Raw genomic sequence first — 461,373 nt, 5'->3', positions numbered from 1 at the left:
CATCAGGGGTGTAACTCAACCGATGATGAAGCCACCATGCGTTATGTGTTGCCGGGTGAAACCTGGCGTAGCAGCGAGCTGAAAACTAAAAACCGAAAGTTTATCGTAGCGTTGCAGAAATACATTCCAGTGGGTCAGGGGTGCTTCAAACTCAATCAATAGTAAGTATTGAGTCTGATCCGATATGTCATGGTTAGATATCGAACCTATACTGTAACTATCTTTATACAATGCAGTAATCAGCTTGGCACAGATGAAACTTTGGTCATTTGTACTCCATGTCACGGTATTTAAGAGTCAGGTAGTATGAAAAGTATAATTAATGATCAGGTTGAGTACGATTCCACCAGAAAAAGCCTGAAACATCGCGATACTACAATAATCCTTTCGGCATCTACAGCGAGACTACTTGAGCTATTCATTGCCTATAAAAATCAACAACTCCACCGTGAGTTTATCATAGAAGAAGTATGGAAGAAGCATGGCATGGCCCCATCGGGTCATAGCCTTAATAAAAGTATCAGTATATTGCGAAAAGCATTTAGTGAGTTGGGGGCCGAAAACCCCATTGAAACGTTGCCCCGGCAGGGATTTTTGTTCCATGCTTCGGTCAATGATGAACAGTCATCTTTCAGTAGGGATGTACCTGTTCGTTCGGTAACAGAAACGGTGAATTTACCCGCAACACCGAAACGCAAAAATATTCTTCTGTTCATTTTGTTGTTCGCTTTTCTTGGGAGCGCGGTTTTGATATTGCCAGTTCTTAACTCAGGTACCACGAATTTTATCTATATCAGGGCAATAGGTGATTGTGAACTTTATACTGCCGATGACAATAATGCTGATAAAACGAAGGCATTTTTATCTTCTGATATGTGGCGAAAAGTAAATACAATTTGTCATAATGGCAAGAAAACAATTGTTTTTTATGATGATAATAATTTATCGGCAGGTAATAATCTTAAAGAGAATTTTTTGGGGATCTGTACGCTGGATAAAGGAGGGGTTGCCCGTGAATGCGAAAATTATCTTTATTAGCGGGGGGATCTTTCTTGCTGTGATAACAGCATACTTTTTTTATCGCCATCAAGAACCTGAGACGTTGACCTGCTCTGCCAAGAATTACCTTCATTTGCAGGCGCAAACTCAGGGGGTAAAAATTGAAGGTGAAGTTCTGTTGGTTTTTCGTATTTCTTCCACTACCGAAGGGCGGGTATCCCAGGTAGGGAGCCTTAATATTCAAGGTAAGCACTATGCTGTAGATCGTAATGTTGTTCTGAATTTTATTGGCAAAGACCGCGACGGATATTTGCAAACTCGTCGCCAGGCTATCGTCAAAAACAAAAATGATAATGTTCCCGATGAAATTACCGAACTGCTTATGTCTCAACAGGATATTTTCTATTATAAGGTCATCCGTATCGCCGGAAATGTCTATGCGATAAGAGATCTGCGACGTACGCTCATGGTTTGTCGGGCAGCATGAATCGATGTAATATGTTAGTATTTTGATTTTTGTGGTTGTATGTTTTGTTGTTTCTTGTGTTTGCAGTCTTTTATTTTGCCTTGTGGTGAAAATGAGTAAAAGGATTTGTACTGGTGAAAATTAGGAATTTTCCTTTTTCGATATTTAAAATGGATTTACCATTTAATGGGAATACGCATATGGATAATTGTGATTATAAAATCTGAAACTACGTGATATGACTTATGGATAAAGTTAGTTCACGAACCGCCTTATAATTGCTGGAGGCTGAAGGTGTTGTATATTCTCTCGTGTATATAACGAGGGACCTGCTATGCCATAAATTTAAGTTGGTGGTAACTATGAATATGAAAAAGGTTTTTCTGCTCAGTTATGATATTTTTCTTTTCTCAGGGATAAAAGCATGGCTGCCAAATCTGGTACTGGTTGATGCGCGAACATTTATGTCTGGTACGCAGTCAGTTATTCCACGACACCCGTCCTGTTTGCTGGTGATCGATAACCGGTTACCATTGCTCCTGGTCAGGAAATGGTTTCAGAGAAATAGCACGCAGTTTATCAACATAAACTGTATTGTTCTTCGGATGAATGAAACTCGTTCTGTTAATCGAGGATACGAGGAGTATGCTTTCATTAATGGACGAGAATTAACTGATCAATTGATTTCTCAGCTAAGAGCCAATTTAATGGCACCCAATGAGGTTGTGGAGGTCACTAAAGGTTCGACGATGTTTACTTTTCATTTGACTGAATTTGAAGAGGAAATGTTGTATGCATCATTCACAAAAGAAAAGTTGCACGATTTTTGTATTGCTAACTCACTAACAACTAAGTCAGTGTATCGATATCGGGAACGGATAACCGCTCGCCTGGGATTTTCTCATTTTAATGAAACCATCATTTTTTTAACCAGGAATAATTTATTGCATGAAGGTTACCCGACAAACAATTATTCTGGTGAGAATGCAATTTACGGCGAAGCATATGATGTCTCAGATTCTGGTCGACTGAGTATGGCAATAAGGAATGAAGAAATCATTCCTTATTTTCAGCCCATCGTAAATATCAATGGGGACGTCTGTGGCGTTGAGGTTTTGGCTCGATGGCCACAGGGCCATAATTATGCGATTTCTCAGCGTGAGTTTATACCTCTGGCTGAAAAAAGTGGCTTAATGAATGAGTTAACGAGCTATTTAATGACCACCGTTGCGCGTAATCTGGTCGACGGAAGCGAGGGGATAAATAAAACGCTATTCGTCTCCTTTAATGTTAGTCCATCAGGTTTAAGTAATCCCGTTTTTTATTGGGAATGCCTTAATTTTATGGAGATAACGCAAAGGCTACCGATAAAATTAATGATTGAAATAACCGAAAATCAGACTCTCACTATCACTCCAGCCATCAAAGAGCTGATACGATCGTTGCGAAACAGAGGAGTTCTGTTTGCTTTAGATGATTTTGGGACGGGATACGCTAACCTCTGCTATCTCAATGAGTTAGACCTGGATGTAATCAAAATTGATAAAACGTTCATCAAGGCTATTAAAGAAGCTGAGCAACATATCCCTATGCTCGAGTCAATCATTCATCTTTCCGGGCTCCTGGGATTACGCATGGTGGCGGAAGGCGTTGAATATGGCTATCAGCAGCAATGGTTGGGGAAAAATAATGTGGATTACCTGCAGGGCTATCAATTTTTACCGCCAGTGATGTTTGATGATTTTATGCGTTTTTACAAGCAGTCTGTAGGGCTGTTTGAATCAGCGTCGGATTCAACTTTTTCAGCGTAAACCTGTCGGGAACATCAGGGGCGGATGCCTCTGATGCCGGTATTTTTGCAGAGGTTAGTGCTACAGATCCTGCCTGTCTGGTGAAGGCGAAAGCCTGTAGTGAATGAAGCATCGTTTGTTTATGTGTCTTTTACAGGGTATTTATAGCGGTATCAGCGTTAATCAAACCGCTTCCGAGGTTAGTCCATAGCCATGCGTCATTTCCTGCAAAAATTAAGAGCCTGGTTTCCGCCGCCACTCATCTTAGTACTTTTCCTCGTTGCCGATGCGTTGACGGCGAGCTCACGTTTCACATTTGGCGCGGTAAATATCGTGATAAGCGCATTACTGGCCAGTGTCAGTCTGTGGATGATACTGCATACCGCATGGCAAATGTGGATGAAACGTACGACCCTGAATCCGCTTCATGCAAATAAATCGACCACGCTTGTTACCGGCGGATGTTACGCCTGGAGTCGCAACCCGATCTACCTTGGTATGAGCGGACTCCAGCTAGCCTTTGCTCTGTTCATCGGCAGTCCGGCTGGCGTAGTGGCTGTACCGCTGTTTATGCTGGCGGTTGCCAGATTGCATATTGATTTTGAAGAGGAACAATTGCGAAAACATTTCGGGCTGGAATGGGATCGCTTTGAGCGACAGGTTCGCCGCTGGCTATAGTCATACCCGACCGGGTACAAGCATTCCTGTCACGACACGATTCGTGCGTAATTGAAACCGGATGATGCAAAATTAGGCGTTTGATTCACAAGGCCATTGACGCATCGCCCGGTTAGTTTTAACCTTCTACCCCGTGCTCGCATTCGTGGGCATGTCCTTATCAGGGCCGATATAGCTCAGTTGGTAGAGCAGCGCATTCGTAATGCGAAGGTCGTAGGTTCGACTCCTATTATCGGCACCATCCCTTAGTATTTCCAAGTCATCTCAAATCAACAAAAACCTTTAAAAACATAGATATTACGCGATTCTTCGTCATTTGACGTCAACCCCTATCTCTTGAAATCAACATACAATTGGGGGCACAATCGGGGGCATGTTCTGTTCGGTCTAGGAAATGTGCCCCCAATGATGCTGAATGCCCGCAAGGTTGAAGCCGCTAAAGGAAAAGAGAAGAGCTATAAGCTATCTGATGGAGGTGGCCTGTACCTTCAGGTTGAACCTATTGCTCTAATGTGGAGTGCGGTCACTCGTTTGTGATGAATGTTGCTTTCTCCCATTCCGTTAGTCCAAGCGCGCTGAACGGGCAAGGGAGGGTTAAAGAGCTAATTGATGCAATTCCACCCGAGGAACGGGAAAAGGCTTTAAAGTTGCTGCTGGCTGCGCAAAAGAATGGGTAAAGTATGCGTCGGGAATGGCCGATCCATTCCCGGAACCTGAACACAGGATTTCAGTTTATACGGATATAAAATTATTATTTTTCAACTGGTTATGTTTTTCATGTTTCACAAATCTTCATAAAATCACACACCTAAAATAAATTATCCATTTAATATCATAGTGTTGCGTATTCAGGCCACAAATGCGACGGACATTAAAACTGAAAAAAGCTGAATTTCTTTTCATTCTTTTCAGTTTCTTCTTCGCAGTGCATCCCCAGCACGGACGCGGGCTGGCAGTATCGTTTGTAAAAAATCACAACTGAAAAATTTTAGTGATATGAAAACCGCAGGTGGGTGCGGTGTAGTGCGATTTTGGTCATCCTAAAAAAATTTTAGTTAGAAGCCACATGTTTTCTATCGAACAGGCTCATATAATACTAAGCAGCATAGGCTTAGCTTGTAGAGGGTTGAATAGATATCAATTATGTGGTTTTGAAAATGAGAAATATCAATGATCTCATAAATGCAGGATCATTTGATTCTGCCTATAACCTTGTGACGGAATTACTGAAAGGTTTAGATAATTTAAATACTATCAATAAAAATAGAATAATAATATTATCTAACCTAGCTGGAAATCTTATTGATATTGGAAGCTTTAGTAATAAGAAAAGCATAGCGGAAGAAGGATTGAACATTTTTATAAATAATAAGGAAGATATCTTAACCATATCAACAGAATCTTCGTATTATTATAACTTGGCAAACGGTATGAGCGCAGTTGTTAACTTTAACTCTCGTGACGATGCAAATATTGATACTTTCATTAAATTGAATGAGGTAAAAAATAATTACTGGAAATCATATATATTCTCTAGGCAAGAAGGTGATGTTCATCCTGAGTTAATGGTTAATTTAGGTAATGCATTAAAAAGACAGTATCGTATATCTGAATCAATGGATTATTATGATCAAGCTATAGCTATTGATGATTCAATTCCGCAGGCGTGGGTCAACAGGTCTGAAACTTTAGAGTTACTTAATGACTTATCTACCACATATACATTAAAAATGTTAAGGGAAGTTATTCGAGGTTATCAGTGTGCAATAAATACAGGAAAGTGTATCCCTGAATGGATTGCAACCTATCAAAGAAAAATAAAGTACAACGAAGATCTATTAGCGGACTCATGTATAGATGACGTTGAGGATGTAGGAACAGATGAACGACTCACTCGTGAGGAATACGAGGCTTTATCACACTATCAGAAATTTTGCATAGATAATAATTTAATGTTGTCTGAACATTCTCTATATTGCAATTGTTACGCATCATCTAAAGATAATATAACTATTGCAACTGCCGAGAAGGGAGTTTTTGGGGACTTTATTGTACCAATGGAAATGGTGTTGAACAGACTTAAAGCTGAATACTCGCTTGCGAGAAAGATGTTTTTTGAATATAAATTTGGTAGTGAGTTTTTTGATGCGGATTCTGAGGTTTGTTATTCGGAGTTATATAATGGCGAGATTCTATATGAAAATGTCGAGAAGTTGAGAATATCATTTAGATCGTGTTTTGGAATCTTAGATAAAATAGCAGTTGCTTTATGTAAATTATTTGATTTAAAACCAGATAGAGGTCACATTTATTTTCACAATTTCTGGCAGATTCGTGATGAAAAAAGAAAGGATAAAATAAACAAAATAAATAATAAAGGATTGTTTGGCTTGTTTAGTATTGCAATGGATTTGAATGATAAAAATGGTGAACTTGCTTTTTTCAGAGAGTGGAGGAATGATTTAGAACATAAGTTATTAGTAATTCACGAAAAGGGAATGCTTATAGATTTATATGATTCATATAAATTCTTTGATGACGTAAAATTTATTGAGAAAGAAGAATTTGAACAGCATCTATTACAACTCATGAAAATTGTTAAGTCAGCGATTATTTTGTTTATGCTCACAGTACGTATCGAGGGAAAACGAAATATCCCTGATGATGTTTTGACCATCTCAAACACCATTGAGAGAAAGGTTTTTTAGTGTGCTCCTTCAGTGTCTATTAGTATTTCTCTGTATCCCACAAATGCAGGTGGTGATGATGGGGGCATATGTGGGGGCATTTTTTATTTTTGCTTATATTTTTATTAGTAAAAACAAATGGTTATCTTTGTTATCTGCTCCTATTATCGGCACCATTTCTCTATTTCCTCGGACTGATTTTTCCCATTTCCTGTACCAGGCCCAGGCCGTTTGATGTCATCATCATCTCATTGTACTCAAATAAATCTTCTGTATTACCGCTATCCTTCCTCCAGAAAAGGGAGCAGCGACAGCCGCTCCCTTCTGGCATCAGGATTTTGGGAACACCCAAACATGTTTTTCGGGTAACGCCAGGTGGCAGTGCTGAGGATCGCGTACTTCGTTGCCGTAGGCGCGGATGACAAAATCATCAGCCACGGTGCGGAACAGGTACTCCCAGCGGTCACCGAGATACATGCTGGTGAGCAACGGGAGAGCCAACTGGTTTTCGCCTGGCCCGTCGGCCAGCGCCACACGTTCAACGCGGATCACCGCGGTGCCCTCATGGCCAACCTGAACGCCGTCGCCCGCCTGACCCCACAGGACCCAGTCGCGTCCTTCAATACGTGCTTTGCCGTCACGCACGTCAGTGACTTTGCCATGCAGACGGTTGTTGCTGCCCATAAACTCAGCGGTGAACAGCGTTTTTGGGGAACCATACATCTCTTGCGGCGTACCCTGCTGTTCAATTTTGCCGTTGTTGAGTAACAAAATGCGGTCAGAAATCGACATCGCTTCTCCCTGGTCATGCGTCACCATTAGCGCGGACAACCCGAGATTAATAATCAGCTCACGCAGGAATACGCGCGCTTCTTCCCGCAGTTTTGCATCAAGGTTGGATAATGGCTCATCGAGCAGGATCACGGGTGGGTTATAAACCAGCGCCCGGCCAATCGCTACGCGCTGTTGCTGGCCGCCAGAAAGTTGATGCGGATGGCGCTTACCCAGATGTCCCAGGCCCAGTTGATCCAACACACCCTGTACCCGCTGGTTGATCTCTGCGGTGGAGACTTTGCGCAACTTCAGCGGGTAGGCCACATTCTCAAATACGGTTTTATGCGGCCACAAGGCATAGGACTGGAATACCAGCCCCAGATTACGCTCTTCGGCGGGGATTTCGCTGCGCGGGGTGCCGTCGTAGACCTTGTTGTTGCCGATGGTAATTGACCCTTGTGTCGGTTTTTCCAGCCCGGCTACCGCGCGCAGAAGGGTGGTTTTACCGCTCCCGGACGGCCCGAGTAACGAAACCACTTCGCCCCGTTTGAGGTCCATGGTCACGCCCTTTAGCACCGGATTATCACCGTAGGTTAAGTGCAGGTTCTCGACCGATAATTCAATCATGTAATTTCACTCCAAAACGTAGGGCAATACCCAGGCCCACCACCACCAACAGAATATTGATAAACGAGAGTGCTGCGACGATGTCGATAGCACCTGCCGCCCACAGAGATACCAGCATCGAGCCGATGGTTTCCGTACCCGGCGACAGCAGATAGACGCCCGTGGAATACTCACGCTCAAAGATCAGGAACATCAGCAGCCATGAGCCAATCAGCCCATAACGCGAAAGCGGAATGGTAACGTGGCGGGTAATCTGGCCACGCGTCGCACCGGTGCTGCGTGCCGCTTCCTCCAGCTCTGGCCCCACTTGTAGCAACGTTGAGGAGATGAGGCGCAGGCCGTAGGCCATCCACACCACCGTATACGCCAGCCAGACGCTGAAAATGGTGCTACGCAGCGAGCGCAGCCAGACAATCAGCGTGTCTCGCAACCACTGCGACCACGGCATGCCGGATAACCAGCCGGATTTCAGCGCGTTATCGAGCCACATCGGTAAGAACAGAAACACCCACAAAAACGCCAGACCCGCGAGCAGGCCCGGCACCGCACGGGGCACCAGCACGCTGTAGTCGAGAAAACGCGTGGTGTTATCCGGCTTGCGGTGCATCGCGATACCAATAAACAGATAGCAACCTACCGCCAGTGCGCCGCCTATTACGCCAATCGCCATGGAGTTGACGATGGCCCGCAACAGGTTCGGCTGTTCCCAGATGGTGCGAAAGGTGCTAAGCGACAGCTCATCCCACAGCGAAACGCCTACGCCCCAGTTGGAGATAAACGCACGCAGTACCACGCCCATTAGCGGCACGCCAATGGTGATGGTTAGCCAGAACGCCACCACAGCCCCCGCTATCCAGCGCCATTTACCCAGCGGCAGCGCGCGGGCCTGCGAGGCTTTACCCTTCATGGTGACGAAGCGGTTAGCGGTACGCATCAGGCGACGTTGTAGCATGACCAGTGGGATGGTCAGACAAATCAGCACCACCGCGACCGCCGCCATCAGGTGATACGACGGCGTACCCAGTTTATTGGTCAGTTGGTACAGGTAGGTCGCCAGCACCATGTTGCCTTCCGGATCGCCCAGCACCAGCATCAGACCAAAGACTTCCAGACCGAGGAAAAACAGCAGCACAACGGCGTACAGAATCGAGGGGCGAACCATCGGCAGGCTGACCGAGGTCATCACCTGTAGCGGGGAAGCGCCGGAGATACGCGCGGCTTCCTCCACGTCTGAGCTCACACTGCGCAGCGCTGACGAGATATACAGATAAGCGTGCGGTACGTGTGTCAGGCCAGCAATGACCACGATGCTCGACATGTCGTAGATATTCCACGGCACGAAGCCAATCAGCGATTGTGCCCACAGTGACAGGAAGCCTACCGGCCCTGCGGCCACCACATAGCCAAAACCCAGCACCATCGGTGAAACAAAAATAGGTACAAGGATCAATGGCTCAATTAACCGTCTGCCGGGCAGGTCGGTACGCACCATCAGGAAGGCCAGAATGCCGCCCAGCGGAATGGCGATAATGACCAGACCGAATGCGAGAATAAAGCCGCTTTTCAGCGCTTTATAGAAGTCAGGGTCGGTAAAAATAAAGCCAAAGGATTCAAGGCTCCAGTCCTTTGCCGGCGAGAAAAACGGCGCGGACAAAAAGCTTTGTATCACGATGAACGACAATGGCGTGTAGATAACCAGCGCGGTTAACAGCACGACGATGCCGCGCGGCAAGCTTTGCCACTTTCTGCGTAATGCATTCATAAGCGGAGATCCGGTAACACGAATTCAGGAAGCGAGTACCAGGCGCACCAGTGAACCGTACGCCTGGTTCTGGCTCTTATTTGGCCGCGGCTTCACGCCACTGTTTGATGTAGTCCAGACGTTTTTTCGGTTGCAGGTATTCAAGTAATGACTCATCAACCGGGATCGGCTTCAGCGCGCTACCCAGCATTTGGGTCATTCCGTCGATGTCATTTTTACCTTCGATGTCGTTACGGATAGAGGGAATATCAGCCTGGTTGGCGAGGATGTTTTGCCCTTTTTCAGACAGCACATAGTCCAGCCACAGTTTGGCGGCATTGCTATGTTCAGCCTGCTGGCTGATGAAAGAAACTCGTGACAGCACCAGGGTGTAGTCCTTCGGATAGGAGATGCCCAGTGACGGGTCGTTTTTGGCACGCGCTTCGGCGTAAGAGCCGAGGATATTATAACCAATCAGGTTTTCACCCGATGAAACCCTCTCCATCATCGTACCAGTGGACGATTGCACGGCTAACCCGCCTTTCGCCACGTCGGCCAATGTTTTGAAGTAGTTCGGATCGGCCTTATAATCCAGCACCGATAGCATGAAGCCAACCCCGGATTTTTCGATATCGTAGGTGGTGACTTTGCTTTTGAATTTATCCACCTGGCCTGCAATCAGCTTTGCCAGCGCGGCGTGAGAATCCGGAACCTCGTTCGCCGGGATGAGGCGCTTGTTGTAAATAAACACCACTGGCTCGTAGGTGGTGCCGTAGGCTTTGTTGTGCCAGACCGCCCATTTCGGTAGCTGGTTCTGCTCTGCTGAAACATACTCCATCGCATAATCGGTCGCGAGCTTCATCGCGGTATCCATGGAGGAGCTCCAGATGACGTCACCGCTGCCGCCGCCAGCAGCCTGTTCGCTGATATAACGGTTATACAGCTCGGTGCTGTTCATATCGTTATATTCAACTTTGATGCCCGGATAGGTGGCTTCAAAGCCCTGAATCAGCGGCCCCGCCGCTTTGGTATCCGTTGTGGAGTAAACCACGACTTTGCCTTCTTTGGTGGCGGCATCAACCACCTTTTGGTAGTCAGCCGGATACCCCTGCGGTAGCGCGGACAGGGCAGAAAACGACATGAAAACAGCAGCAGAGATCAGAGAGATGCGGAATGTGTTTGTCATTATTATTAACCTTCTAGTTACACTTTGGGAACTAAAAGTCAACATAGCGGATGGGAGAGGAGAGACAAGAGGGGAGAGAGAGCCGGCTGGTGGAAATGTGATTGTTGGCGTTGTTTCGGTAATTAACACCATAGAAACCGTGAGCGCGGGGATTTGAGAGAATGGAATGCTCACCGTTGTAGGCCGGATAAGCGAAGCGCCATCCGGCACTATACGGAACACTGCCGGATGGCGCTTCGCTTATCCGGCCTACGGAGTTGTCAGTCAGCCCCCTTCCGATACAACCGCCGCGGATGCCCAATACTCCCATACTGAATCTCAATCACAACAAACCCAATCTCCACGCAGTACTCCAGATACCGACGCCCCGTCGTTTTACTGATCCCCGCCTCCTCGACCACCTGCTCAACCGACCAACTCACCGCCGGATGATCGCTAAAAATCCGCTGCACCCGCGCCAGCGTCGCAGGCTCAATCCCCTTGGTCGACGGCTGCCCCGCAGCCTCCCCGGCAGGCAAATTGAACAGCTTATCCAGCGCGTGCTGATCCACCACTTTCACCTGCCGCAGCGTGTGCTCCAGCAGCATAAAGCGCTCCAGCGAGGCCCGCAGACGGTGGGAAAATACGGGTTTTAGCAGGTAGTCAAACGCGCCGCTGCGCATAGCATGGCTGCAGGTTTGCATATCGCTGGCGGCGGTGATGAATATCACCGAGCACTCAAACTGTTTGAGCAGCGGGCTATCAATAAGCTCAACGCCCTGACCGTCCGGCAAATAGTTGTCCAGCAGCAGCAGACGTGGCTGATGAAGGAGGATCAGTTCGCGGGCCTGTTCCAGCGATCCCGCGATTCCCACGATGCGCAGATGGAAGTTTTGCTCAATAAACTCCCGATGCAACTGTGCGAGATGTGGCTCATCCTCAACAATAACAACCTCAAGAGGGCGGATATCAGTCATGGGAAGGTCCTGTCGAAAGAGAAATCTGGAACGGGATGAAAACCGAAAATACGGTACCCTGCGGGATATTATCGCTTATTTCGATGCTGCCACCGGCCCGACGAACGTAGCTCGCGACCAGGTACAGGCCAATACCATGTTCTGAACCGGTGAGTTCACTGCTGTCAGTGGGTTTACTGGTAAAGCCTTGCTCAAAAATATGCGGCTTCATGGCCTCATCAACGCCACAGCCCCGGTCAGCCACTTCAATCACCAGTTCGTGGTTGCGATCCGATATATACACTTCCACCGGCGCGGTACGTGCTGGCGTTTTCAACGTGGCATCGACAGCGTTGTCCACCAGATTACCAATTACTGACATCAGCTCCGTTTCGCTCAGCCCTTCCGGTAGGCGCGAGAGCTGACAGGCGGGGTCGAAAACCAGCTCAACACCTTTCTCGCGGGCACCGACATATTTCCCCAGCAGCAGGCCGCACAGCGCCGGAGAGACAAACTGCCTGGAGAGGAAATCCAGCACCTGCTGGGCCCCCTCTGACTGTACCTGAATATAACGCAGCGCATCGTCATAGCGCTGCATCTGCAGCAGACCGACGAGCGTCGCCGTCCAGTTGAGCTGCTCGTGGCGCATGATGCGCAGGTTATCGGCATAGCGGGTCACCTGGCTGAGTTGACTGCTGAGCGTATTGATATCGTTCTTATCGCGGAAGCTGAATACCCAACCGCTTTGGGTGCCCGGCTCGACTTCAATAGCCACGCGGTTGACGATGGTTTCCCGTTGATTCAGGACGGTAATATGATCGTGATGGCGGCTGTCATAAGCGGTATTGCCAGGCGCGAAAAATGACGGCGGCAGTTGAATCACCTCATCCAATGGCTTGCCGAGCAGCGCTTGTTCACTCTGGCGAATATTGAGCATCTCCCGGGCGGCACGATTGATGAGGATGAGCTGTTTATCGGCATTGACCGCAAAGACTCCTTCGTACATCGCCTCCAGCAGCGCTTTTTGCTGCAGCACCAACTGGGCGATATCTTTGGGTTCCAGGCCGAACATCTGTTTTTTCAGCGTGCGGGTCAGTAACCAGGAAAAAATAAACAGCAGCAGCAGCAGGGCAAGGCCGTACATTCCGGTGCGCCACAGCAGGCGGGCGTTGATATTGGCGATGTAGGAGGTGAGGTAACCGACGGAGACAATGCCGATTACCTGATGATGGCTATCGAAAATAGGTGCTTTACTGCGTAACGAGACACCGATCCCACCTTTACGCACAGTGATAATGGTTTTGCCCTTCAGTACATCAGCATTGTCGCCGCCGATCATCGGCAGGTTAAGGCGCTCCGGGGATTCTGAGTGGTAAAGATGCTGTTCACGCGCATCACCAATCACAATATAGCTGGCGTCGCTTTCGGCGCGCAGCGGCTGAATCAGTTGTGCGATACCAGGAATATCCCGCTGCTGTACTTTTTCTGCCAGACCGGGAATCAGGGCAATTTCGCTGGCCTGTACTCGCGCGCGTTGGCCCAAATCGTGGTGCAACTGACGGTCGATAAAGTGAAACAGCAATACGCCAAGCAGCGCCAGCAGAAGGCAGGAAAAAGCCACCAGCGAGAGGAACAGCTTTACCTGAAAGGACAATCTGAGTTTCATGTAGTCCGCAGCGGCCAGAGCAGAAAGGGTCATCTGAAAAGCCTATCATGCGAAAATACGAACCGTAATCGAGGGACGACAGAGTTGTGAACTGCCTACATTCTCCGCGAATTTCTGAGGCAATAAACGGTATGTCGACGATGCGATCCAACGGCTGTATCCATTGAAAATGCGCATCGTTGACGGTGATTTTTTTGGATCTTCCGGTCTATGACTCTGGGTGTCCGTCGATCGCGGCTTTCAGATCGCGATACTCTTCGCATTGGGTGCCGCAGATATTCTTAATGGTTGCCAGCTCCGCTTTCGCCAGGTCGGGGCGGCCTTTAACCATCCATGCTTCCCCAAGATATTCGCGCACTTTCGCATAGTGCGGATCAAGGGCAATCGATCGTTGGTAGTAACTTATCCCTTCATCCGTACGCCCTAGCTTGCGTGTCGCGTAGCCTCGATAGTTCCAGGCTTCACGCGTATTGGGCTGCTGTAAGGTATCGAGTAAATTGATGGCATCCTGATAATGGCCGGTTTTCGCCAGGTGATACGCATACTGCGTTTTATCCTGATCGTCGATCATGCTGCTTTTTTCGGGCAAACATTTTTGGGTTTTGTTGTCGTAAACCTGACCCTTCGGGCATGTTGGGGTGGTGGTATCGTCATTTCCCATGGCGCTGGCTGCAGCGGAGTAGAGCAACCTGCCTGAGATCAGGCAAATCAACGGCAGTATTTTCGTCATGGCGTGCATCTTCATGGTCCTGTCCTCTCGGTATGAGTGAAGGTTCTTGCATGCTGTAAACCGCGCAGCCCATGCTTTATTCATTATCGATGCCTATAAATTGACCTGCCGTTTATTTTTAATACACCGCTTTATTAGCAAAGAAGGAGTAGCCGCTAACGCGGCTGTTGCTGGGTCGCACAGTGAATACCGCCGCCACCGGCCGCGATACCGTCGATATTCAATTGAATAATCTCACGCCCGGTAAATTGCTCCTGCAAAATATCGCGCGTGTTACGGTCCGTGCGTTTATCGCCAAACTCCGGCGCAATGACCGCATCATTACACAGATAGAAATTGATATAACCGGCGGCAAAATCACTGTTCGCATAGCTCTGGCGAATAGTTGATGGTCCTTCCAGCGTGATCACGTTCAGGTGCCGTCCTTTTGCATCTGTGGCTGTGCGTAAGATTTCCAGATGTCGCCGGGTTACAGCGTAGTCAAACGATGTAGGGTCCTGCTCAAGACCCGCTACCACCGTACCCGGATGTGTGAATCTGGCGTAAAAGTCCGTATGGCCGTCGGTAATATCCTTTCCGGCAATACCTGGTAGCCAGATGATCTTATCCAGTCCCAGCAGGCGCTTTAATTCGGCTTCACATTCAACTTTACTGACGCCCGGGTTGCGGTTGGGATTGAGAACACAACTTTCGGTAATAATGGCTGTCCCTTCGCCGTCTACCTCTATCCCGCCACCTTCAAGGATCAAGGTTGAGCGGATAAATTCAGCTTTAGCATAATCTGTGACAAATTCAGCCACTTCGGCATCGCGATCGTGTTCCTGCTTCTCGCCCCAGCCGTTGAAGTTAAATCCAACGCCACCGGGCATGCCGTGGGGGCTTTTCACAAATACTGGTCCGGTATCGCGGATCCACAGATCGTCAATTGGATGAACCAGCAGGTTAACTGATGGCCCACATAGTTTTGCCGCGAGCGCGTGGTCTTCTTCGCGCACCAGCATATTCACGGGTTCAAAGGCGGCAATGGTGTTCGCGACCAGCGCCAGATTTTTCCGTACCACGGGAAGCAGGTGAGGTTCCCAGATAGCCACACTGGCACCAAACGCCATCCAGGTGGCAGCATGAGGTGCTCCTTCATCCGGCATCTGCCAGCGGCGGCTCTCTGCTGCGCGGGCAACCTGGATTAAACTGATACCCGTCATGCTGGCGAGTAGCATACTCGTTGACGTCACCAGGCTCTGCCTGACAAATGAACGTCTTGTTATCATGGGATTAACCTTTGCGTATATTTATCTGATATTGGATGAATAAAATAATAATAGATAATTAATGTTCTGCGTATTTTAAATATTGAATAATAAATAAATTGATTGCGGGTAAGTTTCATGCGGAATATAGCACGGGAGATATTCGTTGCAATCTCTTAGTTTTATATTATGAGTGAAATTGACTACTATTAAAATTTCTCAACTATATATTTATATATAATTTATATTTATCAGCATGAACATGTGTCACGCCGTTGGCTCTGAAGCCTCGTCTGACGGGCCTTGTCGCGGATTGTGATCTGGCCGGTTGTTCTGTTGTATTTATTAATGCCATGAACCGTGTGGACTATAGTAAAGATGGCCGTTATTTCTCATCATTAATAACCGTGAGTGGGGGATGTGCATGAAGAAGATACTGATGCTGGTCGGAGATTATGTCGAAGATTATGAAACGATGGTGCCTTTTCAGGCTTTGCAAATGCTTGGGCATTGTGTGGATGCCGTCTGTCCGGATAAAAGTCAGGGTGACTACGTTCAGACCGCCATTCACGATTTTGATGGGGCGCAGACCTACAGTGAGAAACCCGGGCATCGCTTCACCTTGAATGCGAATTTCTCTGATGCGCGCGAGGCGGATTATGATGCCTTGTTGATCCCTGGCGGGCGGGCGCCGGAGTATTTACGTCTGAATCCGGAAGTCATTCAACTGGTACAAGACTTTAACTCTGCGGGTAAACCTATCGCCGCGGTGTGTCATGGCCCGCAACTGCTGGCGGCAGCCGGAGTGTTAGAAAACCGGACCTGCAGCGCGTATCCAGCGTGTGCGCCAGAAGTTCGGTTGAGCGGTGGGCATTATGCCGATATCGGGATTGACCAGGCGCACGTCGACGGTAATCTGATTACCGCGCCGGCATGGCCTGCTCATCCTGCCTGGTTGGCTAAATTTGTTGAAGTATTAATGAAGTAACGGGTACCGGCTTTGCAGGTCGGTATAACCCATCCGGCTATACCGACTGCAAAAAATTACCGTTGCATGAGTGCGAATACTCCCCAGCCGAGATATTCCCGGGTGAAGGTGACATGGCGTCCCGGTGACGTCCTCAGTTGCTCTCTGACTTCCTGCGCAAAGTCATCATTTGGGTTCGCCTCCAGCCATCGACGCATCGTCAACCACTTAGCGGCTTCGTATCGATCCCAGCCTTCCTGGTCTGCCAGCACCATTTCAACCAGGTCGTAGCCCAGTTTGTCGAAAAACGAAACGAGGTCGGCAAGGGAAAGAAAATCGGCCACCGAGCCGGCTCCGCATGCCTGGGCAATATCTTCTGCGGCGGGCATTTGACGCCAGTACGGTTCACCGATCACGATGATTCCGCCAGGTTTGAGGCTCTTTGCCAGCAGCGTGATTGTCCCGGCGACACCGCCTGCAATCCACGTTGCGCCGACGCAGGCAGCGATATCGCATTTTTCATCCGCGACATAACCTGCAGCATCGTTATGGATAAAGCTCACGCGATCGGTGACGCCCAACTGTTCCGCGCGTTGTCTGGCTTGTGCGCTAAACAGTTGGCTCATATCAATACCGATCCCCGTAATGCCATGGTCGCGTGCCCAGGTGCAGAGCATCTCACCGGAACCACTGCCCAGATCCAGAACACGGGTTCCTGGCGTCATACGCAGCGCCTGACCTAATGTGGCATATTTTTGCGCGGTGAACGGATTATGAATGCGATGAGCGCTTTCGCTGATCGTAAAAATCTTGGGAATATCCATCACTCTCTCCTTAGCGATTATCTAACTGGGCGCGAACATTGTTTAATCCGGTGGTGTTGATGCGGTAGGGCTGACCATTGACGGATTTGATCAACTTTTTGGTTCTGAGCTTTTTAAACACCTCAAGCGTGCAGTCGCAGAGCAGCAATCCTTCACGGCTATAACATTCAACGGATGTGACGCGGCCAGCGCTGTCGCGGACGTGCGCAATGCGGCCACCTTTGGCGAGAACGTGTAAGGTACGTTGTTCCTGACGGGATAAATTCATACTGGGAAACCTGTTTAATCATCATGTGCAAAACGTGCAAACACACAGCGGTGTCCGCATTCGATTTCAGCGCATTGATAACCAGTCCGGCCTGATAAGGTCGGCAAACTGATTATCTGATGATGACATTCTCCAGCATCAAAGCCTCGGGTTGAGTTGAAAGGTATTTACACGGTGTATGATAGCAGTGGAATGTTGGATGGGAATCTTGCGCCAGTAAAAGTGTGACCTGCAACGGAAAAATGGCCTGGAAGGACATCCCGTCGCATCGAATAGCTTTAAATTGTTGTAATGTTATTAACATATTAAATCATTAAAATATTTTATAGTTAAATGGCTTTAGAAAATATGAATTTGAGTTATTCTGCACTCTTCGTTCTTATATTACACGCTAATATATTAGCCTGATTTAAGCGTGTCGGGATTGATTGTTTTATTTATGATAAGCAGTATTTATTATAGCTATCGCAGGATGATGTTCTGTAAATTATTTCTGTTTAAGAATTCTCTCTATGGTGAGGAATGTGTATACTTGTTTCTGCAAGAGACTCTTCTGTTATCATTAAAATTATAAATATGTCCTTTACACCCGTATTTCCTCTACTCTGTATCTCTTCTCAGGGTAGAGGTTTTTTTTACCTGTAATTCATCGGGTAGTACCTATTAATAATAATTTAACACCGTGCCAGGTGTTATTATGGCTACTATGACTAATGATGCCGGATATCATGGTTTTATAATAGTACCGCGGCGTTTCTATTCCGTAATGAATTGTTCAGCTATCCCTCTGTTTACCAGGGTATAGTATAGTGGCGCTTATAATTGTCTGTTTTTCAGCGTGATATGTTTTTCTTGTCGTTGGGATAAATGTGACCTTGCTCATGGATTTTAATGCACTAAATGGCTATTTCTAGAGAAGTGCAAACGGTTGCACGTAGCTGTAATGGTATTCGTTCATTAAAAAAATATAGCGATGGTTTGCCTTGTGTCTTTATAGGATATGGAGACTTAAATGATTTCCATTATCTCTTGGGTAGACGGAAACTGTTATGGCTTCTGTTAGCTTAACACCATGTAAAATATTCGTAAAAACAAGCAGGGAATATGATGTGATCATCAAAAAGGCGATTTTTGATTACAAACATAACGATCGGTTTTTTATCTTCCTTAATATAAATCGTTGTCAGAACACTCATGAGATCAGTGGTCTGGGATGAGCGCTGATTTTATTTGACACTTCAGATGTATCCCTCTCTCGCTGCATGCAGGTATCTCCTCGCAGTACCCCATGAATGAAACATTAAAGGATGTCCCACAATGGATATTGTTGAACGCTTTATTAACTACACCAAAATCAATACCACAACCTCACGGGAAAATGGCGCAAATGGCATCATGCCGTCTTCCCCAGGCCAAATGGTGCTGGCAAAACTGCTCGCAGCAGAGCTTGAAGTATTAGGGATGCAAAACATTGAAGTCAGGGATACGGCGATTGTAACGGCAACATTACCTGGAAATACTGACGATAATATTCCTGTCGTTTCCTTTTTTGGACATCTGGATACCAGTGCCGAACAGACTGCAGACACGCATGTGCAACGCCTTCACTATAGCGGTGGCGATTTATGCCTGAACAAAGAACATAATATCTATCTGCGCGAAAGTGAATTTCCAGAACTGAAAAACTATATCGGTGATGACCTGCTCGTGACGGATGGAACCAGCCTGTTAGGTGCTGATGATAAAGCTGCCATCGCTGCCATCATGAATGCCATACAGTATCTGGTTGCACATCCGGAGATTAAACATGGACCGGTGAAGGTCGGTTTTGTTCCTGATGAAGAGCAGGGGCTACGGGGTGCCAAAGCTTTTGATGTTGCCGCGTTTGGCGCAAATTTTGGCTATACCCTGGATTGCTGCGGCATAGGTGAGTTTGTCTATGAAAACTGGAATGCAGGCGATGCGGAAATTATCTTCACCGGTCAATCTGCGCACCCAATGTCAGCTAAAGGTAAACTGAAGAATTCTCTGCTGATGGCGCATAAGTTTATTGCGATGCTGCCGGGCGGAGAAGCACCTGAATATACGGAAGGTCGTGAAGGATATTACTGGGTAAAACAGCTGCAGGGTAACAGTGCCCGTACCGTACTGAAACTGGATATTCGCGACTTTAGTGAAGAAGGTTATAAGTCCCGTATGGCATTTATTCGCCAGCTTGCAGTAAGTGCCTGTGCACTATGGGGCGAAAATAGTGTGGTCTGCCATTTAACCGACCGCTATGCGAATGTGTTTAATAGCCTGCAGGGCGATTCGCATTATCCTATTGATATTGCTATACGTGCTTATCAGAAATGCGGAATCACTCCGCAACCTGTCGCCATGCGTGGCGGGTATGATGGCGCGGTTCTGTCGCAGAAAGGGTTACCGTGTCCGAATATTTTTACCGGTGCGCATAATTTCCATTCAATTTATGAATACTTGCCGGTGCGATCGCTACGGGCAGCCAGTGATGTTGTAGTCGCAGTTATTGAAGAAACCTACGCTGAGTTCGCCGAAGGGAGAACTCAGTCATGATTCAGGTAATAATTGCCCTTCTGGTTATCGTTGTGGTCGCTCGTCTGATCCTGAAGGGGTACCGGGCCGAACCCGTGTTATTTATCGCGGGTCTGGTGCTAATGATTTGTACCGGATTAACCGGATGGGGCTCCGTATTGCCGAAGGGGGTTGCCAGTACCGGGATTGCTTTTCTCGATCCATTTGAAGTTATGCGCGATCTGTTCAGCACACGTGCAGCCGATCTCGGTCTGATGATCATGGCGTTGATGGGATTTGCTCACTACATGGATCATATCGGGGCAAATGAAGCTGTGGTGCGCGTGGTGACGAAACCGTTACGGGCACTGCGATCTCCTTATATTCTGCTGTTTTTTTCCTACCTGCTTGCCAGTCTCCTGCAACTGGCCATCCCTTCAGCGACCGGGCTTGCCGTGTTACTGATGGGGACAATGTTCCCGATTATGCTGGGCCTGGGGCTCTCTGCGGCTTCGGCCGCCGGGGTCATCGCCACCTCGCTGGGGGTGGCATACACCCCAACAGCGATTGATGCCATCAGGGGAGCGAAAGCAGTCAATATGGATGTGGTGGAATACGTTGTTTACCACCAGGGGCCAGCAGCGCTTGCAACCGTACTGGTTGTCGGCGTTTGCCATTTTTTCTGGCAACGTCATTGCGATCGCAACGCGGGGACGTTACCTCGGGAAATCGGGAGCGCTGAGATTGTCGATTCAGGAAAGGCGCCGGCTTTTTATGCTGTGCTTCCCATGCTGCCTATACTGATGGCGGTAGGATCATCCGCGATGTTTGTCAGTGGAATTAATCTAAACATAATCACCATCGTGCTTATCGCAATGGCTATTTGTATGCTGATTGAATGGATACGAGCGCGTGATTTAAAGTCGGTGTGTGAAGGGTTCAGCCATTTTCTGAAAGGAATGGGCGCGGCGTTTACCGGTGTTGTAGGCCTGCTGGTCGCAGCCGGAGTTTTCGCGCATGGCATCAAAGTCATTGGTGCCATTGATCAGTTAATTTTGATGGCAGAACATGTCGGATTACCACCCTTTGCGATGGCCGTCGTCTTTGCGCTGGTGACGCTTGCGGCAGCAATTATTATGGGCTCGGGGAATGCGCCATTCCTGGCATTTGTTGAGTTAATCCCACAAATTGCCGCGAGCATGGGCGCTAACGCGGTTGCTATGATCCTACCTATGCAGCAGGCATCACATATGGGGCGGGCTATTTCGCCGGTATCCGGTGTTGTTATTGCGGTTTCAAGTGGGGCAAAAATTACACCTTTCGATGTAGTTAAACGTACTGCTGTGCCGCTTATTGTGGGCTTTGTCACCCATACTTTGATTATCGGTATTTTCTATTAGTCGTAACTGCTGCAAGCAAACCTCCGGGGCGCGGAGGTTTGCTTGATAATGTTATTTATAATCTCAAATAAAACTGGTTGTCATGAGTTATTATTTGTTTTCATCTTTATCGCATTATTCTTATTGTGCTACCACGGTGTCTTATATAGATGAATGATTAAGGAAGGTAATGTGTTAATCTGGCGTTTTTTATACGTGAGAATTAATTAATCTGGATCATATTATGCTGGTTTTAATTGTAGTAGTTTTTTAAATGAAGTGATGCCAAGTCCAAATGTGATAACGATTTATCTGGGTGGGTTTTAAGTGGTCAGTGATTTAGGAAAGATCAGCGCATCGAGGCACAATTACCAGGATGAACTTGAAACGTTTACCTGGAGTGCGTTAGTTGCCGTGGGTATCGCAATACAGGACCAGAAGGTTTACTCTAAAATATCAGAACATCTCTTCATTATGAACTGGCTGGCGATTGCGAAAAAAAGGAAGATATTTTCAAAAACTATCGCCAACGAACTTCAGTGGTTAATAGAAGAGGGGAAAAGGAAAAGCATTAATGCCCAACTTAAATTTAAGATAGAGTATTTATATGCTACATCAAGTGGTGATGTCACAATGCAGAGTTACTATTTTAAATTTACTCATGTTATTGAAAATCTAAGGAATAATGGCTGGGAGAGTTTTCTTCTCACACCCGGGAAATGGCGTGATTTGAGTGAAGATGTTAAGGTTCGCAAAGGCAATTTTATTTTTATGGATGACACCCGACTTCAGGAGTGCTTTGGTACTCAGGGCGAGATATTAAAACCTTTCTGTCTTCGGGTTTATGGTGATGTCGAATTTGCAAAGTCGCTGTTCATCAAAAATAATCTTCCGGTTGAGTTTGTAAAGCATACTTCAAATGAGTTTTACTACTTTTATTTTAATCTGGATGGGTGATGAACACTGGCGATACATAAATAAAATTTGCCAGTCATAATACGTTGTTGTAGCCAGATTTTACATTCTGAGATATAAATCGCGATAGAGGGATCGGGGATGTTTACGCGAAAGTTAACGATCACGACTGAATGGATAAAGTTATCTGATGTTCCTGACCGTGTGTTCATCGCTTTTCGAGGGGTAATCGAAATATGCGAAAGTTCATCTGTTCCTGACGACAAGACTCCCCTGCTAAGGTTGGAAAATGAAATGGCGATTATCACGGTTGACGCATTATCCTGGGTCAGAGTTCCGGCAGAAAGTCGGGGAAATATTACGGTATATATTCTCTGATGTGCTGAATATTAACACCGATAAATTACATCAGACATCGGTAAAATCATCATGACCTGATTATGCGGGCTACAACATTCGTATTGCATTGGTGTTATAGATAATGCCAAACACCGCTACCGCCAGCAGGAACAGGGATGAGATAAAAACGCTGTATCTGACAAACCGCGTGGGCATCCAGCGTTTGAAAATCACGATATAAAATGACAGAACGGCAACGTCAAAAATGATCCATACCAGCGTGAGTATCAGCATGCTGGTGGCGAAATTATGTGTAATGGTGATGAACTGTGGAAAGAATGAAACGAAAAACAGAATATCTTTCGGGTTTGATACGCCAATCAGAAAACCGTTGATAAATCCCCCATGAGACGGCTGGCGAGAGTCTTCGCAGGCGGCTTGATTTCTTGCCCACAGACTGCAAAACGCGCTATAGCCGATATACAGCGATCCGGCGAGACCCAACACACACAGCAGCAGAGGAGAGAGTGATACCACCCCCGCCAGCATCAGCGCAGCGAGCGCAAGCAAGAGCAATGAAGCACCGTTAGTTCCGCATAGCGTCATAAAGGCCTGGCGATAGCCGTACTGTGCCGCCGTCGCGGTAATCAGTGCCACAACAGGACCAGGCGTTAGCAACAGTGTTAGCACCGAGAGGCTGTATACAGCCAGTAAAGCGAGATTCATATCTGATGATCCTGACGTTATTTTTCATCAGTATTCCGCTTGCGTGTCACATTGAAAAACGAATAAAACTGCGCTCTACTGTGAGTAAAACTCAACATAGAAGCCGATGATGACGTTACCCCCGCTGTATGCCCTGAGAGCTTTCGAAGCTGCTGCCCGTCTGGGGTCCTTTAGTAAAGCGGCTATTCAACTGAACGTCACGCCTGGTGCGGTAAGCCGTCATATTCGCACACTGGAAGCCTGGTTTGGCTGCGAACTGTTTGTTCGTAGCGGCCCCCGTATTGAGATAACGCCTTCAGGGCAGGGGTTAGCGCAACAGCTGACGGCCGGGTTTCAGAGTTTAGAACATGCCTGCCATGCTTTTCGTAGCAGCAGTCATGAGCTGCGGTTGAAAGCCCCCTCAACGTTGACCATGCGCTGGCTGCTGGATGTGCTGCGGCATTTCCGGGAAGCCCATCCAACGCCGGTGATTGAAATCTCCAGCGTGTGGATGGACACCGATTCCGTCGCATTCAGTCGCGAACCGTATGACTGTGCAATCCTGTTGGGGAATGGTTATTTTGGCGAGGACACGGACAGTCGTTTGCTGTTTCAGGAGTGGCTAATCCCGGTCTGTGCGCCTGCGTTGCAGGCTCAGGTGCAAAGTGATATCGCCGCCTGTGAATTGATTCATCCTTCCGCCGATCGCCGCGACTGGCGTCGCTGGCTGCAGCGTACCGGGGCGTTTCCTGCGTTGAACCTGGCACGTGGCAACGTGTTCGACACCCTGGAGCAGGGGAGTCTTGCGGCAATGAGCGGGCATGGGGTAGCGGTCGCCGATCTGCTATTAAGCCTGACGGCTATTGAGAGTGGGATGCTGGCGTTACCGTTTAAACAGGTGGTCGCGACAGGGGACGGTTATTATCTCGTCTGGCCAAAAGCGTCAACCCGGCTTCGAAATATTGAGTTGCTGTATCGCTGGTTAAAAGAATCTGCGCCTGAGGCTGACATAGCAGAACTGCTCTGGCTGGAGTAACCCGCAGAGCACCATATTGATAACAATTCTCATTATTATTGTTGTGTTGTGCGGGTAATGGTAATGTTGCCACCCATCGTACGTTGCAAATTCCATTTCTTGTGCAGAAGACAGCATGAACAACACCACCATCCAGAATACATCCGGACGTTTTACCCGCACCTTCTCCGTCAGTGAGTTTAGGGACTTTGGTGAGCGTTACGGGATCGATTACCGTTTTCCGTTGCTGGCGCAAAAAACGGGTCTTCCGTGTTCCAGTGCTGTATTGCAAGGGGAAGTAGAGGAGATGATGCTCCCTTGCGGGATGTGCGTCACACACTCTGATGTACAGGTGCTGCAACCGTATGAAACTACCTCCCGGCACAGTAGCCCCTTGTATATGCTGGTGGTGCTGGAAGGTTGCGTGATACTGACGCTCAACGGGCAGGAACATGTGGTACGTTCCGGCATGGCGTTTAGTTCGCGTCTGAGTGAACGCCAGGCAATGAGCGCCCGTCACCCTGCCGACTGCAAGCTACGGACGCTATCACTCGGGTTGTATCCTGACGGAGCATGGCGCAAAGGATTACTTGAATCCCTCATGCGTGAGTGGGAAAACTGTCAGACGCCAACGCTTATTTGGCAGGTGCCGGGGTTTTTACTCAGCGGATTACAGTATGCGCAGCAGGGCTCACTTAGCCATGTTTCCCGCCAGTTGATGCTGGAAGGACTGATTTTACAATTATTTGGTCACGGTCTCAGCGTTTGTCAGGTGGAAAGCGGCAAATGCCTCGCCGCCAGTGGCGAACAGCAGCGGCTGGAAAGGGTGCGCCGTCTGTTGGAGCAATCCCCTGAAAATGACTACACGCTTAACGAGCTGGCGCAGCGCACAGCGATGAGCCCCAGCAGTTTGCGCAGCAAGTTCCGTGCGGCATATGGCTGTTCCGTCTTTGACTACCTGCGCGACTGCCGTCTGGAACGTGCGCGCGGCTATTTACTGGAAGGATACAGCGTACAGCAGGCGGCCTGGATGTCGGGTTATCAGCACGCAACTAACTTCTCTACCGCTTTTCGTCGTCGCTATGGCTTCCCGCCTGGTGATGTTCTCAAACTTTGCTAATCCATTTTCCCGTTTTATGCGCGAAGCTGATTCATAATTTGGCGCTGCGCATACGCAACCTGGCATTCGGCATAGCGACTCCTGATACAAAAATGGCAATAATTCTCATTTACAGATAGATATGCCTTGGGAGATGTTCATGTTCGCGAAGACTCGGTTGGCGCTGCTGATAGGATGGGTGACCGGCAGTGTGGCTTTTCCTCTGCTGGCGCAGGAAACAACAAAAAACGATACGGTGGTTGTCACTTCGCAAATGCAGAGTGGGGCGACCAAGCTTGCCACACCGGATATCGAAACACCGCAGTCGGTATCGATCGTTACCCGTGAACAGTTTGAAGAGCAGGGCGCAACCAGCGTGCGGCAGGCTGTTAGCTACACACCTGGGGTGTACAGCAATCAGATTGGTGCCTCCAACCGCTTTGACTACATTGTGCTGCGCGGTTTCTCCGATGGTAGTCTGGACAACGTCTATCTCGACGGCCTGAAAATGATGGGCGACACTAACTCGCACAGTTCGCTGGTGGTCGATCCGTGGTTTCTCGACAATATTGAAGTGGTGCGCGGCCCGGCTTCCGTGCTGTACGGCCGTTCCTCTCCGGGCGGGATCGTGGCGCTGACATCGCGTAAACCGTCGTTTGATGCGGGCGGAGAAGTGAAGCTGTTTGCTGGCAACAATAACCAGCGCGGCGCGGCGTTTGACGTCACCGGGGCGCTGGATGATAACGATCGCGTCGCCGCACGACTGAGTGGAATGACGCGTTATGCGGACTCGCAGTTTGGTCCCTTGAAGGAAGAACGTTACGCGCTGATGCCGAGCCTGACCTGGCGTATCACCGACCAGACGCGTCTGGATCTGATGGCCTATCTGCACCGTGACCCGGAAGGCGGTAGCCACTCCGGTCTGCCGTATGACGGCACTGTGGTTCCCCATTACGGGCAAAAGATCTCCAACACCTTTTACGAAGGCGAGGATGATTACGATAAATACGATCGTCGTGAAAACATGGTGGGCTACAACATTGAGCACCTGTTTGATAACGGCTGGTCGGTGCGGCAAAAGTTACGCTATTTGCATACCGACGTTGAGCTGAACCAGGTGTATGCGGCAGGCTGGTTGAATGAAACCGAGCTTAATCGCGGTTACTCCGGCTCAGACGAAAACATGTCGGCGATAACGCTGGATAATCAACTGGATGGTAGCTTTGATACCTGGCAGGTTAACCACCGTCTGCTGGTGGGCATCGATTATCAGGATCGCAGCAACAATACCACCGGCTACTACGGGGCGTTCCCGCCGATTGACGCCTTTAACCCGGTGTACGGCGCGAAGCCGGATTACATCAATATGTATGCGCGCGAGAAACACAAGTTGCGCCAGACGGGCTACTATTTGCAGGATCAGATGTCATGGGATCGCTTCCGTATAACGCTCGGTGGCCGCTACGATCAGGTGAGCATATCTAATATTGATAAGCAAAACGGCACTCGCAGCGATCTGGACAAAAATAACTTCAGCAGTCGCGCTGCTCTGCTTTATTTGTTCGATAACGGCGTTGCGCCGTACATCAGCTATTCCACCGCCTTTACGCCAACCAGTTTTGCTGATGAGAACGGTAACCTGTTGGAACCGATGAAAGGCAAGCAGTGGGAAGCCGGGCTGAAATATGAACCGGAAGGGTTGAATAGCCAGTTTAGCGCGTCGGTGTTCCGCATTAATCAGACCAATATTGCCACCAAAGAAGAGCCGACCGATCCGTACCGTTCGATTGGCGAAATTGAATCTGAAGGGGTGGAGCTGGAAGCTATTAGCCAACTGACGGACAGTTTCCGTTTGCAGGCGGCGTATACCTATACCGACATTCGCTATAAGAAAAGCAGCCCGGAAGAGCAGGGCAAGCGTGCCGTTTATGCGCCGCGCAATCAGGCCAGCACCTGGTTAAGCTACGATGTGAAAAATGGCCCACTGGCGGGGCTAACGTTGGGCTCAGGCGTGCGTTACGTCAACGGTATTACCAGCGATCGCCAGAATACTCACACCCTGCCATCGTATACGCTGGTGGATCTGGCGATTGGCTACGACTTAACGAATATTGGTATTAAAGGTTTGAGCACGCAGTTGAACGTCAACAATCTGACCGACAAGCGTTACGTTGCAGCCTGTAATTCGCTCTCATACTGTTATTTCGGTGCCGAGCGCAGCATTGTTGGCAGCGTTTCGTGGAAGTTCTGATGCTTAAGCCGGATGCGGCGCTGGCGCCTTATCCGGCATACGGCAGCGTGCAAATTGTAGGCCTGATAAGCGCAGCGCATCAGGCATAGTGGATTGCGGCTATTTGGTAAAACCGTTTTGCATACAAATCTGTGCGCTGGTTCTCAGGGTGAAGGCTAACTTGTCAGGATACTGGCGGTAATAGTTATGTTCTTCTTCCAGCCCTTTTGCCTGCGCCAGACGTACCGTTTCCAGCGAACAGGTTCGGTAGATCAAATCTTTATTCATATTGCTCTGCTTCTCGCGCTGTTTATCTGCGGACAGCGCCAGCCAGCCCTCGGACAGCGTATAATCGTAGACCACCCGATTCCCTTTCGCCTGCACGTTCTCAATGGTAATGAATTCGTCGATCTTCAGTCTTGGCTGACCACGCATTTTTTTCTTATCTTCTGCGGCGGCATATTGTGCCAGTGCATTAATATCCATCCCGGCTATTTTCTGCTTATAGATATCGACATAGGCGGCGGGTTGCTGATAATGCTGAGCATAAGCATTTCTTAATTCTCCGTCACTCATTGAACAGCCAGCTAAAAATAAAGGTAATAGCAGCGTCAGTTTTGTTTTAGTCATGATGTTATCCCATTCATTATTGTGGTCCCCAGTCGCCCATAACAAAATAAAAGTCATCAAATTACAGGTGATCTTTAGGGTTGTATAAACGGGGCGACGACAGCACAAGTGCAATTATCTTAAAATGGCGGAATAAGCGGGAAACCCTGCCAGAATTGGCAGGGTTAATGGATGAAGAGGATCAGAATTCCATTTTCACCGTGAACTGCACTTCTCGTGGGTCGCCGATCTGATTACCCAGATTATTGGTGGCAATGGATGAGGTGTAATAGGTCTTATCAAACAGGTTTTTCACATTGAGCTGCAATGTGACCGGATATTGCAGCTTCATCTTATAAGCGGCAAAGGCATCGGCGACAAAATAGCCTGGCAGATAATAGTCTGCGCCATTGGTTGCGGAACGGCGACTCACCCCATGACCCCCACCGCCAATCGTCAGGGTATTGCCCATAAAGGCATTCTGAATATCGTAGGTGAGGAATAATGAGCCGGTATGCTTCGGTACATTAGGCAGCGGCTTACCTTTGTAATCAGGATCTTCCGTCACTTTCGCGGCGGTATAACCGTAGCTGGCGATAATATTGGTGTTGGTGGTCAACGAACCGGCGACATCCACTTCCACGCCTTGTGAACGCACGCGACCCGCCGTTTTCGCCACGGTTTCGCCATTGATCATTTCGTTGTACAGCACATTGCGTTTATCAATATCAAACAGGGCAATATTGGCGGTGATACCGTCAAAGATATCGAATTTTGCCCCCACTTCATAAGCCGTTGAGGTTTCAGGTGGCAGTTCGCCAATATAACTGGCGATAGAATATTGCGGCATGAAGGATCGCGAGACGTTACCGAACAGCGATACCGACGGCGTCAGTTTGTAAACCATACCGAATTTGGGCACCCACTGTTGGTCGGTACTGTCGGTGTTGACGTTGAACGGACGCCCTTTGCCAGCGTATTCGGTGTAGTACTGATAACGCATCCCGGCGACGGCGATCCATTTATCGGTCAGGTACAGCGCGTCCTGCACATACGCAGAATAGCTCTCTTGTTGAATGGTCTGATCGCTATCAGCGGCAGAAACGTTAGTACATTTATCCAACGTACCGTAGACAGGATTATAAATATTGAACCCTTTTACGTTCTTGCAGCGGATCATGTCGGTGCGTAGCAGATCGTAGTTCTCATAAGAGACGCCGGTGAGGATCTCGTTATAAAAGCCAGCGATATCGACGTTGCCCTGTAAATCGGCACGTGTGGCGTGCATGCGCTGGGTGGAGCCTTGAGTGGCATCGACACGGCGGGTCAGATTTCCGGTTGCAGAATCATACGCCATTACGCGAGCCTGATTATCGCTGTATTTATCCTGGCTAAAGCTGTAGTCGAATTTCGCTGTCCATTCGCTGTTGAAGCGGTATTCGGCATTCAACTGTGCCAGATCCGATTTGCCGTCGGTGATATTAAACGGCTCATCAAAGCGGGTTTTGCGATCCACATTCACCGCGTGTTTGGTGTTGAGATCGAAAATGGTGCCGCGATCGAACGGCGCTTTGTAGTCGCGGTGTGAATAGAGCACGCTGACGGTGGCGTTGTCGCCAAACCAGGTCAGAGAAGGGGAGATAAAGCTGCTCTGATTGGTGCCAAAGTTGCGCCAGTAATCCTCGTGTTGGTACTCGCCAATCAGACGATACGCCAACGGCGTACCTTCAATCGGCCCTGTCACGTCAAACTGCCCCGTACCGCCGCCAAAACTGCTGGAGGTTGCTGAAATCGACCCGCCAAACTGCGTTTCCGGACGTTTGGTGACGACGTTAATCAGGCCGCCGGGATCGAGAATCCCGTACAGGGTTGAGGCCGGGCCTTTCAGCACTTCCACGCGTGAGGTTGCGGCGTTAAAGCTGCGCGGCAACACGGTTTTCAGACCGTTGGTCATCACCGAGCCGTCACGGTTTGCGCCGAAGCCACGGCGAACAAACGCATCCTGTGTGCCACCTAATGTGTTGGTTTGCACAACGTTACTGACGTTATACAGCGCTTCGTCCAGCGTCGTGACATGCTGATCTTCCAGCACTTTATCGCTAACAGTGTTCACCACTTGTGGGATATCCAACAATGGCATGGATGTCAGCGTCGCGGTGGACGAGCTCAGCGGTTGATAACCCGATGTTACGGCCTGATCGGCAGACGACGCATCTGCCCGAACGGTGATGGTATCTTCCCCTTTAGGCGGAGTCGTCTCTTTCTCCGCTGCAAATACAGTAGGTGTTGTTGTTATGCCCAGAAAGAGAGCAGAGCACAATGCCCGCCCTTTCATCCCCGAAAAGTAAGTCGTTAACTCAGCCATTATTTTATTTATTCCGCAAAAGACCCTGCCAAAAATGGGCAGGGAAACAGGTTGATTCAATTCATTGCCCGGCTTGCCAGCCCTGCATTTATCCATCTGTAAGCCGGCGTTACTGGCATCAGATGTGTAATTGAGAATCATTCAATCATGGGCGTTTGTAGTAGTAAACGTAAAAATGAAAAAGAAACTACAGGCGATTCGACGCAACTTAACCGTCGTTTTTTTAAGGGTATTTAATTTACAATGCATTGAAAAAGAATGATTTTTATTGATTTTACAGCATTTTTTATTTGTGCTTTGGTTGTTGGCAACAGGTGATGTAACTACAGGGTGTAATTTCTTGACTACTACAGCGCAAGCCAGCAAGATCACAAAGAGAATGAGTTTTATTTTTATTTAGAGAATTACGCATGCAGGCTTTGCCATGCGGCGGCGCAGGAGTGAACATGCCACAGCATGTGGAAAATACCGCCCACAGAACGGGCATTGAACTACAACAGCTTTCTGCGGGTTATCGCCATAACACTATTGTCCACGATATCTGTCTCACTATTCCGCAAGGCAAAATGACGGTGCTGGTGGGGGCGAACGGCTCGGGTAAATCAACGTTGTTAAGCACCATGGCTCGGATGTTGAAACCGCACGGCGGCAGCGTATTGCTGGATGGCAAAGCCATTCATCAACAGCCCACCAAAGCGGTTTCGCGCCAGCTTGGCATCCTGCCGCAATCCCCATTGGTGCCAGAAGGACTTACCGTTTTCGAACTGGTATCGCGTGGGCGTTTTCCCTGGCAGAACATGCTTTCGCAATGGACGGACGATGACGAACGTGCCGTGGAGCAGGCGCTCCAGTTAACCGGAACTGCTGATTTTGCGCATTTGCCGGTGGAGAGCCTTTCCGGTGGGCAACGTCAGCGCTGCTGGATTGCGATGGCGCTGGCACAGCAAACGCCGGTCATCTTGTTGGATGAGCCGACTACGTTTCTCGATCTGCGCTATCAGGTGGAGATCCTTGAACTGTTGCATTCACTGACTCGCCATCATGGTCGTACAGTGATCGTGGTCCTGCATGACCTGAATTTTGCGGTCAATTACGGGGACATGCTGGTGTTCCTCAAACAGGGGACGTTGCAGGGCGTCGTGCATGATGGCGAAAACTGCACGCCCGAGTTGATTAAGCACGTGTTTGACGTCGACGTGCAGATGTCGGTGAATCCTCTCACCGGCAAACCGTTCTTTATGCCGTTCCGCGCGCCAGGCGGGCAAGAGCAATGACGGTCATGACAAGCACACTGGCTCGTCGCCGTGGCCGGTTTATGCTGGCACTCCCCGTGTTAACGCTGCTGTTGTGTGTTCTGGCGGTGGTGCATCTGGGTGTTGGCGCACGCACTATCAGCCCGCAGACCGTCGTGCAGGCGCTGTTCCACTTTGACGCGAAAGATTTCGACCACCGGATTATTGTCTCCTTACGTCTGCTGCGCATGACGGCGGCGATGCTGGTCGGCGCAGCGTTAGGTGTGGCGGGTGTGCTGTTGCAGGCGTTGATTCGTAATCCGCTGGGAGAGCCGCATATTCTGGGGCTGAATGCCGGTGCGGCGTTTGTCGTTGTGTTGTGCACCGCGCTTGGCGTGACGGGGGTAAGCCAGCCATTGCTGGCGGCAGGCGGTGCTGCGGCACTCTTTTCGTTGGTGATGGCGCTTGCATCTGCCGGACGGGGGGGGTTAACGCCGCTGAAGGTTACGCTGTGCGGCGTGGCGCTGTCGGCCATTGTGTCATCGCTTACTGCGGCCATCCTGATTCTGGATGAACAAACCCTGTTGGCAATGCGCACTTGGCTGGTGGGCGATCTTTCTGGTCTGCACTGGGAAGCAGTCAAAAGCGCTGTTCCTCCGTCGCTAGCTGGTATGGTTTTGGCGCTCGCTATCGCGCCGGGCCTGAATATTCTGGCTCTCGGCGACCGTATGGCCTGTGGGTTAGGGGTGAACATTCTGCGCATACGCTTGCTGGCGATGGTAGCCATTGCGCTGTTGTGCGGTGCGGCAGTCTCTGTCGTGGGGCCACTGGGGTTTATCGGTCTGTTAGTGCCTAACGTTACCCGCCGTCTGGTAACAGAAGATATTCGTCAGATGCTACCGACGTCGGCATTGCTGGGTGCGGCGCTGCTGCTACTGGCGGATATTGCCGCCCGCACGGTGCTGGCTCCGCAGGAGCTGGCTACAGGGATCATGACCGCCCTGGTGGGCGCGCCGGCGTTTATTTTCATTGCGTCGAGGTTTTTGAAATGAACGATATGCTGCAGCGTGCAGGGCTTCGTGCATGGCGGGTGGGGGGATTTTCTCGTGTCATTCGTCCCAAAACCGTGCTGTACAGCCTCAGCCTGACGGTGCTGGCAATCGCATTACTGCTGTTCGGCGTGATGCAGGGTTCGCTCCCGGTTCCGGCTTCCGCTATCGGAAGGGCGGTGTTTGACCCTCAGGCGTTGACGGCTCAGCAACAGTATGTCGTTTGGGATGTACGACTGCCGCGACTGCTGATGGCGCTTCTGTGCGGGGCGATGCTCGGATTGGCTGGGGCGGCGATGCAATCTATCACCCGCAACGGGTTGGCCGATCCCGGGCTTATCGGTGTCAAAGAAGGGAGTTGCGTGGTGGTGCTGGCCCTGGTGCTATTTTTCCCGTCCGCAAGTCTGGTCTGGCGGCCCCTGGCGGGAATGGCCGGTGGCGCACTGGTCGCGGCACTGGTGATGCTGCTGGCCCGTGATTTCTCCCGGCCTCGCTTCGTGTTGATAGGCATTGGCGTGTCGTGGTTCTTTGCCGCGGGAATGGGCGTATTTATGACCACCGCGGATGTCCGTGACGTTCAGACTGCACTGGTCTGGCTGGCGGGCAGCCTTCATGCCGCCACCTGGCCGCTACTGCTGGTGGCACTGGCCTGGACGTTGCCTGCGGCCATCATCTTATTTGCCACGGCGAGAGCTTCAGATGTGGCGCTACTTGGCAATGCGACGGCAACGGGGCTGGGTGTACGTTTACCCCGACTGGCGTTGTTGCGTTTTCTCGCGCCGGTTGTACTCACCGCCGCCAGTGTTGCCTGCGTGGGCAGCCTCGGTTTTGTCGGGTTAATGGCGCCACACATGGCACGATTCTGGCTGCGTGGCGGACAAATAGCGCTGCTGTGGGGAAGTGCGTTGATCGGTGCATTGCTGGTGCTGGTCACCGATACCGTGGGGCGTCTGGCGTTTGCCCCACTGCAAATCCCCGCCGGGATCGTCATTGCCCTGGTCGGTGGACCGTTCTTTTTACTGTTGCTCTGGCGTCGCCGGGATCGTTTGTAATTGTTAAGAGGGTATATGCGTTTAATCTTTTCATTGCTGCTGCTGGTCGGCTGCACCGCCCAGGCGGCGGTGCCTGTTCAGTCATTTACTGACGATCTCGGGCGAGTGGTGAACGTGCCGCTACATCCGCAGCGCATTGTGTCATTGCACGATCTCGACATCACTATTCCGCTGATCGAGCTGGGCGTGCCTCCGGTGGCCAGTCACGGCCGAACACGCCCGGATGGCAGCCATTTTCTGCGCTCAGGTGCGCTGTTGACAGGGGTTGATTTTGATAACTCGTCGATTGCGTATATCGGCACGGCGGATATTGATATTGAAGCCATTGTCGCCGCGAAACCGGATTTAATCATCACCGAACCCAGCCGTAACACGCCGATTGAGCAACTGGAAAAAATAGCGCCGACGGTCAGCATCGATCATCTTGATGGCGGTGCGCCGGAAATCTACCGCAAGCTGGCGCAGCTTACAGGTACGCAGAACCGGCTGGCATTGCTGGAACGGCGCTACCGTGAAGAAATTGCCCAGCTCAAGCGGACAGTAGATACGCAGCACATCTCTGTGGCGGTAATACAGGCCAATCAGGGAAAAATCAACGCGTTACACACCTATCACTCCCTGGGGCGAGTTTTACGCGATGCTGGCTTCACCTTCCCGAAGCTTATCGACAGCATTCCGCCGGGTGGGCGCATTGATGTCAGTGCGGAACGTCTGCCTGAACTGGATGCCGATTTTGTCTTCGCGACCTGGCGTGGCGATACGGGCGGTAAACCGCAGGATGAAATCGCGGCGATGGATGCGGTGATGCCTGGCTGGTGTGAGTTCCTGACCGCCTGCCAGCGCGGACATTACGTTTTACTCTCCCGTGAAGAGGCGATATCCAATTCCTATGCCTCGCTCAGTCTGATGGTGGCGCAGGTGCAAACGCATATCGCCGGACGATGGCTACCGGAGGCTAAATAACCATGCTGACGGCGAAAAAAGCCAAAAACCGTATTGATGTCTATGGTGACCGTTTTCGCGCCCGGGCGCATTTACTCTCGCCACGCATGCAGGCCGTGGCGCGTTATATCAACGAAAATCGCGAAGTGGTGCTGGAGTTTACGGCGATAGAAATCGCTGCCGCCACGCAAACCTCTGACGCGACGGTGGTCAGGGCAATTCAGGCGCTGGGGTTTGCCGGGTTGCGCGATTTAAAGCAGACCATTGAGCACTGGTTTGGTCCTGGCGTGACCTCAGAAGAGAAGATGACCACCACGGTGAATACGCTTTCTTGCGATGTGAACTCAAGCATTGACTTCGTCCTGCAGGGGCATCAGCGTACCTGTGAAGCTCTTTCTACACCGCAAAACCGCTATGCGATTGCCCAGGCGGTGGCGTTATTGGTAGAAGCCCGTCAGGTGGGGATTTTTGGTATTGGCGCATCCGGCGTATTGGCGGATTATACCACTCGTCTGCTCAGCCGTATTGGCCTGCCTGCGGTAGCATTTAATCGCACCGGGATTAACCTCGCAGAGCAACTGATCGCATTGCAGCGGGGAGATGTGCTGATCATGATGGCGCAGAAATCACCGCATCGGGAAGGGCTGACGACCATTCGCGAGGCCAGGCGGTTGGGTGTCCCGGTTATTTTACTGACGAACGCGCTGGATTCCCGTTTTAGTAAAGAAGCGGATGTGGTGATTAACGTGCCACGCGGCGGCGAGAATGGGAAAATGCCGCTTCACGGTACGGTGCTGGTGTGTCTGGAAATGATCGTCCTGTCCGTTGCTTCGACTGCGCCGCAACGTTCAATTAAGTCCGTGAAACGGATTAACGAACTGTATCGGGGCATTGGTAAATCCGGGGCGAAGAAATAAACCGGTTATACCCGATGTGTAGGCCGGGTAGTGGGGCGTCGCCACCCGGCATAAAGGCAGACAGATCAAACCATTAATGGCCGATCATTCTGGCCTTCGGGATCAGCTGGAAATACATATGATCCGGCACCGGCGTCTGCCAGACGTTGGCGTACACCGCATAACCTACGGCGGCAAACAGAATACCGAGCAGCAGTAGCGTCATTGTCCACCCTGATAACCTACCTTGTCGCCACCATGGTGTCGGCGCTGCGCTATGCCCTGATTGTGCGCCAGGCGGTGTCTTCAGTGACATAGTCAGCGTCGAGGCTACCGGACAGGATTCCACACAGGTCATACATCCTGTGCACTCAACGGTGCGTACCTGAATTAAGCGATCGACCGGAATATTCGACGGGCAGTTCTTTGTGCATTTGCCGCAATCGATGCAACTGTCGGCATTACGGCGGATCTTAAACGGCGACAGCAAAGAGAACAGGCCAAGCAGTGCGCCATAAGGGCACAGATAACGGCACCACGCATTGCGAATAAACAGGCTCATGATGCTGATAACCGCCACTACGATGAGCGTCGTCGAGCCGATATTACGAAAGAAATCGAGCATCTTAACGTCGATAATCATGCCGTAGGCTGACATCAGAAAATACTGAATCCCCTGTGCTGGCATCGACAGGGCGATATATAGAAAGAAACTCAGCAGCAGATATTTCAGGCTCAGCAAAGGGAGGTCCAGCCAGCGCGGCAGGGTGAAGTTGCGACCCGTTATTTTTTTGCCCAGATTCCCTATCAGCTCAGACAGCGTACCCACCGGGCACAACCACGAGCAGAACGCTTTTTTTAACAGCAGACTCATCAGGATAAAGGCAACAAGCAGCAGCATGGAAGCGGCGTGAATAGGGGGAAGAAAGCCGGTTTCCAGTGTGTATCTGATATTCATCAGACCGGCAATGGGAAGCCATCCCTCAATACCGCCGGGTCTTGATATATAAACGCTGGTACCGGCTGTTTCGAAATAGCGAACCCAATACCAGAACGTCACGCCAATATAGATATTGATAGCCAACAGGAGAAACTGGGTGGCTTTTCTCCAGCTACTGGCATTGCGCCAGTCATTCCACGGCAGTTTTCCTCCGACGGTACCAGGGCGGCGCTGCCAGCGCGTTTTCTTCTTCCCGTTCATGATCTTTTATTATCCCTCATATTTCCCCCTGCATTCAGGAAGACTCATCACCGGGATATGCTACCGCTATAAAGATATAGTGTATTTGATTTGCATCTTATTAATCGGCTGCCATTTTTATCACGCTAATGGGCATGTATAAAAATAACAGCACGATATTTATCACAGGTCAGATAAATACCCTGAACGGGGTATTTATTTATCTGTGGGGGACGACAGTCATTCCCGGTACGTTTCTACGCGGTTACGGCCATGGCTTTTCGCCAGATAGAGCGCGCGATCGGCTTTATCAACCAGTTGTTTGTAGTCGGGGTGATAGTCATATTCGGCAACGCCGATACTGACGGTAATAGAGAAGGATTCAGTCATGGAAGCGGCGATACGCAGCTCGGCAATTTTCTTGCGCAGTGTTTCCAGAATAATAGAGGCTTGCGATTCGTCTGATTCGACGAGCAGAATCATAAACTCTTCACCACCATAACGGAATACGTAATCGCTACTGCGGATGTGCTCATAAATAACGGCCGCGACGTTTTTCAGCGTCATATCGCCAGTGTTATGTCCGTAGCTGTCGTTGATCTGCTTAAAATAATCAATGTCCAGCATTGCCAGGGTAAAGGGCCTTCGTGAATGTAACGCCAGCGAGATTTCACGGCGCATAATCGTCGGAATAAAGCGGCGATTAAGCAGCTGGGTCAGCGAGTCTTTGCCATTTTCCTGTTTGACCAGCGCTTCAAACATTGAGGCGAGGAGAAAATGGATTTTGGCCGAGAGCTGTCGGATATCCTGCAATAAGCTCATCCGTTCGGTTTCGCCAGGTTGTTGCTGATTCGAGAATGCCTGTGTCAGACGGTTATCGATTTCAGCGATCACGGATTCCATTTCTGCCAGCAGATTACCGCTGCCAAGAATGTGTTTTCCTTTATGGGAGAACCACATACCAAAATCTGAGTCCGCCAGGAACACCAGATCACCGGACGGTAAGCCGGTCGCAATGTTGTAGATAAACTGATTTTCCCAATCGGTAAACGAACGGATTTGCCGTTCGCGCTCGACGTTGACGTCGTCGTAAATGGTCTGCAGCCGATACTGCTCCTGCGTGTGCAGCGAGTTTTGATAGCTTGGAGAGTAGGAAACGGTCATGGCCTCCAGCGCGGTGTCCATCGCCAGACTGCTGAAACAGATAGCATCGCTCAACAGGCTGACAGAGTAGTCGGCCTTACTTTTCAGCAACTGATACAGCTCTTCTTTTAGCTTACGTGCACCGCGGTTAACCAGATCGATAGGCAGGCCGATACGGGCGTGTACCACACCAATTTCACGCTGTTTTGCCAGCAAGAGCGGGAGGTCTTCATATGCGCTGCCGAGCACGCTGCGCAACCAGTCAAACATACTGCCGCTCAGTCGCGTACTGACCTGCTCCGTATTCAGAAACAACGCGCTCTCCGCATGAGAGAGCATGTAGTCATAAAAAACGGTCACTAAATGGCGGATCTCATCGTCGCTTAACCCTGTGAGGATCGTATGAACGTCAGGGGATGTCTGGCGTATTAGCGCCCGCCATTCTGTAAGGAGTAATGTGTCGTTTACGGGATCAACCTGTTCCATCTCACAGCCACTCAAAATGTGATTGAAAAATTCAGGCGGTATTACGGACAATTACGTCACGATGGTCAAGTGAAACTCTCTTTACGCATTAACGATGGCGAATACCTTCATAAATCAGCCTTAAGGCGAAGACGCCGATAATGGCGCCAATTACCCGGCTGGCAACGCGCTGAATGCGACCATATGCACGGCGTACTGCAGGAAGAGAAAACGCCTGGCTGAGAAAAATACGCCAGATAACAGAAGAAAGCACAATGCCTGCCCATGCCATCAGCCTGGCCCAGGTCGGGGTTTCTGCGCTTAAGGTGACCGAGAAAATACTAATAAAAAACAATACGGTTTGCGGATTCGATAAATCCGTTAACAGCCCGCGACGAAAGAATACATACCAGGGGGCGGATATCGGCTGCTGTAACGTGGGCATTTGCGGTGTCGCCTGATGGCGAATGCTGTTCCAGGCAAACCACAGCAGATAGGTTCCGCCAACAATCTTAATCAACGAAAATATCTCTTCACACTGGGTAATAAGCGTTGCCATACCAAACAGGCCAAGGCCGGAGTAAAACGCGTCGCCCAGGGCCACGCCCAGACCGGTCATCACCCCCGCGCGCCGTCCTGATGCCAGGCTGGTTTGCACCACCACAAACAGGTTCGCCCCGGGGTTGAAAAAGGTTAAAACAAACAGGCTGACGGTGAGTACGACGGCGTGTAGCGGTTCCATAGACAACCATTCCTCAAATATTCATAAAGTTAACACTATAATTTCAACGAGCTGGCTGTTCTGAGGATTAACTCACACTGGCTATTGAAACTTTGAACCGGTTGAAATGCGGATACGCGATGGCTGGTTTTTTCTGTGCCGCAAAATTTCTATATATTTCTGCTGAGTGTGGATTTTTTATCCAGGCTGGACTAGTTATTAATCATCCTTGAATCGCGTTATCTCATGTTCAGGGATCGATGATGGCGTCATAACAAAACCTGGAGCTGGTCTATGAAAACTGGAATTAAAGTACTTATTGGTGCATTAGCTTTTGTCGTGACCAACGCATATGCTGCGGAATTTATGACAAAACTTGAGTTTGAAAAGGTTGAGTCGCAGTACACAAAAATCGGTGATATCTCAACGAGTAATGAAGTTTCTGTCGCAGATGCTAAAGAAGAGCTGCTGAAGAAAGCCGAAGAGAAAGGCGCCGATGTTGTGGTATTAACTTCCGGTCAAACGGATAATAAAATCCATGGCACAGCCAATATCTACAAGAAAAAATAATACGCTGCATTGAAAGATAAAATACCCGCCAGCCTCTGTACTGGCGGGTTATTCTTTTAACCTGCGCCAAAACGTGGTTCGGCTGATACCGAGATATCGTGCCGCCGCTGTTTTATCACCATTGAATTGTGCCAGCACCTGTTGTGGCGTCAGTGATGATGATATCTGGGGTATTTCGGCGACAATCGCCAGTTCTGGCAATAATTGCTGCAAGAAATGGACGTTAAGTTCTGGTTGTGGCTCGACGCTTAAAAATAATGCCAGACGCTCCATCATATTGCGCAGCTCACGAATATTCCCCGGCCAGCCGTAATTCAGCAGCATATGTTGGCTGAGCCCTAGTCCTTTGCGCACAGGCTCAGAAAACGGCACATCTAATTCCGCCAGTGACTGTTTTAAAAAGCCTTCCGCCAGCGGCAGGATATCGGGCAACCGCTCGCGTAGCGGCGGCAGCTTGAGGCGCAGAATGCTCAGGCGATAAAACAAATCGGTACGAAACTCGCCTTGTTTCATCTCCTGCTCCAGATTGCAGTGGGTGGCGCTAATCACCCGCACATCGACCGGAATCGGCTGGTGCCCACCGACCCGGGTAACCTCTTTTTCCTCCAGCACGCGTAGCAGTCGGGTTTGTAACGGCAGCGGCATTTCGCCTATCTCATCAAGAAACAGTGTTCCGCCGTGGGCGATTTCAAACAGACCCGCGCGTCCGCCCCGCCGTGAGCCGGTAAAAGCGCCATCTTCATAGCCAAACAACTCCGCTTCCAGTAAGGATTCGGTGATTGCCCCGCAGTTGACGGCGACAAACGGTGGTGAGGGTTTACCGCGTCGATTCTCCTGACGGGTGAAATATTCACGATGAATGGCCTGCGCCGCCAGCTCTTTACCCGTGCCCGTTTCGCCCTGAATCAACACCGGTGCGCGAGAACGGGCGTAGAGCATTATGGTGTGCCGTACCTGTTCCATCTGCGCAGAGTGACCGCGCATATCACCGAGCGCGTAGCGGGTGCGCATCGTATCGCCAGAAGCGTATTGACCGTTTCGCCGTAGCGTCAGGCGCGTCATATCCAGCGCATCGACAAAGGCCTGGCGCACGGTAGCCGCTGAATAGATAAAGATGCCGGTCATACCCGCTTCTTCCGCCAGGTCGGTAATCAGCCCCGCGCCGACTACCGCTTGTGTACCGCTGGCCTTCAGTTCGTTGATTTGCCCACGAGCATCTTCTTCAGTGATATAGCTGCGCTGCTCAAGCTGCAAATTGAAGGTCTTTTGAAAGGCGAGAAGCGCAGGAATGGTTTCCTGATAGGTAATGACGCCAATCGATGATGTGAGTTTTCCCGCTTTCGCCAATGCCTGTAGCACATCGAAGCCGCTGGGTTTAATCAGAATAACCGGAATTGATAAGCGGCTTTTCAGATAGGCACCGTTGGAGCCCGCCGCAATGATCGCATCACAACGCTCGCTCGCCAGCTTCTTGCGGATATACGTCACCGCTTTTTCAAAACCCAACTGAATAGGGGTGATGGTCGCCAGGTGGTCGAACTCCAGGCTGATGTCGCGAAACAGTTCGAACAGGCGGGTGACCGAAACGGTCCAGATAACCGGTTTGTCGTCGTTCACCCGCGGCGGAAGATACGTATCAGCCATAGCCAACCCAAAAAGTAAGGAACCGAGTATTAGGGTTTAGTTGTGTTTCATAAATGTTGCAATGAAACGTTAAGGCCAGTTTCATGAAACGATAGCTGACACGCTTTTGTACAACAAAGATACAGGAATTGATTTTAATGCATTGTTTTTAAAGGTGAATATATAAATTGATGAAAAATTAAGGTCTTTGGCATACCCCTTGCTTTAGGTAAATCAACTAATGCTAACAAGTTGATAACAAGAGGACGGGATATGTCTCTACACTCCCCAGGGCTGGCGTTTCGCGCCGCGCTCAGCAAAGAAAATCCATTACAAATCGTTGGCACCATCAACGCCAATCACGCTCTGCTGGCCCAACGCGCCGGGTATCAGGCGATTTATCTCTCCGGCGGCGGCGTGGCGGCAGGGTCTCTGGGTCTGCCGGATCTTGGTATTTCTACCCTGGATGATGTGCTGACCGATATTCGTCGCATTACTGATGTTTGCCCGCTGCCCTTGCTGGTGGATGCGGATATCGGGTTTGGATCGTCAGCGTTCAACGTGGCGCGTACCGTGAAGTCGATTTCCAAAGCTGGGGCTGCCGCGCTGCATATTGAAGATCAGATCGGCGCCAAGCGCTGCGGTCATCGTCCGAACAAAGCGATCGTCTCTAAAGAAGAGATGGTCGACAGGATCCGCGCGGCGGTGGATGCACGTACCGATCCCAATTTTGTCATTATGGCGCGAACCGATGCGTTGGCGGTGGAAGGGTTAGAGGCTGCCATCGATCGCGCCCAGGCGTACGTCGAAGCGGGCGCTGACATGCTGTTCCCGGAAGCCATTACCGAGCTTGCGATGTACCGCCAGTTTGCCGACGCGGTGCAGGTGCCGATCCTCGCCAACATTACTGAATTTGGCGCTACGCCGCTGTTCACCACCGATGAACTGCGCAGCGCAAACGTCGCGATGGCGCTGTATCCGCTGTCGGCTTTCCGCGCCATGAACCGCGCAGCGGAAAAGGTTTACAACGTGCTGCGTCAGGAAGGAACGCAAAAGAGCGTGATCGACATTATGCAGACGCGTAACGAACTGTACGAAAGCATCAATTACTACCAGTTCGAAGAGAAACTCGACGCGTTGTATAGCAAAAAGTAACCGTCGTAGGCCGGATAAGGCACAGCCGCCATCCGGCAATAAATTTGTACCCTACATATTATAAAAATGACGAGGACAACATGAGCGACACAACGATCCTGCAAAATAGTACCCATGTCATTAAACCTAAAAAATCGGTTGCGCTGTCAGGCGTTACCGCCGGAAATACCGCGCTGTGTACCGTCGGTAAAAGCGGTAACGATTTACACTATCGTGGCTACGATATTCTCGACCTGGCGCAGCAGTGCGAATTTGAAGAAGTCGCGCATCTGCTGATCCACGGGAAATTACCCACCCGCGATGAACTCACCGCCTATAAAAGCAAACTAAAAGCGCTGCGCGGACTGCCCGCTAATGTGCGCACCGTGCTGGAAGCGCTGCCTGCCGCCTCGCATCCGATGGACGTGATGCGCACCGGCGTCTCCGCGCTGGGCTGTACGCTGCCGGAAAAAGAAGGTCATACCGTCTCCGGCGCGCGCGATATTGCCGACAAGCTACTGGCTTCGCTCAGTTCAATCCTTTTGTACTGGTATCACTACAGCCATAACGGCGAGCGTATTCAGCCGGAAACTGACGATGATTCCATTGGCGGTCACTTCCTGCACCTGCTGCATGGCGAAAAGCCTTCGCGAAGCTGGGAAAAAGCGATGCATATTTCGCTGGTGTTGTACGCCGAGCACGAATTTAACGCCTCCACCTTTACCAGCCGCGTGATTGCCGGGACCGGCTCCGATATGTATTCCGCGATTATCGGCGCGATTGGCGCACTGCGTGGACCGAAACACGGCGGGGCGAATGAAGTGTCGCTGGAGATCCAACAGCGCTACGAAACGCCGGACGAAGCTGAAGCGGATATCCGTAAACGCGTGGAAAACAAAGAAGTGGTGATTGGCTTTGGTCATCCGGTTTACACCATCGCCGACCCGCGCCATCAGGTGATCAAACGCGTGGCAAAACAGCTTTCCCAGGAAGGTGGTTCGCTGAAAATGTACAACATTGCCGACCGTCTGGAAGACGTAATGTGGGAAACGAAAAAGATGTTCCCCAACCTCGACTGGTTCTCAGCGGTCTCCTACAACATGATGGGCGTCCCGACCGAAATGTTCACCCCGCTGTTTGTTATCGCCCGCGTCACCGGCTGGGCGGCGCACATCATCGAACAGCGCCAGGACAATAAAATTATCCGTCCTTCCGCCAATTACACCGGCCCGGAAGATCGCGAATTTGTCCCGATTGAAAAACGTTGCTAATTCAAAAACCTCTAAAGATAAAAAACAGGAAATGTACCCTATGTCCGCACATATTTCGAACGTCCGCCCGGAATTTGACCGTGAAATCGTTGATATCGTTGATTACGTCATGAACTACGAGGTCACCTCGAAGGTGGCGTATGACACCGCGCATTATTGCCTGCTTGATACCTTAGGCTGTGGCCTGGAAGCGCTGGAATATCCGGCCTGTAAAAAACTGCTGGGGCCGGTCGTCCCAGGTACAGTGGTACCGAACGGCGTGCGCGTACCTGGCACCCAGTTCCAGCTCGACCCGGTGCAGGCGGCGTTTAACATCGGTGCGATGATCCGCTGGCTGGACTTCAACGATACCTGGCTTGCCGCTGAGTGGGGTCATCCTTCTGATAACCTCGGCGGTATTCTGGCCACGGCTGACTGGCTGTCACGCAATGCGGTAGCGGCGGGAAAAGCACCGTTGACCATGAAAAAAGTGCTGACCGGCATGATTAAAGCTCATGAGATTCAGGGCTGTATCGCGCTGGAAAACTCGTTTAACCGTGTTGGTCTCGATCACGTTCTGCTGGTAAAAGTGGCCTCCACGGCGGTGGTCGCTGAGATGCTTGGCCTGAACCGGGATGAAATTCTCAACGCCGTGTCGCTGGCGTGGGTCGACGGACAGTCGCTGCGTACTTATCGCCATGCGCCGAATACCGGCACGCGTAAATCCTGGGCCGCAGGCGATGCGACCTCGCGCGCGGTACGCCTGGCGCTGATGGCGAAAACCGGTGAGATGGGGTATCCGTCTGCGCTGACGGCGAAAACCTGGGGCTTCTATGACGTCTCTTTCAAAGGCGAATCGTTCCGCTTCCAGCGCCCGTACGGCTCATACGTGATGGAAAACGTGCTGTTTAAAATCTCCTTCCCGGCCGAGTTCCACTCGCAGACCGCGGTAGAAGCGGCCATGACGCTGTACGAGCAGTTGCAGGCCGCGGGTAAAACGGTAGCGGATATCGAAAAAGTCACCATTCGCACGCACGAAGCCTGTATCCGCATCATCGATAAAAAAGGCCCGCTGAATAACCCGGCGGACAGGGATCACTGTATCCAGTATATGGTGGCCATTCCGCTGCTGTTCGGGCGCTTAACGGCGGCAGATTACGAAGACGGCGTGGCGCAGGACAAACGCATTGATGCACTGCGTGAGAAGATCAACTGCTTCGAAGATCCGGCCTTTACCGCCGATTACCACGACCCTGAAAAACGCGCCATCGCCAACGCCATCACTCTGGAATTCACCGACGGCTCACGCTTTGAAGAAGTGGTAGTGGAATACCCAATCGGCCACGCGCGTCGTCGTACTGATGGCATGCCGAAGCTGGTCGAGAAGTTCAAAATCAACCTGGCGCGTCAGTTCCCGACCCGTCAGCAGCAGCGCATCCTGGATGTCTCCCTGGACAGAACTCGCCTGGAGCAGATGCCGGTCAATGAGTATATGGATCTCTTCATTATTTAAACCAGCGTGCAGCAAGGCGTAAGTTCAACAGGAGAGCATTATGTCTTATAGCGAGTTTTATCAACGTTCTATAACGCAACCGGAGTCGTTCTGGGCCGAGCAGGCCCAGCGTATTGACTGGCAGCAGCCGTATACGCAGGTACTGGACCACAGCAACCCGCCGTTTGCCCGCTGGTTTTGCGACGGCACGACCAATCTGTGCCATAACGCCATCGACCGCTGGCTGGAGAAACAGCCTGACGCGCTGGCGCTAATTGCGGTGTCATCCGAAACCGAAGAAGAACGCACGTTTACCTTTCGTCAGCTGTATGACGAAGTGAACGTCGTGGCGGCGATGCTATTGTCGCTGGGCGTACAGCGTGGCGATCGGGTGCTGGTGTATATGCCGATGATCGCCGAGGCGCACATTACGCTACTGGCCTGCGCACGCATTGGAGCAATTCATTCGGTGGTGTTCGGTGGTTTCGCCTCGCACAGCGTGGCGGCGCGTATCGACGACGCCCGACCGGTGGTTATCGTTTCGGCGGATGCCGGGGCGCGCGGGGGCAAGATCCTGCCGTATAAAAAGCTGCTCGATGATGCGATCGACCAGGCGCAGCACCGACCGCGTCATGTGGTGCTGGTGGATCGCGGTCTGGCGAAAATGGCGCGGGTCGAGGGACGTGACCTCGACTTTGCCGCGCTGCGCCAACAGCATCTCGGCGCGCGGGTGCCAGTTGTCTGGCTGGAATCAAACGAAACGTCCTGCATTCTCTACACCTCCGGGACAACCGGGAAACCGAAAGGCGTGCAACGCGATGTTGGCGGTTACGCGGTGGCGCTGGCGACCTCGATGGACACCATTTTCGGCGGTAAAGCGGGCGGCGTGTTTTTCTGCGCGTCGGATATCGGCTGGGTAGTTGGGCATTCGTATATCGTGTATGCCCCGCTGCTGGCGGGGATGGCGACGGTAGTTTACGAAGGTCTGCCAACGTATCCGGACTGCGGCGTGTGGTGGAAAATTGTTGAGAAGTATCAGGTCTGCCGGATGTTCTCCGCCCCGACCGCCATCCGCGTGCTGAAGAAATTCCCGACCGCGCAAATCCGTAATCACGATCTCTCTTCGCTGGAGGTGCTGTATCTGGCGGGGGAACCGCTGGACGAACCAACCGCCAGTTGGGTAACCCAAACGCTGGGCGTCCCGGTTATCGACAACTACTGGCAGACTGAATCCGGCTGGCCGATTATGGCGATTGCCCGCGGGCTAGACGACAGGCCATCGCGTCTGGGCAGTCCCGGCGTGCCGATGTACGGCTACAACGTACAACTGCTCAATGAGGTGACCGGTGAACCTTGTGCGGCAAACGAGAAGGGCATGCTGGTGATCGAAGGGCCGCTGCCGCCGGGCTGTATTCAGACCATCTGGGGCGATGACGAACGCTTTGTGAATACCTACTGGTCGCTGTTTTCTCGCCCGGTGTACGCCACCTTTGACTGGGGCATTCGCGACGCCGATGGCTATTACTTCATCCTGGGGCGTACGGATGACGTGATCAACGTCGCCGGACACCGACTCGGTACGCGAGAGATCGAGGAGAGTATTTCCAGCTATCCGAACGTTGCGGAAGTGGCGGTGGTCGGCGTGAAGGATGCGCTGAAAGGGCAGGTGGCCGTCGCGTTTGTCATTCCAAAGCAGAGCGACAGCCTTGAAGACCGCGACATCGCCCATTCGGAAGAAAAGGCGATTATGGCACTGGTGGACAGCCAGATTGGCAACTTTGGCCGTCCGGCACATGTCTGGTTCGTGTCACAACTGCCGAAAACACGTTCCGGTAAAATGCTCAGACGGACGATCCAGGCGATCTGCGAAGGCCGCGATCCTGGCGATCTGACCACCATTGACGATCCAACATCGTTACAGCAAATCCGCCAGGCGATCGAGGAGTAGGGCGTTGCCGGGTGGCGGCTTCGCCTTATCCGGCCTACGAAACCGCGCACCGTAGGCCAGATAAGGCGAAGCGGCGCCATCCGGCAAAAGCAACATGATTAGCGCCAGCTCAGCTGATAATGATAACGCCCTGCGCTCAACTGAAATTCTGGTGACACTGAAGGGCTCCACGAATCATCCCCGCCGACGCCCATATGGAAACCATCAATGTTGAGCCATGTTCCGGCTTCAGGCTGCAGCAGATGGCGATGGCTGGTTGCCATCAGTTGCTTCTGGCTGTAACGGCTGATGTTGAACTGGAAGTCACCACGCCACAGATGATCCCCGTAGCGTAATTCGCGTGTCCCGCAGCGCAGGCCGTTTTCACTTGGGAAAACATACGGGGTGTACATTTCATCGAGCGATAAATCCCAACGGTCGAAACAAGCGGCGTTCAGCCTGTCCGGGTAGTTCTCATGCGGCCCAAGGCCTAACCAGTTTACCCGTTCAGCCACCTGCGCCAGCTGGCAGCTCAGGCCGATACGGGCCGGATGCGGTGTACTGCTGGCGACGTCGACATCTACCGTTATCTGCATTTCACCCTTGCCGTCAATACGGTAGCTTTTTCGGCTGATGAACAGCGTTTCGCCCCGATACTGCCAGGCATGTTCGGTGGTAATCAGGACCGCATTGCTTAGCGTGTCGGCTGCACAGTGCAATAACATTGCTTCAGCCTGATAGTGACCGGCGGCCTTCCAGCGTTCGACCCAGGCATTAGGATCGATGCGCGTTACTTCGCTGATGCCGATGTCGTTATCCAGCGGCGCGCGGGTAAACTGATCGATTAACGGTGCAAACAGCTGTGCTTCTTCGGCCAGCCAGTATTGCGTCAGTAAACCTGTCCGGCGGCAGAATTCCCAGCGTTTATCGCTGACGATTACCGTAAACGTGTCATCGCGGATCGTCAGCTGTGGCGCTGTGCTGGCGCGAGGTTTAAGCGCCAGACTGAGTTTCTCTTCCAGCTTCCATTGCTGCCAGGCGCTGATATGTCCGGCGTCTGACCACGCAGTAGCCTGGGGTTGTTCCACGCGAACCGTCAGCCATAGCTGGCCTGCGGTTTCCGGCATCGGGATAGCCGGCAGGGTGATCCGCTGGCGACCCTGTGGGGCGATATCCAGAACGATTTTTCCGGCGGCTAGCGGGTTGCCGTCCTGGGCAATAGACCAGTGCAGAACTTCGTTATCGCTGCGGCGGAACAGATATTCACTGGTCACTTCAATCTGGCGTTCAGCGCCCGGCAGTAACGTGAACTGGAAAAACTGCTGTTCATGTTTGGCCTCATATAACGCCGGGTGTGGGGTACGATCGGCGAACACCAGTCCGTTCATGCAAAACTGACGGTCGTTTGGTGTGTCACCAAAATCCCCGCCGTAGGCTGACCACGGATTACCGTTGTCGTCATATTTAATCAGCGACTGATCGACCCAGTCCCAGACGAATCCTCCTTGCAGACGCGGATACTGGCGGAATGCCTGCCAATATTTGGCATAGCCGCCGAGGCTGTTACCCATCGCGTGAGCATATTCGCAGAGGATCAACGGGCGCTGCTCGCCGGGCATCGACAGCCACTTTTTAATCGACCATTTGGGTACGGCGGGGAAGGGCTGATCCTGATCGACGCGGGCGTACATCGGGCAAATAATATCGGTGGCTACGGTATCCGCGCCGCCACCTTCGTACTGCACCGGGCGAGAGGGATCTTCCGATTTCAGCCAACGATACAGCGCGTCGTGGTTCGTGCCGTGACCGGATTCATTGCCCAACGACCAGATGATGATACTTGGGTGATTGCGGTCACGCTGTACCATGCGCGTGACGCGCTGGCTCATGGCGGGAAGCCATGTTGGGTCATCGCTCAGGCGATTCATGGGCACCATACCGTGGGTTTCGATATTGGCCTCATCCACCACATACAGGCCGTAGCGGTCGCACAGGGTGTACCATAGCGGGTGATTTGGGTAATGCGAACAACGCACGGCGTTAAAGTTGTTCTGCTTCATCAGCAGAATATCCTGCACCATCGTTGCCTCGTCCATCACCTGACCGTTGACCGGATGGTGCTCATGACGGTTGGTACCGCGAATCAACAGCGGCTTACCATTGAGTAACAGCAGTCCGTTTTCAATGCAAACCTGACGAAAGCCGACGTCACAGGCCTCGGCTTCAATCAGCGTACCGTCAGCGGTATGTAGCTGCACAACGGCGCGGTACAGATTAGGCGTTTCGGCACTCCACAACGCCGGGTGTTCAACGTTGAGGCGCAGCGTAGTACGGTCGTGATAAGCGCCGCGTTCATCAACAATCTCACTGCCGGGCGGTGAGGTGAGCTCGCCAACCAACGTTTCGCCGTTCCACAATTGCAGGGTCACGCGTACATCTTCACACTCGTCGCCTGCTATCCGGACTTCCGCTTCCAGCACCGCGCGGCTGAAATCATCATTAAAGCGCGTGTTGATGCGTAGGTCACGGATCTGTGTTGTGGGTTTATGCAGTAAAGAAACATCGCGAAAGATGCCGCTCATGCGCCACATATCCTGATCTTCCAGATAGCTGCCATCGCTCCAGCGCAGCACCATGACGGCCAGGCGGTTTGCGCCGCGCAGCAGATAATCGCGAAGATCAAATTCAGACGGCAGGCGGCTGTCCTGACCGTAGCCGACCCAACGACCGTTGCACCACAGATGAAACGCGGAGTTCACGCCGTCAAAAATAATCCGCGTCTGACCCTCATCTAACCATGCATCTTCAACACTAAATGTGAGCGAGTAACATCCGGTAGGGTTCTGCGTCGGAACAGAAGGCGGATTGACCGGGAATGGATAGGTGATATTGGAGTAGATTGGCGCATCATAACCGCTCATCTGCCAGTTAGACGGCACGCAGAGGGCAACGGCCTGCGGTAAATCATGCTCAAGCCAACTTTCTGGCACTGCCTCTGGTGTGGCAAACCAGGCGAACTGCCACTCGCCGTTTAACGAAATTCGTTGGGATGAAGGCCGGTGGTTACGGGCATCATCCACGCAGCGCCAGCTACAAAACGGCGGATGTGCCTCCAGACGGTTTATCTGTGTGACGCCGGGGTTTTCCCAGTCACGGCGCGCCAGTACGGCGGCGAGTGAGTCCGAGCTCAGAGTCATAGCGGTATCTCATGTTTGTTATTCGCTCACAATTTAATAAACATAAGGCCTGCGGTGAGACGCTGTAAAGCCGGGCGGGTTTAATGGGTGAACTGACTCACAGTAATTAGCGCTCGCCGGATGGTAGCAGAGAGACCTGACGCGCCAGTTGCATCAACGACTCCGCCAGCACCTGAGGCGTGGCGGTTTGTGCGTCAGGCGGCAGTACGGTTTTCCGTTCGACCAGCGTGACCGGCAGCAGCAGATTGCCGGGGGCGGACATACCCTGCGTAAGCTGCAACAGCCTGTCAACGCTGGTCTGTCCGAGAGTGGGGAAATCCTGCCTGATGGTGGTCAGCGGCGGGATGTAGCAGGCGCTGTCTTCGGTGTCGTCGTAGCCGATCACGGAGATGTCCGCTGCAACTCGCAGACCGAACTCGCTGATTGCGCGCATCGCGCCCAGCGCCATTTGATCGTTAGCCACCAGCATAGCGGTTGGAATGATACCGTCGTTAAGCATGTGCATGGTTTGATGAAAGCCGGACATGGCGCTCCAGTCACCTTCACGTTCTACAATGGGACGTAGCTGGTAGTGCGCCAGATATTTATGCCAGCCCGCACGGCGAAGCCTTGCCGAAACCGAAGTGTGCGGCCCGCTCAGCAGGGCGATTCGCTGATGACCATGCTGTACAAGATGTTCAACGCCGAGTCGCGCACCGTCATCATGGGAGAAAATCACGCTGTTAATCGGCGTCTGGTCAGAGACATCGAGAAACAGTACCGGCACTGTACCGCAGGCGGCGGCCATGGCAATGGCGTCTTCTTCATCCAGCGGATAGTTGATGATAAGCCCGGTTACGCGCTGAGAAAGCAGGTTGTGGACCGCGGTTTTACACGCCTCAACGCCGCTGCGCTCGACCATGGCGATCACCACGCTGGCGCCGGACTGGTCGGCGCGGGATTTTATGGCGGCAACGATTTGTGAGGGGGCATGCAGGGCAAGGTTCGCCGTCACGACGCCAATCAGCGGCGTCTGTTTGCCTGCCAGTTGCTGTGCGACGCGGTTGGGGATGTAATTGAGTTCCGCCATCGCGGCCTCAACTTTCTGTCGGGTTTTTGCGGAAACGTGGCTGGCCTGATTCACGACGCGCGAGACGGTCTGGTAAGAGACGCCTGCATGGTCTGCGACATCGTATAGCGTTACCGGTTTCACGTTTATCACCCCTGTCATGATGTTATCTGCGCGCTATGATGCCACAGCGGGACGATTTTGGGGGATTTACGCATAGGTTCTGCGAGGCGCATTCCAGGGTTGCGGATCGTGTGCGGGAGGATTTATCGTCGTTAAACTTATCAGATTAAAAAGTGAGGACATCGTGAGCGACTCTGCGGCAAATAATATCCTGTCCATTTACCGACGCCATGCGGAGGCTTTTGCCCGCCAGCGCTCACGCGCCTTGTTTGAGAAAAGCTGGCTGGACAAGTTCATCAACGTGATGGGCGGGCAGGGCCATATTGTGGATATTGGCTGCGGAAACGGTCAGCCGATTGCGGGTTATTTTATCCAGCAAGGTTTTCAGCTGACGGGGGTTGATGGTTCCTCGGAAATGCTGGCGCGGGCGCGGCACTCTTTTCCCGCACAGCGCTGGCTGGAGCAGGATATGCGTGAGCTGGCGCTTAACGAGACATTCGACGGTTTGATCGCCTGGGACAGCTTTTTCCATTTAACTCAGCAGGACCAGCAAAAGATATTCCCGATTTTTGACCGCCTCAGCCATCCCGGCAGTGCGCTGATGTTTACCAGCGGTACGGACAACGGCATCGCGATGGGGCAATTTGAGGGTGAGCCGCTGTTTCACGCCAGCCTCGCGCCGGACGAATACCGCGCATTGCTGTCAGCGCATGGCTTTGCGGTGGTCGAGATGGTGATGGAAGATCCGCACTGCGCCGGGCACACCGTCTGGCTGGCGCAAAAAAGAGGTTAATCGCCGCGAAAGGTTTTACGCCATTCAGCCGGGCTGACGCCGAAGCGGGATTTAAAATGCTGCCGCCAGGTGACGGGGGAGAGAAAACCAACCTGTTCTGCAATGCGTTCAACGGGTAACTGACTGGACTCCAGCAGGATCTGGCTGCGGTGTAGGCGCTCGGTAATCAGCCATTCAGCCACGCTTGACCCGGTGGCCTTCATAAAATGACGGGTTAGAGTGCGACGACTCATCATCACCCGCTGTGCCAGCTCGTCGAGATTATGCGGTTCGTGGAGATGCTGGCGCAAATAGTCGAGCAGGGCGTTAATGCGCTGATCCTGGGTATTTTTCGCTACCGGTTGTTCGATAAACTGCGCCTGGCCGCCCTCACGATGCGGTGGCACAATCATCCGTCGGGCAATCTGATTCGCCACCGTGCTGCCAAAACGCTGGCGAATTACGTACAAACAGCAATCCAGCGCGGCGGCGGTACCTGCTGAGGTAATAATACCGTCGTCATCCACGTACAGTGCGTTGATATCCAACTGGGCCGCCGGGAAGCGCGCCTGAAAATCCTGCTCGAACTCCCAGTGCGTAGCCGCTCGTTTACCGTCCAGTAACCCCGCATAGCCGAGGACAAACGCGCCCAGACACAGCCCGACAATCTGCGCGCCGTTTTGTCGCGCGCGGTTGAGCGCACCAAGCAGGCTTTGTGGTGGACGATGCGCGGTGGTGCCCCACCAGGGGATCACCACGATGTCGGCAGCCTCCACCGCTTCATAGCCGTGGGTTGCGGTAATGGAGAAACCATCCTGCGAGGAGATGATGCCCGGTTTTTCGCCGCACATCTGCACCTCAAAGCGCTTTTTCACCGCCATTTTGTCACTGAAAATGATACACGGCACCGAGAAGTGAAATGGGCTGAAATCTTCCACGGCAACAATGGCGACGTTAAGCGGCTGCATACGATTCCTTTGTAGAGATTAAAATGCCAGGGTTTCACCATCTTCCGGCACGTTGACATATTGCGCAATCTGGTTGTCGCGGGCGTACTCTTTCAGGGCCGCGCGGGTCAACAGACAATGGTTAATCGCCTCCATATGGGTCGCCACAATGTGTGCTTCGGGTAAGGTGAAGTGGGTTTTCAGCACATCTTCCGCACCCATGATAATTGGGCCAAAACCGATGACGTGGGCAAAACCCGCATTCAGAACCACCACGCCTGGCTGGAAGGTATGCATGTTGGCTTCTACCTCGTCGCGCCAGAGGGTGTCCCCGACCAGATACAGCGTTTTTTCCGCCGGATGCATAAAGATAACGCCACAGGCATCACCCAGGCGTTCTGCCATTTGTGGAATGGCATAGGCGCGATCTGAGCCGTGCTGGCCACCGGTTTTACGCAGAGTGATAGCGCCGACCACGGTATTTTGCGTCAGCACGGTGAGTTGTGTGAAACCCTGCCCCCGCAGTACGTGTGCATCATGGTCATTTTGCACATAGATTGGTTTGTCTTTCGGCACGACACGAGCGGCAACCTCGTCCCAGTGATCTTCATGCAGATGGGTGACGATCAGCGCATCGACGTTGAGCAGGGTGTCGATATCGACGGGTAGATCGACGGTCGGATTGCGGATCTCGGCGCGAGCCGTTCCGGTAAAACCCGGATAAGTACCTTTTGCCGCCAGCATAGGATCGATCAGAAAGCTTTTGCCACCAAAGGTGATGTGCTGCGTGGCGTTACGGATTTGCGTGATGTTCATGGTGTGCGCTCTGCGTGTTGGGTCAGTGGTATCATCGTAGAGTGTTGTCCAGAAGATGAATGTGGGCAAATGGGCGACTAACGATGGGATTGGGCCAATCGCATCCAGCCTGCAGAGAACGTTATTTATGGCGTTTAATCGCCGTCTCATTATCTAAATTAATAAACGTATACTTTCCTTTTTTCTGCATTATTTACTCTGCGGCTATTATACCGAGCTAAATAAAGAAACAGTCATTTTAATTCAGGAGAATTAATTAAATGCGAAGTGGCTCCAGACAATATTGTTGATTTATGCAACACATTACAGCCAGGAAACAGATCGCGAACCATGAAATAACAATGCTATCATTCGCTCCAGACGCGGCAGGCAACTGCTGGCACACGCATTTACCCCGGAGCACCTGATGAACAACGACATTCCGCTAAAATATTATGATATCGCTGATGAGTACGCGACTGAGGCTGCAAAGCCGGTGAACGATGCCGAACGCGATGCGCTGGCGCACTACTTCCAGCAGCTGATCACCCGTTTGATGAACAACGAAGAAATCAGCGAAGACGCGCAGCAGGAGATGGCAACTGTCGCCGGCGTCGACGCACAGCGTATTGATGACATTGCGGAGTTCCTCAATCGCTGGGGTAACGAGTAGCCAAAGACGGGGCCTGTGTTTTACACTGCGCGCAAATTGAGTAGGTATACTCTACGAGTATTCGGTTTAATCAGGCGGAAACAGCAATGAACGGAACAATCACAACGTGGTTTAAAGATAAAGGCTTTGGATTTATCAAAGATGAAAACGGCGACAACCGCTATTTTCATGTGATTAAGGTTGCTAATCCTGAGCTGATCAAGAAAGACGCGGCGGTGACTTTTGAACCCACTACCAACAACAAGGGCTTGTCTGCCTACGCGGTGAAAGTCATACCCGACAGCAAGTACATCTATATCGCGGGCGAGCGCCTGAAGCTCACTGCGATCAAGTCATACCTGGTGTACAGCGAAGAAGTGCCGGTTGAAACCCGTATCGACAAAGAAAACGCGGTGCTGTCTGTCGGCGTGCTGATGAACAGCATACGACCGAAATCAGACGTGAAGCCTGGCGAAATGCGCACACTGAAAAAGCTGGCGATCACTACCTTCCAGGGCACGACGCTGATCTTCTCGGAAGATGAAATCGACATCGACGAGACGGTGAAGCTGCTGAAAGTCTGACGTCCTTCAGAGTGAATGAATGCCGAAACGCTGCTCTTTTCAAAAGCAGGGTTTCGGTTTTTTTTTGCATTCAGTCAGATCGGGTAGGTATATGGGGGCAAAAGCTTCTTTGTGTCAGAAGCAGATGTGAACGTTTTATATAAGAAGTGAAAGTGGTACTTTGCCGGGGTTATTACTTTTGATTCTCTTGTCTTATCTATTATTGCTGCTGCGCCAGTGTTAAAAATAAAAATAGAAAAATCAGCAGAAAGTTATGTAGTAACTTATCCATAATGTTAATTATTGATGAAATTAAAGTAACACTCCGTAAGGTTTGGATGTTTTTATTTCTCATAGACGAGAATTTACATATAGTGATATAATATGGCGGGAAAAACAGGCAGCTTATTAAGCTGCCTGTCATGTAAATAAATTTTCGAGGAGACTATTCCAGTGGGACGTAAATGGGCCAATATTGTTGGTAAAAAAACGGCTAAAGACGGTGCAACGTCTAAAGTATATTCCAAATTCGGTGTGGAAATCTATGCTGCGGCTAAACAAGGTGAACCAGACCCAGAATTAAACACAGCTTTAAAATTCGTTATTGAACGTGCGAAACAAGCCCAGGTTCCAAAGCACGTTATTGATAAAGCTATTGATAAAGCCAAAGGTGGCAGCGACGAAACGTTCATGCAAGGGCGTTATGAAGGCTTTGGTCCAAGTGGTTCCATGATTATCGCTGAAACCCTGACTTCAAACGTTAACCGCACGATTGCTAATATTCGCTCAATCTTCAATAAAAAAGGCGGGAATATTGGCGCGGCGGGTGCTGTCAGCTATATGTTTGACAATACTGGCGTGATTGTATTTGCGGGAACAGACCCTGACCGTATTTTTGAAATTTTACTTGATGCTGAAGTGGATGTACGTGATGTTACCGAAGAAGAAGGCAACATCATTATTTATACTGAATCTACAGATCTTCATAAAGGAATTGCAGCCCTCAAAGCAGCTGGGATTACTGAATTCTCAACCACAGAATTAGAAATGATTGCTCAATCAGAAGTTGAACTTTCACCAGAAGATTTAGAAATCTTTGAAGGACTCGTTGATGCCCTTGAAGATGATGATGATGTTCAAAAAGTATATCATAACGTTGCAAATCTCTGATTATAAATTAAAGAAATCTGTCATTATGGCAGATTTTATAAATTGTAAGTTTGTTATGATCAACATGTCTGATAAGATGTGTTGATTATAACGAATAGATAAAAATACTATCGCTAAAAGAAACGCATCAATTGAAATTCCTGGCCTAAACTATCTGATAATAAATGGCAAAGGCGCTCCTGCAAGTTCAGGTCTTCAATACTGAAGCGTATTATCTTGAGTAAGGACAGTGCTGATATGAATATTATTGAAAGTGGTATTCGTGACGTAAAACAAGGTGAAAATGTCACAATAGTCATGCCTGTGAATCTTTATGAATGCGAGTTGGGCCATGATGTGTTTGTCGGGCCATTTGTTGAGATACAAAAGGGATGCGTCATAGGCGACAGAACTAAAGTGCAGTCCCATACTTTCATCTGTGAAAACGTTACCTTAGGCGAGGACTGCTTTATAGGGCATGGCGTGACCTTTGCTAACGATCTTTTCAAGAGCGGAAGTCCTGACGCTTCTGCAAAAAGCTGGATTAATATTGTATTAGGTAACGCAGTAACGGTGGGCAGTGGAGCCACAATTTTAACAACGGAAATTTGCAGTGGTGCGGTGATTGGTGCCGGTAGTGTGGTGATAAAGCCCGTGCTGGTAAAAGGCGTGTATGCTGGCAATCCGGCCAGACTTTTGCGAAAGCTTTAATTATTACCCTTGCCATTGCGAACCCAAATTTATGTTCTTCCCAGACCGTTCATGTCGACCCCTCTTGTTTGCGGACATGGCGACTATTCTTGCTGCTCACGCCATATAAAGAAACGTCTGCTGCATCAGACGTTGCGTTCCTCTGAATGGTGCCGTAGATCATGACTCATTTCCTGTAGTTCATTGATTAATCGTGCTAAATGGAAGCCATCGCACACGGAGTGATGTACCTGAACGGCGAGAGGTAACACTACTTTCCCATCTTGTTCATAGTATTTCCCAAGTGTGAACATGGGGGCAAAAAAGTTCTGCATGTTCGCAATGTTGATATTAAAACTGGTAAAACTTACCCAAGGGATAGCCGATACAAAAAATACATTTTCCGGAGACTCTCCCTTCGGCCAATAAGAAAGATTATTACAATAGCGTGCAACGTCTTCTGAATAAGTGTTTTGGAAGTGATGAATATTGCCATCGTAGCGGCTCCATAATGATGAAAAAGTCTCAGTTTCATTATGGAAAATGGTATAGCTTGGATGAATTTCATTCCATATGACAAGCTCATTGTTCTTTATAGCCATACGGAATTCAGTATGCTTGTTGACAACTTTAGCAAGGAGGGAAATCATAGTAGGGTAAAATTTCCAGCCAATCTCTTTTATATGTTTTAGTACTGCGGTAATGTCTAACAGAACAGTTTGGTTAATTGTACTTTGAGCAAAAGACTGAAATACCTCAAAATGCTCTTTCCTTGGCCAACGAGACAAGTCAACAGCCGTATATTCTGGAGTTGTTTTTTTCACTTTTTATCCTTTGATTTGCAATCAAATATCATATTTTAGCCTAAGTCTTTCCATGACGTAATCAGGCTGCATGTCCCGAAGCATGTTACCAGCGAACGCATTTGCGAGAGTAGCGTATCCTTATACAGGAAGAAGGATTAAAGCCTCTTCACAAGAGACTTTGCGCCCCTGGATTTACGATGTCATTCATCAGTGTGTAACGTGCTTCTTTGCGCGTGTATTGATCGATTAACGGCACAAGTCGCCGGAAATGCTCACTGGCACAATGTTCATCGAGAGCCGCGTGGTCTGGCCATTCTTCGATGAAAATAAAATGGCCCGGATCTTTTTCATCAATATAGAGGTCATAAGCAATGCAGCGCGGTTCTTTCCTGGTGGCCGATATTAGCTCACGATACAACGGGAGAACGGTTTCAATATACTCAGGTTTGATGAAATCCTCGGCAATGACCTTTAACATACAGCCTCCTGGCAAAAATGAATGCACACTCTGCAATGAAGATATCATTAAAGCAAGATGACACCGCGTGATATCGGCTGATGAGTGAGTCATCCCAACTATCAATCAGATGATGCGCATAACTGTGATCCACTTCACCTCCCGGCAACCAAAATCTCCTGCGACTCGACGCCGTCCTCAATCTGTTTCGCCACCCTTTGTAAGGCCGGAAGATGCTTTTCCGCGGCCTGTTCGATGGTCATGGCGCTAGCCATATACACCAGATTCAGGCAGCCGATCACCCGCTGTTCGCTGCGGATGGGGACGGCGATAGAAGCGATTTTCTCCTCCTGATCCCAGCCGCGATAGTTCTGACCAAAACCGTCTTTACGCGCCCGGGTCAAAATGGCGTCGAGCTTTAAGGGTTCGCGCGCCAGCTGGAACTCTTCTCCTGGCCGGGAGGCCAGCATTTCAATCAGTTCCTGACGTTCATTCTCCGGGCTAAATGCCAGCCAGGTCAGGCCGGATGCGGTTTTCAGCAATGGCAAACGACGCCCGACCATCGCCCGGTGAAACGACAGGCGGCTGAAGCGGTGGGTTGTTTCACGTACCACCATCGCGTCCACATCCAGCGTGGAAACGTCGGTCGGCCAGATGACCTCGCGCAGCAAATCCCCCAACAGCGGGGCGGCGAGTGCGGAAATCCACTGCTCGTCACGAAATCCCTCGCTGAGCTGGCGGACTTTAATGGTTAAGCGAAAGCTGTCATCGGACAGGCTGCGCCGAACGTAACCCTCATCCTGCAGGGTTTCCAGCAGCCGTCTGACCGTGGTGCGATGCAGGCCGCTCAGCTCAGCCAGCAGGCCAACGCTGGCTCCACCATCGAGCCGGTTTAACATATTTAATAACATTAATCCGCGCGTTAATCCGCGTACGGTTTTGTATTCAGTACCGTCATCATTTTTCATATTTATTGACAAATCTACAGGTAAAACAACGTTGTGCACTTAGTGCACATCCAGGCATGTTTTGATTGTAGCGCAAAAACTCACTCCTATACTGACCGCACAATAAAAAATAATTTACATCTTTTTAACAAAATGAATTGCGCCTCGCCAGGGTCTGCAATTGCGTTTTGTCCGAGTCGTGAGGTTCTGAAATGACAACAATAAACCCTGATATCCAACCCGCTGTGCAGCACACCGTACAGGTCGCGATTGCCGGAGCCGGTCCGGTTGGGCTGATGATGGCCAACTATCTGGGCCAGATGGGCATTGAAGTGCTGGTGGTGGAGAAGCTCGACACGCTGATCGACTATCCCCGCGCTATCGGGATTGACGATGAAGCGCTGCGCACCATGCAGTCCGTTGGTCTGGTCGAAAACGTGCTGCCGCATACTACGCCGTGGCACGCGATGCGCTTTCTCACCCCGAAAGGCCGCTGCTTTGCTGATATCCAGCCGATGACCGACGAATTTGGCTGGTCGCGCCGCAACGCGTTTATTCAGCCGCAGGTGGATGCGGTGATGCTGGAAGGGCTGTCGCGTTTTCCCAGCGTGCGCTGCCTGTTTTCCCGCGAACTGGAAGCCTTCAGCCAACAGAACGGTGAAGTAACGCTGAATCTGAAAGCGCCGGACGGCCAGCGCGAAACGGTGAAGGCCCAGTGGCTGGTGGCCTGCGACGGTGGGGCCAGCAACGTCAGACGGTCGCTGAATGTGCCATTTGAAGGCAAAACCGCGCCAAATCAGTGGATTGTGGTGGATATCGCCAACGATCCGCTCAGCACGCCGCATGTGTATCTGTGCTGCGATCCGGTGCGCCCGTATGTCTCCGCTGCGCTGCCACATGCGGTGCGCCGCTTTGAATTTATGGTGATGCCGGGAGAAACCGAAGCGCAGCTCAGTGAGCCGCAAAATATGCGCCAGTTGCTGAGCAAAGTGCTGCCGAACCCGGATAACGTCGAACTGATCCGCCAACGTGTGTATACCCATAACGCCCGTCTGGCCGAACGTTTTCGCATTGACCGCGTGCTGCTGGCCGGCGATGCGGCGCACATTATGCCGGTCTGGCAGGGGCAGGGGTACAACAGCGGCATGCGCGATGCCTTCAACCTGGCGTGGAAACTGGCGCTGGTCATTAAGGGCAAAGCTGGTGATGCGCTGCTGGATACCTACCAGCAGGAACGCCGCGACCACGCCAAAGCAATGATCGATCTCTCGGTGACCGCAGGCAACGTACTGGCACCGCCAAAACGCTGGCACGGTGCGGTACGCGACGGGGTTTCCTGGCTGCTGAACTACATTCCGCCGGTCAAACGCTACTTCCTTGAAATGCGCTTTAAGCCGATGCCGCAGTACCACTCCGGGGCGCTGGTGCGTGAAGGCGATGCGAAAACGTCTCCGGTCGGCAAGATGTTTATCCAGCCGAAGGTGACGCTGGAATCGGGTGAAGTGACGCTGCTCGACAATGTCATCGGGCCGAATTTTGCGGTGATTGGCTGGGGTTGTAACCCGCAGTGGGGCATGAGCGAGGCGCAGATCCAACAGTGGCAGGCGTTGGGCACGCGGTTTATCCAGGTGGTGCCGGATACGCAGATTCATACCGAGCAGGATAACTATGACGGCGTTATCCGCATTGGCGATACGCAAAACCGCCTGCGCACGTGGTTTGCCCAGTACAACGCTTCGCTGGTGGTGATGCGGCCGGACCGCTTTGTGGCCGCCATCACTATTCCGCAAACTCTGGGCAGTACCCTGAATAAACTGGCGTCGGTGATGACGCTTACCCGCGCTACTGCCGATATTCCTGTTGAAAAGGTGGCCTGATATGCACGCTTATCTTCACTGTCTTTCCCACTCGCCGCTGGTGGGCTATGTCGACCCAGCACAGGCTGTGCTTGATGAGGTTAACGGCGTGATCGCCAGCGCCCGGGCGCGTATTGCGGCGTTCGACCCGGAACTTGTAGTTCTGTTTGCCCCCGATCACTACAACGGTTTTTTCTACGACGTGATGCCGCCGTTCTGTTTAGGCGTGGGAGCTACGGCGATCGGCGATTTCGGCAGCGCAGCGGGAGAACTGCCAGTGCCGACAGATCTCGCTGAAGCCTGCGCCCACGCGGTGATGAAAAGCGGCATCGATCTCGCCGTGTCCTACAACATGCAGGTCGATCATGGTTTCGCCCAGCCGCTGGAGTTCTTGCTTGGTGGGCTGGATAAGGTGCCTGTGCTGCCGGTGTTTATTAACGGTGTCGCCACGCCGCTGCCAGGCTTTCAGCGTACCCGCATGCTCGGGGAAGCGATTGGCCGTTTCGCCAGCTCATTGAATAAACGCGTACTGTTTTTAGGCTCCGGCGGGCTGTCGCATCAGCCGCCGGTACCGGAGCTGGCGAAGGCCGATGCTCATATGCGCGACCGTCTGCTTGGCAGCGGTAAACAACTGCCCGAAAACGAGCGCGAGCTGCGCCAGCAGCGGGTGATCAGCGCCGCCGAGAAGTTCGTGGCCGATCAAAACTCGCTGCATCCGCTGAACCCTGTCTGGGATAACCGCTTTATGAGCCTGCTTGAGCAGGGGCGTTTGCAGGAGCTGGACGCGGTCAGTAACGAAGAGTTGTCCGCGATGGCGGGCAAATCAACGCACGAAGTAAAAACCTGGGTTGCCGCCTTCGCTGCCATTTCTGCCTTTGGCAACTGGCGCAGCGAAGGCCGTTATTACCGCCCGATCCCAGAGTGGATCGCCGGATTCGGCTCCCTGAGCGCCACCACACAGAACTGAAACAGAACTGAATATGCAGGAGAAAACCATGACTTATCAACCGCAAACCGAAGCCGCGACCAGTCGTTTTCTGGAGGTGCAGGAAGCAGGCGAAACACTACGCGTGCATTTCAATGACTGTGGACAGGGCGAAGAGACCGTCGTGCTGCTGCACGGCTCCGGTCCTGGCGCGACGGGCTGGGCAAACTTCAGCCGCAATATTGATCCGCTGGTACAGGCCGGATACCGGGTGATCCTGCTGGATTGTCCTGGCTGGGGTAAAAGCGATGGGATCGTTAACCGCGGTTCGCGATCCGATCTCAACGCCCGCATCCTGAAAAGCGTAGTCGATCAACTGGATATTCAGAAAATCCACCTGCTGGGCAACTCGATGGGCGGCCACAGTTCCGTGGCGTTCACCCTGAGCTGGCCGGAGCGCGTGGGCAAGCTGGTGCTGATGGGCGGCGGGACGGGCGGCATGAGTCTGTTTACCCCGATGCCGACCGAAGGTATTAAGCGGCTGAATCAGCTGTACCGCGCGCCAACTATCGAGAACCTGAAGCTGATGATGGATATCTTTGTCTTCGATACCAGCGATCTCACTGAGGCGCTGTTTGAAGCGCGTCTGAACAATATGCTGTCGCGCCGCGATCACCTGGACAACTTTGTGAAAAGCCTCGAAGCCAACCCGAAACAGTTCCCGGACTTCGGCCCGCGCCTGGGGGAAATTAAAGCCCAAACTCTGATTGTCTGGGGACGCAATGACCGCTTCGTGCCGATGGATGCTGGTCTGCGCCTGCTCTCCGGGATTGCCGGTTCTGAGCTGCACATCTACCGCGACTGCGGACACTGGGCGCAGTGGGAACATGCGGATGCCTTTAATCAGCTGGTGTTGAATTTCCTCGCACGCCCTTAAGGAACGGACATGACCAATCTTAATCTTGAGCAGTTAGCCGCCGATTTACGTCTGGCGGAGGAAAAAGGGGAAGCTATTGCCCCGTTGCGTGAACTGATCGGCGTGGACAACGGCGAAGCGGCCTACGCCATTCAACGTATCAATGTGCAGTACGAGGTGACGCGTGGGCGGCGCGTGGTCGGGCGCAAAGTAGGGCTGACACACCCGAAAGTGCAGCAGCAGCTGGGCGTCGATCAGCCGGACTTCGGCACGTTGTTTGCCGACATGTGCTACGGCGATAACGACACCATTGCGTTTGAGCGCGTACTGCAACCGCGTATTGAAGCGGAAATCGCGCTGGTGCTGAACCGCGATCTGCCCAATGCCGACACTACTTTTGACGAGCTGTATAACGCCATCGAGTGGGTGCTGCCCGCGCTGGAAGTGGTCGGCAGCCGTATCCGTGACTGGTCAATCAAGTTTGTTGATACCGTGGCGGATAACGCCTCCTGTGGCGTGTATGTGGTCGGCGGTCCGGCACAGCGTCCGGCAGGATTAGATCTGAAAAACTGCGCGATGAAAATGACGCGCAACAACGAAGAGGTTTCCAGCGGGCGCGGCAGCGAATGTCTGGGACATCCGATCAACGCCGCCGTCTGGCTGGCGCGCAAAATGGCCAGCCTCGGCGAGCCGCTACGGGCCGGAGACATCATTCTCACCGGAGCGTTAGGCCCGATGGTGGCGGTGAATGCGGGCGATCGTTTTGAAGCCCATATCGAGGGTATTGGTTCAGTCGCCGCCACCTTTTCAGCGGCGGTTACAAAAGGAAGTCAGTCATGAGTAAGCGTAAGGTGGCCATTATCGGCTCCGGCAATATCGGCACCGATTTGATGATCAAAATTCTGCGTCACGGGAAGCATCTGGAAATGGCGGTGATGGTCGGTATCGACCCGCAATCCGATGGGCTGGCGCGCGCCAGTCGTATGGGCGTCGCCACTACCCATGAAGGGGTGATGGGGCTTATTGCGATGCCGGAGTTTGCCGATATCGATATCGTATTTGACGCCACCAGCGCGGGCGCGCATGTGAAAAACGACGCCGCGCTGCGTGCTGCTAAACCGGGGATCCGCCTGATCGACCTGACGCCTGCGGCGATCGGTCCGTACTGCGTCCCGGTGGTGAATCTGGACGCTAACGTTGACCAACAGAACGTCAATATGGTGACCTGCGGCGGGCAAGCGACTATCCCGATGGTGGCGGCGGTTTCTCGCGTGGCAAAAGTCCATTACGCCGAAATTATCGCCTCGATCGCCAGTAAATCTGCGGGTCCAGGCACGCGCGCTAATATCGATGAGTTTACCGAAACCACCTCGAAGGCGATTGAAGTGGTTGGCGGCGCGGCAAAAGGTAAAGCGATTATCGTCCTTAACCCGGCCGAGCCGCCGCTGATGATGCGCGACACGGTGTATGTGCTGAGCGAAGCGGCCTCTGAGGTTGAAGTTGAAGCATCGATTAATGAGATGGCGGCGGCGGTACAGGCGTACGTACCGGGCTATCGCCTTAAGCAGCGCGTGCAGTTTGAAGTCATCCCGCAGGATAAACCGGTCAATCTGCCGGGCATCGGTCAGTTCTCCGGGCTGAAAACAGCCGTCTATCTGGAAGTGGAAGGCGCGGCGCACTATCTGCCAGCCTACGCGGGCAATCTCGATATTATGACCTCCAGTGCGCTGGCGACCGCTGAGAAGATGGCGCAGTCACTCACTCGTCAGGCAGGAGAAGCAGCATGAACGGTAAAAAACTCTATATCTCTGACGTGACCCTGCGCGACGGCATGCACGCCATTCGTCATCAATATTCGCTGGAAAACGTGCGCCAGATTGCCAAAGCGCTGGACGACGCACGGGTCGATTCCATTGAGGTGGCGCACGGCGACGGTCTGCAGGGTTCCAGTTTTAACTATGGCTTTGGCGCGCACAGCGACCTGGAGTGGATTGAAGCGGCGGCGGATGTGGTCAAGCACGCCAGGATCGCCACGCTGCTGTTGCCGGGCATCGGCACGATTCATGACCTGAAAAATGCGTATCAGGCTGGGGCGCGAGTCGTGCGCGTGGCGACCCACTGTACCGAAGCGGACGTGTCGGCCCAGCATATTCAGTATGCGCGCGAGTTAGGTATGGACACCGTCGGCTTTCTGATGATGAGCCATATGACCACGCCGGAAAACCTCGCACAGCAGGCGAAGCAGATGGAAAACTACGGCGCGACCTGTATCTATGTGGTCGATTCCGGCGGGGCGATGAACATGTCTGATATCCGTGACCGCTTCCGCGCCCTGAAAGCGGTGCTGAAGCCGGAAACAGAAACCGGGATGCATGCGCACCACAACCTGAGCCTCGGCGTGGCGAACTCGATTGCTGCGGTAGAAGAGGGTTGTGATCGTATCGATGCCAGTCTGGCCGGTATGGGCGCAGGCGCAGGCAACGCGCCGCTGGAGGTATTTATCGCCGCGGCGGATAAGCTTGGCTGGCAGCACGGCACCGATCTGTATGCGCTGATGGACGCCGCCGACGATCTGGTGCGTCCGCTGCAGGACCGCCCGGTGCGGGTGGACCGCGAAACGCTGGCGCTGGGCTATGCTGGGGTGTACTCCAGCTTCCTGCGCCACTGCGAAGTGGCGGCGGCGCGTTATGGCCTGAGCGCGGTAGATATTCTGGTTGAACTGGGCAAACGCCGGATGGTGGGCGGCCAGGAAGATATGATCGTCGACGTGGCGTTGGATCTGCGCAACAGAAAATAAAAATGATTACGCGGCTGGCAACGTATCAGCCGCGATTCACCTGCATCGTGACCTCAGAGGTACATCTTATGACTACCCGTACCCCCACATCCTCATCCCGCCTGACGTTGACCGTCGGGCTGTGTTTTTTAGTCGCCCTGATGGAAGGGCTGGATTTACAGGCTGCCGGGATCGCTGCCGTCGGTATCGCTCACGCGTTTGCGCTGGATAAAATGCAGATGGGCTGGATCTTCAGCGCGGGCATTCTCGGGCTGCTGCCCGGCGCGCTGGTGGGCGGCATGCTGGCCGATCGCTATGGCCGCAAACGCATTCTTATTGCCTCTGTGGCGCTGTTCGGTCTGTTCTCGCTGGCAACGGCGATATCCTGGGATTTCTCATCGCTGGTGTTTGCTCGTCTGATGACCGGCGTCGGGCTGGGCGCGGCGTTGCCGAACCTGATCGCGCTGACCTCCGAGGCGGCGGGCCCGCGTTTTCGTGGTACGGCGGTGAGCCTGATGTATTGCGGTGTGCCGATTGGCGCGGCGCTCGCGGCAGCGCTCGGGTTTAGCGGTCTGGCCTCCGCCTGGCAAACGGTGTTCTGGGTTGGCGGGGTGATCCCGCTGCTGCTGGTACCGCTGTTGATGCGCTGGTTGCCGGAATCGCAGGTTTACGCCCAACAAACGCAGGTGGCTGCCGCGCCGCTGCGCGCGCTGTTTGCGCCAACTACCGCGACAGCCACGCTGCTGCTGTGGCTGTGCTATTTCTTCACCCTGCTGGTGGTGTATATGCTGATCAACTGGCTGCCGATGCTGCTGGTCGAGCAGGGCTTTCAGCCCTCGCAGGCAGCAGGAGTGATGTTTGCTCTGCAAATCGGCGCGGCCAGCGGGACGTTAATTCTCGGGGCGTTGATGGACAAACTGCGTCCGGTGGTGATGTCACTTTTGATCTACACCGGGATGCTGGCATCACTGCTGGCGCTGGGCACGGTATCGTCATTGAGCGGCATGCTGATGGCGGGATTTGTGGCGGGGATGTTTGCCACCGGTGGGCAAAGCGTGTTGTATGCGCTGGCACCGTTGTTTTACAGCACGCAGATCCGCGCCACCGGCGTGGGAACCGCCGTCGCCGTCGGTCGTCTGGGCGCGATGAGTGGTCCGTTGCTGGCAGGAAAAATGTTAGCGCTCGGCACCGGAACGGTAGGGGTGATGGCGGCTTCTGCGCCGGGGATATTGCTGGCAGGGCTGGCGGTATTTATTCTGATGAACCGCAAATCGCAGATGCCGGTCCCGGCCAGCGGTGCTTAAGCGCTCATTCGGTGGTATGAGTGGGGGAGATACGGTTCCCACTTCCGGGTGAACGCCAGTCGGTGAGGACGTTGCCAGAGTTTACATAAAGCCTGGCAACGGAGGCGTTATGAGCTGGCGACCCTTTTTGTATCTGATTATTAATCCCCACCCGACATTAAGCGCCCGGCGCGGGCATCTGCGCCTGGTGCAGGGTTGACTTTGCATTCTGTTAACAAACGCGGTATAACAAACCTTCTTTGGATGTTTAGATGTCCATACGTTCAGAAGGTTATATGCAAACAACACAACAAAATGCGCCACTGAAGCGCACAATGAAAACGCGTCACCTGATTATGCTCTCCTTAGGTGGCGTGATTGGCACAGGGTTATTCTTCAATACCGGGTACATCATCTCCACCACCGGGGCGGCGGGAACGCTGCTGGCCTATCTGATTGGCGCGCTGGTAGTCTGGTTGGTTATGCAGTGTCTGGGCGAGCTGTCGGTCGCGATGCCGGAGACCGGGGCGTTTCACGTCTATGCTGCGCGTTATCTTGGCCCTGCAACGGGATATACCGTGGCCTGGCTCTACTGGCTGACCTGGACTGTGGCGCTGGGTTCGAGTTTTACCGCCGCCGGATTCTGTATGCAGTACTGGTTTCCGCAGGTACCGGTATGGGTCTGGTGCGTGGTGTTTTGCGCGATTATTTTTGCCCTCAACGTCATCTCCACGCGCTTTTTTGCCGAAGGGGAGTTCTGGTTCTCGCTGGTAAAAGTGGTCACTATCATCGCCTTTATCATCCTCGGCGGGGCGGCGATTTTTGGTTTTATCCCGATGCAGGATGGCTCGCCCGCGCCGGGACTGAGTAATATCACGGCGGAAGGCTGGTTCCCACACGGTGGCTTACCGATCCTGATGACGATGGTGGCGGTGAATTTTGCTTTTTCGGGAACCGAGCTTATCGGTATTGCCGCCGGAGAAACAGAAAACCCGCGCAAGGTTATTCCGGTGGCGATTCGTACCACTATCGCGCGACTGATTATTTTCTTTATCGGTACCGTGTTTGTGCTGGCGGCGCTGATCCCGATGCAGCAGGCGGGCGTGGAGAAAAGCCCGTTTGTATTGGTGTTTGAGAAGGTGGGGATTCCGTACGCCGCCGATATTTTTAACTTCGTGATCCTGACGGCTATTCTATCCGCGGCAAATTCCGGGTTGTATGCCTCCGGGCGCATGCTGTGGTCGCTGTCAAATGAACGTACGCTACCGGCCTGTTTTGCGCGAGTAACGAAAAACGGCGTGCCGCTGACGGCGCTGTCGGTCAGTATGCTCGGTGGTGTACTGGCGCTGTTTTCCAGCGTGGTGGCCCCGGACACGGTATTTGTCGCGCTGTCGGCAATCTCCGGGTTTGCGGTGGTGGCGGTGTGGCTGAGCATTTGCGCTTCGCACTTTGTCTTTCGCCGCCGTCATCTGCAGCAGGGTAAGGCATTGAGTGAATTGCATTATCGCGCGCCGTGGTATCCGCTGGTGCCGGTACTGGGATTTGTGCTGTGCCTGGTGGCTTGTGTCGGGCTGGCATTCGATCCAGCGCAGAGAATTGCGCTGTGGTGCGGGTTACCGTTTGTGGCAGTGTGTTATGGTGCTTATTTCCTTACTCAACCGCGTAAAGCCAAACAGGAGCCCGAACATGTCGCAGAATAATCCGTTAAGCGCCATCCTTGATAAACAGGATTTCCTGCTGCTCGATGGTGCGATGGCGACGGAACTGGAAGCGCGTGGCTGTAACTTAGCCGACAGCCTGTGGTCAGCCAAAGTGCTGGTCGAAAATCCGGAGCTTATCCGCGAAGTCCATCTCGATTACTACCGGGCGGGGGCGCAGTGTGCGATTACCGCCAGCTACCAGGCGACACCGGCGGGGTTTGCCGCCCGTGGCCTGGATGAAGCGCAGTCGAAAGCGCTAATTGGTAAAAGCGTGGAGCTGGCGCGTAAAGCCCGTGAAGCGTATCTGGCCGAGAACCCGCAGGCGGGCACGCTGCTGGTAGCAGGGTCCGTCGGGCCTTACGGCGCGTATCTGGCGGATGGTTCTGAATACCGTGGTGATTACCAACGTAGCGCTGAAGAGTTTCAGGCGTTTCACCGCCCGCGCGTGGAAGCCTTGCTGGATGCCGGGGCCGATCTGCTGGCCTGTGAAACCTTGCCAAATTTTGCCGAAATTAGCGCGCTGGCTGAGTTGTTGACCGCATTTCCGCGTGCACGGGCGTGGTTCTCATTTACCCTGCGCGACAGCGAGCACCTGAGCGACGGTACACCGCTGCGTGACGTGGTCGCGCTGCTGTCGGGTTATCCGCAGGTGGTGGCGTTAGGTATTAACTGCATTGCGCTGGAAAACACCACCGCTGCGTTGCAGCATTTACACGGTTTAACGGCACTGCCGCTAGTGGTGTATCCGAACTCGGGTGAGCAGTACGATGCCGCGAGCAAAACCTGGCATCATCACGGTGAGCATTGTGCGCATCTGGCGGATTATCTGCCGCAGTGGCAGGCCGCTGGCGCCCGGTTGATTGGCGGGTGCTGTCGCACCACGCCTGCGGATATTGCCGCGCTAAAAGCGCGAAGCTGAGAGTTTATCCGGCCTACATCGTTCACTGTAGGCCTGATAAGCGTAGCGCATCTGGCATTGACGGATGGCGGCGCAAGCGCCTTATCCGGCCTACAATGCCACAAAACGTTATGCCGCATCCGCCAGAACAAACATGCCGTACGGATGGATTTCGAGATAATACTGCTCGCCGACGTCCGGCTGTAAACGCGTAGCGTTGACCTGCAATAAGATCTCCTGCCCGTGCCATTCCACCGTGACTTCATACTGGGGTCCCATATACGCCACGTGGCGGATCACGCAGCGCTGACTCTCTTCGCCGCGATCGCTGAGCGTGATCGCCTCCGGGCGCACGCCGACCATACCTTCGCCTTGCGTACCAAAGTGCAGCGGGCGCGGCAGATGATAGCCGTAGATATCAACGTATTGGTCACTGAAGGTGGCCGGGAACAGGTTGGCATCACCCATAAAGCTTGCCATAAAGCGCGAGGCGGGCTGGCGATAGAGATCCTGCGGTGAACCGATCTGCATGATGTGCCCCTTGTTCATCACCAGCACGGTATCGGAAACCGCAAAGGCTTCGCTCTGATCGTGGGTAACGTACAGCGAGGTGATATCAAACTGCTTTTGCAGTTCGCGGATCTTGTCGCGCATGCTGCGACGCAGGTTGGCGTCGAGGTTACTTAACGGCTCATCAAACAGCAGCACTTTCGGCTTGAGGATCAATGCGCGCGCCAGCGCCACGCGCTGTTGCTGACCGCCGGAGATCTGATCGACATAGCGCTCTTCGAAGCCTTCCAGATCCACCATCGCCAGTGCCTCTTTGACACGGGCTTTCACCTCAGCGCGGGACACGCCGAGCATCTTCAGACCGTAACCCACGTTCTCTCCCAGCGACATATGCGGGAACAGGGCATAGGACTGAAACACCATACAGATATCACGCTGCTGAATTGAGCGATGGGTGACGTCTTCGCCATCAATGAAAATCTGCCCTTCGCTCGGTTTTTCCAGCCCGGCGACCAGGCGCAAAATGGTGGTTTTACCACAACCGGATGGGCCGAGCAGCGTCACCATTTGCCCCTGCGGGATGGTGAGGTTGATATTGTCGATAACCGTGTTGCTGCCAAATCGTTTGGTGACGTTGCGCAGTTCAACGAAATTTTTCTGAGTCATAGTGCGCTCCATTACGCCTGGTTTTTGGCTTTTGAACGGGAGGTACGTGATTCACCGATCAGCCAGTCAAATATGAAAATAATCGCCAGCATCACCACGATCAGAATGGAACCGTAGGCAATCGCCACACCGTATTCGCCATCTTCCACGCGGTTCAGGATGTAGGCCGTCGCTACACGGGTATCCGGCGTGACGAGGAACACAATGGCGCTGACGGTGGTAATGGCGCGCACAAAGCTGTAAATCAGCGCCGAAAGGATCGCCGGGCGCAGCAACGGCAGCAGGATATGCGTAATGGTACGCAGCGAACCGGCGCGCAGGCTGAGCGAGGCTTCATCCAGTGATTTATCGATCTGGCCTAAGCCCGCGATACCCGCGCGAATGCCGACCGGGACGTTACGCATTACCATCGAGATAATGACAATCGCCGCCGTACCAGTGAGGTAAACCGGGGCGCTGTTAAAGGCCAGAATGTACGATACGCCCGCGACGGTGCCTGGAACGGCAAAGCACAGCATAGTGGTGAACTCGATGGTCTTCTTGCCCTTAAACTGCTGGCGCACGACTACCCAGGCGATCAGCAGGCCGAAGATGGCGGTGATTGGCGCGGCAATCCCGGCGTAGAGCAGAGTGTCGAGCAGTGAAGGCCACGCGCCGTCGCTCATTCCCTGGCCGAACAGTTTGCTAAAGTTCGCCAGCGTCAGGGTGTAGTCCACGCCCCAGTTAACGGTGAAACTGCCGTAGAAAATGCTGCCGTACAACAGAGCGTTAAAGGCAATCCACACCGCCAGCAGCGCGACCACGCTCCACACCAGCGTCACCGGCAGCGGTTGCACGTCGCCCCGGTAGGATTTACCGGAAACGGTGACGTACGAGCGTTTACCAATCCACATGTACTGCACGCAGAACACCAGCAGTGAGAACAGCAGCAGGAACGCCCCCAGCGTACTGGCAGCCTGGTAGTCGAGCTGCGAACCGGTGATGTAGAAGTAGATTTGCGTCGCCAGCACGTCGAAGTTACCGCCGAGCACCAGCGGGTTACTAAAGTCGGCCAGCGATTGCACCACCACAATCAAAAAGGCGTTGGCCAGCGCGGGTTTTAGCAGTGGGACAAACACGCCGTTAAAAGTCTGCCAGCGGCTGGCACGCAGGGTGTATGACGCTTCTTCCAGTGACGGATGAATAGTTTTGATTGCGCCGTCGAGGATCATAAACGCCATCGGTGTGAAGGCCAGCACCTGCGCCAGCCAGATGCCGGTAAACCCGTACAGCCAGTTGGTGTTGGTTAAGCCAAACCATTCGACCATAAATTCGGTGATATAGCCGGAGCGTCCCATCATCAGCGTGACGCCAAGACCTACGACAAACGGCGGGGTGACGATCGGCAGTATCGAGAAAATTCGTCCGATGATGGCGCTGCGTTTGGCGATGCGGGTGGTGTAGATCGCCAGCACCAGGCCAAAAAAGGTGCAGCCGACGCCGACGGCAATCGACAGCATAATCGAGTTGAGGATCACCTGAATGATGTGCGCCTGCGACAGCACATTCATAAACGCCAACGGGGCAAATTCCCCGGCGTCGTTGGTGAACATCGGAATAAAAATCGCGATACTCGGCCAGACGATAAAAATACCGATCAGGGCGACAATCGCGGTGAGCGAGCCGATGACGAAACGGTCGCCGCCCAGCCATTCCAGACGGGTGAGCGCCAGGGTCATGATCGCGCCAAGTGCGATAAATAGCACGATGGTGGCATAGCCTAAGCCGCGCCCTTCAAGGGTCGCGCTGGTGACGATAAACGCCATACAGAAAAATGCCCAGCCCGCGTCAAGATAATGGCGGCCGCGCTGTTCGCGTTTAGCTTCATGGAACGGGCGAACCAGCAGCAGGCTTGGCAGCAGATACCACAGCCAACTGATATTCAACTGTGACCAGCCGTAGGCGGCGAGTATTTCCTCGCGCGTCGACTCCAGCAGACCGTAGTCCAGGCTCCAGCCTGGCAACAGGGCAAACGCCAGCCAGCCAAGCAAAACCCAAAGAAATATCGCATCCCGTTTTTTCACGGGATGGAGTGCAAGTGTGTGTGACATAGCGGTTCCGGTATTCCAGGCCGGATGCGGTATTTACGCCGCACCCGGCAAATGATCGCCGATGTAGGTTTATTTACCCATCTTCACTTCGCTGACCCACTTATTGATCAACGCTTTACGCACGTCGGTCGAGCCGTACTTATCCATGTCGTAATTGATAAGCTTCAGATCGTCGAGTTTCAGCGAGTTAGGCGACGTCTCGGCGGTGGTGTTGGTCAGGATCTGATAGGACTTGCCTTTCTTCCACGCCAGCTCCTGAGCATCTTTTGACAGTACCCAGTCAACGAACAGTTTGGCGTTGTCGAGGTTGCGCGCGCCTTTCAGAATGCTGACGCCGCCGATCTCATAGCCAGTACCTTCGCACGGTGAAATTAGCTCCAGCGGTGCGCCCTGTTCTTTTTCCAGCGAGTAGTCGTGCAGGAAGCCAATGCCAATAGCCGTTTCGCCACGGGCGGCGTTACGCGCCGGAGCAATGCCGGATTTGGTGTATTGGGAGACGTTGGCGTTGAGCTGTTTCAGGTAGTCAAAGGCCTGATCTTCACCCCACAGCTGGGCAAAAGTCGCCAGCGCGGTATAGGCGGTACCGGAGCTTTGCGGGTCAGCAATCTGGATTTCACCTTTGTATTCCGGTTTGGTCAGATCCTTCCAGCATTTTGGCACCGGCAGGTTTTTCTCTTTCAGGCGCTGGGTATTGACGCCAAAGCCCAGAATACCGACGTAAACCGCCGAGGAGAGATTGCCTTTCACCTTCGCGGGATCGCGGAATTTCTCCATGATCTGTTCGAGATTGGGTGATTTATACGGCTGCAGCAGGCCCATTTCACCGGCCTGGGACTGCGGATCCAGCGTACCGCCGTACCAGACGTCCGCCTGCGGGTTTTTCTTCTCGGCATCGACTTTCGCCAGCGTACTGCCCGAGCCGTTGCGAATGAATGAGGTTTTCACATCATATTTTTCACCGAAGGCTTTGGTTTCGGTTTCGCACATCTCGTTAGTGGCGCTGCAATACACCACCAGACGGCCCTGAGCCTGGGCTGCATTGCTGAAGGCCGCCAGCGTCAGCGCGGAAGCAATCAGGGTAGAGGTAAGCGTCAGTTTCATTGTTTTATCCTTTGACTGAGAGAAGGGGTAATGCCCGCAATGAGCAGCGGCATCAGCAATAAACCCATAAAGACAGCGGCGACCGAGAGCAAACTGAACATTCCCGACCAGCCGTAGTGTTCTATGACCAGCGACAGCGGCCAACCCGCCAGCGCGGCCCCCAGATAGGCGAACAACCCGAGAAAACCGGTAATTGAACCTGCCGCTGCTTTGTGTCCGCACTCCACCGCTGCGAGGCCAATCAGCATCTGCGGGCCAAACACAAAAAAGCCCACGGTAAAGAAACAGACAGCCAGTAGCGCGTAGTGGTGCACCGGCGCCAGCCATAGCGCGGCGACGGAGACCATCAGCCCCAGCGTGAACAGCAAAATCATCGGCGCACGCTGACCGCTGAACAGCAGATCCGATCCCCATCCGGCAAACAGCGCACCGAGCAAGCCGCCGACCTCAAACAGCATCACCGTGGCATTGGCGCTGAGCAAATTCACGCCGTGGCTTTCTGTCAGCCAGATATTGCCCCAGTCGTTGAGCGCAATGCGGATTAAATAAACCAGTACATACGACACGCCAAGCAGCCAGATCATCGGGTTCTTCAGCATGGTTATGCGCAACATTTGCCACAGTCCCATCGGCGGGCTTTGCTGCTCCTGACGCAGCTCCAGCGGATCATGCCGCCATTCCCCAACCGTCGGTAATCCCTCTTCCCGGGGCGTGCCTTTCAGTTGCAGGGTGAGCCAGATACCTAACGCCATGCTGATAATCCCCGGTGCCAGCATCGCTGCCTGCCAGCCCCACCAGTGGGCGGCAAAGGCGCTAATCAGTGGGATAACGGCGCCACCGATATTGATCGACATATTCCAGCAGCCCCACCAGAATCCACGTTCGTTGCGCGAGTACCAGTGGGTCAGCAGGCGAGCGCAGGGCGGCCAGCCCCAGCCCTGGAAAAAACCGTTTAGCGTCCAGACCGCCAGCAGTAGCGTCAGCGATTCACCAAACGCGAACACCACGTTCAGGATGCCGGTAGCGAACAGGCCAATGCCCATAAATGCGCGCTGCCCGTGGCTGTCGTGCCAGAGTCCCGCGGTAAATTTCGACAGACCATAGGTCAGGTAAAACAGCGATCCCAACAGACCGATATCACTTTTATCCAGTCCCAGATCCATTTGCAGTGCCGGGAGCACGTAGTTAACGCTTTTGCGCGTCAGGTAAAACGCCGCGTACCCGATGACCATGCACATCAGCAGCTGTGGACGCAGCGTCCGGTATTGTTGGTTGATGTCGGTACGCATAGCCGTCTCCGTTTTGCTGACTATAAGAAAGTGAAATCGAAAGGGGATGAGAGAAAGTCCAGAGTGACTAAGACTTTTTCCTGGTTAGCGGCTGATTTGTTGCAAATTTGTGGGCAGGTTAACAATTACCCGCGTGCCGTTGTTTGATTCGAGCGTGAGTTCGCCACCAAGGGCGCTGACCCGCTCACGCATCCCCTGGATACCGAAACCGGGAATTTTTTCCGGCAGAATACCCACGCCGTTGTCAGCGACGTCCAGAAACAAGCGCTGTTCCTGCTGGCGCAGCGTAATCGATACTTCGCTGGCGTCGGCATGTTTACAGACGTTATTGAGCAACTCCTGCAGTAGCCGATACAGTGTGAAGCGCACCGTTTCATTTTCTGGCGTATTTTCAAGCTGATAGTCAAACCAACAGCGAATGCCTCGTTCGGCAAAGGCAAATTCATTCACCAGGTGATGCAGGGCATCTTTAAAGGCCAGTTCATCGAGCGCGGGCGGGCGCAACTGGCGCAGCAGTTGGCGGGTGGAGTGGTGAATACGCCGGGCAAGATCGTTGATCTGATTTGCCGCCACCAGCGTTTGCTCGCGACCCGGTGCGCGTTTGACCAGTTGTGATTGAATTTGAATGGCGGTGATGTTCTGACCAATTTCGTCGTGCAGTTCCCGCGCCAGGCTTTTGCGCGTGTTTTCTTCGGTGCGGATCAGCTGTTCGGTCAGCGCGCGACGCGTCGCCAGTTCGCTTTCCAGACGCTGGCGATAATGGTGCAGGTTTTGCGCCAGATGCTGCTGGCGGCTGATGGCGATCCCCAGCCCTATACCCAGCAGCGCCTGGGTGGCGAGGAAAATCTCCAGCTCCACTAAGTTGCTGAACCCGACGCCGATTTGCCGGGCGATGGTGATCATCATACTGCCGAGCAATCCGGACAACACGCCGCCCTGCCAGCCAAATTTCCACGCCATCACCACGTTCGGTAAGAACACCACGATCAGCAGCAGGCGCTCGATCTCCGGCGACAACACCATCTGGGTGCCGATGCCAATAATAAAAAACAGGCTGCACCAGATGATAAGCGAGGTGCGCAGCGGGGGATTGGTGGTATCCAGCCCGAGCAAATGATAGCGGTGCTGCTGGCGCAAAAATTCATAGATCAGATAGACAAACGGGGTGAGCAGCACACCGCCGGTAAACGATGCCAGCCCAATCAACATCGCCGGGCTTTGGATAAACGGTGAAAGCAGGGCGGTATTGAGCAATGAAGTGATCGTCACCGCGGCCAGCAGCAGCGTTAAGCGCTGCCAGTAAAGCGGGAAGCGGTGCCAGTATGACTGACCGATACTGGCCGGTATCAGGCTTATCAGCGGTGCGGCCAGCAGAAGATAACCGTTGAGTAACTGTTCGTTGTGCAGCCAGAACAGGATCAATACCGGCGGCAATACCAGCGCGGGCCAGTAGCGGCGAGACAGCAGGATGAGCAGCGCGAGATACACGCCATGCGGCAGAAATAATGCCGCCTGCTGACCATTGTGGGTCAGGTAAAAACCTAACGTCCACAGCATTAGCCAGCCCGAACCCCAGGCCAGCAGAATAAACAGAGAAATAACCCAATGACGAAGGTTACGCGACATTAATGCCCCGTCAGCAACTGGTGGTCGAGGGCAAAATGCACCAGATCGATGGTGCTGTGGCATTGCAGCTTGCCCAGTACATTCGCGCGATGAACGTGCACCGTCTTGTGGCTGAGGTCGAGCTTGAAGGCGATCTCTTTTACGCTGTCGCCTTTGACCAACAGCTCAAACACTTCGCGCTCGCGTGGGGTCAGTACTTCCAGTACCTGTGCGGGCTGTTCGCCGCCGCGTAACGCCCGCAGCGCATCGGCGCACAGGTAATGCCCGCCCATACCGACCGATCGTACCGCCTGCACCAGTTCCTCTGGTCCGCAGCGTTTGGTCAGGTAGCCACTGGCCCCGGCATCCAGCGCGCTTTGTACAAACGTCGGCGCGTCATAAATACTGAGAATAATGGCGCGAAAGCCGGGTTTTTGCGCCCGCAGCCGTTTTAGCAGACTCAGACCATTTTCATCCGGCATGGCGATATCCATGACCGCAACATTGACGTCCTCGCGCAGTAATGCCGGCCAGGCCTCTGCCGCGCTGCTGTACTGGCCGATAACGGCGAGATCCTCTTCGAGACCGAGTAATTGCGCAAAACCGGAACGCACCACCACATGGTCGTCCACCAGCACAACATGAATCATGATATTGCTCTTTTGCCTGACAAGAATATCTATGATGCCTGCCAGCGCCACGCTGGCAATCATCCAGACGCAGTTATGTAACGAATGTAACAAAATCGCAATAATTTACAGCGAGTGTAGGCCTGATAAGGCGCTTGCGCCGCCATCCGGCAACAGTGCCTGATGGCGCTGCGCTTATCAGGCCTACGTTCTGTAATGAGCGAAATTGCTAACCATTGCCGCTTTTTTTCTAAAAACGCTTTGTTCTTAGCCAGAATTTTTAATTCCTTTATCAAATTGTGCCGCAACGAAATACTGCCTCCATAACAAGACAGGGGAGCAGACAATCATGGCTATTTCATCGCGTAACGCACTTCTCGGTGCACTGGCATTCATCGCATTTCAGGCGCAGGCGGTGAACGTCACCGTCGCCTATCAGACCTCCGCTGAACCCGCCAAAGTGGCGCAGGCGGATAACACCTTTGCTAAAGAGAGCGGAGCCACCGTTGACTGGCGCAAATTCGACAGCGGCGCGAGCATCGTGCGGGCGCTGGCTTCCGGCGACGTGCAGATCGGTAATCTTGGCTCCAGCCCGCTGGCGGTCGCTGCCAGTCAGCAGGTGCCGATTGAGGTTTTCCTGCTGGCATCAAAACTTGGCAATTCTGAAGCGCTGGTGGTGAAGAAAAATATCAGTAAACCGCAAGATTTAGTGGGCAAACGCATTGCCGTGCCGTTTATTTCCACCACCCACTACAGCCTGCTGGCGGCGTTAAAACACTGGGGTATCAAACCCGGTCAGGTGGAGATTGTGAACCTGCAGCCGCCGGCAATTATTGCCGCCTGGCAGCGTGGGGATATTGACGGCGCGTACGTCTGGGCGCCGGCGGTCAATGCGCTGGAAAAAGACGGCAAGGTATTAACCGATTCTGAAAAGGTTGGCGAGTGGGGCGCACCGACGCTGGACGTGTGGGTGGTGCGCAAAGATTTTGCCGAGAAGCATCCTGAGGTGGTGAAAGCCTTTGCCAAAAGCGCGATTGATGCGCAGCAACCTTATATCGCTAATCCCGATGAGTGGCTGAAGCAGCCGGAGAATATCAGCAAATTGTCGCGTTTAAGCGGCGTGCCGGAAGCGGATGTGCCGGGACTGGTGAAAGGTAACACTTACCTGACGCCGCAACAGCAGACTGCCGAACTGACCGGACCGGTGAACAAAGCGATTATCGACACCGCGCAGTTCCTCAAAGAGCAGGGCAAAGTCCCCGCCGTCGCGACAGATTACAGCCAGTACGTTACCGATCGCTTCGTGCAATAAAAGGAGGCGCTGATGCTGCAAATCTCTCACCTCGCAGCCAGCTACGGTGGAAAACCGGTGCTGGATGATATCAACCTGACGCTTGATAGCGGCGAACTGCTGGTGGTACTCGGGCCTTCCGGCTGCGGCAAAACCACGCTGCTAAATCTGATTGCCGGGTTTGTGCCGTATCAGCACGGCAGCATTACGCTGTCAGGTAAGAAGGTGGAAGGTCCGGGCGCGGAACGCGGGGTGGTATTCCAGAACGAAGGTCTGCTGCCCTGGCGTAACGTGCAGGATAATGTGGCCTTTGGTCTGCAACTGGCAGGGGTAGAGAAAGTGCAGCGTCAGCGTATCGCCCAGGAGATGTTGCAGAAAGTAGGGTTGGACGGTGCGGGAAAACGTTTTATCTGGCAGCTTTCTGGCGGCCAGCGCCAGCGTGTTGGTATTGCCCGGGCGCTGGCGGCCAATCCACAGCTCCTGCTGCTCGATGAACCGTTTGGTGCGCTCGACGCGTTTACCCGCGAGCAGATGCAAACCCTGCTGCTGAAGCTCTGGCATGAGACCGGCAAACAGGTGCTATTGATTACCCACGATATTGAAGAAGCGGTATTTATGGCCACCGAGCTGGTGCTGCTCTCATCCGGCCCTGGTCGGGTGATGGAGCGTCTGCCGCTTAATTTTGCCCGACGCTTTGTGGCCGGGGAAGCGAGCCGCAGTATTAAGTCCGATCCGCAGTTTATTGCCATGCGCGAGTACGTGTTAAGCCGCGTCTTTGCGCAACGGGAGGCGTTCTCATGAGCGTAGTTATTAATGATAAACCGCGACAGCGCACGCTGAACTGGCGCTGGCCGTTTTCACGTCAGATAACGTTAAGCCTTGGTACGCTGGCCGTCATTCTGGCGGTGTGGTGGACGGTGGCAGCGCTGCAATTAATCAGCCCGCTGTTTTTGCCGCCGCCAGGGCAGGTTTTGCAAAAACTGCTCGTTATTGCCGGGCCACAGGGATTTATGGATGCCACGCTGTGGCAACATTTGGCAGCGAGCCTGGCGCGAATTGTTATCGCCCTGCTGGCCGCCGTGCTGCTGGGCGTCCCGGTTGGGGTCGCGATGGGCCTGAGCCCGACGATGCGCGGCATTCTCGATCCGATCATTGAATTATACCGTCCGGTTCCGCCACTGGCCTATTTACCGCTGATGGTGATCTGGTTTGGTATTGGTGAAACCTCCAAGATCTTGCTGATCTATCTGGCGATTTTCGCGCCTGTTGCGATGTCGGCGCTGGCCGGTGTCCGCAGCGCGCAGCAGGTAAGAGTACGCGCCGCACAATCACTAGGGGCCAGCCGTGCGCAGGTGTTGTGGTTTGTTATTTTACCCGGTGCATTGCCGGAAATACTCACCGGGCTGCGCATCGGGCTGGGTGTCGGCTGGTCAACGCTGGTGGCCGCAGAGCTGATTGCCGCCACGCGAGGTTTGGGTTTTATGGTCCAGTCCGCCGGTGAATTTCTGGCAACGGATGTGGTGCTGGCGGGGATCGCGGTAATTGCCGTTATCGCCTTTATTTTAGAACTGGGTCTGCGCGCGCTTCAACGTCGTCTGACGCCCTGGCATGGAGAAGTACAATGAGTGAACGTCTGAGCATTACCCCGCTGGGGCCGTATATTGGCGCACAAATCACCGGTGCGGATTTGGCGCGCCCGCTGAGCGATAACCAGTTTGAGCAGCTTTATCACGCCGTACTGCGTCACCAGGTGGTATTTCTGCGTGAGCAGGTGATTACGCCGCAGCAGCAGCGTGCGCTGGCGCTACGTTTTGGCGATCTGCATATTCATCCGGTCTACCCGCACGCCGAGGACGTGGAGGAGATTATCGTGCTGGATACTCACAACGATAATCCGCCAGATAACGATAACTGGCACACCGATGTAACCTTTATTGACACGCCGCCTGCCGGGGCGATTTTAGCGGCGAAAGAGCTGCCATCAACCGGGGGCGACACCCTGTGGACCAGCGGGATTGCCGCTTTTGAAGCGCTCTCTGAACCGTTTCGTCAGTTGCTGAGCGGCCTGCGGGCAGAGCATGATTTCCGCAAATCGTTCCAGGAGTACAAATACCGTAAGACGGAAGAAGAGCACCAGCGCTGGCTGGACGCGGTGGCCAAACATCCCCCGTTACTGCATCCGGTGGTGCGCACGCATCCGGTAAGCGGTAAACAGGCGCTGTTTGTGAACGAGGGATTTACCACGCGGATTGTGGATGTCACGGAGAAAGAGAGCGAAGCGCTACTCGGGTTCCTGTTTGCGCATGTCACTAAACCAGAGTTTCAGGTGCGCTGGCGCTGGCAGCCTGACGATGTGGCGATTTGGGATAACCGTGTGACGCAACATTACGCCAATGCGGATTATCTGCCGCAGCGGCGTATTATGCATCGGGCCACGATTTTAGGGGATAAGCCGTTCTATCGTGCGTCGTGAGTTCCTGACCGGTGCCGATTGTGGGCCGGATAAGCGTAGCGCCATCCGGCACCGTGCCGGATGGCGGCGTAAACGCCTTATCCGGTCTACAAACCTAAATGCGGTCCGATATACCGCTGGTAGCGATTTGCCTTCAGATACGTTAAATCCACCAGTACCAGACCATCCACGCAGTTGTTAAAGTCCGGGTCGCTGCCAAAGTCGATAAACTGTACGCCACCTGGCTCACACACTTCGGAATATTGCTTGTAGAGTGGTGGAATACCACAACCAAGGTTGCCGAGCAGCGACTTCAGCCGCGTCAGGTCTTCACTGTAATTTTCCCCGCCAAACTGCGCCAGTGCGTCGGGTAACGAGGCCGGGTACGGTCGGCGTGACTCCGCCAGCGGATGTGTTGCCGGAAACCACAGGCGATAAAAGGCAACCAGCAAATCGCGGGCCGAGGGCGGTAGCCCACCAGAAATAGAAACCGGGCCAAACAGGTAGCGATAGTGTGGATGGCGCGCCAGATACGCGCCGATACCGGACCACAGATAGTCCAGGCCGCGGCGTCCCCAGTAGCGTGGCTGAATAAAGCTGCGCCCCAGCTCAATGCCGTGCTGGAGGATATCGTCCATCCGTTCGTCGTAATGAAACAGGCTATAGCTGTAAATGCCGTCCAGCCCGCGCTTTTCCATCTGTAGGGCGGTCGGCATAAAGCGGTAGGCACCGACGATCTCCAAATCGTCTTCATCCCACAGGATCAGATGCAGGTAGTCATCGTCGTAACTGTCGATGTCGCGGCGTTTGCCGCTACCTTCGCCTACCGCGCGGAAGGCGATTTCCCGCAGACGGCCCAGCTCACGTAGCAACGGAACCTCTTCCTGACCATTACGCTGCCATAGATAGATAACCTTACCGTCTGCTGTATGCCCCAGGCACTCGGCCTGGTGTAGCTCGCGCTTGAGCAGGGCACGGGGTTCCGGGCGAGCGATCGCGCTTTCGGTTTTAAAGACGCCCGGCCGTCCTTTTCCCAGTAGCTGAACGTGTCGGTAGCACTTGTCTGTCATTTCTCGCGGCGTAGTTTGTGGGTTGCACCATGTTGTCCACGCAATTTGCTCGCCAATGGTCACCGGCAGGTTGCTGTTCCGGCGGCGAAACATCTGCTGCATTAACAACAGCATCGGCAGGTTTTGCGATACCAGTGCGCTGGCATAAAACAGCGTGCTATTGCGTGCCTCAATCCACGCAGGTAAGAGCGGTGCGCGGTATTTGGCGGCGAGCTTAATAAAGCCGGAGTGCCATTTTTTATCGTGAATGCCGCGCCGGGTTATGCGCGAAACTTCACCGGCCGGGAAGAAGATCAGCACACCGCCGTTTTGCAACTGTCGATCCATCAGCTGTAGCGCCGCTTTAGCGGTGCGGCCATTGATATTATCCACCGGAATAAACAGCGAACTGAGCGGTTCGAGATGAGTGAGCATGCGGTTGGTGACGACTTTAACATCGCGGCGAACGCGAGAAACGGCGTACAGCAGGGCCAGGCCGTCGAGTGTGCCGGTAGGGTGGTTGGCGATGATAACCAGCGGCCCTTGTTCGGGAATTTGTTCCAGACTACGGACCGGAATTTGACAGTGAATGTTGAGATGCTCCAGCACCTGTTCGACGGTATCTAACCCTTTCAGATGGCGGTGACGAGCGGCAAACTGTTGGAATTCCTCTTCATGTAACAGTTTTCTCAGCACTTTTTTTTGCCACGGGGCGGGTCTCGCCTCTGGCCACAGGTCGTCGATGACATTGTCGAGACTAAACATAGCGGCTCCTCCTCTGTCCTTTTGTGACAGTAGAAGGGCGATGTGTCGGTTAGATGGCGGTTTGGTGACGTTTTATGATAAAACGCCCCGCAGTGCGGGGCGTTGAAAGGAATTAACGCAGGATTTTTTTCTCAGCCAGATCGAGTGCGAAGTAGCTGAAAATCAGATCCGCGCCAGCGCGCTTGATCGAGCCTAAGCTTTCCAGCACCACTTTCTCTTCATCTATAGCACCCGCCAGCGCCGCGAATTTGATCATCGCGTATTCACCGCTGACTTGATAAGCGCCAATCGGCAGCTCGGTGCGCTCGCGGATATCGCGCAGAATATCGAGGTATGCGCCAGCCGGTTTGACCATCAGGCAGTCTGCGCCCTGGGCTTCATCCAGCAGCGATTCGCGGATCGCTTCCCGACGGTTCATCGGGTTCATCTGATAGGTTTTACGATCGCCTTTCAGCGCGGTGCCTGCGGCTTCACGGAACGGGCCGTAGAAAGAAGAAGCAAATTTGGTGGAGTAGGACATGATCGCCGTATCGGTGAAGCCCGCGGCGTCCAGCGCCTGGCGAATCGCCTGCACCTGGCCGTCCATCGCGGCGGAAGGCGCGATGAAGTCAGCACCCGCTGCGGCAGCAACCACCGCCTGCTTGCCAAGATTGGCCAGGGTTAAATCGTTATCCACGCCGTGCTCGCATAATACGCCGCAGTGACCGTGCGAGGTGTATTCACAGAAGCAGGTATCGGACATGACAATCATTTCCGGCACGGTCTGCTTACAGATACGCGACATGCGCGCCACCAGACCGTCTTCTTTCCATGCATCGCTGCCGGTGTCATCGGTGTGGTGGGAAATACCGAAGGTCATGACTGAGCGGATGCCTGCATTAGCAATGCGTTCAATTTCGCGTGCCAGATGCTTCTCTGGAATGCGCATCACGCCTGGCATGGCCTCGATGGCTTTGTAATCGTCGAGTTCTTCTTCAACAAAGATCGGCAACACCAGGTCATTTAAGCTCAGTGTTGTCTCTTCAAACATAGCGCGCAGCGCAGGTGATTTGCGCAGGCGGCGAGGGCGTTGGATTAGGTCTGTCATGGTATGCCTGATGTTTGTGAAATCGAAGGCCGTAGTATACCCGAACCTGAGGGCGGGTGGTTTACGAAAGTTGGCTTTATATTTGGATTTCCCGTGGCGAAAGGCTGAATCATTAGAACAATTTATTTATATTCATTATTTTGTTTGTTTTTGTTTTTATTATTTTAAATGTTGATGGATTTATTTGTTTATCACGTAACATAACTCTCGCCTATTTATTTTTTATTTGTTTGAGTATTGGGTGGATTATTTGATAATTATATGCGTTAGATGTTGTGTGTTTTATATCTTGTTGAAAATATTTGTATTTTTGTTTTATTGTTAAGACCTGGTTAATTCATGATGTTGTCCGATTTCGGACAGTGAGCAAAGAATAATTGAACCTTTCCGTTGTGAAACAGCATAATCGGCCCTGCGAAACATAAAATGTTTTCTTTGCATTGATAATTGATGGATCAACTATATTACGTCCCTGAGGAGGGATGACAAATGCACATCTGGAAAAAGAAACTTGTAGTCTCACAATTAGCATTAGCCTGCACTTTGGCAATCACTTCTCAGGCGAATGCTTCAACCGATATTTCTGGAACCACGTACACAACGTTCACCCATTATAATGACGCATCTTATGCCGATGGTGTTTACTACGATGGGTATGTCGGTTGGAACAATTACGAAGCTGATAGTATTTATAACGGTGATATTTATCCAGTAATCAATAACGCTACTGTTAACGGCGTTATTTCTACTTATTATCTGGATGATGGACTATTTACTAACAGCAATAACAACAGCCTGACGATTAAAAATAGTACCATTCACGGTATGGTGACTTCCGAGTGTATGACCACGGATTGTACTAACCGTACGGGTACCGACTATTACTACGATCGTTTGGCGATGAACGTCATCAACTCAACTATCGATGACAACTACGAACATTATACCTACAACGGTACCTATAACGATGCGGCTGATACGCACGTTGTCGACGTTTATAACCTGGGTACGGCTATCACGCTGGATCAAGAAGTTGATCTGTCTATCTCCAACAACTCTCACGTTGCGGGTATTACGCTGACTCAGGGTTATGAGTGGGAAGACATTGACGATAACACCGTCAGCACTGGTGTAAACAGCGGCGAAGTATTTAATAATACTATTGCTGTTAGCGATTCTACCCTGACCTCTGGTTCATGGTCTGATGAAGGCACTTCCGGCTGGTTTGGTAATACCAGCAATGCAAGCGATTACAGCGGTTCTTATACTGCTGATGATGTTGCATTGGCTGTTATTGCACATCCAGATGCCGATAACGCGATGCAGACGACTGCCACGTTTAATAATTCCACGTTGATGGGTGATGTTCTGTTCTCCAGCAACTTCGATGAGAACTTCTTCCCGAACGGCGCTGATACTTATCGTGATACTGATGCCGACCTGGATACCAACGGTTGGGATGGTACTGACCGTCTGGATCTGACCCTGAACAACGGCAGTAAGTGGGTGGGTGCGGCAATGTCCGTACATCAGGTTGATGCTGATGGCGACGGTGTTTACGACAGCTATGCAGCAGGCACAGAAGCTACCGCGACGCTGATTGATATTGCAGCCAATAGTCTGTGGCCTGATTCAACCTACGGTATTGATAGCGACACGACCTCTTATGACGAAAATGGTCATGTGGTTGGCAACTCTGTTTACCAGAGCGGTCTGTTCAACGTCACGCTGAACGGCGCATCACAGTGGGATACCACCAAAACCTCTCTGATTGACACACTGAGCATTAACAGCGGTTCCGTCGTGAATGTGGGTGATTCTACCCTGATTTCTGACACCATCTCTCTGACCGGTGCTTCTGCCCTGAACATCAACGAAGATGGCCATGTTGCGACCGATACCCTGTCTATTGACAACAGTACCGTCACGATTGCTGATGATGTTGCTGCTGGCTGGAGTGTAGGTAGTGCTGCACTGTATGCCAACAACATCAACGTTACCAACAACGGTATTTTGGATGTGGGTAACAGCACAGGTGATGCACTGCAGGTTGATACGCTGAACCTGACCAGCTACACCGATGCTTACAACCATGTTAATGCGGGTGTTTTCGACATCAACAGCACTAACTATGTGTTGAATGCTGACCTGACCAACGATCGTACTAACGACAAAACTCAGGCTAACTACGGTTATGGCGTAATCGCAATGAACTCTGATGGTCATCTGACTATCAACGGTAACGGCGATTCCGACACCTCCTACGATCAATCTGAAGTTGATAACTATGGTGACCACGTAGCGGCAGCAACCGGTAACTATAAAGTGCGTATCGATAACGCGACTGGCGCTGGTTCTGTTGCTGATTACAAAGGTAACGAGCTGATCTACGTTAACGACACCAACAGCACCGCAACCTTCTCTGCAGCTAACAAAGCTGACCTCGGCGCTTACACCTATCAGGCGCAGCAGCAGGGTAACACCGTTGTTCTGCAGCAGATGGAGCTGACCGACTACGCAAATATGGCTCTGAGCATCCCGTCTGCTAACACCAATATCTGGAACCTGGAACAAGACACCGTTGGTACTCGTCTGACTAACGCACGTCATGGTCTGGTTGATAACGGTGGCGCATGGGTAAGCTACTTCGGTGGTAGCTTCGATGCGGATAACGGCACCATCAACTACGATCAGGATGTTAACGGCATCATGGTCGGTGTTGATTCCAAAATTGATGGTAACAACGCCAAGTGGATTGTCGGTGCAGCAGCAGGCTTCGCGAAAGGTGATATGAGCGATCGTACCGGTCAGGTGGATCAGGACAGCCAGACTGCCTATATCTACTCTTCTGCTCACTTTGCCAACAACATCTTTGTTGACGGTAACTTAAGCTACTCCCACTTCAATAACGATCTGTCTGCTAACATGAGCAACGGTCAGTATGTTGACGGCAGCACCTCTGCTGATGCCTGGGGCTTTGGCTTGAAACTGGGTTATGACCTGAAACTGAGTGACGCAGGGTACGTAACGCCTTACGGTAGCGTATCCGGTCTGTTCCAGTCTGGTGATGACTATAAACTGAGTAACGACATGAAAGTTGATGGTCAGTCTTATGACAGCATGCGTTATGAACTGGGTGTAGATGCAGGTTATACCTTCGCCTACAGCGACGACCAGGCGCTGACCCCGTACTTCAAACTGGCCTACGTTTACGACGATTCTAATAACGATGCTGACGTAAACGGTGACTCTATCGACAACGGCGTAGAAGGTTCTGCGGTACGTGTTGGACTGGGTACTCAGTTCAGCTTTACCAAAAATTTCAGTGCGTACACCGATGCTAACTACCTCGGCGGAGGTGATGTCGATCAAGACTGGTCTGCAAATGTAGGTGTTAAATATACCTGGTAAGAGCCTTTTTGCAGAGAAAATAAGGTAACTTACTCGTAATAATGCCCGTCACGGATTTGACGGGCATTTACTGCAAGGAGTGCGCACATGCTATCTACAAATAAACCGCTGGTGGAATTTGGGATGTTGGATAAATGTTTGTCTAAGTATGGCGAACATTTCGAATGTGATAGTAAAAAACAAATTATATATTCCCATGATATAGATGGTGATGACACTTTTATCATTTTAAGTGGTGTTGTTTCCCTGCGTAGAGGGGAAAACGTGCTGGTCGGGATTGCACAGGCGCCTTTTATTATGGGCCTTTCTGATGGCGTGATGAAAACAGATGTACAATACAGATTAATGACCGAAAGTAATTGTACGGGATATCATCTTCCTGCCTCACAAACAATTAATATCATTGAACAATACCAGCTTTGGCGGGAAGCTTTTTGCTGGCTGGCATGGCAAAACGCCATGCTCGAATTGCGCGATCTGCAGTTGATCGGTAACAACTCCTACGATCAGATTCGCGCCACGTTGATCTCCATGACGAAATGGGACGAGGTTCTGCGTTCGCGTATCGGCGTCATGAACTATATTCACCAACGTACACGAATTTCACGCTCAGTTGTCGCTGAGGTTCTCGCAGCATTGCGTAAAGGTGGATATATTGAAATGAATAAAGGCAAACTGGTGAGTATTAACCGTTTGCCTTTTGAGTATTGAATCAGGAGGCGGGGATCACTTGCGGTTTGTTGCCGCTCAGTTCGCTCACCAGATTGTTGATCCCGTCGCTCATATTGGTAAAGCGGGTCAGCGGGGAGCGGGTTACCACGACAAAGGCCCCGACGTTTTGCTGTGGGATCATCGCCATATAAGTAATGAAGCCACCGCCGCCACCGGTTTTTTGAATAATTCCTGGACGCCCATTCTTCGGCGCCATATAGACCCAGCCCAAACCTAGCGCATCGGCTCTGCCCGGAACATCCATCCCTATCACTTTGGTTAACTGCGTACGCTGATAAATCAGCGTCTGCATCCGGTCGGCCTGCTGGCTACGATGATAAAAATCAGAGGAGAGATACTGTTGCATCCAGCGCATCATATCGCCGGGCGTAGAATAGACGCCGCCGCTGCCCATGGCCGCCAGCGTATTGTTACACGGGCTGGCGCCTTTTTCCGCGACCATCAGGCGTGCGCACTGATCGGGGGACGGGGTAAAGGTGGTGTCTTTCATCCCGAGCGGTCGGGTGATTTTCTCTTCAAACAACTGCGGATAAGGTTTGCCGGATGCGGTTCCCAGCGCATCGGCCAGCAGGTCAAACGCTAGGTTCGAATAGGAAGCCTGCGAGCCAGGTGCGGCTTTTAGCGTTGCGGTAGAGAGATAGCTCCAGCGCTGTTCGCGAGTCGGCCAGACAAAGACCGGGCGTTTTGCCGCGCCGCCAGGCTGCTCGCGTGGCAGTGCGCTGGTGTGCGTCGCCAGATTCACCAGCGTGATAGGCGTTCCCTGATATGTCGGAACGCGTGCGCCTGGTGGGGCATATTTACTCAATGGATCGTTGAGTTTTACTGTGCCCTGATCGAGTAATTTCACTAACATTTCGCTGGTCATTAATTTGGTCAACGACGCGATGCGAATAACGGAATCCAACTGCGGGTGAACATTATTGCCGGGGCGCGTTTCACCAAAGCTACGAAACACGCGCTGATTACCATCAATCACCACAAGCGCCATCCCCGTAGCGCCGCTGCCGTAGAAAATATGATCGGCATACCGGTCGACAATGTCAGAGGCAAAGACGGGATCGGTTATAGGCTGTGCCGCCTGGACAGATGTCAATGACGCCGCACACAGCGCGGCAGAAAAAAGCAGACTACGTTTCAACGGTGGTGTCCATGAGTTAGAGGAAATAAAAGATGACGTGCGTATGCGTATTTATACTACTCGTTGGCATATTGCAAAGCGCTTATCAGCCAATGATAGTGGGAAAAACGTAACGATGAGTAAACGTGGGCTTTTCCCGGAGAGTGGATGTTCGCTTTTGTGATCTCACGCTGTAATAATCTGAACATGCCGGAACGCTGTCGGCGTGAAAACCGCAGAAACAATTCTACAAAACCAGATAGCGAACTAAGTGCGCCGGTTCTGGTCACAATTGTCGGTTTCAGCTTGTGTTTATTGGGCGTAAGCCGTCTTGCCGCGGTAAACCACCGTGGCAAATGCACAGCAGTCGTCATAACGATAAGAAGTTAGCAGGAGAGCACTATGTTTAAGTCTTTTTTCCCAAAGCCGGGGCCGTTCTTTATTTCGGCATTTATTTGGGCACTGGTCGCTGTTGTATTTTGGCAGGCTGGCGGGGGAGCCTGGGTTGCACAGATTACCGGCGCATCGGGGGATGTACCGATTAGCGCGGCGCGATTCTGGTCACTGGATTATCTGATTTTTTATGCGTACTACATTCTGTGCGTTGGCGTGTTTGCGCTGTTCTGGTTTATCTACAGTCCGCACCGCTGGCAGTACTGGTCGATACTCGGTACCTCGCTGATTATCTTCGTCACCTGGTTTCTGGTTGAAGTCGGCGTCGCCGTCAACGCGTGGTATGCCCCGTTCTACGACCTGATTCAAACCGCACTCAGCACACCGCATAAGGTGAAAATTGAGCAGTTCTATCAGGAAGTGGGGATCTTTCTCGGGATTGCGCTGATAGCCGTCGTCATTGGCGTGATGAACAACTTCTTCGTCAGTCATTACGTCTTCCGCTGGCGTACCGCGATGAACGAACATTATATGGCGCACTGGCAGCATCTGCGTCATATCGAAGGTGCGGCGCAGCGTGTGCAGGAAGACACCATGCGTTTCGCTTCCACGCTGGAAGACATGGGCGTGAGTTTTATTAACGCGATTATGACGCTGATTGCCTTCTTGCCGGTACTGGTTACGCTTTCTGCGCATGTCCCGGATCTGCCGATTGTTGGACATATTCCTTACGGTCTGGTGATTGCTGCGATTGTCTGGTCGTTGATGGGGACCGGGCTGCTGGCCGTGGTGGGGATCAAACTGCCTGGGCTGGAGTTCAAAAATCAGCGGGTGGAAGCGGCGTACCGTAAAGAGCTGGTGTACGGTGAAGATGATGGTAATCGCGCGACGCCGCCGACGGTTCGCGAGCTGTTCCACGCGGTGCGTCAAAACTACTTTCGCCTCTATTTTCACTATATGTACTTCAATATCGCCCGTATCCTTTACCTGCAGGTTGATAACGTTTTCGGCTTGTTCCTGCTGTTTCCATCGATTGTTGCCGGTACGATTACGCTCGGTCTGATGACGCAAATCACCAACGTGTTTGGTCAGGTACGCGGCTCGTTCCAGTATTTGATTAATTCGTGGACAACGCTGGTTGAGCTGATGTCTATCTATAAGCGTCTGCGCAGCTTCGAACGTGAACTGGATGGTCAGGAAATTCAGGCTGTTACCCATACGCTTAGCTAACAAAAGGAGATGTTATGCCGACGGTTTCCCGTCTTTACCCCTGGTCTGGTCTGGCGGCGTTGGTGCTGGTGGGGTGTAGTAGCCAACCCGCGCAGCCATTAAAGAAAGGGGAGAAAGCTGTCGATGTGGCGAGCGTGGTGCGGCAAAAAATGCCTGCCAGTGTGAAAGACCGGGACGCGTGGGCGCAGGACCTGGCGAAAACGTTTGAAAGCCAGAAGCTGGCGCCGACGGTTGAAAATATCTGTTCGGTGCTGGCCGTGGCGCAGCAGGAGTCCAACTATCAGGCCGATCCGGTTGTCCCGAATTTAAGCAAAATAGCCTGGAAAGAGATTGACCGTCGCGCCGAGCGTATGCATATCCCGGTGTTTTTGGTTCATACCGCACTGAAGATTAACTCGCCAAATGGGAAAAGCTACAGCGAGCGTCTGGATTCAGTGAAGACGGAAAAGCAGCTTAGCGCCATTTTTGATGATTTCATCAATATGGTGCCGATGGGACAGACGTTGTTTGGTTCGCTCAACCCGGTGCATACCGGGGGGCCGATGCAGGTTAGCATTGCGTTTGCCGAACAGCATACTTCCGGGTATCCGTGGAAAATGGAAGGAACGGTACGTCAGGAAGTCTTTACCCTGCGCGGCGGACTCTGGTTCGGCACGTATCACTTGCTGAATTACCCGGCGAACTATAGCGCGCCTGTCTTCCGTTTCGCGGATTTTAATGCGGGATGGTATGCCAGCCGTAATGCGGCGTTTCAGAATGCCGTCAGCAAAGCCAGTGGTGTGAAGCTGGCGCTGGATGGGGATTTGATTCTCTACAACAGCAAAGAACCGGGTAAAACGGAGTTGGCGGTACGCAAGCTTGCCGGGAAGCTGGGGATGAGTGAGAGCGATATCCATCGTCAGTTGCAAAAAGGCGACAGCCTGGCCTTCGAGGAGACTGCGCTGTACGAGAAGATGTATAAGCTGGCGGAAGCGAAGGCTGGAAAAACGTTACCACGGGAAATGCTGCCAGGTATTCAACTGGAAAGCCCGAAGATTACGCGTAATTTGACCACGGCATGGTTTGCTAAACGCGTGGACGATCGTCGGGCGAAGTGTATGGGTCAGTCATCGTTGTGATGACGATGGCGCCAGCGCGCCAGCGCCGCGATGACGCCAAGGATAAGGCAGCCTGTGAGGAAGGGAATCAGTCCAAACAGGGTGCCGACGCCTAAGCCAATTTCAACGCGTGGGCGTCCGGTCTCTTGCATCTGTAGCTGCATCAGTTCTTCATAGATACCGGGCGCATGGGCTAACAGATTTAAAACCTGAGCCCCGGCCCAGAAGCAAAACAGCACAAAAACGGCATACGCAATGTTTCCGGGCAGAGAGGAGGTATCTCGATGCTTGCCCTTAAACAGGGATTTTGAGAGCGTAAAATCAGCCATAGGGACCTCCAGAGATATCCTGCGTTGTCGATGCCATACCAGTAACTGACAGTGAGTCTGACAGGTGATCGGGATTGTCAATATCAGAATGATGGTAATTTCAGGTAGAGATTATTCCTGGATTTTGGTTTTTTGTTGAACGTCACAAATATGTAACCTTAAGTTAAATTGATTCACATTTAAGAATTTCCGCACAGGACACAGACGCCCGCAGGGAAATGTGCGAGGATGCTGTTCAACGCTGAACTTCCACCGGAGCTGTTATGAACCTGCCTGTAAAAATTCGCCGCGACTGGCATTATTACGCGTTTGCCATTGGGCTGATCTTTATTCTGAATGGCGTGGTGGGATTATTGGGTTTTGAAGCGAAAGGATGGCAAACCTATGCGGTGGGGCTGGTTACGTGGGTGATTAGCTTTTGGCTAGCGGGACTTATTATTCGCCGCCGCGCCGATGAGGATGAAGATGTCAAGGATGCCCAATAGTTATCGGGCATCCTGTCTGCTTTTACATGCTGGTTTTCAGCGCGCTATCGGCAGCGTGGCGCTCCAGCGCCAGCTCGATCAGACGTGTGATCAGATCGGTATAGCTTAAGCCGCTGGCCTGCCACAGTTTGGGATACATACTGATGTTGGTAAAGCCCGGCAGCGTGTTGATCTCGTTGATCACCACGTCATTCTCTGCGGTGAGGAACACATCCACCCGCGCCATCCCGGCGCAACCCAGCGTCTGGTAAGCCTGAATAGCGATCTCACGGATCTTGTCGTTAATTTCTGGGGCAATCGCCGCCGGAACCACGACTTTGGCCCCGTTATCGTCAATATATTTGGTATCGTACGCGTAAAAATCACTGTTCAGCACGATCTCGCCACAGGTACTGGCCTGCGGATGATCGTTGCCCAGCACCGCGCATTCTATTTCGCGACCTTTGATCCCTTGCTCGACCACAACTTTATGATCGAATTCAAATGCCAGCGCGATGGCCTGGTTGTACTGTGCTTCACTGGTCACTTTACTGACGCCAACGGACGACCCCTGGTTGGCCGGTTTCACAAACAGCGGCAGGCCCAGGCGGGACTCGACCTCGGCAAAGCTGATGCTGTTGCGATTGGCGCGAGTTAGCGTAATAAATGGCGCGATGTTTAATCCGGCATCGCGCAGCAGACGTTTGGTGACGTCTTTATCCATGCAGGCTGCAGAGCCCAGCACATCTGAACCGACGAACGGTAAATTCGCCACGCGCAGCATGCCTTGCAGTGAACCATCTTCACCCAGCGTGCCGTGCACAATTGGGAAAATAACATCGACCGTTGGCAGCGGCTGACCATTTTGCGCATCGATCAACTGATGTTCTTGTTTACCCGGCACCTGCGCCAGACTGGTCGCGGAGGGACGCAGTGCAATATGCGCCGGATCGTTTGAATTGAGCAGATAGTTACTGGCATCGCTCACGTGCCACTGCCCTTGTTTATCAATACCTAACAGCACAACGTCAAAGCGAGTCTTGTCGATGGCATCGACAATATTTTTTGCCGATTGCAATGACACTTCATGTTCCGCTGATTTACCACCAAATACGATTCCTACCCGCAACTTTGCCATCTTAAAAACCCATTCCTTGAATGCAAAGCACATACATTACCACGACAAAACGCAGGATTCCTCGGCTTCTGGCAGATTGTTTTAGTGGATTCCCCGGGAATGAATACGCACAAACCCACAGGGCATGTTAGAAGCATAATTCCCTGTATTTAATGTGGATTTGATGTGATGAATATCACAAATATGATGAGCGGGGAGATAAAATACTAAACTGTGAAACATCGCACCTCTGGACCCTCGTTTGAAGGCGTAATTTGTTAAGCTGCTCGCAGTTTTCAGCTACTTACCGTTATGAGTCCTTATGGAATCCTGGAGAGTTAACCTTATTTCCGTGTGGTTCGGTTGCTTTTTCACCGGACTGGCGATCAGCCAAATCCTGCCTTTTCTACCGCTCTATATCTCCCAACTGGGAGTAACCTCGCACGAAGCGCTCTCAATGTGGTCCGGGTTAACGTTTAGCGTCACGTTTCTTATTTCTGCCATTGTTTCACCGATGTGGGGCAGTTTAGCTGACCGTAAAGGGCGTAAGCTGATGCTGTTACGGGCCTCACTGGGTATGGCAATTGCCATTTTGCTGCAGGCATTTGCCACTAACGTCTGGCAGCTTTTTCTGCTGCGCGGGGTGATGGGGTTAACGTCGGGATACATTCCTAATGCGATGGCATTGGTGGCGTCGCAAGTCCCGCGCGAACGCAGTGGTTGGGCGTTGAGCACGCTCTCAACGGCGCAAATTAGTGGAGTGATTGGCGGGCCGCTGATGGGCGGTTTTATTGCCGACCATGTTGGTTTACGTGCGGTATTTTGTATTACCGCCGCGCTGTTGGTGGTGAGTTTTTTGGTCACACTGTTCTTAATTAAAGAGGGTGTCCGACCAGTGATTAAAAAAAGCGAGCGTTTAAGCGGGAAAGCTGTTTTTGCTTCGTTACCGTATCCCGCGCTGGTCATTAGCCTGTTTTTTACCACCATGGTGATTCAACTGTGTAACGGCTCAATTGGCCCCATTCTGGCGCTGTTTATCAAATCGATGGTGCCAGATAGCTCAAATATTGCCTTTCTCAGCGGCCTGATTGCCTCGGTTCCCGGCATATCCGCTTTGATTTCAGCGCCACGTCTTGGAAAGTTGGGCGACAGAATTGGTACTGAACGGATTCTAATGGCAACGCTCATCTTCGCCGTGGTGCTGTTTTTCGCTATGTCGTGGGTTACCACGCCGTTGCAGTTGGGAGTTCTACGTTTTCTGCTTGGCTTTGCCGATGGTGCAATGCTGCCTGCGGTGCAAACGCTATTAGTGAAATACTCCAGCGAGCAGATTACCGGGCGCATCTTTGGGTATAACCAGTCGTTTATGTATCTTGGCAACGTCGCTGGACCCTTGATGGGGGCAACCGTATCGGCCATGGCGGGTTTCCGCTGGGTCTTTATCGCTACCGCGAGCATTGTGCTTATTAATATCTGGCAACTGGCTATCGCGTTGCGACGCCGGCGTCTCGCTCGCTGAATGGCGGATTAACAGCGCGGGTTGCCAGCGTTGTTAATCCATAATTGAAGATTATATATATGGGTGACTATTAATCTCCTTACCCTTTTATATTGAATTATTCTGCAGAAAGCGTTATTCCCCCTTATTTTGTGTTGTGATTGTTTTCGCAAAATGTTTTATTTCTGCAATAAATACAACTTTCATCCTCTAGGAAGTTGTGAGTCTTAGTGATAACGTGGCCTTTATTTGGTTAAGGGAATACGAAAATGAAAAATCTCATCACTGAGTTGTTACTTAAGCTCGCCCAAAAAGAAGAAGAGTCGCAAGACCTGGCCGCGCAAGTCGCAACGTTAGAGCGGGTCATCATGGAAATGCTGCGCAACATGGCAACAAATGAGCAGCAAACACTGATTCGTCAAATAGAAGACGCGCTGGCAGGGGTAAGTCAAATGCCTGCATTTCTGACGACCATGCACAGTGCTGGCGAGAACGTACCTAAAACGTGTTGAGATATCTGCAGATACTTATCCACGAATTATCATAAAAGTGTCACATCAAATACTTATAGTCGCTTTGTTTTAATTTTACCGTATTTGTACATGGAGAAAATAAAGTGAAACAAAGCGCACTCGCTATTGCCCTGTTACCCTTGCTGTTTACCCCGGTTATTCATGCAGAAACATCTACCGTAGCGGCTATGGATAATCGTGCCGCACAGGGAGATATCACCACACCGGGTGGCGCGCGTCGATTAACGACTGATCAAACGGCAGCACTACGAGATTCTTTGAACGATAAACCGGCCAAAAATATTATTTTATTGATCGGTGATGGTATGGGGGACTCGGAAATTACCGCTGCGCGAAATTATGCAGAAGGCGCCGGTGGTTTTTTTAAAGGTATTGATGCGTTACCCCTGACCGGACAATACACGCACTACGCGTTGGATAAAAAAACGGGTAAACCTGACTATGTGACCGATTCCGCAGCCTCTGCGACGGCATGGACGACCGGTGTTAAAACATATAACGGTGCGCTGGGCGTTGATATTCACGAAAAAGATCACGCCACTATTCTGGAAATGGCTAAAGCTGCCGGTCTGGCGACAGGCAACGTATCCACTGCTGAATTGCAGGATGCCACCCCCGCCGCGCTGGTTGCGCATGTGACGTCGCGTAAATGTTACGGACCGAGCGTCACCGCTGAGAAATGCCCGACGAATGCGCTGGAAAAAGGCGGTAAAGGGTCAATCACCGAACAATTATTGAATGCCCGCGCTGACGTTACGCTGGGCGGCGGGGCAAAAACCTTTGCTGAGACCGCTGCTGCGGGCGAGTGGCAGGGGAAAACGCTGCGCGAACAGGCTCAGGCCCGTGGTTATCAGATGGTCAGTGATACCGCGACGCTGGCAGCCATTACCGAAGCGAATCAGGATAAACCGCTGTTAGGTTTGTTCTCTGACGGCAACATGCCGGTACGCTGGGAAGGGCCAAAAGCGTCTTACCACGGTAACCTTGATAAGCCAGTCGTGACCTGTACGCCAAATCCAAAACGTAACGACACGGTGCCAACGCTTGCCCAGATGACGGATAAAGCGATTGAGCTGTTAAGTAAGAATGAAAAAGGCTTTTTCCTGCAGGTAGAAGGCGCGTCCATCGATAAGCAGGATCACGCCGCAAACCCGTGCGGTCAGATTGGTGAAACGGTCGATCTGGACGAAGCTGTACAGCGCGCGCTGGCCTTCGCGAAGAAAGACGGCAACACGCTGGTTGTCGTGACCGCTGACCACGCGCATGCCAGCCAGATTGTTGCGCCAGACACCAAAGCCCCTGGCCTGACTCAGGCGCTGAATACCAAAGATGGTGCGGTGATGGTTATCAGCTATGGCAACTCGGAAGAGGAATCTCAGGAGCATACCGGCAGCCAGCTGCGCATTGCTGCCTATGGTCCGCATGCGGCGAATGTGGTAGGCCTGACCGATCAGACTGACCTGTTTTACACCATGAAAGCGGCGTTAGGTCTGAAGTAACCTGCTATTTGGCCACTTAATTTTAATAATGAGGTGGCTATTTCTGCGTCAGCAACCAGACTTACTACACGTCATCCTTCAGGCAGCCAACATCGAAGTTGCTTGAAAGGTGACGTGTAGAGTGAATACTCACAACAGGATGGTGCTATGAAAATAACATTGCTCGTTACCCTATTATTTGGCCTGGTTTTCTTAACTACCGTCGGCGCTGCCGAGAAGACGTTAACCCCGCAACAACAGCGTATGACCACCTGCAACCAGCAGGCGACGGCGCAGACCTTAAAAGGGGATGCCCGGAAGACATATATGAGTGATTGCCTGAAAAACAGTAAGTCTGCGCCTGATGAAAAGAGTCTGACGCCGCAGCAGCAGAAAATGCGTGAATGCAACGTTCAGGCAACAGAGCAGTCGCTGAAAGGCGACGATCGTAAAAAATTTATGAGCGCTTGCCTGAAAAAAGCTGCGTAATACATACGGGTGAGCGGATAAAATCGCTCACCCGAAATATCATACTTCCGCCGCCAGACCCCTTTCTATAATTTGGGAAATTTGTTTCAGAATATTCCCAAATACGATGAATGATGAAAACTTTTATCAAAAGAAGGCCGTACCGAATGAAGCATTTATATCGCTTCATCAAAACGACCACCAACGTTCCGGTCTGCGATTTGCCCGACGGATAAGACTGCCTCGCGCAGTCGGGCTGGGGGGAATGTTTTTCCCCATTGCGTCGGTATTAGTCTCGCAACCCATAACCGGAGGTTGGTGGCTGTTACTGGTGGGATGGGCGTTTGTCTGGCCGCACCTGGCGTGGCAGTTGGCGAGCAAAGCGGAAGATCCGCTGTACAGTGAATTTACGAATATTAAAACCGATGCGATCCTCGCTGGCATGTGGGTGGGGATCATGGGGGCAAACCTGCTGCCATCCACGGCGCTACTGATGATTATCTGCATTAACCTGATGGGCGCAGGTGGGGTGCGATTATTCATCGCTGGCGTCGTGTTGATGGTGGTTTCATGTCTGGTGACGCTACAGTTAACGGATATTCCGGTCGTGTTTAGCAGTACGCAACTGAGCGTGCTGTTGTCGCTGCCGGTACTGGTGATTTACCCGCTGCTGTTTGCCTGGGTTAGCTACCAGACGGTGATCAAATTGGCGGAGCATAAACGCCGTCTGCAGGTAATGAGTACGCGGGATGGAATGACCGGCGTTTATAATCGGCGCCATTGGGAGCTACTGCTGCGCAATGAATTTGATAATTGCCGTCGTCAGCAACGTGATGCCACGCTGCTTATTATCGATATCGACCATTTTAAGAGCATCAATGATACCTGGGGTCATGATGTTGGGGATCAGGCGATTGTTGCGCTGACGCGTCAGTTGCAAATGACGCTGCGCGGCAGTGATGTGATTGGGCGTTTTGGTGGTGATGAGTTTGCGGTAATTATGTGCGGAACACCTGCAGCCAGCGCCATCGCAGCGATGTCGCGCGTCCATGAACGACTTAGCCAGTTACGCTTGTCCTGTGCTCCGCAAGTAGCCCTGCGGATTAGCGTCGGTGTTGCTCCGCTGACTTCTGAAACAGAGCACTACCGGGAGTGGTTGAAGTCAGCGGATATGGCGCTTTACAAAGCAAAGAATGCCGGACGTAACCGTACTGAAGCGGCGGCCTGACGTCCGACTTGCACTCAGGATTTGCTGAGTTTCTCTGATTGTTCCATGCACTTAACCATCGCTTCGATGACTGATGAACGGAAGCCGCGTTCTTCGAGGACGCGCACTGCCTCAATGGTGGTTCCGCCAGGCGAGCACACCATATCTTTTAGTTCTCCAGGATGTTTACCCGTTTCCAGTACCATCTTCGCCGAGCCCATGACCGCCTGTGCCGCGAATTTATATGCTTGCGCGCGTGGCATGCCGCCCTGAACGGCGGCATCCGCCATGGCTTCGATAAACATAAACACATAGGCCGGGGCTGAACCACTGACGCCAACGACCGGGTGAATCATCGATTCTGCGATGACTTCGGCTTCGCCAAAGCAGCGGAAAATATTCAACACGTCAGCAGTATCTTCCGGTGTTACCAGCGCATTTGGGGTGACGGACGTCATTCCTGCATTGACCAGTGACGGCGTGTTAGGCATTGCGCGGATAATTTTACGGTCATGACCCAGTGCGCGGGCGAGTTGATCGAGGGTGACGCCCGCCGCAATGGATACCACCAGGGAATCTTTGTTCAGGCTGGAGGTGATTTCACTCAGCACTTTAATCATGATGCCTGGCTTCACGGCACCAAAGACAATATCTGCAATCTGCGCGACTTCTTGCGCAGATTGCGCCGCATTTATGCCGTACTGATCGTGCAGTGCTGCGACTTTATCGGGAGAGGGGGTATAGACCCAGATTTGTCCGGGGAGTACCTGGCCGCTGGCGATCAGGCCGCCAAGAATCGCTTTACCCATATTTCCGCAGCCGATAAAACCAATTTTCTTGTCCATCTTGTCACTCCCTATGCGTGATATTCATTGTTTATACCCATAATCCTTCAAGTAACTTGAATTATTTAGGGTAAATCTGGGAAAGCTAAGCTTAGCGCGGAATGAAGGCGTTCAGAAGAAGAAACAGCGCTTTGCCTGAAAGTAAAAGCACGAGACAATGTGCAATTGCACATGTGTCTGGAGGTGTTATGACGATTTGGGTGGATGCGGATGCGTGTCCGAATGTGATTAAAGAAATTTTATATCGGGCCTCCGAGCGGATGCAGATGCCGCTCATTTTGGTCGCCAATCAGAGTTTGCGCGTTCCGCCTTCGCGTTTTATCCGCACCTTACGTGTTCCGGCCGGGTTTGATGTCGCCGATAACGAAATTGTGCGCCAGTGCAGCGCTGGAGACCTGGTTGTCACGGCGGATATCCCGCTGGCCTCTGAAGTCATTGAAAAAGGCGCTGCGGCGCTCAACCCGCGCGGTGAGCGCTATACCGAGGCAACGATCCGTGAACGTCTGACGATGCGTGATTTTATGGATACGCTGCGTGCCAGCGGGATCCAGACCGGGGGACCTGACAGCCTTTCGCCGCGTGACAGGCAACATTTTGCGGCGGAACTGGACAAGTGGTGGCTGGAAGTTCAACGTAGAAAATAATAATTGTAATTTATTTTTTACACTTTCTTCGTTGTGAATTCTTGTTATAGTAGGGTTTAATCAATTTTATCGCCTTATTGGAATATATTCTTTACACTTTGGCGATGTACTAGTTTGATGGTATGATTATAACTTTAACAGCATCAGATCCCGCTTACCTGCGGTTCTCTGGGGAACTTCTGTGATGACACAACCGCTTTATCTTGTTGGCCCCCGGGGGTGTGGTAAGACGACAACCGGTATGGCGCTGGCGAAAGCCATCGACTTTCAGTTTGTTGATACCGATCGCTGGTTGCAATCACATCTGCAGATGACGGTGGCTGAAATTGTTGAAAGAGAAGGATGGGAAGGTTTTCGCGCCCAGGAAACGACCGCCCTGCAGGCCGTTACGGCCCCCTCAACAGTCGTAGCGACCGGCGGCGGTATTATTCTTACTGAATATAATCGTCACTACATGCGTAGTCACGGCATGGTCATCTATTTAAACGCACCAGTATCGGTACTGGTAAACCGCCTGGAAGAGGCGCCTGAGGAAGGATTGCGCCCGACGTTAACTGGCAAGCCATTAACCGAAGAAGTGCAGGAAGTGCTTGAGCAGCGCGATGCGCTGTATCGTGAAGCGGCGCATTATATTGTTGATGCGACGAATGAACCTTCGCAGGTTGTGGCTGATATTCTTGTGATACTGTCGCAAGCCCGGTCACGGCTACAGGGCGGAGCTTATTGTTAAGGGCTTCCCGATATAGACCGACCTTTCCACTCCATCCCGGGCGTGCAGACATATTATCTGTCCTCTGCCGGAGCGTGCCTGTATCACAATTTTCGAACCTCCTGCTATACCGCGGAAAGTGAAAATTAAGCGATAACAATCTAGTACTGGAATGATTAGGAATCTTTACACTATGCATCGCCGATCTGCTGCTACGCTTTTGAGCATTTGTAGCGCAGGTCAGTACCCGGCATTTGTCCGGGAATTCACGGCAAAGTAAGAAGACGGTGGAGCAACAAATGAGTACGTCGTTGGCTATCCTCACGATTGGTGTTGTGCCGATGTGTGAGGTGTTACCGCTCCTGACGGAATATATAGATGAACAACACATTACTCACCACAGCCTGCTGGGACAGATGCGGCGAGAAGATGTGATGGCCGAGTATGCGGTCTCGCCCGGCGACGAGTCGTTATTGACGCTGCTGAGCGACCATCAACTGGCTCATGTCTCGCGCCAGAAAGTCGAGCGCGATTTGCAAAGTATTGTTGAAGTGCTGGATAACCAGGGTTTTGACGTTATTTTGCTGATGAGCACGGCCTCAATTACCCGCCTGACGGCCCGCAATAGTATCCTGCTGGAGCCTTTACGAATTATTCCTCCCCTGGTGGCCTCAATTGTGGAAGGGCACCAGGTTGGGGTGATTGTGCCGGTCGCCGAGTTGCTCCAGGCCCAGGAACAAAAATGGCAGGTGCTACAGACGTCCCCCGTCTATGCCGTGGCAAACCCGATTCACGGTTCTGAACAACAGCTGATTGATGCCGGAAAAGATCTGCTTGAGCAGGGCGCGGATGTGATCATGCTGGATTGTTTGGGTTTTAACCAACGCCATCGTGATTTACTGCAAAAGTCTCTGGATGTCCCGGTTCTTCTGTCTAACGTACTGATTGCCCGACTGGCATCCGAGTTGCTCGCTTAATTTTGCGTGACAGGTACAACGCCAGGCCCCTATATTGGTTATCAACTTAATCACGAGATAGGGCCAGTTGTATGCTTCAAAGTAATGAATACTTTTCCGGCAAAGTAAAATCGATCGGTTTTACCAGCAGCAGTACTGGCCGCGCCAGCGTTGGCGTTATGGCTGAAGGTGAATATACCTTTGGTACTGCGGCGCCTGAAGAGATGACGGTCGTCAGCGGCGCACTGAACGTGCTGCTGCCGGGGGAAACCGAGTGGAAAGTGTATGCCGCAGGGGACGTGTTTAACGTACCGGGCAACAGTGAGTTTCATCTGCAGGTGGCAGAGCCAACATCCTATCTTTGCCGCTATCTGTAAGCGTAAAAATAGCGAATGGCGACACTGAGCCGCCATTCGGTAAACACGGCTTAGCGCTGCGCTTCGCCGCCTAATCCTTCCACCAGGCTTTTAATCAGCGCCGCCAGTTCACCCGTCATCAGGATGAAATCGGCATCAAAACGCTGAGCATAATCTTCGCGGTCGATATCTTCGTTCTGATCGCGCAGCTCGTCGCTAAACTTCAGACGCTTAATGGAGCCGTCGTCACACATAACGAACTGAATGCGCTGCTGCCAGTCGAGGGCCAGTTTGGTGACCAGTTTGCCTGCTTCGATGTGTACGGCAATTTCATCGCAAACCAGATCCTGTTTCTTCGCGCGGATCACGCCGCCGTCTTCCAGCATCGCTTTCAGTTCGGCTTCGTCCAGTAACTGGAATCCCTGTGCCGTTGTGCCGGAGCGAACCCATTCGGTCAGCGTTAGCTCAATAGGGTTTTCCATCGTCAACGGGACAACCGGCAGTGAACCGAGGCTTTTACGCAGCAGCGCCAGCGTATCTTCCGCTTTCTTCGCGCTTGCACAGTCGACAATGATCAGATCGTTGACGGTGTCGATCCACATCATTGTCTGGCTGAAGCGGCTAAAGGCGCGCGGCAGCAATGAGTGCAACACTTCATCTTTCAGCGAGTCTTTTTCGGTTTTTTTGAGCTTGCGACCCTGCTCAGCTTCCAGTTTGATTATTTTTGCTTCCAGCGCCTGTTTGATAACCGGCGACGGCAGAATTTTTTCTTCTTTGCGGGCGCAGATAATAATTTGGCCATTGGCGGTATGCGTTAATGCATCGCTGTGCGATCCCATCGGCGGAACCCAGCCCATTTTTGCCATATCCTGGCTACCGCAAGGGGTGAACGTCATTGATGCCAGCTGTTTTTCCATCTCTTCGGCACGCAAAGAAACATCGCGGCTAAGACGGTAAACCATTAAATTTTTGAACCACAGCATGATAATTTCCACGGCCTTGTCGTTAAATCCAGCGGGCATGATAGCGAATTGTCGCTATGCTTGCATTGTTAATCGGGAAGAGGAGCAAACAGTGCGTATAGGTATCGATTTAGGCGGTACAAAAACGGAAGTTATCGCGCTTGGCGATGCAGGCGAACAGCTTTTTCGCCATCGCCTGCCTACGCCGCGTGATGATTATCGGCAAACGATAGAAACCATCGCCGCGCTGGTGGAGATGGCGGAAAAAACCACCGGACAGATGGGAACCGTGGGGATGGGCATTCCCGGTTCAATATCGCCCTACACTGGGGTGGTGAAAAATGCCAACTCGACCTGGCTCAATGGACAACCCTTTGACAAAGACCTGAGTACCCGACTGAACCGCGAAGTCCGCCTGGCAAACGATGCCAACTGCCTGGCGGTGTCTGAAGCGGTGGATGGCGCGGCGGCGGGGGCGCAAACCGTGTTTGCGGTGATAATTGGTACCGGCTGTGGTTCCGGCGTGGCGCTAAATGGCCGGGTGCATACCGGTGGGAATGGCACGGCGGGCGAGTGGGGGCATAATCCGCTGCCGTGGATGGACGAAGATGAGCTGCGCTATCGGCAGGAAGTACCCTGTTATTGCGGTAAACAAGGCTGCATTGAAACCTTCATTTCCGGGACCGGTTTTGCCACTGATTATCATCGCCTGAGCGGAAATCCGCTAAAAGGCAGTGAAATTATCCGTCTGGTAAACGAACAGGATGCGCTGGCGGAACAGGCGCTGAGCCGATATGAATTACGCCTGGCGAAATCATTAGCGCATGTGGTAAATATTCTCGATCCGGATGTCATTGTACTGGGCGGGGGAATGAGCAATGTCGACAGGCTGTATCAACACGTCCCGACGTTGATGAAGCAGTTTGTTTTTGGCGGTGAGTGTGAAACGCCTCTGCGCAAGGCGTTACACGGTGACTCCAGTGGCGTGCGCGGCGCGGCCTGGCTGTGGCCGCAGGCATAAACGTTTATGTCGCGGGTGCAACCTGTTGTTGCACGCCGCGCTTCAGGCGACCATAGATCAGCAGTGATGACATCGCGGTAAAAGACAGTAGAGCCGCAGGGATCGTGACGTAGTTGTAGGCAAAACCCAACGTCAACATTAAGCCGCCGAAGTAAGCGCCAATTGCGCTACCCAGATTAAAGGCCATTTGCCCACCGGCCGCCCCCAGCAGTTCACCGCCCTTCGCGTTTTGTAGCAGTAAAATTTGTAGCGGTGCTGATAGCGCAAACAGACCCGCGCAGCAAATAAAGGCGAACGTCAGCGAGGCGGTTTTGATGCCGCCGAATGCAAACAGCAGCAGCAGGGCCAGTACAATCACAAAATCAGTTACTACCGCAATGCGTAGCGGCGTGTAGCGACCAGACAGTCGACCGCTCAGCAGGTTGCCCAACACCATCCCCAGCCCAACCAGCATCATGATGAAAGTCATCAGCGTTTCGGAGAAACCAGAGATGTACATCATGTAGGGTTTTACGTAGCTGAACCAGGCAAAAACACCGGCGTTCCCAAACATGGTGGCGGAGAAAATGAGCCACGGTGCGGGACTTTTCAGAAAGTGAAATTGCTCGCGTAGCCTGCCTTTTGCTTCGTCGCGGAGGTTGGGTACCCAAAACATAACCGACAGAATAACGGCGATGTTAAACACGGCAATCAGCAGAAACGTGTAGCGCCAGCTAAACGTCTGACTCAGCCAGGTGCCAATGGGAATGCCAATCAGATTGGCGACGGTCATGCCGGAAATCATACCCGCCACGGCGGCGGTAACTTTACCAGGGCGCGCCAGCTTTGACAGGATAATCGCGCCGACGCCAAAAAATGCTCCGTGTGGAAACCCGGAGACCAGTCGGCCTACCGCCAGCATAAAATAGCTGGAAGAGAGGGTGAAGATGGCATTACCGACGACACAGAGTGTGACCAGAAACAGCAGAATATGCTTAAGCGAAAAACGATTGGAAAACACGGCAATAATGGGTGCGCCGATGACAACGCCAAAGGCGTAAAACGAAATCATATGGCCAGCATCGGGGATGGAAATGCCCACGTTACGCGCCAGTTCGGTTAATACGCCCATAATGCCAAACTCGGCCATGCCCAGCCCAAACGTCCCGAGGGCTAAAGAGAAAATGACTTTTTTCATACTACCTGCCAACAATAAAGACGCAGGATGTGCGCCACAGCGCTGAATGCTCGCCGCCAATAAAGGGATAGCTTGCGGATAAGAAAAAGAGATTGCCATTTCATATCCGTCTTTGTGTATTCACGATCGTGCTATGTATTATGCCGGATGGTGCTTACGCTTATCCGGCCTGTGAAACCACACCCACAGGGTGATTACTCTACCGCAAACATCTTGTCGAGTTTGCTGTAACCTAATCCATTGATTTTTTTAACCTTGATTTGCACGGGAATACGTTCTTTCATCGCTTCAACGTGGCTGATCACGCCAATGGTCTTGCCAGTGGCGTTCAGGGCATCCAGCGCGTCGAGGGCGGTATCCAGCGTTTCACTGTCCAGCGTGCCGAAACCTTCGTCGAGGAACAGGGAGTCAATACGTGTTTTGTGACTGACCAGGTCGGACAGCGCCAGCGCCAGCGCCAGGCTCACGAGGAAGCTCTCGCCGCCGGAGAGCGTGCGGGTATCACGCACGGCATCGGCTTGCCAGGTATCCACCACTTCAAGTTCCAGCGCCTCACTGGCCTTGCGTTGCAACAGATAGCGACCATGCAGACGGGTTAACTGGTTGTTGGCCAACCAGACCAGGTTATCCAGCGTCAGTCCCTGGGCAAATTTGCGGAATTTATCACCTTCTTTCGAGCCGATCAGCGCATTCAGGTAACCCCAGTCTTCGACCAGCAGTGAGGCCTTTTCAATCTCTTGCATCAGGGTCTGCTGCTGCTGGCGGTTTTCGGCATCCTGCCTGAGCTGCTGGCGAATTTCGCCCTGGCGTGTGGTGTTATCCCGCAGTTGTTGCGTGAGCTGCGCCAGTGCATCGCGAAGATAGTCCACGGTGAGTGTGAGATCCGCGCCGGCAGGCGGTTGCTGCTGATGCGTTGCCAGTGCCTGCTGGGCCTGATTAACCAGCGTTTGCGCCTGCTGTCGCTGGCCTTCCAGTGATTGCTTCAACTGCTCCAGGCGATTAAAGGTCTCTTCGTCCAGCAGGGCGGCAATAAAGGCGTCGCGATCGGCAAAGATGCTGGCCTGCAATGCGGCATCAAACTGCGCCTGGATTTCCGCGGCGCGCTGAACGTCCTGCGCCTCCTGCTGTTGCAAGGTTTGCCACTGTCCCTGTAAAGAGAGGCAATCGTCGTGCACCTGCCGCCAGTTTTCCAGCGACAAATCCTCAATGTTTTCAGAAAGCGCCTCGGTTTCAGGCAGCGTTTCCAGCAATGGCGCAAGCTGTGCCATTTTCGCCTGGAGCTCGGTCAGTTCATTTTGGCGACGCTGCCACATCTGCGCTTCGCCCACACGTGCGTTAAGCCAGGCGGTGATATCGTCATCGGCAGGAAGCGACAGACCGTAGCGGGCTAATTCAGCGAGAAGCGTAGTCTGCCGCTGTTCAATATGCAGTTGAAGCTGGGTTATCTGTTCGGAATGTGCAGTAATTTGTGCCTGCAGGGCATGACGCAGGCTCAACTGGTGAAGCTGTTGTTCGTGTTCTTCCTGGGCTGCAAGCCAGGGGGCGATATCATCCTGCGGTTGCAACGTTATGTTCAGACTGGTAGTCAGCGTCTGCCACTCTTTAGTAAGTGCTTGCTCCTCCTGAGAAAGCGTCTGTACCTCGCGTTCATCGCGCTGTAGCTGTTGGGTTATCGCGTCGAGCTGCCCGCGTAGCGTTGACCCCTCATCGGCCAGCGTTTTGACCTCTTTTTCTAATGCCTCACGCCGCGCCTGATTGACGCTGAGTTCGAGGGTCTGATAGTGCTCAATGGCCGGATGTGTCGTGGAGCCACAAAGCGGACAAGGCTGTCCGGACTGCAGTAAAGCACGCTGGCTTTCCAGATCTTTAATCCGTGCTTCCTGTTCGCAGAGCGTTTTCACATCGGTCAGATGCTGATTTTTATCTTTATAGCGCTGACGTTTTTCTGCCAGGGCCGCGTTGCGTTGTGCTTGCTCCTGCTGGCGCTGCTGAATTGTGGTGCGTAGCTGTACCAGTTGTTTTTGTTTCGGCGCAATTTGTCCATGCAGATTGCTCAGTTGCTGGCGTAATGGACGCAACTGTGAGTGCTGCGCCAGCGCTACCGTGACCTCTTGCGCGCTAAGGGCCAACGAGGGAAGCGGCAGTGCATCCAGCTTGCGCACGTCGCTGTCGCGTAGTTTTTGCCACTGACGTAGCTGCTCGTTAGCGTCAGATTGCTGTGCCAATAGCGCTTTCCATCCTGCCAGTTCGCTGCTCCATAAGCGGAAACGGTCATGTTCGTTCAGCCAGTCGGTTAGAGCCTGCTGTTCGGTGAGCAGGGTCGCCGACTGTTTTTGTGCCTGCTGACGGATGCGCCCGCGCAGCGCTAAGCTGCTTTGTAAGCGAGTATTCACTTCCTGAATATTCTGTCGTGTTCGGCGGAGCGTGGCGGATTGTTCCTGAATTCGCTCCCAGTACGGACGCAATGCTCTGGCGGGATGTGCCAGGCTGAGTGTCGCCAGCTGCGGTTGTGCTTTATCTTGCGCCTCTTTTGCGGTCTGTAATGCTTGCTGGTGGCGGCTTACTTCTGCCTGTAGCTCATTTTGTCGGATGAGCCAATTAAGATGCTGTTGCTGGATTTGCTGACGGGTAAGATGCTGTTTTTCTTCGTCAGTAAGTACCTGCAAACTTTCTGTCAGAGACTGTACCTGCTCTGGTGCTAACAGCGCCACGCCGCTGGCCTGGGCCTGCAGTTTTTCCAGCTCCGTACGCGCTGTTTTGTGCTTTTCAAACACCATGGCGGAGATTTGGCCGTAAATCTCTGTGCCGGTCAGCTCTTCCAGCAGTTCGGCGCGCTCTTTCGGTTTGGCATTGAGAAATGCGGCAAACTGGCCCTGAGACAGCAGCATCGAGCGGGTAAAACGGCCGTAATCCAGCCCGGTAAGCTCGGCGGTCATTTCCAGCTTGTCTTTAACTTTATCGGCGAGAATTTTGCCATCGGCGCAACGAGCCAGTTCGACACGCGGAACCTGCAGGTTACCTTCTGGTTGATTGCGCGCGCGGTTCTGGCTCCAGAATGCGCGATAGGCTTCGCCTCTGACTTCGAATTCAACTTCGGCCAGACATTCCGCCGTATCGCGAGTCATCAGGTCGTTTTGCGACTGCGATACGGTATTGAGTCGTGGTGTTTCGTGGTACAGCGCGAGGCAAATGGCGTCCAGCAGGGTGGTCTTCCCGGCACCGGTTGGACCGGTGATGGCGAACAGCCCGTTGCTGGCAAAAGGCTCTGCCGTGAAATCAACTTTCCATTCCCCTTTCAGAGAGTTGAGGTTTTTCAGACGCAGGCTGAGAATTTTCATGCTTCGGTCTCCCCGGCGAGCGTGTGTAAGGTTGTGCTAAACAGCTGATTCAGGCGCTCACGCTGTGGATCGTCGAGTTCTTCCAGTGCCAGACGGCGGTCAAACACCTCCGTCACGCTTAATTCACTCAACGTTTCACGTCGTTCATTGGCCATGATGCGCTCGCGTTGTTCACGACTACGACGCACCAATAAGACTTCTACCGGTAAGTCTTCGGTCAGAGTCTGGATTTTGCGCTGCATATCATGCAGATAGTCATCGGTCGCGATTTCTATATCTAACCACACCGGCGGTTCCTGTTGCGTGCCACGCCATTGTTCCAGCTGTGCGCTAATTGTCGCTAAATCGCCTTTCAATACGGCAAGTTGTTGGGTTACTGGTACGATGAGGTTTTCAACGGCGCTCAGCTTACCGTTTTCAAAGCTCACCAGGTGGACGCATTTGCTTTTGCCGCACTCGTCAAAACTCAGTGCAATCGGGGAGCCGCAATAGCGAATATGTTCCGTACCGCCGATGACCTGTGCCCGGTGAATATGTCCCAGCGCGATGTAATCCGCCGGTGGGAAATTTTGTGCCGGAAAAGCATCCAGCGTCCCAATATAAATATCGCGTACGGCGTCACTTTTACTGGCGCCGACGGTGGTCAGATGCCCTGTCGCAATAATTGGCAGATTCTGGTCGGCACGCAGCGCGCAGGCGTCCTGATATTGCTGTTGGTAATAGTCGGTGATCGCCCCCAGCAGATGCTGCTGTTTTTCTTGCCCGGTCAACCCAGCCTGGCTGGTAATGATGTCGCGCGGACGTAAGAAAGGAACCGGACACAGGATAGCCCCCGGCGTGCCGTCGCGTTGCGGCAGTACCTGCGGCGCATGGCCGGCGCTGGCAACGACCGTGGTGTTGAGGAACGCCAGAATATCGCGGGATTCATTGAGTGTGGCAACGGAGTCATGGTTTCCTGCCAGCACGACCAGATGACAGCCGGTTTGCTGCAGATTAACGACAAAACGGTTATACAACTCGCGGGCGTAGCTTGGCGGTGAACCGGTATCAAAAATATCACCTGCCACAATAATGGCATCCACCTGATGGGATTGTGCCGTTTCCAGCAGCCAGTCGAGAAAGGCCTGGTGTTCAGCGGCGCGGCTCTTGCTGTAGAAATTTTGGCCCAGATGCCAGTCAGACGTGTGAAGGATGCGCATAAGAGTTCCATGACAAAAAAACGATGGCGGAGATTATAACCTTGCAAGGACGGTAATATCTTGTTTCCGGGCTGTCATAATTCGCCTGGCTGCGTTAAACCTGGACTATCTTTTCATAAATCTGTCATAAAAGTGACGCATAATGCCACGGTATTGATGGCAAACGATTTAATTATAAACAGGGCAAATCATGGCGAGACGTATTCTGGTCGTAGAAGATGAAGCTCCAATTCGTGAAATGGTCTGCTTCGTGCTCGAGCAAAACGGTTTTCAACCCGTAGAAGCCGAAGACTATGACAGTGCTGTGAACCAACTTAATGAACCCTGGCCGGATCTCGTCCTGCTTGACTGGATGCTTCCCGGCGGCTCGGGTCTACAGTTTATTAAACACCTCAAACGGGAAGCGATGACGCGGGATATCCCCGTGATGATGCTGACGGCGCGCGGTGAAGAAGAAGACCGTGTGCGGGGTCTGGAAACCGGCGCGGATGACTATATTACTAAGCCGTTCTCTCCGAAGGAGCTGGTGGCGCGTATTAAAGCCGTTTTACGACGTATTTCCCCCATGGCGGTGGAAGAAGTTATCGAGATGCAAGGGCTGAGTCTTGACCCTACCTCGCACCGTGTGATGACCGGCGAGGATCCACTGGATATGGGACCCACCGAATTCAAATTGCTCCATTTCTTTATGACCCATCCTGAGCGTGTCTACAGCCGCGAGCAATTACTCAATCATGTGTGGGGGACCAACGTATATGTAGAGGACCGGACGGTCGATGTGCATATTCGCCGGTTGCGTAAAGCGCTGGAGCATAGCGGACACGATCGTATGGTGCAGACGGTACGCGGGACGGGATATCGCTTTTCGACCCGCTTCTGACTGCAAGTAATAAGGGCCTGAGGGATTAGGCTGTAAATGGAGTAAGACGTTTGCTTGAACGATTGTCATGGAAAAGGCTGGTGCTGGAGCTGATCCTCTGCTGCATACCGGCTTTTATCCTTAGCGCTTTTTTTGGTTATCTACCCTGGTTTTTACTGGCGTCGGTAACGGGCCTGCTTATCTGGCATTTCTGGAATCTATTACGTTTGTCCTGGTGGCTATGGGTCGACAGAAGTATGACGCCCCCGCCGGGGCGCGGCAGTTGGGAGCCGCTGCTGTACGGCCTGCATCAAATGCAATTGCGTAACAAAAAGCGCCGTCGCGAATTGGGTAACCTCATTAAACGCTTTCGCAGCGGCGCCGAATCACTGCCCGACGCAGTGGTGCTAACCACCGAAGAAGGCGGGATTTTCTGGTGTAACGGACTGGCACAGCAGGTTTTAGGGTTACGCTGGCCGGACGATAGCGGGCAAAATATCCTTAATCTGCTGCGCTACCCGGAATTTACGCTGTATCTGAAAACACGCGACTTTAGTCGGCCAATTAATCTGGTACTCAACACCGGACGGCATCTGGAAATTCGCGTGATGCCCTACACCGATAAGCAACTGCTGATGGTGGCGCGTGATGTTACGCAGATGCATCAACTGGAAGGTTCCCGACGTAACTTTTTCGCCAACGCCAGTCATGAGCTGCGCACGCCGCTGACGGTGCTGCAAGGCTATCTGGAAATGATGCAGGAGCATCCGTTGGAAGGGACAACGCGCGAAAAAGCGCTGCATACCATGCGTGAACAAACGTACCGTATGGAAGGGTTAGTGAAGCAACTGCTAACGCTGTCAAAAATTGAGGCTGCGCCGACGCTGCAACTGAATGAGAAGGTCGATGTGCCCATGATGCTGCGCGTGGTTGAGCACGAAGCGCAAACGCTGAGCCAGCATAAACATACGTTTACTTTTGATGTTGATAACAGCCTGAACGTGCGGGGTAACGAGGAGCAGTTGCGTAGCGCTATCTCGAATCTCGTCTATAACGCGGTGAACCACACCCCTGCGGGAACGCACATTACCGTACGCTGGCAGCATGTGGCCTCGGGGGCGGAATTTTGTGTGGAAGACAACGGTCCAGGTATTGCCGCCGAGCATATTCCACGCCTGACCGAGCGTTTTTATCGCGTAGATAAAGCGCGATCGCGGCAAACGGGCGGTAGCGGACTCGGGCTGGCCATCGTTAAGCATGCCCTGCATCATCACGACAGCCGTTTGAATATCGACAGCGAACCAGGCCAGGGAACGCGATTTAGTTTCGTGATCCCGGAACGTTTAATTGCCAAAAATAGCGGTTAAAACGTATTCGTAAGTTTATCTTTCCAAAAGCCAGCGCGAGCTGGCTTTTTTTGTTGTAGTCAATAAATAGCTCCTGAATTTTACGACGGTTGATTGTTTTTTGTTCGCATGATTACCCATGTCTTTTTCCAGGGAATGGTGTTTTGTGCTGGTTCAATTTTTCATATCACTATATTGTTCTGGTTTTTAGATCCCACCTTGCTTTAAAACGTTATAAGCGTTTAAATTGCGCATCAAATGCTGTCATACCGACTGCATTTACGCGGTAAATCGAAAAACTATTCTTCGCCGCGCCAGGCCGGGAGAATTTCCCGCTGGAATTGCTTAAAAATGCCGCTGTATCATCCCGCAGGGAAAGGCAGAAAATTAAACGTTTTCAACACCACATCCACAGGCAGTAAGACTTTATGACCCATCAGTTAAAATCGCGCGATATTATCGCACTGGGATTTATGACATTTGCACTGTTCGTTGGTGCAGGTAACATTATTTTCCCCCCAATGGTTGGTTTGCAGGCAGGCGAGCACGTCTGGACCGCGGCCTTTGGCTTCCTGATTACCGCCGTAGGCCTTCCGGTACTTACCGTGGTCGCATTGGCGAAAGTGGGCGGCGGTGTGGACAGCCTGAGCACGCCTATCGGTAAAGTTGCCGGTCTGCTGCTGGCTACCGTCTGCTATCTGGCCGTGGGGCCATTATTCGCCACGCCGCGTACCGCAACGGTTTCGTTCGAAGTTGGGATTGCACCGCTGACCGGTGATTCTGCGCTGCCGCTGTTCATCTACAGCGTGGTGTACTTCGCGATTGTGATTCTGGTGTCACTGTATCCCGGCAAACTGCTGGATACCGTGGGCAACTTCCTTGCTCCATTGAAAATTCTGGCACTGGTTGTGCTTTCCGTGGCGGCGATTGTCTGGCCAGCGGGCCCGATCAGCAATGCGATGGAAGCCTATCAAAACGCGGCATTCTCGAATGGCTTTGTGAACGGCTATCTGACGATGGATACGCTGGGCGCGATGGTATTTGGTATTGTTATTGTTAACGCCGCCCGCTCGCGTGGCGTTACCGAAGCGCGTTTGTTGACCCGTTACACCGTCTGGGCTGGCCTGATGGCGGGCGTGGGTTTAACGCTGCTGTACCTCGCGTTGTTCCGTCTGGGTTCAGACAGTGCGACGTTGGTCGATCAATCTGCTAACGGTGCGGCAATTCTGCATGCGTATGTTCAGCACACCTTCGGTGGTGCAGGCAGCTTCCTGCTGGCGGCGTTGATTTTCATCGCTTGCCTGGTGACTGCGGTTGGCCTGACCTGTGCGTGCGCTGAATTCTTCGCGCAGTATGTTCCGCTGTCTTATCGTACGCTAGTGTTTATCCTTGGCGGCTTCTCGATGGTGGTTTCTAACCTGGGCCTGAGCCATCTGATTCAGATCTCTATTCCGGTGCTGACGGCTATCTATCCGCCATGTATCGCACTGGTTGTATTAAGCTTTACCCGCTCATGGTGGCATAATTCTTCCCGCGTCATTGCACCTGCGATGTTTATCAGCCTGATTTTTGGTATCCTTGATGGCATTAAAGCTTCTGCAATTGGCGATGTCTTACCAGCCTGGACCCAGCGTTTACCGCTGGCGGAGCAGGGGCTGGCGTGGTTGATGCCAACAGTCGTGATGGTGGTCCTGGCCGTTATCTGGGATCGCGCAGCGGGTCGACAAGTGACCTCCAGCGCACACTAATATCACTGACAATAAGTTTTAACCACGGGGCTATTAATATGGCCCCGTGGTTTTTTTATTGTGTTAACAGGTTAGGAATCGATGGAAAGTAATAACAAGCTAAAGCGTGGGCTGAGCACCCGGCACATTCGCTTTATGGCATTAGGTTCAGCAATTGGTACCGGGCTGTTCTATGGTTCAGCCGATGCCATCAAAATGGCGGGGCCGAGCGTGTTGCTGGCCTATATTATCGGCGGCGTGGCGGCGTATATTATTATGCGTGCGCTGGGCGAAATGTCTGTTCATAACCCGGCTGCCAGCTCTTTCTCGCGCTATGCGCAGGAAAACCTCGGACCGTTGGCTGGTTACATTACCGGCTGGACCTACTGTTTTGAAATCCTGATTGTCGCCATTGCCGACGTGACTGCCTTTGGTATTTACATGGGCGTCTGGTTCCCGGCCGTACCGCACTGGATTTGGGTACTCAGCGTAGTGCTGATTATCTGCGCCATCAACTTGATGAGCGTGAAGGTGTTTGGTGAGCTGGAGTTCTGGTTCTCATTCTTCAAAGTTGCCACCATCATCATCATGATTGTTGCCGGTTTCGGTATCATCATTTGGGGGATTGGCAACGGCGGGCAACCGACCGGCATCCATAATCTGTGGAGCAACGGCGGCTTCTTCAGCAACGGCTGGCTCGGCATGGTGATGTCGCTGCAAATGGTGATGTTCGCTTACGGCGGGATTGAGATTATCGGGATTACCGCAGGCGAAGCCAAAGACCCGGAAAAATCTATTCCGCGCGCTATCAATTCCGTACCAATGCGTATCCTGGTGTTTTATGTGGGGACGTTGTTCGTCATTATGTCTATCTACCCGTGGAACCAGGTCGGTACCGACGGTAGCCCGTTCGTTATGACATTCCAGCATATGGGCATTACCTTTGCAGCCGGGATCCTCAACTTTGTCGTCCTGACTGCGTCGCTGTCGGCCATCAACTCTGACGTCTTCGGTGTGGGGCGTATGCTGCACGGTATGGCAGAGCAGGGCAGTGCTCCGAAAATGTTCGCCAAAACGTCGCGTCGTGGCGTGCCGTGGGTAACAGTGATGGTGATGACCATCGCGCTGTTGTTTGCGGTGTATCTTAACTACATTATGCCGGAAAACGTCTTCCTGGTGATCGCTTCGCTAGCAACGTTCGCCACGGTTTGGGTGTGGATTATGATCCTGCTGTCGCAGATCGCCTTCCGTCGTCGTCTGCCGCCGGAAGAGGTCAAAGCGCTGAAGTTTAAAGTACCGGGTGGGGTAACGACGACCGTTGTTGGCCTGATTTTCCTGGTCTTTATCATCGCTCTGATTGGCTATCATCCGGATACCCGCATTTCGCTGTACGTCGGTTTTGCGTGGATTCTCCTGCTGCTTGCAGGCTGGGTATTCAAACGCCGTCGCGAGCGCCAACTGGCTGAAGTGCAGTAATTTTTTTACTGGGTGGTAATGTTGGTTCGTAGTTGAATTTGGCAATTGCTCTTTATTTAAAAAACGAAGTTGAATAATCAACTTCGTTTTTTATTTGTATAAACATGGTAAATGTTTAGTGTTTAATAATGAAAGATAATAATCATTTTCTTTGTTTGCCATCAAACTATTATGAGCGTTTTTTGAAAGTTTGATGAGGGTTTTTATGTTATTTTTCTGCTGATTTATGGTTTTTATATGCCTTCTTGTAAAGTATAACTATTATTTATTATTAATGAGATTAAATGAGGATCTTTATGGGTATAAATGATATTCCAGCAGACTGCTCTACAAAGAGTAGAACTCATAATAACCCTGGAGTTAGGGGTAATAGTATATGTGAGGTTTCTGTCTTTAACTCTAAAACTAACAAATTAGTTGGAGTGGCAAATAGTGGACAAACACCCACAAATATTAGTGGTTTAATATCACAAGGACCACGGCCATTACCACAGGCCGCTATAAAGAAGGCCAGTATAGCGATTTGTGTGCCGAAACCTTCACCAGGAGCGGTACGCGCGCAGGCGTCGGTGCAGACTCGCCCGCAAGTGCCGCCCCGTACAGATGTGCATAAGCAGGCGTCGGTGCAGACCCGCCCGCAGGTGCCGCTCCGTACAGATGTGCACAAGCAGGTGTCGGTGCAGACCCCTCCGCAGGTGCCGCTCCGTACAGATGTGCATAAGCAGGCGTCGGTGCAGACCCGCCCGCAGGTGCCGCTCCGTACAGATGTGCACAAGCAGGTGTCGGTGCAGACCCCTCCGCAGGTGCCGCTCCGTACAGATGTGCATAAGCAGGCGTCGGTGCAGAATACCCCACGGCCTGCACCCCCTGGAGCAGAAGACTTGCGGAGGTCGGAGTTAAAACGTGAAGTTCTTCTACAGCCAGAAACAAAGGTAATGAGTAATCCAAAGAACCATGTAGCGAAAAATGCAACTATTCAAGCGGAGAATGTCGCTAAGGTAAAAAACGACGTTGTAAAGAAAAATAGTGTTCCAGAAAAAAAATCACTTAAGAATAAAATCCTGCAATTTTTTAGTATTCACCACAGCAAGGATGCCTTGCTAAATCTGGAACAGAGAAAAGCTTTAGCTTATGAAAATAGGGACTTAATTAATAAAGGTGTTAGGAATATTCTTGCTCTCGATGTATCTCAAAGTAATGGCTCAACACGTCTTGAAGCATTTGGGGTTTTTAGGGGGGCGCATCTCGAAGCCAATAACACTAAAACATATTTTCAAGAAACCATAAATAAAATGGCTGAAGGTAATGGAGAGCTGTTTAATGGTGGTGACGATGTAGTTGCTTTCTTTAATATATTCAAATATGCCATCAATCAGGCATACACTGAAATGAAAAGTGGTCAAGACAAGGAGACAGCCAGGGATGCTTTCAACGAAATGGTGTCATTGCTCGGTTCAATGCAACAGCATTTTGCCAATGCCGATAAAAATACCTATAACTTTAATAATGTAGCGCAAGTTATGTTCAGTGGTATGCCTGAAGCGCTCTCCCATCTAAATTTGGAAAAGCCTACTTTCAATTTGCCTGATGGCCAATAAGTATTCATTGTTTACCGGGTAGTCTGACGTTACCCGGTAATTTTCTCCTCCCCCGCACTCCTCCCCCAATAAACGTTAAGATGATGAGTGATCCTGTACTTCGCTATGGCAAGGTGTCGTCATTATCATCAAAGGGGATACGTGATGTTGAACGCCTGGCACCTTCCGGTTGCCCCATTTGTGAAGCAAAACAAAGATCAACTGACGATTACGTTATGGCTGGCAGGGGAAAATCCTCCTCAGCGGGTGACGCTACGCGCGGAAAACGATAACGAAGAAATTTCTCTGAGCATGCACAAACTGCGTAGCCAACCGCAGCCGGGCGTGAACGCGTGGCGAGCGGCGATCGATCTTACCAGCGGGCAGCCCCGCCGACGCTATAGCTTTAAATTACTCTGGCGCGATCGCCAGTTGTGGTTCACCCCGCAGGGATTCAACCGCTTTCCGCCTGCACGTCTGGAGCAGTTTGCTGTTGATGTACCGGATAACGGTCCGCAGTGGGTTGCCGATCAGATTTTTTATCAGATTTTCCCGGATCGCTTTGCCCGCAGCCAGTCGCGTGAAGCGACTCAGGATAACGTCTATTACCACCACGCGGCCGGACACGACATCGTGCGGCGCGAATGGGATGAACCGCTTACGGCTCAGGCCGGTGGTTCGACGTTTTATGGCGGAGATTTGGACGGCATCAGCGAGAAACTGCCGTATCTGAAGACGTTAGGGGTAACGGCGCTGTATCTGAATCCGGTGTTTATCGCGCCGAGCGTACATAAATATGATACTGAAGATTACCGCCATGTTGATCCGCAGTTTGGCGGCGACAGGGCGCTGCTGCGCCTGCGTCACAACACGCAACAGCAGGGCATACGGCTGATTCTGGACGGTGTCTTTAACCATAGCGGCGATTCGCATGCCTGGTTTGACCGACATCATCGCGGGACGGACGGGGCGTGCCATAACCCACACTCCCCCTGGCGCGACTGGTACCATTTCTCTGATGATGGGGTTGCGCTGGACTGGTTGGGGTACTCAAGCCTACCCAAACTGGACTTTTCCTCTGAAAGCCTGGTAAATGAAATTTATCGTGGCGAAGACAGCATTGTTCGCCACTGGCTAAAAGCACCGTGGAGTATGGACGGCTGGCGTCTGGATGTCGTGCATATGCTGGGAGAGGCCGGTGGCGCACGTAATAACTTGCAGCATGTCGCCGGAATTACGCAGGCGGCGAAAGAAACCCAGCCAGAGGCGTATGTGGTGGGTGAACATTTTGGCGATGCGCATCAGTGGTTGCAGGCCGATGCGGAAGATGCCGCCATGAACTATCGCGGTTTTACTTTCCCCCTCTGGGGATTCCTCGCCAATACCGATATTTCATACGACCCACAATCTATTGACGCTCAGACCTGTATGGCGTGGATGGATAACTACCGCGCGGGGTTGTCGCATCAGCAGCAGTTGCGGATGTTTAATCAGCTCGACAGCCACGATACCGCCCGTTTTAAATCTCTGCTTGGTAAAGACGTTGCACGGTTACCGCTGGCGGTGGTGTGGCTGTTTACCTGGCCTGGCGTGCCCTGTATTTACTACGGCGACGAAGTGGGGCTGGATGGAAATAACGATCCTTTTTGTCGCAAACCGTTCCCGTGGCAGCCTGAAAAACAGGACGCTGACCTGCTGGCGTTGTATCAGCGTCTGGCCAAATTACGTCACCAGATCCAGGCGCTACGCCACGGTGGGTGCCAGGTGATTTACGCCGAGGATAACGTGGTGGTGTTTGCACGCGTGCTAAACCGCCAGCGCGTGTTGGTGGCGATAAACCGCGGCCACGCTTGTGAAGTCGTGCTGCCAGCCTCACCGTTGCTCAATGTCAGTCAATGGCAGCACAAAGAGGGCAAAGGCCAACTCGTCGATGATATCCTGACGCTGCCCGCAATATCGGCTTCAGTCTGGATGAGTCATTGATACAAGCGCGCAATTTCCCCACTGGCCAGCAGCGCGTCTCGCCACCAGCGCTGCGCCAGTCCTTCGCTACTATTGCGCCATGCCATATAGGCGACATCTTTTTGACGAAATGAGATAACCTTCTTTTCCACCAGTTCACCGCTGGCAATCCATGGGCTGGCAATGTGGCGGGGGAGAAATCCGCAGCCCATTCCCGCCCGCAGCAGCATCACCTTACTGTGGAAATCATCGACGCGAATTTGCGCCTGTTCATCCATCAGGTTGGTCTGTAATGGGTGGCAAAAGCGAGCGCTGTCGCTGATAACAATCGCCCGGTGCAGACACAATTGCTCATTCGTCAGGTCATCAGGCGCGCTCGCCAGCGGGTGTCCTGGGGCGACGACAAAGACATTGTCCAGCGTGCCGAGCATTTTGTAGGACCAGGCCGCTGACGTTGGTGGTTCATTAATCGCCCCCAGAATGATATCTGCTCCATTATGGGTCAGCTCCTCCCATGAACCCGCCAGCGTATGGTGGGTGAAGTTGAGACGGGTCTGTTTATTAAGTGCATGAAATTCATCAATAATAGGTAGCAGCGCGGCAAAGGGAAAAGAATCATCGAGCGCTATTGCCAGCTCCTTTTCCCAGCCGGAACTTAGCTGTATTGCCTGCTTTTCGAGATCTTTTGCCGCACTCAGCAGTAGACGCCCTTTTTCCAGCATCATCCGTCCGGTGTCGGTGAATTTTGCCCGGTGTCCGGAACGGTCAAGCAATTCGATGTTCAGATCGCTTTCCAGCTTCTGAATCATATAGCTGAGTGCCGCAGGGGTTTTAAACAGCGATTCGGCCGCCGCAGCAAATGACCCCTGTTTGTCGAGTGCGTCGAGGATCAGCAGAACATCCAGATTGAGGCGCATAAGCAGAAAATATCCTGAAAATTAAACCTCTCTGTTTTACCGAATGGAGAAAAACAATGCCAGTGAATAAATTAGATGAGTCATGCGCATTTTTTTGATGTTGTTTAGGATATATCGCAACACAGAACGAATAGTTTCACAGGACGGTAAGTTTTCTTTAATAACTCGTTAGAAATTTCCCGCTATACTCAACAAGCTTTCTGATTCAGGATCCTGCTGCTGACGGCAGATACAGACCGTTACCTTTTAACTTATTGATTAAGAAGGTGTGCTATGTCTATTCGGGAACTGATTGACCCTCAAAACTCTACGCTAATTTTTATTGACCATCAGCCGCAAATGTCATTTGGTGTGGCGAATATTGATCGCCAGACATTGAAAAATAATACCGTGGCATTAGCCAAAACCGGGAAAATATTCAATGTTCCAGTAATTTATACTTCAGTAGAAACGAAAAGTTTTAGCGGATATATCTGGCCGGAATTGTTAGCTGTTCATCCTGATGTGAAACCGATTGAACGCACCTCGATGAACTCCTGGGAAGATGCAGCCTTTGTTAAGGCGGTAGAAGCGACCGGGCGTAAAAAACTGATTATTTCCGCGTTGTGGACCGAAGTGTGCCTGACCTTCCCGGCGCTGATGGCGCTGGAAGCGGGCTACGAAGTGTATGTGGTAACAGACACTTCAGGCGGCACGTCCGTGGATGCCCATGAGCGTTCTATCGACCGCATGGTACAGGCAGGTGCCGTACCTGTAACCTGGCAACAGGTTCTTCTTGAGTACCAGCGCGACTGGTCCCGCAAAGAAACCTACGACGCCGTTATGGATCTGGTACGTGAGCACAGCGGTGCCTACGGTATGGGCGTGGATTATGCCTATACCATGGTGCATGGCGCGCCGGAACGTAAAGCCTGAATACACGCCATCTTTCATGTTGCCTCTTTGTTGGCTTAGTTTGCGTACCCCGGTCACTGACTTATGTAAGTGACTGGGGCTACACAATCTTGCCGCCTCGATGTTTCACGAATAATTGTGTATTGCTTTCATGGCTTAAGCAGGTCAATTTCCCTTTAGCAAGGAACCTTTCATGGCGCAGAACAAACATGTGACGTTGGTAATTACTCACACCCTGCGGCCTGACCAGGCGCAGCGTTATGAGCAGTGGTTGGGGAAAATCATGCCGCTGGCCGCCGAGTTTCCCGGACATCTTGGGGCGAATGTCATTCGACCCACAGATGGACAAAACCTGTGGAACATCATCATTCGCTTCGACACCCTTGAGCATCTGTATAACTGGACTCAATCTGATACGCGCCGGGAGCTGGTTGAGGAAATTGCGCCGCTGCTGGCCGAAGGCGATAAAACAGAAGTGCGCACCGAAGCGGCCTTCTGGTTTACGCCACCAGCCCCCCATGTACGTCAGCCCAAACGTTGGAAGCAGTTTTTGATAACGCTGCTGGTGATTTTCCCCAGTACCAACCTGGTGCCGTGGCTGACCGGTATTCTGCTGCCTTCAATGAAAGGCTCGTTACTCCTGCATCTGATTAATGATGCCTGTGTGGTTGCGCTGGTGGTCTGGTTGTGGATGCCCATCGTAACCCGTCTGTTTGCCGGATGGCTGAAAAAAGCCTGACCGGTTTCTCAGGAGATTGTTATGTCTCAAACTGCCACACTGATTCTGACTCACGGAAAAATTCATACTCTCGAAAAGCAAAGCCCGCAGGTAGAGGCGGTGGCGATCGCTAACGGGAAGATCCTCGCGACGGGTAGTCACGATCGGGTAATGAGCTTTGCGACCGACGGTACGCAGATTGTCGATCTGCAGGGACACACCGTGATCCCGGGTTTAAATGATTCGCACCTGCACCTCATTCGCGGTGGGTTGAACTACAACCTGGAGCTGCGCTGGGAAGGTGTCCCATCGCTCGCAGATGCGCTGCGCATGCTCAAAGAGCAAGCCGATCGGACGCCGTCTCCGCAATGGGTGCGGGTGGTCGGCGGCTGGAGCGAGTTTCAGTTTGCCGAACGGCGCATGCCAACCCTGGAAGAACTGAATGAAGCTGCTCCGGATACCCCGGTTTTTGTTCTGCATCTCTACGACCGGGCTTTGCTGAACCGCGCTGCGTTGAAAGCCGTCGGCTACACCAAAGCGACGCCGGATCCGGCGGGCGGTGAGATTGTGCGTGACAGCAACGGCAATCCAACCGGAATGTTGATAGCCAAACCGAACGCCATGATCCTCTATTCGACGCTGGCGAAAGGGCCAAAACTGCCGTTAGAGATGCAGGTTAACTCGACCCGCCAGTTTATGCGTGAACTGAACCGACTGGGGCTGACCAGCGCCATCGATGCCGGCGGCGGCTTCCAGAACTACCCGGAAGATTACGAGATCATCGAGCAACTGCACGCGAACCAGCAGATGACGGTGCGTATTGCCTACAACCTGTTTACCCAGCGTCCGAAGCAGGAAGTGGAAGACTTTGAGCGCTGGACGGATATGCTCAAACCCGGGCAGGGAACCGATTTCTATCGTGCTAACGGGGCAGGGGAAATGTTGGTCTTCTCGGCGGCTGACTTCGAAGATTTCCTGCAGCCACGCCCGGATTTACCGGAAGGGATGGAAGAGGAACTGGAGCGCGTGGTGCGCCACCTGGTGGAACATCGTTGGCCGTTCCGCCTGCATGCCACCTACGATGAATCCATCAGCCGCATGCTCGACGTGTTTGAGAAGGTGAACCGTGACATCCCGTTCAATGGCCTGCACTGGTTCTTCGATCACGCCGAAACGATTACTGAACGCAACATCGAGCGGGTAAAAGCGCTGGGCGGTGGCATTGCAGTTCAGCACCGTATGGCATTCCAGGGCGAGTATTTTATCGATCGCTATGGCAAAGAGGCGGTTAAACATACGCCGCCGGTGGCGAAAATGCTGGCGGCTGATGTGCCGGTTGGCCTGGGTACCGATGCTACGCGCGTGGCAAGTTACAACCCGTGGACAGCGTTGTACTGGCTGGTATCAGGACGCACCGTTGGCGGTATGGCGATGTATGATGATAACAACCGTCTGGCGCGCGATGTGGCGCTGGAACTGTGGACAGCAGGCAGTGCCTGGTTCTCCAGCGAGCAGGGTAAGAAAGGGCGTATTGAAAAGGATCAACTGGCAGATCTGGTGGTGCTGTCAAAAGACTATTTCAGCGTGCCGGAAGAAGAGATCAAAGGCATTGAGTCGGTGATGACGATTGTCGACGGCAAGGTTGTTTATGCCGCCGGACATTTCACCCCGCTGGCACCGCCGGCCATCCCGGTTGTACCTGACTGGTCGCCGGTAGTGAAGGTGCCGGGGCACTATCGCTCAGCGCCGCCGGTTGCCGCGAAGGTTGGGGCAATGGTGCAGATGCATCAGTGCTGTGGCAGCTGCGGCGTACACGGTCATCAGCATGATATAGCGCGTAAATCGGGTATTCCTGTGTCAGATGACCGGGCCTTCTGGGGTGCGCTCGGTTGTTCCTGCTTCGCGTTTTAACGGACGGGTCAGTGCCAATAAAAAAGGCCCGCACTAGCGGGCCTTTTTTCGATTCATGCCAATTACAGGCTGGAAACGTTTTCAGTCAGGTATTTTGCTACGCCGTCCGGAGAGGCGTTCATACCTTCTTTACCTTTTTCCCACTGTGCCGGGCAAACGTCGCCGTGTTCTTCGTGGAACTGCAGCGCGTCAACCATACGCAGCATTTCGTCGATGTTACGACCCAGCGGCAGGTCGTTAACCACCTGGTGACGAACAACGCCGTTAGCGTCGATCAGGAAAGAACCACGCAGAGCAACGCCCGCTTCCGGGTGCTCGATGCCGTAGGCTTTCTGGATTTCGCGTTTGATGTCAGCAACCATTGCGTATTTCACTGCACCGATGCCGCCTTTGTCGACAGGGGTGTTACGCCATGCGTTGTGGACAAATTCAGAGTCAAAAGAAACGCCAACCACTTCAACGCCACGTTTCTGGAATTCTTCGTAACGCTTGTCGAATGCGATCAGTTCAGACGGGCAAACGAAGGTGAAGTCCATCGGCCAGAAGAACAGAACGGTGGTTTTACCGTTGGTATGCTGTTTGAAGTTGAAGTTATCAACAATCTCACCGCTACCCAGTACCGCAGCTGCTGTGAAATCCGGAGCCTGACGAGTTACCAGTACCATATAATTCTCCTGCAAAGTTAAGGGGTTTTTGGAACGCAACGCGGGCCAGTATAGAGAGTGTTCGGGAATAAGACAAAGAGGCGCTGGCAATCAATGAGACAGGTTTTGTCTATCAATCTTTTGCCGGATGACGGCTACTGCTTATCCGGCGCGTCATGCGGGCTACAATCAAAGGGTTTTACGCCGCGCCTGGTCCATCATTTGCGGATAAAACTGCCAGAATCGTTCTTCTAACGCATCGTAATGCGTATTGAGGTCATACCATGAGTCGCGCAGGGCACCGAGACGTGGACGGCGGCTGGCCATGCCGTTCAGGACGTTCTGGATAAAATCCATGTCCCGGTAGCGCTCAAGCCATTTCTCTGACCATATATAGTTGTTCAGATTAATAAAGCGCGGCGGTGATTCTGGCAGAATAGTGGCAACCTGGGTGTGCGCGTAGCGCACAAAATCCGTCAGCGGGAAATCGGGAGAGATTTCCGACCAGTGGCGCGACAGAAAATGATCCCACATGACGTCCAGTGTAATCGGTGCGACGCGACGCGTTTCGCTACGAAACCACTCCTTGGCTTCACGCACCTGTGGCAGGTTATCGGTCATTACGTCGATGCGACGGTGCATGAAGATGCCTTCCACCACGTCGGGCGAATAGTGCGTTTGGGGATTACCCCGGACAAAATCGGCCAGCAGATTGCCGGAAAGCGAGCTATCGGCAAGGTGGGCCAGATGCAAATGTGCAAGAAAATTCATATCCACTTCATCCTTCAAACTGCCTCTTTGTTAGCTGCCTTCACTCACCCCAGTCACTTACTTGAGTAAGCTCCGGGGACTCATTCAGTTGCCGCCTCGATGCATCTTGAATGATTTTGTGTATAGATTATGTCTCTTAACTTGAGGGGTAAAGGTTGCAGGGAGAACGCCCCGGCACTAGACTACCCGCCTCTTATTTTAGTCTGAGTCAGTGTCATGCGCGTTACCGATTTCACCTTTGAATTACCCGAATCCCTGATTGCCCACTATCCGCAAGCTGAGCGCAGCAGTTGCCGCTTGCTGTCACTGGATGGGCCGACGGGCGCGCTGACGCACGGTACTTTCACTGATTTGCTCGATAAGCTCAACCCTGGAGATCTGCTGGTCTTTAATAATACCCGCGTGATCCCGGCTCGTCTGTTTGGCCGTAAAGCCAGTGGCGGCAAGATTGAAGTGCTGGTCGAGCGTATGCTGGATGACAAACGTATTCTGGCGCATATTCGTGCTTCAAAAGCGCCGAAGCCGGGTGCCGAGCTGCTGCTGGGCGATGACGAAAGCATTAAAGCAACGATGGTGGCGCGCCATGACGCGCTGTTTGAAGTTGAGTTTAACGACGAACGCAGCGTGCTGGATATTCTGAACGCGATTGGCCATATGCCGTTGCCGCCATATATCGACCGTCCGGATGAAGACGCCGACCGCGAGCTGTACCAGACCGTGTACAGCGAAAAACCGGGCGCGGTCGCCGCGCCGACCGCCGGTCTGCACTTTGACGAACCACTGTTGGCAAAACTGCGTGATAAAGGCATTGAGATGGCGTTCGTTACGCTACACGTCGGCGCGGGTACTTTCCAGCCGGTGCGCGTAGACACTATTGAAGATCACATCATGCACTCCGAATATGCGGAAGTGCCGCAGGATGTGGTAGACGCGGTGCTGGCGGCGAAAGCGCGCGGTAACCGCGTGATTGCGGTGGGCACCACCTCCGTACGTTCGCTGGAAAGTGCGGCGCAGGCAGCCAAAAACGACCTTATTGAACCGTTCTTCGGCGATACGCAGATCTTCATCTATCCAGGCTATCAATACAAAGTGATAGACGCGTTGGTGACCAACTTCCATCTGCCGGAATCGACGCTGATCATGCTGGTTTCCGCATTTGCTGGTTATAAAAACACCATGCGTGCCTATCATGAAGCGGTAAAAGCGGAATATCGCTTTTTTAGTTACGGGGATGCCATGTTTATCACGTACAATCCGCAGGCTATTTCTGAGCGTGTCGGGGAATAAGTTTCCGGCATGAGTGTTTAAAACGTCGGACTGTTTTTCTGACGCAGGAGTGAAGATGAAATTTGAACTGGATACCACAGACGGTCGCGCTCGCCGCGGCCGCCTGGTTTTTGATCGTGGCGTAGTGGAAACGCCTGCTTTTATGCCGGTCGGTACTTACGGCACAGTAAAAGGTATGACGCCGGAAGAAGTTGAAGCGACCGGCGCACAGATCATCCTGGGCAACACTTTCCACCTGTGGCTGCGCCCGGGTCAGGAAATCATGAAGCTGCACGGCGATCTGCACGATTTCATGCAGTGGAAAGGCCCAATCCTCACCGATTCTGGTGGCTTCCAGGTATTCAGTCTGGGCGACATCCGTAAGATAACCGAACAAGGCGTGCATTTCCGTAACCCGATCAACGGCGATCCAATTTTCCTCGATCCCGAGAAGTCGATGGAGATTCAATACGATCTCGGTTCCGATATCGTGATGATCTTCGACGAATGTACACCGTATCCTGCCGACTGGGACTATGCTAAACGCTCGATGGAGATGTCTCTGCGTTGGGCGAAGCGTAGTCGCGACCGTTTTGATAGCCTCGGCAACAAAAATGCGCTTTTTGGCATCATTCAGGGCAGTGTTTACGAAGATTTACGTGATATCTCCGTCAAAGGTCTGGTAGATATCGGCTTTGATGGCTACGCTGTCGGCGGTTTGGCTGTTGGTGAGCCGAAGGAAGATATGCACCGCATTCTGGAGCATGTTTGCCCGCAGATTCCGGCTGATAAACCGCGTTACCTGATGGGCGTCGGTAAACCAGAAGATCTGGTTGAAGGCGTGCGTCGCGGTATCGATATGTTTGACTGCGTGATGCCAACGCGAAATGCCCGTAATGGTCATTTGTTTGTGACTGACGGCGTGGTAAAAATTCGTAACGCGAAACATAAAAGCGACACCAGTCCGCTCGATGCTGAGTGTGATTGCTACACCTGTCGCAATTATTCGCGCGCTTACTTGCATCATCTTGACCGTTGCAACGAAATATTGGGCGCGCGACTCAACACGATTCATAACCTTCGCTACTACCAGCGTTTGATGGCGGGTTTACGCAAGGCTATTGAAGAGGGTAAATTAGAGAGCTTCGTGACCGATTTTTACCAACGTCAGGGTAGACCAGTTCCACCTGTGAACGTTGATTAATTTTAATAATGAGGGAATTTGAATGAGCTTTTTTATTTCTGATGCGGTAGCGGCAACAGGTGCTCCGGCGCAGGGCAGCCCGATGTCTCTGATTCTGATGCTGGTGGTGTTTGGTCTGATTTTCTACTTCATGATCCTGCGCCCGCAGCAAAAGCGTACCAAAGAACACAAAAACCTGATGAACTCCATTGCGAAAGGCGATGAAGTGCTGACCAACGGTGGTCTGGTGGGTCGCGTGACCAAAGTAGCAGAATCCGGCTACATCGCTATCGCGCTGAACGACACCACTGAAGTGGTTATTAAACGTGATTTCGTAGCTGCCGTTCTGCCGAAAGGCACCATGAAGGCGCTGTAATTTATTGTTTTCCCAAAGGGAACTGCCGTGTTAAACCGTTATCCTTTGTGGAAGTATGTCATGCTGATCGTCGTTATTGTCGTCGGTCTGCTCTATGCGCTTCCCAACCTGTATGGTGAGGATCCGGCTGTTCAAATCACTGGCGTGCGCGGTGCCGCCGCCAGTGAGCAAACGCTGATCCAGGTCCAGAAAACGTTACAAGAAGATAAAATCACACCTAAGTCTGTGGCTCTGGAAGAGGGTGCTATTCTCGCGCGCTTCGACTCCACTGATACCCAACTGCGCGCACGTGAAGTGTTAATGGGCGTGCTGGGTGATCAATACGTCGTGGCGCTTAACCTTGCTCCGGCAACCCCGCGCTGGCTGGCAGCCATTCACGCAGAACCGATGAAACTCGGTCTTGACCTGCGTGGTGGCGTTCACTTCCTGATGGAAGTGGATATGGACACCGCGTTGAGTAAGTTGCAGGAACAAAATATCGATAGCCTGCGCAGCGATCTGCGTGAAAAAGGCATTCCTTATACTACCGTTCGCAAAGAAGATAACTACGGTCTGAGCATCACCTTCCGTGATAGCAGCGCCCGTGATGAAGCTATCTCTTACCTGAGCAAGCGTCACCAGGATTTGGTTATTTCCAGCCAGGGCAGCAATGCACTGCGTGCTGTAATGACCGATGCGCGTCTGAGCGAAGCCCGTGAATACGCGGTACAGCAGAACATCAACATTCTGCGTAACCGTGTTAACCAACTGGGTGTTGCTGAGCCGGTGGTACAACGTCAGGGTGCTGACCGCATCGTGGTCGAACTGCCGGGTATTCAGGATACCGCGCGTGCGAAAGAAATTCTGGGCGCAACCGCGACGCTGGAGTTCCGTCTGGTAAACACCAACGTTGACCAGTCCGCTGCGGCATCGGGTCGTGTTCCGGGTGATTCGGAAGTGAAACAGTCTCGTGAAGGTCAGCCTGTTGTGCTGTACAAGCGCGTGATCCTGACCGGTGACCATATCACCGACTCCACTTCCAGCCAGGACGAATACAATCAGCCGCAGGTTAACATCTCGCTGGATAGCGCGGGTGGTAACATTATGTCCAACTTCACCAAGGACAACATCGGTAAGCCGATGGCGACCCTGTTTGTGGAGTACAAAGACAGCGGTAAGAAAGATGCTAACGGTCGCGCCGTGCTGGTGAAACAGGAAGAGGTGATTAACATCGCCAACATCCAGTCTCGCCTGGGTAATAGCTTCCGTATCACCGGTATCAACAACCCGAACGAAGCGCGTCAGCTTTCTCTGCTGTTACGTGCCGGTGCGTTGATTGCGCCGATTCAGATTGTTGAAGAACGTACCATCGGCCCAACTCTGGGTATGCAGAACATTAAACAGGGTCTGGAAGCGTGTCTGGCCGGTCTGGTGGTGTCTATCCTGTTCATGATCTTCTTCTATAAGAAGTTCGGTCTGATCGCGACCAGTGCGCTGATTGCTAACCTGGTGCTGATTGTCGGTATTATGTCGCTGCTGCCGGGCGCTACGCTGAGTATGCCGGGGATTGCGGGGATCGTCTTAACCCTTGCCGTCGCGGTCGATGCGAACGTACTGATCAACGAACGTATCAAAGAAGAGTTGAGTAACGGGCGTTCGGTGCAGCAGGCCATCAACGAAGGTTATGCGGGCGCATTTAGCTCCATCTTTGATGCGAACATTACGACGCTGATCAAGGTCATCATCCTGTACGCAGTTGGCACCGGGGCAATTAAAGGGTTCGCGATTACTACCGGTATTGGTGTGGCGACGTCGATGTTTACCGCGATTGTCGGTACACGTGCCATCGTAAACCTGTTGTATGGCGGCAAGCGCGTCAAAAAGCTGTCAATCTGAGGAGTGCGAAGTGGCACAGGAATATACTGTTGAACAATTAAACCACGGCCGTAAAGTCTGGGACTTTATGCGCTGGGACTACTGGGCTTTCGGCATTTCAGGTTTCCTGCTGATTGCGGCCATCGTGGTGATGGGCGTACGCGGGTTTAACTGGGGTCTCGATTTCACCGGTGGTACGGTTATTGAAATCACGCTGGAAAAACCGGCCGATATGGACGTGATGCGCGATGCGCTGGAGAAAGCGGGCTTTGTTGATCCGCTTCTGCAGAACTTCGGCAGCAGCCACGACATTATGGTACGTATGCCGCCAACTGAAGGTGCAGACGGCGGTCAGGTGCTGGGCAGCAAAGTGTTGAGTGTGATTAACGAATCCACCAACCAAAACGCCGCGGTGAAGCGAATTGAATTCGTGGGTCCGAGCGTGGGTGCTGATCTGGCGCAAACCGGTGCGATGGCGCTGATGGCGGCGCTGATCTCCATCCTGGTGTACGTCGGTTTCCGCTTTGAGTGGCGACTGGCGGCGGGGGTGGTTATCGCTCTGGCGCACGACGTGATTATCACACTTGGGATCCTGTCGTTGTTCCATATCGAGATTGACCTGACTATCGTCGCATCACTGATGTCGGTAATCGGTTACTCGCTGAACGATAGTATCGTTGTATCTGACCGTATTCGTGAAAACTTCCGCAAAATTCGTCGCGGTACGCCTTACGAAATCTTTAACGTGTCACTGACTCAAACGCTGCACCGTACGTTGATTACGTCCGGTACAACGTTGATGGTTATTCTGATGCTGTTCCTGTTCGGTGGTCCGGTACTGGAAGGCTTCTCGCTGACGATGCTGATCGGTGTTTCCATCGGTACCGCATCTTCTATCTACGTGGCATCGGCGCTGGCGCTGAAGCTGGGTATGAAGCGTGAGCACATGCTGCAGCAGAAGGTCGAGAAAGAAGGGGCGGATCAACCGTCGATTCTTCCTTAACCATTAAGAGTGAAGATACTGGAATCCCGATCGTAAGGTCGGGGTTTTTTTTGCCTGTGAATTAGCGACAGGCAATTATCTTTTCCTGTCGCCACACTACTGACAGTATGCTGTCAGTAGCCCTGTCTTATAGTCCTTCTGAGATTACCCACACAGGCAGGAGGAAGTATGAGCAACGTAATTAATTGGTTTGAAATCCCTGTAGCACAAATGGATCGCGCCATCGCTTTTTATGAACCAGTGATGCAGGTTTCTTTGCGTCGGGAGAACATGGACTGCGCGGAGCTGGCCGTATTTCCGCATCAGGATCCCGCTCCTGGCGGTGCACTGGCTAAATTTGACGGTATTACGCCTTCAGCGCAGGGCGCTATTATTTACCTGCATACGGACGATTTGGCTGCAACGCTTGAACGCGTCGCCACCGCTGGTGGCCAGTGCGTGTTTGGCCCGCTTGAACTGGGGCAAGACATTGGCACGATTGCGCTGTTTACTGACAGCGAAGGCAATCGCGTTGGTTTACATCAACCCGCGTAATTTTTTCAGGACTGACGATTAATATGACCAGACGCGCCGACCGCTTGTTTCAGATTGTACAAATCCTGCGTGGCAGGCGAGTGACAACGGCGGCGCTGCTGGCAGAACGTCTTGAAGTTTCTGAACGGACGATTTATCGCGATATCCGCGATCTCTCTTTATCCGGCGTGCCCATTGAAGGCGAAGTGGGCAGTGGATACCGCTTAATGGCGGGGTTTGATCTGCCGCCGTTGATGCTAACCCAGCACGAATCAGAAGCGTTGATGGTAGCGATTCGGTTGCTGAAAACATGGGGCGGGGATTCACTCTCACAGGCGCTGGAATCAGCACAGGAGAAAGTGTTGGTGATATTGCCGCCAGAGAGTCGGCGCAGAGCCGAGCAAACGCGGATTTTCGCACCTGATTTTGGTAATCAGCCGCATTCACGCAGTGCGTTCGATCTCATTCATCGCGCGGTTTCGGCGCAGCAGGCGCTGGCGCTGCATTATCGCGATGAGTCCGGGAATCTCTCCTGGCGCGACGTTCAGCCGCTGGGATTATTTTTCTGGGGCGAGCACTGGCTGCTCGTTGCCTGGTGTGAAAAACGTGACGATTATCGCTGTTTTCGCGTTGATCGTTGTCTGAAGATCACGCCGCTTAACAGGTATTTTCGCGAATCAGCGGATCGATCGCTAAGTGACTTTTTACGTAAAGTACGCTGTGAAGACCGGCCATAAAAAAGCCAGCGGTTAAGCTGGCTTGTCTGCGATAGATTGGCTGGATTAGAAGTTGTAACCAACAACCAGGTAACCACCCCAACCGGTAGATTTCGCGCTGAAATCGCCTTCGCCCCAGTTCAGAGTGTCGCCACCTTTCCACTGGCCGCCGTTGTGGAAGTAACGCGCCACTACGGAGTAGTGCCAGTGATCGTAGTTCAGCGCCAGAACGTGGCTGGAAGCGATAGAGTTGCTGGTGCGGTTCGGGTCATCACCCAAATCTGAGCCCCAGTCGAAGTTGGTGAAGCCGATGTAGGTCAGCTGGCCGCCCCAAACCTGGGTGATCGGCACAAAGTATTTCACTTTGAAACGGTAGCCATCCCACTCGTTTTCGTTGGATGCGCCATAGTTCTGCCACTGGTATTTAGCATAGACGTTCAGGGACAGACCCATCGGCAGACCGGTATCGATATCGGTACCCAGACCCATATACCAGGTGCTCTGGCGGCTGGCTTTGTTATCACCCATATCGTAGATGTAGTTGTTGGCGAAATACCATTCTTTGAACGGACCGAAGCTCAGGTCAGCGCCGGTCAGCTTGTCGATGGAGAAACGCGGTTCGATTTCCATAAACAGCGGGGAACCGTCAGACCAGATACCTTTATCGTTGCCGTTACCCCAGTCGAAGGTTTTAGGAATATCGATGTAGCCATAGAAGTCAAACCAGTCTTTTTTGGCAAACGCTTCATATTCCAGATACACGTCGTTGTTCAGTTTCGGGGAGAAACGGGTGTGGTAGCTACCCACCACGTTGACGCTCTGGTGCCACCAGTCGGACAGATATTGCGGTTTGTCATTTTCTGCCGCGTTGGCAGTAAAAGACGAGGAGAGCGCCAGCACTGCACCGGCTGCAAGTAATGTTTTTTTCATATGTATGCCACTGTTTGAAATCCCTTTCGGGATAGAAAAATGCGCAATTTGCGTTTCTATACACTTCATCCTTCAAGCCGCCTCTTTGTTGGCTGCCTTTGCTCACCCCTGTCACTTACTGATGTAAGCTCCAGGGATTCACGCAGTTGCCGCCTTGATACGTCTTGCATGATTTTGTGTAGAAATATTTCGTGTTTCTTCGGTGCCTATTATAAAAATCATTGTTCACAAAAATATGTTTTGTTTCACAGTTCTATCATTTGCGTAATCGATTGCGTTCACGTTTGCGTACTTTAGGCGGCGAATTGTACTGGCTCCGGTGAATGTTGCCAAGTTTTACCGGAAATATCGCTTATGTCAGAGGAGTAACAAAATTGGCGGGAGTGATGTTGCGGAACGCACAAAAACGTTCCGCAAAAAGTTTATTGACTAACAGGTTGGATGTCGTGGATGCGAACAAAACCTAACTGATCTGGAGACAGTCCGTTTAACTGCAATGGAATGTCTACATCACTGGGGGCAAGAATACTTGCCGGGGCGTTGACCAATTGGTTGTGAACGTTCACTTCCTGATAGTTGTCCGTGGTGCCCTGAATTTGCCCGTATTCGACGGTGGCGCTAAAGGCGGGTAAAGGCGTGTTGGATTCACCCTGAATCCGCAGCGTCAGGCGCGTACCGTCGGCGTTCGGCGCAATATTTATCAGCGACATACGTAACGTGCCTATCTGGCTGTCCAGTCGGGCAGGGGTTTTGGAACCTGGCAGCAGATAGACGCCGCTGGTTGATTTTGCGTTCAACATATTTTGTTGAGTAATTTTTACCGTTTCCTGATTTAGCTGCGTCATCTCTTTATTCAACGTGCTAACACTTTGATGCATCTGGCGTACTTCGCTTTGCTGTGCGCAGGCGCTTAGGCTAAAGAGACTTCCCACCAGGAGAATTCTTAGGTAACGTCTTGTCATTGTGATTACTTCCTTTATTGTCGCGATAGCATAATGGTAGTGCGCACTGAGCGCGAAGGCATCGATCCTTTGTCTCAAAAGCGTTGCGCCTTTGTTGTCACGCCAGTTCAGGGTAAAATAGATTCCGGTCAACCACTGAGGTACAGGACGCCGTATGCATTGCCCATTCTGTTTCGCCGTAGACACTAAGGTAATTGACTCTCGTCTTGTCGGCGAGGGCTCCTCAGTACGCCGCCGTCGGCAGTGTCTGGTCTGTAACGAACGTTTCACCACTTTTGAAGTGGCTGAACTAGTTATGCCGCGCGTTGTGAAAAGCAACGATGTGCGTGAACCCTTTAATGAAGATAAGCTGCGCAGCGGCATGCTCAGAGCGCTTGAGAAACGTCCGGTCAGCTCTGATGACGTCGAAATGGCGTTGAACCATATCAAATCACAACTGCGTGCGACTGGCGAGCGTGAGGTGCCGAGCAAGATGATTGGCAACCTGGTGATGGAGCAGTTGAAAAAACTCGATAAAGTCGCCTACATCCGCTTTGCTTCGGTTTACCGGAGTTTCGAAGATATCAAAGAATTTGGCGAGGAGATTGCTCGCCTACAGGACTAAGCCATGCAGGATGAATTATACATGGCGCGCGCGCTGAAGCTTGCTGCGCGCGGACGTTTTACCACTCACCCCAACCCCAACGTGGGCTGCGTGATTGTGAAAGATGGGGAGATCGTCGGTGAAGGATATCATCACCGTGCGGGCGAACCGCATGCCGAAGTTCATGCTCTGCGGATGGCTGGAGAAAAAGCGCAAGGGGCAACGGCCTATGTGACGCTTGAACCCTGTAGTCATCATGGTCGCACGCCGCCGTGCTGCGATGCGTTGATTGCGGCGGGTGTATCGCGTGTGGTTGCGGCGATGCAGGATCCTAATCCGCAGGTCGCAGGACGTGGGCTCTACCGTTTGCAGCAGGCGGGCATCGACGTCAGCCACGGGCTGATGATGAGCGAAGTTGAGCAATTGAATAAAGGCTTTCTCAAGCGCATGCGTACGGGATTCCCGTATCTGCAGCTTAAGCTTGGCGCGTCGCTTGATGGCCGTACAGCGATGGCCAGCGGTGAAAGCCAGTGGATTACCTCACCACAGGCGCGCCGCGATGTGCAACGCTTGCGCGCGCAAAGCCATGCCATTTTAACCAGCAGTGCTACGGTGCTGGCAGACGACCCTCAGCTTACCGTGCGTTGGTCGGAGCTTGGGGAATCAACTCAGGCGAGTTACCCGCAGGAAGAGCTGCGCCAGCCAATCCGCATTGTTCTGGATAGCCAGAATCAGGTCACGCCGGAGCACCGTATTGTGCAACAGCCTGGAGAAACCTGGATTGTCCGGACTGAAGACGACCCTCGTAGCTGGCCGGAGACGGTTCGTAGCCTGAAGGTGCCGGAACATAACGGGCATCTGGATCTGGTGGTGCTGATGATGCAACTGGGCAAACAGCAAATTAACAGTATTTGGGTTGAAGCAGGCCCAACGCTCGCGGGAGCATTATTACAGGCCGGTTTGGTCGATGAGCTAATCGTGTATGTTGCGCCTAAACTGTTAGGCAGCGATGCGCGAGGATTATGTGTGCTTCCAGGCCTTGAGAAACTGGTTGACGCCCCCCATTTCAAATTCAATGAGATACGCCAGGTGGGCCCGGACGTTTGCCTGCATTTAACGACTGCGTGAGGCTTTCTGATTTAGAGGAAGCAGCGCACAGAATATTATGATAAAATCCGCCCCCCTTACGGGGCTATAAATCGAACCCGAAGGAAGAATATGAACATTATTGAAGCTAACGTTGCTACCCCGGACGCTCACGTCGCCATCACCATTGCGCGTTTCAACAACTTTATCAATGACAGCCTGCTGGAAGGTGCGATCGACGCCCTGAAACGTATTGGTCAGGTTAAAGATGAAAACATTACCGTTGTTTGGGTTCCAGGTGCCTATGAGCTGCCGCTGGCGGCTGACGCTCTGGCGAAAACCGGTAAATACGACGCGGTGATTGCGCTCGGTACGGTGATCCGTGGCGGTACCGCGCACTTCGAATATGTGGCTGGCGGTGCAAGCAATGGCCTGGCGCATGTCGCTCAGGACAGCGGCATTCCGGTAGCCTTCGGTGTTCTGACCACCGAAAGTATTGAACAAGCCATCGAACGTGCTGGCACTAAAGCCGGCAACAAAGGCGCAGAAGCTGCACTGACTGCGCTTGAAATGATTAATGTATTGAAAGCCATCAAGGCCTGATTTTTGTAAGGGGAAATCCGTGAAACCTGCTGCTCGTCGCCGCGCCCGTGAGTGTGCCGTCCAGGCGCTCTACTCCTGGCAGTTGTCCCAGAACGACATCGCTGATGTTGAATACCAGTTCCTGGCGGAACAGGACGTAAAAGATGTCGACGTTCTGTATTTCCGTGAACTGCTGTCCGGGGTGGCGACTAACAGCGCGTACCTGGATGGCTTAATGAAGCCTTACCTGTCTCGCCTGTTGGAAGAGCTGGGTCAGGTAGAAAAAGCCGTGCTGCGTATTGCGCTGTTTGAACTGTCTAAACGTAGCGATGTGCCATACAAAGTGGCCATCAACGAAGCGATTGAACTGGCGAAAACCTTCGGCGCTGAAGACAGCCACAAATTCGTCAACGGCGTACTGGATAAAGCAGCACCTGTGATTCGCCCCAACAAAAAGTAATTCCGAGGCCGGTCGGATGGTGGAACATGTTTCCGCTATCCCCGGCTTTTTCTTTTTTTTCTGCTGAGGCATAACGTATGGCATGCGGCGAATTTTCCCTGATTGCCCGTTATTTTGACCGCGTAAGAACCTCTCGTCTTGATGTCGAAACCGGTATTGGTGACGATTGCGCACTTCTGAACATCCCTGAAAAACAGACGCTGGCGATCAGTACCGATACGCTGGTAGCTGGTAACCACTTCCTCCCTGACATTGATCCGACCGATCTCGCCTGGAAAGCGCTGGCGGTGAATTTGAGCGATCTGGCGGCGATGGGGGCGGACCCAGCATGGCTGACGTTAGCGCTCACGTTACCTGACGTCGATGAAGCCTGGCTTGAAGCCTTCAGCGATGGCCTGTTTGAACTGCTGAATTACTATGATATGCAACTGATTGGCGGCGACACCACGCGTGGGCCACTGTCGATGACGTTGGGTATCCATGGCTACGTCCCTGTAGGACGGGCCTTAAAACGCTCCGGAGCGAAACCGGGAGACTGGATTTATGTTACCGGTACGCCGGGAGACAGCGCGGCGGGGCTGGCGATTTTACAGAATCGGTTGCAGGTTGGAGATGCAAAAGACGCAGACTATCTGCTTAAACGTCATCTGCGGCCAACGCCGCGCATCCTGCAGGGACAAGCCCTGCGCGATCTGGCCAGTGCGGCTATCGATATTTCCGACGGCCTGATCTCCGATCTGGGGCATATCGTTAATGCCAGCGGCTGCGGCGCGCGGGTTAACGTTGATGCGCTGCCTTACTCTCCGGCATTTGCCCAACACGTGGAATCGGAACAGGCGCTGCGCTGGGCGCTCTCGGGGGGGGAAGATTATGAGTTATGCTTTACCGTACCGGAAATTAACCGTGGCGCGCTGGACGTGGCGCTGGGGAATCTCGGCGCAGCGTTTACCTGTATCGGGCAGATGAGCGCGGATGTGGAAGGCATTCACTTTACGCGCGACGGAAAACCCGTCACGTTCGACTGGAAAGGATATGACCATTTTGCCGCGCCTTAAAAAAGATGTCGCCAAAAGCCGCCTGAGTATGCGCAACCCGTGGCACCTGTTAGCCACCGGTTTTGGCAGCGGGCTGAGCCCAATTGTTCCTGGCACCATGGGATCGCTGGCGGCGATCCCATTTTGGTATTTAATGACGTTTCTGCCGTGGCAGTTGTATTCGCTGGTGGTCATGTTGTCTATCTGTATTGGCGTTTATCTGTGCCATCAAACGGCGAAAGATATGGGCGTGCACGATCACGGCAGCATTGTCTGGGACGAGTTTGTCGGGATGTGGATAACCCTGATGGCGCTACCAACCAACGACTGGCAGTGGGTTGCCGCGGGTTTTGTGATTTTCCGTATCCTGGATATGTGGAAGCCGTGGCCGATCCGCTGGTTTGATCGCAACGTGCATGGCGGGACGGGGATCATGATCGATGATATTGTCGCCGGGATACTTTCTGCCGGGATCCTCTATTTTATCGGCCATCACTGGCCGGTAGGGATTATTTAACCCTTTTGGGGGCTGTTGTAGGCCCGATAAGCGTCGCGCCATCGGGCAATCAGTGCCGGATGCGCTATGCTTATCCGGCCTACAATTAGCAATCGCCAATGCTTATTTAAATCCCACCACCGGATGCTGTTTGTACGGCGTTTCCAGCTCGGCTACCTGCTCTGGTTTCAGCGTTAAATCCACCGCATTAAGCAACTCATCCAGCTGTTCCTCACGCGACGTACCGATAATCGGCGCGGCCACACCGGGTTTACTCAGTAGCCAGGCCAGCGCAACCTGTGCACGCGTGACGCCTAATTCTTCACTGATACCGGCCAGCCGTGCGGCAATTTGCGCATCGTTTTCATCGCTCTCGTTGTACAAATTTTTACCGACTTCATCAGAAACCAGACGTGCCGTCGTTTCTCCCCACGGGCGCGTCAGGCGACCACGCGCCAGCGGACTCCATGGGATCACCGCCACACCTTCCTGATAGCACAGTGGCAGCATTTCGCGTTCTTCTTCGCGGTATATCAGATTGTAGTGATCCTGCATGCTAACGAACTGTGCCCAGCCGTGTTGTTTCTGCAGGGCCAGTGCCTGAGCAAACTGCGAAGCGTGCATGGATGAGGCGCCGATATAGCGCGCTTTACCGGCTTTAACGACGTCGTTCAGCGCTTCCAGCGTTTCTTCGATTGGCGTGTTGTAATCCCAGCGATGAATTTGCAGGATGTCGACATAGTCCATACCCAGACGTCTGAGGCTGTCGTCGATTGAGCGCAGGATTTGTGCGCGGGATAATCCTTCCGGCAGGTCGTCAACCTGATGAAAAACCTTGGTGGCGACCACGACATCTTCGCGGCGGGCGAAATCACGCAGCGCGCGACCGACAATCTCTTCGCTGCTGCCAGCGGAGTAGCTGTTGGCGGTATCAAAAAAGTTAATACCGCCCTCAAGGGCATGTTTGATTATCGGACGGCTACTTTCTTCCGGTAGCGTCCAGGCATGATTGCCGCGATTGGGTTCGCCAAACGTCATGCAGCCCAGGCAAAGGCGGGAGACCCGAAGGTCTGTTTTTCCTAAGGTGTTGTATTGCATAAATTCGCTCCTGCTTAGCGTGTTATTCCTTAAGCATAGCAGGAGCGAGGGGGGGATTATGCCAGCCAGGCCTTGATTTTGGCCTCAATTCCGGTGGCATTCAGACCCAGATCGGCGCGAGCCTCGTCCTGAGTTCCCTGCGGGATGAAGAAATCAGGCAGGCCAATGTTCAGTACCGGAACGGGCTTGCGATGGGCCATCAGTACTTCGTTTACGCCGCTGCCAGCACCGCCCATAATGGCGTTCTCTTCAATGGTGACCAGCACGTCGTGTTGGGCAGCCATTTCCAGGATCAGCGTTTCATCCAGCGGTTTCACAAAGCGCATATCGACCAGCGTGGCGTTCATCGACTCTGCGACCTGAGCGGCTTCCGGCATCAGGGTACCGAAGTTGAGAATTGCCAGTTTCTCACCGTGACGCTTGACGATACCTTTACCGATAGGCAGCTGTTCCAGCGGCGCCAACTCAACGCCCACCGCGTTACCGCGCGGGTAGCGCACGACCGTTGGACCGTCGTTGTAGTGATAGCCGGTGAACAGCATCTGGCGGCATTCGTTTTCATCACTCGGGGTCATGATGACCATTTCCGGGATGCAGCGCAGGAAGGAGAGATCAAACGCCCCTTGATGAGTTTGTCCATCTGCGCCCACAATACCCGCCCGGTCGACAGCGAACAGGACCGGCAGTTTCTGAATGGCGACATCATGCAGCACCTGATCGTACGCGCGTTGCAGAAAAGTAGAGTAAATCGCCACGACCGGCTTATAGCCGCCAATCGCCAGACCGGCAGCAAACGTCACCGCGTGCTGCTCGGCAATCGCCACATCGAAGTAGCGGTCCGGGAATTTACGGGAAAACTCCACCATGCCGGAGCCTTCGCGCATCGCCGGGGTGATCGCCATCAGCTTATTGTCTTTCGCCGCAGTCTCACACAGCCAGTCACCGAAGATTTTTGAATAGCTCGGCAGGCCGCCGCTGCTTTTCGGCAGGCATCCGCTGGACGGATCGAATTTTGGTACTGCGTGGAAGGTGATTGGATCTTTTTCTGCCGGCTCGTAACCACGACCTTTTTTGGTCATGATGTGCAGGAACTGCGGGCCTTTCAGATCGCGCATGTTCTTCAGTGTGGTGATAAGCCCCAGCACGTCGTGACCATCCACCGGACCGATATAGTTAAAGCCCAGCTCTTCAAACAGCGTACCCGGAACAACCATGCCTTTGATGTGTTCTTCGGTACGTTTGAGCAGCTCTTTAATCGGCGGTACGCCGGAGAACACTTTCTTCCCGCCTTCGCGCAGCGAGGAGTAAAGTTTGCCGGAGAGCAATTGCGCCAGGTGGTTGTTCAGCGCACCGACATTTTCTGAGATCGACATTTCGTTGTCGTTCAGAATAACCAACATGTCGGGTTTAATATCACCCGCGTGGTTCATCGCTTCAAACGCCATGCCAGCGGTGATGGCGCCATCGCCAATCACGCAGACGGTACGACGTTCTTTGCCTTCTTTCTCAGCGGCAACCGCAATACCGATGCCAGCGCTGATGGAGGTTGATGAGTGGCCAACGCTCAGTACGTCATATTCGCTCTCACCGCGCCACGGGAACGGATGCAAACCGCCTTTCTGGCGAATCGTGCCGATTTTATCGCGGCGGCCGGTCAGGATTTTGTGCGGATAAGCCTGATGTCCCACATCCCAGATTAACTGGTCAAACGGGGTGTTGTAGACATAGTGCAGCGCGACGGTGAGTTCCACCGTGCCCAGACCAGAGGCGAAGTGCCCGCTGGAACGGCTCACGCTGTCGAGCAAATAGCGGCGCAGTTCGTCGCAAAGCTTTGGCAGGCTCTCTTTCGGCAGCAGGCGTAACTCCTGGGTGGAGTCGACCAGCGCCAGGGTCGGGTATTTGGCTATATCAAAACTCATCGCAAGCTCATGGGATATGTTGGTTTATTTATCACGCTGGATTATGTAGTCCGCTAGCGCTTCCAGTGCCGAGGTATCGAGTGACTGTGCGGCCAGCAGATTCAGCGACTGGCGGGCATCTTCGATTAAATCCCGGGCTTTATTCCGGGCTTGCTCAAGACCCAGAAGTGCAGGATAGGTACTTTTGCCAAGCTGCTGGTCAGCACCCTGACGTTTACCCAATGTTGCAGTATCGCCTACCACATCCAGTATGTCATCCTGAACCTGGAAGGCCAGACCGATGCTTTCTGCGTATTTGTCGAGTATTGCCAGGCATTCTCGCCCTTTATCGCCTGCGCTCAATGCACCCAGACGTACGGCGGCGCGAATCAATGCCCCGGTTTTGTGGCGGTGAATACGCTCCAGCGCATCCAGCTCAACCTGATGGCCTTCGGCTGCCAGATCCAGCGCCTGGCCGCCGCACATACCGGCGATACCGCTGGCCTGAGCCAGTTCAGAGATCATCGCGATGCGGTCACGGTCAGACACTTCCGGCATCGGGGCGTCGCTGATAATAGAGAATGCCAGCGTTTGCAGCGCATCACCGGCCAGAATCGCATTCGCTTCGCCAAACTTGACGTGGCAGGTCGGCAGACCGCGACGCAGATCATCGTCGTCCATCGCGGGTAAATCGTCGTGCATCAGTGAATAGGCATGGATGCACTCGACGGCTGCAGCGGGAGCATCAAGCGTACTCAGGCTGACGCCAAACATCTGGCCGGTCGCGTACACCAGGAACGGGCGCAGACGTTTACCGCCTAATAATGCGCCATATTGCATGGTTTCGACCACGGGAGTGTTCTGAAAGGGCAGTGGCGCGATAAAACGGCTCAGTGCCTGGTTGGCCTGCTCAACGCAAGCCTGTAGCTGCTGCGTAAAATCCATTTACTCATTATCCGGTGTAAAAGGCGTAAGGGCGGCGTCTTCAGTATCTGACAGCAGGATTTGCACGCGCTGTTCAGCCTGTTGCAATTTAACCTGTCCCTGACGCGCCAACTGTACGCCGCGTTCGAATTCGTTCAGCGCTTCTTCCAGCGGCAGGTCGCCGCCTTCCAGGCGGGTAACAATCTGTTCCAGCTCGCTCAGCGCTGTTTCAAAACTGGCTGGCGCTTCATTTTTCTTCGGCATAATGAATGTCTGACTCTCTGTATTGGCAGCACAAGACTATGGTAACGGACTCGCACTGATAAGCAAATAACGCGCAATGGTAAGGCGATGTGCACAGGATGACCATGATGGTGGTATACTTGCGCGCCTGGATGCAGCCGCAGGGTATGGGCTGCTGTATTTTTTCCCATTACAAGTCATTCAGACTTGCCAAAGAACCATTGCCGCCATGAAGTTTATCATTAAATTGTTCCCAGAAATCACCATCAAAAGCCAATCTGTGCGTTTGCGCTTTATAAAAATTCTGACAGGGAACATTCGTAACGTTTTAAAGCACTATGATGAAGACCTTGCCGTTGTCCGCCACTGGGATCACGTTGAGGTTCGCGCGAAAGATGAAAGCCAGCGCCTGGACATTCGCGACGCGCTGACCCGTATTCCGGGGATCCACCACATTCTCGAAGTAGAAGACGTGCCGTTTACCGATATGCACGATATTTTCGAGAAAGCACTGGTGCAGTATCGCGACCAACTGGAAGGTAAAACCTTCTGCGTACGCGTTAAACGTCGTGGTAAGCATGAGTTTAGCTCCATTGAGGTGGAACGTTATGTTGGCGGTGGACTGAACCAGCATATTGAATCCGCGCGCGTGAAGCTGACGAAGCCGGACGTGACGGTTAATCTTGAAATCGAAAACGACCGTCTGTTGCTGGTTAAAGGCCGCTATGAAGGTATTGGCGGTTTCCCTATTGGTACGCAGGAAGACGTACTGTCGCTGATCTCCGGTGGTTTCGACTCCGGCGTGTCCAGCTACATGCTGATGCGTCGTGGCTGCCGCGTGCACTACTGCTTCTTTAACCTCGGCGGCGCAGCGCATGAAATCGGTGTTCGTCAGGTGGCGCATTATCTGTGGAACCGCTTCGGTAGTTCGCATCGCGTGCGTTTTGTTGCTATCAACTTTGAACCGGTGGTCGGTGAGATCCTGGAGAAAGTTGATGACGGCCAGATGGGCGTGGTTCTCAAGCGTATGATGGTTCGCGCGGCGTCGAAAGTCGCTGAGCGCTACGGCGTACAGGCGCTGGTCACCGGTGAAGCACTGGGCCAGGTGTCCAGCCAGACGCTGACCAACCTGCGTTTGATCGATAACGTATCAGACACCCTGATCCTGCGCCCACTTATCTCCCATGATAAAGAGCACATCATCAATCTGGCGCGTGAAATTGGCACCGAGGATTTTGCTCGTACCATGCCGGAATACTGCGGTGTAATTTCAAAAAGCCCGACGGTGAAAGCGGTTAAAGCGAAGATTGAGGCCGAAGAAGAAAACTTCGATTTCTCTATCCTCGATAAAGTGGTTGAAGAAGCGAACAATATTGATATTCGCGATATCGCCCAGCAGACGCAGCAAACCGTGGTAGAAGTGGAAACCGTGAGCGGTTTCGGCCCGAACGATGTGATCCTGGATATCCGTTCTGTGGATGAACAGGATGATAAACCGCTGAAGGTTGACGGCGTGGACGTCGTTTCTCTGCCGTTCTACAAGCTGAGCACTAAATTCGGCGATTTGGACCAGAGTAAAACCTGGCTGCTGTGGTGTGAACGCGGGGTGATGAGCCGTCTGCAGGCGCTTTATCTGCGCGAGCAGGGCTTTGAAAACGTGAAGGTGTATCGCCCGTAATTGCAACTTGCCCCGGCTTTCTGTGCCGGGGCTGCGTTAGCCTTGTGGGTGAAGCGATGCGACACTGCTTAGCAATTGGCTGGCAATCTGCGGGATCGCTTCTTTTGTGAAAAAGCCCATCGTTACCGCAATCGCAATCAGTTCTCCTTTGCTATTTCGCAACGGACAGGCGATAGATTGCGCGCCGGGGATCCCCTTGGTTGGGTTGTAACGCACTGCATACCCTTGCGATTTTATCTGCTCAATCAATTCATTCTGCGCTTGATTCTGCGCTTTATAACCGGAAAAACTCATAAAGACTTGCCCTGCTGCACTGGCATGAAGTGGAACCAGCGTGTTGGGCAGATAATCGATATCGACGTTACGAAAGCTACGATTGTAGTGTTTGAGCATTAATCCATTATCAGAAACCACGACGACACCGGTGGAGTGGTTAAAGTTATCGCGAAACGTCACCAGCACGGAATTAAGCTCGTTAATCGCATTGCGTTCGCCAGTGTGGCTTTCTGCCAGTTGCAGCGCTGTTGCCCCTACGCTGTAAAGCCCTTTTTCGTTTTGGCGCAACATGCCCGTTCGACATAGCGAAACCAGGTATTTATGTAAACGGCTTTTTGACAGACCGCATCCCGTGGCGATATCGATTGCCCTTGCCTGTCCATTTTGACTGGCGACAAATGTCAAAATGCTAACGGCTATATCAACCGAATTTACCCCTTGCGATGTTTCAGTCATATACGCTCTCTTATTTAGATCTTTCGCGATTATACCATCGCGCCAGAAAGCCGCACTGCCTTCGCATTTTAAAAGATCTCTACCTCTAAGTAATTAGATCGTGATTTATCTCAAGTTAATTATTGGTGAACATTGATTCACTAATGGTGAACTTTTTGGAGGGAAATTCATGGATGCTTTGAGCAATATACGTTTAAAAAGAAGAACCCTGCTAAAGGGGTTAGGTGTGGTGGGGTTAGCCTCATTAGGACCAACGTTTCTGGGATTGCGTCAGGCCAACGGTACGCCGTTGCCTCGGTTTCGTCTTAAGCAGTCGGATTATCAGACATTTCGTTCGACCTGCGCTATGGAGTGTTTGCACTGCAACCTGACGGCTTATGTCTGGAAAGATCGCTTAATGAAAATTGAAGCGACGAAAGGCTTTAACGTGAAGTGTTGTTTACGGGGAATTAGCCGCACGAAATGGGTCTACCACCCGTTACGTTTGACGCAGCCGTTACTGCGTACAGGAGAAAAAGGCGAAGGGAAGTTTAAGCCAATTTCCTGGGATACCGCGCTGGATCTGATTGAACAAAAAATCAGGGAAACGATCGCAAGCGATGGTAATAAAGGCCTGTTGCTAACCGCCGCGTCAGGGAACATGGACTCTATCAAGAATGATATGGGCAAGGCATTTTTTGATTATCTTGGCGGGTCGACAAAGCATACAGGATCGTTATGCTGCGCCGCCGTCACCGCAGCCATGATGCCGATGGTGGGGTTACGGTATGCGGATACCCGCGACACGATACCTGACAGTCGCTATATCCTGTGCTGGGGGAATAATCCAGCCGTTACGATGCATGCTTACTTTAAGGATTATTCGCATGCGCAACGTAACGGAGCGCGGCTGGTGGTCATCGATCCCCGATTTAATGAAACGGCTGCGAAAGCGGATGAGTGGGTGCCTATTGTGCCGGGGACGGATATCGCGCTGGCGCTGGGGATGATCAATATCATTATGCAGGAAAAACGCTATGACGCGGATTTTCTGCGGGCGCATACCGGCGCGGTTTATTTGGTGGATGCGCAACAGAAATTAATGCGAGCCGACGCGCAGGATGCTGACAGTTATCTGGTGTTTGACACTGTGACGCAAAGCATGAAGCGACATGATGCGCCTGGCGTTGTTCCCGCATTGTTGAGCAATGAACTTCCTGACGGGAGTCATTTTACTACCGTATTAGATAACGTTTGGGCGCAGGCAAAACCCTGGACGGTGCAAAAAGTAGAGGAGGAAACCGATGTTCCAGCGCACACCATTTTACGTTTGGCGCGGGACTATTCTTCAACGCAACCGGCAATGATTATCCAGAATATGTCCGGCGCGCAGAGAACAGAGTTTGGTACTTATGTTGCGGCCAGCCAGTTTTATCTGGCGTTAATAACCGGCAATATCGGCAAACGTGGCTCCGGAGTCTGCGATGCGGGCGGGGTCAGGCAAATGGCGAAATTCTCGCCCATCATCCCCCCCGCGCCAAATGCAGCCAAAATCCCGCCGATCCCTATTTCCAAAATTGGCGACTGGATCGTTAACGAAAAACCACATCCTATTAAGTTTTGGTGGAACATGACGCTGGGCGCGATGACGCAATTGCCGAATACGAACCAGGTCAGAGAAGCCTTTAAAAAAGTGCCGTTCGTGGTGGTTGCCGATAATCTGATGAGTTCATCTGCGTTGTACGCCGATCTGGTGCTTCCTGTGACGACCATTTTTGAAGATGTCAGTTTAATGGCGGGTGTACGTAGCCACTATGTACAACTGATGGAAAAAGCGGTGGAACCCCCTGGAGAGGCTAAACCCGATTACTGGATTTTTGCGCGTCTGGCCGAGCGTTTTGGCTATGGCGAAGTCTTCAATCAGCCCATTGAGCATTATATAGATGCGTGTCTGAAAGGTTCAGAAATCACTCGTGAGATGCTGAAAAAAGGGCCGGTGTGTCCCGTCGACGGAGACTGGATCCCCTTCAAAGATGGGCAGTTCCGTACTTCAACCGGAAAAGCGCATTTTTATATTGAGGAGTGGGCCAAAAAAGACTTCCTACCAGTCGTGACCTGGAAACAGGTGAAAGAGTCGGTGAAAGGTTCGCCTGAACTGGCAAGCCAGTATCCGTTAATGGCGGTACAGCGCAAACTGGCGCGTAGCGTACATTCCAGCCATGGCATGAATGAATGGATCCTTGAGGTTCAGCGCAATCGTCCGAACGTTATGATTCACCCGGAAGATGCCAAGAATCGCCAAATTCAGGCCGGAGAATGGGTTGTCGTCTTCAACCATCGTGGAGAGCACCGGGCAATTGCTGATGTGACAACGCATATAAAACGGGGCGTTGTGAGCCTGGATAATGGCTGGTGGGAACAGCAGGGGGGAAGCAGCAGTCATGTCACCAACGATCAGGTGGAAGTTCTGGGGAATGGCCACTGTTGTAACAGTACGCTGGTTGACGTGAGAAGGGAGGCATAATCATGACGAAACAGTATGGATTTCTTATCGATATGCAGAACTGCTATGGCTGCAAGACCTGTAGCATGGCCTGCAAATCGGAAAATATGACGCCGCTTGGCGTGCTATGGCGTCGGGTTCGCGAGCGCTGTACGGATGAACCTAATACTCAATCCTTTATCAGTATGTCATGCAATCATTGCGACGATCCGCAGTGTATGAAAGTGTGCCCAGCCGGAACGTATACCAAGCGCGCCGACGGTATTGTTGTTCAGGATCACGATCGTTGTATTGGTTGCCGAATGTGCATTATGGCTTGCCCCTGGAACGCACCGGTTTACGATGCGCAAGAAGGGAAAACCAGTAAATGTAATCTGTGTGCGGAACGCCTGGATGAAGGGTTGCAACCTCGCTGTGTGGAGTCTTGTCCTGCCGGGGTATTACGCTTTGGCGATATAGAAGAATTACGCAAAGAGCATACCACCCAATGGACGGTGCTGGAGAAGCGTTACAACCTGCCTGACCACAACATCAGCAAACCCAATATTGTCATTATTGCGCCACGGGACTGAGGAGAGAAAAATGGAACACTATGAACTGCCATTGGTCTTTTTTACCGTCTTCGCGCAATGGGGGATTGGCGGTGTGCTGGCGCTGACGCTATGTCAGAATATCAGCACGCTGAAATTTAATGCAAAACAGTATCGCATGTTGGCATTGTTATTCTGGGTAATCACGGTGCTTGGCTCTTTGGCATCTCTCGTGCACCTGGGAACACCTACTGGCGCATACCGTTCACTGGCAGGGTTCGGAACATCCTGGCTTAGCAGGGAAGTGGTGGCGTTTATTGTATTAAATGCAGCGATTTTTTGCTGGTTAGCGCTATGCTGGCTCAAGCCTGGACATCCTGGTATTAATCTATTGGGAGGCGTGACGGCGCTTGTTGGCCTGGCCTCTATTTTTGTGACGTCTCAGGTTTATTACCAGATGGCTCTGCACCCGCTTTGGCACACTATTGCGACACCGGTTGGTTTTTTGGCTACGTCGGTATTGCTGGGTTTTATGAGTGTGGCGGTGGCGTTTGGTTATTGGTATAAATCCTCTTTAAAGGTATGCAATGCGGGGATTGTAATTGGAATCGTGTTGGCCATGAGTGGTTTGTGGTTCCGCTATCATATCCCTGGCGCTGATGCGTCAAGTCCTCTGCTTTGGTGGCAGTTATTTGCCAGTATCTGCGTTGCTATATGGGGGATATCGCGCCTGAACTACGGTACACAGAGCTGGGCGTGGGTAGCATTAATAGCGACGGGAGAGTTGGCGGGAAGAATGCTGTTTTACAGTAATGTCATGAGTGGGGCACCCTGGTTCTAAATCCTTTGCCGGATGTCAGTAACCATCCGGCAATCTCGTTTACTCGTAATAATTATAAATTCCCGCAGCCATCACCAGTTGTGATGCAACTTCGTAAGCCTTTTCACGACTGACCAGAAGATCAATGATTTTCAAACCGAAATCGATTGAGGTTCCCGGTCCCTGGCTGGTTAACAGGTTAACGCGCGGATCCCACACGACGCGCTTGTCCTGCCATTGATCAGCGGGGATTTGGTCTTTCAGCGCCGGGAAACCGGTCATGTTGCCGATGGGAAAAATGTCGTGCGGGACGAGGACGGTCGCGGCAGCGGCGCAGATTGCCGCGACAATGCGCCCGGAGCGATGAAACTGCTTCACGGTTTCGACCAGCAGAGGGCTGTCGCGAAAACACTCGGCGCCTTTAATACCGCCTGGCAGTACGATAATGTCGAAATCGCCGTCGGCAACTTCGACTAATGGCGCATCCGCCAGCAGTTTCACACCGCGCGAGCACACGATCGTCAGGTTGCCATCGCTGGCGACGCTGGCGGTTGTGACCTTAATTCCGCCGCGAACCAGTAGATCGATAGTAGTAACCGCTTCGGTTTCTTCACTACCAGGGGCGAGACATACCAGTGCTTGAGCGCTCATACTCACTTTCCTTTCTTTTAACCATTTCAAACAGGCGGGCATTTTCCGGAACGGCGATGCCGTGTGCGCGTGCGCGTTTTAACAAATACCCGGTAATGTAGTCGATCTCAGTATGACGCATGGCGCGAATGTCCTGCAGCATAGATGAGATATTTTCCGCCGTACTGTCAATCACTTGCTCGACATAATAGCGTAAATCATCCGCTGATGTGTGGTGGCCTTCGCGTTCGATCACCGCTGCCACTTCCTCGCAGATGAGCGCTATTTTTTCCGGATGATGGCGTAACTCACCGTTTGGGCAATCCCATAATGCGGTCAGCGGGTTAATGACGCAGTTGACGGCCAGCTTGCGCCACAGCTCGGCGCGAATGGTGTTATGCCAGGCGACGTCCGGCAGCACCTCTTGCAGGGTTTCAGCCAGATAGCTGAAATCGCCGTCTTGCTCACGCGCCGGCCCAATACGCGTTGTTCCCTGAGCGACATGAATGATGACGTTCCCGTCACGGCGTGCCGCGTGAGTGGTGGTGCCCATCAGCAAGGGTTGTTTAATGTTATGTAACTCTTCAATCGTCCCCATGCCGTTGTGAATAAGCAGAATGGGCGTGGTTTCAGGCAGAATTGCAGACAGGCCTTTTACCGCATCAGAAACCTGCCAGGCCTTCAGGGTGACCAGCAGCAGGTCGCTTTTTGCCAAAAAGTCGGGGTCATTTGCCGTCAGGGATTCATTAAAAACTGAGCCATCCGTGTCGATCAGGTTTACACTGCAGTAGGGTTGCGGTACGCGCAGCCACCCTTGCACCTCATGTCCATGTTTGCACAGCGCTGTAAGCCATAGCTGCCCTAACGCTCCACATCCCAGTACGGTAATTTTCATTCTTCCTCCTCACCTGCAACAGCACCAGGTGTTAATCCATATCGACCGCACCCCATTATTGTTCGCAGATGTCACTACCACGTACAATGAAAGGATACAGCCTAGTATAGCGCTGTCTGTTGAGTAACTTTGCAGGTATTATGCTTCGCATCAAAAATGAAGGGAGAGGAAAAGATGCCATCTTTCGATATTGTCTCTGAAGTTGATCTTCAGGAAGCCCGTAACGCGGTGGATAACGCCAGCCGTGAAGTCGAGTCACGCTTTGATTTTCGTGGCGTTGAAGCCACTTTTGAGCTGAATGAGTCAAATAAGACGATTAAGGTGCTGAGCGAGTCTGATTTTCAGGTCAATCAGTTGCTGGATATTCTGCGTGCCAAGCTGCTCAAACGCGGTATTGAAGGCACCTCGCTGGACGTACCGGAAACCTTCGTGCACAGCGGTAAAACCTGGTTTGTTGAAGCTAAGCTTAAACAAGGCATTGAAAGCGCAGTGCAAAAGAAAATCGTTAAGCTGATCAAAGACAGCAAACTGAAGGTACAGGCGCAGATTCAGGGCGAAGAAATCCGTGTAACCGGCAAGGCGCGTGACGACCTGCAATCCGTCATGGCGCTGGTTCGCGGTGGCGATCTCGGCCAGCCGTTCCAGTTTAAAAACTTCCGCGATTAAGTCGTAATGCCTGATCCGGCCTACAGGTCGCACACGCTATTTGTAGGCCGGATAAGACGTTAGTCGCCATCCGGCACTCTTCACGCCTGGCTTATCGCTTGCTCAACCTCGAATCGATTGGTCACTTTGCTGTCGATTTTCACGTAGGCCGAATGCTCTTTCGCCACAATTAACACTTCGCTTATCCCTTCTTTTGCCAGCAGACGCTGCTTTAACGTGTCATCCGCAGCAATTTCAGGTGGGATTTCCACGCGCAGGCTGCTGACATACGGTGGCTCTTTCATTGTGCTTGCCACAATCAACCAAACTGCTGCCAGCAACGCGCCAGCCAGGAATACCGCCTGGCCATCAAACATTTCGACCACCCAACCGCCGAGCGAACCGCCAATCGCCACGCCAAGAAACTGGCTGGTGGAGTAAACGCCCATCGCCGTGCCTTTATAGCCAGCCGGAGACTCTTTGCTGATAAGTGAGGGGAGGAGGGCTTCCATCAGGTTAAAGGCGAGGAAGAATATTTGCACGCCCGCAATCAGACCCCAGAAACGCACGTTAGCGCTCCACAATACAATCTCTGCAATAAGGATCAGTAACACGCAGGCGAGGAATACGCGTTTCATCTTGCGCTTTACTTCGGCGTAAATGATGAACGGCACCACGGAAACAAAGGACAGCAGCATCGTCACCAGATAAATTTTCCAGTGTTCTGCGGCGGGGAAACCGGCTTTCGCCAGTTGTCCTGGTAACGCGACGAAAGTGGACATCAGCAAAATGTGCAGACACATGATGCCGAAATTGAGCTTCAGCAGTTTGGGCTCCGCCAGCACTTTGCTGAAGCTATCCTTTACCATGCCCGATTCACGGTTTAGTACGTGGCTGGTGCTATTGGGAACGACCCAAATGGTCAGCACGATACCCGTGGTAGCAAGGGCGGCGATCATCCAGAACAGCGCGTGTAACCCCAGCGCATGGGTAACGATTGGCCCCAGCACCATCGCAATGGCAAAGGTGATACCAAAGCTGACGCCGATAAACGCCATCGCTTTGGTGCGGTTTTGCTCGCGGGTTAAGTCGGAAAGCAGCGCCATCACGGCGGCGGCAATCGCCCCGGAACCTTGCAAAGCCCGGCCTAGAATAATTCCCCAGATTGAATCGGAAAGGGCGGCAATCACGCTGCCGAGAACGAATACCGCTAGCCCACCGACGATAAGCGGCTTACGGCCGATGCGGTCAGAGAGCAGACCAAAGGGGATCTGGAAGACGGCTTGCGCCAGGCCATAAATGCCGATGGCAAGGCCTATCAGCGCTTCGCTGGCGCCCTGTAGCGCCATGCCGTATGTGGTCAGAACTGGCAGAACCATAAACATGCCAAGCATGCGCAACGAGAATACGGTCCCTAAACCCCAGGTGGCGCGCAACTCACCGGGCGTCATTTTGTAATCGTTCATTCCCACCTCTGTATTAATTTCGCGCCTAGTGTAAAGCGGGGAAGGAATGGGGTAAACCTCTACGATATGTGGAATTGTGTAGCACGGAAACTTAAATAGTTACAGTCGCAACTAATTTACTTGCGATAATTACAAGTGTAGTCTTTTTGTGGTTATTTCTAATGGAAAGAGGGAAAAGGAAAATGGCGATTCCAGGCAATATGTGGATTTATGACGATGGTGGCGCGCTGATTAAGGGCGGGTGTGACGTAAAGGGAAGAGAATACAGTATTGAATTTAAAGGTTTTCATCACAATCTCTCTATTCCCACCGATAATGCAACGGGTAAACCAACAGGCACACGTCAACATTCACCGATGATGATCGTCAAAGAGTTTGACTACTCGAGTCCCTATTTATACAAAGCTGTTGCTTCTGGTCAGAATCTTAAGTCTGCAGAGATTCGTTGGTACAAAATCAATGATGCGGGTCAGGAAGTGGAGTATTTCAACATGCTGCTCGAGGGCGTGCGGATTGTCTCGGTCTCTCCGACGATGGCTGGGCCAGAAGACAAGAACAATAATCACCTTGAAACCATAGAATTACGCTACGAAAAAATCACATGGAAGCATTGCGACGGGAACATTATCTATACCGACGCATGGAATGATCGGCAGACGGCATAATGGGTGATTGAATGGACACAACTGAAGAAGCGAATGGAACCTATTGGTATCATGGTCACGCTAACGTAACGTCGGGTGAACTGTTTGATTTGATATTCATCGAGCAGTTGGCCGATTCATTAGGTATCACCACGGAAGCTGTTACGCTGGTTTTGATCGGCCAACCATTTATTCCAGTCAAAGGAAAACTATCAGCAGCCACAAACACCCCAGGCACTAGTATTGCATCAATTCTATGTAGAAAACTTCTGAAAGGGGCTCGGTTCCCGTTTGGTTTAAGACTACACGCTCCTATGGGGAAGTTTTCCAAATTAAAGATGGTTCCAACAAACCAAATAGCAACTTACTTAGGTCGTTGGGTTCCTTTTATCGGGCATGCTCAGTTAATCGTGCTTTTGTTCGCGGTGACAAAACATACCCGCGATAAATACAACCTCATCGCGCGACCCAAAGATCGCATACAGTGGACATCTTTCTGATGAGAAATTATGAAGCTGAAGTTATTGAGTACATCATGAAGAATTACCCAATCAGGGAACGCTGGTTTAGACCTGGTCTTAGGCAGGTTACTAAAGAATGGACTCTGGAGGATGATTTTCAGTTTGTTCCGGAAGATGCATATGATTTTTTAGCTGATTTATTTGAACATTTTGATATTGAATATTCGAATTTTGATGGGAGGAATTATATTGAACAAGAATACCCTTTCTGGAAAAAAGAGCCTCCCGAAATTGAGTTAAAACCTCTGACAGTTGGGATGATTATTGAGTCAGCAAAGGCCGGGAAATGGCTATATGATTGAATAGCTTTCTTGCCAATAAAAAGGGTGCCAAAGCACCCTTTCCGTATCCGCAGATTTTACCAGACGTAAGTCAGCAGGTTCTGCGAGTTTGGCACCATAAAGTCGACGGACATCATCACGGAAAGCGCGGTGATGGCGATGATGGAGAAACCGAACAGCTTGCGCGCCCAGACTTTGTCATCTTCCACTTTATAACCGCGCAGCGCCATGCCCAACCACCAGACGCTCACCGCCGCAGCAACAATCAGGTATTTATAACCTGCATAGCCGCCCAGGGTTAGCATCAGCGTGGCGATAGCAAATGCGATGATATACAGCGTGATATGGTTTTTTGCGACTGAAATGCCTTTCACCACCGGCAGTACCGGGATGTTGGCAGCCTGATAATCCTTAAAGCGGAAAATCGCAATCGCGTAAGAGTGCGGCATCTGCCACAGGCTGAAAATAGCCAGCAGAATCAGCGCACCGCTATCGAACTCACCGGTTACGGCGCAGTAGCCAATCACCGGCGGCGCAGCGCCGGAGAGTGAGCCAATCAGCGTGCCATAAACGGAATGGCGCTTCATGTACAGGCTATAGACGCCCACATAGACCACGAAGCCCATTACCCCCAGCCAGCAGGCCAGAGGGTTCGCGCCAAACCACAGCAGCATAAAGCCAGCAATACCCAGCAGGGTGGCGTATACCAGTGAGACCGCAGGGGAAATCAGACCTTTAACCAGCACGCGGTTTTTGGTCCTCTCCATCTTCCTGTCGATATCCCTGTCGATGTAGTTGTTAAATACACAACCCGACGCCACAACCAGTGACACCCCAACCAGCGTGTAGATAAACAGGGGATAATCAATGCTGCCTTTCGAGGCCAGCAGGAACCCCCCAATCACCGAGATCAGGTTGCCAAAGATGATGCCTGGTTTCGTTACTTGCAGGTATTGCTTAAACATCATAATCGCCGCTCTTAGTGCATCATCATGTTGTAGTTAAGGTTCCACATAATCCAGATGGAGCCCACAACCAGGATGGCGATGATTAGCACAGTAAAGACAAAGGCCGTCATGTTCCAACCTTCATCAGATTTGCTATTCATGTGCAGGAAGCACACCAGGTGCACCAGAATCTGTACCACTGCCATTGCCAGAATAGTTCCCAGAATGACGGCCGGAGAGGCAGAACCTGTCATCACCATCCAGAACGGAATAACCGTCAGGATGATCGACAGGATAAAACCTGTCATGTAGGTTTTTACGCTGCCATGGGATGCGCCGCCGCTCTCGTTAGCATGACTCATTACATCGCCCCCATCAGATAAACAACAGTGAACACACAGATCCATACCACATCCAGGAAGTGCCAGAACAGGCTCAGGCACATGATGCGGGTACGGTTAGTACTGGTCAGGCCGCGACGAGCGACTTGCACCATCAGCACTGCCATCCAGATAAGACCGGAGGTGACGTGCAGACCGTGCGTGCCGACCAGCGCGAAGAACGCAGACAGGAAACCGCTGCGATCCGGGCCCATGCCGTTAACAATCAGGTGATGGAATTCATAGAGTTCCATCCCGATGAATCCGGCACCGAACAAGAAGGTCAATGCCAGCCAGGAGATAACCTGGCTCTTGTTGTTCTTGTACATGGCAATCGCTGCCATGCCGTAAGTAATGGAGCTGAATAACAACAGGAATGTTTCAACCAGAACGAACGGCAGTTCAAAAATGTCCTTACCTGTCGGGCCACCTGCGGTGCCGTTCACCAGAACGGCATAGGTTGCAAACAGAATAGAGAACAGAATGCAGTCGCTCATCAGGTAGATCCAGAATCCGAAGATCTTGGTCTGGCCTGCATCGTGGTGCCCGTGTTCGTGCGCGTGGGCAGTCGCGTGCGTTAAAGTATCAGTTGCCATTTTTCAGCCCTGCCTTAGTAATCTCATCGAAATGCTGGTTTTCCAGTTTTTCGACTTCCGGGACCGGCACGTAGTAATCCACGTCTTCATCAAAGCTTTTCACAATCCAGCTGATGATCATGCCTGCGAAGCTTGCAATCGCCAGCCACCAGATATGCCAGATCATGGCGAAACCAAACAGTGTTGCGAAGGCGGTAATGACGATACCGGCACCGCTGTTCTTCGGCATATGAATTTCTTCATAGTGCGCAGGCTGCTTGTACGCTTCACCTTTTTCTTTCATTTCCCAGAAGGCATCACGCTCGTGAACGTGCGGCACAACGGCAAAGTTATAGAACGGAGGCGGGGAAGAGGTTGCCCACTCCAGCGTACGACCACCCCATGGGTCACCGGTCAGGTCACGGTTCTGCTCGCGGTCGCGAATAGAAACGTAGATCTGAATCAGCTGGCACAGGATACCCAGTGCAATCAGCGCGGCGCCGCAGGCGGCAACGACCAGCATTGGATGGAACTGCGGGTCAATCTGCTGGCTGAGACGACGGGTCATACCCATGAAGCCCAGCACGTACAGCGGCATAAATGCCACGAAGAAGCCGATGATCCAGAACCAGAATGCGCGTTTACCCCAGGTTTCGTTCAGCGTGAAGCCAAACGCTTTTGGCCACCAGTAGGTCATACCAGCGAAGCAGCCAAATACGACGCCGCCGATGATAACGTTATGGAAGTGCGCAATCAGGAACAGACTGTTGTGCAGTACGAAGTCTGCACCCGGAACCGCCAACAGTACGCCGGTCATGCCGCCGACTGAGAAGGTCACGATAAAGCCAATCGTCCACAGCATCGCTGAGTGGAATACGATACGCCCCTGATACATGGTGAACAGCCAGTTGAAGATCTTCACCCCGGTCGGGATGGCGATAATCATGGTGGTAATACCGAAGAAGGCGTTTACGTTAGCGCCTGCACCCATGGTGAAGAAGTGGTGCAGCCAAACAACGAACGACAGAACGGTGATACACACGGTTGCCCACACCAGCGAGGTGTAACCAAACAGACGTTTACGTGAGAAGGTTGCCGCGATTTCGGAGAACACCCCGAAGACCGGCAGAACCAGAATGTACACTTCCGGATGGCCCCAGGCCCAAATCAGGTTGATGTACATCATCATGTTGCCGCCCATATCGTTGGTAAAGAAATGGGTACCCAGATAGCGATCCAGGGTCAGCAACGCGACGGTAACCGTCAGGATTGGGAAAGAAGCGATAATCAGGATGTTCGCGCACAGAGACGCCCAGCTGAATACCGGCATCTTGAACATGGTCATTCCTGGCGCACGCATCTTAATGATGGTCACAAAGAAGTTGATACCGGTCAGGGTTGTACCAATACCGGACAACTGGACTGCCCATATCCAATAATCGACCCCGACGCTTGGACTGTACTCTATTCCCGAAAGTGGTGGATACGCCAGCCAACCGGTCTGCGCGAATTCACCCACGCCCAGAGACAGGTTAACCAGGATTACGCCGACAACGGTGAACCAGAAGCTCAGGTTGTTCAGGAACGGGAATGCAACGTCACGTGCACCGATCTGCAGTGGAACCACCAGGTTCATCAGACCGATAACAAATGGCATTGCCACGAAGAAGATCATAATCACGCCGTGAGCCGTGAAGATCTGATCGTAGTGGTGAGGTGGCAAGAAGCCCGCTTCACCCGCAGAAGCCAGCGCTTGCTGACTACGCATCATGATGGCGTCGGCAAAGCCACGAATCAACATGACGATTGCGACGATGACATACATGATGCCAAGGCGTTTGTGGTCAACCGAAGTCAGCCACTCTTTCCACAGGTAGGTCCACTTACCGAAGTAAGTGATTAGGCCCAGTAAGGCCGCACCACCGATGATAATGGCAGCGATCGTAACCATGACAATGGGTTCATGGAACGGCACTGCATCCAGCGTCAATTTTCCGAACATCGTATTCTTCCTCAACCCCTTGAGTTGGCGGATTCCGCGTGGCTCATGTCCATGCCTTCCATACCTTCGTGTGCGCTGTGCTCACCTTCGGGTTGGGTCATGTCCATGCTCTTACCGTGAGCCATAAATTTGTTAATAACGTCTTTAAACAAATCGGGTTTCACGTTGGAGAAGTATTCCACCTGGTTGTATTCACTTGGCACAGCCACTTTCTCGAACGCAGCCATGTCGCTCATGGTGTTCGTGGACTGTTTAGCTTTAGCAACCCATTGGTCGAATTCGGCGCGGTCCTTTGTTGCGATAGCCTTGAACTTCATACCGGAGAAGCCTGGTCCGCTATAGCTTGCGGAGATACCATCATAAGTACCGACTTCGTTGGCGATCAGATGCAGTCGAGTCTGCATACCGGCCATGGCATAAATCTGGCTACCCAGACGCGGGATAAAGAAGGAGTTCATCACGGAGTTAGATGTCACTTTGAACTCAACCGGAGTATTCGCCGGGAAGGCGATTTCATTCACGGTAGCGATACCCTGTTCCGGATAGATGAAGAACCATTTCCAGTCCATGGAAACCACTTCGATGGTAATGGGCTTCTCGTCATGCGCCAGCGGTTTGCTTGGCTCAAGAGCGTGAGTGGTTTTCCAGGTCAGTACGGCAAGGAAAATGATGATTAAGATAGGCACCGTCCAGACCACAGCTTCCACTTTATTGGAGTGTGACCAGTTCGGGCTGTACTTCGCATCTTTATTGCTTGCACGGTACTTCCAGGCAAAACCAACAGCCATCAAGATGGCAGGAATAACGACAATCAACATCAGGCCAAATGCCGTCAGTATCAGTGAACGTTGTTCCAGTCCAATCTGTCCTTTAGGGTCAAGCAGCGCAGAATTACAGCCACTGAGTAACGCAGTGCCTGCAATTAATGACAACCATCCCAAACTTTTATTGTATTTCCTGAGTCTCATTTAACGACCTCAATTCCACGGGACCGGGTGGCGTTTAAAGTGTGAGGGCATTTTACGGGAAGGTTACATTACTGTAAACATCCTTGGATCTGTGTTACCGGGTTCTGCCGTGCATGTCACATATGTTGCAATATATGTCGTCTCGGCTTTAAGAACCTGTTGCAACATCACGTTATAACGAAAGCGGGCGAGCAGGGGAGGTGTTGAGGGCAATTGGTATAACCAATACGGAAATAAAACAATTGTTTAACAATTGATTATCAATAAAAAGACAAATGATGAACAAAAAATAAATCTGATTTGGCTGAATCGAGTAAGGAAAATAGAATTTATAAAAGGAGTCAATAATTTCCAAATTCTATGGCGCACAAAACAACAAATATTATTTTTATCAATTGTTGTTTATTTAGCCGTTATAATTACGCAGGGTGATTACAACGGCCAAATTAATGTGAAAAATTACATCAGACGTGTTTTTCGTAGTGCAAGATAGTCCAGTAACCCACCCAATACGACGCCACAGATGGCGACCGCGACTGAGACTTCAAGCAGCCCTGTCAGGAAAGAGAAGCTGGTGTAATCCAGCGCGTTCATGGTGAGCAGCAACAGCCAAACAGCCAGCAAACAGCAGCCCGTTACTAGTGTCATCAAAGCCAGATTGTACGCCCCACGGAACTCTGTGCGTGGAATAAAACTCTCATTTTGCCAGCTATGTTCCAGCGTCTGGCGGCACACCAGCAGCAGCAGGAGTCCAGGGATCGCGGCAAACACGGAAAACAGATAAAACGTTGGCCACCCGTGCGCTTCGACAAACCAACCTGCTACCGGGCCAACGTAAACGCGACCGACCGCTGAAAGCGCGGAGAGCAGGGCGAACTGGGTTGCGGAGAACGATTTATTACACAGCGTCATTAATAAGGCGACAAACGCCGCAGTACCCATCCCACCGCACAGGTTTTCAAAGAAGACGGCAGTCGCCATACTGAACATGTGCTTGTCGGTTATAGAAAGCAGCCAGTATCCGGCGTTCGATACGCCCTGCAGAATGCCGAAAATGAGTAACGCGCGAAACAGCGAAAGACGCTGCATCAGGATCCCACCGTATAGCGCACCGACTATTGTCGCCAGCAGCCCCAGCGTTTTATTGACGACGCCGACTTCACCGGCATCAAATCCGACACCGCGGATCAAAAAGGTGGTGGTCAGGCTCATGGCGAAGGCATCACCGAGCTTATACAGCACAATGAGCAGCAGGATAAGCCAGGCGTTGTTACGACCAAAGAAGTCGCGCAGCGGAGCCGCAACCGCCTGTTCCAGCGTTTTAGGTACCGGAATGGTGTCAGTCGGTTCAGGTGCTAATAGGGTGGCAATGATACAAGGAATCAACAGCGCTGCCATCAGCCAGTACATCCCTTGCCAGCCCAGCCAGCGGTCGGCCATCCACAGGGCCAGCCCACCGGAAACCAGCATCCCTAATCGATATCCCAGCACGCTGATAGCCGCGCCGGTGCCGCGTTCTTCGGCGGGTAACACGTCGGTTTTCCAGGCATCAAAGACGATATCCTGCGATGCTGAACAAAACGCGATCACCACCGCAAGCGCGGCCATCCAGCGCAGCTGTGTGCCAGGCTCCAGAAAACCCATCGCGGCGATAGAAATGAGTAACAGCACCTGAGTTGCCAACAACCAACCGCGACGTCGACCTAAAAATGGCGGCGTGTAGCGATCCATAAGCGGGGACCAGAGGAACTTAAACACGTAGGCCTGGCCGACCAGAGAAAAGAAACCGATGGTTTTAAGATCGATATTCTCGACCGTCATCCATGCCTGGAGCGTACCCGAGGTCAGTGCGAGCGGTAAACCGGAGGCGAACCCCAGCATGAGCAGGATAGCCGAACGTGGTTGCTGAAAAATACGTAAGTAATGACTGGACATGGGCTTCTATAGGCCCGACGAACGCCGGGCCATATGGGCAGAAATTAACGCGCGTTCTGCTTGATGAAATCGTGAACGCTGGTGTCCTGAGACATATCAGCGATGGTGTCGGTCAGCACGCTGTTAACGGCGTCAGCGATATTTTTGTTAGAGGCCTGCAGTGCGCCTTCAACAGAATAGCTTGCGCGGTAGTTTTTGGTCATCTTGTTGCCGTTAGCAGCGGTCGCAATGATGGCGATGTCTGCTTTGGTGGCGATGTTATAGCGCACGCTACCCTGAGACACGTCAGCGTACAGCTGGCTAACAATGATTTGCAGGTTTACAGCACCGTTTGGTCCAATCATATAACCGCGTGCGGTCATCTGTTTTTCCAGCACTTCTTGTAGCAGGAAGCGCAGATCGCGTGACGCAGTCAGCGTAACCAGTTGGTTGTCGCGGGTGACTTTTGCCAGCGCTTGATCCTGACGCTGGTCGGCACCGTTGATGCTAACGGTCACGCCCATCAGGCTTGGGTCCTGCTGCGGCAGAGTAATTTTCGGGGAGACTTCAATAGTGGTCGGCGGCGTTGCGCATCCAGCTAACATGAACAGCGCGACAAACGGGACGAGGATTTTTTTAAACATGCCAGGGCTCTCAGCGAATCTAAATTGTATGGTTGGAGAAATTTCCCGCCATCATAACATCGCCAACGATGAGGGGAAGTAGGTAACGCATGTAAATTCATTGTGTTGTTCGTTTTATGATTTTGTGGAGACCATAAACGGACTTTTTGCAATAAATCGAAGTGAGGAATTAGTGAACTTCATCCATTTGGCTGAGAAAATCAGACAAGCGCTAATTTTTTGTTGCTAAGGTGTAATGAAAACGGTAAAAGCGGCTAGTATTTAAAGGGATGGGTGACATCTCAGCGTTGTCGGAGGAAAATTTCATGATGATTCGTGAGCAAATAGAAGAAAAATTAAGGGCAGCGTTCCAACCCGTGTTCCTCGAAGTTGTGGATGAAAGCTATCGTCACAATGTCCCGGCTGGTTCTGAAAGCCACTTTAAGGTTGTGCTGGTCAGCGATCGCTTTACAGGTGAACGTTTTCTTAATCGTCATCGGATGATTTACAGCACGTTAACGGCAGAGCTTTCCACAACCGTTCATGCCCTTGCCCTACATACCTACACCATTAAGGAGTGGGAAGCGTTGCAGGATACGATTTTTGCATCGCCTCCGTGTCGTGGGGCGGGAAGCATCGCGTAAAACGGATTTGCAACAACCGACGCTTTTCCAGTATGTTGCTACAGATTATGTGAAAACGGCCTGCGGGCCGTTTTGTTTTGTCTGAATTCTGGGGCAGTCGTACAGTATTCAGACAAAAATTAGCCGGGAATTGTGAAAAAAGCCGCAGCAACGCGCGATAACCGTTCTCGACTCATAAAAGTGATGCCGCTATAATGCGCGTCTTATTTTTCGGAATGTCTTCGGGATGATTCTGACGACAGGGAATGTGATTGATTATGAGAACATCCCAGTTCCGCGAAGCCAACAACCTGTGCTTGCGGAGAAGAGTTGACCGAGCACTGTGATTTTTTGAGGTAACAAGATGCAAGTTTCAGTTGAAACCACTCAAGGCCTTGGCCGCCGTGTAACGATTACTATCGCTGCTGACAGCATCGAGACCGCTGTGAAAAGCGAGCTGGTCAACGTAGCGAAGAAAGTGCGTATTGACGGTTTCCGCAAAGGAAAAGTACCGATGAATGTTGTTGCTCAGCGTTATGGCGCGTCTGTTCGCCAGGACGTTCTGGGCGACCTGATGAGCCGCAACTTCGTTGACGCGATCATCAAAGAAAAAATCAATCCGGCTGGCGCACCGAACTACGTTCCGGGCGAATACAAACTGGGTGAAGATTTTACTTACGCGGTAGAGTTCGAAGTTTACCCGGAAGTTGAGCTGACTGGTCTGGAAGCAATCGAAGTTGAAAAACCGGTTGTTGAAGTCACCGACGCTGACGTTGACGTGATGCTGGATACCCTGCGTAAGCAGCAGGCTACCTGGAAAGACAAAGACGGCGCTGCTGATGCAGAAGACCGTGTAACCATCGACTTCACCGGTTCTGTAGACGGCGAAGAGTTCGAAGGCGGCAAAGCGTCTGACTTCGTACTGGCGATGGGCCAGGGTCGTATGATCCCAGGCTTTGAAGAAGGCGTTAAAGGCCACAAAGCTGGCGAAGAGTTCACTATCGACGTGACTTTCCCGGAAGAGTACCACGCTGAAAACCTGAAAGGTAAAGCCGCTAAGTTCGTTATCAACCTGAAGAAAGTTGAAGAACGCGAACTGCCGGAACTGACTGAAGAATTCATCAAACGTTTCGGCGTTGAAGATGGTTCCGTAGCAGGTCTGCGCGCTGAAGTACGCAAAAACATGGAACGCGAGCTGAAAGGCGCAGTGCGTAACCGCGTTAAGTCTCAGGCGATCGAAGGTCTGGTAAAAGCTAACGACATCGACGTTCCGGCTGCGCTGATCGACAGCGAAATCGACGTTCTGCGTCGTCAGGCTGCACAGCGTTTCGGCGGCAACGAGAAACAAGCTCTGGAACTGCCGCGTGAACTGTTCGAAGAACAGGCTAAGCGTCGCGTAGTTGTTGGTCTGCTGCTGGGCGAAGTGATTCGCACCAATGAACTGAAAGCTGACGAAGATCGCGTTAAAGGCCTGATCGAAGAGATGGCTTCTGCTTACGAAGATCCGAAAGAAGTGGTTGAGTTCTACAGCAAAAATAAAGAGCTGATGGACAACATGCGTAACGTCGCTCTGGAAGAGCAGGCTGTTGAAGCCGTTCTGGCGAAAGCGAAAGTGACTGAAAAAGCCACTTCCTTCAACGAACTGATGAACCAGCAGGCGTAATTCGTCGCTTTTTTAGCACGAATTTCATACGCAAGCCCGTCACCTTTTGGTGGCGGGTTTTTTTTTGTCACGCATTTTGCATGGGAAGAGTGCGAAAACAGCGTTTCAGTGTTAGCGTTACAACAAAAGATTGTTATGCTTGAATTATGGCGATGTCGTACCCATTACTGAGGGACTAGCTGATAATCCGTCCATAAGGTTACAATCAGCACAGCAGGTTTTTTCAAATTTTATCCAGGAGACGGAAATGTCATACAGCGGCGAACGAGATAACTTTGCACCCCATATGGCGCTGGTGCCGATGGTCATTGAACAGACCTCACGTGGTGAGCGCTCATTTGATATCTATTCTCGTCTACTTAAGGAACGCGTCATTTTTCTGACCGGCCAGGTCGAAGACCATATGGCTAACCTGATCGTGGCGCAGATGCTGTTCCTGGAAGCAGAAAACCCGGAAAAAGATATCTACCTGTATATTAACTCCCCTGGTGGGGTGATCACTGCCGGGATGTCTATCTATGACACCATGCAGTTTATTAAGCCAGACGTCAGCACCATTTGTATGGGCCAGGCGGCCTCAATGGGCGCGTTCCTGCTGACCGCCGGGGCGAAAGGTAAACGTTTTTGCCTGCCTAACTCTCGCGTCATGATCCACCAGCCTCTGGGCGGTTACCAGGGTCAGGCAACGGATATTGAAATTCATGCCCGTGAAATCCTGAAGGTAAAAGGGCGCATGAACGAACTTATGGCGCATCATACGGGTCAATCTCTTGAGCAGATTGAACGTGATACCGAGCGCGATCGCTTCCTCTCCGCTTCTGAAGCGGTGGAGTACGGTCTGGTCGACTCGATTTTGACCCATCGTAATTAATGCCCAGCGCGCAGGTGTGCCGCTATAATTACCTGGAGCGGCACAACGCTGACTAGCGTCTTGCGCCTGAGAATGGCATTTGCGTCGTCGTGTGCGGCACAAAGAACAAAGAAGAGGTTTTGACCCATGACAGATAAACGCAAAGATGGCTCGGGCAAATTGTTGTACTGCTCTTTTTGCGGCAAAAGCCAGCATGAAGTGCGTAAGCTGATTGCCGGACCATCCGTGTATATCTGCGACGAATGTGTTGATTTATGTAACGACATCATTCGCGAAGAGATTAAGGAAGTAGCACCGCACCGTGAACGCAGTGCGCTGCCGACGCCACATGAAATTCGCAACCACCTGGACGATTATGTTATTGGCCAGGAACAGGCGAAGAAAGTGCTGGCGGTCGCGGTATACAACCATTACAAACGTCTGCGCAACGGCGACACCAGCAATGGCGTCGAGTTGGGCAAAAGTAACATCCTGCTGATTGGCCCGACGGGTTCCGGTAAAACGCTGCTGGCTGAAACGCTGGCGCGCCTGCTGGACGTTCCGTTCACTATGGCCGACGCCACCACGCTGACCGAAGCCGGTTATGTGGGTGAAGATGTTGAAAATATTATTCAGAAGCTGCTGCAGAAGTGCGATTACGACGTGCAGAAAGCGCAGCGCGGTATTGTCTATATCGATGAGATCGACAAGATTTCGCGTAAATCAGACAATCCGTCCATTACTCGTGACGTTTCTGGCGAAGGCGTACAGCAGGCGCTGTTGAAACTGATCGAAGGTACGGTTGCCGCCGTTCCGCCACAGGGTGGACGCAAACATCCGCAGCAGGAGTTCTTGCAGGTTGATACCTCCAAGATTCTGTTTATCTGCGGTGGTGCATTTGCCGGTCTGGATAAGGTGATTGCTAACCGTGTTGAAACCGGCTCCGGCATTGGTTTTGGCGCAACGGTAAAAGCACAGTCTGATAAAGCCAGCGAAGGTGAACTGCTGTCGCAGGTAGAACCGGAAGATCTGATTAAATTTGGTCTGATCCCTGAGTTCATCGGTCGTCTGCCGGTTGTGGCAACCCTGAGCGAACTGAGCGAAGAAGCGCTTATTCAGATCCTGAAAGAGCCGAAAAATGCCCTGACCAAGCAGTACCAGGCGTTGTTCAATCTTGAAGGTGTTGATCTGGAATTCCGCGAGGAAGCGCTGGATGCTATCGCCAGGAAAGCGATGATTCGTAAAACCGGTGCGCGTGGTCTGCGTTCTATCGTCGAAGCCGCGTTACTCGACACCATGTACGATCTTCCTTCTATGGAAGACGTTGAAAAAGTGGTGATCGACGAGTCGGTGATTGGCGGACAGAGCAAGCCGTTGCTGATTTACGGTAAGCCGGAAGCACAGCAGGCATCTGGCGAATAATTCATCAATTCATACAGACGTTTAACCAAAAAGGGGGGATTTTATCTCCCCTTTTATTTTTCCGTAAACATGGCGTTGAATGTGTGGGAATCATCCCCATATACTGACATACATGTTAAAGGTGGTGTGAAGCACAGTCGTACCACCTGATTACCTGGCGGAAACTAAACTAAGAGAGAGCTCTATGAATCCTGAGCGTTCTGAACGCATTGAAATCCCCGTATTGCCGTTGCGCGATGTGGTGGTTTATCCGCACATGGTCATACCCTTATTTGTAGGGCGGGAAAAATCTATCCGTTGTCTTGAAGCGGCTATGGACCATGATAAAAAAATCATGCTGGTCGCGCAGAAAGAAGCGTCAACGGATGAGCCGGGTGTAAACGATCTTTTCACCGTCGGGACCGTGGCCTCTATTTTGCAGATGCTGAAACTGCCTGACGGCACCGTAAAAGTGCTGGTCGAGGGGTTACAGCGCGCGCGTATTTCTGCGTTGTCAGACAACGGCGAGCATTTCTCTGCGAAAGCGGAGTACCTTGATTCGCCTGCTATTGATGAGCGTGAACAGGAAGTGCTGGTACGTACAGCTATCAGCCAGTTCGAAGGCTATATCAAGCTAAACAAAAAAATCCCACCAGAAGTGCTGACGTCGCTTAACAGCATTGACGATCCTGCACGTCTGGCGGACACCATCGCAGCGCACATGCCGCTGAAGCTGGCTGACAAACAGTCCGTGCTGGAGATGTCCGACGTGAATGAACGTCTGGAATATCTGATGGCGATGATGGAGTCAGAAATCGATCTGCTGCAGGTTGAGAAACGCATTCGCAACCGCGTGAAAAAGCAGATGGAGAAGTCCCAGCGTGAGTACTATCTGAACGAGCAGATGAAAGCTATTCAGAAAGAGCTCGGCGAGATGGACGATGCGCCGGATGAAAACGAAGCGCTGAAACGTAAGATCGACGCGGCGAAAATGCCGAAAGAGGCAAAAGAGAAAGCGGAAGCAGAGCTGCAGAAGCTGAAAATGATGTCTCCGATGTCGGCAGAAGCGACGGTCGTGCGTGGCTACATCGACTGGATGGTACAGGTGCCGTGGAATGCGCGTAGCAAGGTCAAAAAAGACCTGCGTCAGGCGCAGGAAATCCTCGATACCGACCATTACGGTCTGGAACGCGTCAAAGACCGTATCCTTGAGTATCTTGCGGTCCAAAGCCGTGTGAACAAAATCAAGGGGCCGATCCTGTGTCTGGTTGGGCCGCCGGGGGTAGGTAAAACCTCTCTGGGTCAGTCCATCGCCAAGGCGACAGGGCGTAAATACATCCGTATGGCGCTTGGCGGCGTGCGTGATGAGGCTGAAATTCGTGGTCACCGCCGGACCTATATTGGTTCGATGCCGGGCAAACTGATCCAGAAAATGGCCAAAGTGGGCGTTAAAAACCCGCTGTTCCTGCTTGATGAGATCGACAAAATGTCTTCTGACATGCGTGGCGATCCGGCTTCCGCACTGCTTGAGGTGCTGGATCCAGAGCAGAACGTGGCGTTCAGCGATCACTACCTGGAAGTGGACTACGATCTCAGCGACGTGATGTTTGTTGCGACGTCGAACTCCATGAACATTCCGGCACCGTTGCTGGATCGTATGGAAGTGATTCGTCTGTCTGGTTATACCGAAGACGAGAAGCTGAACATTGCGAAACGTCACCTGTTGCCAAAACAGATTGAGCGTAACGCGCTGAAAAAAGGTGAGCTGACGGTCGACGATAGCGCCATTGTAGGCATTATTCGTTACTACACCCGTGAAGCGGGCGTGCGTAGTCTGGAGCGCGAAATCTCCAAACTGTGCCGCAAAGCAGTTAAGCAGTTGTTGCTTGATAAATCACTGAAACACATCGAGATCAATGGCGATAACCTGCACGACTACCTGGGCGTACAGCGCTTTGACTATGGCCGTGCGGATAACGAAAACCGCGTGGGTCAGGTGACTGGTCTGGCGTGGACGGAAGTGGGCGGCGATCTGCTGACCATCGAAACCGCCTGCGTACCGGGTAAAGGTAAGCTGACCTACACCGGTTCTCTGGGTGAAGTCATGCAGGAATCCATTCAGGCAGCGCTGACCGTGGTGCGTGCGCGTGCGGAAAAACTGGGTATTAATCCGGACTTTTACGAAAAACGCGACATCCACGTTCACGTACCTGAAGGCGCGACGCCAAAAGATGGTCCAAGTGCGGGTATTGCCATGTGCACCGCGCTGGTCTCATGTCTGACCGGTAACCCGGTTCGTGCCGATGTGGCGATGACTGGCGAGATCACCCTGCGTGGTCAGGTTCTGCCTATTGGTGGTTTGAAAGAGAAACTGCTGGCGGCGCACCGCGGCGGCATTAAAACGGTCTTAATTCCAGACGAAAACAAACGTGACCTGGAAGAGATTCCGGACAACGTCATTGCCGATCTTAATATTCACCCGGTGAAACGTATTGAGGAAGTTCTGACTCTTGCGTTGCAAAATGAACCCTCTGGAATGCAGGTTGTGACGGCAAAATAGTGACCTCGCGCAAAGAGCATTAATAAAAACAGGGCTGGCAGGCCATTTCGGGCTTGCCAGCCTTTTTTTGTATAGCTAATTTAGATAACGGATTGGGCTTGCCATCATTATCGGGTGTTGTAAGGGCATGGCAGGCCTGATATAACTGCTGCGCGGTCGCACTTTGAAGGATTCTGGTGCGATATATATTATAAAGAGGAAGAGAAGAGTGAATAAATCTCAACTGATCGACAAAATTGCTGCAGGGGCTGATATCTCTAAAGCTGCGGCTGGACGTGCGTTAGATGCAATTATTGCTTCTGTTACCGAATCCCTGAAAGAAGGTGATGACGTAGCACTGGTAGGTTTTGGTACTTTTGCCGTTAAAGAGCGTGCTGCCCGTACTGGTCGCAACCCGCAAACAGGTAAAGAGATCACCATCGCCGCGGCTAAAGTACCGGGATTCCGTGCAGGTAAAGCACTGAAAGACGCGGTAAACTAAGTGATTTCCCCTTTGGGGATGTGACTAAGTACAAGGGCGCATCAACCGATGTGCCTTTTTTATTTCTGATTCCGGTACTTTCTATGCGTTGTGGGCTGACAATTGCCCCTGTTTCTTGTCACAATAGGCCTTTGTGCGCAGCGTTCAGGAAACGCTATGCTGCGTGAAGCATATATACTCAAAATCCTTGCCGCCGTTGTTGTGTCAACGCGCAGACGGCCTGAAGGATAACGCGTATAGTCATCTACAGCGGAGTGTGGTTACACCATGATGGACAGCTTACGCACGGCTGCTAACAGTCTCGTGCTCAAGATTATTTTCGGTATCATTATCGTGTCGTTCATTTTGACCGGCGTGAGTGGTTACCTGATTGGCGGGGGCAATAACTACGCCGCTAAAGTGAATGGCCAGGAGATCAGCCGCGGGCAGTTCGAGAATGCGTTCAACAGCGAACGTAACCGCATGCAGCAACAGCTGGGCGATCAATATTCTGAGCTGGCGGCGAACGAAGGTTATATGAAAACGCTGCGTCAGCAGGTGCTGAATCGTCTTGTGGACGAAGCGCTGCTGGATCAGTACTCCCGTGAGCTTAAGCTCAACATTAGCGACGATCAGATTAAGCAGGCTATTTTCGCCACACCGGCTTTCCAGGTTGACGGCAAATTTGATAACAACCGCTACAACGCGATTGTGAATCAGATGGGCATGACCGCAGACCAGTACGCGCAGGCATTGCGTAACCAGCTCACCACGCAACAGTTGATCAACGGCGTTGCCGGGACCGACTTTATGCTGAAGGGTGAAACGGACGAATTGGCTGCACTGGTTGCACAGCAACGTATCGTGCGTGAAGCGACGATTGACGTTAACGCACTGGCCGCGAAGCAATCTGTTACCGAGCAGGAAGTTGCCAGCTACTACGAGCAGAATAAAAACAACTTTATGACGCCGGAACAGTTCCGTGTGAGCTATATCAAGCTGGACGCTGCAGCAATGCAGGAAACCGCCAGCGATGCTGATATTCAGTCTTATTATGACCAGCATCAGGATCAGTTCACTCAGCCGCAGCGTAACCGCTATAGCATCATCCAGACCAAAACGGAAGATGAAGCCAAAGCGGTGCTTGGTGCGCTGAACAAAGGCGGTGATTTTGCGACTCTGGCGAAAGAAAAATCTGCCGATATCATCTCTGCCCGTAACGGCGGTGATATGGGTTGGCTGGAAGACTCTACCACCCCAGATGAGCTGAAAAATGCCGGTCTGAAAGAAAAAGGCCAACTGTCTGGCGTAATTAAGTCTTCCGTTGGTTTCCTCGTGGCGCGTCTTGATGACGTACAGCCTGCACAGGTTAAACCGCTGAGCGAAGCCCGCGACGACATTGCGGCGAAAGTGAAGCAGGAAAAAGCGCTGGATGCCTACTATGCGCTGCAACAGAAAGTCAGCGATGCGGCCAGCAACGATAACGAATCTCTGGCGGGTGCAGAGCAGGCAGCAGGTATGAAAGCGGTTGAAACGGGCTGGTTTAGCCGTGACAGCCTGCCGAAAGAACTGAATTTCAAACCAGTCGCTGACATCATTTTCAATGGTGGTCTGGTTGGCGAGAACGGAACGCCTGGCAGTAACTCCGATATCATCACCGTGGATGGCGATCGCGCGTTCGTGCTGCGTATTAGCGAACACAAAGCAGAAGCCGTGAAGCCACTGGCTGAAGTGAAAGAGCAGGTAACTGCGCTCGTTAAGCACAATAAAGCAGAGCAGCAGGCGAAGCTTGATGCCGATAAACTGCTGGCGGATCTGAAAGCCGGTAAAGGCGATGAAGCGCTGAAAGCGGCGGGTCTGAGCTTTGGCGAGGCGAAAACGCTGAGCCGTACGGGTCAGGATCCGTTGAGTCAGGCTGCCTTTGGTCTGAGCCTGCCGGCGAAAGACAAGCCGAGCTACGGTGTTGCGAACGATATGCAGGGTAACGTTGTACTGTTGGCGCTGGACGAGGTGAAAGCCGGTTCTATGCCTGAAGCGCAGAAGAAAGCGATGGTTCAGGGGATCACTCAGAACAACGCGCAGATTGTCTTCGAAGCGCTGATGAGTAACCTGCGTAAAGCGGCAAAAATTAAAGTCGGTGATGCGCTGGAACAGCAGCAATAACCGAGTCCGCTCGCAAAAAATTGCAAAAGTTTGTATCTACAAAAGGCCGCTTTCGCGGCCTTTTCCATTTTTGATATTTGCCGTTTGTCTGCTGTTCTGCACCTCGCTATCGTGATTCCACTGTTAACAAACAAGGAGAAAACAGTATGAAACATGGAATCAAAGCCCTGCTTATCACTCTTTCATTGACCTGCGCTGGTATGGCCCAAACTGCATTGGCGGCTGAGGCTGTCGCCAAAAGCCAGGCGACTCAAACCAAAGCGGAAAACTCAGGGGCGGCACAAAGCAAAGCCACACAGCCCGCTAAAGCAAGCGACGATGAAGGCACCAGGGTAAGCATCAACAGCGCTTCCGCGGAGGATTTAGCGCGAGTCATGAATGGCGTCGGTCTGAAGAAAGCGCAGGCGATTGTGAGCTATCGTGAGGAGTACGGACCGTTTAAAACGGTGGAGGACTTAAAGCAGGTACCGGGTATGGGCAGTTCGCTGGTGGAGCGTAACCTGGCAGTTTTAACACTTTAATAACTTGCACAGCGCTGAAAATTTGCCAGACTGTAGAGGTCATACCAGTTATGACCTCTTTACCCTAAAGTCTGTTCCTATAAAAACAACGTAAGGCCCCTGCGCTATGCAAACACAAATCAAAGTCCGTGGTTTTCATCTTGATGTCTATCAGCACGTCAACAACGCCCGCTATCTCGAGTTTCTGGAAGAAGCCCGTTGGGATGGTCTGGAAAACAGCGACAGCTTTCAATGGATGACCGCACACAACATCGCTTTTGTGGTCGTGAATATAAATATTAACTACCGCCGTCCAGCGGTGCTAAGCGACCTGCTGACCATCACCAGTCAGGTGCAACAGCTAAATGGCAAAAGCGGGGTGTTAAACCAGACAATTACCCTGGAGCCGGAAGGGCAGGTGGTGGCTGACGCGTTGATTACCTTCGTCTGTATTGATTTGAAAACGCAAAAAGCGCTGCCGCTGGAAGGGGAGTTACGCGAAAAACTGGAGCAGATGGTGCAGTAGCTCAACGTTGCCTGATGGCGCTTCGCTTATCAGGCCTACGGGCGACATTGCGTACGATGAACGCTGTCGGTAGGCCGGATAAGGCGTTTACGCCGCCATCCGGCACTATTCGCTCTATTATTTCAGGCCGGTTTTCTGCTTCATTGCCGCCATCACTGCCGGTTTATCCGCCAGATAATGGTTCAGGCCGTTGGCACGCAGATTACACGCCGCACAGTGACCGCAACCGTCACCTTTGATGCCGTTATAGCAGGTTAGTGTTTCTTCGCGTACCAGGTCCAGCTTGCCCCAGTAATCAGCCAGCGCCCAGGTTTCGGCTTTATCGATCCACATCAGTGGGGTTTCAAAGCGAATATCTTTCGCCATCCCCAGGCTTACGGCATGGTTCAGCGCTTTGACGAACTCGTCACGACAGTCCGGATAACCAGAGAAATCGGTCTCGCAAACGCCGGTAATGACGGCCTCTGCCTGCACCTGGTACGCGTAAATTGCTGCCAGCGTTAAGAACAGAATATTGCGTCCTGGCACAAAGGTATTGGGAATGCCGTTCGCATCCGGTTCGTAATCGGGTACCGGAATATTATCGCGGGTCAGGCTGCTGACAGCCAGTTCACTGAGCAGCGTGACATCAAGCACTTTGTGCGCGCGTGCGCCAAGTTTTAAGGCCAGGTCACGTGCGACATCAATCTCAGCGCGATGGCGCTGACCATAATCAAAGGTCACGCAGTGCACTTCATCATACTGATGCAGCGCTTGCGCCAGACAAGTCGTGGAGTCCTGACCTCCACTGAATACAACAACGGCACGTTTCATGGCTTTTCCTGACAAAATAACGAAGCCCTTATGGTAGCGCCTGGGCGTGTCGCCGACCAGCTTCTTCACGATGAAGGGGGCGGTAACCAGGCCTCGGTGAACTCAAACCAGCCACGCGGATTCAAGCGTACGCCGTTCACGCCCGGCGGCGCGCTGATGCGATAGTGATAATTGAACAGCGGCGTCAGGGTTGCGTCATGCATCAGCGTGGCGAAAACCTGCTGTAAAGCTGCATGACGATCGTCCTCATCGGCCTGAATTTGCAAGGCATCCAGCGTGGTCTGCAGATGAGTATATGCGGGTGCATTCAGAACGTGTGACCATAGCTGATCGCAACGTAACCACTGTTCGAGGGTATACTCGGGGGCTTCGCCAATCAGCCTGTCGCCCATCATCAGATCGGCCTGGGCTAAAGGATGGTCGCCATCCCAGTTTTTAGCATTATGAAAAATAAGCGTTAATTCACAGCCCAGTTTTGCCAGGGCCTGGCGAAGCTGTTCAGCCATGGCGTGCAGTTCTACCGGCAGGTGGTAAGCCAACGTCAGTTTTTCTGGTAGCGCTACTTCGTTCAGTTCATCCCATTGTGGGATCGTCCATCCTGGCAGCAGGGCATTGCTGGGAGTAATGAGGTTTTCATCCACCTCAAGCGTCTGTAGCAGCGAAGAGCGGTGGATAATATTGACCAGTCGACGGGCCTGTTGCGTATTCAGCCGCGCGCTTTTTCTGAGTGTGAGATAGCAAAAACCAAGGCTGATCCCGCTGCTTACCTGGCTTAGCATTGGTAACTCTTCAGGTTTACCAATCGCAATTTGCACCGGATGGCGACAGCTGGTGCCCAAATCCTGGGAGAAAAGCTGTGGGGTTATCCAGTATTCAATGGCTTTCAATAGCGGATGACTCAGATGGTAGTGGTCGTGACTCTCGATACGCACCAGCTCAGGAGTAAACAGCGTCAACCGGAACGGGCCAGTACCCACAAACGGGTGCTCAGGATGCGCCAGGTGACTGCTGTAGCTCGCCAGACGGTGCGCCAGCCAGAAGTCGGGACGATGCAGAATAAAGGTCAGACACTGGGGATGCGTCACCTCAATGCGCTTTACGCTGATAAACAGCTTATTCAGCGCAGGTAACTCTAACAGCTTCAGCAACTGTTGATGTAGCTGCGTGCTGCTTACCGTATCGCCGTTATGCCAATGCAGGGTGGAACGAATATAGAAATCCCAGCGCAGGCCGTCAGCGGAGATATTCCAGTGGTGGGCTAAGTCTCCACAGGGACGTTGAGTGTGACTGTCAAAACGTGTCAGGCCAGAGAATACCTGTCCGGCAAGGTGCTGCTCCGCACGACCGGGGAGAAATCCAGGATGCAAAGGTTCGAGCTGGCGATAATAGGGGATACGCAGGGTTGGCGTATCATTTTGCCATTGCCCGCCCATAAACGGCTGCAGCAGGGTTCTTAATTCCCCGGGGGCCAGTTGAGCCAGTTCCAGTACGCTGAGCTGTTCACCCTTTTGCAGTGCCTGCTCCATCATCGTGTTGCGCAGCGAGTCTGGGGTGACCAAAAAACGTAATGCTCCGCGTTTCCCGCGTCCGGACCGAGCGTGCCACTCCAGCCAGCCTGCATCCTGCGCTTGCTTTAGCAGGGTTCGCACGTGGCGCTCGCTGCAAAAACAGCGTTCAGCCAGTTCCCCGACGGTCACCGACTGCGGTTCTCCGTTCGAAGGCAGCCACAGGCGTTGGTACTGGTTCAGGCGATTCAACAATCTCATATAAACCCGGAACAATTCATTTTATCTATTCACTATTACTTCCGTATATCTCAGGTGATACTGAATCACAAGTTAACCGCGTCACAGTGTGGAGAAAGAAATGGCTCGTCTGGCTGCATTTGATATGGATGGCACCCTTTTGATGCCGAATCACCATTTAGGTGACGAAACGCTTTCGACGCTGGCACGTCTGCGTGAACGCGATATCACCCTGACATTTGCCACCGGCCGCCATGTGCTGGAGATGCGCCATATTTTGGGTTCTATCTCGCTGGACGCCTTTTTAATCACCGGTAACGGGACGCGAATTCACTCGCTGGAAGGCGATGTATTGCATCGTCAGGATCTGGATCCCTCGGTCGCCGATATCGTATTGCACCAGCGGTGGGAAACGCAGGCCAGCATGCATGTCTTTAATGACAACGGTTGGTTCACCGGACAAGAGATCCCCTCGCTGCTACAGGCGCATGTGTATAGCGGATTTCGCTACCAGATCGTCGATGTGAAACGTATTCCGGCTCATCAGGTAACGAAGATCTGTTTCTGCGGCGATCATGAGTCTCTGATCCAGTTGCGCATTCAACTGAATGAAGCGCTGGGAGAACAGGCGAATCTCTGTTTTTCTGCGGTTGATTGCCTCGAAGTGCTGCCGCTGGGCTGTAACAAAGGCTCTGCGCTGGCGGTACTAAGCGAGCACTTGGGTTATTCCATGGCTGACTGCATGGCATTTGGCGATGCCATGAACGATCGCGAAATGTTAGGTAGCGTTGGGCGCGGCCTGATTATGGGTAACGCAATGCCGCAACTGATGGCTGAACTGCCGCATTTATCGGTGATTGGGCATTGCCGCAATCAGGCTGTATCTCACTTTTTGACGCATTGGCTGGACAATCCGCATCTACCTTATTCCCCCGAATGAGAGATCCCTTCCAGCAAGCCAGACTTCGCGTCTGGCTTTTTTTTTGTCTGCTCAGTGTGTATTCAGCAACTGGGCAAGTTCCGCTTTCCACGGCGTTAAATCGCCTATGTGCGCGTCAACCCATTGCGGGTTGTAGTAGGTTTCCAGATAGCGTTCGCCGCTGTCGCACAGCAGCGTCACCAGCGACCCCGTTTCTCCGGCGTCGCGCATACGGGCGGCAAGTTGTAACGTCCCCCACATGTTGGTTCCGGTTGAGGCGCCCACTTTACGACCCAACTGCGTTTCCAGCCAGTGCGCGGTGGCAACGCTTGCGGCATCCGGCACACGCAGCATTTCATCAACTACGTCAGGAATGAAGGACGGTTCGACACGCGGACGGCCGATGCCTTCAATTTTGCTGCCGACCGGGCTGCGCAATGTCGCATCGCGATCCTGCCAGAAGGGCAGAAAAACCGAATTCTCCGGATCCACTACCATCAGACGAGTGTCGTAGCCCTGACAGCGAATATAGCGACCAATGGTTGCGGAGGTGCCGCCGGTTCCGGCGCTCATCACGATATGGCGAGGCACGGGGTTGGGTTCACACTGCATCTGGCGGAAGATACTGTCGGCAATATTGTTGTTACCACGCCAGTCGGTGGCGCGTTCAGCATAGGTGAACTGGTCCATATAATGCCCGTTCAGTTCACGTGCCAGCTGCTCAGAAGCCGCATAAATTTCGCAGGCGCTTTCCACGAAGTGGCAGCGGCCGCCATAAAATTCAATTTGTTCAATTTTGCGTTTTGCCGTACAGGAAGGCATGACAGCAATAAACGGCAGCCCTAACAGTCGAGCGAAATAAGCCTCAGATACCGCCGTTGAACCGGACGATGATTCAATGATGGTGGTGCCTTCTTTGATCCAGCCATTACACAGTCCGTAGAGAAACAGTGAACGTGCCAGGCGATGTTTCAGGCTACCGGTTGGATGCGTGCTCTCATCTTTCAAATAGAGCTGAATACCCGGAAACGCCGGAAGCGACAGGCGAATAAGATGCGTATCGGCAGAACGCTGGTAATCCGCATTAATTTCATTGATGGCGTTTTTAACCCAGGAGCTATTCATCATTAATATCCATTTGTCATTTTGTGCCCAGAATAGCGAAAAGCACGGAAAAAATTGTTGCCATTTAGCCTTTAAAATAGAATGTAAGGAGAAAATTCTTCTCTGTGGAGTGGATATGTTAGACAAAATTGACCGTAAGCTGCTTGGCCTACTGCAACAAGACTGCACCCTTTCTTTGCAGGCGTTAGCCGATGCCGTTAATCTGACGACCACCCCCTGCTGGAAACGGCTCAAGCGGCTTGAGGATGACGGCATTCTGCTGGGCAAGGTTGCTCTGCTGGATCCGGAAAAACTGGGGCTGGGTTTAACCGCGTTTGTGCTGATTAAAACCCAGCATCATAGCAGCGAGTGGTACTGCCGCTTTGTCACCGAAGTGACCGGGATGCCGGAGGTGCTGGGTTTCTGGCGAATGGCTGGGGAGTACGACTACCTGATGCGGGTGCAGGTTGCTGATATGAAACGCTATGATGATTTCTATAAGCGTCTGGTGAATAGCGTACCGGGCCTGTCTGATGTTACCTCCAGTTTTGCGATGGAACAGATTAAATACACGACTGCTCTACCTATTGAATAACTCTCCCGGTGATCATTGCCGGAAATCTTGTCAGGACATAACGCGTGCGATTATTTGCTCAATTAAGCTGGTACTTCCGCCGGGAGTGGCGTCGCTACCTCGGGGCGGTGGCCTTGCTTATCATCATCGCTATTCTTCAGCTTATCCCGCCAAAAGTGGTCGGTATCATCGTGGACGGCGTGACGACACAGCGGTTCACCACCGAGAGACTGCTGATGTGGGTTGGCACGATTGCCCTGATTGCGGTGGTTGTCTATTTGTTGCGCTATGTCTGGCGCGTACTTTTGTTCGGCGCATCCTACCAACTGGCAGTTGAACTACGCGAAGACTATTACCGCCAGTTGAGCCGCCAGCATCCTGAATTTTATCTGCGTCATCGCACCGGCGATCTGATGGCGCGTGCAACTAACGATGTTGATCGGGTGGTGTTTGCGGCTGGCGAAGGTGTATTGACGCTGGTGGACTCGCTGGTCATGGGGTGCGCGGTGTTGATCGTGATGTCTACTCAAATCAGTTGGGAGCTCACGCTTATCGCGCTACTCCCAATGCCGGTGATGGCGATAATGATCAAACGTTACGGTGATCGACTCCATAACCGTTTTAAGGTTGCGCAAGCAGCGTTCTCCAGCCTTAACGATCGTACTCAGGAAAGCCTGACCAGTATCCGTATGATTAAGGCTTTTGGTCTGGAAGACCGACAGTCGGCGCTATTTGCCGCAGATGCTAAAGATACCGGCAAGAAAAACTTACGGGTCGCCCGCATTGACGCCCGTTTTGACCCCACGATTTATATCGCCATTGGTATGGCTAACCTGCTGGCTATCGCCGGGGGAAGCTGGATGGTGGTTCATGGCTCTCTGACCCTTGGTCAGTTAACCAGTTTTATGATGTATCTCGGGCTGATGATTTGGCCGATGCTGGCGCTGGCATGGATGTTTAACATTGTTGAGCGAGGCAGCGCCGCGTATAGCCGTATTCGCGCCATGCTGGCTGAAGCGCCGGTAGTGGATGACGGCACAGAACCCGTGCCGGAAGGACGCGGCGAGCTGGCGGTGGCAATTCGCGAATTTCGCTACCCGCAAACGGCTCATCCGGTGCTGGAGAATGTGAATTTCCAGCTTAAGCCAGGGCAGATGCTGGGTATTTGTGGCCCGACCGGCGCGGGTAAAAGTACGGTGTTGTCGCTGATCCAGCGTCATTTTGATATCACTGAGGGCGATGTACGCTTTCATGATATCCCGTTAACTCGCTTGCAACTTGATAGCTGGCGTAGCCGTCTGGCAGTGGTCAGCCAGACACCTTTCTTGTTCTCGGATACGGTCGCCAACAACATAGCGCTTGGACGCCCACAGGCCACACAGGAAGAGATCGAACATGTTGCACGTCTGGCCAGCGTGCATGAGGATATTTTACGTCTTCCGCAAGGCTATGACACCGAAGTGGGTGAACGCGGGGTGATGCTGTCCGGTGGACAAAAACAGCGTATTTCTATCGCTCGTGCGCTGCTGCTGAATGCTGAAATCCTGATTCTTGACGATGCGTTATCGGCGGTGGATGGTCGTACTGAACATCAAATCCTGCATAACCTGCGCCAGTGGGGAGAAGGCAGAACCGTGATAATCAGCGCTCACCGTTTATCTGCGCTGACAGAAGCCAATGAAATTATCGTGATGCAGCACGGACATATTGCTCAGCGTGGCGAACACGATGCGCTGGTGCAGCAACCCGGCTGGTATCGTGATATGTACCGTTATCAGCAACTGGAAGCGGCGCTGTCTGATGCGCCAGAAGTAAACGAGGAGGCGGCTAATGCGTAGTTTTGGGCAGCTATGGCCGACCCTGAAAAGGCTACTGGCGTACGGCTCTCCGTGGCGAAAACAGCTGGCAATTGCGGTGGTCATGCTATGGGTGGCGGCAGCGGCGGAGGTGAGTGGTCCGCTGCTCATCAGCTATTTTATCGACAACATGGTGGCGAAAAACAATCTGCCGCTGGCGATGGTGGCTGGGCTGGTGGCGGCATATGTCGGTCTGCAACTGTTGGCGGCGGGCCTGCATTACGCGCAGTCGTTGTTGTTTAACCAGGCGGCGGTTGGCGTGGTGCAGCAGTTACGTACCGATGTGATGGATGCCGCGCTACGCCAGCCGCTCAGTGCTTTCGATACTCAGCCCGTCGGGCAGCTTATCTCACGTGTGACCAATGACACCGAAGTTATTCGCGACCTGTACGTGACGGTGGTCGCAACGGTCCTGCGCAGCGCGGCCTTAATCGGTGCCATGCTGGTGGCGATGTTCAGCCTCGAGTGGCGGATGGCGCTGGTGGCGATGGCCATATTCCCGGCAGTGCTGGTGGTGATGGTCATTTATCAGCGCTACAGCACCCCCATTGTGCGCCGGGTGCGCGCTTATCTGGCGGATATTAACGATGGCTTTAACGAAGTCATCAACGGCATGAGCGTTATCCAGCAGTTCCGCCAGCAGGCGCGATTTGGCGAGAGAATGGGGGAGGCCAGCCGCTCGCACTATATGGCGCGTATGCAAACCCTGCGACTGGATGGCTTTTTGCTGCGCCCGCTGCTGAGCCTTTTCTCGGCGCTGATCCTCTGCGGTTTGCTGATGCTGTTTAGCTTTACCTCTGGCAGCTCCATTGAGGTTGGCGTGCTGTACGCGTTTATCAGCTACCTCGGCCGTTTGAACGAGCCGCTGATCGAGCTGACGACCCAGCAATCAATGCTGCAGCAGGCGGTTGTCGCCGGCGAGCGAGTGTTCGAACTGATGGACGGGCCTCGTCAGCGCTATGGTGAAGATGATCGACCGCTGAAGAGCGGGGACATTGAGGTGGATAACGTTTCATTTGCCTATCGTGACGACAATCTGGTGCTGCAAAACATCAGTCTGTCCGTGCCTTCGCGCAGCTTTGTAGCGTTGGTCGGGCATACCGGTAGCGGCAAAAGTACGCTGGCCAGTCTGCTGATGGGTTACTACCCGTTGACGCAGGGCGAAATCCGCCTTGACGGACGTCCGCTGTCTTCTCTGAGCCACAGTGCGTTACGTCAGGGCATCGCGATGGTGCAGCAGGATCCGGTGGTGATGGCGGATACCTTCCTGGCAAACGTCACGCTGGGTCGTGATATCTCAGAAGAACGGGTGTGGCAGGCGCTGGAAACCGTACAGCTGGCCGAGCTGGCGCGGGGTCTGAGCGAGGGTATTCATACCCGGCTGGGCGAGCAGGGCAATAATCTATCAGTCGGGCAGAAACAGCTGCTGGCGCTGGCGCGCGTGCTGGTCGAAACGCCGCAGGTGCTGATTTTGGACGAAGCGACGGCCAGCATTGACTCCGGTACTGAACAGGCTATTCAGCAGGCGTTGGCAGCGGTGCGTGAGCACACCACGCTGGTGGTGATTGCGCATCGGTTATCCACTATTGTCGATGCTGACACTATTCTGGTACTGCACCGGGGACAGGCCGTTGAACGCGGCACGCACCAGCAACTGCTTGCCGCACAGGGCCGCTACTGGCAAATGTATCAACTGCAACTGGCGGGTGAAGAGCTGGCGGCCAGCGCACATGAGGATTCGATTATCGCTTGATGGCGCTGCGTTTATCAGGCCTACAGCCAGTGTGGTTTTGTAGGCCTGAGAAAGCGTTTTCGCCGCCATCCGGCAATCAACAATCTGGTGCAAAAATGTAACGCACTATGCACCGTTATAGTGCATTTTTTCTTTTTCTCTCCTGGCCGTACCCCGTGCGGCTGAATCATCCCGCGTTTTTCATTCCTGGCACATCCCTTGCAATATTCATTTGGTGTATCTGCAGCCACTACTGAATTCTGACTGGAGGGGATCTATGAAGCTGGTTACCGTGGTAATCAAACCGTTCAAACTGGAAGACGTCCGTGAAGCATTGTCGTCTATTGGTATTCAGGGGCTGACCGTCACCGAAGTGAAGGGCTTTGGCCGACAAAAAGGTCATGCCGAGTTGTACCGGGGAGCTGAATACAGCGTCAACTTCTTACCCAAAGTGAAGATTGATGTGGCAATTGCTGATGACCAACTGGATGGCGTAATTGATGTCATCAGTAAGGCCGCCTACACCGGAAAAATTGGCGACGGCAAAATTTTCGTCGCCGAGCTGCAACGTGTGATTCGTATTCGTACCGGCGAAGCCGACGAAGCTGCACTGTAACGTCTGGCACACAGTGATAGGAAACCAAAAAATGAAGATAGCGACGATGAAAACAGGTATTGCTTCACTGGCGCTGCTGCCGGGTCTGGCGATGGCGGCACCGGCGGTTGCGGATAAAGCGGATAACGCTTTTATGATGATCTGTACCGCGCTGGTGCTGTTTATGACCATCCCAGGCATTGCGCTGTTCTATGGCGGTTTGATTCGCGGTAAGAACGTGTTGTCGATGCTGACCCAGGTGACGGTGACATTTGCTCTGGTTTGTATTTTATGGGTGGTTTATGGCTACTCACTGGCCTTTGGCGAAGGAAATAATTTCTTCGGTAACTTCAACTGGGTCATGCTGAAGAATATTGCACTGACGGCGGTCACGGGGAGCTTCTACCAGTACATTCACGTTGCTTTTCAGGGGTCTTTCGCTTGCATTACCGTTGGGCTTATTGTCGGTGCACTGGCTGAGCGCATTCGGTTCTCTGCGGTGCTGATTTTTGTGGTGGTGTGGCTGACGCTGTCCTACATCCCTATTGCACACATGGTCTGGGGCGGCGGTTTGCTGGCTACTCACGGTGCGCTGGATTTTGCGGGCGGAACGGTGGTGCACATCAACGCTGCGATTGCCGGCCTGGTTGGGGCTTATCTGATTGGTAAACGCGTCGGTTTTGGCAAAGAAGCGTTTAAGCCACATAACCTGCCAATGGTCTTTACCGGCACGGCTATTCTCTATATCGGTTGGTTTGGCTTTAACGCTGGCTCCGCGGGTATGGCGAATGAAATTGCTGCGCTGGCCTTCGTCAATACCGTTGTTGCAACCGCGGCCGCCATTCTCGGCTGGATCTTCGGTGAATGGGCGCTGCGTGGCAAACCGTCCCTGCTGGGCGCGTGTTCTGGCGCCATTGCCGGTCTGGTAGGCGTGACACCTGCCTGTGGCTATATCGGTGTCGGCGGCGCGCTGATTATCGGTGTCGCTGCGGGGCTGGCTGGCCTGTGGGGCGTAACCATGCTGAAGCGCTTTCTGCGCGTTGATGACCCGTGTGATGTCTTCGGTGTTCACGGTGTGTGCGGCATTGTCGGCTGCATCCTGACCGGCGTTTTCGCGGCCAGCTCTCTGGGCGGCGTAGGCTTTGCCGAAGGCGTTACCATGGGGCATCAGTTGCTGGTACAACTGGAAAGCGTGGCGATCACCATCGTCTGGTCCGGCGTGGTGGCCTTCATTGGCTATAAGCTGGCGGATATGACGGTGGGGCTGCGTGTACCAGAAGAGCAGGAACGCGAAGGTCTGGATGTGAACAGCCACGGCGAGAACGCTTACAACGCTTGATGTTTCAATCTGCCGGATGGCAACGCTTTTGCGTCACCATCCGGTAATTCTCAATTACGATTACGCATTACCCCTTCCTGCACGGTAGAAGCAACCAGCACGCCGTCCTGCGTATAAAACTCCCCGCGAACAAAGCCCCGTGCGCCGGAGGCCGAAGTACTCTCGACGTTATACAGCAGCCACTCATTGATATTAAAAGGACGATGGAACCACATAGAATGGTCGATCGTAGCGATCTGAATCCCTTTTTCCAGAAAACCAATGCCATACGGTTGTAAAGCAACGGGCAGGAAGTTCAGGTCTGAAGCATAACCCAGCAGATACTGATGGACGCGTAGATCGTCCTGCAGCGTGCCGTTAGCGCGGATCCACACCTGGCGAGTCGGGTTGGCAACGTGACCTTTTAACGGATTATGAAATTCCACCGGACGTACTTCCAGCGGGCGGTCGTTGATAAATTTTTCTTTCAACAGCGGCGGCAGCAGGTGAGCGACCGAACGGGCGATCTCAGTTTCTGATTTAAGCTCTTCAGGGCCAGGCGCTGCCGGCATCTCTTTTTGATGCTCAAACCCATCTTCTGGTGCCTGGAAAGAGGCAGTCATATAAAAAATGGGTTTCCCATTCTGGATCGCGGCAACGCGGCGGGCGCTGAAGCTGTTACCATCACGCAGCACTTCGACATCATAGATGATGGGCTTTTGGCTATCGCCCGGACGTAAAAAGTAGCTGTGAAAGGAGTGCACCAGGCGCTCTTCCGGTACGGTTTCTTTTGCGGCATACAGCGCCTGACCGACAACCTGCCCCCCAAAAACCTGACGTAACCCTAAGTCTTCACTTTGGCCCCGAAAGAGTCCTTCTTCAATTTTTTCCAGATTTAACAATGTCAGCAAATTTTTCAGTGCCAGACTCATACGTGCTCTCCAGGTAATAGCGTTCTCGCAGCGAGGTAGGCAGAGTATAACGCAATTTTGAAAGTGGTCCGATGGGTGCAATTGTCTGAATTACTGGCCGATTACAGGCAAAACCAGCTGTCTTGTGCCACACTTAGTCACGTTATGTTTTTGTTAACCACTCTTCTGGCGAGGAAAGTTCTCGCTGGTGCATAGATGATAAGGAGAATTTAATGAAACTCGTGCACATGGTAAGTGGTTTAGCGGTTGCGGTCGCTCTGGCGGCCTGTGCTGATAAAAGCGCGGATATTCAGACACCTGCGCCAAGCCCTAATACGTCAATTGCTGACACACAGTCAAAAATTCAACAGCCGAATGTGTCTGGTACGGTATGGATCCGCCAGAAAGTTGCCTTACCGCCGGATGCGGTGCTGACCGTAACACTGTCAGATGCATCGCTTGCCGATGCACCGTCAAAAGTGCTGTCGCAAAAAGTTGTACGTACCGAGGGTAAACAAGCACCATTCAGCTTCGTACTCCCGTTTAACCCGGCAGATATTCAGCCGAACGCCCGTATTCTGCTGAGTGCGGCGATTACGGTGAATGATAAACTGGTCTTTATTACTGATACCGTCCAGACGGTGATCAATCAGGGGGGGACTAAAGCCGACCTGACCCTGGTCCCGGTCCAGCAGACGGCTGTTCCAGTACAGGCGAGTGGTGGTGCCGCGACAACGGTACCGTCAACGTCACCCACACAGGTGAATCCGTCTTCCGCCGTTCCTGCCCCGACACAGTACTAAGGGCATTCTAACCCTCTCCATCCGGAGGGGGTTAGTACACCCAGCGATAGCGCTGTAAATCGATTTGTCCACTCCCTGAAACCACAATACCTTCCGCCAGCAACGCCTGACGCTGTCGTTGTAGGTCTGGACCTGTAAGCGAAATGGCACCATGACGATTAACCACCCGATGCCAGGGCAAAGTGCTGCCTTCGGGGAGACGCTTAAGCACGCCGCCTACCTGGCGAGCAGCACGCGGCGAACCGGCAAGCCTGGCAACATCGCCATAGGTGGTGACGAATCCTTCGGGGATTGAGGCAACGATTTGCCAGACGCGTTGAGGGAAAGAGTCTTGTATATCCATCGTTTTTTCCTGCGCTAATCCTCCAGCATAATCCCGAATGACGAGGTAGTGAAGCTTCATTGCACAAGAAAACAGCATCCGGTGCTGGATGGGTTGCAATTACCGGGTGCAGCAGTGATAATGCGCCTGCGCGTTGGTTGACAACGCTCTCAATGGGGGCTCTGTTGGTTCTCCCGCAACGCTACTCTGTTCACTAGGTCAGGTCCGGAAGGAAGCAGCCAGGGCAGATGACGTGTGTGCCGGGATGTAGCTGGCAGGGCCCCCACCCAATTCTGCCGTCCGGCAATCTCAATTCTTCTCATCTTCTTTTCTTTGTCATCGTATTGTCATTTTATTGTCATCAAATGCTGTCAATGTGTTTCGGGGATGTTATTTGATGCTTTTGCCGCTGCCATCGCGCTGTAACGACATGGTCTTACATCCGGTGTGTTTTGGCTGACCACAAGGATTTTCTACGATGTCGACCGCTGTATTGAATGTCAAAATTGATGAGGCGCTAAAAGAAAAGCTGCGTCACTACGCTGAAGTGAATAATGAGAACCTAAGTATCTCGACGGAAAAATTGCTACTTATCGCGTTTTCCGCCATTGAAGAGGCGGGAGTCTCCGCTGATGATATTGATAGCCAGCATACGGAAGAATCCGTGGTTGAAGCACTGACTCCTAAAGAAATCAAAGCATTGCGCAGATTACTGAAGAAGAAAAAATGAAACAACAACCGCTCTCAACCGCCTGTAATTATGGCGAAGCCTGTGAATTGCTACGTTCCGGTTATGTGAAACATGTTCGTTTGAGCTGGAATGTCGGTAGCGATGAGTTTTTCCGTATTGCTTCTGACTGGTGCGATGCCGGGGCGAAAATTAAGAAAGACGGCGAGAATTTTGTGATTTCCCTGAAGGGGTTCCCGGTTCCTCCTCAGCGGTAATAATGCCCAGACATCCTCGTCCATCACGGTATTCCAGGACGAGTCTTTTGACTCGTCGCTTAGATTATTTTGCGCATTTTCCCGTGACTTGCCTGTAAACGCAGATTATCCCAAATGGGTTGCAACGTCCGGAAAGCCGAGCGCATTGTGTCATCGGGCAGAGCAAAGGGCATACGCAAAAAGCGATCGAATGCGCCATCCAGGCCGAAGCGCGTCCCGGTACCCAACTGAATACCTGCACTTTCGGCACGGGTGGCAAAGAGTGTTGCCAGCGTATCGGGTAATTCAACCCAGAAAGAGAGTCCCCCCTGTGGTTGAGTAAACTGCCACTCCGGGAAATGTGTCTTCATCAGGTCATGGCACAGATCGCGCCGGGTGGTGAGCAATTGCCGTCTGTCGGGAAGAAAATCGGCCGCATTGTCCAGCAACCAACCCGTGGCAAGCTGTTCAAGCACTGGTGATCCTAAATCAAATGTGTCGCGAGTCTGTACCAGCGCGGCAATAGTACGTGACGAGGCCCGAATCCATCCCAGACGCAGACCTCCCCAGAAGCTTTTCCCTGCCGATCCCAGCAGGATCACCGGCGCACCGCGATTGAATGCAGCAAGTGGAGGCGGAGGCGGGGCGTCATACCACAGGTTCACCATGGTCTCATCGACCACCAGCGTGGTGCAGGTTCTTTCCGCAATATCCGCCACAACCTGGCGAGTTTCGGCGTCCATACAGCGTCCGGTCGGGTTGTGAAAGTCCGGCATCAGATAGGCCATTCTCGGGGCTGTTTGCGCGAGGGTGGCAACCAGACCCGCTGTATCCCAACCGTGCTCAGGCAGCGAAACGCCGACGGGGCGACATGATGCCCCTTGTATTGCTGCAATCGCCAGCGGATACGTGGGGTGATCGACCACTACGCGATCGCCGGGACCGGTGAGTAAACGCAGGATCAACGCCAGGCCGCTGACCGCGCCGTTCACGACCATTATTTCATCCGACTGTGTGGGTAATCCACGTTCGCAATAATGCCGGGCGATGGATTCACGCAAAACCGCCAGTCCCTGCGGCAGATACCCGGAGCTCAGCAAATGCTGCGGCATCGCAAATAACGCTTGTTGGTAAGCCTGATGAATTTCTGGCCCGGCGCTGAGGGCCGCTGTGGACAAATCCAACGCTGTGCCGGTACTGGTTCGCGTAGGCACATGACGAATGTGTTCCGGCAGGATCACCCGTGAGCCGCTCCCATGACGGCTTTCCAGATATCCCTCTTCACGCAGTTGCGCCATGGCGCTGGCGACGGTGGTTCGGCTCACTTCCAGAACGGCAGCGAGCTCGCGTTCGCCGGGCAAGCGACTATCCAGTGCCAGTCGACCATCCAGGATCAGCAGACGTAACGCTTCCGCCAGTTGTCGCCAGATAGGCGTTCGCGAGGGGCTTTCCTGCCAGTGCCCTAGCAGGCGCTGCAAAGATTGACTTCCGTAACGGCGAGATGACATAGCAGTCCACTTTTTGAAAACTGGACATTAATCATAGTGCCAATTGCGGTGAAGATGAAAGCTATCTGAGAGGCGAGGAGAAAATTATGCTGCGTCGTTTACTTCAGCTGTATGTTGGACTGGCGCTGTACGGCGTTTCGACGGCGATGTTTGTCCGTGCAGATTTAGGGGCTGATCCGTGGAACGTATTTCATCTGGGCGTGGCAAATCTATTATCGATGAATATCGGCCTGGTGATCATCGCCGTGGGTGTACTGGTCCTGCTGGCATGGATACCGCTACGCCAGCGCCCCGGATTTGGCACTCTCAGCAATGTCATTATGATTGGTTTGGCGGCAGATGCCGCGCTGGTGGTGATCCCAGGATTCGAATCGCTACTGACGCGCAGTGGACTGCTGGTTGCGGCGGTGATCCTGAACGCGTTAGCCACCAGTCTGTACATTGGCGCCGGTTTTGGTGCGGGCCCACGTGACGGCTTGATGACCGGCATTCATGCGCGTACTGGTTGGTCTGTACGGACTATCCGGACCGCAATCGAGGTGTCGGTTTTGCTCAGCGGTTGGCTTCTTGGCGGAACCGTGGGTGTTGGAACGGTACTGTATGCGTTAGCTATTGGACCGTTAATTCAGATTTGCCTGCCGTGGTTTCGTCATCTGCCGCAGTCACGTATTTGTGTTCGGAATGAGCCTACGGCGTGATTGCCTGCTGACGACTAAACTTAACCTCGACTGACGCGGCTGGAATCGGCTTGCCGCGCAGTACACTTCGGAGGTTTATCTGATGAAGTATGTTGATGGTTTTGTTGTTGCCGTTCCTGCCGAAAACAAGGAGGCATATATCGCGATGGCGGCAAAGGCTGCGCCGCTTTTCAAGGAATTCGGTGCACTGCGCGTTGTGGAGTGTTGGGCTGATGATGTTCCCGACGGTAAGTTGACCGATTTTCGTATGGCGGTGAAAGCGCAGGATCATGAAGAAGTGGTATTCAGCTGGATTGAATACCCTTCCAAAGAAGTCCGCGATGCGGCGAACCAGAAGATGATGTCCGATCCCCGTATGAAGGAGTTTGGTGAATCTATGCCATTTGATGGCAAGCGAATGATCTACGGTGGATTCTCGCCCATTATGGAAGAGTGACATGACTGGCTGTGCGGCGTGCCGCCAGCCATCTCAATACACGCCAGTGCCATGCTAAAGTCGTTTTTCCGCCCACAGAATAAATTCCGCCTTTGGCAGTGCTTTGCTGTACAACCAGCCCTGACCATACTGCACGCCATGTTGATGTAGCCAGCTTTCCTGGTTCTCGGTCTCGATGCCTTCTGCCACCATTTCCAGCTTCAGCGTTTTGGCTATCTCGATAATATGTGGCGTGACGTTATTGTATTCCAGCGCATCGACGAACGATTTGTCTATCTTCAGGATGTCTACATCCAGATCCTGCAAATAGCTCAGACTGGAATAACCGGTACCAAAGTCATCAATATAGATTGAGTGACCCGCCTGACGGTATTTAGCAATAAACGGCGCGCTGTTTTTCGGGTCGGCAAATTCGCGTTCAGTCAGTTCCAGGGCAATTTGTGCGGGCTTTAGTTGCCAGTGGTTAATCATGCGGCTTAGCAGCGCCGGAAGCGTTTCGGACTTCAAATCGGCCGACTCAAGGTTGAGTGATATATGCTGTTGAGGATGTTGATGCAGCCATTTACCTAGATCCTCGAAGACGTTTTCAATAATCAAACGTGTGAGTGGTTCTGTCAGGCCGGTTTCTTCGGCCAGCGGGATAAAAATATCGGGTGAGAGATAGCTACCGTCAGCTTGTCGCCAGCGGGCCAGTGCTTCCGCACCCACGACCTTTCCTGTTTTGAGCGAAATAATGGGCTGGTAATGGACCTTGATAGCCCGGTTCTGAATGGCATCTTGCAATTGGTGATGGGGAGACTGCAAGCGGCGCAAAATACGCAGAATAAAGAGGGCGGTGAGCAGGCCAATAATGAGCCCTGCCGGGAGCCAGATCAGCGCCTGTCGGTGCCAGGATTTTTGCAAAGGTAATGTCGACGCCCAGCTTACGATAGTGATGCCCAGTTCGGGGAAAGGGCGAGAATTATAAATACTGCCCTCTTTTTGAAAATGGCTGATAGAACGGTCTTTTTGCAGATGATGTAACACGTCTGAAGGGAGATCGGCACTACTGGCCACCACGACGTTGCTTACTGTACCCACAATGGCGACTTCGATAGGCCATGAACCAAATGGAATGACATCAATGAACGATCCCGGATCGATCATCACGACATAATGTTCGCTGCCGAGCGCCGCCATAAAACGTTGTATTCCGAGGTCGTTTTGCGAAGTTAACCAGGCGCGATAGCCATCAGGTGTCATTTTCATTGGTGGCGGAAACGCAGCAGCCAGGCTCCTTTTCTCAAGGGAGGAACATTGTGGAACATTGCCTTTGAGGTACATCACTTCCTGAATATAACGGTAGCTGTATGACAACCGGCGCATTTCCAGCAAATGTTCCTCTGAGCAGGGCACACCCTGGAAGGCTTCTATTTTGCGTAGCGCTTTTTTGGCCTGCTCGCCGACGCGTTCTGTACGCAAAGCGACGCGGGTAGAGAATGAATCAAGTTCATCGATAAATTTCGTTTCGACCTGACGATGTGCCAGCCACAGGCTTAAACACACCGGTACGAGGATGGACAGAACCAGTATTCCCGTCACCAGGCCAATCAGATGTCGTGTTGTCACGGTGATATCCTTATTTACACAGCATAGGGAAAGTATATCTGAAAGCCGAAAAAGCTATTCGATTGGCATCATATATTTACGGCCACTGATCATCCCGTTTAGTAACCCACAACGTAAATCGGGTTGTGATTCGTACAAGAGTGGTGTATTTTGTTGGGTATGTTATAACGTAACAAATTGAGGTTGCCATGAAACCGGATATCCACCCTTTTTATCGCCCAGTGGTGTTTCACGATACCAGTGCCAATGAATACTTTAAGGTCGGTTCGACGATTAAAACCGAACGAGAGATTGAGTTCGAGGGCCAAATGTACCCGTACGTAACGCTTGATATCTCGTCTAAGTCACATCCGTACTATACCGGTAAACAGAAAACCTTCGATAATGAAGGCAGCGCGGCTCGTTTCCAGAAACGTTTCGGCCACTTCATTGGCGCTAAGCGAGGTTAAGATGCAGGTACTCAATTCACTTCGCAGCGCAAAGCAGCGGCACCCTGACTGCCAGATAGTCAAACGCAAAGGGCGTTTGTACGTCATCTGCAAAACGAATCCGCGGTTTAAAGCGGTACAGGGCCGTAAAAAAAGACGTTAGTCACTTCGCCAGCATTACAGGGACTGAAGTGCGTTCCCCTCGTGGGACGCACTTTTTTTGTTTGTGACAGGGCGTGATTACTGACTAGCCTGCGCGCGGGTTAGTGTGAAGACATCATAAAATGACAGTTCGCCTTTCCGCGTTATCATTTTTTGCAGTTGGGCCTTATGCTCACTGTCGACTTGGGGAGAGTGCAGAATAGTGTCGATCAGCGAGGGTGGCACAAAGCGTGTGTTGTACCATTCACCGTTATAGCAGACTCTGAAATCCAGTACGTCAATGTCTTCAAAACGGTAACGTGGCGCAACGTCAAAAAAGAAAAAGGCGTTGAGTAAGGCGAACAGTACAACCAACAGCCATACCGAATCGACCAGCGTTTCTGATTGCAGCATAACCGCCAGTGTGGCAAAAAACGCAACATACATGCCGATAAATAGCCCTGGATGTTTACGAATAAAGCTGATGCTAAAGCGCGGTTTGTTGTCGCGCTTTTCGCGAATATTTAAGTCATCGATGGTTTCGGTAAGCAGGCGTTGTATTTCTGTCATCTCTTGCCTTCGTGAAGTCTGCAATAGTCAGGAGGGATCAGCCCATTTTAAAAGGGGATACTGTCTGAGAAAAGTAACAGATTAACCACAATTTAGCATAACAGTTACATATCAGATCACAGTGTTTTGATGATCCGTGCCGGATTGCCTCCGACGACGGTGTTTGCCGGAACGCTTTTCGTCACCACTGCGCCTGACGCCACAACCACATTGTCGCCCAGTGTTACACCCGGATTTATGACTGCGCGACCACCGATCCAGACATTATTCCCGATGGTTACAGGTTTCCCTAGTTCAACCCCGCTATTGCGTTCGTTAGCGTCCAGTGGATGAGTTGCCGTATAGATATGGACTCCCGGTGCCAACATACAGTTATCACCGATGTGGATTGGGCAGACATCAAGCATGACGCAGTCGAAGTTGGCGTAAAACGCGTTGCCGAGATAAATGTTATACCCGTAGTCGCAACGAAAAGAGGGCTCAATGTAAGCGCCTTCGCTTTGCCCCAACAGATCGCGCAGGATAGCCTGACGTTCACTCTGCGCATCGGGTGCGGTGGCATTGTATCGGTGGATGAGTAGGCGTGCGCGGAGACGGTCGTTGCGCAACGTTTCATCTGCCGGGCGATACAATTCGCCGGCGATCATTTTTTTCTTATCTTCACTCATTACGAACTTTCCCGTTTGCTGATAGGCAGTCACAGTACAGTAAAACGCAATGCAGGGAAGGGGAACGTTCCCGTTTTCTCACTGTGATCGCAATCACGTGATTTGAATTAAATAATGATAGTTGGTGCGGGAAATGGTCAGCCAGACAAACAAATGTTTCGCGATACCTGACTTAACCTCATGAGCAATTAACGAATAAATTTCCAAACAGATGTTGGGATCTTGTCGTAGAGCTTATTCATTGTCAATTCAGCAAGACGATGATCGGCGGCTGAGTAAAATACAGCCAGTTCATTGTCAGACAATTCATATTTATTTTTCTCAATAACACGTTCAAGCGTGTCAATTGTTTGACAGCGTCGCAGGCGCATCAAATAATCTGTTTTAGTTAATGGTTTATCGGACATAACTCTTACCTATGATTGTAATAATTTTTAACAAGACAAACTGACAGGATTAGCCCTGGTGGCATTGACAAAACAGCGAAACAGTCGATTACCTGACTTCCGCCATTTCTGTAGATCCTGCGTATTAATACCATAACTACTGAACAACATAAAAGTGTCATCCAGGTATTCATCAATCTGCGCGATCAGCTTATTGTCCTCATTGTACTTAATTTTATAATTAAGTGCGAAGGTTGCAATATGCTCTATCAGTTCATTGAGCTGCAAGCTGGTTGCAGAGGTAGGGTCATTTACCCAACCATGATTGCTTTGTTCAAGGTTTGCAAGACAGTCATGATACAGGGTTTCGCAGAGAAATTTAAGCTGCGCGATATCATGTCTTTTCGGTGAGTATTCATCCATAACGCATCCCCTTCTTAGTGGTTTAGACTAACCGAACACCTTTCGGGATGGATACAACAAACGACCTGGAACTTGCCCGTGACTCCTGATGATTTAACTATAATCTACTCTAAAAAAGATTTCATCGTCATATCACGAAAAATTACAATTATGCAAAATTATGATGCAGTCCCATTTTTACATTTTAACAGATAAATGCCGGTATTCGAAATGGAACAACTTCTTTATTCTCGGCCAATCATCACGTTATCTTGTTTAGGTTTAGCAACGAAAGGCGACAACCGACTCTGTGAACGAAAACTAGGAATAGTCTTAATATTTATTTAAGTAAATAAGGGTTCATGACGTTTTTTAAGAATAGCCTTTAGACTCACAAGGATTATATCGCTTATTTAAACAAGAGAAAATAAACGAAATCGCAATAAGCGCTTTTTATGATTTTTTTCCAGAAAAAAGGCCGCTTGCGCGGCCTTATCTTTAGGAATGTATCAATGATGCTCAACTGAGTGGCTATGTTCAACATCTTCGTTCTTGCGGCTAAAGCGGCGGCGGACCACCACAAAGAACACCGGAACAAAGAAGATAGCCAATACGGTTGCTGTGACCATCCCGCCCATTACGCCAGTACCGACGGCGTTCTGCGCGCCACTCCCCGCACCGGAGCTGATAACCAGTGGCATTACGCCGAGGATAAAGGCTAACGATGTCATCAGAATCGGACGTAAACGCATACGAACTGCGTCCAGCGTCGCTTCTACCAGGCCTTTACCTTCTTTATCCATCAAGTCTTTGGCGAATTCGACGATCAATATCGCGTTCTTCGCCGACAACCCAATGGTTGTGAGCAGGCCCACCTGGAAGTAAACGTCGTTGGTCAAACCACGGAATGTTGCCGCCAGCAGCGCACCGATAACCCCCAGTGGAACGACCAGCATAACGGAGAACGGAATTGACCAGCTCTCGTACAATGCCGCCAGACACAGGAAGACGACGATCAGTGAAATCGCATACAGGGCAGGTGCCTGGTTACCGGACAGCCGTTCCTGGTAGGACATGCCCGTCCAGTCATAGCCGATACCGGATGGCAGTTTGCTGGCCAGTTGCTCCATCATTGCCATCGCTTCACCGGTACTTTTACCCGGTGCGGCCTGGCCCAGGATTTCCATGGAAGGCAGACCGTTATAGCGTTCCAGACGCGGAGAACCATATTCCCAACGCGAGGAAGAGAACGCAGAGAACGGCACCATTTGTCCATCGCTACCGCGGACATACCAGTTTCCAATATCTTCCGGCAACATACGGTATTTGGCTTCAGACATGACGTAAACTTTCTTCACACGACCACGGTCGATGAAGTCGTTCACGTAGCTTCCGCCCCATGCAGCGCCCAGCGTTGTATTAATGTCACTAATGGAAACACCCAGAGCCTGCGCTTTTTCCTGATCGATATCGATCTTGAATTGCGGAGTATCTTCCAGACCGTTAGGACGTACGCCTACCAACAGATCTGGATGTTTCGCGACTTCACCAAACAGTTGGTTACGCGCCTGAGTCAATTTTTCATGGCCCAGACCAGCCTGGTCAATCAACTGGAAGTCGAAACCCGTCGCGGTGCCAAGTTCTACGATTGCTGGCAGGTTAAAGGCGAATACCATGGCGTCTTTAATCTGCGAGAATGCACCCATCGCACGTTGAGTAATGGCCTCAACTTTGTTCTCTTCGCCCGGACGTTCACTCCAGTCTTTCAACGAGACGAACGCGATACCGGTGTTCTGACCACGACCCGCAAAGCCGAAGCCGTTAACGGCAAACACCGATTCAACGTTCGCTTTTTCTTTAGTCAGATAGTAATCCGTCATTTCGTCCAGCACCTTCTGGGTACGCTCTTGCGTTGCACCCGCTGGCAGCTGAGCCATTGACAGGAATACCCCCTGGTCTTCATCCGGCAAGAACGAACTTGGCAGACGAACGAACAGATAGGCCATGCCCACGACGATGATCAGATACAGCGCCAGATAACGACCGGTGCTGCGCAGAATACCGCCTACGCTGTCGGTATAGTGGTGCGTGCTCTTATCGAACATGCGGTTGAACCAACCGAAGAAGCCCGTTTTGCCTTCACCGTGATCGCCTTTAGCAATCGGTTTAAGCATTGTTGCACACAGGGCAGGGGTCAGAATCAACGCGACCAGTACAGACAACGCCATTGCGGAAACAATGGTGATGGAGAACTGACGGTAAATCGCACCGGTAGAACCCCCGAAGAAGGCCATTGGGATAAATACCGCTGACAGTACCATCGCGATACCCACCAATGCGCCCTGAATCTGGCCCATTGATTTACGCGTTGCTTCTTTCGGTGGTAGCCCTTCTTCGGCCATGACACGTTCAACGTTCTCGACCACAACGATGGCGTCATCCACCAACAGGCCGATGGCGAGCACCATCCCGAACATCGTCAACGTGTTTATCGAGAAGCCGAAAATCGCAAGGACGGCAAACGTACCCAATAGCACCACCGGCACGGCGATAGTCGGAATCAACGTCGCGCGGAAGTTCTGCAGGAACAGATACATGACCAGGAACACGAGGATGATTGCTTCCGCCAGCGTTTTCACTACTTCGTGAATAGAGATTTTCACGAATGGCGTAGTGTCATACGGGTAAACGATCTTCAGGCCTGACGGGAAGAAGGGTTCCATCTTCTTCAGCTCTTCGCGGATAGCGTTCGCGGTGTCGAGGGCGTTAGCGCCTGTCGCCAGCTTGATACCCAGACCAGACGCAGGTTTGCCGTTGAACTTCGCAATGATGTCGTAGTTCTCGCCACCCAGTTCGACTTTCGCGACGTCACGCAGACGTACCTGAGAGCCATCCTGGTTCACTTTCAGCAGAATTTTGCCGAACTCATCTGCGGAGGTCAGACGGGTTTGCGCGATGATCGACGCGTTAAGCTGCTGGCCTTTCACTGGCGGCGTACCGCCTAACTGACCGGCTGCAACCTGGGCGTTCTGCGCTTTAATGGCGCTGATCACATCAACTGGCGTCAGTTGGAAGTTGTTCAGTTTATTCGGATCCATCCAGATACGCATCGCGTACTGGGAACCGAACAGCTGCACGTCGCCCACACCTGAAGTACGGCTGATCGCATCCTTCATGTTGGCGCCAACGTAGTCGGAAATATCCTCCTGCGTCATGGTGCCGTTGGTGTTGATGACGCCGACAACCATCAGGAAGCTACTGGACGATTTCTCGACGCTCACGCCCTGTTGTTGTACTTCCTGCGGCAGCAGCGGCATTGCCAGCTGCAGTTTGTTCTGCACCTGAACCTGCGCAATGTCAGCATCAGTACCTGACTGGAAAGTCAGGGTGATCTGAACCGTACCCGTGGAGTCACTGTTTGAGGACATGTACATCAGGTTATCGATACCGTTCATATTCTGTTCGATAACCTGCGTAACAGTATCCTGTACTGTTTTGGCATCAGCGCCAGGGTAGGTCGCGGAGATCGTCACTGCCGGAGGTGCAATAGTAGGATATTGCGCTACCGGCAATTTGAGGATCGCGAGCCCCCCTGCCAACATGATGATAATGGCGATCACCCACGCAAATATGGGGCGATCGATAAAGAAATTAGGCATGTCTTAACGGCTCCTGTTTAAGTTAAGACTTGGACTGTTCAGGCTGGCTACCGCTTGCGGCTGGCTGGTTATTATCCGCGGTGACTTCCTGCGCTTTAACCTGAGCGCCAGGACGAACTTTCTGCAGCCCACTTACAATCACACGGTCGCCTGGCTTAAGTCCTTCAGTGACTAACCATTTGTCGCCAATCGCTTGTGCGGCGACAATTTGACGCGTTTCAACTTTGTCATCAGCACCGATAACTAATGCACTGGCATCGCCACGCGGTGTGCGGGTAACGCCTTGCTGTGGAACCAGTAACGCCGTTGGGTTTGTCCCTTCTTCCAGACGCGCACGGACGAACATGCCCGGCAGTAGGGTGTGATCCGGGTTCGGGAAGATTGCGCGTAACGTAATCGACCCAGTGGTTTGATCTACCGTCACATCAGAAAATTCCAGCGTACCGGACTGCGGGTATTTAATGCCGTCATTGGTCACCAGTTCGACTTTCGCTTTACCGTTCTCTTGCTTCAGCGTGCCGTTGGCCAGCTCTTGTTTCAGGCGCAGGAAGTCGTTGCTTGACTGCGTCACGTCTACATAGATGGGATCCAACTGCTGAACGGTCGCCAGTGCGGTCGCCTGACCGTTTTGCACCAGTGCGCCTTCAGTAACAGATGACTTACCAATGCGGCCGCTGATTGGCGACGTGACTTTGGTATAGGCCAGGTTGATACGTGCGGTTTCTACTGCGGCTTTCGCAGCGACAACAGCAGCGTTCGCCTGTTGTGCATCTGCCTGCGCGCTATCGTAGTCCTGTTGACTGATGTACTTCGTACCTAACAGTTTCTGATAACGTTTAACCGTCAGCTGAGCGATATTTGCCGCTGCTTGTGCTTTGGCCAGATCGCCTTTCGCACTTTCGTACGCGGCCTGGTAAGTAGCAGGATCAATCTGATAGAGAGACACACCTGCTTCAATGTCGCCGCCTTCGGTAAAGTTACGCTTCAGGATAATACCGCTGACCTGAGGGCGAACTTCCGCAATGCGAAACGCACTGGTGCGACCTGGGAGTTCAGTTGTGATCTGTAGAGGTTCAGTTTTGAGCGTCACAACTCCAACTTCTGGCATCTGCTGGCCCCCTTGTTGGGCCTGTTTGTCGTCACATCCTGTTAGCGCTAAGCTGCCTGAGAGCATCAGAACGACTGCCAGAGGCGTTAACCCTCTGTTTTTGTTCATATGTAAACCTCGAGTGTCCGATTTCAAATTGATCAATGGCTTAAAGCCCATAAACCCATTGCTGCGTTTATATTATCGTCGTGCTATGGTACATACATTCACAAATGTATGTAAATCTAACGCCTGTAAATTCACTGACATATGGCACGAAAAACCAAACAACAAGCACAGGAAACACGGCAGCACATTCTGGATGTTGCTCTGCGTTTGTTTTCGCAGCAAGGGGTATCATCCACCTCGCTTGCGGAGATCGCAAAAGCCGCTGGTGTAACGCGCGGTGCTATCTATTGGCATTTCAAAAATAAGTCGGATTTATTCAGTGAAATCTGGGAGCTAGCAAAACCTAACATTGATGAGTTAGAAACTGAGTATCAGGCAAAATTCCCCGACGATCCACTATCAGTATTAAGAGAAATTTTAATTTACGTTCTTGAAACTACCGTGACAGAAGAACGTCGACGTTTATTGATGGAGATTATATTCCACAAATGCGAATTTGTCGGGGAAATAGCATCAGTTCAGTTAGTCGAACGTAGCCTGTGCCTGGAAAACTATGACCGTATAGAAAAAACGTTACGCCACTGTATGGATGTCAACATGCTGCCGGAAAACCTGAACACACGTCGTGTTGCGGTGTTAATGCGTAGCTATATTTCCGGAATCATGGAGAACTGGTTATTTGCCCCCGAATCATTTGATCTGAAAAATGAGGCTCGCCACTACGTGGCGGTGTTGCTGGAGATGTGCCTGCTTTGTCCAACCTTGCGCCTGCAGACAGGGGAGACACGCTAACTTACCATTTCTGCACCAGGAATTCTCCTGGTCATTTTGCCTCCTGCTATTCTGCTGGTCACAGCCGTGATATTCTTGCCGCTTGACTATTTCCGGTCACTTTCCCGGTTCAGAAACATTCATTCTCATGACTATGTTGCAGCTCTATAAACGTTCACAGCATGTAATTGCTATTAGCATTCTTTTCTTCATTCTATTGCTATCCTGCCAGTCATCTGCATTTGCGCGGGCGCAACAGAGTGGTGAACTGCCGACGAAAGCGGATATCCAGAGCCAGTTAGACACGCTGAGTAAACAAAAAGATCTCTCCGCGCAGGATAAGCTGGTCCAACAGGATCTCATCGATACCATCGCCACGCTGGATAAAATCGATCGCGTGAAAGATGAGACCGTACAGCTTCGCCAGAAAGTGGCCCAGGCGCCGGAGAAAATGCGCCAGGCAACGGATGCGCTAAATTCGCTCAGCGATGTCGATAATGATGACGAAACGCGGAAAACGCTGAGTACGCTCTCTCTGCGCCAGCTTGAATCTCGTGTCGCCCAGGTGCTGGACGATCTGCAAAGCGCGCAAAACGACCTTGCAGCCTACAACAGTCAGTTGGTCTCGCTGCAAACTCAGCCAGAGCGCGTGCAAAATGCGATGTACACCGCATCACAGCAAATGCAGCAAATCCGTAATCGCCTGGATGGAACTAATGTGGGTGAGGCGGCATTACGCCCCAGCCAACAGGTGTTGCTGCAGGCGCAGCAAGCGTTGCTGAGCGCGCAGATCGATCAACAGCGTAAAAGTCTGGAAGGCAACACTGTTTTGCAGGATACCTTGCAGAAACAGCGTGATTATGTAACGGCGAATACGAATCGTCTCGAACACCAGCTTCAGTTGCTGCAGGAAGCGGTGAACAGCAAACGTCTGACGCTAACCGAAAAGACGGCGCAGGAAGCGGTAACGCCAGACGAAGCGGCCCGTATCCAGACCAACCCGCTAGTTAAGCAAGAACTTGATATTAACCATCAGCTCAGCCAGCGTCTGATTGCCGCGACCGAAAACGGCAACAGCCTGATGCAGCAAAATATTAAAGTCAAAAACTGGCTTGACCGCGCGCTGCAATCCGAACGCAACATTAAAGAGCAGATTGCCGTTCTGAAAGGCAGTCTGCTGCTGTCGCGTATTCTGTATCAGCAACAACAAACGCTGCCGTCGGCGGATGAACTTGCCGATATGACCAACCGGATCGCCGACTTGCGTCTGGAGCAGTTCGAAGTCAACCAGCAGCGTGACGCGCTGTTCCAGAATGATGCGTTTGTCGCCAAACTGGAAGAAGGGCACAGCAACGAAGTTAACGGCGAAGTCCATGATGCCTTACTGCAGGTTGTGGATATGCGCCGTGAACTGTTGGATCAGCTCAATAAGCAACTGGGCAACCAGCTGATGATGGCGATTAATCTGCAAATTAATCAGCAGCAATTAATGAGCGTGTCGAAAAACCTGAAAGGGATCCTCACGCAGCAGATTTTCTGGGTTAACAGTAACCGTCCGATGGACTGGGACTGGATCAAAGCTTTCCCGCAAACGCTTAAAGACCAGTTTAAGTCGATGAAAATCACGGTGAACTGGGAAAAAGCGTGGCCCGCAGTGTTTATTGCGTTTCTGGCGGGATTGCCGTTGCTGCTTATTGCCGGGCTCATCCGCTGGCGTCTGAAATGGTTGAAAGAGTACCAGGCGAAATTAGCCGCCGCGGTAGGTAACCTGCGTAATGACAGTCAGCTCAACACGCCAAAAGCGATTCTGATCGATCTCATCAGAGCCTTGCCGGCGTGCCTGATTATCCTCGCGGTAGGTCTGATTCTGTTGACTATGCAGTTGAATATCAGCGACCTGCTGTGGGCGTTCAGCAAGAAGATGACCGTCTTCTGGCTGGTGTTTGGTCTGTGCTGGAAGGTGCTGGAAAAAGATGGCGTGGCGATTCGTCATTTTGGTATGCCTGCGAAACAGACCAGCCACTGGCGTCGCCAGATTGTGCGCATCAGCCTCGCGCTGTTGCCGTTAAACTTCTGGTCGGTTATTGCTGAGCTGTCGCCGCTCAATCTGATGGACGATGTGCTGGGTCAGGTGGTCATTTTCCTCAACCTGCTGCTGATCGCCTTCCTGGTATGGCCAATGTGCCGCGAAAGCTGGCGCGATAAAGAGTCGCATGGTCTGCGTCTGGTGACGATTACCGTGCTGTCGATTATCCCGATAGCATTAATGGTGCTGACGGCAACCGGCTATTTCTACACCACGCTGCGCCTGGCGGGACGCTGGATTGAAACGGTTTATCTGGTCATTCTCTGGAACCTGCTGTACCAGACCGTGCTGCGTGGATTAAGCGTCGCGGCGCGTCGTATCGCCTGGCGTCGTGCGCTGGCGCGTCGTCAGAACCTGGTGAAAGAAGGGGCGGAGGGCGCAGAGCCGCAGGAAGAGCCGACCATCGCGCTGGAGCAGGTTAACCAGCAAACGCTGCGTATCACCATGCTGGTGATGGTGGCTCTGTTTGGTGTTCTGTTCTGGGCCATTTGGTCTGATCTGATCACCGTGTTCAGCTATCTCGACAGCATTACGCTCTGGCATTACAACGGCACCGAAGCGGGTGCGGCAGTGGTGAAAGACGTCACCATGGGTAGCCTGTTGTTTGCCATTATTGCCTCGATGGTGGCGTGGGCGTTGATCCGCAACTTACCCGGCCTGCTGGAAGTGCTGGTACTGTCGCGACTCAAAATGCGCCAGGGGGCATCTTACGCGATCACCACGATCCTCAACTACGCGATCATCGCCATCGGCGCAATGACGGTCTTCGGATCGCTCGGTGTTTCGTGGGATAAGCTACAGTGGCTGGCCGCCGCTCTGTCGGTTGGTCTGGGTTTTGGCTTGCAGGAAATTTTCGGTAATTTTGTTTCCGGTCTGATTATTCTGTTTGAACGCCCGGTGCGTATCGGCGATACGGTTACCATTGGTACGTTCTCAGGAACGGTCAGCAAGATCCGTATCCGTGCCACCACCATTACCGATTTCGATCGCAAAGAGGTGATCATCCCGAACAAAGCATTCGTGACGGAGCGTTTGATCAACTGGTCGCTCTCCGATACCACCACGCGTCTGGTGATCCGCATTGGCGTGGCCTATGGTTCGGATCTGGACAAAGTGAAGAAAGTGCTGCTGCAGGCGGCGATGGAGCACCCGAAAGTAATGCACGATCCGGAGCCTGCGGTGTTCTTTACCGCCTTCGGCGCCAGCACGCTGGATCATGAGCTGCGTTTATACGTGCGCGAACTGCGCGATCGCAGCCATACGGTTGATGAACTTAACCGTGCGGTCGATCGTTTGTGCCGTGAAAACGACATTGATATTGCCTTTAACCAGCTCGAAGTGCACCTGCACAACGCGAAGGGCGACAGCGTAACCGAGGTTAAGCGTGACATCATTAAAGGTGACGATCCGACGCCTTCGGTAGGTTAGTAGAAAAAATCATCAGGCCTGCGAGCTTCGATTCATTCGTAGGCCTGATAATTGAAACGCCACCAGGTTTTCAGTTACAGCTCTTTTTTAGATAAAGAGAGCAGTTTCTTTTCGTAATCCCGTTTAATAATCTCCAGCGCCTTCAGTACGGTTTCAGGTGCAACCTGGTTTTCCTCAAGTAAAACAATCAAATCGACGGCCAGTTTGACCTCGTCCGGGGCGTTCTCTAATGACATAAATTCTCCGGGGATTAACGGGTTAAACGCGCCAGCACGTTTTCTATTCTTGCCAGAGCATGGCGGCAGCGAGCCAGTCGCGCCTCGAATGCTTCTACTTCACGATGCAGTTTTTGCTGTTCTTCAAAACCCGTTGCCTGAGCCAGACGCTCTTTGCGTTCACGCGTCATTTCCACCAGTCGGCGTTCAAACTCCTGGTGTTGAACCCGCTTGCGCTGCCAGCGCGCCAGGGCTGGAGATGCGCTGTCCCACTCGCGGAGCGACCAACTGGCGGTTTCACGCGAAATCGCCTCTAACTGTGAGGCAAGGTGTTCCGCCAGCCAGCTAATTTGTGGTAGTTGTTGCTGTTCGACTGCACGGCGCAAGGCGGCGAGATTATCTTCAGCTTCATCCAGACAGGCCTGCAGCAACGTGCTGCGAGTGTGAAACAGATGCCTGTCAAAGCGGGCGCTCAGCGTGGCGTGATGCGCCAACGGAGCACACTGCTGTCGCAGGCGGTTAAGCTGGTTTTCAAGCGTCTGTAGCAGCATGACGGTTTTCACGACAACACTCCGATGAAAATGAGAACTGTTATGCTAAAGTAGCGATTCTCTGTGTTAAGTACTGATATTATGCAACGCATTATTCTAATCATCATTGGCTGGATAGCGGTAGTGTTAGGCACGCTGGGCGTTGTATTGCCGTTGCTGCCCACGACGCCATTTATCCTGCTGGCCGCCTGGTGTTTTGCCCGCTCATCGCCGCGCTTTCACGACTGGCTGCTGTATCGTTCGTGGTTCGGCGGGTATCTGCGTCACTGGCAAAAACACCGCGCAATGCCGCCTGGGGCGAAGCCGCGCGCGATTTTGTTGATCCTGGTGACGTTTTCTATTTCCCTCTGGCTGGTCAATATGATGTGGGTACGCGGCCTGCTGCTGGTTATTCTCGCCTGTTTACTGATTTTTATGTGGCGGATCCCGGTGATTGATGAAAAACAACAAAAGCAGTAAAGCGCAATAATCGCTGTTGCAATTGTCTCTCGCAGCCAGTAAATTCGACCGTTTTCGAGCACAGGCGCAGATGGTCAAAGGTTAACCAAGTGTAACCCTGGCCCTAATATAGACACAAAATCATTCAAGATACGTCGAGGATGAAGTGTATAGTGCGCCGTGAAGTAATACTGTATCAATCAGGCACAAACTTATGACCGCGACTGCACAGCAGCTTGAGTTTCTCAAAAATAGCATCAAAAGCATCCACGATTACCCAAAACCGGGCATTCTTTTCCGTGATGTCACCAGTTTACTGGAAGATCCGAAAGCCTACGCCCTTAGCATTGAATTGCTGGTTGAACGCTATAAAGATGCGGGTATCACTAAAGTGGTTGGCACCGAAGCGCGTGGCTTCCTGTTTGGCGCGCCGGTAGCGTTGGGTCTGGGCGTCGGCTTTGTTCCGGTACGTAAACCGCGTAAGCTTCCGCGTGAAGTGATTGCTGAGAGCTATGAGCTGGAATACGGCACCGATCAGCTGGAAATTCACGTTGATGCCATCAAACCGGGCGATAAAGTCCTGGTTGTGGACGACCTGCTGGCAACCGGCGGTACGATTGAAGCGACCGTGAAGCTGATCCGCCGTCTGGGTGGCGAAGTAACCGATGCTGCCTTTATCATTAACCTGTTTGATCTGGGCGGCGAACAGCGCCTGGAAAAACAGGGGCTGACCTGTTATAGCCTGGTGCCTTTTCCAGGGCACTAATCAGTTAAGCAGTACCTGACGACTCAACCTCGCCGTCGCTGCGAGGTTGTGTTAGCATTACCCTCCTGTGAATCCACCCTCCAGCCTTTCAGAGCCTGCCAATGAGTTATCAGGTCTTAGCCCGAAAATGGCGCCCACAAACCTTTGCTGACGTCGTCGGCCAGGAACATGTGCTGACGGCACTGGCGAACGGCTTGTCGTTAGGGCGTATTCATCATGCTTATTTGTTTTCCGGCACCCGTGGCGTCGGAAAAACCTCTATCGCCCGCTTGCTGGCGAAGGGATTAAACTGTGAAACTGGCATCACCGCTACGCCGTGCGGCGTGTGCGATAACTGTCGGGAAATTGAGCAGGGGCGTTTTGTCGATTTGATTGAAATCGATGCCGCCTCACGCACCAAAGTCGAAGACACACGCGATCTGCTGGATAACGTCCAGTACGCGCCTGCGCGCGGCCGTTTTAAGGTCTATTTGATCGACGAAGTGCACATGCTGTCGCGGCACAGTTTTAACGCCCTGCTGAAAACGCTCGAAGAGCCGCCCGCGCACGTCAAGTTCCTGCTGGCGACCACCGATCCGCAGAAGCTGCCGGTGACCATTCTGTCGCGCTGTCTGCAATTCCACCTTAAAGCGCTGGATGTCGAACAGATTCGCCATCAGCTTGAGCATATTCTCAAAGAAGAGCATATCGCTCATGAACCACGCGCGCTGCAACTGCTGGCCCGCGCCGCGGACGGCAGCCTGCGCGATGCGCTGAGTTTGACCGATCAGGCGATCGCCAGCGGTGATGGCCAGGTCTCGACCGACGCGGTCAGCACCATGCTCGGCACGCTGGACGACGACCAGGCGCTCTCGCTTGTTGAAGCGGTTGTGGCCGCCGACGGCGAACGCGTGATGACATTGGTGAACGACGCCGCCGCGCGCGGTATTGAATGGGAAGCGCTGCTGGTTGAGATGTCGGCTTTGCTGCATCGTATAGCCATGGTTCAGCTTTCACCTGCCGCGCTCGGCAGCGATATGGCCGCCATTGAACAGCGTATGCGTGAACTGGCGCGAATCGTCCCGCCAACCGATGTGCAGCTTTACTACCAGACCCTGTTAATCGGGCGCAAAGAACTGCCGTATGCGCCGGACAGGCGAATGGGCGTCGAAATGACGCTGCTGCGTGCGCTGGCTTTTCATCCGCGCATGCCGCTCCCGGAACCTGAAGTCCCGCGCCAGTCGTTTGCCCCGGTCGCACCCACAGCGGTGATGACCCCGACGCAGGTGCCACAGCAGCAGCCTGCGCCAGCGCAACAAAATGTGCCGCTCTCCGACGCCACCAGCCAGGTGCTGGCGGCACGCAGCCAGTTGCAACGCGCTCAGGGAGCAACCAAACCAAAAAAGAGTGAACCGGCAGCCGCTTCCCGCGCGCGGCCGGTGAATAATGCTGCGCTGGAAAGACTGGCTTCGGTGTCGGAACGTGTTCAGGCGCGTCCGGTGGTCTCTGCGTTGGAAAAGGCTCCGACGAAGAAAGAAGCGTATCGCTGGAAAGCGACCAATCCTGTTGCAGAAGTCAAAGAAGTCGTTGCCACGCCGAAAGCGCTGAAAAAAGCGCTTGAGCATGAAAAAACGCCGGAACTGGCGGCAAAGCTTGCGGCTGAAGCGATTGAACGCGACCCGTGGGCCGCCCAGGTGAGCCAGCTCTCGTTACCTAAACTGGTGGAGCAGGTGGCGCTAAATGCCTGGAAAGAAGAGAATGGCAACGTGGTGTGCCTGCACCTGCGTTCCTCGCAGCGGCACCTTAATTCCAGCGGCGCGCAGCAAAAACTGGCCGAAGCATTGAGTACCTTAACGGGGTCAACGGTTGAATTGACCATCGTTGAAGATGATAATCCCGCGGTGCGCACGCCGCTGGAGTGGCGTCAGGCCATTTATGAAGAGAAGCTCGCGCAGGCGCGTGAGTCGATTATTGCGGATAATAACATCCAGACGCTGCGTCGTTTTTTCGATGCGGAGCTGGACGAAGAGAGTATTCGCCCCATTTGATCGTCAGCCTAATGGTTTGATGGTCGTCATCCCTTAACGTGATTGAGAGAGAAGCCTATGTTTGGTAAAGGCGGTCTGGGTAACCTGATGAAACAGGCCCAGCAGATGCAAGAAAAAATGCAGCAGATGCAGGAAGAAGTCGCCAAGCTGGAAGTGACCGGCGAATCTGGCGCGGGTCTGGTAAAAGTGACCATCAACGGCGCGCATAACTGCCGTCGCGTGGAGATCGATCCAAGCCTGCTGGAAGACGACAAAGAGATGCTGGAAGACCTGGTTGCTGCGGCATTCAACGACGCGGCGCGTCGCATTGAAGAGACGCAGAAAGAGAAGATGGCCTCTGTTTCTTCCGGAATGCAGCTGCCGCCTGGCTTTAAGATGCCGTTCTGATGCAAACCAGCCCGCTGTTAACTCAGCTTATGGAAGCACTGCGCTGTCTGCCGGGCGTTGGCCCGAAGTCTGCGCAGCGCATGGCGTTCACGCTGCTTCAGCGCGATCGCAGCGGCGGGATGCGTCTGGCACAGGCGTTAACGAAGGCAATGTCGGAAATCGGCCACTGTGCCGATTGCCGCACTTTCACCGAGCAGGACGTCTGCAACATCTGCTCGAACCCGCGTCGCCAGGAAAACGGTCAGATTTGCGTGGTGGAGAGTCCGGCGGACATCTACGCCATTGAGCAAACCGGGCAATTTTCCGGACGTTACTTCGTGCTGATGGGACACCTGTCGCCGCTGGACGGTATCGGGCCTGATGACATTGGGCTGGATCGTCTCGAACAGCGACTGGCGTCTGAGCAAATTAACGAACTGATCCTCGCGACCAATCCCACGGTCGAAGGAGAGGCGACCGCCAACTATATTGCTGAGCTTTGCATGCAATATGGCGTTGAAGCCAGCCGTATCGCCCATGGCGTTCCGGTAGGCGGCGAGCTGGAAATGGTCGATGGCACCACGCTATCGCACTCTCTGGCAGGACGACACAAGATTAAATTCTGAACAAACGGAGGCCGCGACGGCGGCTTCCGCTTGAAATCCTTCCCGCTTGTCCCCATTTCACCCTCAACGTGTTTTTACCATTGAAAATGGCATTGTTGAGGTAGATCTACATGAAAGGACAAGAAACTCGTGGTTTTCAGTCAGAAGTAAAACAGCTTCTGCACCTGATGATCCATTCTCTGTATTCCAATAAAGAAATCTTCCTGCGTGAGCTTATCTCTAACGCCTCGGATGCGGCAGACAAGCTGCGTTTCCGCGCACTGTCTAACCCGGACCTGTATGAAGGTGACGGTGAGCTGCGTGTGCGTGTTTCCTTCGATAAAGATAAGCGTACGTTGACTATTGCCGATAACGGCGTGGGGATGAACCGTGATGACGTTATCGATCATCTGGGGACCATTGCGAAATCCGGCACCAAATCTTTCCTCGAATCCATGGGCTCCGATCAGGCGAAAGACAGCCAGTTGATCGGCCAGTTCGGGGTTGGCTTCTACTCAGCCTTCATCGTGGCGGACAAAGTCACCGTGCGTACCCGTGCTGCGGGTGATAAACCGGAAAACGGCGTGTTCTGGGAGTCTGCGGGCGAGGGTGAGTACACCGTAGCCGACATCACCAAAGAAGACCGCGGTACCGAAATTACTCTGCATCTGCGCGAAGGCGAAGACGAGTTCCTCGATGACTGGCGCGTACGTTCCATCATCAGCAAATATTCCGACCATATTGCGCTGCCGGTCGAGATCGAAAAATCCGAAGAGAAAGACGGCGAGACCGTGGTTTCCTGGGAAAAGATCAACAAGGCGCAGGCGCTGTGGACGCGCAACAAGTCGGAAATCAAAGACGACGAGTACAACGAATTCTATAAGCATATCGCCCACGATTTCACCGATCCGCTGACCTGGAGCCACAACCGTGTGGAAGGTAAGCAGGAGTACACCAGCCTGCTGTATATCCCGTCGCAGGCGCCGTGGGATATGTGGAACCGCGATCACAAGCATGGTCTGAAACTTTACGTCCAGCGTGTATTCATCATGGATGACGCCGAGCAGTTCATGCCGAACTACCTGCGCTTTGTGCGCGGTCTGATAGATTCCAACGATCTGCCGCTGAACGTCTCCCGTGAGATCCTGCAGGACAGCACCGTCACCCGTAACCTGCGCAGCGCGCTGACCAAACGCGTACTGCAGATGCTGGAAAAACTGGCGAAAGACGACGCGGAAAAATACCAGACCTTCTGGAAACAGTTCGGTCTGGTGCTGAAAGAAGGCCCGGCGGAAGACCATGCCAACCAGGAAACCATCGCCAAACTGATGCGCTTCGCGTCTACGCACACTGACTCTTCCGCACAGACCGTATCTCTGGAAGACTACGTTGCGCGGATGAAAGAAGGGCAGGAGAAAATCTACTACATCACTGCAGACAGCTATGCGGCGGCGAAGAGCAGCCCGCACCTGGAACTGCTGCGTAAGAAAGGCATCGAAGTGTTGCTGCTTTCTGACCGCATCGATGAGTGGATGATGAACTACCTGACCGAGTTCGATGGCAAACCGTTCCAGTCTGTGGCGAAAGCCGACGAGTCTATCGACAAACTGGCAGATGAAGTTGACGAATCGGCAAAAGAAGCGGAAAAAGCGCTGACGCCGTTCGTTGAGCGCGTGAAAACCTTGCTGGGCGATCGCGTAAAAGAAGTGCGTCTGACTCACCGTCTGACCGACACGCCAGCCATCGTTACCACCGATGCGGATGAAATGAGCACCCAGATGGCGAAACTGTTTGCCGCTGCGGGCCAGGCCGTACCGGAAGTGAAATATATCTTTGAACTGAACCCGGACCACGTGCTGGTAAAACGCACGGCGGATACCCAGGATGAAGCGCAGTTCAAAGAGTGGGTTGAACTGCTGCTGGATCAGGCGCTGTTCGCTGAGCGCGGCACGCTGGAAGATCCGAACCAGTTCATCCGTCGCATGAACCAGTTGCTGGTGTCCTGATACCCGTAATAGTAGGCCGGATACGGTGTTTACACCGCCATCCGGCTTTTTTTCGCCTTCTGAACTCAATTTTCCATCATTAACCGTTTCAGCGCGGGTGGCTTCCTTGAGCCAATTGCGTGATGGTGGTATCGTTTAGCGCTTTTTAAAAAATATCGACAACCTTTAAGGGGATTTTCGTAATGCGTATCATTCTGCTTGGCGCTCCGGGCGCGGGTAAAGGAACTCAGGCTCAGTTCATCATGGAGAAGTATGGTATTCCGCAAATCTCCACCGGTGATATGCTGCGTGCCGCCGTGAAATCTGGCTCCGAGCTGGGCAAACAAGCGAAAGACATCATGGACGCCGGTAAGCTGGTGACTGATGAGCTGGTGATCGCGCTGGTAAAAGAGCGTATTGCTCAGGAAGACTGCCGTAATGGTTTCCTGCTCGATGGCTTCCCGCGTACTATTCCGCAGGCAGATGCCATGAAAGAAGCGGGTATCAACGTGGACTACGTTCTGGAATTCGACGTTCCGGACGAGCTGATCGTTGACCGTATTGTAGGTCGTCGCGTACACGCTGCTTCTGGCCGCGTTTACCACATCAAATTCAACCCGCCTAAGGTTGAAGGCAAAGACGACGTGACCGGCGAAGAGCTGACCACCCGTAAAGACGATCAGGAAGAGACCGTACGCAAGCGCCTGGTGGAATACCATCAGATGACCGCACCGCTGATCGGCTACTACTCTAAAGAAGCGCAGGCGGGTAACACCAAATACGCGAAAGTTGACGGCACTCAGGCCGTGGCTGACGTTCGCGCAGCGCTGGAAAAAATCCTCGGTTAATTTTTAACGCGGTTAATGCCAGATGGCGGTGGATACACCTTATCCGGCCTACGATTTTTTGTAGGCCTGATAAGCGCAGCGCCATCAGGCAAATTCTCGTCTTACCTCTCACAGCAATTAGTTCTTCTTTACCGCTTTTCCGCTACAATTATCAACAATTTGAATCGATAAGAGGCGGTAATGCGTCAGACGAAAACCGGTATCCTGCTGGCAAACCTCGGCACTCCCGATGCCCCAACCCCCGAAGCCGTTAAGCGCTACCTGCGCCAGTTTTTAAGCGATCCACGCGTCGTCGATACGTCCCCCGCACTGTGGTGGCCGTTGCTGCGTGGTGTGATTTTGCCGCTGCGCGCGCCGCGTGTGGCAAAGCTGTACCAATCAATCTGGATGGAAGACGGTTCCCCGCTGATGGTCTACAGCAAGGCGCAACAGCAGGCGCTGACACAACGTCTGCCTGATACGCCTGTTGCACTGGGGATGAGCTACGGTTCGCCGTCGCTCGAAAGCGCGGTCGATGAACTGCTGGCAAGCGGAGTAGAACACATGGTGGTGTTACCGCTGTACCCGCAATATTCCTGTTCGACAGTGGCGGCAGTCTGGGACGAGCTGGCGCGCATTTTAGCGCGTAAACGCGGTATTCCTGGCGTCTCATTTATTCGCGATTACGCTGATGACAGCAGCTACATTGATGCGCTGGCCAAGAGTGCCCGGGATTCATTCGCTCAACATGGCGAACCTGATTTACTGCTGCTCTCCTATCACGGCATTCCGCAGCGCTACGCCGATGAAGGCGATGACTACCCGCAGCGCTGTCGCGATACGACGCGTGAGCTGGTTTCAGCGCTTGGCCTGCCGCCGGAAAAAGTCATGATGACCTTCCAGTCTCGCTTTGGCCGCGAACCATGGCTGACACCGTATACCGACGAAACGCTAAAAATGCTGGCGGAGAAAGGAACCCGACATATCCAGGTTATGTGTCCGGGCTTCGCGGCTGATTGCCTCGAAACGCTGGAAGAGATAGCGGTGCAAAACCGGGAGATTTTCCTTGAAGCGGGTGGTAAGCAATATGAATATATTCCGGCGCTGAATGCCGCGCCGGAGCATATTGAAATGATGGTGAAACTGACCGAAGCCTACCGCTAAAGCTGTTGCTTAAAGAAATGCGCGCCGTCCTGCAGAGCTTCATCGGCGGTTTTCATCATCCGCGAATAGTGCAGGAAGGCGTGCAGCGTACCGGGATACATTTTGTACTGGCAGGGCTGCTGATGCGCCTGTAACGTCTGGAATAATAAGCGGCTATCGTCGATCAGCGGATCGAACTCCGCACCGGCGATAAAACACGGCGGTAGGTCGCGCGTCAGATCGTTATTAAACAGGCAATAGTACGGTGACTCACGATCGTCAGCGCTACGTAGGTACGCGTTTTCGTACATCTGCAGATCCTCGCGGGTTAAACCATCCCACGCTCCGCCCATCAGCCGTCGGCTTAGTGAATCCTGCAGGCCGTAAAGGCCATACCACAACAGCACGCCAGCGACTTTGCCGCAGGCAATGTTTTTATCTCGCAGCCACAACGCACTGGCGAGCGCCAGCATCGCTCCGGCGGAATCGCCGGCAAAACCTATCGTATTGATATTGAGGGAATAGTCGCCAGCATGTTGATGATAGTACTGGCAAACGGCGACGATCTCTTCGATGGCTTGTGGGTAGCGCGCTTCCGGCGACAGCGAATAGTCGATGCCGATCACCGTGCACTGGGTGTAATGCGCAAGTAAACGCATAATACGGTCATGGGTATCCAGATTACCGAGAATAAAACCGCCGCCGTGCAGGTAATACAGCGTCGCCTGGCTTTGGGGCTGCGGAGCGTAGATGCGTGTGGCAACGGGGCCGCACGCGGTAGAAATCACGCATTCTCGGGTATGCATCTGCGGGGCATCGGCATTCCACAGTCGCCGCTCATGAATGTAGTGTTGGCGCTGGGCCACAAAGTCATCGGCAGCGGGCCACGGTGGCAAATCGTCGCGATGAAAATTCACCACGCTTTTCATTTCATCCGAAATTTTGTCGAGTACGGGGATTTTGTTTTCCGGCTTCATAAAACGCTCCTTGTGAAGGTGAGTTATTGTAGAAATTAATCCCGGATAAACTGCGATCTCACCGTCCGATATTGAAACTCAGCGCCGCATCGCATGCGCAGCAGGGAATGTGCTACCATGCATCGCTCAGTTAACCACCCGTAAAATCGACCATGAAATTTCCCGGTAAACGTAAATCCAAACACTATTTCCCCGTCAGCGCGCGCGATCCGTTGCTGCAACAAATTCAGCCAGAAAATGAAACCAGCGCAGCCTGGGTTGTCGGTATCGACCAGACGCTGGTAGATATTGAAGCCAAAGTGGATGATGATTTTGTAAAACGTTATGGATTAAGCGCCGGGCACTCTCTGGTGATTGAAGATGATGTTGCGGAAGCGCTCTACCAGGAGCTGGTACGCGAAAACCTGATCACCCATCAGTTTGCAGGTGGCACCATCGGTAACACTATGCATAACTACTCCGTGCTGGCAGATGACCGTTCGGTACTGTTGGGGGTGATGTGCAGTAATATCGAAATTGGTAGCTATGCGTATCGCTATTTATGCAACACCTCCAGCCGCACCGATTTGAACTATCTACAGGGTGTAGGTGGCCCTATTGGCCGCTGCTTTACGCTGATTGGTGAATCCGGAGAGCGTACATTTGCCATCAGCCCTGGTCACATGAACCAACTGCGCGCGGATAGCATCCCTGAATCAGTCATTGCCGGGGCTTCCGCGCTGGTGCTGACCTCCTATCTGGTGCGCTGTAAGCCGGGCGAACCGATGCCGGAAGCGACCATGAAGGCGATTGAATTTGCCAAAAAGCACAACGTGCCGGTGGTACTGACGCTGGGGACCAAATTCGTTATTGCGGATAACCCGCAGTGGTGGCAGACATTCCTGAAAGAGAATGTCTCTATTCTGGCGATGAACGAAGAAGAAGCCGAAGCGTTGACCGGCGAGAACGATCCGCTGCTGGCGTCTGACAAGGCGCTGGACTGGGTGGATCTGGTGCTGTGTACTGCGGGTCCGGCAGGTCTGTATATGGCCGGCTTTACTGAAGAAGAGGCGAAACGCAAAACTCAGCATCCACTGCTGCCAGGGGCGATTGCCGAATTCAACCAGTACGAGTTTAGTCGCGCCATGCGCCATAAAGACTGTACTCATCCGCTGCGTGTGTATTCGCACATCGCACCGTATATGGGCGGGCCAGAAAAGATCATGAATACCAACGGTGCTGGCGACGGCGCACTGGCGGCATTGCTGCATGATATTACCGCTAACAGCTACCACCGCAGTAACGTGCCTAACTCCAGCAAGCACAAGTTCACCTGGCTGACCTATTCGTCATTAGCCCAGGTATGTAAATATGCTAATCGCGTGAGTTATCAGGTGCTGAACCAGCATTCCCCGCGTCTGACGCGGGGTTTGCCGGAACGTGAAGACAGCCTCGAAGAGTCGTACTGGGATCGCTGAGTTCTTGCCCGATGGCGCTACGCTTATCGGGCCTACGCGTAGCAATATGTGGGCCGGATAAGGCGTTTTACGCCGCCATCCGGCACGTAACATTAACTGGCAGTAGCAACTTCACCGGCAGGCGGCGTTTCAATCAGCTCCAGCATGGTGCGGGCGATTTCACGCTCACCCATGACCACCTGATTGGCACCGCGCTCGGTAATATATTCCACCTCATCGTCATAATGCGCGCGGGCGATAATCTCAATCGACGGGCACTTCTCACGCGCGGAAGCGACAATTTCACCCGCTTCATAGCCATTCGGAATGGTCAGCAGCAGCCAGCGTGCGCAATCCAGATGCGCCAGATTCATAATCTCTTCGTTGGCGGCGTTGCCCAGCACAGCGCGGATCCCACGCTCGCGCAGTTCATCCACCCGGGTACGTGAGGTTTCGATAACCACCAACGGGATCCCCGCAGCCATCAATTTCTCACCCAGCAGGCTGCCGACGCGACCAAAACCGACCAGCAGGGCGTGATTGCAGATATCCACCGGAATTTGCTTCTCTTCTTCGATGGCTTCTTCCAGCGTCTGCTCTTCCAGCGTTTCGGTTTTGGCGAGATATTTTTCTAACACCGCGAACAGCACCGGGTTGAGCATGATGGACAGGATTGCCCCTGCCAGCACCAGATTCTGTCCGGCCTGCGGCAGCAGGTTTAAAGCCATTCCCAGACCCGCCAGGATAAAGGCAAATTCACCAATCTGCGCCAGGCTGGTGGCAATGGTGAGCGCCGTGCGTTGGGAGTGACCAAACATGCGCACCAGGAAATAGGCGGCAAGGGATTTACCAAAGATGATAATCGCCAGCGTACCCAGCACTGCCAGCGGCTGTTGGATCAGGACTAACGGATCGAACAGCATCCCGACGGAAACGAAGAACAGTACAGCGAACGCATCGCGCAGCGGCAGGGTGTCATGCGCCGCACGGTGGCTCAGTTCCGATTCATTCAACACCATACCAGCGAAGAATGCGCCCAGCGCAAAGGAGACATCGAACAGCTCCACTGCGCCAAAGGCGATACCTAAGGCGAGGGCGAGGACTGACAGGGTAAACAGCTCGCGTGACCCGGTTGCGGCGCTGCGGGCCATAATCCACGGTACCAGGCGACGACCCACCAGCATCATAATCGCGATAAACGCCACCACCTTACCGATGGTAATGCCCATATCGACGGCCAGCGAAGCGAAGCCGACATCTTCTTTTTCCAGCATTCCGGCGACGGCTGGCAGGAGAACCAGCGTCAGCACCATCATCAGATCTTCGACAATCAGCCAGCCAATGGCGATTTGCCCGCGCTGGCTGTCAATGAGCTGCCGTTCTTCAAGCGCGCGCAGTAGCACCACGGTGCTGGCGGTTGAAAGACACAGACCGAAGACGATACCGACCATCAGCGACCAGCCTAATACGGCTGAAAGCGCCATACCCAGCAGCGTTGCCACCGCTATCTGGGCAATCGCGCCGGGAATGGCGATAGACTTTACCGCCATCAAATCCTTCAGGGAAAAGTGCAGCCCGACGCCGAACATCAACAGGATCACTCCAAGCTCGGCCAGCTCAGGCGCAAGCTTAGTATCAGCAACAAAACCAGGTGTAAATGGACCGGCCAGAACGCCCGCTAACAGATATCCCACCAGAGGAGAAATACGTAGTTTATTGGCAATCATGCCTAATATAAAAGCGAGCACAAGGCCGCCGACAATGGTGGTGATAAGCGGGGTGGCGTGATGCATTCCGTCTCCTTTGGTTGCTGTGTTGATCCTGAAAACCCAAATTCCGAGTAATAGTTTATGACAATTTTGATGTTTATGTTGATGAATAATTATTGAATTTTGATGAAAACAGGATTTTAAAGGAAAAAAAGCACGGATCGGAAAACTACGGGGGGATGTTTGAGGCAAACGCTGATGGCCGCTGTAAGTGATGACGACCAAAGTTTACCTTTGGCCGTCAGAAAATCAGGCTTTGTGTCGGTTATCAGGTAAGAATATGGTCAGTATCCCCAGAAGTGGCAGGAAAGCACATATTTTGTAGACCAAATCGATGCTGGTATGGTCGGCAATCAGCCCTAACACCGCGGCTCCCAGGCCACCCATGCCGAAGGCAAAACCGAAAAATAGCCCAGAAACCATGCCGATACGCCCAGGAAGCAGCTCCTGTGCGTAGACCAGAATGGCAGAAAACGCCGATGCGAGGATAAAACCAATGATCACGGTTAAAATCCCGGTCCATTCCAGCGTTGCGTAGGGTAAAACAAGGGTAAATGGCGCAACGCCGAGGATAGACCCCCAAATAACATATTTTCTGCCAATTTTATCGCCTAATGGTCCGCCAATCACCGTCCCGGCCGCGACGGCAAACAGGAAGGCAAACAGGTGAAACTGGGCATTTTGTACCGATAATCCGAATTTTTGCATCAGATAAAAGGTGTAATAGCTGCTAATGCTCGCCATATAGAAGTATTTGGAGAAAATCAGCACCAGCAGAATGCTTACCGCCAGCACCACTTTATTACGCGGCAACGGATTAACGATAGCGACCTTCGGCTTTCCTTTACTCATCCGATGCTGCGCGGCATACCAACGGCTGATTTGTGCCAGGACGACAATCGCTAATAACGCAGCCAGCACAAACCAGGCCACATTACCCTTACCATATGGCGCGATGATGACAGCCGCCAGCAACGGCCCCAGAGAGCTACCGAAGTTGCCGCCAACCTGGAAAATCGACTGGGCGAGGCCGTGGCGACCACCGGAGGCCATACGCGCCACGCGGGACGATTCCGGGTGAAATACCGATGAACCGGTACCAACCAGCGCCGCGGCGAGCAGCACCATATGGAAGCTGCCGGCCATGGCCAGCAAAACAAGCCCGCTCAGCGTGAAGCACATCCCAATGGGCAGCGACCACGGCATCGGGTATTTGTCAGTCCAGTAACCCACCACCGGTTGCAGCAGCGAGGAAGCGAGCTGGAAGGTTAGGGTAATCATCCCTATCTGCATAAACGTCAGCGAGAACTCTGACTGCAAAAGTGGATAAATCGCCAGAATCAGCGACTGGATCATATCGTTGAGCAGATGGGAGAGGCTGATTGCCCCTAAAATGCCAAATGAGGTGCGTGCTTTAGCAACCGACGCTGACGCGCCAGCCACTGGCTGGGTTGGTTCACTTATTGCCATAGAAAGTCACTTCTGTTTGGTTGCGATTATGAGGGTAATCTAATTCGTTATTATTACTTGCCTAACATACCTGCGGAAGGTGTTTGAAGGAAGTCTCATTTCTGAAAACATTTTCGACTATTATTTTATATCATTGTAATTTCAGTCGTTGATTTTGGCTCAGGGAGAGAAATATGACGTTTTTGAAACGGGGCGTGGCGCTGGCGCTATTCGCCGCATTTACGCTGGCAGGTCAGCCTGCACAGGCGTACGAAAAAGATAAAACCTATAAAATTACCATTCTACATACCAACGATCATCATGGTCACTTCTGGCGTAGTGAATACGGGGAATATGGGCTGGCGGCGCAAAAAACGCTGGTGGACGGTATTCGTAAAGAGGTGGCTGAGGAAGGGGGCAGCGTACTGCTGCTTTCCGGTGGTGACATTAATACCGGCGTACCGGAGTCCGATCTGCAGGATGCGGAACCTGATTTCCGCGGTATGAACCTGATTGGCTATGACGCGATGGCGGTCGGAAACCACGAGTTTGATAATCCGCTGACCGTCTTGCGCCAGCAGGAAAAATGGTCCAAATTCCCGTTTCTCTCGGCCAATATTTATCAGAAAAGCACCGGCGAGCGTTTATTTAAGCCGTGGGCCATCTTTAAGCGCCAGGATTTAAAAATTGCCGTACTCGGTTTAACCACTGACGATACGGCGAAAATTGGCAACCCAGAGTTCTTCACCGATATTGAGTTTCGCAAACCTGCGGAAGAAGCAAAGCTGGTTATCCAGGAACTCAATATGAATGAAAAGCCAGACATCATTATCGCGGCCACCCATATGGGGCATTATGACAACGGCAATCATGGCTCGAACGCCCCTGGCGATGTCGAAATGGCGCGTAGCCTGCCCACCGGGGCGCTGGCGATGATTGTGGGTGGTCACTCACAGGATCCGGTGTGTATGGCTGCGGAAAACAAGAAGCAGGTTGATTACGTACCGGGTACGCCGTGTGCGCCAGATAAGCAAAATGGGATCTGGATTGTACAGGCACACGAGTGGGGGAAATACGTGGGCCGGGCGGACTTTGAGTTCCGTAACGGCGAAATGAAAATGGTTAACTACCAGCTCATTCCAGTCAACCTGAAGAAAAAAGTGACCTGGGACAACGGTAAAAGTGAGCGCGTACTCTACACCCCGGAGATTGTTGAAAATCAGCAAATGCTTTCGCTGCTGACGCCGTTCCAGAATAAAGGTAAAGCGCAGCTCGACGTGAAAATCGGCAGCGTCAATGCACGCCTCGAAGGCGATCGAAGCAAAGTCCGTTTCGTGCAGACCAACATGGGACATCTGCTGCTGGCTGCGCAAATGGCGCGAACCAGCGCTGATTTTGGCGTGATGAGCGGCGGCGGTATCCGTGACTCCATCGAAGGCGGCGATATCACCTATAAGAGCGTGCTGAAGGTACAGCCGTTTGGCAACATCGTGGTGTATGCCGATATGAGCGGGAAAGAGGTGATTGACTATCTGACCGCAGTGGCGCAAATGAAGCCGGACTCCGGGGCCTATCCGCAGTTTGCCAACGTCAGCTTTGTGGCGAAAGACGGCAAGCTTAACGATTTGAAAATCAAAGGCGAGCCCGTTGACCCAGCCAAAACCTATCGTATGGCAACGCTGAGCTTCAACGCCACCGGCGGTGATGGCTATCCGCGTATTGATAACAAACCAGGCTATGTGAATACCGGATTTATTGATGCGGAAGTGCTGAAGGAGTACGTGCAGAAGAACTCACCGCTGGATGTCGGTGCGTATGAGCCGAAGGGCGAAGTTACCTGGCAGTAACAGGGCGGAGTGCCGGATGGCGGTGCTGGCACCTTCTCCGGCCTACAGATACTTAATCCCGGCGGGCGATATCGGCGAATTTCGCATCCAGAATTTTCGCCAGATCGCTCGCTGCCAGTTCGATATCCAGCCCGCGTTTGCCGCCGGAAACATAAATGGTGTCAAACGTTTGGGCTGGCGCGTCGATAAGCGTCGGCAATCTTTTTTTCTGCCCCAACGGGCTGATACCGCCTACCAGATAGCCGGTAGTGCGTTGCGCGACCATGGGGTCGGCCATATCGACCTTTTTGGCGCCCAAAGCTTTGGCAACCTTTTTGAGATCCAGTTGACCGGCTACCGGTGTGACGGCAACCGCCAGATGTTTCATATCGCCATTCACGGCAACCAGCAGCGTTTTGTAGACCTGATCCGCATTCAGTCCTAATTTACGGACCACTTCGTCGCCAAAGTTCGTCTCGGACGGATCGTGATCGTAGGTGTGGATCTGAAAAGAAATTTTGTTTTTTTCGAGTAGTTTAACGGCGGGTGTCATAGCAATTTTTCCTGGCCCAGACAAAATACGCCATAAGCATACGCCTGATGGCGGTGGAAAAAATAGTACCATCTTGCGCAATAGTATTGGCAGGATGATGACTTTGAGCGACAATCGACCTACACCGATGCTTTAAGCGTCGGCATAATAATAATGATGAAATTCCTCTTTGACGGGCCAATAGAAATATTGGCCATTTTTTTATCGCATCATCTCCGGTAAATTTCCCTCTCCATACAGATGCAGTGCGCCCACTGCGACCACATAGTGGCCTGCAGGCATTGCCTTGAGTTTGTCCCGCCAGGCCTCATTACGCTGGTGCATTAATACGTCATATAATGACTGGCTGAATGTGTTGGGTAACGTGAGTGCGCTATTTTGTGGTGGTGATTCAAGCCACCAGCCCATCATTTGTTGCAGCAACCTGGCGTTGGTGTGCCAGTGCGTCAGGGTATCGTCAAGCAAAGCCAAACCGTTATCAGGCAATTGACATAACAGGTCGATTTGGCTGGAGGCGCCTTCCAGTTCAATAATGGCTTTTTGCGCCTGTTTAGCCGCTTTGAGCAGTTGGTAGTCAATGCCATATTCCGCCCGTAATCCCAGCTGTTGCGCCTGTGTGGCTTGTAAGATCATGGCTATTTGCCACAGGGGTTGAGTCGAAAACAGGGAAGGGGAAATACCAAGATCGGCAGAAACTTTTTGCAGATTGCGCAATTGCTCTTCGCTGATGCGTTCTTCCAGCGTGGCAAAAGCCGGAAGATTGGCAAACGGAGTATCGTCACCGGAGACATCGGCTTCGACAATCAGTGCGTCAGCGTGGCTGAGTTTTTTCAGTAACCTGGCAGGCAGAGGGGCCATACCCCGGCTACCCATATGAATACTGCCAATCAGATGAAAATGGCGGTTGCCAGGCAAAGAGATATCGATGGCCGGCCAGGTATAATGGTTACCGCGCAGTGCAGACCATAATGCTTTTACCCGGTATAACAAATCCATACGACCTCCCTAAGTGGAGAACCATGCTAGCGCGTGGCCGGAAAAGTCGCAATGTGTGAATTGTCGGATGGCGCAGTTGATAGCGCCATCCGGCAAAGGGTTACTCTTTCGGTTTGAAACGCAGCAGTCGGTTCGCGTTGCTCACCACGGTAATGGAAGAAAGCGCCATCGCCGCCCCGGCAACGACCGGGTTGAGCAGCGTGCCGGTGAACGGCCACAAGATCCCGGCGGCAACGGGGATACCGATGCTGTTATAGATAAACGCACCGAGCAGGTTCTGTTTCATATTACGCAGCGTTGCCCGCGAGATAGACAGCGCATCTGCAACGCCCATCAGGCTATGACGCATCAGCGTGATCGCAGCGGTTTCAATCGCCACATCGCTGCCACCGCCCATGGCAATCCCTACATCGGCCTGCGCCAGCGCAGGTGCATCGTTGATACCGTCACCGACCATGGCGACCTGACGCCCCTGGCTCTGCAGACGCTTGATCGCCTCGGCCTTACCGTCCGGCAGAACGCCCGCAATCACCTCATCAATACCCGCCTCTTTGGCAATGGCGTTGGCGGTCGTTGGGTTGTCGCCGGTCAGCATCACCAGACGATACCCGGCGCGGTGCAGGCGCTGGAGCGCTGCCACGCTGTCGCTACGCAGTGGATCACGTACCGCTAACAGCGCCGCCGCTTTACCATCAATCGCCAACAGCACCGGAGTTGAACCCTGGGAAGCCTGAGCGGTGATTTCAGCCTCCATTTCAGTGGTATCTACCTGCTGTTCATTGAGCAGTGCCTGATTTCCCAGCAGCAGAGTATGACCTTCCGTTTCGCCACTAACGCCTAACCCGCGCAGTGTACGGAAACCGTTGACCTGCGGCAGCGAGACATCGCCCGCGTTGTCCAGAATCGCCCTGGCCAGCGGGTGGCTGGAACCCTGTTCAAGGGCTGCAGCCAGACGAATTGCCCGCGCTTCATCGGTGTTGCCAAACGTTTTGATGGCGACAACCTGCGGTTTACCTTCGGTCAGCGTCCCGGTCTTGTCAAAGACGACGGTATCAAGCGTGCTGGCGCGTTGCAGCGCATCGGCATCGCGTACCAGTACCCCAAACTCAGCGGCACGCCCCACGCCGGAAATAATCGACATCGGCGTTGCCAGACCCAGCGCACAAGGGCAGGCGATAATCAGAACGGTGGTGGCGATGACCAGCGTATAAACAATTTGTGGCGCCGGGCCAAAGAAATACCAGATAGCGGCACTCACCAGCGCGATCACCACCACCACCGGAACGAACACCGAGGAAATACGGTCGGCCAGCTTACCAATCTCGGGCTTACTGCTTTGCGCCTGACGCACCATACGAATAATGCGTGACAGCGTGGTGTGGCTGCCAACGGCGCTGGCGCGGAACAGTACGCTGCCGTCCTGGACGACCGTACCGGCGTGGACGCTATCGCCTTCGCCTTTTTGTTGCGGAATCGGCTCACCGGTCAGCATCGCTTCATCCAGCCAGGCTTCGCCTTGCGTAATTTCGCCATCGACCGGAACGCGGTCGCCGGTGGTCAGGCGCAACAACATTCCCGCCTGAACGTCTGCCAGCGGTACGTTCTTTTCACCTTCGTCAGTAACGACGCGTGCGGTCGGCGGCGTCAGATCGAGCAGTTTTTCCAGCGCTTTGGACGAGCGCTGGCGAGCCCGCGCTTCCAGCATGTGTCCGAGGTTAATCAGACCGATAATCATCGCACTGGCTTCATAATAGAGGTGTCGCGCTTCCATCGGGAACCACTGCGGCCAAAGGTTGACGCTCATGGAATAGAGCCATGCCACCCCTGTACCCAGCGCAACCAGCGTATCCATGGTTGCGGTGCCGTTCATCAGGCTTTTCCACGCGCTGCGGTAGAAGTGACCGCCTGCGAAGACCATCACGGCGAGTGTTGCCAGACCAATTACCAGCCACAGGCTACGGTTGTCGGCACTCACCATCATGTTATCGCCAATCATTCCCCATACCATGACCGGGATACCCAGCAGCAGCGCGACGGCTGCCTGCCAGCGAAAACGCTTCATGGTTGCCACGGCGGTTTCTTGCTGGCGTTCGCGACGCTTAGCGTCGTCTTCGATCGCTTCCGCGCCATAGCCAGCTTTTTCCACCGCCTGCACTAAATCTGCGGCGGAGGCACTGCCCATTACCAGCGCAGTGCGTTCCGCCAGGTTTACCCGTGCCTGGGTGACGCCCGGTACGCTTTGCAATGCATTTTGTACACGGGTCACACAACTGGCGCAGCTCATGCCGTTTAACAGCAACTGTTGGCTGTCATCATCAGCCGTAGCTGCCGGAAGCTCGGAAGGGACCGCTGCCAGTGCTTCCGACGGGATTGATGACTCCGTCAGCGGTTTAGCCTTTGGGTGGCTTAACTCCGCCCCGTAACCGGCTTGTTTGATAGTTTCAATCAGCGCTTCTGCGCTGGCGCTCCCGGTAACATGGGCCTCTGTCACGGTGACATCCGCTTGCTCAACATCCGGACGTTGTTCCAGACTTTCTTTAACGCGTTTTACGCAGTGACCACAGGACAAACCGTCCAGGGTTAGATCGATTGTTTGAGACATAACCAACTCCTTCATTGCAGGATTAACTGACTGTGATAAAGGTTAAACCTTCCAGCAAGGGGAAGGTCAAGGGTGTTTTTAGAAAAGATGAAAAAAGGGGCGAAGGGGAAAAACGGGAACGTCACCTCAGGGCGTTCCCGGTCTGTTATTGATTGAGGACGATAAGCGGCGTTCGATGCTCCGGTTCATTTATGACCGTGAGATCGGCACCGTACAGCGCGTTCAGCGCCCGTTGCTTCAGGACATCCTGCGGATACCCGTTATCAACAATCCTGCCGCGTTCCATCAATACCACGCGGTCGGCATAACGCGCTGCGAGGTTGAGATCGTGCAGGACGCAGCAGACGCTAAACTGCCGTTCACGCACCAGACGACGCAGCAGACGAAAAAGGTGCTGCTGGTGGTGAATATCCAGAGCGGAGGTGGGTTCATCGAGAAACAACCATTTTGGCACAGGTTCGGGCTCCCAAAGCTGAACCAGCAGACGTGCCAACTGTACCCGCTGTTGTTCTCCTCCCGACAGATGCCGATAATCGCGCGCGGCCAGCGCCTGGCAGTCGCACAACGTCATGATGTGTTCCGTTTCATCGCCCGTATTGCGCGTGCGATACGGATGCCTGCCCATGCGAATGACCTCCTGAACGCTAAACGGGAAGGCCATATGACTGTTCTGGCGCATCACGGCACGGGTTTTTGCCAGCTCGGTGATTGACCACTCGTCTAGTGGCTTGTCGAATAAGCTACAGCGCCCACTGTGAGGTTGCAGATAACCCGTGAGCTGGCGTAGCAGCGTCGATTTCCCGGCGCCATTCGGGCCAAGGATCGCGACGATCTCTCCTTGGGGTAGCGTCAGGGAAACATCGTCGGTCAATCGTCTGCCCTGAATGTTGTAGATCAGATTTTCTGCGACGATCATGACACCCTCCGGCTACGCAGGATTAACCACAGAAAATACGGTCCTCCGATCAGGCTGGTTAACAGACCAACGGGCATTTCGGCAGGCTGCACCAGAGTGCGGGCCAGCGTATCGGCAATCAGGAGTAGACAGGCGCCCGCCAGCGTAGAGCAGGGAATCAACCAGCGATGATCGGCGCCGGTAGTCATTCTAATCAGATGCGGGATCACCAGGCCTATAAAGCCAATTACGCCGCTGACGGAAACGGCAGCACCAACCAGTAGCGAGCTGAGCAACAGTAACTGCTGGCGCTTACGTTTGACGTTCACGCCGAGGTAATGCGCCTCTTCATCACCCAATTGCAGCAAATTAAGCGTGCCCGCCATACAGACGGTGACAGCAATGGCTGGAAGAACAAAGGTACTGGCAACCAGCAGCGTTGGCCACTGGGCCTGGCCGAGATTGCCCATCATCCACAGCGTAAGTTGACGTAGCTGCTGCTCATCGCCCACATAGCTCAGCACGCCAATAGCTGAACCGCACAGAGCATTGATAGCGATACCGGCTAACAGCAGTTGCATCATTCCGCCGTGGCTATGACGCTGGCTTATCAGGAAAATAATCGTGCAGACCACCATGCTGCCCGCGACGGCAAAAATCATCTGCTCATACAGCACCAACACCACGGGAAACGAAAAGGGGATAACTATCGCGATACCGACCATCAGCGCGGAGCCGCTACTGACGCCAAGCAGGCCAGGATCGGCCATAGGATTGCGAAAAAGCCCCTGCATAATGACCCCTGCCGTTGCCAGCGCTGCGCCTACCAGAACGGCCAGCAACACGCGGGGCAGGCGGATGTTCAACCAGATGTCACGGTATTCGTCGTTGAACAGCGCGCTGAAGCTAATGTTCAGCGCCCCCTGGCTGGCTCCGAAGAGCATCAGAGCGACCAACAACAGAGAAAGACCCGTCAGAATGCTGACGGAAGAAAGCGAGTCCTTAAGCACGCAACGCTCCATAACGTCTTTGCGGCGCGAAGTTCCCGCGCCGCGAGGGGTTTACGCGGGTTTCAGTCCTGGCTCAACCAAACTGTAAATCTGGTTATTGAGTGACGGGGCTGTAGCCAGTTCGTGAATGTGCCTGGCAACATCTGCACGCATCACAAAACCATGGCACTCCTCGGCCTGTATCCGTTGCGCCTGACCTGTGGCTGCACCGTTCAGTAAACCGCCGGGGCGGAGAATGGCATAGTCCAGTTGACTGGTTTGTAGCCAGCTTTCAGCCAACGATTTTTCCCGTACAGCCTGACCAAATGCGGCCCTGGCGCGTGGGGATAAAAAGGGCCAACTGTCGCCACAGCCAAGCGAAGTCACCAGAATCATGCGTTTGATCTCCGCTTTTTCTGCTTCATCAATGACGGTTCTGTGCGCCAGATAATCCTCGGCACCGCCCATGGAGGAGATCACCGTGGCATGTTGACCCGCTGCGCGACAGGCACAGGCGGCGACCTGGCTGTCGCAGGCGTCGCCAATGAAGACCTGCACTCCTTTTTCCTGCAACCCGGCAGCGACCTGCGCGTTGCGAACGACGGCAATCACCGGACGTTGTTCCGCCAGTGCGAGTGCCAGCGTTTTCGCGCCGACGCCGCTACCACCCGCACCAAAAATGAGCCATGGAGCCATCAGGCATGTTCCTTTAAGGATGAAGACAGCGCGTGAAAGGCGCTGACCTGGTCGGCCAGTAGCTGACGATGCTCATCCCGACCGAGGAAAATTTTGAACATAGCGCTACCCGCCTGGTTAAAGAAGAGAATGGACGCGGTGTCCATGCCCATAAATTTGCGTTCAATCAGGGCGATGTGCGTGCAGTTTTCTGCCTTGATATGACCGGTCATGCCTTTTTTTCCGCGCAGATTGAAGTAACCGTGGCGGTGGAATCCGGAAGGTAATTCACCCGTGAATTCCAGTATGACATCAGCAGTATGGACCAGGGTGGTGACTTTGCCCCATTCGCTGACGGTTTCCCAGACGGTATCAAATTGACTGCCGGAAACCAGCGTCGGGGAGGGGAGGTTTTTCACCACCTCCAGCAGCGTGGTGTTGTACTGGGCTGCGATAGCTTCCAGCGTACCGTCCGGCTCAGTTTTCAAAAAATCCTGTAAAGAGACATGGCTCATACTTCACTCCTTTTATGGTTGCTCTACCGCAATACGCGGCGCGTTAAGTGTTTGAATCAGTTCATCAAGAGACTGCAAAATATTGCTCGCCCAAAAACGCCCTTCATTGGTCAGGCGCAAACAGGTACTGGCATCTCGCGTCAGTCCTGCGTGATGCCACTGGGTCAGTAGCGGGGCCAGTTTTTGTGCATGAGGCGTCAGTTCATCCAGCGGGACGCGGGCCGTTTCGATACCGGCCTGGAGGGTGTGTCGCCACTGGAAACCACGCTCGGCGGTGCGCATCATCATCATTAGCGGTTTTTTTCCGGCGGCGATGGATTCATGCCATGTGGTCAGGTTGCGCTCGACCATCCAGGAATAGCCATTGACTGACCCTCCTGCGCCAGAGCCGAATGCCAGACAGTCTGCTCCCTGTTTAATCAGCAGGTTGTACAGATTGCGTTCCCGCGTCGTTCTCGCCCAGTGGCTGTTACTGATGCAGCGCCAGCCCGCGCTGTCCATAAAATCGCAGCCCTGAAGATAGAGATCGCGGCGTTCGGCAGGAGAGGGAACGGTTGTGCGCCCGGTTTCAACCGCTTTGCCAAGCGGTGTATTAGGGATCAGGTTCAGCGCATAAAGATCTACACCGTCGAGGCCGATGTCGCGAGCAATCGCCAGATCCTCGCCCCACACCTTTGCGTCCTGTCCTGGCAGACCAAACAGCAGATCGCACACCACGGCGGCTCGATCCCGTTTTACCAGCCCCTGCATAAAGGCCGTCGCGGTCGGGCCGTCCGAAGTGCGCGCCATTTTCTTGCGGATCCGGCTGTTAAAAGACTGAATACCGATCGAAAATCGATTGGCGCCAGCGTCAAGGCAGGCATCTATTCGCGCATCGTCAAAATTGAGTACCCGCCCCTCAATAGTGATTTCGCAGTCCGGCGCCAGAGGTAGCTTGTCACGCAGTGCGGTGATGATTCTGGCCAGATCCCGTGCCGACAGCGCAGACGGTGTACCGCCGCCAAAATAGACGGCGTGAATCGGGGCCGACTGATGCAATGGGCTATCGGCTTCCATCTCTATTTCGCGCAGCAGCGCGTTGGTATAGCGGGCGCAGTGATCCTCTTCAAACCGGTTTTGATAAAACCCACAGAAAGTACAATGGGTTGCACAAAAAGGGATATGCAAGTACACCAGCCGTTTACGCGGCGGGGTGGGTTGGCTGATGACATCCTGCCAGGTTTGTGACAATAGCTCTTTGGCAACCGGGATCGCCCCACGCCAGGGCATTGTGGCGCGGCGATCCTTAAAGGGCTGACTTCCCTCGAGCGCAAAATGCGCAGTGAGATCCAGCGAGTGTTCAGTTTTCATTGTTCTTTATAAATCCAGTTAGTGAGGCCAGAATTGCTGGTGCAGGGCTTCAACCGCATCGGCGACGCGCGGCCCCATACCCAGAATCAGCGCCTGGTCAATCGCCACAATGCGCTGGTTTTTCCAGGCCGCAGTGTGGGTAATCCCGGCAATCGCGCTCAGACGAGCCAGACCGCCATCCACCATTTGCGACGTCACCACGATCACCTCTGGGTTGGCGGCGATCAGCGATTCCGCGCTGTAGCTTTTATACTGCGCATGGGTGGCGACATTTTGTGCGCCTGCGAGGGTCATAATGGCATCGGCTACGCTGCCTTTTCCGGCGACCTGTGGCGCGCTTCCGCCAGCGGAGAGAATGAACATGGCTTTGACCGGCGCGTTTTTCGCTGCCACGTTGTGCTGAACGCGATCCAGACGTTGACGTATGCGATCGATCAACGTCTCACCTTGTTCGCGAATGCGCAGGGTTTGAGCCAGTTCCCGAATGTTGGCGTACATCTGTTCGACGGTGGCCGGTACGCGCGGCAACGTCACGACGTTAACTTTTTGCGCCCGCAACTGATCCAACACGATTTGAGGGCCAGCATCCTGCCAGGTGATAAAGCTGTCCGGATGCAGCGATAAAATGCCCTCGCTGCTTAACTGCTTCCAGTAGCCGATATGCGGGAGTGCGGCAGTTTCGGGTGGATACGAGGTGGTTTCATCAACGCCGACCACCCGGTTGCCGATGCCCATGGCGTATATCAGTTCGCTAAGAGAGCCGCCCGCCACCACCAGGCGGTCGGCGGACTGGGCACTGAAAACGCAGGCGAGGCTCAGTAAGCCAATCAAGAGTTTTTTCATCGTCAGAAATTCCACGCAAAGCCAACGGCGGCATTGAAACCAGCGTCTGGAATAGATTCATGCGCGGTTCTGTAACGCTTGTCGGTCAGGTTGTTGAGCGCGAGGTTGACCTGATACTGATCCTGCGGACCGAACTCGGTGTTGAATGCAAGGTTAAGCGTGGCCCAGCCTGGGTAGTTGATTTCCGTGGTGCCGGTATTATCTTTGGCGCTGGACGCCGCGCGGATAAAGACATCGGACGTCAGGTTAGCGGCGTTCATCAACCAGGTATGTTTCAGGCCGACGCGCCCGGTCAGCGTAGGTTCGCCGGTATCCCAGGTTTTAAGGGTATTGCCTTCGTACTGACGGCGAATGAGATTACCACTCAGGTAAGGTGAAACCGCCCAGCCGTTGTATTCTGCGGTGAGTTCCATGCCCCAGGTTTTGGCCCGATCGATGTTGTCGTAGTAGTAATAGCCGCCCCGTGAAGAGGTGGTATTACCGCTGCATACGGGTTGACCTGAACAAGCCAGACTGGCGATATAGTCTTTAGCTTCGGAGTAATAAATGGCACCGTCTATCAGCCACATATTCCCTTTATACCGCGCGCCCAGCTCATAGTTATTCGAGTGTTCCGCCTTCAGATTTGGGTTGCCGTAGGTCACGCTGCCACCTGCGGACGTCTGTGTGAACAACTGAGTCAGCGTAGGGAAGACATAGCCCTGGGCATATGCAGCCCGGAGTTCAAGATCTTTAAAACCGGAATAGCGTAGGCTGGTTGAGGTCACCAGTTCATCATCGTGAACGGAATTTCCCCCGGTGGATTGCCAGGTGCTGCCGCTGCTTTGGATAGTTTGCGTATCGTTACGATTGAGCTTCGAAGACAGCCAGTACTGGCGGGCGCCCACGGTCCACGTCCAGTCATCGGCAAAGCGCCAGTCGTTTTGCGCGAATAACGAGGTGTTACTTTGCTCCGCTTCGTTGTATGACAGGGTACGGGTTTGCGTATCGAAGAAGCCGGTAGCCGCGGTCTGGCGCGTGCTGCCGTCCGTGTCCTGTTTTATTTTGTCATGCTGGTACTGAGCGCCAATCACCAGCTCGTTGTTAGCAGGCAGGGAGAAGTTGCTCTGTAGCGTTACCCCCTGGGTATACTGTTTGTCGTTGGTATTGGTCTGATTGCTGACCGTCAGCGCTTTAATCATCGGGCTGGGGATAACCTGGGTCGTTTTGACCCGGTTTTCAAATTTGCGCTCTATTGTCTGGGTGTATGCGTCAACATGGATGTTCTTCAGGTAATCCCCATCGGCCGCGTAGTCGTAGAAAAGACCGATTTTCTCGCGTTCCAGCTTAGGAATTTTGACGCTAAAGTCGTCGAACTGGCCTTCCGGATCGTCAAACCAGGTTTGGGTGGACAGTTTGTAACGATCGAGGGAGAGTCCGATTTTGTGGCGATCGAAGTTGTAACCAAGCCACACGCCCTGGCCGTTATTACGGAAATTGGTGTCGGGCAATCTTCCGTCAGGTGTGTCGCGGTCGCCCTGGTCGGAATAGCTGCCATTGATGCGGTAGTCAAAGTTTCCGATGCTGCCCCAGGCTGCCGCTGATTCTTCCCATCCTGCCGTTGCGGAGTTATAAACAGCCTTAACGCTGCCACCGAGAGGCTTATCGCCGCCTTTTTTGGTAATAAAGTTCACGACGCCGCCAATCGCCTGCGAACCGTAGAGGACAGAATAAGGGCCTTTGACCACTTCAATCCGTTCCAGCGCGGATTCGTCAATCAGCAAACCGGCTCCGTAGTTTTGTCCGGCACGTTGGTAACTGACGACCTGGCCGTCGATCAAAATCAGCACCCGCGAAGACGCTTCGCCACGGATGCGAATTTGTTTCCGCCCTGCGAGGGCGTTATCGGTGACTTCGACGCCGGGAATATCTTGTAAATCATCAGCAATAGAAACGCTGGTGGAATTTTGCAGCGTCTGGCGATCGATAACCTGGATGGTTGCCGGGCTATCCCAAAGACTACTTTCTGTGCGATTAGCCGTGACGATAACCGTGTCTTCGTCGGACGTAGAAGCGTGTGCTGGAGAGGTAGCTGCAAAAGCGGCGCCGGACATGCATAATGTCAGGGCTGAAAGAATAAATGGCCTTTGGTTATTCCGTGGCAACATAAGAGAACCTTTATTGAATGTAAATGATCATCATTATCATTCGCGTTTATATATAAAATTGTTTCCCTTTGTTCAAGATGAAAGATGTAGAACCAATATATCTTTTGATTTGAGTCAATTTCGTGCAGTCATTAAATGCATAAATGTGATCTGAATCGGATATAACAATGTGAATTAAAAGGATTTGTGCATCGCGGTGATGGTGGGAAATGTGCAGGGTTCTCGGGTAAATCATTACGACAATCTGGGCTATAATGGGGCTCAGTACCAACAAGATCCGCGGGGGAAATGTGAATATTAGCGATGTTGCGAAAAGAACCGGTTTGACCAGCAAAGCGATACGCTTTTATGAAGAAAAAGGCTTAGTGACGCCGCCGCTGCGTAGCGAAAATGGTTATCGCACATACAACCAACAGCATCTGAATGAACTGACGCTGCTACGCCAGGCACGCCAGGTGGGTTTTAATCTCGAAGAGTGCGGCGAACTGGTGAATCTGTTTAACGATCCGGCGCGCCATAGCGCAGATGTGAAAAAGCGTACCTTAGAAAAGGTCGCGGATATTGAGCGGCATATCAGCGAGCTGCAGGCCATGCGCTTGCATTTGCTGGCACTGGCGGAGAGTTGCCCTGGCGATGACAGCGCCGAATGCCCGATAATCGATAACCTCTCCGGCTGCTGCCACCATAAAGCAAAGGCTTAACGGCGAGGGGGATTAAGCATAAATACCACCGTGCCGCGGTACCACGGGGATTTCTCAAGCTGCGCTTCAGCCTGCGGGTCCCGGCTACCGTTTTGCACCAGCCCCAGCTTAAACGGAATGCGCAGACGACTGAGTGCAGGCAGATACGCCTGATAATTCGTTACCGTATGACGGCCCTGATAGCTCTGGACCACCAGTTCATCGACCGCCAGCGCATTCAGCGTGGCGACGTCGCCCGTTTTTGCCCAATCCAGAAGTCCAGTCACGCCAAGCGCGAACTCGGCCGGTAGCTGTTGACGTAATTGCTGCAGAAAGCGGGCGTAATCGGCAAGCTGATGAGTCGCCGCGTCAAAATCAACCTGCAGGCCGACCACGTGATTCCCGGCGGTCTGCCAGCGTTGCATCAATCTGATGATGCGAGCCGGGATCGCCTCCGGTACATCGAGCGTGGTAAAGCGCACGGTCAGCCAGATTGAGGGAAAAGACAGGCGGCTGACCGGCAGCCCGAGACGCTGGAAAACCACGTTACCCGAACGAACCAGCACCTCACCCTGATGCAGATAGACCGTTTGTGCGTCTTTAAGCTCGTCACTGGCCTTCACGCCGGACCACAGCCAGAAGGCCGGATGCTCACGGGCGGCGACGATATCCGCCGCCTGTGCCTGTCCGACCAGCAGCGCGGTTACCAGTAGTATTTGAGTTTTTGCGCCCACGGACTTCCCGGATACTGCGTTTTCAGTTGGGTGAACCAGCCTTTACGCTGCAGTTTATCCACTTCCTCACCGCCGCACTCGTTAGAACCTGACGGCGCATAGCACATGATGGCGCGATACAGCGCGAAGCTCTTGTCTTCAACCTCTGCTTTTGGCGAAGTGATTACCTGCTGATAGTAGCTTTGCCTGTCGAACTGGCCGAACGGCTCCTTGCGCGATATTGCTGATTCAAGTACGTCGTTGCCAGCACTGTTTTTCCACAAATCGACGTGGGTTTGCGTGGTGCGGAAGAATTCGCCTAAGCAGTTCAGCGCGTGGGCATCATCCGCTTTTTTGCTCAATACCGTTACCGTTTCATTGAGACTGCGACAGGTGTAACCGGCTTGAGCGGCATCGCCATTCCAGTCGAAAATACTCAGATTAACGTCAGCAAACGCGTCGCCAATAACCGGTGGGGTAATGGCGCTGGCCAGCTTTCTGTCATTCAACCAGTCGCCAAAGCGGTTTTCGGTAAGATCGCGTACCAGCAGCGTATGCAGGGCGATGGTACGCTCTTCATTGTTAGGTCCATGGACGGCCTGCTGGCGCAAAAGTTCAGGCGAGGCCTGTGTTTTCAGTATCTGCGAGCGAAAACGCAGGTTGGTTACTGCGCTTTCTGGGGCAAAAACCGCCGCCACGTCGCCGCTATAAACCAGCGTTGCGGCGAGCTTAGCCTGTACATACTGCTGCTGTTCGTTGTCCTGGCTGAGTTTTAGCAACTGCTGCCAGAAATCACGCGCCGCGCGCCAGTTCTTCTGGCCCATCAGCGCTTCGCCGTACAGTACCTGTTCACTGAAGGCGAGCGTATCGTGAGCGGCAAGTTTCTGCGCTGGCGTAACGGCCTGAATAATCGCCGCGTAGTTCTCCGTCGCCAGCCACAGATTCAGTTGCAGATCGCGCCATAGCGGCAATTTTTGGCTCTGCTCAAACACCGGTTTGCTGGCATCGAGCTGCGCCTGGGTTAGCGTGGGTTTACTGTTGTTATCCAGACGCAGCGCGCGCAGCAGTTCGATATAGCTGACATGCGGCGCATCGGGGAATGCTTCTACCACGGACTGTTCGTAGAACGCCATACCGTAGACATTATCGTATTCGATGACAATTTCACGCAGTTGCCGAGCGTCAGCCGACTGCTGGAGCGTCTGCTCATACAACCCGGCCAGCTGCGGCCACGCCTGTAAATACCAGTTGATGCGACGCAGCATACCGCGCGCGGAGTCGGCATACAGGCCTTGCGGGTAACGTTGCAGATAGGCTTGCGCCTGCGTCTGAGCCTGAGTCGCGTCCTCGCGGTTAATTTTTGCAATATCAAAATCGCCGTACTCGCCCACGCTGTTCTGGCTGCTCTTGTTCAGGGCCGCACGCATCAGCATGTATTGCGCGGTCTCTGCCAGCCACGGACGCTCACTTTTGGCAAGCTGAGTGAAATCCCGTTCGGCGCTGGCATAATCACCGGCATAGAAACTGGCGGCTGCGGCCAGATAATTTTTATAGGACTGAGCGGGTGAATCCGCCGGGAGGGGGGCAAGCGAAGACTCAATTTGCTCGCGGGTTGCCCCGGATAGCAGCCCCGTACGTGCCTGGGCTAAGGCCTGGCGCTGTTCCGTCGTTAACGTCGAGTCGGCCAGCAGTGCGGCAAAAAACGCGCTGACGCTCCCGGTGTTATTCGAAACATGACGGTTCTCAAGCTCAGCGTCGTTGACGTTTATTTCGTCTGCGCTAATGTTCAGTTCGGCCATCTGTCGGGAGAGTGGGCTGTTTTCGCCGGATGCCGGAGCAGCGGTTGGCTGCGGGGAAGCCTCATCCCACTGCGGGTGATAGGCAAAATAGAAATCCCGGGAGCGGGTGATGTCCGCTGGCATTGATTGCACCGGCAGAGCAAATGATTTTTCCTGGCTCAGCAGCCGCAGCAGGTTGTCGCGGCTGTCGTTTTCCGGATTAAAGGTCGGCGTGCCTTTCAGCAGGCAGCTGTCGTCGCTCCATTTGCAGTCTTCCATATCGAAAGAGGCGAATGCCTGCGGGGCGGCGGTCAGTAATGTGCAAAGGGCAAAGGCAAGGGGTGTCTTCCTGACCATAGTCTTATTTCCTGTCTTTTTAGTGTGATACCGCTTTAATAATCAGGGTTATCCCTTCAACGGCTATGACTTCAACCTGCGTTCCGGCGCTCAAATCGTCGCGGGCGCTGACGGGCCATGAGCTATCGCCGACGCGCATATGTCCACGGCCATTGACCAGGCCAGTGTCCAGAATAAATCGACGGCCAACCAGCTGCTGCCCGCGTTGGTTAAGATGGCTGTCGGCGGGTTTCTGCTCCTGAACGCGCCTTGCCAGCCATTTCCACCACAGCCACGCCGCCAGCAGGGTGAGGGCGGCGAACATAGCCCCCTGCCACGCCCAGTCAAGCGGGACCAGCCACACCACCAGGCCGGTAATTACCGCCGCTACGCCGCTCCACAGCAGATAGCCGTTACCGCCCAGCATCTCGGCGGCGAGTAGCAAACCGCCGAGGCTGAGCCAGAAGATGTGCGGATGCACCAGAATCATCGCTATCATGATTTTTTCCGCTCGCTGGCGCTGTCCTTAACCAGTTCGGCAATCCCGGCAATGGAGCCCATCAGGCTGCTGGCATCCAGCGGCATCATCACCACTTTGCTGTTATTTGACGAACCGATGTGTTGCAGCGCTTCGGTGTATTTCTGCGCCACGAAGTAGTTCACGGCCTGAATATCCCCGGCGGCAATAGCCTCAGAAACCATCTGCGTTGCGCGAGCTTCGGCTTCTGCGGAACGTTCACGCGCTTCAGCCTGTAAAAATGCGGACTGGCGTTCACCTTCCGCTTTAAGGATCTTCGACTGCTTCTCACCTTCGGCCTTGACGATTTCTGCCTGACGGATCCCTTCGGCCTCAAGAATGTAGGCGCGCTTGGTACGTTCGGCTTTCATCTGCGCGTTCATCGCGTCGATAAGTTCTGCCGGAGGACGCACGTCGCGGATCTCGATACGGGTGATTTTGATGCCCCAGGGATTCGTGGCTTCATCAACAATATGCAGCAGGCGCGTGTTGATGTTGTCGCGCTGGGAGAGCATTTCATCGAGTTCCATCGAACCGAGAACGGTACGAATGTTGGTCATGGTCAGGTTGATAATCGCCAGTTCCAGGTTGCTAACTTCATAGGCCGCTTTCGGCGCGTCGATCACCTGAATAAAGCACACGGCATCAATGGCGACGTTGGCGTTATCTTTGGAGATGACTTCCTGAGAAGGGATATCAAGCACCTGTTCCATCATGTTGATCTTACGACCAATGCGGTCCATGAACGGCACAACAAGGCTTAAACCCGGTTGCAGGGTTTTGGTGTAACGGCCAAAACGCTCTACCGTCCACTGATATCCCTGCGGGACGATTTTGACGCCAGCGCCGACGATGACCAGCGCGACAAAAATAAGAATAGGAATAAAAATGAGCATTGATGAAACCTCCTGTTGTGCTGTCCTTTACTGCCTCATTAATCAAATTATACCCGATTAATCAAGGGGGGTTCCCTTATAATAAATTACAGGCATATACCCTTCATACTTCAAGTTGCATGTGCGTTAGCTACGTTAGCTCACCCCAGTCACATAGTTAGCTATGCTCCTGGAGATTCGCTCACTTGCCGCCTTCATGCAACTCGAATTATTTTGGGTATAGACTGTCTGCATGAAAGAGGTAAAAAAGGGATATGTAATGGAAGAAAGCAGCATTCTGCTTCAGTTAAAAAATGTCGCATGGCAGGCAGGGGAGACGCAGGTTCTCAATAACATCTGTTTTGATCTCCGCGCCGGAGAATTTAAGCTGATTACCGGCCAGTCTGGCTGCGGGAAAAGTACGTTACTCAAGATTGTGGCGTCATTAATGAGTCCGACTGCCGGTGAAATTCTCTTTGAAGGCAAGGATATAGCTACCCTCAAGCCGGAAACGTATCGCCAGCAGGTCTCTTATTGCGCGCAAACGCCCGCTTTGTTTGGTGACACCGTTTACGACAACCTCATTTTCCCCTGGCAAATCCGTAATAAACGTCCGGAGCCGGATGCGTTTCTGAGCGATCTGGCCCGTTTTGAACTCCCCGAGACGATCCTCAGAAAAAGCATAAATGAGCTGTCCGGTGGCGAAAAGCAGCGCATCTCGTTAATTCGTAATTTGCAGTTTCTGCCCAAAATCCTGCTGCTTGATGAAATCACCAGCGCGCTGGATGAGGCTAATAAACGTAATGTGAACGAATTAATTCACCACTATGTTCGCGATAAGAATATTGCGGTGCTGTGGGTGACGCACGACAAAGATGAAATTACGCATGCGGATAATGTCATAACCCTTCAACCGCACGCCGGAGAAATGCAGGAAGCACGCAATGAACGAGCATAATATTACCAATGAGTCCCTGGCATTAGCGATGATGCTGGTGGTGGTGGCGATCCTGATTAGTCACAAAGAAAAACTGGCGCTGGAGAAAGATATTCTCTGGAGCGTTTGCCGGGCAGTGGTTCAGCTTATTATCGTCGGCTATGTGCTGAAATATATTTTTGGCGTTAACCACAGTATTCTGACCTTACTGATGGTGCTGTTTATCTGCTTTAACGCGGCTTATAACGCACAAAAACGCAGTAAATATATTGATAAAGCTTTCCTCTCGTCGTTTATCGCTATCACGGTGGGGGCGGGATTAACGCTGGCGGTGCTGGTTTTGTCTGGCTCTATCGAGTTCACGCCGATGCAGGTCATCCCGATCTCCGGCATGATTGCAGGCAATGCGATGGTAGCAGTGGGGCTGTGTTACAACAATCTGGGGCAGCGGTTTAACAGCGAACAGCAGCAAATTCAGGAAAAACTCAGCCTCGGCGCGACGCCGAAAGTGGCCTCCGCGGCGCTGATTCGCGACAGCATTCGCGCCTCGCTGATCCCAACGATCGACTCTGCTAAAACGGTAGGGCTGGTGAGTTTACCGGGGATGATGTCCGGATTGATCTTCGCGGGTATTGATCCAGTAAAAGCGATTAAGTATCAGATTATGGTGACGTTTATGCTGCTTTCTACTGCCAGCCTGTCGACCATTATTGCCTGCTACCTGACTTATCGGAAATTCTACAATTCGCGCCACCAATTAGTCGTAACGCATTTGAAGAAGACGTGATGTGATGCCGGATGGCGGCTAGCGCTATCCGGCAAATGCGGCAGATTAGTACAACAGCGCGTACAGCTGGCGGCGGTATTTTGAGGCCAGCGTATCGCCGGTTCCGAGTGCGGCAAGGATCTCCTGGAAGGTCTTACGTGCCTGACCGTCGGCAGCAGTGAGATCTTTCTTCAGGTGGCTGAACAGCAGTTCCAGTGATTCCTCGTTACGTCCGACCTGATGTAACTGGATGGCCAGTTGAGTTGCCAGCGCCGCATCCTGCGGATTGCTGGCGACCTGCTGCTGCAGTTGCTGGATTTCCGGTGTATCCGCCGCCTGCTTCAGCAGTTCTATCTGCGCCACCAGTCCCTGATAGCGGGTATCCTGATCCTGCAACGGAATGGTTTTCAGCACCGCTTCGGCATCGTCAGAACGATTGAGGGCGATTTGCGTTTCCGCCAGCAGCAGGCCAATTTCGCTGCTCTGGTTGGAGATCTGCCAGGCTTCTTTCAGCAGCGGCAGTGCATCCGCGTGATTACCAGCCTCAATAAACTCGATTGCCTGACGCGCTTTCAGCTCTTCTTCGCTCGGCAACACTTTTTCCAGCAGCGCGCGGATAACCTCTTCCGGCTGCGGGCCCTGGAATCCGTCTACTGGCTGACCGTTCTGGAACAGATAAACCGTAGGGATGGCGCGCAGGCCAAACTGAGAAGCGATCATCTGCTCGGCGTCGCAGTCGAGCTTGGCGAGAATAAACTGGCCGTTGTACTGGGCGGCAAGGCTCTCCAGTACCGGCGTCAATTGCAGGCAGTGCTGGCTGCGCTCAGACCAGAAATAGAACAGGACCGGCGTGGTCATCGACTGTTCAAGGGTCTGCTGCAGGTTAGATTCGTTAATGTTAACAATATTCTGTGTGGACATGGAGTTACTCTCTTTTGTCGATTTCTTGTTACATGGGGGCTGACGCGCGCGCTTCAACTCAACCCTGTAAAATTTTGTCCATTATGCGGCCTGGCAACAGGCGTTTAAGTAGCATCACTGCCCAGGTCACCAACGTAACCGGATAACGTAGCTTCGGTTTGTCGCTCTCAAACGCATGACGCACTTTGGCGACAACGGCCTCCGGGCCCAATGTAAATCGAGCAGCAATACCGGGGTTCTCGACGGGCTTATCACTCTGGGTCTGGTTGACGTTTTCGGTAAAGCGGGTACGGATGGGGCCGGGCTCAATCAGGCTGACCTTAATGCCGCTGTGGCGCAGCTCCATACGCAGCGCGTCGGACCAGGCTTCCAGCGCATATTTGCTGGCGGCATAGGCGCCGCGTCCCGGCGTTGAGATCAATCCCATCACCGATGAGGTCATCACGATACGTCCTTCGCCGTGAGGGAGCATGGCAGGCAACAGGCGCATGGTGAGCTGATGTGCGCCAAAAAAGTTGGCGGAAAATTGCTGTTCCATTTGCTCGCGGCTGATGGTGGGCAGGGGACCATAGACGCCGTATCCGGCGTTGTTAAAGATCCCATACAAACGGTTATCGGTCAGGACGATCACCTCATCGGCGGCGCGATCCACGCTTTCGGGTGAGTCGAGATCCAGCAATACGCCGGTGAATCCCATGCCGTTCATGCGCGCGACATCGTCAGGTTTGCGGCAGCCAGCCAGAATTCGAAAACCCTGGCGTTTAAGCTCAAGCGCACTTTCCAGGCCAATACCACTGGAACATCCTGTTATTAAGACCGATTTTTGCATAACTTTACCTGTCAGGATCTCCGTTGAATTACGAGTCGTGATTTACTAAAGGGGTCAATTGTTTCGCCATCCAGTCGGCAATAAACGGCTGGGCGTCACGATTAGGATGGATACCATCATCCTGCATCCATTGGGGTTTCAGATAGACCTCTTCCATAAAAAAGGGCAGCAGAGGAATATCAAACTCTTTGGCGAGCTTTGGATAAATCGCGCTAAAGGTTTCATTATAACGGCGACCGTAGTTAGCTGGCAGATGAATTTGCATCAGTAGCGGTTCGGCATTTGCCGCTTTCACGTCTTGCAAAATGGTACGCAGGGTTTGTTCAGTTTGGGCTGGTGCAAACCCGCGCAGGCCATCGTTGCCGCCAAGTTCGACCAGCACCCAGCGCGGCTGGTGCTGCTTGAGTAATGCGGGTAGGCGGGCCAGACCCTGCTGAGAGGTATCACCGCTAATACTGGCATTTACCACCGGTGTTTTGCTGTGCCATTTATCATTAAGCAGTGCAGGCCACGCGGCGCTGGCGGACATACGGTATCCGGCGCTCAGGCTGTCACCCAGAATTAATAACGTGTCCGCTGCGGCGGCGCGGAAAGTTAACAGAACCAGGAACAGGAAAGGCCAATGCCAGCGGAAAACATTGTTGAAGTTCATCATCTTAAGAAATCCGTCGGTCAGGGTGATCATGAGCTATCCATCCTTACCGGAGTTGAACTGGTTGTCAAACGCGCCGAGACCATTGCGCTGATAGGCGAGTCGGGATCGGGGAAATCCACGCTGCTGGCGATCCTCGCCGGGCTGGACGATGGCTCCAGCGGTGAAGTCAGCCTGGTAGGGCAGGCGCTGCACGCCATGGATGAAGAAGCCCGGGCGCAGCTGCGGGCGCGACACGTGGGCTTTGTCTTCCAGTCATTCATGTTAATTCCAACCCTCAACGCGCTGGAAAACGTCGAACTACCCGCGCTGCTACGCGGCGAAAATAGCGGAAAAAGTCGTGACGGGGCAAAAACGCTGCTGGAGCAACTGGGGTTGGGAAAACGCCTTGATCATCTTCCGGCCCAGCTTTCCGGCGGGGAGCAGCAGCGCGTAGCGCTGGCGCGGGCGTTTAACGGACGCCCTGACGTGCTGTTTGCCGATGAACCAACGGGCAATCTGGACCGCCAGACCGGGGACAAAATCGCCGACCTGCTGTTTTCTCTGAACCGGGAACATGGCACCACCCTGATTCTGGTGACCCATGACCCGCAGCTGGCGGCGCGTTGCGATAGGCGTTTACGCCTGGTAAACGGACAGTTGCAGGAGGAGGCATGATTGCACGCTGGTTCTGGCGCGAATGGCGCTCGCCTTCATTACTGATTGTCTGGCTGGCGTTAAGCCTGGCGGTGGCCTGCGTACTGGCGCTGGGCAATATCAGCGATCGCATGGAAAAAGGACTTAGCCAGCAAAGTCGTGAGTTTATGGCGGGCGATCGGTCGCTGCAAAGTTCGCGCGCTGTGCCGAAAGCATGGATTGACGAGGCGCGACAGCGTGGTCTGAAGGTGGGTGAACAGCTCACCTTTGCCACCATGACCTTTGCCCGGGATACGCCGCAACTGGCGAACGTCAAAGCGGTGGATGATGTGTATCCGATGTACGGCACGTTGCAAACCAATCCGCCGGGGCTGAAACCGCAGCCGGGCTCAGTGCTGCTGGCCCCGCGTCTGATGGCGCTGCTCAACGTAAAAATCGGTGATTCCATCGACGTTGGCGATGCCACCCTGCGCATCGCCGGAGAAGTGGCGCAGGAACCGGATTCCGGTTTTAATCCCTTCCAGATAGCGCCGCGCCTGATGATGAACATGGCGGATGTCGAAAAAACGGCGGCGGTCCAGCCGGGAAGCCGGGTGACCTGGCGCTATAAATTTGGTGGTACGCCACAGCAACTGGAAGCCTATGAAAAATGGCTGCTGCCGCAGTTAAAGCCGGAACAGCGCTGGTATGGGCTGGAGCAGGATGAAGGGGCGTTGGGGAAATCTCTGCAGCGTTCGCAACAGTTCCTGCTGCTGTCGGCACTGTTAACGCTACTGCTGGCGGTTGCTGCCGTTGCCGTGGCGATGAATCATTACTGCCGTAGCCGTTACGATTTGGTGGCGATATTAAAAACGCTCGGCGCGGGTAGGGCGCAGCTGCGCAAGCTGATTATCGGCCAGTGGCTGATGGTGCTGGCGCTGTCTGGCGTGACCGGCGGCCTGTTCGGGCTGTTATTTGAGCGGGTGCTGGTGGTATTACTGAAGCCAGTTCTGCCCGGTGAGCTGCCGCCCGCCAGCCTGTGGCCGTGGCTGTGGGCACTCGGTACGATGACCGTCATTTCTCTGCTGGTGGGGCTACGCCCTTATCGCCTGCTGCTGGCGACACAACCATTGCGGGTACTGCGTCGCGACGTGGTGGCAAACGTCTGGCCGCTTAAGGTCTATCTGCCCGTAGCAACGATAGTTGTGGTTGCGCTGCTGGCCGGATTGATGGGCGGAAGTATGCTGCTGTGGGCGGTACTGGCCGGGGCGGTGGTGCTGGCGCTGCTGTGCGGCGTGCTGGGTTGGATGCTGCTCAACGTACTGCGTGGCCTGACGTTAACGTCGCTACCGCTACGTTTAGCGGTCAGCCGGCTGTTGCGCCAGCCGTGGTCAACGCTGAGCCAACTGTCGGCATTTTCGCTCTCCTTTATGCTGCTGGCGCTGTTGCTGGTGCTGCGCGGCGATCTCCTCGACCGCTGGCAGCAGCAAATGCCGCCGGAAAGTCCAAACTATTTTCTGATCAACATTGCCACTGAGCAAGTGGCTCCGCTGAAGGCTTTCCTTGCTGAGCATCAGGTGATCCCTGAGTCGTTCTATCCCATCGTGCGGGCGCGTCTGACGGCAATCAATGACAAAGCGACCGAAGGTAATCAGGACGAGGCGCTTAATCGTGAATTGAATCTGACCTGGCAGGATACCCGGCCGGATCATAACCCGATTACCGCCGGAAGCTGGCCGCCAAAAGCGGGTGAAGTGTCGATGGAAGAGGGGCTGGCGAAGCGGTTAAACGTAAAGCCTGGCGATCGTGTGACCTTTATGGGCGATACCCAGGATTTCAGCGCCACAGTCAGCAGTCTGCGCAAAGTGGACTGGGAAAGCCTGCGACCGAATTTCTTCTTCATTTTCCCCTCCGGTGCGCTGGACGGGCAGCCGCAAAGTTGGTTAACCAGCTTTCGTTGGGAGAACGGCAACGGCATGCTGACACAGCTTAATCGGGAGTTCCCAACCATCAGCCTGTTGGATATCGGTGCGATCCTCAAACAGGTGAGTCAGGTGCTGGAGCAGGTGAGCCGCGCGCTGGAGGTGATGGTGGTGCTGGTTACCGCCTGCGGTATGTTGCTGCTATTGGCGCAGGTGCAGGTGGGGATGCGTCAGCGTCATCAGGAACTGGTGGTCTGGCGTACGCTGGGCGCGGGCAAGAAGCTGCTGCGTACCACGCTGTGGTGCGAGTTCGCGATGCTCGGGATGGTCGCCGGCCTGGTGGCGGCCATCGGGGCGGAAACGGCGCTGGCGGTGCTGCAAACCCACGTGTTTGATTTCCCGTGGGAGCCAGACTGGCGGCTGTGGGTTGTGTTGCCGCTTTGTGGGGCATTGCTGCTCTCTCTCTGCGGCGGATGGCTCGGTTCACGTCTTCTTAAAGGCAAAGCGTTGTTCCGTCAGTTCAGCAGTTAATTCATATTCGTGATGATTACGCACCGGTTTTTTTAAATCGGTGCGTTTTTTTATCTATGTAGCACAAATTGATAACTACTTGATATTTAACAGCACAAATCAATAAAAACCCGACAACACGAGTGTATTAATAAACGTTAATATTTGTATGCTGAATAATTGGCAGGCTATCTATCAAGGTACAAATAATGACTATAAAAAAAACGGCGCTGGCAGTATCGATCGGCGCAGCAGTGGCATTAACGACTTTCGCCTCTCAGGCGGAAATCACGGTCCTGAAACAAGATCCGCAAGCGGGCAATCCGCTGAGCCGTCTTAATTTCACCGTCGGCGGGAGTATTCGTCCGCAGTTCCAGAATATGGCTGGTGACGATGGGAAGAATGGCTACAAACGTAATGGCTTCGACGGCGGGACGCGTTTCCGCTTCGCCGCTGACTACTATCTGTTTGATGACATCAGTTGGGTGAGCTACTACGAGCTGGGTGTTAACTTCCCGGCGATGTTCAACTGGGACAATCACTATGCTAACGGTGCCAACGATACCACGCGTCGTATGCTGTACACCGGTCTGAAGAGCGCGACCTGGGGTACGCTGACCTTCGGTCAACAGAACAGCATTTACTATGATGTGGTGGGTGCGAAAACGGATATCTGGGACTACGACATGATCGGCCAGGCGCCAGGTAACGGTATCAATGGCGACTACGACGGTTCCTATCGTACACGTAAATCACTGAAGTATAAAAATACGGTAGGCGATGTTGATCTTTACGCGTCTTATCTGTTCAGCGATGACTACAACCCGAATAACGGCCTGCGTTACAAACGTAAAGGCGGCGGCTCGCTGGGTGTGGATTATCACATTACCGATGACCTGACCTGGGGTACAGCGTGGAACTACACCCGCGCGGAAATGCGTGGTAACACCAGCAAAACCTACGATCAAAACATCGTCGGTACCGCGCTGAGCTGGAAACCGGACAACTGGACCTTCTCAATGGGCGGCGGCTGGTATCAGAACTTCATGACCACCAAAAAAGTCTCGGTTAACGACTACTTTGCCGGTGATGCCTGGGGTCTGGAATACTTCGCGGGTTACACCTTCCCGGTTGGTCAGTATGCGCTGAAATCCGTTCAGCCATACTTTATGGGTGATCGTATTGAATACGTGAATGGTCGTAACTACCTGCGCACCGACAACGGTGTGGGTATCAGCTTCCAGCTGGATTACGGTTTCCGTGTGGATTACGAACACGTCTTCACCTCCAGCACCGACAATCTGGGTGATATGAACCTGGTTCGTCTGCGTTACGATTTCTAATCAAACGCCCGCCGCCCGATGCGCTTATCGGGCCTAAGAAAGCTGTTGTAGGCCGGATAAGGCACTTGTGCCGACATCCGGCTTTTTCATGCCTTCTCTCATTTGAAAACACATTCTGCAACATCATGAAATAATTTCAAGGACAGCAGGTTGTGATCTGTGTCATGTTAACAATCAGCCTGTTAAACAGGTTAACAACAACAACGCCGCAAGAACGGCGTGAGACATGACATTACAACGTTAAAATGGAGAGATTATGGGATTGCGTCAGAGTTTACGCGTCGCGACCGGGGCGCTGTTACTGGCCTGTGGATTACAATTTGCTCATGCGAACAGTGATCCGCACACCATCGTATTTGGCGTCGCGCCTGGGCCGTACGGCGATATGGTAAAACAAGCCATTGCCCCTACGCTGAAAGAGAAAGGCTATAAGGTCGTGGTGCGCGAATTCAGCGACTACGTGCAGCCTAACATGGCGCTCTCCAACGGCAGCATTGATGCCAACCTGTTCCAGCACTCGCTTTACTTTGACAAATTCACCGCCGATAAAGGCCTGAAGCTGAGCAAGCTGATTGTGGTTCCAACGGCCGGGATGGGTTTTTACTCACATAAAATCAAAAGCCTGGATGAGTTGAAAAAAGGGGATGTGATCACGCTTTCCAACGATCCCACCAACCTGGCTCGCGGCCTGCGATTCCTGCAGTCAATTGGCCTTATCACCATCAAAGATAACATCGACCCGACTAAAGCCTCTGAGCGCGATATCGCCAGCAACCCGAAAGGGCTGGTGTTTAAACCGCTGGAGGCAGCACAACTGCCGCGCACGCTGGACGGCGTGACCGGGGCATTGGTTAACGGTAACTTTGCCGTGGCGGCAAAACTGGATCTCGCCAGCGCCATCAAGCAAGAGCATCTGGATGAAAATCTTAAAAATATCATTGCGGTACGCAGTGAAGATGCGGATAAACCGTTCGCCAAAGATATTGTTGAGGCGGTGAAATCTCCGGCATATCGCGCCGTGATTGACGACCCGAAAAATATCTACAGCGCCTTCCAGAAACCGGAATGGATGTCGGCAGCCCAATAATCGCTGCGCACAAGGGTTAACAGGGGCAGCGACGACTGCCCTTTTCGCATTTCTGAGGTGGCTATGATTGAGATAGAAAAGGTTTGCGTGGACTTCGCCGCAGGCCGTGGAGCATCAACCCGGGCGGTTGATGACGTTAGCTTGCGCATTGGCGCAGGTGAGATATTTGGCATTGTCGGGACCAGTGGCGCGGGGAAAAGTACGCTGCTGCGCACCCTGAACGCCTTAACGCGTCCGAGCCAGGGAAGCGTAAAGGTGAACGGCGTAGAAATTTCTGCGCTGGAAGGCTCTCAGTTACGTAAAGCCCGTCAGCGTATTGGTATGATTTTTCAGCACTTTAATCTGATGCATACCCGCACTGTGGCGCAAAACGTTGCTTTCAGCCTGAAGGCTGCCGGATGGGAGCGCAGCAAAATCGCTCCACGCGTGGCGGAGATTCTGACGTTGGTCGGACTGGCGGATAAAGCAAACCGTTTTCCGGTTCAGCTCAGCGGTGGGCAAAAGCAGCGCGTGGGTATTGCCCGTGCGATTGCTAATCACCCGGATGTGTTGCTGTGTGATGAACCGACTTCCGCATTGGATCTGGAAACGTCAGCCACGATTCTGACGTTGCTTAAGCAGATCAACCAACAGTTGGGGATCACGATCGTGCTGATCACCCATGAGATGAACGTGATCAAATCCATTTGCGATCGCGTGGCGGTGATGTCCGGTGGCAAGGTAGTGGAGTCTGGTGAGGTGTTTGATGTTTTTGCTCACCCGCAGCACGCTTTCACTCAGCAACTGGTGTCGCATACTCTCAATCTGACGCTACCCGACCGTCTGCGCCAGCATCTGCCCGGTCAGTTGCTAAAAATTCTGTTCATCGGTGATTCGGCAGAACAGCCGGTGTTGTCAGAAGTGGCGGTTAAATTTGGCGTGGCGGTGAACATTCTGCACGGCAAAATTGAATATATCGGCGAACGTGCGCTGGGGATTCTGGTGGTGCAACTCACCGCGCCGCATAACCCTTCTGCGGTGGATATCGCCGTGGAACATATTCGTCAACGTACTGCACAGGTGGAGGTGATTCGTGGATGATTTATTGCCGGATTTGACGCTGGCGTTCAATGAAACCTTCCAGATGCTGAGCATCTCTACGCTGTTGGCGATTATTGGCGGTCTGCCGCTCGGTTTTCTTATTTTCGTTACCGACCGGCATTTATTCTGGCAAAACCGTTTTGTGTATCTGCTCAGCTCCGTGCTGGTGAATATTATCCGTTCGGTGCCGTTTGTGATCCTGCTGGTTCTGTTGTTGCCGCTCACCCAGTTTTTGCTCGGCAATACCATTGGACCCATCGCGGCGTCGGTCCCACTTTCGGTAGCAGCAATTGCTTTCTATGCCCGTCTGGTTGATAGCGCGCTACGTGAAGTCGATAAAGGCATTATCGAGGCGGCGGAAGCCTTTGGCGCCAGCCCGATGCGCATCATCTGCACCGTTCTGTTACCGGAGGCGAGCGCGGGTCTGCTGCGTGGGTTGACGATAACGCTGGTGAGTTTGATCGGTTACTCCGCAATGGCTGGGATCGTTGGCGGCGGCGGGGTAGGCGACCTGGCGATTCGCTTTGGTTATTACCGCTACGAAACCCAGGTCATGGTAGTCACCGTGGTGGCGTTGATTATTCTGGTGCAGGTCGTTCAGGTGCTGGGCGACTGGCTGGCGAAACGCGCAGACAAGCGCGACAGACATTGATTACTGCACGCTAAGCCAGTCAGCCACCTCCTGCCATGAGCCGCGAAAGACGATTTTCGCGGCTTTCTTTTCCAGTTGATAGCGATACATCGGGTCGTAATATTCGTTGAGCAACGGCACCAGCCAGCCCATATGCGCGTCGGTACTGCCGTTGGCTTGTTGCTCTTGCAGGGCGACGTCGAGCAGTGCGGTCAGCTCGGCAAAACGCTGTAAACCCAGACGGCGGCGGATAGCAAACAGGCCGTGATGCAAATATTCACAGTACTCCTGCCAGCCCTGATTCTCGCCATAAACGTGGGTGAAATCGTGGTGCATACGGATAAAATACTCTTCGCGCAGGCGCTCCAGCCGTAGCTCAAAAGGATCGTCCACCACCGCAATAGATGCCTGGGTCATGCGCTCGCGCAGGCATTCGGGCAGATGATTAGCGCCGATCATGCGGCCTTCGTCCTCAAGTACCCACAGACGCAGATCCTGACGGCTGTCGGTTTTCAGCATTTCGACCGCCAGCAGGTTTTCAAAGCTTGCCTGGCTCAGCTGCGGCTCAACGGTGCGACCAAACGAGGAACCGCGATGGTGCGCCAGACCTTCAAGGTCAATGCCGTTCGGCTGCTGTTGCACCAATTGCGTTTTACCGTTCCCGGTACAGCCGCCAATTAAGATGATCGGTTTTTGCACCAGTTCTTCAGTCAGTTGAATTGCCGCCTGACGCAATGCTTTATAACCGCCTTGTATTAGCGGGTAGTCAGTACCGGACTCGTGCAACCATTGCTGCACAATGTGCGAACGCTGGCCGCCGCGCGCGCAACATAAGTAGCCCGCAGGATTTTGACGACAGGCATTAAGCCATGCCTTCATGCGTTGCTGGCGAGTCTCGCCACAGACCAGTTGATGGCCGAGCGCGAGGGCGGCCTCAGGCCCCTGACGTTTATAACAGGTACCTACGGCGGCACGTTCGTCATCGTTCATTAAGGGAAGGTTTATTGCGCCCGGCATTGCGCCCTGCTGAAATTCGACGGGGGCGCGTACATCGATTAAAGGCGTACCGGCGAGCAGAATCGCACGATAGTCCGTTCCATCGTTCATGTTCAGTCCTGAAAATACAAAACAGCAATGGAGGAGATTTTACGCGCCAGAAGAGGGGCCGGGGAAGGATAAAATCAACTCCCCGGCATTAATGGCTTATTTCAGCTTTGACTGCGCCCAGATAATGCCGCTGGCATATTCCGGTGGCAGCAGGGGGATAAGCGCCTCCAGCGTCGCGCTAAGACGTGCAGTATCGCTGTCGCTCAGGTTCAGATGACCCACCTTACGACCTTCACGCACTTCTTTGTCATACCAGTGCAGGTGTACCAGCGGCAGCTTCAGCCAGTCGTAGTTCAGGTCGCTACCAATCAGGTTTACCATCACCGAAGGATTATTCACCACCGGAGTCGGTAATGGCAGGCTGGTAATGGCGCGCAGGTGCAGCTCAAACTGGCTGATGCTGGCGCCGTTTTGCGTCCAGTGCCCGCTGTTGTGCACGCGAGGCGCCAGTTCGTTGATCAACAGACCTTCCGGGGTGATGAAACACTCCATCGCCATCACGCCGACATACCCCAGTTCCTGCATGATGGCAGAGAGCATCGCTTCGGCTTGTTCTTGCTGTCTGGCGTTAGCCTGCGGGAAGACCACGCTGGTGCGCAGAATACCGTCCTGGTGCAGGTTATGGGTCAGCGGATAGAAGACGGTGCTGCCGTCGTGCGCACGAGCGCCTACCAGCGACACTTCACCAGAGAAATTGATTCCCTGCTCGACAATACACTCGCTGTAGCAATCATCCGGCAGTTGTTCGGTTTCATTGGCGCGTAAACGCCACTGTCCACGACCGTCGTAGCCGCCGACGCGACGCTTGACGATCGCCAGCTCACCCAGTTTGTCGAATACCGCAGACCATTCGCTTTTATCCGCCAACAGTTGCCACGGCGCAGTTGCCAGGCCGAGCTTGTCGAAAAGCTGCTTTTGCGTGAGACGGTCGGCAATAATCGGGAAAACGTCGCGGTTAACAAACGCCGGGTGGCGCGCCAGTTCGCGGGTTAACGCGGTTTCCGGCCAGCGCTCGATCTCAGCGGTAATGACGCTTTGCTGAAAGGGGACGGCGGCGGGCTCTGCATCCAGTCCGACGGGCCAGACCGAAATGCCCAGCGGCTCGCCGGCCTGGCGCAGCATGCGTCCTAGCTGACCGTTACCGAGTACGCAGACCTGCTTCATGCGATACCTCGCGGGTCCGGGTTCTCCAGTACCTCATCGGTTTGCGCTTTGCGCCAGTCGTTCAGACGCTGGTGTAATGCGTTGTCGTGTGTTGCCAGAATTTGCGCTGCCAGCAGGGCCGCATTTGCCGCGCCCGCTTTGCCGATCGCCAGCGTGCCGACTGGAATACCGCGCGGCATTTGAACGATGGAGTAGAGGCTATCTACGCCGCTCAACGCTGCGCTTTGCACCGGTACGCCTAACACAGGAACCAGCGTTTTCGCCGCAATCATGCCCGGCAGATGCGCTGCGCCGCCAGCACCGGCAATAATCACCTGATAACCGTTTTCTTCAGCGCTTTCGGCGAAGCTGAACAGTTTATCAGGGGTACGGTGAGCGGAGACGACTTCAACATGATGCGGAACGTCCAGCATTTCGAAGATTTCGGCGGCGAACTGCATGGTAGCCCAGTCGCTTTTGGACCCCATCACGATGGCGACACGCGCCGGATTATTGCGGGAAGACATGCGTCTAAAAACTCCTGTGGGTGTGCTTCACACTGCTTTAGAGGCGAGAGAGAATAGCACGTTTTAAAAACAAGGAAAACGATTGCGTTGCGTGTATGCAGACGTTTTCAGCCGTGATTAAAACGGAAAAGCGATCAGTTCAACGTCGTCAGGTGTGACTTTAATCATCGAACCTTCGGTGTGCCAGGCACCTAACACCACGCGGAAAGCGGGTTGCTCATTGGCCGTGAGTTCGTGGACAGCCGGACGGTGTGTATGTCCGTGAATTAACCACTGGACCTGATGTTTTTCCATCTCGTTAATCACGGCCTGCGGATTCACATCCATGATTTCCAGCGATTTACTGCTGTTGGCGGCTTTACTGTTGGCACGCATTTTTGCAGCAATGCGCTGGCGAACAAACAGGGGCAGGGCGAGAAACAGCTTCTGTAGCCAGGGTTGATGTACTTTGGCGCGAAATGCCTGATAGCCAGCGTCGTCGGTGCACAAGGTGTCGCCATGCATGATCAGAACCTTGCGGCCATACAGGTCGAGCACTTTTTTCTCGGGCAGTAAAGTCATGCCGCTTTCGCGGGCAAAACGCTTGCCGAGCAGAAAATCACGGTTACCGTGAATAAAAAAGCAGGGGACGCCGGAATCTGCCAGCGTTTTTATCGCTGCGGCCATTTCATGATGCAGCGGATTAGGATCGTCGTCGCCAATCCAGGCTTCAAACAGGTCGCCGAGAATGTATAGTGCATCGGCCTTTCGTGCATCGCCGGCTAAAAAACGCAGAAAACCGGCGGTGATCGCCGGTTCTTCCGTGCAGAGATGAAGATCTGCAATAAACAGTGTTGTCACGATTACTCGCTGACGGTCACGTTTTCGATGATAACGTCTTCTTTTGGTACGTCCTGATGCATACCGCTGCGACCGGTGGAAACGCCTTTGATTTTATCAACGACATCCATACCTTCGACAACTTCAGCGAACACACAGTAACCCCAGCCCTGCATGCTTTCGCCGGAGAAGTTCAGGAAGTCGTTGTCGGCAACGTTGATGAAAAACTGAGCAGTCGCGGAGTGCGGAGCCTGAGTACGCGCCATTGCCAGCGTTCCACGGGTGTTTTTCAGACCGTTGTTGGCTTCGTTTTTGATAGCCTCTTTCGTGGCTTTTTGCTTCATGCCCGGCTCAAAACCGCCGCCCTGGATCATGAAACCATTAATAACACGGTGGAAAATGGTGTTGTTGTAAAAACCTTCGCGGCAGTAGTCCAGGAAGTTTTTAACTGTTTCAGGCGCTTTATCATCAAACGTTTTGATTACGATATCGCCGTGATTAGTGTGGAAAGTAACCATTTTTGCATCCTGTTCCGATAGAGTGGTGCTTCGACCCTGGTCAGGGTCACATGATAGGGGCTTGTTATAGCATAACCGCAAGGTTCGATCACCTTGCAAAGTGTGCTGCTTCGGGGCCAATTTATAGGTATTATAGGGCTTTGTTATCCACACACGTCTACACGGAATCTTCGATGTTAAAAATCTTTAATACACTGACGCGCCAAAAAGAGGAATTCAAACCCATTCATGCCGGGGAAGTCGGCATGTACGTGTGTGGCATCACCGTTTACGATCTCTGTCATATTGGACACGGGCGTACCTTTGTTTCTTTCGACGTTGTTGCCCGTTATCTGCGTTTCCTCGGCTACAAGCTGAAGTATGTGCGCAACATTACCGATATCGACGACAAAATCATTAAGCGCGCGAATGAAAATGGCGAGAGCTTTGTGGCGCTGGTTGATCGCATGATTGCGGAAATGCACAACGATTTCGATGCGCTGAATATTCTGCGCCCGGATCTTGAACCGCGCGCGACGCACCATATCGCCGAGATTATCGAAATCACCGAACAGCTGATTGCCAAAGGTCACGCTTACGTTGCTGATAACGGTGACGTGATGTTTGACGTGCCGACTGACCCGAACTACGGTCAGCTGTCCCGCCAGGATCTGGATCAACTGCAGGCGGGTGCGCGTGTTGATGTGGTTGATGTGAAGCGCAACCCGATGGACTTTGTGCTGTGGAAGATGTCCAAAGAGGGTGAGCCGAGCTGGCCATCTCCATGGGGTGCAGGTCGTCCTGGCTGGCACATTGAATGTTCTGCGATGAACTGCAAACAGCTGGGTAATCATTTCGATATTCACGGCGGCGGCTCCGACCTGATGTTCCCGCACCATGAAAACGAAATTGCTCAGTCCACCTGTGCGCATGACGGTGAATACGTTAATTACTGGATGCACTCCGGGATGGTGATGGTTGACCGTGAGAAAATGTCCAAATCGCTGGGCAACTTCTTTACCGTGCGCGACGTGCTGAAATACTACGACGCCGAAACCATTCGCTACTTCCTGATGTCCGGCCATTATCGCAGCCAGTTGAACTACAGCGAAGAGAACCTGAAACAGGCACGCTCTGCGCTGGAGCGTCTGTACACCGCGCTGCGCGGCACTGACAAGTCCGTTGCTCCAGCCGGTGGCGAAGCCTTTGAAGCGCGCTTCATTGAAGCGATGGATGACGACTTCAACACGCCGGAAGCCTACTCCGTGCTGTTTGATATGGCGCGTGAGGTTAACCGTCTGAAGGGCGAAGATATGGCGGCAGCTAACGCTATGGCTGCGCATCTGCGTAAGCTGTCCGGCGTGCTGGGCCTGCTGGAACAGGAGCCAGAAGCCTTCCTGCAAAGCGGTGCGCAGGCGGATGATGGCGAAGTTGCTGAAATTGAAGCGTTAATCCAACAACGTCTGGATGCCCGTAAGGCGAAAGACTGGGCGGCAGCTGACGCCGCGCGCGATCGTCTCAACGAGATGGGCATCGTGCTGGAAGACGGTCCGCAGGGCACCACCTGGCGTCGTAAGTAAATCTCTATATTGCCGGATGGCGGCTAGTGCCTTATCCGGCCTACGATGGAATGATCGGTAGGCCTGATAAGCGTAGCGCCATCAGGCACTATTAATGACGTCTGTACCACCACAACACACCCATCATGACGGCTCCCGGCAGCCATACCCACATTAGCTCCGAAAGAATAACCTGATGCCCGTACGGCGTGGCGTAGCGCGACAGCGCAAACGGGGCGACCTTAATGACCTGCCACGGTGCGAAGAAGCGTTCATCTGACCACGGCCACAGCCAGCCAACGCCTTTGCCGCCTGTCGTAACGGAATCCAGCAGGCTGTGCGACAGCAGTGAAACCGTCAGGAATAACCAGCAGCGAATCAATCCCACCTTAAACCATCGTCGGCCAATCAAAACACAGAGTAGTGGCACGACAAAGGCGAACAGCAGCGAGTGGGTAAAACCACGGTGACCAAATACGTTGCCGTAGGCGATGCCAAGCTTAAACGACAGCACGTCGGCATCCGGCAACATAGCCAGAATGACGCCAGTAAACAGTAAGCGCGGGGGGATGACTTTAAGCCCGAGACCTAACCCTAAGCAGAGTGGCACGGCCGCGTGGGTAACAATTGTTGGCATGATGATCGCTTCGTGTGGAAAAACGACATGCTAACAATTCACTGTGAAGTGGTGATGAAGTGATTATCTGAAAATGAGAGAGGAAGTGGCCGGACAGGGGGTTAGCCTCATCCGGCACCGGGGATCACGCCACGACGGTAATACTTTGGCCTTCAAAGCTTACGGTCTGTCCGGCAACGATTTTGCAGCGCTTACGCGTTTCTACTACACCATCGACCTTCACCAACCCTTCGCCAATGGCGATTTTTGCCTGGGCGCCACTTTCGCTCCAGCCTTCCAGCTTCAGCAGATCGCAGAGTTCAACATGTGGGTGTTTACCCAGTGAAAATGTGGCCATCTTAAACGTCCTTTACATCATGATATTCAACACACGCCTGCAGCGTGTTTTCGATAAGCGTGGCGACGGTCATAGGGCCAACGCCTCCCGGCACTGGCGTGATATATGACGCGCGTGCGGCAGCATCCTCAAAGACCACATCGCCAACAACCTTACCATTCTCCAGACGGTTGATGCCGACATCAATCACAATCGCACCTTCTTTAATCCACTCACCGGGAATAAAGCCTGGTTTACCGACGGCGACGATCAGCAGGTCAGCATGCTCAACGTGGCGACGCAGATCTTTGGTGAACCGGTGGGTAACGGTGGTGGTGCAGCCAGCCAGCAGCAGTTCCATGCTCATCGGGCGACCAACAATATTGGAGGCGCCAATCACCACGGCGTTCAGGCCATACGTGTCGATGTTGTAGCGTTCAAGCAGGGTCACGATACCGCGTGGGGTACATGGACGCAGGCGCGGCGCGCGTTGGCACAGGCGACCGACGTTATACGGGTGGAAACCGTCAACGTCTTTATCCGGTGCAATACGCTCCAGCACTTTGACGTTGTCGATACCCGCCGGCAACGGCAGTTGTACCAGGATACCATCGATGGTGGCATCTGCATTGAGCGTATCGATCAGCTCAAGAAGTTCCGCCTCGCTGGTGGTTTCAGGCAGGTCCCAGGAGCGGGAGACAAAACCCACTTCGTCACAAGCTTTGCGTTTACTTGCCACGTAAATCTGCGAAGCCGGGTTGCTACCTACCAGCACAACAGCCAGTCCTGGGGCGCGTAATCCAGCCGCTAAACGCGCCTGAACTTTTTGAGCAACCTCAGAGCGCACCTGCTGCGCAATCGTTTTACCGTCAATAATCTTTGCTGCCATCAGAGAGAGGATTCCGTCTGTTACGTTAAGTCGAAGGGGATGTCACTATTTTGTCAGAAGCGGGGCGTGCTGTCAGTTTTCGTTTGCGTTTTTACGTGCGGTGGAGTGTTTCGTATAGCCCGTGAGCGCGGCAACAGGTGTTGGACGTTGGTACGTAATTCATAAGCATGCTAACGAAACTTAACCTAAATGAAACAACTCATCACCCTGCTATTTTCATGGGTAATATCTCAGAAACCAGACTGTTACGTCTTGTTATGGCCGTTTTTGCCTCATTTCCATCCGGAATTTTCTTAGGGTCCAATAAGAATAAGCCAGGGTCATTAAAAGGAATTGCAGGTATTTTTCATTAATTGAAATGTTTAATTTATCCCGGTGACGAATTGTCATATTCGTGAAGATTAATTAGTGAATCAAATACTCAGGAGAGTGGGAGTACACGTTTCGCTAATTCTCTCTCGATATATATCTTTACAGGATGCAGAGATAATTTGCCTGACATTTAATGTCGATAATGATTCAAACGGATCCCGCAGGACGCTGGAGCCGGATGTGTGTAATTCAAGGGAAATCCATGAAACGTAAATTAATGACCTCTTCTGTTTTTGCCAGCATGATGTTAATGGCGGGCGCAGCGGTGGCGGCAGATCCGGTAAGCGTGAGCGGCGGTACGGTTCACTTTGAAGGTGAACTGGTCAATGCAGCCTGTGCAGTGAGCACTCAGTCAGCCGACCAGGTTGTCACATTAGGCCAATATCGTACCGCCAGCTTCACCGCAGTCGGTGACACCACGGCGCAAATTCCGTTTTCCATCGTGCTGAACGACTGTGACCCGAAAGTTGCTGCGACTGCTGCTGTTGCTTTCTCGGGCCAGACGGACCTCACCAACAACAGCCTGTTGGCTCTCTCCTCTTCGGATAACAGCACCACAGCGGGCGGCGTAGGGATCGAAATCCTGGACAACACCTCTACCGCACTGAAGCCAGATGGCGCGACCTTCTCAACCGCTCAGGCGCTGGTGGAAGGCACCAACACCCTGCGTTTCTCCGCGCGTTATAAAGCCACAGCAACCAGCGCCACGCCGGGCCAGGCAAATGCGGATGCGACCTTCATCATGAAGTACGAATAAGCCGTTTGATTCTTGCAGGGAAGACTACCGCCTCATGGGATGAGGCACTATCCGGGGATGATGAAGGATGTGGCAGATGATAGGGAAAGGCGTAGCGCTGGCGGGAATGGTCTGCGTAATGCCGGCGTTTGCTCACACCGTGATACTGGAAAGTGGCCGTCTTCATTTACGTGGGCAACTGGTTAATGGTGCCTGTACGGTTGCCACAGACAGCCAGAGCTTACGGGTGCAGATGGGGCAGTACCGCACTAACGCGTTTTCCGGGACGGGAAGTTTTGCTTCTACCAGCGTACCGTTTTCGCTGCGACTAACGTCGTGCAGTGCTGATGTTTATGACCATGTGGGGATTGCCTTTGCGGGCGTTACGCCAGCCGAAGATCCACAGGTCTTTCTTGCCAGCGGCGATGCGTCTGCGGTTTCGGGGATTGGTCTGGCGTTGTTTGATGAGCGACAGCGACAAATAATTCCGAATGCGCTGCCGCTTCATTATGCCCCGATTTTAACGCAAGAGATGACGTTTCATTTCACTGCTCGCTATCGGGCTGTCTCGGAATATATAACGCCGGGAACGCTTCGTTCAGATGTGTGGTTTACGTTGGTGTATCCCTGATTTATTTCCTAACGATAATCACGCCAAAGGTATTTGTAGCTATGTTTAATTATCTAAAATCAGGCTTTATCATTTTACTGGCCTTATTTTCTGCCACCAGTGTGCAGGCATCTGGTGGAATTGCATTAGGTGCAACTCGCGTTATTTATCCTGCCGAGGCTAAACAAACGTCCCTCGCCATTAGTAATAGTGATACCAAAGAACGTTTCCTGATTAATTCATGGATAGAGAACAGCGCAGGCGTCAAAGATAAATCGTTTGTGGTCACACCGCCGCTGTTTGTCAGTGAACCTAAAAGCGAAAACACGCTGCGTATCATCTACGCGGGCGAGCCGCTGCCCAAAGACCGTGAATCGCTGTTCTGGATGAATGTGAAGGCTATTCCGTCGGTCAATAAAAATAGCCTTGAGGGGAAAAACGTTCTGCAACTGGCGATTTTGTCGCGCATCAAACTCTTTGTCCGCCCAAATAATCTGCCACAAATCGCGGAAGATGCGCCAGGCATGCTGCAGTTTTCCCGTACCGGCAACCACCTGAAAATCACCAACCCGTCAGCGTATTACGTCACGCTGGTCAATCTCAATGTCGGAAATACGAAGATTGATAACGTTATGGTTGCGCCAAAAAATGACACGCAGGTCCTGTTGCCGACTGGCGTTCAGGGAAACGTTACGTTCCAGACGGTGAACGATTATGGCGCAGTCACCACCGCTAAAACGGTTAGCGTGCGTTGAGAAAACGATGAATAAGACAACGTATTTTCCTGGCCTGTTACCGGGGGTTACGCCACCGCTGGCGGGGGTGGCGTTGTCCACGCTGGCCGCGCTCTTTCCCTCCTTCAGCCAGGGTGAAAGCTATTTCAATCCGGCGTTTTTATCTGCCGATACCGCTACTGTGGCGGATTTGTCTCGTTTCGAAAAAGGGAATCACCAGCCTGAAGGCGTTTATCGTGTGGATATTTGGCGCAATGATGAGTTTGTGGCTACCCAGGATATTCGTTTCGCCACCAGCGCGGGGAAAGCCGGAGAAAAATCCGGCGGGCTGATGCCGTGCTTTGATCTCGACTGGGTTAAACGCCTTGGCGTCAATATCACTGCGTTTCCGGCACTCAGTCAGGATGCGAACAATACCTGTATTAATTTGCCAGAGGCGATTCCTGGTAGCGAAATTGCCTTCGATTTTTCTACACTGCGTTTAAATGTCAGCCTGCCGCAAGCCTCAATGTTGAACAGTGCGCGTGGCTATATTCCGCCAGAGGAGTGGGATGAAGGTATTCCGGCGGCGCTGGTTAACTACAGCTTTACCGGCAGTCGCGGCAGCGATACCGACAGCTATTTCTTAAGCATGTTAAGCGGCCTGAACTATGGCCCATGGCGGCTGAGGAATAACGGTGCATGGAACTACTCGAAAGGTGACGGCTACCATTCGCAAAGCTGGAAAAATATTGGCACATGGCTTCAGCGCGCGATTATTCCGCTGAAGGGTGAGCTGGTGATGGGGGACAGTAACACTGGCAACGACGTTTTTGACAGTATCGGTTTTCGTGGTGCTCGTCTCTATTCGTCCGACAGCATGTATCCCGACAGCTTACAGGGCTATGCGCCAACCGTCCGTGGGATTGCGCGTACCGCAGCGAAACTGACTATTCGCCAGAATGGCTACGTGATTTATCAAAGCTATGTTTCGCCAGGCGCTTTTTCGATAACCGATCTTAACCCCACCTCGTCGAGTGGTGACCTGGACGTAACGGTTGATGAGAAGGACGGCAGTCAACAGCGCTATACGGTGCCGTATTCCACGGTACCTCTGCTCCAGCGTGAAGGACGTTTCAAATATGATGTTGTCGCCGGGGATTTTCGCAGCGGTAATAGCCAGCAGTCTTCGCCATTCTTTTTCCAGGGAACGTTAATTGCCGGGTTACCAGAAGGTTACACCGCGTATGGCGGCACGCAGTTAGCTTCACGCTACACCGCACTGGTGTTAGGTACTGGCCGCAACCTGGGTGACTGGGGAGCCGTCTCTGTCGATTTAACGCATGCCCGGAGCCAACTGGCGGATGACAGTACGCATCAGGGGCAATCGCTGCGTTTTCTGTATGCAAAATCACTGAACAACTTCGGTACCAACTTCCAGCTGTTGGGGTACCGCTATTCGACGCGCGGGTTTTATACCCTCGATGATGTGGCGTATCGCAGTATGGAAGGTTACGAGTACGAATATGACAGCGAAGGGAATCGCCACGATGTTCCACAGGTGAAGAGCTACCACAATCTGAGCTACAGCAAAAAGGGACGTTTTCAGATCAACATTTCGCAGAACCTTGGCGATTACGGATCACTCTATGTATCGGGTAGCCAGCAAACGTACTGGAACACCTCAGATACCAATACCTGGTACCAGCTGGGGTATGCCAGCGGTTGGCAGGGGATTAGCTATTCACTCTCCTGGTCATGGAATGAATCGGTCGGGATCTCTGATACCGACCGCATCCTGGCCTTCAATGTGTCTGTACCGTTCAGTCTGCTGACCGGGCGGCGCTACTCGCGTGATAACGCACTCGATCGCACCTACGCCACTTTCAATGCGAACCGTAACAGCAATGGACAAAACAGCTGGCAAAGTGGTATTGGCGGCACGCTGTTAGATGGGCGCAATCTCAGCTACAGCGTTAATCAGGGACACAGCAGCTCCAACGGATACAGCGGGAGCGCTAACGCGAACTGGCAGGCGGCCTATGGCACGCTGGGCGTGGGTTACAACTATGACCGTGACCAGCATGACTATAACTGGCAACTCTCCGGTGGCGTCATCGGACATGCGGACGGCATTACGCTCAGCCAACCACTGGGCGATACCAACGTACTGATAAAAGCACCAGGGGCCCAGGGGGTGCGGATAGAAAACCAGACCGGCGTGCAGACCGACTGGCGTGGCTACGCGGTCATGCCGTATGCCACCGTTTATCGTTACAACCGCGTCGCGCTGGATACCAATTCAATGAATAACAACACCGATGTGGAAAATAACGTTAGCAGCGTCGTGCCCACGCAGGGGGCACTGGTACGTGCGGCGTTTGATACACGAATTGGCGTGCGGGCGCTTATCACGGTTAACCGGGATGGAAAACCGGTGCCATTTGGGTCGGTGGTTCGCGAAACCACGAGCGGCGTCACCAGCATGGTCGGTGAGGATGGACAAATTTATCTGAGTGGTCTGCCGCTCAAAGGCAACTTGTTGATCCAATGGGGTGAAGGCGCAAACGCACGCTGTGAAGCGCACTATACCTTGCCTGAAGAGAGCCTGAAACAGGCTGTAACGCTCACCAACGTGATGTGCCAACGACCGTCGGCACGACAGGGATAATATGATGAAACGACAAACCGGTTTGCTACTGGGAAGCGCTTTACTGCTTATAGCTAATACGTCATGGGCGACGGTCTGCCATAACTCGAACGGAACGCCAACGGACGTTTATTACGATCTGTCGAATGTGTTTAACAGCAGCAATAACCAACCGGGCCAGGTAGTGACATTGCCTGAAAAGTCAGGCTGGGTTGGGGTGAATGCAACCTGCCCGGCAGGGACGACGGTGAATTACACCTACCGAAGTTATGTGACAGAACTCCCCGTGCAAAGTACGGAAAATAACTTTCAGTATCTGAAACTCAATGATTACCTGTTGGGGGCCATGAGTATTACCGATAGCTACGCGGGGTTGTTTTATCCTCCACGTAATTATATCCGCATGGGGAATCACCCAAACGTTTCCAAACAGCAGCCTTTTGGCGTGATGGATTCGAAGCTGGTGTTTAAATTAAAAGTGATTCGTTCATTTATCAACATGGTGCCGATCCCGCGACAGACGATGTTCAGCGTCTATGTCACTACCAGTACGGGAGATGCGCTGAGTACGCCGGTTTACACCATAAGCTACAGCGGCAAGGTGGAAGTTCCACAAAACTGCGAGGTGAATGCCGGGCAAATCGTGGAGTTTGATTTTGGCGATATTGGTGCCTCGCTGTTCAGCAAGGCGGGAGCCGGTAACCGGCCCGAAGGTATCAATACGCAAACGAAAACGGTCGCCATAAAATGTACAAATGTTGCCGCGCAAGCTTATCTGACCATGCGGGTCGAGGCCGAAAAAGCGTCCGGGCAAATGATGATATCGGACAACCCGGATTTAGGTTTTATCGTGGCCGACAGCAGCGGTAAACCGCTGACACCCAACAATCTGTCCAGCACCATTCCCTTTCAGTTGGATGATAACGCTGCCGCGCGGGTTGGCATTAGAGCATGGCCAGTCAGCGTGACGGGCAATAAACCAGCGGAAGGGCCTTTCACCGCCCGTGGCTATCTGCGAGTTGATTATGAATAAGCAGAAAACAATGAGACGCCGTGCACTTTTCGTATTGATATCAGCAGTGTCAGCCAGTTCACTATGCCAGGCGGATACCTCGCTGGGTGAGATTAATATCGAACTGCACGGTAATATTGTGGACTTTACCTGTGCGGTTATTGCCAGTGACAATAATAAGTTGGTTGAACTAGGCACCTGGCCGACAAAACAATTAAAGACCACCGGGGATACGACCCAACCGGTTCCCTTCACGTTGAAACTTGAAGGCTGCCCGCCGGGGTCGGCCTCGATAACCTTTTCCGGCACGCCGGCAGCGGGTACCACGTTGTTGGCGCTGGACGATGCCGTGATGGCACAAAAGGTCGCGATTGAATTGCACGATAGCGACCGTACGCGATTACCGCTTGAACAAGCCAGCCAGACAGTAAGCATTGATGAAAATGGTAACGCTATGCTGACTTTTTTTGCCAACTATATTGCGCTGGCAGATGGCGTTCAACCGGGGATCGCGAAAGCAGATGCTACGTTTATGATTAACTACAATTGACATCATGCGCTGATAACGCACTCCCGAACGACGCCTCGCCGGGAGTGCGATCACATTAATTCATGCATCTTTGCATAATCAATAAGCTCAACAATGGTATGTAGTCCGAGCTTGGAATAGATGTTAGCTTTGTGAGCGCTGATTGTTTTATTACTCAATAAAAGTTGCTCAGCAATTTCTTTATTAGATAACCCATTCGCCAGATAACGTAAAACCGTTACCTCGCGGTTCGATAACGGCATGTCATTCAGCACACCTTTACGTATATTAATATTATTAATAAAGTTAAGCGTGTCTGAAGGGAAAAATGAATATCCTGATAAAATCATTTTCACCGCGTTATAGATATCATTGAGATCCTTTCGTTTGCTGACGAAGCCATTGGCACCGGCACGGATCGCCCGTCCGGCATAAAATGATTCAGACTTTGAGGATAGAAACAGTACCCGAGTTTTTTCCTGCAGAGATTTTATTCTCTTGAGTAATGTAAACCCATCGGAGCCAGGTAGTTCAATATCCAGAATGACCAGATCGACTGGATAAGTCCGTAGATGATCTATTGCTGCGCGGCTGTCATCGGTTTCCAGAACAACCTGAATATTACTATTCTTTTCGAGCAGTACTTCTATCGACATTCTGACAATAGGGTGTTCGTCCATAATGATAACGGATGCTGGTTTCATTGTTGTATGCCTCAAACTGTTTGTGTATCTTGCGATTTTGATAAAACATCAGGCGTTATAATATTGTCAAATAGCCAAGGATTGCTCTGGAAGAAGAACCGAATAAATATTATGTCATCCTTGTTTATTCGGTTGTTCTACGTCAGAACAATGAGTTTGTGGAATATCCATTTCACACCAGGGAAAACTTACAATTAATCAGAAAACAGTGAGGATTATACCTGCTCTGCACTTTCGGAAAAGGCTTACAGCACGTAAGTTCATAATGTCTGTTAGGATATCCTGAAAGATCAGGGCATAGTAATGACTATTGATATTAATCTCCTGCTGTTTGAATTATGGCAGATTGAAAAAATTTTTTAAATAGTAAAAACGACACAATGGACTAATTGTTTAGGTTTTGTTAAGGCGGCAAGGCAATTCTTTTTTGTCGAAATGTACTGAATCTGTCAGCTAAAGCAGGATACCTGCGCGACATATAATACCAGGAATAGTTGTAAATATTAAATGTTTGTAAAAATCACATTCGTTTTCTCAGTTGAAAATAAGTAATTTCCTATAAATTCTTATATCACAGAGGGTTAGGGTGTTAAATTAAATGGGGATAGGTAACGCTGAGGCGATGTATCAGATGCAAAAAACGCTGACGATGTGGCAACCCCAGCAGCGTGATCAGCTGGTTCAGGCGATAGATAACGCGGTGATAGGGTTGAGCCTGCAGCAGAGCAATCTTCTTTAACGATTTACCTTGTGACAGTAATGAGATCATCTCCCAGTCGGCCTGATTTATGTGCCCGGAGTGAATATGGTCCGGCGGCATAGATAATAAAGCATGGCGCATCTCCGGGAGGCGCTGACGGCGCGACAGGATATAGAATGGCCCAGCCATCGCAATAAAGTGCCTGAGCGCTTCGTGGCGACTGGGAAGTAATATGAAAATTTGAATATTATCCTGTTCTTTAATGAGTCGGCGAAGATATTCCAGAACATCGAAATATGAGCTTGATGCACCATCCATATCAACCACTAACTGACTCGCTTCAGACTCTTTCAACAGTGGCAGGGCCGATTCAATCGTCTGGAAGATGGCCGTGTGCGTACCAGAAAATAAATAGCGATTTAACGTATAGCCGAGATAGTTGTCTGTTGTGATAATCGCTTGAGATATTGTGTCGCCCGGTAATGTGTAATCAAGTTTTTGAGCCAGATACTCAATTCTGTCAAATTCCTGCGGCGCACAGTGATCATATTGCCAGGTACAGTGGGCGTTTCGTAAACGGCGATGCCGTTCCCGGCGTTTTACACTGCGCATCCTTCCTTTTTCCCTGTCCGTATCTATTGCGCCTGCTCTGGATAAATGGCTGGCCACAAATATCCCTGACCCAAATTTGCGCCAGCGCGCAGGGCAATTTCCTGCTGTTTTTGCGTTTCAATTCCTTCAACTACCACCAGGCTGGCGATTGCGCGCCCCATCTGAATAACCTGGCGGAGTTTTTCCGGCACATGACTGAGTGTCCAGAACGTATTTTTATCTAACTTCACCCCTGACAAATGCCAGTTGGCTGCGGTGAATGTGCCAAGCAGTTCCTCATTGACGTCATCCAGCCATATTGGGATACCATGGTCTTCAAGATGTTGAATTACGCCGTAGACGATCGCCCGCTGGGGTGTACTTAAAGAATAAAATGTATTTGGATCTTGTATTTCGATAATCAAGCTGGACGGAGAGGGCGTAATCAGGGAATGGAATAGCGGCCAACTCAGAAAGGCTTGCATCGGTAAATTCAGTGAGTAGCGCAGTCCCTGTTGGTAGCACTTAATTTTGTCAATTTGCTGATAAAACAGATGCTGTCGATGCTGAACCGACAGTTGGTGAAAATATTTCTCACTGTTTATATTGGCGGGAAGATGTGTGAGGACCTCACAACCGTATCTCAACGCGGTAGACAAATCGACAATGGGCTCGAATTTAAGTGCGAATTGCAGGGGTTCTGCATCGCTGTTTTTGGCGGTAAAGACCGAGTACTCAGATTTATCATTCCATAATAGCAGGCTCGGTGCCACGATATCCCCCCTGGCGTCAGAGCAAATATTACCGAGTGTGTCTATTTGTTTCCCCGGAAATAATATACATAGGGTATTCTGGCAGCATGCGATTAGGTACAGTAGGTGCCGATACTTAATTGATGATGAGACATTTCTCAATAAAATGCCCGACCGCAAGATTCACTCTACTGTTGCAGAAAACTCAGGTGCGCCCTGATATACCTTAAAAATTGCTGATCATTTTTCACATCCAGCTTTTTCATAATACGGCGGCGAGTTGCTCTGGCCTGGATATCGCTGATGGAGAGAAGATGTGCTGTTTCAGCGAGCGTGTTACCGCTGGCAAGTAGCATTAAAAACTGGCGTTCCTCCACTGAAAAGTGGCGGGTGGTACAGTAATGGCAGATGGTTGCAGGCACACTGTGGCGGAGCGCGCGTTTTTGCAGAATCAGAATCAATTTTTGGGTTATCGCTTCAACATTATCTTCGCGATAGATAAGCGGCAGCATATACAGGCAGGGACGAAACATCAGCTTATCTTTATCGCCTCCGTTGCAGATGATAACCCGATGCTGGCGTCTGGTGTGGACGGGAACCTGATAACATCCTGCGCTGAGCCAATCGTCATCCAGTGAAATAAAGGCGATGTCTGCGCGATCGATATCTTCGGTAGGTAAAAAGCAGATGTCCTGATGCCACTCATTTGCCAGGCGGGAGATGATGATTTTCAGCCCATGTTCGAAATGACTATTTTCTTCCTTGATAGCGATACTTAACATTGACGAGGTCCTGAACAGCAGGGAAGGGGTTGGGGAATGTTAAGCAAAATCATTAATTTTCTAAATACTTGTAACCTTAAATCCCGCATTATGCTGGCTGAGTTATTACCAGGTGATTTCCTGGAACCCCATGAACGACCAGAAAAAAACAACATTCGTACACTTCGTCAGCAACCGGAACAAAAGGCATTGACTCAGCAGGCGCTGACCGTATAATTCACGCGTTTCATCTGCATGAAGTCATCACTTCTCTATGCGCCCTTAGCTCAGTTGGATAGAGCAACGGCCTTCTAAGCCGTAGGTCGTAGGTTCGAATCCTACAGGGCGTACCATTTCGATAAAATATCCTCCCGGCAAAGTTTTATTCCAGTAGGCATAACGTCTACATCAGCGGCTCTGAATTTCACTTTTTCTGCAGCGTTTTGGGGATATAAAAACGGGAGCCTGATCGCTCCCGTTTTCCTGTTTTTCTAACCAATATCACCGCACAACAAGTACGGGGCATTTGGCATGACGTACTACGGCAGCGGCGGTTGACCCCAACAGATAGGTGCTGAAACCCGGTTTATGGGATGCAATGACGATCAATTCGGCGTCCACGGCATCTGCCAGTTTAAGGATCTGATCTTTCGGTGGGCCATAAACCACATGGGTCTGCGTTCTGCCGGCGGGGATATTGAATTGCTTAACAATGTCGTCGAGCTTTTCGGTGGCTTTCGCCTGTATACCACTTCTGTCCGGGAACTCGTTGGAGTAGGCAAGCCCGAGTGATGCGTAGAACGGAACGGTAGGAATGACCGCTAAAAAATGGACCTTAGCGGTTTTTGCATGCGCTTCAACCTGCGGAATAACATGGCGAGTTAAATCGGCTTCAGAGATATCAATGGGCACCAGAATAGAGCGATACATATTCACTACCTCCTGTTTGTTTACCTCTGTCCTGAGTGTAGCGAACTTTATTTCTGTATAATAAGTGACCAGATCAAGATTGTGCGCGCATTTTGATATTCATGAATGTTATGTGATGAAGATACAACAACCACAATGGTGATTATTATTCGGCCAGCACAATAACATCTCCTGTCGCGGGGGCTTCTTGTCCTGGTAACCACAAACGTCCCCACGCGCCGGTGCAGTGGCAGCCGAGAAGTTTTTCTGGCTGCTGTTGTTTAATAAATCGTCGGGTTTGCCATAACGTATAGGGCGATGCGCAGCGTAAATGGAAGCCGCCGACCAGGGCATGAATTTTGCTGATGCCCGTTATTTGCTGGCAGTGAGCGACGATATTGGCGATGCCCCGGTGTCCGCAGCCGGTAATGATGACTAATCCACGGTCTGACTTGTATATCAATACCCCTTCGTCAGTGATGTAGTCGCGTTGGGGAGGATTCTCATTGATGACACCGTAGGCCTGCGGTGCGGATACGGATATTTCTCCTGACCACAGAAAGCGTTCGCTAAGGGGCAAAGGCTCACGGGAGTACGCCATCTGCAGACGAGAGTAATCATTATCGCGCGATAATTTCTTGATTTTACGGGTATATCCTGCAAGCGTGAACGCAGCGTAACGTTCGCAGGCAATGTGTGGATGACAGATGATGCGGCTGTTATCGGGAAGCCACGGGACGCCGCCACAGTGATCATAGTGACCATGTGAGAGCACGACAGCGGTTAACTGAGACAAGTCTACGCCCATTAATGCGGCATTGTGCCTAAAACTGTCATCAGGCCCGGTATCAAATAATATCGTGGTGGTTTCATCCTGAACTAACAGACTTAATCCAGGTTTTGCCCGTAGGACTTTTTCTGCACCGCGGGCGCGCCTGTTTTCAAGTAACACCGTAAGGGTTAAAGCCATGCCTGACTCCAGCGTTAAAGCAGCATACTGTAACGCACAGAATGTAAGAGCGCTGTGATCTCAGCGCTCTTTGGGACGGTTAAAATTGACACTAACCACGGGAAAGCGCGCAGGCTATGTTGCTATCCTGGCCCGCACGCGTGTCTTGGTGGAGAGATGGATTACCCTTGCGTTGCTGCCTGTTCGCGATGTTTTTTCGCCTGCAGCTCATGTGAATATGAATGACTGTTATTCATTGACTGATGAACGACCATCGCTTTTTCATGTTCATTCATTTGCGAAAAAGACGGTGCACTAGCCCGCGTGGATTGGCTATTCTGCACCTGTGCTTTATGTGTTTGTGCCATTTGCTGATGAGCAGGTGTATCGCTGTTATTCATCATCTCGTGAGCCATAGCTGCCTGCTGATGCGTTGTGGATGTTTCTGCCGCATTAACGCCAACTGAGATAAAAAAGGCGATAGCTAAAAAGGAAGATATCTTATTCATCATATTTCTCCAGTGTCGGTTTACAGGAGAATTATAATAATCAGGGGCTGTCAGTGAGGTGACAGGATTATGACGATGATGTCAGAGAATAATAATATTAATATCAGGTTTAATCGATGGCGCATTAGCGCCACCAATAATTATTAAGCGGCATATTTGGGTAATGTCAGAATAAAGCGGGTAGCGCGAGCGTCGGATGTCACGGAGACTTTTCCCTGGTGGGCAATCACAATCGATTTCACTATCGCCAGGCCAATACCGCTACCTTCGCCTTTACGCTGTCGTGAGGGATCGACGCGATAAAACCGGTCAAAGAGTCGTGGCAGATGTTCCGCGGCTATTGGCGTACCAGGATTTTCCACAATAATATGCACGAGATCATCAGCCTCTTTCACTCGCACGGTGACAGATTCGCCTTTGGGCGTATAGCGCATTGCGTTAGAGAGCAGGTTGCTCATTGCCCGGCGTAACATTAACGGGTCGCCAGAAACCCGGCATGCCCGACCTTCAAAGCGCAGGCTGACTTCGCGTTCTTCCGCCCAGGCTTCGAAAAAGTCGAACACTTTACTGACCTCATCCGCAAGATTCAGCGCTGTTTTTTCCGGGATCAACTGATTATTGTCTGCCTGTGCCAAAAACAACATATCACTCACCATCTTCGACATACGCCCAAACTCTTCGAGATTAGAGTAGAGCACATCTTCCAGCTCTTTCGTGCTGCGGGGATGGCTGAGGGCAATTTCTGTTTGCGTGACCAGGTTGGTGATTGGCGTGCGGATTTCGTGAGCAATATCAGCAGAAAAATTGGACTGACGTTTAAACACATCTTCGATTCGTTCGATCATATGATTAAATGACTCGACCAGTTGCTCAAGCTCAATCGGCACGGCCTGCGGGTCCAGGCGAACATCGAGATCTTTAGAGGTGATATTTTGGATGCGCCGACTGACATTACGGATCGGTTCATGACCTTTATAGACGGCGAACAGCACAATAAAAACAATCATCATGCTAATTAACGATGCTGTCATGATCAGTTTGTTTTTCAGATCGTTAATATAGTGCAGATGAAAATCAATCGATAACGCCATAAACAACGTATAGGCCGGTTTTCCGTCTGGCAACTGCCCAATGGGTAAACGAATCATTCGCCAGTTGGAGGACGCGTTTTTCCCGTGCGCATGTTCTGATGTTTGCAGCGTTGGGCCGGAAATTAAAAAGACATTACGGGTATGTGCATTTTTATCCGGCGTTGCCGAGGCGATAAACTGACGAAGATCCGGCGCATTAGGTGAATGGAAAATGGCCCTCTGATTGGCATCTTCCAGAGAAATAATGACGTTAGAATAACCCGAAACTACGTTTTTTAGTGTTTCCAGCCGACGCGATTCCGGTTCGTTCGGGTGGTTAATAATACGCTCCAGCGTCGCGCTGATCTCTTTTAAATCATTGATATCCTGCTCTGCGAAATGGACTTTCACCGAGTGGATCATTATCCATGCGAAAGCGAAAAATGAGGCGATAGTCGCCAGACTGATAAAAAAGGTTAACCGTGTTGCCAGCGAAAAAGGGCGCTGTAATCGTTTAGTTGCCATCCGGCACCTCAAGCATGTACCCCACGCCACGCACGGTCTGAATCAGTTTCGGCTCAAAGTCATTATCGATTTTGGCCCGCAGACGCTTCACGGCGACATCAATCGCATTGGTGTCGCTGTCAAAATTCATATCCCAAACCTGAGAGGCAATCAGCGAACGCGGCAACACTTCTCCCTGATGACGCAGGAAAAATTCAAGCAGCGTAAACTCTTTACTGGTCAGGGTGATGCGTGTGCCGTTGCGGGTGACCTTTCTGCTGACCAGATCGACCATTAAATCCGCGACCTGAAACTGACTTTCGACAATGACCGCGGCTCCCCGTCGCAGCAGCGTTCTGACCCGCGCCAGCAATTCTGCAAAGGCAAACGGTTTAACCAAATAATCATCAGCCCCCAGCTCCAGACCTTTGACCCGATGCTCAATGGTACCCAGTGCGGTGAGTAGCAGAATGGGCATGCCTTTATTGGCGGTGCGCAGCATCCGCACGATATCCCAGCCGTTTACATCGGGCAGCATGATGTCGAGAATGAGCAGGTCATAATCACCGGTCATTGCCAGGTGATATCCGTTCAGACCGTTGTCCGCCAAATCCACAACAAAACCCGCTTCCGTCAGGCCTTTCGTCAGGTATTCGCCGGTTTTTTTTTCATCTTCGACAATCAAAATCTTCATGACATTCTCCATCACGCACTGGCTGTGCGGATTTTCAATTCTAGAGAAGGCGGATCGGATAGCAATCGGTTATTGGGAAAATGACAGTTTTGTCATTTTCCTGTCACCGCTTAAACAGAGTCATTCAGGTATAAATTCACACATCTTTTATGGTTATCAGTCCGGTCTGGACGAGAAGAACTATGTACAAATTTAAGCTTCTTACCCTCAGCGCTATTTTTGTTCTGGCTGGCTGCTCGTTGGCTCCGGACTATCAACGTCCGGCATTGCCGGTTCCGCAGCAATTCTCCTTAAGTCAGCACACGCTGGTTTCGGCCCCGACGGGATATCAGGATACGGGCTGGCGTAACTTTTTTGTTGACTCCCAGGTGAAGGCGTTGATTGGTGAGGCGCTGGTCAATAACCGTGATTTACGCATGGCGGTACTGAAGGTTCAGGAAGCGAAAGCGCAATACGGTGTGACGGATGCCGATCGTTACCCACAGCTTAACGCTGGCTCCAGCGGTACCTATAGCGGGAAATTAAAAGGCGATAGCAGCACCAACCGGGAATTTGAAGCGGGACTGAATCTCAGTTTCGATCTGGATTTCTTTGGTCGACTGAAAAATATGAGTGAAGCCGATCGGCAGAATTTTTTCGCCAGTGAAGAAGCGCGTCGAATGGTGCATATCTCATTAATTTCTAATGTGGCGCAAAGTTATTTCAACCAGCGTCTGGCTTATGCGCAACTGCAAATTGCCGAAGAAACGTTGCAAAACTACCAGCGCTCTTATGCGTTTGTCGAGAAACAGTTGATGACCGGCAGTACGAACGTGCTGGCACTGGAGCAGGCTCGCGGCGTGATTGAAAGCACACGCAGCGATATTGCCAAACGTCAAGGCGAACTGGCGCAGGCGAACAACGCACTGCAACTATTACTGGGGACGTACGGGAAATTACCGGACGACCGCGTGCGCAGTCGCGGTGATATAAAACCCGTGACACTGCCCCCCGCACTCCCATCGCAAATATTATTGCAGCGCCCGGATATTATGGAGGCCGAACATGGATTGCTGGCGGCGAACGCCAATATTGGCGCTGCACGAGCCGCATTTTTCCCATCGATTACGCTGACCAGCTCTGTATCCAGCAGCAGTGGCGATCTCTCCAGCCTCTTTAATGCGGCCAGCGGCATGTGGAATTTTGTCCCGAAAATAGACATTCCGATCTTTAACGCTGGACGTAATCAGTCAAATCTCGATTTAGCAGAAATCCGCCAGCAGCAATCGGTGGTGAATTACGAGCAAAAAATTCAGAACGCATTTAAAGAAGTTGCGGATGCACTGGTGTTGCGTCAAAGCCTTGCCGATCAAATTACCGGACAACAGCGTTATCTGGACTCATTACAAATCACGCTGCAACGCGCTCGTGCACTCTATCAACATGGTGCGGTTAGTTATATCGAAGTACTGGACGCCGAGCGTTCTTTATTCACTACACAGCAATCGTTGCTCGACCTTAACTATGCCCAACAGGTTAATGAAATTAAGCTGTTTGCTGCCTTAGGCGGTGGCTGGGTTGAATGATCTTTAATCTTAAATTCTCAGGAGTATATTGCATGAAAACTACCGCTAAAGCCGCTTTGTTTACTGTGTTATCTGTAGTCATGTTTAACGCTCAGGCCAATGAACATCAGCATGGCGAGATGATGAATATGGCGCCTGCGGCCCAGCAGGAGCAAGTGATTAGTGCGACAGGCGTGATTGAATCTATTGATATGGATAGCAAAAAAGTCACGATTAAACATGAACCTATTCCCGCAGTGAACTGGCCGGCAATGACGATGCGTTTCACGCTGGTATCTGATACCAGGGCCGACGATATTCAGCCAGGCGATAAAGTTGCATTTACGTTTGTTCAGCAGGGAAATCTCTCTGTCTTACGCGATATTCACATCAGTAAATAACGGATCTCGCTGGTCTCTTTTATTCTTGCCCGGGTTTTCCTGGACACGGGCGAGACTATCGCGCAATGGAAATCACTATGGCGTCTTTAAATATTAAAAATACCGCGCTTATTCTCGGCAGCATGATTGTCGGCGGAATTATTTCTGTCGGTGTGTATACCTATTATTCATCCGCAAAAGTATCGGCCGATACCGGCGCTGCTCAAAAAAAAGAAGAGCGTAGAGTTTTATTCTGGTACGACCCCATGTATCCCAATACGCGGTTTGATAAACCGGGTAAATCTCCGTTTATGGATATGGATTTGATCCCGAAATATGCCGATGAAGAGACGGCGAGTACATCCACACCGGGTGTGCGTATTGACCCGACACAGACTCAGAATCTGGGGCTAAAAACCGAACCCGTGCGCCGTGGGCCATTGCAATATGCACAAACTTTCCCGGCGAACGTCAGTTATAACGAATATCAATTTGTCATTGTCCAGGCGCGTTCGGCAGGCTTTATCGAGAAAGTTTATCCGCTGACTGTGGGCGACAAAATTAAGCAGGGCTCGCCGCTTATCGATCTGACAATTCCTGACTGGGTAGAAGCACAAAGTGAATATTTACTGCTGCGGGAAACGGGCGGCAGCGCGACGCAGGTTGAAGGTATTCTGGAGAGATTACGCCTGGCGGGAATGCCGGAGGCGGACATTCAACGCTTGAAAGCGACGCGGAAAATTCAGACCCGCTTTACCCTGAAGGCCCCTATTGATGGGGTGATTACCGCGTTTGATTTACGTACTGGTATGAACATCTCAAAAGATAATGTGGTCGCGAAAATTCAGGGAATGGATCCGGTTTGGGTCAGTGCTTCAGTCCCGGAATCTATCGCCTGGCTGATTAAAGACGCCTCGCAATTCACCATTACCGTACCTGCCTGGCCGGGTAAATCCTTCACCATTAGCAAATGGAGTATTTTGCCGAGTGTGGATTCCACGACGCGCACGCTCCAGCTTCGTCTACAGGTTAATAACCCGGATGAGGCCCTTAAGCCGGGAATGAATGCCTATCTGCAACTAAAAACGCAAAGCGAGCCGATGCTGCTGATCCCGTCTAAAGCGCTGATTGATACCGGTACCGAACAGCGGGTTATCACCGTCGATAATGAAGGACGATTTGTACCTAAGCAGGTAGCCGTATTCCATGAGTCTCAGGGGTTAACGGCCATTCGCTCTGGTTTGAGCGAAGGTGAAAACGTGGTGTCCAGCGGTCTGTTTCTGATCGATTCCGAAGCGAATATTTCTGGCGCCCTGGATCGTATGCGCGCCCAGGCAAACGGGACGCTCGCTGTACCCGCGATGCCAGCCCAGGCGACCCATTCACACTGAGGACATGATAAATGATTGAATGGATTATTCGCCGCTCGGTGGCAAACCGTTTCCTGGTGATGATGGGGGCGCTGTTTCTCAGCATCTGGGGCACCTGGACCATTGTGAATACGCCGGTTGACGCACTGCCCGATCTCTCTGATGTGCAGGTGATCATCAAAACCAGTTATCCGGGGCAAGCGCCGCAAATTGTTGAAAATCAGGTGACCTATCCGCTGACCACCACCATGCTGTCGGTGCCGGGAGCGAAAACGGTGCGTGGTTTCTCGCAATTTGGCGACTCTTACGTATATGTCATTTTTGAAGACGGGACCGATCCTTATTGGGCGCGCTCCCGTGTCCTGGAATATCTCAACCAGGTGCAGGGGAAATTACCCGCTGGCGTCAGTGCTGAAATGGGACCGGATGCGACAGGGGTCGGCTGGATATTTGAATATGCGCTGGTGGATCGCAGCGGCAAACATGATCTTGCCCAATTACGTTCCCTGCAGGACTGGTTCTTAAAATATGAATTGAAAACTATCCCTAACGTGGCGGAAGTTGCCTCGGTGGGTGGTGTGGTCAAAGAGTACCAGGTTGTCATCGATCCGATGAAGCTGACGCAATATGGCATCAGTCTGGGTGAGGTGAAATCGGCGCTGGATGCCTCAAACCAGGAAGCCGGTGGTTCATCTGTCGAAATGGCAGAAGCGGAATATATGGTCCGCGCCAGTGGGTATCTGCAGTCCCTTGATGACTTTAATAATATCGTGCTGAAAACTGGCACAGATGGCGTTCCGGTCTATCTGCGTGATGTTGCCCGCGTACAAATTGGGCCGGAAATGCGCCGCGGGATCGCCGAGCTGAATGGCGAAGGCGAAGTGGCAGGAGGCGTAGTGATCCTGCGCTCCGGTAAAAATGCGCGCGAGGTGATCTCCGCGGTTAAGGCTAAACTTGAAACGCTGAAGAGCAGTCTGCCAGAAGGCGTTGAAGTAGTTACAACATACGATCGCAGTCAACTGATCGATCGCGCGATTGATAACCTGAGCTACAAGCTGCTGGAAGAGTTTATCGTTGTAGCGCTGGTGTGCGCGCTGTTCCTGTGGCATATCCGCTCGGCGCTGGTGGCCATTATTTCTCTGCCGCTGGGACTGTGTATCGCGTTTATCGTGATGCATTTCCAGGGACTGAACGCCAACATTATGTCGCTTGGGGGGATAGCCATTGCGGTCGGGGCGATGGTCGATGCCGCAATCGTGATGATTGAGAACGCGCATAAGCGGCTGGAAGAGTGGGGGCATCAGCATTCGGGTGAAACGCTGGATAACGAAACTCGCTGGAAAGTCATCACCAACGCCTCGGTGGAAGTCGGTCCGGCGCTGTTTATTAGCTTACTGATTATCACGCTGTCGTTTATCCCTATCTTCACCCTTGAAGGGCAGGAAGGGCGGTTGTTTGGTCCGCTGGCGTTTACCAAAACCTACGCTATGGCAGGTGCTGCGTTTCTGGCCATTGTGGTGATCCCGATCCTGATGGGATTTTGGATCCGTGGCAAGATCCCGGCGGAAAGCAGCAACCCGCTTAACCGTTTCCTGATTCGTATTTACCACCCGTTATTGTTGAAAGTGCTGCACTGGCCGAAAACGACCCTGCTGGTGGCGGTGCTGTCGATCCTGACCGTCATCTTCCCGCTGAATAAGGTTGGGGGCGAATTCCTACCGCAGATTAACGAAGGCGATCTGTTGTATATGCCTTCAACCTTGCCGGGGATTTCCGCAGCGCAGGCGGCAGATATGCTGCAAAAAACCGATAAGCTCATCATGACGGTTCCTGAAGTGGCGCGCGTGTTTGGTAAAACCGGTAAAGCTGAAACGGCGACCGACTCCGCGCCGTTGGAAATGGTGGAAACCACCATCCAACTGAAGCCGCAGGATCAGTGGCGTCCGGGGATGACGATGGACAAAATCATTGAGGAACTGGACAAAACCGTTCGCTTACCGGGGCTGGCGAATCTGTGGGTCCCGCCAATTCGTAACCGTATCGATATGCTCTCTACGGGGATTAAAAGTCCTATCGGTATTAAGGTTTCGGGTACCGTGTTGTCGGATATTGACGCCACGGCAGAGCAAATCGAAGAAGTCGCAAGAACGGTGCCTGGCGTGGCATCCGCATTGGCTGAACGTCTGGTCGGCGGACGTTATCTTAGCGTAGATATTCATCGTGAAAAGGCCGCCCGTTATGGGATGACCGTCGGCGATGTGCAACTGTTTATCACCTCAGCGGTAGGCGGTGCCATGGTAAGTGAAACGGTTGAAGGTATCGCCCGCTATCCGATCAATCTGCGTTATCCACAAAGCTATCGCGATAGCCCAGAAACGCTACGGCATCTGCCGATACTGACGCCAATGAAACAGCAAATCACGCTGGCTGATGTTGCAGATGTGCAGGTGGTTTCGGGGCCGTCGATGTTGAAAACCGAGAACGCGCGGCCAACCAGTTGGATCTATATTGATGCCCGCGATCGCGACATGGTGTCGGTGGTGAACGATCTGAAAAAAGCGATTGCTGAAAACGTCCAGCTAAAACCGGGAACCAGCGTGGCATTCTCCGGGCAGTTTGAGCTGCTTGAGCGCGCCAGCCACAAGCTTAAACTGATGGTGCCGATGACGCTGATGATTATCTTCGTGCTGCTGTATCTGGCATTCCGTCGTTTTGGCGAAGCACTGTTGATTATCACCAGTGTGCCCTTTGCGTTGGTAGGCGGAATTTGGTTTCTCTACTGGATGGGATTCCATATGTCGGTCGCGACCGGGACAGGATTCATCGCACTGGCAGGCGTGGCTGCCGAATTTGGCGTGGTGATGCTGATGTACCTGCGCCACGCCATTGAAGCAGAGCCTGCGCTGGAAAACCCGCAAACCTTTACCGTAGATAAACTGGATGAGGCGTTGTACCACGGAGCGGTACTGCGTGTGCGTCCTAAAGCAATGACTGTCGCGGTCATCATTGCGGGTCTGCTGCCGATTTTATGGGGAACGGGAGCCGGGTCTGAAGTCATGAGCCGTATCGCTGCACCGATGATTGGCGGCATGATCACGGCACCTTTGCTGTCACTGTTCATCATTCCGGCAGCGTATAAGCTGATGTGGCTACACAGGCATCGCACCCAGAAATAGCCCCTGGTAGCGCTCGCCTTCAATCCTTTGAAGGTGGGCGCTATGATTCCAGCGCCTTCACCCGTTTACGGTACTCACCAGGCGTACAGCCGAATTCACGCAGAAAAACTTTGTGAAAAGATGACTCACTGGCATATCCCACCGATTCGGCAATCACGACCAACGGCTGGGCGCCGCGCGACAGCATCTGGGCGGCGAATTGCAGACGCAATGTAGTGAGTACGGCGAGCGGCGTGGAGTTTGAAACCTCGCGAAACAGTTGAGCAAAACTGGCCCGGGACATATGCGCGCGCTGCGCCAGTTCTTCAACACTCCAGGGATGTGCGGGTGATTCCAGCATCTGGAACACCACCGCTCCCAGTCGGGGATGTAATAGCAGATTCAGCACATTTTTGGCAGGGGGGGCCTGAGATAACCATTCGCGAACGGCAAGCGTGAACAGCGTGGCGCATTGCTGGCTGCACACAACGTTGGAACCGGGCAGCATGCTCAATGATTCCTGCTGCATCAGCCCGATCATCGCCTTAAGCCAGTGGTAACCGGGGCTATTTTCGCCAGGTGCCAGCAGCAAAACTTCCGGCAGCGCGGTTAAAAAATAGCGGGAGGATGTCTGTAGTTGCAGACTTCCGCAGACAATATGCGTTTGCTCTTCACCTGACTGGCACAACCGATGCGCGGAGTTTTGCGGCAAGATGACTACCGTACCAGGACGCAGTGTATAAGAGTTGCCATCAGGCATCTCCAGTAAAGCGCTACCCTGGGTTACCGTATGCCAGCGGATCACGGATAACTCACCTGCTGCATGAGGGAGTTGCCAGTCTCTGCTCAATACGCAGTTTTGATCAATAGAACCCTGCGGATCGTTAAGCATTAGCAAGCGGCTAAGTGCATCCATAAAGACTCCTGAACAATTTTTATTGTTGTTGATAGAACCGTAATTATCGCCATATTTTTACATTAAATTAATTTTATCAAATAGTTACTTTTTGTTTTTTTTGGCAGATTTTTGGTTTTTATTATTTGGTCTTAGACGATTGAACAAAAAATTGCGCGTTATGGATATGCTGGCCTGACAGGGCACTGCCTATAATCCAGAGTAACAAATGAACAATGACTTTGCGGAGAGGCAGCATGAAACAATATCAGGCGATCATTATTGGATTTGGCAAAGCAGGTAAGACGCTGGCGGCTACGCTGGCAAAGACGGGCTGGCGGGTAGCAATTATTGAGCAATCCAACACCATGTATGGCGGAACATGCATTAATATCGGCTGTATTCCAACCAAAACCCTGGTACACGATGCTGAGCTGCAGCATGACTTTGCAACTGCGATGCAGCGTAAGGCTTCCGTGGTCAGTTTTCTGCGCGATAAAAACTTCCATAATCTGGCCAATCTGGAAAATGTGGACGTGATTGAAGGGCGTGCTGAATTTGTCGACAACCATACCGTGCGGGTAATGCAGTCGACAGGAACGCTTGAGCTGAGCGGTGAGAAGATTTTTATTAATACCGGTGCACAGTCGACGATTCCTGATATTGAGGGATTATCCAGTACGCCGGGCGTCTTTGACAGCACCGGGTTGCTGAATTTGACCCAACGCCCACAGCGCCTGGGTATCCTGGGGGGTGGCTATATCGGCGTTGAGTTCGCGTCGATGTTTGCCAACTTCGGCAGTCAGGTCACTATTTTTGAGGCTGCACCGCTGTTTTTGCCCCGTGAGGACCGGGATATCGCCGATGCGATCGCTGATATTTTACGCGATAAAGGCGTAGAGCTGATCCTCAATGCTAAGGTGCAGTCGGTTTCGTCTCATGATGGCGCGGTGCAGCTACAGATGCCGGAAGGGGAACAGGTTGTTGACGCACTGCTGGTCGCATCAGGCCGCAAGCCGGCGACGGAACAGCTGCAACTGAAAAAAGCCGGTGTCGATGTGAACGATCGTGGCTGCATTATTGTGAATAAATATTTGCGGACGTCGGCGGATAACATCTGGGCTATGGGAGATGTAACAGGGGGGCTGCAATTTACCTATATCTCACTGGACGACTTCCGTATTGTGCGTGATGGCCTGTTAGGCGAAGGGGTGAGAAACACCGGCGATCGGCAAAATGTGCCATATTCCGTCTTTATGACACCACCACTTTCCCGCGTGGGGATGACAGAAGAGCAGGCCCGTGCCAGCGGTGCGGCGGTACAGGTGGTGACGCTTCCCGTCGCTGCGATTCCACGGGCGCGAGTCATGGATGATACGCGTGGTGTACTTAAAGCTGTGGTGGACACGGATACGCAGCAGATATTAGGTGTCTCACTGCTGTGTGTGGATTCGCATGAGATGATTAATATCATTAAAACTGTGATGGATGCCGGGTTACCTTATACCGTGTTGCGTGACCAAATATTTACCCATCCAAGTATGAGTGAGTCATTAAACGATCTGTTTTCTCTCGTTCAATAATAAATATAGAGTCTGCATCTTTGCCCCACCTGTGTGGGGGTTTTTTGGCCCACGTCAGTGTATCCGCTATTTCAGCGGCACCTTCTGATGTCGAAGAGGACATTGCTAAACTGGCGCAAGAAAAGCTGGCATCATCATGGAAAATTACTTCGATGAGAATTGATAGCAGTACTTATGTCACTGCAATTTTGTACAAGTAGGATTGCCGTCATGGAAAAATATCTTCGTTTACTGGGGCAGGGGGATCGAATTGGATTAACCTTGACCGATTAGCCGTTGGTCAGGATTGATGGGGGAAATTCTGGCATTTGCAACGCCGGTGGTCACCTTGTTGTTTTTAATTACCACACCAGAAGTATGGGTTATGCTATTGGGTGATTTACACTACGGCTTTCCGTATTTATCGGGGGCGGGACGTCTGGTGCTAAAAAACACGTTAATGTTGGCTGGGGCAATGATGATAATTGCTGATTCTGCCCGGGCAATCGTTAAACAACGGTATTGAATTTTTAACGCTGTGCCCTCTGTAAGAGAGTTTGCCACTCTAATTTAATTCGGTATTTACCGGGGCCAGCATCATGCTGGCCTTTTTATCACTTAAGTTAAATTACGATTAATATACCTGAATGATACATTCATTCCTGTGAAATGAGACGTAATGGTATTGGTATCAGTTGGCTAATGACCACCTGCTGGATATTGTGCCTATAGGTTCAGCACCCCCCGTCCACGCTCTGTATTGTCAACTCCTTAGTTTTACAGCATTTTTTCTATTTTATTTCTATGCGATTATTGCTATTTATTATCTCAAAATCGCATTTTGAAAAGTCTTGTTATTCGCTTTTGTTATAGCTATTGCGTAGGTTTGCATGGTTTTAGGCATGGCTTAAGCTAAAATTAATTCTGATTAAATGTTTTTACGTATCAATAAGTGACGAAAGATAGTTAAAAACTTAAGTTTTAATCAACTGTTCGACATGGAATCCACTATGGTAATTAGGCACCAGGGGTGGATGCTGATCTCGCGTTTTTGTCTGTCATCAGACCGGGGTCGAGACATATCTTAAATATGGAAATAAGGGTTTTAGAATGAACTTTGGATTAGCAAAGGACAACAAGTTTGAGATCATCGCTATCCTTCGTGAAGAGCTGCATAAGAAGACGAAGCTGGAAGTTTTATGTGAAAACACCAGCGTCATCACGCAGTTAGAAAGGATCGATTTCGAACGCTTTGTGGTCACCGGTCATGAAGACATCATTCCTGAAAAGATCCAATACTTTATCCTGCACAGTGACAGCGGGATTATAAAATTTAGCGCCAGATTTGAAGCCACCCCATCAACAGGTGCTGAGGCAGGATTATCCTACCTCATCCCGGATATGATTTTCTTTGCCCAACAGCGACAGAATCAGCGGTTTTCTTTTCTGAAGGGGTTCGATTTTTTCTGTTTTGGTCGTTACAAAAACGGAGAGAACTACTCACTTAAGATTAAAAACATCTCTCAGGGTGGTTGTGCGTTAATCGCTAAAGATGTTAATGCCCGTTTTCTTTACAAGGATGCAGTGATTAAAAATGCTGCTCTGGATTTTGATACGTTCGGCAGTTTTCAGCTTGATCTAAAAGTCATTGATGTCGTCGCGATCAACGAATTTGATGAGGATAATCAATTGTATTCCTGTCATCAGGTTTCTTGCGAGTTCGATTTTAAGAACCGTCGTGAAGAGGCTGAAGTTGAGAAAACCATTATTAAATTTTTAATGAGTAATAAAATTAGAAGCTTATAAGGAGCGGTGAACAGGATGTTGATGTGTGGCAGTGATAATTTTGTGGGCAACGGTATGTTTGCCTACCTGACAAGCAAACATGTGCCGATAAAAACATTCCAGTTTGAGGATATGTTGCAGCAGTCGTCATTATGCCAGCATCAGACAATGGTTTTTAATATCATTAACAATGAACAGCCTTGTTCTGCCATTGTGCAGTTTTTGAATAAAAACCGGTTCAAGTTTTATAATAGCGTTGTCGTTATCGTTGCTGATAGTTTGGTGGCGAAATTATGTGTTGAATTATTATACGTTGAAAAAACCATAGTATTGACTGAGAAATCCTCATTGCGTGATTTTGCTCAGTTGGCTACGTTGTCGGTCGGGAAATGGAATCCCCGACTGTATCGTTCGCAGAAGAGATTGACGGAAAGAGAACAACAAATCCTCAATCTATTGGTAAGTGGTTATTCTGCCAAGGAAATCTCTGAGTTGGTTAGTCTGAACTATAAGACTATTCAGGCGCATAAGATGAGAGTTGTCGCCAAGCTGGGACTGACTAATACCTCTGATCTGAATAAACTGATTGCCAGATTTACCCACAGCATGTCTTTTTTACCCTAACCTGGCTATTCTTTTCTGATGTAACGCATTTAACAGCAGGTACAACTCGGGAGTGACTTTGACTGGTTTTTAATTTATATGATTTGTAGAGGGAGAGGGGGAATGTTTAATTCCGATGAGGTGCTCACCGCGCTTGAAAAGGCATTGAATACCAGTCAACTTTATATGGTTTATCAGCCTATTTTTAATTTACATACCGAGTGTATTAGCGGATTTGAAGCATTAATGCGGTGGAACAGCCCTCAGATGGGTATGATTTCTCCTGATGTATTTATTACGTTACTGGAAGACAGCGGCAATATATTTTCAATTGAAGATATGGTTGCCAGTCCGCCGTGGAATGTTGCGAGTACCTGGCCCGAACCTCTTGTATTATCAGTAAATATTTCTGCACTTGAATTCTGCGATCCTCTTTTACCTCAACGAATCAGACAAAACCTGGCCGCTTCCGGCCTTCCGGTTCATCGCTGCCAGATTGAAGTAACGGAAACATCGCCGCTGTGTGACAGCCAAATAGCGGCGAAAAATATGACGGAACTGAAGGCAATCGGGGTCAAGTTAGCGCTTGATGATTTTGGTACCGGGCACGCTAATCTTAATTATCTGTTGAAATATCCTTTTGATACCTTAAAAATTGATAAAGAGTTTGTCACCGAAATAGAGCCCGACACTAAATCGACAAGGATTATTGAGGGTATCATTTCTTTAGCGCACAATTTTGGCATTGAAGTCCTGGCCGAAGGGGTTGAAACCCAGTCTCAACTTGATCGCCTGACGCAGATTGGCTGTGACAAAATTCAAGGCTTCTTCATTTCTCCCCCGGTGTTGGCAGAAGAGATTCCTTCACTCTTAGCGCAATATAGCCGTTAATCTCATCCCTCTTTGTTGTTCCCCTTAGTCTGAATTCTTTCGCGTTGTCGGGTGGCGGTGCCTGTGCCTTATCCGACCTGCAAGAACGAACACTAATCCGTAGGCGTGATAAGTGCAGCGTTTCAGGCAGCGCTGTATTCTGGAGTGACAAAAAAAGCCCCCTGTGAACAGGGGGCTTGCGAGTTTATGCCTGCTTAAAACGATTTCTTAAAGCCAATCGACGCATTGACCGGGGCTTCAACCTGCGATTTATTGCTGCCGTTGCTGAACTGTGTCCCCAGTTCGCCGTAGACCTGCAGATTACGGTCGATAGACCACGACAGACCCGCTGCAACCTCGGTGCTGGAGTACTGCTGTGAAGATTCCAGCGTGGTGGTGGCGACCGCGTTGCTGAAGTGCGTTTTATCTTTGGAACCCAGACCCTGCCAGACGTTGACCCGGCCGTACGGCTGGAACTTGCCATGGTTGGTGTCGTAGTCCGCGACCAGACGCACGCCCAGACGCGCGGTAAACGAATCGGCGGTATCCATTTTCACTTTCGTTTGGGTCACACCATCCAGCGTGCTGTTATCAAAGTTGCTGTACTGATAGATCAACTGGGCCTGCGGCTCCAGGCTCCAGGCGCTGGCACCTAAACGGAATGCTTTACCCACTTCAGTTGAGGCCGTCAGCGTATTGCCTTTGACGGTGTAAGAGCCGTTGTTACCCGATGCTGACAGGCGGGATTTATGGTTCCCGTATTGCAGCACGTTATCGACATACATACCGTCACCAGAGAACCAGGTAGCATAACCGCCAACGTAAAATGCGTTGTCGTCGATGTTGCCGCCTTTGCCGTTGCTGCCCGTTTTACTGCCTTTTACATTGCTGTCGATATCCAGAATGCTGGTATACATACCGGCTTTCCAGCTTTCATTGGCGTACATATCGACGCCGACCTGAATACCCATGGTATGGGAACTGGTTTGCGTACCGGCTGCATCATCCAGTTTGGTTTTACCGGAATAACCAATCATTCTCGCCCAGGCGCGATTGTCTTCATCAATACCCGGTTTAACCTCATCACCCATACGCTGGTGCATGTTGCCCAACAGACTGATATCCCCCTGGCGAACCACGCTGGCGAGACCGGAATACAGCATGGTTTCCGGACGATATTCACTCCTCAGGTACCAGTTTTCGCCCTGGCCCTGAGCGTTTCCGGCGTGGAGCTGATACTCAAAGGCACCCGCAGCCATACGTTCAGCGACAAGATGGAAGGCATCCCGCGACGTTTGCGCCGTCGTCGTTGCACCGTTGAGCGCCGTGACCACTTCGATACCGTCACCCACGGTCGGTGCGCCAAGGCCGGAGCCGTCGACATCCAGCAGCGTGCTTCCGCTGGCTTTACCGCCATCAATAATCAGGCGATCAGCAATACCTGTGCCGCCGGCATTCTGCCGGGCAGCCATGTTGATAGTGCCTTGTTCGCCGCTGTAATCCCCTTTAACCGTTAAGGTTGTGCCTGGTTGCTGGCCGGTGAGCGACACATCGCCACCGTTGCTCAGCCCTGCGACTGTCTGGTTATAACCCTGGGTATTCAGGGTGGTGCCCGCGACAACATAGTGGTGCGAGGCGGCGCTCAGAGTATTGTTATCACCGGCTTGCAATACCCCGCTGGTGATGAGCGTTGCACCGCTGTAGCTGTTTTGGCCTTGCAGTTCCGTTGTACCGCTACCGGTCTGATGCAGTTGGCCTGCACCACTGATGTTTCCGCTTAACGCCAACGTATCGGCGCGATTAACGTTGAGCACGCCGTTATCAACGATATCCCCTTCAATACTCCCTATCGTACCGCCCGTGCCGAGCTGCAATACACCTTGTTCGATGGTGGTGCCACCGGTGTAGGTGTTATCCAGCGTCAGCGTCAGTGAACCTTTACCGGTTTTGGTCAGTTGACCGTTACCTTCGACTTCCGTCAGCAGGGACACATCATGTCCGTTGGTGTCGAATGTCCCACCACCAGATTCCAGCGTCACCTGACGGGCGGTATCAAACGCTTCACCATATTTCAGCGTACCGCCGTTAAAGGTGATTCCGGTCTCTGCTGCGCCGAGGTTGGTATCGCCTGCAACCTGAAGCGTCCCTGACGTGATAGTCGTGCCGCCGCTGTAGGTGTTGTTGCCCGTCAGAATTAACGTACCGAGGTCGCCTTTATTCAGACCACCGGTACCGCGGATCACGCTGTCAATGGTTGCGGTGTAGTTGACGCCATCGACCGTACCATCACCGACGCGAATCAACGTATTGGCGGTATCGGTAGTAATGGCTTCACCGCCGACGCGATAACCATCGGTAGCGAACTGCGCGCCGCTGATGATGACATCGCCTTTACTGTTATCGACGGTCACATTACCGGCTTCCCCCTGGAAGACGGCGAATGCGGCATCGGTAAACGGTGCGTTCAACGCGCCTTCTGGCGTCGATTCATCGGTGGTCCAGTTGTCGTTCCCCTGGCTTGATTGCCAGATACCGTCACCGCCGTTGATGACGCCGTTGTTTTTCAGCTCGCCATTCTCACCGCCGGTGCCGTCCCAGAAGCGCAGCGTCAGTCCGGCATGATTGACCAGGTTGACCTGATTTTTCACCGATGTCTGCACGTACAGGCTGTCAGCCGCTTCCGGCGCGTTAGCAATATCCATCACATTGTTGGTCAATGTGCCGGTGTAGTTGATGACGCGATAGACACCAACATCAAAGCTACCGCCCGGTGAGGTTTCAATGTTGAGCTTACCGTCGAGCGTCAGGGAGCCATTCACGTCGATCAGGTCGTTGAAAGCACCGCCCGGGGTATAAGCCTGACCAAACTGATAATCCAGTTGGGCGTTATCGCTCAGCGTCAGTGAACCGGTGGTCAGTTTGCCCACGCTGTTGATGGCGGCACCGGCGGTAATATGACCGTCGTCCAGCACATCAACCGCGCCGCCGATAATACCGTTTCCGCCGAGGGTGGCACCCGATTTCACTGTGACCTGTCCGGTAGAAGCAGATTGATTGCCGTTGACCAGCAACACACCCTGATTGACATCCGTGATACCGGTGTAGGTGTTGTCGCCTGTCAGGATTAACGTACCGTTACCCACTTTCACCAGGCTGCCGTCGTTGCCGCTGATAATGCCGCTGATGGTGTCTGGAAGGTGTAGATTCCCCAGCGACAGTTGCTTACTACCCAGTTCGACATTACCCGCACCGGACAATGAACCGATGGAAGTCTTGCTGTTGACTGCGCTGACATCTACCAGACCGCCTGCAAGGTTGACCACGCGGGTATTTTCTGCCATCGCCTCATCGGCCATGGTCATCAGCCCACTGCTGGTCACCATAGCATTTCCGCCGCTGGCATTGTCTTCCAGCGCCAGCGTGCTGTCTTTTGCCACGCTGACCGTCGCGTCCCCGGCTGTTGCATTGTTTGAGAGTACGGCTTTGGCTTTACCTGTCAGATTCAGTTTGGCACTGGCTGCTGTGACGGTATCGGCCAGCGTTAACAGGCTGTCGGCAATGTTCATGGTCAGTGATTGCAGACGGGTGTCTGCGCCGCTGACGTTGAGCGTTGCCCCATTATTAACCGTGATGGTGCTGCTCTCGTTGCTGCCGAACACGCCGGTTTTGCTGGCATTGACCGTCACATTGTTGCTATTACCGGTACCGGCAATTTCTGTGTCGCCTTTGTAGCTGTTGGCACGGTCGAGCGTCAGAATACTGCCGGCATCGCTTGAGCTACTGGTGACTTTCAGTTTGCCATCACCGGTAATCTCCCCGGTCGGCGTGAAGTGGTGCGAATTGAGATCGAATACGGCCGCATTAGCATTGGCGCCCAGCTCGATGGTGCGATTGCTGATCAAATCCGCGCCTAATTGTAGCGTCGAGGCGTTGTTAATCGCCAAATCGGTTCCGCTCTGTCCGAGGTTGTTGTCGGAGGAGATCTGCAACGTACCGCCATCAATGCGCGTACCGCCGCGATACGCGTTATCACCACTGAGGATCAGACGACCGAGGTCGGTTTTCACCAGTGTCAGTTTGTCGTTGGTGCTGGCTTCACGAAGAATTGACTCAATGGTTGCCGTAAAGTTTTGTCCCGCACCGCCGGCGCCTACGCGTAGCAACAGTTCACCGGTCCCCGGCGTCTGCCCCGCATGGGTGGCATTTTCTGTGGTGGCCCAGGCGTTAAGTGCATCGCCTTTTACGACGTAACCATCGGCATCAAACTGCGCCCCGGAGAAGTTAACTTCACCTGCAGCGTTATCCACGGTAACGGTACCGCCTTTGGTGGTGAAGACGGCAAATGACTTCTGCGCCCACGGGGCGTTGCCCTCACCGGTGGATGTTGTCCAGTTGTTGTCGCCCTGAGCGCCGATCGCCATCCATTTGCCATCGCCACCGTCAATCTTGCTGTTGCCTTCGATGCCGGATGCGCCGTGACTCTGATTGACGGTTGCGCCATCCCAGAATTGTAGGGTAACGCCGTTGGCGTTCACCAGGTTGACCTGTTTGTCGATAGAGGTCTGGACAAAGATGTTGCTCTTATCCTGAGTGTCCGGTACAGCTCCTAACTCCAGCGTCTGGTTATTCAGCGTACCGCCGTAGTTATAAATACGGTACACACCAGGACCGAAATTCCCGCCCGATGACGTGGTGACATCCAGAGTCCCATCCAGTTGCAGATCGCCTGCGACGTTAATCAGGTCATTCAGCTTACCGCCCGGTGTATAGGCCTGGCCCAGTTCGAAAGCGGAAGTCGTTTTGCTGCCAAGCTGCAGATTACCGTTAATGGATAACGTACCCGCGCCGCCGTCACCAGCGCTAATCGTTGTGGCGTCGTTCATCAACACGTTGCCGCCGATAATGCCATTCCCACCCAGTGTGGAGGTGCCGCTGACGGTGGTTGCGCCACGTGCTGCGCTTTGATCGCCATTCACCAACAGCGTGCCATGGGTGACAGTTGTGTCGCCGGTATAGGTGTTGTTGCCGGTCAGACGGGTAATGCCGCCACCTATTTGCTGCAGTGCACCGATACCGGATATAACGCCGTTCAGCAGGACGTTGTTGGCGCGATTAATTGCCAGTATGCCGTTATCGATGATGTCAGATTCGGTGCTGACTTCGCCCGTGTTTCCGCCGGAACCTAACTGCAACGTACCTGTTTGCGCAATGGTGGTAGAGCCTGTGTAGCTGTTGTTGGCGGTAAAGACCGTGGTGCCGCCCGCCGCACGTTCAAACTTCCCGTCACCGCTGATAGTACCGTTATAGATTTGCGCCGCGGTGTTATCACCCTGGGTATCGAAGATAACCCTGCTGCCTGCGCCCTGGGTTGTGACATTGTAGTCGCCAATACTGGCGGCAGTACTGGTTGGCTCGACATGGTCGCCGGTGCGCAGCGTTGCACCATTGTTTACAGCAATAGTTTTGCTTGCCAGATTCAGGTTTTCAACGATGCGGACATCCGCGTTTGACCCGCTGAGGGTCAGCGAATCCCAGCCGGTGCCAATATTCGTGCCGGTAGTCAGGTTGTCGCTGACCAGCGTTCCAATCTTCGCATCTTTTGTATCGGTGAAGGTGAGGGCGTTGCCCGTACCGGCAGCGGTAATGATGTGGCGCGTGTTCTCCAGCGTCACATTGCCGATGTTGGCTTTATTGTTACCGCCAGTACCGGCGAAATTCACTTCACCGGCATAGGTGCCGCTACGCCAGTTGAAGGTGTCCATACCTTCACCGGTATTGATTACGCCGCTGGTGACACCGCCGCTGATATCAATGGTGTCATTGCCTTTACCAGACTGAATGGCCACCGCAGTGTCGGTGATGGCCTGCAGGGTGCCGGTGTTGGTAATGGCTTTACTGCTGTCACCGCTGGCGTCGATTACCGGGGAGGTGGTGCTGGCAGAGATAATCTTGCCACGGTTGGTTAACGCGCTGACGTTTTTCGCGATGATTGCCGAACCGCCAGCGCTGTCGTGTACGTTAATGTCGGCCTTGGTGTCGATGCGGCCATCAGTATTGGCGCGGATACCGCTGCCTTCACTGTTCAGTACCTCAATGGTATAGCCTGTGCCGATGGTCAGATTGCCCGTTACTGCGTCACCATTGCGCTGTTCAAAGGCGAAGCCGGTACCTTTACCGTTAACGTTAAGGATGTTGTTAAGCCCATCTTTCATGTTCAGGGCTACGCTGGTGCGGATCCCCGCGCCGTCGTTGGAATCGATGGTCACATTTTGCAGTGTGATATTGGTGTTGTTAGCATCGTTTTGAATGCCTGCGCCCGTGCCATCAGCACGGATCTTCACATGCTGCGCTGACAGGTCGCCGGCTTTATCTGCCAGGCGAATACCATCAGCAGTACCGTTGGTGGTAATGCTGTCGCCACTAATGCCGTTAATCTGCAGGCTGGCCCCTTCCGTCAGTAATACGCCAGCGGTGCCATCATCAACCTTAACCTGGCCCAGTTGATTAATTTGCGCACTGGCACCCGACGCGCGAACGCCGATGCCGTTGCTGACATGCAGGGCGCTGGAGGAGTTGTTGGTTAAGCTACCGCCTTGTTGAACGTCCACGCCGATACTGTCGATGCTGGCCAGATCGATAATTGATTTGGTATCGAGGATCAGGTTACCCAGATTTCTCGCTATATAGGCGATCACTTCATTGCCACTGGCTTCAGAGGTGATCTTCGCGTTTGAAGTAAGCGTAGTGCTGGTGGCATTACCCTCTGCGCTGCCATTCAACCGATGCGCCTGGCCATCAACCACCCCGGCAACGGTACGTTCACCTGTTAAATTAATGGTGGTTTTGTCGCTGATATTACCGCTGGCGCCGCCTTCGATGACCAGTGCTGCGGAATCGCTACCCTGCACGGTAAATGTGGCTTCACCAGTATCGACTTGACTGCCTGCACCGGTAGCGAGAACGCCAACGGAGTTCTTACCGCTGAGGGTAAGGTCAAGGTTGGAGCTGGCCTGGCCGCCAGGAGGGGTGGTGTTACCGGCCAGCAATGCGCCATTGGCGATACGGAAAATGGTGGTGCGATCCTGACCGTTGTCATTCATCACCGCCTGACCAATATTGGCGATCGCGTCTTTCCCATACAGATAATAGCCAATCTGATCGGTGTTGTTGAACACCGGGCTACTCAGGCTATCAACGTTAGCAATGGCGTTATCACGCACGTGTACGCCGATGTTCCCGGCCTTGTCCAGCGTAATGTTGGAGTAGACGTTGACCACGGCCTGACCTTTGGCGCCTCCTTCAGCCCAGATGGCGTAGTTACGATCGTTGATGCCACCCGTACCGCCCACGATAATAGAGCCTGTGGCACTGGTGGTTACTTCGGCATTTTTGTTATTGGCGCTGACGTGGATCCCCACGTTATTCGTGCCGTTGACGTTAATCTTGCCGTCGTTGCGGATTTCCTGATTATTTTCCGTGCCGCTGTCACGCACGGAGATGCCGTAGTTCTTGTTGTTCCCCGCATCCCCATTACCATTGATGACGATGTTGCCCGTATTCAGTACGTTGCCTGTTGCGTTGCCGATCAAAATTCCTGCCGCGTTACGGACACCGGTGCCCAACGTGATGAGACCGTTGTTAATAACCTCTTTGGCGCTTTTGGTCATAATTCCGGCGCTCAGGCTGGCACCACCTGGCATGATGACATCCTGGGTCAGGTTACTTGCGTCACGACCAAGGTAAATAGCGGAATCAGCACTGTTGGTAAAGGTCGCATTTCCGGCGACTTCCACGCCAAAGGCGGTGCCGTCACCGTAAGACGCACCGTTTTTACGTCCGTCGACGACGTTAATATTGCCGTTATTGACACCTTTTGCCTCGCCGGACAACTGCATACCAATAGCCAACGTCAGCGAAGTATCAGGTTTATCCTTGCTCCAGGGATCGGCGGCAGATGCGGTGCCGAAGTTATCGGTGGTGATCGCCTGGTTGATGGTGCCTTCGTTGGTGATAACGCTGGTACCTTGTCCCTGCATACCGAATGCGCCGTAGCTGTTAACGTTCTGATTACCATCTTTATCAATGAACAGACCTGAGTTGATAGTCCCGCGGTTGGTTGCCTCGGCGTTTTGCGCCAACATGCCAATCGCCAGGCTTTGCCCGCCAGAACTGCGTAGCGCGTTCAGCTCGCCGAGGTTGTTGATAACCCCACCATCAATGGCTTTCATGACGCCATTGATACTGCCGTCAACGGCAATTATCGCCTCTTTGTTCAGAGTACCGGTGGTGCCAGCGCCGTTGGCATAAATGGCATGCAACTCACCGCGGGCGGCAGTGGCGTTGTTGATATGTGACTCTCCATCGGTCCAGACTTTGTAGTCCCAGGTGAGTTCATCAGACGGCTGACTGGAATTAATTAAGCTATCGATATACCCGGCATACTTTGCTTGTGCTGCTGTGACGGTGGTGACCTCTTCAGCCTCCAGCCACAATTGGATTTGGCTGACCTTATCGCCATTGGCATTTTCTGCGGCGTCGGCACTTCTGCCCAACAGGAAGTCGTTAAAATCAGCCAACTCCTGCGTACTGGTAATGGTGAATGTGCGCACCCCGGTTTCGATAACCTTGCCATCTGCATCATAGCCATAAGTCATCAGCGACACATCATCGCCAAAGACAGAGGTTTGCGCTGAGCCGGTGAACGTTTGTGTGGGGATCACGGGTGCTGCGTTAAATTTTATATAGTTGTCAGACTGCCAGTTTACCTGGCTGTTGGCGCCTTGTGCTTCCAGTAAGGAGGAGTCTTTGGCCAGTAACTCGATGGTATTGGCTTTGTCGCGTACATTGAGGGTGTCATTACCTATGTTCAGGTTGGCCGTAGCACCATCGGTTGCCAGCGCGATACCAAACTGCTTATAGATTTCAGACCTGGTTGCATCATAAGTATTTAATACGGAATCGCCGATTTGCGATTTAGTAAGAAAGCTACTTAACACATTGGTATCATAGACCTTAATGGTTTCTGTGCCGTCCGGGAATGCCGGGTCAACCACCTCGAAGTTTTCGCTTTGAGAAGGCGTAGCCGATTGGTTATACGTCAGGTATTCCGCCAGCTCTTCTGCTGTGGTGATTGTTTTTGCACCCTGGCCTGGGCTGGTAGCCTGCAGCGTGATTTTTCCTGTTCGCAGTAACTCACTGATGGTGGTTGATTCTACAACGCCGCTTTGACCCGGATTAATCGTCGGGATTGCGCCGCTGATATTGAGTGTCTGACTGGCAGTATTATTTTCATATAAGAAGCCGTAGTCGTGGGGAACCTGATAAACGCCCGCAGAAATACCGTTCTGGAAGTCGTCAGAAATATTTCGATCGCCCGTAGTGGTAATCTGCGCAGCTGAGGCCATCATCGTAGCGCCACTTAATGCGCTGGCGGCCAGTACCGCAACAGTTTTACGTGAACTGCTTTTTTTCTTACCTCTGGTTAATTCAGAGACGACAACCCAGATGCCGAGTGCCGCGTTCCAAATAATGCTGTAAACCTTATTCATATATAACCCTCGTTTACATTCCTGTTATGTATGTGTTAATGCGTTGAGTTGTTGGCGATGGTTGGCACGCGGATGTGCTACCCGGTATGTCGATTTTCGAAAATAGCGATCCCTTCCGGGCCAGGCGGAATTAAAAAATGAGCCGAAAGAAAATCTGTTAATAATTAACTGTGATTGCTATCCTTAAATAAGTCAGTTACGGCTGGCTATAGTGAGAAATGGTGTACTTGAGCCGGGTATTACTTTTACCCAGCTTTCTGGCAATGTTGCTTTTGTACGCCCCGATTGTTTTTTCGCTTTTTTGCGATACTCCGGCGATTTGTGCCAGTGACCACCCGCGGGCTAGCATCATCATCACATTGAATTCGTTGGTCGTTATTTTTGTTTGTAGTTCTTTGATATTGCTTGGATTTTTTCTGTCGATGATACGAGTGATTGTTTGTAATAGCTGATCAAGACTGGTGTCCTGATCGAGGAACTGCAGGGCCATTCCGCACACTGTTTGAAAAATAGAAAAAGTGGCTTCATCGGCTAACACGATGATCGTTGTGGATGGTCGTATAGCCATGTTGCGGATAATCCTGGCATATTTTAAAAAATCTGACTTGTCAGGATTAATAATGATGCAATCCGTTTCATAAGATAGCGTTTGGACGGCAGAAAGCGTCTGGGAGGAATGGTACGCGATATCAATATATAATGATGAGCCACGTAGGATTTCTCGCATGCCTAGCCAGGGGTAAATTGAGTCACCCAAAAAAATAGCTTTAGACATAACGATCTCCTTGAAATTTTGGTGCAAGCAGTCGCCTCTTTTTTTGGTTAAAAAAGAGTTTCTCGCGATGCATGAAATGTTAATTAATTCTCGTATGCCCTAAATAATTCAAGTTACAGGAAGTCCGGGGAGAGAATTCCCAGGCGTACAGATACTATGTGGCTGAGGTGAACTAACGCAGCCAACGCATATGTAACTTGAAGTATGACGGGTATATTTCGCTCTTTGCTTTGAACGTATCCTTATTTATTCGGATATCAACAGATAATATCTGTCTTTATTTAAATCATTAACTATTCTTAAAGTGGATATTACACTTTGTTAAAATTTAAGATAAATCGTTTATATCACCTCTGTGAAGATGATTGATAGATTTCGCTTATTGATCGGCGAAGTTTTGTGTCCGTCGATTCGATAATGACAGGGGATTCCTATAGGTTTAGAAGGGGAATACTGTTAATTGTTATTAATTTCAAACAGATATGTGATTTTCTTAACGGGGTAGGAAACAACCAGGAGAATTCTTAATCAAAGGCCGGGCAGGGAAGGAGCTAAATGTTTGGAAGGAGAAAATAGTGTTTAATTTGAATTAATGGGCTGAAAATGAAAATAATTTAGATTTATATTCTTGTTTTATTGGTATTTTAGGGTGTTTAATCTGAAGTAAACTTTTTGTGCTTAATCTGAAAATCAGTCTTGCAGCCGCTTTTTTGTCTGCTTTTTGTACGCGCATTTTCTCAGCCAGCCAATAGCTCTTGCTCCACTTGTTGTACCTGCATTTCCAGCGTAGTGCGGATTTCGGTCAGTGCCCGTTGCTGATCGGAGAAGTAGGCTTCTTTGTCTGTTACTGAAGTAGCAAGACGCCAGGCGTTTTCCGCTTCCAGATCGCTAATCTCTTTGAGCAGCGCATTAATTTGCTCCCTGAGCTGCTGAATCTTGCTACGTAAATGCTGCAGATCGTTTAATCGGTCACTTGCCATCATCGGTTCGAGTCCGCTTTGTAACTGGGTCAGCAATGCCCGAACTGCGGCCAGATCGGCATTTTGTCGTGCCTGATTAAGCTGCACCATCATCTGATGGGCTTTCTCTTTCAGGTCATCCGCTACCACGTCCGGGTGGCAAAGGCGACTGGCCTGACGCCACAGGCGTTTTAACTCATTACGTTCATCCGCTGAAAGCCGCTGGTCGCGGGTGTAGCGGTGCTGCGCATCCTGCTGTTGTTCCTGATATTCATCATATTCGTGGCTGGCTTCCTCCTGTGCCTGACGGGTTGCGCTGTCGTCCTGGCGAGAAAAGTCGTTTTCCAGTTCACGAATTTCCGCCAGCAGGGCGGTGATAAGCTCAGTCTGTTGCTGAATGCGCTGGCGAGTTTCCACGGATTCGCGGGAGTCCGAACTCAGATTTACCCAGTGCTGCTTGAGTTTCGCCAGTTGATCAACGGCCTGTGAAATATAGTGCAGACAGGACTGATAATCTTTTTCGCGACGTTTTCGTTCTGCTTCCTGCTTACGTTGTGCGCTGGCGGCCAACTGCTTACGCAGTTCGAGAATTCGGCTCATTAACGGTCCGAGGCGAAGATGATACAGGTCATTGAAATCATCGAGGATTTGAATGCGCGTGTTGCGCTTATCAATCAGATCACGCAGTTGGGTTTCAAGCGCTTTCAGTTCGAGCTTACTGGCGGCAATGCCGGGGTCCTGCCACGTTGATACTGCGCGCTGGGATTGTAGCCAGTGCGTAATTTCACGCAGGGCATCGCCGAAACGCCGTTCTTCAATCGCCTGCACGATGACGCCGGGAATGACTGGCAAAGGTTCATTTTTCAGATGCGCCAGCTGCTGGAAAATAATCTCTTCATCTTCCAGTTCGATGGCGCTTTTGACGATCTCAAGTCGTTTAATGATCTTATTCATGACAGTCGTTGCCTGGCGTGGTTCAAAAACGAGTGACTGAACCACGACAGGTTCACCCGTTTGAAAATGTTGGAAAAACAGTAAAGTGCATTCTGTGGCCTGCGATGCCTTTTCGTCCAGAATAATTAACTGTAATTATGAAAAAGCGGTACTGGCGCGCACTTCTTCATGTCTTTAAACCCTCGTTTCATCTTTTTTATTCACCGGCTAATTATTCTTGATCTGATAAAGATAATGCGTATAGTTCTCATTCTCTTTTGATATTAACAATCTGCGTGAATTCTGGTAAGGATCCTGACAATGAAAAAAACAACATCCGCTCTGGCATTGTTGGCTGCCGTTGCATTGAGCGGCTGCACAGCTAACGCCACGCCAGCCAGTAACCCGCTGGCACAGGAAAAAGCAATCGCACCGGCAGCAACGGATATTCAGCAACGCGCACTGGCTGACGGCTTGTATGAAATGGCGCTGAGTCCTGCGGGTGATACGCTGTACGTCGCCAGCGCGGAAGGGTTCAAAGATGTTCAGGGTGGGGTGGTTTACAAGCTGGATCCGCAAACGCTGAAGACCATCGGTCTGAGCCACACCGATCTGAAAAACTTTGGTATGGCTATCTCGCCAGACGGTAAAACGGTGTATGTCACCAACTCTCTGGATGGTGGTCTAAGCGCGCTGAATGCCGCAGACGGCAAAGTGAAGAATCGCGTGCTGTTCCCGGAACGTAACCCGCAAGGTTTCCCATACGGTGCGCGTCAGGTACTGCTGCATAACGGTCTGCTCTATATTGGCGCCGTTGCCGATCCGGCGGTGATCTGGGTGGTTGATGCCGAAACGCTGAAACTAAAAAACCGGATTAAAAATACCGGTAAATGGATGACCGGACTGCATTACTCAGAAATGACGCAGCGTATTTATGCGGCAAATGGCGGCGGTGAAATCCTGGTTATCAACCCGCGTACTCAGCGCGTTGAAAAACGCTGGCAGCCGCTGGGCGATAAACCCGCGTTGCTGTTGAATATGGCGGAAGACCCGCAAACCGGTCGCCTGTTTGTCACCGACAATTCCAAAGCGAAAACGACATTGGTGTTGGATATTCATACGGGCAAGCTGCTCAAACAACTGGATATCGGGGATTCTCTGGCGGTGAAATTCAATGCGAAGCGTAATGAAATCTATATTACCCAGCGTGATTCCGGAAAATTGCTTAGCCTGAACGCAACGGATTACAGCGTGAAGAAAAGCTGGGAGCTCCTCCCCAATCCAAACAGCCTGTTGCTCTCTGCTGATGGCCAAACCTTGTTTGTCACCGTGAAACAGAAATTCAATAAAGACCACTCCACCTCCGCGCCAGATAACGTGGTGCGTATTGATCTGAATAAATAATAACAACATGTTGCCGGGGCGCTCTCCGGCAACGTCGTCAGACTTTTAATGGCATGGCTATGGACAAGACTAAAACATACGCACAATTAATGAGAAAAACTGTGCTGGCCGCTACTATTGGCGCGCTTTCCGGCACGGTGAATGCTGCTGAAACCCCGACAGAAGCGGAAGATACCATTGTCGTACAGGCTGCAGAGGGACGTGATTTTAAACCCGGTGGCGATACGTTACTGCCTGCTTTCCTCGACGGCCAGGTCGCCAATGGCGGCAGGCTGGGGATGCTTGGTCAGCAAAATGCCATGGATGTGCCATTTAACGTTATAAGCTACACCTCAAAACTGGTCGAAGATCAGCAAGCTAAGACCGTAGCCGATGTTGTCGCCAATGACGCGAGCGTGCAGGCGGTGCAAGGCTACGGTAACTACGCAGAGACATACCGTATTCGCGGTCTGAAACTTGACGGCGATGATATGACCTTTGGTGGATTATCCGGTGTGCTGCCGCGCCAGGTGGTGGATACGCAGATGATCGATCGCGTTGAAATCTTTAAAGGCGCGAATGGATTGCTCAATGGCGCGGCCGGTAGCGGCGTTGGCGGAATGATTAATCTTGAACCCAAGCATGCAGACGATACGCCGATCACACGCCTTGGTATGGACTACACCAGTGACTCACAGGTGGGAACGTCGCTCGATGCCGGACGTCGTTTTGGTGACAATAACCAGGTCGGTGCCCGTGTGAATCTGTTGCATCGTGAAGGGGAGGGGGCGGTTGACGACGATAAACGTCGTACCACGCTGGCATCGCTGGGACTGGATTACCGTGGCGACCGTTTCCGCAGTTCATTAGACGTCGGGTATCAAAAAAAGACGTTTCACGGCGGTAACATGGGGATCAATGTCTACTATGTACCATTTGTCCCCGATCTGCCGAAAAATACGCACAACTATAGCCAGAGATGGGGTTATAGCGATATTGAAAATGAGTTCGGAATGGCGCGCACGGAATATGATCTGACCGATAACTGGACCGCTTACGCTGGTTTAGGTGCGCAGCACGCGCATGAAATTGGTTTGTACAGTGCCCCGGAAATATACAACCAGGCCGGTGACGCCAAAGCCGGACGCCTTGATACCAATCGTATTATTGATGCGTTCAGCGGGATGGCAGGGCTGCGCGGGAATTTTGATACGGGTTTTGTGTCACATAAGGTTAATGTAGGCTATTCCGCCGTCACTAAAGAAGACAAAATCGCCTGGCGCATGGGGTCACGTGCCGCACGTCCGGACGTCAATATCTACGATACGCAAGCTGTAGCAAAACCAGCGGTGACGGCGACGGGAGGTAACTACAGCGATCCGTTAACCAGTGGACGTACGCGTAGCCAGGGGTGGTTACTCAGCGATACGTTGGGCGTGCTTGATGATCAGCTTCTGTTTACCGTCGGTGCCCGCCACCAAAAGGTCGTGGTACGTGATTACAACAAAGAAACAGGCGCTGAAAACGTTAAGAACAGTTTTGATGACAGCCGCTGGATGCCGACGTACGGTGTCGTATATAAGCCGTGGCAGGAACTTTCTCTTTATGCGAATCATACCGAATCGCTACAGCCTGGCAGCACCGCGCCAAGCAGTGCGGTGAACTACGGTCAAAGCACCGGAATCATCCATGCAAAACAGAATGAGGTTGGGGTCAAAACAGACTTTGGGCGTGTAGGCGGTTCACTGGCGCTGTTTGAAATCAAAATGCCGGTTGCGCAGTTGGATAGCCAGACCCGGTATTACGCAATCAACGGTGAGCAGCGTAATCGTGGCGTGGAGCTGAATGTTTTTGGTGAACCGGTGTTAGGGCTGCGGCTGAACGCCAGTGCAACGTGGCTGGATGCGACGCTCAGTAAAAATCAAAACGGTGTCAACAACGGTAAGACGGCAATCGGCGTACCGGACTTCTATGCGGTGCTGGGGGCTGAATATGATATTAAACCTGTTGAAGGACTCACCGCGACGGCACGGCTGAACCATTCTGGCGCTCAGTATGCCAACGCGGCAAATACCAAGAAACTCGACAGTTTTACCACACTGGATTTAGGTGTGCGTTACCGTATGTCACTCAATCAAAATCAGAACCAGATGATTTTGCGTGCAGGGGTCGATAACGTCACCAACGAGAATTACTGGTCAGGTATTGATGATACCGGGACTTATCTGTTCCAGGGCGAGCCACGCACGCTGAAGGTTTCCGTCAGTTACGACTTCTGATTTTTTTCCTGGGCCTCGGTGCGTTGGGCAAGGATGCCCGGCGTATCCAAACGATTGCGCCTTGCGACAACCAGGTTGAAATGTTAAAAGAAGCCCCTTCAATAAAAACCACACAGGGGTAGGGCGTGAAAAACGCGTCAACTGCATCTGACACCAGCGTGTCTGATGCCGCGTCGACGAATGAACCGACGCTTCAGCGGGGGTTGCAAAACCGCCATATTCAGTTAATTGCGCTGGGCGGCGCAATTGGTACAGGCTTGTTTCTGGGAATCGGCCCGGCTATTCAGATGGCGGGACCTGCTGTATTACTCGGTTACGGTGTTGCCGGGATTATCGCGTTTCTGATCATGCGTCAGCTGGGCGAAATGGTGGTTGAAGAACCCGTTTCCGGATCGTTTGCCCACTTTGCCTATAAATACTGGGGTCCGTTCGCGGGTTTCTTGTCTGGCTGGAACTACTGGGTGATGTTTGTGCTGGTTGGCATGGCAGAACTCACCGCAGCCGGAATTTATATGCAGTACTGGCTGCCTGATGTCCCAACCTGGATTTGGGCTGCGGCTTTCTTCGTGATTATCAATGCGGTCAACCTGGTCAACGTGCGTCTGTATGGCGAAACGGAATTTTGGTTTGCGCTGATCAAAGTCCTGGCGATTATCGGCATGATTGGCTTTGGTATCTGGATGCTGGTTTCCGGCAACGGTGGCGAACATGCAAGCATCGATAACCTCTGGCGTTATAACGGCTTTTTCGCGACTGGCTGGAATGGACTGATCCTGTCGTTGGCGGTGATTATGTTCTCGTTTGGTGGTCTGGAACTGATCGGAATTACCGCTGCCGAAGCGCAGGATCCGCAAAAAAGTATCCCGAAAGCGGTAAACCAGGTGGTGTATCGTATTTTGCTGTTTTACATCGGCTCATTGGTGGTGCTGTTGGCGCTGTATCCGTGGGTGGAAGTGAAATCCAACAGCAGCCCGTTTGTGATGATTTTCCATAATCTTGACAGCAACGTGGTGGCTTCTGCGCTGAACTTTGTCATCCTGGTGGCTTCGCTGTCGGTGTATAACAGTGGCGTCTACTCTAACAGCCGTATGCTGTTTGGTCTGTCGGTACAGGGAAATGCACCGAAGTTCTTAACCCGAGTCAGCCGTCGTGGCGTACCGGTAAACTCATTGATTCTGTCCGGCGCGATTACGTCGCTGGTGGTGCTGATCAACTATGTGTTGCCGCAAAAAGCCTTCAGCCTGTTGATGGCGCTGGTGGTTGCGACGCTGCTATTGAACTGGATTATGATCTGTCTGGCGCACCTGCGTTTCCGGGCGGCAATGCGTCGTAAGGGGCGTGATACTCAGTTTAAAGCGTTGTTGTATCCGGCGGGTAACTACGTGTGCATCGCCTTCCTTGGTATGATTCTGGTGCTGATGTGCACCATGGATGATATGCGCCTGTCCGCTATCCTGCTGCCGGTGTGGATCCTGTTCCTGTTCGTGGCCTTCAAACTGCTGCGTCGCAAGTCCCGCTAATATCTAACCGATCTCATCCTGGTGATGAGATCGGTCCTTTCTTCATGCTACCGATTAACGCTGAAAGACACCTGCCAGGGCGCGAATATCATTTCCGGTAGGGGATTGATGAATGCGTAAACCAAACTCTTCGACGACGGCAAAAATATGGTCGAAGATATCAGCCTGAATACTTTCATATTCCAGCCACACCACCGTATTGGTAAACGCATAAATTTCAATCGGTAAACCGTGGTCATCTGGTGCAAGTTGGCGCACCATTAATGTCATATCTTTGCGAATACGCGGGTGGTGGCGTAAATATTCGTTCAGATAAGCGCGGAAGGTGCCGATATTGGTCATCTGGCGATGATTCAATACAGACTCAGGCGCATCTAATTGCTGGTTCCACTCGCTGATTTCCTGGTGACGCGTGGTCAAATACGGTTTCAGCAGGTGTGCTTTATGCAATCGCTGGCGTTCATCTTCATCAAGAAAATGAATGCTGGTGGCATCGATGCTGATGCTGCGTTTAATCCTCCGACCACCGGAAGCCGACATCCCGCTCCAGTTTTTAAACGAGTCTGATACCAGCGACCAGGTGGGGATAGTGGTGATAGTGTTATCCCAGTTGCGCACTTTTACGGTGGTTAAGCCAATATCAATAACCGCACCATCTGCGCCGTATTTCGGCATTTCCAGCCAGTCACCAAGCTTGAGCATATCGTTGGCTGAAAGCTGTATTCCGGCCACCAGACCGAGAATCGGGTCTTTAAACACCAGCATTAATACGGCTGCCATGGCACCCAGACCGCTTATCAGTATTGCCGGCGATTGGCCTATCAGCAGGGAAATCATCAGGATCCCGACGAGGATGGCGGCAATCAGTTTGATACCTTGAAATATACCTTTCAAGGGTAACTGGGATGCGGCAGGGAGTTTTTGCGACAGGTTGAGAATAACGTCCAGCAGAGAAAACAGGGACAGCAGGGCGTACATCATGATCCACAGCTGTGCGCAAGTCACTAATATATCTGCCGCTTCACTGCCTTTTTGTAGCCAGAGTGTGGCCTGTATATTGACGATGATACCTTGTAGCGTAAACGCCAGACGGTGGAATAATTTGTTCTGCGTGATAATTTGCAACCACAGACGGGAACTGGTGCTGGCACGTTTTTCAAATGCGCGTAATACCACCCAGTGCAAAATAACGTGAACAATAATGGCGGTGATAAAAATAATGCCAAAAATCATCACCAGCGAGGTGGTGTGATTTATTTCAATGCCGAGTTCTTCTACCTGAGATATCAATTCCTGCATAATGTCTCCTTAATAAACAGCGGTCTATGATGACCGCTGTGTGGAGCTTATGCAAATGTGGGGATCAGACTTCTGTCAGCGTCGTTTCTTGCGGCAGACGTGATTTTGGCAGGGCGGCGTTGAAGTCTTCTACGCTGTGATGACCCACCGGGACCACGACAACGCTGGTGTAACCCTTTTCTTTCAGACCAAACTCTGCATCCATCACTGCCGCATCAAAGCCTTCAATCGGCACTGCATCCAGACCCATTGCTGCAACGCCCAGCAGGAAGTTACCGACGTTCAGGTATACCTGTTTTGCCATCCAGTGGTTGTCATCTTTCAGTTCTTTGCGATGCATATCAGCAAAGAAGGTACGGCCTTTGTGGTTTGCAGCTTTAGCTTCAGGGGTGGCGAAGCGGCCATCGCTCTCTTCTTGATCCACCACGCGCTCCAGCCACGCATCGTCCATCGCCGTTTTGGCGCAGAACACCACGACGTGGGAAGCATCCAGCATTTTACGTTCGTTGAACACAAAGCCACCGGCTGCGGATTTAGCCACCCGCGCTTTACCTTCATCAGTGCTGGCAACGATAAAATGCCACGGCTGAGAGTTGGTGCTGGATGGGCTAAATTGCAGCAGCGTTTTTAATTTTTCGGCCTGCTCAGCGGTCAGTTTTTTAGTCGGATCGAATGCCTTAGTGGAGTAACGTTTTAAGGCGACAGAAACAATATCCATAACTACTCCTGGTGGTTTTTTATACCCTGCGGGTACGTTTTGTTTCAGCAGGGTACAGGGTTAGCGGGAAAATGATAAGACCGAAAAATGCAAAAACACTTATCGACGCTAACGATAAATCAGCCAGGCCGCAGGCGTTTTTGATCCCGCTTAGGCAGGCCGTCTACCACCCGATGCCATGAGTCGTTCACCAGGTCAGTCAGTAATGACTCGCTAATATCATCGCCGGGGTAGACGGATATCCAGTGCTTTTTATTCATGTGATAGCCCGGTTCGATACTGCGGTAAATCTGCTGATTCAGCAGTGATTTTTGTGGGTCTGATTTCAAATTAACCAACGGACGACCGCGCTGCTCTGAGACAATCATAAAAATCTTACCGCCGACTTTGAAGACATCGTATTCCGGGCCGAACGGCCAGCATTGCTCAGTAAAAGGCAGTTCGAGCGCAATACGTTTAGCACAAGCATGCAGCGTTTGGCCGTCCATTATTTTTCCTCGCGGGTCAGTGCGCGCCACATGGCCTCAAACCCCATCGAAATATATTCATTCGCGCGGGCAGGATCGCGGGCGGCAAATTCCATGGTTGTTTCTGCCAGTGAAAGAAAAAGCCCATCACCGAAGGCACGATATTCGTCAGACATAAATTCAGGGCGAACGGAACGATGACATAAATCGCGCAGTTCCGGGAACATATCATCAGCCTGCAGTTCGGTTTCTTTGCTGATCTTTTCGCTGACGGCCAGTTGGCGGATAGTGCGATGTCCACAAGTATGGTCCAGACCCCAACTGATGTAGCTGTTCCAGATGTAGTGAGTCATGGTTTTGGCATCGGTCACTGAGCGATCCAGATTTGCCATCATTGACTGGCAGAGGTCTTGCTTTAAATGGAGGTAAAGCTCGTTGATCAGATCATCTTTTGTTGCGAAATAGCGAAACAATGTTCCCTCTGCCACACCTGCATTGCGGGCAATTACGGCGGTAGAGGCCGCAATGCCTGATTGTGCAAATGCTGCGGTTGCAGCTTCCAGTAATGCCTGTTTTTTGTCTTCACTCTTCGGACGAGCCACTACACTTTACCCCTAAGTCTGTAAAAAAATAGGATTGAATCACGGCCTTTGCAGCACCGCAACGGCGAATGTCAAAGATTGAAAATCATCTTGACGACAAACTTTCGATTTCTATAATGAGTGCTTACTCACTCATAATCAAGAGTCAGTCGCGCAACCCAGCGGAAAGGGGGCGCGTTTAAGGTCAGGATATGAAGCGTCTCACAGTTTGTGTGGTTGTTATTATGCTCATTGCCGCAGCAGCAAGTTTACCGTTTGTCCTCAATGCCGGATTTGGTCAGGCGCCGCAAGGAGCACAACTGAGTCAGGTTGAACAGTCGCCACACTATCGTGATGGACAGTTTCATAATCAGGTCCCGACCCCGGGCTATACCGGCAACAAAGGTATGCTGGCGGCCTGGTGGGAGTTTCTGATCGCGAAGCGAGAAAACGCGCGACCCGCGCAGCCGTTACCACTGGTTGCGACCGATCTCGCCAGTTTATCGCCAGAGCAGGATACCCTTGTCTGGCTGGGACATTCCTCGTGGTATTTACAGTTGGCGGGCCAGCGTATTCTTATTGATCCGGTGTTGAGCAATTATGCCGCACCGTTTTCATTCCTGAATAAAGCTTTTGCTGGTGAGTATCCGTGGACCGCGCAGACGATGCCGGAGATCGATCTTCTTATTATCTCGCATGATCATTATGACCATCTGGATCTCGCCACCATCAAGGCCCTGATGCCGAAGATTAAGCGCGTGATTACGCCACTTGGCGTGGGATCGCACCTGCGTTACTGGGGAATGAACAGCGAGATTATTGAGGAACGTGACTGGAATCAATCCGTCAAAGTGACGGACTCGCTGATCGTCCATGTCCTGCCGGCCCGCCATTTTTCTGGCCGGGGGATTAAACGTAACCAAACGCTGTGGGCCAGTTTCATGTTTGAAACGCCGGAACAGAACGTTTACTACAGCGGTGACTCCGGCTACGGGCCGCATTTTAAAGCGATTGGCGAGCAGTTTGGCAAGGTCGATTTGGCAATCATGGAAAATGGTCAGTATGACCAGGACTGGAAGTTCATTCATATGATGCCGGAAGAAACCGCCCAGGCCGCGGCCGATCTCCACGCGAAAGCGGTATTACCCGGACATGCGGGTCGCTTCGTTCTGGCAAAACACACCTGGGATGATCCCTACAAAAGACTGGCACTTGCCAGTCGCCGCCAACATTACCGATTGCTGACGCCGATGCTGGGTGAGCCGGTAGCACTGTCCGAACCGGACCAACAGTTTACGGCCTGGTGGCAGCAGGCAACGCAATGAACAGAGGGGAGAGCATGATGACGATTTCTGCTCAGGTAATTGATACGATTGTTGAATGGATTGATGATAATTTGAACCAACCCTTGCGCATTGATGATATTGCGCGCCATGCGGGGTATTCAAAATGGCATCTGCAACGCCTTTTTCTGCAGTACAAAGGCGAGAGCCTCGGGCGTTATATCCGTGAACGTAAGCTATTATTAGCGGCACGTGATCTGCGAGATACCGACCAAAAAGTTTACGATATCTGTCTGAAGTATGGCTTCGATTCGCAGCAGACTTTCACGCGTATTTTTACCCGTACGTTTAGCCAGCCGCCTGGGGCGTATCGTAAAGAAAATCACAGCCGCACACATTAACGGTATACGGGTTCTCGCGGGTCTATTCTGCCAGCGAGAACCAACGCCGCCAGATGAAGCGCAGTACAAAATATTCAATCACCCCGAGAAGCAAGAACCACAGACAAAACAACAAAGTATAAAACTGATTAAGATCCATTAAATGAAAGGTTGTGACTAACTTTTGCGCCAACACCAGGCCAAGCGAAGGGGCGGGCAGCAGCAGGCAGGAAAGCAGAGCCAACAGCAGTATCCCGGCGGCGGTCATCAGTGATTCAAGCGGGTGTTTCATGGCATTGTTAAACTTGAGTTAAAAAGCCATTGTCCGGGATCTCGTTGGTTAACGCAAACGTCGCGCTTAATGCCCCGCCCAGATCTCACAGTGTTTTTTCACCAGTCCACTCAGCGAGCCACCGTTTGCCACAAAATCACGCATGTGCCGTACCTCATTGTGACCCTTTTTCACCTGCTGATGTAAGGTGTGAACGGCACTCGCTGCCCCCACTTTTTCAGCCGACGCAGCGACAGTGTTCAGTAAGCGTAGCGTGTCATCCGCCAGGCAGTGGTGATCCCCGGTATTCACGTCGGTGAGAATTCCTTCCATACCAAAACGACAGGCCTGAAAACGGTTGAACTTGTACAACAGATAATCATTTTCCTGATGCCTGAATGGCCGTTCGGTGAGTAACCAGTGGGCGGTAGCCTGAATTAGCCCGGCTATGTTGAGGGCGTGCTCAAGGGTCAACGGGGTGTCCATCACCCGTACCTCTACCGTGCCAAAATGCGGACTGGGGCGGATGTCCCAGTGCAAATCTTTAATGCTGTCAATCATGCTGGTATACGCCAGTCGGCGAAAGAGCCTGGTAAATTCCTGCCAGTTGCTCACCCACGGCATCGGGCCATTATCGGGAAATCCGGAGAAAATGTTCAGCCGTGCGCAGGCAAAGCGTGTATCGGCAGCCTGCATATAGGGTGAGGCCGCAGAGAGCGCAATAAAGTGGGGGACAAATCGCGACAGGCCGTGCAGCAGGTAAATCGCATCGTCACCGTTGGCACAACCGATATGAACATGCTGACCGAAAACCGTTGCCTGCTGAATAAGGTAGCCGAAGTTCTCCAGGTTCCGCCGATAGCGTTCGTCATCACACACTTCCTGACGCTGCCATGTCTGAAATGGGTGCGTACCACCACCGCAGATTTCGAGGTGAAGCGTTTGGGCTGCGCGCAATACAAGGTGTTGTATGGTGGAAAACTGCGCGGCCGCCTGGTCAACATCGCAACACACCCCGGTCGCCATTTCCAGCATACTTTCGGTGATATCGTGCTTCACCTCGCCGACAGTGAGTTCTGACTTCACGGCGTCAATCAACCTGGACGCGTCCTGACTCAGATCGTAGCCCGGAGGATTGATTACCTGCATTTCCAGTTCAATACCTAACGTAAAGGGGTCTGAGACATGAAAATCGGGAAGTGACATAGTGTTCCCCTGAGCGTTGATTTTTAATCAGTATAGAAGGGCGGCGATTTTCTGTTCCGCGTGAGAAATCCCTGACCAGTGCTTTGAAGGTGAAATGGCGGGTGCTATAAATTGGTTTTTGCTTGCATAACAGGGGTTGAACAGTGCCAGAGATAAATCTGTATGGGCAGACGGTGGGAGATGCCCTGCCGGACTGGAATGGCGCAACTGCGCTGCCACGGAGTGTGCTTATCGGACAATATTGCCGTCTGGAGCCCCTGAATGCTGACCGCCATGCCGCCGATTTGTTTGACGCCTACGCGCAGGCACCTGACGAACGTGACTGGACCTGGCTTGCCAGCACGCGTCCGGCGAGCGTAGAGGAGGCCGTGCGCTGGGTCACGGGTAAATCAACGGATGCCACTTTGGTTCCCTATGCGGTGATTGATTTACAATCCGGGCGCGCCGTGGGGTTAGTCTCATTTATGGCGATCGACCTTGTAAATGGCTCGGTCGAGATAGGCCATGTGACCTGGTCGCCACGAATGAAGAATACGGTGCTGGGTACTGAAACCGTCTGGCTGTTGCTGCGCCAGGCGTTTGCGCTGGGCTATCGCCGCGTGGAGTGGAAATGTGATTCCCTGAACATCGCATCCCGACGTGCGGCGGAGCGTTTAGGGTTTATCCATGAAGGGCGCTTTCGCCAAAAGATGGTGCGCAAGGGCCGTAATCGCGACAGCGACTGGCTATCAATGATTGACGATGAGTGGTCACAGTGTGACGCTGTTTTGCAGCGTTGGCTGGCAGCGGATAACTTTGATGAAAAAGGGCGACAACGCCGATCGCTGGCGGCGTTTCAACCGGCATAGTGCGTTTTCCCTGACCACTCAAACAGAAAAGGCTGGCGAGTATGATGGCGGGGCCGGGCATAGGGTAATGATGTTTTCTTCACGCTGAAACCAGCTAACGTTAACGCTCAGCCCGGCGAGGCTTTGCGAAAATGACGGCGTGATTTGCAAGGTGATCTGCGTCGTGGTGAGAGCGATAACGTTGGCGCTGGAGAAGCCCGGAAGGTGCGTCAAGTGCGCTGAAAACGCCTTATACAGACTCTCTTTGGCGCTGAAGGCCAGGGTTAAGGCAAGTGGAAAGGGGAGTGACGCATGAAGCAAAACCTTTCTCTCAGTGTTGTCTATAATGCTGTCAGCCAGCTCAGCTGCGACCTGCGGCGAAAAAATAGCCTCAATATCCAGTCCGACGGGGTGGCGTGAGACGACAGCCAGTGCCGTTGTCGCGCTATGACTGATACTGCCAAAGAGGCCATGTGGCCACAGCGGTTGTCGCTGCTCGCCGATGCCGGGCACCGTTTTGATACCGTATTCACGTAAAGCATGTATTGCGGCGATACGTCCTGCCAGGTGCTCTGCTTTACGTTTACGTGCGCCAGCGGTTAGCTGGGCATGGTGAGGGAGCCAGAGCAGATCGTGCTCGTGAAAGCTGTTGGGATCAAATTCGATGATCTGCAGCGAATAGTCTGCGAAAGGCAACGATGTGTGTGTTGTACGCATGATTTTGTATCGTTTCCCTCTCCCCACCGGGAGGAGAGGGAACAACGCTATCAGAAGTGTGTATTCACGCTCATGAACCACGTACGACCCGGTTCGTTATAGGTGTACGCGCCAGCGCCCGCCATATAATTACCGGTAACGATATCGCCAGTGGTCTGGGCATTGCCTTCACGCCACAGACGTTTGTCAAAGACGTTATCCACGCCGCCGGTCAGGCTGACGTTTTTGGTCACGTCCCAGGTCGCGCTCAGGCCGACGATGCTGTACGGACTCACTTCTTGTGCCGAGCTGCCGGTTACCGGTTTACCCTGGTAATCGTATTTCTTCGGCTGCTGTTTGCCGTACCAGGTAAAGGTGGATTGCAGTGACAGATCTTCACGCGCCTGCCAGCTCAATGTTGAGTTCAGCGTGTACTCAGGAATAATCGACAGACGTTCGCCAGTCTCTTTATTCTTGCTTTGCAGCATGTAGGTGATGTTGTTGGTCCAGGTAACGGTTTCGCTAACCGGCACGTTCAACGTTCCTTCCAGGCCTTCCACCACCGCTTTAGGAATGTTTTCCCACTGATAGATATCGGTGTAGGTTGTTGTAGTCTTGCCCGTTGTAGCGTTTTTCTTGCTGATAGAGGTTCTGTCAAACGGTACCGTACCCGCTTCAATCTTGTTTCGGTAATCGTTGCGGAACCAGGTGACGCCAGCCAGCCAGCCATCACGTTTGAACTCGAGACCAATCTCTTTGTTGATGCTGGTTTCAGCTTTCAGGTCATCGTTACCCATCATGTAGCAGCCAATACCGCTGGCAGAACCGGTGGCATAGCAGCCCTGGCCTTTACTGTACAGAATGTAATTCGGGTTGAGTTGGTACAGGCTTGGTGCTTTATAGGCGCGCGCGATACCCATTTTCAGCGTAAAGTCGTCGCCCAAACCTTGAGACAGGTTCAACGACGGGCTCCAGTTGTCGCCCACAATGCTGTGGTGGTCGAAACGCAGACCCGGTGTCAGCATGGTGCTATCGGTCAGCTCCATGTTGTTTTCGGCAAACAAAGAGAAGATCTCGGCTTTCGAATATGGGCTGCGATCGGTGCTGCTGTAGCCTGGAATATTACCGCCCATAAAGGTCTGCGAGTTAGACAACATGTCCTTCATGCGCTGCTGGTTCCATTCAGTACCCAGCGTCAGGTTTTGATTGACCAGTAGATCCAACGGAATGCTGATCTCACTGTGCAGCATGACGTCATTCAGGTCGGCATCGACATATTTTTGTGAAGCAGTCGGGTCGAAGATCCCCTCTGTTCCACCGGCCAGACCTTCCGGCGTGCGAGAGTTCCGCGTATGTTCGTACTGCACCCAGTTGCTGGTGGTGACACCATTATCCCAGCCGCCGTTCCAGGTCAGCGAGTAGTTCTGACGGTACAGACGGTTAGTTTCTTTACCGTAGTTATCTTTCACCAACTGGTTAGTGTTGGTATTTTGCGTGTCACCTGCGTACAGGTTGCCCTGGCGGCTATAACCCGCTTCCAGTTCCAGTGACTGAAGTGGGGCAAAATCCCAACGCACAATACCGTTGATGTCTTTGTTGATCACCCCTTCACGACCGGCGGGTAAGGTATTTGAATATGTGCCGGTACGTTCTGACTGATGACCCTGGTTGATGTCCCATGCGTCGGCCTGGGTTTTATCGAGATTACCGTACAGACGGAAGCTGAAATCTCCGCCCATTGGGCCGTTCAGGCTAAAGTTGGTGCGTTTGGTCGAACCTTCGTCTTTGTGTTCCGGGGCATTGAAATAGGTATCCCAGGAGCCGTGCCATTCACTGCTGCCTTTTTTGGTGATGATATTCACCACGCCACCCGCAGCACCGTTACCGTAGCGTGCCGCGGCTGGGCCGCGCAGCACTTCAATACGCTCGATCATTTCCGGCGGCACCCAGGCGGTATCACCACGGGTATCACGCTCGCCGCGCCAGCCCTGACGCACAGAGTTGCGGCTGGTGACCGGCTTGCCGTCGATCAGAATCAGGGTGTTTTCCGGGCCCATGCCGCGAATGTCTATCTGACGGTTGTTGCCACGTTGACCGCTGGTTGAGTTACCGGTCAGGTTAACGCCTGGCATGGTACGGATGATTTCCGACACGTCGCGAGCCGGAGGGTTCTTACGGATTTCATCTGCGGTGATGGTCGAAACGCCTGGAGCCTGCAGGTTCTGCTGAGCGGCGGTGACGACGATGGTGTCTTCATGAGAGACGGCGGCGCTATCGGTTTTATCTTCTGCCATCGCGGGCAGGGCTACCCCGTAAATCCCTAAATTGACCAATAAGGCCAGTGAATGAATCTTGTTGTTCATTGTATGTCCTGCTTTCTTTTAGCCACGAGTACCCGTGTGCCGTTTTGGGCACCAGGCCTGATGTCGCCCGCATCTGCGTAAACCCCTCCGTTCCAGAAAAAGTACGCAGCGCCAGGTCGGTTTATAAGTGGTGAAAAACTGTGCGCGCTTCCCACAGCGCGTCAATACGCTATTGCAAATGCAAATAGTTATCAATAATATTATCAATATATTTCACGCTCAGATATAAAATTTCACAATAAACATGGGGTTATGGCGGTGACGACGTTAATGATGGGAAGCGAGGCGTGGTGGCAGTCGAAAAAAGGCCCGGAGTGGGAGCGTGAAGACAACGGAAATTATCGGGTAACGTTCTGGTGGCGTGACCCGCAGGGAACGGAAAAAGAGTCCGCCATTCGTCGCGTGTGGGTCTATATCACCGGCGTCACCGATCATCATCAAAATGCCGTACCTCAGTCGATGCAACGCATTGATGGAACAAATGTTTGGTGCTGGAGCATTTCCCTGAGCGCTAACTGGCGCGGCAGTTACTGTTTTATCCCCTCCGATCGAAACGATATTTTTGCCTCACTGGCACCGGGTGAAACACCCGATCGCAATGTGCTACGCGAAGGCTGGCGACAACTGCTGCCACAGGCTATTGCGGATCCTCTCAATACTCAAAGCTGGAAAGGGGGCCGGGGGCATGCGGTGTCCGCGCTGGAGATGCCAGATGCTCCCGTACAGCCTGGATGGGATCGCCCTGAAAATCCCGACTCGCCCGCAGTATGCCTGCAATGGCACAGCGATCGGTTGGGTAATATGCGCCGGGTGTGGATTTTCACCACCGGTGAAGCCAACCCGCAAGAACGTCCCCTGGCTATTCTGCTGGACGGACAATTTTGGGCACACAGTCTGCCTGTCTGGCCTGCGCTGACCTCACTCACTCATCGTGGCCAGCTTCCTCCCGCGGTATATCTCCTGATTGATGCCATTGATACGCCGCATCGCAGCCATGAGTTGCCGTGTAACGCTGATTTTTGGCTGGCAGTTCAGCAGGAATTATTGCCGCTGGTCAAAACCACGACGCCATTCACCGATGACCCGCAGCGTACGGTGGTTGCCGGGCAAAGTTTTGGCGGTTTGGCTTCGCTGTATGCTGGACTGAACTGGCCGGAACGGTTTGGCTGCGTACTCAGTCAGTCCGGATCTTATTGGTGGCCGCATCGCGGTGGTCATCAGGATGGCGTGATTATTGAACAACTGAAGGCCGGAACGGTAAGCGTTCAGGGTCTACGTATTGTGCTGGAAGCCGGGACCCGCGAGCCGATTATTTTTCGTGCTAATCAGGCGCTATTCGCCCAATTTCCCTCTGCACCACAGTCTATTTTCTGGCGTCAGGTTGAGGGTGGTCATGATGCGCTTTGCTGGCGCGGCGGCTTAATGCAAGGGCTGATGACGCTCTGGCAACCGCTCACCGACACGCTTTAACCGGACGATGTTCCACGACAGGAGTTGAGTATGGAATTCAGTAACCCCTTCGATAACCCGCAGGGACAGTTTTACATTCTGCAAAACCCACAACGTCAATTCAGCCTTTGGCCTCAGCAGTGCTCACTTCCTGCTGGCTGGACGGTTGTGTGCGAACCGCAGTCGCAGGAAGTCTGCCAGCAATGGCTGGATGCGAACTGGACCACGCTGACGCCAGCGAACTATGTCGATGTACAGGAGGCGCAATGACTCAGCGCTTACCTTTAGTTGCGGCCCAGCCGGGGATCTGGATGGCAGAAAAGCTCTCCACATTGCCCTCGGCGTGGAGCGTTGCACACTATGTCGAATTAACCGGTGAACTGAATGCACCACTGCTGGCAAAGGCAGTCGTGGCCGGTCTGGAGCATGCGGATACCCTGCGGATGCAGTTCACTGAGGATAACGGTGAAATCTGGCAATGGGTTGATCCTACGCTCACCTTTGCTGAACCTGACATTCTCGATTTACGCAATGAATCCAGTCCGCACGAGGCGGCACGTGCGTTGATGCGGGCGGATCTGCAACAGGATCTGCGCGCTGACGGTGGCAAGCCGCTGGTCTTCCATCTGCTCATTCAGGTGGGAGATAAACGCTGGTACTGGTATCAGCGCTATCATCACTTACTGGTTGATGGCTTTAGTTTCCCGGCTATTACCCGCCAGATTGCTGCAATTTACACAGCGTGGCTGCGCGGTGAATCCACGCCAGCCTCGCCATTTACGCCGTTTGCCGAGGTCGTGGAAGAGTATCAACAGTATCGTCAAAGCGATGCCTGGCAACGTGATAGCGCATTCTGGGCTGAGCAACGCCAACAACTGCCGCCGCCGGCTTCATTGTCGAACAAACCGCTGCCAGGTCGCTCAGCCAGCGCGGATATTATTCGCATGAAGTTAACTGCACCTGAAGGTTCATTCCGCCAGCTTGCGTCACGTATGCCAGATGTTCAGCGTGCGGATCTGGCGCTGGCGCTGGTTGCATTGTGGCTCGGTCGTTTATGCAGCCGAATGGACTATGCTGCCGGGTTTATCTTTATGCGCCGTATGGGATCAACTGCGCTTACCGCTACCGGACCGGTGTTAAATGTCCTGCCCTTTGGCGTGAGACTTGATGCAGCAGAAAGTCTCCCTGCGCTTGCGCAACGGCTGGCCGGGCAGATGAAGAAAATGCGCCGACATCAGCGCTATGATGCCGAACAAATTGTCCGTGACAGCGGGCGTGCGGCCGGGGCTGAGCCACTGTTTGGCCCGGTACTGAACGTGAAAATATTCGATTATCAGCTGAATATTCCCGGCGTACAGGCGCACACCCATACGCTGGCGACAGGACCGGTGAACGATCTGGAGCTGGCGCTGTTCCCGGATGAAAACGGTGGGCTGAGCATTGAAATTCTGGCGAATAAGCAGCGATATGACGCCGCTACGTTGGCGCAGCATGCCTCGCGTTTAATCGCGCTTATCGAGCAGTTTGCCGACAATCCATCGCTATGCTGCGGCGACGCCGAAATGTTGTTACCGACAGAACATGAGCGGCTGGCGAAGATTAACGACACGAGCGTGGAGATCCCGTCCACTACGCTGAGCGCGCTGGTGGCGCAACAGGCCGATAAAACACCGGATGCCCCGGCGCTGGCCGATGCCCGCTATCAGTTTAGCTATCGCGAAATGCGTCAGCAGGTGGTGGCACTGGCAAAACTGCTGCGCGAACGCGGTGTGCGCCCGGGGGACAGCGTGGCGGTTGCCTTACCGCGCTCCGTTTTCCTGACGCTGGCGCTGCACGGCATTGTCGAAGCGGGGGCAGCCTGGTTACCGCTGGATACCGGATATCCGGACGATCGTCTGCGGATGATGCTGGAAGACGCCAAACCTACGTTGCTTATCACCACTGATGAACAACGGATTCGTTTTAGCGGTATTCCTGGGCTGGAAAGCCTGTGCTACACCGCTCCGCTGCCAGAGCAAGATGACACACCATTCGCTTTATCACGACCAAATCATACGGCCTATATCATCTTCACCTCCGGATCGACGGGCAGACCAAAAGGAGTGATGGTGGGGCAAACCGCAATCGTTAACCGTCTGCTATGGATGCAGAATCACTATCCGCTGACGGCCGACGATGTGGTGGCGCAAAAAACGCCATGCAGTTTTGATGTTTCGGTCTGGGAATTTTTCTGGCCTTTCATTGCCGGCGCAAAACTGGTGATGGCTGAACCAGAGGCACATCGTGACCCGCTGGCGATGCAACAGTTCTTCGCGACGTTTGGGGTGACGACAACGCACTTTGTACCGTCGATGCTGGCGGCATTTGTGAGCTCAATGACGCCAGAAACGGCGCGGGAAAGCTGCTCCACGTTGAAACAGGTGTTTTGTAGCGGTGAAGCGCTGCCGGCAGAATTGTGCCGCGAATGGGAGCAACTGACCCACGCGCCGCTGCACAATTTGTATGGGCCAACCGAGGCGGCGGTAGATGTAAGCTGGTATCCAGCCTGGGGTGAGGAGCTCGCTGCCGTAACCGGCAACAGCGTACCCATCGGCTATCCGGTCTGGAACACCGGTTTGCGGATCCTCGATGCCATGATGCGTCCAGTGCCCATTGGTGTCGCCGGTGACCTGTACCTGACGGGGATCCAACTGGCGCAAGGTTATCTGGGGCGTCCGGATCTGACGGCGAGCCGTTTTGTTGCCGATCCCTTTAGCCCAGGCGAACGTATGTATCGTACCGGAGACGTGGCGCGCTGGCTGGAAAATGGTGCGGTGGAATATCTTGGGCGCAGTGATGACCAGCTAAAAATTCGTGGGCAGCGTATTGAACTGGGCGAGATTGATCGGGTGATGCAGCAACTACCAGATGTGGAGCATGCTGTTGCCCATGCCTGCGTATTCAATCAGGCGGTAGCGACAGGCGGCGATGCGCGCCAGTTAGTGGGCTATCTGGTGTCACAATCGGGTTTACCGCTGGATATTTCGGCATTGCGCGAGAGTCTGCGCGCAACCCTGCCTGCACATATGGTACCGACAGTGCTGCTGCAACTGGCGGAGCTCCCGCTCAGCGCCAACGGCAAGCTGGATCGTAAAGCGTTACCAATGCCACAACTGACGTCACGTCAGGAAGGGCGGGCGCCGCGAGCAGGGACTGAAACCACTATTGCTCAGGCGTTCACGGCCTTGCTGGGCTGCGAGGTCAATGATGTTGAAGCGGATTTCTTTGCGCTTGGCGGGCATTCGCTGCTGGCGATGAAGCTGGCCGCGCAGTTGAGCCGCATTTTTGCGCGCCAGGTAACGCCTGGGCAGATTATGGTGGCCTCGACCGTCGAACAGCTCAGCGCATTGCTGGATAGCAATGATGACGAGCAGTCGCAACGGCTGGGATTTGAAACGCTGCTGCCGCTGCGTGAAAGCGATGGTCCTGTGTTGTTCTGCTTCCATCCGGCATCGGGTTTCGCCTGGCAGTTTAGCGTGTTGTCACGCTATCTTCCTCCACAGTGGTCGATTATGGGTATCCAGTCACCGCGACCGGATGGCCCGATGCAGACAGCAGAAAACCTGGATGCGGTGTGCGAACAGCACCTGGCAACGTTACTTCGTCAGCAACCTCATGGACCTTATTATCTGATTGGGTACTCGTTGGGCGGTACGCTGGCGCAGGGCATTGCTGCCCGATTACACTCGCGTGGAGAAACGGTCGCGTTTCTCGGCCTGCTGGATACCTGGCCGCCGGAAACGCAAAATTGGTCGGAAAAAGAGGCCAATGGACTCGACCCGGAAGTGTTGGCGGAAATTGATCGTGAGCGGGAGGCGTTTCTGACTGCTCAGCAGGGCAATGCATCCGACGCATTGTTTAGCGCCATTGAAGGTAACTACGCCGATGCGGTTCGACTGCTGAGTACGGCACATAGCGTACCTTTTGCGGGACACGCGACGCTGTTTGTTGCTGAACGCACGTTACCGCCAGGAGTCAGCCCGGAACGCAGTTGGTCGCCGTGGATTTCCAGTCTGGATATTTATCGCCAGGACTGCGCGCACGTTGATATCATTACGCCAATGGCTTTCGAGAAGATTGGGCCAGTCATGCGTGACTTGCTCAACGACCTCTGCGGAGGTGGCGCGATTTACCTGTTTGCAGTGCGTCCTAACGGAACCACTAACGGCGTTCCGGCAACCGGATCGTCGATAATCATACACCGTAGCCCATAGATTTTTTCAATGAGCTCTGCCGTGACAATCTCTTTCGGCGCACCCTCGGCGACGATCTTTCCATCACGAAGTGCAATCAGATGGGTGGCATAGCGACACGCCTGATTCAGGTCGTGCAGAACGGCGGCCAGCGTGTAACCTTTCTCCCGGTTTAGCTCACTCAACAGCTCCAGCAGATCAATCTGATGGCTGATATCCAGCCAGGTGGTCGGTTCGTCGAGCAGCATAATCGACGTTTCTTGTGCCAGCACCATCGCTATCCACGCGCGTTGGCGTTGACCGCCGGAGAGGGTATCCACACTTTGCGCCGCCAGATGCGTGATCCCCGTGGCCTGCATCGCGTGGGTTACCGCGATTTCATCTTCTTTACGCCAGCGGGTAAATAAAGGTTGATGTGGATAACGCCCACGAGCAACCAGCTCCTGCACGGTAATATCGCCCGGCGTGGTGGCATTTTGCGCCAGCAGACCAATTCTGCGTGCGACCTCTTTACTGGGGTAATGTTGAATATGTTCGCCATCGAGCCAGACTTTGCCGTGCGCGGGCGTCATCAGACGACTCAATGTACGTAGCAGCGTGGACTTTCCACAACCGTTGGGGCCAATAATGGCAGTGAAGTGACCATCGGGGATCGAGACATTAAGGTCTTCTGCCACGGTAAACTTGCCATAACCCAGCGTTAACTGGTCGCCACGCAAACGGGCTACTGATTCGGTCATTTTTTGCGGGACTCCTGAATTAACAAGACGATAAGGTAAATACCGCCGAGGCTTACGGTGACAACGCCAACCGGAAGCTGATAAGGCATAAATAGCTGCTGAGCGCATAAATCGGCCATCAGCAGTAGCAGGGCGCCGCACAGCGCCGACTGCGTTAATCCCCAACGTGCCGTGCCGCTAAGCCGACGCGCGATGTGTGGGGCAACCAGGGCAATAAACGAGATAGGTCCTGCCAGTGCGGTGGCGGCGGCGGTCAGCACAACGGCGACCAGCATCATCATTAAACGTGAACGCTCTACTCTGACTCCAAGCGCGCAGGCGCTGTCATCACCCATTTCCAGTAAACGCAGGCGGCGTACCAACAGCGCGGCGCACCCCAGCATCACGATAATTAGCGGCGCAGAAGGCCAGGTCTTCGCCCAGGTCAGACCGTTGAGCGATCCGGCGTTCCACAGCCCGGCGGTCAGCGCGGTTTCTAAGGACGCCTTCAGCAGCAGCCAGGTGTTGAAGGCCACCAGCATAGCGCGAATGCCGATCCCGATGATGATCAGCCGGAAGGTGTCGATGCCGTTGCGCCAGGCCAGCGCCCAGACCACCAGAGAAGTCAGGATCCCACCGAGCATTGCCGCCAGCGCGATGGCGGTAAGATGCTGACCAAACAGCACCATTGCCACCAGTACGCCGCTCCAGGCACCGGTATTGAAGCCCATCACGTCCGGGCTACCCAGCGGGTTACGCATCAATGACTGGAATATCGCGCCGCTAACGCCCAGCGCCGCGCCAATCAGCAGCGCCATCAACACGCGTGGTAATCGCCACTCGGTCACCACCAGAGTAATGCTACGCGGTGCATCACCGAACAGGGCGGCAATAATTTGCGGGGTCTCGAGCATAACGGCACCGCTACGCAGGCTCCACAATCCAACGGCCAGGCAACCGACGACCAGCAGCAGACAACTGACAATCAGGCGACGGGAGAGGTGCATCATGCGCCACCTCCGCGCTGTTTACGGCGTACCAGGACGATGAGAACCGGCGCGCCGATAAACGCGCTGACGACCGAGACGCGCAGCTCGCCGGGCACAATCAGACGACCGATGATATCGGCAATCAACAGCAGAGAAGGGGTGGCCAGCAGAGTGACGGGCAGCGACCAGCGATGATCTGCGCCCACCAGCCAGCGTGCCATATGCGGCATCATCAGGCCGATAAAGGCGATAGGGCCGACGATGGCGGTCGCACTTCCGCACAGTACGGTAATCACCAACAGGCCAATAAACTGGGTACGCGCAACTTTGCTCCCCAACGCCGTTGCGGTGTCGCTTCCCAGACTGAGGCTATTCAGAGCACGGCTGAGGAACAGCGCGACAGCACCGGCAATCAGGACCGGGATCAGCACGACTTTCAGCGTCTGCAGGCTGCGGATATCCAGTGAACCGGCTTGCCAGAAACGCAACTGGTCGTAGACGTCCGGGTTGAGCAGGGCGATGCCTGTGGATAATCCTTCCAGAACAGCACCCAGCGCAACACCGGCCAATGTCAGACGTACCGGGCTGAGCTGTCCACCGCCCTGACTGCCGGTAAATGCCACGATCAGCGACGCGACCAGCGCACCGGCAAAAGCCATCAGCAGTTGTTCTTGCGCAGAGGAGAAGCCGAACAGCGCGGCACCCAGCACAATAGCAAAGCTGGCACCAGAGTTGACGCCCAGAATACCGGGATCGGCGAGAGGGTTTCGCGTGAGCGTTTGCATCAGCGCACCCGCCAGGCCCAGTGCACCACCTGCGAGGAGCCCTGCCAGCGTACGCGGGAGTCGCGCATCCAGCACGATGGTGCAATCGGCGCTTTGACAACTGCCGGTGAGTGCATCAAATACCACGGAGGTGGGCAGCGACTTTGCGCCAATAACCAGACTTAATGCCGTGGTGAGAACAAGTAGTAACAACAGTCCGGGCACGGCGAAGGCGCGTGTCACGGAAATAGAGCATGACATATCAACTTCCCTGATAATGATAGTAATTATCGTTATCGATCTTATTTGGATATGTTAGCATGTGCAGCCATTGAATGGATATTGAAAAAGTACCTGGTAAGGCTCTGTAATGAATCGACAATCCTGGCTGCTTAATCTCAGCCTGTTAAAGACCCATCCTGCATTTCGCGCCGTCTTCCTCGCCCGTTTTATTTCCATTGTCTCTCTGGGGCTATTGGGGGTTGCGGTCCCGGTACAGATCCAGATGATGACGCAGTCGACCTGGCAGGTCGGTTTGTCGGTTACGCTGACCGGGAGCGCCATGTTTATTGGTCTGATGGTGGGCGGCGTACTGGCCGATCGCTATGAGCGCAAAAAGGTGATCCTGCTGGCTCGCGGAACCTGTGGGATCGGTTTTATTGGCCTGTGTCTGAACGCGTTGCTGCCCGAACCGTCGTTGCTGGCTATCTATATTCTTGGTTTATGGGATGGCTTTTTCGCCTCGCTGGGTGTCACTGCGTTGCTGGCGGCGACGCCGGCGCTGGTCGGGCGTGAAAATCTGATGCAGGCCGGGGCGATTACCATGCTGACTGTGCGTCTGGGATCGGTGATTTCGCCAATGCTTGGTGGGGTGTTGCTGGCGACCGGTGGCGTGGCCTGGAACTACGGCCTGGCGGCGGCGGGTACATTTATTACCTTGCTGCCGTTGTTGAGCCTTCCCGCGTTACCGCCTCCGCCGCAGCCGCGCGAGCATCCTCTGAAATCGCTGCTGGCAGCATTTCGCTTTCTGCTTGCCAGCCCGCTGATTGGCGGCATTGCGCTGCTTGGCGGTCTGTTAACCATGGCGAGCGCCGTGCGCGTGCTGTATCCGGCACTGGCGATAAACTGGCAGATGTCGAGCGCACAGATTGGGTTACTGTATGCGGCTATTCCCCTGGGCGCGGCCATCGGGGCTTTAACCAGTGGGCAACTGGCACACAGCGTGCGTCCGGGTCTGATTATGCTGGCATCAACTGTGGCCTCTTTCCTGGCTATCGGTCTGTTTGGCTTGATGCCGGTCTGGCAGCTTGGTGTGGTTTGTCTGGCGCTGTTTGGCTGGCTGAGTGCGGTCAGTTCTTTGTTGCAGTACACCCTGTTACAGACGCAGACGCCGGAAGCGATGCTCGGGCGAATTAACGGTTTGTGGACCGCACAGAACGTCACCGGCGATGCGATTGGCGCGGCGCTGTTAGGGGGGCTGGGGGCGATGATGACGCCTGCGGCCTCGGCAAGCGTCAGTGGGTTTGGGTTGGTGATTGTCGGTCTTTTACTGCTGCTGTTGTTGGGAGAAGTGCGCCGATTCCGGCAAGTTCCCGTGAATGTCTGATCGCGTTATGCTCTACGGATTGTAGGCCGGATAAGGCGTTAGCCGCATCCGGCACTGACCATTAAAACAGAGCCGACAGACGTTGCAGCAGCAGCGTTGCGCTGTAGTAGTCGAGACGGAAGGTTTCCGTGCCCAGCGCATAAACGCGTTTGTTTTGCACAGCAGGCAGATGCGCCAGCAGTGGATTAGCGTAAATCGCATCGGCATCTTTGCTGTCGCCTGCAAACAGGAACAGCGCTTCGCCATTCAGACCCGCCGCCAGGTTTTCACCACCAAGCTGGATAATATCGTGACGTTTACCCTGGCTCTGGCTGGTATGTAGTCCGGCAGGTAGTGGTGCCAGCGTGAAACCGAGCTGTTCCATCAGCTTGCCTTGCGCGGACTCCGGCGTCCACAGGTTGGAGCTGTGTGCGGCTGCGGTATACACCAGCGCACTGACTGGCTGTGGCGGCAGGGTGATACGTTGCTTTACCGCGAGCAGTTGCTTATCAAACTCAGCAATACGCGCCGCTGCCTGTTGCTCCTGCCCGGTGATTTCACCTAATTGTGTCAGCAGTGACTGCCAGCTTTTGTCGTCGTAATTAATGATAAGCGTAGGGGCTATGGTGGACAGTTGATCGTACAGTGCAAGCGCGGAATCTCCCCCGGTGGCGCTGACCAGAATCAGATCCGGCATTTGTGCTGCAACGGCTTCGGCGCTCGGCTCGCCAATATACAGGCGGCTCAGTTTGCGTTCTTTGGCGACGTCGCTCCACTGGCGTAAAAAGCCCTGAGCATCACCAATACGGTTATTCGGTGTCGTGGCACCGCTGGCAATGATAGGCGCATCAATAGCGAGCAGAGAACCGGTGAGCGTGACGCTGGTGGACACAATGCGCAGTGGCTTATGTTCCAGCGTGTGCGTGCCGCGGCTGTCGGTAACCTGGCGTGGCCAGTCAGCGGCATGGCTTAAAGAAATTCCTGAAATAACGAGTCCAACCAGTAACAGCGCAGTGCGGTAAAACGCGGAAAATCTCACAAATAAGCTTCCTGTTATCAACGTGGTTAATGCTTCTCATTTTCATTGTTACGCGTCAGGGATGCAAGCCTAAGTCGCACATTGTGTTACCACAAGAGTTGACATACTGACGCTTTGCTTTTAGGTTAGCGACCGAAAATATAAATGATAATCATTATTAAAGCCTTTATCATTTTATGGAGGATGATATGGACACGTCACTGGCCGAGGAAAAAACGCAGACTATGGCAACTCTCGCTCCCGACAGTTTTTTCTTTATGTCGCCGTATCGTAGTTTTACGACGTCAGGATGCTTCGCCCGCTATGCGGAACCGGCAATTGATGGTGATTCACCAGACAGCCCTTTCCAACAGAAAATGCACGCACTGTTTGTGCAGGCCAAATCGCAGGGCATCGCAAACCCCATTATGGTAGGGGCCATTCCTTTTGACACCCGCCAGCCCTCGTCGCTGTTTATTCCTAAATCATGGCAAAGCTTCTCACGCACGGCAAAGCAGCAATCAGCACGTTACTTTACTGCCCATCAGTCGCTGAATGTCGTTGAGCGTAAATCGATTCCTGAGCAGGATTTTTTCGAAGATATGGTCGCCAGAGCAGCGGCGCTGACGGCAACCCCGGAAGTCGACAAAGTGGTGCTGTCTCGCCTGATTGATGTGACCGCCGACGCCAATATCGACAGTGGTGCGCTGCTGGAGCGGCTGGTAGCGCAAAACCCGGCAAGCTACAACTTCCATGTGCCCATCGACGATGGTGGTGTACTGATCGGCGCCAGCCCGGAATTGCTGTTACGCAAAGAAGGCGACCATTTCAGTTCGCTGCCGCTGGCGGGATCTGCGCGTCGCCAACCGGACGATGTTCTGGACCGGGAGGCTGGGATCCGTCTGTTAGCTTCCGAGAAAGATCGCCATGAACACGAACTGGTCACCCAGGCGATGAAAGCGGTTCTGCGCGATCGCAGCAGTGAGTTGCAACTTCCTTCGTCTCCGCAACTGGTCACCACGCCCACGCTCTGGCATCTCGGTACCCCGTTTGAAGGTAAAGCCAATGCCCAGGAAAACGCACTGACGCTGGCTTGTCTGCTGCATCCAACACCGGCGCTAAGTGGCTTCCCGCATCAGGTCGCACGTAAACTTATCGCCGAACTGGAGCCGTTCGATCGCGAACTTTTCGGCGGCATTGTTGGCTGGTGTGATTCGCAGGGCAACGGCGAATGGGTCGTGACGATCCGCTGTGCGAAACTGCTGCGTAATCAGGTACGTTTTTTCGCCGGAGCCGGCATTGTGCCCGCCTCGTCACCGATTGCGGAGTGGCGTGAAACAGGTGCCAAGCTATCCACCATGTTGAATGTTTTTGGACTGCATTAAGCGCCTGGTCTACCAGGCTATTCAGGCCTTATCGACAGGCTCTAAGGAGCAATAATGAGTATTCCTTTCACCCGTTGGCCGGAAGAGTTTGCCCGCCGCTACCGTGAAAAAGGCTACTGGCAGGATTTGCCGCTGACCGACATTCTGACCCGCCACGCCGATTGCGACCAGACGGCGGTGATTGACGGGGAACGCCATCTTAGCTACCGCCAGTTAAACCAGGTGACGGATAATCTTGCCTGTAGCCTGCGTTGTCAGGGGATCAAATCCGGCGAGACCGCACTGGTGCAGTTAGGCAACGTGGCTGAGCTGTATATCACTTTCTTCGCACTGCTCAAACTGGGCGTGGCTCCCGTATTGGCACTGTTTAGCCATCAGCGTAACGAACTCAACGCCTACGCAGCGCAAATTAAACCGGCGTTACTGATTGCCGATCGCCAGCATGCGTTATTCAGTGACGACGAGTTTCTGAATACCTTTGTTGCCGAACACAATTCAGTGCGCGTGGTCCAGTTGCTCAATGATGACGGCGAACACAATCTGCAAACGGCTATAAGCCAACCCGCAACGGCGTTTACCGCCACGCCATCGCCTGCCGATGAAGTGGCGTATTTCCAGCTTTCCGGCGGCACGACCGGGACGCCAAAGCTGATCCCGCGTACCCACAATGATTACTACTACAGCGTGCGCCGCAGCAACGAGATTTGCCATTTCACTGGAGAAACGCGCTATCTGTGCGCTATTCCAGCGGCGCATAACTACGCCATGAGTTCGCCTGGCGCGCTGGGCGTTTTCCTCGCGGGTGGAACAGTGGTGCTGGCGGCAGACCCGAGCGCGACGTTGTGCTTTCCGTTGATTGAACAGCATCAGGTAAACGTTACGGCGTTGGTACCGCCAGCGGTGAGTCTGTGGCTGCAGGCAATTCAGGAGTGGGGCAGTAACGCACAACTGGCTTCGCTGAAACTGTTGCAGGTGGGAGGCGCGCGGCTTTCGGCTTCGCTTGCCGCTCGCATTCCGGCGGAAATAGGCTGCCAGTTGCAGCAGGTCTTCGGTATGGCGGAAGGGCTGGTGAACTACACCCGTCTGGACGACAGTCCCGAGCGCATCATCAATACCCAGGGCCGTCCGATGTGCCCTGACGATGAGGTTTGGGTGGCAGACGCTGACGGTAATCCTTTACCACAGGGCGAGACCGGACGCCTGATGACGCGTGGCCCGTACACCTTCCGGGGTTACTTCAATAGCCCTGAACACAATGCCAGCGCGTTTGATGCTAACGGATTCTATTGCTCTGGTGATCTGATCGCCATCGATCGGGATGGTTACATCACCGTGCAGGGGCGCGAGAAAGATCAGATTAACCGCGGCGGGGAGAAGATCGCTGCCGAAGAAATCGAAAACTTGTTACTGCGCCATCCGGCGGTGATTCATGCGGCATTGGTCAGTGTGGATGACGAACTGATGGGCGAGAAAAGCTGCGCCTGCCTGGTGGTGAAAGAGCCGCTGCGCGCGGTACAGGTGCGTCGTTTTCTGCGCGAACAGGGCGTGGCGGAATTCAAATTGCCGGACCGTGTCGAGTGCGTTGAGTCATTGCCGCTGACCCCGGTAGGCAAAGTGGATAAAAAACAATTACGTCAGTGGCTGGCATCACGTTCACCGGCCTGAAGGAGAAGAAGAAATGGCAATCCCTAAACTGCAGGCTTATGCGCTGCCAACGGCGCTTGATGTTCCGGAAAATAAAGTTGACTGGGCATTTGAACCAGAACGCGCCGCGCTGCTAATCCACGACATGCAGGACTATTTTATCGGCTTTTGGGGTGAGAACTGCCCGATGATGGAACAGGTAGTGGCCAACATCGCCGCGCTGCGTCAGTACTGTAAAGCACATAATATTCCGGTCTATTACACCGCGCAGCCGAAAGAACAAAGCGATGAAGACCGTGCGTTGTTGAACGATATGTGGGGACCCGGCCTGACGCGCTCGCCTGAACAGCAAAAAATCGTCGATGCGCTGGCACCGGACGAAGCGGATACCATTCTGGTTAAATGGCGTTACAGCGCGTTTCATCGTTCACCGCTGGAGCAGATGCTAAGAGACACTGGACGTAACCAGCTGATCATCACCGGCGTGTATGCGCATATTGGCTGCATGACCACCGCGACTGATGCCTTCATGCGTGATATTAAGCCGTTTATGGTCGCCGATGCGCTGGCGGACTTTAGCCGTGATGAACACCTGATGTCGCTGAAATACGTGGCGGGGCGTTCCGGTCGCGTGGTGATGACCCAGGAGTTACTGCCGACGTCTGTTCCGGACAGTAAAGATGCGCTGCGCAGCGTGATTCTGCCGCTACTCGATGAGTCTGAAGAGCCAATGGATGACGAAAACTTAATCGATTACGGTCTGGACTCAGTACGTATGATGGCGCTGGCGGCCCGTTGGCGGAAAGTGCATGGCGATATCGACTTTGTGATGCTGGCGAAAAAACCGACCATTGACGCCTGGTGGACGCTGCTCTCCCGCGAGGTGAAGTGATGGCCGGATTTGATTTCACAGGGAAAACCGTCTGGATAACCGGCGCGGGAAAAGGCATTGGCTACACCACGGCGCTGGCGTTTGTTGACGCCGGGGCACAGGTTACGGGCTTCGACCGCGAGTTCGCGCTGGCAGAGTATCCCTTTGCCACTGAGGTGATGGACGTGGCGAACGCGCAGCAGGTGGCGCAGGTATGCGAGCGTTTGCTGGCGAATACCGGGCGTCTCGACATACTGGTGAACGCCGCAGGGATCCTGCGTATGGGACCAACCGACGCGCTGAGCGTGGAGGACTGGCAGCAAACCTTTGCCGTCAACGTGGGCGGAGCATTCAATTTGTTTCAGCAGACGATGGCGCAGTTTCGTCGCCAGCGGGGCGGGGCAATTGTCACCGTCGCATCGGATGCGGCGCACACGCCGCGTATCGGCATGAGTGCTTATGGGGCGTCAAAAGCCGCGCTGAAAAGCCTGGCGCTAACCGTGGGACTTGAACTGGCGGGCAGCGGCGTGCGCTGCAATGTGGTTTCGCCAGGCTCGACCGATACCGACATGCAGCGTACGTTGTGGGTTAGTGATGATGCGGAACAGCAGCGTATTCGAGGGTTTGGCGAGCAGTTTAAGCTCGGCATTCCGTTGGGGAAAATCGCCCGGCCGCAGGAGATCGCCAACACGATTTTATTCCTCGCCTCCGATCTGGCCAGCCACATTACGTTGCAGGATATTGTGGTGGACGGCGGCTCCACGCTGGGGGCATGACGATGATCTGGAAACGTCATTTAACGCTGGATGAACTGAATGCCACCAGTCAGAACACCATGGTGGCGCATCTGGGCATGGTTTATACCCGACTGAGTGATGATGTGCTGGAAGCCGAAATGCCGGTGGATGAGCGTACGCATCAGCCGTTTGGTTTGCTGCACGGCGGCGCGTCGGCGGCTCTGGCGGAAACGTTGGGGTCAATGGCGGGTTATCTGATGACTCGAGACGGGCAGTGTGTGGTGGGAACTGAGTTGAACGCCACGCATCACCGCGCAGTATCGCAGGGGAAAGTGCGCGGTGTGTGCCAGCCGTTGTATCTTGGGCGACAGAATCAAAGCTGGGAAATCGTCATCTTTGATGAACAGGGGCGGCGCTGCTGCACCTGCCGTTTAGGCACGGCGGTGATGGGGTGAAGTCACCCGGCAAAGTAAAATGAAATTGCAGGGTTAACAGGTAAATGAAGTGATCCAGTTAACAATGCAATGTAAATACTCAGTGATACTTCGGGTTTGTATGGTTGTCAGGTTGTTAAATTCAGAAAAGATGTTATAGAAACAAAATGTAACATCTCTCTGGATCGGACAACGGATAACAACTATGAACAAATCAGGGAAGTACCTCGTCTGGACAGTGCTCTCCGTAATGGGAGCATTTGCCCTCGGCTATATCGCATTAAACCGTGGTGAACAGATCAACGCGTTGTGGATAGTCGTGGCGTCGGTCTGTGTCTACCTTATCGCTTACCGTTTCTATGGCCTGTACATCGCGAAAAATGTACTGGCGCTGGACCCGACGCGTATGACGCCAGCCGTACGTCATAACGACGGTCTGGACTATGTTCCCACCGATAAAAAAGTACTGTTTGGTCACCATTTTGCAGCGATTGCCGGAGCGGGTCCGTTAGTTGGACCGGTGCTGGCGGCGCAAATGGGCTATCTGCCGGGGATGATCTGGCTGCTCGCCGGGGTAGTGCTGGCCGGCGCGGTGCAGGACTTTATGGTGCTGTTTGTTTCTACCCGTCGCGATGGTCGTTCCCTTGGCGAACTGGTGAAAGAAGAGATGGGCCCAACGGCAGGCGTTATTGCGCTGGTGGCCTGTTTTATGATCATGGTGATTATCCTCGCGGTACTGGCGATGATTGTCGTGAAAGCGCTAACCCACAGCCCGTGGGGAACTTACACCGTAGCGTTCACTATCCCGCTGGCGATTTTTATGGGGATTTACCTGCGTTATCTGCGCCCGGGTCGCATTGGCGAAGTGTCGGTCATCGGTCTGGTGTTCCTGGTATTTGCCATTATTTCCGGTGGCTGGGTGGCGGAGAGTCCTACCTGGGCCCCTTATTTTGACTTTACCGGTGTACAGCTGACCTGGATGCTGGTGGGCTACGGTTTCGTGGCTGCCGTGCTGCCGGTCTGGCTGCTGCTGGCACCGCGCGATTACCTTTCTACCTTCCTGAAAATCGGTACCATTGTGGGTCTGGCGGTAGGGATCCTGATCATGCGCCCGACGCTGACCATGCCTGCGTTGACCAAGTTTGTTGACGGTACCGGCCCGGTCTGGAGCGGTAACCTGTTCCCGTTCCTGTTTATTACCATCGCCTGCGGCGCAGTCTCTGGTTTCCACGCGCTGATTGCCTCCGGCACCACGCCGAAGATGCTGGCGAATGAAGGTCAGGCCTGTTTTATCGGCTATGGCGGGATGCTGATGGAATCCTTTGTCGCCATTATGGCGCTGGTAGCGGCCTGTGTTATCGATCCGGGCGTCTACTTTGCGATGAACAGCCCGATGGCGGTACTGGCACCTGCCGGAACCACCGATGTGGTTGCGTCAGCGGCACAGGTCGTGAGCAGCTGGGGCTTTGTTATCACGCCTGATACGCTGCATCAGATCGCTAACGATGTCGGCGAACAATCCATTATCTCCCGTGCAGGCGGCGCGCCGACGCTGGCGGTGGGCATGGCGTATATTCTGCACGGTGCGCTGGGTGGCATGATGGATGTGGCATTCTGGTATCACTTCGCCATTCTGTTTGAAGCCCTGTTTATTCTGACGGCAGTAGACGCCGGTACGCGCGCCGCGCGCTTTATGCTGCAGGATCTGCTGGGCGTGGTGTCACCAGGGCTGAAACGTACCGATTCGCTGCCAGCGAACCTGTTGGCGACGGCGCTGTGCGTACTGGCCTGGGGTTACTTCCTGCACCAGGGCGTGGTGGATCCACTGGGCGGTATTAACACCCTGTGGCCGTTGTTTGGTATCGCCAACCAGATGCTGGCCGGTATGGCGCTGATGCTCTGTGCGGTGGTGCTATTCAAGATGAAACGCCAGCGCTACGCATGGGTGGCGCTGGTGCCAACCGCCTGGCTGCTGATTTGTACCCTGACCGCTGGCTGGCAGAAAGCGTTTAGCCCGGATGCGAAAATCGGCTTCCTGGCTATCGCCAACAAATTCCAGGCGATGATCGACAGCGGTAACATTCCGGCGCAGTACACCCAGTCGCAGCTGACGCAGCTGGTGTTTAACAACCGCCTGGATGCGGGTCTCACCATCTTCTTCATGGTAGTCGTTGTGGTGCTGGGTCTGTTCTCCATCAAAACTGCGCTGGCAGCGTTGAAAGAGGACAAACCAACGTCGAAAGAGACGCCGTACGAGCCGATGCCTGAGAATGTCGAAGAGATCGTGGCGCAGGCGAAAGGCGCGCACTAATATTCTCTTAACCAATGAGCCCTCTCCTGAACGGGGAGGGCGTTTGTACGACAGGGAATCACTATGTTTGAAACACTCGCCAAAGCCGGGAAGTATTTAGGCCAAACCGCCCGGTTAATGATCGGTGTGCCGGATTACGACAACTATGTTGAGCATATGCGCGTCACGCATCCGGATCAGACGCCGATGACCTACGAAGAATTTTTCCGCGAGCGCCAGGATGCGCGCTATGGGGGCAAAGGTGGCGCGAAGTGCTGTTGATTTTTTGCCGGATGGCGCTAACGCTTATCCGGCCTACAACATTGCATTGGCCGTAGGCCTGATAAGGCGAAGCCGCCATCAGGCAACCTGCACCATAGTCACACCGTAAACGTCTCTACCTTCTCAAATGCCGCACGCAGTGTTTCCGGTGTTAGCTTCACCGGCAACGCGTGAATGGACTCCACCGGGCGCAGGGTATGCGCAATCACCTTATCGATTTCGGCGCGGTTTTGGATGTCCACTTCCAGTTGAGCCAACCGGGTTGGCAAATTGAAGCGCTGATAGGCGGTAATTAACTGCGCCAGCACATCATCTTGTCCCAACAGCGCGCTCTGCACCAGTATGCCGTACGCTACTTTGGTGCCATGTAAAAATTTCTCCGTTTGCGGGAGGACGGTCAGGCCATTATGCACCGAGTGTGCCGCCGCCACGCGGGTGTAGCGCTCGCCCAGACCGCCGACCATGCCGCCTCCGGCAATGATCGCATCCACCACGTCGCAAAATGCACGGGTCAGTTCACCACGCTGCTTATCTGCCAGCGCCTGCTCGCTGCTCTGAAGGAGAACGTCGCGGATCGCCAATGCGCCGTTGATGCCAAGACGTACAGTCAGCGGCAAGGTTTCAGGCTGTGGGGCGAGCACAACCGCTTCGTACCATTTCGCCAACGTGTCCCCGATACCAGCCAGCAAATACGCGTCTGGCGCATTAAGCACGATCTCTGGCTCTACCAGTACCAAAAAATTGGCATCATCGAAAATTTCGAAATGCAGTGCCTGACCTGCATCGTTGTACCACACGGACAGCGGCGTCCAGGCAGCACAGGTTGCGGCAATGGTTGGGATTGCTACAAAGGGTAAACCAAGGCGGCGCGCCAGCGCTTTGGCTGTGTCGAGCAATGTCCCGCCGCCCACGCCAATCACCACGCTGCGATTCTCTCCTGACTCTGTTGCCAGTTGCCCAACATCTTTTTCGCTGCAATGACCCGTAAACAGCAGGTGTTTAGCCTCGGCAAGATGAAAGGCCTCTGGCAGATAAGGCCGGGCTGCATTGATGGCGCGCTCACCATATACCCAGACGGCGCGTGAGAGTTGATCCTTTGTGAAAAAATCGTTGAGTCTCGACAGGCTGCCGCGATGGGAAAAATAGTTAGCCGGGCCGGTGACGACGCGAATCTCGGTATTACTCATGTTGTGTTGTCCTTTTGGCTGTCCTGTCCAGGCAGGTTATTTTTATATAGACGTCTGAACGTCTTGATTGCCAAATACTAGCATCGTGCTATAGTGGCTTCAACCACAACATCACACGCTGGGATAACAATAATGAGTAATAACCCGCTGATTCCGCAAAGCAAACTGCCTAATCTGGGCACCACTATTTTCACGCAAATGAGCGCGCTGGCGCAGCAGCACCAGGCCATTAACCTCTCGCAGGGATTTCCTGATTTTGATGGTCCACTCTTTTTACAAGAACGTCTGGCGTATCACGTCGCGCATGGCGCAAACCAGTATGCGCCGATGACGGGCGTACAGCCGCTGCGAGAGGCCATTGCGGATAAAACCGCGCAGTTGTACGGCTATAGACCCGACGCAAATAGCGAAGTGACCGTTACTGCGGGGGCAACGGAAGCATTGTACGCCGCGATCACGGCACTGGTACGGCCTGGCGATGAGGTGATCTGTTTTGACCCGAGCTACGACAGCTATGCGCCCGCGATTGAATTATCCGGCGGCGAGGTTAAACGCATCGCGCTGCAACCGCCGTCTTTTCGCGTCGACTGGCAGGAATTTGCTGCGCTAATCAGTGACCGCACCCGGCTGGTGATCCTAAATACACCGCATAACCCCTCGGCTACGGTATGGCAGAAGGCGGACTTTGAGGCGTTATGGCAGGCTATTAACCGGCATGAAATTTATGTTGTCAGTGACGAAGTCTACGAGCATATCTGTTTTGCCACGCATGGGCATGCCAGCGTGCTGGCGCATCCGCAACTAAGGGCGCGCGCAGTTGCCGTTTCATCATTTGGCAAAACCTATCATATGACGGGCTGGAAAGTGGGGTACTGTGTTGCGCCACCGGCTATCAGCGCGGAGTTACGTAAGGTCCATCAGTATTTAACCTTCTCGGTCAACACGCCGGCACAACTGGCGCTGGCGGATATGCTGCGCGAAGATCCGACGCACTACCGTGAGCTGCCCGCGTTTTATCAGAGAAAACGTGATGTGCTGGTGAATGCGCTGCGTGACAGTCGGCTGGAAATACTACCCTGCGAAGGGACGTACTTTTTACTGATTGATTACAGTGCTGTTTCTGATCTCAACGATGTGGCGTTTTGCCAATGGCTGACTAAAGAGGTCGGCGTGGCGGCGATACCGCTGTCCGTTTTCTGCGCCGATCCTTTCCCACATAAGCTGATTCGCCTGTGTTTTGCTAAGCAAGAATCGACGCTGCTGGCAGCGGCAGAACGCCTGGTTACGCTGTAGTGACGCGATTTCGCTACTTCACCGTCCAGGCTTTAGAGAATCGACGGTCGGCAAATAACTCTTGCAGACCGTTGATTTGCTTCAAACGTAAGACTTCGTCGCTATCCATTCCCAGTTCTTTACCGATTTTCTCTTCGCTCCAGCCTAATTGTGATAATTCACGAACGATTTCCGACATAGCATGGATTTGATGCCGCCCACGGGCACGATTGTGGCGGATTGTTGCCGCCATGCGCTCATGACGCCCGCGTTGCAGACAGGCAACGGGCAGATAACCTTTCAGGCGTGATTTTAGTGATGATTTGTTTTTGCCGATTTCATGTCGATGGAATCCGTCGACGATTTCATATTCTTCCGGGGTTGATTGAACCACGACGATCGGTTGTGTGAAGCCATCGGCTTCAATGGATTTCAGCAGTAGCTTTTTCTCCGGCGGCGCAACGTTATTTGGGTTGTAATCATTTGGCGAAATAGCGCTGTTTTTGATCCACAGAACGCAGTCTACCGGTTCTTCACGGAAAGGGCTGACGCTATGGATTGCCATCCTGAATTCATTGATTGCTTCAATTCGTTCTTCTTCTGAAAGGCCAGAAAGAAAACCGGTGAGTTCCTGAGTTAGTCGTCGTTGCATAAGATCCCCCATTCCTGGCGTTTGGTTTTCATACGTTCGTTATAACGCTGATAGTTTTTCATTTTTGTGGGACTGAATGAGAGTGCCCGACACCAGTAGTCATTATTCAGCAGTACTTTGCAGATCCGTCTCCATGAGGGGATATCTTTAGAACCAATATCGTTTTCCTGGGTTTGAGGAATATTATCGATCCCTTTTTTCTTGTACCACTGTAAATAGACGGCGATTTTGTTGCGGTAGTGCTCTGCGGTCTGTTGCGGCATGCTGTCTAATAGCAGCATGGCGTACGCTTGCCAGCTTAAATGCTCAGGTTTTAATATTTTCCGGTGGCCGTAAAAATGGTTGTCATGACCGGCGTATATTCCGCCGCTTTTAACGCCGCTAACCCGGGTGCACATGGCTGCCCATCGCTGTGGCTCAATAACATGATACAGCCACAGTCCCTGGCGTTGTTCCGGGCCAAAGGGTTCGCAAATGCGCATATATCGTGTTGGCACGCCAGCCTGGTACATCAGGTTATACAGGGGGTTGCATGGCATTTTTGTTTTCGCAAACCATGTCCATATATCGGCTGTTTTCCAGTCATACACTGGATAGATATACCAGGTGTGTCCTCCCGGTGCGGCGGTAGTCCACGGTTTGTCATCGGCAAAACGTTGCTTACGTGAATGGGCAATGGCGACAAAACGGTTATATGACTCGTCGGCACGGATGCCCACCATCATTGCCGCAGGACGTTTTTCTGAAAACCAGTCAGCGAACTCACGAACGAATTGTTCAAAGGTCATGCCGGGTTGGTAGAAATGAAAGAAACTGGGATCGGTAATCGCATCTGCTGGTGGTTGCCGCACCCATTGTGTATTGGGTTCCCAACACTGCCATTCCGGTTGAAATTGTGAGAGAGAATTTTGGGTGGTGAGTGGTATTGCTACCCAATAAAAACGTTCTATAACGTCAGAATAGTGTTCTCGTAGCGCTTCAACATAGTCGATAGTACAAGAGAACTGGGCTTCCCAGTCAATAAACAATACGCTTATTTTTTTATGTAACTGGCGTGCAAGAGTGGCGGTGAGATGCATCATGAGCCCGGAGTCTTTCCCTCCAGACAGTGAAACGCACACGCGAGGCAGTGTTTCCAAAGTCCAGGTAATGCGTTCCTGAGCGGCTTCCAGCACGCTCTGACTCAGAGGGATTTTGTAAACAGACATAGCAAGTCCATACTGAAAGAATAAAAGAGTAACATCTCTAATGTATACTTTGAATAAGATATGCCAATTTACGAAGCGTGCAACCTTTAAATATATTTACTTAATGTATTTAAAATATTTTTTTATTTAGTGTATGTATGGTTCTTTGATATGTCGTTTTTTTCGGTTTTTTTGTTTATTTTTGTTATGGAGTTCTCAAAGTTTTTGTTGTTAAGTGAGGCCCGGTTGTACATTAAAAATAGATTCATTGATGGTGGATTAATATCTGTTTTGATTTTCTTTAAATTGAATAATGATGAATATAATTCAAAGGTTGATTTAGGAATGAAACCAATGATATCTGTAATGGATATAATGTTGATAATTGACATCAGTGAATCACTAGAGAACCCAGTTTTACGATTGGCGAGAAAAGCATTTGTTTCCGACTGGTACTCTTTTACACCAGTATCGTCAGAGAGAAACCACGAAAACTGTTCTTCCAGTATTTCATTTAACGTTGTTTTTTCATTTATTCTGGGGTGGTTTTTGCCACAGACCAATACGGTCTCAATTGTCCTGAATGGGGTGCATATAATTGAGCGGTTAACGATCGGTGATGTCGTGATGACAACATCCGCTTTACGGTAGGCGAGTAAGTCTTCAGCGGTTTCCGATGTTATCAGAATATCACGATGTTCAATTTCAACATATTTGTCTTCCCTGATAGATTTAATTAACTCACTCATGTAGGCATTGCTGATAATTTGCGGACTGTAAATGACGAATTTTTTCTTCAGACTGGAGCTGTGCATGATATTTATTGTTTCTTCCAGACTGTTGAGATTGTTCTCAAGGTGATGGTGTAGATTGACCGCCGTTACGGTAGGCGTAATGCCTTTCCCTGCCCGAATAAACAAAGGATCATTGAATTGAGTGCGAAGCCTTTGTAGCGACTGGCTAACGGCTGAGGGGGTAATAAACAGCGTTTCGGCGGCTTTGCTTATGCTCAGATTCTGATAGATACACTCGAAAATAACCAGCAGGTTCAGATCGAATTTTTTGAGGTCGTAAAGGTTAGCCATACGCTAATTCCTGTTTTAGTTTAGTTGTGAAATATTTCATTTTGTTATGTATGAGTTGTAATGCATCACCGTTTCATATACATGTAAAACTTAATGAATAATTTACTACTACTTAAAATAGCATAGGCAGGGTTATTTTTTCGGTAAAAAGTGCTAACGGGTTAATTGATATAGAAAAGAAGAATGATTGATATGAAAATAATATCAATCATTCGTTGCGTATATTTATTTGGCTCCCATGATAATATCCAGCTTCTCTTTATCGGGCAAACCTACTGCCTGTTGCAGGGTATTATCTTTGCTCATGTAATAAATGGCGGGCGTGACATTGGCGCCTAAATCGTCCATTAGTTTTTGGTTGATATTCAGCGTCTTCATTTGCTCGGCAGGCGGGTTTGCTGGCAGTGCCAGCGTCATTTTGCCGCCGGAGGCTTCATAGTCGTGCCAGGTTTTAGCGGGGTCCTTGCTTGCCAGAATGGCCGCAGCGGTTGCCGGGCTTTCGGGTTTTATTACGCCAACCAGCAACGTGCGCAGTTGGACTTTACCGGCGTCCACCCACGGGCGCGCCTGCTGCCAGAACTGTTTACAATAGGGACAGAAGGGATCGGCAAACACATACACAATAACTGGCGCGTCTTTTTTGCCGTCCAGAATCCACGACGCTTTTTCCATGCGTTGCCACATCTCGCGCCCGGCAGGGGCATAGATCTCTTTTTCTATCAGCGCATTACTCAGGTTTTCACCTTTCTCGTTATACATATAGCCGGAGATCGCCTGTTTTCCATCAGGCGTCACATAGATAGTGACCCCCATGTCCTGATATTTGCCCAGATAACCTTTCATGCCTCCCGGGGCGTCGAACGACTTCAGAATCGTAATGCCCTGTTTCTCAATCGCTTTCACGGGGGCAGGAAGCTCTTCAGCGTGGACGACTGCAGGGAGCAGAGCTAAGAGTAATGTACGTTTAAACATTGATTTTCCTTATAAAATTAGAAGGAAAGGGAGTTAAGTTGCAAAACCTATCGCAGCCATAGGTAAGATCGACAGTCTGTCGATTGCCCTTTCGGTAGTTGGGTGATGTAATCCCAATCGCTGTTACGACCTTGGTTAAGGTAATGTAGAGCGCAACACATAGCCAGTTCTGCTGGCACTGAAGTTACTTGCGGGTAACTCGGGTAATGAGGCTCCCTGCAAAGGGAGCCTTTTTTACTTTTAGAATAGGGTTTACACCATGCGGTTGAGTCGGTTGTTAGTTAACGCTTATTGATTTGATAAAGGAAACGCATTAGCCCTTATCAATGATTTTCGTTAACTTATCCCTCAACGAAAACACGGAGGAAGTACAGATGTCTTTGATTAATACCAAAATTAAACCTTTCAAAAACCAGGCGTTCAAAAACGGTGAGTTCATCGAAGTAACCGAGAAAGATACCGAAGGTCGTTGGAGTGTCTTCTTCTTCTACCCAGCTGATTTTACGTTCGTATGTCCGACCGAGCTGGGCGACGTTGCTGACCATTACGAAGAACTGCAGAAACTGGGTGTGGACGTTTACTCTGTTTCTACTGACACTCATTTTACTCACAAAGCATGGCACAGCAGCTCTGAAACCATCGCGAAAATCAAATATGCGATGATCGGCGACCCGACTGGCGCCCTGACCCGTAACTTCGACAACATGCGTGAAGATGAAGGTCTGGCTGACCGTGCAACATTTGTTGTTGACCCGCAGGGTATCATCCAGGCAATCGAAGTTACCGCTGAAGGTATCGGCCGTGATGCGTCTGACCTGCTGCGCAAAATTAAAGCTGCACAGTATGTCGCTTCCCACCCAGGTGAAGTTTGCCCGGCTAAGTGGAAAGAAGGCGAAGCGACCTTAGCGCCATCTTTAGATCTGGTCGGCAAGATCTAAGTCTGTTTTGCCTTGCGGCGCTGCGCTTGCATAGGCCTACGAAACCGTAGGCCGGGTAAACGAAGTGCCACCCGGCAATCAATGGGCGCAGACGCGCCCATTTTATTCCAGCACCATGACGCAAGTTGCATTGATGCGGCCCCGCGAATTCGGCTTGCATGATGATGTTTTCAGAGAGGGAAGAATAATGCTCGACACAAATATGAAAACCCAGCTCAAGGCTTATCTTGAGAAACTGACCAAACCTGTTGAGCTGATTGCTACGCTGGATGACAGCGCTAAATCGGCAGAAATCAAGGAACTGCTGACTGAAATTGCTGAACTGTCAGAAAAAGTCACCTTTAAAGAAGATAATACTCTGGCCGTACGTAAGCCATCGTTCCTGATTACCAATCCTGGTTCTCACCAGGGGCCGCGCTTTGCCGGTTCTCCGCTGGGGCATGAGTTTACCTCTCTGGTTCTGGCGCTGTTGTGGACCGGTGGTCATCCGTCAAAAGAGGCACAGTCACTGCTGGAGCAGATCCGCGACCTCGACGGGGACTTTGAGTTTGAAACCTATTATTCGCTTTCCTGCCATAACTGCCCGGATGTGGTGCAAGCTCTGAACCTGATGTCCGTGCTGAACCCGCGTATCAAGCATACGGCGATTGATGGCGGTACATTCCAGAACGAAATTACCGATCGTAACGTCATGGGCGTTCCGGCGGTCTATATGAACGGCAAAGAGTTCGGCCAGGGTCGTATGACGCTGACTGAAATCGTAGCGAAAGTGGATACCGGTGCAGAAAAGCGCGCAGCGGAAGAGTTGAATAAGCGTGATGCTTACGATGTGCTGATCGTCGGTTCGGGTCCTGCCGGGGCAGCGGCTGCGGTGTACTCTGCACGTAAAGGTATTCGCACCGGTCTGATGGGCGAACGCTTTGGCGGTCAGGTTCTTGATACCGTTGATATCGAAAACTACATCTCTGTACCGAAAACCGAAGGCCAGAAACTGGCTGGCGCACTGAAAGCACATGTTGATGATTACGATGTTGATGTTATTGATAGCCAGAGTGCGAGCAAACTGGTTCCGGCAGCTCAGGAAGGTGGTTTGCATCAGATTGAAACGGCTTCCGGCGCGGTGTTGAAAGCACGCAGCATCATCATTGCTACCGGTGCAAAATGGCGCAACATGAATGTTCCGGGTGAAGATCAGTATCGCACCAAGGGCGTAACCTACTGTCCGCACTGTGATGGCCCGCTGTTTAAAGGCAAGCGTGTCGCGGTGATAGGTGGCGGTAACTCGGGTGTTGAAGCGGCTATCGATCTGGCGGGTATCGTCGAGCACGTGACGTTGCTGGAATTTGCCCCGGAAATGAAAGCCGATCAGGTTCTGCAGAATAAAGTCCGCAGTCTGAAAAACGTCGACATTATTCTGAATGCGCAAACCACAGAAGTGAAAGGCGACGGCAGTAAAGTCACCGGTCTGGAGTATCGTGACCGCGTCAGCGGTGATATCCACAATGTGGAACTGGCGGGTATCTTTGTGCAGATTGGCCTGTTGCCAAATACCAACTGGCTGGAAGGCGCCGTTGAGCGTAACCGCATGGGTGAAATCATCATTGATGCCAAGTGCGAGACCAGCGTGAATGGCGTTTTCGCGGCCGGAGACTGCACCACCGTACCGTATAAGCAGATTATCATTGCGACTGGCGAAGGTGCCAAAGCATCATTGAGCTCGTTTGATTATCTGATTCGCACCACAACCGTATAAGAAAGTAAGACTCACCTGCAAAAGAAGCGAAATGCCCGATAGCACAAGCATATCGGGCCTACAAATGGGATATCATCGGTTTGTAGGAGAAAGAGGCTACCGGAAGGTAGCCTCTTTTTTTATTAGCGAACTACCAGCACCGGTAAGGTAGCGTGGCGGACAACGCTGGAGGCGTTAGATCCGAGCAGATGGGTGCTGATTGATGGGTTACGCGATCCGATGACCACCACATCTGCATTCAACTCTTCACCCAATTCGTTTACCACATCACGCACGCTACCAAAGCGAACGTGCTGCTTAATGCGGGAAGGATCGATACTGAAGTGACCGACCATCGTTTGCAGACGGGTTTCCGCTTCGTGTTGCAGATGCTCTTCAAAACGACGAACGTCAGCGGCAAAACGATGCAGACTCAGACTGGCAGAACCCGGGAGCACATGCAGCAGATGGATCACCCCTTTATCTTGTGCCAGAAATTCTGCATGGCGAACAGCCTTGTCGCTCAGTTCCATTTCGAATACATCAACAGGCATTATGATTGTGTTGTACATAAACATTCTCCTTGTCATTACATGAACACATAACAGCATAGTATTAAAAATGATTCTGTCAGTCACGACACAGATTTATGTTTTGCGAACAGGAGAAAAGGAAGTGTAGTAAGTGAAAGAAAGCAGGGGTTGAAGCGGAAAGAGGATGCGGATGCATCCCCTGTAAGATAAAGCGAGTCGCTTTGATAAGACAGAGTTAGCGCAGGTAGTCGCCTGCAGCTTCAGGCTGGTACTCAAGCTCGATGACTTCGAGGTGGGTCGATGTACCGCCCGGTAATTCCCAATGGATCGTATCGCCAACGCGCAGGCCCAGAAGCGCTGCACCGACTGGCGCCATTACCGAAAGCTGTGTACTGCTGTCAGTCATATTGGCCGGATATACCAGGGTACGTACACGCACTTCGCCATCGCTCAGATTGCGGAATTTCACGCGGCTGTTCATGGTCACCACGTCGTGCGGCATGGTTTCCGGGGAACACATTTGGGCGCGATCCAGTTCAGCGTTTAATGCGTCCGCTATCGGTAAACCAGCAAACGCAGGTTGCTCCAACAGGCGGTCAATGCGTTCCGCATCGAGGTCGTTAATGATAATAGTTGGTCTGGACATTTATTACTCCATGTCGTCGATACTGCGGATGCGCAGGTAAATAATCCCAAAAGAAAACCCTCACCGTCAGGCGGCAAGGGTTTAGCTTTTATGATGATACTGAGACTTACCCCATGTTTGAAGTGATTTAGTTCACATTCAGGCAAATCATCAATATTGTCGCGTATGGTGTAATGTCAGCCAGTTAAGCATTATAGGGAACATGTGATTCCGGCTCAGGGTTCCGTTCACTTCAGCGGCATCACTTTTCTGCGGCACAGCCCCCGTGAACGGGCAAGGGAGGCTCGCCGCCACCTCCCTTGCAACCCAGGCTCCCGGCGGAAAATCGTCGCTACGCGATGTATTCGTCTTATGCCGTCTGCCTGTCGGGTCGGGGCCGAGCCTACGTCCATGCAGGCCGTCCCCTCTGTCCGCATCCCTGCGGACAGACCCGGTCAGCCGTCAACGCCTCATCGATTTTCCGCCGGGAGCCGGGATTGTTAAGGGTACAGCGATAGTACCCTTAACACGTTCACAGGCAGTATGGTTTCAGAGAAGTGAAAAACATAAGGTGAACGGAACAATACACCAGAGGCAACAGGTTCATTACCTTTAGTTCGTTAACTGACAAGCATTACGCGTATGGTGTGATTTTAGCCGAAAAACGTGATCGTTCTCAAATTTGCATTATGCTTTTTAAGCGCTCGCTGCGGGCGCGTCACGACAACTCAGTGTTCCTCGACAGGAGATCTCATGAGCCAGTACGACAAACTTACCTTAAAAGATGGCAGCTATTTGCATTTCAAAGACTGGGGAAGCGGCCAGCCCATTGTGTTCAGCCATGGTTGGCCGCTAACCGCAGATGCATTTGAAGATCAGATGCTGTTTCTCGGGTCGAAAGGATTTCGTGTGATAGCCCATGACAGACGAGGGCACGGGCGTTCGGCCCAGCCCTGGGATGGCCACAATATGGATCAGTATGCTGACGATTTGGCCGAACTTACCGCGTATCTCAATCTCAAAGATGCTGTGCATGTCGGGCACTCTACCGGCGGTGGGGAAGTGGCTCGTTATATTGGCCGCCATGGGACGCAGAGGGTCGCAAAAGCGGTACTCATTGGTGCGGTAACACCCATCATGATTAAAACCGACTTTAATCCAAATGGCGTGCCGAAAGAGGTATTCGATGGCATTCGTGAAGGGGTTGTGAACGATCGCGCCGCCTTTTTCTATGAATTGACCGCTGCATTCTATGGCTACAACCGTCCTGGCGCAAAAGAGTCGAAAGCCGTCAGGGAAAGTTTTGTTGAACAGGGTTTACAAGGCTCCATCAAAGCGTTGTACGACTGTATCCACGCGTTTTCGGAAACAGATCTGCGTGAGGATCTCAAAAAAATGACCATCCCGACGCTGGTGATCCACGGTGACGACGATCAGATTGTCCCGTTTGAAACCTGCGGAAAGGTCGCGGCGGAAATCCTACCAGATGTACAGTTGAAGGTGTATGCCGGAGGGTCTCACGGTATTTGCACCACCCATAAACAGCAGATCAACGCCGATCTACTCGACTTTATTCAGTCGTAATCGTTGGCAGATTGTTCTACGCTGATCTTCTTTTTCCAGGGGGATGAGCGAAGCATAATTTGTGCTGCGCTGACGTTAACTTCAACAGGGAACGCTATGTATTTCTATCAACCGTCACAGGGACACGGCTTACCGCATGACCCGCTAAATGCCATCATTGGACCGCGCCCGATTGGCTGGATTGCGTCGAGTGACAGTAACGGTCGGAATAATCTGGCGCCGTACAGTTTCTTTAACTGCTTTAACTATCATCCACCGATTATCGGTTTTGCCAGCAGCGGCTGGAAAGACAGTGTGCAGAATATTATCGAAACAGGTGAGTTTGTCTGGAACCTGACCACCCTTGAGTTGGCCAGTGCGATGAACGAAACGTCGGCCAGTCTGCCGCACGGCGAGGACGAGTTTTTTGCCGCCGGGCTTAGCAAGGCAGATAGCCGGATAGTCAACGTGCCGCGCGTGGCGCAAAGCCCGGTCAATTTTGAGTGTCGTTTATCACAGAGCCTGCAACTGACGGCCGCAGATGGCTCACCGGTTGATACCTGGCTGGTATTGGGGGAAGTGGTGGGCATCCACATCGATGAAACGCTGCTGGAAGACGGCATCTATCAGACGGCGAAAGCGAAGCCGGTACTGCGTGCTGGTGGGCCAACGGCGTATTATTCGATCAGTGAAACACACCGTTTTGATTTAGTTCGCCCGGACGCCCGAGCAAAACGCTAAGCTTACGGACCGACGCCAGCTTGCAGCGTCGGTCGCAAGTTTCAATATCCCACTTTGTCGATAATAAACTGTTTACCACAGCTACCTGGATGTGGTTGCGGTAAGAATGACTGTGCAGATAACGTCTGGTTGATGTTGTCGGCTTTCAGGGATAACTGGATCTCAGTGAGATACGCCGGATTGCCGTGGCAGCTTAGCTTCACAGCTTTGACGTTCTCTTTGCCCCAGCTTTTGGCAACTGCAGCGTCAAATGCGTTACGGCTGACGGTTTTGCCGTAGTTTTCCGCCAGGAATTTGCCCACCTCGCTGTTCTTAACCTCATTATTCAGCCGTACCATCGTGCCAAAGTACGCGTCGGGATCAAAACCGAAACACGCGCCATGTTTGGCATACTCGTAACGTTCCAGACAGGATCTCCCTCCAGCGCCGGGCATTACAGCGCTGAGTTTTGCTGCGCTTTCCAGCGACAGCCCGGTTTCGGGGGCCGCGCATTTACGGCTGGCACGTGCTTCAGGCAGGTTGGGAATTGGTCGCGTTGCGCAGCCAAAACGCATCCAGCGGCGGTTGTCTACTCCACGGGCGGCAATGGATTTAGGCAGGCTGGGCCATAAACCGTGAACGGTCAGGAAATCCGCTTTGTCTGCGCTCTCTTTTTGTAAACGACATTCGTCAGGTTCCTGACGATTACGCTCGTATTGGCTCTGACAAAATCCGGTTTGCCAGGAGAGGGCCAGCACGTAGCTGTCAAAGTCAGCGTACTGTTTTGCCTGGAGTTCATCGGCCTGAGCCGCAGAAACTGGCAGCAGAAGCGCTGCCAGTAATGAAGAATAACGCCATGTTGATGTCATGATGATTTCGAATACTTATATAAATTCTGAATATCATCTATTTAATCATAAAAAATGCCAGTCAGGTTTAGCTGACTGGCATCATTTTCATCAGGCGTGAACCGAAATGATTAGCTCCACATTGCCAGAATCGGCCAGCCGACCAGCAGAAGCATAGAGATGTAGATAACGCCGAAGATAGCACCCAGACGCCAGTAGTCTTTGGACTTCACATAACCACAGCCATAGATGATAACGCCAGGGCCTGTTGCATACGGAGTCAGACAGCCCATGATACCGATGGACAACACCAGCAGGATACACAGGTGTTCCATCGGCACGCCCGGGATACCTTTACCTACCGCCAGAATAACCGGCAGCATGGTGGCGGTGTGCGCAGAAAGGCTGGCAAACAGGTAGTGAGCAAAGTAGAACACCAGCACCAGAACGATTACTGTTGCGTTAGGCGAGAAGCCTTCCAGGTGCGTGCTCATGGTGTTGGCGAACCAGTCGATAAAGCCTGAACGGGTTAAACCGTTGGCCATTACCACCAGAGTGGCAAGGTTGACCAGGGTGTTCCATGCGCTGTTATAGCGGGTAATATCTTTCCACGGTACCACGTGCAGCGCCAGCATCAGGGAGACTGCCAGCAGACCCACTGCGGTAGCGTCAATCAGCTTACCACCGAAAACCCACAGACCCAGGCTGAGCAGAACCAGACCGATCAGCGTTATCTCTTTACGGGTCAGTTTACCCATGGTTTTCAGTTCATCACCGGCCCATGCGGCAACTTCAGCACTGTGGGTGACTTCTGGTTTGTACAGAACGTATGACAACCACGGAGCAACGATCAGCAAAATAATACCGACCGGCAGGAAGCTGAGGAACCACTGCAACCAGCTGATTTGAATCCCGGCGATTTTGTTAACGAACTCCAGACCCAGTACGTTTGGCGCAGCGCCGGTCACGAACATAGAGGAGCTCAGGCTGGTACTGATAACCATCATCCACATCAGATATCCGCCGATACGGCGCGCGGAAGGATCGTTAGGGAAGGATTTAAACAGCGGAGGCAGGTTTTTGATAACCGGGAATACAGTACCACCGGTACGCGCGGTGTTGGACGGTGTAAACGGCGCCAGCAGAATGTCGATGATAACAATCGCATAGCCCAGCGTCAGGGTACGTTTCCCCATGAATTTCACCAGGAACAGCGCGATACGACGACCCAGACCGGTGACCTCATAACCCAGCGCGAAAATAAACGCACCAAACACCAACCACACGGTGGTGCTGGAGAAGCCCGCCAGACCCCATTTCAGCGCTTGCTTGCCCGCTTTAAATGCCGGGTCGGCCAGTTCTGAAGCATCAAACAGCAGATAGTTGCTGCCGATAACGCAGATCGTTACGGCGATAAAGCTGATCGCTGTTGCCGGAATTGGCTCCAGGATCATACCGACGATCATCGCCACAAACACGGCAAAGTAGTGCCAGGCCTGTGGAGGCATTCCATCAGGGACGGGGATAAGAAACATGACGCCCATTACAACCAATGGGGCCAGTAACTTCCATATTTTATCTTTTGCTAAAGACATGTGTGATTCTCCGGAAAGGATCTTTAATTGTGATAATGATGAACTTGTGAAATCTGAGCTAAGAACCAGGTGACGATCAGCAGATCGGCGCAGCCTCCGGGACTGAGGTTGCGTTCAATGCACTGTTGGTCGAACTGGCGTAGGTATTCGAGATCGGCAGGGGTACGAATCCCCCCTTGCTGTATCAGGGCGGTGGCCTGCTGCTGTAGCCAGCGCAGACCTTCTGCGCCGCCACGTGAAGCCACGTTGGTGTCGCCGTTGATAGACATCAGCAGCAATAAAGTGTCGAGTAACGCCAGTTCAGGGTCGCGGCCCTGAGTCAGCAGTGCGCGGTAGTGCGGCAGGGCATGCTGGATGACGAGCGGGTATCCCGCTTCGGCTTCGCCCCGTGCGCCGGTTAATCCCAGTTGCTGATAAAGACGTTGGCCAGCCGTGAGTTGTTGATTGTTCTGGCGCAGTTCGCGCTCGGTCAGGCCCCGGCAAAATGTTGCTGCCGTAGAGCAAATGGTTTCAGCGGTAACAGTCAGTTGGAGCTGGTGCAGGCGGCCAATGGCGGCACACAGCAGTCCCAGAGAAAAGATGCTGCCTTTGTGGGTATTTACCCCAGCGGTGGCGCGAAACATATCAGCTTCGCAGGCCATACCCAGCGGACGCAGTCCTTTCAGTACTTCTTCAGGTGACAACTGCGCGCTGAATGCGCCGTATTCGATAAAACGTGGCAGCCAGGCCTGGATAGCCTCTGCGCTGCGATGAAAATCTTCCAGCGCCATATCTTTATGCGCGCCATTATTAATGCGATCCACCAGACCTGGTTTGGGCGATAAGTTGACTTCAGTCAGCATGGCGCGCCAGGCAAGCGTTGCGTAGGCGTCGGGCAGATCCAGTGGAAGGACTGCGTTATTCGTCGATGTTGCGGGAATCGGCATCATGCAGCAGTGCCTCCATTTGAATGAGTAAGTCGGAAAGCGCGTGGGTTTTACCCCGCGCACATTCGGCAGCGCTTTGCTCGCACAACAGACAGCGGCGGGCAGGAAGCGCGAAATGACGGCGGGACAGGATTTCTCCTTCAGGGGTCAGGACATCGATGTCCCATAACCGTCCCAGCGGATGTGAATGCTCAAGCTCGATAGTGGCGAGCTTGAGGTCGTGGGCTGGTGCCTCGATGGACAACAGACCTTCCGGACCGCTGGCGGAGACCAGCGCAGTTTGCTCCCTGACAATCCAGGATGATTGTTTCGCCAGCGCAAGCAGGGCGATGACGCCGTGATTAAAGATGCGACGGGTTAATTCGCTGTCTTTGATCGGACCTGGCGCTACCACGGTAAAAGAGACCAATGGCGCGTGGTGACGCGTGAGCCAGGCATGTTGCCTCGCTTGTCTCTCATCACGGCTGGCGAGCAGCTCGGGAATGGAAACCGCGTGGCAGGTGGCGTGTTCAGGGAGCAGGTGCATGGCTTATTCCTTCACCTGATGCACAACGTCAATCACTGAACCGTCGCGATAACGCACAACGGCAATTACGCGGTCAGTAAATTCGATAGCGCGTGGCTGACCGGTAAGCTGCTGTGCACGTTCGCGCAACCATTCAATGGACACGACTTTCATACCCGCTTCTTGCAGACGTTCTGCCAGCTCAGGGCGCGCAGGGTTGACGGCGATACCGTGGTCAGTGACCAGGATATCAACGCTGGAACCCGGGGTTACGCAGGTCAGGACGTTATCAACCAGCGTCGGGATGCGCCCGCGAACCAGCGGTGCGACGATGATGGAAAGCGCTGCGGCAACAGCTGTATCACAGTGACCACCGGATGCGCCGCGCAGTACGCCGTCAGAACCGGTCAGTACGTTAACGTTGAAGTGGGTATCCACTTCAAGCGCGCTCAGCACCACGACGTCCAGACGATCGACAGAGGCGCCTTTTGAGCCCCAGTTGGCATACTGGTTAGCACTGATTTCAATGTGATTTGGATTGCGGGCCAGGGACTCAGCCGCATTACGGTCGAAGCTCTGTACATCCAGCAGTTTGCGGATTAAACCTTTCTCATGCAGGTCAACGATGGTGGCAGTGATACCGCCCAGCGCAAAGTCAGCACGGATGTCGCGGCTGCGCATTTTGTCTTCCAGGAAACGGGTAACGGCCAGAGACGCGCCGCCGGTGCCTGTCTGCAGTGAGAAGCCTTCATTGAAGTAGCCGGAGTTAGCAATAACCTCTGCTGCGCTGCGGGCGATCAGCAATTCGCGCGGGTTGGTGGTCATGCGAGTGGCATCAGCACCAATTTTGTCCGCATCACCGACCTGATCGATCTGCACGATCAGATCCACCTGATCCTGGGTAATGCTGGCTGGATTATGCGGGTAGGTCAGCAGCTGTTCGGTCAGCAGGACAACCTGTTTTGCGTTTTCGGCGTCTACGCGGGCATAGCCCAGTGAGCCGCAGCACGCTTTACCGGTATAACCGTTGGCGTTACCAAACGGGTCACAGGACGGCACACCGAGGAAAGCGACATCAATGTTGAGCTCGCCGCTTTGTACCAGATGTACACGACCACCGTGAGAGTGGACCTGAACAGGTTCAGCCAGCAGACCGCGAGAGATCTCTTCTGCCAGCGGGCCACGCAGACCAGAAGTATAAATACGGCTGACGACACCCTGACGAATGTGTTCAACCAGCGGCGCATGGCAGTCGCTCAGGGAGCTGGAAGCCAGCGTCAGGTTTTTAAAGCCCATTGCAGCGATGGTATCCATCACCAGGTTGATCGTCAGATCGCCACCACGGAAAGCGTGGTGGAAGGAGATGGTCATGCCATCCTGTAAGCCTGAACGGCGAATGGCCTCTTCCAGGTTAGCGCACAGTTTTTTGTTGCGCGGTTTTTGCGCCTGTAATTCAACTTTTGCGGTGCTCTGATAAGCGGAAAGCTCGCTTTCTGCATGACGGCTCCAGGTCGCCACGCGATCCTGGCGTTGAGACTGTTCGATTTTCTGCGTCATTTTTTTGCCTTATTCTTCGCGAATGCCGGAAAGTTCTGCACGGGAGATAACCAGAAGGGCGCGCTCGATAACCGGGCTGTCGACCATCTTGCCGTTGAGGGAAACTACGCCACGGCCTTCACGGGCGGCGGCTTCAGCGGCTTCTACCACCAGACGTGCGTGAGCCAGCTCTTTGCGCGTCGGGGCATACAGGTTGTGCAGGAGTTCAATCTGACGCGGGTTGATGAGCGACTTACCATCGAAACCCAGTTGCTTGATGTGTGCGGCTTCGTGCAGGAAACCCGCTTCGTTATTGGCATCGGAATAGACGGTATCGAACGCCTGAATGCCAGCAGAACGCGCAGCCTGCAGAATTGAGCAGCGGGCAAACAGCAGTTCAGTACCTTCCGGGGAGCGTTCAGTGCGCAGGTTACGCACGTAGTCTTCTGCGCCGAGCGCAATACCGATCAGACGCTCGGAAGCATGGGCAATTTCTACCGCGCGGGTAATACCTAATGGTGATTCGATAGCAGCCAACAGACCGGTGCTGCCGGGTTCACGACCACAGGCTTTCTCGATGCGCAGGATTTCGCTTTCGATGTCGATGACATCCTGGGCGGTATCCGTTTTGGGTAAACGCACGATGTCAGCACCACCGCGTACCACGGCTTCAAGGTCGTTGATGCCCCATTCGGAGTCGAGGGCGTTTACGCGCACGATAGTTTCAACGTCGTGATACAGCGGATGCTGCAGCGCGTGATAGACCATGCGGCGCGCGGTGTCTTTCTCACGCAGTGCGACGGAGTCTTCCAGGTCGAACATCAGCGCATCTGCCGGGTAGATGAATGAGTTGCTGACCATCGCGGCGTTAGCGCCTGGTACGAACAACATGCTGCGGCGTGTGCGGGATTTACGTTGTTGTAAAGAATCGGAAATCATTGGCAATCCTCCCATGGCAGTGCCGGAATGCCGCTGGCGCGGGCCAGTAATGCTTCCAGTCGCGCACGTAAAATGCAGTCCAGTGCGCCTTTATCATCAACATTTAATTGCACGCCGCGGACGTTATAGCGGGACAGAACGTCCAGAATGGTGGCCCTGATGGCATCACCGAACTGCTTTTCGACGCTACTGTTAACCTGCAGGTCAATATCCTGCGTATCGAGCGGGGCGATGCGGATCATCACATCACCGGACTCGAGAGTGCCTGCGACGGCTGCCTGGTTTATTTTCATTTTTCACCTGTTGCTAATGCGGGGGTATTTTGGCGGACTGCCGCAGCCGATGAGGTTCGCTCAACCATGCTTTGCAAGTAGTGCAGCGTGGCTTCGGGTACCAGGGATGCGATAGCCGTGAGATCTTTTTTAACCAGCAGCTTGCGCACCCAGGAGGCGGAAATCGGCATCTCCTGGAAACACAGCCGCTCAATTTCCACCAGTTCAATCGGCGGGGCGGGAAGTGTTGGGGTCTCCAGCCAGTAGCGCATATCGTTGTTGTACTGGGAGGTGACGGTGCAATATGGCTCAGTACCGACGAAACGGTGCGTAACGCCGAGTGCCGGGGCCAGGTACTGACGGAAAATTTTCAGGTCTATTTCGGTGTAGCAGTGGTTAATAACGCTCTGCTCTTTAATGAAGTAGCACGGGAACGTGGCGCGAGAGATGATGTATTCCGAACCGCGGTGTACGGTTAAACGTGGAATATCTTTTGTCCCTTTGAGGACCAGGTCCAGTCGGTCTTCATACGGGAAACGCGAAGTATCTTCTTTCACCAAAAACAGATGCAGCCAGTCGCACTGTGCGGCGGCTTGTTGGATCAGAAAACGGTGCCCGTTGGTGAAGGGGTTGGCATTCATCACGATACAGCCAATTTTTTTCCCTTCACGGCGCTGTTTTGCCAGTGATTCAGCGTAACGTTTGAGGCGAGTGGTGCTGTTTTCCATTAACACCATAATGCCGGGCACGCTGGTCAGCGTCGAAAAGCCGCACTGCTTAAACAGTGACTCGTACTCGGTTTTGGTATAGATGAAGAGATGGGTGCAATGCCGCTCGTAGGCGAGGTTGATTAACTCAGTCGCCAGCGTCAGCGCTAAGCCTTCACCGCGTACGGATTCACAGATCGCGACGCATTTAATGATATTGCCGGCGATACCGCCACAAGCGATCAGACGGTCGTTACGGGTGACGGTGATAAATACTTCGACGGTGGTATCAACGCTCAAATCGTTCTCTTTCAGAAATTGAGCGATAACCGCCATCTTTTTATTTTCTGAGCGTTTAACTTGCGTGAATATATTATTACCGAACATAGTAAATAGAGCCCCGATGGTATATTTGTTACTGGGTTTCTGTTTTTGTTGCTCTGTTTAGCAACTTGATAACGTTTTGTTTGCAATTGAAGGGAATGTTTTTTTATTACGGAGTATTTCTTTTTTTCCCTGTTGCATACATCGTAAGGAGTATTTTGGCGGCAAATTTTGATTTATTTCACAATAAGTTAGATGGTTTTAATGTGTTTTATGGTTTTAAGTTTTTTAATTAATTTAACCCGAAAATAGCGTGTGGTTTTTATTTGTTTAATTGATTTAAGGTGGGGAATCTGTAACGATCCTATTTTAGGCCGTGACTTGTAAATAAAACATTTTTATTACATATACAACGAAAAATAAGTTTCGGTTAACGTCGGTGAGGGAAAAACATGTCAAAAAAGAAAAATAAAACGCGGTTTCCTTTTTTTCGCAGCCTGGCGTTTCCGTTGCGTATTTTTCTACTCATTCTGGTCGTTTCTGTTTTTATCATCGCGGCGTTAGCACAATACTTTACCGCCAGCTTTGAAGATTATCTGACAACGCATGTCCGCGATATGGCAATGAATCAGGCGAAAATTATCGCTTCCAACGACAGCATTATTGCTGCCGTAAAGCACCGTGATTACGAGCGTCTGGCAACGATAGCGGATAAGTTGCAGAGCGGGACTGACTTTGACTATGTGGTTATTGGCGATACCCACTCGATCCGTCTTTATCACCCTAATCCGGATAAAATTGGCTACCCCATGCAGTTCACCAAACCCGGCGCGCTGGAGAAAGGGGAAAGCTACTTTATTACCGGTAAAGGATCTATCGGGATGGCGATGCGCGCCAAAACCCCTATCTTTGATGATGATGGTAAAATCATCGGTGTTGTCTCAATTGGCTACCTGATCAGTAAAATAGACAGCTGGCGCTCGGATTTCTTACTTCCGATGGCTGGGGTGTTCATTCTGTTGTTACTGGTGCTTATGTTACTTTCCTGGTTTTTTGCCGCCCATATTCGGCGTCAGATGTTGGGTATGGAGCCTAAACAAATTGCGCGGGTGGTACGTCAGCAGGAGGCGCTGTTTAGCTCAGTCTACGAAGGCTTAATTGCTGTTGATCCTGACGGGTGCATTACGGCGATAAACCGCAGTGCGAGAAAAATGCTGGGGCTCTCGTCGCCTGGACGTAAGTGGTTGGGTAAGCCGATTGCGGACGTCGTTCAGCCAGCAGACTTTTTTACCCAGCAGATTGCGGAAAAGCGCCAGGATGCGATGGTTAACTTTAATGGGTTGAGTGTTATTGCCAACCGCGAGGCTATCCGCTCAGGCGATGAACTGCTCGGGGCAATCATCAGTTTTCGTAGTAAAGATGAAATTGCTACCCTTAATGCGCAATTAACGCAGATCAAACAGTATGTAGAGAGCCTGAGAACGCTGCGCCATGAGCACCTGAACTGGATGTCGACCATCAATGGCCTGCTGCAAATGAAAGAATATGACAAGGTTCTGGCCATGGTGCAGGGAGAATCCCAGGCGCAGCAGCAACTCATTGATAGTCTGCGCGGCGCTTTCGCCGATCGTCAGGTTGCAGGCCTGCTGTTTGGCAAGGTACAGCGTGCGCGGGAACTGGGTCTCACAATGACCATTGTGCCTGGCAGTCAACTGCATAAACTTCCTGAGGGGTTGGATAGCACAGAGTTTGCAGCAATTGTTGGCAATCTGCTTGATAATGCTTTTGAAGCCAGTTTGCGTACCCAGCAGGGTAACAAGGTCGTTGAACTCTATCTGAGCGATGAGGGCGATGAGGTGATCATCGAAGTCGCCGATCAAGGTTGTGGCGTACCGGAAGCATTGCGCGAAAAAATATTTGAACAGGGTGTGAGCACTCGTACCGATGAACCAGGCGAACATGGCATCGGTTTGTATCTGATTGCAAGTTATGTGAGGCGCTGTAATGGGGTTATTACGCTCGAAGATAACGCCCCCTGCGGCACCTTATTTTCTTTATTTCTTCCGAAAGTGAAAAAAAACAATGACGGAACCATTAACGCTGTTAATCGTTGAGGATGAAACGCTACTGGCGGAAATGCATGCTGAATATATCCGCCATATACCCGGTTTTAGCCAGATATGGCTGGCGGGTAATCTTGCGCAGGCAAGAATGATGATTGAGCGTTTTAAGCCCGGTTTGATTCTTCTTGATAATTACTTGCCGGATGGCAAGGGCATAACTCTGTTACACGAGCTAACTCAGGCACGTTACCCTGGCGGCGTGGTGTTTACCACGGCAGCCAGTGATATGGATACGGTCTCCGAAGCCGTACGCAGCGGGGCGTTTGATTATCTGGTTAAACCCATAGCCTACGAGCGACTGGGGCAGACGCTTACCCGCTATCAGCAACGCAGAAGAATGCTGGCCGGTAATGACAGTGCCAGCCAAAAACAGATTGATGAAATGTTTAATGCCTATGCGCGCGGTGAGCCGAAAGGGGATTTGCCGACGGGGATCGACGCGCTAACGCTGAATGCTGTACTGAAGTTATTTGCTGATCCGACGGTACATCATACTGCGGAAACGATCGCCCAGGCGCTAACCATCAGCCGTACAACATCCAGACGCTACCTGGAGTACTGTGCCAGCCGCCATTTGATCATTGCAGAGATTATTCACGGGAAGGTAGGTAGACCGCAGCGTATTTACCACGGCGGCTAATACACGTCATCCTTTAAGCTGCCTCTTTGTTGGCTGCGTGCAGAAACCCCAGTCACATAGTTATCTATGCTCCTGGGGATGTCTTCACTTGCCGCCGCGATGCAGCATAAATGATTTTGTGTATTAAGGTCAGGTATTAACAGGTATCGTTAACCGCCAATCAGGGCAGACGTTGCCGGTACCATCACTTCAGTGGCGATAATCACAATCAGCAGTCCGACCATTACCGGAACAGAAGTTCGTTTTACGACTTCAAACGGTGAAATCTTCGCCATCCCCGCGACAGCCACAACCACACCGGATACCGGGGAGATTGTGCGTCCGAGGTTTGACGCCTGCAGCATTGGGATCGAAAGGTAGGCAGGGTTGATACCGGAAGAGTGCGCCAGTTTTGGGATCATCTCAACGAAGGCGTAGAAAGGCGCGTTACCGGAGCCCGTGGTCATTGCGGCCAGCATGGTCAGAATCACCAGGACCAGCATCAGAATAATGCTCGCAGAACCAAATGAGGTGGCGATAGAGATCAGACTCTGAATAAAGCCAATGGTGCTCAGACCCTGAGCAAATACACCGGCTGCAACTAACAACATGACGACGTTAGCAAAGGCATCTGCCATTCCGCGGTAGGCGACTTCCAGACCTGAGAAAACCTTCTGGGTGTTGAATCCGCGGATGAACTCCAGCACTGCGGCAATAAGCATGCACAGCACCAGAATCGTGATAATGTGCAGTTGCGGGCCCCATTTACCATCAAAAATCAGTACACCGACGATCGGGGTAAACGGCAGAATGGCGTAAAACGAGGGAGCCGTAGTGGTGATTTCTGCCACATCTAACATTTCGTGAGAGATGTTCTCTTTTTTATCCAGATAGCGCTGCCAGAAGTAATGAGCAATCGCCATACCAATAATGGCAGCAATGGAAATCGGCAACGTGGTTTTAAACGCGAAGTCGATCAGTGGCATTTCCGCTGCTTTTGCAGCCAGCACGACATCCCCGGAAGTTGGAGAAAGAATGATTGCGGCAGGGGAGGCGCAAATGGCCGCCGCAGCACCACGACTGATCCCAACGTTAACCATGACCGGAAAGAGTGTCGCCATCAACAGCACGCCCAGCCCGGTTGCCGAAGAGACTGCCAGTGACATCAGGCAGGCAACAAAATAGGCGGCAATCATTAGCATGTAAGGCGAGTTGATATATTGCAGGGGCCTGGAGGCCAGCTTAACGACCATATCGTTCGCGCCGATATGCGTCATGTAGGCGGCAAAACCACACAGCATCATAATCATCATGCCGAGGTCGCCGCCGCGGCTCATCAGCAAAATTTTAATATATTCAACAATATCTGTCGCGGTGTAGCCGGTACTTTCGGCACTGCCGGGCAGAACTTTATGTCCCATCAGGGCGCTGATAATCAATAAAACCAGGCCCCCGACAAACAATACGCCGGTCGCGGAATAACCTTTAATGATGTAGCGAGCCACACCCACAATAACAACGACTCCAATAAGGAGTTCTATAAATGTCAACATTGTTTCCCCTGTCATATTGACGCCCAGAAAGTAAAAAAACTAAAAAAAGCATAAAGCGGTGTGAGAATGTGCCTAATAAACACCTGCCTCTTGCTGATTAAAATCAATAAAAATACGGATTCAACCGATGGCGCAGGCGTTTTTTCAACATAGCGGATGAAAAGGGAGTACGGCAATCAAAAACTGTGAAACACTCTGGTTTTATGTGTTATTTTGTTTTGTGATGATGCATTAATGTTAATTAATTGTAATTTATTTGGTGTTTTTGCGTAAAAGAAGCCGGTTAATAGAAATAAGAGAACATGTCACATATAAAAACCACAATAAATATAATGACAACGATCTGAAATTTATATGTGGAGAATATTCTGATTTTTTATTAGCGCATCTTTGTTAAGCTAACATTAAGGTTTTGTTTGCTACAATTAATACTAACTCCCAGGATGGTAATTAAGTCGTGATTGTCGCTAAACGTTATTTTCTCATTTTTTCATTTCTTTTTATTCAGTTAGCCTTTATTCCTCAGGGTTTTGCTGAGGATAAAGGGTGGTTTGATACTTTTAAAGATAATGTCAGTGAAACCTGGCAGCAGCCTGAGCATTATGATCTGTATGTGCCGGCCATTACCTGGCATGCGCGTTTTGCCTACGATAAAGAGAAAACCGATCGCTACAACGAACGTCCCTGGGGGGCAGGATTTGGCCAGTCCCGTTGGGATGATAAAGGTAATTGGCACGGGCTCTATATTATGGCCTTCAAGGATTCCTTTAATAAATGGGAGCCGATTGGCGGCTATGGCTGGGAAAAAACCTGGCGACCGCTGGCCGATGATAATTTCCGTCTGGGGCTGGGCTATACAGCTGGTTTCACCGCGCGCGATAACTGGAACTATATTCCCGTGCCATTGATCCTGCCGTTGGCATCGATAGGCTATGGGCCGGCAACGTTCCAGATGACCTACATTCCGGGTACGTATAACAACGGAAATGTCTACTTTGCCTGGATGCGTTTCCAGTTTTGACAGGCTACCTGTATTGTCAGGTAGATTATTATAAACCTGTTTAAAAACATATGGATACATTGTTTGTCCGAAAAATAACGCGACATTTATCACTTTTTGACAAAGTTCGACTGGACAAAGTGCATCACAATTGTTGTACTGATACCCGACACAGCATTTGTGTCTATTTTTCATGTAAAGGTAATTTTGATGTCTAAGATTAAAGGTAACGTTAAGTGGTTTAATGAGTCCAAAGGATTCGGTTTCATTACTCCGGAAGATGGCAGCAAAGACGTGTTCGTACACTTCTCTGCAATCCAGACCAATGGTTTTAAAACTCTGGCTGAAGGTCAGCGCGTAGAGTTCGAAATCACTAACGGTGCCAAAGGCCCTTCTGCTGCAAACGTAATCGCTCTGTAAGCATACGACAGCAAGCATTCAAAACCCGCTTAATTGCGGGTTTTTTTTCGCCTAGTGTGCAGGAGAGGCAGAAACCAGCCAGAATGCCAGAGCTGTCATCGCAAATGAACCCAACAGGTTAACCAGCACATTCACCATTGCCCAACCAAAGCGTCCCTCTTGCAGCAAAAACACGACTTCTGCCGAGAAGGTTGAAAACGTCGTCAGTCCTCCGCAGAAACCGGTGGTAATGAGCACTTTCCACATTGGATCAATGTTTGTCATGCGGTTAAACCACGCCAGCCCCATGCCAATAATAAACGCGCCAATCAGATTTGCTGCCAGCGTACCGAATGGGATGGCCTGATGCAGCGGATTGAACCGCATGCTTAACATCCATCTTGCTACGCTTCCTGTACCGCCACCGATAAAAACTGCTAAAAGGAGTTGTAACACTGCATAATCCTGCTATTTGATTGTATATAGCGTGAGTGTAACGCTGAATAATCGTTGTTGGCGAGCTTAACCCATTTTTCTGGAGGGAATATGTTTGTTGCAGCAGGGCAATTTGCCGTGGGCCCCTCGTGGGAAAAAAATGCGGAAACGTGTGTCCAGTTGATGTCTCAGGCCGCAGGAGAAGGCGCATCTCTGTTGGTGCTGCCGGAAGCGCTGTTGGCCCGTGACGATCTCGACCCCGATCTATCGGTGAAGTCAGCCCAGCTACTGGAAGGCGGTTTTCTGACGCGGTTACAGCAAGAGAGTGCGCAAAATGAGATGACGACGATTCTGACGATTCATGTTCCCTCTGTACCTGGCCGGGCGTTGAACATGCTGGTTGCGTTACGGAGAGGTCGGGTTATCGCCCATTACGCAAAATTACATCTCTATGATGCCTTTTCGATTCAGGAGTCGCGGAATGTCGATGCAGGTGAGGTTGTAGCGCCATTACTGGACGTAGACGGATTAAAGGTAGGGTTAATGACCTGCTATGACCTGCGCTTTCCTGAGCTGGCATTGGCGCTCGCGTTACAGGGGGCTGAAATCCTGGTCTTACCGGCGGCCTGGGTGCGAGGATCGCTCAAAGAGCATCATTGGACAACGCTGTTGGCGGCAAGAGCTCTGGATGCAACCTGTTATGTGATTGCTGCGGGGGAGTGTGGTAACAAGAATATCGGTCAAAGCCGGGTTATCGATCCGTTTGGCGTGACGATTGCCGCTGCGGCGGAAACGCCTGCGCTGATAATGACGGAGGTTTCTGCTGAGCGGGTGAGGCAGGTCAGGGCGCAACTTCCTGTGTTACGTAACCGCCGCTTTGCGCCACCGCAATTATTATGACGTTTTTTTAAACAAGGCTTGATTCACCTTGTTACAGATTGCTATTGTGTGCGCGCGTCGAAAGGCCGTTAATATTCTCAGGTTAATATGGCGCTTTATGCAGCCTGGTTTAAGTTAAGAAGGTATCTATGGGTGAGATTAGTATTACCAAACTGCTGGTGGTTGCCGCACTGGTCGTTCTGCTGTTTGGTACCAAGAAGTTACGTACACTGGGTGGAGACCTGGGAACGGCAATTAAAGGCTTCAAGAAAGCGATGAACGATGATAATGCCGATGCTAAGAAAGATGCTGACGGTAGCGTTCAGACTGAGAAGCTTTCCCATAAAGAGTAATGTCAGGAGCACGATGCTCATACTGCATACTCTGCATGAAAAAAAACCGGCAATTGCCGGTTTTTTTATTGCTGAAATGTAAGTGAGTATTACACGATTACTTCACTTCCAGCCCTTTCGCCTGCATGTCCGCATGATAAGAAGAACGAACAAATGGGCCGCAGGCTGCATGGGTAAAGCCCATTGCCATGGCTTCAGCCTTCATCTCATCAAACTCGTCCGGGCTTACATAGCGCTGAACCGGCAGGTGGTGACGGCTTGGCTGTAAATACTGCCCCAGCGTCAGCATGGTCACGCCATGGCTGCGCAGGTCACGCATAACCTCAATGATTTCAGCATTGGTTTCACCCAGACCCACCATCAGACCGGATTTGGTTGGGATCTCAGGGTGCGCTTCCTTGAAACGTTCCAGAAGCTTCAGTGACCAGTTGTAATCAGCCCCAGGGCGTACGTTACGGTAAATACGCGGAACGTTCTCGAGGTTATGGTTAAACACGTCTGGCGGGGTGGCCGTGAGGATATCCAGCGCACGATCCATACGACCACGGAAGTCAGGTACCAGCGTTTCGATTTTAATCGACGGGCTTTTCTCACGGATTGCGGTGATACAATCCGCGAAATGCTGAGCGCCACCATCGCGTAGATCGTCGCGGTCAACGGAGGTAATGACAACATAGCGTAGCGCCATGTCCGCAATCGTCTGGGCCAGTTTTAACGGTTCGTTAGCATCAGGGGCAACCGGGCGACCGTGAGCGACGTCACAGAATGGGCAACGGCGGGTACAGATTGCGCCGAGGATCATAAAGGTCGCGGTCCCGTGGTTGAAACATTCTGCCAGGTTAGGGCAGGACGCTTCTTCGCAGACAGAGTGCAGGCCATTTTTGCGCATCGCTGCTTTGATACCCTGGATGCGAGTGGAGTCCGCTGGCAGTTTTATTTTCATCCATTCCGGCTTACGCAGCAGGGCTTCGCGCTCTGTTGCTACATTTTTTACCGGGATAAGAGCCATCTTATCGGCATCGCGGTATTTAACACCGCGTTCCATCACAATGGGTTTACTCATAGCTTGCGTGTTCCAGTTGCGAATTACGAAGGAAAGCGTTTCAATTCAAGGGAATGTTGCATTTATCAACTATTTTTGAATTAGTGATACGCAGTATATCATTGAAACGGGCCAGAAAGCAGCCTGACAGGCTGGCAAAATGTAAAATAGTTGTTGTTTTGTGCCATTTGCCACAACATATGCTGCGGCAAACGATAACCTGTTTTTCAGTCTGCGATGTACTCGTGGGGGGGATTGCCCAACAGCGCTAAAATGTTAGCCAGCAGACGAGGACGCACGCTCTCGGTCGTGGCTGCGCTATCCCACTGCGATACTTTCGCCATCTCCATTCCGGCGTAACCACAAGGATTGATACGCAGGAAAGGCGACAAATCCATATCCACGTTGAGCGCTAAGCCGTGAAACGAACATCCTCTACGGATACGTAACCCCAAAGAGCAGATTTTCTTCTCCCCGACGTATACGCCAGGCGCATCAGCGCGCGGATGAGCGTCAATACCTATCTCCGCAAGCGTATTCACCACGGTTTGTTCCAGCAGTGTTACCAGTTCACGCACGCCCAGTTTGCGGCGTTTGAGATTCAACAGAACATACATAACCTGCTGGCCGGGTCCGTGGTATGTCACCTGACCGCCCCGATCGCTCTGGATAACGGGAATATCACCGGGCATCAGTACGTGCTCTGCTTTACCGGCCTGACCCTGGGTAAAGACAGGATAATGCTCTACCAGCCAGATTTCATCATGACTATTTTCATCGCGGGTATCGGTGAATTCGTGCATGGCCAGAGAGACTGGCTCGTAGGGCTGAAGACCGAGCTGGCGGACAAGAATTTTATCCTGATACAAAACGGCATCTCCGTAGATACTCACATAGAGTAGAGAATGTTAAAGAGGGGAAAAGTATATCACAGGGGGGAGGGGTTACCCGAGCGGGGATGCAGCGGGTAACCGACAGGCTTTTACAGCACCATACGTACGATATCGATATTACCTAATTCTTCGTACAGTGTTTCAACCTGCTCAATGTGTGTCGCATTAATAGTGATAGAGACCGAGTGGTAATTGCCTTTGCTGCTCGGTTTTACCGTTGGGGAGTAATCACCTGGCGCATGGCGCTGTACCACTTCAACCACCTGATCAACCAGCTCAGGCAACGCCTGCCCCATTACTTTGTAAGTAAATGGAGTAGGGAATTCAAGCAGTTCGTTAAGTTTGGTTTTCATGTCAGCTCCGGCGTTACATCAAAAAATAATAACTCCCACGGCGCGTGGGAGTTATCTGGATACCTAGTATATGGGGACGTAAATCACACTTTCAAGTGTTCGATTTTTAGCCAAACCAGTGATGGAACATTAATTTAATGTAATCAATGATTTTACCAAAGAAGTTGCCTTCCGGGATTTCCTGCAGAACCACCAGCGGACGCTGTTCAATGGTTTTGCCATCAAGCTGGAAGTTGATGGTGCCGACAACCTGGTTTTTCTGCAGCGGTGCATGCAGTTCCGTGGTGTTCAGAACATAGCTGGCTTTCAGATCTTTCATGCGGCCGCGTGGAATAGTCAGGTACACGTCTTTATCGACACCTAATGACGCACGATCGGTATTACCAAACCAGGCCGGTTCTGAAGCAAACTCTTTGCCGACTTTCAGCGGGTTCACGGTTTCAAAGAAACGGAAGCCCCAGGTCAGCAGTTTTTTACTTTCAGTTTCGCGGCCTTTATAGGTGCGACCACCCATCACGGCGGAGATCAGACGCATCTGGCCTTCGGTTGCGGATGCAACGAGGTTATAGCCAGCTTTGTCAGTGTGGCCGGTTTTGATACCGTCAACATTCAGGCTGTTATCCCACAGCAGACCGTTACGGTTGAGCTGGCGGATACCGTTAAAGGTGAACTCTTTTTCTTTATAGATAGAGTATTCGTTGGGCACGTCGCGAATTAGCGCCTGACCAATCAGTGCCATGTCACGGGCCGAGCTGTACTGACCGTCAGCATCGAGACCATGAACGGTCTGGAAGTGGGTGTTTTTCAGGCCCAGCGCATTCACATAGCTGTTCATCAGACCGACGAAAGCATCCTGGCTTCCGGCTGCGAAGTCCGCCATTGCCACGCAAGCATCGTTCCCTGATTGCAGGTTAATACCACGGATCAATTGAGAAACAGGAACCTGCATGCCAGGTTTGAGGAACATCAGCGATGAACCTTTAAACACCGGGTTGCCCGTAGCCCAGGCGTCGTTGCCGACGGTGACCAGATCGGTTTCTTTGAATTTCCCGGCTTTCATCGCCTGGCCGATGACGTAGCTGGTCATCATTTTGGTCAGGCTGGCGGGGTCACGGCGAGAGTCCGCATTTTGTTCTGCGAGAACTTTGCCTGAATTGTAGTCAATCAGGATATACGACTCCGCATCGATCTGCGGAACACCCGGGATCATGGTTTTAATATTCAGGTCATCTGCATGGGCAGCAGAAAGAGAGGCTGCGCAGAGAGCCGCGGTGAGCGCCATGCGCTGCACGAAACGAGCGGAAAAAGTGGTCTTCATGGTCTGAACTACGACGTCCGTGGTGAAATTAAAAAAAGTGCCCTACTATAGCAAATGCATAACTGGCAGGCATCTGACTTTCCGCGTGACTTTGTTAATGTCATTTACAGAAATTGACAATTCAGATGCCTGGTTTACGTTATTACACGCCGGTGATGAAGGACTGTAATTGCGCCTCGGATTGCAGACGCTGCTGCAGTGTGGAGGCTTCAGCCTTGCTGGCGAATGGCCCCATCTGAATACGCCAAACGGCACCGTTTTGCACAACCCGGCCCGGAACGCCAAACTGCTGACTTAAACGCTTTTGATACTGCTGTGCACGCGCCTGCTCGCTTACCGCACCAACCTGAACGACGTAACGACCGTTGGCTGCAGCTGCCGGAGTGGCAACGGCGACGGCTGGTGCTGCTGCGACAGTCGGTGTTGTGGCTGGGGCAGTCACAGGGGCAGCCGGTTGTGGCGCTGGCGTCGGTTCGCTACCTTCAAGCACGCCGGAAGCGAGCGTAGTCGGCGCACCGAGGAATCCACCGCTGTTTACTGGTGCTCCGGTAGGGTCATCGCTTTTCAGTGTGGAATTGCTGATCGGGCGGATATCTCCTTGCGGCTGACCCGCATCCGGTGTAGCAGGCATGCTGCCACCGCCGCTTAAATCAGGGCGAGAGGGCAGGGCATAGGTTTGTTTGGCCACTGTCGTACAGGCCATACCTGGGCCGGACAGAGAACCATCCTGTGCGACAATGATAGGATCGATACGCACTTTCGTGTTGTTAGATGTGTTCAGACGATCGGCTGCTGCTCGCGACAGCGAAACGACGCGATCGTTGCCATATGGGCCACGATCGTTAATGCGTACGACGATCATTCGACCGTTTGCCAGGTTAGTAATTCTGGCATAGCTTGGAATGGGCAGCGTCGGGTGTGCAGCAGTCAGCTGCATCGGGTCGAACGCTTCACCTGATGCGGTCAAATTACTTCCTGGCTCCGCATCGTAAATGGCGGCCAGTCCAGCCTGGCTAAAGCGGGAGGGCTCCTGGACTATCTTGTAGCTCTTACCGTCACGCTGATAGTCCTGATTCGCCGTTGGGTTCAGGGGTTCAAAACGCGGATCGGCTCCGCTGATTTCAACAATCGGACCATTACACACCGCAGGTTGCGGCGCGACGGCAGCCTGTTGCTGACCATCATCACTTGAACACGCCGCGAGCATTCCTGCTGCGATGCAGATTCCAATCCACTGCTTACGCATTGCGTACCCCTTACACGCTTTTTGACAACATTTTTCTATGGGTGTGGATCGACATGACAATCCCGAACCCGGCCATCAGCACGATCAGTGCTGAGCCTCCGTAACTGACCAGTGGGAGTGGAACCCCAACTACAGGCAGAATACCGCTCACCATACCAATATTTACGAAGACATAAACGAATAATATCAACATTAAACCACCGGCCATGACGCGACCAAAGGTCGTTTGTGCGTGGGCGGCGATCCACAATCCGCGCATAATCAGCAAAATGTACAGGGCAAGCAGGATTAAAATCCCTACCAGACCCAGCTCTTCCGCTAGTACTGCAAAGATAAAGTCAGTATGACGTTCGGGCAAAAACTCCAACTGCGACTGCGTACCATGCAACCAGCCTTTGCCGCGTAGCCCACCTGAACCAATAGCAATTTTAGACTGAATAATGTGATAGCCCGCGCCCAGCGGATCGGTTTCCGGGTCGAGAAGCATCATCACGCGTTGTCGCTGGTAATCATGCATCAGGAAGAACCACAGTATTGGAATAAATGCGGCCACCAGAACCACAGCAACGCCGATTAAACGCCAGCTCAAGCCGGAGAGGAACAAGACAAACAGGCCGGAAAGCGCAACCAGGATTGAGGTGCCGAGGTCAGGCTGCGCGGCAACCAGCAGCGTGGGCATAAAAATGAGTACCAGCGCTATAGCCGTATTCTTCAGCGAAGGTGGGCAGACATCGCGGTTGATAAAGCGCGCCACCATCAGCGGGACGGCTATCTTGGCGATTTCCGAGGGCTGAAAACGCACGATTCCCAAATCCAGCCAACGTTGTGCGCCTTTGGAAATGGCGCCGAAGGCATCGACAGCAACCAGCAGGATGATACAGAAGATATAGAGGTACGGCGCCCAACCTTCATAGACTCTGGGAGGAATTTGCGCCATCACCACCATGATGACCAGCCCCATAGCGATCTGGCCGACCTTACGTTCCATCATGCCAATATCCTGGCCGCTGGCGCTCCAGATGACCAGCGAGCTGTAGACCAGCAGAGCCAGCAAGATAAGCAACATTGTGGGATCGATATGAATTTTGTCCCAGAATGTTTTTTTGTTCGGATTATCCGTCACGATTATTGGTCCTCACCTGCTGCAACCGCCGGGTTTTCAGCAGGCAGATTGGTGTTGTTGTCACCCAACATAATGTGGTCAAGGATCTGGCGCATGAGTGTACCTACAGCCGGACCGGCCCCACCGTTTTCGAGGATCATCGCGACAGCGACCTCGGGTTTGTCATAGGGCGCGAATGCAGTCATCAGTTTGTGGTCACGTAAACGTTCGGCGATCTTATGTGCGTTATAGGTTTCATTGGCTTTCAGGCCAAATACCTGCGCGGTACCGGATTTCGCCGCAATTTTGTAGGGTGCGCCAGCAAAATACTTGTGCGCAGTCCCATTAGGGCGATTCGCTACACCGTACATACCGTCTTTGGCGATTTCCCAGTAGCCAGAATGAATGTCACCGACAGGAGGCTCATGTGGCTGTACCCACGGCACTTGCTTGCCGTTTTCCGCTGTGCTCATCAGCAGATGAGGGACTTTCACCATGCCGTCGTTGATGAGGATCATCAGCGCTTTACTCATCTGGATAGGTGTTGCTGTCCAGTAGCCCTGACCGATACCGACAGGGATTGTATCACCCTGGTACCAGGGCTTTTTAAACCGTTTTTGCTTCCACTCGCGGGTTGGCATGTTACCCGCGCGCTCTTCAGCGAGATCGATGCCCGTATAATGGCCGTAACCAAATTTGCTCATCCACTCAGAAAGACGGTCAATCCCCATATCATAGGCGATTTGATAGAAAAACGTATCAGCGGACTCTTCCAGAGAACGGGTGATGTTCAGATGACCGTGACCCCATTTTTTCCAGTCACGGTAACGTTTCTCTGAACCGGGTAATTGCCACCAGCCCGGATCAAATAGCCCGGTATTGCGGGTAATAACGCCTGCGCTTAACGCAGAGACCGCAACATAAGGTTTAACCGTGGACGCCGGAGGGTAAACGCCTTGCGTGGCGCGGTTAACCAGTGGGGTATTGGGATCATTGAGTAACCCGGAATAATCTTTGCTGGAGATGCCGTCCACGAACAGGTTCGGGTCATAGCTTGGCATAGAGACCAGTGCCAGGACACCGCCAGTACGCGGGTCTGTGACCACGACGGCGGCACGGCTACCCGCCAGCAGCGTTTCAATGTATTGCTGGAGTTTCAAATCAAGCGTCAGATAGATATCGTGCCCGGCCTGCGGCGCCACTTCTTTAAGCTGGCGAATAACGCGGCCGCGGTTATTGACTTCAACCTCTTCATAACCGGTTTGACCATGAAGTACGTCTTCGTAATAACGTTCAATACCCAGCTTACCGATGTCGTGCGTCGCCGCGTAGTTGGCCAGCTTGCCGTCTTTATCCAGGCGTTCAACGTCTTTATCGTTGATCTTCGATACGTAGCCGATCACGTGGGTCAGTGCAGAGCCGTAGGGGTAATAGCGGCGTTTATAGCCTTTAACTTCGACGCCAGGAAAACGATACTGATTCACGGCAAAGCGTGCGACCTGAACTTCAGTCAGGTTGGTTTTTACCGGAATAGAGGTGAAGCGGTGTGAACGGGCGCGCTCTTTTTTGAAGGCGGCAATGTCATCGTCCGTCAGATCGACGACGTTACGCAGCGCGTCGAGCGTATCCTGAATGTTGTCGACCTTTTCCGGCATCATTTCTATCTGATAAATGGTGCGGTTAAGGGCGAGGGGAATTCCGTTGCGGTCATAAATGATGCCGCGGCTGGGGGCGATAGGCACCAGTTTGATGCGGTTCTCGTTCGAACGGGTCTGATAATCAGTAAAGCGAACGATTTGCAGATTATAAAGATTGGCGATTAGCACGCCAGTGAGCAGCAAAATCCCCAAAAAAGCGACCAGCGCCCGGCGCACAAACAGCGCGGACTCAGCCGTATAGTCGCGAAAAGAATTCTGTAGTTTCATCCGCTGCTTAATCTACTCAAGAATCAATGATCACTCACGGTGATAAGGATGGTTGGTGGTAATGCTCCACGCCCTGTACAGACTCTCTGCGACCAGCACCCGGACAAGAGGGTGGGGAAGGGTTAATGCAGAGAGTGACCAGCTTTGCTCCGCTGCCGCTTTACAGGCGGGGGACAGTCCTTCCGGTCCGCCAATCAACAGACTGACGTCACGACCATCCAGTTTCCAGCGTTCCAGCTCGGTCGCCAGTTGTGGCGTGTCCCAGGGTTTTCCTGGGATATCAAGGGTGACGATGCGGTTTTTGCCTGCGGCGGCCAGCATCTGTTCACCCTCTTTGTCGAGAATGCGCTTAATGTCCGCGTTCTTGCCGCGTTTTCCTGCCGGGATTTCGATCAGCTCAAAGGGCATGTCTTTCGGAAACCGGCGCAGGTACTCCGTAAAACCGGTTTGCACCCAGTCAGGCATTTTCGTACCCACAGCGACAAGTTGCAGCTTCACGCATTAACTCCAGAGTTTTTCCAGTTCATACAGGCGACGGCTCTCTTCCTGCATAACGTGGACAATCACATCACCAAGATCGACGACGATCCAGTCAGCTACGTTTTCGCCTTCTACGCCAAGCGGCAGCAGACCGGCGGTGCGAGACTCCTGAACAACGTGATCGGCGATAGACATGACATGGCGGCTGGACGTGCCAGTGCAGATAATCATGCAATCGGTGATACTGGATTTGCCCTGAACATCTAAGGCGATGATGTCTTGACCTTTCAGGTCATCAATTTTGTCGATTACAAAATCCTGGAGTGCTTTACCCTGCAAGTGTTCCCCCTGGGTGAAAAAGAGTTAAAAACGTCTGTTAGTATACCTGAACCAGAGGCGATATCGGGACAAATGTCTCCGAAAGCGCTTTTGAAGTGCGCTATCATCCCACCCCACGCAACAGAATGCATCGCCATTTTTGTAAAACAATTTCTGCAAAGCTCTGAAAGGCGGGAAAAGTCAGGTTGCGGAGAATAGCAGCCTGTCATAGGGTGTCAATGGGAGAGAGGCCCTTCGGCAGAAAAAACAGTGCATTCACTCACCCTCGTGCCACACGGCGCGACTATTGAGAACTTTCAGAACTGCAAAGTCGTCACAAAAATCAATGGCACTCCAGCATCCCTGTTCGATGCGAAAGTGCCACATGGCGGCCGTGGGCATGGACAGCAGCCGGGCCACCAGTACGCTCAGCACGCCCTGATGACTTACCACCAACAGATTTTTACTGTCTTTGTATTCAGCAAGCTGAGCAATGAAACGTTCAACACGCTGTGAAAATGCCTGAAATCCTTCGCCATTAGTTGGGGTTGCGTTCTGCCAGTCGTTACACCATACGGCATAATTTTCAGCGTCTTCGCGCACAAGATCGCGATGATGGCGCATTTCCCAGTCGCCAAAGAACATCTCATTAAGTTCAGGCATGACACGCACAGGAACATCGCGTTCCGCCAGAATCAGTTGGGTTGTATGGCGGGCGCGTTCGAGTTCGCTGCACAGAACGTTGTCGAAAGGGACATTGCGTAGCAGCCCACTCAGTGATTGCGCCTGAACAATCCCCCGTTCCGTTAGCGGTGTGGGGGCATGACCGCTGTATAACCCAGCGACATTGGCTTCGGTTTCTCCGTGACGTACTAACCAGAGTCTCATTTTTTCCTCTTGGTGCTATTCGCACAAAATATGATGCTTGCCCTGATTGCGCAGAGATTTTTTCAATAAAATACCCCTTTTTAACTGGAGCGGCACGATGTCTTTATTGAAGAGCGCGCACGGCGGTAATACCCGAGAAGCCGCCGCATTGTTGGGCATCCCGCCTGAGCAATTGCTGGATTTTAGCGCGAATATTAACCCGCTGGGTATGCCCGCAACCTTAAAATGCGCGCTTATCGACAATCTGGACAGGGCTGAATGCTACCCGGACGTTGACTACACCCAGTTGCATGCGGCGCTGGCGCAGCATCACCAGATACCTGTTTCGTGGATCCTCGCGGGGAATGGCGAAACAGAATCTATCTTCACCCTGGTTAATGGGCTCAAGCCGCGTCATGCGATGATTGTTGCCCCTGGATTTGCTGAATACCGCCGGGCGCTGGAATGGGGAGAATGTGCGATCCATGAATTTGCGCTGCGCGAGGAGGATGGCTGGCAGCTCACCGCCACGATCCTTGATGTGTTAACGCCAGAGCTGGACTGCCTTTTTCTCTGTACGCCCAACAACCCTACAGGGCTATTGCCCGATGGTCATCTGCTTGCTGCGATAGCAACGCGCTGCGCTGAATTGGGGATTACCTTGATTCTGGATGAAGCCTTTATCGATTTTATTGCCGGGGAGGAAGGTTTTATTCCGCGGCTACAAGAGAATCCGCACATTTGGGTTCTTCGCTCGCTGACCAAGTTCTATGCGATACCGGGGTTGCGACTGGGTTATCTGGTCAATAGCGATGAACAGGCCGTGGCACGGATGCGCAGCCGACAAATGCCGTGGTCAATTAACGCATTTGCCGCGCTGGCGGGAGAGATGATTCTTAGCGATAGCGCCTACCAGCAGGCGACGTGGCAATGGCTGGCACAGGAAGGACAGCGATTTGATCAACAATTGCAAACACTGCCCGGCCTGACAGTCTATCCCGGTCGGGCTAACTATCGGCTGTTACGCTGCGATCGACTGGATATCGATTTGCAAAAATCACTGCTGGAACAACATGTTTTGATCCGCAGTTGTGCCAATTACCCTGGCCTGGACGCGCGTTATTACCGGGTTGCTGTTCGCAGTAAGGACGAAAATGACCGCCTGTTGGCGGCATTAAACAACACGCTTAGCGGTACAAACCCTGCTGGTTGATATAGTCGAGCACGGCGCGTGGCAGTAAGTCGTCGCACGGCTCGCCTTTTTCCAGGCGTTCGCGGATAAGCGTGGCGGAGATATTGAACCACGGCGTTTCGGCAAGGTAAATCTTACCTGCCGGCAGGTTATGCAGATCATCTGCCGTATGGGTCAGATGATTTTCCAGCCACTGCTGGTGCTGTTCCTGTGCCATTTCGAGCGGGTAACCCGGACGTCGACACACGATAAGATGGGTGTTGTCCAGAATCGTGTCGTAGTCATGCCAGGAAGGAAAGGTCAGCAGTGAATCCTGACCAATAATGAATGCCAGCGGTGCATCCGGGCCTTGTTCCACACGCCACTCTTGCAGCGTTTGCGCGGTGTACGAGGCGGTATCGCGTTTTAGCTCGCGTTCATCCAGTAAAAACAAAGGTTTGTCGGCAATGGCCAGCTCAAGCATATGTTTACGCTGGGCGCTGGAGGCTTCCGGTTGCGCACGATGTGGTGGCACGTTATTGGGCATGACAATGACCCGAGAGAGGCCAATCAGATTAGCCAGAATTTCAACGGGTTTCAGATGACCATAATGCACCGGATCAAAGGTGCCGCCGAACAGAGCCTGCAATGATTTCATATCAACCATCAATAAAAACATCTGCCAGTGATTTATGGCAAAGCAACAGGGAAAGTCCCTCAAGCTCTGCCCACACTGACTGACCATAGTCTTGTTTAAGCGTAATTTCCGTACGTGTTAACAGCGTGACCGCCTGACGTAACTGTGTGGGAGTCAGTCGGTTTAACGCTTCTCCCATCATGCCACGGCGATTTTGCCATACCCGATGTTTGTCGAACAATGCCCGTAATGGGGTATGGGTCGACTGCCGTTTCAGGTTCACCAGCAGTAATAATTCCCGCTGCAGAGTACGTAACAAAATAACGGGTTCACTGCCTTCAAGACGGAGCTGTTGCAGAATATGCAGCGCGCGTTTGCTTTTGCCCATCAGCAGCGCGTCCACCCAGTGAAACGGGGTAAAGTGCGCGGCATCGTTAACGGCTTGCTCCACACGAGGCAATGTTAATTTACCGTCAGGCCAAAGTAGCGACAACCGCTCCAGCGCCTGCGCTAACGCTAGCAGATTGCCTTCGTAGCAATAGCATAAGAGTTGGTTGGCGGCGTCATCCAACTGCAGATTATGATGTTTCGCCCTTGCGGCTACCCAACGCGGAAGCTGTGCCTGTTCAGGTGTCTGGCAACTGACCAGTACCGCGTTATTCGCCAGTCCGGTATACCATGCGGCGTTTTCCTGGGCTTTGGTCAGCTTGTTACCACGAACAATAAGCAGCAGATCGTCATGTAGCAGTGTGACGAGCGAGGCAAGTTGTTCGTTAATGGCGGCATTGGGGCCATTTTCTGGCAGCTGCAGGAGTAACGTTTGACGGCTGGCAAACAGGCTCATCGCCTGGCAGAGTGAAAAAATTTCCCCCCAGTCGGTGCTGTTGTCCAGGGTGAAAGCGTGGTGTTCTTCGAACCCTTGCGTTGCGGCAGCCTGGCGGATGGCATCCTGGCTTTCCTGCAATAAGAGGGGATCGTTACCTAAGAGTAAATACGCCGCGCGCAGCCCTTCATTGAGCTGTGCGCGGAGTTGTTCAGGGTACAACTTGAGCATCAGTTACCCAGCGTGGTGGAAACACGCGCCGGAGAGGAGGACGCTGGCGCTGCAGTTTTCACTGCAGGCTCGACGTCATCGCCGGATGACTGAACATCAGCAATATGTACGCTTGGCAGTTTACGAATCAACTGCTCGGCCGCCTTGTCGTACATCTCTTTAACGATCATCTCCTGCTCGTTATCCTTCGCCAGTGCCGCTTGCGGGTTGTCGAAGAATGAACGATAGACTTTAGCGCTGATCGGGTAAATATCATGGCCCGGGATCAGGACTGAAGCACTCACGGACATCACCATCTGGTATTCAGCGGTTTGACCGTTCTGGAACACGGAGGCGGTATCCTGCGAAATGCTGACCGCGCCAAGGCGTAAGGACGGAACGTCTTTGCGCGTTGAGCTGTCTTCCAGCAGTGTAACGCCATTCAAACGCAACTGATTACGCACCGCCCGGCTTAACGGGCCGTTCGGATCACCTGTGACCAGAATCATGGTTTTCATCGTGGGGGGAACCTGCGTAGTACTACGCAGATGCCAGCCACACCCGGCGGTGACCAGCACCGCCAGAGATAACAACAATGTTGTCAGAAATCGCACGCTTCCTCCCGCGCTTAGCCAACGACCAGATTGAGGAGTTTACCCGGTACATAAATCACTTTACGTACGGTAACGCCATCAAGATATTTTGCCACCAGAGGCTCCTGGCCAGCACGTTCACGAACCTGCTCTTCAGTGGCGTTTACCGGAACGGTGATTTTGCCACGTACTTTGCCGTTTACCTGAACCACAACCAGCGTTGAGTCTTCAACCATTGCGGCGTCATCAGCTACCGGCCACGGCGCATTGTCGATATCGCCTTCGCCTTTCAGCGCCTGCCACAGGGTGAAGCAAACGTGTGGGGTGAACGGGTTGAGCATGCGTACAACGGCCAGCAGCGCTTCCTGCATCAGGGCACGGTCCTGCTCGTCTTCCTGCGGTGCTTTCGCCAGCTTGTTCATCAGTTCCATAATCGCCGCAATTGCGGTGTTAAAGGTCTGACGGCGACCGATATCATCAGTCACTTTAGCAATGGTTTTGTGCACGTCGCGACGCAGCGCTTTTTGATCTTCCGTCAGTGCAGCAACGTTCAGCGCCGGAGCATCACCCTGTGAAGTGTGCTCATAAACCAGTTTCCAGACACGCTTCAGGAAGCGGTTTGCCCCTTCTACGCCGGATTCCTGCCATTCCAGGGTCATATCAGCCGGAGAGGCGAACATCATGAACAGACGCACGGTGTCCGCGCCGTAGCGCTCAACCATGACCTGCGGGTCGATACCGTTGTTTTTGGACTTGGACATTTTGCTCATGCCGGTATACACCAGTTCATGGCCTTCAGCATCCTTCGCCTTAACGATACGACCTTTTTCGTCGCGCTCAACGATGGCGTCAACCGGAGAAACCCAGTTGCGTTCGCCGTTTGCGCCAACGTAGTAGAACGCATCGGCCAGCACCATTCCCTGACACAGCAGCTGTTTAGCCGGTTCGTCAGAGTTGACCATGCCCGCGTCGCGCATCAGTTTGTGGAAGAAGCGGAAGTAGAGCAGGTGCATGATGGCGTGTTCAATACCGCCAATGTAGATATCAACCGGCAGCCAGTAGTTTGCCGCTTCTGGGTCCAGCATGCCTTCGTTGTACTGCGGGCAGGTGTAGCGCGCGTAGTACCAGGAGGACTCCATAAAGGTATCGAAGGTGTCGGTTTCACGCAGGGCAGGCATACCGTTAACGGTGGTTTTCGCCCACTCCGGATCGGCTTTGATCGGGCTGGTGATACCGTCCATGACGACATCTTCTGGCAGAATTACCGGCAGTTGATCTTCTGGTGTCGGCAGTACGGTACCGTCTTCCAGCGTCACCATCGGAATTGGCGCCCCCCAGTAACGCTGACGGGAAACACCCCAGTCGCGCAGACGGTAGTTAACTTTACGCTCACCGACACCCAGAGCGACCAGCTTGTCGGCAATGGCGTTGAACGCGTCTTCGAAGGCCAGGCCGTCAAACTCACCGGAGTTAAACAGCACGCCTTTTTCGGTCAGTGCCTGCTCGGACAAATCCGGCTCTGCGCCTTCAGAAGTCAGAATTACCGGCTTGATGGACAGGCCATACTTGGTGGCAAATTCGTAGTCGCGCTGATCGTGACCCGGAACGGCCATCACCGCACCGGTGCCGTATTCCATTAGGACGAAGTTTGCCGCCCAAACCGGGATTTCTTCGCCAGTCAGCGGATGAACCGCTTTAAAGCCGGTATCGACGCCTTTTTTCTCCATGGTCGCCATTTCGGCTTCAGCAACCTTGGTGTTACGGCATTCGTCAATGAAGGCAGCCAGTTCCGGGTTATTTGCCGCCGCTTTTTGCGCCAGCGGGTGACCTGCGGCAACGGCCAGGTAGGTCGCACCCATAAAGGTATCCGGACGGGTGGTGTAGACGGTCAGCGTGTTGTCGTAACCGTTCACGTTGAAGGTGATTTCTACACCTTCAGAACGGCCAATCCAGTTACGCTGCATGGTTTTAACAGTATCAGGCCAGTGATCCAGGTTATCCAGATCACGCAGCAGTTCGTCAGCGTAAGCGGTGATTTTGATGAACCACTGTGGGATCTCTTTACGCTCAACTTTGGTATCGCAGCGCCAGCAGCAGCCGTCAATAACCTGTTCGTTCGCCAGTACGGTCTGGTCGTTCGGGCACCAGTTCACCGCAGAGGTTTTCTTGTATACCAGACCTTTTTTGTACAGTTCGGTGAAGAACTTCTGTTCCCAGCGGTAATATTCCGGGGTGCAGGTCGCCAGCTCACGGCTCCAGTCGTAACCAAAGCCCAGCATTTTGAGCTGGTTTTTCATGTACGCGATGTTGTCGTACGTCCACGGTGCTGGCGCGGTATTGTTTTTTACCGCCGCACCTTCCGCAGGTAGGCCGAACGCATCCCAGCCAATGGGCTGCAGTACGTTTTTGCCCAGCATGCGCTGGTAGCGGGCGATCACGTCACCGATGGTGTAGTTACGTACGTGGCCCATGTGTAGTCGACCAGAAGGATAGGGAAGCATAGACAGGCAGTAATACTTCTCTTTGCTCTCGTCTTCGGTAACTTCAAATGTGCGCTTCTCATCCCAGTGAAGCTGTACTTTGGATTCTATCTCTTCCGGGCGGTATTGCTCTTGCATGGCAGCCAGTGGTCCTGTTTTCAATACAGCTACAAACGTAGCTCTAGATGTGGTGTTTCAGATCCGCATAGCATAGCCCAAACGCCCGCGTCAAAACAGCCTTTCGCGCATTCAGCGTTGAATTCCCGCAAGGATAATTCTGACACGAATTTACACACTCTGTGGACAGTCTTGCAAAGCGTAGCGTAAATAACGTCTATTATTATAGACAGTTAACGACCCAGGAGGCGAAGCGATGAACAAGGTTGCTCAATATTACCGTGAACTGGTGACGTCACTCAGCGAACGTCTGCGTAACGGCGAACGCGATATCGACGCGTTGGTGGAGCAGGCGCGTCAGCGAGTTATGCAGACCGGGGAGTTAACCCGAACCGAGGTGGAGGAACTCACAAGGGCCGTCAGACGCGACCTGGAAGAGTTTGCACTCAGTTATGAAGAGAGTCTCGATGAGGAGACAGACAGCGTCTTTATGCGAGTCATCAAGGAGAGTATCTGGCAGGAACTGGCCGATATTACCGATAAAACGCAGCTTGAATGGCGCGAAGTGTTCCAGGATCTCAGTCATCATGGGGTTTATCACAGCGGCGAGGTGGTTGGGTTGGGGAATCTGGTCTGCGAGAAGTGTCACTTCCATTTAGCGGTGTACACTCCGGATGTGCTGCCGCTGTGTCCGAAATGCGGACACGATCAGTTCCAAAGACGGCCATTTGAGCCGTAATCGCTTATTGCCGGATGGCGACGTGAAGCGTCTTATCCGGCCTACAAATTGCACGATTTTGTAGGCCGGATAAGCGTTAGCGCCGTCCGGCGTGTATCAGGCGTAAAACTTCAGCCGTTCCGCCAGCAGATCGACAAATCCCTGGCGATCAACGTCCACCATCACGGTGGCGTTTGGCTTATTGCCGCTCAGGAAGTAGTAGTCCACCACGGTCATGCCCTGCGTGTATTTGCCCTGAGTTTCCACACCAACCCAGCGATCAACGGTGGTAAACAGTTCCGGTTTCAGCAGCCAGGCAATAGTGCAGGGGTCGTGCAGCGGCGCGCCGATGAATCCCCATTTTTCGTCTTTGTGATATTCAAAGAAGAAGTCGAGTAGTTCAGCAACGATCGTTGAAACAGGATTGCCAATAGCGCGGAACCGTTCGGTATCTTCGCGATGTATTTGCGCTTTATGCGTGACGTCCAGACCCGCCATCACCACCGGAATGCCCGACTGGAATACGATTTCAGCGGCTTCAGGATCCACAAAAATGTTGAACTCAGCGGCGGGCGTCCAGTTTCCGAGCCCCATCGCACCACCCATTATCACGATACGGGCGATTTTAGCGTGCAGTTCAGGATGGCTATTCAGTAGCAATGCCACGTTGGTTTGCGGCCCGGTGGAGACAATGGTCACTGGCTCTGGGCTGTCACGCAGGGTTTTCGCCATCAGTTCCACAGCGGTACAGGCCTGTGGCGCAAAGGCGGGTTCCGGGAGCGCCGGGCCATCTAACCCACTCTCGCCGTGGACGTTATCGGCAATAATCAGATCGCGCATCAGCGGTTTCACAGCGCCACCGGCGACGGGAATATCACTACGATTGAGCAGTGTTAGCATGCGTAATACGTTACGCAGCGTTTTGTCGGGCGTCTGGTTCCCGGCTGACGAGGTTACCGCTTTCACATCCAGTTCAGGTGAGGCGAGGGCGAGAACAATTGCGATAGCGTCGTCATGACCTGGATCGCAATCAAACAGGATAGGAAGTGCCATTGTTGCTCCTTGTAAGTGGGACTCTGTGACAAGGTTAACGCTGGGCTGTATCTGTTTCGAGAAGTGAAGAGGTAAATCGTGAGGTGGCGCGCACATGGCGATGCGCGCCGGCAAGATTAGTGCAGGATTTTCGCGAGGAAGTCTTTGGCCCGGTCTGATTTCGGATTAGCGAAGAACTCTTCTTTCGGTGAGTCTTCAACAATTTTCCCTTCATCCATGAAGATCACCCGGTTCGCCACTTTACGCGCAAAGCCCATTTCGTGGGTTACCACCATCATGGTCATCCCTTCATTGGCCAGTTCAACCATAACGTCCAGTACTTCGTTGATCATTTCAGGATCAAGCGCCGATGTCGGTTCGTCAAACAGCATGGCGATAGGATCCATACATAGCGCCCGGGCGATAGCGACACGCTGTTGCTGGCCCCCGGATAGCTGGGCCGGGAACTTCTCGGCATGTGCTGACAGACCAACGCGTTCCAGTAACTTTTGCGCTTTGTCGCGGGCCGGCTTTTTATCGCGCTTAAGCACTTTTACCTGCGCCAGAGTCAGGTTCTCAATGATCGACAGATGCGGGAACAGTTCAAAGTGCTGGAACACCATACCAACACGAGAGCGCAGTTTGGCCAGATCGGTTTTTTTATCATTTACCACGGTGCCATCAACGGTGATGACGCCCTGTTGCACTGGCTCCAGGCCGTTTACCGTCTTGATAAGCGTTGATTTACCGGAGCCTGACGGGCCACAGACAACCACCACCTCACCTTTTTTCACTTCCGTGGAGCAGTCGGTCAGCACCTGAAAGTGACCATACCATTTAGAAACATTTTTCAGGGTAATCATTAAACTGTCCTTTTCTTCAAATAGCTGACCAACAACGATGCGCTCAGACTGAATACAAAATAAACGGCGCCAGCAAACAGGATCATTTCAACCTGCGTGCCGTCACGCTCACCAATGGTGGAGGCGGTACGGAAGAAATCTGCCAGACTCAATACATAGACCAGCGAGGTATCCTGGAACAGTACGATGCCCTGGGTAAGCAGCAGCGGCACCATTGCGCGGAATGCCTGTGGCAGAATGATCAGCTTCATCGACTGCCAGTGGGTCATCCCCAGCGCCAACGCGGCGCTGGACTGCCCACGAGAAATACTCTGGATACCGGCACGGATAATTTCGGAATAGTACGCGGCTTCAAACATCGAAAACGCCACCATCGCCGAGATCAGGCGAATATCGGTTTTTGGCGACAGGCCCAGCACGTTTTGCAGGAAGCCGGGCACAATCAGGTAGAACCACAGCAGCACCATTACCAGCGGAATAGAGCGGAATACGTTGACGTAGCCCTTCGCAAACCAGGCAATCGGCGCAAAGCTCGACAGTCGCATGACGGCAAGGATGGTCCCCCAGACGATACCAATGACGACCGCTGTAACGGTGATTTTCAACGTGATGATCAATCCGTCCAGCAGATACGGCAGGGAAGGGACGATAGAACTCCAGTCAAATTCGTACATTATTTGCCTCCCAAATTGCCAGGCAGGCGGATTTTGCGTTCGACGAGATTCATCACCAGCATGATGACGGCGTTAATCAGGACGTAGGCCAGCGTGATGGCGGTAAACGATTCCCATGCGTGGGCGGAGTAATCCAGCAGCTTGCCCGCCTGCGCCGCCATATCCACCAGACCGATGGTGGAGGCGATTGCGGAGTTCTTCACCAGGTTCATCATCTCTGAGGTCATTGGCGGAACAATCACGCGATAAGCGTTTGGCAGCAGGACGTAGCGATAGGCTTGCGGCAGCGTCAGGCCCATCGCCAGCGCGGCGTTTTTCTGCCCGCGAGGCAGGGACTGAATCGCGGCACGAACCTGCTCACAGACGCGCGCGGCGGTAAACAGCCCCAGACAAAGCATGGATGAGAGGAAGAACTGAATGTTGGGATCCAGTTCTGACTTGAACCACATGCCAATGTTTTCCGGCAGCAGTTCAGGAATGACCAGATACCAGGTAAAGAACTGGACGATGAGTGGAACGTTACGAAACAACTCAACGTACAGCGTGCCGATCCCGGAAAGGAAACGATTTGGTACGGTACGTAAAATGCCGAATAAAGAGCCTATGAGGAAAGCGATAATCCAGGCGGTGATAGATAACGCGACCGTGACCTGGAAACCACTCCAGAGCCAGCCGAGATAGGTGGTGTTGCCGAACGGGGCCTGTTGTAAAAAAATACCCCAGTTCCAGTCTATAGACATAAATCTACTCCAGAAAAAAAAGGGTAGCAGCGCTACCCTCGAAGATTGTTATTCGGCGTTTTGCGGTTTTCAGGCCTGATGGGGAACGACCATCAGGCTTATAGTCTGTCCGTGCCAAGTAACAATCGAGAGGGCAAGGTGAACTCGCCCCATTTATTTTAGTTAGTTAAGCGCTTTATCATTCGGTGATTTGAACAGAGCCTTCATTTCGTCTGACAGTTCGAAATTCATGTTCAGGTTCTTCGGTGGAATTGGATTTTTAAACCACTTATCAAACCATTTCTCAGCTTCGCCTGAGGTCTGAGCCTGGGCAATGGTGTCATCCATCAGCTTTTTGAACTCAGGGTCATCTTTGCGCAGCATACAGCCGTAGGCTTCCTGAGATTGCGGCTTGCCAACGATCTCCCAGTTGTCTGGTTTCTTCGCTTTCGCGCGTTCGCCAGCCAGCAGGGCGTCATCCATCATAAAGGCAACGGCGCGGCCGCTTTCCAGAGTACGGAAAGAGTCACCGTGGTCTTTCGCGCTGATGATGCGCATATCCATTTTTTGTTCTTCGTTCAGCTTGTGCAGCAGGACTTCTGAGGTGGTACCTGAAGTCACGACCACGGCTTTGCCTTTCAGGTCAGCGAAATCTTTGACGTCACCGCCTTTTTTCGCCAGCAGACGGGTGCCGACAACGAAAATGGTGTCAGAGAAGGCTGCTTGTTTCTGGCGCTCAACGTTGTTGGTGGTGGAACCACATTCAAAGTCGAAGGTACCGTTTTGCAGCAGCGGAATACGGTTCTGAGAGGTAATTGGGATCAGTTTCACCTGCAGGTCAGGCTTGTTCAGCTTTTTCTTCACCGCTTCAACAATTGCGTTGGAGTAATCCTGTGAATAGCCGACCACTTTTTGCTGATTATCGTAGTAAGAAAACGGTACCGAGGATTCACGGTGGCCGACCACGATCACACCGTTTTTAGCGATCTTATCCAGCGTGCTGCCTGCCGCTGGTGCTGCGTCTTCTGCGTGCGCCAGACCAGCGGACATTCCCATGACCAGCATGGCTGTGGCGAGCTTACGTAATTGCATATCCAACTCCTTTATCGTCTGCGCCGGTGACGCATTGATACCCATTGTGATGTTGTTATTGTTTGCTACTTAAACGTGCAGTCTTGTATATGTTTGTTAACATTTAGTTTGGATGAATGTAAAGAATTTGCTGTGTTATTGTTTATTTTTGCGAAGTGCGCCGCACCATTTGGGGGCAAAAATATCCTGTTGCACTTTTCGGGTGCTACCTTCGCTCAACTTTGGTGCGACCAGGTTGCACATTCAGCCAAAACAGCGTTTGCCTTGTAGAACAAAGCAATAGACGTGCCAGAATGGGATGTGGGAAATGTTTATGGGCCGGATAAGCAAAGCGTTATCCGGCCGGGGAGGGGAGGTTACTTACGACGTTGACGCAGGCTCATGACCACCGCACCAAAGCCAAACAGTGCGGTCAGCAGCCACAGCGGCCAGTTACCGGTACGAGCATAAGGGGTTAAGCCCGTGGTCGGCGTAACGCTGGTGGTCAGAACCTGACGGGTAAACTGCGGGATCATCGCCTGAATTTCACCCTGCGGGCCAATCACCGCGGTAATACCGTTATTGGTGCTACGCAGCAGCGGGCGTGCCAGCTCCAGAGAACGCATCCGCGCCATCTGGAAGTGCTGCCACGGACCAATGGACTTACCGAACCAGGCATCGTTGGAGATAGTCAGCAGGTAGTCCGTATCCGGACGGAAGTTATCCCGAACCTGTTCGCCAAGAATGATTTCGTAGCAGATGGCAGCCGTCAGCTTAAAGCCGTGCGCATGCAGCTGTGGCTGTACATAAGGTCCACGGCTGAACGAAGACATTGGCAGGTCAAAGAACGGCGCTAACGGGCGTAGGATCGATTCCAGCGGGACAAACTCACCAAATGGGACAAGGTGATTTTTGTTATAGCGATTGGTCGAGTCATAACTGTACGGACTGTCTTTACCCAACGTGATGATGGTGTTGTAGGTGTCGTAACGATTCTGTTTGTTCAGGCGAGCATCTACAATCCCGGTAATCAGCGTGCTGTTTTTCGATTTCAGCAGGTCATCCATCATGCTCAGAAAACGCTGCTGGTTAATTTCCAGATCCGGAATAGCAGATTCTGGCCAGATGATGAGCTGTGATTTACCCATCTCGGGCTGGGTGGCGTCGAGATAAATCTTCAGGGTGTTGAGTAACTGACTTTCATCCCATTTGAGCGACTGTGGAATGTCGCCCTGCACCATCGACACTTGCGTGGTTTTTTCCGGCTCCAGCGTATACCACTGGATATAGCGTAGCGGGAAGGGCAGCGCGAAAAGTATCACGGCCACGACCAGCGGACGCCAGTTACGGCTGACTAACGCCAGCACCAGCAGGCCGCTAACCATCATCAGCAGGAAGTTGATTGCCTCTACGCCCATTACCGGTGCAAGCCCTTTTAGCGGGCCATCAATTTGGCTGTAACCAAACTGCAGCCATGGGAAGCCGGTCAGGACCCAGCCGCGCAGGAATTCAGTTATCTGCCAGATAACCGGCGCGGCAATCGCTACCCGAATCCAACTGGTTTTCGGCCACAGACGCGACAGAATGCCAGCAAACAGACCGGTGTAGAGGGAAAGGTAGGCGGCAAGCAGAACCACGAGAAAAACGTTTACCGGCCCCGGCATGCCGCCAAATTGCGCGATGCTGACGTAGACCCAGTTGATGCCTGAACCAAACAGGCCCATTCCCCAGAAATAGCCAATGGCAGCAGACTGGAGAGGACGGCGGTTGAGGGTAAGAGCCTGCAGACCCATCAGCGAAATAATCGCGGCGGGCCAGATGTCATACGGAGAGAACGCCAGCGTCCCGCAGGCACCGAATAATAACGCCAGCAGCAGGCGCATGCGCTGGCGTTCAATTAATGGGGCAAATGCCATGTAGTCTATGATCCAGTTTCGGGTTTATTCGTCCAGTTTGGGCTGGGGTGAGTCGTCCGGAATTCTGACATGAACCTGAATAATACGACGGCTGTCAGCCATCGCCACTTTGAACTGGTAACCATCAATGTCGATGGTCTCACCGCGAGCGGGTAAATGACCAAAGGCCTGCATAACCAGCCCGCCAATGGTATCGACTTCTTCGTCGCTAAAGTGGGTCCCGAAAGCTTCGTTGAAGTCTTCAATCGACGCCAGCGCGCGAATAGTCCAGGTGTGGCGACTGAGCTGACGGAAATCAATATCGTCTTCTTCGTCGTACTCATCTTCAATTTCACCGACAATCAGTTCAAGGATGTCCTCAATGGTCACCAGACCTGAGACACCGCCAAACTCGTCGATGACGATAGCCATATGATAACGCTGGGAGCGGAACTCTTTCAGCATGCGGTCAACCCGCTTGCTTTCAGGTACGACAACCGCCTGGCGTAACACTTTCTCCATGCTGAAGGCTTCGGCATCGCTGCGCATAAACGGCAGCAAATCTTTGGCCATCAGAATCCCTTCAATGTGATCTTTGTCTTCGCTGATCACCGGAAAACGCGAGTGGGCAGACTCGATGATCACATCGAGACATTCGTCCAGGGTCTGGTTGCGTTTCAGGGTAATCATCTGAGAGCGAGGGATCATAATGTCGCGTACGCGTTGGTCCGCAATATCCATCACCCCTTCGAGCATATCGCGCGTATCTTCATCGATAAGGTCGTTTTGCCCGGAATCACGGATCAGCTCCAACAGTTCGTCGCGGTTTTTCGGTTCACCGTGGAAAAGTTGGCTCAGTAACAGGGAAAAAAATCCCTTTTTGCTGTTTAAGGTGTCACTACTGTGTGAATTGTCGTCGCTCATGGCGTCGTATGGGTTCTCATGTTAGTTAACAGGTCGCTCAATGCGCGTAAACTCAGCGCACGGCTTTATGGGAAGCCCGGGCAGATGCCCGACGGCTTATTCCTTCTCGGCAATGTACGGATCCTCATAGCCCAGAGCAAGCATAATCTCTGTTTCGAGGGATTCCATCTCTTCCGCTTCATCGTCTTCAATATGGTCGTAGCCGAGTAAATGCAGGCTACCGTGCACCACCATGTGCGCCCAGTGGGCTTCAAGCGGCTTACCTTGTTCCTGCGCTTCTTTCTCAACGACCTGACGGCAGATGATCAAATCACCCAGCAGCGGCATCTCAATGCCCGGCGGGGCTTCAAACGGGAAAGAGAGTACGTTGGTTGATTTATCTTTCCCGCGATAGGTCAGGTTCAGCTCGTGGCTTTCAGCATCGTCGACCAACCGAATCGTGACCTCTGACTCTTCCTGAAACTGCGGGATCACGGCATCCAGCCATCTCTGAAACTGACTTTCTGGTGGTAAGCCGGATTCGTTTTCGCATGCCAGCTGTAAATCGAGAATAACCTGACTCATTTTTGTTCCTGCTCCTGAGCTTCGCGCTTGCGTTCTGCCGCCAGCTCGGCTTTGCGTTTTTGTTCTGCTTCTTCCCAGGCTTCATACGCCGTGACGATACGGGCAACCACCGGATGGCGAACCACGTCTTCGCTATGGAAGAAATTAAAACTAATTTCGTCGACTTCAGCCAGCACTTCAATGGCATGACGCAGACCGGACTTGGTGCTACGCGGCAGATCAATCTGGGTGATATCGCCGGTGATAACCGCTTTGGAGTTAAAGCCTATACGGGTCAGGAACATTTTCATCTGTTCGATGGTGGTGTTCTGGCTCTCATCAAGAATGATGAACGCATCGTTTAACGTACGGCCACGCATATAGGCCAGCGGCGCAACTTCAATGACGTTACGTTCAATCAGCTTTTCAACCTTCTCAAAACCGAGCATTTCGAACAGCGCGTCATACAGCGGTCGTAAATAGGGATCGACTTTCTGGCTCAGATCGCCTGGCAGGAAACCGAGTTTTTCACCGGCTTCAACCGCTGGACGGGTTAGCAGAATACGGCGGATCTCCTGGCGCTCTAGTGCATCGACCGCGGCGGCAACCGCAAGATACGTTTTACCGGTACCTGCCGGGCCAACGCCGAAGGTGATGTCATGGTCAAGAATATTAGCGATATACTGCGCCTGGTTCGGTGTACGCGGTTTAATCACTCCGCGCTTAGTTTTGATATTCACCGCTTTGCCAAATTCCGGCACGCTGTCTGCGCTTTGCTCAAGCACACGCGCTTCTTTAATCGCAAGGTGAATTTGTTCTGGCTCGATGTCCTGTGTCTGGCCGCGCATTGGGGCCGTATCGACATACAGGCTGCGTAAAATATCTGCCGCAGCGGTGACACAAATTGGACGACCAGTCAGTTTGAAGTGGTTATCGCGGCGGTTAATTTCGATGCCGAGACGACGCTCCAGTTGTTTTATGTTGTCATCAAATGGCCCGCAAAGGCTCAACAGGCGGGCGTTGTCTGCGGGTTCAAGGATAATTTCGCGAGTGTCTATGTTCAAACTGTTCCTCTTATGCATGTCTCGCCGGACGCTGAACATTTACCGGCATCTAAGGAAATTATTCACGCCATGGGGGAAAGGCGCAAGCATTGCAATAAATATGGGGGTGCCAGGGCAAATTACAAGGCCCGCCGGAGCAGCGAGCCAGGAAGTGTAGGCCCGATAAGCGTGGCGCCATCGGGCATTGTTTGCGTTTTTCAGCAGGATTAAGGCTGATAAGTACCCACGCCCAGATCGTTTTCTTTGCGGGTACGCGCAATGACCGACTCTGGGGATTCTGCGATGCGCAGGCCCATTTCGTCTTCGGTACGCACCACTTTGCCGCGCAGTGAGTTGGTCCAGACATCGGTAATTTCAACATCAACAAACTTACCGACCATATCCGGGGTACCTTCAAAGTTCACCACGCGGTTATTTTCGGTACGCCCTGACAGTTCCATCACGCTTTTCCGTGACGTACCTTCGACAAGAATGCGCTGGGTCGTGCCGACCATACGACGGCTCCAGGCCATGGCTTGCTGGTTAATACGTTCCTGCAGAATGTATAAACGTTGTTTTTTCTCTTCTTCTGGTACGTCATCAACCATATCGGCGGCAGGTGTGCCTGGACGTGCAGAGAAGATAAAGCTGTAGCTCATGTCGAAATTGACATCAGCGATCAGCTTCATGGTCTGCTCGAAGTCCTGGGTGGTTTCACCCGGGAAGCCGACGATGAAGTCGGAGCTAATCTGGATATCCGGACGTGCTGCGCGCAGTTTACGGATGATTGCTTTGTATTCCAGCGCGGTATGGGTACGACCCATCAGGTTCAGTACACGATCCGAACCACTCTGTACCGGCAGGTGCAGGAAGCTCACCAGCTCTGGCGTATCGCGATAAACTTCAATGATATCATCGGTGAATTCAATCGGATGGCTGGTGGTAAAACGGATACGGTCAATGCCGTCGATCGCTGCGACCAGACGCAGCAGATCGGCGAACGAGCCGGTGGTGCCGTCGTAGTTTTCACCGCGCCAGGCGTTGACGTTTTGCCCCAACAGGTTTACTTCACGCACGCCTTGGGCTGCAAGCTGGGCGATTTCAAACAGAATATCATCCGCCGGACGGCTGACTTCCTCACCGCGGGTGTAGGGAACCACGCAGTAAGTACAATATTTATTGCAGCCTTCCATGATGGACACAAACGCGCTTGGCCCTTCAGCACGCGGTTCTGGCAGGCGGTCGAATTTTTCGATCTCCGGGAAACTGATATCAACTACCGGGCTACGGGTGGTGCTTCCACGCACTTTGTTGATCATTTCCGGCAGGCGATGCAGGGTTTGCGGCCCAAAAATAATATCGACGTAATGCGCGCGTTGGCGAATATGATCGCCTTCCTGAGACGCAACACAGCCACCAACACCAATGATGAGCTTGGGATTCTTCTCTTTTAACAGCTTCCAGCGACCTAATTGATGGAAGACTTTTTCCTGAGCCTTCTCGCGGATTGAGCAGGTATTCAGCAGCAGCACATCCGCTTCTTCCGCCACGTCGGTCAGTTGATACCCGTGAGTGGCATCCAGCAGATCGGCCATCTTCGATGAATCGTATTCGTTCATCTGACAGCCCCAGGTTTTAATATGGAGTTTTTTGGTCATCGACTTGCTCTTGCGAAATTGTGGCTGAAATGCAGGGCGCATAGTGTACTGCTTTGGCGCGGTTGTGACCAGTATGACGGATGTCAGCCTCAAGGGGGAAAAAATCCTGTAAACTTACACAATACATGTAACAGGATGATTGACCATGACAAATCAACCAACGGAAATTGCCATTGTCGGCGGGGGGATGGTCGGCGGCGCGCTGGCGCTGGGACTGGCGCAGCACGGATTTACGGTAACGGTTATCGAGCATGCCGTGCCCGCGCCGTTTGTGGCTGACGGACAGCCGGATGTCAGAATTTCGGCTATTAGCTCCGCCTCCGTGTCGCTGCTTAAAGGGCTGGGCGTCTGGGATACGGTGCAGGGGATGCGCAGCCATCCTTATCGTCGTCTGGAGACGTGGGAATGGGAAAATGCCCATGTGGTGTTTGATGCAGCGGAACTTAAGCTGCCGTTGTTGGGTTACATGGTGGAGAACACGGTCCTGCAACAGGCGCTCTGGCAGGCGCTGGAAGCTCATCCTGACGTGACGTTGCGCGTGCCCACCTCGCTGATTTCTTTACATCGACATAATGACCGGCATGAACTTGAGCTGGCAGACGGTGAAAAAATCAATGCGAAGCTGGTCATCGGTGCTGATGGTGCCAACTCTCAGGTACGCAAAATGGCCGGGATTGGCATCCATGCCTGGCAGTATGCGCAGTCCTGTATGTTGATTACCGTGCAATGCGAGAATTCGCCGGGAGGCAGCACCTGGCAGCAATTTACCCCTGACGGCCCGCGCGCGTTTTTACCGCTGTTTGATAACTGGGCCTCGCTGGTGTGGTACGACTCACCAGCTCGCATCCGCCAATTGCAAGCGCTAAATATGCCGCAACTGCAGGCGGAGATCGCTAAACATTTCCCTTCACGACTCGGCAGCGTTACGCCTGTGGCGGCGGGGGCATTCCCGCTTACGCGTCGTCACGCGCTGCAATATGTGCAACCGGGGCTGGCGCTGGTAGGTGATGCCGCGCATACCATTCACCCACTGGCGGGGCAGGGCGTTAATCTGGGTTTTCGTGATGTCGATGCGCTGATTGATGTTCTGGTGAGCGCCCGCAGCTATGGTGAGGCGTGGGCCAGTCAACCGGTACTGAAGCGTTATCAGAATCGTCGTATGACCGATAACTTCATTATGCAAAGTGGGATGGATTTGTTCTACGCCGGTTTTAGCAACAACCTGCAGCCGCTGCGCATCATGCGTAATCTCGGGCTTATGGCCGCAGAGCGCGCAGGTGTGCTGAAGCGTCAGGCGCTGAAGTATGCGTTAGGGCTGTAGCTCGAGTGGTGCCTGATGGCGCTACGCTTATCAGGCCCTACAAGTCATGTAGGTCGGGTAAGTCTTGCCATCACCCGGCGTTAGAAAAGTAAAAAGCTCGCCGAAGCGAGCTTTTTTAATATGGCTGGGGTACGAGGATTCGAACCTCGGAATGCTGGTATCAGAAACCAGAGCCTTACCGCTTGGCGATACCCCAACGGGTGCACCCACAGAGTGGACGACTTTTTGAAATTGGCTGGGGTACGAGGATTCGAACCTCGGAATGCTGGTATCAGAAACCAGAGCCTTACCGCTTGGCGATACCCCAACAATTTTTTGGATTTACCGAACGAGTCGATACGTCCTTAATATGGTGGCTACGACGGGATTCGAACCTGTGACCCCATCATTATGAGTGATGTGCTCTAACCAGCTGAGCTACGTAGCCTGATACTATCATATTCTTCGATGGCTGGGGTACCTGGATTCGAACCAGGGAATGCCGGTATCAAAAACCGGTGCCTTACCGCTTGGCGATACCCCAACGGGTGCACCCACAGAGTGGACGACTTTTTGAAATTGGCTGGGGTACGAGGATTCGAACCTCGGAATGCTGGTATCAGAAACCAGAGCCTTACCGCTTGGCGATACCCCAACAATTTTTTGGATTTACCGAACGAGTCGATACGTCCTTAATATGGTGGCTACGACGGGATTCGAACCTGTGACCCCATCATTATGAGTGATGTGCTCTAACCAGCTGAGCTACGTAGCCTGATACTATCATATTCTTCGATGGCTGGGGTACCTGGATTCGAACCAGGGAATGCCGGTATCAAAAACCGGTGCCTTACCGCTTGGCGATACCCCAATGACCGTCGCGGTGAACCGCTATATCGAAGAAAAAATGGCTGGGGTACCTGGATTCGAACCAGGGAATGCCGGTATCAAAAACCGGTGCCTTACCGCTTGGCGATACCCCATCCGTGCAACGCTTACGGGTGAATGGTGCGGGAGGCGAGACTTGAACTCGCACACCTTGCGGCGCCAGAACCTAAATCTGGTGCGTCTACCAATTTCGCCACTCCCGCAAAAAAGATGGTGGCTACGACGGGATTCGAACCTGTGACCCCATCATTATGAGTGATGTGCTCTAACCAGCTGAGCTACGTAGCCATCTTTTTTTCGCGTAACCTTATCGGCGTTGCGGGGCGCATTATGCGTATTGAGCCTTGAAGCGTCAACCCCTTTTTCATTGAAAATAGCTGGAATGTGACTGTTTGGTTAGGTTGCGAACAGCATGACGCAATATTCGGCAATTATTAGTTATTAATTGTTTTTTAGCACAGAAAACAGACATAAAAAAAGAGCCCCGCAGGGCCCTTTTCTAAGGATTAACTTATTTATAAGCGGACTGGTGTACGCCAACCGCGCGACCAGACGGATCGTTCATGGTTTTAAACGCTTCATCCCATTCGATCGCTTTGGCGGAAGAACAGGCAACAGAAGGGCCGCCCGGAACACATTCCGCAGCGCTGGCAACCGGGAACAGTTCTTCGAAAATCTCACGATACAAATACGCTTCTTTCGACGATGGCGTGTTGTACGGGAAACGGAAGCTGGCGGTTTCCAGTTGTTGGTCGGAAACTTGCTCTGCAGCGACTTCTTTCAGCGTGTCAATCCAGCTGTAACCGACGCCGTCAGAGAACTGCTCTTTCTGCCGCCATGCGACGCTCGCTGGCAGGTAGGATTCAAAACATTCGCGCAGAACATGTTTTTCCATTTTGCCGTTGCCGCACATTTTATCCTGCGGGTTGATGCGCATCGCCACATCAAGGAATTTTTTGTCCAGGAAGGGCACGCGAGCCTCCACGCCCCAGGCTGACATGGCTTTGTTGGCACGCGCACAGTCGAACATGTGCAGCGCCTGCAGTTTACGCACGGTTTCTTCATGCAATTCTTTCGCGTCTGGCGCTTTGTGGAAGTAGAGATAACCGCCAAACACTTCGTCTGACCCTTCGCCCGACAGCACCATTTTAATGCCCATTGCTTTAATCTTGCGCGACATTAAGTACATCGGCGTCGAGGCACGAATGGTTGTAACATCGTAGGTTTCGATGTGATAAATCACGTCGCGGATAGCATCCAGACCTTCCTGCACGGTGAAGTGGATCTCGTGGTGCACGGTACCCAGATGGTTTGCTACTTCTTGTGCGGCTTTCAGATCCGGTGCGCCTTCGAGGCCGACGGCGAAGGAGTGCAACTGCGGCCACCAGGCTTCACTGCGTTCCTGATCTTCAACACGACGCGCGGCGTATTTTTTGGTGATTGCGGAAATGACCGAAGAATCCAGACCGCCGGACAGCAATACACCATAAGGAACATCTGACATCAGGTGGCTTTTCACCGCATCTTCCAGCGCCTGACGCAGCTCGTTTTTATCGGTAACGTTGTCTTTTACCGCATCGTATTCAAACCAGTCGCGCTGGTAGTACTGACGAATTTCGCCGTCTTTACTCCACAGATAGCTACCGGCCGGGAATTCTTTAATCGTACGGCAAACAGGAACCAGTGCTTTCATTTCAGACGCAACATAGAAGTTACCGTGTTCGTCGTAGCCCATATACAGTGGGATGATCCCGATGTGATCGCGGCCAATCAGGTAAGCGTCCTGCTCGCTGTCGTACAGCGCGAAGGCAAACATGCCTTGCAGGTCATCCAGGAACTCTGGGCCTTTTTCCTGATACAGCGCGAGGATAACTTCACAGTCGGAACCTGTCTGGAACTGATAGCGATCGCCGTACTCAGCGCGCAGCGCCTGGTGGTTATAAATTTCACCGTTAACCGCCAGGATATGCGTTTTCTTCACGTTGTACAGCGGCTGAGCACCGGCGTTGACGTCGACGATGGACAGACGTTCGTGTGCCAGAATGGCGTTATCACTGGCGTAAATACCCGACCAGTCCGGGCCGCGATGGCGCATCAGACGAGACAATTCCAGGGCTTTTTTACGCAGTTCAACTGCGTCAGTTTTAATATCGAATACGCCAAAAATAGAACACATAACCTTCTCCGTTAACCTGTTGCGTGATGCTTTTTATGTTTGCTTGATAAAGAAAATGCCGCAAAGCGGGAGAGGGCGCAAGCGAATTGCGGGTCAGAAAATAAAAAATGCAATGGTCATTGTGGGTTGGTGAAAAAAGATTATGTAATGAACATTGTTATTGATGAATCAGCAATGAAATGGTGATTTTATTGAATGGATAAGATTCTGTAGGCTGGATAAGGCGTTTAGGCCGCCATCCGGCAATAACGCTGTAGAATTGCCGGATGGCGACGCGGGGGCGTCTTATCCGGCCTACGGATTAAATGACGTCAATCTCGGCAACGGAGGGATAGATCCAGCTTGGTCTGAATGGCATGTTGTCAATATCGTCAAGTTTGGATACGCCAGACAGTACCAGGATAGTTTCCAGACCCGCCTGGAAACCTGCCAGAATATCGGTGCGCAGGTTGTCGCCAACAATGACAGTTTCTTCTGAGTGCGCCTGCATTTTGTTGAGTGCCGCGCGAATAATCCACGGGCTGGGTTTGCCGACATAAAACGGTTTACGGCCGGAGATCTTCTCAATACCGGCGCAGAGCGCACCACAGGCCGGGTAAAAGCCGCGACCATGGGTATCCGGGTTAGTGGCGATAAAACGTGCGCCGTTAGCCACAAAGTATGCCGCTTTATGCATCATGTCCCAGTTGTACGAACGGGTCTCTCCGACAATGACAAAATCAGGGTTAACGTCGGTAATAGTAAAGCCAGCTTTATACAGCTCATGGATTAACGCACCTTCACCCACCACGTAGGCTTTTTTCCCTTCCTGACGACGGAGAAAATCAGCAGTAGCCATAGCGGAAGTATAAAAGACGCTATCGGGGACATTCACACCCGCGGTGGCGAAGCGGTTTGCCAGATCTTGCCCGGTCTGCGAAGGGTAGTTCGTCAGCAGGACTAACGGTAAACCTTTCTCCAGAATGCCGGTCAGAAAGTCTGCCGCACCTGGTACGGCAACATTGTCGTGCATCAGCACGCCGTCGATATCACAAATTACATTCTTAATGGTCATGGACAATCCGACATTAAAAAAAGAAGGCATTACTATACACAAAATACACTACATCATTCGAGTTGCATCAAGGCGGCAAGTCTGCGAACTCCTGGAGCTTACTGAAATAAGTGACCGGGGTTCGCAGATGTAGCTTGAAGGATGACGTGTATTAGCTTTCCAGCAAACGCTGCAGCAATGTCCCGTTGAGCATTGCGCGTTTCACCAGCGCAAATGCACCAATCGCTGAACGGTGATCCAGCGTGGAACGTACCACCGGCAAATTGTGGCGAAACGCCTTCAGTGCCTGATTATTAATGCAGCTTTCTATTGCCGGAAGCAGGACTTTATCTGCTTCGGTAATCTCACCGGCAATGACGACTTTTTGCGGGTTAAACAGGTTAATTGCAATCGCGATGGTTTTACCCAGGTGTCGACCAACGTGCTCGATAACTTCTGCTGCCAGATTGTCACCTTTGTTGGCTGCCTTACAGATAGCTTTGATACTGCAATCATCCAGCGTGAGCCGGCTTGGATAGCCTTGTTTTAGCAAGTTTTGTACGCGGTGTTCGATAGAAGCATTGGCCGCAATGGTTTCCAGACAGCCGAAATTACCGCAGTGACAGCGCTCACCCAGCGGTTCTACCTGAATATGACCAATCTCACCCACGTTGCCATTGCGACCGATAAAAATGCGGCCATTGGAGATAATCCCTGCGCCGGTTCCGCGGTGAACACGCACCAAAATGGAGTCTTCGCAATCCTGACTTGCCCCGAAATAGTGCTCAGCCAGCGCCAGGCTGCGAATATCGTGACCAACAAAGCAGGTGACTTTGAAGCGTTTTTCGAGCGCTTCGACCAGCCCCCAGTTTTCGACCTGAATGTGTGGCATATAGCGGATGACGCCGCTTTCAGGATCGACAAGGCCTGGCAGGATGACAGAAATTGCGATCAACTCGCGGATTTTCCGCTGGCAACTGTCAATAAAGGTGGCAATCGTATTGAGCAGCGCATATTCCAGCGTTTCCTGGGTGCGCTCCGGGAGAGGGTAGTGCTCTTCGGCGACCACTTTGCTGCTCATATCATAGAGCGTCAGCGTGGTGTCGTGGCGGCCAAGACGCACGCCAATTGCGTGGAAATTTCGGGTTTCGGTGACGATGGAGATAGCGCGGCGGCCCCCGGTGGAGGCCTGCTGATCGACTTCTTTGATCAGCCCGCGTTCGATCAGTTGACGCGTAATTTTGGTTACGCTGGCGGGGGCAAGCTGGCTTTGCTCGGCAATCTGAATTCGCGAGATTGGCCCATGCTGGTCAATCAGGCGATAAACCGCCGCGCTGTTAAGCTGTTTTACGAGATCAACATTACCTATTTGAGCTTGTCCGCCTGGTGTCATTCTTTCTCTTACTCAGTAACGACCTCGTTGCCATTAACGATGGTCTTGATAATTTTAAAGTCGTGCGTGAACGCGGTCAGGTTGGCTACTTTGCCTGGCGCGATGCTGCCGAGTTGTTTGTCGACGCCAATGGCGCGAGCAGGGTAGAGCGTTGCCATGCGCAGGACTTCGTCCAGTGCGATACCGCAATGTTCAACCAGATTGCGTACACCTTCGATCATGGTTAATGATGAACCGCTCAGCGTGCCGTTCTCATCAACACACAGTCCATTGCGGTAGTATATTGTTTTACCAGCGAAAATGAACTGCTCAATGTTTGCCCCCGCCGGCGCGGTCGCGTCGGTGACCAGGCACAGCTTGTCGCCTTTCAGGCGTTTAGCATTGCGGATGTTGGCATAGTCAACATGCATGCCATCGGCGATGATACCGCAATAAATATCTGCCTCATCCAGAATCGCGCCTGCCAGACCTGGTTCGCGACCGGTAATATAAGGCATCGCGTTGAACAGATGTGTTGCAAAGGAAATGCCTGCACGGAAACCGATTTTTGCTTCCTTCAGCGTCGCGTTAGAGTGGCCCGCAGACACCACGATACCGGCATTCACCAGTTGGGTGATCACTTCGACAGGAACCATTTCAGGCGCCAGCGTCACTTTGGTGATGACATCCGCATTATCGCACAGGAAATCGACAAGTGCAGCGTCCGGTTGACGCACAAATCCCGGATTATGCGTACCTTTTTTCACCAGGTTCAGCCACGGACCTTCAAGGTGTAGCCCTAATGCTTGATTTGGATGCTTAGCGAGGTATTCACGCATCACGCGAACGCCCTGCTTCATCAGGTCATCGCTGGTGGTGATTAGCGTTGGCAGATAGTTGGTGCAGCCAGATTTTTCATTGGCTTTTTGCATGATTTCCAGCGTCTCAACGGTAACGGCTTCTGCCGTATCGTTAAACTGTACACCGCCACAGCCGTTTAACTGCACATCAATAAAACCGGGGGAGACAATGGCTCCATTTAGCGAGCGCTGTTCAATCCCTGACGGCAATTCAGACAGTGGGCAAACGCTATCGATCAGGCCATTGGCGACAACAATCGCATGGTCATCAAGAATTTCGTGACCGGTAAAAATCCGGCCCTGGGTTAAAGCATACATTCCGACCCCCGATTTCAAAAAAATGCCGCCCTGCACGTTTTCGACAGGGCGGAGACATCATTACAGACCTTTAATATTTTCCGCTTCTAACTCGTTAAAGTATTTCAGCGTCTTCACTTTCAGTTCCATAGTGGAAGGTTCATCGCAGACCACAACTGCTTTCGGATGAAGCTGCAGACAGCTGATGGTCCACATATGGTTAACGTTGCCTTCAACAGCCGCCTGCAGCGCCTGTGCTTTCTGGTGACCCAGCACCAGGATCATTACTTCTTCAGCATCCAACAGGGTGCCCACGCCTACGGTCAGTGCATATTTAGGCACCTGGCTTACGTCGCCGTCAAAGAAGCGTGAGTTTGCTACGCGGGTGTCGTGGGTCAACGTTTTGATACGGGTACGGGAAGCTAAAGAAGAAGCGGGTTCGTTGAACGCAATGTGTCCATCGTTACCTACGCCGCCCATAAACAGATGGATTTTACCGTAAGAACGGATTTTCTCTTCATACTGACGGCATTCTGCATCAATATCCGGCGCGTTACCATTGAGGAGGTTGATGTTTTCTGCTGGAATATCAACATGATCAAAGAAGTTACGGTGCATAAAGCTGTGATAGCTTTCCGGATGTTCCTTCGGCAGGCCAACGTATTCGTCCATGTTGAAAGTGACAACATGTTTGAAGCTCACCTGGCCCGCTTTGTGCATTTCGACTAATGCTTTATAGGCAGTCAGCGGAGTGCCGCCAGTCGGCAGGCCCAGAACGAACGGACGATCTGCCGTTGGTTTGAACGCGTTAATGCGGTTAACGATATGGCGAGCAGCCCATTTGCCGACTTGTTCAGCGGTATTCAGGGGGATCAGTCTCATTCTTCACCTCAAAAGTAAATGTAAGCAGTTGGCGGATTGAGTCTCTGTACAGTATTAAGCGTAACCTGGTTTTGCATCGGTAAGGATCAATCCGTTTCGATTTTTTGAATGATAAAATAAGTTTTCGTAGTTAGCCAGTGTAAGGGAGGGTTAATAACGATATTTGGTGATTGGAATCACAAAAAACACGCTTTTAATTTGCGATACGAATTAATTTTTCACACACTCTGAATGTAGATGAATGGTTAATGTTGTTGTCCCAAAATCTCTTGCTGTTGCAGTTAGGAATGGTCGCACAATAAAAATATGGCTTCAAAGGAGCCTAATCGGGGTCTCGTAGGGGGAATAAAATGAATATTTTAGGTTTTTTCCAGCGGCTGGGTAGGGCGTTACAGCTCCCCATCGCGGTGCTGCCAGTCGCGGCACTGTTGCTGCGATTCGGCCAACCAGATTTACTGAACGTACCCTTCATCGCGCAAGCGGGTGGGGCTATCTTTGATAACCTCGCGTTAATTTTTGCTATCGGTGTGGCTTCCAGCTGGTCTAAAGACAGCGCGGGTGCGGCAGCGCTGGCAGGTGCGGTTGGTTATTTCATATTGACCAAAGCAATGGTTACCATTAACCCGGCGATCAACATGGGCGTGCTGGCGGGTATCATAACCGGTCTGGTCGGCGGTGCTGTGTATAACCGTTGGTCTGGCATCAAACTGCCTGATTTCCTGAGCTTCTTCGGCGGCAAACGTTTTGTACCCATCGCCACTGGCTTCTTCTGTTTGATACTGGCTGCTATCTTCGGCTACGTGTGGCCGCCGGTGCAGAATGCCATCCATGCGGGTGGTGAGTGGATCGTGGGCGCTGGCGCGCTGGGTTCTGGTATTTTTGGCTTCATCAACCGTCTGCTGATCCCAACCGGTCTGCATCAGGTGCTGAACACCATCGCCTGGTTCCAGATTGGCGAATTCACTAACGCTGCAGGTACCGTATTCCACGGTGATATCAACCGCTTCTACGCGGGTGACGGCACTGCGGGTATGTTCATGTCTGGCTTCTTCCCGATCATGATGTTTGGTCTGCCGGGTGCGGCTCTGGCGATGTACTTCGCCGCGCCGAAAGCGCGTCGTCCGATGGTCGGCGGTATGCTGCTGTCCGTTGCTATCACCGCATTCCTGACCGGTGTTACCGAGCCGCTGGAATTCCTGTTTATGTTCCTGGCTCCGTTGCTGTACCTCCTGCACGCCGTTCTGACGGGTATCAGCCTGTTCGTTGCGACGCTGTTGGGGATCCATGCGGGCTTCTCTTTCTCCGCAGGTGCTATCGACTACGTGTTGATGTACAACCTGCCGGCTGCAAGTAAGAACGTCTGGATGCTGGTCGCCATGGGTCTGGTGTTCTTCGTTATCTATTTTGTGTTGTTCAGCGCGGTTATTCGTTTGTTTAACCTGAAAACGCCGGGCCGCGAAGATAAAGAAGACGAGATTGTTACTGACGAAGCAAACAGCAATACCGAAGAAGGTTTAGCTCAACTGGCAACCAACTACATTGCTGCGGTTGGCGGTACGGATAACCTGAAAGCGATTGATGCCTGTATCACCCGTCTGCGTCTGACCGTTGGCGATTCTGCCCGCGTCAATGATGCGATGTGCAAACGCTTAGGCGCATCGGGTGTGGTTAAGCTGAACAAACAAACTATTCAGGTTATCGTGGGTGCGAAAGCTGAATCTATCGGCGACGAAATGAAGAAAGTTGTGGCACGCGGCCCGGTTGCGGCAGCGTCTACTGACAATGCCCCGACAGCGGCTGCCCTGATTGCAAAACCGCAGGCTGTCGCGAATGCGGTCACCATTGAAGCGCTGGTTTCTCCGATTACCGGTGATGTGGTTGCACTGGAGCAGGTGCCTGATGAAGCCTTCGCCAGCAAAGCAGTGGGTGACGGCGTGGCGGTAAAACCAACGGATAAAATCGTGGTTTCTCCGGCAGCGGGTACTATTGTGAAAATCTTCAACACCAACCATGCGTTCTGTCTGGAAACGGAAAAAGGCGCGGAAATCGTGGTCCATATGGGTATCGATACCGTGACGCTGGAAGGTAAAGGCTTTAAACGTCTGGTTGAAGAAGGTGCGGTTGTTGCAGCAGGTCAACCGATTCTGGAAATGGATCTGGAATACCTGAACGCCAACGCACGTTCCATGATTAGCCCGGTTGTGTGCAGCAACAGCGATGATTTCGGTGCGCTGGTCATTAAAGCCGAAGGTCATGTGGTTGCCGGTCAGACACCGCTGTATGAGATTAAAGGTAAATAACTGCTCCTGAGTAAAGTGAGTTAAGTGCCTTAAGCGGCGGGGGAGATTCCTCCGCCGCTTTTTTTTGCAGCAAATACCCTCATATATCCTGTTGAAACACCTTTTTTGTGCAACTAATAGTTGTCTCCTGACGTCGCTTATAAGATCATGTTCCGTTATACGTTGTTTACGCTTTGAGGAATCCACGATGAGTGAGGCTGAAGCCCGCCCGAGTAACTTTATTCGTCAGATCATCGATGAAGATCTGGCCAGTGGTAAGCACACCACTATCCATACACGTTTTCCGCCGGAGCCAAATGGCTATCTGCACATTGGCCACGCGAAATCCATTTGTCTGAACTTTGGCATTGCGCAAGATTACCAGGGCCAGTGCAACCTGCGTTTTGATGATACGAACCCGGTTAAAGAAGATATCGAGTACGTTGAATCGATTAAAAACGACGTTGAATGGTTAGGTTTCCACTGGACTGGCGACATTCGCTACTCTTCGGATTACTTCGATCAGCTTCACGCCTATGCGGTAGAGCTTATTAATAAAGGCCTGGCGTACGTTGACGAACTGTCAGCGGAAGAAATTCGCGAATACCGTGGCACGTTGACTCAGCCGGGTAAAAACAGCCCGTTCCGCGATCGCAGCGTTGAAGAAAACCTCGCGCTGTTTGAAAAAATGCGTAACGGTGGTTTTGAAGAAGGTAAAGCCTGCCTGCGTGCGAAAATCGATATGGCTTCGCCGTTTATCGTGATGCGCGATCCGGTGCTGTACCGTATTAAGTTCGCTGAACACCACCAGACCGGCAATAAGTGGTGCATCTACCCGATGTACGACTTTACCCACTGCATCAGCGATGCGCTGGAAGGCATCACGCATTCACTGTGTACGCTGGAGTTCCAGGATAACCGTCGTCTGTACGACTGGGTGCTGGACAACATCACTATTCCGGTTCATCCGCGCCAGTACGAATTCTCGCGCCTGAATCTGGAATACACCGTGATGTCCAAGCGCAAGCTGAACCTGCTGGTGACCGACAAGCACGTTGAAGGCTGGGATGACCCCCGTATGCCGACGATCTCTGGCCTGCGTCGTCGCGGTTACACCGCTGCCGCGATCCGTGAGTTCTGCAAACGCATTGGCGTGACCAAGCAGGACAACACTATTGAGATCGCTTCTCTGGAATCCTGTATCCGCGAAGATCTGAACGAAAACGCCCCGCGCGCGATGGCGGTTATCGATCCGGTGAAACTGGTTATCGGAAACTACCCGCAGGGCGAAAGCGAACTGGTCACCATGCCTAACCATCCGGGCAAGCCGGAAATGGGCAGCCGTGAAGTGCCGTTCAGCGGTGAAATCTGGATCGACAGGGCCGATTTCCGCGAAGAAGCGAACAAGCAGTACAAGCGTCTGGTGATGGGTAAAGAAGTCCGTCTGCGTAATGCTTACGTGATCAAAGCTGAGCGTGTCGAGAAAGATGCAGAAGGGAAGATCACCACCATTTTCTGCACCTACGATGCTGACACCCTGAGCAAAGATCCGGCCGATGGTCGTAAAGTTAAAGGCGTTATTCACTGGGTGAGCGCGTCCCATGCGCTACCGATTGAAATCCGTCTGTACGACCGTCTGTTTAGCGTGCCAAACCCGGGGGCAGCGGAAGACTTCCTGTCCGTTATTAACCCGGAATCACTGGTTATTAAGCAGGGTTACGGTGAGCCTTCGCTACAGGCCGCTGTTGCTGGTAAAGCGTTCCAGTTCGAGCGTGAAGGGTATTTCTGCCTCGACAGCCGCTACGCAACAGCTGACAAATTGGTGTTTAACCGCACCGTGGGTCTGCGCGATACATGGGCTAAAGTAGGCGAATAAACCGTCGTTACGCATCATCTTTTCAAACGCCGCACTCTGCGGCGTTTTTTTTCGCCTGAAAATGGTTAGCAGACTCTATTTGCGCAGCGAAATAATTGTTATTCAGGAATGGTTTTTGCCGTTTATATTTTTCTAACAAAAACCTTGTTTTATCAGCCACTCTGGACTGAAACCGATTTCATCTTTATGGAAAACAAGCCTTTTTTCAATTTTTCAACGCTTTTTAACTCCCAATGAAAATGTAACAGAAAGCAATGAAATATGTGCGGTTGCTCATGTTCTTACATACTGGTTACAAAAAGAGATTGATAATTCGCGTCGCGAAAAATAGTCTATTCATTGTAGTCAATGAGGTTTTCTCAGCGCTACTTTTTTAATTTTTGCTTTTTCGCTGTCCGCTTTTATCGGCAGCATTTTTATGTCAAAGAGGATTAACATATGCGTACGTTTAGTGGCAAACGTAGTACGCTGGCGCTGGCTATCGCCGGTATCACAGCAATGTCGGGTTTTGTTGTCGCTCCACAGGTTCACGCCGAAGGTTTTATTGATGACTCTACCTTAACTGGCGGCATCTATTACTGGCAGCGTGAACGTGACCGTAAAGATGTGACCGACCACGACAAATACAAAACCAACCTTTCTCACTCCACCTGGAACGCTAACCTCGACTTCCAGTCCGGTTATGCGGCCGATATGTTTGGTATTGATATCGCAGCATTCACTGCTATTGAAATGAACGAAAGTAGCGAAAGCGGCCATCCAAACGAAATCGCATTCTCTTCAAAAAATAAAGGCTATGACGAAGATTACTCCGGCGATAAGAGCGGGATTAGCCTGTATAAAGCGGCAGCCAAATTCAAATTTGGCCCAACCTGGGCGCGCGCTGGTTATATTCAGCCAACCGGGCAAACTCTGCTGGCACCACACTGGAGCTTTATGCCTGGTACCTATCAGGGTGCTGAAGCCGGTGCCAACTTCGATTATGGCGATGCGGGTGCGCTGAGCTTCTCCTATATGTGGGCCAACGAATATAAAGCACCGTGGCATACCGAAGTCGATAAATTCTATCAGGCCGATAAAAAGACCAAAGTTGATTACCTCCATTCAATCGGCGCAAAGTATGACTTCAAAAATAACCTGCTGTTGGAAGCAGCATTCGGTCAGTCTGAAGGCTACGTCGATCAGTATTTCGCCAAAGCCAGCTACAAATTTGATTTAGGCGGTAACCCGTTTACCACCAGCTACCAGTTCTACGGTGCCCGCGATAAGGTTGATGACCGCACAGTTAACGACATTTATGATGGCACGGCCTGGTTGCAGGCACTGACCTTCGGCTACAAAGTGGCAGAAGTCGTTGATCTGCGACTGGAAGGGACCTGGGTTAAAGCTGACGGGCAGCAGGGCTACTTCCTGCAGCGTATGACCCCGACCTATGCGTCTTCAAACGGTCGTCTGGACGTTTGGTGGGATAACCGCTCTGACTTCAACGCCAACGGTGAAAAGGCCGTGTTCTTCGGCGCGATGTATGACCTGAAAAACTGGAACCTGCCTGGCTGGGCTGTGGGTGCATCATACGTTTACGCGTGGGATGCTAAACCGGCTACCTGGCAGCTCAACCCGGATGCGTACTACGACAAAAATCGTACTATTGAAGAGTCGTCTTACAGCCTGGATGCGGTCTATACCCTGCAGGATGGCCGTGCGAAGGGCACTATGTTTAAACTGCACTTCACCCAGTACGACAACCATTCAGATATTCCGAGCTGGGGCGGTGGTTACGGTAACATCTTCCAGGATGAGCGTGACGTGAAATTCATCGTTATTGCTCCGTTCACCATCTTCTAATGCCGACAGAGGCAGGCCGCAAGCCTGCCGTTTTGTTGAGGAATGTGTTATGAAAAAGCTGATACTCATCGCCGTCATGGCATCAGGGCTGGTTGCCTGTGCGCAATCACCCGCGCCGAAAGAAGATAGCCGTCTTAAGGAAGCCTACAGCGCGTGTATCAATACCGCGCAAGGCTCGCCGGAGAAAATCGAAGCCTGCCAAAGCGTGTTGAATGTGCTGAAGAAAGAAAAACAGCACCAGCAGTTTGCGAATGAAGAAAGCGTGCGCGTACTGGATTACCAGCAGTGTATCCAGGCAACGCGTACGGGTAACGATCAATCCGTTAAGGCCGATTGTGATAAGGTCTGGCAGGAAATTCGCAGTAATAATACGGCGAAATAAAACGTGGTATGAACAAGAACGGGCGGAGAGATTTCTTCGCCCGTTTGCATTTTAGCGTCGTTTCTCAATTGCCCACTTGAGTAATGCCGCACAACGGTAAAATCCGTGGGCAAATTTTCCGTATGGGATGGTCAGAAATAGCGCCATCACGACACCAAGATGAATAGCAAGCAAAATAGCCATCCCTGAGGTATCTCTGCCTGCCAACAACGCTAAGCCCGTCAGACTCGTCAGTAGCAGCAACAGGATAAAACCGCGATCCATCGGTTTTTGCCGTGCGTCGCCCTGTAGCGGTGAGCGCTTAAGGTTCAGCCATAACAAACCCGCTGGGCCGACAACCAGGCCAATGCCGCCTAATGTGCCCAGCATGACCGGAACGCTGAGGAACGGATAGGGCGCTTCTATGTCGGCAAAGTAGTGATAGCCCGTTGCCACCACGGTGGCGGCAAAGCAGAGCAGAAAACCGTAGAAGGTGAAGTGATGGAAACGGCGGCGCATCAGGGTGAAGGCATCATCTTCTTCGTTACACCCTTTGCCGTGCCCGCCATCGAGATATTTCAGCGTCAGCACATTATGAGAGGCTTCAGCAATGTCAGAGGAACGCGGCATCCCCGGAGAAATCTCCCGCCAGAAGCGGATAACGCCCGCCATCAGCAGACCCATCGCCAGAATAAAGACTGAACCAAACATCCATGCCAGCAGGTTATGCGGGAAAATTTGGTAGAAATCTCCGGCCAGCGGGGGATGGAGTAACGTGCCTGTTAAACCTATAGCGAGGAGTAAAAACAGGATCAGACCGAAAACCAGCGACAGCGTCACGGTGACGCCAGCGCGACGATAAAGCGCGCCAAAGGCGGCGGGTTGCGTGTAGTGCTGATAGGTTTCCAGCCTTACTTCTGCCATTGCTTTCGGTACATTGATAGCAAATTCATGGGGCGGTGCGTATTGACACGCGTGCAGGCAGGCGCCGCAGTTATGGCACAAGTTGGCCAGATAGTTGATATCCGCTTTACCGAATTCCAGACGCTGAGTCATCGCCGGGAACACGGCGCAAAAACCCTCGCAATAGCGGCAGGCATTGCAGACTTGCATAACTCGTTCAACTTCAGCTTCCGGCTCGGTAAGCATTTTCGCTTCGATAATTAATTTCTCAAGCGGTTTCATGATGTGCCTCCTCACGTGCTGCCAGAGCGGCTTCTTTTCCGGCAATACGGCCAAAGGTGGTCCCAATCGACATGCCCACGCCTGCGGTGTAGCCCTTGCCCAGCACGTTGCCCGCCATCATCTCCCCGGCGACGAACAGATTGCGACTTGGACGCCCGGCAAAATGCACTGCGGCGTGTTCATTCACCTTTAACCCCAGGTAGGTGAAGGTGATCCCCGGACGTAAGGCATAGCCATAGTAGGGTGGCGTATCCAGTGGTCGCGCCCAATGTGTTTTTGCCGGTGTCAGATTTTGTGTTGCACAGTTATCAAGAGTGGTGTGGTCAAAGTGGCCTGGCAGGCAGGCGCTGTTGTACTGCATGACAGTATGGGTAAAGCGCTCAGTATCCAGTCCCAACTGGCGTGCCAGCTCTGCTAACGTAGTGGCCTGTGCGCCAGGAAAAACCGGGGGCATGAAGTGACCGATGGCTTTACTGTCGATAATGGAGTAACCAATTTGCCCGGGCTGGTGGGCGACCAGACGTCCCCAGATGGCATAACGTTTGGGCCAGAAATCCTCGCCTTCATCATAAAATCGTTCTGCATCGCGGTTCACTACGATGCCAAGCGAAACACAGTCCACGCGGGTGCAAATCCCGCCGTCATATAAGGGGGCCCGGGCATCAATCGCCACGCAGTGTGACTGGGAGGGGTCGCCGATGATGTCCGCGCCGGCATCGATCATAAATTTGAGCAGTACGCCCTGATTAAAGCGCGTGCCGCGAATGAGGAAGTTATCCGCAGGCCATTCACCGCGGGCGTTCTCACCCCAGGCTTCTCGCAGCCATTCGCGGTTAGATTCAAACCCGCCAGCGGCAAGCACGCAGGTCTTTGCCGGAATGCGCTCTGCACCAGCCAGCGCCGCTACGAACTCGCCGTTGTGCAGTTCAAGCGCCTGCACCGGTGTGTTATAGCGGATTTGCACCCCCAGTTTTTCTGCGCTGCGATAATAGGCATTCACCAGAGCTTTCCCGCCGCCCATAAAAAAGGCATTGGTTCGCGCCACGTGTAGAGCGCCAGAGAGTGGAGGTTGAAAATTGACGCCGTGCTGGCGCATCCAGTCGCGGCATTGGGAAGAGGTACGGATCACCAGCCGTGCCAGGACCTCGTTGGTATTACCTTCTGTTACACGCCAGAGGTCCTGCCAGAATTCCTCTTCTGGATAGCTCTCCACCAGTACATCCTGTGGCGCATCATGCATACAGCGTAAATTACGCGTGTGTTGGGAGTTTCCTCCGCGCCATTCACGCGGGGCTGCCTCAAGCAACAGTACCGAAGCGCCTTGCTCCCGGGCGGTTAAGGCGGCACATAGTGCAGCATTGCCGCCGCCAATCACCAGAACATCAACCATCGCATACTCCATTACCACTTAACCAATTGTTAAGTTTGTAATTAAAATGTATACGAGTAAGTTGTGTGGACGCTATGACGTGATGCTAAACAGCCCTTTAATTATTGTAAAGGATCGCACCTGGCCAGTGTCCAGATTCCACCAGTTGATGCATCACTTTGGCTAGTACCACACGGGCAGCGAGACCTGCTGGGGTGAGTTCATCGTCAGAAAGGCTGACCAAAAAGTTGGGGCGGCTAAGTATGGGATTATGGATGCCAATCACTCTTAATGTCTCTTTATCGAGATGGGAAATTGCCGCACCGGGCTGAAGTGTTGCACCGATTCCGCTGCGAACGGCGTGCATCAGTAGCGTCAGGCCGTCAATTTCTGTCGCGATCTCAATGTTCAGCGCATGCTCCTGGCTGATAGCATCCAGTCTGCCGCGCAGACCATGTCCTGGGCTTGGCATTATCAATGGAATACGTGCCAATTGGGCTGGAGCAATATTGTCATCGGTAATATCAGCCAGTAGGGCATGAGTACCAATTAAAAATAGCCGTTCTTCGAGAATCGGTCTGGCGCTCCAGCGCAGGATCTTTTCTTTTTGAAATACCACCGCCAGATCAATCTGGCGGGTATTAATCATTCGTTCCAGGTTACCAGAGAGGCTTTCCACCACATGCAGGCGGACATCACTATAGCTTTCCCGCATGGCGTTGATGAAAGGCATCCCAAGAACGGAAGCAGTACTGGGGGCCATGCCGACGCTGACGTGCCCGGAAAGTCTGGCCTCCCGTGCGGCGAGGATCGCATCGTCTGCGTGACGGAGCGCCAGCTGTGCCTGGGCGTAAAATGCCAGTCCAGCGCTGGTGGGCGTCACGCCACGCGAGGTACGTTGCAGCAGACGTATGGCGAGTTCGTTTTCCAGGCGGGTCATTTGCTGGCTGAGCGCCGAAACACCGATACTGAGGTCGAGCGCCGCGCTACCCATGCTGCCGGTTTCTACAATGCGCACAAAATAACGTAGCTGGCGAAGTTCCATTTCGACTCTCCGGAAGGGACAATTGATTTTTACATTAAAGCAACACAAGAGTGGAGGGAAGGGGAAACGCGCTGATAACGCGCATAAAAAAAGCCAACCGGATGGTTGGCTTTTCAGAGAGCATTACATTACTTGCCGTCGTGCGCGTGCTCATCTTCGCGGCAATCGCCTTCAGCGCAGTGACCGTACAGATAGAGGCTATGGTTAGTTAAACGAATGCCATGTTTAGCCGCAATCTCACGTTGACGCGCTTCGATGGAGTCATCGCTGAACTCGACCACTTTGCCGCAGTCAAGGCAAATCAGGTGATCGTGATGATGCTGTTGAGTCAGTTCGAAGACGGATTTACCACCTTCAAAATTATGGCGGGTCACGATACCGGCATCATCAAACTGGTTCAGCACGCGATACACGGTCGCCAGACCAATTTCTTCACCCATGTCGATCAGGCGTTTGTATAAGTCTTCCGCACTGACGTGATGGTTATCCGGTTCCTGAAGAACTTCCAGAATCTTTAAACGAGGAAGCGTTACTTTCAGGCCAGCCTTCTTTAATGCGGTATTGTTGTCAGTCATGCGGAATCTGTCCTGTAGCTAAACGGTTCACTTCATTAACAGAAGTGACAGAAATTGCACTTGAGATAATGCGTATCATTATAGAACTGCCATGCCTAAATGAAAACTGCAAGTCTCTGGCAAATATTGTTAATCAAAACGTGGTATCACCAACAAACACACTGTGCAATACCCGATTGGCATCCAGCCATTGTACAGGGTCAGGCGAAAAAGTTACAAATTTGTAGCAATTATTTTGATTGGTTCTATCTATTGATGCGGCGCAGATGAATATCTACGCCGCACGAAATCAGGCATTGATGATTTCGTCGAGGTGCAGCTCTTCAGAGATCTGCTTAACCCATTTTTCTACGCGTTCAGCGGTCAGTTCCGGCTGGCGATCTTCATCGATAGCCAGACCGACAAAGTGGTCGTCATCTGCCAGACCTTTAGACGCTTCAAAATGGTAACCCGCCGTTGGCCAGTGGCCGACGATGGTGGCGCCGCGCGGCTCAATGATGTCACGGATGGTGCCTAACGCATCACAGAAATATTCTGCGTAATCTTCCTGGTCGCCACAGCCGAACAATGCCACCAGTTTACCGTTAAAATCAATGTCTTCGAGAGTAGGGAAGAAGTCGTCCCAGTCGCACTGCGCTTCACCGTAGTACCAGGTTGGGATGCCGAGCAGCAGAATGTCATACCCTTCCAGGTCTTCTTTGCTGCTTTTTGCAATGTCATGTACATCGGCAACGTCTTTACCAAGCTGTTTTTGAATCATTTTTGCGATATTTTCGGTATTACCGGTGTCGCTGCCGAAAAAGATGCCAGTGATTGCCATGAGTAAAATAACCTCTTGAAACTTATTGAAATGGTGGTGGCGCATTGCCCACGGATAAGGGCAATCATAGCAGAACAGTCAGGCATGCGGAAACAGCAAACACGCAGGACTGCACTCTGTGCTACACGATTTATGATTTAGAGCAGAAATTCAGACTAAGCCTGACCGCGCAATGCGGTGAGTTGGTTCATCAGCATCTCTTCGATGAGTTCACTGCGACTCATGTTGCGTGCCTCGGCCAGCTCGTTCAGAGCGTCAACGGCATCGGCGTTCAGTTTCAGTTCGACACGCTTAAGCCCGCGAACTTTGTCGCGTTTAAGCTGATTACGTTTGTTAATACGTAACTGTTCATCACGCGAGAGCGGATTAGTTTTGGGTCGTCCCGGGCGACGCTCCTGCGCGAACAGATCTAATGTCGTACGGTCCGTTTGTTCTTTGGCCATGATCTTGGTGACTTCGGGGAAACAATCAGCCAGGCGTCCGCCCGGATGGATAGCGCGCCATAATACATCAGCAGGGGAGGCGCGCCAACGCCCACGCGCGTAATCACGCGCGGACGCTGAGTTTTTAATCAGTTAACCTGCTCGCTCAGATAACGACGGATGGCGCGCAGCACCGCATCGGGTTTTTCCGCATGTACCCAATGGCCTGCGCCGGCAATAACGTGTGCGCGGGCCTGCGGGAATTGCGCCAGCAGCTGTTCGCGATACGCTTCGGTCACATAAGGTGAATTACCGCCGGGGATAAACAGCGCCGGGTGTTCCCACGCCGGAATGGTCTCCCAACCGACGATATGCGGATATTGATCCCACAATACGGGAACGTTAAAGCGCCACTCGCCGTCAACAAAGGATTTCAGCAGAAACTGGATCACGCCTTCTTCTTGCAGGTGCTGACGCATAACGCTCGCCGCCTGCTGGCGCGAAGAGGATTGCGCGTCGGTGACTGCGTTAATGGCAGCAAAAATCTCATCGTGGCGGCGAACATGGTAGTCAACGGGAGCAATGTCGATGGCGACCAGCCGTTCGACACGTTCAGGAGCCAGCGCAGTCAGCGCCATAACGGCTTTACCGCCCATCGAGTGGCCAATAAAGATCGCTTTTTCAATCTGCCTGGCGTCCAGCGTATCCAGCAGATCTTGCGCCATGGCCGGATAATTCATCTCAGGTGAACGAGGGGAGAGACCATGATTTCGCATATCAACCTGGATGATGTCGTGATCGGCCACGAGATCGCGTGCCAGGATCCCGAGGTTATCCAGACTGCCAAACAGGCCGTGAACCAGGACGATGGGAGAATTATTGTGCGGGTTTTGCGCAGATTGCGCTCGGATATTCAATTTCATGGCAAAGTTCTTTTTTTCACACTGACGGGTTAGGGTATCATGTTGACCATTCTGCCACATGGCTGCAACAACTACGGTTACTCCGAGTTTTGCTGGTCACCAGGCTTGACGCTATCCGCTGTTAGGATTTGCCTTTACACTACAGCGTGTAAAGTCCTGACAACTTGTATTCAGCCAAACATTGCACTGGATTAAGATGAAAACGATTGAAGTTGATGATGAACTCTATAGCTATATTGCCAGCCACACCAAGCATATTGGCGAGAGCGCATCCGACATTTTACGGCGTATGTTGAAGTTTTCCGCCGCATCACAGCCTGTCACTCCGGTAGTAAAAGAAGTCCGCGCGGTACAACCTGTCGTGGAAGCCAAGCCGGTCAACCCTACGAAAGACAAAGTGCGCGCCATGCGTGAACTGCTGCTTTCCGATGAATATGCGGAACAGAAAAAAGCAGTGAATCGATTTATGCTGGTGCTGTCTACACTTTACTCACTGGATAACAACGCGTTCGCCGAAGCAACGGAATCGTTGCACGGACGTACGCGCGTTTATTTTGCAGCGGATGAACAGACGTTGCTGAAAAATGGTAATCAAACCAAACCGAAACACGTGCCAGGCACGCCATATTGGGTGATCACCAATACCAATACCGGCCGTAAATGCAGCATGGTTGAACACATCATGCAGTCAATGCAATTCCCCGCGGAGTTGATTGAAAAGGTTTGCGGAACAATTTAATCCTTGCATTAGAAGGACCAGGCAATGGCAATCCACAACCGTGCAGGTCAACCTGCGCAACAGAGTGATTTGATTAACGTCGCCCAACTGACGGCACAGTACTATGTACTGAAACCAACAGCAGGGAACGCTGAGCACGCCGTTAAGTTCGGTACGTCCGGACATCGCGGTAGTGCGGGTCGTCATAGTTTTAATGAGCCGCATATTCTGGCTATCGCTCAGGCGATTGCCGAAGAACGTGCGAAAAACGGGATTACAGGCCCGTGCTATGTGGGCAAGGATACCCACGCGTTGTCTGAACCGGCTTTCATCTCTGTGCTGGAAGTGCTGGCAGCGAACGGTGTTGATGTCATTGTGCAGGAAAACAACGGCTTTACGCCCACCCCTGCCGTGTCGAATGCTATCCTGGTCCACAATAAAAAAGGCGGTCCGCTGGCTGACGGCATTGTGATCACGCCGTCCCATAACCCACCAGAAGACGGCGGAATTAAATACAACCCGCCAAACGGTGGCCCGGCAGATACCAACGTCACCAAAGTCGTAGAAGACAGGGCTAATGCACTGTTGGCTGATGGTCTGAAAGGCGTGAAGCGTATTCCGCTGGATGCCGCGCTGGCGTCCGGTCATGTTAAAGAACAAGACCTGGTTCAACCCTTCGTGGAAGGGCTGGCAGATATCGTCGATATGGCGGCAATCCAGAAAGCGGGTCTGACGCTGGGCGTTGATCCACTGGGTGGTTCCGGTATCGAATACTGGAAACGTATCGCTCAGCACTACAACCTGAATCTGACCCTCGTTAACGATCAGGTCGACCAGACTTTCCGCTTTATGCATCTCGATAAAGACGGCGCCATTCGTATGGACTGTTCCTCCGAGTGCGCGATGGCCGGTCTGCTGGCGCTGCGTGACAAATTCGATTTGGCATTTGCCAATGACCCGGACTATGACCGCCACGGTATCGTAACACCGGCTGGACTGATGAATCCGAACCACTATCTGGCGGTAGCGATCAACTACCTGTTCCAGCATCGTCCGCAGTGGGGCAAAGATGTTGCCGTCGGTAAGACGCTGGTGTCATCGGCGATGATTGACCGTGTAGTGAATGAGTTAGGGCGTAAACTGGTTGAAGTGCCGGTTGGCTTTAAATGGTTTGTTGACGGTCTGTTTGACGGCAGTTTTGGCTTTGGTGGGGAAGAGAGCGCGGGGGCATCTTTCCTGCGTTTCGACGGTACACCGTGGTCAACCGACAAAGATGGCATCATCATGTGCCTGCTGGCGGCAGAAATTACCGCAGTGACCGGTAAGAACCCGCAGGAGCACTACAACGAACTGGCTGCTCGCTTTGGCGCACCGAGCTACAACCGAATTCAGGCTGGGGCCACCTCCGCGCAGAAAGCGGCGTTGTCTAAGCTCTCTCCGGAAATGGTGAGCGCCAGCACGCTGGCGGGCGACCCGATCACTGCGCGTCTGACGGCGGCACCGGGCAACGGCGCATCGATTGGCGGCCTGAAGGTGATGACCGATAACGGCTGGTTTGCTGCGCGTCCTTCTGGTACCGAAGATGCTTACAAGATCTACTGCGAAAGCTTCCTCGGTGAGGAACACCGCAAGCAGATCGAGAAAGAAGCGGTCGAGATTGTCAGCGAAGTGTTGAAAAACGCATAAATCACCTGCCGGATAAGACGCTAGCGTCGTCATCCGGTATGAATGATGAAAAAGCCGGATAGCGTATCAGCTGATCCGGCTTTTTTATTCAGTGCATATTCACGGCATAAACCGATAACCAATCCCGGTTTCGGTCAGAAAATGACGCGGGCGGGCCGGGTCCAGTTCCAGCTTCTGGCGCAGGTGTCCCATATAAATACGCAGATAGTGACTGTGTTCGACGGCGTTTGGTCCCCAAACCTGATTCAATAACTGACGTTGCGTCAGCACCTTCCCGGCGTTATTCAGCAGTACCGCTAACAGGCGAAACTCAATCGGCGTCAAATGAATTTCTTCGTCACCCCGGTGTACGAGGCGGGCGGCGATATCCACTTTAACATTAGAAAAATGCACGACCGGTTCGGGAGACGTCCCGCTGGCGTGGCGACGCAATGCCACACGCAATCGCGCCTGCAGCTCGCCAATACCAAAAGGTTTGCTGAGATAGTCATCGGCTCCGGCATCCAGCGCGGCGATTTTATCGCTTTCCTCACTGCGGGCTGAAAGCACAATCACCGGGATCGCGCTCCATTGACGCAGGTCGCGAATAAAATCAATGCCGTCGCCATCCGGCAGGCCGAGATCGAGAATGATGAGATCGGGTTTTCGCGTGGCGGCTTCCAGCAGACCACGTTGCAGCGTTTCCGCTTCAAATACACGTAGCCCATCGGCCTCCAGCGCGGTGCGTAGAAAGCGGCGAATGGCCTGTTCATCTTCAACAATCAGTACGTTCGTCACATATCCTCATGAAAATCTTCAAGTTCAGGGGGAATTTCCTGGGGCAGTGTAACACGAAAACATGCTCCTCCCTGCGCGCGATTGTGGACAGAAATAGTCCCGCCATGCACGTCTACAATGGCCTGACAAATTGCCACCCCCAGCCCAACGCCTGGCACCGATGACTCTTTATTTCCCCGAGAAAATTTGTCAAAAACGCGCTGTTCCATACCCGATGGAACACCCGGCCCATTATCCCAGACGTCCAGTTGCAGGTGTTCGCCATCAACGCTGGCATCAATACCGATCTGCGCCTGTGGGCCCGCGTATTTGACGGCATTTTCCAGCAGATTAATCAGCACCCGTTCAAAGAGCGGGCCATCGACGTGAATCAATGTCAACGGTTCTGGTAACGACAGATTTATCGGGGCAGAGAGACCTGGCTCCAGCATCTGCAGGGCGCTGCCGACCACCTCTTCCAGCGTTAACCACTCCTTCTTAAGATTAAAGCCGCCAGACTGAATTCGCGCCATATCCAGCAGGTTATTCACCAGTCGGGTCGTGTTCAGGACGTGCTGGCGAATTTCGCTGGCCTGACGTGCGTGCGGCGATCCTTCGCTTGCCAGATCCAGCGTTAAGATTTCTGCCTGGCCGAACAACACCGTCAATGGCGTGCGCAAATCGTGGGACAGAGCAGCGAGCAGGGCGTTGCGAATACTTTCGCGCTCGCTGGCAAATCGGGCCTGCTCTTCGCTGGCGGTTAGCGTCAGGCGTTCCAGCGCACTGGCGACCAGTAAAGTGAAGGTTTCCAGCAGGCGTTGCTGTTCGGGGATCATCAACTGGCGTAAATTTCCTGGTTCCACGACCAGCAGCCCATGCGTTTTGTCGGCGCTTTTTAACGGTAAAATTTGATACGGCACGCCGGGTAAGGTGTCAGTGCCTGCGCCGGCGGGTTGCCCTTTATCAAAGCTCCATTGGGCAATAGCGTCATCCCAAGGCGTCATGCCCTGTTGATGGGTGAGAGGGGCCAGCTTACCGTTCTCGCCGGGCAGTAAAACCTGGCTGCGGGCCTGGAACGTTGAAGCGATAAACTGTTCGCTGGTGGCGGCGATATCCTGTTGGCTGCGCCCTACAGCCAGTGCTTTCGACATCTCATACAAATGACGCGTACGCTGTTCACGATAACGTGCAACCCGGGCCTGATAACGCACCCCGGCGGTCAGATTACCGATAACCAGACCTACCGTTAGCATCACGGCAAAGGTAAGCAGGTACTGGACGTCGGAAACGGCAAGCGTGCCGCGTGGCGCAATAAAGAAGAGATCAAAGCTGGCGACGTTGATAAACGTCGCCACCACCGATGGCCAGCGCCCGTAGAACAGGGCGATCACCACCACGCCCAGTAGATAGAGCATCACTAGGTTGGCTGCGTCAAATGCAACCAACCACTGCATGGCAATCAATGTCGTAACAGCACACAATGCAGCAGCGACCACACAACCCCGGATTTGTACCCGCCATTTATCCTTAAAGGTGCGGTTATCTGCGGTTTGCAGCACAGGGCGTGCAGGGGGCTCATCGAGGGCTACAATCATCAGATCGAGATCCGGTGCGCGATGGGCCAGCTTGTCAGCAAAGGAGTCGCTGCGCCACCAGCGACGTGTAGTTGGACGCCCGAGGACAATTTTCCCCAGATTATGCTCACGGGCATAGCGGATCACCGCTTTATCTTCGGCAGGGTCGGAGAGAGTGGCCGTTTCAGCCCCCAGTTCCTGTGCCAGTCGCAGCGCGCTTAAGATTGCCCGCCGCCGTTTTTCGGGTAGCCGGTGTAGCGCAGGTGTTTCAACATATACCGCATGCCAGACGCTACCCAGACGCGCCGCCAGGCGTGCAGCCGCTCGCACCAGTTTCTCGCTGCCGGTGTTGTGTCCAATACACAGTAAAATGGCATCGCGAGTATGCCAGACTTTTTCTTCTCCCGGACGCCCCCGCCAGGCACGCATCTGATCGTCCACCCGATCGGCGGTGCGTCGCAGCGCCAGTTCGCGCAGCGCTATCAAATTACCTTTGCGGAAGAAATGCTCGATTGCACGCTCTGCCTGACCGGCAATATAGACCTTGCCTTCGTTCAGGCGCTGACGCAAATCGTCGGGAGGGAGATCGACCAGTACCACGTCGTCAGCGGCATCGAAAAAAGGATCGGGGACGGTTTCGCGAACCTGAATACCGGTGACGCCGCTGACCACATCATTCAGGCTTTCCAGGTGCTGAACGTTAACGGTGGTAAAAACATCAATCCCGGCTTCCAGCAGTTCTTCAATATCCTGCCAGCGGCGGGGGTGGCGTGAGCCTGGCGCATTGCTGTGCGCCAGTTCGTCCATCAAAATCAGCGCCGGGCGGCGGGCGAGGGCGGCATCAAGATCGAACTCGCTGATATGCCGCCCACGGTGTGCCTGACGTTTCAACGGCAGCACGGTGAGACCGTCAAGCAGTGCGGCGGTCTCCTTGCGCCCGTGGGTTTCCACCACGCCAATCAGCACATCCAACCCCTGCGACCGCAGTCGCTGGGCCTCCGCCAGCATGGCCCAGGTTTTCCCCACGCCCGCACAGGCGCCGAAGAAAATTTTCAGTTTTCCCCGGTGCGGCGCCGTGGTCTGCTCCAGCAGGCGATCGGGGTTAGGACGTAGGGGTTCGCTATGCATGTCCTTTTTCTCAGTGCTTATCCAGCGCTAAATTAAGTTCTACCAGGTTAACTACCGGCTGGCCGATAAAACTGACCAGTGGCTTTTGCGTGTATTGTGCAACCAGGCGCGTGACTTCTTCAACGCTGAGGTTGCGGGCTTGCGCCACGCGCGGGATTTGCCAGGCCACCGCAGCTGGCGTCAGGTTGTTATCCAGCCCGCTGGCGGAAGCTGTTACCAGTTCAACCGGAACGGTAGGATTTGCCTGCGGGTTGGCGGCACGCAGCGCGGCAATCCGGCTTTGCAGCTGTTTATCCAGTTCCGGGTTGCTGGCTGCCAGATTACTGCCGCCTGAAGCCATTGGATTATAGGGCATTTCCGCTGTGGCTGAGGGGCGTCCATGAAAATAACCCGCGGCGGTAAAATTTTGCCCGATCAGTGCAGAACCGCGAATTATCTGACCCTCACGCAGAAGCGACCCGTTAGCCTGGTGGGGGAACCACCACTGCCCCAGCGCGGTGGTCAGCAGCGGATAAACACCGCCGGTGATAAGCATCAGGAAAAGCAATGTTGATAATGCAGGACGTAATCCACTCATCTGAAACCTCACACCAGACCCAGCAGGGTCAGTAGTAAATCAATTACTTTGATACCGATAAACGGCACAACCAGGCCACCCAGGCCGTAGATCCACAGATTGCGGCGCAGCATCGCGGAAGCGGATAACGGCTTATAGCTCACGCCTTTCAGCGCCAGTGGGATCAGGAAGACGATGACCAGCGCATTGAAGATGACGGCGCTGAGGATCGCCGAATCCGGCGAATGCAGTCGCATGACGTTCAGTGCGTTAAGCTGCGGGTAAGTTGCGGCGAACGCAGCCGGGATGATGGCGAAATATTTCGCAACGTCGTTGGCGATACTAAAGGTGGTCAGCGACCCACGCGTCATCAGCATCTGTTTACCAATGTGCACCACTTCAATCAGTTTGGTGGGGTTGGAGTCGAGATCCACCATATTGCCCGCTTCTTTCGCTGCCTGGGTTCCGGAGTTCATGGCAACGGCAACATCGGCCTGCGCAAGGGCTGGAGCGTCGTTAGTTCCGTCTCCGGTCATCGCCACCAGACGACCTTCTGCCTGATACTGACGAATTAGCGCCAGCTTGGCTTCCGGTGTGGCTTCGGCTAAGAAGTCATCCACACCGGCCTCTGCGGCGATTGCTGCAGCAGTCAGGCGGTTATCGCCGGTGATCATCACTGTTTTGATGCCCATTTTGCGCAGTTGGGCAAACCGTTCTTTAATCCCACCTTTTACGATATCTTTCAGGGCAATCACACCCAGTACGTGGGAGCCTTCGGCCACCACCAGCGGCGTTGCGCCAAGGCGAGCAACGTTTTCGACCTTCTGCTCCACATCGGCAGGGAAGTGGCCGCCGTTAGCTTCGACGTGACGACGAATGGCATCAACCGAGCCTTTGCGGATCATCCGGTTGTCGATGTTGATACCGCTCATCCGACTCTGCGCGGTAAACGGCACAAAGGTGGCATGGAGCGACTGTACGTCACGAATACGCAGGTTAAAGCGCTGTTTAGCCAGGACAACGATGCTGCGACCTTCCGGTGTTTCATCGGCCAGTGATGAAAGCTGCGCGGCATCGGCCAGCGTTTTTTCGTCCACGCCCTGGGCGGGCAGAAAATCAGAAGCCTGACGGTTACCCAGCGTGATGGTGCCGGTTTTATCCAACAGCAGTACGTCCACATCACCAGCCGCTTCTACCGCACGTCCGCTGGTGGCGATAACGTTCGCACCCAGCATGCGGCTCATCCCGGCGACGCCAATCGCGGAGAGCAGCCCACCGATCGTGGTGGGGATCAGACAGACCAGCAGCGCAACCAATACCGTGATGCTGACTGCACTGCCGCCCCAGGCAGAGAACGGCCACAACGTGGCGGTTGCCAGCAGAAAGACGATAGTCAGGGCAATCAGCAGGATCGTCAGCGCGATTTCATTGGGCGTTTTACGCCGCTGTGCGCCTTCAACCATGGCAATCATTCGGTCGAGGAATGTTTCTCCGGGGTTGACGCTACACGCGATCACCAGCCAGTCCGAGAGAATGCGTGTCCCGCCAGTGACGGAGGCAAAATCGCCGCCGGATTCACGGATTACAGGCGCGGACTCACCGGTAATGGCGCTTTCATCCACCGAGGCGCCGCCTTCGATAACTTCGCCGTCACACGGGATAATATCGCCAGCTTCCACCAGCACGATATCCCCTTTACGTAACTCTTCGGCTGGCACGTGATCCATTTGCGCACCATATTTCGGTTCACGAAGTTTGCGGGCAAAGGCGGTTTTTTTAACCCCTTTCAGGCTGTTGGCCTGCGCTTTACTACGCCCTTCAGCCAGCGCTTCTGCAAAGTTAGCGAACAGAACAGTCACCCACAGCCAGAGGCTTATCGCGCCGGTAAACAGTGGATTACCTGACATATGGCCTGTCGCCATCGCCACCGTTAACAGGGTGGTCAGCAGGCTGCCCAGCCAGACGATAAACATCACCGGGTTACGCCACTGAGTATGTGGACTTAATTTTTTCACGGCGTCCATCAGCGCTTGTGCGACCAGAGAAGGTTCGAACAGCGCCAGTTGCTTGCGACTCATAGTCATGTGCTCCGCATCACTCAACGTAAAGAGAGGTATTCTGCTACCGGGCCAAGCGCCAGTGCAGGAACAAAGGTGAGGGCGCCAACCAGCAACACGGTACCGATCAACAACCCAACAAACAGCGCACCGTGGGTAGGTAGCGTGCCGGGACTTGCTGGCTGGCTCTTTTTACCAACAAGTGAACCGGCAATCGCCATCACCGGGATAATGACGCCGAAGCGGCCGAAGAACATGCATAAGGCCAGCAGGCAGTTCCAGAACGGGCTGTTGGCGCTTAACCCGGCGAAGGCGCTACCGTTGTTGTTCGAGGCGGACGACACGGCATACAGCACTTCGCTAAAACCATGCGGCCCGGGATTGAGCATGGCGCTACGCCCAGCATCGCTCATCATGGCTATCGCTGTCCCAAGCAGAACCAGCGCAGGGGTAACCAGAATCGCCAGCGCGGTCATTTTCATTTCGCGGACATCGATTTTTTTACCCAGATATTCCGGCGTGCGACCAATCATCAGTCCGGCAATAAAGACCGCCAGCAGCACGAACAACAGCATGCCGTACAACCCAGACCCCACACCGCCGAACACCACTTCGCCAATCTGCATTAACCACATCGGTACCATGCCGCCCAGCGCAGTGAAGGAGTCGTGCATAGCAATGACTGCGCCACAGGATGCGGCTGTCGTGACGACTGCAAACAGACTACTGACCAGCACGCCAAAGCGGCTCTCTTTACCTTCCATGTTGATATTGCTGTCTGCGCCAAACGCCATCAGATGCGGGTTACCCTGCACTTCGGCCCACATTACAACCGCCACGCAAACAACAAAAATAAGCGACATAGTCCACAGCAGGGTGCGTCCCTGTCGGCGATCGCCCACGACGTCGCCGAAGGCGAAACACAGCGCCGTGGGAATTAAGAAGATTGCCAGCATCTGGACCAGGTTGGTCAGTGCGGTTGGGTTTTCAAACGGATGTGAGGAGTTGGCATTAAAAAAGCCGCCGCCGTTGGTACCGAGCATCTTAATGGCCTCTTGTGAGGCGACAGGTCCCATCGGTAGCAGTTGTTTTGTCCCTTCGAGCGTGGTGATCGCCTGATAAGGCAGCAGGTTTTGCAGCGCACCTTGTTGGATGAAAAACAGCGCGATGAGCAGAGAAATCGGCAGCAATATCCACAGCGTAATGCGAACCAGATCCACCCAGGCGTTGCCCAGCGTGTTCATGCTCTGGCGCGTAAAGGCGCGAGCCAGGGCAAAGATCACCGCAATACCGGTCGCCGCAGACAGGAAATTCTGCACGGTCAGGCCGGCCATCTGGCTGAAGTAGCTTAAAGTGGTTTCACCCGCATAGGACTGCCAGTTGGTGTTGGTCACAAAACTAACAGCGGTATTGAGCGCGAGATCCCACGATAGCCCCGGTAACTGTTGCGGATTCAGCGGCAGCAGGTTTTGCGCCATTAACATCGCAAACAGTATCAGCAGGCCGAGGATATTAAGTGCGAGGATCGCCAGCAAATAGTGCAGCCAGGTCATTTCCTGCTGCGAAATACCCAGCCCACGCCACAGCACACGCTCAACGCCGGCAAGGCCGGGTAAGGATGTGTTGTTGATAAGACGCGCCAGCCCAAAGCCCAGCGGCCTGGCGAGAACAAACAGCACCAGCAGGAAACTGGCGATGAGTAAAAATCCTTGCGCTGCCATCAGAACGCCTCCGCATTAATCAAGGCATACACCAGATAACCCAGTAACAAAAAGACCAGCACAATGCCGGTTATCACGCCTGCACTCACAGTGCACCTCCAGTGGCATAAATGTGATAACCAGAGCGTAGGTTTTTGGTTGCAAAGATTTCGCAAAAATCTGCGGGCGGGGTGTAAAAAAAGTATAAAAATGGCAAAGACCATTATTTAACTAATGATTAGTATTAATTTAACCTTTGTGTAACTTAATTACGAATTTACGTTAAACGGAGCATCAATAGATAAAAATAAGTGGTCGGATGAGTAGCAAAATTACACAAAAGGCGGTATTATTTTCATCAGTTAACCAAGTTTATTTTCCGGTGCGATTCACCGAACAGATATATGGGAGAGGATTATGGACTTTTATAAAGAATATCCAGCACACATTGTTTTCTTGCGCCGTACCTTTGCCGTACTGGCTGGTGTTCTGGCGCTGCCGGTCATGCTGTTCTGGAAAGACCGTGCCCGTTTTTACAGCTACCTGCATCGCGTCTGGTCGAAAACCAGTGATAAGCCGGTGTGGATGGAGCAGGCTGAAAAAGCCACCTGCGATTTCTACTAAGTTACCGCCCAGGCTCAAAAAAACCGCCAACAGCAATGTGGCGGTTTTTTTATACGTCGCAGTCTACACTTACCTGTGTAACGGATAAGGAGTGGCGATGAGCAAGAGAGTTCCTGTTGGTGTCCGCGCCTGTCTGACCACAGAAGCGAACGATAAATTTCTGTTCGACGAGAATACGCTGGTACGTATTTATGCCTTGCATGAATTGCACCGACTGCGCCAGAGCGGATTATCACGTGGCGCATTGATTGATTTTCACACCCGTTACAAGCTGGTGTTATTGGCACACTCCCAACCGGAGTATCGTGAGCTCGGCCCTTTTGTTGCCGCAATCCACGAATGGGCAAGCCTCGATGCTTTTTATACGGAGTACCGTTTACGGTTGATTCATCTGTTGTTTAATAACGCGACCCGACGCAACCATACCAATGTCCTGATGCATGTGCAGGGCTATTTCCGTAACCAGCTCAATCTTCGTCAACGTCAGGAACTGACCTCAATAATCGATAACTATCGACGTGAGATGCAGCCGCTGCTTGCGCCATTGATGCTCCTCCAACACTATATGACGGAGCACCCGAACAGCTGGTTGTCCGGGCAACGTTACTTTGAACTCTGGCCTGCGATTCTGCGTTTACACGGCAAAGCTTAATTTTTATTTGGGAGTTTTATGACCACTCATCTGGTCTGGTTTCGGCGAGATTTACGTTTGCATGACAATCTTGCGCTGGCAGCGGCATGTCGGGATCGTTCGGCACGGGTATTGGCGTTATATATTGCCACGCCCGCACAGTGGAAAGCGCATGATATGTCACCGCGTCAGGCGGCGTTTGTCGGCAAGCAGTTGAATGCGCTGCAAACGGCGCTGGCAGAAAAAGGCATCCCGCTGCTGGTTTATGACGTCGGGGATTTCACAGCCAGCGTAGAGATAGTCAAAAATGTCTGCGCACTGCATGACGTTAGCCGACTGTTTTATAACTATCAGTACGAAATCAACGAACGCCAGCGCGATGCTCAGGTTGAAAAATCATTATCGCAGGTGGTCTGTGAGGGTTTTGACGATAGCGTAATCCTGGCACCGGGCGCGGTAATGACCGGGAATCATGAGATGTATAAAGTCTTTACACCGTTTAAAAATGCCTGGCTGAAGCGGTTAAAAGACAGTATCCCGGAGTGTGTTGCGGCACCAAAAGCCCGCGAAAGCGGCGCAATTCCCCCCCCATCAACGCCAATTACGCTCAATTATCCACAGCAGGATTTTGATGTGGCGCTTTTCCCGGTAGAAGAAAAATCGGTTATCGCGCAATTACGTCAGTTTTGCCAGCAGGGCGCGGCAGAATATGAGCAACAACGTGATTTCCCGGCAAATGAAGGCACCAGCCGGTTGTCGGCAAGCCTTGCCACCGGTGGGTTATCACCGCGCCAGTGTCTGCACCGTTTGTTAGTCGAGCAACCGCAGGCGCTAGAGGGAGGCGCCGGGAGCGTTTGGCTAAACGAGCTCATCTGGCGCGAATTTTACCGCCATCTACTGACGTACTATCCCGCACTGTGTCGGCATCAGCCCTTTATTCGCTGGACTGATCGTGTGCAATGGCAAAATAGCGTGACGCATCTTCAGGCATGGCAGACGGGAAATACAGGGTATCCAATCGTAGATGCGGCGATGCGCCAGCTTAACGGCACAGGGTGGATGCATAATCGTTTACGCATGATCGCGGCTAGCTTTTTGGTGAAAGACCTGCTGATCGACTGGCGAAAAGGCGAGCAGTATTTTATGTCACAACTGATCGACGGTGATCTGGCGGCGAATAATGGTGGCTGGCAGTGGGCTGCTTCTACCGGAACGGATGCTGCGCCGTATTTCCGTATTTTTAACCCCACCACGCAGGGGGAGAAATTCGACCGTGACGGTGATTTTATCCGCCAATGGGTACCGGAATTACGCGATGTACCGGGAAAAGCCATTCACGAACCGTGGCAGTGGGCGGAGAAAATGCAGGTGACACTCAACTATCCTCGTCCGATTGTCGATCATAAGCAGGCAAGGTTAGCCACGCTGGCAGCCTATGAGGCAGCACGTCATTCGTAATCGCCGGATCACAACAGGCCCGAGACATATGACATCGTCGGGCCCGTAAACTCAGGACTCTATCGCGAGCGGACGATTTTTGAATTTGAGTGATTGATATAACCAAATCATCAGCACCAACGCCACACAGGCCAGCGCGCCCCAGGTAATTTCGCTAAAGACATCAATATAGGCGTTGATGGAATAGTTGATAGCACCGGAAGCATCAAACGCGCCCTGTGATGTCTGGTCGGCAATCACACCCGCCAGGTAGTTGGCAATGGCCCCGGAAAGCAGCATATAGATGCCGGTTAATACGCCGGTTACCCCTGGGATCTCAATGCGCGTAATTTGTGACATGGCGACAGGGTCGATAAACAGTTCGGCAAAGCCCATGACCGCCAGCCCCAATACCATCAGCGGCATGGAAGAGTGGCCGTAAGCTGCGGACCAACGGGCGCTTAAGGTCAGAATACAGAAACCCGCACTCATTAACCCCAGACCGAGAGCAAACTTACCCCAGATACGAACGGTACGATTGCCACTCACGCTTTCTTTGACCACCCAGGCCAGCACGATACCGCACAACATAACGGCGAAGGCGTTTACCGACTGAAACATGGCAGTAGGGACTGAATATCCCATCACGTCGCGATTAACAAAACGGTCGATATACAAGCTGATGGAGCTACCACCCTGCTGTGCAAAGGCCCAGAACAACAAGCTGAAGAAGGTCAGCGTGACGATAAGCCCCAGCTCTTTACGCTGTTTCTGCGTTTGCGCCTGACGGTAAATTTTTGCCAGAACAGCCAAACCAATGACGGTGGCGACAATCAGCGCGTACACGGACCACTCTTTCCAGAACAGGACGGTAATTAAAAGCGGTGCGGCGACCAGCAGAACCAGCAGCCAGGCCCAGTTCGGCAGAATGAGCGATTTGGCACACAGCACGGCTGTGTTGACGCCGGTGGTGTGAGCGAAATGACGATTCCCGCATAAGAAAATGACCAGCCCAGCCAGCATACCGATAGCGGCCAGCGCAAAGCCCATTGCCCAACTGTACTCTTCCTGCACATAGCCGCAGGCGATAGGGGCAATAATTGAACCAATGTTACCGGCGGCATAGAGCAGAGAGAACCCGCCGTCACGGCGCGGATCTTCTGGTTTATACAATTCACCCAGCAGGCAACTGATGTTGGATTTAAACAAACCGTAGCCACAGACAATAATGGCCAGAGATAAATAGAGAAACGCCGGAGCCATTTCACTGGCGCCCAGGACCAGATGTCCCACTGCCATCAAAAATGCGCCAATCATTACCGCCATGCGGTTACCGAGCACTTTATCCGCCAGGTATCCCCCGAGAATAGGCGTGACATACACCAGCGAACAGTAAGCACTGAACAGTTCATACGCGTGACTATCGTTGTACTTAAGCTGGTTAGTGAGATACAGGATCAGCAGTGCACGCATGCCATAAAAACTGAAGTATTCCCAAATTTGCAGCGCGACGACGTAATAAATCGCGCGCGGCTGAGATGCTTGTTTATTCATTATTTTCTCGAAGTAAATGCCTCACGACGGGAGGAACGTGCCGTGTGAGTGTGTTTCCTTAAAGTTGTAACTTTGATACAGATCTGATTATTTTTGCAATATGCTGTCTGATTGCATAAATATACATGAATAAAATCTCATGGTGGTAAGCAATTTACGTTTACAGGCCGCGTGATTGTTTCTTGATGTGTCAGCGAAATGGCTATCGACGAACGGAGATGAGGACGCTATTTTAACTGAAGCTGTGTTGCTGATTGGGCAGGCAGAATTTATGACAATGAGGACGATGATGAAAAACACCGAGCTGGAACAACTGATTAACGACAAGCTGAACAGCGCAGCCATAAGCGACTATGCACCGAATGGTTTGCAGGTTGAGGGCAAAGAAACGGTGCAAAAAATCGTGACCGGCGTAACCGCAAGCCAGGCATTACTGGATGAGGCTGTTCGCCTTGGGGCCGATGCGGTCATCGTTCATCATGGTTATTTCTGGAAAGGCGAATCTCCGGTTATTCGTGGCATGAAGCGCCGGCGTCTGAAAACGCTGCTGGAAAATGACATCAACCTGTATGGCTGGCATCTGCCGTTGGATGCCCACCCCGAACTGGGGAATAACGCACAGCTGGCCGCGCTCTTGGGGATCACGGTGATGGGGGAGATAGAGCCTCTGGTACCGTGGGGGGAGCTCTCTATGCCGGTTCCTGGGCTGGAACTGGCATCCTGGATTGAAGCGCGTCTGGGACGTAAACCGTTATGGTGCGGTGATACCGGGCCTGAAAACGTTCAGCGTGTTGCCTGGTGTACGGGGGGCGGTCAAAGTTTCATTGATACCGCAGCCCGCTTTGGTGTTGATGCTTTTATTACCGGGGAAGTTTCTGAACAAACCATTCACTCTGCCCGCGAGCAGGGACTGCATTTCTATGCTGCCGGTCACCATGCTACCGAACGCGGCGGTATTCGTGCATTGAGCGAATGGCTGAATGAAAATACCGATCTGGATGTGACGTTCGTCGACATCCCTAACCCAGCCTGATAAAGAGGGACGAAAGTGCAGCGAGCGCGTTGTTATCTGTTAGGTGAAACCGCGGTGGTTCTGGAGCTGGAACCGCCGATTACGCTGGCAACTCAGAAACGCATCTGGCGTCTGGCCCAGCGTCTGGCTGATGCTCCGAATGTACTTGAAGCCATTCCGGGAATGAACAATATCACGGTGATCCTGAATTCCCCGCAGACGCTGGCGCTGGATGCCATTGAACGCCTGCAACGTTGGTGGGAAGAGAGCGAGGCGATGGAGCCGGATTCGCGCTTTGTCGAAATCCCCGTTATCTATGGTGGCGAATACGGGCCCGATCTGGCCGACGTCGCCCGGCACAGTGGTTTGAGCGACAAGCAGGTCGTTGAATTGCATGCGTCAGTTGATTATGTCGTCTGGTTTTTAGGGTTTCAGCCGGGATTTCCCTATCTTGGGAGCTTACCGGAACCATTGCATACACCAAGACGAGCCGAACCGCGCTTACTTGTTCCGGCAGGGGCGGTGGGGATCGGCGGGTCACAAACCGGTATCTACCCGATTGCAACGCCCGGCGGGTGGCAACTGATAGGACGTACCGCCGTTAAGCTTTTTGATCCGCAGCGCGAGGAGCCGATCCTGTTACGGGCTGGAGATACTGTACGTTTTGTCCCGCAGAAGGAGGGCGTATGTTAAACATCATTCGTGCTGGCCTGTACACCTCCGTACAGGATGGGGGGCGTCATGGCTTTCGTCAGTCAGGGATAAGTCACTGCGGCGCGTTGGACAAACCGGCATTGAACGTCGCTAATCTGCTGGTAGGAAATGATGCGAATGCTGCTGCGCTGGAAGTCACGTTGGGTCAGCTGGTGGTGGAGTTTGACGCGGATGGTTGGTTTGCCTTGACCGGCGCGGGATGCGAAGCGCATTTGGATCGTACTCCGGTATGGAGCGGTTGGCGGTTGCCGGTTAAAGCCGGACAACGCCTGGCATTAAAACACCCGCATCATGGTATGCGCAGCTACCTGGCGGTGGCGGGCGGTATTGATGTTCCCGACGTTATGGGATCGCGCAGTACCGATTTGAAAGTTGGTATTGGCGGGTTTGAAGGACGTTTGTTACGTGATGGCGATAAGTTGGCGATTGGCGTTTCAACACGACAATTCAATGGCCCACAAGGGGTAAAACAGTTGATGTGGGGCAACCACATTCGTGCGCTGCCCGGACCTGAATATCAGGAATTTGACGAGGCATCGCAGGCATCGTTCTGGCGATCGCCGTGGCGACTGAGCCCACAGAGTAACCGTATGGGGTATCGCCTGCAGGGGCAGCCACTGACACGCGCGACAGACCGCGAGATGTTGTCACACGGTTTGCTCCCCGGCGTGGTACAGGTCCCGCATAACGGGCAGCCAATTGTACTGATGAACGATGCCCAGACCACGGGCGGATATCCGCGTATCGCCTGTATCATCGAGGCGGATATGTATCACCTTGCGCAGATCCCTCTTGGACAACCGATTCACTTTGTTCAGTGCTCGCTGGAAGAGGCGTTGAAGGCGCGTCACGATCAGCAGCGCTATCTGGAACAATTAGCATGGCGACTTAACGATGAAAATTGATTTGAATGCAGATCTCGGCGAAGGCTGTGCGAACGACGCGATGCTACTCCAACTGGTGTCATCGGCCAATATTGCCTGTGGGTTTCACGCCGGTGATGCGCAGACCATGCTCTTAAGCGTGCGCGAAGCGCTAAAAAATGGCGTGGCAATAGGCGCGCATCCGAGCTTTCCGGATCGGGAAAATTTTGGTCGTAGCGCCATGACCCTGCCTGTGGAAACGGTTTATGCGCAAACGCTGTATCAAATTGGTGCGCTGGCGACCATCACGCGCGCTGAGGGCGGCGTGATGCGTCATGTCAAACCGCACGGCATGCTTTATAACCAGGCCGCAAAAGATCCTGTGCTGGCCGATGCGATAGCCAGAGCGGTTTATGCCTGCGATCCGTCATTGATACTGGTAGGGCTGGCGGGAAGTGAGTTGATCCGTGCCGGAGAACATTATGGCCTGGTGACGCGTCAGGAGGTTTTTGCAGATCGGGGGTATCAGGCTGATGGTAGTCTGGTTCCGCGTAGTCAGCCAGGTGCACTGATCGAAGACGAAGAGCAGGCGCTGGCACAAACGTTAGAAATGGTGCAGTCCGGGAGAGTAAAAAGTCACAGTGGAACATGGGCAAGCGTAACCGCGCAGACGGTATGCATTCACGGGGATGGTGAGCACGCACTCGCTTTTGCCCGTCGTTTGCGCAGCGCCTTTAATGCCTGCAATATTCAAATTAGCGCGTAAGTTTATTCATACAAAACAATAAGATATTACACAACAACATAAAGGATTTAATTATGGGAGAGGCTATTTCTCTCTGGCCATTGACGGGGATCTCCGTCATCGTGGTCGGATTTCTTTTACGTTTTAACCCGGTATTGGTGGTTATCGTTGCCGGGATCGTCACCGGGCTGGCAGCGCATATGCCAATCGCCACTATTCTCGAAAAGCTGGGTGAAGGCTTTCTCAACACCCGCAACCTGCCGTTTATACTGCTGATTCCGCTGGCAGTCATTGGTCTGCTGGAACGTCACGGTCTGAAAGAGCGTGCCCAGGCGTGGATCGCGAAAATCCGCAGCGCCACCAGTGGTCGTCTGCTCATTGTCTATCTGTTTATTCGTGAAGCGACCGCCGCGCTGGGCTTGACCAGCCTGGGTGGGCATCCTCAGATGGTACGTCCGTTATTAGCCCCGATGGCTGAAGGGGCAGCGGAGAAAAACCACGGGGAATTGCCGGGGGCCGTGCGTTATCGCCTGCGTGCAATGTCTGCGGCGACTGACAACGTTGGTCTGTTTTTCGGTGAAGACATCTTCGTTGCCTTTGGGGCAATCATTTTCATGCACAACTTTATGCTGGAGTCCGGTGGGATCCAGACCGAGCCACTGCATATTGCTTTGTGGGGGATCCCAACGGCAATTTGCGCCTTCTTGATCCACGGTACGCGCTTGTGGCGTCTGGATAACTATCTGCAGCGTGAGGTGGCGAAAGCCAATGCGGCAGCGAAAGGAGCAGCGCAATGAATTTTCAGCAAAGCTATCTCTACTGGCTGGCGGGTGCGGTACTGTTGATTGTGGCGGTGATGTCATGGCAGGACAAAGCGAACCCACGCCGTCTGAGCACGGGGCTGTTTTGGGGACTGTATGGTGTGCTGTTCCTGCTTGGCGACTGGACGTACTCGCTGTTTGGCGACAAACGTACGGTACATATTGCGGTCGGCATTGCGGTGGTCGTCCTGGCGCTGATTGCCGGGTTTGGCGGCGTGAAGCTGGGCAGCTACCATCAGCGTACACAACAACAGCGTGAAGAAAGCGCCAGTCGACTGGGTAATCGCCTGTTTTTCCCGGCGCTGGCTATTCCGGTGGTGACCGTTATCGGTGTACTGATGTTTAATCATATTCCGGGCTTGCAGGATGCGCTGTTTGGGCCAGGGAATCACGCCACACTGGTCACGCTCTTTTCGATGACCGCAGGTTCGCTGATTGGTCTGGCAATGGCGATAAAAATGACCCATGAGCGCGTCCATCAGCCCATTCAGGAAGCCCGTCGTCTGCTGGATTCCATCGGCTGGGCGTTCATCCTGCCGCAAATTCTGGCGACGCTCGGGCTGCTGTTTACGGCTGCAGGGGTGGGCAGTGGTATATCGTATCTGACCCAGGAATACCTCGCGGTAGATAGCCGCTTTATCGCCGTGGCGGTGTACACCATCGGTATGGCGCTGTTGACGATGGTCATGGGGAACGCATTTGCTGCTTTCCCGATTGTGACCGCCGGGATCGGTATTCCAATTCTTGTGTTGCAGCATGGTGGTAATCCCGCGGTGATGGCGGCTATTGGCATGTTTTCCGGTTATTGCGGGACATTGATGACACCGATGGCGGCGAACTTTAACATTGTCCCTGCTGCGCTACTGGAGCTGCCGGACAAAAACGCGGTGATTAAGGCGCAGGTGCCAACCGGGATACTGCTGTTGCTGGTTAACGTGTTCCTGATGTATTTCCTGATGTTCCTGTAAGGAGGAAGGATGAAAACGGTCTTAATCACCGGATTTGAACCCTTTGGCGGCGAGTCAGTTAACCCTTCCTGGGAAGTGGTCTCCGGGCTTGACAATGCTATCATCGCCGGATGCCGCGTCGTTGCGCGTCAGCTACCGTGTGTGTTTGGCGAGTCTCTGGCCGTACTTAATGCCGCGATTGACGCGCTGTCACCGTCGTTGGTGCTGGCGGTGGGGCAGGCAGGAGGTCGTACCGATATTACCGTTGAGCGTGTGGCGATCAACGTGGACGATGCGCGTATCGCGGACAATCAAGGTCAACAACCGGTAGATGTGCCGATTGTCGCCGAGGGCCCGGCAGCATGGTTTAGCACGCTGCCGATCAAAGCGATGGTGATGGCGATGCGCAACGCGGGAATTCCGGCCTCGGTTTCCCAGACCGCTGGCACTTTCGTGTGTAACCACGTGATGTATGGCCTGCTGCATAAACTACGCGACGCCCCGGCAGTGAAGGGCGGTTTTATCCATATTCCTTATCTGCCACAACAGGCCGCCGCGCACCCCGGAGCGCCAAGTATGGCGAGCGAAACGGTACGCCGGGCGCTGGAAATTGCCATTGACACTGCATTGCAGGTGGACAGCGATATCGCAGTGACGGGCGGCGCAACACATTAACAAAGGACAGTATTATGCCTGAAGGCCCGGAGATCCGCCGCGCGGCGGATAACCTGGAGGCGGCAGTCAAAGGCAAACCCCTGACGGATGTCTGGTTTGCCTTTGAGCAGTTAAAACCGTATCAATCCCAACTCATCGGGCAGAGTGTTACCCAGCTTGAAACGCGGGGTAAAGCCTTGCTGACCCATTTTTCCAATGGCCTGACGCTGTACAGCCACAATCAGCTTTACGGCGTGTGGCGAGTGGTCAATACCGGCAACATTCCGCAAACCACGCGGGTGCTGCGCGTCAGGCTGCAAACAGAGGATAAAACTATCCTGCTGTATAGCGCGTCTGATATCGAGATGCTGACGCCAGAGCAGCTTACCACCCATCCGTTCCTGCAGCGGGTTGGGCCTGACGTACTGGATGTACGTTTAACGCCCGATGACGTTAAAGCACGTCTGCTTTCATCCCGTTTTCGTAATCGCCAGTTTTCCGGTCTGTTGTTGGATCAGGCATTTCTCGCGGGATTAGGTAACTATCTGCGGGTAGAAATTCTCTGGCAGGTGGGGTTGACCGGGCAACATAAAGCGTCACAGATTAGCGATGAACAGTTGGATGCACTGGCGCATGCGCTGCTTGATATTCCTCGTCTGTCCTACAACACCCGTGGGCTGGCGGATGAGAACAAGCATCACGGGGCGCTGTTTCGCTTTAAGGTTTTTCACCGGGACGGAGAAGCCTGTGAGCGCTGTGGTGGGATCATCGAGAAAACGACACTTTCCTCGCGACCGTTTTACTGGTGTCCGGGCTGCCAGCATTAGGTAGGCTGTCTTGGCGCATGCGCTGAGATAAACCGCGCCACCGCCGGACCGGTCAATAAGATACTGAACAGCCGCAGGGTTTGCATCGCCATGATTAGCGCCATATCGGCGTGGCTGCCTGCGGCAATTACCGCGACGGAATCCACGCCACCTGGGCTGGTCGCCAGATAGGCGGTGAGAAAATCGATTTGCATGTAATGCGCCAGACCCCAGGCCATAGCGGCGCAGATCGCCATCAGTGAAAAAATGGACAACAGGATCTGCGGCAAAGGGCGCAGCGCCATTAAAAAGATCTGCTTGTCAAAACCCAGGCCGATTTGCCAGCCGATGGCCATATACGCTATCGCCAGTAGCCATTCCGGCAGTTCAATTACCATCACACCACCTGCGTTCAGCAGTGCGCCCGCCAGCATAGGCAGGAGCATGACGCCAGAGGGAATACGCAGTAAGCGCCCGGCTATACCGGCAACTGCGGCCAGCAGTATGGTGCTCAACAGATTAATACTTAGCGGTGGAAACCAGACGATTTGCTGACCGACCGTTTGCGCCTGATCGCCCATGACAAATCGGGTTACCAGCGCGGCAGCGCCGACCACCAACAGTACCCGCAGATACTGCATAAAGGCAACCAGGCGGATGTCAGCGCCATAATCCTGCGCCATCGCAACCATCGCGGCTGCCCCACCAGGTGATGAACCCCACGCGCCGGTGTTCCCTGGTAGATTGCTGTAGCGAACCAGCAGCCAGCCGATTACCGCGCTGCTAATGAGGGTTACCAGCAGGATGACAATTACCATCGGCCAGTGTGCCGCAAGCGTGGTTAAAATAGATCCTGTGAGGTTTTGCGCAATCATACAGCCGAGAACGGCCTGCGCGGCAAGAAATGTGCAGCGGGGAGGGTGCAGGGAGATCCCGCGCATACTGAAAATGATACCGACGATCATCGAACCGAGCAGCAATGCGCCTGGGAGATGTATCAACAGGAAGAACAGGGAAAGAAGGAGCGATAGCAGAAACAACAGGCTCCACTGTAAAACAGGCATCCCATGCTCCTGAGTTAAATGACGGAATTCTCAGTAAATCATAGAGAAAGCGTGATGAGAATAAAATAATGTGGATCAATAAAAACAGGCCGGACTCTGGCTTCAACGCCTTGTCCGGCCTGGGAGAGTTGATTGCTGTAAGCCGGACAGGCGCTAACGCTATCCGGCAGACAATTAACGCTTAATATCAGACTTAAAATCACGCTTGTCGTAGCCGGTGTACAGCTGACGTGGACGCGCGATCTTCATGCCATCGGTGTGCATTTCGTTCCAGTGCGCAATCCAGCCAACAGTACGCGCCATGGCGAAGATAACGGTGAACATGGAGGACGGAATACCCATCGCTTTCAGGATGATGCCGGAGTAGAAGTCGACGTTCGGGTAGAGTTTCTTCTCGATGAAGTATGGGTCGTTGAGCGCAATGTGCTCAAGTTCCATGGCCACTTCCAGCAGATCATCTTTAGTGCCCAATTCTTTCAGCACTTCGTGGCAGGTTTCACGCATGACGGTAGCGCGCGGGTCATAGTTTTTATAAACACGGTGACCAAAGCCCATCAGGCGGAAGGAATCATTCTTGTCTTTCGCGCGGCGAACAAATTCCGGAATGTGTTTAACGGAGCTGATTTCTTCCAGCATTTTCAGCGCAGCTTCGTTTGCGCCGCCGTGCGCCGGTCCCCACAGGGAAGCAATACCGGCCGCGATGCAGGCAAACGGGTTAGCGCCAGAAGAACCCGCGGTACGTACGGTAGACGTTGAGGCGTTCTGTTCGTGGTCGGCGTGCAGGATCAGGATACGGTCCATGGCGCGTTCCAGAATCGGATTCACTTCGTATTTTTCGCACGGCGTGGAGAACATCATGTTCAGGAAGTTACCGGCGTAGGAGAGGTCGTTACGCGGGTATACGAACGGCTGTCCGATGGAGTATTTGTAGCACATCGCGGCCATGGTCGGCATTTTGGACAGCAGACGGAAAGCGGCGATTTCGCGGTGACGCGGATTATTCACATCCAGCGAATCGTGGTAGAACGCAGCCAGCGCCCCGGTTACACCGCACATAACGGCCATCGGGTGAGAGTCGCGGCGGAAACCGTGGAACAGACGGGTGATCTGCTCGTGGATCATGGTATGGCGAGTGACCGTGGTTTTGAACTCGTCGTACTCTTCCTGTGACGGTTTTTCACCGTATAGCAGGATATAACACACTTCCAGATAGTTGGACTCGGTCGCCAACTGGTCAATCGGGAAGCCGCGATGCAGCAAAATACCTTCGTCACCATCGATGAACGTAATTTTGGATTCGCAGGATGCGGTAGAGGTGAAACCTGGGTCAAAAGTGAACATCCCTTTTGAACCGAGACTACGAATATCAATAACATCTTGACCGAGCGTACCTTTCAGCACATCCAGTTCAATAGCAGCGTCACCATTTAGAGTGATTTTTGCTTTAGTATCAGCCATTTACGGTCTCCTTAGCGCCTTATTGCTTAAGACTGCCGGAACTCACATTTGCCTTCGTACATCAATGAACCGTTACCAGTTTGTTATTTGGCTCGCCGCTCTGCGAAAGAGGGGATGACCTGGGTACAGAGCTATGGGCGCTTGCAGGTAAAACGGTTTTTTCATGGCGAATAAACTGCAAATCAAGAACTTAGCAATCCGAATTATTAAACCTGTCTATCACTAATAACTGTCCTGACGGTATTGGTCAATACTTCCACACTGTTGCATAACTAAATCTCCGGTGAAAGAGTGACCCCATAACTTTTACGCATTATATGCTTTTTCTGGTGTCGTTTGTAACAACTTTGTTTAATGATTGTCAAATCAGATGATTAAAAATTAAAATAATGTTGTTATCGTGACCTATGTCACTGTTCGGGATAAAACCCGACAAACTATATGTAGGTTAATTGTAATGATTTTGTGAACGTCCTATACTGCCGCCAGGTCTCCGGAATACCCTGCAATCCCGAGCCAACCAGCGTTGTAACGTGTCGTTTTAGCATCTGGAAGCAGTGTTTTATATGACGCGTAGTTATAGTAAGGACGCTGTCTGACCCGCACGCAGACCGGAGGAAGGAAATCCCGTCGTCTTTCAGGCTACAGGTGTCTTCATCTTCTGTACCCGAAGTCCAAAGGGAATAATAAGAACAGCATGTGGGCGTTATTCATGATAAGAAATGTGAAAAAACAAAGACCTGTCAATCTGGATCTACAAACGATCCGGTTCCCAATCACGGCGATAGCGTCCATTCTCCATCGCGTATCCGGAGTGATCACCTTCGTGGCGGTCGGGATTCTGTTGTGGTTATTGGGTACCAGCCTTTCCTCCCCTGAAGGTTTCCTCACCGCGTCATCCATTATGAATAACTTCTTTGTGGAGTTAATTCTGTGGGGGATCTTGATTGCGCTGGCCTATCACGCCGTTATGGGCATTCGCCATCTGTTAATGGATTTTGGCTATATCGAAGAAACCCTCGAAGCAGGGACACGCTCCGCCAAAATTTGTTTCGTTATTATTGTCGTGCTTTCACTTCTCGCAGGAGTCCTCGTATGGTAAGCAACGCCTCCGCATTAGGACGCAATGGCGTACATGACTTCATTCTGGTTCGTGCTACCGCTATCGTTCTGACGTTATACATCATCTATATGGTCGGCTTCTTCGCCACCAGCGGCGAGCTGACGTTTGAAATCTGGACCGGTTTCTTCTCATCGGCATTCACCAAAGTCTTCACCCTGCTGGCACTTTTCTCCATCTTGATTCATGCCTGGATCGGCATGTGGCAGGTGTTGACCGACTACGTTAAACCTCTGGCTGTGCGCCTGATTCTGCAACTGGCTATCGTCGTTGCGCTGGTGGTTTACGTCATTTATGGATTTGTTGTGGTGTGGGGTGTGTAATGAAACTGCCAGTCAGAGAATTTGATGCTGTTGTGATTGGTGCCGGCGGCGCAGGTATGCGCGCGGCGCTGCAAATTTCCCAGAGCGGTCAGACCTGTGCGCTGCTCTCCAAAGTGTTCCCAACCCGTTCCCATACCGTATCCGCGCAGGGTGGCATCACCGTGGCGCTCGGTAATACCCATGAAGATAACTGGGAATGGCACATGTACGACACTGTCAAAGGGTCGGACTACATTGGTGACCAGGACGCTATTGAATATATGTGTAAAACAGGTCCGGAAGCGATTCTGGAGCTGGATCACATGGGGCTGCCGTTCTCTCGCCTCGATAATGGCACCATTTATCAACGTCCGTTTGGCGGCCAGTCGAAGAACTTCGGCGGTGAGCAGGCGGCACGTACCGCAGCGGCGGCAGACCGTACCGGTCATGCGCTGTTGCACACGCTGTACCAGCAGAACCTGAAAAACCACACCACCATCTTCTCCGAGTGGTATGCGCTGGATCTGGTAAAAAATGCTGATGGCGCGATTGTCGGTTGTACCGCGCTGTGTATCGAAACCGGTGAAGTGGTTTACTTCAAAGCCCGCGCCACCGTGCTGGCGACCGGCGGTGCTGGCCGTATTTATCAGTCCACTACTAATGCCCACATCAACACCGGTGACGGCGTGGGTATGGCTATCCGCGCTGGTGTGCCGGTGCAGGATATGGAAATGTGGCAGTTCCACCCAACCGGTATCGCCGGTGCAGGTGTTCTGGTAACAGAGGGTTGCCGTGGTGAAGGTGGCTACCTGCTGAACAAACACGGCGAGCGCTTTATGGAGCGTTATGCGCCGAACGCGAAAGACCTGGCGGGTCGTGACGTGGTGGCGCGTTCCATCATGATCGAAATCCGTGAAGGTCGCGGTTGCGACGGCCCATGGGGTCCGCACGCCAAGCTGAAACTCGACCACCTGGGTAAAGAAGTACTGGAATCCCGTCTGCCGGGCATTCTCGAACTGTCTCGCACCTTCGCTCATGTTGATCCGGTGAAAGAGCCGATCCCGGTTATCCCAACCTGCCACTATATGATGGGCGGTATTCCGACCAAAGTCACCGGCCAGGCGTTGACCGTAAACGAGCAGGGCGAAGATGTGGTGATCCCTGGGCTGTTCGCAGTAGGTGAAATTGCCTGCGTATCCGTTCACGGCGCCAACCGCCTGGGCGGCAACTCGCTGCTGGACCTGGTGGTGTTTGGTCGTGCGGTGGGTCTGCATCTGCAAGAATCTATCGCCGAGCAGGGTGACCTGCTGGATGCGACCGAAGATGAAATCGATGCTTCTCTGGCGCGTCTGAACCGCTGGAACGGTAACCGCAACGGTGAAGACCCGGTGGCCATTCGCAAAGCGCTGCAAGAATGTATGCAGCATAACTTCTCGGTATTCCGCGAAGGCGATGCGATGGCGAAAGGTCTGGAAGAGCTGAAAGCGATTCGCGAGCGTCTGAAAAATGCCCGTCTGGACGATACCTCCAGCGAGTTCAACACCCAGCGCGTTGAGTGCCTGGAGCTGGACAACCTGATGGAGACCGCGTACGCCACCGCAGTATCTGCAAACTTCCGTACTGAAAGCCGTGGCGCGCATAGCCGCTTCGACTTCCCGGAACGTGATGATGAAAACTGGCTGTGCCATTCCCTGTACCTGCCAGAATCGGAATCCATGACACGACGTCAGGTCAATATGGAACCGAAGCTGCGCCCGGCATTCCCGCCGAAGATTCGTACTTATTAATGCGGAGACAGGACAATGAAACTCGAGTTTTCAGTTTATCGCTATAACCCGGATGTTGACGACGCTCCGCACATGCAGGATTACACCCTGGAGGCGGAAGAAGGGCGCGACATGATGCTGCTGGATGCGTTGATGCAGCTGAAAGAAAAAGATCCATCGCTGTCGTTTCGTCGTTCATGCCGTGAAGGGGTCTGCGGCTCCGACGGTCTGAACATGAACGGTAAAAATGGACTGGCCTGTATCACACCTATTTCTGCGCTGAATCAGCCGGGCAAGAAAATTGTCATTCGCCCGCTGCCGGGCTTACCGGTTGTGCGCGATTTGGTGGTAGACATGGGGCAATTCTACGCACAGTATGAGAAGATTAAACCTTACTTGTTGAATAATGGGAAAAATCCTCCGGCTCGTGAGCATTTACAAATGCCTGAGCAGCGTGAGAAGCTCGATGGGCTGTATGAATGTATTTTGTGTGCATGCTGCTCAACGTCTTGCCCGTCATTCTGGTGGAATCCGGACAAGTTTATTGGCCCGGCAGGCCTGCTGGCCGCGTATCGCTTCTTAATTGATAGCCGCGATACCGAGACCGACAGCCGCCTGGAAGGTTTAAGTGACGCTTTCAGCGTATTCCGCTGCCATAGCATCATGAACTGCGTCAGCGTATGTCCTAAAGGGCTGAACCCGACGCGCGCCATCGGCCATATTAAGTCGATGCTGCTCAAACGTAGTGCATAAATAGTTGTTGTTGCCGGGGAAGTGATTCCCCGGTAGTGCAGGAAACCTCTAAAAACTGCCACATTGATAGCAATAATCGTAGCCTGAACAGCGACGATTATTAGACAGTTTTTAAAGGTTCCTTAGCGGACGCAGAAAACACGACAGTCCGCAACAAGTGAACCCCGGCACGCACATCAGTGTGCGTGGTAGTATCCACGGCGAAATACTCGTCATAGATCACGTTGCATGTGCGTTGGCTGCGCTTGCTCACCCCGGTCACTTACTGGATGTAAGCTCCCAGGGATTCGCAAGCTTGCCGCCTTCCTGAAACGTGATCTATTTAGAGTATTAAATAAGCAGAAAAGATGCTTAAGGGATCACGATGCAGAACAGCGCTTTGAAAGCCTGGTTGGACTCTTCTTACCTCTCTGGTTCTAACCAGAGCTGGATAGAACAGCTCTATGAAGACTTCTTAACCGACCCTGACTCGGTAGATGCTAACTGGCGTTCGACGTTCCAGCAGTTACCTGGTACCGGAGTCAAACCGGATCAACTCCACTCAAAAACACGTGATTATTTCCGTCGGCAGGCGTTGATTACCCCACGTTACTCTTCTTCTATTTCCGACCCTGATGCCAATGTGAAGCAGGTTAAAGTCCTGCAGCTCATTAACGCCTACCGTTTCCGCGGTCATCAGCATGCGAATCTCGATCCGCTGGGACTGTGGCAGCAAGAAAATGTGGCCGATCTGGATCCGTCCTTCCACGATCTGACCGATGCGGATTTCCAGGAAAGCTTTAACGTAGGTTCTTTTGCCGGCGGCAAAGACACGATGAAGCTGAGCGACCTGGTTGTCGCGCTGAAACAAACCTACTGCGGCCCGATTGGCGCCGAGTATATGCACATCACCAGCACCGAAGAAAAACGCTGGCTTCAACAGCGTATTGAGTCTGGCCGTGCCGCGTTCAGTAGTGAAGAGAAGAAACGCTTCCTCAGCGAACTGACGGCAGCGGAAGGTCTGGAACGCTACCTGGGTGCGAAGTTCCCGGGCGCAAAACGCTTCTCGCTGGAAGGTGGAGATGCGTTAATCCCAATGCTCAAAGAGATGATCCGCCACGCCGGCAACAGCGGTACCCGTGAAGTGGTGCTGGGTATGGCGCACCGTGGTCGCCTGAACGTTCTGGTTAACGTACTGGGCAAACGCCCGCAGGAACTGTTCGACGAATTTGCGGGCAAACATAAAGAACACCTCGGCACCGGTGACGTGAAGTACCACATGGGCTTCTCGTCGGATATCGAAACCGAAGGCGGTCTGGTGCACCTGGCGCTGGCGTTTAACCCGTCGCACCTGGAAATCGTTAGCCCGGTGGTTATCGGCTCCGTACGTGCACGTCTGGATCGTCTGGACGAGCCAAGCAGCAATAAAGTGCTGCCAATTACCATTCACGGTGATGCGGCGGTAACCGGGCAGGGCGTGGTTCAGGAAACCCTGAACATGTCGAAAGCGCGTGGTTATGAAGTGGGCGGTACCGTGCGTATCGTCATCAACAACCAGGTGGGCTTTACGACCTCTAACCCGCTGGATGCGCGTTCTACTCCGTACTGCACCGACATCGGTAAGATGGTTCAGGCGCCGATTTTCCACGTTAATGCGGATGACCCGGAAGCGGTCGCTTTCGTGACGCGTCTGGCGCTGGATTTCCGTAACACCTTCAAACGCGATGTGTTCATCGATCTGGTGTGCTACCGCCGTCACGGCCACAACGAAGCCGACGAGCCGAGCGCAACTCAGCCGCTGATGTATCAGAAAATCAAAAAGCATCCGACCCCGCGTAAAATCTACGCTGACAAGCTGGAAGCGGACAAAGTCGCCACGCTGGAAGATGCGACCGAAATGGTCAATCTGTATCGTGACGCACTGGATGCTGGCGAATGCGTGGTGAAAGAGTGGCGTCCAATGAACATGCACTCCTTCACCTGGTCGCCATACCTCAACCACGAGTGGGACGAAAACTACCCGAACAAGGTTGAAATGAAGCGTCTGCAGGAGCTGGCAAAACGCATCAGTACCGTGCCTGAAGCCGTTGAAATGCAGTCGCGTGTTGCCAAAATTTACGGCGACCGTCAGGCCATGGCCGCAGGCGAGAAGCTGTTCGACTGGGGTGGCGCAGAGAATCTGGCTTATGCCACGCTGGTTGACGAAGGCATTCCGGTACGTTTATCGGGTGAAGACTCCGGTCGCGGAACCTTCTTCCACCGCCACGCGGTGATTCATAACCAGGCGAACGGTTCAACCTACACGCCGCTGCAGCATGTGCATAACGGTCAGGGCACGTTCCGCGTATGGGACTCCGTGCTGTCTGAAGAAGCGGTACTGGCGTTCGAGTATGGTTATGCCACGGCAGAGCCACGCACGCTGACCATCTGGGAAGCGCAGTTCGGCGACTTTGCCAACGGTGCGCAGGTGGTTATCGACCAGTTCATCTCTTCCGGCGAGCAGAAGTGGGGCCGTATGTGCGGTCTGGTTATGCTGCTACCGCACGGCTATGAAGGTCAGGGTCCGGAGCACTCCTCTGCACGTCTGGAACGTTATCTGCAACTTTGCGCTGAGCAAAACATGCAGGTTTGCGTCCCGTCTACCCCGGCACAGGTCTACCACATGCTGCGTCGTCAGGCGCTGCGTGGGATGCGTCGTCCGCTGGTGGTGATGTCACCGAAGTCGCTGCTGCGTCATCCGCTGGCAGTGTCTACGCTGGACGAACTGGCAAATGGCACCTTCCTGCCAGCCATTGGCGAAGTCGATGAACTTGATCCGAAAGGCGTGAAGCGTGTCGTGATGTGTTCTGGTAAGGTTTATTACGACCTGCTGGAGCAACGCCGCAAGAATGGCCAAAAAGATGTTGCCATTGTGCGCATCGAACAGCTCTATCCGTTCCCGCATAAAGCGGTGCAGGAAGCGCTGAAACCGTTTGCTCATGTACATGATTTTGTCTGGTGCCAGGAAGAGCCGCTCAACCAGGGCGCATGGTACTGCAGCCAGCATCATTTCCGTGAAGTAATTCCATTTGGGTCAGCTCTGCGTTATGCAGGTCGCCCGGCCTCTGCCTCTCCGGCAGTAGGATATATGTCCGTTCACCAGAAGCAGCAACAAGATCTGGTTAATGACGCGCTGAACGTCGATTAAATAAAGGATAAATAATGAGTAGCGTAGATATTCTTGTTCCCGACCTGCCTGAATCCGTAGCGGATGCAACGGTTGCAACCTGGCACAAAAAACCGGGCGATGCAGTACGTCGTGATGAAGTACTGGTAGAAATCGAAACTGACAAAGTGGTACTGGAAGTACCGGCATCAGCGGACGGTATTCTTGATGCGGTTCTGGAAGATGAAGGGACAACCGTCACTTCTCGCCAGATCCTTGGTCGCCTGCGTGAAGGCAACAGCACCGGTAAAGAAACCAGCGCTAAGTCTGAAGAAAAAGATTCTACTCCGGCACAACGCCAGCAGGCGTCTCTTGCTGAGCAGAACAACGATGCCCTGAGTCCGGCGATCCGTCGCCTGCTGGGTGAGCATAACCTCGAAGCCAGCGCTATCAACGGCACTGGCGTCGGCGGTCGTATCACGCGTGAAGATGTTGAAAAACATCTGGCTAAAGCACCGGCGGCGAAAGCCGAAGCCAAAGCGCCGGCCGCTGCGCCTGCGCCACAGGCTCAACTGGGCGCGCGTGGTGAAAAACGTGTTCCGATGACCCGTCTGCGCAAACGCGTAGCTGAGCGTCTGCTGGAAGCGAAAAATTCCACCGCCATGTTGACCACGTTTAACGAGGTCAACATGAAGCCAATCATGGATCTCCGTAAGCAGTACGGTGACGCGTTCGAGAAACGCCACGGTATCCGTCTGGGCTTTATGTCTTTCTACGTGAAAGCGGTTGTTGAAGCGCTGAAACGCTATCCGGAAGTGAACGCGTCCATCGACGGCGATGACGTGGTTTATCACAACTACTTTGATGTCAGCATGGCGGTCTCCACGCCACGTGGTCTGGTAACGCCGGTCCTGCGCGATGTGGATCTGCTGGGTATGGCAGACATCGAGAAAAATATTAAAGAACTGGCAGTCAAAGGTCGCGACGGCAAGCTGACGGTTGAAGATCTGACGGGCGGTAACTTCACCATCACTAACGGTGGTGTGTTCGGTTCCCTGATGTCCACGCCGATCATCAACCCACCGCAGAGCGCCATCCTGGGTATGCATGCCATCAAAGACAGGCCGATGGCGGTAGACGGCAAGGTTGAAATCCTGCCGATGATGTATCTGGCGCTGTCTTATGACCACCGTCTGATCGATGGTCGTGAGTCAGTAGGCTTCCTGGTAACCATTAAAGAGTTGCTGGAAGATCCAACGCGTCTGCTGCTGGACGTGTAGTTAATAAGAGTATCACCTGCCCCGTAGGTCTGGATGCTTATCAGACCTACGGGTAAAAGATAACGATTACCTGAAGGATGGACAGAACACATGAACTTACATGAATATCAGGCAAAACAACTTTTTGCCCGCTATGGCTTACCGGCACCGGTGGGTTATGCCTGTACTACTCCGCGTGAAGCAGAAGAAGCCGCTTCAAAAATCGGCGCTGGCCCGTGGGTAGTGAAATGTCAGGTTCACGCTGGTGGCCGCGGTAAAGCGGGCGGTGTGAAGGTTGTGAACAGCAAAGAAGACATTCGCGCTTTTGCTGAACACTGGCTGGGTAAACGTCTGGTTACTTACCAGACAGACGCCCATGGTCAACCGGTAAATCAGATTCTGGTTGAAGCAGCGACCGACATCGGTAAAGAACTTTACCTCGGCGCAGTTGTTGACCGTAGCTCCCGTCGCGTGGTCTTCATGGCCTCTACCGAAGGCGGCGTGGAAATCGAAAAAGTAGCGGAAGAGACCCCGCATCTGATCCACAAAGTGGCACTCGATCCGCTGGCAGGCCCAATGCCTTACCAGGGACGTGAGCTGGCGTTCAAACTGGGTCTGGAAGGTAAACAGGTTCAGCAGTTCACCAAGATCTTCATGGGTCTGGCGACTATCTTCCTGGAGCGCGACCTGGCGCTGATCGAAATCAACCCGCTGGTTGTCACCAAACAGGGTGACCTGATCTGCCTCGACGGCAAACTGGGCGCTGACGGCAACGCGCTGTTCCGCCAGGCTGACCTGCGCGAAATGCGCGACCAGTCTCAGGAAGATCCGCGTGAAGCGCAGGCTGCGCAGTGGGAACTGAACTACGTAGCGCTCGACGGTAACATCGGTTGTATGGTTAACGGTGCGGGCCTGGCAATGGGCACCATGGACATCGTTAAGCTGCACGGTGGCGAACCGGCTAACTTCCTTGACGTGGGCGGCGGTGCGACCAAAGAGCGTGTAACCGAAGCGTTCAAAATTATCCTCTCTGATGACAACGTAAAAGCAGTACTGGTTAACATCTTCGGCGGTATCGTACGTTGCGACCTGATCGCTGACGGTATCATCGGCGCGGTAGCAGAAGTAGGTGTAAACGTTCCGGTCGTGGTGCGTCTGGAAGGTAACAACGCTGAACTCGGCGCGAAAAAACTGGCTGATAGCGGCCTGAATATTATTGCAGCGAAAAGTCTGACGGATGCAGCTCAGCAGGTTGTTGCCGCAGTGGAGGGGAAATAATGTCAGTTTTAATTAATAAAGATACCAAGGTTATCTGCCAGGGCTTCACCGGTAGCCAGGGGACATTCCACTCCGAACAAGCGATTGCTTACGGTACGCAGATGGTTGGCGGCGTAACGCCAGGTAAAGGCGGCACCACGCACCTGGGCCTGCCGGTGTTCAACACCGTGCGTGAAGCTGTAGAAGCGACGGGCGCAACCGCCACCGTTATCTACGTTCCGGCACCGTTCTGCAAAGATTCCATTCTGGAAGCAATCGATGCTGGTATCAAACTGATTATCACCATCACCGAAGGCATCCCGACCCTGGATATGCTGACCGTGAAGGTGAAGCTGGATGAAGCTGGCGTGCGTATGATTGGCCCGAACTGCCCAGGCGTTATCACCCCGGGCGAATGTAAAATCGGCATCATGCCGGGCCACATTCACAAGCCGGGCAAAGTGGGCATCGTTTCCCGTTCCGGTACCCTGACCTATGAAGCAGTTAAGCAGACTACCGACTACGGTTTCGGCCAGTCTACCTGTGTAGGCATCGGCGGCGACCCGATCCCGGGCTCTAACTTCATCGACATCCTGAAGCTGTTCCAGGAAGATCCGCAGACTGAAGCGATCGTCATGATCGGTGAGATCGGCGGTAGCGCGGAAGAAGAAGCGGCTGCGTACATTAAAGATCACGTGACCAAGCCGGTGGTTGGCTACATCGCGGGCGTCACCGCGCCGAAAGGTAAGCGTATGGGTCACGCTGGTGCCATTATCGCCGGCGGTAAAGGGACCGCGGATGAGAAATTCGCGGCTCTTGAAGCTGCAGGCGTGAAAACCGTTCGCAGCCTGGCCGATATCGGCGAAGCACTGAAAACCGTTATTAAGTAAGCCATAAAAATACAGCCCTGACTTTCTGCATGGTCAAGGGCTGGTCTAATTTCGACATGGTTGGCCATCTGATGATGGCCTTTTTTATTTTCTGTCATCCCGCATCATGCAATTTGATCACAATCATCTTCACAAATGAGATTATTTTTTGCGGCGAGCATCATTCTTTCTTTTGCCTGGATTTTGCATATTACCGCCTTTAGTCATATTAAGGTTGGAGGATGGCGTGTCGCTGAAAATTCAGGATGATTACTTACCATGTTTTTTCTCTATAGCAGAAGTATTCTCCAATGCGACGGGGTTAGCAACGGTAGTCGTTGATGTTACAGGCAGAGCTCTCTCTGATTGCCATAATTTTAATTCATTCTGTAAGCTGATGAGAGCGAATAAACGCTACAGTGTTGGTTGCCAAACGTGCGATAAACAGTGTGTTTTTGAGGCACTGAAACAGTGTAAGCCCAGAATATTCTGCTGCCATGCAGGGCTAAGTCTGTTCTCCATACCATTAATTTATGAGGAGAATCTGCATGGTTTTATTATCTGTGGTCAGGTTCGGGCTAAGTACCAGGAATATAAAACCATCATTGTTGAAGATGAATCACGATGGATGTGTGATCCTCAAATAAAAGCCGAGTGGGATCAGCTTGTTGCGGTTGATAATAATACGTTGGTGGCATCGGCTAATTTATTGCATTTTATTGTTAACAATTTTGAGGTGCAAAAAAAACAATCTGAAGTGGTATTCGATAAACCGACAAGTAACGTCCGGCACTATTTAACGGAGCTTTCTCGTCATGAGAAAAAACTACTGGCGGCACTGCGTTATATTGATGATAACCTGTATAGTGACTTATCTCTGGAGTCTGTGGCGGCACATGTCTGTTTAAGTGCAAATTATTTCAGCCGATTTTTTAAGAAGCGCCAGGGCGTTAACTTTAAAACCTGGGTGAGTCAGAAAAAAATGCAAAAGGCGGGGGAGTTATTACACGATCCGGTTCATTCAATAGACAGTATCGCCCGGAAACTTCAGTACGCACAAACCAGCTATTTTTGTCGCGTTTTCCGGGCGGCGCATCAAACATCACCCCAGTCTTTTCGTCACGCCAGACTCTCGCAGTAAAGATGTTCAGGGAGGTCTATAGCGGCAGGAATAAAAGACAGACGATCGCTCAGCGTGACGACATCGCCAATGACGATCAGTGCAGGCGGCGTAATGTTGGCTTCCTGCGCATTGCTCAGTAACGAGCCGAGGGTACAGGTCAGCCGGCGCTGATTCTCCCGGGTCGCGGACATGATGATGGCCGCGGGCGTCTCCGCCGGTTTCCCACCCATCAACAGTTCTTCACAAATAAACGCCAGATTCGCAATACCCATGACGATAACCAACGTACCGTTAAGTTTCGCCAGCTGGCGCCAGTCCTGCTGCTGGTTGCCTTCGCGTGTATGACCGGTCACCACGTGAAAACCAGAGGCGTAATCGCGATGTGTTACCGGGATCCCGGCACAGGTTAATCCCCCAATGGTTGAACTGATACCGGGGACGACTTCAAAAGGGATCCCCGGCTCAATAAGCCCTTCAACTTCTTCGGCCCCACGACCAAATACGTAGGGATCGCCCCCTTTTAAGCGCACGATATTGTGATGCGTCTGGGCATACTGAACGAGAAGCGCGTTGATTTCATCCTGTGGCACACAATGAAATCCCGGATTCTTACCGACATTGATAAGCTCACAGTCAGCGGATGCCCATTCCAGAATCTTAGGATTGACCAACCTGTCGTAAATAATGACATCTGCTTGTTTAATGCACATCACTGCTTTGAGGGTGAGTAATGAAATATCACCGGGACCTGCGCCAACGAGCCAGACCTTTCCGAAAGTTTTCACATTGTGTCCTTTATCACGTCTAACAAAAAAAGGCAGAACCACTCCGGAGAATGATTAAAAGCAGTCGTTTGCCTGTAAGTTATAACGCTGAATTTTCCTAAATTATCACAAGGATAATATTGATTAATCTCGCAAAGTTTTTTCCACAATAAACAAGATGACTTGAAAAATTATTAAGAACTTATTGGCGCTATGTGTCTGAATTTAACCTTAATTAAATTGTGTTTATTGTTGTGCTTGAGTATTATTGGTTAATATTTATCCGCCATCAGTATGAACAAATCATGGATTGGATCAATGACATCAATGCCTGAAATAAAATATAACACTCGATGTTTATTCGGGTGATATGAATTATTTTTTATAAATTAAACTATTTTTGTACGCTGCATATGGAAGAGGTTATGAGAGGAAAAATACCCAAAACGGAGTTGCTGGTAACTTTTGAAGTGGTTGCGCGTCACGAAAGTTATACCCGGGCAGCTGAAGAGCTGGCTTTAACACAAAGTGCTGTTTTCCGCCAGGTGAATGCGCTAGAGGATTTTCTTAATACAGCGCTATTTAATCATGCCAAAAAGCGCATTTTTTTAAATGCGGCAGGCAAACACTATTTAACTATTGTTAAAGAAACACTGAACAAGCTTGAACGAGATACGACGACGATCATGACATGGCAGCCGACCGTACAAGTGATCGAACTGGCGGTTAACCCGACGTTCAGTACGCACTGGCTGATCCCAAACCTGCGTGAGTTCAATAAACTCAATCCTGATATTATCGTTAATATACATTCTCTGGCGAATATTGGTGATTTTCTTAACCGGGAATATGACGCAGCGATCATGCGGGAAGATTTTTACTCGCCGTGGTCGGGGGTCGAGTACCTGTTCGAAGAGGAAATTCTGCCAGTGTGCAGCCGTTGCTTGCTTGCTGAACCGGACCGGAAGCTGTCCGTCGATGAACTGCTGAACGAATACCCGCTGTTGCATCAAAGTACCCGCATCAAAGGCTGGCAGGAATGGTTTGCGCTGTCCGATGTCAGCAGTCCGCTGGTGAATAAAGGTCCGCGATTTGATCTGTTGTCGATGCTGATTGCGGCGGTACGTTCCAATCTTGGCGTCGCATTGCTCCCCCGTTTTGCCATTCAGCACGATCTGGATAGTGGGGATATGGTGATTCCTTGCGATGTTCCAATGCGTACCGGGAATCGATTTATCATGACGTGGCGGGAGGAGAAATCAGAGTCCCTTCATTTGGAGATCTTCCGCAACTGGTTGCTAAATAAATCCGTGATGTCGGCTGCCTGATGGCGGCTTGCGCCTTATCAGGCCTACAGGTTTCGGTGTTCACCATAGGCCCGATAAGCGTATCGGTTTTGGGTAAATCGCCGGATGCGGCGTAAACGCCTTACCCGGCAAAAGAGCGATTACCAGTCGATCCCTGGCTGTGCCTGAATGCCGCTATCAAAAGCGTGTTTAACCGGGCGAAGCTCGCTGACCGTATCGGCAAGTTCAAGTAACAGCGCATGGCAACCGCGCCCAGTGACGATCACGCTCTGGTCGGCAGGGCGATTTTCGATGGCGCTGATTACCTCCTGCGTATCCAGATAGTGATAAGCCAACATATAGGTGAGTTCGTCCAGTACGACCAGATCGTAATGCGCATCAGCCAGCATGCGCTTACTTTCCTGCCACACAGCGGTGGCCGCCTCGATATCGGCTTCCCGGTTCTGGGTTTCCCAGGTAAAACCGGTACCCATAATATGAAACTCCACGCCGAGAGGGTGCAGTGTGTTGTACTCGCCATTATCCCACTGGCCTTTAATAAACTGCGCGACGCCAACGGTTTTTCCGTGACCAACCGCGCGTGTCGCCGTGCCGAAGGCTGCGGTAGATTTTCCTTTACCATTGCCGGTGAAGACAATCAGAATCCCTTTCTTCTCCGTTGCCGCCGCCACGCGGGTATCAACCTGCGCTTTCAGCTTCTGCTGACGCTGGCGATGTCGGTCATTGTTGGCTCGCGCTTCCATGATAGCTCCTTAATGTCCTGCCGGGCAGGTTGCGCCGCGATGCTGCTGCTCAAACTGACTGAAGAAGTTATTGCCTTTGTCATCTACTAATACGAACGCAGGCATATTTTTAACTTCCATCATCCACACCGCTTCCATGCCCAGTTCGGGATACTCAAGGCACTGCAGGCTCTTCACATACTGCTGGGCCAGCAGAGCCGCTGCGCCGCCAATGCTGCCGAGGCTAAATCCACCGTGTTTGTGACAGGCATCAGTGACCTGCTGACTGCGGTTACCCTTGGTGAGCATAATGAGACTTCCGCCTTGTGCCTGGAAAGCATCGACATACCCATCCATGCGTCCGCCGGTTGTCGGCCCCATGGAACCGCAGGCCTGGTTTTCGGGGGTTTTGGCGGGGCCGGCGTAATAAACGATATGTTTTTTCATGTATTCCGGCATCGGTTCGCCGTTATCCAGGCGCGCTTTGATGTTTGCGTGGGCGATATCTCGGGCAACAACAATTGGGCCGCTTAACGACAAACGAGTCCCGATGGGCAGGGCGGAAAGGTCATGCAGGATTTCGCGTAACGGACGGTTCAGATCCAGTTGAACTGTCTGGGCGCCATTTTCCACCCGCTGTGAATCAGGGATAAATTTGCCCGGGTTATGCTCGAGTTTCTCCAGCCAGATACCGTGTTTGTTAATTTTGGCTTTGATGTTGCGGTCGGCAGAACAGGAGAGGGCCATGGCGATAGGGCAGGAGCCGCCGTGGCGCGGTAAGCGAATTACGCGAATATCGTGGGCAAAGTATTTGCCGCCAAACTGCGCGCCGATGCCAAACTCGCGGCTGGCATTGAGCAGTTCGGCTTCCAGTGCTGTATCGCGGAACGCCTGACCCAGCTCGTTCCCGCTGGTGGGCAGGTTATCGTAATATTTGGTTGATGCCAGTTTGGCTGTCTTCAGCGCCTGATCGGCGGACAAGCCCCCAACCACGAAAGCGATGTGGTACGGCGGGCAAGCGGCGGTACCCAGCGATTTCATTTTTTCGATCAGGAAGGCTGTGAGCTTTTCCGGCTGCAGAATGGATTTGGTTTCCTGGAATAGCGCCGCCTTATTGGCAGAACCACCGCCTTTGTTGACGAACAGGAATTTATACTCATTACCCGGCGTGGCGCTGATGTCGATTTGCGCTGGCAGGTTAGTCTGGGTATTGACCTCGGTATACATGTCCAGCGGGGCATTTTGCGAGTAACGCAGATTGTTTTCGGTGAAGGTGGTATATACGCCTTTGCTCAAGGCTTCGGCGTCATCGCCGCCTGTCCAGACATGTTGTCCTTTGCAGGCCACAATGGTTGCCGTCCCGGTGTCCTGACAGTTAGGCAGGACGCCTTTGGCCGAAACCTCAGCGTTGCGCAGCAGTTGTAATGCGACGTACTTATCGTTACCGCTGGCCTGCGGGTCGTGCAAAATGCTGGCTATCTGTTTCAAATGTCCGGCGCGCAGAAAAAATGAAGCCTCATAAAATGCCTGCTGTGCTAATAAGGTTAACGCTTCAGGCGCTACCTTAATCACTTCCTCTCCGTCTAACTCCGTTACCGTTACGTGCTGGTTACTCAGTAATTCATACTCGGTATTATCTTTACTCTGAACAAAGAGTTCCTGCCAGACAAATGGTTTAGACATGTTTACTTCTCACCTCTTCGTATTGTTTGCCGGATAAGCAATGTGCCATCCGGCGTAAAGTTATTTGGCTAAAAAGACGTTGGCTTTTGTCGCTTCGGCGACATATTCGATAGTTTTCTGGGCACGAACGCTGTTTCCGGCTTCATCAAGCGGCGGAGAATAGACCGCAATCGCATATTCGCCTGGGACGACGGCAACCATGCCGCCGCCGACGCCGCTTTTCGCCGGAATGCCAACGGTGTACAGCCATTTACCGCTGCCGTCGTACAGTCCGGCAATCGCCATTTCCGCCAGCACCTGCGGAACATATTTTTCATTCAGCAACTGCTTGCCGTTGAAGGGCGATTTCCCTTTGTTCGCCAGTACGGCACCCATTTTGGCCAGTTGCTCAACGGTGATATCCACCGAGCACTGACGGGTATAAATTTCGACGGCGTCGTCGGTGTTGCCATAGAAGCTGTTATAGGATTCCATCAGCTTCGCCAGCGCCTGATTGTGCTGGTTGGTCTCCATCTCAGATTTGTAAACCGGCTCATTAACCGTGAGCGTGGCATCGGCCCAGACGTTCAGGTTGTCGAGGATTTTGTTCCAGCGATCGGTTTTGTCTTTGGCTTCAATCAGACTAACGGTGCTCATGGCTCCGGCGTTTACCAGCGGGTTTTCCGGCGCGCCTTTGGTCAGTTCAACCGCTAAACCGGAATTAAATGGCATGCCAGTGGCATTGGCCCCGAGTTTATCCAGCACTACCTGAGGACCGTGCTGTTCCATGGCGAGCGCCATGGTGAAGACTTTACTCAGGGATTCCATGGGAAAGGGTTTGTTAACATCGCCAACCTGGTAGATTTTTCCGTCCACCGTAGCAATAGTGATGGCAAAATTATTTGGGCTGTAGCTCGCCAGGGCAGGGATGTAGTCGGCGACTTTTCCATCATTGTTACTTTTGTACTTTTGATGCGCCTGTTCTATCAGTCTGGCGTAGTCCGGCGCGGTTTGCGCGAATGAGGTAGCGCTAAACAAGACGCTGAAAGAAAAGAGACTCACGCCGAGCAGAGTTTTAGTCATGGTGCTTTCCTGTTGGGGGACTTATCATGCGCCGGATGGCGGCGTACCGCCTGATCCGGCCTACGGATAATTAAACGTTATGTAGGCCGGATAAGCGCAAGCGCCATCCGGCAATAACGAGGTATCAGGACAACGCGACTTCTGTTTCGGTGACCGGGCGGTCTTGCTCCGGTGTTTTGACTGGCGCTGTTCCGCGGCAGCCTGAACCAAAGTGTTCACCTTCCCAGCGACCTACAATGGCAGCGCCCATGGCATTACTCATGACGTTGGTGGCGGAACGACCCATATCGAGGAACGGATCGACGCCCATCAGCAGGATCAAACCGGCTTCCGGAATGTTGAACTGGTTCAGGGTCGCGGCGATAACAACCATCGAGGCACGCGGTACACCCGCCATCCCTTTAGAGGTCAGCATCAGAATTAACAGCATGGTAATTTGCTCGCCCATGCTCAACTCAATGTTGCACGCCTGGGCAATAAAGACGGTGGCAAAGGAGCAATAGGCCATGGAGCCTACGAGGTTAAAGGAGTAACCGATCGGCAGAACGAAGCTGGCAATTTTTGAGGAAACGCCGAATTTTTCCAGTTTATCCAGCGTGCCCGGGAAGGCTGCTTCAGAACTGGAGGTCGTAAAGGCCAGCAGTGCAGGCTCGAAGATTGATTTGGTCAAACGCGCGATGCAAGGCCCGACTATCATGGTTGACAGGCCAATCAGAATTGCCCACAGCATACCCAGCGTCAGGTAGAATTCACCCATGAAGATCCCGGCGCTGACCATCACACCCAGACCACGTTCGGCAATCAAACCTGAAATAGCGGCAAAAACAGTCAGTGGGGCAAACAGCATGACGTAGCCTGTCAGCTTCAGCATCACGTGTACCAGCGAATCCAGAACCTTAACGATAGGCTCGGCTTTTTCACCGATTGCGGCCAGGCTGCAACCGAGGAAAATGGAGAACACCACGATCTGCAGGATTTCGTTCCGCGCCATCGCGTCAACGATACTGGTTGGTACGGCATGTGAGATAAAGACTTTCAGCGTGAAGGGTTCAGACTTAACGGCGGCAACAGCGCCTGCGTCATGAGCAACAAAGTTGATGCCTGCGCCCGGCTGGAAGATATTAACGATAACCAGACCCAAGGCGATCGACAGCAGTGAGGCACAAATAAACAGGAAAAAGGTTTTAGAAAATATACGACCCAGCGTTTTGGCATCGCCCATCTTGGCAATACCGACAACCAGAGTTGAAATAACCAATGGCGCAATAATCATCTTCACCATACGTAGGAATATAGTGGTGAAAATGGAAATATCCTGTGCATATGATTTTGCTGTTTCAGCCGCGGCCATATTATTAATGGCCACCCCGGCAATCATGCCGAGTATCAGGCCTAATATGATCATCTTGGTTAAACTTATTTTCTTCATGTGTACTCCATCGGATAAAGGCTGGTAATTGGAATAATGTAGGGTGGCGTGTTCCTGAGCCTGGACAGCAGCTCAGGCGCACGCCTGTTGTGACCAACCGCATGAATATTCGAAGCACTGTGATACAGCTGAACTCTGTGCTCCAATGGCTGTTATTGTGTTTTTTTGTTACAGATCGAATTCAATACTTAATAATGGTGCGTGTTGCTGCGCGCCATAAACATCATTGTCACCGACATTGCCGGAAATAATATCGCGCGGCATGACAATTTTTACGGCATTTGCCGGATCGAACCACACAATATTGTGAATAAAGTCAGGTTCGACATTATATAACCCAGCAATAAGTTGCGGAGTTAATTGCTCTGAGCGTTTTACGCGCTGATAGTCTTCCCGGGTTTTAAACAAAATATCTAAAACCAGTTCGTACGGTCCGGCATTTTTTGAGCGAATGACCTGCGCCAGTGAACAAATTGACTGTTTCATGCCTGAACTCCTTCTGGCGTCACCTGCTCAATGTGGAAATCAAACCGCAGTGCATCGCTGGCTTCAATCAGGTGATAGATCGAGAACTCATACACCGGCCCACTCTGAATATCAGATGGCGAGAATGGGAAAGCGAGGTTGCCCGCCGTGGCAATACGATTTTCATAGCCGTAGTGCAACAGGGTAGAGCGCACCAGCGAGCAAACGCTGTTGGCGATATCCTGCGTCGGCGCAACGACGTCCAGTAAAATCCCCAGTTCATGACCCGCGGTTTTCATCGGCTCATGGTTGCCCATCACGCCGTTCTTCCCGTACAGGTGGAACGTCATGCGGATGCTGTCGTCATTCAGGGAGAGGTTACGTGCTACGCTTGCCTGTACCTCTTCGAGAATGGTGTCAATTCCGGCAATCATAATCGGGTCGCGCGTTCCGGCGATGGTCAGGCAGCGGAAGCCAACCTGACGCGCGCCTTCCAGTTTCAACGCATACGGTGTTTCTTCATGACGTGAACCGCTGACATACACTTCGCCCTCGTTAACCTGGGTAAAGGTGCATGCTTTCAGGTTCAGCACACCGCCCGGTCCCGGCAGGAAGTACGGATCGGACTTCTCATACAGGGTGTGCGCCGCAGCAGACGTTTCAGTGAACTTACGCTTGGGATTGAACGCCTTCAGCGTAAAGCCGTTGTCGTCGATAATGCCCATCGCACAATCGGAGCCGGAGCCGGGGGTTGCTGCAATGGCAGCACACTCAAGGATCTTACCGCAGTGCAGCGCCAGACCTTCATCAAAGCCTTGCATAATCGGCAGCGCCGCGAAGCAGGCTGGATCGTAAGCGCGTCCGCCCAGAACAACCTGTGCCCCCGCTTTCAGCGCACGCTGGAAAGGTTCGACACCCATCTGCGCGACGATGTAGGTACTCTCTTCAATCGCCTCGTGAGTCAGTTCAGGCACAAAATCGAGCGCGGTGATTTTGCCGTTATCCAGCGCCTGATGAACGATTTCTTTGTCGACATCAGACGGGATCAGCGCCATTGAGAAGGACAGTTTTTCTTCCTGGGCAATCTCATGGATTATCTGGCGACACCACTCCAGATGCGGAGCGGCACCAGAACCACCGGCGGTACCGATCACGACCGGGATGTTGTTCTTAACGCCCGCCACGATCATATAGCGCAGATCGCGTTTTACCCCGGCCCTGTCGGTAAAGGGTTTACCTGCCCCCAGGTAGTGGGGGCCAGGATCGGAGGAACCTGCGTCAACAGCAATAAGATCCGGTGACTCTTCCATGGCTTTACGAAAACTTTCTTCCGGGAAGCCATAACCCAGGATAGCCGTCGGCGATAAGATCTTAAATGTGCGTGCCATCTCTTAATCCTTAGTTTGCAACAACGCGATGGTGCGATTCATCTCGTTAAACACGATGTTGAGACCTTCATCGAAACCCATACCCGGTTTAACCAGCATACGCATCGGACGCGCGGCAAGCGCCACGTGTACGCAGGTGCGGGCACTGATCTCGGTTTCGTTACAAGTACCGCCCTGATAAGCTTCCATGGCGTGTTTGTTGCAATACAGCACCGCATCAACGATGTTGTGAATACCGCCAAGATCAGGGGTTTTGATCTGTACCATGTGGCAGCTGCCCGCATCGGTAAAGTCCACGATATCCTGATAGGTGTTACACCATTCGTCGGCGACAATTTTCACGCCGGAACCCAGACGGGTCAGTTCTTTGGTGATGGCAGTCAACATGCGGATCTGATCCGGCTTGTTACCCGCATCTACTGGCCCTTCGATATACAGCGGCAGGCCCTGTGCTTCGGCTTCCAGGCTGGCGATGTATTCGGCGCAGCGCACGGGATCCATATCGAAGATCAAACCGATCGTGCCGTACACATCAATATGCAGCGTTGGGTGATAACGTTCGCTGGTGCGCAGGCTTAAAATGCGGTCGGACAACCAACGTACATACTCACGCAGTTTTTCGCCTTTAAAGCCCAGTTTCTCTTCCACGTTGTTGATCAGCGCATGCGGCAGGACGTCCACCCCTTTGAGGATCATTTTGTCAACGGCGATGTAGCGGTCGTCGCCGCTCTGACCAAATAATGGAATGGCTTCCGGCACGCACGGCAGTTGCCATTCATCGCAAACCACTTCAGTTTTCAGACGACCGGTAGCCAGCGCTGCCGCGTCGAGCAGCGCCTGAGACAGACCATAGCGGACGGCGGTATGCAGCAGATGACCGTCAATACGCAGTTGATCAAAGAAACGGGCGTTTGGCAGGAACGCATCAACGTCACGGCCTTCCAGCAGCGGTTTGATGTGATCGTTGAGGAACGGAATGAAATTTTCTGCCAGGAATAGCGGATCACGGCCACCTGCACCTGAATATTGCACCGCTGCGCAATCGCCCACCGCTACCGCGCCATTTTCCAGAATCAGTTGCACGGAAACGCATTCACCCGCCTGACGAACAGAGGTAAATCCAGGTGTTACCGGATCGCCGGTATAGATAAACCCGTCATGACCGGCGCCATTTTTGATGGCCTGCTGATCGTCAAAATAAAATGAGGAGTAGCCAGCGGTGAAAAGGGCCTTTTTGATTTTCATTATGGTCTTCCTATTAATTTACTGTGGGATACGGCGTTGATGTCATCAATGACCATCTGGAAAGAAGGCTTGCGGCCTTCAAAATGTGCGCGCTCTGCGACATAGTCGTGGTGCAGGGCGAGAATATCTTTCGGCAGCGGAACCGCACCGGCTTCGAGAATACGGATGGCGCCTGTGTTATCGCGCACCGGCAGAATTTTGCCCGCATTGCAGGCGGCAGGTGCGAACGGCACATCCAGTACGCCAGCTTCAAAGGCCAGCACTGTACCGCGCGCAATGTCGCCATTACCCAGTTCGAAGACTTTTTTCAGTACTGCGCGGACTTCACTCTTAATCAGTTCGACTTCCTGCTCGACGGCAGCGCATTGCGGGAATTTCTGGTCGCTGACCATGTTGAGCATCTGGCGTGACGCTTTCAGACCCTGGGCGTTGGCTGCAGCCGTTGGGATACCGAACGCTTCGTGCGGGCTTTTTGTAATGACTTTCGTGGCACCGGACATACCGGCAACCGCCGCACCCCAGGCGATAACGGAGAAGGCTTTCGCTTCATCTTCCGGGAATCCGCCCATCCACTGGTGGAAAACGGTACTCAGTTCGTAATCGTCGAAGCCGTGGTTATGGAAGTATTCGTGGGACAGTTCACGCAGCGCCTGAATGGCGGCGATATCCTGCGTCAGGCTACCGACCTGGCCGTAGCCGACGGTAATGGATTTCACGCCTTGTTCCAGCGCCAGCAGACCTTCAATAATCGCCACCGAGTGGGACATAAACGGCGGGATCAGGGTACCGGTCAGCGGGCCAAACGGCTCACGGTTGATGCGAATGCCGTTCTCTTCGTACAGACCCATCAGGCGATCGCAGTACTGCCAGTCGCGGATGGATTTTTCCAGGGTGACGCGTTTGGCGTAAGGGATGTTGTAGGAAATACCGCCACCTTCGTAGCTGGTAAAGCCACTGGCCATGGCGATTTCTGCCAGCAGGCGCGCATCCGGCGTACCGTGGCGAACCTGGATCGGTTTTTCCAGCGATTCAGTCATCCGGCGGCAGGCAGCAACCCCGTGATTGACGACTGGTAAACCATTCAGCTTGGAAGTACCTGCTTCGATGGATTTCTGGATCCCGACAGCGGCTTCTTCATAGCGGTTCAGACGGGTATAGGCATCGATGGTACTTGGCAGGAGGTCACATTCTTCCTGCAATGTTTTAAGCAGCTCAATATGTTCATCCATGAGTGCGACGCCTGCACGCGGCTGGCTCAGCGTTTTACCTTCTTGATCGGCCTTCAACAGCGCGAGGGAGAAGCGTTTTGAATCTGGAATTGATTGCTGGTACTTCACGCCATCTTCGAATTTCTCAACGTCTTTGCCGGTTTCCCAGGTTTGCAACACCTGGTGCCTTTCGGTCATGAATTCGTCATGGGTCAATTTTTTATTTCGAAGTTCCATTCGTAGCTGCCTTTAGTTTTGTAGGGTTAAACACTGAATGCTGGTGCGAGCAGCGGCTTGCGGGTACAGCCTGGCGACGTTTGCCAGTAGCGGGAGCAGGCCATTTGAATCGCGGTAATACTCAAACTGATTCGGTAACAGAATTCTTTTACCCTGGTCGTCCAGCTCCCGGTATTTAAGCCAGTTATGGATATCGAACTGGCTGGCGCGAGAGAGCCATCCCCCTGAACCGACGACTTTGCGTACGGTGGTGAGATCGCGACCCATCTGTAAATCCACGTTACCGACGCAGGTGCAAACCTGCTTCTTAGTGCCCGCGTGGCGCTCAGTGGCATAGCCCACGCACAAACCGGCTAACAAAGTGTCGAAATATTTCTCTTCCTCGTTGACCGGCAGGTAGTCCGGCTGCCCAACCAGATGGCGCAGGTAGCGATAAAACGCTTCCTCACGTTGTGGTTGTTGGGCGAAAACAACTTTCACCATATCCTGCGTGCTTTCTCCCACCACGACGGCGGAAACGCGCATGCCCAAATCACCTTCAACGGTACGTTTGACGAACGGTTCAGGGACACCATGCAGGACAGTATCGGGGGAGAGGGTATTCGCGCTGGCTGAATAGACATCCGTGGTGGCGCCACCCATATCAATCAGCATGAACTCCTTCCATGCGTTGTCGTAATCGCTAATGGCTTTGACTAACTCATAGACCGTCCATGGCGTCGGCATTGGCTCTTCGCCTGTTTCGCCAACAATGACGTCCAGACCTTTACCTTTGACAATGCGTGACAAGAACACATCGCAAATCGCCTGGCGCGCGGCAAACGGATTCGGGTGATCGAGATCCGGCAGAATGTTGTCTACCGTGGTCAGATCTTTGTGTCCCAGAATCGTTTGTATTTCGTCCTGAATGTCCCGGTTTCCGGCGTAGATAATGGCGCAATCAAGCTTTGAACCTGCCAGCGCGTGCGCATTCGCCAGGCCGTAGCTTTCTTCGCCGCCGTCTGTACCGCCGGTAAACAACAGAATATCTGGCGGTGCAGATTCCAGTTCCTGGATGTCATGACGGTTCAGTTTGTACGAATAATATTGCGCGATTTTCGCTCCTGCCGAATGGGCGGTAACTTTTGCCGATTCCAGCGTAATGGAAGGCACCAGCCCCATTGCTGCCACGGCGAGTCCACCTTTGGCCGAGGAGGAGTATTTCAACTGCACTTCACCACTTTTCAGTAACGGGCGAGCATCGGCAACGTTCAGCACCTGATTCAGGCTGGCAAAAAAACCGTCTGCCAGATGATGTGTGGTGGTTGGGGTCAGGACATGGTTTACCAGGGTTAATTCCTCACCTTCATGGGCGAAGAGGGCTGCCTTGGTCCATGTCGAGCCGATATCGACAGAAACTGTTTGCATCAGATGGCCTCTTCCAGGCAACGCTGCTCGAGGCCATTGTGTTGGTGAATATCATTAGTGATAAGCGCACAGACATCTTCCAGGTCGTGGCTCGGTGCGAAGACGCGGTTAAACCCCATCTCTTTAAATTTCACTTCGACATCGGCGAAGTCATGTTTTCCGACGACCAGGTTGCCGCCGACGTACAACAGGATGTCGCCGAGGCCACGTTCAATACAGCGCTCACGCAAGCCGAGGCAGTCAATGTCGCCGTGGCCGTAGATGGAAGACACCACGATGGCATCAGCGCCTGTTTCAATCGCGGCATCAATATATTCATCCTGGCTCACCATCACCCCGAGGTTGATTACGTGAAAATCATGAGCAGTAAAAACGCGATCCAGAACTTTATTGCCTACTGCATGGCAGTCAGCACCGATGACGCCAATAACAAGTGTAGATTTCTTCATGGGTAATCCTCTGTAGGGCTGATGGTCAATAAGTGAAAATTGTTTTCTAATATTTAGAGCATGGGTTTTGACAACCTTTTAATAGGGTTGGAGTTTCTGTGGAAGCGGAAAAGGAAGCAATTGATCTATTTTCAAAATATCCTGCGCAAAATGATTGTTATATTTTGTCTTCATAAAAATTCATTTAAATCAATGTGTTATAGATTAATTTCCATTGGTTATTTTATTTATTAGCGAATTACCTAATAAACCACTTGCCATGTTTGTGATCGAAATCTTATTTTGTGGCGCAGGCTTTGTCAGGGGTGTTTTTAATAATTTCGAAAATGGTATTCGCTAAATAACTTGTGAACGGCATAACGGTTTTTTATTTATTAATCTTATATGTCGTAAATTTTTTTTGTTAAATTTAAGATAAAAATGATAATGAATTGTTCGGAATATATATATTCTTTGGCATAGAAGCGATGTTGTGGTGGGAGTGATAACTTACAGTGATGATTTAAGCGAAACGGCGGGTCTCTGCAGGGAGATCGCCAAACCTCAGGGCGTCGGTCAATGCTTGCCGCTTCGCTTCCAGTTGAGATAGTTACATTGTGGTGTTAATTATAAGTAAAATTAAAATGAATGATTTGTATTAAATAATGATTACAGGACTTGCTAAACAAAAAACTGTGAGCTACCCAGCAATAGTGACTCTTTATCTGTCCATAATTTTGTCCCCCAGACTGGTTAAAAGATCGTGTAGATTTAAATAAATATCCTATCATTTGTAGTAACGGCAATTACTCATTGAAAAACATATCGTTAACATGGCGTTCACTAGTCACGCTAGCGATAAACACTATTAACATTTAAATTGAAAATTGATTTAAATCAATGTTTAAAACTTGGTAAACATCACCAAATGAGGTTAAATTGCTGCAGATCAAATTGGTCTGAAAGTGATAAATTAGCTATAAATTGATCACTATCGAAAAATGCAAATTTACCTCGATAAAAACCTGTTTATTGTAAGGATTTTACGGCGTAATATAATTGCGGGATCAATTTGAGTGTTTTATTAACATGTTTGTAACCTTTCATCATTGTCCTTTCTTCAAATGAGAAGAAAGAGCAGCGGGGGAAGGAAGCAAATAAATTTGTATTGGGGCATGCGTGTGACCCTTTCTAACGGGGTTCACTCTCGGAGTCTTCATGCGATGAGCAAGGAGTCATGATGTTAGATATAGTCGAACTGTCGCGCTTACAGTTTGCCTTGACCGCGATGTACCACTTCCTGTTTGTGCCACTGACGCTCGGTATGGCGTTCTTGTTGGCCATCATGGAAACGGTCTACGTCCTTTCCGGCAAACAGATTTATAAAGATATGACCAAGTTCTGGGGCAAGTTGTTTGGTATCAACTTCGCTCTGGGTGTGGCAACCGGTCTGACCATGGAGTTCCAGTTCGGGACTAACTGGTCTTACTATTCCCACTATGTAGGGGATATTTTCGGTGCGCCGCTGGCGATTGAAGGTTTGATGGCCTTCTTCCTCGAATCCACCTTTGTAGGTCTGTTCTTCTTCGGCTGGGACCGTTTGGGTAAAGTCCAGCATATGTGCGTCACCTGGCTGGTGGCCTTAGGTTCAAACCTGTCCGCACTGTGGATTCTGGTTGCGAACGGCTGGATGCAAAACCCAATCGCTGCGGATTTCAACTTTGAAACCATGCGTATGGAGATGCTGAGCTTCTCTGAACTGGTGCTCAACCCGGTAGCACAGGTGAAATTTGTTCACACTGTGGCTTCTGGTTATGTTTGTGGCGCGATGTTCGTTCTGGGTATCAGCTCCTACTATATGCTGCGCGGCCGTGACTTCGCGTTTGCTAAACGTTCTTTTGCTATCGCTGCCAGCTTTGGTATGGCTGCCATTCTGTCTGTTATCGTTCTGGGTGATGAATCCGGTTACGAAATGGGCGACGTGCAGAAAACCAAACTTGCTGCTATTGAAGCCGAGTGGGAAACCCAACCTGCACCGGCATCCTTTACGCTGTTCGGTATTCCGGACCAGGATGCGCAGGAAAACCATTTTGCGATTCAAATTCCTTATGCCCTGGGCATCATCGCTACCCGCTCCGTTGATACACCGGTCATTGGTCTGAAAGATCTGATGGTGCAGCACGAAGAGCGTATCCGTAACGGGATGAAAGCGTATCAACTGCTGGAAGAACTGCGTGCAGGTTCTACCGATCAGGCTGTTCGCGACCAGTTCAACAGCATGAAGAAAGATCTGGGCTATGGTCTGCTGCTGAAACGCTACACGGACAACGTCACCGACGCGACCGAAGCGCAAATTCAGCAAGCCACGAAAGACTCTATCCCTCGTGTTGCACCGCTGTACTTCGCATTCCGTATTATGGTGGCGTGCGGCATCCTGATGCTGGCTATCATTGCTGTGTCCTTCTGGACCGTGATTCGTAATCGTATCGGCGAGAAAAAATGGCTGCTGCGCACCGCGCTGTATGCGATTCCGCTGCCGTGGATTGCGATTGAATCCGGTTGGTTTGTCGCAGAGTACGGTCGTCAACCGTGGGCGATTGGTGAAGTGTTACCAACAGCCGTAGCGAACTCTTCGCTGACCGCTGGCGACCTCATCTTCTCGATGCTGTTGATTTGCGGCCTGTATACCCTGTTCCTGGTGGCTGAACTGTATCTGATGTTCAAGTTCGCACGCCTTGGGCCGAGTAGCCTGAAAACCGGTCGTTATCACTACGAGCAGTCCACTGTGACTTCTCAGCCGGCACGCTAAGACAGGAGTCGTCAAATGATCGATTATGAAGTATTGCGTTTTATCTGGTGGCTGCTGGTTGGCATTCTGCTGATTGGTTTTGCGGTCACTGATGGCTTCGACATGGGGGTGGGCATGCTCACCCGTTTCCTCGGTCGTAATGATACCGAGCGTCGAATTATGATTAACTCCATCGCCCCGCACTGGGACGGTAACCAGGTTTGGCTCATCACCGCGGGTGGCGCACTGTTCGCTGCCTGGCCGATGGTGTATGCCGCTGCGTTCTCCGGTTTCTATGTGGCGATGATCCTGGTACTGGCGTCTTTGTTCTTCCGTCCGGTCGGTTTTGATTACCGCTCCAAGATCGAAGACATGCGCTGGCGCAACATGTGGGACTGGGGCATCTTCATCGGTAGCTTCGTGCCGCCGCTGGTTATCGGTGTTGCGTTTGGCAACCTGCTGCAAGGTGTTCCGTTCCACATGGATGAGTACATGCGCTTGTACTACACCGGTAACTTCTTCCAGTTGCTGAATCCGTTTGGTCTGCTGGCAGGGGTTGTGAGCGTAGGGATGATCATCACTCAGGGCGCAACCTATCTGCAGATGCGTACCGTAGGCGAACTACATCTGCGTGCACGTACCACCTCACAGGTTGCGGCGCTGGTGACTCTGGTTTGCTTCGCACTGGCCGGCGTTTGGGTTATTTACGGTATTGATGGTTATGTTGTGACTTCCGCACTGGATCACCACGCCGCCTCTAACCCGATGACCAAAGAAGTGGCGCGTGAAGCGGGCGCATGGATGGTGAACTTTAACAATGCACCTATTCTGTGGCTGGTTCCGGCGTTGGGCGTGGTTCTGCCGCTGCTGACTATTCTGACTTCCCGTATGGAGAAAGGGGCCTGGGCGTTCATCTTCTCCTCACTGACGTTAGCCTGCATCATCCTGACTGCCGGTATCGCGATGTTCCCGTTTGTGATGCCATCCAGCACCATGATGAATGCGAGTCTGACCATGTGGGATGCAACGTCCAGTCAGCTGACGCTGAATCTGATGACGTATGTAGCTTGTGTGTTCGTACCGATCATTCTGCTGTACACCGGCTGGTGTTACTGGAAGATGTTTGGTCGCATCACTAAAGAAGATATTGAAAGCAACACCCACTCTCTGTACTAAGTAAGGAGCTTAAAATGTGGTATTTCGCATGGATTTTGGGAACGCTTCTTGCCTGTGCATTTGGGATAATCACAGCGCTGGCGCTTGAGCACGTTGAATCAGGCAAGGCCGGACAAGAAGACAGTTGATGATCAACATTATCGCGATGGTATACAACGCGATGGACAAGCGCCCCTTGCGGGCGCTTTCATTTGTGCTGGCAATCGTATTGGCCGGCTGCATATTCTGGGATCCGTCACGTTTCGCGGCCAAAACCAGTGAGCTTGAAATCTGGCATGGTTTTCTGCTGATGTGGGCGGTCTGCGCAGGCATCATTCACGGCGTTGGCTTTCGTCCTCGCGCCGTACACTGGCAGGGCATCTTCTGCCCGCTGATCGCAGATATCGTCCTCGTTGTTGGTCTGATTTTCTTCTTCTTTTGAATAAGAAACATCCTTAAATATTTATGGGCTTGCATAAGCCCATAATTTTTTACTCTCCGTTTACTTTCCCCCATTCCAAAGCACCATTCCCGCGCGTATAGTAGCGAAGTTTGAAAGCACTAACCTAATTGCATTACCGGGATGTAAAGTGAAGACAGCGCGATATACAACGACATTCTTGATGCATCGCGGCGGCAAGAACGCGAGTCACCAGGCGCTTACAACGTTAAGCGACCGGTGTGAGTGGGCGAAGCCAACAAAGAGGCAGTAAGAATGAATAAGTATATTTTTCGATGGCCGGTTCGTGTCTATTATGAAGACACCGATGCCGGTGGGGTGGTTTATCACGCCAGCTACGTCGCTTTTTATGAAAGAGCACGCACAGAGATGCTGCGTCATCATCACTTTAGTCAGCAGGTTCTGTTGGCCGAACGTGTAGCCTTTGTGGTGCGCAAGATGACCCTGGAGTATTTTGCGCCTGCCCGGCTTGACGATATGCTCGAAGTCCAAACCGAAATTACGTCAATGCGTGGCACCTCATTGGTTTTCACGCAACGCATTGTCAACGCAGAGAACGTCGTGCTGAATGAAGCCGAAGTTCTGATTGTTTGCGTTGATCCACTCAAAATGAAGCCTCGTGCGCTTCCCAAGTCTATTGTCGCGGAGTTTAAGCAGTGACTGACATGAATATCCTTGATTTGTTCCTGAAGGCAAGCCTTCTGGTTAAACTTATCATGTTGATTTTGATTGGTTTCTCAATCGCATCCTGGGCCATTATTATCCAGCGGACCCGTATTCTTAATGCTGCTTCACGTGAAGCCGAAGCGTTTGAAGACAAGTTCTGGTCCGGCATTGAATTGTCGCGCCTGTACCAGGAAAGCCAGGGGCGTCGTGATAATCTGGCGGGTTCAGAGCAAATTTTCTACAGCGGATTCAAAGAATTTGCGCGTCTGCATAGGGCGAATAGTCATGCGCCGGAAGCGGTCGTTGAGGGGGCATCCCGTGCGATGCGTATCTCGATGAACCGTGAACTGGAAACGCTGGAAACGCATATTCCATTCCTCGGCACTGTCGGCTCCATCAGCCCGTATATCGGTCTGTTCGGTACCGTTTGGGGGATCATGCACGCATTTATCGCGCTGGGCGCGGTAAAACAGGCGACGCTGCAAATGGTTGCACCGGGTATCGCGGAAGCGTTGATTGCAACGGCCATCGGTCTGTTTGCGGCAATTCCGGCGGTTATGGCTTACAACCGACTGAATCAGCGCGTGAACAAGCTGGAACTGAATTACGACAACTTTATGGAAGAGTTCACCGCGATTCTGCACCGCCAGGCGTTTACCGTTAGCGAGAGCAACAAGGGGTAAACCATGGCCAGAACGCGTGGACGAGGTCGTCGCGAACTTAAGTCTGAAATCAATATTGTACCGTTGCTTGACGTACTGCTGGTGCTGTTGCTGATCTTTATGGCAACCGCACCGATCATTACGCAGAGTGTGGAAGTCGACCTGCCGGATGCGACTGAATCGCAAGCCGTCAGCAGTAACGACGAGCCACCGGTCATTATTGAAGTTTCCGGTGTTGGGCAATACAGCGTGGTGGTTGAAAAAGACAGGATGGATCAGCTGCCGCCGGAGCAGGTTATCGCGGAAGCGAAGAGCCACCTGCAGACCAATCCGAAAACGGTATTTTTAATCGGTGGTGCGAAAGACGTGCCTTATGATGAAATAATTAAAGCGCTGAACTTGTTACACAGTGCAGGCGTTAAATCGGTTGGCTTGATGACGCAGCCAATCTGATGACTGCGTATTGCTGGCTTGAAAGATAGCGCGTAACAGGCGAACAGTTTTTTGGGAACCGAGAGTGTCAAAGGCAACCGAACAAAACGACAAGCTCAAAAGGGCGATAATTATTTCAGCGGTGCTGCATGTCATTTTATTTGCAGCGCTGATCTGGAGTTCGTTCGATGAGCACATTGATGCTTCAGCCGGCGGCGGTGGCGGTTCGTCCATCGACGCCGTTATGGTCGATCCTGGTGCTGTTGTTCAACAGTACGACAGGCAGCAGCAACAGCAGGCAAGTGCGAAACGTGCAGAAGAACAGCGTGAGAAACAGGCGCAGCAGCAGGCCGAGGAGCTTCGTGAGAAGCAGGCGGCAGAGCAAGAGCGTCTGAAACAGCTGGAGAAAGAACGTTTAGCGGCGCAGGAAAAAGTGCGCGAGCAGGCGGAACAGCAGAAACAGGCTGAAGCCGCTGCGGCGAAAGCACAGGAGCAACAAAAGCAGGCTGAAGAGGCTGCGGCGAAGGCTGCTGCAGATGCGAAAGCTAAAGCAGATGCTCAGGCGAAACAAGCGGCAGATGCCGCGAAGAAAGCCGCTGCTGATGCACAGAAGAAAGCTGAGGCGGAAGCTGCAAAAGCGGCTGCCGATGCTAAGAAGGTTGCCGAAGCACAAGCTGCTAAGGCAGCCGCGGACGCTGCGAAGAAAGCTCAAGCTGAAGCCGCTAAGCAAGCAGCAGCCGAGAAAGCTGCCGCTGAGAAAGCAGAAAAAGCCGCCGCCGCGAAAGCTGCCGCTGCTGAAAAGGCTGCCGCTGACAAGAAAGCTGCTGCTGAAAAAGCTGCAGCAGATAAAAAGGCTGCAGCCGAGAAAGCTGCTGCCGATAAGAAAGCTGCGGCAGATAAAGCCGCTGCTGCGAAAAAAGCCGCTGCCGAAAAAGCCGCTGCCGCTTCGGGTGTTGACGACTTATTAGGTGACTTAAGCTCCGGTAAGAATGCACCGAAATCGGGCGGTGGAGCGAAAGGAAACGGCCAACCGGCGAAAGATAGTGGTACAAGTGGTGCAAATGGCGGTGCATCTGGCGCTGATATCAGTGCTTACGCATCTCAAATTCGTAATGCGATTCAGAGTCGTCTGTATGGCGCCGATTTGTATGCGGGTAAATCCTGCGTATTACATATCAAGTTAGCGCCTGATGGTCTGCTACTGGATGTGACCGAAGAGGGCGGGGATCCGGCATTGTGCCAGGCTGCGCTGACGGCTGCGAAAACAGCCAGAATTCCTAAGCCGCCTAGCCAGGCTGTTTATGAAAAAGTAAAAGATGCCAAACTGGACTTTAAACTGTAATAACGACCCCTGAGGAATCGGGGGAAACAGTCTAAGGTTGAGACAGAGTTCTGGTAGTTTTGTGTATTTGAGTTTGTTAACATTCTGCTAAATTATCGTGGGCGTTCCGTCCAGATAAGGGAGATATGATGAAGCAGGCATTACGAGTAGCATTTGGTTTTCTGATGCTGTGGGCAGCAGTGCTGCATGCAGAAGTACGTATCGAGATCACCCAAGGGGTGGACTCGGCACGCCCGATTGGTGTTGTCCCGTTCCAGTGGGCAGGGCCGGGCGCCGCACCTGAAGATATCGGTGGTATCGTAGGTGCTGACCTGCGTAACAGCGGTAAATTTAACCCATTAGACCGTTCTCGCCTGCCGCAGCAGCCGGGGACTGCGGCTGAAGTTCAGCCTGCTGCATGGTCTGCCCTGGGTATTGATGCCGTAGTGGTTGGCCAGGTTACGCCAAACCCGGATGGTTCCTATAGCGTTGCATATCAACTGGTTGATACCGGTGGCGCACCAGGTACCGTACTGGCACAGAACACATATAAAGTGAACAAGCAGTGGCTGCGTTATGCGGGCCATACCGCAAGTGACGAAGTTTTTGAAAAACTGACCGGTATTAAGGGCGCATTCCGTACTCGTATCGCGTATGTTGTTCAGACGAACGGTGGTCAGTTCCCGTACGAATTACGTGTGTCTGACTACGATGGTTACAACCAGTTTGTCGTTCACCGCTCTCCGCAGCCGCTGATGTCTCCGGCGTGGTCTCCGGACGGTTCTAAACTGGCCTACGTTACCTTCGAAAGCGGTCGTTCAGCGCTGGTTATTCAGACGTTGTCCAACGGCGCAGTGCGTCAGGTTGCCTCGTTCCCGCGTCACAACGGTGCACCTGCGTTTTCTCCGGATGGCAGCAAACTGGCGTTTGCCCTGTCTAAAACCGGTAGCCTGAATCTGTATGTCATGGACATCGGTTCTGGTCAGATCCGTCAGGTCACTGATGGTCGTAGCAACAACACGGAACCTACCTGGTTCCCGGACAGCCAAAACCTGGCCTTTACGTCTGACCAGGCCGGTCGTCCGCAGGTGTATAAAGTTAACGTCAACGGCGGTGCTCCGCAGCGTATTACCTGGGAAGGTTCACAAAACCAGGATGCTGATGTCAGCAGCGACGGTAAGTTTATGGTAATGGTAAGCTCGGCTAATGGTCAGCAGCACATTGCCAAACAAGATCTGGTAGCGGGTGGCGTACAAGTTCTGTCGTCAACGTTCCTGGACGAAACGCCAAGTCTGGCACCTAACGGCACTATGGTAATCTACAGCTCTTCTCAGGGGATGGGATCCGTGCTGAATTTGGTTTCTACAGATGGGCGTTTCAAAGCGCGTCTTCCGGCAACTGATGGTCAGGTTAAATTCCCTGCCTGGTCGCCGTATCTGTGATAATAAATAATTGATTAATAAAGGAATCATTGAAATGCAACTGAACAAAGTGCTGAAAGGGCTGATGATTGCTCTGCCTGTTATGGCTATTGCAGCGTGTTCTTCTAACAAGAACGCCAGCAATGACGGCAGCGAAGGCATGCTGGGTGCCGGCACTGGTATGGATGCAAACGGTAGCGGCAACATGTCCTCCGAAGAGCAAGCGCGTCTGCAGATGCAACAGCTGCAGCAGAACAACATCGTTTATTTCGATCTGGATAAGTACGATATCCGTTCTGACTTCGCTGCAATGCTGGATGCGCACGCTAACTTCCTGCGTAGCAACCCGTCTTACAAAGTCACCGTAGAAGGTCATGCGGACGAACGTGGTACGCCTGAGTACAACATCTCCCTGGGTGAACGTCGTGCTAACGCCGTTAAGATGTACCTGCAGGGTAAAGGCGTTTCTGCTGACCAGATCTCCATCGTTTCTTACGGTAAAGAAAAACCTGCAGTACTGGGTCATGACGAAGCGGCTTACGCCAAAAACCGTCGCGCCGTACTGGTTTACTAAGAGAATTGCATGAGCAGTAACTTCAGACATCACCTGTTGAGTCTGTCGTTACTGGTTGGCATAGCGGCCCCCTGGGCCGCTTTTGCTCAGGCGCCAATCAGTAGTGTCGGCTCTGGCTCGGTCGAAGACCGCGTCACTCAACTCGAGCGTATTTCTAACGCTCACAGTCAGCTTTTAACCCAACTCCAGCAACAACTCTCCGATAATCAGTCCGATATTGATGCCCTGCGTGGTCAAATTCAGGAAAGTCAGTATCAGCTGAATCAGGTTGTTGAACGCCAAAAACAGATATTGCTGCAGATGAATAATCTTGGCAGCGGTAGCGCGCCTGCGGCGCAATCTGCGGCTGGCGATCAGAGTGGGGCGGCAACCCCGGCACCCGATGCGGGTGCTGCAGCTTCGTCAGGCGCACCGGCGCAAACTGGCGATGCGAATACTGATTACAATGCGGCAATCGCCCTGGTGCAGGATAAATCCCGTCAGGATGATGCGATCGTTGCATTTCAGAACTTCATCAAAAAGTACCCGGATTCTACTTACCTGCCCAATGCGAATTACTGGCTCGGTCAGTTGAATTACAACAAGGGTAAAAAAGATGATGCAGCGTTCTATTTTGCATCCGTAGTTAAAAACTTCCCGAAATCACCGAAGGCTGCAGACGCGATGTACAAAGTCGGCGTCATCATGCAGGACAAGGGTGACACAGCAAAAGCGAAAGCGGTTTATCAGCAGGTTATCACTAAATACCCTGGTACTGATGGCGCGAAACAAGCGCAAAAACGCCTTGGCGCGATGTAATGCACACCATGCGACCAGAAATCGTGTTATTTCTGGTCGCGTCGTGTGATTCCTAAGCAGTTGAGTAATTTACATCGAAATTTTTGTTGCGCTAAAATCTGAAATCAGTAATATATGCCGCCGTTGCCAAGGGATATCAAACAAACCAAAAGCAGCGCAAAAGTGGGTCGTTAGCTCAGTTGGTAGAGCAGTTGACTTTTAATCAATTGGTCGCAGGTTCGAATCCTGCACGACCCACCAATCGCTAAGGTGGAACGCGATTGTAAAACGTGAAGGATAACGTTGCGTAAGCAACGGCCCGTCCTTGGCGCGATGTAATGCACACCATGCGACCAGAAATCGTGTTATTTCTGGTCGCGTCGTGTGATTCCTAAGCAGTTGAGTAATTTACATCGAAATTTTTGTTGCGCTAAAATCTGAAATCAGTAATATATGCCGCCGTTGCCAAGGGATATCAAACAAACCAAAAGCAGCGCAAAAGTGGGTCGTTAGCTCAGTTGGTAGAGCAGTTGACTTTTAATCAATTGGTCGCAGGTTCGAATCCTGCACGCCCCACCAACTTTAACATCGTACTCAGGTGTTAAACGTGAAGGATAACGTTGCGTTAGCAACGGCCCGTCAGGGCGAGACGAAGTCGAGTCATCCTGCACG

Annotated in this window: 414 protein-coding genes, 14 tRNA genes, 1 other RNA gene, 5 pseudogenes and 1 other annotated feature (1 of these 435 only partly in view); of the genes and pseudogenes, 222 read left to right on the top strand and 212 right to left on the bottom strand. The window is 52.4% G+C overall.

Features of this window, described 5'->3' with window-relative positions:
- The 8 genes and pseudogenes from FDX24_RS18515 to FDX24_RS18475 form a co-directional block, all read left to right on the top strand.
- Positions 1–162 carry the 3' end of a fimbria/pilus periplasmic chaperone gene (locus FDX24_RS18515; RefSeq protein ID WP_043015294.1) on the top strand. It extends 534 nt beyond the left edge of the window, so 162 of the gene's 696 nt are visible here — the last part of the coding sequence; its start codon lies beyond the left edge, outside the window; its stop codon occupies positions 160–162.
- Between the two features lie 144 nt (positions 163–306).
- On the top strand, positions 307–1,038 hold the full coding sequence (locus FDX24_RS18510; RefSeq protein WP_137364732.1) for a winged helix-turn-helix domain-containing protein: 732 nt from the start codon (positions 307–309) through the stop codon (positions 1,036–1,038).
- Positions 1,013–1,486 (top strand): hypothetical protein, encoded by a 474-nt coding sequence (locus FDX24_RS18505; RefSeq protein ID WP_137364731.1) that lies wholly within the window; start codon positions 1,013–1,015, stop codon positions 1,484–1,486. Before FDX24_RS18510 ends, FDX24_RS18505 begins: the two co-directional genes overlap by 26 nt.
- Positions 1,487–1,827: 341 nt before the next feature.
- Positions 1,828–3,276 carry an EAL domain-containing protein gene (locus FDX24_RS18500; RefSeq protein ID WP_137364730.1) on the top strand — a complete coding sequence of 483 codons (1,449 nt, stop codon included), beginning with the start codon at positions 1,828–1,830 and terminating at the stop codon, positions 3,274–3,276.
- Positions 3,277–3,468: 192 nt separating this feature from the next.
- A complete protein-coding gene (locus FDX24_RS18495) occupies positions 3,469–3,933 on the top strand; it encodes an isoprenylcysteine carboxylmethyltransferase family protein (RefSeq protein WP_137364729.1) in 465 nt (154 codons plus the stop codon).
- A 165-nt stretch (positions 3,934–4,098) separates the two neighbouring features.
- Positions 4,099–4,174: transfer RNA gene (locus FDX24_RS18490), tRNA-Thr, on the top strand.
- Between the two features lie 259 nt (positions 4,175–4,433).
- Positions 4,434–4,610 (top strand): annotated as a pseudogene (locus FDX24_RS23880) (transcriptional regulator); the annotation flags it as partial.
- Between the two features lie 480 nt (positions 4,611–5,090).
- The gene (locus FDX24_RS18475) at positions 5,091–6,641 is read left to right on the top strand and encodes an LA2681 family HEPN domain-containing protein (protein ID WP_252362827.1); all 1,551 of its coding nucleotides are present in this window, start codon (positions 5,091–5,093) and stop codon (positions 6,639–6,641) included.
- A 309-nt stretch (positions 6,642–6,950) separates the two neighbouring features.
- On the opposite strand, the gene FDX24_RS18470 is transcribed toward FDX24_RS18475, so the two are convergent.
- The 7 genes from FDX24_RS18470 to FDX24_RS18440 all read right to left on the bottom strand — a co-directional run bounded on the left by FDX24_RS18470 (position 6,951) and on the right by FDX24_RS18440 (position 15,547).
- A complete protein-coding gene (locus FDX24_RS18470) occupies positions 6,951–8,021 on the bottom strand; it encodes an ABC transporter ATP-binding protein (RefSeq protein ID WP_101742737.1) in 1,071 nt (356 codons plus the stop codon).
- Positions 8,014–9,783 carry an iron ABC transporter permease gene (locus tag FDX24_RS18465; protein WP_005133551.1) on the bottom strand — a complete coding sequence of 590 codons (1,770 nt, stop codon included), beginning with the start codon at positions 9,781–9,783 and terminating at the stop codon, positions 8,014–8,016. The genes FDX24_RS18470 and FDX24_RS18465 overlap by 8 nt, the downstream gene beginning before the upstream one ends.
- 76 nt (positions 9,784–9,859) lie before the next feature.
- Positions 9,860–10,948: an ABC transporter substrate-binding protein gene (locus FDX24_RS18460; protein ID WP_061067354.1), complete on the bottom strand. Its 1,089-nt coding sequence runs from the start codon at positions 10,946–10,948 to the stop codon at positions 9,860–9,862.
- A gap of 260 nt (positions 10,949–11,208) precedes the next feature.
- Complete coding sequence (locus FDX24_RS18455; protein WP_061067355.1) at positions 11,209–11,904, bottom strand: response regulator; 696 nt, start codon at positions 11,902–11,904, stop codon at positions 11,209–11,211.
- Positions 11,897–13,549, bottom strand: coding sequence for a sensor histidine kinase (locus tag FDX24_RS18450; protein WP_061068797.1), 1,653 nt, complete (start codon positions 13,547–13,549; stop codon positions 11,897–11,899). The genes FDX24_RS18455 and FDX24_RS18450 overlap by 8 nt, the downstream gene beginning before the upstream one ends.
- A gap of 208 nt (positions 13,550–13,757) precedes the next feature.
- Positions 13,758–14,288 carry a tetratricopeptide repeat protein gene (locus tag FDX24_RS18445; protein ID WP_371414774.1) on the bottom strand — a complete coding sequence of 177 codons (531 nt, stop codon included), beginning with the start codon at positions 14,286–14,288 and terminating at the stop codon, positions 13,758–13,760.
- A gap of 146 nt (positions 14,289–14,434) precedes the next feature.
- A complete protein-coding gene (locus tag FDX24_RS18440; protein WP_137364726.1) occupies positions 14,435–15,547 on the bottom strand; it encodes an agmatine/peptidylarginine deiminase in 1,113 nt (370 codons plus the stop codon).
- A 397-nt stretch (positions 15,548–15,944) separates the two neighbouring features.
- Between FDX24_RS18440 and FDX24_RS18435 the strand changes: the two genes are divergently transcribed.
- On the top strand, positions 15,945–16,514 hold the full coding sequence (locus tag FDX24_RS18435) for a DJ-1/PfpI family protein (RefSeq protein ID WP_305764200.1): 570 nt from the start codon (positions 15,945–15,947) through the stop codon (positions 16,512–16,514).
- 56 nt (positions 16,515–16,570) lie between these two features.
- On the opposite strand, the gene FDX24_RS18430 is transcribed toward FDX24_RS18435, so the two are convergent.
- Together FDX24_RS18430 and FDX24_RS18425 are read right to left on the bottom strand one after the other, a co-directional pair.
- Positions 16,571–17,317, bottom strand: a complete 747-nt coding sequence (locus FDX24_RS18430) for a cyclopropane-fatty-acyl-phospholipid synthase family protein (protein WP_061067359.1) — start codon at positions 17,315–17,317, stop codon at positions 16,571–16,573.
- Positions 17,318–17,327: 10 nt separating this feature from the next.
- Entirely contained in the window at positions 17,328–17,585 is a 258-nt protein-coding gene (locus FDX24_RS18425) for a YjhX family toxin (protein WP_048212521.1), read from the bottom strand.
- Positions 17,586–18,902: 1,317 nt separating this feature from the next.
- Between FDX24_RS18425 and pepT the strand changes: the two genes are divergently transcribed.
- The 3 genes from pepT to FDX24_RS18410 all read left to right on the top strand — a co-directional run bounded on the left by pepT (position 18,903) and on the right by FDX24_RS18410 (position 22,453).
- Positions 18,903–20,159, top strand: coding sequence for a peptidase T (gene pepT, locus FDX24_RS18420; protein WP_137364724.1), 1,257 nt, complete (start codon positions 18,903–18,905; stop codon positions 20,157–20,159).
- Entirely contained in the window at positions 20,156–21,517 is a 1,362-nt protein-coding gene (gene dcuC, locus FDX24_RS18415; protein WP_061067362.1) for a C4-dicarboxylate transporter DcuC, read from the top strand. The genes pepT and dcuC (FDX24_RS18415) overlap by 4 nt, the downstream gene beginning before the upstream one ends.
- Positions 21,518–21,823: 306 nt before the next feature.
- Positions 21,824–22,453: a DUF2913 family protein gene (locus tag FDX24_RS18410; protein ID WP_101742734.1), complete on the top strand. Its 630-nt coding sequence runs from the start codon at positions 21,824–21,826 to the stop codon at positions 22,451–22,453.
- A 405-nt stretch (positions 22,454–22,858) separates the two neighbouring features.
- On the opposite strand, the gene FDX24_RS18400 is transcribed toward FDX24_RS18410, so the two are convergent.
- Entirely contained in the window at positions 22,859–23,476 is a 618-nt protein-coding gene (locus FDX24_RS18400) for a LysE family translocator (RefSeq protein WP_137364723.1), read from the bottom strand.
- Positions 23,477–23,585: 109 nt separating this feature from the next.
- Here FDX24_RS18400 and FDX24_RS18395 point away from each other — a divergent pair, with 109 nt between their 5' ends.
- The 3 genes from FDX24_RS18395 to foxA all read left to right on the top strand — a co-directional run bounded on the left by FDX24_RS18395 (position 23,586) and on the right by foxA (position 27,820).
- A complete protein-coding gene (locus FDX24_RS18395; RefSeq protein WP_137364751.1) occupies positions 23,586–24,491 on the top strand; it encodes a LysR substrate-binding domain-containing protein in 906 nt (301 codons plus the stop codon).
- Between the two features lie 115 nt (positions 24,492–24,606).
- Positions 24,607–25,590, top strand: coding sequence for an AraC family transcriptional regulator (locus FDX24_RS18390; protein WP_137364722.1), 984 nt, complete (start codon positions 24,607–24,609; stop codon positions 25,588–25,590).
- 121 nt (positions 25,591–25,711) lie between these two features.
- Complete coding sequence (foxA, locus tag FDX24_RS18385) at positions 25,712–27,820, top strand: ferrioxamine B receptor FoxA (RefSeq protein ID WP_121584253.1); 2,109 nt, start codon at positions 25,712–25,714, stop codon at positions 27,818–27,820.
- Between the two features lie 99 nt (positions 27,821–27,919).
- Here the strand turns inward: foxA and FDX24_RS18380 are convergent, their stop codons facing one another.
- Together FDX24_RS18380 and FDX24_RS18375 are read right to left on the bottom strand one after the other, a co-directional pair.
- On the bottom strand, positions 27,920–28,429 hold the full coding sequence (locus tag FDX24_RS18380; protein WP_061067367.1) for a hypothetical protein: 510 nt from the start codon (positions 28,427–28,429) through the stop codon (positions 27,920–27,922).
- A gap of 181 nt (positions 28,430–28,610) precedes the next feature.
- The gene (locus tag FDX24_RS18375) at positions 28,611–30,773 is read right to left on the bottom strand and encodes a TonB-dependent siderophore receptor (protein ID WP_115643820.1); all 2,163 of its coding nucleotides are present in this window, start codon (positions 30,771–30,773) and stop codon (positions 28,611–28,613) included.
- 446 nt (positions 30,774–31,219) lie between these two features.
- Here FDX24_RS18375 and FDX24_RS18370 point away from each other — a divergent pair, with 446 nt between their 5' ends.
- From FDX24_RS18370 to FDX24_RS18350, 5 genes are read left to right on the top strand one after another with little or no spacing between them, the layout of a single operon-like run.
- Positions 31,220–32,047, top strand: coding sequence for an ABC transporter ATP-binding protein (locus FDX24_RS18370; protein ID WP_061067369.1), 828 nt, complete (start codon positions 31,220–31,222; stop codon positions 32,045–32,047).
- The gene (locus FDX24_RS18365; RefSeq protein ID WP_137364721.1) at positions 32,044–33,057 is read left to right on the top strand and encodes an iron ABC transporter permease; all 1,014 of its coding nucleotides are present in this window, start codon (positions 32,044–32,046) and stop codon (positions 33,055–33,057) included. The genes FDX24_RS18370 and FDX24_RS18365 overlap by 4 nt, the downstream gene beginning before the upstream one ends.
- The gene (locus FDX24_RS18360) at positions 33,054–34,106 is read left to right on the top strand and encodes an iron ABC transporter permease (RefSeq protein ID WP_137364720.1); all 1,053 of its coding nucleotides are present in this window, start codon (positions 33,054–33,056) and stop codon (positions 34,104–34,106) included. The genes FDX24_RS18365 and FDX24_RS18360 overlap by 4 nt, the downstream gene beginning before the upstream one ends.
- 15 nt (positions 34,107–34,121) lie before the next feature.
- Positions 34,122–35,069, top strand: coding sequence for an ABC transporter substrate-binding protein (locus FDX24_RS18355; RefSeq protein WP_061067372.1), 948 nt, complete (start codon positions 34,122–34,124; stop codon positions 35,067–35,069).
- Positions 35,070–35,071: 2 nt separating this feature from the next.
- Positions 35,072–35,965 (top strand): MurR/RpiR family transcriptional regulator, encoded by an 894-nt coding sequence (locus FDX24_RS18350; protein ID WP_137364719.1) that lies wholly within the window; start codon positions 35,072–35,074, stop codon positions 35,963–35,965.
- Positions 35,966–36,038: 73 nt separating this feature from the next.
- On the opposite strand, the gene FDX24_RS18345 is transcribed toward FDX24_RS18350, so the two are convergent.
- From FDX24_RS18345 to FDX24_RS18335, 3 genes are all read right to left on the bottom strand, one after another.
- Complete coding sequence (locus FDX24_RS18345; protein WP_048212508.1) at positions 36,039–37,145, bottom strand: 4Fe-4S binding protein; 1,107 nt, start codon at positions 37,143–37,145, stop codon at positions 36,039–36,041.
- Between the two features lie 219 nt (positions 37,146–37,364).
- Positions 37,365–38,753 (bottom strand): diguanylate cyclase, encoded by a 1,389-nt coding sequence (locus FDX24_RS18340; protein WP_061067374.1) that lies wholly within the window; start codon positions 38,751–38,753, stop codon positions 37,365–37,367.
- 88 nt (positions 38,754–38,841) lie between these two features.
- Positions 38,842–39,474 carry a LysE family transporter gene (locus FDX24_RS18335; RefSeq protein WP_048212506.1) on the bottom strand — a complete coding sequence of 211 codons (633 nt, stop codon included), beginning with the start codon at positions 39,472–39,474 and terminating at the stop codon, positions 38,842–38,844.
- Between the two features lie 273 nt (positions 39,475–39,747).
- On the opposite strand from FDX24_RS18335, the gene yahO reads away from it, so the two are divergent.
- Positions 39,748–40,023 carry a DUF1471 family periplasmic protein YahO gene (yahO, locus tag FDX24_RS18330; protein WP_003021310.1) on the top strand — a complete coding sequence of 92 codons (276 nt, stop codon included), beginning with the start codon at positions 39,748–39,750 and terminating at the stop codon, positions 40,021–40,023.
- A gap of 48 nt (positions 40,024–40,071) precedes the next feature.
- Here yahO and prpR read toward each other — a convergent pair whose 3' ends face one another.
- A complete protein-coding gene (prpR, locus tag FDX24_RS18325) occupies positions 40,072–41,667 on the bottom strand; it encodes a propionate catabolism operon regulatory protein PrpR (protein WP_048212505.1) in 1,596 nt (531 codons plus the stop codon).
- Between the two features lie 252 nt (positions 41,668–41,919).
- On the opposite strand from prpR, the gene prpB reads away from it, so the two are divergent.
- From prpB to prpE, 4 genes are all read left to right on the top strand, one after another.
- A complete protein-coding gene (gene prpB / locus FDX24_RS18320) occupies positions 41,920–42,801 on the top strand; it encodes a methylisocitrate lyase (RefSeq protein WP_003021316.1) in 882 nt (293 codons plus the stop codon).
- 80 nt (positions 42,802–42,881) lie between these two features.
- The gene (gene prpC, locus FDX24_RS18315) at positions 42,882–44,051 is read left to right on the top strand and encodes a 2-methylcitrate synthase (protein WP_048212504.1); all 1,170 of its coding nucleotides are present in this window, start codon (positions 42,882–42,884) and stop codon (positions 44,049–44,051) included.
- Positions 44,052–44,091: 40 nt separating this feature from the next.
- Positions 44,092–45,543: a bifunctional 2-methylcitrate dehydratase/aconitate hydratase gene (locus FDX24_RS18310; RefSeq protein WP_137364718.1), complete on the top strand. Its 1,452-nt coding sequence runs from the start codon at positions 44,092–44,094 to the stop codon at positions 45,541–45,543.
- 40 nt (positions 45,544–45,583) lie between these two features.
- Positions 45,584–47,470 carry a propionate--CoA ligase gene (gene prpE, locus FDX24_RS18305; RefSeq protein WP_137364717.1) on the top strand — a complete coding sequence of 629 codons (1,887 nt, stop codon included), beginning with the start codon at positions 45,584–45,586 and terminating at the stop codon, positions 47,468–47,470.
- Between the two features lie 98 nt (positions 47,471–47,568).
- Here prpE and FDX24_RS18300 read toward each other — a convergent pair whose 3' ends face one another.
- Positions 47,569–50,646, bottom strand: a complete 3,078-nt coding sequence (locus tag FDX24_RS18300; RefSeq protein WP_137364716.1) for a beta-galactosidase — start codon at positions 50,644–50,646, stop codon at positions 47,569–47,571.
- Between the two features lie 106 nt (positions 50,647–50,752).
- Positions 50,753–51,847 carry a LacI family DNA-binding transcriptional regulator gene (locus FDX24_RS18295; RefSeq protein WP_129533680.1) on the bottom strand — a complete coding sequence of 365 codons (1,095 nt, stop codon included), beginning with the start codon at positions 51,845–51,847 and terminating at the stop codon, positions 50,753–50,755.
- A gap of 154 nt (positions 51,848–52,001) precedes the next feature.
- Here FDX24_RS18295 and FDX24_RS18290 point away from each other — a divergent pair, with 154 nt between their 5' ends.
- On the top strand, positions 52,002–52,610 hold the full coding sequence (locus FDX24_RS18290; protein ID WP_137364715.1) for a class I SAM-dependent methyltransferase: 609 nt from the start codon (positions 52,002–52,004) through the stop codon (positions 52,608–52,610).
- Here FDX24_RS18290 and FDX24_RS18285 read toward each other — a convergent pair.
- Entirely contained in the window at positions 52,607–53,557 is a 951-nt protein-coding gene (locus tag FDX24_RS18285) for a GlxA family transcriptional regulator (RefSeq protein ID WP_048212498.1), read from the bottom strand. The genes FDX24_RS18290 and FDX24_RS18285 overlap by 4 nt on opposite strands.
- An 18-nt stretch (positions 53,558–53,575) precedes the next feature.
- The gene (locus FDX24_RS18280; protein ID WP_137364750.1) at positions 53,576–54,352 is read right to left on the bottom strand and encodes an MBL fold metallo-hydrolase; all 777 of its coding nucleotides are present in this window, start codon (positions 54,350–54,352) and stop codon (positions 53,576–53,578) included.
- A gap of 406 nt (positions 54,353–54,758) precedes the next feature.
- On the opposite strand from FDX24_RS18280, the gene FDX24_RS18275 reads away from it, so the two are divergent.
- The 4 genes from FDX24_RS18275 (at position 54,759) to FDX24_RS18260 (ending at position 57,406) form a co-directional block, all read left to right on the top strand.
- Positions 54,759–55,004 carry a YmjA family protein gene (locus FDX24_RS18275; RefSeq protein WP_048212496.1) on the top strand — a complete coding sequence of 82 codons (246 nt, stop codon included), beginning with the start codon at positions 54,759–54,761 and terminating at the stop codon, positions 55,002–55,004.
- Between the two features lie 86 nt (positions 55,005–55,090).
- Positions 55,091–55,567: a cold-shock protein gene (locus tag FDX24_RS18270; protein WP_048212495.1), complete on the top strand. Its 477-nt coding sequence runs from the start codon at positions 55,091–55,093 to the stop codon at positions 55,565–55,567.
- Between the two features lie 432 nt (positions 55,568–55,999).
- On the top strand, positions 56,000–56,716 hold the full coding sequence (locus FDX24_RS18265) for a YebC/PmpR family DNA-binding transcriptional regulator (RefSeq protein ID WP_048212494.1): 717 nt from the start codon (positions 56,000–56,002) through the stop codon (positions 56,714–56,716).
- Positions 56,717–56,953: 237 nt separating this feature from the next.
- A complete protein-coding gene (locus FDX24_RS18260) occupies positions 56,954–57,406 on the top strand; it encodes an acyltransferase (RefSeq protein WP_048212493.1) in 453 nt (150 codons plus the stop codon).
- A 125-nt stretch (positions 57,407–57,531) separates the two neighbouring features.
- Here FDX24_RS18260 and catA read toward each other — a convergent pair whose 3' ends face one another.
- From catA to FDX24_RS18245, 3 genes are all read right to left on the bottom strand, one after another.
- Entirely contained in the window at positions 57,532–58,209 is a 678-nt protein-coding gene (gene catA / locus FDX24_RS18255) for a type A chloramphenicol O-acetyltransferase (protein ID WP_048212492.1), read from the bottom strand.
- A gap of 148 nt (positions 58,210–58,357) precedes the next feature.
- Complete coding sequence (locus FDX24_RS18250; RefSeq protein WP_048212491.1) at positions 58,358–58,669, bottom strand: putative quinol monooxygenase; 312 nt, start codon at positions 58,667–58,669, stop codon at positions 58,358–58,360.
- 134 nt (positions 58,670–58,803) lie between these two features.
- On the bottom strand, positions 58,804–59,616 hold the full coding sequence (locus FDX24_RS18245; RefSeq protein WP_048212623.1) for a DNA-binding transcriptional regulator: 813 nt from the start codon (positions 59,614–59,616) through the stop codon (positions 58,804–58,806).
- Between the two features lie 191 nt (positions 59,617–59,807).
- Between FDX24_RS18245 and FDX24_RS18240 the strand changes: the two genes are divergently transcribed.
- The 9 genes from FDX24_RS18240 (at position 59,808) to mmuM (ending at position 69,970) form a co-directional block, all read left to right on the top strand.
- Positions 59,808–61,472, top strand: a complete 1,665-nt coding sequence (locus FDX24_RS18240) for a bifunctional 3-(3-hydroxy-phenyl)propionate/3-hydroxycinnamic acid hydroxylase (protein ID WP_137364714.1) — start codon at positions 59,808–59,810, stop codon at positions 61,470–61,472.
- Position 61,473: 1 nt separating this feature from the next.
- Positions 61,474–62,418, top strand: a complete 945-nt coding sequence (gene mhpB / locus FDX24_RS18235) for a 2,3-dihydroxyphenylpropionate/2,3-dihydroxicinnamic acid 1,2-dioxygenase (protein WP_061067384.1) — start codon at positions 61,474–61,476, stop codon at positions 62,416–62,418.
- Between the two features lie 28 nt (positions 62,419–62,446).
- Entirely contained in the window at positions 62,447–63,313 is an 867-nt protein-coding gene (gene mhpC / locus FDX24_RS18230) for a 2-hydroxy-6-oxonona-2,4-dienedioate hydrolase (RefSeq protein WP_048212488.1), read from the top strand.
- 9 nt (positions 63,314–63,322) lie between these two features.
- Complete coding sequence (gene mhpD, locus FDX24_RS18225) at positions 63,323–64,132, top strand: 2-keto-4-pentenoate hydratase (protein WP_061067386.1); 810 nt, start codon at positions 63,323–63,325, stop codon at positions 64,130–64,132.
- Positions 64,129–65,079: an acetaldehyde dehydrogenase gene (gene mhpF / locus FDX24_RS18220; RefSeq protein WP_137364713.1), complete on the top strand. Its 951-nt coding sequence runs from the start codon at positions 64,129–64,131 to the stop codon at positions 65,077–65,079. Before mhpD ends, mhpF begins: the two co-directional genes overlap by 4 nt.
- Complete coding sequence (gene mhpE / locus FDX24_RS18215) at positions 65,076–66,089, top strand: 4-hydroxy-2-oxovalerate aldolase (RefSeq protein WP_137364712.1); 1,014 nt, start codon at positions 65,076–65,078, stop codon at positions 66,087–66,089. Before mhpF ends, mhpE begins: the two co-directional genes overlap by 4 nt.
- Positions 66,090–66,157: 68 nt before the next feature.
- Complete coding sequence (gene mhpT, locus FDX24_RS18210) at positions 66,158–67,372, top strand: 3-(3-hydroxy-phenyl)propionate transporter MhpT (RefSeq protein ID WP_137364711.1); 1,215 nt, start codon at positions 66,158–66,160, stop codon at positions 67,370–67,372.
- A 275-nt stretch (positions 67,373–67,647) separates the two neighbouring features.
- Positions 67,648–69,051 (top strand): S-methylmethionine permease, encoded by a 1,404-nt coding sequence (gene mmuP / locus FDX24_RS18205; protein ID WP_116360937.1) that lies wholly within the window; start codon positions 67,648–67,650, stop codon positions 69,049–69,051.
- Positions 69,038–69,970, top strand: coding sequence for a homocysteine S-methyltransferase (mmuM, locus tag FDX24_RS18200; protein WP_137364710.1), 933 nt, complete (start codon positions 69,038–69,040; stop codon positions 69,968–69,970). Before mmuP ends, mmuM begins: the two co-directional genes overlap by 14 nt.
- A 108-nt stretch (positions 69,971–70,078) precedes the next feature.
- Here mmuM and fbpC read toward each other — a convergent pair whose 3' ends face one another.
- The 6 genes from fbpC to FDX24_RS18170 all read right to left on the bottom strand — a co-directional run bounded on the left by fbpC (position 70,079) and on the right by FDX24_RS18170 (position 77,860).
- A complete protein-coding gene (gene fbpC / locus FDX24_RS18195) occupies positions 70,079–71,125 on the bottom strand; it encodes a ferric ABC transporter ATP-binding protein (RefSeq protein WP_048212480.1) in 1,047 nt (348 codons plus the stop codon).
- 11 nt (positions 71,126–71,136) lie between these two features.
- Positions 71,137–73,215, bottom strand: a complete 2,079-nt coding sequence (locus tag FDX24_RS18190; protein ID WP_137364709.1) for an iron ABC transporter permease — start codon at positions 73,213–73,215, stop codon at positions 71,137–71,139.
- A 69-nt stretch (positions 73,216–73,284) separates the two neighbouring features.
- Positions 73,285–74,316, bottom strand: coding sequence for an ABC transporter substrate-binding protein (locus FDX24_RS18185; RefSeq protein WP_003021397.1), 1,032 nt, complete (start codon positions 74,314–74,316; stop codon positions 73,285–73,287).
- Entirely contained in the window at positions 74,313–75,605 is a 1,293-nt protein-coding gene (uhpC, locus tag FDX24_RS18180; protein WP_115643801.1) for an MFS transporter family glucose-6-phosphate receptor UhpC, read from the bottom strand. The genes FDX24_RS18185 and uhpC overlap by 4 nt, the downstream gene beginning before the upstream one ends.
- An 84-nt stretch (positions 75,606–75,689) precedes the next feature.
- Complete coding sequence (locus FDX24_RS18175; protein ID WP_137364708.1) at positions 75,690–77,231, bottom strand: MASE1 domain-containing protein; 1,542 nt, start codon at positions 77,229–77,231, stop codon at positions 75,690–75,692.
- On the bottom strand, positions 77,231–77,860 hold the full coding sequence (locus FDX24_RS18170; protein WP_005125019.1) for a response regulator transcription factor: 630 nt from the start codon (positions 77,858–77,860) through the stop codon (positions 77,231–77,233). Before FDX24_RS18170 ends, FDX24_RS18175 begins: the two co-directional genes overlap by 1 nt.
- 328 nt (positions 77,861–78,188) lie before the next feature.
- Between FDX24_RS18170 and tauA the strand changes: the two genes are divergently transcribed.
- Genes tauA through tauD form a run of 4 tightly spaced genes read left to right on the top strand, consistent with a single transcriptional unit; the run spans position 78,189 to position 81,603 of the window.
- Positions 78,189–79,151, top strand: a complete 963-nt coding sequence (gene tauA, locus FDX24_RS18160; RefSeq protein ID WP_119921939.1) for a taurine ABC transporter substrate-binding protein — start codon at positions 78,189–78,191, stop codon at positions 79,149–79,151.
- A 12-nt stretch (positions 79,152–79,163) separates the two neighbouring features.
- Positions 79,164–79,931 (top strand): taurine ABC transporter ATP-binding subunit, encoded by a 768-nt coding sequence (tauB, locus tag FDX24_RS18155; RefSeq protein WP_137364707.1) that lies wholly within the window; start codon positions 79,164–79,166, stop codon positions 79,929–79,931.
- On the top strand, positions 79,928–80,755 hold the full coding sequence (tauC, locus tag FDX24_RS18150; protein ID WP_137364706.1) for a taurine ABC transporter permease TauC: 828 nt from the start codon (positions 79,928–79,930) through the stop codon (positions 80,753–80,755). The genes tauB and tauC overlap by 4 nt, the downstream gene beginning before the upstream one ends.
- On the top strand, positions 80,752–81,603 hold the full coding sequence (gene tauD, locus FDX24_RS18145) for a taurine dioxygenase (RefSeq protein ID WP_048212474.1): 852 nt from the start codon (positions 80,752–80,754) through the stop codon (positions 81,601–81,603). The genes tauC and tauD overlap by 4 nt, the downstream gene beginning before the upstream one ends.
- Positions 81,604–81,689: 86 nt before the next feature.
- Here tauD and FDX24_RS18140 read toward each other — a convergent pair whose 3' ends face one another.
- On the bottom strand, positions 81,690–83,396 hold the full coding sequence (locus FDX24_RS18140) for a lysophospholipid acyltransferase family protein (RefSeq protein ID WP_116360944.1): 1,707 nt from the start codon (positions 83,394–83,396) through the stop codon (positions 81,690–81,692).
- Between the two features lie 112 nt (positions 83,397–83,508).
- Positions 83,509–84,483: a porphobilinogen synthase gene (hemB, locus tag FDX24_RS18135; protein ID WP_016151991.1), complete on the bottom strand. Its 975-nt coding sequence runs from the start codon at positions 84,481–84,483 to the stop codon at positions 83,509–83,511.
- Between the two features lie 489 nt (positions 84,484–84,972).
- On the opposite strand from hemB, the gene ehaB reads away from it, so the two are divergent.
- Positions 84,973–87,894, top strand: coding sequence for an autotransporter adhesin EhaB (ehaB, locus tag FDX24_RS18130; RefSeq protein ID WP_137364705.1), 2,922 nt, complete (start codon positions 84,973–84,975; stop codon positions 87,892–87,894).
- A gap of 87 nt (positions 87,895–87,981) precedes the next feature.
- Entirely contained in the window at positions 87,982–88,605 is a 624-nt protein-coding gene (gene iprA, locus FDX24_RS18125) for a hydrogen peroxide resistance inhibitor IprA (RefSeq protein ID WP_048212470.1), read from the top strand.
- 1 nt (position 88,606) lies between these two features.
- Here iprA and ampH read toward each other — a convergent pair whose 3' ends face one another.
- The gene (ampH, locus tag FDX24_RS18120; RefSeq protein WP_048212469.1) at positions 88,607–89,764 is read right to left on the bottom strand and encodes a D-alanyl-D-alanine-carboxypeptidase/endopeptidase AmpH; all 1,158 of its coding nucleotides are present in this window, start codon (positions 89,762–89,764) and stop codon (positions 88,607–88,609) included.
- A 381-nt stretch (positions 89,765–90,145) separates the two neighbouring features.
- Here ampH and sbmA point away from each other — a divergent pair, with 381 nt between their 5' ends.
- Both sbmA and FDX24_RS18110 read left to right on the top strand, forming a co-directional pair.
- A complete protein-coding gene (sbmA, locus tag FDX24_RS18115; RefSeq protein WP_040232769.1) occupies positions 90,146–91,366 on the top strand; it encodes a peptide antibiotic transporter SbmA in 1,221 nt (406 codons plus the stop codon).
- A 14-nt stretch (positions 91,367–91,380) separates the two neighbouring features.
- A complete protein-coding gene (locus FDX24_RS18110) occupies positions 91,381–92,484 on the top strand; it encodes a DUF1615 domain-containing protein (RefSeq protein WP_048212468.1) in 1,104 nt (367 codons plus the stop codon).
- Here FDX24_RS18110 and FDX24_RS18105 read toward each other — a convergent pair.
- Positions 92,469–92,792, bottom strand: coding sequence for a YaiY family protein (locus tag FDX24_RS18105; protein WP_116360946.1), 324 nt, complete (start codon positions 92,790–92,792; stop codon positions 92,469–92,471). The genes FDX24_RS18110 and FDX24_RS18105 overlap by 16 nt on opposite strands.
- Positions 92,793–93,055: 263 nt before the next feature.
- Between FDX24_RS18105 and FDX24_RS18100 the strand changes: the two genes are divergently transcribed.
- Complete coding sequence (locus FDX24_RS18100; protein ID WP_005120949.1) at positions 93,056–93,277, top strand: DUF2754 domain-containing protein; 222 nt, start codon at positions 93,056–93,058, stop codon at positions 93,275–93,277.
- A 22-nt stretch (positions 93,278–93,299) separates the two neighbouring features.
- Here the strand turns inward: FDX24_RS18100 and ddlA are convergent, their stop codons facing one another.
- Positions 93,300–94,394, bottom strand: coding sequence for a D-alanine--D-alanine ligase (ddlA, locus tag FDX24_RS18095; RefSeq protein ID WP_048212466.1), 1,095 nt, complete (start codon positions 94,392–94,394; stop codon positions 93,300–93,302).
- A 301-nt stretch (positions 94,395–94,695) separates the two neighbouring features.
- Between ddlA and FDX24_RS18090 the strand changes: the two genes are divergently transcribed.
- The 5 genes from FDX24_RS18090 (at position 94,696) to adrA (ending at position 99,578) form a co-directional block, all read left to right on the top strand.
- Positions 94,696–95,892, top strand: a complete 1,197-nt coding sequence (locus tag FDX24_RS18090) for a multidrug efflux MFS transporter (RefSeq protein WP_048212465.1) — start codon at positions 94,696–94,698, stop codon at positions 95,890–95,892.
- 248 nt (positions 95,893–96,140) lie between these two features.
- A complete protein-coding gene (locus FDX24_RS18085) occupies positions 96,141–96,383 on the top strand; it encodes a sigma-S stabilization anti-adapter protein IraP (RefSeq protein WP_048212464.1) in 243 nt (80 codons plus the stop codon).
- 104 nt (positions 96,384–96,487) lie between these two features.
- Positions 96,488–97,903 (top strand): alkaline phosphatase, encoded by a 1,416-nt coding sequence (gene phoA, locus FDX24_RS18080; RefSeq protein WP_061067402.1) that lies wholly within the window; start codon positions 96,488–96,490, stop codon positions 97,901–97,903.
- Positions 97,904–98,050: 147 nt separating this feature from the next.
- Positions 98,051–98,371, top strand: a complete 321-nt coding sequence (gene psiF, locus FDX24_RS18075; RefSeq protein WP_048212462.1) for a phosphate starvation-inducible protein PsiF — start codon at positions 98,051–98,053, stop codon at positions 98,369–98,371.
- Between the two features lie 91 nt (positions 98,372–98,462).
- The gene (gene adrA / locus FDX24_RS18070) at positions 98,463–99,578 is read left to right on the top strand and encodes a diguanylate cyclase AdrA (RefSeq protein WP_101741821.1); all 1,116 of its coding nucleotides are present in this window, start codon (positions 98,463–98,465) and stop codon (positions 99,576–99,578) included.
- A gap of 14 nt (positions 99,579–99,592) precedes the next feature.
- Here adrA and proC read toward each other — a convergent pair whose 3' ends face one another.
- Positions 99,593–100,402 (bottom strand): pyrroline-5-carboxylate reductase, encoded by an 810-nt coding sequence (gene proC, locus FDX24_RS18065; RefSeq protein WP_048212460.1) that lies wholly within the window; start codon positions 100,400–100,402, stop codon positions 99,593–99,595.
- Positions 100,403–100,590: 188 nt separating this feature from the next.
- Between proC and FDX24_RS18060 the strand changes: the two genes are divergently transcribed.
- The 4 genes from FDX24_RS18060 to ppnP all read left to right on the top strand — a co-directional run bounded on the left by FDX24_RS18060 (position 100,591) and on the right by ppnP (position 103,088).
- The gene (locus FDX24_RS18060) at positions 100,591–101,046 is read left to right on the top strand and encodes a YaiI/YqxD family protein (RefSeq protein ID WP_048212459.1); all 456 of its coding nucleotides are present in this window, start codon (positions 100,591–100,593) and stop codon (positions 101,044–101,046) included.
- 184 nt (positions 101,047–101,230) lie between these two features.
- Positions 101,231–101,776: a shikimate kinase AroL gene (gene aroL / locus FDX24_RS18055; RefSeq protein WP_048212458.1), complete on the top strand. Its 546-nt coding sequence runs from the start codon at positions 101,231–101,233 to the stop codon at positions 101,774–101,776.
- A gap of 278 nt (positions 101,777–102,054) precedes the next feature.
- Positions 102,055–102,732 (top strand): AroM family protein, encoded by a 678-nt coding sequence (locus FDX24_RS18050; protein WP_115600861.1) that lies wholly within the window; start codon positions 102,055–102,057, stop codon positions 102,730–102,732.
- Between the two features lie 71 nt (positions 102,733–102,803).
- Positions 102,804–103,088: a pyrimidine/purine nucleoside phosphorylase gene (ppnP, locus tag FDX24_RS18045; protein ID WP_003021477.1), complete on the top strand. Its 285-nt coding sequence runs from the start codon at positions 102,804–102,806 to the stop codon at positions 103,086–103,088.
- A gap of 50 nt (positions 103,089–103,138) precedes the next feature.
- Here ppnP and rdgC read toward each other — a convergent pair whose 3' ends face one another.
- On the bottom strand, positions 103,139–104,050 hold the full coding sequence (gene rdgC / locus FDX24_RS18040) for a recombination-associated protein RdgC (protein ID WP_048212456.1): 912 nt from the start codon (positions 104,048–104,050) through the stop codon (positions 103,139–103,141).
- Between the two features lie 91 nt (positions 104,051–104,141).
- On the opposite strand from rdgC, the gene mak reads away from it, so the two are divergent.
- Positions 104,142–105,050: a fructokinase gene (gene mak, locus FDX24_RS18035; protein ID WP_137364704.1), complete on the top strand. Its 909-nt coding sequence runs from the start codon at positions 104,142–104,144 to the stop codon at positions 105,048–105,050.
- Between the two features lie 4 nt (positions 105,051–105,054).
- On the opposite strand, the gene araJ is transcribed toward mak, so the two are convergent.
- The 3 genes from araJ to sbcD all read right to left on the bottom strand — a co-directional run bounded on the left by araJ (position 105,055) and on the right by sbcD (position 110,764).
- Positions 105,055–106,227 (bottom strand): MFS transporter AraJ, encoded by a 1,173-nt coding sequence (gene araJ / locus FDX24_RS18030; RefSeq protein ID WP_137364749.1) that lies wholly within the window; start codon positions 106,225–106,227, stop codon positions 105,055–105,057.
- A gap of 194 nt (positions 106,228–106,421) precedes the next feature.
- Complete coding sequence (gene sbcC, locus FDX24_RS18025) at positions 106,422–109,565, bottom strand: exonuclease subunit SbcC (protein WP_137364703.1); 3,144 nt, start codon at positions 109,563–109,565, stop codon at positions 106,422–106,424.
- Positions 109,562–110,764 carry an exonuclease subunit SbcD gene (sbcD, locus tag FDX24_RS18020; RefSeq protein ID WP_137364702.1) on the bottom strand — a complete coding sequence of 401 codons (1,203 nt, stop codon included), beginning with the start codon at positions 110,762–110,764 and terminating at the stop codon, positions 109,562–109,564. Before sbcD ends, sbcC begins: the two co-directional genes overlap by 4 nt.
- A gap of 190 nt (positions 110,765–110,954) precedes the next feature.
- Between sbcD and phoB the strand changes: the two genes are divergently transcribed.
- The 6 genes from phoB to malZ all read left to right on the top strand — a co-directional run bounded on the left by phoB (position 110,955) and on the right by malZ (position 119,732).
- Entirely contained in the window at positions 110,955–111,644 is a 690-nt protein-coding gene (gene phoB, locus FDX24_RS18015) for a phosphate response regulator transcription factor PhoB (RefSeq protein WP_003021496.1), read from the top strand.
- Between the two features lie 50 nt (positions 111,645–111,694).
- A complete protein-coding gene (phoR, locus tag FDX24_RS18010; RefSeq protein ID WP_061067408.1) occupies positions 111,695–112,990 on the top strand; it encodes a phosphate regulon sensor histidine kinase PhoR in 1,296 nt (431 codons plus the stop codon).
- Positions 112,991–113,397: 407 nt separating this feature from the next.
- Complete coding sequence (brnQ, locus tag FDX24_RS18005) at positions 113,398–114,717, top strand: branched-chain amino acid transporter carrier protein BrnQ (protein WP_040232748.1); 1,320 nt, start codon at positions 113,398–113,400, stop codon at positions 114,715–114,717.
- Between the two features lie 81 nt (positions 114,718–114,798).
- Complete coding sequence (gene proY / locus FDX24_RS18000; protein WP_048212450.1) at positions 114,799–116,172, top strand: proline-specific permease ProY; 1,374 nt, start codon at positions 114,799–114,801, stop codon at positions 116,170–116,172.
- Positions 116,173–116,468: 296 nt separating this feature from the next.
- Positions 116,469–117,770 (top strand): hypothetical protein, encoded by a 1,302-nt coding sequence (locus tag FDX24_RS17995; RefSeq protein ID WP_137364701.1) that lies wholly within the window; start codon positions 116,469–116,471, stop codon positions 117,768–117,770.
- Positions 117,771–117,914: 144 nt separating this feature from the next.
- Positions 117,915–119,732 carry a maltodextrin glucosidase gene (malZ, locus tag FDX24_RS17990; protein WP_137364700.1) on the top strand — a complete coding sequence of 606 codons (1,818 nt, stop codon included), beginning with the start codon at positions 117,915–117,917 and terminating at the stop codon, positions 119,730–119,732.
- On the opposite strand, the gene FDX24_RS17985 is transcribed toward malZ, so the two are convergent.
- Positions 119,726–120,628 carry a LysR family transcriptional regulator gene (locus tag FDX24_RS17985; RefSeq protein WP_061067412.1) on the bottom strand — a complete coding sequence of 301 codons (903 nt, stop codon included), beginning with the start codon at positions 120,626–120,628 and terminating at the stop codon, positions 119,726–119,728. The genes malZ and FDX24_RS17985 overlap by 7 nt on opposite strands.
- A gap of 273 nt (positions 120,629–120,901) precedes the next feature.
- Between FDX24_RS17985 and FDX24_RS17980 the strand changes: the two genes are divergently transcribed.
- The 3 genes from FDX24_RS17980 (at position 120,902) to FDX24_RS17970 (ending at position 124,151) form a co-directional block, all read left to right on the top strand.
- Entirely contained in the window at positions 120,902–121,543 is a 642-nt protein-coding gene (locus FDX24_RS17980) for a hydrolase (protein ID WP_048212446.1), read from the top strand.
- 172 nt (positions 121,544–121,715) lie between these two features.
- A complete protein-coding gene (locus tag FDX24_RS17975; protein WP_005125120.1) occupies positions 121,716–122,261 on the top strand; it encodes an antibiotic biosynthesis monooxygenase in 546 nt (181 codons plus the stop codon).
- A gap of 21 nt (positions 122,262–122,282) precedes the next feature.
- A complete protein-coding gene (locus FDX24_RS17970; RefSeq protein ID WP_048212445.1) occupies positions 122,283–124,151 on the top strand; it encodes an amidohydrolase in 1,869 nt (622 codons plus the stop codon).
- A gap of 62 nt (positions 124,152–124,213) precedes the next feature.
- Here the strand turns inward: FDX24_RS17970 and FDX24_RS17965 are convergent, their stop codons facing one another.
- Both FDX24_RS17965 and acpH read right to left on the bottom strand, forming a co-directional pair.
- Positions 124,214–124,816, bottom strand: coding sequence for a peroxiredoxin (locus FDX24_RS17965; protein WP_048212444.1), 603 nt, complete (start codon positions 124,814–124,816; stop codon positions 124,214–124,216).
- 168 nt (positions 124,817–124,984) lie between these two features.
- Positions 124,985–125,566 (bottom strand): ACP phosphodiesterase, encoded by a 582-nt coding sequence (gene acpH, locus FDX24_RS17960; protein WP_137364699.1) that lies wholly within the window; start codon positions 125,564–125,566, stop codon positions 124,985–124,987.
- A 216-nt stretch (positions 125,567–125,782) separates the two neighbouring features.
- Between acpH and queA the strand changes: the two genes are divergently transcribed.
- The 7 genes from queA to FDX24_RS17925 all read left to right on the top strand — a co-directional run bounded on the left by queA (position 125,783) and on the right by FDX24_RS17925 (position 132,498).
- Positions 125,783–126,853 carry a tRNA preQ1(34) S-adenosylmethionine ribosyltransferase-isomerase QueA gene (gene queA / locus FDX24_RS17955; protein WP_115600852.1) on the top strand — a complete coding sequence of 357 codons (1,071 nt, stop codon included), beginning with the start codon at positions 125,783–125,785 and terminating at the stop codon, positions 126,851–126,853.
- A 55-nt stretch (positions 126,854–126,908) separates the two neighbouring features.
- Positions 126,909–128,036: a tRNA guanosine(34) transglycosylase Tgt gene (gene tgt / locus FDX24_RS17950; protein WP_003021535.1), complete on the top strand. Its 1,128-nt coding sequence runs from the start codon at positions 126,909–126,911 to the stop codon at positions 128,034–128,036.
- A gap of 22 nt (positions 128,037–128,058) precedes the next feature.
- Positions 128,059–128,391, top strand: a complete 333-nt coding sequence (gene yajC, locus FDX24_RS17945) for a preprotein translocase subunit YajC (protein ID WP_003021544.1) — start codon at positions 128,059–128,061, stop codon at positions 128,389–128,391.
- Between the two features lie 27 nt (positions 128,392–128,418).
- Positions 128,419–130,266 (top strand): protein translocase subunit SecD, encoded by a 1,848-nt coding sequence (gene secD, locus FDX24_RS17940; protein ID WP_003021547.1) that lies wholly within the window; start codon positions 128,419–128,421, stop codon positions 130,264–130,266.
- Positions 130,267–130,276: 10 nt separating this feature from the next.
- Positions 130,277–131,248: a protein translocase subunit SecF gene (gene secF, locus FDX24_RS17935; RefSeq protein WP_003021550.1), complete on the top strand. Its 972-nt coding sequence runs from the start codon at positions 130,277–130,279 to the stop codon at positions 131,246–131,248.
- Between the two features lie 168 nt (positions 131,249–131,416).
- Positions 131,417–131,782 (top strand): VOC family protein, encoded by a 366-nt coding sequence (locus FDX24_RS17930; protein ID WP_003021554.1) that lies wholly within the window; start codon positions 131,417–131,419, stop codon positions 131,780–131,782.
- 23 nt (positions 131,783–131,805) lie between these two features.
- Entirely contained in the window at positions 131,806–132,498 is a 693-nt protein-coding gene (locus FDX24_RS17925; RefSeq protein ID WP_137364698.1) for a YafY family protein, read from the top strand.
- A gap of 45 nt (positions 132,499–132,543) precedes the next feature.
- On the opposite strand, the gene FDX24_RS17920 is transcribed toward FDX24_RS17925, so the two are convergent.
- Together FDX24_RS17920 and FDX24_RS17915 are read right to left on the bottom strand one after the other, a co-directional pair.
- Complete coding sequence (locus FDX24_RS17920; RefSeq protein WP_003021561.1) at positions 132,544–133,407, bottom strand: nucleoside-specific channel-forming protein Tsx; 864 nt, start codon at positions 133,405–133,407, stop codon at positions 132,544–132,546.
- A gap of 422 nt (positions 133,408–133,829) precedes the next feature.
- The gene (locus FDX24_RS17915; protein WP_048212439.1) at positions 133,830–134,369 is read right to left on the bottom strand and encodes a DUF3251 domain-containing protein; all 540 of its coding nucleotides are present in this window, start codon (positions 134,367–134,369) and stop codon (positions 133,830–133,832) included.
- Between the two features lie 154 nt (positions 134,370–134,523).
- On the opposite strand from FDX24_RS17915, the gene nrdR reads away from it, so the two are divergent.
- From nrdR to pgpA, 6 genes are all read left to right on the top strand, one after another.
- Entirely contained in the window at positions 134,524–134,973 is a 450-nt protein-coding gene (gene nrdR / locus FDX24_RS17910; protein ID WP_016152032.1) for a transcriptional regulator NrdR, read from the top strand.
- Positions 134,974–134,976: 3 nt separating this feature from the next.
- Positions 134,977–136,080, top strand: coding sequence for a bifunctional diaminohydroxyphosphoribosylaminopyrimidine deaminase/5-amino-6-(5-phosphoribosylamino)uracil reductase RibD (gene ribD / locus FDX24_RS17905; RefSeq protein ID WP_115643779.1), 1,104 nt, complete (start codon positions 134,977–134,979; stop codon positions 136,078–136,080).
- Positions 136,081–136,170: 90 nt separating this feature from the next.
- Positions 136,171–136,641, top strand: coding sequence for a 6,7-dimethyl-8-ribityllumazine synthase (gene ribE / locus FDX24_RS17900; protein ID WP_061067417.1), 471 nt, complete (start codon positions 136,171–136,173; stop codon positions 136,639–136,641).
- 19 nt (positions 136,642–136,660) lie between these two features.
- Positions 136,661–137,080, top strand: a complete 420-nt coding sequence (nusB, locus tag FDX24_RS17895; RefSeq protein WP_000801129.1) for a transcription antitermination factor NusB — start codon at positions 136,661–136,663, stop codon at positions 137,078–137,080.
- Positions 137,081–137,157: 77 nt separating this feature from the next.
- The gene (gene thiL, locus FDX24_RS17890; RefSeq protein WP_048212437.1) at positions 137,158–138,135 is read left to right on the top strand and encodes a thiamine-phosphate kinase; all 978 of its coding nucleotides are present in this window, start codon (positions 137,158–137,160) and stop codon (positions 138,133–138,135) included.
- Positions 138,113–138,631 carry a phosphatidylglycerophosphatase A gene (gene pgpA / locus FDX24_RS17885; RefSeq protein ID WP_003021578.1) on the top strand — a complete coding sequence of 173 codons (519 nt, stop codon included), beginning with the start codon at positions 138,113–138,115 and terminating at the stop codon, positions 138,629–138,631. Before thiL ends, pgpA begins: the two co-directional genes overlap by 23 nt.
- A 102-nt stretch (positions 138,632–138,733) precedes the next feature.
- On the opposite strand, the gene yajO is transcribed toward pgpA, so the two are convergent.
- From yajO to xseB, 4 genes are read right to left on the bottom strand one after another with little or no spacing between them, the layout of a single operon-like run.
- Positions 138,734–139,708: a 1-deoxyxylulose-5-phosphate synthase YajO gene (gene yajO / locus FDX24_RS17880; protein ID WP_061067420.1), complete on the bottom strand. Its 975-nt coding sequence runs from the start codon at positions 139,706–139,708 to the stop codon at positions 138,734–138,736.
- A 56-nt stretch (positions 139,709–139,764) separates the two neighbouring features.
- Positions 139,765–141,627 carry a 1-deoxy-D-xylulose-5-phosphate synthase gene (gene dxs / locus FDX24_RS17875; protein WP_048212435.1) on the bottom strand — a complete coding sequence of 621 codons (1,863 nt, stop codon included), beginning with the start codon at positions 141,625–141,627 and terminating at the stop codon, positions 139,765–139,767.
- Between the two features lie 24 nt (positions 141,628–141,651).
- A complete protein-coding gene (ispA, locus tag FDX24_RS17870; protein ID WP_048212434.1) occupies positions 141,652–142,551 on the bottom strand; it encodes a (2E,6E)-farnesyl diphosphate synthase in 900 nt (299 codons plus the stop codon).
- Complete coding sequence (gene xseB, locus FDX24_RS17865) at positions 142,552–142,794, bottom strand: exodeoxyribonuclease VII small subunit (RefSeq protein ID WP_003021586.1); 243 nt, start codon at positions 142,792–142,794, stop codon at positions 142,552–142,554.
- A 208-nt stretch (positions 142,795–143,002) separates the two neighbouring features.
- Between xseB and thiI the strand changes: the two genes are divergently transcribed.
- Positions 143,003–144,451 carry a tRNA uracil 4-sulfurtransferase ThiI gene (gene thiI / locus FDX24_RS17860; protein WP_003021587.1) on the top strand — a complete coding sequence of 483 codons (1,449 nt, stop codon included), beginning with the start codon at positions 143,003–143,005 and terminating at the stop codon, positions 144,449–144,451.
- 36 nt (positions 144,452–144,487) lie between these two features.
- Here the strand turns inward: thiI and FDX24_RS17855 are convergent, their stop codons facing one another.
- Positions 144,488–145,183 carry an IclR family transcriptional regulator gene (locus tag FDX24_RS17855; protein ID WP_137364697.1) on the bottom strand — a complete coding sequence of 232 codons (696 nt, stop codon included), beginning with the start codon at positions 145,181–145,183 and terminating at the stop codon, positions 144,488–144,490.
- Positions 145,184–145,352: 169 nt separating this feature from the next.
- Here FDX24_RS17855 and FDX24_RS17850 point away from each other — a divergent pair, with 169 nt between their 5' ends.
- Genes FDX24_RS17850 through FDX24_RS17840 form a run of 3 tightly spaced genes read left to right on the top strand, consistent with a single transcriptional unit; the run spans position 145,353 to position 149,036 of the window.
- On the top strand, positions 145,353–147,686 hold the full coding sequence (locus FDX24_RS17850; protein WP_137364696.1) for a molybdopterin-dependent oxidoreductase: 2,334 nt from the start codon (positions 145,353–145,355) through the stop codon (positions 147,684–147,686).
- 2 nt (positions 147,687–147,688) lie between these two features.
- Positions 147,689–148,237, top strand: a complete 549-nt coding sequence (locus FDX24_RS17845; RefSeq protein WP_170971283.1) for a 4Fe-4S dicluster domain-containing protein — start codon at positions 147,689–147,691, stop codon at positions 148,235–148,237.
- A gap of 10 nt (positions 148,238–148,247) precedes the next feature.
- On the top strand, positions 148,248–149,036 hold the full coding sequence (locus FDX24_RS17840) for a DmsC/YnfH family molybdoenzyme membrane anchor subunit (RefSeq protein WP_101741798.1): 789 nt from the start codon (positions 148,248–148,250) through the stop codon (positions 149,034–149,036).
- A 39-nt stretch (positions 149,037–149,075) separates the two neighbouring features.
- On the opposite strand, the gene yajL is transcribed toward FDX24_RS17840, so the two are convergent.
- Together yajL and panE are read right to left on the bottom strand one after the other, a co-directional pair.
- Positions 149,076–149,666, bottom strand: a complete 591-nt coding sequence (yajL, locus tag FDX24_RS17835) for a protein deglycase YajL (RefSeq protein WP_003847587.1) — start codon at positions 149,664–149,666, stop codon at positions 149,076–149,078.
- Complete coding sequence (panE, locus tag FDX24_RS17830) at positions 149,629–150,540, bottom strand: 2-dehydropantoate 2-reductase (RefSeq protein ID WP_003021593.1); 912 nt, start codon at positions 150,538–150,540, stop codon at positions 149,629–149,631. The genes yajL and panE overlap by 38 nt, the downstream gene beginning before the upstream one ends.
- A gap of 174 nt (positions 150,541–150,714) precedes the next feature.
- On the opposite strand from panE, the gene FDX24_RS17825 reads away from it, so the two are divergent.
- On the top strand, positions 150,715–151,206 hold the full coding sequence (locus FDX24_RS17825; protein WP_003831002.1) for a YajQ family cyclic di-GMP-binding protein: 492 nt from the start codon (positions 150,715–150,717) through the stop codon (positions 151,204–151,206).
- A gap of 80 nt (positions 151,207–151,286) precedes the next feature.
- On the opposite strand, the gene FDX24_RS17820 is transcribed toward FDX24_RS17825, so the two are convergent.
- Positions 151,287–152,651 (bottom strand): MFS transporter, encoded by a 1,365-nt coding sequence (locus tag FDX24_RS17820; protein ID WP_061067424.1) that lies wholly within the window; start codon positions 152,649–152,651, stop codon positions 151,287–151,289.
- Between the two features lie 182 nt (positions 152,652–152,833).
- Between FDX24_RS17820 and FDX24_RS17815 the strand changes: the two genes are divergently transcribed.
- From FDX24_RS17815 to FDX24_RS17805, 3 genes are read left to right on the top strand one after another with little or no spacing between them, the layout of a single operon-like run.
- Entirely contained in the window at positions 152,834–153,316 is a 483-nt protein-coding gene (locus FDX24_RS17815; protein ID WP_003021598.1) for a type VI secretion system tube protein TssD, read from the top strand.
- An 11-nt stretch (positions 153,317–153,327) separates the two neighbouring features.
- Positions 153,328–153,795: an STM2901 family protein gene (locus FDX24_RS17810; RefSeq protein ID WP_048219487.1), complete on the top strand. Its 468-nt coding sequence runs from the start codon at positions 153,328–153,330 to the stop codon at positions 153,793–153,795.
- Positions 153,795–154,118 carry a DUF1493 family protein gene (locus FDX24_RS17805; RefSeq protein WP_124021502.1) on the top strand — a complete coding sequence of 108 codons (324 nt, stop codon included), beginning with the start codon at positions 153,795–153,797 and terminating at the stop codon, positions 154,116–154,118. Before FDX24_RS17810 ends, FDX24_RS17805 begins: the two co-directional genes overlap by 1 nt.
- 56 nt (positions 154,119–154,174) lie before the next feature.
- On the opposite strand, the gene cyoE is transcribed toward FDX24_RS17805, so the two are convergent.
- From cyoE to FDX24_RS17765, 7 genes are all read right to left on the bottom strand, one after another.
- Positions 154,175–155,065 (bottom strand): heme o synthase, encoded by an 891-nt coding sequence (gene cyoE, locus FDX24_RS17800; RefSeq protein ID WP_003835956.1) that lies wholly within the window; start codon positions 155,063–155,065, stop codon positions 154,175–154,177.
- Between the two features lie 11 nt (positions 155,066–155,076).
- Entirely contained in the window at positions 155,077–155,406 is a 330-nt protein-coding gene (locus FDX24_RS17795) for a cytochrome o ubiquinol oxidase subunit IV (protein ID WP_003021607.1), read from the bottom strand.
- Positions 155,406–156,020 (bottom strand): cytochrome o ubiquinol oxidase subunit III, encoded by a 615-nt coding sequence (locus FDX24_RS17790; protein WP_003021608.1) that lies wholly within the window; start codon positions 156,018–156,020, stop codon positions 155,406–155,408. Before FDX24_RS17790 ends, FDX24_RS17795 begins: the two co-directional genes overlap by 1 nt.
- Positions 156,010–158,001: a cytochrome o ubiquinol oxidase subunit I gene (cyoB, locus tag FDX24_RS17785; protein ID WP_003021610.1), complete on the bottom strand. Its 1,992-nt coding sequence runs from the start codon at positions 157,999–158,001 to the stop codon at positions 156,010–156,012. The genes FDX24_RS17790 and cyoB overlap by 11 nt, the downstream gene beginning before the upstream one ends.
- A gap of 11 nt (positions 158,002–158,012) precedes the next feature.
- Positions 158,013–158,969, bottom strand: coding sequence for a cytochrome o ubiquinol oxidase subunit II (cyoA, locus tag FDX24_RS17780; RefSeq protein ID WP_086523605.1), 957 nt, complete (start codon positions 158,967–158,969; stop codon positions 158,013–158,015).
- 459 nt (positions 158,970–159,428) lie between these two features.
- Complete coding sequence (gene ampG, locus FDX24_RS17770; protein WP_137364695.1) at positions 159,429–160,904, bottom strand: muropeptide MFS transporter AmpG; 1,476 nt, start codon at positions 160,902–160,904, stop codon at positions 159,429–159,431.
- A 44-nt stretch (positions 160,905–160,948) separates the two neighbouring features.
- Positions 160,949–161,527 carry a lipoprotein gene (locus FDX24_RS17765; RefSeq protein WP_016152050.1) on the bottom strand — a complete coding sequence of 193 codons (579 nt, stop codon included), beginning with the start codon at positions 161,525–161,527 and terminating at the stop codon, positions 160,949–160,951.
- A gap of 305 nt (positions 161,528–161,832) precedes the next feature.
- On the opposite strand from FDX24_RS17765, the gene bolA reads away from it, so the two are divergent.
- From bolA to fadM, 9 genes are all read left to right on the top strand, one after another.
- The gene (gene bolA, locus FDX24_RS17760; protein ID WP_040232707.1) at positions 161,833–162,150 is read left to right on the top strand and encodes a transcriptional regulator BolA; all 318 of its coding nucleotides are present in this window, start codon (positions 161,833–161,835) and stop codon (positions 162,148–162,150) included.
- A 343-nt stretch (positions 162,151–162,493) separates the two neighbouring features.
- Complete coding sequence (gene tig / locus FDX24_RS17750; RefSeq protein WP_003021622.1) at positions 162,494–163,792, top strand: trigger factor; 1,299 nt, start codon at positions 162,494–162,496, stop codon at positions 163,790–163,792.
- Between the two features lie 247 nt (positions 163,793–164,039).
- Entirely contained in the window at positions 164,040–164,663 is a 624-nt protein-coding gene (clpP, locus tag FDX24_RS17745) for an ATP-dependent Clp endopeptidase proteolytic subunit ClpP (RefSeq protein ID WP_003021624.1), read from the top strand.
- A 126-nt stretch (positions 164,664–164,789) separates the two neighbouring features.
- Entirely contained in the window at positions 164,790–166,064 is a 1,275-nt protein-coding gene (clpX, locus tag FDX24_RS17740; RefSeq protein ID WP_040232704.1) for an ATP-dependent protease ATP-binding subunit ClpX, read from the top strand.
- A 184-nt stretch (positions 166,065–166,248) separates the two neighbouring features.
- Positions 166,249–168,603: an endopeptidase La gene (lon, locus tag FDX24_RS17735; RefSeq protein ID WP_003831014.1), complete on the top strand. Its 2,355-nt coding sequence runs from the start codon at positions 166,249–166,251 to the stop codon at positions 168,601–168,603.
- 190 nt (positions 168,604–168,793) lie between these two features.
- Positions 168,794–169,084: a nucleoid-associated protein HU-beta gene (gene hupB / locus FDX24_RS17730; RefSeq protein ID WP_219352570.1), complete on the top strand. Its 291-nt coding sequence runs from the start codon at positions 168,794–168,796 to the stop codon at positions 169,082–169,084.
- A gap of 267 nt (positions 169,085–169,351) precedes the next feature.
- The gene (gene ppiD / locus FDX24_RS17725; protein ID WP_137364694.1) at positions 169,352–171,226 is read left to right on the top strand and encodes a peptidylprolyl isomerase; all 1,875 of its coding nucleotides are present in this window, start codon (positions 169,352–169,354) and stop codon (positions 171,224–171,226) included.
- 146 nt (positions 171,227–171,372) lie between these two features.
- On the top strand, positions 171,373–171,747 hold the full coding sequence (locus tag FDX24_RS17720) for a helix-hairpin-helix domain-containing protein (RefSeq protein ID WP_048212425.1): 375 nt from the start codon (positions 171,373–171,375) through the stop codon (positions 171,745–171,747).
- A 106-nt stretch (positions 171,748–171,853) separates the two neighbouring features.
- Entirely contained in the window at positions 171,854–172,252 is a 399-nt protein-coding gene (gene fadM / locus FDX24_RS17715; RefSeq protein WP_003021636.1) for a long-chain acyl-CoA thioesterase FadM, read from the top strand.
- Between the two features lie 117 nt (positions 172,253–172,369).
- On the opposite strand, the gene queC is transcribed toward fadM, so the two are convergent.
- Positions 172,370–173,065, bottom strand: a complete 696-nt coding sequence (gene queC, locus FDX24_RS17710) for a 7-cyano-7-deazaguanine synthase QueC (RefSeq protein WP_003021638.1) — start codon at positions 173,063–173,065, stop codon at positions 172,370–172,372.
- A 65-nt stretch (positions 173,066–173,130) separates the two neighbouring features.
- Positions 173,131–174,831, bottom strand: a complete 1,701-nt coding sequence (locus FDX24_RS17705; RefSeq protein ID WP_137364693.1) for an SgrR family transcriptional regulator — start codon at positions 174,829–174,831, stop codon at positions 173,131–173,133.
- 100 nt (positions 174,832–174,931) lie between these two features.
- Here FDX24_RS17705 and cof point away from each other — a divergent pair, with 100 nt between their 5' ends.
- Positions 174,932–175,750 carry an HMP-PP phosphatase gene (gene cof, locus FDX24_RS17695; RefSeq protein ID WP_137364692.1) on the top strand — a complete coding sequence of 273 codons (819 nt, stop codon included), beginning with the start codon at positions 174,932–174,934 and terminating at the stop codon, positions 175,748–175,750.
- A 51-nt stretch (positions 175,751–175,801) separates the two neighbouring features.
- Here cof and FDX24_RS17690 read toward each other — a convergent pair whose 3' ends face one another.
- Positions 175,802–176,857 (bottom strand): PLP-dependent cysteine synthase family protein, encoded by a 1,056-nt coding sequence (locus FDX24_RS17690; protein ID WP_086523606.1) that lies wholly within the window; start codon positions 176,855–176,857, stop codon positions 175,802–175,804.
- 112 nt (positions 176,858–176,969) lie between these two features.
- Between FDX24_RS17690 and decR the strand changes: the two genes are divergently transcribed.
- The 5 genes from decR (at position 176,970) to amtB (ending at position 182,929) form a co-directional block, all read left to right on the top strand.
- Positions 176,970–177,428, top strand: coding sequence for a DNA-binding transcriptional regulator DecR (gene decR / locus FDX24_RS17685; RefSeq protein ID WP_005125175.1), 459 nt, complete (start codon positions 176,970–176,972; stop codon positions 177,426–177,428).
- Positions 177,429–177,472: 44 nt separating this feature from the next.
- Positions 177,473–179,245 (top strand): SmdA family multidrug ABC transporter permease/ATP-binding protein, encoded by a 1,773-nt coding sequence (locus tag FDX24_RS17680; protein ID WP_061067431.1) that lies wholly within the window; start codon positions 177,473–177,475, stop codon positions 179,243–179,245.
- Positions 179,238–181,016 carry a SmdB family multidrug efflux ABC transporter permease/ATP-binding protein gene (locus FDX24_RS17675; RefSeq protein ID WP_137364691.1) on the top strand — a complete coding sequence of 593 codons (1,779 nt, stop codon included), beginning with the start codon at positions 179,238–179,240 and terminating at the stop codon, positions 181,014–181,016. The genes FDX24_RS17680 and FDX24_RS17675 overlap by 8 nt, the downstream gene beginning before the upstream one ends.
- Positions 181,017–181,272: 256 nt before the next feature.
- Entirely contained in the window at positions 181,273–181,611 is a 339-nt protein-coding gene (glnK, locus tag FDX24_RS17665) for a P-II family nitrogen regulator (protein ID WP_003021657.1), read from the top strand.
- Between the two features lie 31 nt (positions 181,612–181,642).
- Positions 181,643–182,929 carry an ammonium transporter AmtB gene (gene amtB, locus FDX24_RS17660; protein ID WP_048212419.1) on the top strand — a complete coding sequence of 429 codons (1,287 nt, stop codon included), beginning with the start codon at positions 181,643–181,645 and terminating at the stop codon, positions 182,927–182,929.
- A gap of 50 nt (positions 182,930–182,979) precedes the next feature.
- On the opposite strand, the gene tesB is transcribed toward amtB, so the two are convergent.
- The gene (tesB, locus tag FDX24_RS17655) at positions 182,980–183,840 is read right to left on the bottom strand and encodes an acyl-CoA thioesterase II (protein ID WP_061067433.1); all 861 of its coding nucleotides are present in this window, start codon (positions 183,838–183,840) and stop codon (positions 182,980–182,982) included.
- Between the two features lie 212 nt (positions 183,841–184,052).
- Between tesB and FDX24_RS17650 the strand changes: the two genes are divergently transcribed.
- Positions 184,053–184,622: a YbaY family lipoprotein gene (locus tag FDX24_RS17650; protein WP_048212418.1), complete on the top strand. Its 570-nt coding sequence runs from the start codon at positions 184,053–184,055 to the stop codon at positions 184,620–184,622.
- Positions 184,623–184,653: 31 nt separating this feature from the next.
- Here FDX24_RS17650 and FDX24_RS17645 read toward each other — a convergent pair whose 3' ends face one another.
- Positions 184,654–185,043 carry an MGMT family protein gene (locus tag FDX24_RS17645; RefSeq protein ID WP_086523608.1) on the bottom strand — a complete coding sequence of 130 codons (390 nt, stop codon included), beginning with the start codon at positions 185,041–185,043 and terminating at the stop codon, positions 184,654–184,656.
- Between the two features lie 84 nt (positions 185,044–185,127).
- Here FDX24_RS17645 and ffs point away from each other — a divergent pair.
- The 3 genes from ffs to FDX24_RS17630 all read left to right on the top strand — a co-directional run bounded on the left by ffs (position 185,128) and on the right by FDX24_RS17630 (position 185,889).
- Positions 185,128–185,224, top strand: an RNA gene (gene ffs, locus FDX24_RS17640) — signal recognition particle sRNA small type.
- 198 nt (positions 185,225–185,422) lie between these two features.
- On the top strand, positions 185,423–185,674 hold the full coding sequence (locus FDX24_RS17635; protein WP_048212417.1) for a hypothetical protein: 252 nt from the start codon (positions 185,423–185,425) through the stop codon (positions 185,672–185,674).
- Complete coding sequence (locus tag FDX24_RS17630; protein ID WP_005125184.1) at positions 185,671–185,889, top strand: hypothetical protein; 219 nt, start codon at positions 185,671–185,673, stop codon at positions 185,887–185,889. Before FDX24_RS17635 ends, FDX24_RS17630 begins: the two co-directional genes overlap by 4 nt.
- A 59-nt stretch (positions 185,890–185,948) precedes the next feature.
- Here FDX24_RS17630 and FDX24_RS17625 read toward each other — a convergent pair whose 3' ends face one another.
- Positions 185,949–187,376, bottom strand: coding sequence for a PLP-dependent aminotransferase family protein (locus FDX24_RS17625; protein ID WP_048212416.1), 1,428 nt, complete (start codon positions 187,374–187,376; stop codon positions 185,949–185,951).
- 86 nt (positions 187,377–187,462) lie between these two features.
- On the opposite strand from FDX24_RS17625, the gene FDX24_RS17620 reads away from it, so the two are divergent.
- Both FDX24_RS17620 and FDX24_RS17615 read left to right on the top strand, forming a co-directional pair.
- A complete protein-coding gene (locus tag FDX24_RS17620; RefSeq protein WP_121584303.1) occupies positions 187,463–188,074 on the top strand; it encodes a YitT family protein in 612 nt (203 codons plus the stop codon).
- 82 nt (positions 188,075–188,156) lie between these two features.
- Positions 188,157–188,510, top strand: a complete 354-nt coding sequence (locus FDX24_RS17615) for a DUF1428 domain-containing protein (RefSeq protein ID WP_061067436.1) — start codon at positions 188,157–188,159, stop codon at positions 188,508–188,510.
- A gap of 54 nt (positions 188,511–188,564) precedes the next feature.
- On the opposite strand, the gene FDX24_RS17610 is transcribed toward FDX24_RS17615, so the two are convergent.
- A complete protein-coding gene (locus FDX24_RS17610) occupies positions 188,565–190,118 on the bottom strand; it encodes an EAL domain-containing protein (RefSeq protein WP_137364690.1) in 1,554 nt (517 codons plus the stop codon).
- Positions 190,119–190,306: 188 nt separating this feature from the next.
- On the opposite strand from FDX24_RS17610, the gene FDX24_RS17605 reads away from it, so the two are divergent.
- Positions 190,307–190,567: a type B 50S ribosomal protein L31 gene (locus tag FDX24_RS17605; RefSeq protein ID WP_124021513.1), complete on the top strand. Its 261-nt coding sequence runs from the start codon at positions 190,307–190,309 to the stop codon at positions 190,565–190,567.
- 1 nt (position 190,568) lies between these two features.
- Entirely contained in the window at positions 190,569–190,709 is a 141-nt protein-coding gene (ykgO, locus tag FDX24_RS17600) for a type B 50S ribosomal protein L36 (protein ID WP_005125190.1), read from the top strand.
- A gap of 77 nt (positions 190,710–190,786) precedes the next feature.
- Here ykgO and FDX24_RS17595 read toward each other — a convergent pair whose 3' ends face one another.
- From FDX24_RS17595 to acrA, 6 genes are all read right to left on the bottom strand, one after another.
- The gene (locus FDX24_RS17595) at positions 190,787–191,257 is read right to left on the bottom strand and encodes a YlaC family protein (RefSeq protein WP_040232692.1); all 471 of its coding nucleotides are present in this window, start codon (positions 191,255–191,257) and stop codon (positions 190,787–190,789) included.
- Between the two features lie 116 nt (positions 191,258–191,373).
- Positions 191,374–191,925: a maltose O-acetyltransferase gene (maa, locus tag FDX24_RS17590; protein ID WP_061067437.1), complete on the bottom strand. Its 552-nt coding sequence runs from the start codon at positions 191,923–191,925 to the stop codon at positions 191,374–191,376.
- Positions 191,926–192,113: 188 nt separating this feature from the next.
- Complete coding sequence (locus FDX24_RS17585; protein ID WP_002892050.1) at positions 192,114–192,332, bottom strand: HHA domain-containing protein; 219 nt, start codon at positions 192,330–192,332, stop codon at positions 192,114–192,116.
- A gap of 27 nt (positions 192,333–192,359) precedes the next feature.
- A complete protein-coding gene (gene tomB / locus FDX24_RS17580; protein WP_003021733.1) occupies positions 192,360–192,734 on the bottom strand; it encodes an Hha toxicity modulator TomB in 375 nt (124 codons plus the stop codon).
- A gap of 488 nt (positions 192,735–193,222) precedes the next feature.
- Positions 193,223–196,372: an efflux RND transporter permease AcrB gene (gene acrB, locus FDX24_RS17575; RefSeq protein ID WP_048212411.1), complete on the bottom strand. Its 3,150-nt coding sequence runs from the start codon at positions 196,370–196,372 to the stop codon at positions 193,223–193,225.
- Between the two features lie 22 nt (positions 196,373–196,394).
- Entirely contained in the window at positions 196,395–197,588 is a 1,194-nt protein-coding gene (gene acrA, locus FDX24_RS17570) for a multidrug efflux RND transporter periplasmic adaptor subunit AcrA (RefSeq protein ID WP_137364689.1), read from the bottom strand.
- 141 nt (positions 197,589–197,729) lie between these two features.
- On the opposite strand from acrA, the gene acrR reads away from it, so the two are divergent.
- Together acrR and mscK are read left to right on the top strand one after the other, a co-directional pair.
- Positions 197,730–198,380: a multidrug efflux transporter transcriptional repressor AcrR gene (gene acrR / locus FDX24_RS17565; RefSeq protein ID WP_048212409.1), complete on the top strand. Its 651-nt coding sequence runs from the start codon at positions 197,730–197,732 to the stop codon at positions 198,378–198,380.
- A gap of 127 nt (positions 198,381–198,507) precedes the next feature.
- Positions 198,508–201,873, top strand: coding sequence for a mechanosensitive channel MscK (mscK, locus tag FDX24_RS17560; protein WP_137345400.1), 3,366 nt, complete (start codon positions 198,508–198,510; stop codon positions 201,871–201,873).
- Between the two features lie 74 nt (positions 201,874–201,947).
- Here mscK and rsmS read toward each other — a convergent pair whose 3' ends face one another.
- The gene (gene rsmS, locus FDX24_RS17555; protein WP_137364688.1) at positions 201,948–202,109 is read right to left on the bottom strand and encodes a pleiotropic regulatory protein RsmS; all 162 of its coding nucleotides are present in this window, start codon (positions 202,107–202,109) and stop codon (positions 201,948–201,950) included.
- 14 nt (positions 202,110–202,123) lie between these two features.
- Complete coding sequence (gene priC / locus FDX24_RS17550) at positions 202,124–202,651, bottom strand: primosomal replication protein N'' (RefSeq protein WP_170973081.1); 528 nt, start codon at positions 202,649–202,651, stop codon at positions 202,124–202,126.
- Positions 202,652–202,720: 69 nt separating this feature from the next.
- Here priC and FDX24_RS17545 point away from each other — a divergent pair, with 69 nt between their 5' ends.
- The 7 genes from FDX24_RS17545 (at position 202,721) to adk (ending at position 209,674) form a co-directional block, all read left to right on the top strand.
- The gene (locus FDX24_RS17545; RefSeq protein ID WP_029139439.1) at positions 202,721–203,098 is read left to right on the top strand and encodes a DUF454 family protein; all 378 of its coding nucleotides are present in this window, start codon (positions 202,721–202,723) and stop codon (positions 203,096–203,098) included.
- A gap of 193 nt (positions 203,099–203,291) precedes the next feature.
- On the top strand, positions 203,292–203,843 hold the full coding sequence (gene apt, locus FDX24_RS17540) for an adenine phosphoribosyltransferase (protein ID WP_005125198.1): 552 nt from the start codon (positions 203,292–203,294) through the stop codon (positions 203,841–203,843).
- A gap of 101 nt (positions 203,844–203,944) precedes the next feature.
- Positions 203,945–205,870, top strand: a complete 1,926-nt coding sequence (gene dnaX, locus FDX24_RS17535) for a DNA polymerase III subunit gamma/tau (RefSeq protein ID WP_137364687.1) — start codon at positions 203,945–203,947, stop codon at positions 205,868–205,870.
- Positions 205,203–205,267: a sequence feature (DnaX frameshifting element), on the top strand. Its footprint overlaps the gene before it by 65 nt.
- Positions 205,871–205,927: 57 nt before the next feature.
- The gene (locus FDX24_RS17530; RefSeq protein WP_003021764.1) at positions 205,928–206,257 is read left to right on the top strand and encodes a YbaB/EbfC family nucleoid-associated protein; all 330 of its coding nucleotides are present in this window, start codon (positions 205,928–205,930) and stop codon (positions 206,255–206,257) included.
- Entirely contained in the window at positions 206,257–206,862 is a 606-nt protein-coding gene (gene recR, locus FDX24_RS17525; RefSeq protein ID WP_003021767.1) for a recombination mediator RecR, read from the top strand. The genes FDX24_RS17530 and recR overlap by 1 nt, the downstream gene beginning before the upstream one ends.
- A gap of 110 nt (positions 206,863–206,972) precedes the next feature.
- A complete protein-coding gene (htpG, locus tag FDX24_RS17520) occupies positions 206,973–208,847 on the top strand; it encodes a molecular chaperone HtpG (RefSeq protein WP_048212404.1) in 1,875 nt (624 codons plus the stop codon).
- 182 nt (positions 208,848–209,029) lie between these two features.
- Positions 209,030–209,674, top strand: a complete 645-nt coding sequence (gene adk, locus FDX24_RS17515; protein WP_003021773.1) for an adenylate kinase — start codon at positions 209,030–209,032, stop codon at positions 209,672–209,674.
- Here adk and FDX24_RS23875 read toward each other — a convergent pair.
- Positions 209,671–209,772: pseudogene (locus FDX24_RS23875) on the bottom strand (hypothetical protein); the annotation flags it as partial. The gene adk and the pseudogene FDX24_RS23875 overlap by 4 nt on opposite strands.
- Positions 209,773–209,854: 82 nt before the next feature.
- Between FDX24_RS23875 and hemH the strand changes: the two are divergent.
- Complete coding sequence (hemH, locus tag FDX24_RS17510; protein WP_137364686.1) at positions 209,855–210,817, top strand: ferrochelatase; 963 nt, start codon at positions 209,855–209,857, stop codon at positions 210,815–210,817.
- Here hemH and aes read toward each other — a convergent pair.
- Positions 210,814–211,773 (bottom strand): acetyl esterase, encoded by a 960-nt coding sequence (aes, locus tag FDX24_RS17505; RefSeq protein ID WP_115643759.1) that lies wholly within the window; start codon positions 211,771–211,773, stop codon positions 210,814–210,816. The two genes, hemH and aes, sit on opposite strands and share 4 nt — an antisense overlap.
- Positions 211,774–211,925: 152 nt before the next feature.
- Between aes and gsk the strand changes: the two genes are divergently transcribed.
- Positions 211,926–213,230 (top strand): inosine/guanosine kinase, encoded by a 1,305-nt coding sequence (gene gsk / locus FDX24_RS17500; RefSeq protein ID WP_137364685.1) that lies wholly within the window; start codon positions 211,926–211,928, stop codon positions 213,228–213,230.
- A gap of 92 nt (positions 213,231–213,322) precedes the next feature.
- On the opposite strand, the gene ybaL is transcribed toward gsk, so the two are convergent.
- Together ybaL and fsr are read right to left on the bottom strand one after the other, a co-directional pair.
- On the bottom strand, positions 213,323–215,002 hold the full coding sequence (gene ybaL, locus FDX24_RS17495) for a YbaL family putative K(+) efflux transporter (protein ID WP_003835904.1): 1,680 nt from the start codon (positions 215,000–215,002) through the stop codon (positions 213,323–213,325).
- 225 nt (positions 215,003–215,227) lie between these two features.
- Positions 215,228–216,448: a fosmidomycin MFS transporter gene (gene fsr / locus FDX24_RS17490; protein ID WP_003021788.1), complete on the bottom strand. Its 1,221-nt coding sequence runs from the start codon at positions 216,446–216,448 to the stop codon at positions 215,228–215,230.
- 173 nt (positions 216,449–216,621) lie between these two features.
- On the opposite strand from fsr, the gene ushA reads away from it, so the two are divergent.
- Positions 216,622–218,274, top strand: a complete 1,653-nt coding sequence (gene ushA, locus FDX24_RS17485; RefSeq protein WP_137364684.1) for a bifunctional UDP-sugar hydrolase/5'-nucleotidase UshA — start codon at positions 216,622–216,624, stop codon at positions 218,272–218,274.
- A 52-nt stretch (positions 218,275–218,326) separates the two neighbouring features.
- Here ushA and ybaK read toward each other — a convergent pair whose 3' ends face one another.
- From ybaK to FDX24_RS17435, 10 genes are all read right to left on the bottom strand, one after another.
- Positions 218,327–218,806, bottom strand: a complete 480-nt coding sequence (gene ybaK / locus FDX24_RS17480; protein ID WP_003021794.1) for a Cys-tRNA(Pro)/Cys-tRNA(Cys) deacylase YbaK — start codon at positions 218,804–218,806, stop codon at positions 218,327–218,329.
- A gap of 201 nt (positions 218,807–219,007) precedes the next feature.
- A complete protein-coding gene (locus FDX24_RS17475; RefSeq protein ID WP_137364683.1) occupies positions 219,008–219,802 on the bottom strand; it encodes a TraB/GumN family protein in 795 nt (264 codons plus the stop codon).
- Between the two features lie 100 nt (positions 219,803–219,902).
- Positions 219,903–222,404, bottom strand: coding sequence for a copper-exporting P-type ATPase CopA (gene copA, locus FDX24_RS17470; RefSeq protein WP_137364682.1), 2,502 nt, complete (start codon positions 222,402–222,404; stop codon positions 219,903–219,905).
- Positions 222,405–222,549: 145 nt separating this feature from the next.
- On the bottom strand, positions 222,550–223,320 hold the full coding sequence (locus tag FDX24_RS17465) for a heme ABC transporter ATP-binding protein (protein WP_137364681.1): 771 nt from the start codon (positions 223,318–223,320) through the stop codon (positions 222,550–222,552).
- Positions 223,317–224,309: an iron ABC transporter permease gene (locus FDX24_RS17460; protein WP_003021806.1), complete on the bottom strand. Its 993-nt coding sequence runs from the start codon at positions 224,307–224,309 to the stop codon at positions 223,317–223,319. Before FDX24_RS17460 ends, FDX24_RS17465 begins: the two co-directional genes overlap by 4 nt.
- Positions 224,310–224,360: 51 nt before the next feature.
- Positions 224,361–224,984, bottom strand: coding sequence for an anaerobilin reductase (gene chuY, locus FDX24_RS17455; RefSeq protein WP_137364680.1), 624 nt, complete (start codon positions 224,982–224,984; stop codon positions 224,361–224,363).
- A complete protein-coding gene (gene hutX, locus FDX24_RS17450) occupies positions 224,984–225,478 on the bottom strand; it encodes a heme utilization cystosolic carrier protein HutX (RefSeq protein WP_003847520.1) in 495 nt (164 codons plus the stop codon). The genes chuY and hutX overlap by 1 nt, the downstream gene beginning before the upstream one ends.
- 12 nt (positions 225,479–225,490) lie before the next feature.
- Positions 225,491–226,828, bottom strand: a complete 1,338-nt coding sequence (gene hutW / locus FDX24_RS17445; protein ID WP_116360558.1) for a heme anaerobic degradation radical SAM methyltransferase ChuW/HutW — start codon at positions 226,826–226,828, stop codon at positions 225,491–225,493.
- An 18-nt stretch (positions 226,829–226,846) separates the two neighbouring features.
- Positions 226,847–227,671, bottom strand: a complete 825-nt coding sequence (locus FDX24_RS17440; protein WP_049015703.1) for a hemin ABC transporter substrate-binding protein — start codon at positions 227,669–227,671, stop codon at positions 226,847–226,849.
- A 2-nt stretch (positions 227,672–227,673) separates the two neighbouring features.
- Positions 227,674–229,818 carry a TonB-dependent siderophore receptor gene (locus FDX24_RS17435; RefSeq protein WP_137364679.1) on the bottom strand — a complete coding sequence of 715 codons (2,145 nt, stop codon included), beginning with the start codon at positions 229,816–229,818 and terminating at the stop codon, positions 227,674–227,676.
- Positions 229,819–230,108: 290 nt separating this feature from the next.
- Between FDX24_RS17435 and cueR the strand changes: the two genes are divergently transcribed.
- Positions 230,109–230,519 carry a Cu(I)-responsive transcriptional regulator gene (gene cueR, locus FDX24_RS17430; RefSeq protein ID WP_003021822.1) on the top strand — a complete coding sequence of 137 codons (411 nt, stop codon included), beginning with the start codon at positions 230,109–230,111 and terminating at the stop codon, positions 230,517–230,519.
- Here cueR and FDX24_RS17425 read toward each other — a convergent pair.
- The 4 genes from FDX24_RS17425 to FDX24_RS17410 are packed head-to-tail and all read right to left on the bottom strand — an operon-like array spanning position 230,516 to position 234,738.
- Entirely contained in the window at positions 230,516–231,232 is a 717-nt protein-coding gene (locus tag FDX24_RS17425; RefSeq protein ID WP_137364678.1) for a DUF3142 domain-containing protein, read from the bottom strand. The genes cueR and FDX24_RS17425 overlap by 4 nt on opposite strands.
- Positions 231,202–233,346, bottom strand: a complete 2,145-nt coding sequence (locus FDX24_RS17420; RefSeq protein ID WP_137364677.1) for a hypothetical protein — start codon at positions 233,344–233,346, stop codon at positions 231,202–231,204. Before FDX24_RS17420 ends, FDX24_RS17425 begins: the two co-directional genes overlap by 31 nt.
- A 19-nt stretch (positions 233,347–233,365) precedes the next feature.
- A complete protein-coding gene (locus tag FDX24_RS17415; protein ID WP_061067452.1) occupies positions 233,366–233,824 on the bottom strand; it encodes an NfeD family protein in 459 nt (152 codons plus the stop codon).
- Positions 233,821–234,738: an SPFH domain-containing protein gene (locus FDX24_RS17410; protein WP_003021835.1), complete on the bottom strand. Its 918-nt coding sequence runs from the start codon at positions 234,736–234,738 to the stop codon at positions 233,821–233,823. Before FDX24_RS17410 ends, FDX24_RS17415 begins: the two co-directional genes overlap by 4 nt.
- 259 nt (positions 234,739–234,997) lie before the next feature.
- Between FDX24_RS17410 and fetA the strand changes: the two genes are divergently transcribed.
- Positions 234,998–235,675 (top strand): iron ABC transporter ATP-binding protein FetA, encoded by a 678-nt coding sequence (gene fetA, locus FDX24_RS17405; protein WP_115643748.1) that lies wholly within the window; start codon positions 234,998–235,000, stop codon positions 235,673–235,675.
- Positions 235,662–236,441: an iron export ABC transporter permease subunit FetB gene (gene fetB / locus FDX24_RS17400; protein WP_016149725.1), complete on the top strand. Its 780-nt coding sequence runs from the start codon at positions 235,662–235,664 to the stop codon at positions 236,439–236,441. The genes fetA and fetB overlap by 14 nt, the downstream gene beginning before the upstream one ends.
- A gap of 45 nt (positions 236,442–236,486) precedes the next feature.
- Here the strand turns inward: fetB and FDX24_RS17395 are convergent, their stop codons facing one another.
- The 3 genes from FDX24_RS17395 to tesA are packed head-to-tail and all read right to left on the bottom strand — an operon-like array spanning position 236,487 to position 238,825.
- Positions 236,487–237,341: a co-chaperone YbbN gene (locus FDX24_RS17395; protein WP_137364676.1), complete on the bottom strand. Its 855-nt coding sequence runs from the start codon at positions 237,339–237,341 to the stop codon at positions 236,487–236,489.
- A 58-nt stretch (positions 237,342–237,399) separates the two neighbouring features.
- Positions 237,400–238,170, bottom strand: coding sequence for an SDR family oxidoreductase (locus FDX24_RS17390; RefSeq protein ID WP_137364675.1), 771 nt, complete (start codon positions 238,168–238,170; stop codon positions 237,400–237,402).
- Positions 238,171–238,198: 28 nt separating this feature from the next.
- Positions 238,199–238,825 carry a multifunctional acyl-CoA thioesterase I/protease I/lysophospholipase L1 gene (tesA, locus tag FDX24_RS17385; RefSeq protein ID WP_101741825.1) on the bottom strand — a complete coding sequence of 209 codons (627 nt, stop codon included), beginning with the start codon at positions 238,823–238,825 and terminating at the stop codon, positions 238,199–238,201.
- On the opposite strand from tesA, the gene ybbA reads away from it, so the two are divergent.
- From ybbA to FDX24_RS17355, 6 genes are all read left to right on the top strand, one after another.
- Positions 238,793–239,479, top strand: a complete 687-nt coding sequence (gene ybbA / locus FDX24_RS17380) for a putative ABC transporter ATP-binding protein YbbA (RefSeq protein ID WP_048212387.1) — start codon at positions 238,793–238,795, stop codon at positions 239,477–239,479. The two genes, tesA and ybbA, sit on opposite strands and share 33 nt — an antisense overlap.
- Complete coding sequence (ybbP, locus tag FDX24_RS17375; RefSeq protein WP_137364674.1) at positions 239,476–241,890, top strand: putative ABC transporter permease subunit YbbP; 2,415 nt, start codon at positions 239,476–239,478, stop codon at positions 241,888–241,890. Before ybbA ends, ybbP begins: the two co-directional genes overlap by 4 nt.
- A gap of 188 nt (positions 241,891–242,078) precedes the next feature.
- Positions 242,079–243,212 carry a porin gene (locus FDX24_RS17370; RefSeq protein WP_048212385.1) on the top strand — a complete coding sequence of 378 codons (1,134 nt, stop codon included), beginning with the start codon at positions 242,079–242,081 and terminating at the stop codon, positions 243,210–243,212.
- A 256-nt stretch (positions 243,213–243,468) separates the two neighbouring features.
- Positions 243,469–244,299 carry a MetQ/NlpA family ABC transporter substrate-binding protein gene (locus FDX24_RS17365; protein ID WP_040232652.1) on the top strand — a complete coding sequence of 277 codons (831 nt, stop codon included), beginning with the start codon at positions 243,469–243,471 and terminating at the stop codon, positions 244,297–244,299.
- A 63-nt stretch (positions 244,300–244,362) separates the two neighbouring features.
- Positions 244,363–245,379, top strand: a complete 1,017-nt coding sequence (gene sfbB, locus FDX24_RS17360; protein ID WP_137364673.1) for a virulence-associated ABC transporter ATP-binding protein SfbB — start codon at positions 244,363–244,365, stop codon at positions 245,377–245,379.
- Complete coding sequence (locus tag FDX24_RS17355) at positions 245,372–246,031, top strand: methionine ABC transporter permease (RefSeq protein ID WP_048212383.1); 660 nt, start codon at positions 245,372–245,374, stop codon at positions 246,029–246,031. The genes sfbB and FDX24_RS17355 overlap by 8 nt, the downstream gene beginning before the upstream one ends.
- Here FDX24_RS17355 and mnmH read toward each other — a convergent pair whose 3' ends face one another.
- The 5 genes from mnmH to ppiB form a co-directional block, all read right to left on the bottom strand.
- Positions 246,032–247,117, bottom strand: a complete 1,086-nt coding sequence (gene mnmH / locus FDX24_RS17350) for a tRNA 2-selenouridine(34) synthase MnmH (protein ID WP_137364672.1) — start codon at positions 247,115–247,117, stop codon at positions 246,032–246,034.
- Between the two features lie 96 nt (positions 247,118–247,213).
- The gene (purK, locus tag FDX24_RS17345; protein ID WP_137364671.1) at positions 247,214–248,281 is read right to left on the bottom strand and encodes a 5-(carboxyamino)imidazole ribonucleotide synthase; all 1,068 of its coding nucleotides are present in this window, start codon (positions 248,279–248,281) and stop codon (positions 247,214–247,216) included.
- Complete coding sequence (gene purE, locus FDX24_RS17340; RefSeq protein ID WP_137364670.1) at positions 248,278–248,787, bottom strand: 5-(carboxyamino)imidazole ribonucleotide mutase; 510 nt, start codon at positions 248,785–248,787, stop codon at positions 248,278–248,280. Before purE ends, purK begins: the two co-directional genes overlap by 4 nt.
- Before the next feature lie 117 nt (positions 248,788–248,904).
- Positions 248,905–249,627: a UDP-2,3-diacylglucosamine diphosphatase gene (lpxH, locus tag FDX24_RS17335; protein ID WP_137364669.1), complete on the bottom strand. Its 723-nt coding sequence runs from the start codon at positions 249,625–249,627 to the stop codon at positions 248,905–248,907.
- A gap of 2 nt (positions 249,628–249,629) precedes the next feature.
- A complete protein-coding gene (ppiB, locus tag FDX24_RS17330; protein WP_003021875.1) occupies positions 249,630–250,124 on the bottom strand; it encodes a peptidylprolyl isomerase B in 495 nt (164 codons plus the stop codon).
- 173 nt (positions 250,125–250,297) lie between these two features.
- On the opposite strand from ppiB, the gene cysS reads away from it, so the two are divergent.
- Entirely contained in the window at positions 250,298–251,683 is a 1,386-nt protein-coding gene (cysS, locus tag FDX24_RS17325; RefSeq protein ID WP_048212379.1) for a cysteine--tRNA ligase, read from the top strand.
- A 91-nt stretch (positions 251,684–251,774) separates the two neighbouring features.
- Here the strand turns inward: cysS and FDX24_RS17320 are convergent, their stop codons facing one another.
- The 3 genes from FDX24_RS17320 to folD all read right to left on the bottom strand — a co-directional run bounded on the left by FDX24_RS17320 (position 251,775) and on the right by folD (position 253,504).
- A complete protein-coding gene (locus tag FDX24_RS17320; RefSeq protein WP_048212378.1) occupies positions 251,775–252,299 on the bottom strand; it encodes a metal-dependent hydrolase in 525 nt (174 codons plus the stop codon).
- A 124-nt stretch (positions 252,300–252,423) separates the two neighbouring features.
- Positions 252,424–252,636: a ribosome-associated protein YbcJ gene (gene ybcJ / locus FDX24_RS17315; protein WP_048212377.1), complete on the bottom strand. Its 213-nt coding sequence runs from the start codon at positions 252,634–252,636 to the stop codon at positions 252,424–252,426.
- Between the two features lies 1 nt (position 252,637).
- Entirely contained in the window at positions 252,638–253,504 is an 867-nt protein-coding gene (folD, locus tag FDX24_RS17310; protein WP_005122057.1) for a bifunctional methylenetetrahydrofolate dehydrogenase/methenyltetrahydrofolate cyclohydrolase FolD, read from the bottom strand.
- Between the two features lie 574 nt (positions 253,505–254,078).
- Between folD and fimA the strand changes: the two genes are divergently transcribed.
- From fimA to sfmF, 6 genes are all read left to right on the top strand, one after another.
- Positions 254,079–254,633 carry a type 1 fimbrial major subunit FimA gene (fimA, locus tag FDX24_RS17305; RefSeq protein ID WP_005122056.1) on the top strand — a complete coding sequence of 185 codons (555 nt, stop codon included), beginning with the start codon at positions 254,079–254,081 and terminating at the stop codon, positions 254,631–254,633.
- 76 nt (positions 254,634–254,709) lie between these two features.
- Positions 254,710–255,243, top strand: a complete 534-nt coding sequence (gene fimI, locus FDX24_RS17300; RefSeq protein ID WP_048212376.1) for a type 1 fimbrial protein subunit FimI — start codon at positions 254,710–254,712, stop codon at positions 255,241–255,243.
- 41 nt (positions 255,244–255,284) lie between these two features.
- A complete protein-coding gene (gene fimC / locus FDX24_RS17295; RefSeq protein ID WP_005122054.1) occupies positions 255,285–255,977 on the top strand; it encodes a type 1 fimbria chaperone FimC in 693 nt (230 codons plus the stop codon).
- Between the two features lie 7 nt (positions 255,978–255,984).
- Positions 255,985–258,606 carry a fimbrial biogenesis usher protein gene (locus FDX24_RS17290; RefSeq protein WP_061067462.1) on the top strand — a complete coding sequence of 874 codons (2,622 nt, stop codon included), beginning with the start codon at positions 255,985–255,987 and terminating at the stop codon, positions 258,604–258,606.
- A gap of 4 nt (positions 258,607–258,610) precedes the next feature.
- Positions 258,611–259,618, top strand: coding sequence for a type 1 fimbria D-mannose specific adhesin FimH (gene fimH / locus FDX24_RS17285; RefSeq protein WP_005122052.1), 1,008 nt, complete (start codon positions 258,611–258,613; stop codon positions 259,616–259,618).
- 10 nt (positions 259,619–259,628) lie between these two features.
- Entirely contained in the window at positions 259,629–260,147 is a 519-nt protein-coding gene (gene sfmF / locus FDX24_RS17280) for a fimbria assembly protein (protein WP_048212618.1), read from the top strand.
- 50 nt (positions 260,148–260,197) lie between these two features.
- On the opposite strand, the gene fimZ is transcribed toward sfmF, so the two are convergent.
- The 4 genes from fimZ to fimW all read right to left on the bottom strand — a co-directional run bounded on the left by fimZ (position 260,198) and on the right by fimW (position 263,655).
- Positions 260,198–260,830: a fimbria biosynthesis transcriptional regulator FimZ gene (gene fimZ / locus FDX24_RS17275; protein ID WP_005122050.1), complete on the bottom strand. Its 633-nt coding sequence runs from the start codon at positions 260,828–260,830 to the stop codon at positions 260,198–260,200.
- 589 nt (positions 260,831–261,419) lie between these two features.
- Positions 261,420–262,142 (bottom strand): fimbriae Y protein, encoded by a 723-nt coding sequence (locus FDX24_RS17270; protein ID WP_115600804.1) that lies wholly within the window; start codon positions 262,140–262,142, stop codon positions 261,420–261,422.
- A gap of 23 nt (positions 262,143–262,165) precedes the next feature.
- On the bottom strand, positions 262,166–262,894 hold the full coding sequence (locus FDX24_RS17265) for an EAL domain-containing protein (RefSeq protein WP_075551397.1): 729 nt from the start codon (positions 262,892–262,894) through the stop codon (positions 262,166–262,168).
- Between the two features lie 167 nt (positions 262,895–263,061).
- A complete protein-coding gene (gene fimW, locus FDX24_RS17260) occupies positions 263,062–263,655 on the bottom strand; it encodes a fimbria biosynthesis transcriptional regulator FimW (RefSeq protein ID WP_048212373.1) in 594 nt (197 codons plus the stop codon).
- A 36-nt stretch (positions 263,656–263,691) separates the two neighbouring features.
- Here fimW and FDX24_RS17255 point away from each other — a divergent pair, with 36 nt between their 5' ends.
- Together FDX24_RS17255 and FDX24_RS17250 are read left to right on the top strand one after the other, a co-directional pair.
- Positions 263,692–263,871 (top strand): hypothetical protein, encoded by a 180-nt coding sequence (locus FDX24_RS17255; RefSeq protein WP_040232627.1) that lies wholly within the window; start codon positions 263,692–263,694, stop codon positions 263,869–263,871.
- A 39-nt stretch (positions 263,872–263,910) separates the two neighbouring features.
- Positions 263,911–263,987: transfer RNA gene (locus FDX24_RS17250), tRNA-Arg, on the top strand.
- A gap of 148 nt (positions 263,988–264,135) precedes the next feature.
- Here the strand turns inward: FDX24_RS17250 and uspF are convergent.
- From uspF to cusR, 5 genes are all read right to left on the bottom strand, one after another.
- Positions 264,136–264,564: a universal stress protein UspF gene (gene uspF / locus FDX24_RS17245; protein ID WP_061067464.1), complete on the bottom strand. Its 429-nt coding sequence runs from the start codon at positions 264,562–264,564 to the stop codon at positions 264,136–264,138.
- Positions 264,565–264,709: 145 nt separating this feature from the next.
- Positions 264,710–265,513, bottom strand: coding sequence for an MBL fold metallo-hydrolase (locus tag FDX24_RS17240; RefSeq protein WP_048212370.1), 804 nt, complete (start codon positions 265,511–265,513; stop codon positions 264,710–264,712).
- Between the two features lie 161 nt (positions 265,514–265,674).
- Complete coding sequence (locus FDX24_RS17235) at positions 265,675–266,001, bottom strand: copper-binding protein (RefSeq protein ID WP_137364746.1); 327 nt, start codon at positions 265,999–266,001, stop codon at positions 265,675–265,677.
- A gap of 143 nt (positions 266,002–266,144) precedes the next feature.
- A complete protein-coding gene (locus FDX24_RS17230) occupies positions 266,145–267,596 on the bottom strand; it encodes a Cu(+)/Ag(+) sensor histidine kinase (protein WP_048212368.1) in 1,452 nt (483 codons plus the stop codon).
- Positions 267,586–268,269 carry a copper response regulator transcription factor CusR gene (gene cusR, locus FDX24_RS17225; RefSeq protein WP_048212367.1) on the bottom strand — a complete coding sequence of 228 codons (684 nt, stop codon included), beginning with the start codon at positions 268,267–268,269 and terminating at the stop codon, positions 267,586–267,588. The genes FDX24_RS17230 and cusR overlap by 11 nt, the downstream gene beginning before the upstream one ends.
- Before the next feature lie 182 nt (positions 268,270–268,451).
- Here cusR and FDX24_RS17220 point away from each other — a divergent pair, with 182 nt between their 5' ends.
- The 4 genes from FDX24_RS17220 (at position 268,452) to FDX24_RS17205 (ending at position 274,739) form a co-directional block, all read left to right on the top strand.
- On the top strand, positions 268,452–269,834 hold the full coding sequence (locus FDX24_RS17220) for an efflux transporter outer membrane subunit (protein WP_048212366.1): 1,383 nt from the start codon (positions 268,452–268,454) through the stop codon (positions 269,832–269,834).
- A gap of 32 nt (positions 269,835–269,866) precedes the next feature.
- The gene (gene cusF, locus FDX24_RS17215) at positions 269,867–270,214 is read left to right on the top strand and encodes a cation efflux system protein CusF (protein ID WP_061067467.1); all 348 of its coding nucleotides are present in this window, start codon (positions 269,867–269,869) and stop codon (positions 270,212–270,214) included.
- 77 nt (positions 270,215–270,291) lie between these two features.
- Entirely contained in the window at positions 270,292–271,584 is a 1,293-nt protein-coding gene (locus FDX24_RS17210) for an efflux RND transporter periplasmic adaptor subunit (RefSeq protein WP_121584339.1), read from the top strand.
- Between the two features lie 11 nt (positions 271,585–271,595).
- A complete protein-coding gene (locus FDX24_RS17205; protein ID WP_137364668.1) occupies positions 271,596–274,739 on the top strand; it encodes a CusA/CzcA family heavy metal efflux RND transporter in 3,144 nt (1,047 codons plus the stop codon).
- Positions 274,740–274,779: 40 nt separating this feature from the next.
- Here FDX24_RS17205 and rclR read toward each other — a convergent pair whose 3' ends face one another.
- Positions 274,780–275,634 (bottom strand): reactive chlorine-specific transcriptional regulator RclR, encoded by an 855-nt coding sequence (rclR, locus tag FDX24_RS17200; RefSeq protein ID WP_137364667.1) that lies wholly within the window; start codon positions 275,632–275,634, stop codon positions 274,780–274,782.
- Positions 275,635–275,870: 236 nt separating this feature from the next.
- On the opposite strand from rclR, the gene rclA reads away from it, so the two are divergent.
- From rclA to FDX24_RS17170, 6 genes and pseudogenes are all read left to right on the top strand, one after another.
- Positions 275,871–277,196, top strand: a complete 1,326-nt coding sequence (gene rclA / locus FDX24_RS17195) for a reactive chlorine resistance oxidoreductase RclA (RefSeq protein ID WP_137364666.1) — start codon at positions 275,871–275,873, stop codon at positions 277,194–277,196.
- Positions 277,197–277,246: 50 nt separating this feature from the next.
- Positions 277,247–277,396, top strand: a pseudogene (locus tag FDX24_RS17190) (YdgH/BhsA/McbA-like domain containing protein); the annotation flags it as partial.
- A 65-nt stretch (positions 277,397–277,461) separates the two neighbouring features.
- Positions 277,462–277,701: pseudogene (locus FDX24_RS17185) on the top strand (DUF417 family protein); the annotation flags it as partial.
- A gap of 584 nt (positions 277,702–278,285) precedes the next feature.
- On the top strand, positions 278,286–278,981 hold the full coding sequence (locus FDX24_RS17180) for a flagellar brake protein (RefSeq protein ID WP_061067471.1): 696 nt from the start codon (positions 278,286–278,288) through the stop codon (positions 278,979–278,981).
- Positions 278,982–279,002: 21 nt separating this feature from the next.
- Positions 279,003–279,584 carry a LuxR family transcriptional regulator gene (locus FDX24_RS17175; RefSeq protein WP_170973080.1) on the top strand — a complete coding sequence of 194 codons (582 nt, stop codon included), beginning with the start codon at positions 279,003–279,005 and terminating at the stop codon, positions 279,582–279,584.
- Between the two features lie 102 nt (positions 279,585–279,686).
- Complete coding sequence (locus tag FDX24_RS17170; protein ID WP_048212357.1) at positions 279,687–280,454, top strand: bifunctional diguanylate cyclase/phosphodiesterase; 768 nt, start codon at positions 279,687–279,689, stop codon at positions 280,452–280,454.
- Between the two features lie 194 nt (positions 280,455–280,648).
- Here the strand turns inward: FDX24_RS17170 and FDX24_RS17165 are convergent, their stop codons facing one another.
- The 3 genes from FDX24_RS17165 to FDX24_RS17155 form a co-directional block, all read right to left on the bottom strand.
- A complete protein-coding gene (locus FDX24_RS17165) occupies positions 280,649–289,981 on the bottom strand; it encodes an autotransporter outer membrane beta-barrel domain-containing protein (protein WP_137364664.1) in 9,333 nt (3,110 codons plus the stop codon).
- 196 nt (positions 289,982–290,177) lie between these two features.
- Positions 290,178–290,756 (bottom strand): LuxR C-terminal-related transcriptional regulator, encoded by a 579-nt coding sequence (locus FDX24_RS17160; protein ID WP_137364663.1) that lies wholly within the window; start codon positions 290,754–290,756, stop codon positions 290,178–290,180.
- A gap of 737 nt (positions 290,757–291,493) precedes the next feature.
- Entirely contained in the window at positions 291,494–292,669 is a 1,176-nt protein-coding gene (locus FDX24_RS17155; RefSeq protein WP_048212354.1) for a DnaJ family molecular chaperone, read from the bottom strand.
- 300 nt (positions 292,670–292,969) lie between these two features.
- Here FDX24_RS17155 and FDX24_RS17150 point away from each other — a divergent pair, with 300 nt between their 5' ends.
- The 3 genes from FDX24_RS17150 to pheP all read left to right on the top strand — a co-directional run bounded on the left by FDX24_RS17150 (position 292,970) and on the right by pheP (position 297,830).
- Positions 292,970–294,052: a YncE family protein gene (locus tag FDX24_RS17150; RefSeq protein WP_137364662.1), complete on the top strand. Its 1,083-nt coding sequence runs from the start codon at positions 292,970–292,972 to the stop codon at positions 294,050–294,052.
- 59 nt (positions 294,053–294,111) lie between these two features.
- A complete protein-coding gene (locus FDX24_RS17145) occupies positions 294,112–296,310 on the top strand; it encodes a TonB-dependent siderophore receptor (RefSeq protein ID WP_061067476.1) in 2,199 nt (732 codons plus the stop codon).
- Positions 296,311–296,435: 125 nt separating this feature from the next.
- A complete protein-coding gene (pheP, locus tag FDX24_RS17140; protein WP_061067477.1) occupies positions 296,436–297,830 on the top strand; it encodes a phenylalanine transporter in 1,395 nt (464 codons plus the stop codon).
- A 54-nt stretch (positions 297,831–297,884) separates the two neighbouring features.
- Here pheP and FDX24_RS17135 read toward each other — a convergent pair whose 3' ends face one another.
- The 4 genes from FDX24_RS17135 to FDX24_RS17120 all read right to left on the bottom strand — a co-directional run bounded on the left by FDX24_RS17135 (position 297,885) and on the right by FDX24_RS17120 (position 300,916).
- Positions 297,885–299,129, bottom strand: coding sequence for a mechanosensitive ion channel family protein (locus FDX24_RS17135; protein WP_061067478.1), 1,245 nt, complete (start codon positions 299,127–299,129; stop codon positions 297,885–297,887).
- A 64-nt stretch (positions 299,130–299,193) separates the two neighbouring features.
- Positions 299,194–299,847, bottom strand: a complete 654-nt coding sequence (gene nfsB / locus FDX24_RS17130; protein ID WP_137364661.1) for an oxygen-insensitive NAD(P)H nitroreductase — start codon at positions 299,845–299,847, stop codon at positions 299,194–299,196.
- 119 nt (positions 299,848–299,966) lie between these two features.
- Positions 299,967–300,335: an MmcQ/YjbR family DNA-binding protein gene (locus FDX24_RS17125; RefSeq protein ID WP_048212349.1), complete on the bottom strand. Its 369-nt coding sequence runs from the start codon at positions 300,333–300,335 to the stop codon at positions 299,967–299,969.
- Positions 300,335–300,916: a TetR/AcrR family transcriptional regulator gene (locus FDX24_RS17120; RefSeq protein WP_137364660.1), complete on the bottom strand. Its 582-nt coding sequence runs from the start codon at positions 300,914–300,916 to the stop codon at positions 300,335–300,337. The genes FDX24_RS17125 and FDX24_RS17120 overlap by 1 nt, the downstream gene beginning before the upstream one ends.
- Positions 300,917–301,107: 191 nt before the next feature.
- On the opposite strand from FDX24_RS17120, the gene FDX24_RS17115 reads away from it, so the two are divergent.
- On the top strand, positions 301,108–302,220 hold the full coding sequence (locus FDX24_RS17115; protein ID WP_061067480.1) for an MBL fold metallo-hydrolase: 1,113 nt from the start codon (positions 301,108–301,110) through the stop codon (positions 302,218–302,220).
- A gap of 17 nt (positions 302,221–302,237) precedes the next feature.
- Positions 302,238–302,579 carry a RamA family antibiotic efflux transcriptional regulator gene (locus FDX24_RS17110; RefSeq protein WP_005122005.1) on the top strand — a complete coding sequence of 114 codons (342 nt, stop codon included), beginning with the start codon at positions 302,238–302,240 and terminating at the stop codon, positions 302,577–302,579.
- 22 nt (positions 302,580–302,601) lie between these two features.
- Here FDX24_RS17110 and FDX24_RS17105 read toward each other — a convergent pair whose 3' ends face one another.
- Both FDX24_RS17105 and FDX24_RS17100 read right to left on the bottom strand, forming a co-directional pair.
- Positions 302,602–302,850 (bottom strand): DUF1158 family protein, encoded by a 249-nt coding sequence (locus FDX24_RS17105; RefSeq protein WP_005122002.1) that lies wholly within the window; start codon positions 302,848–302,850, stop codon positions 302,602–302,604.
- A 66-nt stretch (positions 302,851–302,916) separates the two neighbouring features.
- Positions 302,917–304,035, bottom strand: a complete 1,119-nt coding sequence (locus FDX24_RS17100; protein WP_048212346.1) for a YbdK family carboxylate-amine ligase — start codon at positions 304,033–304,035, stop codon at positions 302,917–302,919.
- 143 nt (positions 304,036–304,178) lie between these two features.
- Between FDX24_RS17100 and FDX24_RS17095 the strand changes: the two genes are divergently transcribed.
- A complete protein-coding gene (locus FDX24_RS17095) occupies positions 304,179–304,883 on the top strand; it encodes a GNAT family N-acetyltransferase (RefSeq protein ID WP_137364659.1) in 705 nt (234 codons plus the stop codon).
- 18 nt (positions 304,884–304,901) lie between these two features.
- On the opposite strand, the gene entD is transcribed toward FDX24_RS17095, so the two are convergent.
- Together entD and FDX24_RS17085 are read right to left on the bottom strand one after the other, a co-directional pair.
- Entirely contained in the window at positions 304,902–305,579 is a 678-nt protein-coding gene (entD, locus tag FDX24_RS17090; protein ID WP_137364658.1) for an enterobactin synthase subunit EntD, read from the bottom strand.
- Positions 305,580–305,629: 50 nt separating this feature from the next.
- On the bottom strand, positions 305,630–307,921 hold the full coding sequence (locus tag FDX24_RS17085; RefSeq protein WP_061067488.1) for a TonB-dependent siderophore receptor: 2,292 nt from the start codon (positions 307,919–307,921) through the stop codon (positions 305,630–305,632).
- A 252-nt stretch (positions 307,922–308,173) separates the two neighbouring features.
- Between FDX24_RS17085 and fes the strand changes: the two genes are divergently transcribed.
- The 3 genes and pseudogenes from fes to entF all read left to right on the top strand — a co-directional run.
- Positions 308,174–309,391 (top strand): enterochelin esterase, encoded by a 1,218-nt coding sequence (fes, locus tag FDX24_RS17080; RefSeq protein ID WP_137364657.1) that lies wholly within the window; start codon positions 308,174–308,176, stop codon positions 309,389–309,391.
- A 30-nt stretch (positions 309,392–309,421) separates the two neighbouring features.
- Complete coding sequence (locus tag FDX24_RS17075) at positions 309,422–309,640, top strand: MbtH family protein (RefSeq protein ID WP_061067489.1); 219 nt, start codon at positions 309,422–309,424, stop codon at positions 309,638–309,640.
- Positions 309,637–313,515 (top strand): annotated as a pseudogene (gene entF, locus FDX24_RS17070) (enterobactin non-ribosomal peptide synthetase EntF); the annotation flags it as partial. The gene FDX24_RS17075 and the pseudogene entF, both read left to right, overlap by 4 nt.
- A 23-nt stretch (positions 313,516–313,538) precedes the next feature.
- On the opposite strand, the gene fepC reads toward entF, so the two are convergent.
- From fepC to fepD, 3 genes are read right to left on the bottom strand one after another with little or no spacing between them, the layout of a single operon-like run.
- Complete coding sequence (gene fepC, locus FDX24_RS17065; protein ID WP_137364656.1) at positions 313,539–314,342, bottom strand: iron-enterobactin ABC transporter ATP-binding protein; 804 nt, start codon at positions 314,340–314,342, stop codon at positions 313,539–313,541.
- Positions 314,339–315,331, bottom strand: coding sequence for an iron-enterobactin ABC transporter permease (fepG, locus tag FDX24_RS17060; RefSeq protein ID WP_170973079.1), 993 nt, complete (start codon positions 315,329–315,331; stop codon positions 314,339–314,341). The genes fepC and fepG overlap by 4 nt, the downstream gene beginning before the upstream one ends.
- Positions 315,328–316,335 carry a Fe(3+)-siderophore ABC transporter permease gene (fepD, locus tag FDX24_RS17055; RefSeq protein ID WP_137364655.1) on the bottom strand — a complete coding sequence of 336 codons (1,008 nt, stop codon included), beginning with the start codon at positions 316,333–316,335 and terminating at the stop codon, positions 315,328–315,330. Before fepD ends, fepG begins: the two co-directional genes overlap by 4 nt.
- A gap of 109 nt (positions 316,336–316,444) precedes the next feature.
- Between fepD and entS the strand changes: the two genes are divergently transcribed.
- Positions 316,445–317,680: an enterobactin transporter EntS gene (gene entS, locus FDX24_RS17050; RefSeq protein ID WP_137364654.1), complete on the top strand. Its 1,236-nt coding sequence runs from the start codon at positions 316,445–316,447 to the stop codon at positions 317,678–317,680.
- Between the two features lie 61 nt (positions 317,681–317,741).
- Here entS and fepB read toward each other — a convergent pair whose 3' ends face one another.
- A complete protein-coding gene (gene fepB / locus FDX24_RS17045) occupies positions 317,742–318,698 on the bottom strand; it encodes a Fe2+-enterobactin ABC transporter substrate-binding protein (RefSeq protein WP_137364653.1) in 957 nt (318 codons plus the stop codon).
- A 188-nt stretch (positions 318,699–318,886) separates the two neighbouring features.
- Here fepB and entC point away from each other — a divergent pair, with 188 nt between their 5' ends.
- The 7 genes from entC to FDX24_RS17010 all read left to right on the top strand — a co-directional run bounded on the left by entC (position 318,887) and on the right by FDX24_RS17010 (position 326,320).
- The gene (gene entC / locus FDX24_RS17040) at positions 318,887–320,062 is read left to right on the top strand and encodes an isochorismate synthase EntC (protein WP_137364652.1); all 1,176 of its coding nucleotides are present in this window, start codon (positions 318,887–318,889) and stop codon (positions 320,060–320,062) included.
- 54 nt (positions 320,063–320,116) lie between these two features.
- Complete coding sequence (gene entE / locus FDX24_RS17035) at positions 320,117–321,727, top strand: (2,3-dihydroxybenzoyl)adenylate synthase EntE (RefSeq protein WP_137364651.1); 1,611 nt, start codon at positions 320,117–320,119, stop codon at positions 321,725–321,727.
- A 13-nt stretch (positions 321,728–321,740) separates the two neighbouring features.
- Entirely contained in the window at positions 321,741–322,598 is an 858-nt protein-coding gene (locus FDX24_RS17030) for an isochorismatase (RefSeq protein ID WP_137364650.1), read from the top strand.
- Positions 322,598–323,353, top strand: a complete 756-nt coding sequence (gene entA, locus FDX24_RS17025; RefSeq protein ID WP_048212325.1) for a 2,3-dihydro-2,3-dihydroxybenzoate dehydrogenase EntA — start codon at positions 322,598–322,600, stop codon at positions 323,351–323,353. Before FDX24_RS17030 ends, entA begins: the two co-directional genes overlap by 1 nt.
- 2 nt (positions 323,354–323,355) lie before the next feature.
- Positions 323,356–323,769 carry a proofreading thioesterase EntH gene (gene entH, locus FDX24_RS17020; protein ID WP_048212612.1) on the top strand — a complete coding sequence of 138 codons (414 nt, stop codon included), beginning with the start codon at positions 323,356–323,358 and terminating at the stop codon, positions 323,767–323,769.
- Positions 323,770–323,953: 184 nt separating this feature from the next.
- Positions 323,954–326,059 (top strand): pyruvate/proton symporter CstA, encoded by a 2,106-nt coding sequence (gene cstA / locus FDX24_RS17015; protein ID WP_016152202.1) that lies wholly within the window; start codon positions 323,954–323,956, stop codon positions 326,057–326,059.
- Positions 326,060–326,122: 63 nt separating this feature from the next.
- Positions 326,123–326,320 carry a YbdD/YjiX family protein gene (locus FDX24_RS17010; RefSeq protein ID WP_003022064.1) on the top strand — a complete coding sequence of 66 codons (198 nt, stop codon included), beginning with the start codon at positions 326,123–326,125 and terminating at the stop codon, positions 326,318–326,320.
- Positions 326,321–326,418: 98 nt separating this feature from the next.
- Here the strand turns inward: FDX24_RS17010 and FDX24_RS17005 are convergent, their stop codons facing one another.
- Positions 326,419–327,507: an oxidoreductase gene (locus FDX24_RS17005; RefSeq protein ID WP_137364649.1), complete on the bottom strand. Its 1,089-nt coding sequence runs from the start codon at positions 327,505–327,507 to the stop codon at positions 326,419–326,421.
- Positions 327,508–327,639: 132 nt separating this feature from the next.
- On the opposite strand from FDX24_RS17005, the gene FDX24_RS17000 reads away from it, so the two are divergent.
- Positions 327,640–328,800 carry a pyridoxal phosphate-dependent aminotransferase gene (locus FDX24_RS17000; RefSeq protein WP_121584349.1) on the top strand — a complete coding sequence of 387 codons (1,161 nt, stop codon included), beginning with the start codon at positions 327,640–327,642 and terminating at the stop codon, positions 328,798–328,800.
- 13 nt (positions 328,801–328,813) lie between these two features.
- Here the strand turns inward: FDX24_RS17000 and FDX24_RS16995 are convergent, their stop codons facing one another.
- From FDX24_RS16995 to dsbG, 4 genes are all read right to left on the bottom strand, one after another.
- Entirely contained in the window at positions 328,814–329,431 is a 618-nt protein-coding gene (locus FDX24_RS16995; protein WP_048212322.1) for a ParB/RepB/Spo0J family partition protein, read from the bottom strand.
- Positions 329,416–330,639, bottom strand: coding sequence for a phosphoadenosine phosphosulfate reductase (locus FDX24_RS16990; RefSeq protein ID WP_048212321.1), 1,224 nt, complete (start codon positions 330,637–330,639; stop codon positions 329,416–329,418). Before FDX24_RS16990 ends, FDX24_RS16995 begins: the two co-directional genes overlap by 16 nt.
- A 122-nt stretch (positions 330,640–330,761) precedes the next feature.
- Positions 330,762–331,703 carry a LysR family transcriptional regulator gene (locus tag FDX24_RS16985; protein ID WP_137364648.1) on the bottom strand — a complete coding sequence of 314 codons (942 nt, stop codon included), beginning with the start codon at positions 331,701–331,703 and terminating at the stop codon, positions 330,762–330,764.
- 225 nt (positions 331,704–331,928) lie between these two features.
- The gene (dsbG, locus tag FDX24_RS16980) at positions 331,929–332,675 is read right to left on the bottom strand and encodes a thiol:disulfide interchange protein DsbG (RefSeq protein ID WP_048212319.1); all 747 of its coding nucleotides are present in this window, start codon (positions 332,673–332,675) and stop codon (positions 331,929–331,931) included.
- A 374-nt stretch (positions 332,676–333,049) separates the two neighbouring features.
- On the opposite strand from dsbG, the gene ahpC reads away from it, so the two are divergent.
- Together ahpC and ahpF are read left to right on the top strand one after the other, a co-directional pair.
- A complete protein-coding gene (ahpC, locus tag FDX24_RS16975) occupies positions 333,050–333,613 on the top strand; it encodes an alkyl hydroperoxide reductase subunit C (protein ID WP_002894394.1) in 564 nt (187 codons plus the stop codon).
- A gap of 187 nt (positions 333,614–333,800) precedes the next feature.
- The gene (gene ahpF / locus FDX24_RS16970) at positions 333,801–335,366 is read left to right on the top strand and encodes an alkyl hydroperoxide reductase subunit F (RefSeq protein WP_137364647.1); all 1,566 of its coding nucleotides are present in this window, start codon (positions 333,801–333,803) and stop codon (positions 335,364–335,366) included.
- A gap of 122 nt (positions 335,367–335,488) precedes the next feature.
- Here ahpF and uspG read toward each other — a convergent pair whose 3' ends face one another.
- Both uspG and rnk read right to left on the bottom strand, forming a co-directional pair.
- Positions 335,489–335,917: a universal stress protein UspG gene (gene uspG / locus FDX24_RS16965; RefSeq protein ID WP_005120854.1), complete on the bottom strand. Its 429-nt coding sequence runs from the start codon at positions 335,915–335,917 to the stop codon at positions 335,489–335,491.
- Between the two features lie 196 nt (positions 335,918–336,113).
- Positions 336,114–336,524, bottom strand: a complete 411-nt coding sequence (gene rnk, locus FDX24_RS16960) for a nucleoside diphosphate kinase regulator (protein WP_005120853.1) — start codon at positions 336,522–336,524, stop codon at positions 336,114–336,116.
- Between the two features lie 732 nt (positions 336,525–337,256).
- Here rnk and FDX24_RS16950 point away from each other — a divergent pair.
- Positions 337,257–338,087, top strand: a complete 831-nt coding sequence (locus FDX24_RS16950; protein WP_137364646.1) for an alpha/beta fold hydrolase — start codon at positions 337,257–337,259, stop codon at positions 338,085–338,087.
- A gap of 96 nt (positions 338,088–338,183) precedes the next feature.
- Positions 338,184–338,807 carry a flavin reductase family protein gene (locus tag FDX24_RS16945; RefSeq protein WP_137364645.1) on the top strand — a complete coding sequence of 208 codons (624 nt, stop codon included), beginning with the start codon at positions 338,184–338,186 and terminating at the stop codon, positions 338,805–338,807.
- Between the two features lie 41 nt (positions 338,808–338,848).
- Here the strand turns inward: FDX24_RS16945 and rna are convergent, their stop codons facing one another.
- The 8 genes from rna to citC form a co-directional block, all read right to left on the bottom strand.
- Positions 338,849–339,655, bottom strand: coding sequence for a ribonuclease I (gene rna, locus FDX24_RS16940; RefSeq protein WP_048212314.1), 807 nt, complete (start codon positions 339,653–339,655; stop codon positions 338,849–338,851).
- Between the two features lie 110 nt (positions 339,656–339,765).
- A complete protein-coding gene (gene citT, locus FDX24_RS16935; protein WP_048212313.1) occupies positions 339,766–341,229 on the bottom strand; it encodes a citrate/succinate antiporter CitT in 1,464 nt (487 codons plus the stop codon).
- A 23-nt stretch (positions 341,230–341,252) separates the two neighbouring features.
- Positions 341,253–342,158: a triphosphoribosyl-dephospho-CoA synthase CitG gene (gene citG / locus FDX24_RS16930; RefSeq protein WP_137364644.1), complete on the bottom strand. Its 906-nt coding sequence runs from the start codon at positions 342,156–342,158 to the stop codon at positions 341,253–341,255.
- Positions 342,127–342,681 carry a citrate lyase holo-[acyl-carrier protein] synthase gene (gene citX, locus FDX24_RS16925; protein WP_061067505.1) on the bottom strand — a complete coding sequence of 185 codons (555 nt, stop codon included), beginning with the start codon at positions 342,679–342,681 and terminating at the stop codon, positions 342,127–342,129. The genes citG and citX overlap by 32 nt, the downstream gene beginning before the upstream one ends.
- 3 nt (positions 342,682–342,684) lie before the next feature.
- Positions 342,685–344,217 carry a citrate lyase subunit alpha gene (gene citF, locus FDX24_RS16920; protein WP_048212310.1) on the bottom strand — a complete coding sequence of 511 codons (1,533 nt, stop codon included), beginning with the start codon at positions 344,215–344,217 and terminating at the stop codon, positions 342,685–342,687.
- A gap of 9 nt (positions 344,218–344,226) precedes the next feature.
- The gene (locus tag FDX24_RS16915) at positions 344,227–345,135 is read right to left on the bottom strand and encodes an aldolase/citrate lyase family protein (RefSeq protein ID WP_048212309.1); all 909 of its coding nucleotides are present in this window, start codon (positions 345,133–345,135) and stop codon (positions 344,227–344,229) included.
- Positions 345,132–345,428, bottom strand: coding sequence for a citrate lyase acyl carrier protein (gene citD / locus FDX24_RS16910; RefSeq protein ID WP_005120843.1), 297 nt, complete (start codon positions 345,426–345,428; stop codon positions 345,132–345,134). Before citD ends, FDX24_RS16915 begins: the two co-directional genes overlap by 4 nt.
- Positions 345,425–346,501, bottom strand: coding sequence for a [citrate (pro-3S)-lyase] ligase (gene citC / locus FDX24_RS16905; protein ID WP_048212308.1), 1,077 nt, complete (start codon positions 346,499–346,501; stop codon positions 345,425–345,427). The genes citD and citC overlap by 4 nt, the downstream gene beginning before the upstream one ends.
- A 389-nt stretch (positions 346,502–346,890) precedes the next feature.
- On the opposite strand from citC, the gene dpiB reads away from it, so the two are divergent.
- Entirely contained in the window at positions 346,891–348,552 is a 1,662-nt protein-coding gene (gene dpiB / locus FDX24_RS16900) for a sensor histidine kinase DpiB (RefSeq protein WP_061067507.1), read from the top strand.
- The gene (dpiA, locus tag FDX24_RS16895; RefSeq protein WP_005120841.1) at positions 348,521–349,201 is read left to right on the top strand and encodes a two-component response regulator DpiA; all 681 of its coding nucleotides are present in this window, start codon (positions 348,521–348,523) and stop codon (positions 349,199–349,201) included. Before dpiB ends, dpiA begins: the two co-directional genes overlap by 32 nt.
- A gap of 149 nt (positions 349,202–349,350) precedes the next feature.
- On the opposite strand, the gene dcuC (FDX24_RS16890) is transcribed toward dpiA, so the two are convergent.
- On the bottom strand, positions 349,351–350,733 hold the full coding sequence (gene dcuC / locus FDX24_RS16890) for an anaerobic C4-dicarboxylate transporter DcuC (RefSeq protein ID WP_048212305.1): 1,383 nt from the start codon (positions 350,731–350,733) through the stop codon (positions 349,351–349,353).
- Between the two features lie 457 nt (positions 350,734–351,190).
- Between dcuC (FDX24_RS16890) and pagP the strand changes: the two genes are divergently transcribed.
- Both pagP and cspE read left to right on the top strand, forming a co-directional pair.
- Positions 351,191–351,754, top strand: a complete 564-nt coding sequence (gene pagP / locus FDX24_RS16885; protein WP_048212304.1) for a lipid IV(A) palmitoyltransferase PagP — start codon at positions 351,191–351,193, stop codon at positions 351,752–351,754.
- Between the two features lie 189 nt (positions 351,755–351,943).
- On the top strand, positions 351,944–352,153 hold the full coding sequence (gene cspE, locus FDX24_RS16880; RefSeq protein WP_000034825.1) for a transcription antiterminator/RNA stability regulator CspE: 210 nt from the start codon (positions 351,944–351,946) through the stop codon (positions 352,151–352,153).
- Positions 352,154–352,204: 51 nt separating this feature from the next.
- On the opposite strand, the gene crcB is transcribed toward cspE, so the two are convergent.
- Positions 352,205–352,588: a fluoride efflux transporter CrcB gene (gene crcB, locus FDX24_RS16875; RefSeq protein ID WP_043015566.1), complete on the bottom strand. Its 384-nt coding sequence runs from the start codon at positions 352,586–352,588 to the stop codon at positions 352,205–352,207.
- 90 nt (positions 352,589–352,678) lie between these two features.
- On the opposite strand from crcB, the gene FDX24_RS16870 reads away from it, so the two are divergent.
- Both FDX24_RS16870 and tatE read left to right on the top strand, forming a co-directional pair.
- On the top strand, positions 352,679–353,467 hold the full coding sequence (locus tag FDX24_RS16870) for a deaminated glutathione amidase (RefSeq protein WP_137364643.1): 789 nt from the start codon (positions 352,679–352,681) through the stop codon (positions 353,465–353,467).
- A 128-nt stretch (positions 353,468–353,595) separates the two neighbouring features.
- Entirely contained in the window at positions 353,596–353,799 is a 204-nt protein-coding gene (tatE, locus tag FDX24_RS16865) for a twin-arginine translocase subunit TatE (protein WP_048212302.1), read from the top strand.
- A 97-nt stretch (positions 353,800–353,896) separates the two neighbouring features.
- Here the strand turns inward: tatE and lipA are convergent, their stop codons facing one another.
- The 10 genes from lipA to FDX24_RS16815 form a co-directional block, all read right to left on the bottom strand.
- Positions 353,897–354,862, bottom strand: a complete 966-nt coding sequence (gene lipA / locus FDX24_RS16860) for a lipoyl synthase (protein WP_003022702.1) — start codon at positions 354,860–354,862, stop codon at positions 353,897–353,899.
- A 206-nt stretch (positions 354,863–355,068) separates the two neighbouring features.
- On the bottom strand, positions 355,069–355,710 hold the full coding sequence (gene lipB, locus FDX24_RS16855; RefSeq protein ID WP_061067510.1) for a lipoyl(octanoyl) transferase LipB: 642 nt from the start codon (positions 355,708–355,710) through the stop codon (positions 355,069–355,071).
- Between the two features lie 113 nt (positions 355,711–355,823).
- Positions 355,824–356,087, bottom strand: a complete 264-nt coding sequence (gene ybeD, locus FDX24_RS16850; RefSeq protein ID WP_000850547.1) for a DUF493 family protein YbeD — start codon at positions 356,085–356,087, stop codon at positions 355,824–355,826.
- Positions 356,088–356,193: 106 nt separating this feature from the next.
- The gene (gene dacA, locus FDX24_RS16845) at positions 356,194–357,405 is read right to left on the bottom strand and encodes a D-alanyl-D-alanine carboxypeptidase DacA (RefSeq protein WP_048212300.1); all 1,212 of its coding nucleotides are present in this window, start codon (positions 357,403–357,405) and stop codon (positions 356,194–356,196) included.
- A gap of 142 nt (positions 357,406–357,547) precedes the next feature.
- Positions 357,548–358,651, bottom strand: a complete 1,104-nt coding sequence (rlpA, locus tag FDX24_RS16840; protein ID WP_137364642.1) for an endolytic peptidoglycan transglycosylase RlpA — start codon at positions 358,649–358,651, stop codon at positions 357,548–357,550.
- Between the two features lie 10 nt (positions 358,652–358,661).
- Positions 358,662–359,774, bottom strand: coding sequence for a peptidoglycan glycosyltransferase MrdB (mrdB, locus tag FDX24_RS16835; RefSeq protein ID WP_003022718.1), 1,113 nt, complete (start codon positions 359,772–359,774; stop codon positions 358,662–358,664).
- A gap of 2 nt (positions 359,775–359,776) precedes the next feature.
- Complete coding sequence (gene mrdA / locus FDX24_RS16830) at positions 359,777–361,678, bottom strand: peptidoglycan DD-transpeptidase MrdA (RefSeq protein WP_048212298.1); 1,902 nt, start codon at positions 361,676–361,678, stop codon at positions 359,777–359,779.
- Positions 361,679–361,708: 30 nt separating this feature from the next.
- Positions 361,709–362,176, bottom strand: a complete 468-nt coding sequence (rlmH, locus tag FDX24_RS16825; protein WP_003022725.1) for a 23S rRNA (pseudouridine(1915)-N(3))-methyltransferase RlmH — start codon at positions 362,174–362,176, stop codon at positions 361,709–361,711.
- A 3-nt stretch (positions 362,177–362,179) separates the two neighbouring features.
- Positions 362,180–362,497, bottom strand: coding sequence for a ribosome silencing factor (rsfS, locus tag FDX24_RS16820; RefSeq protein WP_003022728.1), 318 nt, complete (start codon positions 362,495–362,497; stop codon positions 362,180–362,182).
- 255 nt (positions 362,498–362,752) lie between these two features.
- Positions 362,753–363,364, bottom strand: coding sequence for an adenosylcobalamin/alpha-ribazole phosphatase (locus tag FDX24_RS16815; protein WP_101743288.1), 612 nt, complete (start codon positions 363,362–363,364; stop codon positions 362,753–362,755).
- A gap of 97 nt (positions 363,365–363,461) precedes the next feature.
- Here FDX24_RS16815 and cobD point away from each other — a divergent pair, with 97 nt between their 5' ends.
- Positions 363,462–364,556, top strand: coding sequence for a threonine-phosphate decarboxylase CobD (gene cobD, locus FDX24_RS16810; protein ID WP_061067513.1), 1,095 nt, complete (start codon positions 363,462–363,464; stop codon positions 364,554–364,556).
- Here the strand turns inward: cobD and nadD are convergent.
- Genes nadD through leuS form a run of 4 tightly spaced genes read right to left on the bottom strand, consistent with a single transcriptional unit; the run spans position 364,531 to position 369,395 of the window.
- Entirely contained in the window at positions 364,531–365,172 is a 642-nt protein-coding gene (gene nadD / locus FDX24_RS16805) for a nicotinate-nucleotide adenylyltransferase (RefSeq protein WP_137364744.1), read from the bottom strand. The genes cobD and nadD overlap by 26 nt on opposite strands.
- A gap of 1 nt (position 365,173) precedes the next feature.
- Positions 365,174–366,205: a DNA polymerase III subunit delta gene (holA, locus tag FDX24_RS16800; RefSeq protein ID WP_119921948.1), complete on the bottom strand. Its 1,032-nt coding sequence runs from the start codon at positions 366,203–366,205 to the stop codon at positions 365,174–365,176.
- Positions 366,205–366,798 carry an LPS assembly lipoprotein LptE gene (lptE, locus tag FDX24_RS16795; RefSeq protein ID WP_048212293.1) on the bottom strand — a complete coding sequence of 198 codons (594 nt, stop codon included), beginning with the start codon at positions 366,796–366,798 and terminating at the stop codon, positions 366,205–366,207. The genes holA and lptE overlap by 1 nt, the downstream gene beginning before the upstream one ends.
- A gap of 14 nt (positions 366,799–366,812) precedes the next feature.
- On the bottom strand, positions 366,813–369,395 hold the full coding sequence (gene leuS / locus FDX24_RS16790; protein WP_086523620.1) for a leucine--tRNA ligase: 2,583 nt from the start codon (positions 369,393–369,395) through the stop codon (positions 366,813–366,815).
- Between the two features lie 235 nt (positions 369,396–369,630).
- On the opposite strand from leuS, the gene FDX24_RS16785 reads away from it, so the two are divergent.
- On the top strand, positions 369,631–370,113 hold the full coding sequence (locus FDX24_RS16785; protein WP_005121423.1) for a zinc ribbon-containing protein: 483 nt from the start codon (positions 369,631–369,633) through the stop codon (positions 370,111–370,113).
- 96 nt (positions 370,114–370,209) lie between these two features.
- Here the strand turns inward: FDX24_RS16785 and rihA are convergent, their stop codons facing one another.
- The 10 genes from rihA to miaB all read right to left on the bottom strand — a co-directional run bounded on the left by rihA (position 370,210) and on the right by miaB (position 380,514).
- Complete coding sequence (rihA, locus tag FDX24_RS16780; protein WP_048212291.1) at positions 370,210–371,145, bottom strand: pyrimidine-specific ribonucleoside hydrolase RihA; 936 nt, start codon at positions 371,143–371,145, stop codon at positions 370,210–370,212.
- Between the two features lie 116 nt (positions 371,146–371,261).
- Positions 371,262–371,987, bottom strand: coding sequence for a glutamate/aspartate ABC transporter ATP-binding protein GltL (gene gltL, locus FDX24_RS16775; protein WP_003022754.1), 726 nt, complete (start codon positions 371,985–371,987; stop codon positions 371,262–371,264).
- Positions 371,987–372,661, bottom strand: a complete 675-nt coding sequence (gltK, locus tag FDX24_RS16770; protein WP_003022757.1) for a glutamate/aspartate ABC transporter permease GltK — start codon at positions 372,659–372,661, stop codon at positions 371,987–371,989. The genes gltL and gltK overlap by 1 nt, the downstream gene beginning before the upstream one ends.
- Entirely contained in the window at positions 372,661–373,401 is a 741-nt protein-coding gene (gene gltJ, locus FDX24_RS16765; RefSeq protein ID WP_003022759.1) for a glutamate/aspartate ABC transporter permease GltJ, read from the bottom strand. The genes gltK and gltJ overlap by 1 nt, the downstream gene beginning before the upstream one ends.
- A 162-nt stretch (positions 373,402–373,563) precedes the next feature.
- Positions 373,564–374,472, bottom strand: coding sequence for a glutamate/aspartate ABC transporter substrate-binding protein GltI (gene gltI / locus FDX24_RS16760; RefSeq protein WP_048212290.1), 909 nt, complete (start codon positions 374,470–374,472; stop codon positions 373,564–373,566).
- A 356-nt stretch (positions 374,473–374,828) separates the two neighbouring features.
- The gene (lnt, locus tag FDX24_RS16755; RefSeq protein WP_121584359.1) at positions 374,829–376,367 is read right to left on the bottom strand and encodes an apolipoprotein N-acyltransferase; all 1,539 of its coding nucleotides are present in this window, start codon (positions 376,365–376,367) and stop codon (positions 374,829–374,831) included.
- A 24-nt stretch (positions 376,368–376,391) separates the two neighbouring features.
- The gene (gene corC, locus FDX24_RS16750; RefSeq protein ID WP_003847383.1) at positions 376,392–377,270 is read right to left on the bottom strand and encodes a CNNM family magnesium/cobalt transport protein CorC; all 879 of its coding nucleotides are present in this window, start codon (positions 377,268–377,270) and stop codon (positions 376,392–376,394) included.
- Positions 377,271–377,366: 96 nt separating this feature from the next.
- Positions 377,367–377,834, bottom strand: coding sequence for an rRNA maturation RNase YbeY (gene ybeY / locus FDX24_RS16745; RefSeq protein ID WP_048212287.1), 468 nt, complete (start codon positions 377,832–377,834; stop codon positions 377,367–377,369).
- The gene (locus FDX24_RS16740) at positions 377,831–378,877 is read right to left on the bottom strand and encodes a PhoH family protein (RefSeq protein ID WP_048212286.1); all 1,047 of its coding nucleotides are present in this window, start codon (positions 378,875–378,877) and stop codon (positions 377,831–377,833) included. The genes ybeY and FDX24_RS16740 overlap by 4 nt, the downstream gene beginning before the upstream one ends.
- 206 nt (positions 378,878–379,083) lie before the next feature.
- Complete coding sequence (miaB, locus tag FDX24_RS16735; RefSeq protein ID WP_137364641.1) at positions 379,084–380,514, bottom strand: tRNA (N6-isopentenyl adenosine(37)-C2)-methylthiotransferase MiaB; 1,431 nt, start codon at positions 380,512–380,514, stop codon at positions 379,084–379,086.
- A gap of 145 nt (positions 380,515–380,659) precedes the next feature.
- Here miaB and ubiF point away from each other — a divergent pair, with 145 nt between their 5' ends.
- Positions 380,660–381,835 (top strand): 3-demethoxyubiquinol 3-hydroxylase, encoded by a 1,176-nt coding sequence (ubiF, locus tag FDX24_RS16730; RefSeq protein WP_137364640.1) that lies wholly within the window; start codon positions 380,660–380,662, stop codon positions 381,833–381,835.
- Positions 381,836–381,956: 121 nt separating this feature from the next.
- Here the strand turns inward: ubiF and FDX24_RS16725 are convergent.
- From FDX24_RS16725 to nagB, 15 genes are all read right to left on the bottom strand, one after another.
- Positions 381,957–382,031 (bottom strand) — tRNA-Gln (locus tag FDX24_RS16725).
- Between the two features lie 36 nt (positions 382,032–382,067).
- Positions 382,068–382,142: transfer RNA gene (locus FDX24_RS16720), tRNA-Gln, on the bottom strand.
- A 43-nt stretch (positions 382,143–382,185) separates the two neighbouring features.
- A tRNA-Met gene (locus FDX24_RS16715) sits at positions 382,186–382,262 on the bottom strand.
- 21 nt (positions 382,263–382,283) lie between these two features.
- Positions 382,284–382,358: transfer RNA gene (locus tag FDX24_RS16710), tRNA-Gln, on the bottom strand.
- A gap of 36 nt (positions 382,359–382,394) precedes the next feature.
- Positions 382,395–382,469, bottom strand: a tRNA-Gln gene (locus tag FDX24_RS16705).
- Between the two features lie 43 nt (positions 382,470–382,512).
- Positions 382,513–382,589 (bottom strand) — tRNA-Met (locus FDX24_RS16700).
- 21 nt (positions 382,590–382,610) lie between these two features.
- Positions 382,611–382,685, bottom strand: a tRNA-Gln gene (locus FDX24_RS16695).
- 37 nt (positions 382,686–382,722) lie between these two features.
- Positions 382,723–382,797, bottom strand: a tRNA-Gln gene (locus FDX24_RS16690).
- A 23-nt stretch (positions 382,798–382,820) separates the two neighbouring features.
- Positions 382,821–382,905: transfer RNA gene (locus FDX24_RS16685), tRNA-Leu, on the bottom strand.
- Positions 382,906–382,913: 8 nt separating this feature from the next.
- A tRNA-Met gene (locus tag FDX24_RS16680) sits at positions 382,914–382,990 on the bottom strand.
- Positions 382,991–383,213: 223 nt separating this feature from the next.
- The gene (gene asnB, locus FDX24_RS16675; RefSeq protein ID WP_003835552.1) at positions 383,214–384,878 is read right to left on the bottom strand and encodes an asparagine synthase B; all 1,665 of its coding nucleotides are present in this window, start codon (positions 384,876–384,878) and stop codon (positions 383,214–383,216) included.
- A 301-nt stretch (positions 384,879–385,179) separates the two neighbouring features.
- Entirely contained in the window at positions 385,180–385,932 is a 753-nt protein-coding gene (gene nagD, locus FDX24_RS16665; protein ID WP_048212284.1) for a ribonucleotide monophosphatase NagD, read from the bottom strand.
- A 151-nt stretch (positions 385,933–386,083) separates the two neighbouring features.
- Entirely contained in the window at positions 386,084–387,304 is a 1,221-nt protein-coding gene (locus FDX24_RS16660) for an N-acetylglucosamine repressor (RefSeq protein ID WP_061067521.1), read from the bottom strand.
- 8 nt (positions 387,305–387,312) lie between these two features.
- Complete coding sequence (nagA, locus tag FDX24_RS16655; protein WP_061067522.1) at positions 387,313–388,461, bottom strand: N-acetylglucosamine-6-phosphate deacetylase; 1,149 nt, start codon at positions 388,459–388,461, stop codon at positions 387,313–387,315.
- A 60-nt stretch (positions 388,462–388,521) separates the two neighbouring features.
- Positions 388,522–389,322 (bottom strand): glucosamine-6-phosphate deaminase, encoded by an 801-nt coding sequence (gene nagB, locus FDX24_RS16650; RefSeq protein WP_003022803.1) that lies wholly within the window; start codon positions 389,320–389,322, stop codon positions 388,522–388,524.
- 350 nt (positions 389,323–389,672) lie between these two features.
- Between nagB and nagE the strand changes: the two genes are divergently transcribed.
- The 4 genes from nagE (at position 389,673) to chiQ (ending at position 395,704) form a co-directional block, all read left to right on the top strand.
- Positions 389,673–391,622 carry a PTS N-acetyl glucosamine transporter subunit IIABC gene (gene nagE, locus FDX24_RS16645; RefSeq protein ID WP_137364639.1) on the top strand — a complete coding sequence of 650 codons (1,950 nt, stop codon included), beginning with the start codon at positions 389,673–389,675 and terminating at the stop codon, positions 391,620–391,622.
- 187 nt (positions 391,623–391,809) lie between these two features.
- Complete coding sequence (gene glnS, locus FDX24_RS16640) at positions 391,810–393,477, top strand: glutamine--tRNA ligase (protein WP_137364638.1); 1,668 nt, start codon at positions 391,810–391,812, stop codon at positions 393,475–393,477.
- A 438-nt stretch (positions 393,478–393,915) separates the two neighbouring features.
- Positions 393,916–395,322: a chitoporin gene (chiP, locus tag FDX24_RS16635; RefSeq protein WP_048212279.1), complete on the top strand. Its 1,407-nt coding sequence runs from the start codon at positions 393,916–393,918 to the stop codon at positions 395,320–395,322.
- Positions 395,323–395,371: 49 nt separating this feature from the next.
- Positions 395,372–395,704, top strand: coding sequence for a ChiQ/YbfN family lipoprotein (chiQ, locus tag FDX24_RS16630; protein WP_005121405.1), 333 nt, complete (start codon positions 395,372–395,374; stop codon positions 395,702–395,704).
- A 51-nt stretch (positions 395,705–395,755) separates the two neighbouring features.
- Here chiQ and tcuB read toward each other — a convergent pair whose 3' ends face one another.
- From tcuB to ybfF, 8 genes are all read right to left on the bottom strand, one after another.
- Entirely contained in the window at positions 395,756–396,868 is a 1,113-nt protein-coding gene (tcuB, locus tag FDX24_RS16625; protein ID WP_137364637.1) for a tricarballylate utilization 4Fe-4S protein TcuB, read from the bottom strand.
- Positions 396,855–398,258: an FAD-dependent tricarballylate dehydrogenase TcuA gene (gene tcuA / locus FDX24_RS16620; RefSeq protein ID WP_048212277.1), complete on the bottom strand. Its 1,404-nt coding sequence runs from the start codon at positions 398,256–398,258 to the stop codon at positions 396,855–396,857. Before tcuA ends, tcuB begins: the two co-directional genes overlap by 14 nt.
- A gap of 97 nt (positions 398,259–398,355) precedes the next feature.
- Complete coding sequence (gene tcuR / locus FDX24_RS16615) at positions 398,356–399,282, bottom strand: tricarballylate utilization LysR family transcriptional regulator TcuR (RefSeq protein ID WP_048212276.1); 927 nt, start codon at positions 399,280–399,282, stop codon at positions 398,356–398,358.
- A gap of 128 nt (positions 399,283–399,410) precedes the next feature.
- Entirely contained in the window at positions 399,411–399,857 is a 447-nt protein-coding gene (gene fur, locus FDX24_RS16610; protein ID WP_003022836.1) for a ferric iron uptake transcriptional regulator, read from the bottom strand.
- Entirely contained in the window at positions 399,850–399,936 is an 87-nt protein-coding gene (locus FDX24_RS16605) for a ryhB-regulated fur leader peptide (protein ID WP_100247215.1), read from the bottom strand. Before FDX24_RS16605 ends, fur begins: the two co-directional genes overlap by 8 nt.
- A 210-nt stretch (positions 399,937–400,146) precedes the next feature.
- Positions 400,147–400,677, bottom strand: coding sequence for a flavodoxin FldA (fldA, locus tag FDX24_RS16600; RefSeq protein WP_003022839.1), 531 nt, complete (start codon positions 400,675–400,677; stop codon positions 400,147–400,149).
- Between the two features lie 155 nt (positions 400,678–400,832).
- Positions 400,833–401,120 carry a LexA regulated protein gene (gene ybfE, locus FDX24_RS16595; protein ID WP_005121400.1) on the bottom strand — a complete coding sequence of 96 codons (288 nt, stop codon included), beginning with the start codon at positions 401,118–401,120 and terminating at the stop codon, positions 400,833–400,835.
- A gap of 128 nt (positions 401,121–401,248) precedes the next feature.
- Positions 401,249–402,022: an esterase gene (gene ybfF, locus FDX24_RS16590; RefSeq protein ID WP_101742421.1), complete on the bottom strand. Its 774-nt coding sequence runs from the start codon at positions 402,020–402,022 to the stop codon at positions 401,249–401,251.
- Positions 402,023–402,218: 196 nt separating this feature from the next.
- Here ybfF and seqA point away from each other — a divergent pair, with 196 nt between their 5' ends.
- Positions 402,219–402,761, top strand: coding sequence for a replication initiation negative regulator SeqA (gene seqA, locus FDX24_RS16585; RefSeq protein ID WP_061067527.1), 543 nt, complete (start codon positions 402,219–402,221; stop codon positions 402,759–402,761).
- A gap of 24 nt (positions 402,762–402,785) precedes the next feature.
- Positions 402,786–404,426 (top strand): phosphoglucomutase (alpha-D-glucose-1,6-bisphosphate-dependent), encoded by a 1,641-nt coding sequence (gene pgm, locus FDX24_RS16580; protein ID WP_061067528.1) that lies wholly within the window; start codon positions 402,786–402,788, stop codon positions 404,424–404,426.
- Positions 404,427–404,525: 99 nt separating this feature from the next.
- On the opposite strand, the gene kdpE is transcribed toward pgm, so the two are convergent.
- The 6 genes from kdpE to kdpF are packed head-to-tail and all read right to left on the bottom strand — an operon-like array spanning position 404,526 to position 412,307.
- Positions 404,526–405,203, bottom strand: a complete 678-nt coding sequence (kdpE, locus tag FDX24_RS16575; RefSeq protein ID WP_005121396.1) for a two-component system response regulator KdpE — start codon at positions 405,201–405,203, stop codon at positions 404,526–404,528.
- Positions 405,200–407,884 (bottom strand): two-component system sensor histidine kinase KdpD, encoded by a 2,685-nt coding sequence (kdpD, locus tag FDX24_RS16570; RefSeq protein WP_137364636.1) that lies wholly within the window; start codon positions 407,882–407,884, stop codon positions 405,200–405,202. The genes kdpE and kdpD overlap by 4 nt, the downstream gene beginning before the upstream one ends.
- 10 nt (positions 407,885–407,894) lie before the next feature.
- Positions 407,895–408,461 (bottom strand): potassium-transporting ATPase subunit KdpC, encoded by a 567-nt coding sequence (kdpC, locus tag FDX24_RS16565; protein ID WP_137364635.1) that lies wholly within the window; start codon positions 408,459–408,461, stop codon positions 407,895–407,897.
- An 8-nt stretch (positions 408,462–408,469) separates the two neighbouring features.
- Positions 408,470–410,518 (bottom strand): potassium-transporting ATPase subunit KdpB, encoded by a 2,049-nt coding sequence (gene kdpB / locus FDX24_RS16560; RefSeq protein WP_061067530.1) that lies wholly within the window; start codon positions 410,516–410,518, stop codon positions 408,470–408,472.
- 20 nt (positions 410,519–410,538) lie between these two features.
- Positions 410,539–412,218 carry a potassium-transporting ATPase subunit KdpA gene (kdpA, locus tag FDX24_RS16555; protein ID WP_137364634.1) on the bottom strand — a complete coding sequence of 560 codons (1,680 nt, stop codon included), beginning with the start codon at positions 412,216–412,218 and terminating at the stop codon, positions 410,539–410,541.
- The gene (kdpF, locus tag FDX24_RS16550) at positions 412,218–412,307 is read right to left on the bottom strand and encodes a K(+)-transporting ATPase subunit F (RefSeq protein ID WP_001670793.1); all 90 of its coding nucleotides are present in this window, start codon (positions 412,305–412,307) and stop codon (positions 412,218–412,220) included. The genes kdpA and kdpF overlap by 1 nt, the downstream gene beginning before the upstream one ends.
- A gap of 307 nt (positions 412,308–412,614) precedes the next feature.
- On the opposite strand from kdpF, the gene FDX24_RS16545 reads away from it, so the two are divergent.
- From FDX24_RS16545 to phrB, 3 genes are all read left to right on the top strand, one after another.
- Positions 412,615–412,821 carry a YbfA family protein gene (locus FDX24_RS16545; protein WP_005122569.1) on the top strand — a complete coding sequence of 69 codons (207 nt, stop codon included), beginning with the start codon at positions 412,615–412,617 and terminating at the stop codon, positions 412,819–412,821.
- Positions 412,822–412,918: 97 nt separating this feature from the next.
- Positions 412,919–413,473: a DUF1722 domain-containing protein gene (locus FDX24_RS16540; protein WP_137345348.1), complete on the top strand. Its 555-nt coding sequence runs from the start codon at positions 412,919–412,921 to the stop codon at positions 413,471–413,473.
- An 18-nt stretch (positions 413,474–413,491) separates the two neighbouring features.
- On the top strand, positions 413,492–414,910 hold the full coding sequence (phrB, locus tag FDX24_RS16535; protein WP_137364633.1) for a deoxyribodipyrimidine photo-lyase: 1,419 nt from the start codon (positions 413,492–413,494) through the stop codon (positions 414,908–414,910).
- Between the two features lie 51 nt (positions 414,911–414,961).
- On the opposite strand, the gene dtpD is transcribed toward phrB, so the two are convergent.
- Entirely contained in the window at positions 414,962–416,443 is a 1,482-nt protein-coding gene (gene dtpD / locus FDX24_RS16530; protein WP_137364632.1) for a dipeptide permease DtpD, read from the bottom strand.
- A gap of 289 nt (positions 416,444–416,732) precedes the next feature.
- Here dtpD and ybgI point away from each other — a divergent pair, with 289 nt between their 5' ends.
- From ybgI to nei, 8 genes are read left to right on the top strand one after another with little or no spacing between them, the layout of a single operon-like run.
- On the top strand, positions 416,733–417,476 hold the full coding sequence (ybgI, locus tag FDX24_RS16525; protein ID WP_105242157.1) for a radiation resistance protein YbgI: 744 nt from the start codon (positions 416,733–416,735) through the stop codon (positions 417,474–417,476).
- A 15-nt stretch (positions 417,477–417,491) separates the two neighbouring features.
- On the top strand, positions 417,492–418,148 hold the full coding sequence (gene pxpB, locus FDX24_RS16520) for a 5-oxoprolinase subunit PxpB (protein WP_115643704.1): 657 nt from the start codon (positions 417,492–417,494) through the stop codon (positions 418,146–418,148).
- Entirely contained in the window at positions 418,142–419,074 is a 933-nt protein-coding gene (gene pxpC, locus FDX24_RS16515; protein WP_048212263.1) for a 5-oxoprolinase subunit PxpC, read from the top strand. The genes pxpB and pxpC overlap by 7 nt, the downstream gene beginning before the upstream one ends.
- Entirely contained in the window at positions 419,064–419,798 is a 735-nt protein-coding gene (pxpA, locus tag FDX24_RS16510) for a 5-oxoprolinase subunit PxpA (protein ID WP_048212262.1), read from the top strand. The genes pxpC and pxpA overlap by 11 nt, the downstream gene beginning before the upstream one ends.
- Positions 419,799–419,851: 53 nt before the next feature.
- A complete protein-coding gene (locus tag FDX24_RS16505) occupies positions 419,852–420,574 on the top strand; it encodes a DUF969 domain-containing protein (RefSeq protein ID WP_137364631.1) in 723 nt (240 codons plus the stop codon).
- Entirely contained in the window at positions 420,571–421,566 is a 996-nt protein-coding gene (locus FDX24_RS16500) for a DUF979 domain-containing protein (RefSeq protein WP_048212260.1), read from the top strand. Before FDX24_RS16505 ends, FDX24_RS16500 begins: the two co-directional genes overlap by 4 nt.
- 9 nt (positions 421,567–421,575) lie before the next feature.
- Complete coding sequence (gene pcp / locus FDX24_RS16495; protein WP_115600763.1) at positions 421,576–422,220, top strand: pyroglutamyl-peptidase I; 645 nt, start codon at positions 421,576–421,578, stop codon at positions 422,218–422,220.
- A gap of 14 nt (positions 422,221–422,234) precedes the next feature.
- The gene (gene nei, locus FDX24_RS16490) at positions 422,235–423,026 is read left to right on the top strand and encodes an endonuclease VIII (RefSeq protein WP_048212258.1); all 792 of its coding nucleotides are present in this window, start codon (positions 422,235–422,237) and stop codon (positions 423,024–423,026) included.
- Here the strand turns inward: nei and FDX24_RS16485 are convergent.
- The gene (locus tag FDX24_RS16485; RefSeq protein WP_048212257.1) at positions 423,023–424,069 is read right to left on the bottom strand and encodes an AbrB family transcriptional regulator; all 1,047 of its coding nucleotides are present in this window, start codon (positions 424,067–424,069) and stop codon (positions 423,023–423,025) included. The two genes, nei and FDX24_RS16485, sit on opposite strands and share 4 nt — an antisense overlap.
- 174 nt (positions 424,070–424,243) lie before the next feature.
- Positions 424,244–425,527 (bottom strand): citrate synthase, encoded by a 1,284-nt coding sequence (locus FDX24_RS16480; RefSeq protein WP_048212256.1) that lies wholly within the window; start codon positions 425,525–425,527, stop codon positions 424,244–424,246.
- Between the two features lie 697 nt (positions 425,528–426,224).
- Here FDX24_RS16480 and sdhC point away from each other — a divergent pair.
- From sdhC to FDX24_RS16435, 9 genes are all read left to right on the top strand, one after another.
- Complete coding sequence (gene sdhC / locus FDX24_RS16475) at positions 426,225–426,629, top strand: succinate dehydrogenase cytochrome b556 subunit (protein WP_003831406.1); 405 nt, start codon at positions 426,225–426,227, stop codon at positions 426,627–426,629.
- Positions 426,623–426,970 (top strand): succinate dehydrogenase membrane anchor subunit, encoded by a 348-nt coding sequence (gene sdhD / locus FDX24_RS16470; protein WP_061067540.1) that lies wholly within the window; start codon positions 426,623–426,625, stop codon positions 426,968–426,970. The genes sdhC and sdhD overlap by 7 nt, the downstream gene beginning before the upstream one ends.
- Positions 426,970–428,736 (top strand): succinate dehydrogenase flavoprotein subunit, encoded by a 1,767-nt coding sequence (gene sdhA / locus FDX24_RS16465; RefSeq protein ID WP_003022919.1) that lies wholly within the window; start codon positions 426,970–426,972, stop codon positions 428,734–428,736. Before sdhD ends, sdhA begins: the two co-directional genes overlap by 1 nt.
- 15 nt (positions 428,737–428,751) lie before the next feature.
- Positions 428,752–429,468, top strand: a complete 717-nt coding sequence (gene sdhB, locus FDX24_RS16460) for a succinate dehydrogenase iron-sulfur subunit SdhB (RefSeq protein WP_032948848.1) — start codon at positions 428,752–428,754, stop codon at positions 429,466–429,468.
- 364 nt (positions 429,469–429,832) lie between these two features.
- Positions 429,833–432,634: a 2-oxoglutarate dehydrogenase E1 component gene (gene sucA, locus FDX24_RS16455; protein ID WP_048212254.1), complete on the top strand. Its 2,802-nt coding sequence runs from the start codon at positions 429,833–429,835 to the stop codon at positions 432,632–432,634.
- 14 nt (positions 432,635–432,648) lie between these two features.
- Complete coding sequence (gene odhB / locus FDX24_RS16450; RefSeq protein WP_003022925.1) at positions 432,649–433,872, top strand: 2-oxoglutarate dehydrogenase complex dihydrolipoyllysine-residue succinyltransferase; 1,224 nt, start codon at positions 432,649–432,651, stop codon at positions 433,870–433,872.
- 90 nt (positions 433,873–433,962) lie between these two features.
- Positions 433,963–435,129 (top strand): ADP-forming succinate--CoA ligase subunit beta, encoded by a 1,167-nt coding sequence (sucC, locus tag FDX24_RS16445; RefSeq protein WP_003022927.1) that lies wholly within the window; start codon positions 433,963–433,965, stop codon positions 435,127–435,129.
- Positions 435,129–435,998: a succinate--CoA ligase subunit alpha gene (sucD, locus tag FDX24_RS16440; protein ID WP_003022929.1), complete on the top strand. Its 870-nt coding sequence runs from the start codon at positions 435,129–435,131 to the stop codon at positions 435,996–435,998. The genes sucC and sucD overlap by 1 nt, the downstream gene beginning before the upstream one ends.
- Positions 435,999–436,224: 226 nt before the next feature.
- A complete protein-coding gene (locus FDX24_RS16435) occupies positions 436,225–437,118 on the top strand; it encodes a PocR ligand-binding domain-containing protein (protein WP_061068808.1) in 894 nt (297 codons plus the stop codon).
- Here FDX24_RS16435 and cobA read toward each other — a convergent pair.
- Positions 437,097–437,885 (bottom strand): uroporphyrinogen-III C-methyltransferase, encoded by a 789-nt coding sequence (gene cobA / locus FDX24_RS16430; protein ID WP_048212251.1) that lies wholly within the window; start codon positions 437,883–437,885, stop codon positions 437,097–437,099. The two genes, FDX24_RS16435 and cobA, sit on opposite strands and share 22 nt — an antisense overlap.
- Before the next feature lie 404 nt (positions 437,886–438,289).
- On the opposite strand from cobA, the gene FDX24_RS16425 reads away from it, so the two are divergent.
- Positions 438,290–439,192 (top strand): LysR family transcriptional regulator, encoded by a 903-nt coding sequence (locus FDX24_RS16425; protein WP_048212250.1) that lies wholly within the window; start codon positions 438,290–438,292, stop codon positions 439,190–439,192.
- Between the two features lie 119 nt (positions 439,193–439,311).
- Here the strand turns inward: FDX24_RS16425 and cobO are convergent, their stop codons facing one another.
- The 10 genes from cobO to glmS form a co-directional block, all read right to left on the bottom strand.
- Positions 439,312–439,914, bottom strand: a complete 603-nt coding sequence (gene cobO, locus FDX24_RS16420) for a cob(I)yrinic acid a,c-diamide adenosyltransferase (protein ID WP_048212249.1) — start codon at positions 439,912–439,914, stop codon at positions 439,312–439,314.
- A 9-nt stretch (positions 439,915–439,923) separates the two neighbouring features.
- On the bottom strand, positions 439,924–441,576 hold the full coding sequence (locus FDX24_RS16415) for a class I fumarate hydratase (RefSeq protein ID WP_137364630.1): 1,653 nt from the start codon (positions 441,574–441,576) through the stop codon (positions 439,924–439,926).
- 60 nt (positions 441,577–441,636) lie between these two features.
- The gene (gene glsA / locus FDX24_RS16410) at positions 441,637–442,638 is read right to left on the bottom strand and encodes a glutaminase A (protein WP_048212247.1); all 1,002 of its coding nucleotides are present in this window, start codon (positions 442,636–442,638) and stop codon (positions 441,637–441,639) included.
- A 124-nt stretch (positions 442,639–442,762) separates the two neighbouring features.
- The gene (locus FDX24_RS16405) at positions 442,763–444,067 is read right to left on the bottom strand and encodes a dicarboxylate/amino acid:cation symporter (protein WP_048212246.1); all 1,305 of its coding nucleotides are present in this window, start codon (positions 444,065–444,067) and stop codon (positions 442,763–442,765) included.
- Between the two features lie 168 nt (positions 444,068–444,235).
- On the bottom strand, positions 444,236–444,553 hold the full coding sequence (locus FDX24_RS16400; protein WP_005122536.1) for a DUF4387 domain-containing protein: 318 nt from the start codon (positions 444,551–444,553) through the stop codon (positions 444,236–444,238).
- A complete protein-coding gene (locus FDX24_RS16395) occupies positions 444,550–445,920 on the bottom strand; it encodes an acyclic terpene utilization AtuA family protein (protein ID WP_003022951.1) in 1,371 nt (456 codons plus the stop codon). Before FDX24_RS16395 ends, FDX24_RS16400 begins: the two co-directional genes overlap by 4 nt.
- A gap of 3 nt (positions 445,921–445,923) precedes the next feature.
- Positions 445,924–447,165 (bottom strand): methylaspartate ammonia-lyase, encoded by a 1,242-nt coding sequence (locus tag FDX24_RS16390; RefSeq protein WP_005122534.1) that lies wholly within the window; start codon positions 447,163–447,165, stop codon positions 445,924–445,926.
- A complete protein-coding gene (locus FDX24_RS16385; RefSeq protein ID WP_048212243.1) occupies positions 447,165–448,610 on the bottom strand; it encodes a methylaspartate mutase subunit E in 1,446 nt (481 codons plus the stop codon). The genes FDX24_RS16390 and FDX24_RS16385 overlap by 1 nt, the downstream gene beginning before the upstream one ends.
- Before the next feature lie 12 nt (positions 448,611–448,622).
- A complete protein-coding gene (gene glmL / locus FDX24_RS16380; protein ID WP_061067545.1) occupies positions 448,623–450,017 on the bottom strand; it encodes a methylaspartate mutase accessory protein GlmL in 1,395 nt (464 codons plus the stop codon).
- Complete coding sequence (gene glmS, locus FDX24_RS16375) at positions 450,017–450,466, bottom strand: methylaspartate mutase subunit S (protein WP_003022963.1); 450 nt, start codon at positions 450,464–450,466, stop codon at positions 450,017–450,019. Before glmS ends, glmL begins: the two co-directional genes overlap by 1 nt.
- A 1,219-nt stretch (positions 450,467–451,685) precedes the next feature.
- On the opposite strand from glmS, the gene cydA reads away from it, so the two are divergent.
- The 13 genes from cydA (at position 451,686) to FDX24_RS16310 (ending at position 461,280) form a co-directional block, all read left to right on the top strand.
- Positions 451,686–453,254: a cytochrome ubiquinol oxidase subunit I gene (gene cydA / locus FDX24_RS16370; RefSeq protein WP_005125442.1), complete on the top strand. Its 1,569-nt coding sequence runs from the start codon at positions 451,686–451,688 to the stop codon at positions 453,252–453,254.
- Positions 453,255–453,269: 15 nt separating this feature from the next.
- Positions 453,270–454,409, top strand: a complete 1,140-nt coding sequence (gene cydB, locus FDX24_RS16365; RefSeq protein WP_005125441.1) for a cytochrome d ubiquinol oxidase subunit II — start codon at positions 453,270–453,272, stop codon at positions 454,407–454,409.
- 14 nt (positions 454,410–454,423) lie between these two features.
- Positions 454,424–454,537, top strand: a complete 114-nt coding sequence (cydX, locus tag FDX24_RS16360; RefSeq protein ID WP_003022970.1) for a cytochrome bd-I oxidase subunit CydX — start codon at positions 454,424–454,426, stop codon at positions 454,535–454,537.
- Entirely contained in the window at positions 454,537–454,830 is a 294-nt protein-coding gene (ybgE, locus tag FDX24_RS16355) for a cyd operon protein YbgE (protein WP_115600759.1), read from the top strand. The genes cydX and ybgE overlap by 1 nt, the downstream gene beginning before the upstream one ends.
- Before the next feature lie 273 nt (positions 454,831–455,103).
- The gene (gene ybgC, locus FDX24_RS16350) at positions 455,104–455,508 is read left to right on the top strand and encodes a tol-pal system-associated acyl-CoA thioesterase (protein ID WP_005125439.1); all 405 of its coding nucleotides are present in this window, start codon (positions 455,104–455,106) and stop codon (positions 455,506–455,508) included.
- Positions 455,505–456,197: a Tol-Pal system protein TolQ gene (tolQ, locus tag FDX24_RS16345; protein WP_003022976.1), complete on the top strand. Its 693-nt coding sequence runs from the start codon at positions 455,505–455,507 to the stop codon at positions 456,195–456,197. The genes ybgC and tolQ overlap by 4 nt, the downstream gene beginning before the upstream one ends.
- A gap of 3 nt (positions 456,198–456,200) precedes the next feature.
- A complete protein-coding gene (tolR, locus tag FDX24_RS16340) occupies positions 456,201–456,629 on the top strand; it encodes a colicin uptake protein TolR (protein ID WP_137364629.1) in 429 nt (142 codons plus the stop codon).
- Positions 456,630–456,693: 64 nt separating this feature from the next.
- Positions 456,694–457,950 (top strand): cell envelope integrity protein TolA, encoded by a 1,257-nt coding sequence (gene tolA / locus FDX24_RS16335; protein ID WP_003022980.1) that lies wholly within the window; start codon positions 456,694–456,696, stop codon positions 457,948–457,950.
- 128 nt (positions 457,951–458,078) lie between these two features.
- Positions 458,079–459,371 (top strand): Tol-Pal system beta propeller repeat protein TolB, encoded by a 1,293-nt coding sequence (gene tolB / locus FDX24_RS16330; RefSeq protein WP_038638949.1) that lies wholly within the window; start codon positions 458,079–458,081, stop codon positions 459,369–459,371.
- Between the two features lie 34 nt (positions 459,372–459,405).
- On the top strand, positions 459,406–459,924 hold the full coding sequence (gene pal / locus FDX24_RS16325) for a peptidoglycan-associated lipoprotein Pal (protein WP_003022983.1): 519 nt from the start codon (positions 459,406–459,408) through the stop codon (positions 459,922–459,924).
- 9 nt (positions 459,925–459,933) lie between these two features.
- Positions 459,934–460,722, top strand: coding sequence for a cell division protein CpoB (cpoB, locus tag FDX24_RS16320; RefSeq protein WP_048212240.1), 789 nt, complete (start codon positions 459,934–459,936; stop codon positions 460,720–460,722).
- A 164-nt stretch (positions 460,723–460,886) separates the two neighbouring features.
- Positions 460,887–460,962: transfer RNA gene (locus FDX24_RS16315), tRNA-Lys, on the top strand.
- A 242-nt stretch (positions 460,963–461,204) separates the two neighbouring features.
- Positions 461,205–461,280, top strand: a tRNA-Lys gene (locus tag FDX24_RS16310).
- Positions 461,281–461,373: the final 93 nt, after the last annotated feature.

Origin of the sequence: Citrobacter sp. wls716 (genome assembly GCF_005280975.1) — a bacterium.
In the GTDB taxonomy this organism is placed as follows: Bacteria; Pseudomonadota; Gammaproteobacteria; order Enterobacterales; family Enterobacteriaceae; genus Citrobacter; species Citrobacter youngae.
Note: the sequence above shows the minus strand (reverse complement) of the source record. Positions and strands in the feature narration are given on the sequence as shown.

Bases quoted from the DNA above. Each gene is read 5' to 3' on its own strand.
- FDX24_RS16945 (WP_137364645.1), top strand. From the start codon at position 338,184: ATGTATTTCTATCAACCGTCACAGGGACACGGCTTACCGCATGACCCG.
- tauA (WP_119921939.1), top strand. From the start codon at position 78,189: ATGGCTATTTCATCGCGTAACGCACTTCTCGGTGCACTGGCATTCATC.
- entD (WP_137364658.1), bottom strand. From the start codon at position 305,579: ATGCGTACAACACACACATCGTTGCCTTTCGCAGACTATTCGCTGCAG.
- FDX24_RS17635 (WP_048212417.1), top strand. From the start codon at position 185,423: ATGTCGACCGCTGTATTGAATGTCAAAATTGATGAGGCGCTAAAAGAA.
- nagA (WP_061067522.1), bottom strand. From the start codon at position 388,461: ATGTATGCTTTAACCCAGGGCCGGATTTTTACCGGTCACGAAATTCTT.
- FDX24_RS16400 (WP_005122536.1), bottom strand. From the start codon at position 444,553: ATGAAACAGTCAATTTGTTCACTGGCGCAGGTCATTCGCTCAAAAAAT.
- tesB (WP_061067433.1), bottom strand. From the start codon at position 183,840: ATGAGTCTGGCACTGAAAAATTTGCTGACATTGTTAAATCTGGAAAAA.
- pepT (WP_137364724.1), top strand. From the start codon at position 18,903: ATGGATATTGTTGAACGCTTTATTAACTACACCAAAATCAATACCACA.
- FDX24_RS16870 (WP_137364643.1), top strand. From the start codon at position 352,679: ATGTTTGTTGCAGCAGGGCAATTTGCCGTGGGCCCCTCGTGGGAAAAA.
- FDX24_RS17395 (WP_137364676.1), bottom strand. From the start codon at position 237,341: ATGTCCACACAGAATATTGTTAACATTAACGAATCTAACCTGCAGCAG.
- FDX24_RS17150 (WP_137364662.1), top strand. From the start codon at position 292,970: ATGAAAAAAACAACATCCGCTCTGGCATTGTTGGCTGCCGTTGCATTG.
- FDX24_RS18365 (WP_137364721.1), top strand. From the start codon at position 32,044: ATGACGGTCATGACAAGCACACTGGCTCGTCGCCGTGGCCGGTTTATG.
- chuY (WP_137364680.1), bottom strand. From the start codon at position 224,984: ATGGCTCCATGGCTCATTTTTGGTGCGGGTGGTAGCGGCGTCGGCGCG.
- FDX24_RS17615 (WP_061067436.1), top strand. From the start codon at position 188,157: ATGAAGTATGTTGATGGTTTTGTTGTTGCCGTTCCTGCCGAAAACAAG.
- FDX24_RS17290 (WP_061067462.1), top strand. From the start codon at position 255,985: ATGAATAAGACAACGTATTTTCCTGGCCTGTTACCGGGGGTTACGCCA.
- nrdR (WP_016152032.1), top strand. From the start codon at position 134,524: ATGCATTGCCCATTCTGTTTCGCCGTAGACACTAAGGTAATTGACTCT.
- pxpC (WP_048212263.1), top strand. From the start codon at position 418,142: ATGTTAAACATCATTCGTGCTGGCCTGTACACCTCCGTACAGGATGGG.
- FDX24_RS16485 (WP_048212257.1), bottom strand. From the start codon at position 424,069: ATGCCTGTTTTACAGTGGAGCCTGTTGTTTCTGCTATCGCTCCTTCTT.
- sdhB (WP_032948848.1), top strand. From the start codon at position 428,752: ATGAAACTCGAGTTTTCAGTTTATCGCTATAACCCGGATGTTGACGAC.
- fimC (WP_005122054.1), top strand. From the start codon at position 255,285: ATGTTTAATTATCTAAAATCAGGCTTTATCATTTTACTGGCCTTATTT.
- fldA (WP_003022839.1), bottom strand. From the start codon at position 400,677: ATGGCAATCACTGGCATCTTTTTCGGCAGCGACACCGGTAATACCGAA.
- ybgI (WP_105242157.1), top strand. From the start codon at position 416,733: ATGAAAAACACCGAGCTGGAACAACTGATTAACGACAAGCTGAACAGC.
- FDX24_RS17415 (WP_061067452.1), bottom strand. From the start codon at position 233,824: ATGATAGCGATGATTCTGGTGCATCCGCACATCTTCTGGCTCAGCCTC.
- FDX24_RS17465 (WP_137364681.1), bottom strand. From the start codon at position 223,320: ATGATCGTCGCAGAAAATCTGATCTACAACATTCAGGGCAGACGATTG.
- FDX24_RS18250 (WP_048212491.1), bottom strand. From the start codon at position 58,669: ATGTTAAAGGTCATTGCCGAGGATTTCATCAAACCTGAGTATATTGAA.
- odhB (WP_003022925.1), top strand. From the start codon at position 432,649: ATGAGTAGCGTAGATATTCTTGTTCCCGACCTGCCTGAATCCGTAGCG.
- cysS (WP_048212379.1), top strand. From the start codon at position 250,298: ATGTTAAAAATCTTTAATACACTGACGCGCCAAAAAGAGGAATTCAAA.
- ybbP (WP_137364674.1), top strand. From the start codon at position 239,476: ATGATTGCACGCTGGTTCTGGCGCGAATGGCGCTCGCCTTCATTACTG.
- FDX24_RS18445 (WP_371414774.1), bottom strand. From the start codon at position 14,288: ATGCACGCCATGACGAAAATACTGCCGTTGATTTGCCTGATCTCAGGC.
- hemH (WP_137364686.1), top strand. From the start codon at position 209,855: ATGCGTCAGACGAAAACCGGTATCCTGCTGGCAAACCTCGGCACTCCC.
- FDX24_RS17435 (WP_137364679.1), bottom strand. From the start codon at position 229,818: ATGTTGCCACGGAATAACCAAAGGCCATTTATTCTTTCAGCCCTGACA.
- ushA (WP_137364684.1), top strand. From the start codon at position 216,622: ATGACGTTTTTGAAACGGGGCGTGGCGCTGGCGCTATTCGCCGCATTT.
- tauC (WP_137364706.1), top strand. From the start codon at position 79,928: ATGAGCGTAGTTATTAATGATAAACCGCGACAGCGCACGCTGAACTGG.
- FDX24_RS16395 (WP_003022951.1), bottom strand. From the start codon at position 445,920: ATGGCACGCACATTTAAGATCTTATCGCCGACGGCTATCCTGGGTTAT.
- entA (WP_048212325.1), top strand. From the start codon at position 322,598: ATGGCCGGATTTGATTTCACAGGGAAAACCGTCTGGATAACCGGCGCG.
- cyoA (WP_086523605.1), bottom strand. From the start codon at position 158,969: ATGAGACTCAGGAAATACAATAAAAGTTTGGGATGGTTGTCATTAATT.
- acpH (WP_137364699.1), bottom strand. From the start codon at position 125,566: ATGAATTTTCTTGCACATTTGCATCTGGCCCACCTTGCCGATAGCTCG.
- citD (WP_005120843.1), bottom strand. From the start codon at position 345,428: ATGAAAATAAACCAGGCAGCCGTCGCAGGCACTCTCGAGTCCGGTGAT.
- bolA (WP_040232707.1), top strand. From the start codon at position 161,833: ATGATGATTCGTGAGCAAATAGAAGAAAAATTAAGGGCAGCGTTCCAA.
- cyoE (WP_003835956.1), bottom strand. From the start codon at position 155,065: ATGATGTTTAAGCAATACCTGCAAGTAACGAAACCAGGCATCATCTTT.
- FDX24_RS17970 (WP_048212445.1), top strand. From the start codon at position 122,283: ATGTCTCAAACTGCCACACTGATTCTGACTCACGGAAAAATTCATACT.
- phrB (WP_137364633.1), top strand. From the start codon at position 413,492: ATGACCACTCATCTGGTCTGGTTTCGGCGAGATTTACGTTTGCATGAC.
- FDX24_RS17075 (WP_061067489.1), top strand. From the start codon at position 309,422: ATGGAATTCAGTAACCCCTTCGATAACCCGCAGGGACAGTTTTACATT.
- cydB (WP_005125441.1), top strand. From the start codon at position 453,270: ATGATCGATTATGAAGTATTGCGTTTTATCTGGTGGCTGCTGGTTGGC.
- glsA (WP_048212247.1), bottom strand. From the start codon at position 442,638: ATGACTAAAACTCTGCTCGGCGTGAGTCTCTTTTCTTTCAGCGTCTTG.
- citX (WP_061067505.1), bottom strand. From the start codon at position 342,681: ATGCACCTGCTCCCTGAACACGCCACCTGCCACGCGGTTTCCATTCCC.
- thiI (WP_003021587.1), top strand. From the start codon at position 143,003: ATGAAGTTTATCATTAAATTGTTCCCAGAAATCACCATCAAAAGCCAA.
- kdpB (WP_061067530.1), bottom strand. From the start codon at position 410,518: ATGAGTCGCAAGCAACTGGCGCTGTTCGAACCTTCTCTGGTCGCACAA.
- FDX24_RS17210 (WP_121584339.1), top strand. From the start codon at position 270,292: ATGGCGTCTTTAAATATTAAAAATACCGCGCTTATTCTCGGCAGCATG.
- FDX24_RS16425 (WP_048212250.1), top strand. From the start codon at position 438,290: ATGAGAGGAAAAATACCCAAAACGGAGTTGCTGGTAACTTTTGAAGTG.
- sfmF (WP_048212618.1), top strand. From the start codon at position 259,629: ATGAGACGCCGTGCACTTTTCGTATTGATATCAGCAGTGTCAGCCAGT.
- ppnP (WP_003021477.1), top strand. From the start codon at position 102,804: ATGCTTCAAAGTAATGAATACTTTTCCGGCAAAGTAAAATCGATCGGT.
- acrB (WP_048212411.1), bottom strand. From the start codon at position 196,372: ATGCCTAATTTCTTTATCGATCGCCCCATATTTGCGTGGGTGATCGCC.
- dcuC (WP_048212305.1), bottom strand. From the start codon at position 350,733: ATGTTGACATTTATAGAACTCCTTATTGGAGTCGTTGTTATTGTGGGT.
- FDX24_RS17720 (WP_048212425.1), top strand. From the start codon at position 171,373: ATGAAACATGGAATCAAAGCCCTGCTTATCACTCTTTCATTGACCTGC.
- FDX24_RS17995 (WP_137364701.1), top strand. From the start codon at position 116,469: ATGGGTATAAATGATATTCCAGCAGACTGCTCTACAAAGAGTAGAACT.
- FDX24_RS18390 (WP_137364722.1), top strand. From the start codon at position 24,607: ATGAACAACACCACCATCCAGAATACATCCGGACGTTTTACCCGCACC.
- nagD (WP_048212284.1), bottom strand. From the start codon at position 385,932: ATGACCATTAAGAATGTAATTTGTGATATCGACGGCGTGCTGATGCAC.
- entH (WP_048212612.1), top strand. From the start codon at position 323,356: ATGATCTGGAAACGTCATTTAACGCTGGATGAACTGAATGCCACCAGT.
- FDX24_RS17595 (WP_040232692.1), bottom strand. From the start codon at position 191,257: ATGACAGAAATACAACGCCTGCTTACCGAAACCATCGATGACTTAAAT.
- rclA (WP_137364666.1), top strand. From the start codon at position 275,871: ATGAAACAATATCAGGCGATCATTATTGGATTTGGCAAAGCAGGTAAG.
- FDX24_RS17170 (WP_048212357.1), top strand. From the start codon at position 279,687: ATGTTTAATTCCGATGAGGTGCTCACCGCGCTTGAAAAGGCATTGAAT.
- FDX24_RS17980 (WP_048212446.1), top strand. From the start codon at position 120,902: ATGTCTATTCGGGAACTGATTGACCCTCAAAACTCTACGCTAATTTTT.
- gsk (WP_137364685.1), top strand. From the start codon at position 211,926: ATGAAATTTCCCGGTAAACGTAAATCCAAACACTATTTCCCCGTCAGC.
- FDX24_RS18110 (WP_048212468.1), top strand. From the start codon at position 91,381: ATGCCGACGGTTTCCCGTCTTTACCCCTGGTCTGGTCTGGCGGCGTTG.
- glmL (WP_061067545.1), bottom strand. From the start codon at position 450,017: ATGCAAACAGTTTCTGTCGATATCGGCTCGACATGGACCAAGGCAGCC.
- dpiA (WP_005120841.1), top strand. From the start codon at position 348,521: ATGACGGAACCATTAACGCTGTTAATCGTTGAGGATGAAACGCTACTG.
- FDX24_RS18270 (WP_048212495.1), top strand. From the start codon at position 55,091: ATGAACGGAACAATCACAACGTGGTTTAAAGATAAAGGCTTTGGATTT.
- FDX24_RS18340 (WP_061067374.1), bottom strand. From the start codon at position 38,753: ATGGAACAGGTTGATCCCGTAAACGACACATTACTCCTTACAGAATGG.
- cobD (WP_061067513.1), top strand. From the start codon at position 363,462: ATGTCTTTATTGAAGAGCGCGCACGGCGGTAATACCCGAGAAGCCGCC.
- chiP (WP_048212279.1), top strand. From the start codon at position 393,916: ATGCGTACGTTTAGTGGCAAACGTAGTACGCTGGCGCTGGCTATCGCC.
- amtB (WP_048212419.1), top strand. From the start codon at position 181,643: ATGAAGATAGCGACGATGAAAACAGGTATTGCTTCACTGGCGCTGCTG.
- glnK (WP_003021657.1), top strand. From the start codon at position 181,273: ATGAAGCTGGTTACCGTGGTAATCAAACCGTTCAAACTGGAAGACGTC.
- mhpF (WP_137364713.1), top strand. From the start codon at position 64,129: ATGAGTAAGCGTAAGGTGGCCATTATCGGCTCCGGCAATATCGGCACC.
- cobO (WP_048212249.1), bottom strand. From the start codon at position 439,914: ATGGAAGCGCGAGCCAACAATGACCGACATCGCCAGCGTCAGCAGAAG.
- FDX24_RS17625 (WP_048212416.1), bottom strand. From the start codon at position 187,376: ATGTCATCTCGCCGTTACGGAAGTCAATCTTTGCAGCGCCTGCTAGGG.
- FDX24_RS18355 (WP_061067372.1), top strand. From the start codon at position 34,122: ATGCGTTTAATCTTTTCATTGCTGCTGCTGGTCGGCTGCACCGCCCAG.
- rclR (WP_137364667.1), bottom strand. From the start codon at position 275,634: ATGGATGCACTTAGCCGCTTGCTAATGCTTAACGATCCGCAGGGTTCT.
- FDX24_RS16995 (WP_048212322.1), bottom strand. From the start codon at position 329,431: ATGCAACGACGACTAACTCAGGAACTCACCGGTTTTCTTTCTGGCCTT.
- sbcC (WP_137364703.1), bottom strand. From the start codon at position 109,565: ATGAAAATTCTCAGCCTGCGTCTGAAAAACCTCAACTCTCTGAAAGGG.
- kdpA (WP_137364634.1), bottom strand. From the start codon at position 412,218: ATGGCAGCGCAAGGATTTTTACTCATCGCCAGTTTCCTGCTGGTGCTG.
- FDX24_RS17845 (WP_170971283.1), top strand. From the start codon at position 147,689: ATGACGAAACAGTATGGATTTCTTATCGATATGCAGAACTGCTATGGC.
- ribD (WP_115643779.1), top strand. From the start codon at position 134,977: ATGCAGGATGAATTATACATGGCGCGCGCGCTGAAGCTTGCTGCGCGC.
- queC (WP_003021638.1), bottom strand. From the start codon at position 173,065: ATGAAACGTGCCGTTGTTGTATTCAGTGGAGGTCAGGACTCCACGACT.
- FDX24_RS16540 (WP_137345348.1), top strand. From the start codon at position 412,919: ATGAGCAAGAGAGTTCCTGTTGGTGTCCGCGCCTGTCTGACCACAGAA.
- cstA (WP_016152202.1), top strand. From the start codon at position 323,954: ATGAACAAATCAGGGAAGTACCTCGTCTGGACAGTGCTCTCCGTAATG.
- ahpF (WP_137364647.1), top strand. From the start codon at position 333,801: ATGCTCGACACAAATATGAAAACCCAGCTCAAGGCTTATCTTGAGAAA.
- iprA (WP_048212470.1), top strand. From the start codon at position 87,982: ATGCTATCTACAAATAAACCGCTGGTGGAATTTGGGATGTTGGATAAA.
- ybeD (WP_000850547.1), bottom strand. From the start codon at position 356,087: ATGAAAACCAAACTTAACGAACTGCTTGAATTCCCTACTCCATTTACT.
- sbmA (WP_040232769.1), top strand. From the start codon at position 90,146: ATGTTTAAGTCTTTTTTCCCAAAGCCGGGGCCGTTCTTTATTTCGGCA.
- FDX24_RS18285 (WP_048212498.1), bottom strand. From the start codon at position 53,557: ATGCAGCCGCTTAACGTCGCCATTGTTGCCGTGGAAGATTTCAGCCCA.
- FDX24_RS18050 (WP_115600861.1), top strand. From the start codon at position 102,055: ATGAGTACGTCGTTGGCTATCCTCACGATTGGTGTTGTGCCGATGTGT.
- FDX24_RS18470 (WP_101742737.1), bottom strand. From the start codon at position 8,021: ATGATTGAATTATCGGTCGAGAACCTGCACTTAACCTACGGTGATAAT.
- mrdA (WP_048212298.1), bottom strand. From the start codon at position 361,678: ATGAAACTACAGAATTCTTTTCGCGACTATACGGCTGAGTCCGCGCTG.
- FDX24_RS17125 (WP_048212349.1), bottom strand. From the start codon at position 300,335: ATGGACGGCCAAACGCTGCATGCTTGTGCTAAACGTATTGCGCTCGAA.
- FDX24_RS18380 (WP_061067367.1), bottom strand. From the start codon at position 28,429: ATGACTAAAACAAAACTGACGCTGCTATTACCTTTATTTTTAGCTGGC.
- lnt (WP_121584359.1), bottom strand. From the start codon at position 376,367: ATGGCATTTGCCCCATTAATTGAACGCCAGCGCATGCGCCTGCTGCTG.
- FDX24_RS18245 (WP_048212623.1), bottom strand. From the start codon at position 59,616: ATGAAAAATGATGACGGTACTGAATACAAAACCGTACGCGGATTAACG.
- nagB (WP_003022803.1), bottom strand. From the start codon at position 389,322: ATGAGACTGATCCCCCTGAATACCGCTGAACAAGTCGGCAAATGGGCT.
- fur (WP_003022836.1), bottom strand. From the start codon at position 399,857: ATGACTGACAACAATACCGCATTAAAGAAGGCTGGCCTGAAAGTAACG.
- fetB (WP_016149725.1), top strand. From the start codon at position 235,662: ATGAACGAGCATAATATTACCAATGAGTCCCTGGCATTAGCGATGATG.
- FDX24_RS16405 (WP_048212246.1), bottom strand. From the start codon at position 444,067: ATGAAGAAAATAAGTTTAACCAAGATGATCATATTAGGCCTGATACTC.
- FDX24_RS17805 (WP_124021502.1), top strand. From the start codon at position 153,795: ATGAGAAATTATGAAGCTGAAGTTATTGAGTACATCATGAAGAATTAC.
- clpX (WP_040232704.1), top strand. From the start codon at position 164,790: ATGACAGATAAACGCAAAGATGGCTCGGGCAAATTGTTGTACTGCTCT.
- FDX24_RS17365 (WP_040232652.1), top strand. From the start codon at position 243,469: ATGGGATTGCGTCAGAGTTTACGCGTCGCGACCGGGGCGCTGTTACTG.
- nagE (WP_137364639.1), top strand. From the start codon at position 389,673: ATGAATATTTTAGGTTTTTTCCAGCGGCTGGGTAGGGCGTTACAGCTC.
- FDX24_RS17850 (WP_137364696.1), top strand. From the start codon at position 145,353: ATGGATGCTTTGAGCAATATACGTTTAAAAAGAAGAACCCTGCTAAAG.
- cusR (WP_048212367.1), bottom strand. From the start codon at position 268,269: ATGAAGATTTTGATTGTCGAAGATGAAAAAAAAACCGGCGAATACCTG.
- FDX24_RS17420 (WP_137364677.1), bottom strand. From the start codon at position 233,346: ATGGTCAGGAAGACACCCCTTGCCTTTGCCCTTTGCACATTACTGACC.
- FDX24_RS17825 (WP_003831002.1), top strand. From the start codon at position 150,715: ATGCCATCTTTCGATATTGTCTCTGAAGTTGATCTTCAGGAAGCCCGT.
- ybaL (WP_003835904.1), bottom strand. From the start codon at position 215,002: ATGCATCACGCCACCCCGCTTATCACCACCATTGTCGGCGGCCTTGTG.
- pgm (WP_061067528.1), top strand. From the start codon at position 402,786: ATGGCAATCCACAACCGTGCAGGTCAACCTGCGCAACAGAGTGATTTG.
- malZ (WP_137364700.1), top strand. From the start codon at position 117,915: ATGTTGAACGCCTGGCACCTTCCGGTTGCCCCATTTGTGAAGCAAAAC.
- thiL (WP_048212437.1), top strand. From the start codon at position 137,158: ATGGCATGCGGCGAATTTTCCCTGATTGCCCGTTATTTTGACCGCGTA.
- asnB (WP_003835552.1), bottom strand. From the start codon at position 384,878: ATGTGTTCTATTTTTGGCGTATTCGATATTAAAACTGACGCAGTTGAA.
- FDX24_RS18425 (WP_048212521.1), bottom strand. From the start codon at position 17,585: ATGAATTTATCCCGTCAGGAACAACGTACCTTACACGTTCTCGCCAAA.
- proY (WP_048212450.1), top strand. From the start codon at position 114,799: ATGGAAAGTAATAACAAGCTAAAGCGTGGGCTGAGCACCCGGCACATT.
- cspE (WP_000034825.1), top strand. From the start codon at position 351,944: ATGTCTAAGATTAAAGGTAACGTTAAGTGGTTTAATGAGTCCAAAGGA.
- tesA (WP_101741825.1), bottom strand. From the start codon at position 238,825: ATGATGAACTTCAACAATGTTTTCCGCTGGCATTGGCCTTTCCTGTTC.
- FDX24_RS16415 (WP_137364630.1), bottom strand. From the start codon at position 441,576: ATGTCTAAACCATTTGTCTGGCAGGAACTCTTTGTTCAGAGTAAAGAT.
- FDX24_RS16660 (WP_061067521.1), bottom strand. From the start codon at position 387,304: ATGACACCAGGCGGACAAGCTCAAATAGGTAATGTTGATCTCGTAAAA.
- tauD (WP_048212474.1), top strand. From the start codon at position 80,752: ATGAGTGAACGTCTGAGCATTACCCCGCTGGGGCCGTATATTGGCGCA.
- FDX24_RS17145 (WP_061067476.1), top strand. From the start codon at position 294,112: ATGGACAAGACTAAAACATACGCACAATTAATGAGAAAAACTGTGCTG.
- tcuB (WP_137364637.1), bottom strand. From the start codon at position 396,868: ATGAAACCGCTTGAGAAATTAATTATCGAAGCGAAAATGCTTACCGAG.
- cpoB (WP_048212240.1), top strand. From the start codon at position 459,934: ATGAGCAGTAACTTCAGACATCACCTGTTGAGTCTGTCGTTACTGGTT.
- FDX24_RS17855 (WP_137364697.1), bottom strand. From the start codon at position 145,183: ATGACTGAAACATCGCAAGGGGTAAATTCGGTTGATATAGCCGTTAGC.
- gltL (WP_003022754.1), bottom strand. From the start codon at position 371,987: ATGATTACCCTGAAAAATGTTTCTAAATGGTATGGTCACTTTCAGGTG.
- FDX24_RS18260 (WP_048212493.1), top strand. From the start codon at position 56,954: ATGAATATTATTGAAAGTGGTATTCGTGACGTAAAACAAGGTGAAAAT.
- FDX24_RS17690 (WP_086523606.1), bottom strand. From the start codon at position 176,857: ATGATGAATAGCTCCTGGGTTAAAAACGCCATCAATGAAATTAATGCG.
- panE (WP_003021593.1), bottom strand. From the start codon at position 150,540: ATGAAAATTACCGTACTGGGATGTGGAGCGTTAGGGCAGCTATGGCTT.
- FDX24_RS18140 (WP_116360944.1), bottom strand. From the start codon at position 83,396: ATGTTTAGTCTCGACAATGTCATCGACGACCTGTGGCCAGAGGCGAGA.
- FDX24_RS17985 (WP_061067412.1), bottom strand. From the start codon at position 120,628: ATGCGCCTCAATCTGGATGTTCTGCTGATCCTCGACGCACTCGACAAA.
- prpR (WP_048212505.1), bottom strand. From the start codon at position 41,667: ATGGCTGATACGTATCTTCCGCCGCGGGTGAACGACGACAAACCGGTT.
- aroL (WP_048212458.1), top strand. From the start codon at position 101,231: ATGACACAACCGCTTTATCTTGTTGGCCCCCGGGGGTGTGGTAAGACG.
- queA (WP_115600852.1), top strand. From the start codon at position 125,783: ATGCGCGTTACCGATTTCACCTTTGAATTACCCGAATCCCTGATTGCC.
- ybfF (WP_101742421.1), bottom strand. From the start codon at position 402,022: ATGAAATTGAATATCCGAGCGCAATCTGCGCAAAACCCGCACAATAAT.
- FDX24_RS17795 (WP_003021607.1), bottom strand. From the start codon at position 155,406: ATGAGTCATGCTAACGAGAGCGGCGGCGCATCCCATGGCAGCGTAAAA.
- FDX24_RS16385 (WP_048212243.1), bottom strand. From the start codon at position 448,610: ATGGAACTTCGAAATAAAAAATTGACCCATGACGAATTCATGACCGAA.
- FDX24_RS18100 (WP_005120949.1), top strand. From the start codon at position 93,056: ATGAACCTGCCTGTAAAAATTCGCCGCGACTGGCATTATTACGCGTTT.
- FDX24_RS16390 (WP_005122534.1), bottom strand. From the start codon at position 447,165: ATGAAAATCAAAAAGGCCCTTTTCACCGCTGGCTACTCCTCATTTTAT.
- FDX24_RS17765 (WP_016152050.1), bottom strand. From the start codon at position 161,527: ATGTTTAAAAAAATCCTCGTCCCGTTTGTCGCGCTGTTCATGTTAGCT.
- dacA (WP_048212300.1), bottom strand. From the start codon at position 357,405: ATGAAGACCACTTTTTCCGCTCGTTTCGTGCAGCGCATGGCGCTCACC.
- rnk (WP_005120853.1), bottom strand. From the start codon at position 336,524: ATGTCCAGACCAACTATTATCATTAACGACCTCGATGCGGAACGCATT.
- uhpC (WP_115643801.1), bottom strand. From the start codon at position 75,605: ATGCGTACCGACATCAACCAACAATACCGGACGCTGCGTCCACAGCTG.
- uspF (WP_061067464.1), bottom strand. From the start codon at position 264,564: ATGTATCGCTCTATTCTGGTGCCCATTGATATCTCTGAAGCCGATTTA.
- gltI (WP_048212290.1), bottom strand. From the start codon at position 374,472: ATGCAATTACGTAAGCTCGCCACAGCCATGCTGGTCATGGGAATGTCC.
- FDX24_RS18105 (WP_116360946.1), bottom strand. From the start codon at position 92,792: ATGGCTGATTTTACGCTCTCAAAATCCCTGTTTAAGGGCAAGCATCGA.
- ubiF (WP_137364640.1), top strand. From the start codon at position 380,660: ATGACAAATCAACCAACGGAAATTGCCATTGTCGGCGGGGGGATGGTC.
- xseB (WP_003021586.1), bottom strand. From the start codon at position 142,794: ATGCCGAAGAAAAATGAAGCGCCAGCCAGTTTTGAAACAGCGCTGAGC.
- fepC (WP_137364656.1), bottom strand. From the start codon at position 314,342: ATGACCGAATCAGTAGCCCGTTTGCGTGGCGACCAGTTAACGCTGGGT.
- FDX24_RS18435 (WP_305764200.1), top strand. From the start codon at position 15,945: ATGTGCATGAAGAAGATACTGATGCTGGTCGGAGATTATGTCGAAGAT.
- leuS (WP_086523620.1), bottom strand. From the start codon at position 369,395: ATGCAAGAGCAATACCGCCCGGAAGAGATAGAATCCAAAGTACAGCTT.
- FDX24_RS18300 (WP_137364716.1), bottom strand. From the start codon at position 50,646: ATGACTCTGAGCTCGGACTCACTCGCCGCCGTACTGGCGCGCCGTGAC.
- FDX24_RS17320 (WP_048212378.1), bottom strand. From the start codon at position 252,299: ATGCCAACAATTGTTACCCACGCGGCCGTGCCACTCTGCTTAGGGTTA.
- FDX24_RS18280 (WP_137364750.1), bottom strand. From the start codon at position 54,352: ATGAACATCACGCAAATCCGTAACGCCACGCAGCACATCACCTTTGGT.
- nadD (WP_137364744.1), bottom strand. From the start codon at position 365,172: ATGAAATCATTGCAGGCTCTGTTCGGCGGCACCTTTGATCCGGTGCAT.
- yajO (WP_061067420.1), bottom strand. From the start codon at position 139,708: ATGCAATACAACACCTTAGGAAAAACAGACCTTCGGGTCTCCCGCCTT.
- rlpA (WP_137364642.1), bottom strand. From the start codon at position 358,651: ATGCGTAAGCAGTGGATTGGAATCTGCATCGCAGCAGGAATGCTCGCG.
- dxs (WP_048212435.1), bottom strand. From the start codon at position 141,627: ATGAGTTTTGATATAGCCAAATACCCGACCCTGGCGCTGGTCGACTCC.
- sdhD (WP_061067540.1), top strand. From the start codon at position 426,623: ATGGTAAGCAACGCCTCCGCATTAGGACGCAATGGCGTACATGACTTC.
- FDX24_RS18465 (WP_005133551.1), bottom strand. From the start codon at position 9,783: ATGAATGCATTACGCAGAAAGTGGCAAAGCTTGCCGCGCGGCATCGTC.
- sucD (WP_003022929.1), top strand. From the start codon at position 435,129: ATGTCAGTTTTAATTAATAAAGATACCAAGGTTATCTGCCAGGGCTTC.
- cydA (WP_005125442.1), top strand. From the start codon at position 451,686: ATGTTAGATATAGTCGAACTGTCGCGCTTACAGTTTGCCTTGACCGCG.
- fimZ (WP_005122050.1), bottom strand. From the start codon at position 260,830: ATGAAACCAGCATCCGTTATCATTATGGACGAACACCCTATTGTCAGA.
- holA (WP_119921948.1), bottom strand. From the start codon at position 366,205: ATGCTCAAGTTGTACCCTGAACAACTCCGCGCACAGCTCAATGAAGGG.
- sucC (WP_003022927.1), top strand. From the start codon at position 433,963: ATGAACTTACATGAATATCAGGCAAAACAACTTTTTGCCCGCTATGGC.
- ykgO (WP_005125190.1), top strand. From the start codon at position 190,569: ATGCAGGTACTCAATTCACTTCGCAGCGCAAAGCAGCGGCACCCTGAC.
- hutW (WP_116360558.1), bottom strand. From the start codon at position 226,828: ATGAAAACTGAACACTCGCTGGATCTCACTGCGCATTTTGCGCTCGAG.
- FDX24_RS18360 (WP_137364720.1), top strand. From the start codon at position 33,054: ATGAACGATATGCTGCAGCGTGCAGGGCTTCGTGCATGGCGGGTGGGG.
- acrR (WP_048212409.1), top strand. From the start codon at position 197,730: ATGGCACGAAAAACCAAACAACAAGCACAGGAAACACGGCAGCACATT.
- fepG (WP_170973079.1), bottom strand. From the start codon at position 315,331: ATGATGCACCTCTCCCGTCGCCTGATTGTCAGTTGTCTGCTGCTGGTC.
- FDX24_RS17630 (WP_005125184.1), top strand. From the start codon at position 185,671: ATGAAACAACAACCGCTCTCAACCGCCTGTAATTATGGCGAAGCCTGT.
- pxpA (WP_048212262.1), top strand. From the start codon at position 419,064: ATGAAAATTGATTTGAATGCAGATCTCGGCGAAGGCTGTGCGAACGAC.
- mhpE (WP_137364712.1), top strand. From the start codon at position 65,076: ATGAACGGTAAAAAACTCTATATCTCTGACGTGACCCTGCGCGACGGC.
- maa (WP_061067437.1), bottom strand. From the start codon at position 191,925: ATGAGTGAAGATAAGAAAAAAATGATCGCCGGCGAATTGTATCGCCCG.
- FDX24_RS16480 (WP_048212256.1), bottom strand. From the start codon at position 425,527: ATGGCTGATACTAAAGCAAAAATCACTCTAAATGGTGACGCTGCTATT.
- purK (WP_137364671.1), bottom strand. From the start codon at position 248,281: ATGAAGCAGGTCTGCGTACTCGGTAACGGTCAGCTAGGACGCATGCTG.
- FDX24_RS16500 (WP_048212260.1), top strand. From the start codon at position 420,571: ATGAATTTTCAGCAAAGCTATCTCTACTGGCTGGCGGGTGCGGTACTG.
- decR (WP_005125175.1), top strand. From the start codon at position 176,970: ATGTTAGACAAAATTGACCGTAAGCTGCTTGGCCTACTGCAACAAGAC.
- copA (WP_137364682.1), bottom strand. From the start codon at position 222,404: ATGTCTCAAACAATCGATCTAACCCTGGACGGTTTGTCCTGTGGTCAC.
- FDX24_RS17240 (WP_048212370.1), bottom strand. From the start codon at position 265,513: ATGGCTTTAACCCTTACGGTGTTACTTGAAAACAGGCGCGCCCGCGGT.
- FDX24_RS17165 (WP_137364664.1), bottom strand. From the start codon at position 289,981: ATGAATAAGGTTTACAGCATTATTTGGAACGCGGCACTCGGCATCTGG.
- mmuP (WP_116360937.1), top strand. From the start codon at position 67,648: ATGCAAACAACACAACAAAATGCGCCACTGAAGCGCACAATGAAAACG.
- FDX24_RS17440 (WP_049015703.1), bottom strand. From the start codon at position 227,671: ATGAAAAAACTCTTGATTGGCTTACTGAGCCTCGCCTGCGTTTTCAGT.
- FDX24_RS17585 (WP_002892050.1), bottom strand. From the start codon at position 192,332: ATGTCCGATAAACCATTAACTAAAACAGATTATTTGATGCGCCTGCGA.
- FDX24_RS17110 (WP_005122005.1), top strand. From the start codon at position 302,238: ATGACGATTTCTGCTCAGGTAATTGATACGATTGTTGAATGGATTGAT.
- acrA (WP_137364689.1), bottom strand. From the start codon at position 197,588: ATGAACAAAAACAGAGGGTTAACGCCTCTGGCAGTCGTTCTGATGCTC.
- phoB (WP_003021496.1), top strand. From the start codon at position 110,955: ATGGCGAGACGTATTCTGGTCGTAGAAGATGAAGCTCCAATTCGTGAA.
- pgpA (WP_003021578.1), top strand. From the start codon at position 138,113: ATGACCATTTTGCCGCGCCTTAAAAAAGATGTCGCCAAAAGCCGCCTG.
- FDX24_RS17085 (WP_061067488.1), bottom strand. From the start codon at position 307,921: ATGAACAACAAGATTCATTCACTGGCCTTATTGGTCAATTTAGGGATT.
- FDX24_RS16605 (WP_100247215.1), bottom strand. From the start codon at position 399,936: ATGATACGCATTATCTCAAGTGCAATTTCTGTCACTTCTGTTAATGAA.
- ribE (WP_061067417.1), top strand. From the start codon at position 136,171: ATGAACATTATTGAAGCTAACGTTGCTACCCCGGACGCTCACGTCGCC.
- proC (WP_048212460.1), bottom strand. From the start codon at position 100,402: ATGGACAAGAAAATTGGTTTTATCGGCTGCGGAAATATGGGTAAAGCG.
- FDX24_RS17255 (WP_040232627.1), top strand. From the start codon at position 263,692: ATGTTAAGCAAAATCATTAATTTTCTAAATACTTGTAACCTTAAATCC.
- dsbG (WP_048212319.1), bottom strand. From the start codon at position 332,675: ATGTTTAAACGTACATTACTCTTAGCTCTGCTCCCTGCAGTCGTCCAC.
- FDX24_RS17820 (WP_061067424.1), bottom strand. From the start codon at position 152,651: ATGAACGATTACAAAATGACGCCCGGTGAGTTGCGCGCCACCTGGGGT.
- FDX24_RS17840 (WP_101741798.1), top strand. From the start codon at position 148,248: ATGGAACACTATGAACTGCCATTGGTCTTTTTTACCGTCTTCGCGCAA.
- kdpC (WP_137364635.1), bottom strand. From the start codon at position 408,461: ATGAGTGGATTACGTCCTGCATTATCAACATTGCTTTTCCTGATGCTT.
- prpC (WP_048212504.1), top strand. From the start codon at position 42,882: ATGAGCGACACAACGATCCTGCAAAATAGTACCCATGTCATTAAACCT.
- corC (WP_003847383.1), bottom strand. From the start codon at position 377,270: ATGAGCGACGACAATTCACACAGTAGTGACACCTTAAACAGCAAAAAG.
- FDX24_RS17370 (WP_048212385.1), top strand. From the start codon at position 242,079: ATGACTATAAAAAAAACGGCGCTGGCAGTATCGATCGGCGCAGCAGTG.
- mscK (WP_137345400.1), top strand. From the start codon at position 198,508: ATGACTATGTTGCAGCTCTATAAACGTTCACAGCATGTAATTGCTATT.
- fimW (WP_048212373.1), bottom strand. From the start codon at position 263,655: ATGTTAAGTATCGCTATCAAGGAAGAAAATAGTCATTTCGAACATGGG.
- FDX24_RS17645 (WP_086523608.1), bottom strand. From the start codon at position 185,043: ATGCTGTTTTCTTGTGCAATGAAGCTTCACTACCTCGTCATTCGGGAT.
- FDX24_RS18060 (WP_048212459.1), top strand. From the start codon at position 100,591: ATGACGATTTGGGTGGATGCGGATGCGTGTCCGAATGTGATTAAAGAA.
- FDX24_RS16985 (WP_137364648.1), bottom strand. From the start codon at position 331,703: ATGGCTAACCTTTACGACCTCAAAAAATTCGATCTGAACCTGCTGGTT.
- FDX24_RS17810 (WP_048219487.1), top strand. From the start codon at position 153,328: ATGGACACAACTGAAGAAGCGAATGGAACCTATTGGTATCATGGTCAC.
- FDX24_RS17925 (WP_137364698.1), top strand. From the start codon at position 131,806: ATGACCAGACGCGCCGACCGCTTGTTTCAGATTGTACAAATCCTGCGT.
- citF (WP_048212310.1), bottom strand. From the start codon at position 344,217: ATGACGCAGAAAATCGAACAGTCTCAACGCCAGGATCGCGTGGCGACC.
- ybaK (WP_003021794.1), bottom strand. From the start codon at position 218,806: ATGACACCCGCCGTTAAACTACTCGAAAAAAACAAAATTTCTTTTCAG.
- nfsB (WP_137364661.1), bottom strand. From the start codon at position 299,847: ATGGATATTGTTTCTGTCGCCTTAAAACGTTACTCCACTAAGGCATTC.
- FDX24_RS18350 (WP_137364719.1), top strand. From the start codon at position 35,072: ATGCTGACGGCGAAAAAAGCCAAAAACCGTATTGATGTCTATGGTGAC.
- apt (WP_005125198.1), top strand. From the start codon at position 203,292: ATGACCGCGACTGCACAGCAGCTTGAGTTTCTCAAAAATAGCATCAAA.
- FDX24_RS17530 (WP_003021764.1), top strand. From the start codon at position 205,928: ATGTTTGGTAAAGGCGGTCTGGGTAACCTGATGAAACAGGCCCAGCAG.
- yajL (WP_003847587.1), bottom strand. From the start codon at position 149,666: ATGAGCGCTCAAGCACTGGTATGTCTCGCCCCTGGTAGTGAAGAAACC.
- mhpC (WP_048212488.1), top strand. From the start codon at position 62,447: ATGACTTATCAACCGCAAACCGAAGCCGCGACCAGTCGTTTTCTGGAG.
- FDX24_RS17270 (WP_115600804.1), bottom strand. From the start codon at position 262,142: ATGCGCAGTGTAAAACGCCGGGAACGGCATCGCCGTTTACGAAACGCC.
- sdhC (WP_003831406.1), top strand. From the start codon at position 426,225: ATGTGGGCGTTATTCATGATAAGAAATGTGAAAAAACAAAGACCTGTC.
- FDX24_RS17160 (WP_137364663.1), bottom strand. From the start codon at position 290,756: ATGTCTAAAGCTATTTTTTTGGGTGACTCAATTTACCCCTGGCTAGGC.
- lon (WP_003831014.1), top strand. From the start codon at position 166,249: ATGAATCCTGAGCGTTCTGAACGCATTGAAATCCCCGTATTGCCGTTG.
- folD (WP_005122057.1), bottom strand. From the start codon at position 253,504: ATGGCAGCAAAGATTATTGACGGTAAAACGATTGCGCAGCAGGTGCGC.
- fbpC (WP_048212480.1), bottom strand. From the start codon at position 71,125: ATGACTCAGAAAAATTTCGTTGAACTGCGCAACGTCACCAAACGATTT.
- FDX24_RS17000 (WP_121584349.1), top strand. From the start codon at position 327,640: ATGAGTAATAACCCGCTGATTCCGCAAAGCAAACTGCCTAATCTGGGC.
- ddlA (WP_048212466.1), bottom strand. From the start codon at position 94,394: ATGGCAAAGTTGCGGGTAGGAATCGTATTTGGTGGTAAATCAGCGGAA.
- FDX24_RS18440 (WP_137364726.1), bottom strand. From the start codon at position 15,547: ATGATAACAAGACGTTCATTTGTCAGGCAGAGCCTGGTGACGTCAACG.
- FDX24_RS17115 (WP_061067480.1), top strand. From the start codon at position 301,108: ATGAAGCGTCTCACAGTTTGTGTGGTTGTTATTATGCTCATTGCCGCA.
- FDX24_RS17105 (WP_005122002.1), bottom strand. From the start codon at position 302,850: ATGAAACACCCGCTTGAATCACTGATGACCGCCGCCGGGATACTGCTG.
- sdhA (WP_003022919.1), top strand. From the start codon at position 426,970: ATGAAACTGCCAGTCAGAGAATTTGATGCTGTTGTGATTGGTGCCGGC.
- ampG (WP_137364695.1), bottom strand. From the start codon at position 160,904: ATGTCCAGTCATTACTTACGTATTTTTCAGCAACCACGTTCGGCTATC.
- cyoB (WP_003021610.1), bottom strand. From the start codon at position 158,001: ATGTTCGGAAAATTGACGCTGGATGCAGTGCCGTTCCATGAACCCATT.
- pal (WP_003022983.1), top strand. From the start codon at position 459,406: ATGCAACTGAACAAAGTGCTGAAAGGGCTGATGATTGCTCTGCCTGTT.
- ybfE (WP_005121400.1), bottom strand. From the start codon at position 401,120: ATGGCCAAAGAACAAACGGACCGTACGACATTAGATCTGTTCGCGCAG.
- FDX24_RS18510 (WP_137364732.1), top strand. From the start codon at position 307: ATGAAAAGTATAATTAATGATCAGGTTGAGTACGATTCCACCAGAAAA.
- FDX24_RS17965 (WP_048212444.1), bottom strand. From the start codon at position 124,816: ATGGTACTGGTAACTCGTCAGGCTCCGGATTTCACAGCAGCTGCGGTA.
- entC (WP_137364652.1), top strand. From the start codon at position 318,887: ATGGACACGTCACTGGCCGAGGAAAAAACGCAGACTATGGCAACTCTC.
- FDX24_RS18335 (WP_048212506.1), bottom strand. From the start codon at position 39,474: ATGGAACCGCTACACGCCGTCGTACTCACCGTCAGCCTGTTTGTTTTA.
- ybgE (WP_115600759.1), top strand. From the start codon at position 454,537: ATGATCAACATTATCGCGATGGTATACAACGCGATGGACAAGCGCCCC.
- FDX24_RS18375 (WP_115643820.1), bottom strand. From the start codon at position 30,773: ATGGCTGAGTTAACGACTTACTTTTCGGGGATGAAAGGGCGGGCATTG.
- FDX24_RS17675 (WP_137364691.1), top strand. From the start codon at position 179,238: ATGCGTAGTTTTGGGCAGCTATGGCCGACCCTGAAAAGGCTACTGGCG.
- kdpD (WP_137364636.1), bottom strand. From the start codon at position 407,884: ATGCATAGCGAACCCCTACGTCCTAACCCCGATCGCCTGCTGGAGCAG.
- FDX24_RS18090 (WP_048212465.1), top strand. From the start codon at position 94,696: ATGGAATCCTGGAGAGTTAACCTTATTTCCGTGTGGTTCGGTTGCTTT.
- hutX (WP_003847520.1), bottom strand. From the start codon at position 225,478: ATGAGCCATGTCTCTTTACAGGATTTTTTGAAAACTGAGCCGGACGGT.
- FDX24_RS18185 (WP_003021397.1), bottom strand. From the start codon at position 74,316: ATGAAACTGACGCTTACCTCTACCCTGATTGCTTCCGCGCTGACGCTG.
- tolR (WP_137364629.1), top strand. From the start codon at position 456,201: ATGGCCAGAACGCGTGGACGAGGTCGTCGCGAACTTAAGTCTGAAATC.
- tig (WP_003021622.1), top strand. From the start codon at position 162,494: ATGCAAGTTTCAGTTGAAACCACTCAAGGCCTTGGCCGCCGTGTAACG.
- FDX24_RS18430 (WP_061067359.1), bottom strand. From the start codon at position 17,317: ATGGATATTCCCAAGATTTTTACGATCAGCGAAAGCGCTCATCGCATT.
- hemB (WP_016151991.1), bottom strand. From the start codon at position 84,483: ATGACAGACCTAATCCAACGCCCTCGCCGCCTGCGCAAATCACCTGCG.
- FDX24_RS18175 (WP_137364708.1), bottom strand. From the start codon at position 77,231: ATGTCGCGTAACCTTCGTCATTGGGTTATTTCTCTGTTTATTCTGCTG.
- chiQ (WP_005121405.1), top strand. From the start codon at position 395,372: ATGAAAAAGCTGATACTCATCGCCGTCATGGCATCAGGGCTGGTTGCC.
- FDX24_RS17815 (WP_003021598.1), top strand. From the start codon at position 152,834: ATGGCGATTCCAGGCAATATGTGGATTTATGACGATGGTGGCGCGCTG.
- FDX24_RS17930 (WP_003021554.1), top strand. From the start codon at position 131,417: ATGAGCAACGTAATTAATTGGTTTGAAATCCCTGTAGCACAAATGGAT.
- yajC (WP_003021544.1), top strand. From the start codon at position 128,059: ATGAGCTTTTTTATTTCTGATGCGGTAGCGGCAACAGGTGCTCCGGCG.
- ybgC (WP_005125439.1), top strand. From the start codon at position 455,104: ATGAATAAGTATATTTTTCGATGGCCGGTTCGTGTCTATTATGAAGAC.
- cof (WP_137364692.1), top strand. From the start codon at position 174,932: ATGGCTCGTCTGGCTGCATTTGATATGGATGGCACCCTTTTGATGCCG.
- fimA (WP_005122056.1), top strand. From the start codon at position 254,079: ATGAAACGTAAATTAATGACCTCTTCTGTTTTTGCCAGCATGATGTTA.
- sfbB (WP_137364673.1), top strand. From the start codon at position 244,363: ATGATTGAGATAGAAAAGGTTTGCGTGGACTTCGCCGCAGGCCGTGGA.
- ppiD (WP_137364694.1), top strand. From the start codon at position 169,352: ATGATGGACAGCTTACGCACGGCTGCTAACAGTCTCGTGCTCAAGATT.
- mhpB (WP_061067384.1), top strand. From the start codon at position 61,474: ATGCACGCTTATCTTCACTGTCTTTCCCACTCGCCGCTGGTGGGCTAT.
- FDX24_RS18170 (WP_005125019.1), bottom strand. From the start codon at position 77,860: ATGATTCATGTTGTGCTGGTGGACGACCATGTGGTGGTGCGTTCCGGT.
- FDX24_RS17915 (WP_048212439.1), bottom strand. From the start codon at position 134,369: ATGACAAGACGTTACCTAAGAATTCTCCTGGTGGGAAGTCTCTTTAGC.
- fetA (WP_115643748.1), top strand. From the start codon at position 234,998: ATGGAAGAAAGCAGCATTCTGCTTCAGTTAAAAAATGTCGCATGGCAG.
- uspG (WP_005120854.1), bottom strand. From the start codon at position 335,917: ATGTACAACACAATCATAATGCCTGTTGATGTATTCGAAATGGAACTG.
- clpP (WP_003021624.1), top strand. From the start codon at position 164,040: ATGTCATACAGCGGCGAACGAGATAACTTTGCACCCCATATGGCGCTG.
- FDX24_RS17180 (WP_061067471.1), top strand. From the start codon at position 278,286: ATGAACTTTGGATTAGCAAAGGACAACAAGTTTGAGATCATCGCTATC.
- ybbA (WP_048212387.1), top strand. From the start codon at position 238,793: ATGCCAGCGGAAAACATTGTTGAAGTTCATCATCTTAAGAAATCCGTC.
- FDX24_RS17230 (WP_048212368.1), bottom strand. From the start codon at position 267,596: ATGGCAACTAAACGATTACAGCGCCCTTTTTCGCTGGCAACACGGTTA.
- FDX24_RS18370 (WP_061067369.1), top strand. From the start codon at position 31,220: ATGCCACAGCATGTGGAAAATACCGCCCACAGAACGGGCATTGAACTA.
- FDX24_RS18400 (WP_137364723.1), bottom strand. From the start codon at position 23,476: ATGAATCTCGCTTTACTGGCTGTATACAGCCTCTCGGTGCTAACACTG.
- FDX24_RS18455 (WP_061067355.1), bottom strand. From the start codon at position 11,904: ATGACTGATATCCGCCCTCTTGAGGTTGTTATTGTTGAGGATGAGCCA.
- FDX24_RS17175 (WP_170973080.1), top strand. From the start codon at position 279,003: ATGTGTGGCAGTGATAATTTTGTGGGCAACGGTATGTTTGCCTACCTG.
- psiF (WP_048212462.1), top strand. From the start codon at position 98,051: ATGAAAATAACATTGCTCGTTACCCTATTATTTGGCCTGGTTTTCTTA.
- yahO (WP_003021310.1), top strand. From the start codon at position 39,748: ATGAAAACTGGAATTAAAGTACTTATTGGTGCATTAGCTTTTGTCGTG.
- FDX24_RS18275 (WP_048212496.1), top strand. From the start codon at position 54,759: ATGAACAACGACATTCCGCTAAAATATTATGATATCGCTGATGAGTAC.
- FDX24_RS18495 (WP_137364729.1), top strand. From the start codon at position 3,469: ATGCGTCATTTCCTGCAAAAATTAAGAGCCTGGTTTCCGCCGCCACTC.
- nei (WP_048212258.1), top strand. From the start codon at position 422,235: ATGCCTGAAGGCCCGGAGATCCGCCGCGCGGCGGATAACCTGGAGGCG.
- entS (WP_137364654.1), top strand. From the start codon at position 316,445: ATGAATCGACAATCCTGGCTGCTTAATCTCAGCCTGTTAAAGACCCAT.
- ahpC (WP_002894394.1), top strand. From the start codon at position 333,050: ATGTCTTTGATTAATACCAAAATTAAACCTTTCAAAAACCAGGCGTTC.
- entE (WP_137364651.1), top strand. From the start codon at position 320,117: ATGAGTATTCCTTTCACCCGTTGGCCGGAAGAGTTTGCCCGCCGCTAC.
- FDX24_RS17100 (WP_048212346.1), bottom strand. From the start codon at position 304,035: ATGTCACTTCCCGATTTTCATGTCTCAGACCCCTTTACGTTAGGTATT.
- sucA (WP_048212254.1), top strand. From the start codon at position 429,833: ATGCAGAACAGCGCTTTGAAAGCCTGGTTGGACTCTTCTTACCTCTCT.
- ybeY (WP_048212287.1), bottom strand. From the start codon at position 377,834: ATGAGTCAGGTTATTCTCGATTTACAGCTGGCATGCGAAAACGAATCC.
- FDX24_RS17235 (WP_137364746.1), bottom strand. From the start codon at position 266,001: ATGAATAAGATATCTTCCTTTTTAGCTATCGCCTTTTTTATCTCAGTT.
- fimH (WP_005122052.1), top strand. From the start codon at position 258,611: ATGAAACGACAAACCGGTTTGCTACTGGGAAGCGCTTTACTGCTTATA.
- foxA (WP_121584253.1), top strand. From the start codon at position 25,712: ATGCCTTGGGAGATGTTCATGTTCGCGAAGACTCGGTTGGCGCTGCTG.
- rsmS (WP_137364688.1), bottom strand. From the start codon at position 202,109: ATGTCATTAGAGAACGCCCCGGACGAGGTCAAACTGGCCGTCGATTTG.
- prpE (WP_137364717.1), top strand. From the start codon at position 45,584: ATGTCTTATAGCGAGTTTTATCAACGTTCTATAACGCAACCGGAGTCG.
- pcp (WP_115600763.1), top strand. From the start codon at position 421,576: ATGAAAACGGTCTTAATCACCGGATTTGAACCCTTTGGCGGCGAGTCA.
- rihA (WP_048212291.1), bottom strand. From the start codon at position 371,145: ATGGCACTTCCTATCCTGTTTGATTGCGATCCAGGTCATGACGACGCT.
- FDX24_RS18500 (WP_137364730.1), top strand. From the start codon at position 1,828: ATGAATATGAAAAAGGTTTTTCTGCTCAGTTATGATATTTTTCTTTTC.
- fepD (WP_137364655.1), bottom strand. From the start codon at position 316,335: ATGTCATGCTCTATTTCCGTGACACGCGCCTTCGCCGTGCCCGGACTG.
- mnmH (WP_137364672.1), bottom strand. From the start codon at position 247,117: ATGAACGATGGAACGGACTATCGTGCGATTCTGCTCGCCGGTACGCCT.
- rdgC (WP_048212456.1), bottom strand. From the start codon at position 104,050: ATGCTGTGGTTCAAAAATTTAATGGTTTACCGTCTTAGCCGCGATGTT.
- ispA (WP_048212434.1), bottom strand. From the start codon at position 142,551: ATGGATTTTACGCAGCAGCTACAGGCTTGCGTTGAGCAGGCCAACCAG.
- FDX24_RS16990 (WP_048212321.1), bottom strand. From the start codon at position 330,639: ATGTCTGTTTACAAAATCCCTCTGAGTCAGAGCGTGCTGGAAGCCGCT.
- tauB (WP_137364707.1), top strand. From the start codon at position 79,164: ATGCTGCAAATCTCTCACCTCGCAGCCAGCTACGGTGGAAAACCGGTG.
- FDX24_RS17650 (WP_048212418.1), top strand. From the start codon at position 184,053: ATGAAACTCGTGCACATGGTAAGTGGTTTAGCGGTTGCGGTCGCTCTG.
- tolB (WP_038638949.1), top strand. From the start codon at position 458,079: ATGAAGCAGGCATTACGAGTAGCATTTGGTTTTCTGATGCTGTGGGCA.
- FDX24_RS17620 (WP_121584303.1), top strand. From the start codon at position 187,463: ATGCTGCGTCGTTTACTTCAGCTGTATGTTGGACTGGCGCTGTACGGC.
- fsr (WP_003021788.1), bottom strand. From the start codon at position 216,448: ATGGCAATAAGTGAACCAACCCAGCCAGTGGCTGGCGCGTCAGCGTCG.
- citT (WP_048212313.1), bottom strand. From the start codon at position 341,229: ATGTCTTTAGCAAAAGATAAAATATGGAAGTTACTGGCCCCATTGGTT.
- glmS (WP_003022963.1), bottom strand. From the start codon at position 450,466: ATGAAGAAATCTACACTTGTTATTGGCGTCATCGGTGCTGACTGCCAT.
- miaB (WP_137364641.1), bottom strand. From the start codon at position 380,514: ATGACCAAAAAACTCCATATTAAAACCTGGGGCTGTCAGATGAACGAA.
- tomB (WP_003021733.1), bottom strand. From the start codon at position 192,734: ATGGATGAATACTCACCGAAAAGACATGATATCGCGCAGCTTAAATTT.
- brnQ (WP_040232748.1), top strand. From the start codon at position 113,398: ATGACCCATCAGTTAAAATCGCGCGATATTATCGCACTGGGATTTATG.
- dtpD (WP_137364632.1), bottom strand. From the start codon at position 416,443: ATGAATAAACAAGCATCTCAGCCGCGCGCGATTTATTACGTCGTCGCG.
- FDX24_RS18190 (WP_137364709.1), bottom strand. From the start codon at position 73,215: ATGTCACACACACTTGCACTCCATCCCGTGAAAAAACGGGATGCGATA.
- lipA (WP_003022702.1), bottom strand. From the start codon at position 354,862: ATGAGTAAACCCATTGTGATGGAACGCGGTGTTAAATACCGCGATGCC.
- sbcD (WP_137364702.1), bottom strand. From the start codon at position 110,764: ATGCGCATCCTTCACACGTCTGACTGGCATCTGGGCCAAAATTTCTAC.
- FDX24_RS17475 (WP_137364683.1), bottom strand. From the start codon at position 219,802: ATGGATTTGTTATACCGGGTAAAAGCATTATGGTCTGCACTGCGCGGT.
- FDX24_RS17005 (WP_137364649.1), bottom strand. From the start codon at position 327,507: ATGAGTAATACCGAGATTCGCGTCGTCACCGGCCCGGCTAACTATTTT.
- cusF (WP_061067467.1), top strand. From the start codon at position 269,867: ATGAAAACTACCGCTAAAGCCGCTTTGTTTACTGTGTTATCTGTAGTC.
- ybcJ (WP_048212377.1), bottom strand. From the start codon at position 252,636: ATGGCCACATTTTCACTGGGTAAACACCCACATGTTGAACTCTGCGAT.
- tgt (WP_003021535.1), top strand. From the start codon at position 126,909: ATGAAATTTGAACTGGATACCACAGACGGTCGCGCTCGCCGCGGCCGC.
- FDX24_RS16815 (WP_101743288.1), bottom strand. From the start codon at position 363,364: ATGAGACTCTGGTTAGTACGTCACGGAGAAACCGAAGCCAATGTCGCT.
- FDX24_RS16915 (WP_048212309.1), bottom strand. From the start codon at position 345,135: ATGATTTCCGATTCTTTACAACAACGTAAATCCCGCACACGCCGCAGC.
- FDX24_RS17920 (WP_003021561.1), bottom strand. From the start codon at position 133,407: ATGAAAAAAACATTACTTGCAGCCGGTGCAGTGCTGGCGCTCTCCTCG.
- tcuA (WP_048212277.1), bottom strand. From the start codon at position 398,258: ATGGTTGATGTTCTGGTGATTGGCGGCGGCAATGCTGCACTATGTGCC.
- htpG (WP_048212404.1), top strand. From the start codon at position 206,973: ATGAAAGGACAAGAAACTCGTGGTTTTCAGTCAGAAGTAAAACAGCTT.
- prpB (WP_003021316.1), top strand. From the start codon at position 41,920: ATGTCTCTACACTCCCCAGGGCTGGCGTTTCGCGCCGCGCTCAGCAAA.
- FDX24_RS17790 (WP_003021608.1), bottom strand. From the start codon at position 156,020: ATGGCAACTGATACTTTAACGCACGCGACTGCCCACGCGCACGAACAC.
- adk (WP_003021773.1), top strand. From the start codon at position 209,030: ATGCGTATCATTCTGCTTGGCGCTCCGGGCGCGGGTAAAGGAACTCAG.
- FDX24_RS17220 (WP_048212366.1), top strand. From the start codon at position 268,452: ATGTACAAATTTAAGCTTCTTACCCTCAGCGCTATTTTTGTTCTGGCT.
- FDX24_RS16505 (WP_137364631.1), top strand. From the start codon at position 419,852: ATGGGAGAGGCTATTTCTCTCTGGCCATTGACGGGGATCTCCGTCATC.
- mmuM (WP_137364710.1), top strand. From the start codon at position 69,038: ATGTCGCAGAATAATCCGTTAAGCGCCATCCTTGATAAACAGGATTTC.
- purE (WP_137364670.1), bottom strand. From the start codon at position 248,787: ATGTCTTCCCGCAATAATCCGGCGCGTGTCGCCATCGTGATGGGGTCC.
- glnS (WP_137364638.1), top strand. From the start codon at position 391,810: ATGAGTGAGGCTGAAGCCCGCCCGAGTAACTTTATTCGTCAGATCATC.
- FDX24_RS17390 (WP_137364675.1), bottom strand. From the start codon at position 238,170: ATGCAAAAATCGGTCTTAATAACAGGATGTTCCAGTGGTATTGGCCTG.
- tcuR (WP_048212276.1), bottom strand. From the start codon at position 399,282: ATGGAACTTCGCCAGCTACGTTATTTTGTGCGCATTGTAGAAACCGGC.
- aes (WP_115643759.1), bottom strand. From the start codon at position 211,773: ATGAAGCCGGAAAACAAAATCCCCGTACTCGACAAAATTTCGGATGAA.
- mhpT (WP_137364711.1), top strand. From the start codon at position 66,158: ATGACTACCCGTACCCCCACATCCTCATCCCGCCTGACGTTGACCGTC.
- FDX24_RS18460 (WP_061067354.1), bottom strand. From the start codon at position 10,948: ATGACAAACACATTCCGCATCTCTCTGATCTCTGCTGCTGTTTTCATG.
- FDX24_RS17545 (WP_029139439.1), top strand. From the start codon at position 202,721: ATGCAACGCATTATTCTAATCATCATTGGCTGGATAGCGGTAGTGTTA.
- FDX24_RS17010 (WP_003022064.1), top strand. From the start codon at position 326,123: ATGTTTGAAACACTCGCCAAAGCCGGGAAGTATTTAGGCCAAACCGCC.
- FDX24_RS18345 (WP_048212508.1), bottom strand. From the start codon at position 37,145: ATGAACGGGAAGAAGAAAACGCGCTGGCAGCGCCGCCCTGGTACCGTC.
- seqA (WP_061067527.1), top strand. From the start codon at position 402,219: ATGAAAACGATTGAAGTTGATGATGAACTCTATAGCTATATTGCCAGC.
- FDX24_RS16785 (WP_005121423.1), top strand. From the start codon at position 369,631: ATGAACAAGGTTGCTCAATATTACCGTGAACTGGTGACGTCACTCAGC.
- FDX24_RS18475 (WP_252362827.1), top strand. From the start codon at position 5,091: ATGAGAAATATCAATGATCTCATAAATGCAGGATCATTTGATTCTGCC.
- FDX24_RS18450 (WP_061068797.1), bottom strand. From the start codon at position 13,549: ATGAAACTCAGATTGTCCTTTCAGGTAAAGCTGTTCCTCTCGCTGGTG.
- citG (WP_137364644.1), bottom strand. From the start codon at position 342,158: ATGATGCCGATTCCCGCAACATCGACGAATAACGCAGTCCTTCCACTG.
- mhpD (WP_061067386.1), top strand. From the start codon at position 63,323: ATGACCAATCTTAATCTTGAGCAGTTAGCCGCCGATTTACGTCTGGCG.
- ehaB (WP_137364705.1), top strand. From the start codon at position 84,973: ATGCACATCTGGAAAAAGAAACTTGTAGTCTCACAATTAGCATTAGCC.
- fes (WP_137364657.1), top strand. From the start codon at position 308,174: ATGGCGGTGACGACGTTAATGATGGGAAGCGAGGCGTGGTGGCAGTCG.
- recR (WP_003021767.1), top strand. From the start codon at position 206,257: ATGCAAACCAGCCCGCTGTTAACTCAGCTTATGGAAGCACTGCGCTGT.
- FDX24_RS18240 (WP_137364714.1), top strand. From the start codon at position 59,808: ATGACAACAATAAACCCTGATATCCAACCCGCTGTGCAGCACACCGTA.
- FDX24_RS17410 (WP_003021835.1), bottom strand. From the start codon at position 234,738: ATGCTCATTTTTATTCCTATTCTTATTTTTGTCGCGCTGGTCATCGTC.
- dcuC (WP_061067362.1), top strand. From the start codon at position 20,156: ATGATTCAGGTAATAATTGCCCTTCTGGTTATCGTTGTGGTCGCTCGT.
- FDX24_RS17975 (WP_005125120.1), top strand. From the start codon at position 121,716: ATGGCGCAGAACAAACATGTGACGTTGGTAATTACTCACACCCTGCGG.
- dpiB (WP_061067507.1), top strand. From the start codon at position 346,891: ATGTCAAAAAAGAAAAATAAAACGCGGTTTCCTTTTTTTCGCAGCCTG.
- FDX24_RS16545 (WP_005122569.1), top strand. From the start codon at position 412,615: ATGGACTTTTATAAAGAATATCCAGCACACATTGTTTTCTTGCGCCGT.
- FDX24_RS17205 (WP_137364668.1), top strand. From the start codon at position 271,596: ATGATTGAATGGATTATTCGCCGCTCGGTGGCAAACCGTTTCCTGGTG.
- fadM (WP_003021636.1), top strand. From the start codon at position 171,854: ATGCAAACACAAATCAAAGTCCGTGGTTTTCATCTTGATGTCTATCAG.
- FDX24_RS17135 (WP_061067478.1), bottom strand. From the start codon at position 299,129: ATGCAGGAATTGATATCTCAGGTAGAAGAACTCGGCATTGAAATAAAT.
- ppiB (WP_003021875.1), bottom strand. From the start codon at position 250,124: ATGGTTACTTTCCACACTAATCACGGCGATATCGTAATCAAAACGTTT.
- FDX24_RS18395 (WP_137364751.1), top strand. From the start codon at position 23,586: ATGACGTTACCCCCGCTGTATGCCCTGAGAGCTTTCGAAGCTGCTGCC.
- FDX24_RS18310 (WP_137364718.1), top strand. From the start codon at position 44,092: ATGTCCGCACATATTTCGAACGTCCGCCCGGAATTTGACCGTGAAATC.
- FDX24_RS16950 (WP_137364646.1), top strand. From the start codon at position 337,257: ATGAGCCAGTACGACAAACTTACCTTAAAAGATGGCAGCTATTTGCAT.
- tatE (WP_048212302.1), top strand. From the start codon at position 353,596: ATGGGTGAGATTAGTATTACCAAACTGCTGGTGGTTGCCGCACTGGTC.
- dnaX (WP_137364687.1), top strand. From the start codon at position 203,945: ATGAGTTATCAGGTCTTAGCCCGAAAATGGCGCCCACAAACCTTTGCT.
- cydX (WP_003022970.1), top strand. From the start codon at position 454,424: ATGTGGTATTTCGCATGGATTTTGGGAACGCTTCTTGCCTGTGCATTT.
- gltK (WP_003022757.1), bottom strand. From the start codon at position 372,661: ATGTACGAATTTGACTGGAGTTCTATCGTCCCTTCCCTGCCGTATCTG.
- rna (WP_048212314.1), bottom strand. From the start codon at position 339,655: ATGACATCAACATGGCGTTATTCTTCATTACTGGCAGCGCTTCTGCTG.
- gltJ (WP_003022759.1), bottom strand. From the start codon at position 373,401: ATGTCTATAGACTGGAACTGGGGTATTTTTTTACAACAGGCCCCGTTC.
- citC (WP_048212308.1), bottom strand. From the start codon at position 346,501: ATGTTCGGTAATAATATATTCACGCAAGTTAAACGCTCAGAAAATAAA.
- FDX24_RS18085 (WP_048212464.1), top strand. From the start codon at position 96,141: ATGAAAAATCTCATCACTGAGTTGTTACTTAAGCTCGCCCAAAAAGAA.
- FDX24_RS17030 (WP_137364650.1), top strand. From the start codon at position 321,741: ATGGCAATCCCTAAACTGCAGGCTTATGCGCTGCCAACGGCGCTTGAT.
- araJ (WP_137364749.1), bottom strand. From the start codon at position 106,227: ATGAAAAAAGTCATTTTCTCTTTAGCCCTCGGGACGTTTGGGCTGGGC.
- FDX24_RS17705 (WP_137364693.1), bottom strand. From the start codon at position 174,831: ATGAGATTGTTGAATCGCCTGAACCAGTACCAACGCCTGTGGCTGCCT.
- fimI (WP_048212376.1), top strand. From the start codon at position 254,710: ATGATAGGGAAAGGCGTAGCGCTGGCGGGAATGGTCTGCGTAATGCCG.
- FDX24_RS17605 (WP_124021513.1), top strand. From the start codon at position 190,307: ATGAAACCGGATATCCACCCTTTTTATCGCCCAGTGGTGTTTCACGAT.
- FDX24_RS17155 (WP_048212354.1), bottom strand. From the start codon at position 292,669: ATGAATAAGATCATTAAACGACTTGAGATCGTCAAAAGCGCCATCGAA.